General features: G+C 69.1%; 375 protein-coding genes, 1 tRNA gene and 40 pseudogenes (2 of these 416 only partly in view). 210 read left to right on the forward strand and 206 right to left on the reverse strand.

All coding sequences use genetic code 11. The features are described 5' to 3' along the window. On the forward strand, positions 1 to 1,896 hold the 3' portion of the coding sequence (gene yicI, locus OG522_RS34410) for an alpha-xylosidase (RefSeq protein ID WP_329466959.1). The gene continues 387 nt to the left of window position 1, outside the view; only the last 1,896 of its 2,283 coding nucleotides appear in the window; its start codon lies off the left edge, out of view; the stop codon is at positions 1,894 to 1,896. A gap of 128 nt (positions 1,897 to 2,024) precedes the next feature. Here yicI and OG522_RS34415 read toward each other — a convergent pair whose 3' ends face one another. From OG522_RS34415 to OG522_RS34425, 3 genes and pseudogenes are all read right to left on the reverse strand, one after another. Beyond that, positions 2,025 to 2,516 (reverse strand): hypothetical protein, encoded by a 492-nt coding sequence (locus tag OG522_RS34415; protein WP_329466960.1) that lies wholly within the window; start codon positions 2,514 to 2,516, stop codon positions 2,025 to 2,027. Then, positions 2,513 to 2,788: a hypothetical protein gene (locus OG522_RS34420; RefSeq protein WP_329467901.1), complete on the reverse strand. Its 276-nt coding sequence runs from the start codon at positions 2,786 to 2,788 to the stop codon at positions 2,513 to 2,515. Before OG522_RS34420 ends, OG522_RS34415 begins: the two co-directional genes overlap by 4 nt. After that, positions 2,742 to 3,104 (reverse strand): annotated as a pseudogene (locus tag OG522_RS34425) (nitrate reductase); the annotation flags it as partial. The gene OG522_RS34420 and the pseudogene OG522_RS34425, both read right to left, overlap by 47 nt. A 368-nt stretch (positions 3,105 to 3,472) precedes the next feature. Here OG522_RS34425 and OG522_RS34430 point away from each other — a divergent pair. Both OG522_RS34430 and OG522_RS34435 read left to right on the forward strand, forming a co-directional pair. Continuing rightward, complete coding sequence (locus OG522_RS34430; protein ID WP_329466961.1) at positions 3,473 to 4,033, forward strand: hemerythrin domain-containing protein; 561 nt, start codon at positions 3,473 to 3,475, stop codon at positions 4,031 to 4,033. A 208-nt stretch (positions 4,034 to 4,241) separates the two neighbouring features. Next, positions 4,242 to 4,757 carry a hypothetical protein gene (locus OG522_RS34435; RefSeq protein WP_329466962.1) on the forward strand — a complete coding sequence of 172 codons (516 nt, stop codon included), beginning with the start codon at positions 4,242 to 4,244 and terminating at the stop codon, positions 4,755 to 4,757. A 47-nt stretch (positions 4,758 to 4,804) separates the two neighbouring features. Here OG522_RS34435 and ctaF read toward each other — a convergent pair whose 3' ends face one another. The 4 genes from ctaF to OG522_RS34455 all read right to left on the reverse strand — a co-directional run bounded on the left by ctaF (position 4,805) and on the right by OG522_RS34455 (position 9,965). Next, the gene (ctaF, locus tag OG522_RS34440) at positions 4,805 to 5,197 is read right to left on the reverse strand and encodes an aa3-type cytochrome oxidase subunit IV (protein WP_329466963.1); all 393 of its coding nucleotides are present in this window, start codon (positions 5,195 to 5,197) and stop codon (positions 4,805 to 4,807) included. Between the two features lie 9 nt (positions 5,198 to 5,206). Continuing rightward, positions 5,207 to 6,910, reverse strand: a complete 1,704-nt coding sequence (ctaD, locus tag OG522_RS34445) for an aa3-type cytochrome oxidase subunit I (protein ID WP_329466964.1) — start codon at positions 6,908 to 6,910, stop codon at positions 5,207 to 5,209. Beyond that, positions 6,907 to 8,535 carry a cytochrome bc1 complex cytochrome b subunit gene (qcrB, locus tag OG522_RS34450; RefSeq protein WP_329467849.1) on the reverse strand — a complete coding sequence of 543 codons (1,629 nt, stop codon included), beginning with the start codon at positions 8,533 to 8,535 and terminating at the stop codon, positions 6,907 to 6,909. The genes ctaD and qcrB (OG522_RS34450) overlap by 4 nt, the downstream gene beginning before the upstream one ends. A gap of 707 nt (positions 8,536 to 9,242) precedes the next feature. Next, entirely contained in the window at positions 9,243 to 9,965 is a 723-nt protein-coding gene (locus OG522_RS34455) for a VOC family protein (protein ID WP_329466965.1), read from the reverse strand. A 491-nt stretch (positions 9,966 to 10,456) separates the two neighbouring features. Here OG522_RS34455 and OG522_RS34460 point away from each other — a divergent pair, with 491 nt between their 5' ends. The 3 genes from OG522_RS34460 to qcrB (OG522_RS34470) all read left to right on the forward strand — a co-directional run bounded on the left by OG522_RS34460 (position 10,457) and on the right by qcrB (OG522_RS34470) (position 14,958). Continuing rightward, positions 10,457 to 10,717, forward strand: a complete 261-nt coding sequence (locus OG522_RS34460) for a hypothetical protein (RefSeq protein ID WP_329466966.1) — start codon at positions 10,457 to 10,459, stop codon at positions 10,715 to 10,717. 844 nt (positions 10,718 to 11,561) lie between these two features. Next, on the forward strand, positions 11,562 to 11,726 hold the full coding sequence (locus OG522_RS34465) for a hypothetical protein (RefSeq protein WP_329466967.1): 165 nt from the start codon (positions 11,562 to 11,564) through the stop codon (positions 11,724 to 11,726). A gap of 1,591 nt (positions 11,727 to 13,317) precedes the next feature. Further along, a complete protein-coding gene (gene qcrB / locus OG522_RS34470) occupies positions 13,318 to 14,958 on the forward strand; it encodes a cytochrome bc1 complex cytochrome b subunit (protein ID WP_329466968.1) in 1,641 nt (546 codons plus the stop codon). A gap of 1,014 nt (positions 14,959 to 15,972) precedes the next feature. Here qcrB (OG522_RS34470) and OG522_RS34475 read toward each other — a convergent pair. From OG522_RS34475 to OG522_RS34485, 3 genes are all read right to left on the reverse strand, one after another. After that, entirely contained in the window at positions 15,973 to 16,365 is a 393-nt protein-coding gene (locus OG522_RS34475; RefSeq protein ID WP_329466969.1) for a hypothetical protein, read from the reverse strand. A gap of 422 nt (positions 16,366 to 16,787) precedes the next feature. Further along, positions 16,788 to 17,558 (reverse strand): SDR family NAD(P)-dependent oxidoreductase, encoded by a 771-nt coding sequence (locus OG522_RS34480; RefSeq protein WP_329466970.1) that lies wholly within the window; start codon positions 17,556 to 17,558, stop codon positions 16,788 to 16,790. A 232-nt stretch (positions 17,559 to 17,790) separates the two neighbouring features. Continuing rightward, entirely contained in the window at positions 17,791 to 18,402 is a 612-nt protein-coding gene (locus OG522_RS34485; RefSeq protein ID WP_329466971.1) for an NAD(P)-dependent oxidoreductase, read from the reverse strand. 210 nt (positions 18,403 to 18,612) lie between these two features. On the opposite strand from OG522_RS34485, the gene OG522_RS34490 reads away from it, so the two are divergent. After that, on the forward strand, positions 18,613 to 19,311 hold the full coding sequence (locus OG522_RS34490) for a TetR/AcrR family transcriptional regulator (protein ID WP_329466972.1): 699 nt from the start codon (positions 18,613 to 18,615) through the stop codon (positions 19,309 to 19,311). Positions 19,312 to 19,505: 194 nt separating this feature from the next. On the opposite strand, the gene OG522_RS34495 is transcribed toward OG522_RS34490, so the two are convergent. Then, complete coding sequence (locus OG522_RS34495; RefSeq protein ID WP_329466973.1) at positions 19,506 to 20,003, reverse strand: nitroreductase/quinone reductase family protein; 498 nt, start codon at positions 20,001 to 20,003, stop codon at positions 19,506 to 19,508. Further along, positions 20,000 to 21,529 (reverse strand): GMC family oxidoreductase, encoded by a 1,530-nt coding sequence (locus tag OG522_RS34500; protein WP_329466974.1) that lies wholly within the window; start codon positions 21,527 to 21,529, stop codon positions 20,000 to 20,002. Before OG522_RS34500 ends, OG522_RS34495 begins: the two co-directional genes overlap by 4 nt. 74 nt (positions 21,530 to 21,603) lie before the next feature. Between OG522_RS34500 and OG522_RS34505 the strand changes: the two genes are divergently transcribed. The 4 genes from OG522_RS34505 (at position 21,604) to uppS (ending at position 26,083) form a co-directional block, all read left to right on the forward strand. Further along, positions 21,604 to 22,977 (forward strand): cytochrome P450, encoded by a 1,374-nt coding sequence (locus OG522_RS34505; RefSeq protein ID WP_329466975.1) that lies wholly within the window; start codon positions 21,604 to 21,606, stop codon positions 22,975 to 22,977. Positions 22,978 to 23,311: 334 nt separating this feature from the next. After that, positions 23,312 to 23,830, forward strand: a complete 519-nt coding sequence (locus tag OG522_RS34510; RefSeq protein WP_329466976.1) for a DUF6230 family protein — start codon at positions 23,312 to 23,314, stop codon at positions 23,828 to 23,830. Then, entirely contained in the window at positions 23,827 to 24,207 is a 381-nt protein-coding gene (locus tag OG522_RS34515; RefSeq protein WP_329466977.1) for a DUF6114 domain-containing protein, read from the forward strand. Before OG522_RS34510 ends, OG522_RS34515 begins: the two co-directional genes overlap by 4 nt. A 1-nt stretch (position 24,208) precedes the next feature. Further along, positions 24,209 to 26,083, forward strand: a complete 1,875-nt coding sequence (gene uppS, locus OG522_RS34520; RefSeq protein ID WP_329466978.1) for a polyprenyl diphosphate synthase — start codon at positions 24,209 to 24,211, stop codon at positions 26,081 to 26,083. A 16-nt stretch (positions 26,084 to 26,099) separates the two neighbouring features. Here uppS and OG522_RS34525 read toward each other — a convergent pair whose 3' ends face one another. From OG522_RS34525 to OG522_RS34585, 12 genes are all read right to left on the reverse strand, one after another. Continuing rightward, on the reverse strand, positions 26,100 to 26,699 hold the full coding sequence (locus OG522_RS34525; protein ID WP_329466979.1) for a D-glycero-alpha-D-manno-heptose-1,7-bisphosphate 7-phosphatase: 600 nt from the start codon (positions 26,697 to 26,699) through the stop codon (positions 26,100 to 26,102). Then, positions 26,696 to 26,821 carry a hypothetical protein gene (locus OG522_RS34530; protein WP_329466980.1) on the reverse strand — a complete coding sequence of 42 codons (126 nt, stop codon included), beginning with the start codon at positions 26,819 to 26,821 and terminating at the stop codon, positions 26,696 to 26,698. Before OG522_RS34530 ends, OG522_RS34525 begins: the two co-directional genes overlap by 4 nt. Positions 26,822 to 26,892: 71 nt before the next feature. Next, a complete protein-coding gene (locus tag OG522_RS34535; RefSeq protein WP_329466981.1) occupies positions 26,893 to 27,786 on the reverse strand; it encodes a sugar phosphate isomerase/epimerase family protein in 894 nt (297 codons plus the stop codon). A gap of 45 nt (positions 27,787 to 27,831) precedes the next feature. Next, a complete protein-coding gene (locus OG522_RS34540) occupies positions 27,832 to 29,271 on the reverse strand; it encodes an FAD-dependent oxidoreductase (protein ID WP_329466982.1) in 1,440 nt (479 codons plus the stop codon). A gap of 229 nt (positions 29,272 to 29,500) precedes the next feature. Next, complete coding sequence (locus OG522_RS34545) at positions 29,501 to 30,496, reverse strand: GNAT family N-acetyltransferase (RefSeq protein ID WP_329466983.1); 996 nt, start codon at positions 30,494 to 30,496, stop codon at positions 29,501 to 29,503. Between the two features lie 154 nt (positions 30,497 to 30,650). Beyond that, positions 30,651 to 31,898, reverse strand: coding sequence for a DegT/DnrJ/EryC1/StrS family aminotransferase (locus OG522_RS34550; RefSeq protein ID WP_329466984.1), 1,248 nt, complete (start codon positions 31,896 to 31,898; stop codon positions 30,651 to 30,653). 32 nt (positions 31,899 to 31,930) lie between these two features. Next, positions 31,931 to 33,013 (reverse strand): GNAT family N-acetyltransferase, encoded by a 1,083-nt coding sequence (locus OG522_RS34555; RefSeq protein WP_329466985.1) that lies wholly within the window; start codon positions 33,011 to 33,013, stop codon positions 31,931 to 31,933. Beyond that, positions 33,010 to 34,023 carry a glycosyltransferase family 9 protein gene (locus OG522_RS34560; RefSeq protein ID WP_329466986.1) on the reverse strand — a complete coding sequence of 338 codons (1,014 nt, stop codon included), beginning with the start codon at positions 34,021 to 34,023 and terminating at the stop codon, positions 33,010 to 33,012. Before OG522_RS34560 ends, OG522_RS34555 begins: the two co-directional genes overlap by 4 nt. 293 nt (positions 34,024 to 34,316) lie before the next feature. Further along, a complete protein-coding gene (locus OG522_RS34565; protein WP_329466987.1) occupies positions 34,317 to 34,883 on the reverse strand; it encodes a GNAT family N-acetyltransferase in 567 nt (188 codons plus the stop codon). Positions 34,884 to 34,946: 63 nt separating this feature from the next. Then, on the reverse strand, positions 34,947 to 35,912 hold the full coding sequence (locus OG522_RS34570; RefSeq protein ID WP_329466988.1) for an NAD-dependent epimerase/dehydratase family protein: 966 nt from the start codon (positions 35,910 to 35,912) through the stop codon (positions 34,947 to 34,949). 79 nt (positions 35,913 to 35,991) lie between these two features. Continuing rightward, positions 35,992 to 38,091 (reverse strand): PfkB family carbohydrate kinase, encoded by a 2,100-nt coding sequence (locus OG522_RS34575; protein WP_443074785.1) that lies wholly within the window; start codon positions 38,089 to 38,091, stop codon positions 35,992 to 35,994. Beyond that, on the reverse strand, positions 38,088 to 38,519 hold the full coding sequence (locus OG522_RS34585; protein ID WP_329466989.1) for a VOC family protein: 432 nt from the start codon (positions 38,517 to 38,519) through the stop codon (positions 38,088 to 38,090). Before OG522_RS34585 ends, OG522_RS34575 begins: the two co-directional genes overlap by 4 nt. Positions 38,520 to 40,137: 1,618 nt before the next feature. Between OG522_RS34585 and OG522_RS34590 the strand changes: the two genes are divergently transcribed. From OG522_RS34590 to OG522_RS34605, 4 genes are all read left to right on the forward strand, one after another. Continuing rightward, positions 40,138 to 41,721 carry a GMC oxidoreductase gene (locus OG522_RS34590; protein WP_329466990.1) on the forward strand — a complete coding sequence of 528 codons (1,584 nt, stop codon included), beginning with the start codon at positions 40,138 to 40,140 and terminating at the stop codon, positions 41,719 to 41,721. After that, a complete protein-coding gene (locus tag OG522_RS34595; protein ID WP_329466991.1) occupies positions 41,721 to 42,446 on the forward strand; it encodes an SDR family NAD(P)-dependent oxidoreductase in 726 nt (241 codons plus the stop codon). Before OG522_RS34590 ends, OG522_RS34595 begins: the two co-directional genes overlap by 1 nt. Next, positions 42,436 to 43,680 carry a beta-ketoacyl-[acyl-carrier-protein] synthase family protein gene (locus tag OG522_RS34600; protein ID WP_329466992.1) on the forward strand — a complete coding sequence of 415 codons (1,245 nt, stop codon included), beginning with the start codon at positions 42,436 to 42,438 and terminating at the stop codon, positions 43,678 to 43,680. The genes OG522_RS34595 and OG522_RS34600 overlap by 11 nt, the downstream gene beginning before the upstream one ends. A 200-nt stretch (positions 43,681 to 43,880) precedes the next feature. Next, on the forward strand, positions 43,881 to 44,132 hold the full coding sequence (locus OG522_RS34605) for an acyl carrier protein (RefSeq protein ID WP_329466993.1): 252 nt from the start codon (positions 43,881 to 43,883) through the stop codon (positions 44,130 to 44,132). A 151-nt stretch (positions 44,133 to 44,283) separates the two neighbouring features. On the opposite strand, the gene OG522_RS34610 is transcribed toward OG522_RS34605, so the two are convergent. Beyond that, positions 44,284 to 44,877, reverse strand: a complete 594-nt coding sequence (locus OG522_RS34610) for an AraC family transcriptional regulator (protein ID WP_329466994.1) — start codon at positions 44,875 to 44,877, stop codon at positions 44,284 to 44,286. A 543-nt stretch (positions 44,878 to 45,420) separates the two neighbouring features. Continuing rightward, a complete protein-coding gene (locus OG522_RS41325; RefSeq protein WP_443074855.1) occupies positions 45,421 to 45,834 on the reverse strand; it encodes an IS3 family transposase in 414 nt (137 codons plus the stop codon). A 794-nt stretch (positions 45,835 to 46,628) separates the two neighbouring features. Between OG522_RS41325 and OG522_RS34615 the strand changes: the two genes are divergently transcribed. Both OG522_RS34615 and OG522_RS34620 read left to right on the forward strand, forming a co-directional pair. After that, complete coding sequence (locus OG522_RS34615) at positions 46,629 to 46,778, forward strand: hypothetical protein (RefSeq protein WP_329466995.1); 150 nt, start codon at positions 46,629 to 46,631, stop codon at positions 46,776 to 46,778. 112 nt (positions 46,779 to 46,890) lie between these two features. Then, positions 46,891 to 47,769, forward strand: coding sequence for a sterol desaturase family protein (locus OG522_RS34620; protein ID WP_329466996.1), 879 nt, complete (start codon positions 46,891 to 46,893; stop codon positions 47,767 to 47,769). A gap of 137 nt (positions 47,770 to 47,906) precedes the next feature. Here OG522_RS34620 and OG522_RS34625 read toward each other — a convergent pair whose 3' ends face one another. After that, positions 47,907 to 48,719 (reverse strand): C1 family peptidase, encoded by an 813-nt coding sequence (locus tag OG522_RS34625; protein WP_329466997.1) that lies wholly within the window; start codon positions 48,717 to 48,719, stop codon positions 47,907 to 47,909. Between the two features lie 441 nt (positions 48,720 to 49,160). On the opposite strand from OG522_RS34625, the gene OG522_RS34630 reads away from it, so the two are divergent. Then, a complete protein-coding gene (locus OG522_RS34630) occupies positions 49,161 to 50,495 on the forward strand; it encodes an alkaline phosphatase family protein (protein ID WP_329466998.1) in 1,335 nt (444 codons plus the stop codon). 131 nt (positions 50,496 to 50,626) lie between these two features. On the opposite strand, the pseudogene OG522_RS34635 reads toward OG522_RS34630, so the two are convergent. Then, positions 50,627 to 50,782: pseudogene (locus OG522_RS34635) on the reverse strand (helix-turn-helix domain-containing protein); the annotation flags it as partial. 347 nt (positions 50,783 to 51,129) lie between these two features. Between OG522_RS34635 and OG522_RS34640 the strand changes: the two are divergent. Beyond that, on the forward strand, positions 51,130 to 52,722 hold the full coding sequence (locus OG522_RS34640) for a serine/threonine-protein kinase (protein WP_329466999.1): 1,593 nt from the start codon (positions 51,130 to 51,132) through the stop codon (positions 52,720 to 52,722). A 723-nt stretch (positions 52,723 to 53,445) separates the two neighbouring features. On the opposite strand, the gene OG522_RS34645 is transcribed toward OG522_RS34640, so the two are convergent. After that, positions 53,446 to 53,856 carry a hypothetical protein gene (locus tag OG522_RS34645; protein WP_329467000.1) on the reverse strand — a complete coding sequence of 137 codons (411 nt, stop codon included), beginning with the start codon at positions 53,854 to 53,856 and terminating at the stop codon, positions 53,446 to 53,448. Positions 53,857 to 54,646: 790 nt separating this feature from the next. On the opposite strand from OG522_RS34645, the gene OG522_RS34650 reads away from it, so the two are divergent. Beyond that, positions 54,647 to 55,438 carry an alpha/beta hydrolase gene (locus OG522_RS34650; protein WP_443074786.1) on the forward strand — a complete coding sequence of 264 codons (792 nt, stop codon included), beginning with the start codon at positions 54,647 to 54,649 and terminating at the stop codon, positions 55,436 to 55,438. Between the two features lie 304 nt (positions 55,439 to 55,742). Here the strand turns inward: OG522_RS34650 and OG522_RS34655 are convergent, their stop codons facing one another. Together OG522_RS34655 and OG522_RS34665 are read right to left on the reverse strand one after the other, a co-directional pair. Then, the gene (locus tag OG522_RS34655) at positions 55,743 to 55,871 is read right to left on the reverse strand and encodes a hypothetical protein (protein ID WP_329467001.1); all 129 of its coding nucleotides are present in this window, start codon (positions 55,869 to 55,871) and stop codon (positions 55,743 to 55,745) included. A gap of 600 nt (positions 55,872 to 56,471) precedes the next feature. Continuing rightward, complete coding sequence (locus OG522_RS34665; protein WP_329467002.1) at positions 56,472 to 57,020, reverse strand: DUF4142 domain-containing protein; 549 nt, start codon at positions 57,018 to 57,020, stop codon at positions 56,472 to 56,474. A gap of 381 nt (positions 57,021 to 57,401) precedes the next feature. Between OG522_RS34665 and OG522_RS34670 the strand changes: the two genes are divergently transcribed. Further along, complete coding sequence (locus OG522_RS34670) at positions 57,402 to 58,202, forward strand: maleylpyruvate isomerase family mycothiol-dependent enzyme (protein WP_329467003.1); 801 nt, start codon at positions 57,402 to 57,404, stop codon at positions 58,200 to 58,202. Between the two features lie 710 nt (positions 58,203 to 58,912). Further along, entirely contained in the window at positions 58,913 to 59,119 is a 207-nt protein-coding gene (locus OG522_RS34675; RefSeq protein ID WP_329467004.1) for a hypothetical protein, read from the forward strand. Between the two features lie 101 nt (positions 59,120 to 59,220). Here the strand turns inward: OG522_RS34675 and OG522_RS34680 are convergent, their stop codons facing one another. Then, positions 59,221 to 59,736: a putative immunity protein gene (locus OG522_RS34680; RefSeq protein ID WP_329467005.1), complete on the reverse strand. Its 516-nt coding sequence runs from the start codon at positions 59,734 to 59,736 to the stop codon at positions 59,221 to 59,223. A 355-nt stretch (positions 59,737 to 60,091) separates the two neighbouring features. Here OG522_RS34680 and OG522_RS34685 point away from each other — a divergent pair, with 355 nt between their 5' ends. Continuing rightward, positions 60,092 to 60,778: a class I SAM-dependent methyltransferase gene (locus tag OG522_RS34685; protein ID WP_329467006.1), complete on the forward strand. Its 687-nt coding sequence runs from the start codon at positions 60,092 to 60,094 to the stop codon at positions 60,776 to 60,778. Between the two features lie 203 nt (positions 60,779 to 60,981). Here OG522_RS34685 and OG522_RS34690 read toward each other — a convergent pair whose 3' ends face one another. From OG522_RS34690 to OG522_RS34705, 4 genes are all read right to left on the reverse strand, one after another. Next, positions 60,982 to 61,164 carry a hypothetical protein gene (locus OG522_RS34690; protein ID WP_329467007.1) on the reverse strand — a complete coding sequence of 61 codons (183 nt, stop codon included), beginning with the start codon at positions 61,162 to 61,164 and terminating at the stop codon, positions 60,982 to 60,984. A gap of 497 nt (positions 61,165 to 61,661) precedes the next feature. After that, a complete protein-coding gene (locus OG522_RS34695) occupies positions 61,662 to 62,096 on the reverse strand; it encodes a DUF2267 domain-containing protein (protein WP_443074787.1) in 435 nt (144 codons plus the stop codon). A gap of 76 nt (positions 62,097 to 62,172) precedes the next feature. Beyond that, complete coding sequence (locus OG522_RS34700; RefSeq protein WP_329467009.1) at positions 62,173 to 62,568, reverse strand: DUF2267 domain-containing protein; 396 nt, start codon at positions 62,566 to 62,568, stop codon at positions 62,173 to 62,175. A gap of 89 nt (positions 62,569 to 62,657) precedes the next feature. Beyond that, on the reverse strand, positions 62,658 to 63,089 hold the full coding sequence (locus tag OG522_RS34705) for an Hsp20/alpha crystallin family protein (protein WP_329467010.1): 432 nt from the start codon (positions 63,087 to 63,089) through the stop codon (positions 62,658 to 62,660). Positions 63,090 to 63,602: 513 nt separating this feature from the next. Here OG522_RS34705 and OG522_RS41330 point away from each other — a divergent pair. Next, positions 63,603 to 63,709 (forward strand): annotated as a pseudogene (locus tag OG522_RS41330) (metallophosphoesterase family protein); the annotation flags it as partial. Positions 63,710 to 63,765: 56 nt separating this feature from the next. Here the strand turns inward: OG522_RS41330 and OG522_RS34710 are convergent. Continuing rightward, the gene (locus OG522_RS34710; protein WP_329467011.1) at positions 63,766 to 64,356 is read right to left on the reverse strand and encodes a TetR/AcrR family transcriptional regulator; all 591 of its coding nucleotides are present in this window, start codon (positions 64,354 to 64,356) and stop codon (positions 63,766 to 63,768) included. A 122-nt stretch (positions 64,357 to 64,478) separates the two neighbouring features. Here OG522_RS34710 and OG522_RS34715 point away from each other — a divergent pair, with 122 nt between their 5' ends. Further along, a complete protein-coding gene (locus tag OG522_RS34715) occupies positions 64,479 to 65,213 on the forward strand; it encodes an SDR family oxidoreductase (RefSeq protein WP_329467012.1) in 735 nt (244 codons plus the stop codon). Between the two features lie 697 nt (positions 65,214 to 65,910). Here OG522_RS34715 and OG522_RS34720 read toward each other — a convergent pair. Together OG522_RS34720 and OG522_RS34725 are read right to left on the reverse strand one after the other, a co-directional pair. Then, positions 65,911 to 66,630, reverse strand: a complete 720-nt coding sequence (locus OG522_RS34720; RefSeq protein ID WP_329467013.1) for a dienelactone hydrolase family protein — start codon at positions 66,628 to 66,630, stop codon at positions 65,911 to 65,913. 530 nt (positions 66,631 to 67,160) lie between these two features. Beyond that, complete coding sequence (locus OG522_RS34725) at positions 67,161 to 67,616, reverse strand: MarR family winged helix-turn-helix transcriptional regulator (protein WP_329467014.1); 456 nt, start codon at positions 67,614 to 67,616, stop codon at positions 67,161 to 67,163. Positions 67,617 to 67,840: 224 nt separating this feature from the next. Here OG522_RS34725 and OG522_RS34730 point away from each other — a divergent pair, with 224 nt between their 5' ends. Then, positions 67,841 to 69,100: an alpha/beta hydrolase gene (locus OG522_RS34730; RefSeq protein WP_329467015.1), complete on the forward strand. Its 1,260-nt coding sequence runs from the start codon at positions 67,841 to 67,843 to the stop codon at positions 69,098 to 69,100. Positions 69,101 to 69,236: 136 nt separating this feature from the next. Here OG522_RS34730 and OG522_RS34735 read toward each other — a convergent pair whose 3' ends face one another. After that, the gene (locus tag OG522_RS34735; RefSeq protein ID WP_329467016.1) at positions 69,237 to 70,226 is read right to left on the reverse strand and encodes an esterase/lipase family protein; all 990 of its coding nucleotides are present in this window, start codon (positions 70,224 to 70,226) and stop codon (positions 69,237 to 69,239) included. A gap of 584 nt (positions 70,227 to 70,810) precedes the next feature. Between OG522_RS34735 and OG522_RS34740 the strand changes: the two genes are divergently transcribed. The 3 genes from OG522_RS34740 (at position 70,811) to OG522_RS34750 (ending at position 73,618) form a co-directional block, all read left to right on the forward strand. Further along, entirely contained in the window at positions 70,811 to 71,248 is a 438-nt protein-coding gene (locus tag OG522_RS34740; protein ID WP_329467017.1) for a glutaredoxin domain-containing protein, read from the forward strand. A 665-nt stretch (positions 71,249 to 71,913) separates the two neighbouring features. After that, positions 71,914 to 72,771, forward strand: a complete 858-nt coding sequence (locus OG522_RS34745; protein WP_329467018.1) for a helix-turn-helix domain-containing protein — start codon at positions 71,914 to 71,916, stop codon at positions 72,769 to 72,771. Continuing rightward, positions 72,758 to 73,618, forward strand: coding sequence for an oxidoreductase (locus OG522_RS34750; protein ID WP_329467019.1), 861 nt, complete (start codon positions 72,758 to 72,760; stop codon positions 73,616 to 73,618). The genes OG522_RS34745 and OG522_RS34750 overlap by 14 nt, the downstream gene beginning before the upstream one ends. A gap of 292 nt (positions 73,619 to 73,910) precedes the next feature. Here OG522_RS34750 and OG522_RS34755 read toward each other — a convergent pair whose 3' ends face one another. The 3 genes from OG522_RS34755 to OG522_RS34765 all read right to left on the reverse strand — a co-directional run bounded on the left by OG522_RS34755 (position 73,911) and on the right by OG522_RS34765 (position 76,170). Further along, entirely contained in the window at positions 73,911 to 74,315 is a 405-nt protein-coding gene (locus OG522_RS34755; RefSeq protein ID WP_329467020.1) for a hypothetical protein, read from the reverse strand. A gap of 271 nt (positions 74,316 to 74,586) precedes the next feature. Then, positions 74,587 to 74,705, reverse strand: a tRNA-Arg gene (locus tag OG522_RS34760). Positions 74,706 to 75,720: 1,015 nt separating this feature from the next. Continuing rightward, entirely contained in the window at positions 75,721 to 76,170 is a 450-nt protein-coding gene (locus OG522_RS34765) for a MerR family transcriptional regulator (protein WP_329467021.1), read from the reverse strand. 78 nt (positions 76,171 to 76,248) lie between these two features. Here OG522_RS34765 and OG522_RS34770 point away from each other — a divergent pair, with 78 nt between their 5' ends. Both OG522_RS34770 and OG522_RS41335 read left to right on the forward strand, forming a co-directional pair. Then, complete coding sequence (locus tag OG522_RS34770; protein WP_329467022.1) at positions 76,249 to 77,094, forward strand: oxidoreductase; 846 nt, start codon at positions 76,249 to 76,251, stop codon at positions 77,092 to 77,094. Between the two features lie 242 nt (positions 77,095 to 77,336). Continuing rightward, positions 77,337 to 77,675, forward strand: a complete 339-nt coding sequence (locus OG522_RS41335; protein WP_443074856.1) for a Tn3 family transposase — start codon at positions 77,337 to 77,339, stop codon at positions 77,673 to 77,675. A 221-nt stretch (positions 77,676 to 77,896) separates the two neighbouring features. Here OG522_RS41335 and OG522_RS34775 read toward each other — a convergent pair whose 3' ends face one another. Further along, a complete protein-coding gene (locus OG522_RS34775) occupies positions 77,897 to 78,475 on the reverse strand; it encodes a TetR/AcrR family transcriptional regulator (RefSeq protein ID WP_329467023.1) in 579 nt (192 codons plus the stop codon). Between the two features lie 90 nt (positions 78,476 to 78,565). Between OG522_RS34775 and OG522_RS34780 the strand changes: the two genes are divergently transcribed. Together OG522_RS34780 and OG522_RS34785 are read left to right on the forward strand one after the other, a co-directional pair. After that, positions 78,566 to 79,012: a DUF1772 domain-containing protein gene (locus OG522_RS34780; protein WP_329467024.1), complete on the forward strand. Its 447-nt coding sequence runs from the start codon at positions 78,566 to 78,568 to the stop codon at positions 79,010 to 79,012. A 44-nt stretch (positions 79,013 to 79,056) separates the two neighbouring features. Further along, a complete protein-coding gene (locus OG522_RS34785) occupies positions 79,057 to 79,407 on the forward strand; it encodes an antibiotic biosynthesis monooxygenase family protein (RefSeq protein ID WP_329467025.1) in 351 nt (116 codons plus the stop codon). 614 nt (positions 79,408 to 80,021) lie between these two features. On the opposite strand, the gene OG522_RS34790 is transcribed toward OG522_RS34785, so the two are convergent. Continuing rightward, entirely contained in the window at positions 80,022 to 80,492 is a 471-nt protein-coding gene (locus OG522_RS34790; RefSeq protein ID WP_329467026.1) for a hypothetical protein, read from the reverse strand. A gap of 636 nt (positions 80,493 to 81,128) precedes the next feature. Between OG522_RS34790 and OG522_RS34795 the strand changes: the two genes are divergently transcribed. The 3 genes from OG522_RS34795 to OG522_RS34805 all read left to right on the forward strand — a co-directional run bounded on the left by OG522_RS34795 (position 81,129) and on the right by OG522_RS34805 (position 83,790). Then, on the forward strand, positions 81,129 to 81,263 hold the full coding sequence (locus OG522_RS34795) for a hypothetical protein (protein ID WP_329467027.1): 135 nt from the start codon (positions 81,129 to 81,131) through the stop codon (positions 81,261 to 81,263). 187 nt (positions 81,264 to 81,450) lie between these two features. Next, positions 81,451 to 81,981: a chloramphenicol phosphotransferase CPT gene (gene cpt, locus OG522_RS34800; RefSeq protein ID WP_443074788.1), complete on the forward strand. Its 531-nt coding sequence runs from the start codon at positions 81,451 to 81,453 to the stop codon at positions 81,979 to 81,981. A 909-nt stretch (positions 81,982 to 82,890) separates the two neighbouring features. Continuing rightward, positions 82,891 to 83,790, forward strand: a complete 900-nt coding sequence (locus OG522_RS34805; RefSeq protein WP_329467029.1) for a glycoside hydrolase family 19 protein — start codon at positions 82,891 to 82,893, stop codon at positions 83,788 to 83,790. 130 nt (positions 83,791 to 83,920) lie between these two features. On the opposite strand, the gene OG522_RS34810 is transcribed toward OG522_RS34805, so the two are convergent. Next, the gene (locus OG522_RS34810) at positions 83,921 to 84,421 is read right to left on the reverse strand and encodes an NUDIX hydrolase (RefSeq protein WP_329467030.1); all 501 of its coding nucleotides are present in this window, start codon (positions 84,419 to 84,421) and stop codon (positions 83,921 to 83,923) included. A 471-nt stretch (positions 84,422 to 84,892) separates the two neighbouring features. Here OG522_RS34810 and OG522_RS34815 point away from each other — a divergent pair, with 471 nt between their 5' ends. Beyond that, positions 84,893 to 85,432, forward strand: coding sequence for an ArsR/SmtB family transcription factor (locus OG522_RS34815; RefSeq protein ID WP_329467031.1), 540 nt, complete (start codon positions 84,893 to 84,895; stop codon positions 85,430 to 85,432). Then, complete coding sequence (locus OG522_RS34820) at positions 85,429 to 86,724, forward strand: MFS transporter (protein ID WP_329467032.1); 1,296 nt, start codon at positions 85,429 to 85,431, stop codon at positions 86,722 to 86,724. Before OG522_RS34815 ends, OG522_RS34820 begins: the two co-directional genes overlap by 4 nt. A 74-nt stretch (positions 86,725 to 86,798) precedes the next feature. Here OG522_RS34820 and OG522_RS34825 read toward each other — a convergent pair whose 3' ends face one another. Further along, positions 86,799 to 87,650, reverse strand: a complete 852-nt coding sequence (locus OG522_RS34825) for a LysR family transcriptional regulator (protein ID WP_329467033.1) — start codon at positions 87,648 to 87,650, stop codon at positions 86,799 to 86,801. A gap of 81 nt (positions 87,651 to 87,731) precedes the next feature. On the opposite strand from OG522_RS34825, the gene OG522_RS34830 reads away from it, so the two are divergent. From OG522_RS34830 to OG522_RS34840, 3 genes are all read left to right on the forward strand, one after another. Beyond that, positions 87,732 to 88,226, forward strand: coding sequence for a cupin domain-containing protein (locus OG522_RS34830; protein ID WP_329467034.1), 495 nt, complete (start codon positions 87,732 to 87,734; stop codon positions 88,224 to 88,226). Positions 88,227 to 88,428: 202 nt separating this feature from the next. Next, positions 88,429 to 88,788, forward strand: a complete 360-nt coding sequence (locus tag OG522_RS34835) for a DoxX family protein (RefSeq protein WP_329467852.1) — start codon at positions 88,429 to 88,431, stop codon at positions 88,786 to 88,788. A gap of 543 nt (positions 88,789 to 89,331) precedes the next feature. Continuing rightward, positions 89,332 to 90,132 carry an MFS transporter gene (locus OG522_RS34840; protein ID WP_443074857.1) on the forward strand — a complete coding sequence of 267 codons (801 nt, stop codon included), beginning with the start codon at positions 89,332 to 89,334 and terminating at the stop codon, positions 90,130 to 90,132. 475 nt (positions 90,133 to 90,607) lie between these two features. On the opposite strand, the gene OG522_RS34845 is transcribed toward OG522_RS34840, so the two are convergent. From OG522_RS34845 to OG522_RS34855, 3 genes are all read right to left on the reverse strand, one after another. Beyond that, positions 90,608 to 90,811 (reverse strand): hypothetical protein, encoded by a 204-nt coding sequence (locus OG522_RS34845; protein ID WP_329467035.1) that lies wholly within the window; start codon positions 90,809 to 90,811, stop codon positions 90,608 to 90,610. Between the two features lie 750 nt (positions 90,812 to 91,561). Beyond that, the gene (locus OG522_RS34850; protein ID WP_329467036.1) at positions 91,562 to 91,714 is read right to left on the reverse strand and encodes a hypothetical protein; all 153 of its coding nucleotides are present in this window, start codon (positions 91,712 to 91,714) and stop codon (positions 91,562 to 91,564) included. A 324-nt stretch (positions 91,715 to 92,038) separates the two neighbouring features. After that, on the reverse strand, positions 92,039 to 92,803 hold the full coding sequence (locus OG522_RS34855) for an alpha/beta hydrolase (RefSeq protein ID WP_329467037.1): 765 nt from the start codon (positions 92,801 to 92,803) through the stop codon (positions 92,039 to 92,041). A 485-nt stretch (positions 92,804 to 93,288) separates the two neighbouring features. Between OG522_RS34855 and OG522_RS34860 the strand changes: the two genes are divergently transcribed. Both OG522_RS34860 and OG522_RS34865 read left to right on the forward strand, forming a co-directional pair. Continuing rightward, positions 93,289 to 93,633, forward strand: a complete 345-nt coding sequence (locus tag OG522_RS34860; protein WP_329467038.1) for a L,D-transpeptidase — start codon at positions 93,289 to 93,291, stop codon at positions 93,631 to 93,633. Positions 93,634 to 93,647: 14 nt separating this feature from the next. Continuing rightward, positions 93,648 to 94,153 (forward strand): annotated as a pseudogene (locus OG522_RS34865) (SigE family RNA polymerase sigma factor). A 234-nt stretch (positions 94,154 to 94,387) separates the two neighbouring features. Here OG522_RS34865 and OG522_RS34870 read toward each other — a convergent pair. Next, positions 94,388 to 94,528, reverse strand: a complete 141-nt coding sequence (locus OG522_RS34870) for a hypothetical protein (protein ID WP_329467039.1) — start codon at positions 94,526 to 94,528, stop codon at positions 94,388 to 94,390. Positions 94,529 to 95,159: 631 nt separating this feature from the next. Between OG522_RS34870 and OG522_RS34875 the strand changes: the two genes are divergently transcribed. Next, positions 95,160 to 96,791 (forward strand): eCIS core domain-containing protein, encoded by a 1,632-nt coding sequence (locus OG522_RS34875; RefSeq protein WP_329467040.1) that lies wholly within the window; start codon positions 95,160 to 95,162, stop codon positions 96,789 to 96,791. Between the two features lie 142 nt (positions 96,792 to 96,933). On the opposite strand, the gene OG522_RS34880 is transcribed toward OG522_RS34875, so the two are convergent. Both OG522_RS34880 and OG522_RS34885 read right to left on the reverse strand, forming a co-directional pair. After that, complete coding sequence (locus OG522_RS34880; protein ID WP_443074789.1) at positions 96,934 to 97,590, reverse strand: response regulator; 657 nt, start codon at positions 97,588 to 97,590, stop codon at positions 96,934 to 96,936. Continuing rightward, a complete protein-coding gene (locus OG522_RS34885; RefSeq protein WP_329467042.1) occupies positions 97,587 to 98,783 on the reverse strand; it encodes a sensor histidine kinase in 1,197 nt (398 codons plus the stop codon). The genes OG522_RS34880 and OG522_RS34885 overlap by 4 nt, the downstream gene beginning before the upstream one ends. Before the next feature lie 178 nt (positions 98,784 to 98,961). Between OG522_RS34885 and OG522_RS34890 the strand changes: the two genes are divergently transcribed. Both OG522_RS34890 and OG522_RS34895 read left to right on the forward strand, forming a co-directional pair. Continuing rightward, positions 98,962 to 99,477: a YceI family protein gene (locus tag OG522_RS34890; RefSeq protein ID WP_329467043.1), complete on the forward strand. Its 516-nt coding sequence runs from the start codon at positions 98,962 to 98,964 to the stop codon at positions 99,475 to 99,477. Positions 99,478 to 99,572: 95 nt separating this feature from the next. Then, positions 99,573 to 100,106 carry an ATP-binding cassette domain-containing protein gene (locus OG522_RS34895; RefSeq protein WP_329467044.1) on the forward strand — a complete coding sequence of 178 codons (534 nt, stop codon included), beginning with the start codon at positions 99,573 to 99,575 and terminating at the stop codon, positions 100,104 to 100,106. Between the two features lie 18 nt (positions 100,107 to 100,124). Here the strand turns inward: OG522_RS34895 and OG522_RS34900 are convergent, their stop codons facing one another. Further along, positions 100,125 to 100,637, reverse strand: coding sequence for an NUDIX hydrolase (locus OG522_RS34900; protein WP_329467045.1), 513 nt, complete (start codon positions 100,635 to 100,637; stop codon positions 100,125 to 100,127). A gap of 813 nt (positions 100,638 to 101,450) precedes the next feature. On the opposite strand from OG522_RS34900, the gene OG522_RS34905 reads away from it, so the two are divergent. The 3 genes from OG522_RS34905 to OG522_RS34915 all read left to right on the forward strand — a co-directional run bounded on the left by OG522_RS34905 (position 101,451) and on the right by OG522_RS34915 (position 102,568). Then, positions 101,451 to 102,014: a dihydrofolate reductase family protein gene (locus OG522_RS34905; RefSeq protein ID WP_329467046.1), complete on the forward strand. Its 564-nt coding sequence runs from the start codon at positions 101,451 to 101,453 to the stop codon at positions 102,012 to 102,014. Positions 102,015 to 102,275: 261 nt separating this feature from the next. Further along, positions 102,276 to 102,371, forward strand: coding sequence for a DUF6207 family protein (locus tag OG522_RS34910; protein WP_329467047.1), 96 nt, complete (start codon positions 102,276 to 102,278; stop codon positions 102,369 to 102,371). Positions 102,372 to 102,385: 14 nt separating this feature from the next. Next, positions 102,386 to 102,568 (forward strand): DUF6207 family protein, encoded by a 183-nt coding sequence (locus tag OG522_RS34915; RefSeq protein ID WP_329467854.1) that lies wholly within the window; start codon positions 102,386 to 102,388, stop codon positions 102,566 to 102,568. 624 nt (positions 102,569 to 103,192) lie between these two features. On the opposite strand, the gene OG522_RS34920 is transcribed toward OG522_RS34915, so the two are convergent. The 4 genes from OG522_RS34920 to OG522_RS34935 all read right to left on the reverse strand — a co-directional run bounded on the left by OG522_RS34920 (position 103,193) and on the right by OG522_RS34935 (position 105,574). After that, positions 103,193 to 103,705: a DinB family protein gene (locus OG522_RS34920; protein WP_329467048.1), complete on the reverse strand. Its 513-nt coding sequence runs from the start codon at positions 103,703 to 103,705 to the stop codon at positions 103,193 to 103,195. A 462-nt stretch (positions 103,706 to 104,167) separates the two neighbouring features. Next, complete coding sequence (locus tag OG522_RS34925) at positions 104,168 to 104,374, reverse strand: DUF5988 family protein (RefSeq protein WP_329467049.1); 207 nt, start codon at positions 104,372 to 104,374, stop codon at positions 104,168 to 104,170. A gap of 367 nt (positions 104,375 to 104,741) precedes the next feature. Further along, the gene (locus tag OG522_RS34930; RefSeq protein ID WP_329467050.1) at positions 104,742 to 105,086 is read right to left on the reverse strand and encodes a fumarylacetoacetate hydrolase family protein; all 345 of its coding nucleotides are present in this window, start codon (positions 105,084 to 105,086) and stop codon (positions 104,742 to 104,744) included. Further along, a complete protein-coding gene (locus OG522_RS34935) occupies positions 105,083 to 105,574 on the reverse strand; it encodes a MarR family winged helix-turn-helix transcriptional regulator (protein WP_329467051.1) in 492 nt (163 codons plus the stop codon). The genes OG522_RS34930 and OG522_RS34935 overlap by 4 nt, the downstream gene beginning before the upstream one ends. Positions 105,575 to 105,646: 72 nt before the next feature. On the opposite strand from OG522_RS34935, the gene OG522_RS34940 reads away from it, so the two are divergent. From OG522_RS34940 to OG522_RS34965, 6 genes are all read left to right on the forward strand, one after another. Further along, positions 105,647 to 106,288 carry an MBL fold metallo-hydrolase gene (locus OG522_RS34940; protein WP_329467052.1) on the forward strand — a complete coding sequence of 214 codons (642 nt, stop codon included), beginning with the start codon at positions 105,647 to 105,649 and terminating at the stop codon, positions 106,286 to 106,288. A 461-nt stretch (positions 106,289 to 106,749) separates the two neighbouring features. After that, positions 106,750 to 107,379 (forward strand): polysaccharide deacetylase, encoded by a 630-nt coding sequence (locus OG522_RS34945; RefSeq protein WP_329467053.1) that lies wholly within the window; start codon positions 106,750 to 106,752, stop codon positions 107,377 to 107,379. 607 nt (positions 107,380 to 107,986) lie between these two features. Further along, positions 107,987 to 108,742 carry a hypothetical protein gene (locus OG522_RS34950; protein WP_329467054.1) on the forward strand — a complete coding sequence of 252 codons (756 nt, stop codon included), beginning with the start codon at positions 107,987 to 107,989 and terminating at the stop codon, positions 108,740 to 108,742. Positions 108,743 to 108,811: 69 nt separating this feature from the next. Then, entirely contained in the window at positions 108,812 to 110,509 is a 1,698-nt protein-coding gene (locus tag OG522_RS34955) for an outer membrane protein assembly factor BamB family protein (protein ID WP_329467055.1), read from the forward strand. 313 nt (positions 110,510 to 110,822) lie between these two features. Beyond that, entirely contained in the window at positions 110,823 to 111,833 is a 1,011-nt protein-coding gene (locus tag OG522_RS34960) for an aldo/keto reductase (protein ID WP_329467056.1), read from the forward strand. Positions 111,834 to 112,117: 284 nt separating this feature from the next. Next, positions 112,118 to 112,375, forward strand: a complete 258-nt coding sequence (locus OG522_RS34965; protein WP_329467057.1) for a hypothetical protein — start codon at positions 112,118 to 112,120, stop codon at positions 112,373 to 112,375. Between the two features lie 151 nt (positions 112,376 to 112,526). On the opposite strand, the gene OG522_RS34970 is transcribed toward OG522_RS34965, so the two are convergent. The 3 genes from OG522_RS34970 to OG522_RS34980 form a co-directional block, all read right to left on the reverse strand. Then, complete coding sequence (locus OG522_RS34970; RefSeq protein WP_329467058.1) at positions 112,527 to 113,669, reverse strand: FAD-dependent oxidoreductase; 1,143 nt, start codon at positions 113,667 to 113,669, stop codon at positions 112,527 to 112,529. A 255-nt stretch (positions 113,670 to 113,924) separates the two neighbouring features. Continuing rightward, on the reverse strand, positions 113,925 to 114,620 hold the full coding sequence (locus OG522_RS34975; protein WP_329467059.1) for a TetR/AcrR family transcriptional regulator: 696 nt from the start codon (positions 114,618 to 114,620) through the stop codon (positions 113,925 to 113,927). After that, entirely contained in the window at positions 114,617 to 115,081 is a 465-nt protein-coding gene (locus OG522_RS34980; protein ID WP_329467855.1) for a lysophospholipid acyltransferase family protein, read from the reverse strand. Before OG522_RS34980 ends, OG522_RS34975 begins: the two co-directional genes overlap by 4 nt. A gap of 2 nt (positions 115,082 to 115,083) precedes the next feature. Between OG522_RS34980 and OG522_RS34985 the strand changes: the two are divergent. Next, a pseudogene (locus tag OG522_RS34985) lies at positions 115,084 to 115,335 on the forward strand (ISKra4 family transposase); the annotation flags it as partial. A 238-nt stretch (positions 115,336 to 115,573) separates the two neighbouring features. Here the strand turns inward: OG522_RS34985 and OG522_RS34990 are convergent. After that, positions 115,574 to 116,692, reverse strand: a complete 1,119-nt coding sequence (locus tag OG522_RS34990) for an FAD-dependent oxidoreductase (protein WP_329467060.1) — start codon at positions 116,690 to 116,692, stop codon at positions 115,574 to 115,576. A gap of 142 nt (positions 116,693 to 116,834) precedes the next feature. Between OG522_RS34990 and OG522_RS34995 the strand changes: the two genes are divergently transcribed. Next, complete coding sequence (locus OG522_RS34995) at positions 116,835 to 117,584, forward strand: TetR/AcrR family transcriptional regulator (RefSeq protein ID WP_329467061.1); 750 nt, start codon at positions 116,835 to 116,837, stop codon at positions 117,582 to 117,584. Between the two features lie 225 nt (positions 117,585 to 117,809). Here OG522_RS34995 and OG522_RS35000 read toward each other — a convergent pair whose 3' ends face one another. Next, positions 117,810 to 118,949, reverse strand: a complete 1,140-nt coding sequence (locus tag OG522_RS35000) for a helix-turn-helix domain-containing protein (protein ID WP_329467062.1) — start codon at positions 118,947 to 118,949, stop codon at positions 117,810 to 117,812. Between the two features lie 87 nt (positions 118,950 to 119,036). Between OG522_RS35000 and OG522_RS35005 the strand changes: the two genes are divergently transcribed. The 9 genes from OG522_RS35005 to hypE all read left to right on the forward strand — a co-directional run bounded on the left by OG522_RS35005 (position 119,037) and on the right by hypE (position 129,287). Then, positions 119,037 to 120,092, forward strand: coding sequence for a ferredoxin reductase (locus OG522_RS35005; protein ID WP_329467063.1), 1,056 nt, complete (start codon positions 119,037 to 119,039; stop codon positions 120,090 to 120,092). Positions 120,093 to 120,099: 7 nt separating this feature from the next. Further along, positions 120,100 to 121,254 carry a fatty acid desaturase family protein gene (locus OG522_RS35010; RefSeq protein WP_329467064.1) on the forward strand — a complete coding sequence of 385 codons (1,155 nt, stop codon included), beginning with the start codon at positions 120,100 to 120,102 and terminating at the stop codon, positions 121,252 to 121,254. A gap of 40 nt (positions 121,255 to 121,294) precedes the next feature. After that, positions 121,295 to 123,046, forward strand: a complete 1,752-nt coding sequence (locus tag OG522_RS35015) for a hydrogenase maturation protein (protein WP_329467065.1) — start codon at positions 121,295 to 121,297, stop codon at positions 123,044 to 123,046. Continuing rightward, positions 123,043 to 123,627 carry a hydrogenase maturation protease gene (locus OG522_RS35020; RefSeq protein WP_329467066.1) on the forward strand — a complete coding sequence of 195 codons (585 nt, stop codon included), beginning with the start codon at positions 123,043 to 123,045 and terminating at the stop codon, positions 123,625 to 123,627. Before OG522_RS35015 ends, OG522_RS35020 begins: the two co-directional genes overlap by 4 nt. 51 nt (positions 123,628 to 123,678) lie before the next feature. Then, positions 123,679 to 124,434 carry a hydrogenase nickel incorporation protein HypB gene (gene hypB / locus OG522_RS35025; protein ID WP_329467067.1) on the forward strand — a complete coding sequence of 252 codons (756 nt, stop codon included), beginning with the start codon at positions 123,679 to 123,681 and terminating at the stop codon, positions 124,432 to 124,434. Beyond that, the gene (hypF, locus tag OG522_RS35030; RefSeq protein ID WP_329467068.1) at positions 124,431 to 126,764 is read left to right on the forward strand and encodes a carbamoyltransferase HypF; all 2,334 of its coding nucleotides are present in this window, start codon (positions 124,431 to 124,433) and stop codon (positions 126,762 to 126,764) included. Before hypB ends, hypF begins: the two co-directional genes overlap by 4 nt. Before the next feature lie 3 nt (positions 126,765 to 126,767). Continuing rightward, positions 126,768 to 127,085, forward strand: a complete 318-nt coding sequence (locus tag OG522_RS35035; RefSeq protein WP_329467069.1) for a HypC/HybG/HupF family hydrogenase formation chaperone — start codon at positions 126,768 to 126,770, stop codon at positions 127,083 to 127,085. After that, complete coding sequence (hypD, locus tag OG522_RS35040) at positions 127,082 to 128,224, forward strand: hydrogenase formation protein HypD (RefSeq protein ID WP_329467070.1); 1,143 nt, start codon at positions 127,082 to 127,084, stop codon at positions 128,222 to 128,224. The genes OG522_RS35035 and hypD overlap by 4 nt, the downstream gene beginning before the upstream one ends. A 73-nt stretch (positions 128,225 to 128,297) precedes the next feature. Then, positions 128,298 to 129,287, forward strand: a complete 990-nt coding sequence (gene hypE / locus OG522_RS35045; protein WP_443074858.1) for a hydrogenase expression/formation protein HypE — start codon at positions 128,298 to 128,300, stop codon at positions 129,285 to 129,287. 55 nt (positions 129,288 to 129,342) lie between these two features. On the opposite strand, the gene hypA is transcribed toward hypE, so the two are convergent. The 8 genes from hypA to OG522_RS35085 form a co-directional block, all read right to left on the reverse strand. Then, a complete protein-coding gene (gene hypA, locus OG522_RS35050) occupies positions 129,343 to 129,681 on the reverse strand; it encodes a hydrogenase maturation nickel metallochaperone HypA (protein WP_329467072.1) in 339 nt (112 codons plus the stop codon). 7 nt (positions 129,682 to 129,688) lie between these two features. Continuing rightward, positions 129,689 to 129,817: a hypothetical protein gene (locus OG522_RS35055; protein ID WP_329467073.1), complete on the reverse strand. Its 129-nt coding sequence runs from the start codon at positions 129,815 to 129,817 to the stop codon at positions 129,689 to 129,691. Positions 129,818 to 129,918: 101 nt separating this feature from the next. Then, the gene (locus OG522_RS35060; protein ID WP_329467074.1) at positions 129,919 to 130,125 is read right to left on the reverse strand and encodes a hypothetical protein; all 207 of its coding nucleotides are present in this window, start codon (positions 130,123 to 130,125) and stop codon (positions 129,919 to 129,921) included. A 42-nt stretch (positions 130,126 to 130,167) separates the two neighbouring features. Next, entirely contained in the window at positions 130,168 to 130,764 is a 597-nt protein-coding gene (locus OG522_RS35065) for a DUF5947 family protein (RefSeq protein WP_329467075.1), read from the reverse strand. Then, positions 130,761 to 131,321: a NifU family protein gene (locus OG522_RS35070; RefSeq protein ID WP_329467076.1), complete on the reverse strand. Its 561-nt coding sequence runs from the start codon at positions 131,319 to 131,321 to the stop codon at positions 130,761 to 130,763. The genes OG522_RS35065 and OG522_RS35070 overlap by 4 nt, the downstream gene beginning before the upstream one ends. After that, positions 131,314 to 133,107 (reverse strand): nickel-dependent hydrogenase large subunit, encoded by a 1,794-nt coding sequence (locus OG522_RS35075; RefSeq protein WP_329467077.1) that lies wholly within the window; start codon positions 133,105 to 133,107, stop codon positions 131,314 to 131,316. Before OG522_RS35075 ends, OG522_RS35070 begins: the two co-directional genes overlap by 8 nt. A gap of 75 nt (positions 133,108 to 133,182) precedes the next feature. After that, positions 133,183 to 134,271, reverse strand: coding sequence for a hydrogenase expression protein HypE (locus OG522_RS35080; protein ID WP_329467078.1), 1,089 nt, complete (start codon positions 134,269 to 134,271; stop codon positions 133,183 to 133,185). 1 nt (position 134,272) lies between these two features. Continuing rightward, on the reverse strand, positions 134,273 to 135,820 hold the full coding sequence (locus OG522_RS35085; protein ID WP_329467079.1) for a hypothetical protein: 1,548 nt from the start codon (positions 135,818 to 135,820) through the stop codon (positions 134,273 to 134,275). 1,196 nt (positions 135,821 to 137,016) lie between these two features. Here OG522_RS35085 and OG522_RS35090 point away from each other — a divergent pair. Further along, positions 137,017 to 137,475, forward strand: a complete 459-nt coding sequence (locus tag OG522_RS35090) for a DoxX family protein (protein ID WP_329467080.1) — start codon at positions 137,017 to 137,019, stop codon at positions 137,473 to 137,475. A 165-nt stretch (positions 137,476 to 137,640) separates the two neighbouring features. Here OG522_RS35090 and OG522_RS35095 read toward each other — a convergent pair whose 3' ends face one another. Further along, a complete protein-coding gene (locus OG522_RS35095) occupies positions 137,641 to 138,153 on the reverse strand; it encodes a DUF2231 domain-containing protein (protein ID WP_329467081.1) in 513 nt (170 codons plus the stop codon). 570 nt (positions 138,154 to 138,723) lie between these two features. Here OG522_RS35095 and OG522_RS35100 point away from each other — a divergent pair. From OG522_RS35100 to OG522_RS35115, 4 genes and pseudogenes are all read left to right on the forward strand, one after another. Then, on the forward strand, positions 138,724 to 139,557 hold the full coding sequence (locus tag OG522_RS35100) for a hypothetical protein (protein ID WP_329467082.1): 834 nt from the start codon (positions 138,724 to 138,726) through the stop codon (positions 139,555 to 139,557). Further along, a complete protein-coding gene (locus OG522_RS35105; protein WP_329467083.1) occupies positions 139,554 to 141,035 on the forward strand; it encodes an NADH-ubiquinone oxidoreductase-F iron-sulfur binding region domain-containing protein in 1,482 nt (493 codons plus the stop codon). The genes OG522_RS35100 and OG522_RS35105 overlap by 4 nt, the downstream gene beginning before the upstream one ends. Positions 141,036 to 141,274: 239 nt before the next feature. After that, positions 141,275 to 142,351: a sulfatase-like hydrolase/transferase gene (locus OG522_RS35110; RefSeq protein ID WP_329467084.1), complete on the forward strand. Its 1,077-nt coding sequence runs from the start codon at positions 141,275 to 141,277 to the stop codon at positions 142,349 to 142,351. A 31-nt stretch (positions 142,352 to 142,382) separates the two neighbouring features. Next, a pseudogene (locus OG522_RS35115) lies at positions 142,383 to 142,739 on the forward strand (transposase); the annotation flags it as partial. On the opposite strand, the gene OG522_RS35120 reads toward OG522_RS35115, so the two are convergent. Both OG522_RS35120 and OG522_RS35125 read right to left on the reverse strand, forming a co-directional pair. Further along, a complete protein-coding gene (locus tag OG522_RS35120) occupies positions 142,733 to 143,062 on the reverse strand; it encodes a hypothetical protein (RefSeq protein ID WP_329467085.1) in 330 nt (109 codons plus the stop codon). The pseudogene OG522_RS35115 and the gene OG522_RS35120 overlap by 7 nt on opposite strands. 276 nt (positions 143,063 to 143,338) lie before the next feature. Next, positions 143,339 to 143,941, reverse strand: coding sequence for a chloramphenicol phosphotransferase CPT family protein (locus OG522_RS35125; protein WP_329467086.1), 603 nt, complete (start codon positions 143,939 to 143,941; stop codon positions 143,339 to 143,341). An 896-nt stretch (positions 143,942 to 144,837) separates the two neighbouring features. Between OG522_RS35125 and OG522_RS35130 the strand changes: the two genes are divergently transcribed. After that, entirely contained in the window at positions 144,838 to 145,368 is a 531-nt protein-coding gene (locus OG522_RS35130; protein ID WP_329467087.1) for a VOC family protein, read from the forward strand. Positions 145,369 to 145,681: 313 nt separating this feature from the next. Here OG522_RS35130 and OG522_RS35135 read toward each other — a convergent pair whose 3' ends face one another. The 4 genes from OG522_RS35135 to OG522_RS35150 all read right to left on the reverse strand — a co-directional run bounded on the left by OG522_RS35135 (position 145,682) and on the right by OG522_RS35150 (position 149,050). Further along, positions 145,682 to 146,242, reverse strand: a complete 561-nt coding sequence (locus OG522_RS35135; RefSeq protein WP_329467088.1) for a YbhB/YbcL family Raf kinase inhibitor-like protein — start codon at positions 146,240 to 146,242, stop codon at positions 145,682 to 145,684. Then, positions 146,239 to 146,817: an isochorismatase family protein gene (locus OG522_RS35140; protein ID WP_329467089.1), complete on the reverse strand. Its 579-nt coding sequence runs from the start codon at positions 146,815 to 146,817 to the stop codon at positions 146,239 to 146,241. The genes OG522_RS35135 and OG522_RS35140 overlap by 4 nt, the downstream gene beginning before the upstream one ends. A 66-nt stretch (positions 146,818 to 146,883) precedes the next feature. Next, positions 146,884 to 148,581 (reverse strand): MFS transporter, encoded by a 1,698-nt coding sequence (locus OG522_RS35145; protein WP_329467090.1) that lies wholly within the window; start codon positions 148,579 to 148,581, stop codon positions 146,884 to 146,886. A gap of 31 nt (positions 148,582 to 148,612) precedes the next feature. Further along, positions 148,613 to 149,050 (reverse strand): MarR family winged helix-turn-helix transcriptional regulator, encoded by a 438-nt coding sequence (locus tag OG522_RS35150; RefSeq protein WP_329467091.1) that lies wholly within the window; start codon positions 149,048 to 149,050, stop codon positions 148,613 to 148,615. A gap of 453 nt (positions 149,051 to 149,503) precedes the next feature. On the opposite strand from OG522_RS35150, the gene OG522_RS35155 reads away from it, so the two are divergent. After that, positions 149,504 to 150,280 (forward strand): hypothetical protein, encoded by a 777-nt coding sequence (locus tag OG522_RS35155; RefSeq protein ID WP_329467092.1) that lies wholly within the window; start codon positions 149,504 to 149,506, stop codon positions 150,278 to 150,280. Positions 150,281 to 150,567: 287 nt separating this feature from the next. On the opposite strand, the gene OG522_RS35160 is transcribed toward OG522_RS35155, so the two are convergent. Further along, the gene (locus OG522_RS35160; protein WP_329467093.1) at positions 150,568 to 151,350 is read right to left on the reverse strand and encodes an SDR family NAD(P)-dependent oxidoreductase; all 783 of its coding nucleotides are present in this window, start codon (positions 151,348 to 151,350) and stop codon (positions 150,568 to 150,570) included. A gap of 86 nt (positions 151,351 to 151,436) precedes the next feature. On the opposite strand from OG522_RS35160, the gene OG522_RS35165 reads away from it, so the two are divergent. Beyond that, positions 151,437 to 152,288 (forward strand): helix-turn-helix transcriptional regulator, encoded by an 852-nt coding sequence (locus tag OG522_RS35165; protein ID WP_329467094.1) that lies wholly within the window; start codon positions 151,437 to 151,439, stop codon positions 152,286 to 152,288. A 353-nt stretch (positions 152,289 to 152,641) separates the two neighbouring features. Here OG522_RS35165 and OG522_RS35170 read toward each other — a convergent pair. From OG522_RS35170 to OG522_RS35185, 4 genes and pseudogenes are all read right to left on the reverse strand, one after another. Next, positions 152,642 to 152,944 (reverse strand): annotated as a pseudogene (locus OG522_RS35170) (helix-turn-helix domain-containing protein); the annotation flags it as partial. 532 nt (positions 152,945 to 153,476) lie between these two features. Beyond that, entirely contained in the window at positions 153,477 to 154,430 is a 954-nt protein-coding gene (locus tag OG522_RS35175) for a hypothetical protein (protein ID WP_329467095.1), read from the reverse strand. Between the two features lie 791 nt (positions 154,431 to 155,221). Continuing rightward, entirely contained in the window at positions 155,222 to 155,689 is a 468-nt protein-coding gene (locus tag OG522_RS35180; RefSeq protein ID WP_329467096.1) for a hypothetical protein, read from the reverse strand. 842 nt (positions 155,690 to 156,531) lie between these two features. Further along, positions 156,532 to 157,722, reverse strand: a complete 1,191-nt coding sequence (locus OG522_RS35185) for an IS110 family transposase (RefSeq protein ID WP_329467856.1) — start codon at positions 157,720 to 157,722, stop codon at positions 156,532 to 156,534. 520 nt (positions 157,723 to 158,242) lie between these two features. Here OG522_RS35185 and OG522_RS35190 point away from each other — a divergent pair. Together OG522_RS35190 and OG522_RS35195 are read left to right on the forward strand one after the other, a co-directional pair. After that, complete coding sequence (locus tag OG522_RS35190) at positions 158,243 to 159,418, forward strand: alpha/beta hydrolase family protein (RefSeq protein ID WP_329467097.1); 1,176 nt, start codon at positions 158,243 to 158,245, stop codon at positions 159,416 to 159,418. An 859-nt stretch (positions 159,419 to 160,277) separates the two neighbouring features. Beyond that, entirely contained in the window at positions 160,278 to 162,815 is a 2,538-nt protein-coding gene (locus OG522_RS35195; RefSeq protein WP_443074790.1) for an amino acid permease, read from the forward strand. Positions 162,816 to 163,291: 476 nt separating this feature from the next. Here the strand turns inward: OG522_RS35195 and OG522_RS35200 are convergent, their stop codons facing one another. Continuing rightward, the gene (locus OG522_RS35200; RefSeq protein ID WP_329467099.1) at positions 163,292 to 163,483 is read right to left on the reverse strand and encodes a hypothetical protein; all 192 of its coding nucleotides are present in this window, start codon (positions 163,481 to 163,483) and stop codon (positions 163,292 to 163,294) included. A gap of 313 nt (positions 163,484 to 163,796) precedes the next feature. Here OG522_RS35200 and OG522_RS35205 point away from each other — a divergent pair, with 313 nt between their 5' ends. The 3 genes from OG522_RS35205 (at position 163,797) to OG522_RS35215 (ending at position 167,553) form a co-directional block, all read left to right on the forward strand. Beyond that, positions 163,797 to 164,642: an MBL fold metallo-hydrolase gene (locus OG522_RS35205; protein WP_329467100.1), complete on the forward strand. Its 846-nt coding sequence runs from the start codon at positions 163,797 to 163,799 to the stop codon at positions 164,640 to 164,642. A 2,048-nt stretch (positions 164,643 to 166,690) separates the two neighbouring features. Further along, positions 166,691 to 166,897, forward strand: coding sequence for a hypothetical protein (locus tag OG522_RS35210; protein ID WP_329467101.1), 207 nt, complete (start codon positions 166,691 to 166,693; stop codon positions 166,895 to 166,897). Further along, positions 166,894 to 167,553, forward strand: coding sequence for a phosphatase PAP2 family protein (locus tag OG522_RS35215; protein WP_329467102.1), 660 nt, complete (start codon positions 166,894 to 166,896; stop codon positions 167,551 to 167,553). The genes OG522_RS35210 and OG522_RS35215 overlap by 4 nt, the downstream gene beginning before the upstream one ends. A 7-nt stretch (positions 167,554 to 167,560) precedes the next feature. On the opposite strand, the gene OG522_RS35220 is transcribed toward OG522_RS35215, so the two are convergent. The 23 genes and pseudogenes from OG522_RS35220 to OG522_RS35330 all read right to left on the reverse strand — a co-directional run bounded on the left by OG522_RS35220 (position 167,561) and on the right by OG522_RS35330 (position 196,434). Further along, positions 167,561 to 168,895: a glutamate-1-semialdehyde 2,1-aminomutase gene (locus tag OG522_RS35220; protein ID WP_329467103.1), complete on the reverse strand. Its 1,335-nt coding sequence runs from the start codon at positions 168,893 to 168,895 to the stop codon at positions 167,561 to 167,563. A gap of 52 nt (positions 168,896 to 168,947) precedes the next feature. Continuing rightward, positions 168,948 to 169,496 carry a dTDP-4-dehydrorhamnose 3,5-epimerase gene (gene rfbC / locus OG522_RS35225; RefSeq protein ID WP_329467104.1) on the reverse strand — a complete coding sequence of 183 codons (549 nt, stop codon included), beginning with the start codon at positions 169,494 to 169,496 and terminating at the stop codon, positions 168,948 to 168,950. Next, on the reverse strand, positions 169,493 to 170,764 hold the full coding sequence (locus OG522_RS35230; protein WP_329467105.1) for a polysaccharide pyruvyl transferase family protein: 1,272 nt from the start codon (positions 170,762 to 170,764) through the stop codon (positions 169,493 to 169,495). The genes rfbC and OG522_RS35230 overlap by 4 nt, the downstream gene beginning before the upstream one ends. After that, positions 170,761 to 171,708: a glycosyltransferase family 2 protein gene (locus OG522_RS35235; RefSeq protein WP_329467106.1), complete on the reverse strand. Its 948-nt coding sequence runs from the start codon at positions 171,706 to 171,708 to the stop codon at positions 170,761 to 170,763. Before OG522_RS35235 ends, OG522_RS35230 begins: the two co-directional genes overlap by 4 nt. Next, entirely contained in the window at positions 171,705 to 172,994 is a 1,290-nt protein-coding gene (locus OG522_RS35240; protein WP_329467107.1) for a hypothetical protein, read from the reverse strand. Before OG522_RS35240 ends, OG522_RS35235 begins: the two co-directional genes overlap by 4 nt. Before the next feature lie 5 nt (positions 172,995 to 172,999). Beyond that, positions 173,000 to 174,283 carry a DUF4910 domain-containing protein gene (locus tag OG522_RS35245; protein ID WP_329467108.1) on the reverse strand — a complete coding sequence of 428 codons (1,284 nt, stop codon included), beginning with the start codon at positions 174,281 to 174,283 and terminating at the stop codon, positions 173,000 to 173,002. Beyond that, the gene (locus OG522_RS35250; protein ID WP_329467109.1) at positions 174,271 to 175,296 is read right to left on the reverse strand and encodes an NAD-dependent epimerase/dehydratase family protein; all 1,026 of its coding nucleotides are present in this window, start codon (positions 175,294 to 175,296) and stop codon (positions 174,271 to 174,273) included. The genes OG522_RS35245 and OG522_RS35250 overlap by 13 nt, the downstream gene beginning before the upstream one ends. Before the next feature lie 3 nt (positions 175,297 to 175,299). Continuing rightward, positions 175,300 to 175,947, reverse strand: coding sequence for a PIG-L deacetylase family protein (locus OG522_RS35255; protein ID WP_329467110.1), 648 nt, complete (start codon positions 175,945 to 175,947; stop codon positions 175,300 to 175,302). Continuing rightward, on the reverse strand, positions 175,944 to 176,750 hold the full coding sequence (locus tag OG522_RS35260) for a glucose-1-phosphate cytidylyltransferase (protein ID WP_329467111.1): 807 nt from the start codon (positions 176,748 to 176,750) through the stop codon (positions 175,944 to 175,946). The genes OG522_RS35255 and OG522_RS35260 overlap by 4 nt, the downstream gene beginning before the upstream one ends. Beyond that, entirely contained in the window at positions 176,747 to 178,009 is a 1,263-nt protein-coding gene (locus OG522_RS35265; RefSeq protein ID WP_329467112.1) for a class I SAM-dependent methyltransferase, read from the reverse strand. Before OG522_RS35265 ends, OG522_RS35260 begins: the two co-directional genes overlap by 4 nt. Continuing rightward, positions 178,006 to 179,214, reverse strand: coding sequence for a glycosyltransferase (locus tag OG522_RS35270; RefSeq protein WP_329467113.1), 1,209 nt, complete (start codon positions 179,212 to 179,214; stop codon positions 178,006 to 178,008). Before OG522_RS35270 ends, OG522_RS35265 begins: the two co-directional genes overlap by 4 nt. A gap of 2 nt (positions 179,215 to 179,216) precedes the next feature. Then, positions 179,217 to 180,518 carry an O-antigen ligase family protein gene (locus OG522_RS35275; protein ID WP_329467114.1) on the reverse strand — a complete coding sequence of 434 codons (1,302 nt, stop codon included), beginning with the start codon at positions 180,516 to 180,518 and terminating at the stop codon, positions 179,217 to 179,219. Between the two features lies 1 nt (position 180,519). Next, positions 180,520 to 182,058, reverse strand: a complete 1,539-nt coding sequence (locus tag OG522_RS35280; protein ID WP_329467115.1) for a right-handed parallel beta-helix repeat-containing protein — start codon at positions 182,056 to 182,058, stop codon at positions 180,520 to 180,522. Positions 182,059 to 182,067: 9 nt separating this feature from the next. After that, positions 182,068 to 184,035 carry a heparinase II/III family protein gene (locus OG522_RS35285; RefSeq protein ID WP_329467116.1) on the reverse strand — a complete coding sequence of 656 codons (1,968 nt, stop codon included), beginning with the start codon at positions 184,033 to 184,035 and terminating at the stop codon, positions 182,068 to 182,070. After that, positions 184,032 to 186,224, reverse strand: a complete 2,193-nt coding sequence (locus tag OG522_RS35290) for a bi-domain-containing oxidoreductase (protein ID WP_329467117.1) — start codon at positions 186,222 to 186,224, stop codon at positions 184,032 to 184,034. The genes OG522_RS35285 and OG522_RS35290 overlap by 4 nt, the downstream gene beginning before the upstream one ends. A gap of 28 nt (positions 186,225 to 186,252) precedes the next feature. After that, positions 186,253 to 188,172, reverse strand: coding sequence for an asparagine synthase (glutamine-hydrolyzing) (gene asnB / locus OG522_RS35295; RefSeq protein WP_329467118.1), 1,920 nt, complete (start codon positions 188,170 to 188,172; stop codon positions 186,253 to 186,255). 3 nt (positions 188,173 to 188,175) lie between these two features. Then, positions 188,176 to 189,705 (reverse strand): Wzz/FepE/Etk N-terminal domain-containing protein, encoded by a 1,530-nt coding sequence (locus tag OG522_RS35300; RefSeq protein ID WP_329467119.1) that lies wholly within the window; start codon positions 189,703 to 189,705, stop codon positions 188,176 to 188,178. After that, positions 189,702 to 191,099, reverse strand: coding sequence for a Wzz/FepE/Etk N-terminal domain-containing protein (locus OG522_RS35305; RefSeq protein ID WP_329467120.1), 1,398 nt, complete (start codon positions 191,097 to 191,099; stop codon positions 189,702 to 189,704). Before OG522_RS35305 ends, OG522_RS35300 begins: the two co-directional genes overlap by 4 nt. Next, the gene (locus OG522_RS35310; protein WP_329467121.1) at positions 191,096 to 192,376 is read right to left on the reverse strand and encodes a glycosyltransferase family 4 protein; all 1,281 of its coding nucleotides are present in this window, start codon (positions 192,374 to 192,376) and stop codon (positions 191,096 to 191,098) included. The genes OG522_RS35305 and OG522_RS35310 overlap by 4 nt, the downstream gene beginning before the upstream one ends. Continuing rightward, positions 192,366 to 193,682: a nucleotide sugar dehydrogenase gene (locus OG522_RS35315; RefSeq protein ID WP_329467122.1), complete on the reverse strand. Its 1,317-nt coding sequence runs from the start codon at positions 193,680 to 193,682 to the stop codon at positions 192,366 to 192,368. Before OG522_RS35315 ends, OG522_RS35310 begins: the two co-directional genes overlap by 11 nt. Positions 193,683 to 193,764: 82 nt before the next feature. Further along, positions 193,765 to 195,243 (reverse strand): sugar transferase, encoded by a 1,479-nt coding sequence (locus tag OG522_RS35320; RefSeq protein WP_329467123.1) that lies wholly within the window; start codon positions 195,241 to 195,243, stop codon positions 193,765 to 193,767. An 808-nt stretch (positions 195,244 to 196,051) separates the two neighbouring features. After that, positions 196,052 to 196,264 (reverse strand): annotated as a pseudogene (locus OG522_RS35325) (SbtR family transcriptional regulator); the annotation flags it as partial. Continuing rightward, positions 196,255 to 196,434: a hypothetical protein gene (locus OG522_RS35330; protein WP_329467902.1), complete on the reverse strand. Its 180-nt coding sequence runs from the start codon at positions 196,432 to 196,434 to the stop codon at positions 196,255 to 196,257. The gene OG522_RS35330 and the pseudogene OG522_RS35325, both read right to left, overlap by 10 nt. Before the next feature lie 138 nt (positions 196,435 to 196,572). On the opposite strand from OG522_RS35330, the gene OG522_RS35335 reads away from it, so the two are divergent. Next, positions 196,573 to 197,481, forward strand: a complete 909-nt coding sequence (locus tag OG522_RS35335) for a helix-turn-helix domain-containing protein (RefSeq protein WP_329467124.1) — start codon at positions 196,573 to 196,575, stop codon at positions 197,479 to 197,481. Positions 197,482 to 197,612: 131 nt separating this feature from the next. On the opposite strand, the gene OG522_RS35340 is transcribed toward OG522_RS35335, so the two are convergent. Then, positions 197,613 to 198,908: a PAS domain S-box protein gene (locus OG522_RS35340; protein WP_329467125.1), complete on the reverse strand. Its 1,296-nt coding sequence runs from the start codon at positions 198,906 to 198,908 to the stop codon at positions 197,613 to 197,615. A 490-nt stretch (positions 198,909 to 199,398) separates the two neighbouring features. Between OG522_RS35340 and OG522_RS35345 the strand changes: the two genes are divergently transcribed. From OG522_RS35345 to OG522_RS35360, 4 genes are all read left to right on the forward strand, one after another. Continuing rightward, positions 199,399 to 200,655 carry an ATP-grasp domain-containing protein gene (locus OG522_RS35345; RefSeq protein ID WP_443074791.1) on the forward strand — a complete coding sequence of 419 codons (1,257 nt, stop codon included), beginning with the start codon at positions 199,399 to 199,401 and terminating at the stop codon, positions 200,653 to 200,655. Further along, positions 200,652 to 202,715, forward strand: coding sequence for a PEP/pyruvate-binding domain-containing protein (locus OG522_RS35350; RefSeq protein ID WP_329467127.1), 2,064 nt, complete (start codon positions 200,652 to 200,654; stop codon positions 202,713 to 202,715). The genes OG522_RS35345 and OG522_RS35350 overlap by 4 nt, the downstream gene beginning before the upstream one ends. Further along, entirely contained in the window at positions 202,712 to 204,097 is a 1,386-nt protein-coding gene (locus OG522_RS35355) for an MFS transporter (RefSeq protein ID WP_329467128.1), read from the forward strand. Before OG522_RS35350 ends, OG522_RS35355 begins: the two co-directional genes overlap by 4 nt. Before the next feature lie 485 nt (positions 204,098 to 204,582). After that, complete coding sequence (locus tag OG522_RS35360; protein WP_443074859.1) at positions 204,583 to 205,488, forward strand: Rieske 2Fe-2S domain-containing protein; 906 nt, start codon at positions 204,583 to 204,585, stop codon at positions 205,486 to 205,488. 89 nt (positions 205,489 to 205,577) lie between these two features. On the opposite strand, the gene OG522_RS35365 is transcribed toward OG522_RS35360, so the two are convergent. Together OG522_RS35365 and OG522_RS35370 are read right to left on the reverse strand one after the other, a co-directional pair. Further along, positions 205,578 to 206,042, reverse strand: a complete 465-nt coding sequence (locus OG522_RS35365; RefSeq protein WP_329467130.1) for a peroxiredoxin — start codon at positions 206,040 to 206,042, stop codon at positions 205,578 to 205,580. Continuing rightward, positions 206,039 to 206,395 carry a DoxX family protein gene (locus tag OG522_RS35370; protein WP_329467857.1) on the reverse strand — a complete coding sequence of 119 codons (357 nt, stop codon included), beginning with the start codon at positions 206,393 to 206,395 and terminating at the stop codon, positions 206,039 to 206,041. The genes OG522_RS35365 and OG522_RS35370 overlap by 4 nt, the downstream gene beginning before the upstream one ends. Before the next feature lie 159 nt (positions 206,396 to 206,554). On the opposite strand from OG522_RS35370, the gene OG522_RS35375 reads away from it, so the two are divergent. Next, positions 206,555 to 206,731 (forward strand): hypothetical protein, encoded by a 177-nt coding sequence (locus tag OG522_RS35375; protein WP_329467131.1) that lies wholly within the window; start codon positions 206,555 to 206,557, stop codon positions 206,729 to 206,731. A gap of 169 nt (positions 206,732 to 206,900) precedes the next feature. Here the strand turns inward: OG522_RS35375 and OG522_RS35380 are convergent, their stop codons facing one another. Together OG522_RS35380 and OG522_RS35385 are read right to left on the reverse strand one after the other, a co-directional pair. After that, a complete protein-coding gene (locus OG522_RS35380; protein ID WP_329467132.1) occupies positions 206,901 to 207,602 on the reverse strand; it encodes a metal-dependent hydrolase in 702 nt (233 codons plus the stop codon). Positions 207,603 to 207,663: 61 nt separating this feature from the next. Then, positions 207,664 to 208,167 (reverse strand): LURP-one-related/scramblase family protein, encoded by a 504-nt coding sequence (locus OG522_RS35385; protein ID WP_329467133.1) that lies wholly within the window; start codon positions 208,165 to 208,167, stop codon positions 207,664 to 207,666. Positions 208,168 to 208,551: 384 nt separating this feature from the next. On the opposite strand from OG522_RS35385, the gene OG522_RS35390 reads away from it, so the two are divergent. Next, positions 208,552 to 208,794, forward strand: coding sequence for a hypothetical protein (locus OG522_RS35390; protein ID WP_329467134.1), 243 nt, complete (start codon positions 208,552 to 208,554; stop codon positions 208,792 to 208,794). A gap of 41 nt (positions 208,795 to 208,835) precedes the next feature. On the opposite strand, the gene OG522_RS35395 is transcribed toward OG522_RS35390, so the two are convergent. Further along, a complete protein-coding gene (locus tag OG522_RS35395) occupies positions 208,836 to 209,669 on the reverse strand; it encodes an alpha/beta fold hydrolase (protein ID WP_329467135.1) in 834 nt (277 codons plus the stop codon). A gap of 64 nt (positions 209,670 to 209,733) precedes the next feature. Between OG522_RS35395 and OG522_RS35400 the strand changes: the two genes are divergently transcribed. Further along, positions 209,734 to 210,189, forward strand: a complete 456-nt coding sequence (locus tag OG522_RS35400) for a MarR family transcriptional regulator (RefSeq protein ID WP_329467136.1) — start codon at positions 209,734 to 209,736, stop codon at positions 210,187 to 210,189. 360 nt (positions 210,190 to 210,549) lie between these two features. Here the strand turns inward: OG522_RS35400 and OG522_RS35405 are convergent, their stop codons facing one another. The 7 genes and pseudogenes from OG522_RS35405 to OG522_RS41340 form a co-directional block, all read right to left on the reverse strand. Continuing rightward, positions 210,550 to 211,470: a phospholipase gene (locus tag OG522_RS35405; RefSeq protein ID WP_329467137.1), complete on the reverse strand. Its 921-nt coding sequence runs from the start codon at positions 211,468 to 211,470 to the stop codon at positions 210,550 to 210,552. A gap of 611 nt (positions 211,471 to 212,081) precedes the next feature. Further along, positions 212,082 to 213,122: a VWA domain-containing protein gene (locus OG522_RS35410; protein WP_329467138.1), complete on the reverse strand. Its 1,041-nt coding sequence runs from the start codon at positions 213,120 to 213,122 to the stop codon at positions 212,082 to 212,084. Positions 213,123 to 213,730: 608 nt separating this feature from the next. After that, positions 213,731 to 214,033, reverse strand: a pseudogene (locus OG522_RS35415) (sigma factor); the annotation flags it as partial. Positions 214,034 to 214,091: 58 nt separating this feature from the next. Further along, a complete protein-coding gene (locus tag OG522_RS35420) occupies positions 214,092 to 214,946 on the reverse strand; it encodes a L,D-transpeptidase (protein WP_329467139.1) in 855 nt (284 codons plus the stop codon). 367 nt (positions 214,947 to 215,313) lie between these two features. Then, entirely contained in the window at positions 215,314 to 215,439 is a 126-nt protein-coding gene (locus tag OG522_RS35425; protein WP_329467140.1) for a hypothetical protein, read from the reverse strand. A 24-nt stretch (positions 215,440 to 215,463) separates the two neighbouring features. Continuing rightward, positions 215,464 to 217,023 (reverse strand): protein kinase domain-containing protein, encoded by a 1,560-nt coding sequence (locus OG522_RS35430; protein WP_443074792.1) that lies wholly within the window; start codon positions 217,021 to 217,023, stop codon positions 215,464 to 215,466. Positions 217,024 to 217,109: 86 nt separating this feature from the next. Then, the gene (locus OG522_RS41340) at positions 217,110 to 217,649 is read right to left on the reverse strand and encodes an IS3 family transposase (protein WP_443074793.1); all 540 of its coding nucleotides are present in this window, start codon (positions 217,647 to 217,649) and stop codon (positions 217,110 to 217,112) included. Between the two features lie 395 nt (positions 217,650 to 218,044). Here OG522_RS41340 and OG522_RS35440 point away from each other — a divergent pair. Further along, positions 218,045 to 218,176 (forward strand): annotated as a pseudogene (locus OG522_RS35440) (winged helix-turn-helix domain-containing protein); the annotation flags it as partial. 333 nt (positions 218,177 to 218,509) lie between these two features. Continuing rightward, a complete protein-coding gene (locus OG522_RS35445) occupies positions 218,510 to 219,115 on the forward strand; it encodes a TetR/AcrR family transcriptional regulator (RefSeq protein ID WP_329467141.1) in 606 nt (201 codons plus the stop codon). A 69-nt stretch (positions 219,116 to 219,184) separates the two neighbouring features. On the opposite strand, the gene OG522_RS35450 is transcribed toward OG522_RS35445, so the two are convergent. After that, on the reverse strand, positions 219,185 to 219,820 hold the full coding sequence (locus OG522_RS35450) for an FMN-dependent NADH-azoreductase (RefSeq protein WP_329467142.1): 636 nt from the start codon (positions 219,818 to 219,820) through the stop codon (positions 219,185 to 219,187). A gap of 319 nt (positions 219,821 to 220,139) precedes the next feature. Here OG522_RS35450 and OG522_RS35455 point away from each other — a divergent pair, with 319 nt between their 5' ends. Further along, a complete protein-coding gene (locus tag OG522_RS35455; protein ID WP_329467143.1) occupies positions 220,140 to 221,177 on the forward strand; it encodes an amidohydrolase family protein in 1,038 nt (345 codons plus the stop codon). A gap of 33 nt (positions 221,178 to 221,210) precedes the next feature. After that, a pseudogene (locus tag OG522_RS35460) lies at positions 221,211 to 222,439 on the forward strand (IS30 family transposase); the annotation flags it as partial. Positions 222,440 to 222,494: 55 nt separating this feature from the next. Here OG522_RS35460 and OG522_RS35465 read toward each other — a convergent pair. The 4 genes and pseudogenes from OG522_RS35465 to OG522_RS35480 all read right to left on the reverse strand — a co-directional run bounded on the left by OG522_RS35465 (position 222,495) and on the right by OG522_RS35480 (position 228,526). Further along, the gene (locus OG522_RS35465) at positions 222,495 to 224,105 is read right to left on the reverse strand and encodes an alpha/beta hydrolase (protein ID WP_329467144.1); all 1,611 of its coding nucleotides are present in this window, start codon (positions 224,103 to 224,105) and stop codon (positions 222,495 to 222,497) included. 12 nt (positions 224,106 to 224,117) lie between these two features. Beyond that, positions 224,118 to 225,665 carry an alpha/beta fold hydrolase gene (locus tag OG522_RS35470; RefSeq protein ID WP_329467145.1) on the reverse strand — a complete coding sequence of 516 codons (1,548 nt, stop codon included), beginning with the start codon at positions 225,663 to 225,665 and terminating at the stop codon, positions 224,118 to 224,120. Positions 225,666 to 225,924: 259 nt separating this feature from the next. Further along, a pseudogene (locus tag OG522_RS35475) lies at positions 225,925 to 226,272 on the reverse strand (transposase); the annotation flags it as partial. A 241-nt stretch (positions 226,273 to 226,513) separates the two neighbouring features. Continuing rightward, on the reverse strand, positions 226,514 to 228,526 hold the full coding sequence (locus OG522_RS35480; protein WP_329467146.1) for a flavin monoamine oxidase family protein: 2,013 nt from the start codon (positions 228,524 to 228,526) through the stop codon (positions 226,514 to 226,516). A gap of 1,369 nt (positions 228,527 to 229,895) precedes the next feature. Here OG522_RS35480 and OG522_RS41345 point away from each other — a divergent pair. From OG522_RS41345 to OG522_RS35500, 5 genes and pseudogenes are all read left to right on the forward strand, one after another. Continuing rightward, positions 229,896 to 230,057 (forward strand): annotated as a pseudogene (locus OG522_RS41345) (Lrp/AsnC family transcriptional regulator); the annotation flags it as partial. Positions 230,058 to 230,804: 747 nt separating this feature from the next. Further along, positions 230,805 to 232,643: an RICIN domain-containing protein gene (locus OG522_RS35485; protein WP_329467147.1), complete on the forward strand. Its 1,839-nt coding sequence runs from the start codon at positions 230,805 to 230,807 to the stop codon at positions 232,641 to 232,643. A gap of 70 nt (positions 232,644 to 232,713) precedes the next feature. Then, positions 232,714 to 233,283: a hypothetical protein gene (locus OG522_RS35490; protein ID WP_329467148.1), complete on the forward strand. Its 570-nt coding sequence runs from the start codon at positions 232,714 to 232,716 to the stop codon at positions 233,281 to 233,283. 38 nt (positions 233,284 to 233,321) lie between these two features. Further along, entirely contained in the window at positions 233,322 to 234,197 is an 876-nt protein-coding gene (locus tag OG522_RS35495) for a papain-like cysteine protease family protein (RefSeq protein WP_329467149.1), read from the forward strand. 10 nt (positions 234,198 to 234,207) lie between these two features. Next, the gene (locus OG522_RS35500) at positions 234,208 to 235,071 is read left to right on the forward strand and encodes a hypothetical protein (RefSeq protein ID WP_329467150.1); all 864 of its coding nucleotides are present in this window, start codon (positions 234,208 to 234,210) and stop codon (positions 235,069 to 235,071) included. Positions 235,072 to 235,100: 29 nt separating this feature from the next. Here the strand turns inward: OG522_RS35500 and OG522_RS35505 are convergent, their stop codons facing one another. Continuing rightward, complete coding sequence (locus OG522_RS35505; protein WP_329467151.1) at positions 235,101 to 235,466, reverse strand: hypothetical protein; 366 nt, start codon at positions 235,464 to 235,466, stop codon at positions 235,101 to 235,103. A 45-nt stretch (positions 235,467 to 235,511) separates the two neighbouring features. Between OG522_RS35505 and OG522_RS35510 the strand changes: the two are divergent. Further along, a pseudogene (locus OG522_RS35510) lies at positions 235,512 to 235,634 on the forward strand (GNAT family N-acetyltransferase); the annotation flags it as partial. A 53-nt stretch (positions 235,635 to 235,687) separates the two neighbouring features. On the opposite strand, the gene OG522_RS35515 reads toward OG522_RS35510, so the two are convergent. The 4 genes from OG522_RS35515 to OG522_RS35530 all read right to left on the reverse strand — a co-directional run bounded on the left by OG522_RS35515 (position 235,688) and on the right by OG522_RS35530 (position 239,456). Then, positions 235,688 to 236,332 carry a response regulator transcription factor gene (locus OG522_RS35515; RefSeq protein WP_329467152.1) on the reverse strand — a complete coding sequence of 215 codons (645 nt, stop codon included), beginning with the start codon at positions 236,330 to 236,332 and terminating at the stop codon, positions 235,688 to 235,690. Beyond that, positions 236,296 to 237,576, reverse strand: coding sequence for a sensor histidine kinase (locus OG522_RS35520; protein WP_329467153.1), 1,281 nt, complete (start codon positions 237,574 to 237,576; stop codon positions 236,296 to 236,298). The genes OG522_RS35515 and OG522_RS35520 overlap by 37 nt, the downstream gene beginning before the upstream one ends. Beyond that, a complete protein-coding gene (locus OG522_RS35525; protein WP_329467154.1) occupies positions 237,573 to 238,412 on the reverse strand; it encodes a CPBP family intramembrane glutamic endopeptidase in 840 nt (279 codons plus the stop codon). The genes OG522_RS35520 and OG522_RS35525 overlap by 4 nt, the downstream gene beginning before the upstream one ends. Positions 238,413 to 238,535: 123 nt before the next feature. Next, positions 238,536 to 239,456: a CPBP family intramembrane glutamic endopeptidase gene (locus OG522_RS35530; RefSeq protein ID WP_329467155.1), complete on the reverse strand. Its 921-nt coding sequence runs from the start codon at positions 239,454 to 239,456 to the stop codon at positions 238,536 to 238,538. Between the two features lie 111 nt (positions 239,457 to 239,567). Here OG522_RS35530 and OG522_RS35535 point away from each other — a divergent pair, with 111 nt between their 5' ends. The 3 genes from OG522_RS35535 (at position 239,568) to OG522_RS35545 (ending at position 244,076) form a co-directional block, all read left to right on the forward strand. Further along, positions 239,568 to 240,812, forward strand: a complete 1,245-nt coding sequence (locus tag OG522_RS35535; protein ID WP_329467156.1) for a sensor histidine kinase — start codon at positions 239,568 to 239,570, stop codon at positions 240,810 to 240,812. Then, positions 240,794 to 241,576 carry a response regulator transcription factor gene (locus OG522_RS35540; protein ID WP_329467157.1) on the forward strand — a complete coding sequence of 261 codons (783 nt, stop codon included), beginning with the start codon at positions 240,794 to 240,796 and terminating at the stop codon, positions 241,574 to 241,576. The genes OG522_RS35535 and OG522_RS35540 overlap by 19 nt, the downstream gene beginning before the upstream one ends. Before the next feature lie 589 nt (positions 241,577 to 242,165). Then, positions 242,166 to 244,076, forward strand: coding sequence for a glycoside hydrolase family 5 protein (locus OG522_RS35545; RefSeq protein ID WP_329467158.1), 1,911 nt, complete (start codon positions 242,166 to 242,168; stop codon positions 244,074 to 244,076). Between the two features lie 190 nt (positions 244,077 to 244,266). On the opposite strand, the gene OG522_RS35550 is transcribed toward OG522_RS35545, so the two are convergent. Beyond that, positions 244,267 to 245,415 (reverse strand): aminotransferase class V-fold PLP-dependent enzyme, encoded by a 1,149-nt coding sequence (locus OG522_RS35550; RefSeq protein WP_329467159.1) that lies wholly within the window; start codon positions 245,413 to 245,415, stop codon positions 244,267 to 244,269. Between the two features lie 208 nt (positions 245,416 to 245,623). Beyond that, complete coding sequence (locus OG522_RS35555) at positions 245,624 to 247,717, reverse strand: alpha-galactosidase (RefSeq protein ID WP_329467160.1); 2,094 nt, start codon at positions 247,715 to 247,717, stop codon at positions 245,624 to 245,626. Positions 247,718 to 248,486: 769 nt separating this feature from the next. Between OG522_RS35555 and OG522_RS35560 the strand changes: the two genes are divergently transcribed. Both OG522_RS35560 and OG522_RS35565 read left to right on the forward strand, forming a co-directional pair. Then, positions 248,487 to 248,636 (forward strand): transposase, encoded by a 150-nt coding sequence (locus tag OG522_RS35560; protein ID WP_443074794.1) that lies wholly within the window; start codon positions 248,487 to 248,489, stop codon positions 248,634 to 248,636. A 126-nt stretch (positions 248,637 to 248,762) separates the two neighbouring features. Then, on the forward strand, positions 248,763 to 248,990 hold the full coding sequence (locus OG522_RS35565) for an RICIN domain-containing protein (RefSeq protein ID WP_329467161.1): 228 nt from the start codon (positions 248,763 to 248,765) through the stop codon (positions 248,988 to 248,990). Positions 248,991 to 249,057: 67 nt separating this feature from the next. On the opposite strand, the gene arfA is transcribed toward OG522_RS35565, so the two are convergent. Further along, entirely contained in the window at positions 249,058 to 250,566 is a 1,509-nt protein-coding gene (gene arfA, locus OG522_RS35570; protein ID WP_329467162.1) for an arabinosylfuranosidase ArfA, read from the reverse strand. A gap of 520 nt (positions 250,567 to 251,086) precedes the next feature. On the opposite strand from arfA, the gene OG522_RS35575 reads away from it, so the two are divergent. Beyond that, positions 251,087 to 253,063: an alpha-glucuronidase gene (locus tag OG522_RS35575; protein WP_329467163.1), complete on the forward strand. Its 1,977-nt coding sequence runs from the start codon at positions 251,087 to 251,089 to the stop codon at positions 253,061 to 253,063. Positions 253,064 to 253,332: 269 nt separating this feature from the next. Here OG522_RS35575 and OG522_RS35580 read toward each other — a convergent pair. The 6 genes and pseudogenes from OG522_RS35580 to OG522_RS35605 all read right to left on the reverse strand — a co-directional run. Next, a pseudogene (locus tag OG522_RS35580) lies at positions 253,333 to 253,401 on the reverse strand (hypothetical protein); the annotation flags it as partial. Between the two features lie 18 nt (positions 253,402 to 253,419). Continuing rightward, a complete protein-coding gene (locus OG522_RS35585; RefSeq protein ID WP_329467164.1) occupies positions 253,420 to 254,109 on the reverse strand; it encodes a hypothetical protein in 690 nt (229 codons plus the stop codon). Further along, entirely contained in the window at positions 254,106 to 255,578 is a 1,473-nt protein-coding gene (locus OG522_RS35590) for a GH39 family glycosyl hydrolase (protein ID WP_329467165.1), read from the reverse strand. Before OG522_RS35590 ends, OG522_RS35585 begins: the two co-directional genes overlap by 4 nt. Continuing rightward, positions 255,575 to 257,230 carry an ABC transporter substrate-binding protein gene (locus OG522_RS35595; protein WP_329467166.1) on the reverse strand — a complete coding sequence of 552 codons (1,656 nt, stop codon included), beginning with the start codon at positions 257,228 to 257,230 and terminating at the stop codon, positions 255,575 to 255,577. The genes OG522_RS35590 and OG522_RS35595 overlap by 4 nt, the downstream gene beginning before the upstream one ends. 37 nt (positions 257,231 to 257,267) lie before the next feature. Next, on the reverse strand, positions 257,268 to 258,140 hold the full coding sequence (locus OG522_RS35600; RefSeq protein ID WP_329467858.1) for a carbohydrate ABC transporter permease: 873 nt from the start codon (positions 258,138 to 258,140) through the stop codon (positions 257,268 to 257,270). A 14-nt stretch (positions 258,141 to 258,154) separates the two neighbouring features. Next, on the reverse strand, positions 258,155 to 259,150 hold the full coding sequence (locus OG522_RS35605) for an ABC transporter permease (protein ID WP_329467167.1): 996 nt from the start codon (positions 259,148 to 259,150) through the stop codon (positions 258,155 to 258,157). A 187-nt stretch (positions 259,151 to 259,337) separates the two neighbouring features. Between OG522_RS35605 and OG522_RS35610 the strand changes: the two genes are divergently transcribed. The 7 genes and pseudogenes from OG522_RS35610 to OG522_RS35640 all read left to right on the forward strand — a co-directional run bounded on the left by OG522_RS35610 (position 259,338) and on the right by OG522_RS35640 (position 268,240). Next, positions 259,338 to 260,336 (forward strand): acetylxylan esterase, encoded by a 999-nt coding sequence (locus OG522_RS35610; RefSeq protein WP_329467859.1) that lies wholly within the window; start codon positions 259,338 to 259,340, stop codon positions 260,334 to 260,336. 130 nt (positions 260,337 to 260,466) lie between these two features. Then, complete coding sequence (locus OG522_RS35615) at positions 260,467 to 261,534, forward strand: LacI family DNA-binding transcriptional regulator (protein ID WP_443074795.1); 1,068 nt, start codon at positions 260,467 to 260,469, stop codon at positions 261,532 to 261,534. A gap of 126 nt (positions 261,535 to 261,660) precedes the next feature. Beyond that, on the forward strand, positions 261,661 to 262,968 hold the full coding sequence (locus OG522_RS35620; protein ID WP_329467168.1) for an extracellular solute-binding protein: 1,308 nt from the start codon (positions 261,661 to 261,663) through the stop codon (positions 262,966 to 262,968). Positions 262,969 to 262,974: 6 nt separating this feature from the next. Further along, positions 262,975 to 263,967 (forward strand): carbohydrate ABC transporter permease, encoded by a 993-nt coding sequence (locus tag OG522_RS35625; RefSeq protein WP_329467169.1) that lies wholly within the window; start codon positions 262,975 to 262,977, stop codon positions 263,965 to 263,967. Further along, positions 263,964 to 264,830, forward strand: a complete 867-nt coding sequence (locus tag OG522_RS35630) for a carbohydrate ABC transporter permease (RefSeq protein ID WP_329467170.1) — start codon at positions 263,964 to 263,966, stop codon at positions 264,828 to 264,830. Before OG522_RS35625 ends, OG522_RS35630 begins: the two co-directional genes overlap by 4 nt. A 54-nt stretch (positions 264,831 to 264,884) precedes the next feature. Further along, a complete protein-coding gene (locus OG522_RS35635) occupies positions 264,885 to 267,107 on the forward strand; it encodes a beta-glucosidase family protein (RefSeq protein WP_329467171.1) in 2,223 nt (740 codons plus the stop codon). Positions 267,108 to 267,166: 59 nt separating this feature from the next. Then, positions 267,167 to 268,240, forward strand: a pseudogene (locus OG522_RS35640) (endo-1,4-beta-xylanase). A 222-nt stretch (positions 268,241 to 268,462) separates the two neighbouring features. Here the strand turns inward: OG522_RS35640 and OG522_RS35645 are convergent. Together OG522_RS35645 and OG522_RS35650 are read right to left on the reverse strand one after the other, a co-directional pair. Next, positions 268,463 to 268,660, reverse strand: a complete 198-nt coding sequence (locus OG522_RS35645) for a jacalin-like lectin (RefSeq protein ID WP_443074796.1) — start codon at positions 268,658 to 268,660, stop codon at positions 268,463 to 268,465. A gap of 212 nt (positions 268,661 to 268,872) precedes the next feature. Beyond that, positions 268,873 to 270,915 carry a glycoside hydrolase family 9 protein gene (locus OG522_RS35650; protein ID WP_329467172.1) on the reverse strand — a complete coding sequence of 681 codons (2,043 nt, stop codon included), beginning with the start codon at positions 270,913 to 270,915 and terminating at the stop codon, positions 268,873 to 268,875. A gap of 461 nt (positions 270,916 to 271,376) precedes the next feature. On the opposite strand from OG522_RS35650, the gene OG522_RS35655 reads away from it, so the two are divergent. The 3 genes from OG522_RS35655 (at position 271,377) to OG522_RS35665 (ending at position 274,194) form a co-directional block, all read left to right on the forward strand. Further along, the gene (locus tag OG522_RS35655; RefSeq protein ID WP_329467173.1) at positions 271,377 to 272,399 is read left to right on the forward strand and encodes a LacI family DNA-binding transcriptional regulator; all 1,023 of its coding nucleotides are present in this window, start codon (positions 271,377 to 271,379) and stop codon (positions 272,397 to 272,399) included. A 304-nt stretch (positions 272,400 to 272,703) separates the two neighbouring features. Beyond that, positions 272,704 to 273,387 carry a glycoside hydrolase family 11 protein gene (locus OG522_RS35660; RefSeq protein WP_443074797.1) on the forward strand — a complete coding sequence of 228 codons (684 nt, stop codon included), beginning with the start codon at positions 272,704 to 272,706 and terminating at the stop codon, positions 273,385 to 273,387. Between the two features lie 96 nt (positions 273,388 to 273,483). Continuing rightward, positions 273,484 to 274,194, forward strand: coding sequence for a polysaccharide deacetylase family protein (locus OG522_RS35665; RefSeq protein ID WP_329467175.1), 711 nt, complete (start codon positions 273,484 to 273,486; stop codon positions 274,192 to 274,194). Between the two features lie 392 nt (positions 274,195 to 274,586). Here OG522_RS35665 and OG522_RS35675 read toward each other — a convergent pair whose 3' ends face one another. The 4 genes from OG522_RS35675 to OG522_RS35690 form a co-directional block, all read right to left on the reverse strand. Continuing rightward, positions 274,587 to 275,822 carry an ROK family transcriptional regulator gene (locus OG522_RS35675; protein ID WP_329467176.1) on the reverse strand — a complete coding sequence of 412 codons (1,236 nt, stop codon included), beginning with the start codon at positions 275,820 to 275,822 and terminating at the stop codon, positions 274,587 to 274,589. Positions 275,823 to 275,835: 13 nt separating this feature from the next. Continuing rightward, a complete protein-coding gene (locus tag OG522_RS35680) occupies positions 275,836 to 277,116 on the reverse strand; it encodes a sugar ABC transporter permease (RefSeq protein ID WP_329467177.1) in 1,281 nt (426 codons plus the stop codon). Further along, entirely contained in the window at positions 277,113 to 277,889 is a 777-nt protein-coding gene (locus tag OG522_RS35685; RefSeq protein ID WP_329467178.1) for an ATP-binding cassette domain-containing protein, read from the reverse strand. Before OG522_RS35685 ends, OG522_RS35680 begins: the two co-directional genes overlap by 4 nt. 115 nt (positions 277,890 to 278,004) lie before the next feature. Further along, entirely contained in the window at positions 278,005 to 279,096 is a 1,092-nt protein-coding gene (locus tag OG522_RS35690) for a sugar ABC transporter substrate-binding protein (protein ID WP_329467179.1), read from the reverse strand. A 1,105-nt stretch (positions 279,097 to 280,201) separates the two neighbouring features. Here OG522_RS35690 and OG522_RS35695 point away from each other — a divergent pair. The 9 genes and pseudogenes from OG522_RS35695 (at position 280,202) to aspA (ending at position 289,031) form a co-directional block, all read left to right on the forward strand. Continuing rightward, on the forward strand, positions 280,202 to 281,623 hold the full coding sequence (locus OG522_RS35695; protein WP_329467180.1) for a non-reducing end alpha-L-arabinofuranosidase family hydrolase: 1,422 nt from the start codon (positions 280,202 to 280,204) through the stop codon (positions 281,621 to 281,623). Positions 281,624 to 281,732: 109 nt separating this feature from the next. Continuing rightward, a complete protein-coding gene (locus OG522_RS35700) occupies positions 281,733 to 281,930 on the forward strand; it encodes a helix-turn-helix domain-containing protein (protein WP_329467181.1) in 198 nt (65 codons plus the stop codon). 133 nt (positions 281,931 to 282,063) lie between these two features. Beyond that, positions 282,064 to 282,492, forward strand: a complete 429-nt coding sequence (locus OG522_RS35705; protein ID WP_329467182.1) for a MarR family winged helix-turn-helix transcriptional regulator — start codon at positions 282,064 to 282,066, stop codon at positions 282,490 to 282,492. A gap of 3 nt (positions 282,493 to 282,495) precedes the next feature. Then, positions 282,496 to 283,521, forward strand: a complete 1,026-nt coding sequence (locus OG522_RS35710; protein ID WP_329467183.1) for an NADP-dependent oxidoreductase — start codon at positions 282,496 to 282,498, stop codon at positions 283,519 to 283,521. A gap of 71 nt (positions 283,522 to 283,592) precedes the next feature. Further along, a pseudogene (locus tag OG522_RS35715) lies at positions 283,593 to 284,087 on the forward strand (transposase); the annotation flags it as partial. Between the two features lie 334 nt (positions 284,088 to 284,421). Further along, positions 284,422 to 285,099, forward strand: coding sequence for a FadR/GntR family transcriptional regulator (locus OG522_RS35720; protein WP_329467861.1), 678 nt, complete (start codon positions 284,422 to 284,424; stop codon positions 285,097 to 285,099). Further along, complete coding sequence (locus OG522_RS35725) at positions 285,096 to 286,553, forward strand: amino acid permease (RefSeq protein ID WP_329467184.1); 1,458 nt, start codon at positions 285,096 to 285,098, stop codon at positions 286,551 to 286,553. The genes OG522_RS35720 and OG522_RS35725 overlap by 4 nt, the downstream gene beginning before the upstream one ends. Before the next feature lie 11 nt (positions 286,554 to 286,564). Further along, positions 286,565 to 287,578, forward strand: coding sequence for an asparaginase (locus OG522_RS35730; protein WP_329467862.1), 1,014 nt, complete (start codon positions 286,565 to 286,567; stop codon positions 287,576 to 287,578). Positions 287,579 to 287,618: 40 nt separating this feature from the next. After that, positions 287,619 to 289,031, forward strand: a complete 1,413-nt coding sequence (gene aspA / locus OG522_RS35735) for an aspartate ammonia-lyase (protein WP_329467185.1) — start codon at positions 287,619 to 287,621, stop codon at positions 289,029 to 289,031. 79 nt (positions 289,032 to 289,110) lie between these two features. Here the strand turns inward: aspA and OG522_RS35740 are convergent. Further along, a pseudogene (locus OG522_RS35740) lies at positions 289,111 to 290,451 on the reverse strand (IS630 family transposase). A 207-nt stretch (positions 290,452 to 290,658) separates the two neighbouring features. Next, a pseudogene (locus OG522_RS35745) lies at positions 290,659 to 291,839 on the reverse strand (IS3 family transposase). A gap of 419 nt (positions 291,840 to 292,258) precedes the next feature. Here OG522_RS35745 and OG522_RS35750 point away from each other — a divergent pair. From OG522_RS35750 to OG522_RS35765, 4 genes and pseudogenes are all read left to right on the forward strand, one after another. Next, positions 292,259 to 292,531, forward strand: a complete 273-nt coding sequence (locus tag OG522_RS35750; protein ID WP_329467186.1) for a hypothetical protein — start codon at positions 292,259 to 292,261, stop codon at positions 292,529 to 292,531. A 306-nt stretch (positions 292,532 to 292,837) separates the two neighbouring features. Continuing rightward, a complete protein-coding gene (locus tag OG522_RS35755) occupies positions 292,838 to 293,284 on the forward strand; it encodes a DUF6325 family protein (protein WP_329467187.1) in 447 nt (148 codons plus the stop codon). 291 nt (positions 293,285 to 293,575) lie between these two features. After that, a pseudogene (locus OG522_RS35760) lies at positions 293,576 to 293,762 on the forward strand (IS701 family transposase); the annotation flags it as partial. Positions 293,763 to 293,951: 189 nt separating this feature from the next. Then, on the forward strand, positions 293,952 to 295,574 hold the full coding sequence (locus OG522_RS35765; protein ID WP_329467188.1) for an MFS transporter: 1,623 nt from the start codon (positions 293,952 to 293,954) through the stop codon (positions 295,572 to 295,574). A 494-nt stretch (positions 295,575 to 296,068) separates the two neighbouring features. Here the strand turns inward: OG522_RS35765 and OG522_RS35770 are convergent, their stop codons facing one another. From OG522_RS35770 to OG522_RS35785, 4 genes and pseudogenes are all read right to left on the reverse strand, one after another. Further along, positions 296,069 to 296,482 carry an SHOCT domain-containing protein gene (locus OG522_RS35770; RefSeq protein ID WP_329467189.1) on the reverse strand — a complete coding sequence of 138 codons (414 nt, stop codon included), beginning with the start codon at positions 296,480 to 296,482 and terminating at the stop codon, positions 296,069 to 296,071. 45 nt (positions 296,483 to 296,527) lie between these two features. Then, complete coding sequence (locus tag OG522_RS35775) at positions 296,528 to 297,361, reverse strand: class II glutamine amidotransferase (protein WP_329467190.1); 834 nt, start codon at positions 297,359 to 297,361, stop codon at positions 296,528 to 296,530. Next, the gene (locus OG522_RS35780; protein ID WP_329467191.1) at positions 297,286 to 297,987 is read right to left on the reverse strand and encodes a DUF2252 family protein; all 702 of its coding nucleotides are present in this window, start codon (positions 297,985 to 297,987) and stop codon (positions 297,286 to 297,288) included. Before OG522_RS35780 ends, OG522_RS35775 begins: the two co-directional genes overlap by 76 nt. Positions 297,988 to 298,332: 345 nt before the next feature. After that, positions 298,333 to 298,773 (reverse strand): annotated as a pseudogene (locus tag OG522_RS35785) (PP2C family protein-serine/threonine phosphatase); the annotation flags it as partial. A gap of 446 nt (positions 298,774 to 299,219) precedes the next feature. Between OG522_RS35785 and OG522_RS35790 the strand changes: the two are divergent. Next, positions 299,220 to 299,864 (forward strand): GAP family protein, encoded by a 645-nt coding sequence (locus OG522_RS35790; protein ID WP_329467192.1) that lies wholly within the window; start codon positions 299,220 to 299,222, stop codon positions 299,862 to 299,864. Between the two features lie 768 nt (positions 299,865 to 300,632). Then, entirely contained in the window at positions 300,633 to 301,862 is a 1,230-nt protein-coding gene (locus tag OG522_RS35795) for an IS110 family transposase (protein ID WP_329467193.1), read from the forward strand. A 213-nt stretch (positions 301,863 to 302,075) separates the two neighbouring features. On the opposite strand, the gene OG522_RS35800 is transcribed toward OG522_RS35795, so the two are convergent. Genes OG522_RS35800 through OG522_RS35810 form a run of 3 tightly spaced genes read right to left on the reverse strand, consistent with a single transcriptional unit; the run spans position 302,076 to position 305,593 of the window. Further along, complete coding sequence (locus OG522_RS35800) at positions 302,076 to 304,706, reverse strand: M48 family metalloprotease (protein WP_329467194.1); 2,631 nt, start codon at positions 304,704 to 304,706, stop codon at positions 302,076 to 302,078. Between the two features lie 42 nt (positions 304,707 to 304,748). Continuing rightward, positions 304,749 to 305,036: a hypothetical protein gene (locus tag OG522_RS35805; RefSeq protein ID WP_329467195.1), complete on the reverse strand. Its 288-nt coding sequence runs from the start codon at positions 305,034 to 305,036 to the stop codon at positions 304,749 to 304,751. A gap of 2 nt (positions 305,037 to 305,038) precedes the next feature. Continuing rightward, positions 305,039 to 305,593, reverse strand: a complete 555-nt coding sequence (locus OG522_RS35810; protein WP_329467196.1) for a hypothetical protein — start codon at positions 305,591 to 305,593, stop codon at positions 305,039 to 305,041. 670 nt (positions 305,594 to 306,263) lie between these two features. Between OG522_RS35810 and OG522_RS35815 the strand changes: the two are divergent. Further along, positions 306,264 to 306,600 (forward strand): annotated as a pseudogene (locus OG522_RS35815) (transposase); the annotation flags it as partial. Positions 306,601 to 306,919: 319 nt separating this feature from the next. On the opposite strand, the gene OG522_RS35820 reads toward OG522_RS35815, so the two are convergent. Continuing rightward, positions 306,920 to 307,537 carry a TetR/AcrR family transcriptional regulator gene (locus OG522_RS35820; protein WP_329467197.1) on the reverse strand — a complete coding sequence of 206 codons (618 nt, stop codon included), beginning with the start codon at positions 307,535 to 307,537 and terminating at the stop codon, positions 306,920 to 306,922. A gap of 68 nt (positions 307,538 to 307,605) precedes the next feature. On the opposite strand from OG522_RS35820, the gene OG522_RS35825 reads away from it, so the two are divergent. Both OG522_RS35825 and OG522_RS35830 read left to right on the forward strand, forming a co-directional pair. Next, a complete protein-coding gene (locus OG522_RS35825; protein WP_329467198.1) occupies positions 307,606 to 308,937 on the forward strand; it encodes an alpha/beta hydrolase in 1,332 nt (443 codons plus the stop codon). 123 nt (positions 308,938 to 309,060) lie between these two features. Beyond that, positions 309,061 to 309,195, forward strand: a complete 135-nt coding sequence (locus tag OG522_RS35830) for a hypothetical protein (RefSeq protein ID WP_329467199.1) — start codon at positions 309,061 to 309,063, stop codon at positions 309,193 to 309,195. 339 nt (positions 309,196 to 309,534) lie between these two features. Here OG522_RS35830 and OG522_RS35835 read toward each other — a convergent pair whose 3' ends face one another. Further along, positions 309,535 to 309,810: a hypothetical protein gene (locus tag OG522_RS35835; protein ID WP_329467200.1), complete on the reverse strand. Its 276-nt coding sequence runs from the start codon at positions 309,808 to 309,810 to the stop codon at positions 309,535 to 309,537. Positions 309,811 to 309,971: 161 nt separating this feature from the next. Continuing rightward, positions 309,972 to 310,778 (reverse strand): SigB/SigF/SigG family RNA polymerase sigma factor, encoded by an 807-nt coding sequence (locus tag OG522_RS35840; RefSeq protein WP_329467201.1) that lies wholly within the window; start codon positions 310,776 to 310,778, stop codon positions 309,972 to 309,974. Positions 310,779 to 311,647: 869 nt separating this feature from the next. On the opposite strand from OG522_RS35840, the gene OG522_RS35845 reads away from it, so the two are divergent. The 3 genes from OG522_RS35845 to OG522_RS35855 all read left to right on the forward strand — a co-directional run bounded on the left by OG522_RS35845 (position 311,648) and on the right by OG522_RS35855 (position 317,172). Further along, entirely contained in the window at positions 311,648 to 312,085 is a 438-nt protein-coding gene (locus OG522_RS35845; RefSeq protein ID WP_329467202.1) for a hypothetical protein, read from the forward strand. A 313-nt stretch (positions 312,086 to 312,398) separates the two neighbouring features. Then, on the forward strand, positions 312,399 to 313,748 hold the full coding sequence (locus OG522_RS35850; RefSeq protein WP_329467203.1) for a NucA/NucB deoxyribonuclease domain-containing protein: 1,350 nt from the start codon (positions 312,399 to 312,401) through the stop codon (positions 313,746 to 313,748). A gap of 1,630 nt (positions 313,749 to 315,378) precedes the next feature. Further along, on the forward strand, positions 315,379 to 317,172 hold the full coding sequence (locus OG522_RS35855; RefSeq protein WP_329467204.1) for a cellulase family glycosylhydrolase: 1,794 nt from the start codon (positions 315,379 to 315,381) through the stop codon (positions 317,170 to 317,172). Positions 317,173 to 317,288: 116 nt separating this feature from the next. Here OG522_RS35855 and OG522_RS35860 read toward each other — a convergent pair. After that, positions 317,289 to 317,619: pseudogene (locus tag OG522_RS35860) on the reverse strand (transposase); the annotation flags it as partial. 2 nt (positions 317,620 to 317,621) lie between these two features. Between OG522_RS35860 and OG522_RS35865 the strand changes: the two are divergent. Next, positions 317,622 to 317,947 (forward strand): annotated as a pseudogene (locus tag OG522_RS35865) (NF041680 family putative transposase); the annotation flags it as partial. Between the two features lie 83 nt (positions 317,948 to 318,030). Here the strand turns inward: OG522_RS35865 and OG522_RS35870 are convergent. Further along, positions 318,031 to 318,702: a hypothetical protein gene (locus tag OG522_RS35870; RefSeq protein WP_329467205.1), complete on the reverse strand. Its 672-nt coding sequence runs from the start codon at positions 318,700 to 318,702 to the stop codon at positions 318,031 to 318,033. 1,060 nt (positions 318,703 to 319,762) lie between these two features. On the opposite strand from OG522_RS35870, the gene OG522_RS35880 reads away from it, so the two are divergent. Then, the gene (locus OG522_RS35880) at positions 319,763 to 320,296 is read left to right on the forward strand and encodes an IclR family transcriptional regulator (RefSeq protein ID WP_329467206.1); all 534 of its coding nucleotides are present in this window, start codon (positions 319,763 to 319,765) and stop codon (positions 320,294 to 320,296) included. Between the two features lie 597 nt (positions 320,297 to 320,893). Continuing rightward, on the forward strand, positions 320,894 to 322,195 hold the full coding sequence (locus OG522_RS35885; protein WP_329467207.1) for an FAD-dependent monooxygenase: 1,302 nt from the start codon (positions 320,894 to 320,896) through the stop codon (positions 322,193 to 322,195). 111 nt (positions 322,196 to 322,306) lie between these two features. On the opposite strand, the gene OG522_RS35890 is transcribed toward OG522_RS35885, so the two are convergent. Together OG522_RS35890 and OG522_RS35895 are read right to left on the reverse strand one after the other, a co-directional pair. Continuing rightward, positions 322,307 to 323,086 carry a recombinase family protein gene (locus OG522_RS35890; protein ID WP_329467208.1) on the reverse strand — a complete coding sequence of 260 codons (780 nt, stop codon included), beginning with the start codon at positions 323,084 to 323,086 and terminating at the stop codon, positions 322,307 to 322,309. A 406-nt stretch (positions 323,087 to 323,492) separates the two neighbouring features. After that, positions 323,493 to 324,491: a helix-turn-helix transcriptional regulator gene (locus OG522_RS35895; RefSeq protein WP_329467209.1), complete on the reverse strand. Its 999-nt coding sequence runs from the start codon at positions 324,489 to 324,491 to the stop codon at positions 323,493 to 323,495. A gap of 157 nt (positions 324,492 to 324,648) precedes the next feature. Between OG522_RS35895 and OG522_RS35900 the strand changes: the two genes are divergently transcribed. The 3 genes from OG522_RS35900 to OG522_RS35910 all read left to right on the forward strand — a co-directional run bounded on the left by OG522_RS35900 (position 324,649) and on the right by OG522_RS35910 (position 327,310). Then, the gene (locus OG522_RS35900) at positions 324,649 to 325,071 is read left to right on the forward strand and encodes a VOC family protein (RefSeq protein WP_329467210.1); all 423 of its coding nucleotides are present in this window, start codon (positions 324,649 to 324,651) and stop codon (positions 325,069 to 325,071) included. Positions 325,072 to 325,176: 105 nt separating this feature from the next. Then, positions 325,177 to 326,208 carry an aldo/keto reductase gene (locus tag OG522_RS35905; RefSeq protein WP_329467211.1) on the forward strand — a complete coding sequence of 344 codons (1,032 nt, stop codon included), beginning with the start codon at positions 325,177 to 325,179 and terminating at the stop codon, positions 326,206 to 326,208. A gap of 7 nt (positions 326,209 to 326,215) precedes the next feature. Next, positions 326,216 to 327,310, forward strand: a complete 1,095-nt coding sequence (locus tag OG522_RS35910) for a winged helix DNA-binding domain-containing protein (protein WP_329467212.1) — start codon at positions 326,216 to 326,218, stop codon at positions 327,308 to 327,310. Positions 327,311 to 328,154: 844 nt separating this feature from the next. On the opposite strand, the gene OG522_RS35915 is transcribed toward OG522_RS35910, so the two are convergent. Further along, positions 328,155 to 329,168, reverse strand: coding sequence for an RICIN domain-containing protein (locus OG522_RS35915; RefSeq protein WP_329467213.1), 1,014 nt, complete (start codon positions 329,166 to 329,168; stop codon positions 328,155 to 328,157). A 208-nt stretch (positions 329,169 to 329,376) separates the two neighbouring features. Further along, complete coding sequence (locus OG522_RS35920; protein WP_329467214.1) at positions 329,377 to 334,836, reverse strand: PA14 domain-containing protein; 5,460 nt, start codon at positions 334,834 to 334,836, stop codon at positions 329,377 to 329,379. Here OG522_RS35920 and OG522_RS35925 point away from each other — a divergent pair. Together OG522_RS35925 and OG522_RS35930 are read left to right on the forward strand one after the other, a co-directional pair. Beyond that, positions 334,829 to 335,260 carry a hypothetical protein gene (locus OG522_RS35925; RefSeq protein WP_329467215.1) on the forward strand — a complete coding sequence of 144 codons (432 nt, stop codon included), beginning with the start codon at positions 334,829 to 334,831 and terminating at the stop codon, positions 335,258 to 335,260. The two genes, OG522_RS35920 and OG522_RS35925, sit on opposite strands and share 8 nt — an antisense overlap. 407 nt (positions 335,261 to 335,667) lie before the next feature. Then, complete coding sequence (locus OG522_RS35930; RefSeq protein ID WP_329467216.1) at positions 335,668 to 335,841, forward strand: hypothetical protein; 174 nt, start codon at positions 335,668 to 335,670, stop codon at positions 335,839 to 335,841. A gap of 78 nt (positions 335,842 to 335,919) precedes the next feature. Here OG522_RS35930 and OG522_RS35935 read toward each other — a convergent pair. From OG522_RS35935 to OG522_RS35950, 4 genes and pseudogenes are all read right to left on the reverse strand, one after another. Further along, positions 335,920 to 336,142: pseudogene (locus tag OG522_RS35935) on the reverse strand (IS5/IS1182 family transposase); the annotation flags it as partial. A 92-nt stretch (positions 336,143 to 336,234) separates the two neighbouring features. Further along, positions 336,235 to 336,974: pseudogene (locus tag OG522_RS35940) on the reverse strand (transposase family protein). A 110-nt stretch (positions 336,975 to 337,084) separates the two neighbouring features. Next, positions 337,085 to 337,315, reverse strand: a pseudogene (locus tag OG522_RS35945) (RHS repeat-associated core domain-containing protein); the annotation flags it as partial. Between the two features lie 18 nt (positions 337,316 to 337,333). Further along, positions 337,334 to 337,582, reverse strand: coding sequence for a hypothetical protein (locus OG522_RS35950; protein WP_329467218.1), 249 nt, complete (start codon positions 337,580 to 337,582; stop codon positions 337,334 to 337,336). On the opposite strand from OG522_RS35950, the pseudogene OG522_RS35955 reads away from it, so the two are divergent. Next, positions 337,554 to 338,042: pseudogene (locus tag OG522_RS35955) on the forward strand (ATP-binding cassette domain-containing protein); the annotation flags it as partial. The gene OG522_RS35950 and the pseudogene OG522_RS35955 sit on opposite strands and share 29 nt — an antisense overlap. A gap of 165 nt (positions 338,043 to 338,207) precedes the next feature. Here the strand turns inward: OG522_RS35955 and OG522_RS35960 are convergent. Both OG522_RS35960 and OG522_RS35965 read right to left on the reverse strand, forming a co-directional pair. Further along, positions 338,208 to 338,601: pseudogene (locus OG522_RS35960) on the reverse strand (DUF418 domain-containing protein); the annotation flags it as partial. An 80-nt stretch (positions 338,602 to 338,681) separates the two neighbouring features. Beyond that, a pseudogene (locus tag OG522_RS35965) lies at positions 338,682 to 339,251 on the reverse strand (TerD family protein); the annotation flags it as partial. Between the two features lie 548 nt (positions 339,252 to 339,799). Here OG522_RS35965 and OG522_RS35970 point away from each other — a divergent pair. Together OG522_RS35970 and OG522_RS35975 are read left to right on the forward strand one after the other, a co-directional pair. Then, positions 339,800 to 340,542, forward strand: a pseudogene (locus OG522_RS35970) (DUF4436 family protein). Between the two features lie 312 nt (positions 340,543 to 340,854). Next, on the forward strand, positions 340,855 to 341,280 hold the full coding sequence (locus OG522_RS35975; protein ID WP_443074860.1) for a ribonuclease domain-containing protein: 426 nt from the start codon (positions 340,855 to 340,857) through the stop codon (positions 341,278 to 341,280). Positions 341,281 to 341,602: 322 nt separating this feature from the next. Here OG522_RS35975 and OG522_RS35980 read toward each other — a convergent pair whose 3' ends face one another. Together OG522_RS35980 and OG522_RS35985 are read right to left on the reverse strand one after the other, a co-directional pair. Further along, on the reverse strand, positions 341,603 to 342,289 hold the full coding sequence (locus OG522_RS35980) for a response regulator transcription factor (RefSeq protein ID WP_329467219.1): 687 nt from the start codon (positions 342,287 to 342,289) through the stop codon (positions 341,603 to 341,605). Beyond that, entirely contained in the window at positions 342,286 to 343,488 is a 1,203-nt protein-coding gene (locus tag OG522_RS35985; protein WP_329467220.1) for a sensor histidine kinase, read from the reverse strand. Before OG522_RS35985 ends, OG522_RS35980 begins: the two co-directional genes overlap by 4 nt. 147 nt (positions 343,489 to 343,635) lie before the next feature. Here OG522_RS35985 and OG522_RS35990 point away from each other — a divergent pair, with 147 nt between their 5' ends. The 4 genes from OG522_RS35990 to OG522_RS36005 all read left to right on the forward strand — a co-directional run bounded on the left by OG522_RS35990 (position 343,636) and on the right by OG522_RS36005 (position 347,338). Next, a complete protein-coding gene (locus OG522_RS35990; protein WP_329467864.1) occupies positions 343,636 to 344,379 on the forward strand; it encodes an ABC transporter ATP-binding protein in 744 nt (247 codons plus the stop codon). An 82-nt stretch (positions 344,380 to 344,461) separates the two neighbouring features. Next, positions 344,462 to 345,058, forward strand: coding sequence for a hypothetical protein (locus tag OG522_RS35995; protein WP_329467221.1), 597 nt, complete (start codon positions 344,462 to 344,464; stop codon positions 345,056 to 345,058). A gap of 213 nt (positions 345,059 to 345,271) precedes the next feature. After that, the gene (locus tag OG522_RS36000; RefSeq protein WP_329467222.1) at positions 345,272 to 345,883 is read left to right on the forward strand and encodes a class I SAM-dependent methyltransferase; all 612 of its coding nucleotides are present in this window, start codon (positions 345,272 to 345,274) and stop codon (positions 345,881 to 345,883) included. 660 nt (positions 345,884 to 346,543) lie between these two features. Continuing rightward, positions 346,544 to 347,338, forward strand: coding sequence for a SpcZ (locus tag OG522_RS36005; RefSeq protein WP_329467223.1), 795 nt, complete (start codon positions 346,544 to 346,546; stop codon positions 347,336 to 347,338). A 61-nt stretch (positions 347,339 to 347,399) separates the two neighbouring features. Here the strand turns inward: OG522_RS36005 and OG522_RS36010 are convergent, their stop codons facing one another. The 6 genes from OG522_RS36010 to OG522_RS36035 all read right to left on the reverse strand — a co-directional run bounded on the left by OG522_RS36010 (position 347,400) and on the right by OG522_RS36035 (position 365,009). Then, the gene (locus OG522_RS36010) at positions 347,400 to 348,272 is read right to left on the reverse strand and encodes a TauD/TfdA dioxygenase family protein (protein ID WP_329467224.1); all 873 of its coding nucleotides are present in this window, start codon (positions 348,270 to 348,272) and stop codon (positions 347,400 to 347,402) included. A gap of 57 nt (positions 348,273 to 348,329) precedes the next feature. Then, positions 348,330 to 349,046, reverse strand: a complete 717-nt coding sequence (locus OG522_RS36015) for a hypothetical protein (protein ID WP_329467225.1) — start codon at positions 349,044 to 349,046, stop codon at positions 348,330 to 348,332. Beyond that, the gene (locus OG522_RS36020; protein WP_329467226.1) at positions 349,012 to 350,064 is read right to left on the reverse strand and encodes a GSCFA domain-containing protein; all 1,053 of its coding nucleotides are present in this window, start codon (positions 350,062 to 350,064) and stop codon (positions 349,012 to 349,014) included. Before OG522_RS36020 ends, OG522_RS36015 begins: the two co-directional genes overlap by 35 nt. Before the next feature lie 9 nt (positions 350,065 to 350,073). Then, a complete protein-coding gene (locus OG522_RS36025; protein WP_329467227.1) occupies positions 350,074 to 359,334 on the reverse strand; it encodes a non-ribosomal peptide synthetase in 9,261 nt (3,086 codons plus the stop codon). After that, positions 359,334 to 363,311 carry a non-ribosomal peptide synthetase gene (locus tag OG522_RS36030; protein ID WP_329467228.1) on the reverse strand — a complete coding sequence of 1,326 codons (3,978 nt, stop codon included), beginning with the start codon at positions 363,309 to 363,311 and terminating at the stop codon, positions 359,334 to 359,336. Before OG522_RS36030 ends, OG522_RS36025 begins: the two co-directional genes overlap by 1 nt. A 492-nt stretch (positions 363,312 to 363,803) precedes the next feature. Next, a complete protein-coding gene (locus OG522_RS36035) occupies positions 363,804 to 365,009 on the reverse strand; it encodes a transposase (RefSeq protein ID WP_329467229.1) in 1,206 nt (401 codons plus the stop codon). A gap of 416 nt (positions 365,010 to 365,425) precedes the next feature. Here OG522_RS36035 and OG522_RS36040 point away from each other — a divergent pair, with 416 nt between their 5' ends. The 6 genes from OG522_RS36040 to OG522_RS36065 all read left to right on the forward strand — a co-directional run bounded on the left by OG522_RS36040 (position 365,426) and on the right by OG522_RS36065 (position 371,967). Continuing rightward, on the forward strand, positions 365,426 to 366,868 hold the full coding sequence (locus OG522_RS36040; protein ID WP_329467230.1) for a non-reducing end alpha-L-arabinofuranosidase family hydrolase: 1,443 nt from the start codon (positions 365,426 to 365,428) through the stop codon (positions 366,866 to 366,868). Positions 366,869 to 367,295: 427 nt separating this feature from the next. Beyond that, complete coding sequence (locus tag OG522_RS36045; protein ID WP_329467231.1) at positions 367,296 to 368,915, forward strand: glycoside hydrolase family 43 protein; 1,620 nt, start codon at positions 367,296 to 367,298, stop codon at positions 368,913 to 368,915. 142 nt (positions 368,916 to 369,057) lie between these two features. Continuing rightward, positions 369,058 to 369,237, forward strand: a complete 180-nt coding sequence (locus OG522_RS36050; protein ID WP_329467232.1) for an integrase core domain-containing protein — start codon at positions 369,058 to 369,060, stop codon at positions 369,235 to 369,237. Beyond that, positions 369,180 to 369,671: a three-Cys-motif partner protein TcmP gene (gene tcmP / locus OG522_RS36055; RefSeq protein WP_329467865.1), complete on the forward strand. Its 492-nt coding sequence runs from the start codon at positions 369,180 to 369,182 to the stop codon at positions 369,669 to 369,671. Before OG522_RS36050 ends, tcmP begins: the two co-directional genes overlap by 58 nt. A 503-nt stretch (positions 369,672 to 370,174) precedes the next feature. Continuing rightward, a protein-coding gene (locus OG522_RS36060; protein ID WP_329467233.1) for an IS3 family transposase occupies positions 370,175 to 371,343 on the forward strand; the annotation gives its coding sequence in 2 pieces (ribosomal slippage) (positions 370,175 to 370,427 and positions 370,427 to 371,343; 1,170 coding nt in all). A gap of 168 nt (positions 371,344 to 371,511) precedes the next feature. Beyond that, on the forward strand, positions 371,512 to 371,967 hold the full coding sequence (locus OG522_RS36065; RefSeq protein ID WP_329467234.1) for a hypothetical protein: 456 nt from the start codon (positions 371,512 to 371,514) through the stop codon (positions 371,965 to 371,967). Between the two features lie 81 nt (positions 371,968 to 372,048). On the opposite strand, the pseudogene OG522_RS36070 reads toward OG522_RS36065, so the two are convergent. Continuing rightward, positions 372,049 to 372,186: pseudogene (locus OG522_RS36070) on the reverse strand (IS256 family transposase); the annotation flags it as partial. A gap of 16 nt (positions 372,187 to 372,202) precedes the next feature. Then, positions 372,203 to 372,892, reverse strand: coding sequence for a TetR/AcrR family transcriptional regulator (locus OG522_RS36075; protein ID WP_329467235.1), 690 nt, complete (start codon positions 372,890 to 372,892; stop codon positions 372,203 to 372,205). Positions 372,893 to 372,997: 105 nt separating this feature from the next. Here OG522_RS36075 and OG522_RS36080 point away from each other — a divergent pair, with 105 nt between their 5' ends. The 4 genes and pseudogenes from OG522_RS36080 to OG522_RS36095 all read left to right on the forward strand — a co-directional run. Beyond that, positions 372,998 to 374,218 carry an alpha/beta hydrolase family protein gene (locus tag OG522_RS36080; protein ID WP_329467236.1) on the forward strand — a complete coding sequence of 407 codons (1,221 nt, stop codon included), beginning with the start codon at positions 372,998 to 373,000 and terminating at the stop codon, positions 374,216 to 374,218. Positions 374,219 to 374,297: 79 nt separating this feature from the next. Then, positions 374,298 to 374,897 (forward strand): non-oxidative hydroxyarylic acid decarboxylases subunit B, encoded by a 600-nt coding sequence (locus OG522_RS36085; RefSeq protein WP_329467237.1) that lies wholly within the window; start codon positions 374,298 to 374,300, stop codon positions 374,895 to 374,897. A 16-nt stretch (positions 374,898 to 374,913) separates the two neighbouring features. After that, positions 374,914 to 376,428: a UbiD family decarboxylase gene (locus tag OG522_RS36090; protein ID WP_329467238.1), complete on the forward strand. Its 1,515-nt coding sequence runs from the start codon at positions 374,914 to 374,916 to the stop codon at positions 376,426 to 376,428. Positions 376,429 to 376,457: 29 nt separating this feature from the next. Further along, positions 376,458 to 377,014 (forward strand): annotated as a pseudogene (locus OG522_RS36095) (transposase family protein); the annotation flags it as partial. 46 nt (positions 377,015 to 377,060) lie between these two features. Here the strand turns inward: OG522_RS36095 and OG522_RS36100 are convergent. The 4 genes from OG522_RS36100 to OG522_RS36115 form a co-directional block, all read right to left on the reverse strand. Then, entirely contained in the window at positions 377,061 to 377,687 is a 627-nt protein-coding gene (locus OG522_RS36100; RefSeq protein WP_329467239.1) for a peptidase dimerization domain-containing protein, read from the reverse strand. 176 nt (positions 377,688 to 377,863) lie between these two features. Further along, positions 377,864 to 380,584, reverse strand: coding sequence for a SpoIIE family protein phosphatase (locus OG522_RS36105; RefSeq protein ID WP_329467240.1), 2,721 nt, complete (start codon positions 380,582 to 380,584; stop codon positions 377,864 to 377,866). A gap of 698 nt (positions 380,585 to 381,282) precedes the next feature. Continuing rightward, complete coding sequence (locus tag OG522_RS36110) at positions 381,283 to 382,404, reverse strand: IS630 family transposase (protein WP_443074798.1); 1,122 nt, start codon at positions 382,402 to 382,404, stop codon at positions 381,283 to 381,285. An 88-nt stretch (positions 382,405 to 382,492) separates the two neighbouring features. Continuing rightward, on the reverse strand, positions 382,493 to 384,091 hold the full coding sequence (locus tag OG522_RS36115; RefSeq protein ID WP_329467241.1) for a phosphatidylinositol-specific phospholipase C domain-containing protein: 1,599 nt from the start codon (positions 384,089 to 384,091) through the stop codon (positions 382,493 to 382,495). 558 nt (positions 384,092 to 384,649) lie between these two features. On the opposite strand from OG522_RS36115, the gene OG522_RS36120 reads away from it, so the two are divergent. Then, the gene (locus OG522_RS36120) at positions 384,650 to 386,077 is read left to right on the forward strand and encodes a Vps62-related protein (protein ID WP_329467242.1); all 1,428 of its coding nucleotides are present in this window, start codon (positions 384,650 to 384,652) and stop codon (positions 386,075 to 386,077) included. Positions 386,078 to 386,452: 375 nt separating this feature from the next. On the opposite strand, the gene OG522_RS36125 is transcribed toward OG522_RS36120, so the two are convergent. Further along, on the reverse strand, positions 386,453 to 386,776 hold the full coding sequence (locus tag OG522_RS36125; RefSeq protein WP_329467243.1) for a hypothetical protein: 324 nt from the start codon (positions 386,774 to 386,776) through the stop codon (positions 386,453 to 386,455). Between the two features lie 62 nt (positions 386,777 to 386,838). Between OG522_RS36125 and OG522_RS36130 the strand changes: the two genes are divergently transcribed. Beyond that, positions 386,839 to 387,456 carry an acyl-CoA thioesterase gene (locus OG522_RS36130; RefSeq protein WP_329467244.1) on the forward strand — a complete coding sequence of 206 codons (618 nt, stop codon included), beginning with the start codon at positions 386,839 to 386,841 and terminating at the stop codon, positions 387,454 to 387,456. Between the two features lies 1 nt (position 387,457). Here OG522_RS36130 and OG522_RS36135 read toward each other — a convergent pair whose 3' ends face one another. The 7 genes from OG522_RS36135 to OG522_RS36165 form a co-directional block, all read right to left on the reverse strand. Then, positions 387,458 to 388,348, reverse strand: a complete 891-nt coding sequence (locus OG522_RS36135) for a TauD/TfdA dioxygenase family protein (protein WP_329467245.1) — start codon at positions 388,346 to 388,348, stop codon at positions 387,458 to 387,460. A gap of 12 nt (positions 388,349 to 388,360) precedes the next feature. After that, entirely contained in the window at positions 388,361 to 389,707 is a 1,347-nt protein-coding gene (locus tag OG522_RS36140; protein ID WP_329467246.1) for an LLM class flavin-dependent oxidoreductase, read from the reverse strand. Beyond that, on the reverse strand, positions 389,704 to 390,474 hold the full coding sequence (locus OG522_RS36145) for an ABC transporter ATP-binding protein (RefSeq protein WP_329467247.1): 771 nt from the start codon (positions 390,472 to 390,474) through the stop codon (positions 389,704 to 389,706). Before OG522_RS36145 ends, OG522_RS36140 begins: the two co-directional genes overlap by 4 nt. Further along, the gene (locus OG522_RS36150; RefSeq protein ID WP_329467248.1) at positions 390,450 to 391,298 is read right to left on the reverse strand and encodes an ABC transporter permease; all 849 of its coding nucleotides are present in this window, start codon (positions 391,296 to 391,298) and stop codon (positions 390,450 to 390,452) included. Before OG522_RS36150 ends, OG522_RS36145 begins: the two co-directional genes overlap by 25 nt. 5 nt (positions 391,299 to 391,303) lie before the next feature. Next, on the reverse strand, positions 391,304 to 392,377 hold the full coding sequence (locus OG522_RS36155; RefSeq protein WP_329467249.1) for an ABC transporter substrate-binding protein: 1,074 nt from the start codon (positions 392,375 to 392,377) through the stop codon (positions 391,304 to 391,306). A gap of 272 nt (positions 392,378 to 392,649) precedes the next feature. Next, positions 392,650 to 392,802: a hypothetical protein gene (locus tag OG522_RS36160; protein WP_329467250.1), complete on the reverse strand. Its 153-nt coding sequence runs from the start codon at positions 392,800 to 392,802 to the stop codon at positions 392,650 to 392,652. 54 nt (positions 392,803 to 392,856) lie between these two features. After that, a complete protein-coding gene (locus OG522_RS36165) occupies positions 392,857 to 394,068 on the reverse strand; it encodes an ROK family transcriptional regulator (protein ID WP_329467251.1) in 1,212 nt (403 codons plus the stop codon). Positions 394,069 to 394,462: 394 nt separating this feature from the next. On the opposite strand from OG522_RS36165, the gene OG522_RS36170 reads away from it, so the two are divergent. The 24 genes and pseudogenes from OG522_RS36170 to OG522_RS36285 all read left to right on the forward strand — a co-directional run bounded on the left by OG522_RS36170 (position 394,463) and on the right by OG522_RS36285 (position 421,421). Beyond that, positions 394,463 to 394,753, forward strand: a complete 291-nt coding sequence (locus OG522_RS36170; RefSeq protein ID WP_329467252.1) for an alpha/beta fold hydrolase — start codon at positions 394,463 to 394,465, stop codon at positions 394,751 to 394,753. A 21-nt stretch (positions 394,754 to 394,774) separates the two neighbouring features. After that, complete coding sequence (locus OG522_RS36175) at positions 394,775 to 395,176, forward strand: nuclear transport factor 2 family protein (RefSeq protein WP_329467253.1); 402 nt, start codon at positions 394,775 to 394,777, stop codon at positions 395,174 to 395,176. A gap of 192 nt (positions 395,177 to 395,368) precedes the next feature. Continuing rightward, positions 395,369 to 395,536: pseudogene (locus OG522_RS36180) on the forward strand (IS701 family transposase); the annotation flags it as partial. A gap of 68 nt (positions 395,537 to 395,604) precedes the next feature. Next, a complete protein-coding gene (locus tag OG522_RS36185) occupies positions 395,605 to 396,171 on the forward strand; it encodes a transposase (RefSeq protein WP_329467254.1) in 567 nt (188 codons plus the stop codon). Between the two features lie 563 nt (positions 396,172 to 396,734). Beyond that, complete coding sequence (locus tag OG522_RS36190) at positions 396,735 to 398,345, forward strand: BTAD domain-containing putative transcriptional regulator (protein ID WP_329467255.1); 1,611 nt, start codon at positions 396,735 to 396,737, stop codon at positions 398,343 to 398,345. A 154-nt stretch (positions 398,346 to 398,499) separates the two neighbouring features. Then, on the forward strand, positions 398,500 to 399,285 hold the full coding sequence (locus OG522_RS36195; protein ID WP_329467256.1) for an SAM-dependent chlorinase/fluorinase: 786 nt from the start codon (positions 398,500 to 398,502) through the stop codon (positions 399,283 to 399,285). 94 nt (positions 399,286 to 399,379) lie between these two features. Next, positions 399,380 to 401,197: an asparagine synthase (glutamine-hydrolyzing) gene (gene asnB, locus OG522_RS36200; RefSeq protein ID WP_329467257.1), complete on the forward strand. Its 1,818-nt coding sequence runs from the start codon at positions 399,380 to 399,382 to the stop codon at positions 401,195 to 401,197. 92 nt (positions 401,198 to 401,289) lie between these two features. Then, positions 401,290 to 402,837: an amino acid adenylation domain-containing protein gene (locus tag OG522_RS36205; protein WP_329467258.1), complete on the forward strand. Its 1,548-nt coding sequence runs from the start codon at positions 401,290 to 401,292 to the stop codon at positions 402,835 to 402,837. A 74-nt stretch (positions 402,838 to 402,911) separates the two neighbouring features. Then, complete coding sequence (locus OG522_RS36210) at positions 402,912 to 405,884, forward strand: condensation domain-containing protein (RefSeq protein ID WP_329467259.1); 2,973 nt, start codon at positions 402,912 to 402,914, stop codon at positions 405,882 to 405,884. A gap of 129 nt (positions 405,885 to 406,013) precedes the next feature. Then, on the forward strand, positions 406,014 to 407,084 hold the full coding sequence (locus OG522_RS36215; RefSeq protein ID WP_329467260.1) for an NAD-dependent epimerase/dehydratase family protein: 1,071 nt from the start codon (positions 406,014 to 406,016) through the stop codon (positions 407,082 to 407,084). A gap of 13 nt (positions 407,085 to 407,097) precedes the next feature. Continuing rightward, positions 407,098 to 408,117, forward strand: a complete 1,020-nt coding sequence (locus OG522_RS36220; RefSeq protein ID WP_329467261.1) for a thioesterase domain-containing protein — start codon at positions 407,098 to 407,100, stop codon at positions 408,115 to 408,117. 37 nt (positions 408,118 to 408,154) lie between these two features. Then, positions 408,155 to 410,065, forward strand: coding sequence for a B12-binding domain-containing radical SAM protein (locus OG522_RS36225; RefSeq protein ID WP_329467262.1), 1,911 nt, complete (start codon positions 408,155 to 408,157; stop codon positions 410,063 to 410,065). Continuing rightward, entirely contained in the window at positions 410,062 to 410,775 is a 714-nt protein-coding gene (locus OG522_RS36230) for a hypothetical protein (RefSeq protein ID WP_329467263.1), read from the forward strand. Before OG522_RS36225 ends, OG522_RS36230 begins: the two co-directional genes overlap by 4 nt. Before the next feature lie 3 nt (positions 410,776 to 410,778). Next, a complete protein-coding gene (locus OG522_RS36235) occupies positions 410,779 to 411,810 on the forward strand; it encodes a hypothetical protein (protein WP_329467264.1) in 1,032 nt (343 codons plus the stop codon). Continuing rightward, on the forward strand, positions 411,810 to 412,448 hold the full coding sequence (locus tag OG522_RS36240) for a DJ-1/PfpI family protein (protein WP_329467265.1): 639 nt from the start codon (positions 411,810 to 411,812) through the stop codon (positions 412,446 to 412,448). Before OG522_RS36235 ends, OG522_RS36240 begins: the two co-directional genes overlap by 1 nt. After that, the gene (locus OG522_RS36245; protein ID WP_329467266.1) at positions 412,441 to 413,184 is read left to right on the forward strand and encodes an SDR family oxidoreductase; all 744 of its coding nucleotides are present in this window, start codon (positions 412,441 to 412,443) and stop codon (positions 413,182 to 413,184) included. The genes OG522_RS36240 and OG522_RS36245 overlap by 8 nt, the downstream gene beginning before the upstream one ends. Continuing rightward, the gene (locus OG522_RS36250; RefSeq protein WP_329467267.1) at positions 413,174 to 413,578 is read left to right on the forward strand and encodes a RidA family protein; all 405 of its coding nucleotides are present in this window, start codon (positions 413,174 to 413,176) and stop codon (positions 413,576 to 413,578) included. Before OG522_RS36245 ends, OG522_RS36250 begins: the two co-directional genes overlap by 11 nt. A 9-nt stretch (positions 413,579 to 413,587) precedes the next feature. Further along, the gene (locus OG522_RS36255) at positions 413,588 to 414,499 is read left to right on the forward strand and encodes a carbohydrate kinase family protein (RefSeq protein ID WP_329467268.1); all 912 of its coding nucleotides are present in this window, start codon (positions 413,588 to 413,590) and stop codon (positions 414,497 to 414,499) included. Then, complete coding sequence (locus OG522_RS36260) at positions 414,496 to 415,797, forward strand: cytochrome P450 (RefSeq protein ID WP_329467269.1); 1,302 nt, start codon at positions 414,496 to 414,498, stop codon at positions 415,795 to 415,797. Before OG522_RS36255 ends, OG522_RS36260 begins: the two co-directional genes overlap by 4 nt. Beyond that, positions 415,794 to 416,414, forward strand: coding sequence for a hypothetical protein (locus OG522_RS36265; protein ID WP_329467270.1), 621 nt, complete (start codon positions 415,794 to 415,796; stop codon positions 416,412 to 416,414). Before OG522_RS36260 ends, OG522_RS36265 begins: the two co-directional genes overlap by 4 nt. A gap of 10 nt (positions 416,415 to 416,424) precedes the next feature. Then, entirely contained in the window at positions 416,425 to 417,498 is a 1,074-nt protein-coding gene (locus tag OG522_RS36270) for a DegT/DnrJ/EryC1/StrS family aminotransferase (protein WP_329467271.1), read from the forward strand. A 32-nt stretch (positions 417,499 to 417,530) separates the two neighbouring features. Next, complete coding sequence (locus OG522_RS36275; protein WP_329467272.1) at positions 417,531 to 418,775, forward strand: glycosyltransferase family 4 protein; 1,245 nt, start codon at positions 417,531 to 417,533, stop codon at positions 418,773 to 418,775. 4 nt (positions 418,776 to 418,779) lie between these two features. Continuing rightward, positions 418,780 to 419,097 (forward strand): acyl carrier protein, encoded by a 318-nt coding sequence (locus OG522_RS36280; RefSeq protein WP_329467273.1) that lies wholly within the window; start codon positions 418,780 to 418,782, stop codon positions 419,095 to 419,097. A gap of 107 nt (positions 419,098 to 419,204) precedes the next feature. Beyond that, on the forward strand, positions 419,205 to 421,421 hold the full coding sequence (locus tag OG522_RS36285) for a peptidase domain-containing ABC transporter (protein ID WP_329467274.1): 2,217 nt from the start codon (positions 419,205 to 419,207) through the stop codon (positions 421,419 to 421,421). Here OG522_RS36285 and OG522_RS36290 read toward each other — a convergent pair. Together OG522_RS36290 and OG522_RS36295 are read right to left on the reverse strand one after the other, a co-directional pair. Then, positions 421,377 to 422,417, reverse strand: a complete 1,041-nt coding sequence (locus OG522_RS36290) for a hypothetical protein (protein ID WP_329467275.1) — start codon at positions 422,415 to 422,417, stop codon at positions 421,377 to 421,379. The genes OG522_RS36285 and OG522_RS36290 overlap by 45 nt on opposite strands. A 3-nt stretch (positions 422,418 to 422,420) precedes the next feature. After that, a complete protein-coding gene (locus OG522_RS36295; protein ID WP_329467276.1) occupies positions 422,421 to 423,206 on the reverse strand; it encodes a hypothetical protein in 786 nt (261 codons plus the stop codon). 332 nt (positions 423,207 to 423,538) lie between these two features. Between OG522_RS36295 and OG522_RS36300 the strand changes: the two genes are divergently transcribed. From OG522_RS36300 to OG522_RS41350, 12 genes and pseudogenes are all read left to right on the forward strand, one after another. Continuing rightward, on the forward strand, positions 423,539 to 424,438 hold the full coding sequence (locus OG522_RS36300; protein ID WP_329467867.1) for a diiron oxygenase: 900 nt from the start codon (positions 423,539 to 423,541) through the stop codon (positions 424,436 to 424,438). Then, positions 424,435 to 426,027 carry an AMP-binding protein gene (locus OG522_RS36305; protein ID WP_329467277.1) on the forward strand — a complete coding sequence of 531 codons (1,593 nt, stop codon included), beginning with the start codon at positions 424,435 to 424,437 and terminating at the stop codon, positions 426,025 to 426,027. The genes OG522_RS36300 and OG522_RS36305 overlap by 4 nt, the downstream gene beginning before the upstream one ends. Beyond that, positions 426,024 to 426,986: a thiamine pyrophosphate-dependent dehydrogenase E1 component subunit alpha gene (locus tag OG522_RS36310; protein WP_329467278.1), complete on the forward strand. Its 963-nt coding sequence runs from the start codon at positions 426,024 to 426,026 to the stop codon at positions 426,984 to 426,986. The genes OG522_RS36305 and OG522_RS36310 overlap by 4 nt, the downstream gene beginning before the upstream one ends. Further along, a complete protein-coding gene (locus tag OG522_RS36315; RefSeq protein ID WP_329467279.1) occupies positions 426,983 to 427,999 on the forward strand; it encodes an alpha-ketoacid dehydrogenase subunit beta in 1,017 nt (338 codons plus the stop codon). Before OG522_RS36310 ends, OG522_RS36315 begins: the two co-directional genes overlap by 4 nt. Then, positions 427,992 to 429,140: a 2-oxo acid dehydrogenase subunit E2 gene (locus tag OG522_RS36320; RefSeq protein ID WP_329467280.1), complete on the forward strand. Its 1,149-nt coding sequence runs from the start codon at positions 427,992 to 427,994 to the stop codon at positions 429,138 to 429,140. The genes OG522_RS36315 and OG522_RS36320 overlap by 8 nt, the downstream gene beginning before the upstream one ends. After that, the gene (locus tag OG522_RS36325) at positions 429,127 to 430,281 is read left to right on the forward strand and encodes a nucleotidyltransferase family protein (RefSeq protein ID WP_329467281.1); all 1,155 of its coding nucleotides are present in this window, start codon (positions 429,127 to 429,129) and stop codon (positions 430,279 to 430,281) included. The genes OG522_RS36320 and OG522_RS36325 overlap by 14 nt, the downstream gene beginning before the upstream one ends. 70 nt (positions 430,282 to 430,351) lie before the next feature. Then, the gene (locus OG522_RS36330) at positions 430,352 to 431,155 is read left to right on the forward strand and encodes an inositol monophosphatase family protein (protein ID WP_329467282.1); all 804 of its coding nucleotides are present in this window, start codon (positions 430,352 to 430,354) and stop codon (positions 431,153 to 431,155) included. A gap of 205 nt (positions 431,156 to 431,360) precedes the next feature. Further along, positions 431,361 to 432,722 carry a condensation domain-containing protein gene (locus OG522_RS36335; RefSeq protein WP_329467283.1) on the forward strand — a complete coding sequence of 454 codons (1,362 nt, stop codon included), beginning with the start codon at positions 431,361 to 431,363 and terminating at the stop codon, positions 432,720 to 432,722. Positions 432,723 to 432,796: 74 nt separating this feature from the next. After that, positions 432,797 to 433,951 carry a hypothetical protein gene (locus OG522_RS36340; RefSeq protein WP_329467284.1) on the forward strand — a complete coding sequence of 385 codons (1,155 nt, stop codon included), beginning with the start codon at positions 432,797 to 432,799 and terminating at the stop codon, positions 433,949 to 433,951. Positions 433,952 to 434,118: 167 nt separating this feature from the next. Continuing rightward, positions 434,119 to 435,057, forward strand: a complete 939-nt coding sequence (locus OG522_RS36345; RefSeq protein ID WP_329467285.1) for a JmjC domain-containing protein — start codon at positions 434,119 to 434,121, stop codon at positions 435,055 to 435,057. A gap of 158 nt (positions 435,058 to 435,215) precedes the next feature. Continuing rightward, a complete protein-coding gene (locus tag OG522_RS36350) occupies positions 435,216 to 436,511 on the forward strand; it encodes an MFS transporter (RefSeq protein ID WP_329467286.1) in 1,296 nt (431 codons plus the stop codon). Positions 436,512 to 436,569: 58 nt separating this feature from the next. Next, positions 436,570 to 436,842, forward strand: a pseudogene (locus OG522_RS41350) (transposase); the annotation flags it as partial. 200 nt (positions 436,843 to 437,042) lie between these two features. Here OG522_RS41350 and OG522_RS36360 read toward each other — a convergent pair. Next, a pseudogene (locus OG522_RS36360) lies at positions 437,043 to 437,191 on the reverse strand (IS5/IS1182 family transposase); the annotation flags it as partial. Between the two features lie 145 nt (positions 437,192 to 437,336). On the opposite strand from OG522_RS36360, the gene OG522_RS36365 reads away from it, so the two are divergent. Further along, the gene (locus tag OG522_RS36365; protein ID WP_329467288.1) at positions 437,337 to 438,296 is read left to right on the forward strand and encodes an aldo/keto reductase; all 960 of its coding nucleotides are present in this window, start codon (positions 437,337 to 437,339) and stop codon (positions 438,294 to 438,296) included. A gap of 131 nt (positions 438,297 to 438,427) precedes the next feature. Here OG522_RS36365 and OG522_RS36370 read toward each other — a convergent pair. Next, a pseudogene (locus OG522_RS36370) lies at positions 438,428 to 438,999 on the reverse strand (helicase associated domain-containing protein); the annotation flags it as partial. A gap of 28 nt (positions 439,000 to 439,027) precedes the next feature. Then, positions 439,028 to 440,125 (reverse strand): integrase core domain-containing protein, encoded by a 1,098-nt coding sequence (locus OG522_RS36375; RefSeq protein ID WP_329467289.1) that lies wholly within the window; start codon positions 440,123 to 440,125, stop codon positions 439,028 to 439,030. Between the two features lie 324 nt (positions 440,126 to 440,449). Here OG522_RS36375 and OG522_RS36380 point away from each other — a divergent pair, with 324 nt between their 5' ends. Genes OG522_RS36380 through OG522_RS36390 form a run of 3 tightly spaced genes read left to right on the forward strand, consistent with a single transcriptional unit; the run spans position 440,450 to position 441,854 of the window. Next, positions 440,450 to 440,629: a CopG family transcriptional regulator gene (locus OG522_RS36380; protein WP_329460942.1), complete on the forward strand. Its 180-nt coding sequence runs from the start codon at positions 440,450 to 440,452 to the stop codon at positions 440,627 to 440,629. A gap of 1 nt (position 440,630) precedes the next feature. Further along, entirely contained in the window at positions 440,631 to 440,975 is a 345-nt protein-coding gene (locus tag OG522_RS36385; protein WP_329460943.1) for a VOC family protein, read from the forward strand. Positions 440,976 to 440,996: 21 nt separating this feature from the next. Then, positions 440,997 to 441,854, forward strand: coding sequence for a class I SAM-dependent methyltransferase (locus OG522_RS36390; protein ID WP_329467290.1), 858 nt, complete (start codon positions 440,997 to 440,999; stop codon positions 441,852 to 441,854). A gap of 405 nt (positions 441,855 to 442,259) precedes the next feature. Here OG522_RS36390 and OG522_RS36395 read toward each other — a convergent pair whose 3' ends face one another. After that, positions 442,260 to 443,465: an IS110 family transposase gene (locus OG522_RS36395; protein WP_443074799.1), complete on the reverse strand. Its 1,206-nt coding sequence runs from the start codon at positions 443,463 to 443,465 to the stop codon at positions 442,260 to 442,262. Between the two features lie 595 nt (positions 443,466 to 444,060). On the opposite strand from OG522_RS36395, the pseudogene OG522_RS41355 reads away from it, so the two are divergent. Further along, positions 444,061 to 444,460: pseudogene (locus tag OG522_RS41355) on the forward strand (IS982 family transposase); the annotation flags it as partial. A gap of 285 nt (positions 444,461 to 444,745) precedes the next feature. Here the strand turns inward: OG522_RS41355 and OG522_RS36400 are convergent. The 5 genes and pseudogenes from OG522_RS36400 to OG522_RS36420 form a co-directional block, all read right to left on the reverse strand. Beyond that, a complete protein-coding gene (locus OG522_RS36400) occupies positions 444,746 to 445,405 on the reverse strand; it encodes a class I SAM-dependent methyltransferase (RefSeq protein ID WP_329467869.1) in 660 nt (219 codons plus the stop codon). A gap of 15 nt (positions 445,406 to 445,420) precedes the next feature. Then, positions 445,421 to 446,335: pseudogene (locus OG522_RS36405) on the reverse strand (ketopantoate reductase family protein); the annotation flags it as partial. A gap of 119 nt (positions 446,336 to 446,454) precedes the next feature. Then, positions 446,455 to 447,450 (reverse strand): VOC family protein, encoded by a 996-nt coding sequence (locus tag OG522_RS36410; RefSeq protein WP_329467291.1) that lies wholly within the window; start codon positions 447,448 to 447,450, stop codon positions 446,455 to 446,457. Positions 447,451 to 447,698: 248 nt separating this feature from the next. Further along, entirely contained in the window at positions 447,699 to 448,094 is a 396-nt protein-coding gene (locus OG522_RS36415) for a RidA family protein (protein ID WP_329467292.1), read from the reverse strand. A 355-nt stretch (positions 448,095 to 448,449) separates the two neighbouring features. Then, complete coding sequence (locus OG522_RS36420; RefSeq protein WP_329467293.1) at positions 448,450 to 449,670, reverse strand: MFS transporter; 1,221 nt, start codon at positions 449,668 to 449,670, stop codon at positions 448,450 to 448,452. 47 nt (positions 449,671 to 449,717) lie between these two features. Here OG522_RS36420 and pdxR point away from each other — a divergent pair, with 47 nt between their 5' ends. The 3 genes from pdxR (at position 449,718) to OG522_RS36435 (ending at position 453,223) form a co-directional block, all read left to right on the forward strand. Beyond that, the gene (gene pdxR, locus OG522_RS36425) at positions 449,718 to 451,130 is read left to right on the forward strand and encodes a MocR-like pyridoxine biosynthesis transcription factor PdxR (RefSeq protein ID WP_329467294.1); all 1,413 of its coding nucleotides are present in this window, start codon (positions 449,718 to 449,720) and stop codon (positions 451,128 to 451,130) included. A gap of 11 nt (positions 451,131 to 451,141) precedes the next feature. Continuing rightward, positions 451,142 to 451,891, forward strand: a complete 750-nt coding sequence (locus tag OG522_RS36430; protein ID WP_329467295.1) for a maleylpyruvate isomerase family mycothiol-dependent enzyme — start codon at positions 451,142 to 451,144, stop codon at positions 451,889 to 451,891. A 163-nt stretch (positions 451,892 to 452,054) separates the two neighbouring features. Further along, positions 452,055 to 453,223 (forward strand): IS3 family transposase gene (locus OG522_RS36435; protein ID WP_329467296.1). Its coding sequence is split into 2 segments (ribosomal slippage): positions 452,055 to 452,307 and positions 452,307 to 453,223, totalling 1,170 coding nucleotides; the frame shifts between segments, so codons are not numbered across the junction. 70 nt (positions 453,224 to 453,293) lie between these two features. On the opposite strand, the gene OG522_RS36440 is transcribed toward OG522_RS36435, so the two are convergent. Next, positions 453,294 to 454,253 carry an ArsR/SmtB family transcription factor gene (locus tag OG522_RS36440; RefSeq protein ID WP_329467297.1) on the reverse strand — a complete coding sequence of 320 codons (960 nt, stop codon included), beginning with the start codon at positions 454,251 to 454,253 and terminating at the stop codon, positions 453,294 to 453,296. 551 nt (positions 454,254 to 454,804) lie between these two features. Between OG522_RS36440 and OG522_RS36445 the strand changes: the two genes are divergently transcribed. Further along, positions 454,805 to 455,194 carry a hypothetical protein gene (locus OG522_RS36445; protein WP_329467298.1) on the forward strand — a complete coding sequence of 130 codons (390 nt, stop codon included), beginning with the start codon at positions 454,805 to 454,807 and terminating at the stop codon, positions 455,192 to 455,194. 330 nt (positions 455,195 to 455,524) lie between these two features. On the opposite strand, the gene OG522_RS36450 is transcribed toward OG522_RS36445, so the two are convergent. Beyond that, complete coding sequence (locus OG522_RS36450) at positions 455,525 to 455,656, reverse strand: helicase (RefSeq protein WP_329467299.1); 132 nt, start codon at positions 455,654 to 455,656, stop codon at positions 455,525 to 455,527. Positions 455,657 to 456,119: 463 nt separating this feature from the next. Between OG522_RS36450 and OG522_RS41360 the strand changes: the two are divergent. Further along, positions 456,120 to 456,336: pseudogene (locus OG522_RS41360) on the forward strand (hypothetical protein); the annotation flags it as partial. Positions 456,337 to 456,873: 537 nt separating this feature from the next. Here the strand turns inward: OG522_RS41360 and OG522_RS36455 are convergent. Further along, a complete protein-coding gene (locus tag OG522_RS36455) occupies positions 456,874 to 457,983 on the reverse strand; it encodes an alpha/beta hydrolase (RefSeq protein ID WP_329467300.1) in 1,110 nt (369 codons plus the stop codon). 250 nt (positions 457,984 to 458,233) lie between these two features. Here OG522_RS36455 and OG522_RS36460 point away from each other — a divergent pair, with 250 nt between their 5' ends. Together OG522_RS36460 and OG522_RS36465 are read left to right on the forward strand one after the other, a co-directional pair. Further along, on the forward strand, positions 458,234 to 458,452 hold the full coding sequence (locus OG522_RS36460) for a hypothetical protein (RefSeq protein WP_329467301.1): 219 nt from the start codon (positions 458,234 to 458,236) through the stop codon (positions 458,450 to 458,452). Between the two features lie 794 nt (positions 458,453 to 459,246). Then, the gene (locus tag OG522_RS36465) at positions 459,247 to 460,419 is read left to right on the forward strand and encodes a methyltransferase domain-containing protein (protein WP_329467302.1); all 1,173 of its coding nucleotides are present in this window, start codon (positions 459,247 to 459,249) and stop codon (positions 460,417 to 460,419) included. A gap of 406 nt (positions 460,420 to 460,825) precedes the next feature. Here the strand turns inward: OG522_RS36465 and OG522_RS36470 are convergent, their stop codons facing one another. Continuing rightward, the gene (locus OG522_RS36470) at positions 460,826 to 461,191 is read right to left on the reverse strand and encodes a MerR family transcriptional regulator (protein ID WP_329467303.1); all 366 of its coding nucleotides are present in this window, start codon (positions 461,189 to 461,191) and stop codon (positions 460,826 to 460,828) included. 97 nt (positions 461,192 to 461,288) lie between these two features. On the opposite strand from OG522_RS36470, the gene OG522_RS36475 reads away from it, so the two are divergent. Continuing rightward, positions 461,289 to 461,373, forward strand: the start of a protein-coding gene (locus OG522_RS36475) for a hypothetical protein (protein WP_443074800.1). 395 nt of this gene lie beyond the right edge of the window; only the first 85 of its 480 coding nucleotides appear in the window; the start codon lies at positions 461,289 to 461,291; its stop codon lies off the right edge, out of view.

Raw genomic sequence — 461,373 nt, forward strand, 5'->3', positions numbered from 1 at the left:
ACCTCGGTGGGCGAGCGTGGCACCGGCTACGCCACAGACGGAGACGGCCGTCACCACATGTTCGGACAACTCTCCCTGGGTGTAGGGGAGTTGGTCTACGGTCTGGGAGAGCGGTTCACCCCGTTCGTCCGCAACGGTCAAGTGGTGGACATCTGGCAGGCGGATGGCGGCACCAGTAGCGAACAGGCCTACAAGAACGTCCCGTTCCACCTGACCAACCGTGGCTATGGCGTCTTCGTCAACCACCCCGGCAAGGTCAGTTACGAGATCGGCTCCGAGTCCGTCGGCCAGGTGCAGTTCAGCGTCGAGGACCAGTCGCTGGAGTACTTCATCGTCCACGGCCCGACACCCAAGCTGATCCTGGAGCGCTACACCGCGCTCACCGGCCGCCCGGCACTGCCCCCGGCCTGGGCTCTGGGCCTGTGGCTGACCACCTCCTTCACCACGGAGTACGACGAGGCCACCGTCAACCGGTTCGTCGGCGGCATGGCGGAGCGCGGCATCCCGCTGAGCGTCTTCCACCTCGACTGCTTCTGGATGCGCGAGTACCAGTGGTGCGACTTCGTGTGGGATCCGGAGACCTTCCCGGACCCGGCCGGCATGCTGGCCCGCCTCAAGCAGCAGGGCCTGCGCATCTCCGCCTGGATCAACCCCTACATCGCGCAGAAGTCGGAGCTGTTCGCCGAGGGCATGCGCGAGGGCCACCTGGTGCGGCGGCCGGACGGCAGCGTCTGGCAGTGGGACCTGTGGCAGCCGGGCACGGCCCTGGTGGACTTCACCAACCCCGCCGCCCGAGACTGGTACACAGGCAAACTGCGCACCCTGCTTGACGTCGGCGTGGACTGCTTCAAAACCGACTTCGGCGAACGCATCCCCACCGATGTGGTCTGGTACGACGGCTCCGATCCGGAGCGGATGCACAACTACTACACCCACCTGTACAACCAGACGGTGTTCGAGCTGCTCCGCGAAGAGCGCGGTGAGGGCGAGGCACTGCTCTTCGCCCGTTCCGCCACCGCCGGCGGCCAGCAGTACCCGGTGCACTGGGGCGGCGACTGTGAGTCCCACTTCAACGCCATGGCGGAGTCGCTGCGCGGCGGGCTCTCCCTGGGCCTGTCCGGCTTCGGTTTCTGGAGCCATGACATCGGCGGCTTCGAGGGCACTCCGACTCCCGCGGTCTTCAAGCGCTGGACGCAGTTCGGCCTGCTCTCCTCGCACAGCCGGCTGCACGGCAGCAAGTCCTACCGCGTGCCGTGGGACTTCGGGGCGGAGGCCGTCGAGGTCACCCGCGAGTTCACCCTGCTCAAGCACCGCCTGGCGCCCTACCTCCAGCACGCGGCCCAGCAGGCACACGCCACCGGCGTCCCGGTGATGCGCGCGATGGTGCTGGAGTTCCCGGACGACCCGGCCGCCACCACGCTCGACCGGCAGTACATGCTCGGCGACGACCTGCTCGTCGCCCCCGTCTTCACCGACGACGGCACGGTCGAGTACTACGTGCCCGAGGGGACGTGGACCAACATCCTGACCGGCGGCCAGGTCACCGGCCCACGCTGGGTACGTGAACAACACGGGTTCCACACCCTGCCGCTGCTCGCCCGCCCCGACTCCGTCATCCCGCTCGGCGCGGACGACCAGCACCCGGTCTCCGCCTGGGCCGACGGCGTCGAACTGCGCGTCCACGCCTTCGCCGACGGCGCCGAGCGCACCGTGCTGATCCCGCGCACCGACGGCCCCGGCGAGACGGCCCGCTTCCACCTGCGCCGCACGGGCGACCGCCTGAGGGTGACCACCGACAGCACCCACCCCTGGCAGCTGCGGATCGGCGGCCCGGACGGACCCCTGCACGTCAACCCCGCCGACACCGGTGAGGCCGACATCCCCTACCCGGCCTGAGGCCGGCACCCTGACGCGAGGTCCCGCGCGCCACCGCATGGGCGCCCGGGGCCTCGCTCCCTTTTACCGCGGACCGAGCGGGGGAGCGGGTCGCCCCTGCGGAGCCGCAAGAGGCTTCTCGCACTGGTTCACAGGCTGGTCAGCACCTGAGGGCACAAGGTTTTGATCATCGTGTTGGTCCAGCGCATCTGGTGCAGCGTCTGGGGATGACAGGACGAGGCGAGGGAGAGCAGCCGCTGGTCCTTGGCCGCTTGGGCGGCCTGGGCCAGCATCTCCCAGTGCAGGGAGTTCTCCGTCGCGGCCAGGTGCAGATCGCGCAGGTCGCGCAGCAGGAGCAGCCCCGGTTCCGGTCGGCGGCCCACAGCTCGCGCCGTCTTCTCCCGGAGCGTCGAGATGAAGCCGGAGTGCGAAGCGGACGGCGCTTCGCTCAGGTTCAGCTCGTAGTGGGCCGCCGTGTCGGCGATGCGCTCGACATGATCGCTGGACCAGCGGGCCAGGTAGGTGGCCACATGGTGCACCTCGTGTTCGGCGCCATGGCGTTCGGCCACGGTGCGCAGCTCCCTGGACAGATGCGTCTCACCGTGGTGCAGCGCGCGCAGCGTCAAGGCCATGCCGTTCACCGGCCGTTCTCCTCTCGGGCGGTCCAGCTGTCGTCCGGCGACTGCGAGACGTCGGCGTGGCCACCGCCCGCCGTCCCGGGCACACTCCCGGCGTCGGCGGGCCCGGAGGCCGCGGTGGTGGGGGCCGGGGCCGGTCGCCCGTCAGCGCGCTCGACCAGGGTCAGCGCCGCGGCCGCCGTCTTGAACAGCGGTTGCTTGGACGCCGGGTCCCAGTCGGTGATCGTCGTCTCGTTGGCGGTCCCAGTCCGCCTCGACCAGGCGCCCGTTCTCACGCACCAAGGGCCGGGTCAGCCGGTCCGCCGAATCGTTGGCCTGCCAGCCGAACAAGTCCTTCGGGCCGAGCCGACCATGGTTCACCCGGTCCCGCGCGCGCCCTCGTACGCCGACCATGCGCCCGTCGCGGACCGCGATGTCCATGGCGTCCCCGTCGGAGTGCAGGATGGATGCGGCCCGCACCCACCGCTGCACTTGGGCCTCCGTGGTCACGTCAGCGAGACACGTGTCTACGCGGGCCGGCCAGTTCTCCCGCTGCCCATAAGGCGTGCGAGCGCCCCGCGGCTGCGCGATCCGGTCCACCGAAGCCTCCATGCCGAGCCTCCCTGCCTGCAACCGGCGCGGTCCGCGCCGGCCCGTTGCTCACCAGTACCCAGCCCGAGTGGTGCGACGCAACGATCCCCCGGCGTGGCATCTCCCGGACCTCCACACGGAGGAGCAAGACACCTCAACGGCCGAACCAAGGCGACGCCCCGTAAGCCCCGCAACGCCGAGCCTGAACCCAGCCCGTTCCAGAAGAAGCAGGACGGCGCCGTCAAGGTCCTCTTCACCGTCTGACCGCGGAGCCCGCCGAGAGGCGCCGATCGAGTGAGAGGGCGGCGCTCGCCGTCCGTGATGCGGGCGTGGGGGATACGTGTGTGCTGGGCGGGACGGCCCCGCCCCACCGCACGAGAGGAAAACACATGGGGCACGGCGGCAACGTCATCGACGAGCTGATGAGCGACCACCGAGAGGTCGAGGAGATGTTCGGCCGCATCCAGGCGATGAGCGGCCAGGGCCGACAGCTGCGTGACCTGGTGGACCAGGTCACGATCGAACTGGTGCGGCACTCGGTCGCCGAGGAGCAGTACCTGTACCCGGCGGTCCGCGAGCACGTCGACGGCGGCGACAGCATCGCGGACAAGGAGATCGAGGACCACAACCGGGTCGAGAAGCTCCTCAAGCGGCTGGAGAAGACGGACATCGGGTCCTCCGAGATGAGTCCGCTGCTTCAGCAGCTCATGGACGAGGTCGCCGCACACGTGCAGGACGAGGAGAGCAACCTCTTTCCGATGCTGCGCCAGGCCTGCACCCCGCAGCAGCTGGACGACCTCGGCGACAAGATCCGCCGGGCCAAGTCCATGGCACCCACCCGCCCGCACCCCTCCGCACCGAGCACACCGCCGGCGAACAAGCTCCTCGCCCCGGGCGTCGGCCTTGTGGACCGCGCGCGCGACTTCGTCACCGGCCGCGGCAAGTCGTAATCCGGACCGCGGCGAGGGACGCCGGGGGCCGCACCGTGAGCCGGTCCCGGCGTCCTGGGCGTCGCGGCGTGACGCCGGTCATGCCGCCCGGAGCCGGAGCGTGCCTACACTGGGCGGCCACGACGCGGGACAGCGCAGCCCCGCCGCACCAGCTCGCCCACCCAGAGCAGCCGCTGGGCGCGGGCCCGCTCCAGAGGGACCGATCGCCGTGTCCACCGATCTGACACCCGTCATAGCAGCCTGCACCCGCTGGCTCCTGGACGCCTACCCGCCACCCGCGGGCGCGCTCCAGTACGCCCTGGCCGAGGCCCAGGCCCGCCAGGCCACCACTCTCGCCGCCCACCTGCGCTACCCCGGCGCGCTCGACATGGAACTGCTCCACCTGCTGGGCCCCGGCGGAGCCGACCGCCTGGACTGGATCACCTCGGGCGGCGCGCAGGCCGAGGACACCGCTTGGCGTACCTGGGTCGACGAGACCGTCGTCAGCTGGGCGGCCTGCCTCCTGGCCGACCCGGCCCTCAGCGAGCGCGCCCAGCGGGCTCTCAGCGACTCCGAAGGCCGCGGCGCGGTCGGCGGACTGCGACGGCTGACCGTTCCCGGCCCCCGCGACAGCGAAGCCGCGGTCCTGCTGCGCCACCCCGACCTGCTGGAAGGCATCGCCGGCCTGCACCGGGACGATCTGCTCCAGCGGGTGGACGGCGCGGATACGGCCGCCCTGCCCTGAGCAGCGGCCGCTGCGGTTCGATCGGGGCGGACCATTCGGGGCCGGGGTCATTCGCCTCGGTGGACGTACTGGAAGGTCAGCCCGCCGACGCCGGCCGCCAGGACGCCGAACCCCAGGATGAACAGCCACAGGCCGTAAACGATGCCGAGGGCAGCCACCGACGCGCCCGTCGCCGTGAGGACCGGGTAGGGGCTGCGCGCCGGGAAGAAGTCGACGGGGCCCGCGCGGTCGGCGATCTTCCCGCCGTCGTTGTCCTCCGGTCTGGTACCGCGGCGCTGGTAGTTGTGCGCGAAGAGGAAGCAGATCAGCGACGACATGATGAACGCGACGGTGAGTGCGGCGGTCCCGGCCGGCTCCCGCCCCGACCACCATCCGTAGCCCACACCGGTGGTCAGGAAGAACACAGCCACTCCGCCGAAAAGGTACGACTCGGCTTTCATGCTCGGCTCCTAGAGGGGATCGGGGGTCGCCTGACCTGGAGGCGTCTGCGGGACGGGCACCTTCGCGACGGTCGGGTGGTGCAGATCGAAGGCGGGGGAGTCGGACCGGACGCGCGGCATCGTGCGGAAGTTGTGCCGGGGCGGCGGGCAGGACGTCGCCCACTCCAGCGACCGGCCGAAACCCCACGGGTCGTCGGCCTCGACCCTGGGTGCGTACCTGGCGGTCCTCCAGACGTTGTAGAGGAACGGCAGCGTGGACAGTCCCAGCAGGAACGCGCCGGCGGAGGAGACGGTGTTGAGCAGCGTGAACCCGTCGGAGGGCAAATAGTCGGCGTACCGGCGTGGCATACCTTCGGCGCCGAGCCAGTGCTGGACGAGGAACGTGGTCTGGAACCCGATGAACAGCGTCCAGAAGTGGAGTTTTCCCAGGCGCTCGTCGAGCATGCGGCCGCTCCACTTCGGCCACCAGAAGTAGAAGCCGCCGAACATCGCGAAGACGACGGTTCCGAACAGCACGTAGTGCAGGTGCGCGACCACGAAGTACGAGTCGGTGACGTGGAAGTCCAGTGGTGGCGACGCCAGCAGAACGCCGCTGAGGCCGCCGAACAGGAAGGTCACCAGGAACCCGATCGACCAGAGCATCGGCGTCTCGAAGGACAGCGATCCGTGCCACATGGTGCCGATCCAGTTGAAGAACTTCACACCGGTCGGCACCGCGATCAGGAAGGACATCAACGAGAAGAACGGCAGGAGCACCGCTCCCGTGACGAACATGTGGTGGGCCCACACCACTGCCGACAGCGCTGTGATGGAGATGGTGGCGCCGACCATGCCGACGTACCCGAAGATGGGTTTGCGGCTGAAGACCGGGATGATCTCGGAGATGATCCCGAAGAACGGCAGAGCGACGATGTAGACCTCGGGATGGCCGAAGAACCAGAACAGGTGCTGCCACAGGATGGCGCCGCCGTATTCCGGCTCGAAGACGAGCGCACCGAACTTCCGGTCCGCCTCAAGTGCGAGCAGCAGGGCGGTCAGCACCGGGAACGCGAGCAGCGCCAGAATCGAGGTGAGCAGCACGTTCCAGGTGAAGATGGGCATGCGGAACATGGTCATGCCGGGGGCACGCAGACAGACGATGGTGGCGATGAAGTTGACCGATCCCAGCGTGGTGCTCACGCCCGCCAGAACCAGCCCCATGGCCCACAGGTCGCCGCCCGCACCGGGGGAGCGCACGGCGCTGTTCAGCGGCGCGTAGGCGAACCAGCCGAAGGAGGCGGCGCCGCCGGGCACGACGAACCCGGCCACGACCATGAGGGCGCCGAACAGGTAGAGCCAGTACGACAGGGCGTTCAGCCGCGGAAAGGCAACGTCGGGCGCACCGATCTGCAACGGCATCACCGCGTTGGTGAACCCGGCGAACGTCGGGGTGGCGAACAGCAGCATCATGATGGTGCCGTGGATGGTGACCAGCTGGTTGTACTGGGCGTTGTCCCACAACTGCAGCCCCGGACGGGCCAGTTCGGCACGCATGCCCATGGCGAGCAGACCGGCGAACAGGAAGAACCCGAACGCTGTGACGAGATACATGTAGCCAATGGTCTTGTGGTCCGTGGTGGTGACATAGTTCAGCAGCCGCCCGCCGAACGGGCTGCCTTCTGCGACGCCGGCCGTCGACTGCGGCAGTGTCGTCTCACTGCGGGTCTGCGTCATGGCGCCTTCCGTTGGGGTTGGGCAAGCGCTTCCTCGACGCGGCGCTGCTGGACGGGAGAGGCGGGCAGCGTCACCCGGCGGCGGTAGTACCAGCGGTTCAGCGTGGCCCACAGCCGTTGCCGACGAGGTGCGGACTCGTCCGGGCACGCGGCGGGGGAGGGCAGGTCCCGGGCCAGGAAGCGGTAGAGCCGTGCGGGCGCCACCGGCGCATGGCCCGGTTCCATGGCGCCGTAGACGTTCTGCACCACCTCGCCGGTCTCCTCGCCCTCGCTCAGCAGGCGAAGCTCGTGCGATTGCAGCGCCAGGCACAGGCGTTTGGTCAGCAGGAAGGCGAGGACCGGGAAGACGAAGAATCCGATTCGGAAGACCCACGTCAGGACGTTCACCGACAGCTGGAAGGAGAAGGCCGTCACATCGTTGCCGCCGGCGACCAGCAGGACGGCGTAGCCGACGATGGCCGCAACCCCGAAGGCCGTGCGGTTGGGCATGTCGCGCGGCCGGTCGCACAGGTGGTACTCGCCGCGGTCCCCCGTCACCCACCGCTCGAAGACGGGGTAGCCGATCAGCAGCATCGCCAGCAGCCCCGGCAGCACGACGGCGGGGAGAAGGACGTTCCACATGACCGTGTGGCCTGCCGCCGACGTCTCCCACGGCGGCATGAGCCGCAGGGCTCCTTCCAAAAAGCCCACGTACCAGTCCGGCTGTACGCCCGTGGGCGCCTGGTCGGCGCGGTAAGGCCCGTAATTCCACACCGGATTGATCTGAGCCACCGCACCGAGCGTGGCCAGCACCGCGAAGACCATGAGGAACAGGCCGGTGGACTTGGCGATGAAGTGGGGGAACATCGGCTGACCCACGACGTTGTGATTCGTCCTGCCGGGGGAGCTCCACTGGGTGTGCTTGAGGTAGACGACCAGTATCAGGTGCACCAGGACCAGGCCGATGATCACGCCGGGTACGAACAGCACATGCAGGATGTACAGCCGGTTGTTCAGGAGCTGGCCGGGGAACTGCCCGTCCCACAGGAAGTACGCAAGATAGGTACCCAGCACCGGGATCGACATGACGATGGTGTTGGCGGTGCGCAGCCCCGTACCGGACAGCAGGTCGTCGGGGAGTGAATAGCCGCAGAACCCTTCAAGGAAGGCGAGGAAGAACAGCGCCACCCCGATCATCCAGTTGATTTCACGCGGCCTGCGGAACGAACCGGTGAAGAAGATCCGCAACATGTGTACGCAGATCGCGGCCACGAAGATCAGCGATGCCCAGTGGTGCATCTGTCGAATGAGAAGGCCGCCGCGGATGTCGAAGGTGATGTGCAGAGTCGAGTTGTACGCGGCCGACATCGGCGCCCCTCGGAGGGGGATATAACTGCCTTGATACAGAGCCTCTTTGGTTCCCGGTTCGAAGAACAGCGTGAGCCAGGAGCCGGTGAGCACCAGCACCAACAGGCTGTACAGGGCCAGTTCGCCCAGAAGAAAGCTCCAGTGGTCGGGAAACGCCTTCCGTAGCAGTGAATTGGTGATTTCGACCAGTGGTGAGCGCCGGTCCACGACGGTGAACCCGGTCAGTGCGGCCTTCCGCGCGGCGGCTCTCGCCTGATTTCGACGCTTACGAAACAGCAGCATGCGTCACCGCTTTCGGAAGTCCGGGCCCCGGAGACCGGGGTGTGTTCCGAGCCAGCCAACCGGAGATATCGATGCCGAGCCGCCATTTGAGGGTGTCGAAAAGCTACTTCACCCGTTCGCACGCCGCGTGCTCAGCGTCGCCCCGGCCGGGGCTCACCCAGGCGGCGTCCGGCCCGGTCTCCAAGGGCGGTGACCCACCGGGGGAGCTTGGAATGTCGTGCCGCATCAGCCCCCGGAACGTCGCGGCGTGGCCGCCGCCCCGAGCCGGGCAGCGCACGAGCCGTCCCGGCCAGCAGGCGTGCCGTGGTGACGGGCGCCGAGCATGACGAGGCGACCCCGCTCGGCCGGCTCGCGGGCGATGCACAGGCCGAGACCGCGAGGAACCGGTGACGAGGGCCGTGCCGCGTTCGAAGCGATTCAGCCGTGGCGTCAACGTGCTGCTCCCGGGGCAGGCGAGATCCACCCCCTGCGTCGTGCTGCTCCTGGTTCCTCTTGATGACATTCGTGCACGGTCGGACCGTGTGGACCACTGGACGGTGTCCGCGGGCAAGCGCCGCGGCGAGCGCTCCCGCGCCGTCAGGGGCCCGATCTGGGGCACCCCGCCTTGCTGAGAGATTCCCGGGGCTCGCGTCACCCATTCGTGTGAAGGCGGGCTCCGCGAGGAGGGTGCCGCACCGACGGCTCACTGGGTGGCGGTGAGGGCCTCACCGGGTGGCGGTGAGGGTGAAGGTGGCGCCGTCGGGGTCGCTGAGCCGGACCCACTCACCGGCGGCGGTGGCTCCGTGGTCCACGACCGCGCCGCCGTGCGCCTGGGCCCTGGCGGCATGGAAGTGGGGGTCGCTGACGGAGAAGTGGGTGTGCCAGCGGGGTCGCATTGCGGGGTCGGGCGCGGCTTCAAGGGCGCCGGAGGTGATGCGGGCCACCGTGTGGCCGTCGTGGCGCAGGATGACTTCCTCGTGCTCGTACTGGACGTCGCAGCATCCCGGTCGGTCGCCGGCCCAGTCGAGGACCTGCCCGTAGAAGATCGCGGCGTCGAAGGCGTCCCGGGTGTGCAGGCGGGTCCAGACGGGTGCGGTGTCGCGCCAGGTCTCCCAGTTGTCGATGAGGGGGCCCTGCCAGATCCCGAAGACGGCGCCATCACGATCCGAGGCCAAGGCGCCGCGGCCGGTGTGCAGGGTGAGGGGGCCCACCGCCACGGTGGCGCCGCGCTCGCGGATGCGGGAGGCCGTCTCGTCGGCGTCCGTGACGGCGAAGTAGGGCGTCCACGCGGTGGCCACGCGGCAGGCCGGTGTCAGGGCTCCGAGGCCGGCGACGGGCGCGCCGTCGGCCTGGGCGATCAGGACCTCTTCGCCCAGCACCCCGGTCCGGAAGGTCCAGCCCATCACCGCACCGTAGAAGTCGAGAGCCGCATCGAGGTCGCGGACCATCAGGCTCACCCAGCACGGAGCACCGAACACAGCGGCGGTCGTGGGGGTGGGAGAACTTGGCGGGGGCGTCACGACGGCTCTCACTTTCCGCGATTCCGGCACACCAGCAGACGGCTACCACCAGTATCGACGACCTGGTGAAAGTTGGTCTTCATCTCTTCCCCGTGATCGGGCACCGGGGCCATCGGGCCGGTCCAGCCGGGATGCTCCTGCGACCGGTCGTCGGAGAAGGGCGGCTGGGGTGAAGGCCGGCGGCGCCGCGGGCGTCGGCGGGGCTGGTGGACACGAGACGGACCCTCTTCGGCTGGAGGGCACAGAGACCGTTTCCAGATCGTGCGGGTGCTGCCCGGCCCAGGCCTTCTCAACCCGGCCATCTCAATCGGACCGGATGCTTGCGACGACGTCACACGACGGCCGCCACGGGAACGGTGTGGCTCTCGCTCGCTTGGGTACCTGATCCGGCGCGACCGCCCGTCGAAGGGAGTTTTCACGTGAACGACCGCAGGCCAGAAGGGCCAGGAAGCGCCGGGGCGCCCCATCCCAAGCCCGTTCCCCGGGACCCGCCGGACCAGCAGGCGGGCACCGACGGCGACCCATGGGAGGCTGGGGGCGAGGCGGCGCAGAGCACGCGCAGCGACCGGCCCGACCCCGACATCCCCGACACGGATGTCGCGGGCACGGGCCGCCGAGGGGCGCCGCACTCCGGCAGCAGGCGCCCCGGGCACCCAGTGCCGGACGAGCCAACCGGCTGACCTGGACCGGGGAGTACCGCGCCGCCGCGGCCCAGCGGCGTGTACGACACCGGTGTCGGGGCTCCGGCGAGTTGCCCGACGGGACGTGTCCGCAGTCGGACGGAGCAGCCCGTGAATCGGTCGTCGAGCCATCCGATCGCTCGGGGCGTCCAGGCTGCGGAGGCAGGGACGGGGCGGGCAAGTTGTCCTGGTCGAAGACGTTCGTGTCGTTGCCGGGTGACGCGGTACGGCGGGGCGAGGGCGCACAGGCTCCCCGGTGACCATCCCCCTCGCCGGTCCGATGCCCGGCGGGTTGGCCAAGTTTTCGGCTAGGGCCCTCAGGAAACCAGAAGCGGCTGTAGCAGGGTGATGGATCGCCCCGGGACCAGTTCGAAACAGGAGTGTCCGATGACGACACAGTCCCGCCTGTCTCCGCTGCTGGAACAGTTCGACTTCGCACGCGAGCGCCTCGCTGACCGAATGACAGGTCCCGTCATGAACAGCGGCGACGGGACGGACGCCAAGGTCGGCCCCATGGACGACGAGGAATACCTCTGGGAGCCAGTACCTGGCTGCTGGTCGGTACGGTGTCGCGTGGACGGGCCGGCGTCTCGCGCGACTTTCCTGGCCGGCACCGGCGATTGGGGGACGCGACGCCGCCCCCTACCCGCACCCTTGGCCGCCCCCTTCACCACGACCGCGTGGCGCCTGAGCCACCTCAGCGAAATGCTCACCCTGCGCGCTGACCACACGGCCGGCGGCCGCGCACTGACCCGGCACGACTACCCCGTCATCGGGGACGCAGCAGGGGCGGTCGCCGCCTTCGACGCCGGTGCCGCGGCCTGGCGGAGGGCGCTACTGAGCGTTGACGAGGCCGCATTCGGCACCGTGGGGCCATTGCACCTACCCGCACGGCAGCGACCCGGACGAGCCGTTCATCGACATCGTGTGGTGGGTCAACCAGGAACTGCTGCACCACGGCGCCGAGGTCGCCCTGCTGCGCGACCTCTACCGGGCCCGACGGTACTGACCCCTGCCCACCAGCGGCCCACACGCCGCTTCCCGCTCCAGGGGAAGGCCCGTGTGAGGCAGCGGCGTTCCCCGCGGTTTTCGGTTCCGGAGAGCCGTGCGTCGGCGTCCGAAGACGGTGAAGCCGAAATGATTATGTGGCTCAGAGACCAGCCGCATGATTCGTCTGACCAAAGCCCCTGCTCGGCAGGTATCGGGGCAGGTTGAACAGCAAGGTCTCCGTGTCTCGTTGAGCCCTTGGCGGCCAAACCGGGAGAGTGTGACTCTCGTCCCGAGCGCGACTTCCGATTCGTCCGCAACGACCACCAAACCGCGGCCACTAGCCCAATCGGGGGTGCCTTCTTAGACGTAATCCTAGGTTGGTCCTGGTTCGTCAACACGGTAATCGCCTCTTTCACCGTGACACCCGACGCGAAGCCCTAGTGGGCTTTGTGGCTTGTGGTTGCATCTGTCGCGTTGGGGCGTATACGGCAATCGTGCCGTCGATTATCCGTCGAGCCGGAGGTACTGAGGTCGTGGGCACACGTGGATGGGTCCAGGCAGTTCGTGTGCTCGTGGCCGGAAGGCGCGCTCGTCCCTACCCGTACGGATTGCTCGCGCCCGTGGCGCGTGTCGCTACACCTGAAGCCGCTGACGAGGTCCGCAGGTTCTTGGCAGGCCACGGGATCCGGTCCACTGTCGCCCCCAGCCAGCCCCATTGGCGAAGGAGAGGCGTGCGATCGCAGATGCGTTTCCAGGTGCTGGTCTTCATCGAGGACGTTTCGCTCGCCAGGCACCTGGTGATCCTGTGGACCGTCCCGGTTCGCCCGGCCTGACGGTGTCGCGTGTGGTCCCGAGTGTCGATCTCGATGGCGGTTTCGAAGACGGTTGCCTCGGTGGTCCTCAACTCCGTCGTCATCCGGTCGCCTTCGTGGCCGTCGGATCGGCCCGGAGCCCCAAAGGCCGATGCCGACAGTCCGGCAAACTCGGTCCGCCCCGCTGTGAGAGTACGGCAAATGCGGCGGACAAGTCGCGTTCGGCGCCTCCGCGTCAGCACCTGCCGATTCACCCACCTGCTCCAATCATGCGCATGCGCCCATGGGTGAATAGCCGCCGTTCTCCACAACCCAAGACCGGCACTACATTCATATCGCCACTCTTTCACCTCGTCCGAGTGAAAAACTCCGGCCAAGCGCCCCGCTCTCGCGCGAATGGGTGCGATATGGGGCTACGTTGGCAGAACGGGAAGTTTATTGTCGTGGCGCAGCGGAGTGAGGGTGGGCACACATGCTCATCGGACGAGGAGATCGGTTCCTTGACCAGCCATACGTTGCTTTCGGTCACGGCAGACAGACCGACCCTTCTCGGAGTGGCGTTGTTTTCTGATGCCTCCACTGATCGATGCTCATTCAGTCTCAGTGCCCCGCAGGGCCGGGACGGCCGTATGCCGGTGCAGCAGTTCGGCACGCGTCCGCTCGCCAGAGAGGGTTAAGTCCGTGCCAGCACACAGCAAGTAGCCAGGAAGAAGCGATGGAACACGGGCCACAGCCCGCAGGACACAAGTGTGGCGCGGTCGCCGGAGAAGGCGGCCCCAACCTCCGGGAGCACGACGCATGACCTCTGCGCACCACACCCCTTCTTCCGGTCATCGTGCAGGGCCGACTTCCAGCGGGGAGAAGCTCGCGACCTGGGCGGACGGTCGCCTCGGCTTGTTCGCGATCGCCAAGCCGAATCTCAGGAAGATCTTCCCCGATCATTGGTCTTACATGCTCGGGGAGGTGGCGCTCTACTCCTTCCTCGTCATCATTCTGACTGGTGTCTATCTGACGTTCTGGTTCAAGCCCAGCATGGCTGAGGTCGTTTACGACGGATCGTATGTTCCGTTGATCGGCGTCCGCATGAGTCAAGCTTTCGAGTCGACCATGAACATCAGCTTCGCGCTACGCGGTGGCTTGCTGCTCCGGCAAATCCACCACTGGGCAGCCATCGTATTCATCGCATCCATGCTCGTGCATATGATGCGAGTCTTCTTCACCGGCGCGTTCCGTAAGCCCCGAGAGATCAACTGGCTCTTTGGTGCCGGGCTGCTGATTCTCGGAATGTTCGACGGCTTCATGGGCTATTCGCTCCCGGACGACTTGCTGTCCGGCACCGGAGTCCGCTTCATGGAGGGGGCGATGCTCTCCGTGCCGATCGTCGGCACGTACATTTCCTTCTTCTTCTTCGGTGGAGAGTTCCCCGGCGTGGAATTGATCGCGCGGCTGTTCACCATCCACGTGCTGCTGATCCCAGGCATCATGCTGGGTCTGCTCGTGGCCCACCTGATGCTGGTCTTCTACCACAAGCACACTCAGAGCTTGGGCCCAGGCAGGTCCAACAAGAACGTCGTTGGAATGCCTCTGCTGCCGGTCTACATGGCCAAGGCAGGCGGTTTCTTCTTCCTCGTCTTCGGCGTCCTGGCTGCAATGGGGGCCATCGCCCAGATCAACCCGATCTGGAGTTACGGCCCCTACCGGCCCGATCAGGTGACGACCAACGCCCAACCCGACTGGTACATGGGCTACTCCGAAGGTCTGATCCGCCTCATGCCCGGCTGGGAGATCAATTTCCTGGGTCACACTCTCCAGCTCGGAGTGTTCATCCCCCTGGTCGTCTTCCCGACCGTCCTCCTGATCCTGTGGCTGTATCCGTTCTTGGAGGCCTGGATCACCGGCGACGATCGTGAACACCACATCACCGAACGCCCCCGCAACAACCCGGTGCGTACCGCGTTCGGCGCTGCCTGGACCGCCGTGTATGTGCTCCTGCTGCTCGGCGGCGGCAACGACCTGTTGGCCACGCACTTCCAACTGTCGATCGACGTGATCACCTGGGCCGCTCGGGTCGGTTTCTTCGTGGTGCCGGTCGTCGTATTCGTCATCACCAAGAGGATCTGTCTCGGACTCCAGCGCCGCGACAGGGAAAAAGTGGAACACGGCCGCGAGAGCGGCGTTATCAAGCGCCTGTCGCACGGCGAATACGTCGAGCTTCACGAGCCCCTTTCGCGGGAACAGCTGTTCACGCTCACCGCGCACGAGCAATACCTTCCCCGCGAGATGCCGCCGACGACCGATGAAAGCGGTGTTCAGCGAAAGGTCAAGTGGATCGAGAAGCTGCGTGTCAGGCTCTCAAGGGCCTACTTCGGTGAGGAGGGCCAGATCCCGAAGGTGACTGCTGAGGAACACAAGGAGCGGGTCAGCAGCGGTCATCACTGAGCTTCTTCAGAATGGCCATCGATCGGGTGATGCGATCTGACGAACAAGCAGGTCAGAGGCGTAGATCGCCACGCTCGGGTGACCAAGTTGAAGAAGCTCACTGATCGAGCGCTACGTGTGATGAAGCCTCGGGTGCTGAATCCTGCACCGCTGGCGACGACGAGGATGGGGGCCGGGTTCGAGGGCGGCCGCCCTGGCCCGGCACCCCATCCGCGGGCCAAATGTGCACGAGCATGACGTGCCTGGCAACGACCACGTTCTCGGCCCTTTTCGCGCCTGAGAGCCATGAAGGAGTCGTCGCCGTGCTCAGCGCGGGCCGGTTCCGCGTAGTCACCCCGGTACGGCGCAACGCCGGATCGGGAGGGCTTCATGAAGAAGTCCGGCCCATTGGCGCCCTCCTTCTCCAACAGGCGTTGAGGCCGGTGCGGTGGCGCGAGCCACTGCCCCATAGCCGATCGAGCGCGGTTCGTGCCGGGGCGCGGCCGACGTCCTGGTCTCCGCATCGAGCGAGAGGTCAACCGAGCCAGAACTCATGGAATTGAGGGCAGGGGCGGGAACGCGTCAGGGCCCCGCTGTGCGGAGCCCTGACGAGGTGCGCCTACTGAGGGGGAGGCGGGTTGTTCAACGAGCCCGTCGCCGATCAGATACCGGGCGGTGTCCCTTTGCCGCGGTACGCCCGGCGGGTGCTGCGTGGGGGCGCGGGGTTTCGCGCCTGCTCTGCGAGCAGTCGGCGAATCTGTCGACACCAGCTCGCGGTCGGCCGCGGCGTTCTGAGCGGCCGTCGCACTTGTGCGGCAGCATCCCGTAGCGGGCCGTACCACCCGCTGAGGTGCCTGCGGTCTCCAGGACTTTGGGCTCACGGAGTTCGGCACTTTCAGGTTCCTGGACCGCGCAGGATGTCAGTGTTTCCCGAATACTTGGCGTGCCCATGCCCGCATGCCCACCCGCTCGGGCTGCTGCCCACAGCCCCAGTCGTGCACGCGGCTTGCACGACTCGGGGCTACCGGGCCGGCGTCAGAGGAGCCGCTGCGGGCCCTGGTACTGGTTGACGGGTGCGACGTTGCACGCGGCCTTGGGGCCGCCGAGCAGGTGTCCGCCGATGCCCTCGCCCTCGGGCATCGGAATCAGGCAGCGTCCGTCGATGTTGATGAGCGGGGCGCCGTAGGTGTTGAGGATGCCGCCGGAGTCGCCCGCGATGGCGGTGTCACCGTTACGGGTTCCGAAGTCGGTGGCACCGGTGCCGCTCGCGGTGGGGCCCTGGGCGATACGGGCGAGGCGGATGCTGTCGTGCGCGTTGACGAAAGTGGTCTTGACCTCGGGCCCCGTGGTTTGTGCCGAGGCGGGCACGGCGATGGCCATCGTTGCGGCAGTGGCGAAAGCCGCCCCGGCGATAAGCTGCTTGATCACGGTTGTGCTCCCATTCGGTGGATCAGCGAGGATGACAGGCGCGCTGAGTGGGATACCTGCCGCCCCTACTAGGGGTGTTCGGCGGGTCATGGCCTGGGTCGCAACGGCTGGCAAGGTGCCTCGCAACGTTGCCGGAGCGCCCTGAGAGTTCCGCTGTCACGACGCTCCGGCGCCTTGCGGTGCACCGCACCCGCGGCCGCGCCCCGTCCGACCCTGGGCCACCGGGCGCTCTCCGGAACGAAGAACATGCGCAACACGTCACAAATTGCGCTCATTCGGGCCAATACCCCCGCTCGCTGACCTGATGATCAGTTAGCCACACCGCACTCCCTGGTGGTCCGGCGCCGCGGCGGCCCGGCATGGTGCATGGATGCGTGACTGCCCGGGGGAAGGCAGGGACGAGCGCCTCCCGAAGCCGCCGCTTACGCCCGTCGTCCGCCGTCCACCGAGAGCGCGATCCCTGTGATGTACGAGGCGGCGTCCGAACAGAGCCAGACCGTGGCCGCGGCCGCCTCCTCCGGCGTGGCCATCCGGCCCAGCGGGGTGATCGCCTCCTGCATCGCGATCAGGTCGGTTCCGGCCGCCACCCGCTCGAACCCGGGCGTGCGGGTCGGGCCGGGGCAGACCGCGTTGACGCGAACACCACGCGGTGCGTAATCCACCGCGGCGGTCTTGGTGAGGCCGACCACGCCGTGCTTGGCGGCGACATAGGCGGGGGCGGTGGGGATGGCGTACAGACCGCCGTTGGACGCGACGTTGACGATCGCGCCGCCTCCGCGGCTTTCCAGGGCGGGCAGTTCGTACTTCATGCACAGGAAGGTCCCGCCCATATTGACGTGGGCCACCCGCTCGAACTCTTCCAGACTCATCCGGTCCAGCTGCTGGTGGTGGGAGTCCAGGCCGGCGTTGTTCACGGCGAAGTCGAGACCGCCGTACGTCTCCACCGTGCGCTCCACGGCCGTGCGCACCGCGTCCTCGTCGACGATGTCGACGCGCAGCACCAATGCCTCCCCGCCGCCCTTCCTGATCATCTCGGCGGTCACGGCCGCACTGGCCTCGTCGATGTCGGTGACGGTGACGTCGGCGCCCTGGCGGGCCAGCTCGATCGCCGCCGCTCGGCCGATTCCGCTGCCGGCCCCCGTCACGAGTCCGGCCTTTCCGGCGAAGTTGCTCACGATGTTCCTCCAGTGCATATTGCGTCCGGCGGTGTCCGACCGCTCAGGCGACTGACAGGGGTGTTCACGACGGCCGACGGCGAAGCCTCGGCCGGGCGTGGTGCGGGTGCACGCCGGAGGCCGTTGGCTTCTCCGTCACGCGTGCGTTTTGACCGCCGTGCGCTCCGACCGCCACGGACATCCGCGCCCGCTGCGGTCGTACTCGTCCCCGGCCCGGCGTCCCTGGGCGCTGGGGCTGTTGGGGCGGTGGTCAGCTGAGGGGGACGACGATGCCGTTTCCGTGCCTGCCCGTCTCCGCCTCGTCCAGCAGCAGCGATGCCAGCGTGATCCGGGAGATCCGGGGTGGCAGCAGCGGGCGCCGCAGTTCCGCCAGGGGCACGACGCTGCGGGTGGAGCTGAGGGGGCCATCGGTGACGTCCGGGGCGTGGAAGACCGTCGCGCCGGCCTTCAGTGCGATCTCGTCGGCCTCGGACTTCTCCGCCAGTTCCGATCCGACGAACATCCGCATCACCCCTGCGTAGATCAATCCGCCCGATCGGCTGGAGACACCCGACCCCAGTGCCCCCAGCCACACCGTGCGGACGTTCGCCGCGGCCAACCGCCGGGCCCCGGCGACCACTGCGCCCGGGGCGTCCCCCTTGCTGATGCCGATGGCCGAGACCACCACGTCCACGCCAATCAGGGCGGGAAAGCCGCTCGCGACGGTGACGTCTGCGTGTCGGACCTCCACCTGCCGGGAGCCGCCCGCGGCCATCTTGGTCGGCGTGCGGACGAGGGCCACGACCTCGTGGCCGCGCTCCAGCGCCTGGCCGACGAGTGTGCCGCCGGTGCGGCCCGATGCTCCGAGTATCGCGATACGCATGATCCCTCATCCTCTAACTGAACAACTGTTGGTGATGTGAGTAAACAACCGTTGGTTAGCGGCGTCAAGGTCAGGATCCCGGTAAGGTGAACGCGTGTTGTCTTACTGCTGACCTTGGTAGGAAGGGGGGCGAAGGTGTCGTCTCAGGAGCGACCCGCTCCTCGCCGCCGCAATCCGCGGGGGCAGGGGCAGGTACTCAAAGCCCAGCTCGTGGACGCGGCAGCAAAGCTGCTGGCGACTCTCGACCAGCCCGAGACGCTCACCCTCCGGCAGGTCGCACGCGAGGTCGGAGTGGCACCGGCCAGCATCTACAGCCACTTCACCGACCTGGGCGCGTTGATTCAGCACGTACTACGGCTGCGTTACCAGGAACTGACCCGGCTGATGGACGAAGCCGCACAAGCCGCCGGCCCCACCCCCCTGGCCGACCTCACCGCCCGCTGCGCCGCCTACGTGCACTGGGGCGTCGACCAACCCGGCCACTACCGCACCCTGTTCGGCGGCCGCATGCCCGCCGACCTCGTCCCCGGTTCAGCCCACGGCGCCGGCGCCGAACCGCTCGACGCCGTCGTGGCCTCCCTCGCGGCCGCCGCCGCCCCGGAGCGAAAGCAGCCCACGGCGGAACGACAGGCACAGGCCGGTCTCATGCTCTGGACCGCCTTGCACGGCCTCGTCAGCCTCTACAACGACCACGGCATGATGCTCTGGCCACCCCTGAACGACCTGATCGCCGATTTGGTCAGCCTGCATACAGGCCAGCCGGCAGCCGAGATCGCGAGTCTCCTGGACCAGTACGAAGCGCGATCCGGGCCGCCTGCTTTGAGAGAACACGAAGACCGCGACACCGTCTTGCCCGACCCAGCGCTGCACGCCGACAACGAACACGGCCTCGCACCGGAAGCCGGTTGAGCGACCGCGCGTCCCATGAGGCCTTTCTGTTCTGTCACAGACGTGGCTAACCGCACAGGGCGACAGCGGTCGTTGTGACCCTGTGCCGGACGGTGGTCGATGGTGCCCCGGGGCACATCGTGATCGCTTCGGCGGCGGCAGGCTGTGCCACCGTGGTCACCCGGACGAGCGTCTGTCCTCTGCCGGGTCCGTGCTCACGCCTGGGCGGCGCGGTCGGCGGGTAGGGCGGTGACCGGGGTGAGGCAGAAGACGCGGATGTCCCGGCCGGTGCGGGCGGCGTAGGTGTCGTAGAAAGGGATGGCCAGCAGGATGCGGTCCCGCTGCTGTTCCTTTTCGTGGACGGTGAGTTGGCGAGCCCTGACCTGCCAGGAAAATCCTTGGGCCATGACCGTGGCATGGGGGCGGTGCAGGAGGTTGCTGCTCCAGGCCGGGTGGTGGGACCGGCCGAAGTTGCTGCCCACCACCAGCCAGGTTCCGTCCGCGGCCCGATGCGCGGCCAGTGGGGTGGCGCGTGGGATTCCACTGCGGTGACCGGTGGTGCCCAGCACGATCGTGTCCAGGACGAGTCTGCTTGGCAGCAGCCGGCCCCGGGTCAGTCGGTGGATGAAAAGGTCGCAGCGCGGCAGCACATGAGGGGCGATGCGGAGAACGGCACGGATGGTGGCCAGGCGGTCGAAAAGAGGGTGGGTCACAGGGTGTCTTCCCCGTTCGGGAGCGGTACACGCTGGTACGGCTCGCCCTGGGCGGGGCGCTGGTCGGGGTGGCCGGCAGCGGGCCAGGCGGCGCAGGCTCGTTCGGCCAGCGCGGTCAGGGTGAGTGCGGGATTGACGCCGAGGTTGCCGGGTACGGCGGAGGCGTCGGTGATGTGCAGGGTGGGGTAGCCGTGAACGCGGTGGTACAGGTCGGCGACGCTTGTGGCGGGGTCGCTGCCGATCGGGCAGCCACCCAGCAGGTGGGCGGTGACCGGCAGCCCCAGTGCGGTGTTCCACAGCAGAGCGGCCCGACCTCCGATGTGCCGGGCGTAGTGGTGCGCAACCTCCTCTGCGGTGGCCAGTCGTACGGGTTCCGGCTGCGGGCTTCCGGGGTGCAGGGTCAGCCTTCCGAGCCGGTAGCGGCTGGTCAGGTGGGAGTCGCCCTGCTCCATGGCGAAGAGCACGGCGCTACGACGGCCGAAGTCCCGCCAGGAGAGGCGGGCTGTCCGCGCGAGCAGTGCGGCCGGGTGGGAGCCCGGCCCGAGTCGGCACAGCTGGACCAGGAGGTCCGGGCGCGGTCGCAGCCCGGAGCTGATCGCGACGCCGGGCCCGACGTCGAAGCCTTTCGCGGACACGGTGGCGAACACTTCGCGGTTGGTTCGTGTGTGCGTCCCCAGTGCGGGTGACAGCTTGGGCAGGTAGGGCCGGGAGCGGTGCAGGAGTTCCGCGGTGCCCCAGGCCCCGGCCGCGAGAACGACCTGACGCGCCGACAGCACTGCGTGGCGCCGAGCGATACCGGTGTCGTGGCGCGTGTGCACGCGCCAGGTGCCGTCCGGCTGTGGTCGCAGTGTCCGGACCTCGGTCAGGGGCCGGATATCGGCTCCGGCCCGTTCGGCGAGGTGCAGGTAGTTGTGGTCGAGGGAGTTCTTCGCGCCGACGCGGCAGCCGAGGGTGCACCGGCCGCACTCCGAGCAGCCGGCGCGGTCCGGGCCCCGGCCGTCGAAGAAGGGGTCCGGCACCGCACGGCCGGGCGGACCGAAGTGGATGCCGACCCGGGTGGCTTGGACGCTGCCGGGCACCCCGAGCGCGTCGGCCGCTCGACGCAGGGCGGCGTCCCCTGCCGCCTGCCGGGGGACGGGCGTGGTGCCCAACATCCGTTCCGCCAGCGCGAATTGGGGGGCGAGTTCGCCTTCCCAGTCCAGGGCCGGATCCCAGCCGGGGGCACGGAATACGGTCGCGTCGGGCCGGTAGTGCACCCCCGCGTAGACGAGGGACCCGCCGCCAACTCCGATGCCCGTCAGTGCCGTCAGCCGACGCCGTACCCGCAGGCGAGCAATGCCGCGCCAGCCGAGCCACGGCGCCCACAGCAGACGGTGCGCCTGCCAAGGAGAGGTGGCGAAGTCCTCCGGCCGCCATCGCCGCCCGGCCTCCGCGACCGTGACGCGGTAGCCCTTCTCCGCCAGCCGCAGCGCCGCGACACTTCCGCCGAACCCGGAGCCCACGACGAGCACCTCGTGCAAAACCACCCACCCCACCTTCCGCTACGGTCAGCGCATTATCCATAACAGCATGTGCGCATGATCCGATTCAGAGAGGGCCCGTGGCTGCTTCCGTGCCCACCGCCGTCCCGACCGCTCCCAGAGCCCTGCCCCTGCTCGGGCACGGCCCGCAACTCGTGCGTGACCCGCTCGGGTTCATGACGTCGCTCAACGAACTGGGGCCGCTGGTGCGGATGCGGGGCCCTGCCTTCACGCCCGACGTCTATCTGGTCAACTCGCCAGAACTCCTTCACCAGGTCCTGGTGACCGACGCCCGCAGCTATTCCCAAGCACGGATCACCGCCGGAATTGGCTCTCAGTTCGGCGTCGGCCTGGTGATGGACATGAGCTTCGACGGATTGACACTCTTCGCATCGCACCTGCGGCACCGTCGTGTCGTGCAACCGGCATTCCACCCCTCCCGGATCGCCGCCCGGACACCGGCGGTCCGGCAGGCCGCGCAAGAGGCCACCGCCGACTGGGCCCCCGGCGCAACCATCCGCGTGGACCAGGAGATGGCGCGCCTCGCCTACAGCGTCAACGCCCGCGCCGTATGCGGTGACACACCGGCCCTCGACCAGGTGAACGCCGAACTCGCGGCGCTGAGCTCCCAGACCACCCCCGGCATGTACTGGCGCCTCGCCCTCCCAGGGCTCGCCCACCTCAGGCACGTGCCGGGCACTGGAAAGTTCCTGCGGGCGCTGTCCGGCTTGCGCACTGCCGTCACGGCCTCCGTTGCCCACCACCGCAGCCGGGGTGTGGCCGGCGACGACGTCGTCTCCCAGCTCCTGCGGGCCCGCTACGCCGACACGGACGAGCCGCTCGACGACCAGCAGATCATCGCCGACACGCTGTTCCTGCTCTGGGCCGCGACCCACGGCCTGAAGGACGTACTGCCTCACGTTTTCCACGAGTTGGCGCTTCATCCCGACGTCGAACAGCGGGTGTACGAGGAGATCGGCTCCGTCCTTGGCGGGCGGGACGTGCAGGCCGAGGACCTGCCCGCGCTCGACTACACCCGGCGGGTCGTCAAGGAGACCCTGCGTCTGCACCCCGCTCCCTGGATGCTGGGCCGGCGCGCCCTTGTCCCTGTACGCCTCGGCACGGCGGAGCTCCCGGCCGGCACTGAACTCGCCTACTGCACCTACGCGGTGCACCGCAATCCCGCCGTCCACCCGGACCCGCTGCGTTTCGACCCCGACCGCTGGCTGCCCGACCGCGCGAGGAGCCTGGCACGGTGCTCCGACATCGCCTTCGGCGCGGGGGTGCGCAAGTGCATCGGCGACGTGCTGACGATGAATCAGATCCTCACCTCCGTGGCCACCATCACCGCCCGCTGGCAGCTGCGCGCCGTACCGGGACACCGCTACCGGCCGCGCGCCCGCATCGTGATCTCGCCCGGCCCGCTGCCCATGACATGCCACCCCCGCAACTGACGACCGACTCCGCCCCCTGAAGCTCACGAACGCGCCGAAGGCCGCGGCGCCGCATGCTCGGGCGCGGGGTCGACAACCGACAACTGCCGCTGTTCGCAGCCCACTTGGATACCCGCTCGCACCTTCAGCGAGGCCGGTGGGTGAATGCCACCCCGGGTGGTCGTACCCGGTGAGGCAACCGATCGCGGTGTCGTATCAGCCGATCGTGGGCTTGGCGGTACTTCGGTCCGGGACGGTCGTTGGGCTGGTCGTGATCGATGAAGACGTCCCTGTGAGGACTTACGGCGGGCGGACTGGCCGATGGCGGTTCGCTCTGGCGCTGGCTCCCCTGCTCGTGGGTGCCTCCGCCCTGCTGGCCGGGAGCGCCGCGGGGGTCGTCTCCGTGGCGTTCGCGGGGGAGGTTCCGGTTACGGTCCATGCCGCGCGGGTGTCCGCCTCGGGGGTATCGGCCTCCCCGTCCGTTTCGGGCCGTGGCGGACTGTTGCCGGCGCTGGCCGTGCGGATGGAGCAGGCCACGGTGGAGGACTCCTGCGTCACTTCCACCGCTCACCTTCCGGTCATCGGAGCGGTGACGGCCGTCGTACGCATCGAGCGGGCGACCGCCACCGGCCTGGCGGTGGAGGCGGGCAAGGCCACGGCCCGCTCGGTGACGCTCTCCGGCCCCCAGTTCAGCACCCCGCAGGTGTCCTTGCAGGAGCCCACGGGCCTGTTCACCGTCGGCGCGCGGAAAGTCAGCGGCACCTCGGTGACCACACAGCCTCATTCCTTCACCGCCGGGACGATCACGGCCCGGGGAGTCGTCATCGAGTTGCGTCGGGGAGCGGACGGCTGCGAGCCCGGGGCCATCCGATGATTACGGCGAGGCGACCCGACTGGCGGCGGTGGCGTCGAAGCCGCCCGTTCGCGGCGGGCCTGCTGTTGGGCCTCGGCGGAGTTGAGTTGATCTGCGTCTCCTGGGTGGGACTGGGCTTTCTCAGGTTCGCCGGCACCGCGGGCGCCGCCTCGTGGACCCTCGGCACGCTGTTCGTCGTCGCCGGTGTGACGACATGGCGCAACCCGGCCCTGCGCTACTTCTCCGGCGCCCTGGCCGCCGTGCTCTCCCTGGTCAGCCTGGTCGCCGCCAACCTCGGTGGTCTCCTCCTCGGCTTCCTGCTCACCGCCGTCGGCAGCGCCCTGGCCCTGGCCTGGATCCCCCAGCGAGCACCTTCGACCGCAGAAGAGGAGGCGTGAGGTGCGTTCTCCATTCGTGCCCGCCACCAGTGTTTACCAGCGCAGCGGCATCAACGATGCGGCCCTGCGCCGCGGCTACGAGGCGTGCCGGTGCGCCACCCGCGCGACGGGTGAGATCGAGTACGCCGTCTCGCTGCTGCTGCCGCCCCCGCTGCGGACCGCCACCTGGGCGCTGTACGGCGCCGTCCGGGCCGTGGACGACTTGGCTGACGCGGTCGGACCCGCCGGCGAGCTGGATCCGGGGCGGGCCGGGCGGCTTGAGGCGTGGATCTCGGCTTTCGAAGCGGACCTGCGCGACGGCCGCGGCAGCGACCCCGTACGGCAGGCACTGATCCACACCATGCTGACCTGGAACCTGCCGCCGGGATTCCTGCACACGCTGTTCGAGGAGCTCCGCCAGGACGTCAACGGACGGCAGTTCGCCACCTGGCAGGAGTGGCGGCGCTACAACAACCTGATCAACACACCGCTCGTGCTGCGCGCGGGCTCCTTGCTGCTGCGGGCCGCGGGCCTGCCCGCCGAGCCGGAGGCGCTCGCCGCGGGCGTGCCGGACGCAGCGGTGGCGTGGCAGACCGCCGTCGAGGCGATCTACCTCACCGACGCCCTCGTCGACCTCTCCGCCGACCTCGATCGTGGCCATGTCGCGCTGCCGCAGGAAGCCCTGGAGGAGGCCGGCGTGCCACGGGCGGACCTGCTGGCCCGGCGTTCCACCCCGGCGTTCGAGGACCTGGTGCGCGACCTGGCCGGCCGGGCCCGCGCCTGGCTGGACCGCACCCCACTGCCGCCGGTGCTGCACCCGGCGGTCGGCGTCGCGCTCGGCGCCTACACCGATCTGTACCGGCTGCGCTTGAAGGCCACGGCCGATGTCCCCGCCGCGCTGCTGCACCACCGCCCGGCCTTGCCCCGAAGCGCCCGGCTGCGTCTGCTGCTGCCCGCGCGGGCGAAAGCCGCGCTCGCCTGGGCTCTGTTCCCCTTCCCCATCCGGCCCTGCCCGCCGCAACTCGTACCGGCGCGGACACCCGACGGGCTCGGCGGAACCGAGGAAAAGCGATCGCCCGTAGCCCAGCGGCACCCGACCGTCGCTCCACCTCCGCACCCCTCTGGCGTCCGCCCGCCCCAACTGCCCGGCGAAGTCATGCCCCGCCACGTCGCGATCGTCATGGACGGCAACGGTCGCTGGGCCACCGCCCACGGACTGCCCCGCACCGACGGCCACCGGCAAGGCGCCAGGGCGTTCGTCGACGTCGTCCACGGTGCGCTGGAGATCGGCCTGAAGTACCTGACCGTGTACGCGTTCTCCACCGAGAACTGGAAGCGTCCGGCCGACGAACTGCAGACCCTGATGTACGAGATCCCCCGGGCCGTGCGTGGCCTGGTGGACGAGAGACTGGACCTCCGCGTGCGCTGGGCCGGCGCGCGCTCCCGCCTCCCGGTCGACGCCATCGAGCAACTGCTGGAGAGCGAGCGGACCACCCGCGACCGCACCGGACTGACCCTGACCATGTGCGTGAACTACGGCGGCCGCGCCGAGATCACGGCAGCCGCGGCGAAACTCGCCCGGGAAGCGGTCGCCGGGAAGGTCGACCCCGGCTCCATCTCCGAGCACGCCTTCGCCGGCTACCTACACGTCCCCGAACTACCCGACGTCGACCTGCTCCTGCGTACCGGCGGCGACCAGCGGACCTCCAACTTCCTTCCCTGGCAGTCCACTTACGCCGAACTGCTGTTCCTCGACACCCCTTGGCCCGACGTCGACCGCCGCACCCTGTGGCACGCGATCGAGCAGTGTGCCCACCGCACCCGCCGCTACGGCTCCGTCCCCCGCATCCCCGCCCAGCACGCCCCAAAGAGTGGACAAGAAGCAGCGACGACGTGAGCGATGGGGTTCGGGATCACCGGTACCTTCTGCCGGGTGATCCGGGGATCTCGCGGGCCGCGATGGCGGTCAGTGCCTGGGCGGTCGTGGTCCGGTACAGAGTCGGTACGACAGGGGCGAGGGGCTGTGGGCCGACGAGGGCGGTGTGGGTTCCGGCGCGGTGGCCGGCGTCGATGTCGCAGACGGAGTCGCCGACCATCCAGGAGGAGGACAGGTCACGGCCGAGGTCGGCGGCGGCCTGGTGGAGCATTCCCGGGGCGGGCTTGCGGCATGAACAGGCGATGGAGAACTGCGGCACGACACCGTCCGGATGGTGCGGGCACAGGTAGATCCCGTCCAGTCGGACCTGGTGGCGGGCCAGGAGTTCCCGCAGCCGCCGGTGCATCGGCGCGATGGCGGCCTCGGCGACGAGGCCCCGGGCCAGTCCGCTCTGGTTGGTGACCACGATCAGAGCGAAACCGTAGCGCTGGAGAGCGCGCAGCGGTGGCCCGATGCCCGCCTGGAGAACCAGGTCCTCGGGGCGGGACGGGTAGTGCCGGGGTTCGGTGAGAGTGCCGTCGCGGTCGAGGAACACCGCTGAGCGCCGGAGGGCGCTGGTGCGCGCCGGGCCGGTCATGCCGCGGCACGGATGCGGAGGGCCTGAAGCAGTTCGGCGTCCCGGGTTGCCGCCCTCTGGAAGAAGTCGGCGGCCCGGACGGTGGCTGCGGCCTGAACGGGCTCGCGACGTGGCGTCATCACGGTCAACTCCCTTGGTGGGGGCGCCCGAGGGCCCGAGTGCCTCGACGGCGAAGAACGTACGTGGTTGCCGATCAGCCGCGGTGAGAGGAATCCTCCGGGTCGTGGTGAGACGATGAGTCAAGCTTGATCAGGTCCCGCAGGTGGTTGGCTGACCTGGCCGTCTCGGCGAGGAGAATCGACGGCACGCAGTGAGGTTCGAGCGTGAGGTACCCGTCGTAGCCCGCGGCCGCCAGGCTTGTGACGATCGCCGGCCAGTCCAACTCCCCGGCGCCCAGAGGCGCCGTGTCGTAGGCCCGGCCGTGATCGGTGTACCGGATCCAGCCGTCGGCCGGACTCTCCAACGACGTCCGACGCACGTCCTTCACATGGGCGTAGCACACCCACGGCAGGAGCAGGGGCAATGCCTCGCGAGTCGGGGAGACCTCCGCGCAGAGGAAGTTCGCGGCATCGAAGTTCAAGCCGAACCAGGGGGAGTCGACCCGAGCGAACAGCGCCGCCAACGCTGTCGGCCGCCTGCTGATGTCGGACCCGAGCGGGTCCCATCCGAACGCGTCGAACTCGTTCTCCAGCACGACCACCACGTTCTCCGCCGCGGCATGGTCGAGGACCGGCGCCAGCGCCTCCGCATACGCCGCGATCGCATGCTGGTCGTCCACCAGCGGCGCGTGACCGAAGTAGGTGTTCACCCGGTTGCTGCCGGTTCGTGCAGCCAGCGTGATCGCCTCATGGAGAAGCGAGGCCGCACCCGCTTCGCCGGCACCGTAGAGCTGGCTGGGGGTCGACACACAGGCTATCCGCAGTCCTGCACGGTCCAGCTTGCGCAGTGCGGCGTTGACACCGTCCCGCAGGGCGTTCTTCGGATACCAGAATTCCACCGCGTCGCACTGCGCGGACCTGGCCATTTCGATCAAGCCGTCCACGCCGTCGGTGTCCGTGAACTCGGTGCCGGACACCGCGATCGACATACCTTGCATCGGGATTCCCTCTCTGCTCACTGTCTTAGGTGCCGGTCACCGGGCGAGGATCGCCCCCAACCGCTTGCTGAGCGCGAGCGTCGTCATCGACGGGTTCGCCGCCCCGGTGCGAGGCATCACCGACGGCCCACACGCGTAGAGACCCGTGACCGTGGTGAACTGGTGGTCCTCGTCCAGGACTTCGCCGAAGGCCAACGTGCCGCCCTCGTGTTGCTCGGAACCGAGCGGGAAGCTGTAGGTGAGTGGCGTCGTACCGCGGACCGCCGTCAGCCGGTCGGCCAGGTCGGGCGAACCGTGCCGCGGCGAGAACTGGAGCGGGACGGCCGGAACGCCGAGGAGTCCCGCCAGTTCGGCCCACAGTTCGCCGAGCAGGTTCTGCTGGGCGGCGAGCACCGCGTTGTCGGCCGCTTCGAGAGGGGCGTGCACGGTCGTCGGCCAGGGCCATTCGCCGTGACCGTCGCACCGCACCTGGCTGTGCGGGCCGCGGCGCTGCTCGCCCATCGTCCAACTGTCCACCGTGACAGTGCCGTTGGCCCCTTCGGTGAACCGTACGAAGTGGTTGGACCGGGTACTGGCAGTACCGGTCCGATGGTGTACGTGGCCCTCGCGAGCAGCCGCCCGGACGGCATCGGGGAGCCGTTCGGCATCTGGCAGAGCGACCGAGAACCCCTGTGAGAGCTTGTCCACAAGTCCCGTTAGTTTCAACGGAGTTGGGGCGTCCGAGGCAGCCAGGGCCTGGGTCGCAAGGCGGCTGTTCACGATCGTGCCGGCGGCCAGCACCACCCGGTTCGCACGCAGGTCGCGCAGCTCACCGTCCTCGGTGCGTACCACCACGCCGGTCGCCCTGCCGTGTTCGACGCGGATCCCCAGCACGTCATGACCGGCGATGATCGGCACTCGGCGCACCCTCGGGTCCCCGTCATCGTCCCACCATGCCAACGGACTGAAAGCGCTCCACCCGCCGGTGGGCTCCGCGCGGGTGGCGTGCGGCGTGCGGCCGAACTCCATTGCGCCGATGGTCAGCCCGGGTGCTCCTGGAGGCTCGGCGCCCCAGCCGACCACGTCGTCGACGACCCGCTGGTACAGCGACGGCCCCCCGTCCCACGTCTCGGTGAGCTCGGTGACGACCGCTCGCGGCCACTGTTCGGAAAGCGCCCAGCGCTCGATGGGCAGCAGTACGCCACCCCAGTAGAGCGAGCGGCCGCCGACCCGGCGACGCAGGCCGGCCAAGTCGCGGTAGGCCCCGTTGACCGTCTGGTACGGACGGCGGAAGTCGGGGTCGGTCTCGGGGCGCAGCCAGAGCTGGAGCGCTTCGGCCGAGGAATACTCGTTCTGGATGTGTGTGCGGCCCCGGTCGGGCCCGGCCTCCAGTACGGCCACCGAACCCCGGCCGCGTCGGCCAAGCTCTGCCGCCGTCGCGAGGCCGGCCATCCCGGCACCGACCACGAGTGTCTCCACGTCGGCCAACGATTCCACTGACACTCCACGGTTGTTGGTTGTCTGAGCGTTGTCATCCGGCAGTGCGGCGGCCGCCTGCGCGGTGCGCATCGGGCCGCTGGTGCTCAAGGCGCACGCATCGGCGATGTCGGGCGCGCCTGAGTTCGGCGAGCCACTGTGGCGGGGGAGCCCGCTGCACGGGGCGACCGCGTTCGGTGCACTCCGGCCGGCGGGGAGGCCGGTGAGCGAGGGTCTTCGGCTGACGGGGTCACACGCGGCACGGTTGTTCCCGGCTCGCCGTCATGGTGGGCGCGCTGCTGCTGGGCAGTTCGAGCTTGTAGCCGTAGGCGCCGCGCGTCAGGTCGAAGGTGTCCGTTCCCTGGGCGGCGAGTTCGGTGACCATCGCGGCTGTCAGTAGGTGCCCCGGAGAGTCGCGACCGTGGCCCAGGTCATAGGCCGCACGGTAGGCGTAGTACGTGCGGTCGTGCCAGAAACCGAACCATCCGGCGAGCAGGGTTTCGTCCAGCCACAACTCGTGTAATCGCGCGGTGCTGGACGGCTCGGCCGCGACGGCCGCGTACGTCCGGTCGACCACGCCACCGTCGAACGGTGCCACCGTGTCAGGCCGGTCACCCCACTGTTGAGTGTGCAACTCGATGAACGAGGGCAGACGTGCGGCGAGCTGTTCCGGGGTGTCCGCACAGGTGAGCCGGAGCTTGCCGAGTCGCTCGATCCGGCGGCGTTTTCGCCGCATGTCCCGCCGCTCGCTGACGCCTCGGACGACGTCGGAGTCGGTGAGGTCGAGGCGGAAAACCGTGTCCGACGGCCGGGGCGCGGCGCCCAACTCGGTCACGGCGCGCAGCAGCGGCCCATCGGCGCGCAGGTTGCTCAGCTCCAGCCGCGCGCCGAACTCCCGTTGACAGCAGTCGATCGCCTCGGCCAGCCCCGTGATGTCGGGCCCGGCTCCGGTGGGCGACGCGTCGCCCACCTCCGCGACCTCGTGGTAATCGGCCCAGGGCCACGACAACGCGCGCAGGAGCGCTGTGCTGCCGTCCTGGTGCAACTGCAGGCCGACCACCAGGGTGGGCCCGTCGGTACGCGTCATGTGGACCAGCACCGGGGTCGCGCCCTCCGCGTCCGCCGCCTCGCGTATCCAGGCCCGCCACCAACCGCGGGTCTGGAACGGAGTCCGCGCGGAGATCCGGTGCGCGTCCAGGAATTCCGTCGCCGCCGACGCACCGTACTCGAACGCGACGGCATTCATCCGGTGCACCCCTTCGACCGCAACGCCGGTGTGACGCAGGGCGCGAGCGCTGCTTGAGCCTCCGCCTCCGCGACGCCCCGGCCAGGTGGCGCGACAGCCGGCGGCACGGCCACCGCGCCTGGTCCTGATCCGGCGCGGGGAGCTGGGCCCACACTCATGACGCCGCCTTGGCCACGTCCTCCACCGTGGTCCTGAACTGCCGCGCCGCTGCCTCGATCGTGTCGTCGTCGGCCATCACGTCGATGCCGACTCCGCTGCCGAGGTAGGAGTCCACCACCCCGACGCTCAGCGCGATGCTGCGGCTGAGCAGGTCGTCCGTACGCGGCAGACTGCCCGGCGGATAGGACCGCCGCAGGACGGAACGATTCGGCCTGCGCGTCGCGGCGTCCGGCGAGCCGAGTAGATCCGGCCGCAGCTGGGGCATGTTGGCGTAGTTGTGTTTGCCCGACCGGCTCAGGGTGATCGTGCCCAGTCGGCCCGCCACTTCGTCGGCGATCGCCGCGGACGCGAACGTGTACGCGAGCACAGTGGCGCAGTCGCCGTCCGGGTCGTGCAGTCGGCGAGGCGCCACCCCGGGCAGGTCTCCGATCGCGTCCGCGAACTTGTCCCGGTTGGCTCGCAACGTCCGCAGGATGTCCGGCAGTTTGCGCACCTGGGCGAGCGCGAGGGCGCCGGTCAGCTCGTGCATCCGCAGGTTCAGACCGAACAGCGGCGGCCCGTCGGTGACGCCCAACCGCAGGGGCGCGGCGCCGTGATCGTGCAGGGCGAAGGCCGTCTCGTACAGATCGTCGTCGTCGGTGAGCAGCACGCCGCCGTCGCCCGCGGTGAAGGTCTTGAAGACGTTGAGACTGAACGCGCCGAATCCACCGACGGTCCCCAGGTGGCGGCCGCGGTACGTCCCACCACCGGCCTGCGCGCAGTCCTCCACGAGCAGCAGCCCGTGCTCACGTGTGACGGCGTCCAGGGCGTCGAGGTCACACGGCGCTCCGAGCATGTGCACGGCGAGCACCGCCTTCGTGCGCGAGGTGATCTTCGCAGCCACGTCCGCCGGATCCAGCAGCAGGCTCTCGTCGATCTCGGCGAGCACCGGCTCGGCCCCCGTATGCGCAACGGCGGCGATCGAGGCGATGAAGGTGTAGCCCGGCACGATCACCTCGTCGCCCGGACCGATGCCCGCGGCGAGCAGCCCGGCGTACAGGGCGCTGGTGCAGCTGTTCATGCCCAGGCAGTGGCGCGCACCGGTAAGGGTGCGGAATTCCTGCTCGAACTGTGAAACCTTCGACGGCAGCGCGGACCCGTCGTGGTCGTCGAAGCGGTACCGGCTCAGCTCCCGCTCACGTATGACGCTCAGCAGCTCGGCTTCCTCTTCCGGGCCGATACGGGAAACTCCTGGTCCTGCCATGGCGATCCCTCTTCTCGTCTGACTCTGTCGGGTTATCCGTGTCCGACCGCGGTCCGCGGTGCCTTCGACGACGCGTCGGACAGGTCGCTCGGGACCAGATCCATCAGCAGTGCGTCCCGCCACCTACCGAGGTGGCGTTCGTGCGCCCTCATCCGGCCGACGTGCCGGAATCCCACCTTCTCCAGGCACCGCACAGCAGCCCCGTTGCCGGAATTGGGCGCCGCGGTGATGCGGTGCCCGCCGCCGGCGAAGACCGACTCGGCGAACAGACGCAACGCCCGGGTCCCGATCTCCCGGCCCCGGTCGGCCGAGGCGGACACCGCCAGCGCCGCGATCTGGATGTGAGCGAACTCCGGATCAGCCTCCGTGCGGTACTCCAGGAAGCCGACCGGACGATCGTGCTCAAGCATCACCAGGCAGCGTTCGTGCTGGAACCGGCTGAGCACTCCGTCGGTCGGTTCCAGCGCCCGCCATGCCAGCACGTCGGCGTCGCCGAACGTGCGGCGGAACAGTTCGACGTCTTCCGGTATCGCACGGCGCAACCCGATGCCGCTCTCGTCGACGCGGTCGTCCTCGACGATGGCGGCACCGGGCCGTACCGATGCCTGCTCGCCGGCCGCGATCAGCGTCTCCAGCAGGTCGACCAGCTCGGCGGCGTCCTCCACCCGCGGGTTCGGTACGACGCGACACGTGGGTGCCTCGAACGCCTCGGCGGTCAGGAACGGATGGTTGCCCAGGACCAGCAGCGGGCGTCCCGTGTCCAGGGCGAGACCGATCTCGGTGAGCGTGCCGTAACGGCCTTCGAACGCGATCATGCCGTCGCCGCACCAGTTGAGGATGTTGCTCCGGGCCAGGTCCATCGAGGTGGGCAGGGCCCAGGTGGTTCCGTCCTCGGCGTCGGCCAGCCGGTTCCACTTCAACAACGCGAGTGTGTCGCCGCCGACCGCCTGGCAGCCCTTGTTGGCCGCGGCCGCCACACCACCCTCGCCGCCGCTTATCAGGCCGTAGCCACGTTGGGCGAGCTCTTTGCCGATCATCTCCGCCAGCCGGAGGACGTCGGCTCCCGCGTTGCCGGGCCGACCACCGAGGACCGCGATCGCGCGGCGGCGGGTCATTTGACCGCCTCCTGGTGCCTGACTTGCCGCATACTCCACTCCAATTGGTCCAGTTCGATCAGGACGTCGGCCGGGCGCACACCAGCCGCGCACGGGGCCGGACAGCCGGTGTAGTAGCGCCGGCAGGTGCCGTTCGGCTTCATGTAGGAACACGACAGCGCGAAGGCGCTCTGCACGATCCGCGAGACCTCGGGGGCCGCCACCGGTGACCAGATGTCACCGTCGGTCGCCAGGTACAGCGTGACCACGGGGCAACCCAGCGCGGCCGCCAGGTGTACGGCCAGCGTGTCGTTGCTGACCAGCACGTCCAGCCCGGCGATCCAGTCGCGCAGGGCTTCCAGCGAGTGCGGGAACACCGTGTCGGTGATGCCCGGCGCCGAGGACAGCTGCCCTGCCAGGGCCCGCTCGTCCGCTCCGAGCCCGACCGCGACTTCTACGTTCAGTCCTCGGTCGTCCAGCTGCGTGATCAGCGTCGACCAGTCGTCCACGGGCCAGCGTTTGACCGCGGCACTGGCGCCGACGTAGCAGCCGACCACGCCGGGACGTGGTTGTCGCCGGTCGGCGAGCCAGGCCGGGCGGTTCAGGTCGACGGGGACGTCGTGGGCCCGCAGGAGACTGGCGGCCTGCTCAGCGAAGGGCAGTCGCTGCGGACGCTCGCCCAGTTCGTGCAGATCCCAGCACTCGACTCCCCTTCTCGTCGCCTCCGCCCGGAACTCGAAGTAGTTTCCGTCCTCTTCGGCGGACTCCATTCTGAGGTTGACGACCAGGTCCACACCGTTGCGATCGATGAAGTTCCACAGCTCTTCCCGATCGGTCGGCAGGAACCGTCGCCACAGTGCCGGGAAGGTCCCGGAAGCACCACGCATGCCGACCGCCGTACGCACCCACTCGGTGTCGAGTGCGATGTTCGGTGCCATGAAGTAGCGCCATCCCGGATGACGCCGCTCGAACGCCGCCAGGAGTGGCGCCGCAATGATGCCGTTGCCCACGCCCTCGTTTATGACGGCCATTGCCGTACGCATACTTGCCCTTCTGAGTCAGCGTTCATGAACTGGTCGATGGCCGGCCCACATGGCTCGTGAGAGTGCGACTGCGAATCGCGGGTGATGCCACGTCAACTTGAGGAATTCCGCGGGGACTTGGCGGGTCAGCCGGGCTGGCGCCCGAAGGATGACGGGCGTCCAACACCCCGGCATGACCCGCCCACACAACCGCACTCTGTCCGGACGGCGAAGAAACGAGAAGGTCATCCACCACGTCAGAGAGCAGTTACACGGCAAAGCCCTCAGGCATGGATGACGTGCTAGCCGGCGGATCCCGGTCGAGCACTCAGACGGCTGAGGAGCCGCGGGCTGGAGAGTTGGTCCAGGTAGTCGGGCTCGTTGCGGGCCCGCTCGATGCCGGGACGGAGGTCCAGGAGGTAGCGCACCGAGTCCACCTCCTTGCAGCCGACTCCCAGTTTCCTCGCGAGACGGTTGTAGAGCTTTCGCGCGGCACTGTTGTCCGGCTCGGTCTCGCCTTCGGCGAACTCGTAGCCCCGCCGCATCGACTCGACGAATCCCGCGGCCACCAGGAGTGCTCCGATGCCCAGGACGCCACGAAGTGACTCGGTCACATAGACGTCGTGCACATACGCCACGTTGTCGGCGAACTGGAGGTTCGGGATGGGGTCGACCATCACCAGGCCCACAGCGACGCCCTCTTCGACCGCCATGATCTGGAAGCTCGCCTCATGGCCGACAAGGCCCTCGAAGAAGGCGCGAGTACTGGCGAGGTCGACCTCCTTTCCGCAGTCGTGTTGCTGCTCCACGATCAGAGGCATGAGCATGTCCAGTTCATCCTTGCTCACCACGACCGTTTCAATACTCACGTGATCTCCATCCCTGCGGTGCGTCCATCGATCGGCAAGTTCCGTACCCCGGCTGACGTGACTTCAGCTGCGGTCGTTCGTGTTTTTGAAATGCAGGTACAACTCATGGGCAGCGAGCCGTAGTTCGTCCGGGCCGGGCCGGGGCCGCGTCGGGAGTGATGTGTCCAGAGCGGACATGTCAGCGCAGGTCCAGTACTGATACCGGCCGATGTGAGGGTTCGGGACCAACCGCACGTTCAACGGTGTCTGCGCGAAGTCCGAACACCAGCGGAGCAACTCGGCGAAGCTGACCGCATGGCCCGATCCGAGGTTGTAGACGCCGGAGGGCGCCGCTGGATCAGCCATGAGGACACACGTCTGCGCGACCGTGGCGACGGGAACGTAGTCCCGGCACGCCTCCAAGGTATCGGCGAAGACCGTGAGCGGTTCCTGCCGCGCGGTCGCGCGGAGCAACTGGCCGATGATGGAGGCCATCGACTTCTTGTGCTGCTCCCCGGTACCGAAGACATTGGTGAACCGCAGTCCCGCCCACCCCGGTCCGCCGTCGGCGTCGAACCGCGTGGCCATGTGCGTGTCGAACAATGCCTTCGAGCGGGCGTAGGCGTTCAGCGGGCCGGAGCACGCGGAGGACCCCAGTGCGTTTTCCGGCAGCGGCCGCCGTTCGGCGATCTCACCGTAGACGCTGGACGAAGACGCGTAGACGAAACGCGTGCCACTGCGCCCGCAGCGCTCCGCCAGTGCCGCCGGCCCGGCGATGTTCGTCTGCTCCAGCGCCTGCCAGTTGTCCTCGACCGTGCTGCTGATGGCACCGAGGTGCACCACCGCTGTGAACCGGCCCTCCTCCACCGCGTGGAGAATCGCCGGGTCGTCGAACGAACTGATGTGGACGGTGGTGTCCCGGCACAGGTCGGGCGGCGGCGTGGTGAGGTCCACCGTCGTCACCCGGTACCCGACGTCCAGGCAGGCGCGTGCCACGTGCCTCCCGATGAAACCGGCCGCGCCGGTGACGAGCACACTCTGTTCGTTCATGCCTGCCGCCCTTGGGGTCCGGCCCACGTGAGGGGCCGGACAGAAGCCGTGCGGAAGTGAAGGGGAGGGAGCCTTGTCATCACTGGGTCCGTGCCGACTCGATCAGCGACGACGTCGACCAGCCGGCGACGAAAGGTACGACCACGGTTCGTCCGCCCAGAGAGCTGACCAGCTTGTCCTCGGGAATTTCCATTCCCGCGTAGTCGCCGCCCTTGACCCAGATCGCGGGCCGCAGCGCTCGTATGGCAGCCTCGGGGGTGTCCTCGTCAAACACGAGAACGGCATCCACCGAAGCGAGCGCTTCGAGCACGAGCGCGCGTTGTGCCGCCGGTACGATCGGGCGCGACGAGCCTTTCAGCCGGGAGATCGAGTCGTCGCTGTTCAGGCAGACGATCAGGCAGTCACCCAGTTGACGAGCCTGTTCGAGGAGCCGGACGTGTCCCGCGTGCAACAGGTCGAAACACCCCCCGGCGGCGACCACGGTGCCGCCCCTGGCATGAACCGCCCCGGCGAGCTCGATCGCCCCTTGCATGCTCGCCGCGGTGTCGGCGCCCAAGGCCTCCGCCATCGGCGAGCCGTCGTCGGACGGGTGGTTCAGCGACGTGGGGCCGCCCGCCGCGACGTACGCCGAGGCCGCCTCCACCGCCGATGTCACCGCTTCGCTGGGTAACTGGCCGCAAGCCAGCATGGTGGCGAGGTGACCGGCGAAGAAGTCACCGGCACCGCAGGGGTCGGTCTTCCTGCCCGCCGCGACCTTCGTGGGTATGACCAGCGGCGGCAGATCCGCGTCGGCGAGCAGGACAGCGCCGTGCTCGTGCCGGGTGAGCGCCACCTGGACCGGCCCCCACGTGCGCGCTACGGCTCGTGCCGCTTCGACGTCGTCGGACAGGGTGTCGCCGCTCGCGAGGGAGGCGATCACCCGGGCTTCCCGGTTGTTGGGCGTCACGACCGCGGTGTGGGGGACCGGCGCCGCACCGCGCGGATGCGGGTCCCAGACCAGCGGGGACCGCCGGGCCGCCTCAGCCAGTACGGCACGCAGACCGGCGTGCGCGGCGACGCCTCGACCGTAGTCGGACACCAGGACGCCGCCGGCCGCCATCAGCACACCCCGTGCCGTGGCCAGTGCCGCTTCGCCTTCCTGGCCGACCGGTGGGCAGACGTCGTGCTCGTCCAGCATCATCAAGGTGCGCCCGGCGGCGCGGATCCGCGTCTTCACCGCGGTCGGGCCGTCCAGCCCGAGGTCGACCACCTTGACTCCGGCCTCGCTCAGTAGCGTGCGCAGCTGGTCGCCGACCGGGTCCTGGCCGAGCGCGGTGACGAGGGTGACCGGGTGGCCCTGCGCCGCGCTCAGTACGGCGGCCAGCGCGGCACCGCCGGGGCGCATGTGTGTGGTGCCACCGGTTACGACCAGGGCCGGCTCGTCGGACGCGACCCGCTCCACGCGGCCGAGGTGGTCGCGGTCGAGGAACGCGTCGCCGACCACCACCAGGTTCGTGCGGTCTCCGCGTGCCGCAGCCGGTCGGCGTTCCCCGGCCGGCTTCGGTGACGGGGCGGAGGAGGACGGTGGCACGGCAGGGGCGGAAGTGACGGTGCCCGTGTCTGTGTCGTCCTTGGCAGCGACGGCCGCGTCCATGGCAGCACACATCAGGTGGATGGCCACGAGATGACATTCCTGCACCGTGGACAAGGCCTTCGCCTTCACGGCCACCGCTTCGTCCACCAGCGTCGCCAAGGGGTTGGGGGCCGGTCCCGTCAGCGCCCAGGTCACCGCACCGACCTCACGCGCGGCCTCCGCGGCGCGCAACAGGTTTGCGCTGCGGCCGGAGCCGGACATGAGCAGCACGATGTCACCTGGACGCGCGTGCGCCCGCACCTGCCGGGCGAAGACCTGCTCGTAGCCGTAGTCGTTGCTGATCGCGGTGACCGAAGACGTCTCGGCGTGCAGCGACAGCGCGGATATCGGCGGGCGTTCCGTCTGGAATCGACCCACCAGCTCAGCCGTAAGGTGTTGGGCCTGGGCTGCGGACCCGCCGTTACCGGCCACCAGTAAACGTCGGCCGTTGGTGCCCAACTGGGCAAGCTTTGTTCCCCAGTTGGCGACCCGGGGCAGGTCGAGCTCGGGCAGGGCCGTAGTGAGCTGTTCGAGGTAGGCCGCGGAGGTCGAGGTGTCGGGCGTCATGCCGGTGCTCCTACTGTCGGGCGCCCCAGGAAGTCGTTGAGTTCGATGGTGTGGTGATCGGGGTCGGCCACGAACGCCACCGTCTCCTGCTCGATTTGGTGTGGCTCGGTGACCACTTGATACCCGAGCGCGCGAATGTGTTCCACCAACGCCGGAACGTCGGCGACGCGAAACGCGACATGGTGGGTGGGGTGCGGGGCCGGAACAAGGTTGCGCTCCTGCCACAGTTCCACGCCCGCCGGCCTGCCACCCGGCGCCATCTGCAGGATGACGCGATCGGCCAACTCGTAGCGCACGACGCTGGACAGTCCCAGTGCGTCGGCATAGAACCGTTCGGCGACGTCGATGTCCGTTACGTCCAGCCTGATGTGGTCGAAGGCCGTGACCGAGGTAGCTGCGTACACACGGTCCGGAGACTCGCTGCCCAAGTTGCGGTCCTCCTTCAGGAGTGACGGAGGTTCTCCGCCTGATACGGGCGCATCCGATTTCGGGGAGTCCAGTTCCTCAGGGGCCAAGTCACCCTCCGGTTACAGGCTGGCAGGAGTGGACGGAAAGCAGTCTTTGAGGTGCCGCGTGCCATGCGGCGTCGTACCCGTGCACTGGTTGGCGCGGCGCTGTACCGGGGCGGATGGTCGCCAAGCCGTATACGGCCGTGCTCGTGAGCGATGGAAGGGTGGGTCTTTCCACAACAGACGCCGGATGACGGAAAGTGCGTAAATGCTTTGGTCCGGCGTTGCGTTGTTGGAATCCTCTGGTGCGGTGCCATGCCTGTCAACCCCGGTCCGATGGCTTTCCGGCCTTCTGATACTTCCCCTACGGGGATCGATGCTGCGGTGTCCGGATTGGCTGGCAGGACGCTCGGGATATGCCGTCCCGTACGGTCGATGGCCGAGCCGGAATTCCCCAAAAAGATCCGTCGGTCACGACCGCCGCATCCTCCCCTCCTCATGACGTAAGGATCAAGTCGCCGGCCATGACAGGCGAGTTCATTGTGCCTGGTTGAGGGACAACTCTATGGACTCAAGTGGAGATCGGTTGACCGGACTTGCGCACTCCATGGCCGATGTTGCGTGTGATCGCCATGGACCGTCCGACGACACGAACCGGTGTGTGCACGGGTGAGGCGGAGGGGTGGGCCGGTGATCCAGGTTGAGGGCGGCCTGGTGTCCGCGAGGCGTGCCAGCTGCCGCGATCACCATGCGGGGCGATCTTGCGGGCATCCCCGGGTCGTAGCGGCCAAGTGCAGGTCGGATACGCCGGCCCGCCGGCTCTTGCCGGAGCAGGTGGGGTCCCGTCGGCGGCGGTTCCCTCCGGTCGGCTGTCGTGCCCGCGCATCCCGCTCGGGTCGACGAGTCACGCTGCCCCACGTACACATACAGGTGCACGAGGCGATCGCGTGGCGTCGGACGATCGACGCGATCACTCGCAACATCGGCCATGGAGTGCGCAAGTCCGGTCAACCGATCCCGACTTGAGTCCATAGAGTTGGGAGTCGGCGTCCATGTGGCTGTCGCGACCGGCGGAGTTCATCAAGAATTCGGGGAGGCGCCCCGCCCGATCCGTATCTGGATGCGCGTCGCCTGACCGAGGCGATGGAAGGAAATCGGTATCGCCAGAGGCCGGGGATTGACAAGCGCGGCATTGCACCGGAAGGATTCCAGCAACGCAACGCCGAATCAAATGATTTGGGTAAACCCTGTCATCCGGTGGCTGGCGTAGAAAAGGCGCTCGTCTTCTGCCAAGGCCGATCTCCAACTATCCCCAGCCATCCGCAGGGCCAACGGCGGGTCGCCGGTACCATCTCGATTTTCCTTCATTCCCTCAGGTGCAGAATCCGCGTCACTCCTGAAGGGAAGGATCACGACCGCCTCGGTCACGGCATTCGACACGCCCCCTCACTTACCGGGGCAGTGCTTGACGGGGGCAGAGCACGTCGCCCCCAGGACACGTTCGGCGGCGATCGACCAGGCCGTATGTGTCCCGTTCGCACCGCGACCCGATCGATGGGCCGCATGCACGGACCCGACGAACTCAATGGAGGACACCGTGTCGACAGCTGATCTCCCCCCGAATCTTGCCGAATGGCAGTGGCCCGCTACGGGTCCGGGCGCCGATGCCCCGCGCTCTCGGGTGGTGATCGCCGGGGGCGGGCTCGCCGGCCTCGAAGTGGCCCGGCACCTGTCCGCCCTCGGTGTCGACGACGTCCTGGTCATCGAAGCCGGACCCGCGGACGACCTGTTGCACATCAACTCCGCGCACCAGCCGGATCAAGCGCTGCGCACCTTCCTCGACCCCGCCGGCGACCCGCACTTCCAGCGTTGCTGGACATCGGAATCCGCCCCGCACTACCTGGCCAACGCCGGCCTGCGCAAGCGCCTCGGCGGACGCTCGCTGTACTGGTACGGCGCGTCCCTGCCGGTGGAGGACTGGGCACTGGCCGACTGGCCGGAGTCGATCGTGCGGGACCTGCGCGGCTCGTGGCAGGGCGGCCGACCGCTCTACGAGCAGGTGGCGGCAGACCTCGGAGTGGATCCGACCCCTCTCGACTCGCAGCAACCGGCTCTGAAGCTCGGAGGATTCCGGCTCGTCCGCACCCCGCAGGCGGAAACCCGGTTCGGTGACGAGGGCCGCTGGTACGCCTACTCCCCGCTGGACCACTGGCGAGACCCGGTGACGGGCGCCGCGCTGGACGGCCCGCAGGGCATCCGGTTCCTGTGCGGTACCGAAGTACTCTCGGTTGACATCGAGGACGGGCGAGCCGGTGGCGTCCTCGTCCGGGAATCCGCCTCAAACGCCCCGGCCCGCCGGATTTCCGCGGACGCGGTGGTCCTGGCCTCCGGAACCATCGAGAGCAGCAGACTGGCCATCCAGGCGCTGTGCGCGGTCGACCCCGGCCGCCCGCCACGGCTGACGGGGCTCACCGACCACATCGTCCAGGGCTTCTTCCTGCGCGTGCGCGACGCCGACGGGGACGGGGCATCTCAGGGTCTGCCGGATGTCGTACCCGGCTCGTACGTGACCGCGTGCGAGGACGCCGTGCGGTCCAACCTCTTCGTCACGGTCGAACGGCCGGAACCCGGCGTCCTTCTGTTCGACGTGCGGCTCACCGGAGAGCAGGCGCCGGGCCCCGGCAGTCACGTCACGTGCGAGCCGACCGGCGAGTACCCGTGGCGCACCACCGTCACAGCGGATCTGGCCCTGGCCGACCGGGACGTCGTCGGACGCCAGCGCGAGGTGCTCAACACGGTCTGGCGCCAGTTGGCCGCCGAATTCGGCCTCGCCGCGACGCCGTTGGCCTTCGACGACTTCGACCACCCGGTTCGCACCAACGCGTTCGTACTGCCGGAGTCGATCGGCGCGCAGACGTTGGAAGGACCCTTCACCTGGTCGAGCCTCCTGGGTACCGAGGATCACGAGGGTTGCACATTGCCGCTGGGGGAAGTACTCGACGACCGCCACGCGTTCGCCGCCGTCCCAGGCCTCTACGCCTGCGGGCCGGCGACCTTCCCCCGCATGGGCGCGGCCAACCCCTCGCTCACCACCCTGGCTCTCGCACGGCGACTGGCCCACTGCCTGGCCACCGCCCATGGCACGCAGCCGCACCGGACGACATCGGAGGTGGACGCGTGATGCTCACGGACAAGTGTGTCCTGGTCACCGGGGCGTCGAAGGACATCGGCCGGGGCATCGCCCTTGACCTGGCCGGGCGCGGCGCGACCGTCGTCGGCACGTACAACACCGGCGCGGCCGACGCGGAGGAACTCCTTGACCTCGGCGTCAAGGAGATGGTCCACCTCGATCACCTGGACCGGGAGGGGTCGTTGGCCACGCTCCGCCGATTGGCTGCCGCCTTCTCCTTCGACGGGCTCGTGAACAATGCCGCGGTGATCGAGTTTGCTTCGTGGGAATCCAGTCTGGACTCCTGGGACAAGGTGTTGGACGTCAACCTGCGGGGCCCACTGGCCACCACGATCGCGCTCGCCCCCGCCATGCCGGCCGGCAGCTCCATCATCAACATCTCCAGTACGGCGGGAGCCACGGGCTCGTTCGATTCACTCGCCTACTCGGCGAGCAAGGCCGCGCTCACCAACCTGACGAAGAGCCTCGCCAACGTGCTCGGCCCCTCCGGAATCCGTGTCAACACCGTCTCGCCCTGCTACGTCGACGCCGACGCACCCCCGGAATCAGCCGGGCTGACTCCCTTGCGACGTAACGGTTTCCCCGAGGACATAGCCTCGGTCGTGGCGTTCCTGCTCACCGACGGAGCCCGCTTCGTCACAGGTACGGAGATCACCGTGGACGGCGGTTACACGGCCGCGGATGCCCTCGCGAAGCGTGCGTACGATGCGAGCTGACCGATCCGCTGCCGATGTTCCCCGGACAACGGACGTTGTGGTCACCGGCATGGGTGCCACGACCCCGCTCGGTGGCGACGTGCCGTCGACCTGGTCCGCTCTCCTGGCCGGTGAGTCCGGCATCTCCACATTGGAGGCGCCCTGGGCCGACCAGCTGTCCGTTCGTATCGCAGGCGCTCTGCGGAAGGACCCGGCTGATGTCGTGGCCCCCGTCCAGAGGCGGCGGTTGGACCGCAGCCAGGAGGCCGCACTCATCGCCGCCCGAGAGGCATGGGCGGACGCGGGCTCCCCGGACGTGGATCCGGTGCGGCTGGCCGTGGTGGTGGGTACGGGCATCGGCGGGGCAGGGACCATGCTCGATCAGGACGACCGCCTCGAAGAACTCGGGCCGAGGCTACTGTCGCCCTTCACCATCCCGCGACTGATGCCCAACGGCGCGGCGGCCGTCGTGAGTCTGGAACTCGGCGCGCGCGCCGGAACGCACGCGCCGACCAGTGCCTGTGCTTCGGGGGCGGAGGCCCTGGCCGTCGGGGCGATGCTGATCAGGGCAGGACGCGCCGATGTCGTCGTGGCCGGGGGCACGGACGCCTGCCTGCACCCCCTCTTCATCGGCGGATTCGCCCGCATGGGAGCACTCTCCACCCGCAACGAGACGCCCGAACTGGCATCCAGGCCTTTCGACCGGGACCGCGACGGCTTCGTCATGGCCGAGGGGGCCGGCGTCGTCGTACTGGAGCGGGCCGAGTTCGCGCGGGCCCGAGGCGTACGCCCCCGGGCCCTGCTCGCCGGCGCCGGGATCACGTCGGACGCGTACGACATGACGATGCCCGACGTCGAGGGGCAGATCCGGGCCATCGCAGAGGCCTTGCGGGACGCGGACCTCACACCTGAGGACATCACCCATGTCAACACGCACGCGACGGGCACCCCCACCGGAGACCTCATCGAAGCCGACGCCCTCCGCCGGGCCGTGGGCACCCACCCCCTGGTTACCGCGACCAAGTCCGCCACCGGGCACCTGCTGGGCGCGGCGGGATCCGTGGAGGCCATCTTCACCGTGCTCAGCCTGGAGCACGCGGTGATCCCGGCGATTCGCAACCTGGATGAGGCGGCTCCCGGAGTCGAACTGGACCTCGTCACCGGCCAACCCCGGCAGGCGTCCCCGACGGCCGCGCTGTCGACGTCATTCGGCTTCGGCGGGCACAACGTGGTCCTGTCCTTCACGAAGCCATGAAATCCAGCTGCCGTGGCGCCCCAGCCCCATCGACACTCACCTCGCAGGCGCCGTCAGCCCTTGAGCTCGGCCTGCTCACCGAGGTCAACCTGCCGAGCTACAAAGGGAGTTCGCGAATCGCTCCGGAGCCGATGGCGCCCGGGGCGACAGGAAGAAGGCTCTTCAATGACGGGTACGGTCAACCAGCAGCGGAGGCACACATGAGCCAGCAGCAGACGGTCTTCGAGTCGGTCGCGGACATCATCGAAAAGATCAGTGGCGTTCCGGCCGGCCAAGTGACGCCGGAGAACCGGCTGCGGGACGATCTGGAGATCGACTCGCTCGCCCTCATCGAGATATCGGTGGCCGTGGTCGAGACCTTCCAGGTGGACCTTCCGGACGAGGAGCTCAAGGAACTGCGGACGGTGCAGGACGTGGTCGACCGGATCGAGACAGCCACGATCAACGCCTGAGACCGGCCAGGGGATCCGTCGAGGTGGAGGGTCCGTCACACACGCCGGACGCGGTGCGGGTGTGGGTGATCGGGCGCGGCCCGGTCACCGCTTGCCCTCACGAGTGTCGTGAGGGCAGCGGCGGACACGGCTGGGACAGCGATCCGTGAGCTCACTCCGGCCGGGATCGGTGCCGGTACTGCAATGGTGAGCAGCCCATGTGTTTCCTGAATACGCGGGCGAAGCTCTCTGGATTGGGGAAACCGCACCGACTGCCGACCTGGGATATGAGTTCGTTGCTCGTCGTGAGGAGACGGCATGCGGTCTCGATGCGTAACTCGGTCAGGTACTGCACGGGCGTCTTCCCTGTGGCGGCGGCGAACTGACGTAAGAAGTGGTAGCGGCTGAGCAAGGCCTCCTTGGCCATGTCTTCCAGTGTGACGCGGGTAGCCAGGTGCTTGCGCATGTAGTCGACCACCGCGAGCAGTCGCTCCGGATTCAGTCCCGGAGTGTCCGGCTGGAGGGCATCGTGCGGGTGGAGCAGGTGGGCGGTCAGGTAGTGCGCCGCGCTGAACGCGTAATGCTCGCTCAATCCGGCGTCCTGGGCGCGAAGCAACGCGGGAGCCATGGCAGCGGCCACGGGGTCGAAGACCCGTGGAGCCTCCAAGGTCGACAGGTCACGAACAGTGACTTCCGGATGCTCGTCCGCATAGCACCGAAGCTGCTGCGTGGGCAGGGCGATGAAAGCCACCTCGACGCGCTGCACGCCCGACGGGGGGCGCCACAGCCGCACGGCACTCTTGCCGACGAGGCGAGAGGTGTCCCCGGAGACGAGTGTGGTCTGACGCCAGCCCGAAGCGTCCGGGTATTCAACCTGGCATAAGCCTCTCAAAGGAGCCACGATTGTGAACCAGCCGTGGGGTGGCTGATAAGTCATACGCCCCTGAGCAGGGATGAATCGCCTCTCTATCGTCAGCGAATTCCAAAGAGCACTGCGAGAGTTGGCCATTTCCTTGTCATCTTTCTGCGAGGTACTGCTTGTACACCCACCGCTGCCGGCTTCAGCCGGAAGCTTTGAGACTTCCCGCTACGCAGACCGGCCTGCTGTTCCCCCCCCGCGCCGCGCCGTGCAGGACGAGCCCGATGTGGCGAGGAGACGAGAGGTCAGCGGGGCGTTGCGATGAGCACGTATCGGGCGGATGCTCCGTACTCTCCGCGCACCTGGACGTTTCGTGGTCGAATCTCAGGCAGGAGGATCACGGCCGGAGGCACGGTGTGGGGGTCACATGGGTGCGGGCAGGCGAGCGGCTCACGTTTCGGACGGCAGTTGCTCTTCGTAAGGCAGCCCTTTGCTGAAGACGCCCGAGCCGTGGACGCCGGCGAGTCCTTGTGGCCTCGGTGGCCGAGGCGGGCCCCAGGGGTTCTCGATGGTCGACGGGTTGTCCCGAGGCACTCCTTGGGTGCTGCCGCACCGGGCGGAACCGGCCCGGCCTGTGCCGTCCCGGTGAGGTCGCGTTGGACCAGGTTCGGGGCGGGGCGACATTCGGGCCGCGGGGCGTGAAGCCTTCGCGGCGTGGACCGGCACCCCGAGACGGACCACGCGCATCAGCCGCTCGACGCGCTTTCGCCCGATACGGGTCGCCTCACGCATGAGCGCCGGGTGCCCGCGCGGCGAGCCGTAGCCCCCGCCGGAGTAGGCGTGGATTTCCTTGGTGGGGTCGATCGCGCCTCACGGCCCGGCGGCGCCGCCCGCACCGCTCGGTCTCCGTGCGACGCCACCGGTAGTGGGCGCTGAAGGTGGTGCGCGGTTCCCGCAGGGCGTACTCGTCCCCCGAAGCGAGGCCCTGGTCGAGGAGCGCCGGCACCTGGACGGCGGTCGTCCACCGTCAGCGGGGCTCCGCTTTCGACGGTGAGCTCCTTGATCTCGCGTAACTCCAAGGAGTACTTCCTGGGGGCGGCCAAGGTCGACGTTCCCCTCGCCAGCCCTCCGCGACCTTTTGCCAGCATCCTCCGCATCTCGGGGAGACCTCACTTTCGTGTGCACCAGGCCCGGAATTGCTCGACTTCGTTCCTAGGCCAAAGGCTAGGGAGCTGGGTGCAGACTCGCATGCACCAGAGCGACAAGGGCTAGGGCAAACTTCCGGGACCCGGCGGGCAATCGTCCGCAGAGGGCGCACCGACGGACCGCACCCGCACATGCCGCCTGCGGAGGGCCGCCGCGCCGGCAAACCGTCCGCGCCGGGCTGAGGGCCCGCATGCGCGAGGCCCCTTGAGGGCGCGGATCGCCGTGTCGTGGCCGGGCTGGGAGCGTCGGCTGTGCACGGCCTGGCCGACCGGGGGTGCCTCCTTCGGCTGCACCCAACAGGGCGGCCTGCCTGCCCTTCGAGATCGTCACATCAAGACGGGCAGCCGCGCGGCGGTGACGATGGCAACCAGGCAGCGCAAGGACTCTGCCAACTCCCGCAAGAGCGCGGCGAGTCTGCTGCACGAGGCGCCGCGCCGGCCACACTGCGGGCTATGGGCATCACCGCGCAGATCGTCGCCCGCGCCCACTCGGTGTTCGTCTCCCGCACAGCATCAACAATGAACCCGCCAGGCAATTTGGTAATTGCAGGAAACTACAATGCGGTGCTGAGGTGCGGATCCCGCGCATTGGGCATGGTGTGACGGAGCCGTTGTTCTGGGCGGACTCCATCTCGGTACTGCGGCAGCAATCCCAGGAGCCCACCAGGCAACATGTGTCAACTCCTGGCTTGGAAGGCGACCTACGATTTCCGCCATGTCAAGCTTCCCCGATGTCGCAGTCTGGTCCATACCGGCCTTCGTGCTGCTCACCGTCGTCGAAATCATCAGCGTCCGGCTGCATCCCGGCGAGGAGGATGCCGGATACGAGGTCAAGGACGCGGCGACCAGTGTCAGCATGGGGCTCGGCAGTCTCTTCTTCAGCTTTCTGTGGAAGTTCCAGGATGTCGCGGTCTACAGCGTCGTCTACGAACTGACGCCGCTGCGCGTGCCGTTACTGTGGTGGACCTTTCCGCTGATGCTCATCGCCCAGGATTTCTTGGGATACTGGTCTCATCGAAGCCATCACGTCATCCGGATCCTGTGGGCTTGCCACGTCGTCCACCACTCCAGCCGGAAATTCAATCTGACCACCGCGCTGCGCCAGCCCTGGATGACGTTCACCGTGGGTTTCTTCTTCCTCCCGATGGTTGCCGCCGGTGTTCACCCGGTGGTGCTGGCATTCTGTTCCTCCGTCAACCTCGTCTACCAGTTCTGGATCCACACCGAGCGCATCGACAAGATGCCCCGGTGGTTCGAGTTCGTCTTCAACACGCCGTCGCACCACCGTGTGCACCACGCGTCCCAGGGCAGCTATCTGGACCGTAATTTCGGCGGGGTTCTCATTGTCTGGGACCGGCTTTTCGGAACGTTCGTCGCGGAGACCGAACGGCCCGTTTACGGACTGACCAAGAACATCCGGACGTACAACCCACTGAAGGTCGCGTCGCACGAATACGTGGCCATCGCCAAGGACATCAAGATGGCGGGCAGTTGGAGCGAGCGGGCCGGTCGGGTATTCCGTGGTCCCGGCTGGCGCCCGCAGGACAGGACGTCAGTTTCGGTGGCGTCCGTGACGAAGGAACCCGCCGCCTGAGACCCGGCGTCGGCCGGCGGTCAGCGCGCCGAGCACGAGGGAGGTGAGCGCGGCGCCGAGGAAGGGAGTGCGGGAACGGAGAACGGGGCAGCGGCTGAAGGCACGCTGGTCGGCCGGCCGACGGATGGGCCCTGCCGTCAGGTGACCAGGCGAATGGTCCAGAAGTCCCTGGCCAGACCCGGCTCCGTCACGTACGCGTACGGGAGTGTGAAGTAGCCGCCCTGCCCCCAGTCGGAGCCCCAGGAGTTGCGCACCAGGAAACGTTGCGTACTGTCGTCGTACCCCACCGCCAACACGGCATGTCCTCCGACCAACTGGTCGTCGGTGCTGGGCAGTTGAGCGTCTCCGGCCTTCGCTACCTCGGGGGTCTCGAAGCTGGAATAGACGGTGAATCCGAAGACGAAGGGGAACCCGGCGGCGAGGCAGCCCTTGAGCTGCTCAAGGTTCTGAATGATGCGCTGGTAGGCGGTCGCGGTCGATTTCAGGGCGTCCGTGTAACAGGACGCCGAGGGCTTCTTGCCCGCCGGGGCCTCTTTCGGGAACGGCCCACCGTCGGTGACGGCCGGAGTGTCGTCGTAGGGCCACTCCGTCTCCGGGCACACCCCCAGTTTTGCCACGCTCTTGACCCCGTCACGGAGCTGGGCACCGGAGTCCGCGCCCACATGGCCTTCCATCGCGCGCTCGTTGTAGTAGATGAACAGGCGGGACGGGACGAAATCCGCAAGGCTCTGCCGCATCAGCTCGAACTGAAAGGCGCCGGCGATGGCGTTGGCGCTGCAACTGCCGATGCGACCCTGGTCGTAGACAGGGGGAAGCTTGTCGCGCAGGTCCGTCCTGGGCGGCGGGGTCACCAGCGCCAGACGGGGCGCCGAGTACATGTGGTCACGGGCATCGGGCAGATCGGGCACCCAGCCGAAGCGGGCGACCCGGCGCGCTACCGGACTTGCCATCGAAACATCCTTTCTCAGACCGCCCGGTGGGCGGTCCCGCTGTCGCACGGGGACACATTCGCAGTATCGATGTGAGGTGGAGATACCGCCTGCCGACGGTGCGGTGTCGACGGGTGGTGGCCGACTCCGGCCTGCGGGAAGCAGCTTCAGGCCGGGTGCCCGGCGCCGACGGTGGCCCCAGGTGCGGCCGCAGCAGCCGGCCAGGCATGCTCCTCCATCCGTGTCCGCGGGACGACCGGGCCGCTCCATCCGCAAACAGCCGCCGTGAGGGCCGCACGCGTGGCCGCACCCGTATTTCCGAACCAGCTGGGCCTGACTCCGCCAAGCGATGAACGAGCATCCTGTTCTACGGTGGCAGGCAGGGTCACCGTCGCGACTGGTGGAGTCTGCGCCGATCGGCGGCAGCTTCCACCAGCGTCCGCACCCGCCGGGAGGCGACAGATGCCGTCAAGTACCTCGTTGCTGGACCAGATCGATCACTTCGTGGTCCTCATGCTGGAGAACCGCTCCTTCGACCACATGCTGGGGTTCCTCTACACCGATCAGGGCAACCACTCCCCGTCCGGTCAGCCCTTCGAAGGGCTGACCGGACAGGAGTCCAACCCGGACGGGAGCGGCGGCCGAACGGCTGTCTTCCGGATCGACCCGGCAAGGCCCGGCGCGTACTTCATGCCCGGCGCCAATCCGGGGGAGGGGTACCGGCCCACCAACAACCAACTGTTCGGCACGCCGACTCCCACCACCGCGACCCCCGTCGCGACCAACGAAGGCTTCGTCACGGACTTCGCAGCGACCTTGCCGCAGCGCATCCAACACGGCCAGCACGTCTACCCGGGCACCACCGCGAACGACATCATGGGCTGTTTCACCCCGGAAGCGCTTCCGGTACTGTCCGGTCTTGCCCGCGGATACGCGGTGTGCGACCACTGGTACAGCTCGGTGCCGACGGAGACCCTGCCCAACCGGGCCTTCGCGTGCGCCGGCACCAGCCAGGGCCACATGGACGACAACACGCACACCTTCACCTGCCCCAGCATCTTCGGCCGCCTCGACGACAGCAAGATCGACTGGTCCGTCTTCGGTTACCACGCCCAACCGCTGACCCGAGGCAACTTCCCCGACATCGCACACGCCGACGAGCGGCACTTCGGCAAGTTCATCGACTTCAAGAACGCGGCCGCCGCCGGCTCCCTGCCCGGGTTCAATTTCCTGGAGCCCGCCTGGGCCTCCACGGGCAACAGCCAGCACCCCAACTATGACGTCGCACTGGGCGAGCAACTCATCCACGACGTCTACCAGGCGCTGCACGACGGGCCGGGGTGGGCAAAGACCCTGCTGGTCATCACCTACGACGAGCACGGCGGTTGCTACGACCACGTGGCTCCGCCATCCGGCGCGACGCCGCCCGATGACGCGGTCGGCGAATTCGGCTTCGACTTCACCCGATTCGGGGTGCGCGTGCCCACGGTGCTCGTCTCCCCGCTCATCCAACCCGGCACAGTCTTCCGCGTTCCCGAAGACGGCGTGCCGCTGGACCACACCTCGCTGCTCAAGACGGTCGAGCAGCGCTGGAACCTGCCCCCGCTCACCGCCCGCGACCAGGCCGCCCCCGGCATCGGCGACGTCCTGACACTCAACCAGCCACGCACCGACGACCCCCTCGCCGGTGTCATCGTCCCCACCTCCATCGGCGCCAACCCGGCCCGGACCGAGACCTCCCACCTTGAGCAGGTGCACACCGACCTGGTCGACCGGCATCTCCTCCCGCGCACCTGAGGGCGGCCGATCCCGCGCCGCGAGGTCCTCGTCCCTGGGGGAGCGGATCGCGGGAGCCGTTGCGGCGGCTGCACTGACCGATGGGTCAGGAGGGTGACGAACCGCTCCTGGCTGCCGCCGATGAGGTCTTCCTTGGTGCCGAAGTAACGGAACAGGGTGCGCTGGGAGACCCCGGCCTCGCGGGCGATCTGCGCGATGGTCGTCTCGTCGTACCCCTGCTGCGTGAACAGGCGCAACGCGGTTTGCAGGATCTCCTGGGCGGCGAGCTGCCGCGTCCGATCCCACAGCGTGGGCGTAGCCGCCCCTTGCCCGCTACATAACGGGCGACAATCTCATCGCCTCCGGCGGCATCGGAGTCCACACCCGCCCCGTGCAGGTGACAGCGGCGGAGGCAAGGCCTCGCCCGCCGTACGGCCGCGACATCGTAGAGCCGGACCGACGGGTGCGTGCCCGCCTGGGAGGGAGCTGACGCGGGCGTGGTGGGCGAGATATGTGCTGGATGCGGCATATCCAATGGTCTGTGACCAGATGGGGCGTCTGCGGCTGTCGGACCATTCACGAGCCATTTGCCGAGTCGGTTACCGTGCATGGTTGGGTGATACGAATGAGGGAGAAGCAGACGGAGGGTAGGGCTGTGTCGGACGAAGGGCGGCTGGTCGCCGGGCGGTACCGACTGGTCGAGTGCATCGGCCGCGGCGGTATGGGCACGGTATGGCGGGCCGAGGACGAGGTGCTCGCCCGGCAGGTCGCCCTCAAGCAGCTCCATACGCAGCCGCACCTGTCCGACAACGAGGTCGCCACGCTGTACGAGCGCACCCGCCGTGAGGCGCGCAGCGCCGCCCGGGTCGTCCATCCCAACGTCGTCGTCGTGCACGACGTCGTGGAGGACGACGGCCGACCGTGCATCGTCATGGAGTACGTCCCCGCGCCCACTCTCGGCGACGTCCTCAAGGGCGCACACACCGTGTCGCCCGAAGAGGCCGCACGTATCGGCCTCGGCATGGTCGCTGCCGTCCGGGCCGCGCACGCCGCCGGTGTCCTGCACCGGGACATCAAGCCCGGCAACGTCCTGCTCGGGGCCGACGGCAGGGTGGTCCTGACCGACTTCGGCATAGCGAGGACCGCTGGCACCTCGACGCTTACGCAGACCGGGGAGATGGTCGGCTCCATCGACTTCATGGCCCCGGAACGGATCCGCGGCCGGCAGCCCGGCCCCTCCTCCGACCTTTGGTCGCTGGGCGCGACGCTGTACCAGGCGGTCGAAGGGAGGCCGCCGTACCGCCGGGAGACCGCCATGGAGACGGCGTACGCCATCGTCGTGGACCCGCTGGAGCCGACGCGGCAGGCCGGTCCGCTGGAACCGCTCATCGACGGCCTCCTGTCGAAGAACCCCGAGGACAGGCCGACGGCGGAGCAGACGGAACAGGCCCTGCGGGCCGCCTGTTCCGGCGGCTCGACGCCCACGCAGTCGGCCGTCGGCCACGACGGGCCTGACGACAACGCCGACACGGCACGGACGCCCGCGGCGCTGCCGACCCCGCCCGTGACGGACGACAACGCCGACACGGCACGGACGCCCGCGGCACTGCCGACCCCGCCCGTGATGACGGAACGGGACGGCCGGGGCCGAAAACGAGGCCGTCGCGTCCTCGGGGTTGTCGTGCTCGCCCTGGCGGTGGCCGCCGCGGCCGGAATGCTCTACGTGTCGTCGCAGCGCGGCGGCGCTGATGCGGCCGACGGCCAGAAAACCAGCACCACGACGCCCACCCCATCGGCCACACCCTCGCGGGTCCCCGACGGCTACCGCGTGGTCCGCGACCAGCGGCTCGGCGTTTCCTTTCCCATACCGGCCGACTGGAAGCCGAAGACGGGTTCGGCCGGTGCGGTCACCTACACCGACCCGTCCGGCCTGGCCGGTATCACCATCGGCATGGTGGACCCGGCCGGTTCGCACCCCATCGAGCACTTCACGGACATCGAGACGAACACCAAGGCCAACTACGCCACGTACCGCAGGCTGCGGATGCAGAAGACCACGTTCAAGGACAAGCCGGCCGCGGTGTGGGAATTCACCTTCCACGGCCGCGCCCGCGCCTTCCGCGCCATCGACCTCGGATACGGCACGGCGGGCGGCCGGGAGTACGACATCTACCTGTCGGCCCCGGAGGCTCAGTGGGACACGTACCGTCCCGTCTTCGACGCCGTGCAGAACGGGTTCACCGACTGACCCTGTCTCCGGGCTCCGCGTCCGGGGGGACGGGCGGCAGAACGCCGTGGAGCGAACGGACGGCTGCCGGTCTTGATGGAGCAAAAGGGCCTTCCTCGTCCGCCGGTGAACGCGACTGGTGAAGCTGCGGGCGGGCGCTGGAGCGGTCCCGCGCCCGCCCTCCGGAGCGTTCGGACCTGCCTGAGCGATCCCGGTTCCCGCCTGATTCGTGCTGGGGGCGGCGGCTACCAGCAGGTCGCGGTCAACGAGCATCAAAGGGAAGATGGACGCCGCCAGCACCTGGCTGTCCCGCGCGTTGGCGGAGATCGAGTGTGCTGCGGCAGTGCAGTTGTGGACACGCGGCAGTGCCGGCCGGGCGAGTTCCGGGACCGCGCGAATGACTACGCGCACTGCTGCATGGGCCGCCTCGCGAGGCTCAGGGCGTACGAGCGAGACGACGCCCGGCAGCACGGAGTCCCGGGACCATGCCATGACCGCCCCGGGACTCCTGGTGCACTTCTTCTCATCCGGCCGGCCGGTTCAACGACCGGCCGTGGCCGCGGCCACCGGGACGGTCACATCCAGTCCACACCGAATGCGGCGAACTGCTCTCTGCTCAACCGGTTGCGGCGGTACCTCGTTTGGAGACCGACGCCCCGAGCCCGACTACGTGCTGGCAGTGGTCGCGACCCGCGCACGGGTGTTGCGGGCCTGAGCAGTGGAGGGGGTACGGCGGTCGCCCGGTCAGAGGAGCTTCATCGGGGCCTGGTACTGGTCGACGGGTGCGACGTTGCACGCGGCCTTGGGGCCGCCGAGCAGGTGTCCGCCGATGCCCTCGCCCTCGGGCAGCGGCACCGCGCAGCGTCCGTCGACGTTGATGAGCGGGGCGCCGTAGGTGTTGAGGATGCCGCCGGAGTCACCCGCGATGGCGGTGTCACCGCTGCGGGTCCCGAAGTCCGTCGCACCGACACCCCTGCCAGCACCCATGCCGCTGACGGTCGGGCCCTGCGCGACAGGGGCCGCGAGGACGCTCTTGAGCGCGTTGGCGGGGATGCTCAGGGCCTCGGGTCCCGTGGTTTGTGCCGAGGCGGGCACGGCGGCGGCCATCGTTGCGGCGGTGGCGAAAGCCGCCCCTGCGAGAACCTGCTTGATCACGGTTGTGCTCCCATTCGGTGGATCAGGGAGGGGTGACGGGCCCCGTTTTTGGGATCCTGCCGCCCCTTTAGACGTGTCCGGATGGGCCTTGGCCGGGGCCGCGGCCTGCTGGCACGGCATCTCACCAGGACGCCCTGTGATGCCCCGCACCAGCCGCCGCGTCCTGTCCGACCCTGATCCCCCGGACATACCCTGGAACGAGAACCATCCCCAACACGTCACAAACTGCGCTCATTTGGGCCAACACTCACCGCATTGATCTGATGATGGCCAACCACCCGTCCCAGGGCGTCTTTCTCCTCACGGCCCATACCCGCGTCCAGCCCGTAGGGGCGAGCTGCTTACCGGATGGCGGACCCGGGGCCGAGCAGCAGTCGGAGCGCGGGCCGCCCGCGACGTCGGTGCCGCCCCGCTGGGGCTGGCCATGAGGCGCTGGGCTGGTGGCAGGGGCTTGTGCGCCCGCGCCCCGTCACCATGGCGGTCTCTGGGCGGCCAGGCGGCCACCGGAAGCGAATGTCCTGACCCCCGACGCGCAGCGGCAGGAACGCGAATATCCGCTGGCCGGGGACGGCCCGCCGCGTCTTGAGCGCGCAACAAGGGTCTCGAGGCTGGCCAGCCTCGAGACCCTTTATTGCGCTTCTCCGGCGCGTTCAACGGCGGTCCGCACGCCAGGTCACGCGGCTTCCTCCGTTCAGCCCAGTGCAGTACAGGCTCGCCGCGAGCCCCGGCTCGCTGTCGCGGCCCTCACAATCCAGCCTCAAGACGCCCCCGATCAAGGTGGCAGCCTCAGATGTTGGACCGGCTGGATTCGCCCTACTGCGAAACGTCTGCTGCTGGCGTGACCGGCGCCGCACAGACGATCATGGCTGCTGGCAATGTGAAATGCGCTGCTGAATGGGGGATCTTCGTGAATGGAGTGGTGTTGGTGCACGGTCTGTACCACGACCCGCAGCACTTCGACCTAGTTGTTGGGGAGTTGGCTGCTGCCGGAGTCGAGGTGGCTGTTCCGGAACTGCATCGTGGCTCGCTTATGGCTGACACCGAAGCGGTGCAGGCAGTCGTTGATGCCATGGAAGAGCCGCCTCTGGTTTTGGGCCACTCTTACGGTGGCTCAGTGATCACTGGCCTGACAGGGGCCGTTCATTTGGTGTACCTGGCAGCCTTTGTGCCTGCTGAGGGCGAGAGCGCCGCCAGTCTCGGTGGTTCGACCAGGCTCCTCGCTTCCTCCATCGTGCATGACGGAGACGGACTGACCCATGTGGACTCCGCGGCGGCCGTTGAACTCTTCTATGCCGACGCTCCGGTCGAGCGTGCGACCTGGGCAGCGTCATTGCTGCGACCTCAGAAACCGGGATGTGGCCGGGGAGTGCCGCAACGCCAGTCGTGGCGGAACACACCTTCCACCTACGTCATCTGCACTCAGGACCGCGCGGTTGAACCCGACTTGCAGAAGGAGATGAGCAGCCGCTGTTCCAGCGCACTGACATGGCACACGAGCCACTCACCTTTCATCAGCCAGCCCGGGAAGGTCGCTGCCGCACTGCGGAGCTTGCTTCTTCCCAGCAGTGGACACCATCGGTGACCGATCAGGGAAATTGAGCAAGAGCGTGTGACGCGACACGGTTCCTCGGTCAGGGAAGCGACACCACCTGGTGTTGGCGAAGAGTGATATCGCCGAGATTTGACGCGCTGCTTCGGGCCTTGCAGCGGGAGGCGCGCCGATCGCGGCGAGGGGCCATCAATGCCGCCCAGACCGGAGGTTGAGTTGTACGGGGCGATGCCCTTGCTGCACTAGTGTCCCGCCCGGTACCGGCCCCCGGCGACCGCGTTCGTGGCGTTGCCCGGCCGAGCCTACGGTGGCGAGCCGTTCGAGGTGGGCTGGCCGCTCAGGTATGCCGAGCAAAGAGGGCGACGAACGTGATGTAGGCGATGGCGGCGGTGGCCACGAACCAGAAGTACGGATCGCTGCTTCTCCCGGACGCCAAGTCGCCGATGAAGGCGCTGAGATTCCCCACGGTAAGCACGATGCGGGTGTCAGCCCAGGTCAACTCCAGTCATGCCACGGTCAGTTACGCCTCTTGCTGGGTCCTGGCTCGCATTTCGGTGGCCAGACTCGCCCGGATGCCTCGCCAGGCCTGACAGCCTCAAAACCGAGCACCAAGGCCGCCTGGCCCAGGGGCACCGCCGCCTGCACCGAAATAGTCCAACTCACCACCCGTGACAGGGACTTCGCGCAGCTCCAGGCGCCCACTCGGAGATCTCCGAAACACTCGCACGCTGGATTGACGGCGTCCGCACAGCGAACCTGCCGCCTGCACCCGCGGTCTCGACCGGGACCACGACGCCGTGATCGCAGCCCTCACACTTCCGTACAGCAACGGACCCACCGAGGATGTGAGCACCAAGGCCGAGCTCATCGCGAGGCAAATGTACGGGCAGGCACGCTTTACTTTCCTACGCCACCGCATCCTCCCCGGACTACTCACATTCCATTCGGTTACGACCGGATATGCGACGGGGCCGCTGGCCCGGACGAATCGCGGCGGGTGTCTCGAAGCTGCGCCCCTCGTCCGTGCGGGCGAGGGGCGCGTGGCAAAGCTGCGAGGTCGGGCTCGTCACTGAGGTGGGCTGCTTCCCATCGACGAGTGGCATACGCCGCCCTCCACCATCTTCAGGTGGGAGGCCACGATCGGACGCGCAGCCTGGGCGGCCGCCTGGATCTGGCTGTCCGTGCCGGACTTCAGTTCTTTGTCGATCAGCGCGAGCGCCTGCTGGTGGCCGCTGCTCTGGAGCTTCAACCAGGCACTGTCGTAGGGCGCAGTGCCGTTCAGCGGCTTCAGCGCGGACAGTTGCTTCTGCTGTTCTGCGGTGGGGTCGCTCGTCAGCGAGATGCCCTTGCTTTTGGCCAGCGCTCCTCCCTTGGCGTCCAGTGTTGTGTGGTCGCGCACCAGGATCTGTGCGACCTGTTTCACGCAGGCGCTGTTCGCGTGCGTACGGGCGTCCTTGCCCGCGGCGATCTCGGCGAGGTTGGCCTGATGGATGGTCTGGAGGAACACCGCGTCCGAGCCGGCTGTGGGGCTGGCCGCGCCGAACGCGGTCGTGGTTCCCGCGAGGGTGAGCGCGACGGCAGCTGCGGCCGTGGCACAGGTGTGGGTGTATCGCATGAAACCTCCACGTGTCCGTGGATCGGCTAGGGGCCACTTCGGCATGCGGACGGCTACGCGCCATTTGTCCGGGGGTGGCCCGACCCGAAAGAGCCTAGGGCTGCGCCCGGGTACCCGCCTGTCGAGATCACTCTCCGTCGCCGCCGCGGAATGGAGCGGCCGTTGGCAGAGCCATGGTGGCAGCGTGTGGGCACCTGACCGGAGTGGGAAACAGCTCGGGACGCGGCCCAGCGCCTGGCGTACCGCCACCACCAGCGTGCTCGCAACAGAGCGCAGCGTGTCACCCGAGCGGTGGGAGGCAAGGACGACGTCCGCAATGGCCAACCGGCGACGACTGGAAATCGCTGTCCGATCACCGGAGCACGGTGATAGACAACCGGCGTGGAAAAGAATCTTGAGTTCCCTGACCTGCTGCGACTGATCGATGAACGGTCGACTGCCTTCCGCACCGCGGTCGCCGCCGCGCCCAGTCTCGACGCACAGGTGCCAACCTGCCCCGGGTGGACGCTGTTCGATCTGGTGAAGCACCTGGGTGGGGGAGACCGTTTCTGGGCCGCCATCGTCGGCGCGGGGCCTGCCGACGCTCCTCCGGCCGAGGCCACCGCTGCGCGCGCCGCTTTGGAAGTGCCGCGGGAGCGTGAGGCCCTGCTGGCCTGGCTGTCCGCGTCGACGCAGCTTCTGCTGAACGCCCTGCGCGAGGCAGGACCGGAGAGTGGTTGCTGGACGTGGTGGCCTGCGTCGCAGTCACCGCAAACCTCCGGTGGTATCGCCCGGCACCGGGTCCAGGAGACCGCGGTGCACACGTACGACGCCCAGCTCGCCGGGGGCGCCCCGCAGCCGCTGCCGCTCGGCGTGGCGCTCGACGGTGTGGAGGAGTTCCTGTTCACCGTCTGCGGAACACCGAGTGCCTGGCCGCACAAGCCCACGGCCTTCGACTTCCACACCGCCGAGGGCCGCTCCTGGCGCCTCACGGTCGACGGCGACGGAGCACGCTCCACCCGCATCCCCGCGCCCACTACCGCGACCGGCGAGGACTCGGACGCAGCCGGCGCCTCCATCCATGGCACGGCCAGTGAGCTGGTCCTCTACTTGTACGACCGTATCCCGGCCGACTCCTTGCATGTTGACGGAGACGCAGGGCTGCTCGACCTGCTCCGCGCCTGGGAGCCGGAGGAGAAGTAGGACGCAGCGGGGGCGGTTGGCCGCGCCTCGAACAGGTAGGACACGACTCTTCGCCAGGTTTTCGCGAGGTTCGTCGGTCGCGGCACCGGGCTCAAACCCGCGAGGCGGCTTCGAGGCCTAACCAAGCCGACCGTCTACCGGGTCAGAGCTCGAACTCACAGCCTCCGCAAGATCAGAGACGAGTACCTCGACAGCCGGGCAACCGCCGACCGGCTCGCTCTTCGTACCCAGCGAGCCGGCGGTTCTGCGTCGAGGCCGACCCTTGGCAGCGCTCCGGGTCCCACCAACCCGCCAGATGATCATTTGTCAGGTAGGCCAAAGGTAGCTGCTCGCCTCCCCAACTCGCTCAGCCGCGACCTCCACTCTCGCCATCGACGTACCCACCGCCTGTTCCAGCGTGGGGAATTCAAGTGAGCATGTCTGGCCAGCACTTGGGCGGCGAGGGGGGAAATTCGAGGGCCTTATCGACGCGGCCGGGGGTCCCGCCCGGTTGGCCCGGAGGGCCGGAACCCCGCTGGTCGTCACAGGGCGGAGCCTGTTCGAGGAGTCTCTTGACGAATGCGTCGAGGCCCCCCCGGCCCACGAGGACGTGCCTCGGTGCGCCGCATCTCTGCCCCGCCGGATCGAACCTCACAGCGGCCAGGGCCGTGACGGTCAGTGCGGCAACGGCCGCGTAGAGGCCACGCCCCGGCGGTGATCACCACCGAGGCATGGGCGCCGAGTTCGAGGGGCACGTCATCGCCCCCGGGGACCTGGCCCGCACCTCGCCGTACCCGATCGAGCACATCCGCACATCCGCCGCTTCGGCGAGTGCTCCCGCCACGAAATCGGCATCCAGCCCGAGACGTACGATCCGAGCCCTTGACGTCGATTTCAGCCCGCCGCGCGGCGACACTCCGTCCGCCTCGGACGACTAGGGGCGCAGGCAGCGTGACACCGAGCGAGCGTCGCGCCGCCGCTCCTGGGACAGATGGGACTCCGTCATGCTTGGGGGCAGTACTGGCACCTCGGGGCGTGTTCAGCAATCAAACACCCACCAGCAGATCTCGTTCCGCAACCGCTGGTCGTCAAGTACGAGCTCGCGTATCACCTCCGGTAGTTGGTCACGCTGCCACTGGCACTCCAGTCGCCCTGCGGCTTCACCCTCGCCTTCCGGCGCGGCAGCGCGTGCGGCCTTGATCGCATAGGCGGCCGCGCCGAGCTCGTGCGCGGCGACGTGTGCGACAGCACCGGCCTGGCCAGCGGCGTACGCGGCATGCCGTGCCGCCCCACGCAGATCTCTGGCCGCACCCATGGCATGGCCGCCCGCCGCGCGTGCCTGGGTCATCTTGACCTCGCCACGCACCCAGGCGCGGGCATGCTCGATCGCCTGACGCGGCCGTGGGTCCTCAGGCTGAGCCGACTCGAAGAGGTCAAGGACGTGCTCCGCGCAAGATGCCGCCCAAAGAGCGAGGAGGTGATGGTCCGCATCGGTGAGGGTTCCACCGCGGCGGATCGTCACGAAGCGAGGGTCCCGGACCTTCGGAAGGATCATGGTTGGTACTCCTTTGCTTGCATCCGCCCAACACCCAAGGGTGCGCACGTGCGCCAGGCACGCCCACAAGTAAAGCCTGCAAACCCGGTGGTTGGCTCCCTGGCGGGCTGTTGCCCCGTCCTGTCGTCGAACGATCCTTCAGACCGTGTCAACGTCGGCATTTCGTACGGGATCGGTGGCATCGTCAGGCCGACGAGCGCCACTATCGGGCCCCCCTGCCCGGGGCGCCCCGAGGCACGGAAGCGACCGTCGGCCGGTGTGTACGCACCCTGCTGCTCCTTCCCCTTGACGACTCTTTTTGCCGGACCGGCAACAAGTGTTGGCGTTGCCGGAGCGCGAGCACGACAGTGGGCCGATGACTGAGAACATCACAGCGGGTTCATCCGCGTCCGGCACGCCTTCGGCCGACGACGAATACGCAGGGGACCCCTCGGTACGAGCCGAATGGGACAACCGGTACGCCGACCGGCAACAACTGTGGAGCGGTCGACCCAACGGTGCTCTCGTGGCCGAGACCGCGGGGCTCACACCCGGACGGGTGCTTGACGTGGGCTGCGGCGAGGGCGCGGACGCCGTCTGGCTCGCACGGGGCGGCTGGGACGTGACCGCCCTGGAGGTCTCGGGCGTCGCCCTGGAGCGGGCGGCCGGACACGCACGGGACGCCGGTGTCGCCGTTCGCTGGGTACACGCGGAACTGACCCGGGCGGAGCTTGCGCCAGCCTCGTTCGACCTCGTTTCCGCGCAGTATCCGGCCTTGCTGCGCACCCCCGACGCCGCAGCCGAGCGAGCACTGCTCGCGGCCGTCGCACCCGGGGGCGTGCTCCTGCTCGTCCACCACGCGGGGATGGTCGAGCAGCACCCGGACGAAAACGGCTTCAACCCGGCCGACTACGTCTGGCCCTCAATGGTCGTCGCTTTGCTCGACGATGACGATGACTGGGAGGTCGAGGTGGACGAACAGCGTCCCCGTGTGGCGCCCGAAGGCGGCGCGGGCGCACACCACACCGACGACGTGGTGCTGCGCGCACGACGTCTGCGCTGACCCCTTCTGTTCATCGCGGATGCCGAGGGAGCGCCGTCCGTCCGCGGTACGGCTCAAGCCGTTCGTGGGAGGTGCGGCCCCAAGTCATGTGGTTGAGGCGTGGTCCCGCCCTGTCCGTGTCATGTGGTTGAGGCGTGGCTCCGCCCCGTCCGTCCGAGGCAGCGTCGCGTGCTTCGCGGTGCTGGGTGAACTGCTCGGCGGGATCAGTGCAGTTGGCGAATCCCGCTGACCAGGCCGGCCACTCCGATGGCTCCGGTGACCAGTGCGCCGAGGACGGCGCCGACCTCGCCCCGGTCCACCGCGAGGGTGAGCGCGGCCGCGCACAAGAACACGACACCGAGCCCGATGAGCCACCACCCCGGCGGGCTGCCGCCACTGCTGTTCACCTGCCGGGTCCTTGGGGCGGTCACTGTCACGGTGAGCTGACCCACGGCCCCGTCGGGACTCTGCACTGGCATGGTCACCTACTGTGGGCCCTAGCCGCGAGGCTGGTACACGCATCCGCTGAACGTTGCCAGAACGACGGGATCGTGACCTCCGCCGGCCTCGATGTCCCGTAACTGCTGCACTGCTGCACTGCTGCGCCGTTGTCCGGTCTCCGTGCATGACGTGACGGCTGAGTTTTCGCAGCAGGTCGCGGTGAGCGGCCTCAGGAGTGCCGTAGCTGTAATCCGAGCCGTACCCCCTCGCCTCGCTTGCGCCGTTCCCGGAATGCAGGACCATTGCGTACGCCCAATTCGCCAGGGCCAACACACCAGGCAACGCCTATCGAGCCAGCGTAAGAGACCGACCTGGACTACGGACGGTCTGCCGTGAGGCCCTCGGCGGCGCGAGGGCCTCACCCAGACGCGGGAGACCGCTTCGGCTTGGGGGCACGGTTCGTTTATGCCGCTTGGGTGAGTTCGGCTTGGCCGAACAGCAGGGCGTGGCCGGAGGGGAGTTGGCGCAGAATGCGGCTCGTCAGGTCGGGGCCCGCCAGGTCGGCGACGGTGGTCAGAACGGCGCCGGTGTCCCAGCGGGTCGTGGCGATGCTCGCGCCGGCGCGGTCCGCGAGGCCCTTGACGAAGGCCCAGCCCGTGACGGGCTGGGGGAGGGGGACCTGCGCGGTGAGGGTGAGGGCGGCTTCGAAGGGCAGGCGGGCGGCCAGCTCGACGCGTTCTTCGCCCGTCAGCTGGCGTCCGAGTCCTGCGAGGACCAGGCGGATGGCTTCCTCGGCCCGTTCCCGGGTGGGGTAGGCGCCTTCGTAGCGGACTTTCTCCAGCATCTGCTCGTACGTCATCACGTCCGGTTGCTGGAGCGGTGCACGCAGATCGGACATCACTGCGGTGGTTGCCTTTCTGTATCCGGAGGGGCGGTGCCGGTGCCCGGCGGGTATGCGGGCACCGGCTGGTGGGTCAGTGGATCTGGGGACGGCCGAAGAGGAGGTCGTAGCCCGCGGGGAGTTGAAGCAGGATCTGCTGGAGCAGCTCGTCGTCGGCCGCGTCGGCGACGGTGCTGAGGACGGCGCTGACGTCCCAGGCAGCCGTCGCCTCGGTGGCGCCCTCGATCCAGGCCGTCGTAGCGCGTACGAACCGCTCGGGGGTGAGGGGTTCGGCGCTCTGCAGGGGGTTGAGGAGGATCAGGGCGAATGCTTCCGGCAGCCGCGCCGCGAGCTGCGCGCGCACCTCGCCGACCAGGTGTGCGCCCAGCAGGGCGAGCACCACGCGGGCCGCACGGTCTGCTTCGGATCTGCTGTTGTACTCGCCGCGTTCCTTGACTTGGTCCAGGAACGCTTCCCAACGCAAGGTCATTCGGCGCCGCCCATCTTTGTCGGGTGCGGAGGGCGGGTGAGGGGGCCGAGTGCCCGCCCTCTACCGCGTCGGCTCGGCCGCCCGGGAACTCAGCCGGAGATCTGCTTGCGGGAGGACTCCCTGCCGATGGCGATCTTGCGGGGCTTGGCCCGCTCAGCGATCGGGATGCGCAGGGTGAGGACTCCGGCGTCGTAGTCGGCTTGGATGCGTTCGGTGTCCAGGGTGTCGGCCAGCACGAGCTGGCGGGAGAAGACACCCAGCGGCCGTTCCGACAGTTCCATTTGCACGTCGTCGGCCTTCGTCGTGGGCCGGCGCTCGGCCTTGACGGTCAGCATGTTCCGCTCGACGTCGATATCGATCGCCTCCGCGCTGACACCGGGCAGGTCGAAGGCCACCACGTACTCGTCACCCTCGCGGTAGGCGTCCATCGCCATCGCGGACGGCCGCGTCCAGGTCCCGGCGCCGGTCAGCTGCTGGGCGAGACGGTCGAGCTCACGGAAGGGGTCGGTGCGCATCAACATCGTGAAACACCTCCAGAGGTCGGGCAGTGGCTGCCAATGCGCTGCTCTGACACCATTCTATTAGGTCATCCAATGGATGACAATTGCTGTGTCGTCTGAAGGGTGACACTCGTGGAGGATGTGCTGTGCCAGCAGCCGAGCGACCCGTTTCGCCCGGAGCGCCGGGGGCGTCTGGAGGCTGACCAGGCCGCTCCACGCAAGGGCGGCAGAGACGGCGGCGCGCAGGAGCCCCTGGTGTTGGGCAGCCCACTCGTCGCCGTTTACGGCTTCCAGGGCCGCTACGGCCGCCAGGGACGAGGCCGGGCTCTGGGCGTCATGGAGGATGGGAGCTCGACCAGCCCGACCTGTCGAAACCGCCGTCGTGCGGGCGCCAGCGGGCCGGACCTCGCCCACCCATCGGGCGTCACCAGGCAGGTCGCCCAACGCCCTACAGTCACAACTGCCTGGGCCCGCCGGAACCAGCGCGGAACAGTGTCCATCACTCGTGAATGCCGTACCGCCGAACGCACCGAACACATGCCGTTCGCCCGCGTCGCCCGCGGCCGCCTCGTGATGAATCCCGGCAGCGTCGGCATGCCGTACGGGGGGTGGGAGCCTACTGGGCGTTCCTTGGCTCCGGCGTCGAACTCCCCTGGCGGCAGCCCACACCGAGCAGGAGCCCCCGCCGTTCGTACCGTCAGCTTTCGGAAGACTGCGGCGGGGTGGGTTTCAACCCGTCCATGGTGAGGTCTAGAAGGCGTTCGGCTTGGTCTCGTTGCTCGGGCTTCGCCGAAGTGAGGGCGATGCCCGCGAGGGCGGCGAACATATCGGTCGGGCGGATGTCGGAGCGCAGGACGCCGGCGGCGGTACCGGCCGCCATGAGGCTGGAAATGGCGCCCTGGATCATGTCGCGGCTGTGGCCGTATGGGTCGGCTCCCGAGGCGACGACGGCTCGCAGAGCGTCGGCCATGCCGAGTTTGGCGGTGGCGTAGTCGACGAAACGACCCATCCAGACGCGCAGGGCCTCACGTGGCGGCAACGTCGCCAAGAGGTCGGGGACGGCGTCGCAAAGTCGCGCCACTTCGTTGCGATAGGCCGCCTCGATCAGGATCTCCCGGGTCGGGAAGTTGCGGTAGAGCGTGCCGGTTCCCACGCCCGCCTCCTTGGCGATGCGTTCGAAGTGGGTGTCCAGTCCCTCTTCGGTGAACACGCGCACCGCAGCGGCCAGGATCTTGTCCCGGTTGCGCTGTGCGTCAGCCCTCAGCGGGCGTTCCGTATCCCGTGCCATCGACCGCTCCCTCATCCCCGTTGCAAAGTGGAGGCGCATCCACTTACAGTGAAACTAACTGGCGGGGCCTCCACTTTCACTCTAGATGGTGTGCTGCGCTCATTCCACTTTCGGAGGATCACGTGTCGGGAATCGAAGGCAAGGTCGTTGTGATCACGGGGGCCAGCAGTGGCATCGGCGAGGCGATTGCGCTGCTGTTGGCCGAGCGAGGGGCGAAAGTGGTGCTCGGTGCACGGCGGCCTGAGCTTCTGGAGGCGCTCGTCGCCCGTATCGAGAAGGCCGGCGGGCAAGCCGTCTACGCGCGCACGGACGTGAAGCGCCGGGAGGACCTGTCCACTCTGGTCGGGTTGGCGTGCGACCGCTACGGCAAGGTCGATGTCCTCGTCAGCAACGCCGGGATCGGTCTGATCTCCCCGCTGGACGACCTGCGCGTCGAGGACTGGGAGGAAATGATCGACGTCAACCTCAAAGGAGTCCTGTACGGAATCGCCGCAGCGCTGCCTGTCTTCCGGGAGCAGGGCTTCGGGCACTTCGTGAACACCGTCTCAACGGCTGGGCTGCGCATCGTGCCGCTCCAGGCGGTGTACGCGGGGACCAAGAACGCGGTCCGCACCATCTCTGAGGGCTTGCGCCAGGAGGCGGGCAGTAGTGTGCGCGTCACGGTCGTCTCGCCAGGTGTCACGCGCACGGAATTCGCGGATTCCATGGCTCCGGAGATGAAGGCCCAAGTCCTCGACCGCATGGGCGAGATCGCGATTCCGCCGGACGCCATCGCCCGTGCCATCGCCTTCGCCATCGAGCAGCCGGCCAGTGTCGACGTGGGCGACATCGTTGTCCGTCCCACTGCGCAGAACTAAGTCGCACACCGGCACAGACCGACGCGGCCTACGCGCCGTCGCACCCCGCGTCGGCTACCCCTACGCCGGACCACCGCTCTGCAACTCGACACCGTGCCGCCCGTGGTCGACTACCACCTCTCACGGGAAACCAGGGCGCCGGGCGCGGGCGGTTTCCTGGCCTACACCGGAACCTACCGAACACGGCTACCTGCGCTGCCACCTCCTCGGCCAAGGAAACCCGCTTCACAGCGCACGCCGATGCCGCCGACGCATCCTGTAGCAGCGGCCCATCAGGCATACACCTGAGCTGCGAAGGGGCCATGAGGCAAACGCATCACCGTCCGTATCGCCGGTAAGGGAAGTCGAGGTCACCGGGCCTAGCGGTGGCCGCCGCGGGATCCTGTACGCCGCTGCGCGTACCTGCTGCCGACCGTCGGCTACCAACCCCGGCCGGGCGCTGGTGGTTGAGTCGGTCGATTGCTCGGCGGTCCGCAACGTACGAGCCGAGTGGCTCACGGCGTGGGCCGAGTTGATGGGGGCGCTGGTGGCTGAGCGCCGCCTCGACCGGCCGGTGCCGGCCATCGGCGGCACGGAACGGTCGGGGCGGTTGTGCATCTGCTGGTCGCCGCCATCGAGGAGGGGACGGGGCCTGTCCTCGATGATGGCATCATGGCCGGCGCCGCTTAGCGTCTGCTGCCGACCTGGCTGCCCGGACTCACTTCAGGTGGCGGCCGAAGAACCGGTCCCCGTCCTCCCTCTCGAACCACGGTGTGCCGGTGTGCCCGCCCATATTGGCGTGCAGGGTCTTCTCCTTGCTGCCGAAGGCGTCGAACAGGTCCAGGGCCCGTTGCCGGGGGTTCCCTTCGTCGTCCCACTGCAGCAGGAACAGCAGCGGAATGGTGACCTGCCGGGCCTCCTCGCGCTGGGTGCGGGGCACGTACCCCCCGGCGAAGAAACCGGCGGCCGCGATGCGCGGATCGACCGCCGCAAGGCGGATGCCGGGGGCGGTCCACCCCGAGTACCCGACCGGGCCGCCGATCTCGGGCAGCGAAAGGAGGGCGTCCAGGGTGGTCCGCCATTCCGGGACCGCCCTTTCGACCAGCGGGCCGACGAGGGACTCGAAGATCTCGTCGGCCGGCTCCCCGGCCTGCAGCGCCCGGCGGAGATCGGCGCGGGCCTGCTCGTCGGCGGCGGAACGGGGCCGGTCGCCGCACCCGGCGGCGTCGATGGTGGCTACCGCGTAGCCGCACGCAGCGGTGTAGCGGGCCCGAGCGACCAGCCGGGGCTCGGCCTTGGGCAGGCCGTTGTTGTGGGCCATCAGGATCAGCGGAGCCGGAGCGGATCCGGACGTCCACAAGGTGCCGGGGATCTCGCCGAGAGTGAATTCGCGTTCGAGGACGTTGTCGTCGAGGCGTTGTTCGGAAGTGAATTGCATGGTCGTGCCTTTCGGGAATGCCCAGAGTGGCGCTCCCGGACGACCTATCGCCCGACCGTGACCCCGGAGGGGAGCACCCATGTCGATACTGCGTTCACGGGTACCACCTCCTCGTTCTCTCGCACGGCCTCCGGAAAAGTAGCAGTGGACGCCGTGGTTCGCCAACGGGATTTTGTGGAGGCTCCGCGGCCGGATGCCGCCTCACCCCATGGCGTACGGCTCAAGGGCGTTGGCGCTGGAGCTGGACCCGAATCAAGCAACATCGGCGATGCTCTCGCCACTGGGGAAGCACGCCGGGTGAGGGTGTCTCATCAACGGGGCTGGCCCACTTCTCGTGGTGGCTGCGGTTGGGCGGCATGTGATCGTGAAGAACGTCAACTGCCGTGTGAGTACGTCCCTTTCAGGGGTCCCTGTGCTGGGAGGGGAAAGGGTCAGGGGCCTGTATGACTGCGGGCTGTCGTCGTCATTGCGGGTTGACCGTCAATCCAAGGGACCGGTGGCGCCGCTCGGGAGCGCGGCCAACGCGGCCTTCAGAGCTCGTCGTAGATGTGGGCCAAGTGCCGCAAGATGTCGGTGGCGGCATGCAGGGCGTCGGTGTCGTGGTCCGTGAGCGCGGTGTGTAGCGCGTCGGCGAGGGCGTGTTCGCGCTCCCTGTGACGGTGGCGACCGGCAGCGGTGAGCGCGACTACCACGGACCTCTTGTCGCCCGGGAGACGTTCGCGGGTGACGTAGCCCGCGCTGGCCAGGCCGTTGACGAGCTGGGTTGCCGCGGCGCCGGTGGTCTCGGTGGCCGCGGCGAGCCGCCCGACCGGCAGCGGCCCTTCCTCGGCGAGGACGCGGAGGGCTCGGGCGTGGGTGAGGGAGAGCGCACCGGGGTTGCGCGTGGCGCGGCCGCGCAGGCGGGCGTCGGCGGCACTGAGGCTGTAGGCGGCCCGGGAGAGTTCCGCGACGGCCTGTTCCCGGGTGGGGATCGACGGTTCGGTCATGTGTGGATTCCTCGGTGAGGGGGTGTGGGCTGGGGCGGTGCGGGGTGGGGCGAGTTGACATCCAGCTTAACCTAAGTACTTACTAGTTAAGTACTTAGCAATTGGCCGGGAGTGAGGCGCCGAGACGTACTCGCCATCTTTCGCCGCGATCTGGGTGCCGTAACCCGACCTATCCCGATGTAACCCGTACCCCCCCCCGTACGGCGACGAGAGGAACATCCGTCATGACCATCCGTTCGACGGGCCAGAACTGGGCCCTGGACATCGCCCTCGCTCAGGGCGGCTTCGACGCCCTGCACCCCGAGGCCATGGGAACGCTGGAACAGCTCGGCCACGACCACACCGACTTCGAGAAGGTCTTCGCCCTGGTCAAGAGCGGTGCCATGCTCCCCAAGGCCTGGGCGACCGTGGCGGGCCAGGCCGAGGAGCGGGCCCTGCACCACGAGCGCGGCGGCTTCACCCGGACCGCCGTGGACCTCTACATCCGGGCCGCCGTCATGTGGGGACGCGCCCAGTACTCCGTCTTCGACGCGGCGGACCCGCGCAAGGCCGCGTTCCGCGAGCGCACCAACCACTGTGCCGAGCGCATCGGCGCACTGCGCGGCGGCCGGGTGCGCCGCGTGGTGCTCGACTTCGAGGGCAAGCACATTCACGCCCTGCTCCACCTGCCCGCCGAGCCCGTGCGCAACGCCCCCGCCGTCATCCTCGGCCCCGGAATGGACATGATCAAGGAGGACTACCTCTACGCCGCGGAGCGCTACTACACCTCCCGCGGCATGGTCGCCCTGTCCATCGAGGGCCCCGGGCAGGGTGAGTCGCGGGCCGGTGGTCTGGCCGTCGACCTCACCAACTACGACCGTGCGATAGGCCGTTACATCGACCACCTGGCCGCCCTGCCCGAGGTGGACCCGCAGCGGATCGGCATGTTCGGCATCAGCATGAGCGGCTACTGGGGCTCACGTGCCGCCGCCACCGACCCGCGCCTCGCGGCACTCGCCGCCTTCGAGGCGGTGACCGGCGACTTCCAGACCATTTTCGAACGCGCTCAGCCGACCTTCAAGAACAACTACATGTACATGGCCAACTACACCGACGAGGCGGCCTTCGACCGTGAGTTGGTCGCCCACATGCCGCTGGGCGACATGGTCGGCGAGATCGCCTGCCCGGTCCTGTACGGCATCGGCGAGTTCGACGAACTCACCCCGCTCGAACAGGCTCTGGCCAGCTACGAGCGCGTCACCGCACCCAAGGAGATGCGGGTGTACGAGAACGAGTTCCACCCGCTGGGCGGGGCCGCCGCCGAAGTGTTCCGCTTCGGTGCCGAGTGGATCGAACGCGCCCTCAACGGTGAGTTCGCCGAACCGGGCCGCGACGTCCGGCACTACGTCCACCGCGACGGCCGCACCACGGACGGCACGGCCAACCCCACATGGTGGCTCGGCACGGTCCCGCCCGCCATCACGGAAGCCCGCGCGAAGGCCTGAGCGCCAGCGCCCGGCCGTCCCAGACGTCGGGCCATGATGTCGGGGACGGCCGGACCGGTGCAGAACCGGTACGGGGTGATTCCGGTGTGAGCCGGGGTGAGCAGGACAGCGTGATTCAGGTCGATCGGGATCAGGATCACAGCGGAATCGGCATGAGGGCGCAGCGCACCGGCGCGGCGTGTGCGGGGTCGAGGGCGTTCAGCACCAGTTGGAACACGTTCGGGTCGTAGGGGCTGCCCAGGTGACCGGTGAGGTCGAGCGGGCACACGTTCTGCAGCAGGACGTTGTGCACGGTGGCACCGGGCCCGGCGCTGAGGAACTGGTGGGCGTACGGGGTCACGACCACGTCGGTACGGCTGACGATGTTGGTGTAGGTGACACCGGGCTCCGTGTCGCCTGTGGCGTACAGCTGCTGGAGGACCGGGGAGCCGATCGTCTGGTCCTTGGACGCGGGACTGTCCAGGCCGAACGGCTTACCGGCGTGCCCCGCCACGTCCAGTACCACATCGATGACGTGGATCAGGCCAGTTGCGGTGGTGCCGTGGCTGCTGGGATTGATGCCCACCAGCTGGTGCACCTTCGCGGCGCCGCCGTCGAAGCGCAGATACCACTGGGGCATCAGCCCGCCGCCCTGGGATTGGCCCACCAGGTCGACCTTCGATGTCCCTGTCGCCGCCCGCACCTTGTCGACGTAGGCGGCAAGCTCCTTTGCTGAGTGGGGGACCGGGCCGACCGCCTTGATCAGGGCGTGGGGTTTGGACTCGCCGTAGTTGAGGGCGAAGACGCAGTATCCGGCGCCCTTCAGAACCGGGGCGAGGCCGCTCCAGTTGTCAAAGGCGTTCGCGAAGGTGCCCTCGACCAACACCACCGGGTAGGGGTGGACTGCCGTCGGCTTGCAGGTGAAGTCGTTGGCGCCGGCGGGGGAGCGGTCGGGGTCGGATACCGAGGCGAGCAGGGCCGCGCCGAAACTGACGGCCCCCAGCTCGCCGTACGCGCTGGCGGACGGCGTGAGCAGGGCCGCGGCGTGCCCCGGGGCGGGGGTTGCGGCGGAAGCGGTGGGAACGGCGGCGACCACGCAGGCCGCGGCGGCCAGAGCGGTGGCCGCGGCCTTGAGGACTCGGCGCATCACAGTGCGCACCTCCTGGTGACGGGTCGTCGCGGGCATGGAACGGTGCCCCAGTGTCGACATCCCGCCACGCCGCGCTCACACGAGGCGCGCTGTGTGCGCCCGTTCAGCGCACATGCGGTCAGCCAGGCGGCCGGATGCACCCCCACTGCCGGGGGCGGACGGACGGGGGGCGAGCATGCGAGCGGAGCGTGGCCTCCTGTGGCTTCCTTCCCGCCTGCCGTGCGCTGCGGGATAACATGACCGCGCGTCCACCCACGCACTTGCCTGGCGTCGCTGCGGCTGGGTGGTTCTCGTCGGAGAGCCTTTCGTTCATCCGCTCAAGTCCCGTTCAGCAACGGCGAGTTCGTCCCACTCGGCCTTCCCTCTGGATCTTTGCCCAGCAGGCGGTGCCGTCGTGGCCCAGAGGTATCGAGACCATGGCCGGGCCGTGCAGGCAGCAGACTCGCCTGCACGGCCTCGTACTTGATCGGTGCAGTTGGCCGGAGCGCTGATCAGACGAAGCGCGCTCCTGCCGCCTGCGAACGCCCAGCCGAGCGGCCCAGTTCGAGGCGCGTTTCGACTCAACGATAGCCTTCGTCTTCATGATGCGCGCTTGGATCTTGCCGGTACTGCTCGTGCTCTACGGCTCAGTGCTCGCGGCTGGGCTGATCTTCATGGGGACCCCCGGCGCAGCCGCAGCAGTCCTGCTGGTGTTCATTCTGCTCGCAGGCGTGAACTCGCCCCTGATGTTCCCCAGGCCGATCGGTGCCCTGGAGGCGCAACGCCGCAGCGCGGTCGATGGACGGCCGGTCGTCTTCTGGCGACCGGGCTGCAAGTACTGTGTGCGACTGCGTATCCGGCTGGGGCGTAGCGCCCGCCAGGTGCACTGGGTCGACATCTGGCGCGATCCAGCCGGCGCGGCAGAGGTGAGGGCAGCCAACGACGGCAACGAGACCGTGCCGACGGTCATCGTGGCGGGCCAGCCGTACACCAACCCCGATCCTGCATGGGTGCGCAAGCAGCTCTCCCATTCCGCGTGATCGGGAGCGGCGCCGCATCATCACGTGGGCGTCCGCGTGCCCCGAACTGCCGACAGTCGGCCTGACGCCGCCTCAACTCCGCCTGTACCGCACAACGCCGAATGAGACAGGCCCCTTTGAGACAGGCTGCCGTCTGTCTCAGGTTGGCCCGCATGCCGATCGAGGTGCCCTACCAGCCGCTTCCGATCTGCCAGTCGGACGTTCGCTACGTCCACGGCCCCGACTCCACGACCCTGACTCGGCGGCGCGGGCCGGCGTACCCGTCGGCGGGGCGATGGAGGTCGGCTGGAACGTCGGCGCGATTGCCTGTTGACCGCCCACCCGGCGGGATCTGATCGCCGACCCTGCCCGGCACAGCAGCCGTAAGCGGGACTTGCTCTGCGGCATCAGCCAGAGCCTTGGAGAGCGCTTCGAGCACCCCGGACTCCGAGGGGCAGTCATCTTGCTGACCCACAAGTACACCGCGTGCCCGGTGGGACCCGGACCTCAGCTCTACCTGCGCAAACGAGCCCGGATCGCCATGCCCGCCATGCCATGGCGGGGAGCCGTCGAGGCCCTCGATGCTGAACGCGTCTGGACCGGCCTCCGGCAACTCTTGATCCGATCCTCCGGGTGGGTGTGGGAGGGCCACCCTCTTCGCGGTGCAAGCCCCTACGTTGGTCGGCATGGACAACAATCGGCTGAGTGAGTTCCTGCGGGCCCGCCGCGCACTGGTGCGTCCCGAGGACCACGGGATGCCCGCGGGGGCGCGCCGTACTCCTGGTCTGCGCCGTGAGGAGGTTGCCGTCCTCGCCGGGGTGAGTACCGACTACTACGTACGCTTGGAACAGGGACGCGAACGCAATCCCTCGTCCCAGGTCCTGCGAGCCCTGGCGGCCGCGCTCCTGCTGGAGGACGAGGAAGCCGCCTACCTGCGCGCCGTGGTCGATCCGCCACAGCACCCGCGGCCCCGGCCCGCTCGGGAGTACGCCAGCCCACAACTGGTGTCCATGCTGGATGCGTGGGCGGACACCCCGGCTCTGGTCTATGGACGGTATCTGGACCTGTCGGCCGTCAACTCCCTGGGCGAGGCGCTGTTCTCCTGGCTCGGAGACGAGACCAGCCTGATCACAGCCATGTTCCTCAACCCGGCCGCCCAAGTCTTCTACCGCGACTGGCCCGTCGTAGCGCAGGGGTGCGTGGCCGCGCTGCGGGCTGCCAATCCCGCCCCGGACGATCAGCGACTGCAGGAACTCGTCGGTGAACTGTCGGTGCGCAGCGCCGATTTCGCACGCATGTGGGCGCGCCACGACGTGCGGGCAAAGACGGCCTCAGCCAAGCGTTTTAGGCACCCGCTTGTCGGCGACCTCACTCTGAACTTCGAGACCTTCTCCGTCAACAGCGCCCCCGGCCAGCACCTGGTGGTCTACCGGGCCGAAACTGGCAGCGCCGCCGAACAGTCGCTGGCCCTGCTGGGCAGCCTCAACCTCACCGATTTCGAAGACATTCAAGACGAAGGACACCTCTCGCATGAGCTCCTCTGACTCTCCCGTATGGTTCATCACCGGCTGCTCCTCCGGCCTGGGCCGGACACTTGCCCACGCCGTGCTGGAACACGGCTGGCGTGCCGTGGTCACCGCCCGGGAGGCCAGCACGCTAGTCGACATAGTCGCGGGGCACGAGGAACGCGCCCTCACCCTGGCGTTGGACGTCACCGACGCCGAACAGATCGCGAAGGCGGTCGCCCAGGCACAGGCAGTCTTCGGACGAATCGACGTACTCGTCAACAACGCCGGCTACGGGTACCTCGCCGCCATCGAAGAAGGCGAGGACGACGAGGTCCGAGCCTTGTTCGACACCAACGTCTTCGGCCTGGTCAACACCACAAAGGCCGTCCTGCCCGGCATGCGAGCCCGTCGCTGCGGCCACATCGTGAACATGTCCTCTCTCGGCGGCCTCGTCGGGTTCGGCGCCACCGGTTACTACCACGCCACCAAGTTCGCCGTGGAAGGTCTCTCCGAGTCCCTCGCCGCCGAGATCGCCCCACTCGGCATCAACGTGACAATCGTCGAACCCGCCGCGTTCCGCACCAACTGGTCCGGACCCTCCATGCGTCAGTCCGCCGCAACCATCGACGACTACGCCCACACCGCTGGCACACGACGCGCCAGTACTCTGGCCACCTACGGTCACCAGCCCGGAGATCCGGCACGCGCCGCCCAGGCCGTCATCGACGCCGTTACGGCCGAAAAGCCCCCGCTGCGCCTGCTGCTGGGCAAAGCGGCATACGACATCGCCACGGGCAAGCTCGATACCCTCAAAACCGCCTTCGACGACTGGCGGGAAGTCACTCTCAGCGCCGACTTCCCCCCAGCGCAAACCGCAGGCTGACGACGTACATGACCCGCCGCATGGCCCGGCCTGGTGATGTAGAGCAACCATGGCCGAATCCCAAGATGGGCCAAGGGAGATGACCACGGCCAACTCGCCGACGCAGGCTCGGCTGCGCAGCGATGCAATGCGGCCGCGCAGTCATCGAAGCCAACCTTGCCGAGCGCATCGCTCTCGGCGACATCGCAGAGGTGGCCGACTGCTCCTTACGGGCCATCAGCTCCGCATTCCCTGCCAGGATCGGGCCTGTTGTCAAAGGAAGCCACGCGTTTGTCAGTCGATCCAGGCGACGCTACTCGGGTGTACGCCGTGTCTGCGGAGCTTGCGTGTTGGGGCCACCGGCCATGCCGTCTCCCATGAGCAGCGAGAAGACGAGGATGACGACGGAGCCGCCAAGGGATACGCCGGCCCATCCTGCACGCTGAACCCGGGCGGAGGCGCATCCTGGTGCGTCGGTGCCGTTGTCGGCCAGGGCGTCGTCGCCCGAGGGCATCAGGACTGATCCGCAGGCTATCTCCCGGGTGCCGTGGGGATCGTAGGAGTCCCGGTCCCGGATCTTTGCCGACACCGGTATGAGAGTGAGGAGGATCGCTGCCAGCGCTGCGAGCAGAGCGATGGTTGCCCCGGTCTTGACGACGGTGGGCAGCGTTCCCACCGTCCCAGCTGCTGCTGGCGTCTCGTTGCTTGTGCTGTCCACTGTTGCCGCCTTGGTCCGTGTGCTGTTGGCGGGAACGCTAGCGGGCGCTGTTGAAAGGCCGCTGAATGGGGGCACGAGTGCCGTCGGTAGCGCCCTCTGCCCTGCCCCGTTCGGCTCGCCCCGACCGGACGGGGGAGTGGACGGGGGACTGGGCGGGAGCCTGGACGGCAGGCTCAATTGGGTGACAAGCGCGGCTGACTTCATTGGCACCAGACACCCGTGGACGTGGCGCGACGCGGCAGTCGTGCGCCGGGCCAAGCCAGGTCGGCTGCGGTGCCGACGGGATTTGAACCCGCGGACAGATGGGAGCAGGTCCGCCCCGTCTCCGTCAGTCGGCGTGGGAGGAACCTCTCCCACGTCGATCGCAATGGGCCGCTCTGCCACGGCACCGCAACCTGCGGGAATGCGCAGTCCCGTTGCGACTCAGAGTAGAGACATCGATCTGCGAGTACGAACCTTTATCCGGGACAGCGGCAACCGATGTCCCGGGCCCCGGGCCCCAGAAGTTGTGCCAGATCCCGTTCTCTTGAACAGCGCCACTGGACTGTCGTCGTTCACCGCGCTGGTCCATCTCAACCCGATGGGCAGCCTCAGCGCGGCCGCCCCCAGACCAGCCAGCCACCACTACAGAGGTGACTGCCTGACGGGCGGAGCCTTCCCGTCATGGGCATCGGCATTTCACGGCACCCGTGACAGGGGCCGGGCCCAACAGGGCACACCGTTCGGTAATAGAGCTGGTCGGGCTGATGGGCAAAGAGTCGCAGCCCAGCGCTGCGGGCCGAGTCCGGGGTCTCCCGGAAGGCTGTGGCCACGCCACGACGGTGGATACGTCGGTCAGTCCCTGGATCTCGGCAATGGCCGACTGACCGGCGGCCACGTGGGGTTGCCCAGGGGCGGGAATTGTCCCATCGCTGGAGGCGATTTCGGTGAGCTGCTGAAGCCCGGCGGACCGGAGCCCAACTGCGGCAGTCTCTATGACGCAGGCCGCCGGTTCCTGTACTCGCTGACCAACCCTGCCCGGATCAGGGCGAGTTGACGGCTGCGGATGCTGAGGGAGACGGCGGCCTGCTCACCCTGGGGGCGATCTGCCCGCTCACGGACCAACCGGCCCCGCGAATGCGTTGGTCTCATCTTCGCGCAGGCCACCTGAACCAATCGGCCTCCATGCCTGCCCCGAGGACCCGTCGCTGTCGAGATCCAATCGTCGGATGCCACGGGCCCCGGCAATGCCCCTACCGCGAGGCGGGCATCGAGATGTCCAGGCGGCAGACGTACCGCAGAGGCAGGGGACACCCGACCGGGCCGGACGACGATCACTCTGAGCGCGGAACCCGGCTTCGAGTAATCCTCCATCAGCCCAGCTCGACGGGGTACGGCGAAACTCCTAGCCCAGGCTGCCGGACGGTCAAGGGCGCGTCAGGGGATGGCACTCCTGGTGGGTGTCGGCCGCGTGGTCCGGGTGGGACGGATTCCAGAGCCGGTCAGCCTCTCCGCGGGCAAGATGATCCTCGTAGATCCGCACCTTGTCCCGCATCACGGCCAACGTCTCGTGCAGTTCCCGGATCTGCGCCTCCACGTGCTCCTCGTGCTGACGCAGCAACGCCAGCCGCTCCCGTTCGTTTCCCGGACCCTGACGGGCCAGCTCGATGTACTGCCGGATCGTCGCCAGTGACATGCCGGAGGAGCGCAGCTTCGTACAGATCGCCAGCCACTCCAGATCTTCCTCGTGGTAGACACGACGGCCGTTGGTCAACCGGCGCACCGGATTGGCGAACAGGCCCTCGCGCTCGTAGAACCGCAGGGCGTGCACGCTCAGCCCACTGCGTTCCGCCACCTCGCCGATGCTCAGGCCCACGGACAACCCCCCCGTCACACAGCTCTTGATCTAGACCCGACTCTAGCTTCTAGCGTCGAGTCATCAGCCGTTCGGGCTATGGGAACAGGGGAGAACATGAGTGTTTGGTTTGTCACCGGTGCGTCGCGCGGGCTCGGCGCGGAGATCACCCGTGAGGCGCTGGACCGAGGACACAGCGTGATCGCGACGGCGAGGGACGCGTCGGCGGTGCTGCTGGCCTACCCGGGAAAGCCGGACGGACTGCTGGCGGTGAACGCGGACGTGACCGAACCGGAGCAGTTGGCGGCCGCAGTTGAGGCCGGTCTGGCGAAGTTCGGCCAGATCGACGTTGTGGTCAACAACGCCGGTTACGGTCTCGTGGGCGCGATCGAGGAGGTTTCCGACGAGGCCGCTCGCGCTCTGTTCGATGTCAACGTGTTCGGTGCGCTCAACACGCTGCGGGCGACCCTACCGACGCTGCGTGCCCAGCGATCCGGACATGTCCTGAACATCGGCTCCGTGGGCGGCTTCGCCACCGCTCCGGGCGTCGGTCTGTACGGTGCGTCGAAATTTGCCCTCGAAGGCATTTCCGAGGCACTGCACAGCGAGCTGGCACCTCTCGATGTCCGTGTCACGATCGTGGAGCCGGGGGGCTTCCGTACCGACTTCCTCAACAGCTCCAGCGTGCGGGTCGAACCGGCCTCCATCGAGGACTACGAGGCAGGTGCGGGGCCGGTGCGCGAGGCGCTGGCCCACAGCGACGGCCGTCAGCCGGGAGATCCAAAGAAGGGGGCAAAAGCCATCGTCGACGTCACCGAGGTCGCCGAGCCTCCGCTGCGCCTGCAATTGGGCGCGGACGCGATCGAGCGCGTTGAAGCGAAGCTCGACCTAGTGCGACGTGAACTCGACCAATGGCGGAACGTGGCACTCTCCACTGCCATCTGAGGAAGGCGCCCGGCTCCTTTCGAAGGACATGTTGAACTGGGCATGCGCTGGAGCGGCTGGGCCGACGCATGCGTGTGCTGGTTCATGTGTCGGCCGTCGCTCCGTGGTGGCGCGACTGCCAAGCGTTCGCGGCGGAGGAGAGTCGCGACCTCGCGGCCGAGTACCCGGAGGACGTGCCGGACCTCGTGGCTCGACGGGGCCGTGCCGCTCCAGCCGTTGGCTCGATATTCGTGACCAGGCAGATGCCCTGGCCCGTCTTGCGAGAGGTGGCCGTCGGGATCGGCGAGGACTTCGTCCTCGTTTTCACGCCGGGGGTGTCCTCCCTGCGGGCGTACCGGACGGGGCAAGAAGACCAACTCGGCGCGTTCGGCCTGGTCCTGAATTCCGCCGTGCTGTGGGCAACCGGCTACCTCCACGTCGCTGTCGATCACCTCGGGCCCTGCCGCCCGAGGAGTGGGGAGCATGACGTCCTGGACGAGGACGTGGCTCGGGTCTCCCCGCTGAAGCAAGCCACCCTCAACTGCGTGGGCGTTCAGCCTCGCCGCCCGCCCGTTACGCGAGGGCCTGCGCCCACTGCGTGACCCGGCGACCGTCCACATCTACGGGGACGACGAGGGCACCAGTGAATGACGCGGCATCAAGACGCGTATCGGGTCGTGATCAGTGAGCATCGCGGTTTCCGGGGCGGGGGCCCATCTCGGGTACGGAGCCCGGCGGTCTGCGCCGTGTGGGCGGTAGCGACGCCGCTGGCAGGTAGCGGCGGGGCCCGAGGGCCCGGCCGCTTGAGCGCCGGGATGGGGTGTCAGAGCACGGCAAGGCGGTCCACCAGCAGTTCCACCCTTTGATCGGTTTCGCCGGGCATCAGCCGTCGCGACCGGGTCAGGGTCGCCACCCCGTGCAGGGACGCCCAGAACACCTCGGTGAACAGCCCCGGGTGGACACCGTCCCCCGCGACCTCGGCGAGGCACTCCAGCAGCGCGGCGAAGGCGTCCTTGAGAGGTTCCGGGGTGTCCTCCTGTGCGTACGCCAGACCGCCGTCGAGCTGGAAGATGGCGTCGTAGACCGCCGGGTTGCGTGCGGCAAAGTCGAGGTAGGCGCACGCCAGGGCGGTGACCCGCTCGCGCGGGCCGTCCACGGCGGCGGTCGCGGCCCGCACCGCCGCGGCCAACTCTGTGGCGCCTTGGAGGGCGACGGCGCCGATGATCTCGCGTTTGCCGCGGAAATGGGTGTAGAGCACGGGCTGGCTGTACTCGATGCGCTCGGCCAGCCGGCGCGTGGTGACCGCGTCCCAGCCCTGCTGCTCGGCGAGTTCACGGGCCGTCGCCACGATGAGGTGCTCGCGAACCGCCCGTTCGCGCTCCTTGCGTTCCTGTACCGACATAACTCGAAGCCTAGCACCGCTAGACATCCAAGCGGCAGTAGTACTAGCGTTGACCGCATCAGCTAGCAGCGCTAGATCCCAGGAGGGGCCATGCTCAGCGCACTTCAGGTCATCACCACAGTCGCCGTCGGTCTGATGGTGGGGGTGGAGTTCTCCGTCGCCTTCGTCATGAACCCGATCTTCGAGGCCCTCCCGCAGGACAGCAATCAACAGGCCCGCTCCCACGGGGGCCGGATGCTCGGCGCCGTGATGCCGGTCTGGTACATCGGCTCACTCGTCCTCGTCGGCATCTGGGCGGTGGCCGGATGGCACCACCACGGCACCCGCCTCGTCGTCATCGCCGCCGCGCTGCTGATCGTCAGCGTGATCATGTCGGTCCTGCTGCTCGTCCCGATCAACAACCAGGGCAAGACCTGGACCCCCGACAACCGGCCCGACGACTGGAAGCAGCAGATGAAGCGCTGGGACCGCTACCACTACTTCCGCGTCGCCATCATCGTCGCCGCCTTCGCCGCGCTGGTCGCCGCGCTCGTCTGAGTCAGGACACACCCACTATCCGATAGCGAGAGGGAGTACCGAAGATGGCCAAGTTGCAGAGCCTCGACCCGCACACGCCGATGTTCGCGCAGTTCAAGGAGGAGACCGGGCCCATCGTCCTGGCCAACACCTTCTTCGTCCCGAAGGAGCGGACCGAATCGTTCCTGACCCTCTTTCAGAGGCAGGCCGAGTTCATGAAGGCTCAGCCGGGGTTCGTCTCCCTGCAGATGCACAAGGGAACGGCGGACAGTCGGCTACTGATGAACGTCGCCGTCTGGGAGTCGACCGAGGCTCTCGCCACGGCGTTCGCCAGCTCGGAGTTCCAGCGCATGGCGGCCGAGTTCCCCGACGACATCGTGTCGTACCCGCACATCTTCGAGCAGATCGACGTATGACACGTCCTGAAAGGCATCAGGGGCGGGGCGGTGGCGGAGCGGGAAAACGGTCACTCTGACCTGGGAGACCATGCACCCAGTGGTCAGTCAGCATGTGTTCAGCTCGCTTGCGGAGGAAGTGACGGCGTTCGCGGAGGCCGGGGCATGGTGGTGGAGTTCGAGGGGCCGCGGTCACGCGCCTCGTCGAACTCACCGTCATGCAGCAGTCAACGAACTTGTGCCACGGAGTCCGGGAGCTGCGCTTTGGGAGCGGCGGGTCGGCCGTGAAGTGGGCGATGTCGGTGCAGACGCTGAAGTCGGGGCTGCCGGTGGTTGTGTGGAGCTGGCCGATGGTGGCGGCCAGGGCGCCTGTCGCGCCGGGGAACGGCCTGGCGGTGGGGGGGCGAGGTCGAGGTCCAAATGCCGGTTCCGGTAGGGGCGTTCGGGGGTGGCGGCTTCGGCTTGCGGGGCTTGAGCCTGGTCGGTGATGTCGTGGTCGGTTCCGGGGCGCTTGGGCAGGCGGCGATTTCGGCGAGGAGCGTGTGGGCGCGCTGGTCGATGCCGTCGAGGGACTGGGGCGTGAGGTAGCCGGGGCACGACCAGGCGGTCGAGACGGCGGCCGTGGGCGGCCGCGGTCAGTGGTTGTTGGGGCTCAGCAGCGTGGCAGCTGCGGTGACGAAGGCCACCGCCGCCTCCTTGGCCGTGTGCCGCTGTGCGTCGAGTTCGGTGCGGCTCGTGGCTCGGCGCAGCGCGTACGTGGCATCAGCGGCCTGTTGGGCGGGGCCGGTCAGTTCGGGGAGCAGGACCTGAAGGCGGATGTGGGGTGCTGTGATGGCCGCCCGAGTGTCGTGGGACCTCGTCTGGGCCTCTAGCTGGTGTTCGGTACCTGCTTCGGTCAGGGCCAGACGCTCCCGGTGAAAGATCGCCGAGCGGTGCGCGTCCAGGGCGGCCGCGAAGTCGGTGACGGCACCGAGCTGGTCCTGGCGGTGACTGTCGGCGCGCTGCTCGGTACGTGCGGTGCGTGCCGCACGGTGCTGGAGGAGTCCGGCGGTCAGAGCGCCGGCGAGGGTACCGAGTACGGCGACGATTGAAGGCCATATGGACATCAGATGGTGGGTCCTCTCGAGTGGTCGGTTTCGAGGATGGAGACTGGCGGATCGCGAGGTATGCGGCGACGGGCGTCAGTAACCGGGTTACACCTGCGGCGCTCTGGACCTACCCTGGCGGTCAGTTGCGGCCGGGCCTACGTTCGCCTGCCGCCGACACCACTGCTGCCGAGCCGTCCGGCATACGCTTGTCCGCCTCGTGCCGCCCCCCTCGCCCCGGTGTGTTGTCCAAAGGTTGTTCGCTCCCTGCGTATCCAGCGGGGAAGGCTGTATCCAGCTGCGGGCATAGATGGTCCATCACCTCCGACCACACCGCTCGGATCAGCCTCGAAGCGGCCCAGGAGAGCGGGCACGTGCTTTACGGAGCCGCACTCGTCGGTAAGCGTCGACCAATCCGTCATGCGTTCATCCAACCAGTTGGCTCCGGACGAATCACGCCCGCGACCGACTCAAGGAGCCTCCACGGAACTGCGGTCAGAGCCCGGATTTCCCCAGCGGCAGGGGCACTTCCCTGCCCAGAGCTTAGATCCCGGTGGTCCCGCAGCGGAATGACAGGGGCCGTAACCTCGCCGTCCCATTCCCGCTCCAGGAGGCCTGGGGCTGGGATGACGACCCCATCGCCGCCACCCAACATGCGTGCGTCGCCGACGTCTACACCACGGCTCCATCGTGCTCGGCACCGACGGTGGCCTCTCCTACTGGACCTTGGTCGCGACCGGTCCCCAGCGAGGCAAGGTGTGGGTGGTGAGTGAAGTCGGCGCCTACCCGTAGCCGATGTCAGTGGCGTTGGGCTTCCGGGAGTGGATGCGACGCTGGCACGGCGGCAGTGGCTGGTGGGACTGACCAACATCTCGCCGGGTAGTGACTGACTACCAACTCGCCGGATTGTGGTGGGAGCACGAGGGCAGACCAAAATCGCTTTGGGGGGCCGCTTCGGCGCCCCTACTGTGGAGAGGTGATGACCCAGGTGATCGTTCTCAATGGTGGTTCCAGCTCGGGGAAGTCCGGGCTTGCCCGGTGTCTGCAGGCGGCCTTGCCCGATCCTTGGCTGGCCTTCGGGGTCGACACGTTGATCCAGGGTATGCCCGCATCTATGAGTGGGTCGGAGACGGGGATCGAGGTCGCTCCGGATGGCGGGGTGGCGGTCGGGTCTTCGTTCCGGGCGCTGGAAGAGGCATGGATCGAGGGGATCGCCGCAATGGTCCGTGCGGGTGCCCGGGTCATCGTCGACGAGGTGTTCCTCGGTGGAGCGGCATCTCAGCAGCGGTGGCAGAAGGCTCTGGGCGGATTGCGGGTGCTGTGGGTTGGCGTCAGGTGTGACGGCGCGGTTGCCGCCGGTCGTGAGGTCGCACGAGGTAATCGGGTTACTGGGATGGCCGAAGCGCAGGCAGACCTGGTCCACCAAGGGGTGCGCTACGACCTGGAGGTGGACACGACGCATGCCGAGGCCCTGGAGTGCGCGCGGATCATCGCAGCCCATGTGCACTGATCACTGATCGACGGTGCAGCTGAACTCCGCTGTGGCGCCTGAGAGGTACGCCTCCGAAGTGTGGCGGGCCCCCTGTCTCAGCGAGCCCGCCCTGCCCGTGTGGGTCCAACACCACGTGCCGGGCGGCGAGTTCGGCCCAGTGATGTTCACGGTCACCGGTCTTTCCGGCTGGGCGCCCCGGCTGGTACCCGCTCAGTGCCCGCCAGTTGACGGCACTGACGGGGCGCCCCGTCGAGCCCGGCGCGATGCCTGGACCAGGAGGACATCGCTGGTCAATTCTCCCAAGGTGCCCGTGCCCCGGGGGCCGCCCCGGCGCAACTGGCCGCGTTGGTAACGCTGCTGAGCCCGGCCACCGCGGTCGTCGGCCGCCTTGGGGCCCGACGCCTCCCACACCAACGGCAATCACCGGGCGAAGACGCGCTCGGCAACGGAATCCACCGCACAATCACGCTGACCTTCGTGCCCCCACAGCCCGAGGACAACGGCACCGGTGTTCCCCGACCGCCCTCCCCGTGCAGTGAGCGACCGAACCGACCGTGGATGTCGTGGCGAAGCTGAGCGGGCCCAATCCTCGAACCTGCGACCTAGGCGCTAACGCCGCCCTGTTTCAGCCGTGGCCTTGATCTCGCTTGGTCGAGGCGGTCTTGGAGACGGAAATGACGGTGACCGCATCTGCTGGCGGTCCGGCGGGCTGGGGCGAGGTGCGGTGGGGGCGTTCGAGACCTGACGCCCAACAGCGAATACTGCCCTACACCTTGACTGGTACAGACCTTTCCACTTGAGTGGCTCGCTAACGGCGGCAACCCCGCAAAGGGAGTCGGGCGTGTGACGGAAGCCGTGTGCCGCTTGGCTGATGTCGCAGAGTGCTGCCGATCCCCCCCACGCGAGCGCACCCAAAGGAGTGATCACGTGCTGAAAAGGTGCCTGACAGCATGGATCGCAGCACTGGCGACGTCGGCGGCCTTGGCCGTCACGCTGCCGATGTCCACCGCCTCAGCCGCCCCGCGGCAGGCCCTGAGCTGTACCTATTCGGACTGGGTTGCCGGCAGGTCCTACGTCACCGGAGACGTCGTCAGGTACACCAACGGCCAGTACTTCCAGGCCACACACGACAATCCCGGCTACGACCCGACCATCAGCACCTGGTACTGGAATCCCTACAACTGCGGCACGGGATCAGGGAGCCAGTCCGGTTTCGTGGTGAGCGAGGCTCAGTTCAACCAGATGTTCCCGAACCGCAACAGCTTCTACACGTACAGTGGCCTGACCGCGGCTCTCAGCGCCTACCCCGGCTTCGCGACAACGGGCAGTGACACCGTCCAGAAGCAGGAAGCGGCCGCGTTCCTGGCCAACGTCGCGCACGAGACCGGCGGCCTGGTCTACGTGGTGGAGCAGAACACGGCGAACTACTCGCAGTACTGCGACTGGAGCCAGCCCTACGGCTGCCCGGCGGGACAGTCGGCGTACTACGGTCGCGGTCCGCTCCAGCTCTCCTGGAACTTCAACTACAAGGCGGCGGGCGACGCGCTCGGCATCGACCTGCTCAACAATCCGAACCTGGTCCAGAACGACTCCGCGGTCGCCTGGAAGACCGCCCTGTGGTTCTGGGACACCCAGAACGGCGCGGGCTCGATGACCGCACACAACGCGATGGTCAACGGTGCCGGGTTCGGCGAGACGATACGCAGCATCAACGGCAGTGTGGAGTGCAACGGCGGCAACCCCGCCGAGGTGCAGGACCGGGTCAACTACTACCAGAACTTCGCCCAGGTTATCGGGGTGGGGCCGGGCGGCAACCTGAGCTGCTGAACGGCGGCCGCTGACCGGCTCCGCGATGGAATTTCCGCGGGCGCGTTCCCGGCGTAAGTGTGGAAGGGGTGCGGTCCGCCAGCGACGCCCCCACCCCTCAACCTCTATACCTGAAAGGGGAGTTGGATCACTAGAGCCCGTCCGGGTGAGCATGTAGGGCCTTGGCGATGAGGTCGTGGATGAGGTATTCGCCGGGGGCTCGGTTCTCTTTGAGGCGGGGGAGGTCGCCGGGGCCGAACCAGTCGTAGGTGGTGTGCTTGGACCATTCCAGGGCGGGGTGGTCCAGGTCGCCGTCGACCTCGATGAGGTAGTCCGCTTCGTGCCGTGTTCCGTTCCCGTCGTCGCCGGTCCAGGTGGTGATCCCGAGCAGGCGGTGGATACGGCGAAGGCGCCAGCCGGTCTCCTCGGCGACCTCACGGGCGAGAGCATCCAAAAGTGATTCGCGGGGCTCGACGTGGCCGCCGACGATGTCCCAGCAGTCGGGGAAGAGCCGCCGGTGTGGGCTGCGTTTCTGCGCGAAGGCTCTGCCGGCACGGTTGAGGATGACCGCGCCAACCGCCCAGGTCTCGCCGTAGGTGGGGACCGGGATTTCGACGTCGTTGTCCACGGCCACGCGGTGCTGATCTGGCATGTCCTCACTGTAGGGCCGTGTCAGGCCGCTGGCCTGGGCGTTGACCGTGGCATGACGGGGGCTCAGGGTCCGCGTGCAGAAGTGGGGGCTGAGGCCGCGCCGGTCTCCGGGACCTCGGCGTCGCTGACTCTGGCACCGTGGGGCCGCCCCCTTCCGTGACCTGGATTCAGATGCGGCTGCCGGTCGTGAAGGAGACCGCCAGACCGAAGGGCGGGGCATCGTCGCCCGCCGCTCTTCGGCGGCCGCAATGCCTGGGCTCCCTTTGGCAGAGGGTCTCGGATAGGTCCCTGCATGCCGTCTCGGCGTCGCGCCGCCGGTAGCCGTGTCGGGGGTTCCAGTCCGGCGGCGGCAGGAAGCGGCCCGCGGCCAGCCGTGCGCGGGAGCGGAGGCCTCTCGCGCCGGACAGCGAATTCCGGAAGACCCGTACGGAAACCCCTTGCTCAATGGTCAAGAATCGTTGACCATTAGGCCATGCCTACCGATGATCTTCCCGAGACGTTTCACGTCACCACGGACGAGCAGCTGCGAGCCGTCTCCAATCTCACCCGCCACCGGATCATGGCCGTGCTCCGCTTCGAGCCCGCGACGATTACGCAGATCGCCGAGCGAGTGGGCCTCGCGAAGGGGAGTTCCAGCTATCACGTACGGCTGTTGGAGCGGGCCGGCCTGGTGAAGGTGGTACGGACGCGGAAGGTGCGGGGGGTCACCGAGCGGTACTACGCGATGGCCGCGCGGGCGATCGTGCTGCCGGATCCGGGGGAGGGAGGGCCGGATGTGCTGATGCGGCATGCGGTGGCGGACCTGGAGGCGGCGCCGGTGGATGGCGAGCGGCACGTACGGATGGCGCACCTGCGGCTCACCGAGGAGCAGTTCGCGCAGCTGGGGGCGCGACTGGAGGCACTGGCGGACGAGTACCGGGAGCTGTCCGATCCGTCGCTGCCGGACGCGTCACTCGTCTTCGCACTGTTCCACCCGGCACCGCGCGAGCAGGGCGAGGGAGACGTCAAATGACCTCAGGCATACGGAAGTTGCCGACCGGGTGCGGACGGCTGTGGACTGCGCAGACGGTGTCCTCGCTCGGTGACGGGGTGTCGCATGCCGCGCTGCCGCTGCTCGCCTTGACGTTGACCCGGGATCCGATGGCACTCGCCGTCGTCACGGCCGCCGGAACGCTGCCGTGGCTGCTCTTCGGGGTGCTCGGCGGTGCGCTGGTGGACCGCTGGGACCACCGGCGCACGATGTGGGTCACGGACGCGGCGCGTGCGGTGCTGCTCGCGATACCGGCGGCAGCGGCCGCGCTCGACGTGCTGAGCATCCCACTGCTCGCGGCCGTCGCCTTCCTGCTCGGCATCGGCGGACTCTTCTTCGACACAGCCGCCACGGCCTACCTGCCGGATCTGCTCGGCCGCGACACCGCGCTCCTGGAGCGCGCCAACTCCCGCCTGCGCGGCGCCCAGACCGCCGCGTCCGGCTTCGCGGGGCCGCCTGCGGGCAGTGCCCTGCTCGCCGTCGGGCGGGCGGTTCCGCTGCTCGCCGACGCGGTGTCGTTCGCGCTCTCCGCACTGCTCGTACGTACGCTGCCCGCCATGCCCCGGCCGGTACCGCAGGCCCGCGAGTCGCTGCTGCGGCAGGCGCGGGCCGGTGCCTCGTACGTATTCCAGGACCAGTTGCTGCTCGGACTCGCGCTGCGTCCGGCGGTCGGGAACATCGCCTTCCTCGCCGTGGAGACCGTCCTCGCCCTCTTCGCGCACGATCGTCTCGGCATCGGCACCTTCGGCTTCGGCCTGCTCCTCACGGCGGAGGCCACCGGCGGTCTGCTCGGCGCGGGCATCGCCTCCTTCCTCGGCCGACGACTTGGCACCGGCACCGCACTGACCTGCACGGCAGCAGTCGAGGGACTCGCCATCCTGGGCCTTGCCGCCACCCCGAACCCGTACGTTGCCGGCCTCGCGCTCGCCGTCTGCGGAGCGGGCATGGGCGCCACGATGGTGCTCGGCCCCTCCCTTCGGCAGGCGATCGTCCCTGCCCACCTCATGGGCCGGGTCGCCTCCACCTCCCGCATGCTGGCCATGTGCGCCGCCCCGTTCGGCGCCTTCCTCGGCGGCTGGCTGGCCACCACCTACGACATCCGCACCCCGCTCTACGTCGCCGCCGTCCTCCTCCTGGCGATGACGGCCATCACGGCATCCATGACCAACAACCGCCGGGTCGAAGCGGCGCTGCGTGCCGCGGCTCCGGCCGACGGTCCGGATCACCCGACATCCAAGGATCCCGCCCAGGAGAGCGCACCTGACTTGGTGTGACCCTTCGCGGCAGGCGTCACACCAAGTCGGGTGCCGGGCCCCGCGGTGCGAGCGGCCGGGTCGGTTACCAGTGCTCAGTGGCGGTACGCGGCTGTCGCGATCTGGACGAAGGATCGGATCAACGGGTTGGTGTCACCTTCGTTCCACACCGCGACGGCTCGGCTCGGCGGCATGTCGATCAGCGGCACCACGGCCAACTCCGCGGGCAGGTCGTGTCCGAGCGGGGCCAGGCCGATGGTGCCGTTCCACAGCACGGCCTGGAGGCATTCCTGGACGGCGCGCACGACCGGGCCCTCGCGCGGCTTGCCGCCGTTCCAGTACGACTGCCAGATGGGGTCAGTGCCCTGCGGGAACTGGAACCAGCGGCGGTCGCTCAACTCCGCAAGCCGTAGCCGGTTGCGGCGGGCCAGCGGATCATCGGCGCGCAGGACTGCGCCAACCGGATCGGTTCGCAGCGTACGCACCGTCAGGGCGGTCTCGTCGAACGGCGCCCGGGTCAGGGCGATGTCGACGAGTCCGGCGCGCAGCCCGCACGTCGGGTCGGTCAGGTCGGTGTCGCGGATGCGGATGTCGATACCGGGATGGCTTCGGCGGTAAGCGGCGGCCAGCCTGGTCACTCCCGGGTCTGTGCCGTCGCCCAGGATGCCGACGGTGATGGTCGCGACGCCGGCCGCCGCGCCTACGCGTACACGGACGCGGTCGGCATGATCGAGTAGAGCCCGCGCCTCGTCAAGCAGCACCGTGCCCACCGAAGTGAGCGTGACGCCGGTGGGGGAACGGGCAAAGAGCAGGGCCCCGACGTCGGCCTCCAACTGCTTGATCGCACGGCTCAGCGGCGGCTGACTCATGTGCAGCCGGTTGGCGGCCCGGCCGAAGTGGAGTTCCTCGGCGACAGCGATGAAGTAGCGCAAGGTACGTAGCTCCACGCTGCAACGATACCCACCGGGTATGGGCACCGCGAGATGGGTCTTGGACACTGGCCGGGCCCTGGCGGTGGACTCGTTGGCATGACCGAAGAAACGAAGCACAGCGAGCCGCAGACCGACCCCGCCGTATCGGTGGTGGGCCCCGGCGCCGGCGAGACGATCGTTCTGGGCCCCACACGTATGCGCGTTCTGGAGGACGGCAGCCACACCGGAGGGCGCCTCGCGATCGCCGAATCCGTCCTCGCCCCGCACACCCAGGGACCGCCGCAGCACCGCCATGCCCGACACGACGAGGGTTTCTACATCCTCTCCGGCACCGTGCGGTTCACCGTCGGGGCCGAGGACTACGACGCCACCTCCGGCACGCTCGTGATGGTTCCGCCGGGTACGCCTCACACCTTCGACAACCCGACCGACCAGCCCGCCGTCATGCTCAGCACATTCACCCCCGACCTGTACGTGCAGTACTTCCGGGACCTCCAAGAGGTGCTCGCCGACGGCCGACCGCTGACGCGACAGGCCAACATCGACGCGATGAGCCGCTACGCGACCGAGCCCGCCACGGACCACACGTGAAGTCGACGGATGGAACGGATCGGCGCCGCCCTCCCTTCAACTGCGGGGGAGTGGCCGACCCGCGGGGACCGCGGCGGCCAACCGTCCTTCGACAGGCCCCCGGACGACGGACCAGGCCTTCTCCAGGGTACTTCTGGCCATCGACGTAATTGACAGGTCTCCGTGAACCGGTGACCCACGAACGGGAAGCATGAACGGGATCATGAACATCGTCTACTGGATCGTCGCGGGGCTGCTCGCCCTGTTCTACTGCTACGCGGGCACGCTGAAGGTGATCCGCAGCCGCGATCAACTCCGGCCGATGATGGCCTGGGTGGACCGCATGCCCCTGCCCGCCCTCAGGACCCTGGGGACGGTCGAAATCCTCGGCGCGACCGGCCTGGTCCTACCACCGCTGACCGGTATCGCGCCCTCGCTGGCGATGGCCGCGGCCATCGGCTTCGTCCTCCTGCAGACCGGTGCGATCGCCGTCCACCTGACCGGCAACGACCGCCGGATCGCACTCAACGTCGGGCTCACCGCCACCGCGGCCGCGACCATCTGGCTGTCAACCTCCCTGTGATCGAGCACAGTCCTCGACCGGCCGATGCCAACCCAGGGCCAACTGCCCCACGACCGCTGTCATTTCTCAGGTTCTGGCCCGCTTTCCGTGGATCACCATGCTGAGTGACGTTCGCCGGACGCGCGGCCCCTTGGGAAGCTGCCTGAACATGATCCGCCTCCAGTGCCGTGCGGCTGATAGTCCGGCTTGTGGATGAAGTAGTGCTCCGGTTGGAGGAGTTGCTGTTCCCATCGATCGCGGACATGGCTGTCCTGTTGGTCGACGTGAGCGGACGTGGCTTTCCTGTCGGTCGCCGCGAGCGATGAGGCGGTACACATCGAGGCCCGAAGTGCGTTGACAGGGCCGAGTACTCCGGCGGCGGGAGCTGGGCCCGGCGTATTCACAGGTCCTACCTGTGGTTTTCCGCTGATGTGCCCTGCGGGGTCAGACCGGGCGTCGTCGGTTTACGCGTTCGACGGTTCCTACGTCCGGTCATGTCCTGCGGGCGTCGGCCCTTCGCCGAGCAGATGTCGGGCCTGACTCGTCGATACGGTCGGCGGACCGATCGCCTCGGTCTACGCTGCCCGCGGTCGGCCTCGCGCTCGCCGGTCAGGCCCGGGGCCCGCATGGCGAGAGCCACCTCCCCACGCCGCAGGCATAGAGCGTGACCGCGACGCTCATGACCTGAGGCAGCACGGCTTCGGGTGGGTGGCCGCGATGGGCTGTCAGCCCCTTCTGCCAGCATGCTGCCGTGGCAGACTGTCCCTGCTGCGGCTGCGCGCGGTGTCGACCGGGCTGGTCGGGGCACTCTGCGGCTACCTCGTGCTCTTCGGGCCGCTCGCCCTGGTCCCCGTGGTCCTGGCCGACTCGGGCTCCTCCAACCTCACCGCGGGACTCGTCCTGACCGCTCTGCGTGCCGGGTTCGCGCTGGCCGCGACCGGGGCGGACCGGCTGCTGCCGGGCGGTATGAGCGACCGCGAGCGAGGAGTGCTGGGGACGGTCGTGTGTGCTGGCGCGCTCGCCGCCAGGTCGGCACTCCCGCTCACCACCGGCCCGCTGGTCCCACTGCTCGCCCTCCTCGGCCTGGGCCTCGGTACCTTCATCCCGGCGAACAACGCCCTGATCATGGGCGCCATCCCCGCCTCCTGTTCCGGCACGGGCGGCGGACTCGTCAACATGACCCGGGGCCTGAGTACCGCACTCGGCGTCGCCCTCGTCGCCCTGGCCCTCCACACCGCAGACGACGGCGGCACTTGGGCGGTACTCGTACTGCTCCTGGTCTCGCTCCTCGCGGTGGGAGTGGCCTGGGCAGGACCGGGCGGGCGCTCAACTCCCCGGAAGAATGTGGGACAGGGCGAACTGTGAGCGGCCGAGCGGGCCCTCAACTCCCCGGCAGAATGGGGCACATGGCGAACTGTGAGCGGGCCGGGCGGGTGCGCCGGCCCTGGGTGCGAGACGGGTTGATCGCCGTCATCGATCTGGTTGTCGCTCGGGCCAGAGAGATCACGGCCTGCTTGTGGCTCTTGCCTTCGGCTCTCTTGCGGTCGTAGAAGGTTCTCGAGACGGGGTGGCACCGGGCTGTGACCATGGCGGACTCTGCTGTTCTTCAGCCAGGTGGCGAGCCGATTCGTGCCGATCAGTCGCAGGGCGGCCGGGGGACTGATAGCCGGTCAGCTGAACCGACGCCGAAGGCTTGACCTCCGTCGCGAGAGTTCTAGGGTCGGTCGACCCCAACGTCTTGCTCCTGGAAGTGTCCATGCCTCGCCGATCACCGAGCGAGATCAGGACGCAGCTCCCGCGACGCCGAACGCATCATCGGCGGGCACCCGTGATCCGCGGACTATCCGTCGCCGAGAACAGACAGATCGCCGTCTTCGAACGAAGGCAAGGCCTCTCCGCAGGCGAGGTCGCATACGCGTACCGCCGCTGGAATGCCGACATTCGGCCGCCACGTGAGGACCTCGATCGGTTCTACGAGCGCGATGACACAGACCTCCGCACCGGCGACCACCACGTCCGCACCCTGCTGGAGATCAGACTCCATGCCCTGAGGTCCAAGGCGCGATGCGAGCTGAGCACAGTCATCACGCCCGCGGACGAACGCGTCCTTGAGCGCACGCTCAACGATCCCTTCGCACCCCCAGACCATCGGATGAGTCGAATCGATGTCTGCCCCCCAGCCGTTCCTAGTTCTGACCGACATCCGAAGGCACGTCAGGCCAGAACGGCTGCCAGTACTGGCCAGCATTCGTTCCTCGTTTTCATCTACGCAGCCAGCCATGCGACGGCCTCCGCAGGTGTGGGCGGATGGTCCGCAACCCTCGTCGGCCTCGGGCAGGGGTGGGCCCGCCAAGGGTTTGGTCGACTTCTCCCAGGGGCGTCTGTGGCGGCCGTACAGGGAGTCACAGACCCTGTAGGTGCAGTTGACTCCGGCGCTCTCGCGGGACGATCACGCGTGCGGGCCGATGCTGTTGTGCTGACGGGGCATCAACCCTCTCGCAGCGCCTCCGCACCCCACCGGCGGCGCGGCTCGCCGTCGTCGCGGGCCGCCCGCGCGGTGCGGCCCGGTTGTCCTGGGCTGGCCAGCCCCAGCGGGGTGGGCGCTAGGGCCGGGTGGGCGGTCCGTCACCGTGCGATCTGGACAGCCCGCGCGCAGCGCGGTGGGCCGTCTCGGCGGTGGCCCACGCTGAGCGCGGGTCCAGGGTCACGCTGGAAGGCGGCGTTGTCAGTCCTCCACCCGGTGGCATGAGAGAGATGGGGTGATGCCCCCCGGGGTTACCGCGGCCAGGCTGGCCTACAAGGCCGCGACACCTCGCCAAAGATGGTGTGCTTTGCCGTTCAACCAGTGCGGCTCGGCGAGAGTGATGAAGAACTGCGAGCCGTTGACTGCGAACCGTTGGTCCCCGGCCGCCGTGAGCCACCACAGCGCGGCCGTTGATGTGGCCATCGGAACTCCCCGGCCGCGCTCACCGGATCTGCGAGTGCTTGGCACGTTCAGCCGTTGTTCACCGATTCTCTGGTACCTGGCCCTGAGGGATCTGAGGCTCACCCGCATTGCTCTGCCGCACGGGCGGCGGCGAGAGGGGGCGGCGGTGGAAGGTCTCCCTACAGGGGCCCGTTGCCGGACTTTCAGGGTCCGGGCTGTTGAGGGCTCCACCCCCTGGGAGGAGTGGGGTGGGCTGGTGACGTGGGAACGCCTCATGGCTGGAGCCCCGGCTTGGGGACGTGGTGGGGGAGCCCGGCTGGGGGCCGGGCGCCGCAACCGCGCATGTCAGGCCGCCGGGCTGACCGCTCTGCCGAGGTGCCGGGCGAAGAATCGGACCGCGCTGTCGGCCTCGAACCGGGGCAGTTCCTTGTGCTTGCCTGAGTTCACGTGCAAAGACTTCTCCTTCGAGGCGAATGCGTCGAACAGCGCGAGTCCCTCGTCGCGAGTGATGTGCTCGTCATCCCACTGCAGATCGAACTCGATCGGGATGGTGATCTGCTTCGCCTTCTCAGCCAGGACGTCGGGCCAGTGCTGGCCGAGGACCGCGGCGGTGATCCTGGGCTCGATCGCCACGAAAGGTATGCCGATCGCGGTGCCCATGTTGATGCCCCAGTAGCCGACCGGTCCGTTGGCGCCGATCTCCGGAAGCTCCTGGAGGGCGTCCAGCGTCGCCCGGTACTCGGGTACCGCGAGTTGCGCCAGGTGCTCGTTGTAGCGGACGACGATCGGGCCTTCCGGCTCGCCGGCCGCTCTCGCCCGGAACAGTTCGGCGATCTCAGCCTCGTCGTGCGCCGTGCGCGGCCGGTCGCCGTGACCGGGCGCGTCGATGACGGCGACGTGGAAGCCGCAGCCGTTCACGAGGAGACGGGCCCGGCCGGCCATCGCCGGGTGCTTCTTGTGATTGCCTCCGCCATGGCCCATGAGGACCAGGGGCGCGTGATCGGCGCTGGAAGCCGGCGACCAGAGAACTCCGGGGACGTCGCGCACGGTGAAGTCGCGCTCAAGGACGCCGTTGGACGAAGACTCGGCGGTGAAGTGCAGAGAGTGCATGGGTGTTGCCTTTCGAGAGTGCCTTGTTGTCGAGGCGCTCCCGGCGACACCTAGGTCAATCGCCGGCCGTGACGGGAAGGGGGAGCACCCACAGAGATACAGCGTTCATGGGTCTCACCTCCTCGGGCGGTGTCACGGGCGACTGGAAGCTATCAGATTGATCAACAGCGCGGCCAGGCCTTTTCCTGATGCACGATCACAACTCCACGCGGGCTCTCGGCCCACCGTCAGGCCGGGACACCAGCCCTGCCTGGGCGGCCGGCCCCTCGGCCTCGGATCGCACGACGTCCGTCACTTCACCATCGGCCGGTCACTCGTCGCCACGGTCGACGCGAGCACGCACATGATGACCGTCAACACCGGCGGTCAGACGACGCGCATCCCCGTCACCACCGGGCGGCCGGTGCTGGACACCTGGAAAGGGACGATGGTTGTCATGGACAAGCAGTCCAAGGTGCTCATGGACTCCAGAACCGTGGGCCTCGGTGACGAGTACCGCGGCGACTACTTACTGGGCCGTACGCCTGACGACGTCGGGGACGTACGTGCACCAGAACCCGCAGGCGGACACCGAGGCCGGACACCGTAACGTCACCCACGGCTGTGTCGGCCTCGCCACCGACGGCACCGCCAAGCGCTTCTACAACCAGGTAGCGGTCGGTGACGTTGTCACGGTCACCGGGTCGGACAAGGCCACCGTCGCCGTCGGCAACGGCTACGGCGACTGGAACCTGTCGTGGAAGCAGTGGCTTGAGCACAGCGCCGCCGGACAGACCACGACCGTAAGACCCCCACCGCCCCGGCCGTACACCACGCGCCCCGCGCCGTGAGAGAGCACGACGAGGTGACCGAGGACGAGTTCGACCTCTTCTACGCGGCTGCTACCCGCGTCTGGTCGGCCAGTTGTACGCCGTGACGGGGGACCACGCCGAGGCTCAGGACGTGGTGCAGGAGGCGTTTGTACGCGCCTGGGACCGGCGTTCGTCTGTCCTGAACAGCGACCAGGCTCCCGAGGCGTGGATCCGCATGGTGGCACACCGCCTGGCGATGAGTCGCCGGCGGCGGGCACGTCACTGGTGGGATCTGGTCCGGGGCGAGCCCGCGCCCCGGGCGGCACCCGAACCGAGCCCCGACCACGTGGCGTTGGTCGCCGCGCTGCGCTGCCTGCCCGAAGCTCAGCGGACCGCCATCGTGCTGCATCACCTGTGCAACCTGAGCGTGGAGCAGATAGCCGCCCAGACCGGCGCGGCCCTCGGCACTGTCAAGGGGCGCCTGTCACGCGGCCGTTCCGCACTCGCCGCTCATCTGGTGAGCGCGGAACCACACCCGACGGAGCGAGCCTGTGTCTGACCAGCCGCCACCGCATCCCCTGACCGAGGCGGAGCTTTCGGCTCGGCCTCGCGGGCTGGCCGCGCTCGGCAAGGCGTCGACCCCGGGCAAGGGAGCACAGATCAGGAGCCGGGCGGCACGCCGCCGCGGCCGACGCGCTGTGCTCTCCACCACCGCACTGGCGGCAGCGGCCCTCACCTGCGGCGCCCTCGGCTCCCTGGCCGAGCAACCCTCATCTCCAGCGATGTCCGCGGCTCAGCCGTCTCCGGTGCGCACCCAGCGGGTGACGGTCGGCCTGGACGCCCACACACTGACCATCGAAGGCAAGAGGTTCACCATCGGCGCGCCGGCGAACTTCTGCCCGATCGGCGAGACCACCGTCACAGTGGCCGCCAAGTACCCTTCCGTCCAACTCCGCCCCAACAAACGCCCCATCGGCCGTGCGGGCGCCCGGAATTGGGCCGTCCCCTTCACCGACCGCAGCCACCAACAGCGGCTGCTGCTGTTCGCGATGGAACCCTCCGTCTTCCAACTCTCGGCAAGGACGGCATCCTTGGTGCCGTCGCCCTTGCACCCGAGGACGGGAAGCAGGTGTACGTCGCCATCAAGCCCGGTGCTCGTGTGGAGATCAAGGGTCGGCAGGCCGCGAGCACTGCCTCCAACCCCGCGTGCATCGACCGACAACCGATCACCGGCACCCACTGACGCCGAAACCGCTGGGCCGGGGCCGCCCGGAGGGACTGGACGGCCTCAGCAGGTCTGTTGGGGTGGGGGAGCAGCCCGGCCAGGTGGGGCTCACAGGAGAACTCGTCGCCGACCGGGGTGCGTTCAGCACAGGGGAACGCATCTCGGGTGGGGCCCGCCCACGCAATGTTGCTGCGGACGGCGTGGAGGTGTGGCGTTGTGGAGTGTTGGCCGTCGGTGAAAGGATCGGCGTGGCTGCGTCTGCGGATGGCGGGGTAGCCAGTCGGCTGTCACCGCTCCAACCGGCCCGTAGCGCCACTCGGGGCGCCCACGAGAGGACCCCATGCGCGCCAACGAACAGGCCCAGAGCTCCGAAGGCAAGAAGTCTGCCCGCCCCGGCGCCACGACCGCGGCCCAGGGCAGCGGGAATGCTGGCGGCTTCCTCGCCCTCCAGGGTGCCGCGGGCAACGCGGCCGTCGTGCAACTGCTCCGTCAGGCCGGTCATTTGGGAACCCGGGAACAGCACCAGCACAACGCGGGCTGCGGTCACCCGTCGGCCGAGCCCGCCATACAGCGCTCCGCGGTCCACGATGTCCTGCGCGCTCCCGGCCGTCCCCTGGACGATGCCACCCGCACCGACATGGAGAACCGGCTCGGCGCCGACTTCTCCGACGTCCGCATCCACAACGACGCCGCCGCCAAGTCGTCCGCCACGGAGGTGGGTGCCCGCGCGTACACCTCGGGTTCCCATGTGGTCCTCGGCGAGGGCGGCAACGACCGTCACACTCTGGCCCACGAGTTGACCCATGTCATCCAGCAGCGCCAGGGGCCCGTCGCGGGCACGGACAACGGGGCGGGCCTGAAGGTGTCCGACCCCTCTGACCGCTTCGAACGCGAGGCCGAGACGAACGCGCGCCGTGCTGTCAGCGGACCGGCCCCGTCCGTCGACGCGACCAAGGCGGTCCAGCGATCCGGCCACCACACTCCGCAGCAGGCAGAGTCCGTACAGCGCCTGGTGCCGCACCGCAAGGATGCCAACGACGGCGACGATGCGGCGCAGCAGGCGTTCAACGCCTGCGTGACGGCCCTCGACACTGCCGTCCAGGGTGCGTACGACTACGTGGTCAGCTATCCGGCGCTGGGGGCTCTCGGTCAGCTTGACGGCCACACGCTTCACTGGACCGAGGTGTGGGCCGAGTTCGTCGCGGGCACGCGCGGCTCGGTCAGCAAGGAGTTCGGCTACGCGGTGGAGTCCCTCGCCACGTACGAGATGGCGAAGGCGAGCATGCCCGCGGGCTACCACATCGGACTCCAGCAGGTGTACGGCGGGACCCGGCCCGACGTCGTGCTCTACGGACCGGGCCAGCAATGCGTCGCGGCCCTCGACATCACCGCGTCCAACAGCGCTGGACACATCTTCGCGAAGGACAACTGGGACACACGATTCAGCAGGTTCGCGGAGATCACCTACCCCTCCCTCGACGATGCCACCCACATGGTGATGCGCGGCCGGGGGAACGCCACCGGCCCCGTGTCGGCGGCTGCGCTCGCCGAGTATCAGGAAGCGGCCGCCGAGCGGCGCCGACAACTCGCACTCCGATGCCTTGAGATCAAGCAGGACTTCGAGAACACGGTTGCCCCCGTCTTCCAGGCCAACCGCGCAGCGATCGATCTCCACACCCAGTACGGCGTGGAGGTGGTCGTGAACTGGCTCCGCAGCGGACGCTTCGACGTGGACAACGCCGACGGGCTCGACAAGACGGCCTCCTGCGTGCTGGCAGCCCTCGGAATCAACGGCGTCTCGTACGGCTTCGCGGCGGGGTACACCGCCAACGTCGCCCGCGGTGAATCCTTCCTCCTCGCGGCCGACCATCAACCCGGCGGTGCCGCCTGGGGGCAGAGCGTCCCGGGGCCCGACCTCTCCGCACTCAACGCCCCCCGGGGCTCCCGCAACCGCACGACAGCACTCGCGTAGCGGAATGCCAGCTCACCGCCCCTGAGCGCCCTAACCGGACAGGTTCGGCTCGTCCTTCCGCTCAGGGCGACGACCTTCGTCGACGTTCCTGTGGGGGAACGGCGAACGGACCTGTCCGGGTTCTCCAAGCCCGGCGAGCTCCCTACGAGCCGATGATGCCCGCGTCGTGGGCGATGAGACCGGCCTGGGTGCGGTTGACGCAGCCCAGTTTGTCCAGCATCCGCGACACATAGCCCTTGATCGTGGCCTCGGAGAGGAACAGCCGGGCCGCGATCTGCGCGTTCGACAGGCCCACGCCGAGGCCGGCCAGGACCTCGATCTCCCGCTCGGTCAGCAAGGCGACCAGCTCGCGTGCGCGGTCGCGGGCCGGAAGGCTGTCCGTCGACGCGGCGATGAGCCGACGGGCAGCGGAGGGCGAGAGCACGGTGTGCCCCTGGGCAGCCGTCCGTACGAGCCCGATCAGCTCCTCCGGCGGGGTCGACTTGACCAGGAACCCGGTCGCGCCGGCCCGCAAGGCACGCAACACGTACTGGTCGGCGTCGAAGGTCGTCAGCACCACGATGTTCGGCGGCTGTGCAAGCTGGTTGATGCGCTCGATCGCGGCCAGCCCGTCCATGCCCGGCATACGCAAGTCCATCAGGACGACGTCCGGGCGGCTGCGCCGGACGGCCTCGATGCCGGCCGCGCCGTCGTGGGCCATGCCGACGACCTCCAGGTCCTGGGCCGAGTCGAGAATGGTACGCAGGAACACGCACACCATCGGTTCGTCGTCCACCACCACTATTCGGGCCACGCTCACACCGCCGATCGCGCGGTCGGGACGTATGAGGGCAGCGTCGCCTCGACGCTGAACCCGCCGTCGGGACAGGGTCCGGCCCGCAGGGTGCCGTGCACGAGTTCTATGCGCCGACGCAGCTGCGCGATTCCCATGCCGGAGCCGGTGCCCGCGAGGGCGTTGCTCGCTCTGCTGGTCGGGGCACTGTTGTGGACCGTGATCCGCACCTGGGCCTCGTCGTACTGCACCCGTACGGTCACCTGGGCGCCGGGCGCGTGCTTGCGGACGTTGGTCAGCGCCTCGCGCAGGATGCGGTAGGTGGTGCGCCCGACCAACGGTGAGGCGAGGGCCGGGTCGCCGTCCTCGATCAACTCGGTCGGTGTGCCCACCGCTATCGACTCGGCGACCAGGTCGGTGAAGCCCCCCACCGAGGGCGTGTTGTCGCCCTCGGGCATGGTACGCAGAATGCCCACGAGGTCTCGCAGTTCCTCCAGGGCCTGGCAGCCCGCGGCGCGCAGTTCCTCCGCAGCCTGCCGGGTCCCCTCATCCTGCGCCGTCACTCGCAGCGCTCCGGCCTGCAGCACCATCAGGCTCACCCGGTGCGTGACCACGTCGTGCATCTCCCCGGCGAGCCGCGCGCGTTCTTCGGCGCGAGCCTGTTCGGCGAGCAGGTGGCGCTCCCGCTCGGCTCGCTCTGCGCGTTCGACGAGGGCGAGGACCATGCGTCGGCGGGCGTCGAAGTACAGCGCCAGCAGCGGCCCGACCGCGGTGCGCAGCAGGCCGATCGTCATGACGGTGACCGAGGGTTGCCAGGGTCGCATGATGACGAGGGTGCAGGCGGCGAGTACGAGGAACGCCGTCCGGCGGTTCGGCTGGTAGAAGAACGGGCTGTAGGCGGCCGCCACGGTCGCGTAGGGGGCCCACACGTTCGCGTCGTGGGCGGGCGTCAGCGCGTCGCCCGGTGAGATCAGCAGCGTCACCGCGAGCGTGAAAGCACCGAGCACGCCGACGACGGTGAGCGGGGCGACGCGGCGGAGGGCCAGCGAGGCGCAGGCGAGCGCCTGCACGCCCAGCACGACCCAGGCGAGGGTGTCCGGGTGGTCCGGCCACCAACTGGCGCCGATCAGCGTGGTGCCGGTGTCGAGCAGCACGAAGGCGACCGCTGTCGCAACGTCAACCGCCACCCAGTGCCCGCGGTGCCACGGTCTGTCAGTCATGACGTTTACGGTAGGGCATCCGTGCCGCCGCCCCGCCTGCGCCGGAGCCACCCCGTACCTCCGCCTCGGGCGGACCCTACGAAAGTCGCATGCCGCCGGCGATGACCAGCCGTTCGTCGCTCCCGGAACCGACCGCTCACCCTGCCGCGCGACGGGCCCGCTGCCGTGGAATGAGGGCATGGATGCAACAGGCAACCCCACCATGACCACTCCCCGGCTCGGCCGCTATTCGATCGACACGGACAGTTCGTCCATCACGTTCAAGAGCAGACACTTCTTCGGCCTCATGCCCGTACGCGGCACGTTCGCGATCCGGGGCGGCACGGTCGAGGTGACCGAGCCGCTGTCCCAGTCGCGTCTGCGCGTCGAGGTCGAAGCGGCGAGCTTCAGTACGGGCAACGGCCAACGGGACCGCGACGTGCGGTCGGTGAAGTTCCTGGACACCGACCGGCACCCGCTGATCACTTTCGTCTCCGAGCGGGTGGACGCAACATCCGTCTCGGGCACGCTCACCGCGTGCGGGATCACCCGGTCCGCGAGCCTGTCGATCGTGCGCTCGGAGGTGCACACGAACTCTTTCACCGTCCGCGCCACCACCCGGGTCGACCGCATCGAGTTCGGTGTGACCGCGGCCCGAGGGATGGCCGGGCGCCATCTCGACCTGACGCTGGAGGTCACGTGCGTCCGTGATTGACGCCGCCGCACACGCAACGGGCGGCGGGCGCCGGTCATGGCTAGCGCGGTCGTGGTCGAAGACCTGCACGAGAGCTACGGCGCGCGGTACGGGCCGTGGACGGGGCGAGCTTCGGCGTCGAGCGCGGGCAGATCTTCGCGCTGCTCGGCCGCAACGGCGCCGAAAAGACGACCACCGTGGAGATCTTGGGGGGCGCACCCAGGACGGCGGATGCGTTGACGTGCTCGGCCTCGACCCGGTCGACCAGTCCACGGCGCGCCCTGCGCGAGGGGATCGTACTGGTGCTGCAGGACACCGCGGTCGAGCCCGATTCTCACGATCCGCGAGACCATCGCCCACAAAGCACTACATGGAGGAGGCGCAGGAGCTGGCCGACCGAGTGGCCGTGCTCTTCGCCGGAGCCATCGTCGCGGGTGTTGGGCACGTCGTTCCACTTCGGCGGGCAGACCATGGCGACAGCAGCCGCGGACGCGATGAAGCAGTACTGCGGGCTGCTGGGCGAGCAGGAGATGAAAGCGATGTCGCCGGCGCAGTGGTCGGCGACGAAGGAACTGGTGAAGGACGACGGACAGATGGTGTTCGCGTACGGCATCTCCCGGCTCTGCCCGCAGCGTTGCCAAGGTCCTTAAGCCGGCCGTCGAGGGCACCTATCCTCGGTTGTTCTCACGACCATGACCACTTAGGTACCGCTGGTATGCATCCCGGCTGTCGCTGACGAAGTGCCACTGGTCGATCAGCGCCTTCAGCTCACGCTCACCCAGCCAGTCAAACCAGCCTATTTCCTCGGCGCTGGGCCGCAGCTGGCGCGCCTCGATTGTTGCCTCGTGCACAGCGAACCAGTAGGGGCCGAGCTCGCCCTCGCACAAGAACTTGAACAGAGGAGTCACCGGGGCCTCGACGCCCAGCTCCTCAGCGAGCTCCCGGCCAGCCGCTGCTTCGTAGCTCTCGCCGACGCCGACAGCTCCCGCGACGAGCCAGCTGTACTGCCCCGGAAAGCGAGAACTGCTCCTTGGGCGCTGGTGTACAAGGATCCGACCGTTTGCATCCCGGCAGAGCACCATGGACATGCGATAGTACCACCGATTGCGTACCGCATCGCCTCGGTCCACCACACCCAGCACGCGGTCGTGCACATCAACTCGCTCGATCAACTCGCTCATGACCCCACCCTGCCAGAACGGGTTCAGGTCCGCGGCGTGGTCTGAGGGGGCCCTGCGGTCTGTCAAACGCACCGTGTAGCCAGGGTTATTGGAGTTGGTGACGCGCTGGGCAGTGGCGCCCGTTGAAGTGACGTCGAAGGCACAGCGCGGCCATGAGCAGGATCAGCAGCGCCCAGCCGAGCACCCCCGGTCTTCCGGCCCGCAGGTTGCGCCCGTGCCGCCATTTGCGCTGGCTCGGTGTGGATTGTCTCCCCTAGCCGGACAGACAGCACACGACCGCTGTCCACGGCAGGCGGTGACACAGTTCAACGCAACAACCAACCGCCCGCCGAGATCCATGCCCTCCTCAACAGCGAGGCCAAGTAGCCGGAACGGGCTGGAGCACATTCAGGCTTGAGGCTGCGGCGACGCCTCGCTCACGAGCCGCAACAGCAGCGGCGCGCCCGTCACCGATTGTTCTCTTGTGTTCGACTAGCGAGTGCCTGACGGGGGATTGGCGTGGCTCAGCCACAAGGTCGGTGACCGACGCGAAGTCCTCGTGGCCTCGGTGACCCTGTGTTGGCTGGAGCTTGTAGGATCTCGCGGCCGATGGCATGTCGATCTTCTGTGACCTGCTGGTTCTGTGTTGTCTCACTGCGATGTCATGTCACCCAAGATCAGTCTCAGAGCGATGACATTTTCTCGGCGGAACGATGAGTCTGCGGCTGGGCCACCGAGCACGAGGACTCCATGCGAGCTCAGATCGCGCACCGATGAGTTTCCCGCGCCGCGTCGGTCTGTACGTGTGAGACCGACTCGCGGAAGGCTGGCGCCATGCGGAAACTGATCTACGGCATGAACCTGACCCTGGACGGCTACATCGCCGCGCCCGGCGACGACATCGGCTGGAGCGCGCCAAGTGACGAGCTGTTCCAGTTTTGGTCCGACCAGTTGCAGGCAACCGATCTGTCGCTGTACGGGACAAAACTGTGGCAGACGATGAGCTCCTACTGGCCGACCGGCGACCAGCAGCCCAATGCCACCCCGTCGCAGATCGAGTTCGCGCGCCGCTGGCGGGACATGTCGAAGGTGGTGTTCTCCTCGACGATCGAGAAGGTCGACTGGAACACCCGCCTGGTCACCGGCGACGCGGTCGCCGAGATCACCCGGCTTAAGGCCGAGGACGGCGGCCCGATGGACATCGGCGGCGCGACGCTCGCCGGGGCGGCCATGCGGGCCGGGCTGATTGACGAGTACGTGCTGGCCACCGCGCCGGTCCTGGTGGGCGGCGGCACGCCGTTCTTCACCGAGCTGGACAGCTGGGTGAATCTGAACCTGTTGGAGACGCGGACGTTCCCCGGCGGCGTGGTGCTGACCAGGTACGAGACGAGACGCTGAGCGCCCGTCACGCGACTCGACCGCCCGCCTGCCAGGGTCACACGCGAACGTGAACGCCACCACTGGGGTGGACAGTCGGCAATGCGGCTTCGCATCCACTACTACTGGACCCTGCTCAGTGGTCAAGATGTGATCCGGGATGTGCTTGCGGGCCTGCCCCTCCACAACGGCCTTCAGCAGGAATGACTGGGCCACGCTGCCGCCTACGGACGGAGCGAAGTCGGCAAAGAGCAACCGCGGCGGCTCAGGCGTCGACCTGGCATGAGGCCGATCAACGACGAGTACATCGCGGAGTCCGGGCTGATCGCCGTCGACGTCGTGGCAGCGGACGACGAAACGGCCCTCGCCTTCCAGTAAGCGCTGGTCGGGCGCTGTACGACAGCCCCAGCGCCCGCACGACCACGACACCGAGCGAGCCGGGGGTGCGGCTGCGCTGCAATCTCGACCTGCGCCAGGAACGCACATCCGCCGCCGACCCCGCTGATCACGCCAGGAGCGCGAGCGGCCCGTCAAAGCCGTCAGGCCCGTGCCCTGTTGAGAGAACTGGCAGGTAAACGCCCCCTGCCGGGCGTTGTGGCCCGTTCGATGTTGGTGTGCGGAACACGAAGCCGTTCAGGGAGGCCGTTGCTGAGACACTGGCGGAACTGGCCCGCCGGGGTTACGTCGCGCCAGCCACGGTGCGACACCATCGATAGCCAGATCACCGCACCGGATGAGAGGTCAGCCGGAGCGCGACCGGCCGCGACTGGCAGGCCCGCATGGCCACGATCGCTGAGATGCGGCCCGACATCACCGAGTGGTTCGACCGCGATGTGTGGACCAAGGCCGTCCACGACACCGGATTCACTCTCACTCGCCGCTGACCGGAAACCGCACCGCACCCCCGAACAGCTGCCTCCCAGACGGCAGACGCAACTGAGCCTGACCACGCCGTAATGCGCCGCTGCTCCGGGAGCAGCGGCGCATTACCAGATCGGATGGTGCGCGTGGCGGTTGTAAACGGTGTGAGGAAGGATTCAACTGCCGTTCCACACAGGCGAGTTCGCCTGCGGTCAGGGCGCGGCGGGCGCATCAGCCGGCCGAGCACGGCCGTCTGGTTACGTCACGATTCGACGCTCCGTCGCCAACGGCTGGCGCGTACATCCCGTCGTGACAGTGCCAACCGTGTCTGGTCGGCGCTATACGCCAGTGTTGCCATCGATGCGTTCCCGGAGCAGGTCGGCGTGGCCGTTGTGGCGGGCGTACTCCTCGATCATGTGGACGTAGATCCAGCGGAGGCTGACGTCCTGCTCCATGAAGCGACCGGTGTCGGACAGGGCGCGGTCGGCGCAGCATTCACGGGCTTGGGCGATTTCCGCGTGCCAGGTGGCGAGAGCGTCGTGCAGAGTGGCGCCCTCGGCCAACTCGAAGCCGCCGTCGGGGCCAGACGGGTCAGCCTGCTGGTCGTAGATGGGCGGGGCCTGTTCTCCGGCGAACACGCGGCGGAACCAGTTCCGCTCCACCTCCGCCATGTGCTGGACGAGGCCGATCAGAGTGAAGCCGGACGGGGGCACGGACGCGACGGCGGCCTGCTCGTCGTCCAGGCCCTCGCACTTCATGGCGAGTGTTGTGCGGTGAAAGTCGAGCCAACTTTCGAGCGTGTTGCGCTCGTCGGCGTTCAGGGGCGGCACAGGGCGTTCGACGATGCTCATCGGTCGATTATCGCCAGCAGTCGAACCCGTTGGCAGGCGCGCCTCACAACGGGGCGAACGTTGCCTGAGGCGGCACACAGGAAGCGACCATCAACCTCTTCCTGCCCGCCTGCGTGCCCCCGCCTGCTTGCCCGAGGTCGCCGATCTACTGGAATGCCATCCGGTCCCAGTGCGCGGCCGTCCACCGTTTCGAGAAGGGCGGCCTGGCCGACCTGACCGATGCACCGCGCCCCCGACGCCACGCGAAGATGTCGAGCAGGTCTCCCAGTGCGGCGCGGGCGTCCAAAGCTCAGGTCTGCGGCGGGGGTGACCTGGAGTGCGGCGGCCCTGCGTGACTGGCTGCGCGAGGCTGTGGTCAACGGGTGCTACAGGGGTCGCTGATCCAGGTCGCGAGGCGCGGAGGTGGAGTGGCGAGGTCGCCTCGGAGCGGGAGGCGGGGGCGCGTGTGAGCGTCGGCTCCGACTACTCCGCGATCTCGGTCCGCTCCCACCACTCGTAGACAACCAGTCGGCCTTCCTCGGTTTCCCGGTGCCTTGACGTGGCCTTGAAGTGCTCGTACCCGCCACAGAACGGGATCTTCAGCTCGCCTCCGGGCGGAATGACCGGCACGATCCGCTCGGGCAGTTCGTCCGGTCCACCTTCGAGGAATGCTCTGACAGCGCTGCTCATGACCCCAGTCTCCCCACAGAACCTCATCTATTGTCCTTCGGCACGCCGACGCACTCCCTGATCGCGGGAGCCTCACCCTCCAATGGAGATCCGAACTCAGCAGACTCCTTAGCGCTGAGTGGACAGTTGCCTGGCGAGGGGTGCCGGCGGGGGATCGGCTGCACCATCCTGGCGGAGCCGGGAAACGGGCGCAGGGGCTCTGCTATGGCGAGCCCCTGCGATCGGTTGTCCAGAGTCAGGTTCACGAGTATGCCGATACCTGTCGCCCTGCCCCCGGACGGGTCCTGTTCTGTGCCGAGGCAGCGGGGCGGCGTGGTCGGAACGTGCCTCACGGTGAAGTCAACGGGCATTGCACACAGGTTGGTTGTCAGGCGTGCGCTATTGCGTCGAAGTGTTGGACGTCCCGGGCGGTCACATCGTTGGCGCAGCAGTACCCCGCGATTCCTTCGAGCGCTCCGCGGGCGGTCACGCGGCGCATCGTTTGGCCGATCACGACGGCGAGTTCCGCCTCGTGCTCGACCCGTGCGGATTCGGCGGGCAAGACGATGGCCTGACCGTTGCCGATGACAGCGCTGGGCGCCTTGAGGAAGATCTGGGGCCTTCGGGGTGCCGGGCGTCTGAGCTGGGCCGCATGGGCGGCGTAGTTCAGGCCGACCCCGATGATCTTCCCCGGACGGGAGTCCGGCGCGATGCGGGTATCCGTGGGAATCACCAGGCCCCGGTGACGGGACCGCGGTCGGCCGTGGGCCTGCTCTGGGCGATCCCCGCCGCGATCCGGTCGAGTACGGGCAGGGCATGGGCCAGGAGGTGCTGCTCGTCATCGTTCAGGCTGTCAGCGATTGTCCGGGCGAGCAGGCTGACGCGGTCACGGCGGTCAGCTTCGATCGCGCTCGTCCCCTCCGGAGTCAACGCGAGGATCCTCTTGCGCGCGTCGGCCGGGTCGGGGCCGACGGCCAGGAAGCCGGCCTCGGTGAGCTCTTTCACGGTGGCGGCCATCGTCTGGTGGCGCACTCCTCGGCTGGCCGCGAGTTCAGCAGTGGTCATCGGTCCTTGCCGGTCGAGCAGGTCCAGGACCGTCGCCGGGATCGAGGCGAGGCGGTCGGAGGACCGCGTGGCGCGGACGAGGGCGCCGACCGTGGTTCTCAAGGCGTCCGCGAGGCGGTCGGGTGACGGCACGGGCTCTTGGGGCTGCTTGGGCATGCAGTCACGCTACCAGGAATGCAGGAAGGACTGTACAGTCCACACTGCATATATGACGGAAGGGAAGTTCCGATGAAGCTGACCAAGCATGTGCATGCCTGCGTGACCGTGACCAAGGGGGACGCGAAGATCGTCATCGATCCGGGCACCTTCACCCCCGACGCCGCGCAGGCGGTGGCAGCCGCCGATGCCGTGTTGATCACCCACGAGCACTTCGACCACTTCGACGAGGACCTCATCGCAAGGTCGCTGGAGACCAGGCCCGAGCTGCGGGTCTACGGACCGGCGTCGGTGGTCGAACGGTGGCCGGCCCCCCGCGGGCAAGTCACAGCCGTGGCCGCGGGGGGTAACGTCGCAGTCGCTGGTTTCGACGTCTCGGTCTTCGGTGACCTGCACGCCTCCATCCACCGCGACATCCCGCGGGTAGCCAACGTCGGCTACCTCATCGACGGCCGCCTCTACCACCCCGGAGACGCCTACCACGTCCCGGACGCCCCGGTCGACACCCTGCTGCTGCCCACGAGTGGGCCCTGGACAAAGCTCGGCGATGCGGCCGACTACGTCAGAGAGGTCGCGCCCAACAACCTGATCCAGATCCATGAGGTCATGCTCGGCCCGATCGGACAGCAGTCGACTGCCCGTTTCCTGAGCCCGGAGATGCTCACCGAAGTACCCCTTGTGATCGTGCCGATCGGAGAGACCATCGCGATATGAGCCTTGGTGTGTTCATGGGCGGGGCGGCCGCGGCGGGAGGGCTGCCGCGCCGCCTGCTGTCGGCACGGGACTGCCCTTGAGTGACCGGGCCGTAGGGGGCGTGCTGTTCACCCGGCACATGCGATCAGGTCGGCGAGGGTTGGCGGTGCCCCTGGGGGCGACCGGCGGTCCTTGATGCCGGCCTATCTGGCCGCCGTGACCAAGGTGGCGACCACGACCTGCTGAGCCGCTCATGGATTCGCGCGGCCAGGTCCGCGCAGCACCACCGATTGAGCAACTGCCTTTACTTGCCGGGCAGTTGATCCATCCAAAGCTGACGCACACTTGCCGGTGTTCGCACAAGCTCCCGGAGCGCGCCATGCCGGGGCTGCTCTCAGCCGCAGCCGTGCCAAGAGGTTGTTCCCCTCCTGGGAACGCAGGTACAGATGTTCGCGACCAGTCGGTACAAGGAGGGGAAAATCATGAAGAAGACCATGGGGAAGGCAGTTGGTGTCATCTTGGGGCTCGCGCTGGCGGGCGCCCTGGGAGCCTCGGGGGTGGCCGAGGCCGAGGCTCAGCCGTCGGTCCCGGCTCCGGCCGCGGCCCCGGCCGCCAGCAGGGCGAGTGCGGACGGTTCGGCCGTCGAGGCGCCTGCCTCGGTGGTCGCGGAGCTGAAGGCGGCGACGAGCAGAGCCCGCGCTTCGCTCGCGCCGAACGCCCGGGTGATCTGTTACGCCGCCCACGTCCAGGACATCGGCTGGCAGTCGGCGGTCTGTGACGGCAGCGTGGCGGGGACGACCGGCCAGAGCCGCCGGATGGAGGCCCTGGCGATCTCGACCAGTGGTGTCGGCGGCGTTTGTGCCAACGCCCACCTGGCCGACATCGGCTGGCAGGGGTGGGCGTGCGGCCGGGACGGCGACGTCGTGACGGTCGGCACCACCGGGCAGTCGCGGCGCATGGAGGCGCTGGGCGTCCAGGTCGGTACGGGCAGCGTGGGGGCGCAGGCACACGTGGAGGGCTACGGCTGGCTGGGCTCGGCCAGTGGGAACCCGGTCTACGTGGGCACCACGGGACAGTCACGACGTATGGAGGCCGTACGGATCTGGGTGTGACGCGGGGTAGGCCGACGCAGATGCCTGACGCCTAACGCCTGACAGGGGGTGGTGCCCGCCCCCGGATGGACGGGCACCACCCCCTGTCGCAAACCGTCGCGGTGTCGGAACTCGCCAAGCTGACGCGGACCACATCACGACATGTAGTCAAGGGGGACTTGAGCCACAAAGGCAATCGTGTTGTGCGATGCCACCCTCACCACTCGGGCCTCAAGTGAGGGAGAGTAGAGGGGTGTTCACCTCGACCGTGACTTCCGCGGCGAGGCCGAAGACGCATCGCGTACGACATCGAGCGCCGCCAGGGGTGGCTGCCGGAAGGAGCTCTGCCGTGTCCCAGCCCTCCAGTGACCAGCCGCCGGGCGGCGCGGGTGGCGGAGCGCCGCACCTGCCTCCGGCGCAGCCGGGGTACGGCTTTCCCCTGACTCATGGCACTCATGGCTATGGGCCGCCTCCTGGGGACACGTATCCGCAAGCGCAGGGGGGAGGCTTCGGGCCTCCCGGGCAGCCGGCCGTCCCGCAGTATGCGGCGGGCGGGAGTCCGTTCGGGGCGCCTGGGCCGCCGGACAACGACAAGAGACGCACCGTCGTCGTCGCGATATGCGCCGCGATGGCCGTGCTGATCGCCGCAGTGGTCACCGGCGTGATGGTCCTGCGCCACGACGGGAACGGCGGCGACAGAGCCGACGCGAAGCCAAGTCCCTCCGCCTCCGCTCCTTCGGCCTCGCCTTCCGGCTCCTTGGGGCCGGGCGGGGTGAAGCCGACCATCGCGGGCTGGAAGGTGGTGGTGAATCCCGCTCACGGCACGGCCTTCGACATCCCGCCGGAGTGGGAGGTGGAGGCTCCCACCGTCTTCAGCGGCTTCTCGGAGCACGGGAACCCGGACAAGGCTCTCATCGGACACACGGCACCCGCCTTCTACAAGTCCCAGTGGTGCCGCATCGACGCGGACGGCGACGGCAAGATCGACGACTTCGCGCTGGCCTCGGTGGGCACCAAAGGCGCGGACGGCGCGAAGAGCACCGACGAGGTCGCCGAGAAGTCGGCTCCGACCTGGGTGTACGCCGCTTACACACAACCGGACAAGTCTGTCGTCAAGTGGGACAAGCCCGTGAAGTACACGACCAAGGCCGGTGTGGAGGGCAGTTACGTCAGGTCGCACTCCGAAGGCGCCAAGAAGCCCAACAAGTGCACCGGCGACGGCCAGGCGATCGTGTTCGGCTTCAAGAATTCCAAGGGCGATTTCGTCGCCTGGGACTTCTACGGCAGGACGGGCGTCCCCGGTGCCGTCGGCGATGACGTCATCATGCGAATCCTCAGCACCGTCCGGCTGTCCGGAACCCCCACCGGACAGCCGCAGTTGTGACGTGGATTCGAGCGGACATCGATTGATGGCGAAGAACAGGCACGTGAAAGATCCGGAGGGAACACCGCTGTGACGCAGCCACCCCATTCCCAGCCACGCGGTGATCAGCCTCCGCAGAAGCCGGTACCGGGCAACCCTTACGCCCAGCCCGACGGCGGGTACGAACGGCCGGACAGCGCATCGCCTGGCGTCGGTTACGGCTACCCGGGGCAGCCTTCGGCTTCCGGCGGCAGCCCCTATACGGCCCGGCCCCCCTACCCGGGCGGCTACAGCGGTACGGGACAACCATCTCCCCCTGCGGCACCCCCGCCGGGCGTCGGTCGGCGCCTCTTCCGAGGCAGACGTGCCGTACTGGTTTCCGCGCTGACCGCGGGCCTGCTCCTGCTGGGCGGCGGCGTGTACGTATGGACCGGGAAAGTCGGCGATGGCCGCGAGAAGCCGGGCGCGAAATCCACGGCTTCCGGGCCCTCGTCGTCCCCCTCCGTCGACAAGGGCGACGGAAAGGGCCCCGGGGGCGGCAATGACGCGTACGACTTCAACGCAGACATGAAGCCGGGCGAGGCGCGAGTCTGGGTGCGCGAGAACGACACCCAATTGACCAAGGAAGGCGCGCTGCAATACGGCCCGTGGCGGGCTGGTGACGTCGTCGCCAAGGCGATGTACAAGGAAATCACCGGATACGCGGTGGCCGACGGTACGCAGAAGTGGAGCACGTCCTTGGAGACGCCGGTCTGCGGCGCGGCGCGCCTTCCCTCCGGCACCGGCAAAGCCATCATCGCGACGCAGGAGAACAACACCAAGGCCGCCCACTGCACATACCTTCAGCAGATCGATCTCGCCACGGGCCAGGTCGGCTGGAAGGTGACGGTGCCGCAGGAATCGTCGTACGACACCACCAATGAATTCACCCTCGCCGTCTCCGGCGACACCGTCGTGGTCCACCACGGCGCCTACGCGAGCGGCTTCTCCGTCACCGACGGCAGCAAGCGGTTCGGTTCGTGGAAGACCGCGGGTTGCAGCCCGTACGACATCGGCGGCGGCCCCAAGTTGATCAGCGTGGGTCTGTGCAGCTCCGATGACATCAACAAGGCCCAGAGCCTGGTCGAGGAGCTCGATCCGGCGACAGGAAAGTCCAAGTGGAACTACAAGTACCAGCAGGGCTGGAGCGTCACCGCGGTCCTCTCGTCGGACCCGCTGGTCGTGGCCGCAAGCAACACGGACAAGAAGACGTGGAATCTCACGGCGTTCGCCCCGGACGGCAAGGTCCGCTGGCAGGTGGAGCCGAACTTCAAGACCATGGGCGGGTGTGACGGCCACGACGGTCAAGGCCTTGACGGGTGTACGGCCGCGGCAGCCGACACCGGCACCCTGTATCTGGGAACGGAGGGTTCCGGTGGAGCCATCACCAGCTACCCGGAGACCAATGAGGTCGTCGCGATCGACCTCGGCAACGGCAAGGAGAAATGGCGCACCAAGGACCCCAAGGGCCGGGCCATGCGACCCCAGGCCGTCGAGGGCGGAAAGCTCGTGGCATACGTGCAGCCCGGCAGGGTCCAGGACGCGGCCGCCATGGCCACCTTCGCCCCGACGGGCGGAGCTCCCCAGGTAGTGCTGCAGAGCCCGGAAGCGGCGATCGGCGGCGAACGCGCCTTCTTCCTCAATCCGCACATGCTCTGGTCAGGCGGACGGTTCTTCATGCTCAACGGCCGAGTGCAGAGCCCGTCCGACAAAGGGAAGGATCACGCGCTTCTCTCCTTCGGCAAGTGAACGGTCCCGCCGACGCGAACTGTCTCGATCCCTCTGGCCGCCCGGGACCGCACCGGCCGCATCGTTTGCACGCCCCGGCCCTGGCTCATGTCGAGGTTGTGACGGTGCTGTTCACTCGGTTTGCCGTCGGGGAGGGTTGCGTAGTGCCCCGCTCTCGGCGGAGAATTGACAGTTTGTTACTCGCTACCACCGGACTCCCTGGTACTGCCGCCGAAACGGTCGAAACCAAGCAGGGCGCACATGCCCCATGCCTGCGAATATCGGACCGAGACGTATTGCGTTAGTGCGCACTCCAACTCCTAGGTTCGGGTGCATGCGATACATCAAACTCGGAACGACCGGGCTGGAAGTCTCCGCCATCACCCTCGGTTGCATGAGCTTCGGCGAGCCGGACCGGGGCGGTGAGCCCTGGTCGCTGGGCGCGGACGCCAGCCGGGACATCATCAAGCAGGCCCTTGAGGCCGGCGTCAACTTCCTCGACACGGCCAATGGGTACAGCGCCGGAAGCAGCGAGGAGATCGTCGGTCAGGCGGTCAAGGACTTCACCCGGCGCGAGGAGGTCGTGCTCTCCACCAAGGTCTGGATGCGGATGCGGCCCGGTCCGAATGGCGCCGGGCTGTCACGCAAGGCGATCTTCGCCGAGCTCGACGCCTCCCTGAAGCGGCTGGGGACCGACTACATCGACCTGTACCAGATCCACCGCTGGGACTACGACACCCCGATCGAGGAAACCCTCGAGGCGCTGCACGACGCGGTCAGGTCCGGGAAGGTCCGCTACATCGGCGCCTCTTCCATGTACGCCTGGCAGTTCGCCAAGGCCCTGTACCTGGCTGACCTGAACGGCTGGACGCGGTTCGTGTCGATGCAGGACCACTACAACCTCATCCACCGGGAAGCGGAGCGGGAGATGCTCCCGCTCTGCGCCGACCAGGGCATCGGCGTGATCCCGTGGAGCCCGCTGGCGCGGGGCAGGCTGACGCGGGTCGGGGACACCGCCACGGCGCGTGCCGCAACAGACCCGGGCGGCAAGATCCTCTACCGCGACGCGGACCAGGCAGTGGCCGAGCGCGTCCACGAGATCGCGGGCAGGCGGGGTCTTTCCGCGGCCCAGGTCGCCCTGGCCTGGGTCATGCGCAACCCGGTGGTGACCTCGCCCATCGTCGGGGTCACCAAGCCGGCCCAGTTGGCCGACGCGGTCGCCGCGGTGGACGTCGAACTCGACGAAGACGAGGCCGCCTACCTGGAGGAGCCCTACCAGCCACACGATGCCGCCTACCTCAAGGAGTCCTTCTACAAGCAGCGGCCTGTGGCGGGCTCCCGGTAGTCCGGCGTGCGGTCGCCGTATTGAACTCCGCGAGGGCGTCGCGGACGAACGCGGGGGCCGACGGGACGGCGACCGGGCGGCGGATGCGTGCTCGTCATCCCGCCCTTCGCATAGATCGAGAGCGTCCTCCCTGGTGATGCTGCCACCCCGCACTGGCCTTTCTCAGCCTCGTGCCTGCGGTTCGCGGGGCGCGCTTTTGGTAGGTGCGGCCGAGCAGGGCGAGGTCCGCGCGGGCTTGATTGCGCAGGTGCCGGGGCTCGTCCTGCTCGGTATCGAGCAGTGGGGTGGGTGTAGCGACCCATGGCGGGCGGGAACGGTTCGTCGATCTGCGGCAGGTCGACCTCGGCCAGGTCGATCAGGTCGTAGTCGGCGTCGCCGCGCTTCTGGGCCTGCTCCAGGACCCACCGTGCGACGCGTTCGCCGCACGTCCGGTGCGGGTGCTGCCGAGAATGATCGCCATCTTCGGCATCGTGCCTCCGGCAGGTGGAAGAAGCATTCGGCTCCCTGCCCAGGGCGCGGATCGGTCCCCCGGCCACGCGTGATCAACCGCTTGCCGAGGACAGCGCCGACGTCGGCACGCGGACGGGGAACCGGACGGCAGGGGTTCACTGGCCGGTAGCCGAGGCTCGGGTTCCTCCTGGATTGGCTGAGCGGTTCGGTGACTTGGGGGAGCGGTGGCTGTCGGGCCGGGCCTTACCGGGCTGCCGGGCCGGAGGTGAAGAACGCGACCATCTGCTCCAGGCCCCGCGCGCCGAACATCGTGTCCAGGTTGGCGGCGGACTCGGCGGCGGACGACTCGCTGCGCGGGAAGAGGGCCTCCTCGTACGCGGCCAGAGCGGCTTCGGTGTCGCCGCGATGTGCGGCGATGGCCAGGGCGAGTTCGGAGCCGTCGAACATGGCGAGGTTGGCGCCCTCCCCGGCGAAGGGGGACATGACGTGAGCGGCGTCACCGAGGAGCGTCACGCCCGGTACGCGGTCCCAGCGATGCCCGACGGGCAGGGCGTGAATAGGGCGCGGGGTGATCGTGTCCGCGTCGGCTACCAGGGCGCGCAGACCCTCGTCCCAGCCCTCGAAGTGGGTGAGGACCGCAGCCTTGGCGGCTGCCTGGTCGGTGAAGTCGGCCGTGTCCAGCCAGCCCTCGTCGACCTTGAGTGCCGTGTAGACGTGGAGACTGCCATCGCTCTCCCGGTGCGCGAGGACACCGCGTTCGTCCCCCAGGGCGATGAAGAACCCGCCGCCGATGACTGCGGCGCTGCGCGGGTGACGGGTGTCGGCGTCGAACAGGTCGGTCTCGACGAAGGAGATGCCGGTGTAGGCGGGCCGGGCATCCGAGACCAGCGGCCTAATCCGGGACCAGGCGCCGTCCGCGCCGATCAGGAGATCGGTGGTGATGGCCGAGCCGTCGGCGAACGTCACCTCATGACGCCCGTCGCCCAGCGCGCGGGCGCCGGTACCCTTGCGGCCCCAGTGGATCGTGCCGTCGGGCAGGGAGCCCAACAGCAGGTCCCGCAGGTCGCCACGGTCCACCTCCGGCCGGCCGCCGGTGCCGTCGTCCTCCTCGGCCACGTGCACCGTGCCGTCGGGGCCGAGCAGGCGCATGGCCTGACCACCCTCATGGACGATCTTGAGGAAGTCGTCGTGGAGGTCGGCGGCGTGCAGGGCCTTCTGCCCGTTGTTCTCGTGGATGTCGAGCATCCCGCCCTGCGTACGGACCGCGGCCGACGCCTCCAGCTCGAAGACCGCCGACTCAATGCCGTTGACGTGCAGAACACGGGCGGCGGTCAGGCCGCCAAGACCTGCGCCGACGATCGCGATCGGGAAATGGCTGGTGCTCATGGGGGCCTCCGAAAGCAGTAGGGGAACGCCTCTGGCCGCCGAGCTGGCCCCGCCGACACGGCCAAGCTCCCGAGGGAGGCCGGCGTACGCGTGATCGGCAGGCTATGGCGCGGCCACACACAAGACCGTAGCGAACATGTTCGTTGCGAACAAGTTCGATGCGGTCTGTGCGTCAGCGGCAGGCTGCGAGGAAACTGCGTTCAACCAAGCAGCAGCCGTCGGCAGGGCGGGCGGGCGGGCGAGCGCGCCCGGAACTCAGCCTCCTGCGCCCGGAACGCGCGTGTGCACAATGCCGTTGACCAGGACGTCGAAGCTCCAGCGGATCCTGTCCGACACCGAGCCGCCGATCAGGGCAGGCATGTGCGCGGTGATCGCCGGATGCGTGGCGGCGTCCACGGCGTGCAGCGCACGCACGGTGGCGTTCCAGTCGTCCTCGGAGGCGAGATCGTGCTTACGCGTCGAGTGCTCGGCAGCGGTGGCCGTCGCGTCCTGGAGCAGTTTGTCCACCCCCCAGGCGACCTCCTTGCGGCCGGCGCCGCTTTGTGACAGGAGATCGAGGATGCGCTCCACCAGGCGCAGGTAGTTCTCGCCGCTCGGGCGGGCGACGAGCGCCGCCCGCGCCAGCTGCGGGTGCTCGAACAGCACCTGGGTGTACGAAGTCATGACGGCGCGCAGCTGCTCGCGCCAGCCCTCACCTCCGTCCCGCCCGGTCAGGTCGACCCCGCCGAGCAGGGAATCGAGAACGGCCGCGTGCAGCTCGGCGGTGTTGGCGATGTAGACGTACAGTGACGCCGGGCCGGTATCCAGCTCCTGTGCCAGGCGGCGCATCGTGACCTTCCCCAGCCCCTCCGCCCGCATGATCCGCAAGGCGGTATCCACAATCCAGCGCCGGGACAGGGCGGGCTTCGCCGGACGCTCCCGGCGGCTGATCGGCTCTCTTCTCGCAGTCATAACCGGATCGTAACGAACATGTTCGCAGTGCGGGATTGCCCGGTTCGCTCTCGGCCCCCATGGGCGGGCGGTCTCACAATTGCCAGTTGTGCGAGTTCTGCGAGACCCCCAAAGGCGGTGAAGAAGAGGCGTGTGAGGGCGCCTTCGACTCCGGTGCCGGTGAAGTATTCGTCCTTGGCGAGGAAGTGGACCGGGCGCGGGGCCAGGAGAGCGATGACGATGCTGTCGATGAATGACAGGTGGTTGCCGGCGAGAATGACCGGGCCGCGCCGCGGGACGTTGCCGCGGCCGCGGATGACGCGCCGGTAGATCAGTCGCAGGAGCGGGGCGAGTACGAGCCGGGCGAGGGAGTGGAGCGCTGTCTCAACGGCGGACACGGCGAACATCCGGCGGCCATCGGGCACGGGGCCGTGGCGCAGGTGGACGAAGAACCGGCCACCAGGCACCAGCAATGCTGCGATCCTGGCCATCGCCCCTTGAGGTCGGCTGGCCCATCGCCAGCGGCATCGTTGAAGGATCCGCACGCCATCTGGTGGCCGACCGTCTCGACATCACCGGCAGCAGATGGAGCGCTCCCGGCGCCGAAGCCGTACTCACCCTCCGTGCCCTCATCAGCAACGGAGACTTCCCGCAATATTGGATCTTCCACACCCAGCGGGAACGCGCACGCCTCCATCCCCACCCCGACCAGCACCACTACGAACTCGGAGCCTGACCCCCAAGCTCACTCAAAAGGAGCCGCACCCAAGGCAGTTGTGCCAGCGTCGCCGGATTCCCAGGACGGGCATCGCCCCGGGTTCTGCAAAACCGGCAAGCCTGACGGTGTGTCACCTGTCGTGCCGTGAACTGGGTTCGGGTGATTGATAGTTGGCTTCTTCAGGCTAGAGGGTGGGAAACGGGCCGTTCGGCTTTGAGGGCGTGGCTGGGAGGTTCTGTACCTATGTCGGCTCGGGTCAGTCCGGGTTGGGGACGAAGGCGGGTAGCGCGGCGAGGCTGTGGCTCACGGCCTCGCTCCCGTACTTGAACATCTGCCGCTCGTAGTTGTCGACCGCGGAGAGAAGGTCTCGACGGCCCTCGGCGGCCTCAACCAGGCAGCGGCTCAGCAGGTCGGCATCGCGCAGGGCGGTGTTGGCACCGTTGCCGCCGGTCGGAGAGGTGGCGTGGATGGCGTCACCGAGCAGTGTGACCGGACCGGGCGCCCAGCGCTCACCTGGCTCGACCACCCCGATGGACAGCAGGGTGCTGTTGTCCGGGTCGGCCTGCTCGATGAGCGCCTGCAGGTCCGGGTGCCAACCTTTCATCCTGGCCAGCGCGGCCTCCTGTGCCGTCAAGGTGCCGAGAGAGCCGTTCGGCGGGAGGATCATGGCCCAGCGCACGTAGTCATGGATGTCAGGGAGCGTTACTTCGGGTGCCAGTTTCTCCGCCGCTTCCTTGGGCGGAATGGGGAACCGCATCGCCCCGAGCAGCAGACTCACTCCGCCGCCGACGATCTTCCCGCCGTAGGCCCGGGACAGGCCGACGAACTGCTCCGTCAGTGGGGTGCGGCCGATGACGAACCGCACGCCGGTGTCGGTCGGGGTGGTCTGTGGCGTCAGCACCTGGCGAACCGCGGAGCCGACCCCGTCCGCACCGACGAGCAGATCAGCGATTGCCGGATCGCGTTGCGCGAACCGGGCTTCGACCTTGCCGTTGTCCAAGACGTCGTAACCGGTCAGCGCAGCGCCGGTGTGCACGGTGAGTCCGGTCAGCAGCAGGTACCGGAGTACTTGCCGGTCGACCGCGATCCCGCTCCTGGCGGGGCCGAGTTCGCCGATCTTGTTGAGCTGGGCGTCCAAGGCCAGTCGCTCAACGTAGGTGTCACTGACGACCGCGTCCAGCAGCGGGTGCCAACGCTGTGGCAGACAGCTACGCAGCGCCGCGAATCCGACCGGATCCAGTACGAGCCGATACCCCTGGAAGCGTGCGGTGATGGCTGGGTCCCGCTCGTACACGTCGACCTCGATCCCGGCACCCCGCAGGCCCTGCGCCAAGCACAGACCCCCCAGACCGGCTCCGGCCACGGAAACTCGCATCACATACCTCCAGAGGACTCTCCGAACCCTGCTCAGGACCTGAGCAGGGGTCCGCCAGCCACGCAGATACGAACTTAGTTCTGCATGGACGATCTAAGTTCTAGAAGGCGAACTTAGTTCGTGTCAAGCTATGCTGGTCAGCATGCCCACCCCTCCCCGGCAACGCCGAGCAGCCCGTCGCGCCCAGTCCGCTGGGGAGCCCTCAGCGGCCCGCCCGCGCAAGAAGCCCATCACAGTCGACCGGATCACCGACGCCGCCCTGCAGGTCGTGGCCACCGAGGGCTACGAAGCGCTGACCATCCGTCGCGTCGCCGCGGTGCTCGGTACCGGGCCGTCGTCGCTGTACGCACACATCGTCAGCAAGGAGGACATCGACGATCTGCTCATCGGCCGGCTCTGCCGCGAGATCGTGCTGCCCGAGCCGGACCCGGCCAGCTGGCGCAAGCAAATCCTCGACGTGTACGCGCAGATTCGCGACCAGTACCTGAAATACCCCGGAATCTCCCGTGCCGCGCTGGGCGTTGTCCCCACCAACCTCTCCACGTTGCGGGTGAGGGAAGGGCTTTTGGCGATCCTGCTCCGCGGCGGAATCGAGCCGAAGACCGCCGCCTGGGTACTCGATGCCCTGTCTCTCTACGTCAGCGCCTACGCCTTGGAGCAGTCGCTGGTCCTGCAGCGGCGCAGAGACCCTGACCAGGAATGGGTCCTTGGCCGCGAGGAGTTGATCCGCCGGTTCACCGAGCTGCCGGCCGACACGTTTCCGCAGACCCGACGCTATGCCGCTGAGCTGACCTCCGGCACCGGACACGACCGGTTCGAGTTCACCCTCGGCCTGATCATGGACAACCTCACCCAGCCCCAGCCGACACCGGCATCCGACGCCGCCGAATGAACGCCGCGGCCCGAGGCGGGTCCGTACCGGTTCGGACGGCGACAGGACGTGCGTGGCGCGGCAGCGCCCCGCACCAGCGGCAACTCGTGCTGCACGCCGCCCTCGAAGTCGATCGTGCGGTCGCCGACGTGCATCGCGGTCGGGTACTCGGTGTTGGTCCCGGCGGCGCGGGCGGGCGTACCTCCGGCGTAGGTTCACAAAAACCGTGGACGGTCGAAGTACGCGTCAGCTGACCCGAAGACCGACCGCCAGCGTCAGCTCAAGGACCCGGTGTGGCGACGCGAGATCCGGAAACAGCTCCCGCAGCTGCGACAGCCGGTACCGGACGGTCTGGGGATGGACGAACAACGCCGCCGCCACCTCGTCCCGCCTGCCCTGGTGCAGCAGCCACGCCCGCAATGTCTCCTCCAGCCGCCGTGCGGTCGCGACAGGCAAAGTCCGCAACGGTGCGAGGGCTCGGGCACGCAGGTCTGCGAACGCGTCCCCGTCGGCGCTCAGCACGAGCTCGGGCAGGTGCTCCTCGGTGTCGCGGATATCGGAGGAGAGGGAGCGCGCGCGTGCGGCTCGTGCGTACGAGGCGGACGCACGAGTCCATGGCCGGGCCGGGCCGACCACGGCGGTGCGGTCGGTCAGCTGCCGCAAGAGATGTGATCGGTCGGCATCGGGGACGAGCAGCACACCGAAGGCGTCCGGCAGATCGTCGAGGACGAGGGTGCTCGGGTCGAGCGCGCGGTAGGCAGGCCGGGCCTGGGCGGCGGGCAGCAGGACCGCGGTCAGTGAAACCGGAGGCTGCCACCCAGCCCGTTGGACAGAGGCCAGCAGCACGTCCGGGCTCGCGCCGGCGAGGAGGTCGCGGGCCAGGTGTTCCAGGTGGCGCTCGTGGTCCCGGCCGCGGGCGGCCAGTTCGTCGGCGTGGCCCGCGGCGCTCGCGGCGGAGAGCTCGTCGATGTAGGCGAAGGTCAGCTCGGCGAACTTGGCGACCTCGGCGGCGGGCAGACCTGCGGGTACGGCACCGGCTGCCAGGCATCGCCAGGCCACGCGGGCGCCGACGCGGTAGGCGCTGAGCAGGGCGTCCATCGAACGGCCGTCGCGCACCTCGCCGCGGCCCAGCTCGTAGGCTGCGTCACCGGCGTCGCCGCCTGTGGCTTTCCCGCTCGCGAGGTCCAGGTAGTGCCCCAGGGCGGTGCGGACGGCTCGGCGGATGGTGGCGCCCATGCGGCCCGAAAGGGCGTTGGCGTAGGGAGGGACCTCGTCGATGATCGCCTGGACGACCTCGTCGGCGGTGGTCTTCAGCGCGGCCCGAAGTGCGGTGACCGTCGTCTCATCCAGGGCCAGCTCGCTGGCCCTCCGGATTGCATGGCTCATGTTTTTGTTCCCTGCGAACAATTCCGCCGACCAGATTCACATCCTGCGGTCAGGACTTTACGCCTTGCGGCGCAGCAAGCTGGAGTCATGACGAGTACAGCCCTTCGCAGCAGGGCGTGGAAACTGCTTGAGATGGTCACGACGCCGCTGCTGCCGTCGGACTACCTCGACCTGGTCAGCCCGCTGCGTGCGGGCGCCGACCTGCGTGGGCGCATCGAGGCCCTGCACCCCGAGACGGGTGACGCCGCGACCATCGTGATCAGGCCGGGGCGGGGCTGGCGCGGTCACACGGCCGGTCAGTACGTGCGGATCGGGGTCGACGTGGACGGAGTGCGCCTGTGGCGTGCCTACTCCATCACCTCGCCGACAAACCGCCAGGACGGTCGCGTCACGATCACCGTGAAGGCGATCCCGGGCGGCAAGGTCAGCAACCACCTGGTCCGCAGGGCAAAACCGGGCACCCTGATCCAGCTCGACCAGCCGACCGGTGACTTCGTGCTGCCGCAGGCCAAGCCCGCCAAGGTGCTCTACCTGACGGCCGGCAGCGGCATCACGCCCGTGATGGGCATGTTGCGCGACATCGAGTTCGACGACGTCGTCATGGTCCACTGCGCGCCACAGCCGCAAGACGTGATCTTCCGCGACGAACTGCACGACCTGGTCGCGGACAAGAAGCTGCGGCTCACCGAGGTGCACACCGACACAGACGGCAGACTCGACATCGCCCGTCTCGACGAACTCGTGCCCGACTGGGCCGAGCGCGAGACCTGGGCTTGCGGGCCCACGGGCCTGCTCGACGCCGCCGAAGAGCACTGGACCGAGCACGGCGTACAGGGGCGTCTGCACACCGAACGCTTCCGCCCCGGCATCGTCGTCGCCGGTGACGGCGGCGAGGTCACGTTCAGCGCCACCCGCAAGACCGTCGACGCGGACGGCGCCACGCCGTTGCTGGACATCGGCGAGCAGGCCGACGTGCTCATGCCCTCCGGGTGCCGCATGGGCATCTGCTTCGGCTGCATCACGCCGCTCAAGGCGGGCGCCGTCCGCGACCTGCGCACCGGCGAGATCACCGAGGCCGAGCCGGGCGTCCTCATCCAGACCTGCGTGTCCGCCGCGGCGGGCCCCTGCGACATCGACCGGTAGGAGCACCTTGACCGCCATCGACCCCACCGCCCACCTGACCGCGGAGCAGATCGAGGAGCTTGGCCGCGAGCTGGACGCGATCCGCGACGAGGTGATCGCCAGCCGCGGCGAGAAAGACGCCGCCTACATCCGTAAGGTCATCTCGGCGCAGCGCAAGCTCGAGTTGGTCAGCAGGGGTGTGCTGCTGTTCTCGATCTTCCCGCCCGCGTGGCTGATCGGCACTGCCGGCCTGTCCGTGGCGAAGATCATGGACAACATGGAGATCGGCCACAACATCCTGCACGGCCAGTGGGACTGGATGCGGGACCCGAAGATCCACTCCACCACCTGGGAGTGGGATCACGTCTCGCCGTCCGACCAGTGGAAGCACTCGCACAACGAGCTTCACCACACGTACACCAACGTGATCGGCAAGGACAACGACCTCGGCTACGGCATCATGCGCGTCGACGAGGACCAGAAGTGGCACCCGTTCCACCTCGGCCAGCCGCTGTGGAACTTCATCAACGCCTGCTTCTTCGAGTACGGCATCGCCGCGTACGACCTGGAACTCGGCAAGAACCTGCACAAGCGCCGCCGCAAGAACCCGGAGTTCCGCGCCCAAGCCAAGGCTGTGGGCCGCAAGATCCGCAAGCAGGTGCTCAAGGACTACGTGATCCACCCGCTGCTGTCGGGCCCGTCGTTCCTCACCACGCTCGCCGCCACGTTCACCGCGAACCTGGTCCGCAACATCTGGACCCACTCGGTGATCATGTGCGGGCACTTCCCCGAGGGCGTACAGGTCTTCGAGCGCCAGTCGATCAAGGGCGAGACGCGCGGCCAGTGGTACCTGCGCCAGATGATGGGCTCGGCGAACATCAGCGGCGGCAGGGCCATGCACTTCATGACCGGCAACCTGTCGCACCAGATCGAGCACCACCTGTTCCCGGACCTGCCGAGCAACCGGTACGCCGAGGTCGCGGTGAAGGTGCGAGCGCTGTTTGAAAAGTACGAGCTGGAGTACGTCACCGGGCCGCTGCCCAAGCAGGTGTTCTCCGCGTGGCGCAAGGTCTTCCGGCTCTCGCTGCCGAACAAGAAGCCCAAGGCTACAGGCGCGACCGGCGGTAGCTCGGCAGACGCAGCAACCTGGAGCCTGACGTTGGCGGGCGAAACGCCGCAATGATCCTTTCCGTCACCTCGTAGACAGGCGAACATGCGAGGTCATGGATATCTTGCTCGCGGTCAGTGCGTTCAACAGCCTGTCACAGCGCATGCACGCGGAATTGTCGGACCTGGGGCACCGGGTGGACGTCGTTCTCGCGTCCCACTGTCCCGACGCCGTACGTGCCGCCGTATGCGAATTTCGGCCGGAACTCATCATCGCGCCGATGCTGAGGACGGCGCTGCCCGAGGACGTGTGGCGGGAGCACACCTGCCTCATTGTTCATCCGGGGCCGCCGGGCGATCGCGGCCCCGCCTCCTTGGACTGGGCGATCGCCGAAGAGGCACCGCGCTGGGGAGTGACGGTGCTGCAGGCCGAGGCCGCGATGGACGCGGGGGACATCTGGGCGACCGAGCCGTTCACCGTCTCGCCCGTGGGCAAGAGCGACCTGTACCGCAACGAGGTGTCCGACGCCGCTTCGGTCGCTGTACTGGAAGCTGTGCGGCGGTACGCCGAGGGTTCGTACAAACCGCGGCCGCAGAACGACCCCGCGATCGACGTGGTGTGGCGCGACTTCTTCCGCCAGGAGCGGCGAAGGATCGACTGGGAACAGGACAGCACCCGGACGGTACTGCGCAAGCTCCGAGGGGCCGACTCGCAACCGGGCGTCCTCGATGAACTTCTCGGTCGGGAGGTGTTCCTGCACGGCGGGTATCCCGAGGACCGACTGCGCGGACGGCCCGGCGACCTGCTCGCCACGCGGGCGGGAGCGGTCTGCCGGGCCACCCGGGACGGCGCGGTGTGGATCCCGGAACTGCGCCCGCGCAAGACATCCGGTGACCCCGCGCCGTTCCGCCGCCCGGCGGTTTCCGTGCTCGCCGGCTTTCTGGACCCGTCCGGCGCCACACCGACGGGAACGGGCCCTGGCGCCTCATCGCTGTCGCTGCCGGAGGACCCCGCCCCGCTTGAACTGCCTGCCGAACGGGGCACCTGGACCGACATCCGGTACCGGCAGCATGGCGACATCGGCTTCCTAGCCTTCTCCTTCCCCAGCGGGGCGATGAGCACCGACCACTGCATCCGGCTGCTCGCCGCCTACCAGTACGCCCTCGCCCGCCCCACGTCGGTGCTGGTCCTCGACGGGGGGCGGGACTTCTTCTCCAACGGGATCCATCTGAACGTCATCGAGGCAGCCGCCGACCCCGCCGGCGAGTCCTGGGCGAACATCAATGCCATGGACGACCTGGTCGAGGCGGTGCTGCGCACCACCGACCGTCTGGTGGTCGCGGCGGTCGGCGGCAACGCCGCGGCCGGTGGCCTCATGCTTGCCTTGGCCGCCGACCAGGTGTGGTGCCGTGCGGGTGCCGTGCTCAACCCGCACTACCGGCGGATGGGCCTGTACGGCTCCGAGTTCTGGACGTACACGTTGCCGCGCCGCGTCGGAGCGCGGGCGGCGCACCAGCTGACATACGAGGCGCTCCCGGTGAGTGCCGCGCGCGCTGCCCGGATCGGCCTGGTGGACCGTCTGGTACCGGTCGCGGCACAGGAGTTCACCCCCGAGATCGAGAGCATGGCGGCCGAACTTGCCGGCACCCCGGACCTCCGGCGGCGCATCGCCGCGAAGGCCGCGGCACGCCGGGCGGACGAGGAAGTACGGCCGCTCGCGGAGTACCGGCGCGGCGAACTCGCCCGTATGCGCGCCATCTTCTTCGACCGCGAGGCCGAATACCACGCCCTGCGGTCGGCCTTCGTCCGGAAACTTCCCGGCCACTCCGCCCGGCCACTGACCCTGGTGGCCGGGGAACCCCGATGAACGCGCGTGTGCTCGTGGCGGGTGTCGGCAACATCTTCCTCGCGGACGACGCCTTCGGCCCCGAGGTGATCCGCGCCCTGGAGCGCCGCCCGCTGCCCCCCGAGGTGCGGGTGCGGGACTTCGGCATCCGTGGCTTGGACTTGGCGTACGCATTGCTGGACGGCTACGACATCGCTGTCCTGATCGACGCGGCCGAACGGGGGCACCCATACGGCACGCTCTCCCTGATCGAGGCGGAGGTGCCCGACGCCGACCGCGCCGCCCCGCCGGAGGCGCACGGCATGGATCCCGCGAAGGTGCTGGCCCTGGCCGCGCACCTGGGAGAAGGGCCGCTGCCGCGCGTCCTCGTGCTCGCCTGCGAGCCCCAGCGGTGGCCACGCCCGGACGAGGACATCGTCCCCGGCCTCAGCGGGCCGGTGCGCGGCGCGGTCGAGCGGGCCGCTGAGACCCTGCACCGGTTGGTCCCCGTGCTGCTGGCCGACCCTGCGGCCACACCTTCATTGAGCCGCCCGGAGGAATCTGCGGACCCCTCCGCGGCCGGTCTCGCCGGACTGGTGGCCGGTGGCCCCGAGGATCGGTGACGGTCCACCCACCTTGGGTTCCTACTGACACCCACAGCGAGGAGCAGCGTTATGTGCGACGAGTCCGTGGACGTCACGCAGGCCGTGCTGGCGAAGAACGACGGCCTGGCGGCGAACCTGCGCAGGGAACTGGCCCGACGCGGGGTCACCATCGTCAACCTGCTCTCCAGCCCGGGCAGTGGCAAGACGGAACTGCTGGGACGGATCCTGGCTCGTGCGGTGGAGCGGGGCATCCCGGTGGCCGCGTTCACTGCCGACCTCGCGACGGAGAACGACGCCCGCCGTCTCGCCCGTTCGGGAGCACCGGTGAAGCAGCTGTTGACCGACGGTCTGTGCCATCTGGAAGCCCGGCAGCTGCGCGTCCATGTGGAGAACTGGCTGCCCGAGGACACCGCCCTGCTCTTCGTGGAGAACGTCGGCAACCTCGTCTGCCCGGCGTCCTACGACCTTGGTGAGAGCCTGCGGATCGTCCTGATGGCGGTCACGGAGGGCGAGGACAAGCCGTTGAAGTACCCCACCGCTTTCGGCTCCGCCCATCTGGTGGTGCTCACCAAGACCGATCTGGCCGAGCCTGCCGACTTCGACTCGGAGGCCTTCGACGCCTGTACGCGGCGAGTGAATCCCGGGGTGGAGGTCGTACGGTCGTGTGCCCGCACCGGTGAGGGTGTCGACACCGTCCTGGAGCGGGTGCTCGCCGTGCGGGACGGTGCGGCCGTCCACCGGCCGCCCCTCGCGCCGCACCCACACGGCCACGTCCATGAGTACCCGCACGAGGACACGGGCCTCGCGGCCGGCCGACTTTCGTGACGGCGCCCGCCGCCCAGGCTGTTCGTCGCCGGGTCACGGTGCGCGGCACGGTGCAGGGCGTGGGATTCCGCCCCTACGTGCACCGCCTGGCAACGGACCTGACGCTCACCGGGTTCGTCAGCAACACCGCGGCCGGAGTGCTCATCGAGGTGGAGGGCCCCCCGGCTGACGTCGACCGCTTCTGCGACCACCTGACCGCCGAGTCTCCGCCGCTGGCCGTTGTCGCCGGCATCGGCGTCGAGAACATGCCTGCCACTGGTGCCGACGACACCTTCACGATCCGCTCCACCGGGCAGTCCCTGGGCCGCACCCTGCTCCCGCCCGACACCGCGCCCTGCGCCGACTGCCTGCGTGAGCTGGCCGATCCGGCAGACCGCCGACACCGGCATCCCTTCGTCACCTGCACGCACTGCGGACCTCGCTTTACCATCGCCACCGGGATGCCGTACGACCGCGCGGTTACGACCATGACCGACTTCCCGATGTGTTCCGCCTGCGCCCTGGAGTACGGCGACCCCGTCGACCGCCGCTTCCATGCCCAGCCCGTGGCATGTCCCGACTGCGGTCCCCGGCTGCGTCTGCTGCCCGCGCCTGGCAGCGGCCTCCGGCCCGCACGTGACGCCGAGGCCCTGACCGCGGCGCGGGCACTGCTGGCCGCCGGACGGATCGTCGCGGTGAAGGGCCTCGGCGGCTACCACCTGGCATGCGATGCCACTGACGCCCGGGCCGTGGACGGGCTGCGCGGCCGCAAGGAGCGCGGCGGCAAGCCCTTCGCGGTGATGTGCGCGGAACTCGGCGACGTGGAGCGGATCGCCCAGGTCTCCGCAGTCGAGCGCGCAGTCCTCGTCGGCCCCCGGCGTCCCATCGTCCTGCTGCGTCGGCGCACGTCGGGTGCCACCCTCCGGCTGGCGCCCGGGGTGTGTCCGGGCAGCCCGCACGTCGGCGTGATGCTGCCGTACACCCCCGTGCACACCCTGCTGTTCGGGCTGCCCGGCGATCCGCCGAGCCCGCGGGTGCTGGTCATGACGAGCGGCAACCGCTCGGGGGAGTCGATCGTCACGGACGACGACGAGGCGCTGGTCCGGCTGGATGGACTGGCCGACGCGTGGCTCGCCCACGACCGGGTCATCGCCTCCCCATGCGACGACTCGTTGCTGCGGGTGCGTGCCGACGGCACCGAGCAGGTGCTGCGCCGCTCCCGCGGATACGTACCCCGCCCCCTGCGCCTTCCGATGGAGCTTCGCCCGGCACTCGCGGTGGGTGGCGATCTGAAGAACGCGCTGGCCATCGGCGAGGGCGAACACGCCTGGCTCGGCCCGCACATCGGTGACATGGGCGACCTGACCACCCTGGAGGCCGCACGTCGGGCGGAGCTGCACATGCGACGCCTGACGGGCGTCAGCCCCGAACTGGTCGCCGCCGATCGACACCCTGGGTACCACTCAAACCGGTGGGCTCGGCAGCGGGCCCTCCAACTTCCCCGGTCCACGCCTCTGTTCGTCCAGCATCACCACGCCCATATTGCCTCGGCGATGGCTGAGCACGGCCTCACCTCCCCCGTGATCGGCGTCGCATTCGACGGCACGGGTTACGGCGACGACGGCACCGTCTGGGGCGGCGAGGTCCTGCTCGCCGACTACAGCGGCTACCGGCGCTTTGCCCACCTGACGCCCGCGCCGCTCCCCGGCGGTGACGCGGGAGTGGCCAACCCATGCCGTCTGGCCCTGGGCAGGTTGTGGGCCGCCGGCCTGCCGTGGGACGCGGACCTGCCCAGCGTCGCCGTCTGCACTTCCGAGGAACTGTCTGTGCTGGAACGGCAGTTGACGCGTCAGGTGGCCTGTGTGGCGACCTCCAGCATGGGACGGCTCTTCGACGCGGTGTCCTCCCTCGCGGGCGTGTGCCACCGCGCGGGTTACGAGGCCCAGGCCGCCCTGGAACTGGAGGCGGCTGCTGCTTCGGCCTGGGAGGACGACAGCACGGCGTACGCCTTCGCCATCGGTCCTGCCGGATGCGATCCGGCGCCCGTGCTGAGGGCGGTGGTGGCCGACATGCGACGCGGGATCCCGGCCCCCGTGATCGCTGGGCGTTTCCACCGCGGCGTAGCACGGGCCGTCGTGGAGATCTGCCGGCACGCACGCCGGGACACGGGTCTGGCCACAGTGGCCCTCAGCGGCGGAGTCTTCGCCAACGCGCTCCTGGAGCAGGAGTGCACGGCGCTGCTGTCCGACGATGGCTTCGCCGTGCTGCGGCACGGCGAAGTCCCGCCCAACGACGGCGGGTTGGCGCTCGGCCAGCTGGTGATCGCGGCATACGGACGACAGAAGGAGTGACCCATGTGTTTGGCCGTGCCCGGCAAGGTCGTGTCGATCGACGACAGAGCCGATCCACGCACCGGACTGATCGACTTCGGAGGAGTGCAGAAACAGGCGTGCCTGGAGTACCTGCCCGACGTGCGGGTCGGTGAATACGTCATCGTGCACGTCGGTTTCGCGCTCCAGCGTCTGGACGAGGAATCGGCGCAGGCCTCCCTGAAGCTCTTCGAGGAACTGGGGCTGCTGGAGGAGGAGTTCGGCGACGCCTGGGAGCGGGCGGCGAGAGACGCCGGAGTCGCTGCGGTGACCGAGGAATCCCGAGAGAGTGAGGTCCGGTGAAGTACATCGACGAGTTCAACGACCCCGAGCTGGCACGGCGACTGCTGGACGACATCCGTGCCACGGTCACCCGGCCGTGGGCGCTGATGGAGGTGTGCGGCGGGCAGACCCACTCGATCGTCCGGCACGGCATCGATCAACTTCTGCCCGAACAGGTCGAGTTGATCCACGGCCCTGGCTGTCCCGTCTGCGTCACCCCGCTGGACGTCATCGACAAAGCGCTGGAGATCGCCTCACGTCCCGGGGTGATCTTCTGCTCCTTCGGCGACATGTTGCGGGTACCGGGCACCGACCGCGACCTGTTCCGGGTCAAGGGCGAGGGCGGCGACGTACGCGTGGTGTACTCGCCGCTCGACGCCCTGGAGCTGGCCCGCCGCAACCCGGACAGGGAAGTGGTCTTCTTCGCCATCGGGTTCGAGACCACAGCCCCCGCCAACGCGATGGCCGTGCACCAGGCCCGCCGTCTGGGCCTGACCAACTTCAGCTTGCTGGTGTCCCACGTGCGCGTTCCTCCGGCGGTCGAGGCCATCATGACGGCCCCCGAGTGCCGGGTGCAGGCTTTCCTTGCCGCCGGGCACGTGTGCAGCGTGATGGGCATGGCCGAGTACCCCGCGCTCGCCGAGCGGTTCCGCGTACCGCTCGTGGTGACCGGCTTCGAACCGCTGGACATCCTGGAGGGTATCCGCCGGGCGGTCCGCCAACTGGAGCGCGGGGAGCACCGGGTGGAGAACGCGTACGCGCGTGCCGTACGTGAGGACGGCAACCCGGCCGCCGTAAGCATGATCGAGGAGGTGTTCGAGGTCACTGACCGGAACTGGCGCGGCATCGGGCCCATCCCGCTGAGTGGCTGGCGGCTGGCCGAGGCCTTCCGCGCGTACGACGCCGAGTGCCGCTTCGACGTCACAGACATCCGCACCGAGGAGCCCGCCGAGTGCCGCGCTGGCGAGGTGCTCCAAGGGCTGATCAAGCCGATCGAGTGTGCTGCGTTCGGCACCACCTGCACCCCGCGCTCCCCGCTCGGCGCGACCATGGTCTCCAGTGAGGGCGCCTGCGCGGCCTACTACCTGTACCGCCGGATGAACGACCCGGCGGCGAAGGCCATGGGGGCAGCGCGCGAGGAGATGAACCCCGTTGCCTGAACTCGCCGACACGACGCTCGACCCCGCGACCTGGACCTGCCCCGCACCCATTCGCGACCAGCCCGTCGTGGTGATGGGGCACGGTGGAGGCGGCGCCCTGTCCGCCGAACTGATGGAGCAGGTCTTCGCCCCCGCCTACGGCAACCCCACCCTCGCCGCGCTCGCCGACTCCGCCGTCCTCGAACTGGGCGGCACACGGCTGGCGTTCTCCACCGACGGCTATGTGGTCCGGCCGCTGTTCTTCCCCGGCGGCAGTCTGGGCGACCTCGCGGTCAACGGCACCGTCAACGACCTCGCGATGAGCGGCGCCAGGCCCGCCTATCTCTCCGCCGCCTTCGTACTGGAAGAGGGCGTGCAGCTGAGTGTTGTCGAACGGATCGCCCGCGCCATGGGCACGGCGGCCGAGGCGGCGGGGGTCGTCGTGGCCACCGGCGACACCAAGGTAGTGGAGTCCGGGCACGGCGACGGCGTGTACGTCACCACCGCCGGGGTGGGCCTCGTCCCCGCCGGCGTCGACATCCGCCCTCAGCGTGCGCGGCCCGGCGACGCCGTCATCGTCAGCGGTCCGATCGGACTGCATGGCGTGGCGATCATGAGCGTGCGGGAGGGGCTGGAGTTCGGCGTCGAGATCGCCAGCGACACCGCGCCGCTGGCGGATCTGGTGGCGGCCATGCTGGCGGTCACCCCGGACATCCACGTCCTTCGGGACCCCACCCGCGGCGGTCTGGGTGCGTCCCTCAATGAGATCGCCCGAGCCTCGGGCACCGGTGTCCGTTTGCGGGAGCGGGCGATCCCGGTGCCGGACGCCGTGGCCAACGCCTGCGGTTTCCTGGGCCTCGACCCGCTCTACGTCGCCAACGAGGGCCGGCTGGTTGCCTTCGTGCCCCCGTCGGCGGCCGATGAGGTCCTCGCGGCGATGCGTGCCCATCCGCAGGGGGCCGGTGCCACGCTGATCGGGGAGTGCGTCGCCGAGCACCCCGGCATGGTCGTGGTCTCGACCGGCCTCGGCGGCACCCGGGTGCTGGATCTGCCGCTGGGTGAGCAGCTGCCCCGCATCTGCTGATCCGCATGCACCGGGCCCCGCCCGAGCAACGTGCTCGGGCGGGGCCCGGTGCATGTCAGTCGATCCCGGTGATCTGCAACTCCCGGCCGCTTCGCAGCTCGGTGGAGGGCTGATCGCAGCGCGGGCACCAGAAGAACGGCGGCATGCCCACCGCGAACTCCTCGGCGCACGGGCCGCAGTACGCCTGCGCGGGGACCTGCTCAACCACGAGCCGGGCCGCGGCGAGAGCGGTGCCGTCGCGGGCCACCTCGAACGCGAAGGTCAGGGCGTCGGGAACCACCCCCGCCAGCTCGCCCACCCGGACGGTCACGGCCGAGACGCCATCCGCCCCGCCCGACCGGGCGAGCTTGCCGGCCTGCTCGATGATCGCGGTCGCGATCGACAACTCGTGCACGGTCGGCTTACGGGTACCGGCGGCCCGCGCGCAAGCCGCCGGCCATCCGCCAGATTCGCAGCTCGCGCCGCAGGCTCGGGAGCTCCCGGATGAGCAGCACCAGCACCACGCCGCCCACCAGAGCGGCGTTGGCCATCAGCGTCCGTTGCGTCGTCTCCCCGGCTTCTGAGGCAGCCGATCTCCTTGTTCGTTGGCACTTCATTCAGACGACTCCCTGCTGTCCCTCATCGCGGTTCTTCATCCCGGCGGGATGTTCGGCATGACGTCCAGCAGGGCGTCGTGCCGCTTCCAATGGATCCCGGTGGAACGGCGCGCGTCGGCAGTGCCGTCCCGGTGGTGCCCGGTCTGGTGCTCGTACGGTCCCCGGTTGCCCTGGTGCATGCCGGGCACGTGCCCGGTCGAGTCGGGCTTGGCGTGGGGTCGGCCGACCCTGATGTTGCCCATGGGTGCTCTCCTTCCTCGCCTCCGCGTCGCGGAGTGCGTGGCTCATGACCGCTCGGTGAGGTCCTCGAAGAACCGCTCGACGGCCGGCCAGACCCGACCGCCCCCGGACAGGCCACGCCATTCCCGGCGTACGACGGCGACCATCCGGTAGCAGTCGTCCACCGGCACGATCCAGTGGTGGTCGAGGCCGTGGACGGTGTTGACGAGCAGCGCCTCTACATCGGTTTCCACCGAGGCGAGCTGCGGGCACGCCGCGACCATCCGTTGCCAGGCCGCCGCGTCGACCTCCCATCGCATCGCCCCGGCCGGGCTCGGGCCCTCGGCGGTGACCGTGCCGTCGGCCCGGGGCACGAAGAAGACCAGACCGACGGGCACGCCCAGAACCTCAGTGTCCACCTTGGGGAGCCTGATCCGCCTGCGGGGAATGAGCCGGTAGCGCCCGTCGCCGCCGACGCCGCCGGCGAACAGCACCGAGCAGGGGCCGCAGGCGCAGCGCGCCTCCTTCTCTTCGGTGTCGTAGAGGTGAGCGTGCTCGTCGGCCACCGGCGCGGCGCACAGGTCGCACCGCTCCGCCGCGGCCGTCGCGGTGGCGTCGGCCGAGGAGCGGATGAGGCGGGCCAGCGCTCCGTCCGTGGTCACTGTTGGCCTCGGTGCGTGAGCGTGTTCAGTGGTACGAACGCCGACGGAGTCACCTGCTCCGGTTCCACCGCAGCCAGCTCCGGGGCGACGGCGAGGACCGCCTCGCGGACCGCGGCGGTGACGTCGGTCGTCCCGCCCCCGCTTCCGCACCCGGAACCGCAGCCGCCGCCCGCCGTCAGCCGGACCCGGCCCACTTCTCCCTCGACGCCTGCCCACTCCACGTCGCCGCCGCGTTCCTGCATGGCGGGCCGCAGCCGTTCGACCGCGCGGGCCGCCCGGCGTTCGACGGGCTCCGGGTGAATGGCGTGCAGCACCAGCAGATGCCCGAGCAACTCGTCGTCGGCGAGGCGTTCGGCCAGCTGCCCGTCCGCGTGGTCCATGACGCGGGCCAGCGCCTCGCCGTAGACCTCGGTCAGCAGCCGTACGGCCTCGACCGCGGAGCGGGTGGTGGGGCCGGGTGCGGACTCGATCCCCTCCAGCACCTGGTCGAGGCGGGCGAGGCGGGACTCGACGGCGGGGTCCGCGAGCCGCTCGGCCGGGGCCTCGGCCTCAGCCATGGTTGGCTCCGTACGTCGGCGAGTGCAGGGTCGTCAGGGTCTTGCCCTTGCCGACGTACATGTGCACACCGCACGGCAGACAGGGGTCGAAGCTGCGGACGGTGCGCATGATGTCGACGCCTTTGAAGTCGTCCGGCCCGTTCTCCTCGAAGATGGGCTGCCCCTGGACGGCGTCCTCGTACGGGCCGGGGGTGCCGAACTTGTCGCGGGGGCTGGCGTTCCACGGGGTGGGCGGGTACGGGTGGTAGTTGGCGATCTTCTTGTCCTTGATCACCAGGTGGTGGGAGAGGACACCGCGCACCGCCTCGTGGAAGCCGCAGCCGATCGCCTCGTCCGGCACCTCGAAGTTCTCGAACACCTTGGTGTCGCCCGCCCGCACCAGGCCCATCGCCTCTTCGAGGAACTGCAGGGCCATGGCGGCCGCGTAGGCAACGAAGTACGGTCGGGCGCGGTCGCGTTCGATGGTGTTGCTCCACTTCGGGATGCGCCACTCCAGGGTCGTCTCCGGCAGCGACTCGCCCTTGGGCAGCGAGATGCGCACACTGTGGCCGGTGGCCTTGATGTACGGGGTGTCCACCAGTCCGCTCAGCGCGGTGGACCAGAGCCGGGCCAGCGGGCCGCCGCCGGTGTCCAGGGCCAAGTGGTCACCGGTGCGCTTGTCGAGCCAGCGCGGGCTCATCACCCAGCTGTACTTCTCGTCGAAGTCGCGCTTCTGCGGCACCGGGACGGTGGTCTGGTTCCACGGGTGGCGCATGTCGACCGGGTTGCCGAGTGGGTCGTGGGTGACGAAGGGCTCCTCGTTGACCCAGTCCTCGTAGTAGGAGCTGCCGAGCATGATGCGCAGGCCGAGGTTGATGTCGACGAGGTTGTTGGTGACCAGTTCGCCGTCGACGACGATGCCCGGGGTGACGTACATCGCCTTGCCCCAGGTGTTCATGTTCTCGTAGCGGTAGTCGACGACGTCGGGGTTCTGCCAGGCGCCCCAACAGCCCAGCAGGATGCGGCGGTTGCCGACCTGCTCGTAACCGGGCAGCGCCTCGTAGAAGAAGTCGAAGACGTCGTCGTTCATAGCGACGGCCTTCTTGACGAAGTCGATGACCCGCATCAGCCGGCTGAGGTAGTCGGTGAAGACGGTGGGTTGCGGGAGCGTGCCGACGCCGCCGGGGTAGAGCGTGGAGGGGTGGACGTGCCGCCCCTCCATCAGGCAGAACATCTCGCGGGTGACCCGGCTGACCTTCAGGGCTTCCTTGTAGACCTCGCCCTCGAAGGGGTTGAAGGCCTTCATGATGTCGGCGATCGTGCGGTAGCCGTGGATGTCACCGCGGGGCGCGGCGGTGCGTTCGGCGCGAGCCAGTACACCGGGGTTGGTGGCCTTGACCATCGCCTCGCAGAAGTCCACGAACACCAGGTTGTCCTGGAAGATGGTGTGGTCAAACATGTACTCGGCCGCCTCGCCGAGGTTGACGATGTGCTCGGCCAGCCGGGGCGGCTTGACCCCGTAGGCCATCTGCTGGGCGTAGTCCGAGCACGTGGTGTGGTTGTCGCCGCAGATGCCGCAGATACGGGAGGTGATGAATCCTGCGTCCCGAGGGTCCTTGCCTTTCATGAACACCGAGTAGCCGCGGAACAGGGACGAGGTGCTGTGGCACTCCACGACTTCCCGGTTGGCGAAGTCGATCTTCGTGTAGATGCCCAGGTTGCCGATGATCCGAGTGATCGGATCCCAGGACATGTCCACGATCTCCGGCGACTTGCGTCCTTTGGACCGGGCCTCGGTTGTGGTCATCGCTGTTACTGCCCCTCGTTGTCGGTGTTCCGTAGGTCCGTGTCGGGATGCGCGTGCGTCAGGGGGTGCGTGCTGTCAGGGACGCCAGTGTGGGTCGTATCCGCTGGTGAGCGTCCGCTTGTTGTGACGCCACCTGGGCTCGTGGTTGACCAGCTCGTTCGTGAAGCCGCGCAGGCGGCGGATGACCGCCCCGTACGGCTTGATGGCGAGGGACGACAGCGTTGCGCCGGGTGGCTCGTCCATGAAGGGCATGAAGGCGTCGGGGAAGCCGGGCATCGTGCAGCCGATGCAGATGCCGCCGACGTTCGGGCACCCTCCGATGCCGGCCATCCAGCCGCGCTTGGGCACGTTGCAGTTGACGACCGGCCCCCAACAGCCCGTCTTGACCAGGCACTTGGGGGAGTTGTAGTCCGCGGCGAAGGTGGCCTGCTCGTAGTACGAGCCACGGTCGCAGCCCTCGTGGACCGTCTTCCCGAACAGCCACTGCGGGCGCAGCATGTGGTCCAGCGGGGGTGGGGGAGCGGAGCCGGCGGCGTGGTAGAGAACCCAGATCAGGGTCTCCATGAAGTTCTCGGGCTGGATCGGGCAGCCCGGCACGTTCACGATGGGCAGGCCGCCCTGCGACGTGAAGTCCCAGCCGAGGTAGTCCGCAAGTCCCATGCTGCCGGTCGGATTGCCGGCCATCGCATGGATGCCGCCGAAGGTGGCGCAGGTGCCGGCAGCCACCACCGCCCAGGCCTTGGGGGCCAGTTGATCGATCCAGTGATTCAGGGTCTGCGGCTCGCCGGTCTCCGGGTCGTTGCCGAACGATGTCCAGTAGCCGTCGCCCTCGATGATGTTCTGGTTGGGGACCGACCCCTCGATGACGAGGATGAAGGGGGCGAGTTCGCCGCGTGCCGCCGCCCGGTAGGGAGCGAGGAAGTCCTCGCCGCCCAGACTCGGTGAGAGCACCTTGTTGACCAGATTCACCTTCGGCAGGCCCGGGATCAGACCGAGCACCAGGTCCTCGATGGAAGGCTGGTCGGCGGCCGTCAGGGAGACGGTGTCGCCGTCGCAGCTCATGCCCTCGGAGATCCAGAGGATGTGGATCTCGTCGAAGCCCTTCCGGTCCTCGCCACGGCCGGTTTCGCCACTGACCTCGGTGGTACTGCTGTGAGCGGTCATGTCATCGGCCTCCGCTGCGGGGGGTCTCGGAGTGGGTCGGATGCCGCGGGACCGCGGCGCGAGCCGGACTCGTCGGCTGCTCCTGGGAGCCGGCGGTCTCAAGGGGCTCGAGTTCATCGGGTCGGAAGTAGTGGAAGCGGCCGTACCAGCTGTTCAGTTCGGCTGCAGGGTCGTCGTCGAGGGTGACAGCCAAGTGCGTGCTGCCGTCCACGTCGTGCAGTACGGCAGCCACCTGGGCGGTCCGCCCGGCCAGGAACATGTCCTGGGCGTCGGCGCCCCGGCCTCGCGGGCACAGCCTGACGTGGCTGCCTCCCCGGAGAGGCACACCGTCGACGAGCACGGTGTCGGTGGTCGGGGACAGTCCGGCGGCGGCGTCCTCCTGCCACCAGGCGGGTCGTTCCGTGTCGGAGGCGATCGGCGTCAGCGAGCGGACAGCCCCGTGCAGTCGTGCGAAGACTTCCGGCGGCATGGTCTCGACCCGGTCGAGGATCGCGGCGGCCCGTGGGTCCGTGGCGCGCGCCTCGAGCTTCTCGGCGTCGGTCATCAGCATCGTGCGCAGGGTGAGGATCTCGTCAATCTCCGCAGCGTCGTGCAGATCGCCCGGGCTCTCCGGTGCCACCTGGGGGTGGTCGGGCAGGATGATCGGCGATGAGAGCATGAGGTGCCCGGTGACACCGGTACTGGTCTCTTCTGCGGGGGGCGCGCCGCCAAGTACCGGAAAGGTGAGTTCGTTACGGCAGGCGCGGGTACACGCGCGCAACTCCACCGGCGGATCGAGCAACGAGGCGAACTCCAGGCCCTCGCCGCTGATGAGAGTGTGCGTAGCGATGAGGGCCCGGCGCAGAGCCTCGTCGCGAGGGGCCTCCGGATCGGATGCCGACCCGGTGTTCTCCGTGCGCACCCGGAGTCGGCAGACATTGTCGGAGAGTCGCTCGGCCACGAGCACGGTGTCCGCCAGGACCTCTTCGCGTCGCCGCACCACTCGTCCGACGTCCCTGGGCAGCGGCTCGACGTCCGTACCCCCCGGCGCTCCGACCGCGACGGTGTGCTGACCGTGCAACAGGTCATCCAGCGGGACGGTGACCTCGGTCTCGTGCGGTACCGCCTCGTCGAAGGTCAGATGTGTCACGCCGTCGGCGGCCCGCAGCGAGGCGACTGCTCGATGGCTGCCGTTCAGGCCGGCCTCCTCCACCTGCTTGTGCTGCATCTGCAGGTACCGCACCCTCAGCCGTACGACAGCGCCGGGCCGCTGGACACGCAGCAGGCACTCGGTCTGCTGGTACCAGGAGTCCGTCGCGCCGGAAACACCCGGGACGACGGGCCCGGCCGCCTCCACCCAGTCACGGGGGAAGAGCACGCCGAACTGCCACCTCACGCGGTTCTTGGCCGATGACCGACGGTACGGGTAGAGAAGGTATCCCTCGTAGAGGACGGCGTCGGCGACGGCGCTCAGCTCCAGGAAGCCGCATCGGACCGGGCCGGGGGCCAGGCGCGTGCCGCCCTCTGGAACAGCAAGCCCCGTGCCGGACTCGGTCAGGCCCTCTGACATCCCGCCTCCTCGGATTCGTGCACGCGCCCATGCCTTCCACCACGATCACACCGTCAACGCACCCCCGCTCTTCCGGCTGAGCCGCGCTGAGCCATTCAGGCGATCAGGTGGAGTGGCGACAGGGGCCATCTGCTGGTGCACTGCGATGCGCACACGGCCCGGCAAGCCCGGCGAGCCGGGCCGCCGTGGTCACCGCGAGACGCGTCTGTCCACCACGAATCTGCGTGTGGGGGCTGAGGAGCTGAAAGGCGACGACTGTCCTGCGCCGTTGGTATGGCCCGGTATCGCCCGGCAGCCGATCTCCACACGGCCAGAATGAACCAAGCCTTCGTCCCCGCGCGTATTTGGCCACGGTGCGTCGGTTCAGCCCCAGCTCACGAGCTATGGCGCTGAGCGAGCGGCCGCTGTCAGAGACCGCGTACACCGCTTCGAACAGCCGCTTGGCGTGACGGCGGGCGGGGGCATCGGCCGTCTCGTGCCGGTCCGTCGGCGGTGGCAGGGCCGGTTCAGGCTCGGGGACCGCGCCGGGCTGGCGGCCGCGGTGGGGGGGCGATGTCCGAACCCGTTTCGACAGCCCCTGCCAGGGGTGGAATCGGTCGCTGGCCTGCACCGCATCCGGGACCCCGTCGGTGATGCCCTGCCGGGAGACCAGCGAGCCGTCTCGGCAGACCACCTCAACTCCGGGGTGCGTACGCAGCCAGGCGGCCAGTTGCTGGGGGACGGGCATGGATGCAGGACGCGGGTTCTCGACGGCGGCCGACGAGGATGAGCCGCAGGCAGGTGCCAGGAAGCGTCGTTGGACGCACGAGACCGGGCCGACGCCGAAATGGCCTCCTTCGGGACCGGAGTGGATGCCTGCGGCGAGGCCGAGAGCCATGGGGGTGATTGCGCTTGATCCCAGCCTGGTTGTGGAGGCGGTGGACCGCGTCCGGTGCAAGTCGACGTTCCGTCGGAGGAGTTGGAACCGGGACGGCGACTCGTGACACCAGAGCGAACGCCCTCATGTGCGCAAGCCGATTGCGGGCCTCGGAATCCGCGCCGGGCGCGCATTGGGGGCATCGCCGATTTTCAGAGGAAACCCAGAGCTTTGAGTGGCTGGCGGCCCCCGTGATCCCGCGCTAGACCGGAGGTGTCGTGTACGCGTCGGAAACCTGAAGTTCGCCGCCAGGTTTCCCCGGACCTGAGGAGTAACCCCCATGCACTTCTCGCCAGCAGCGGTGTTAGGCACCGTGCGCCCGTTTGTGCAGGCCGTCTTTCGCGCGGTGACCGGTTTCCTGTTCGCCTGCCATGGCGCGGCTTCCTTGTTCGGCGTCCTGGGCGGCGCCCATGGCGCGGGCACGGTGCCCACCCTGCAATGGCCCGGATGGTGGGCCGCGCTCATTGAACTCGTGGGTGGGGCTCTCGTGGCCCTCGGCCTGTTCACGCGGACGTCGGCCGTCATCTGCTCCGGGGCCATGGCTTACGCCTACTTCACGGCCCACCAGCCGAACGCGCTGTTTCCGATTGACAACGGGGGTGAGCCGGCCGTGCTGTTCTGCTGGACGTTCCTGCTCATCGCTTGTCTGGGCCCCGGCGCCTACGGAGTCGAGACGCTCCTGAAGAGAGGGACGACCACCACGGTGGATGACGGCGCGGCGCCGGTGCCCGCTTCGTAGTCCTCGCTCCTGCGTCGGCCAAGTCTCGGACAAGGGGTACGGGGAGCCCTTCGACGATCACGAGGGGCTCCCGTGCCCCTGCTCCTTCCAAGGCCTGATGTCTCGGCCCGCAATCCCAGCGGATGGAGGACTCCTCCGGGCTGGGCTGTGGGCGTCGGCACCGGGTCACGATTCGCGCTTCGGCCCCGTCGCAGTCTTGGAATAACCGTCGTGCCAGGCGGCCTTTGCTCCCGAGTCGCCGATCCGGTAAACGTCCACAACCGCCCCTGCCGCAATGGCCAGTGACAGCAGCCCCACCGCAATCCGCACGGGCAGGGCGGACCAGCGCCTGCCGCTGCCCTGACCTGGCTCCGCCGAGGCGTGCCGGTGTGCCCACCACACGACCACGGCCAGCACGAACAGACCCAACGCCCAGGGCAGCAGCCCGTCACCGAGCTCGGTGTGCCGCCGCACCAGGGCGTTGTCGTCCACGTGCCGTTCCAGCCACTCTCCCGCCTGTGTGGTCAACGGCACGCTGGCCAGGGTAACGAGAGCCAGCAGTGGCAGCAGCGGGCCCAACCGCCGGGCGGCACGTGGCCACACGGCTGCCGCCGCCAGGGCGAGGGCGGTGAGAGGTATCAGCACGACGACTATGTGCACCAGCAGGACATGGGCGGGCAGACCGTTGATCAGACTCATCCAAGCGCTCCTCGACGTGGCGGGGTGCCAGCCTTGCAGGGCAACCTCTGAGTTGCCTCTGGAGAGGACGCAGAGGCCCGAGCTGGTCGAGGTCACGCTCGATTCCTGGCGGATCTTCCAGCAGGGCGCGCTGCAGCCCCAACGGGCTCCCCACCACAGCCGAAGCCAACCTCACCCTCGAGAGCTACCGCTGAAAGCGCTCAGTGTCTCGTGTGTCCAAGATCGGGGGGGCAAAGCCCGTGATCGCCTGGCCCAGCATCTCGACACCGCCTTGGCTTTCGCGCGGGTGAGTCTGGTCACGCTGCTTCCGGCGTCTACTACACACGGTCGTGGATGAGAAATGCCGCCACGTGCCATGGAACCGGCGCCGTGGTCGAGCCTCGCTACGAACCTGGGCCGTACCGGGACCATTGTGATCAGGCGGCGGTACGGGCTAACCATGACCCTGTCGTGTCGGCCGCCGATGGCACGCTTCCCGGCGGCGCCCTTTCCCGACGTGGGTATGTCGAACCCCGATCCGGTCGTGCCACGGCCTCGTGCGTGACCCGAATACAAGGAAGAAGGTGCCCCATGTCCAGCGTCGTCCTGCTCGCCCGTCCTGTGACCGGCGCCGCGTCGGCCGGAGTGGCCAGCCGGATGATGGCCTTCCTGGATTACTTCGCCGGAGTCTTCACCCTGCTCTCGCTGACCGCCGTGGTGACATGCGGGCTCGCCGCCACCGACCGGCTGGTGTTGACTCCCCGGCTGCGGGTGGCCGTGCAGTCGGTGCACCGGGCGAGCGCCGTCGCGGCGCTCGGCTTCCTGGCCACCCACGTCGCGGTCAAGGTCTTCGAGCGGCACGCCGCTCCGCAGACCGCCGTGGTCCCCTTCACCGGCGGCACCGCCCTCGCGGTCGGCCTGGGCACCATCGCCACCGACCTGCTCGTCCTGATCACGGCCACCGGCGTGCTCCGCGGCCGGTTCGCCGGTAGCCGCCATCCCTGGCTGTGGCGGGTGCTGCACTCGATGGCGTACCTCTGCTGGCCGGTCTCACTGGCGCACGGGCTGACGGCGGGGCGCAAGGCGCACGCGTGGGTGCTCTGGGGATACGGCCTGTGCGCGGCTTTCGTGGCGCTCGCACTGATGGTCCGTGTCCTTTCCTACCTGGGCCGCCGCCGGACCCTGAGCCGACGGCGGCGTGGCGCCAAGGCATATCGGCCCGCCACCGTCCGTCCGGCCGCGCTGACCGCCCTGGCCACCCGGTCAGCAACCGGCATCCCCCCGACCGCCTGGGCTGCCCAGTCCGCTGCAGCGACGACAGCGACTCGCCGGTCCGCTCAGAGTGACGGCCTGCCCAGGCAGCCCAAACACGCGAGACCAGCGCCCAGGCCGCTGTACCTGGCTCAGCCGGGGGGCAGCGAGTGAAGAACGCCCCGCTGGAGCTGCCCGAGGTGCGCTGGCTGGACACTGCCCGGCTGACCGCCGGCCTGGACAGCTACCAGCGCCTGGACCTCGCCGCCCACACCCGTGTCCACCCGCTACTGCGCCAACTGGACAGGAGTGGTCTGCTCGCCCTCGCCGAGTCCATCGAGTTGTCCGGCCGCGGCGGCGCAGGCTTCCCGTTCGCCCGCAAGGCCCGGGCAACACTCGCCACCGCCGACCGCACCGGCGCGCCGCCGGTCGTCGTGGTGAACGGCGCGGAGGGCGAACCGGCCAGCGCCAAGGACAAGATGCTCCTCGCCCGCACGCCTCATCTGGTCCTGGACGGCGCCTGCCTGGCCGCAGCCGCGTTCGGCGCCGAGGAGATCGTGATCGGCGTCGCCGCGGGCAGCCCCGGCGAGATATCGGTCCCGGCAGCCCTCGCCGAGCGCGAACTTCCCTGCAAGGCCCGGACCGTATGCCTCCCCGAACGCTTCGTCTCCGGCGAGTCGGGGGCCCTGATCCGGGGCATCAACGGTCTGCCGGTGGCACCGGCGCCGCTGAAGGCCCGCGCGGCCGACGGCGCAGCGGGCGGGGTGCGTCGTCGGCCGACGCTGCTCTCCAACGCCGAGACATGGGCCCAACTCGCCATCGCGGCCCGGCTCGGACCCAACGCCTACGCGGCCGTCGGCACCGCCGCCGAACCCGGCACCATCCTGCTCACCGTCAACCGGCCAGGTACCGATCCGCTCGTCGTCGAGGTTCCGACCGGCACCCCGCTGGGCCAGGTACTGGACGCCTGCGGCCTCAGGCCGGGCATCGGCGTGTTGGTGGGCGGCTACCACGGTGCCTGGCTGCACCCGTCGGACGCCGTCGGCGCGCCTCTCTCCCGCGCCGGACTCGCCGGCCTCGGTGGAACCCTCGGCGCGGGCGCCATCGTCACGCTCCCCGACGACACCTGCCCGCTCGGCGAGTCCGCCCGGGTCGCGGCCTGGCTGGCGGCCGAGTCCACCGGTCAGTGCGGACCGTGTAAACGCGGCCTGCCCGAAGCCGCCGAAGCCCTGGCCATGCTGGCCGCCGGTGCTGCCGAGCCCGCAGCACTGGAGGACGCCCGGCGAGCCCTCGGCGCGGCCCAGGCCGGTGGCGCCTGCTCGCACCCGGACGGCACGGCCCGCTTCCTGCTCACCGCGCTGCACGTCTTCTCCGAGGACATCGACGCCCACCTTTCCGGCCCCGGCTGCGGCCTGCCCGTACGCGGAGTACTGCCCCTCCCGTCTGCGAAGGGCGCACGGCTGGAGGTGGACTGGTCCCGCTGCGTCGGCCATGGTCTGTGCGCTGTTCTCACCCCCGACCTCATTCGCCTCGGCCCGCACGGCTACCCCACTTCCACCACCATCCCGGTCGCCCCATGGCAGGAGCACGGTGCCCGCCGCGCCGTCAACCAGTGCCCGGCCCTGGCCGTGCGTCTCCGGCATCGCGGGTGACTCCTCCCTTGAGGACAGGCACCTGCACCACCTGCCGCGCGGCGCGGGCAAGTCTGAACTCGCGCTGATGCTGTACATGGTGAGGGACCCAGCACCGCAGGCGGGCGATAGGGCGTGCCATGAATCAGGTGGGCACCCGCTCAGAAGGGACCCCTGATGGACACGGAGAACGGTCACCTGATCGAGGACGCTGACGGCGTGTCGGTTGCGGTGCGGGACGGCGACGTTGACGTGCCGGTGTGGCATCGAAAGCAACAACCCTGAGCCGCCAGGCGGCGGTCCGCGCACGGGCGCTGGCCAACGCCTTCGTCCGTAAGGCCGCCGCCGAGATCCCCACATATCAGCGGCGCTGGAACTTCGACCTGCCCGCCAGCTTGCGCGACGACCTGTCCGGCGCCGCACCGGCGGCCGCCGAGTTCGCCCGCATGCTCGACACTGTCTTCGGCCCCGTCGCCGACGACGAACACTGGTACGCTGGCCTGAACTTCTACCTCAACGCCATCCGCGACGTCGACCGCAGCATCGACCTCGTCCTCGACGCCCTGGAAGCTTCCGGCCAAGCCGACCGAACCGTCGTGGCCTTCACCTCCGACCACGGTGAGATGGCCGGTTCGCACCGGCTGCGCCAGAAGGGCAACCTGGTCTACGACGAGAACTTCCACGTGCCATTCATCCTCAGCCACCCCGACATCACCGGCGGGACGCGGACAGGTGCGCTCGCCTCCGCCGTCGACATCGCGCCCACCCTCCTTGCGTGCGCCGGTCTGGACCGCGCGGAGACCAGCACCCGCTACCCGGCCCTCAAGGGCCACTCATTGATGCCTGTCCTGGACGGCGGGACGGTACGCGAGGGGGTGCTCACCGCAGTCGAGTCCGTGATGGCCCTGGACGCCGACCTCTGGTTCGAGTTCGCCGACCCCGACGCACCGCGGCGCATCCAGGCCGGCGAACTCCGTCCCGACTGGCACAAGCGAGGCTTCCTGCGCGGCTACAGCGACGCCCGCTACACCTTCGGCCGCTACTTTTCCCCCCTCAAACCCAACCGGCCCGCCACCACCCACGCCCTGCTCGCGGACAACGACGTCGTTCTGTACGACCGCGCCGAAGACCCGCACGAAACACACAACCTCGCCGCCGACCCCGCCCACCGAGAGCTCCTCGAGCACTACCGCGCCCTCCTCGAAGACCTCATCAACCAGGAGATCGGCACCGACACCCGCGGCTGGGTCACCGAACGCCCCCGCCTCCTCGGCTGGCCCACCTGGCACGGTGACACCGACCACCCCGCCACCGCCCCGGCCGCCGCACGGCACTGACACCACCCAACCCCCAGCCACGACGCCACCGATCGCACGACCGGTGCCGGGGCTGCTGGCGCCGGTGAGCCGGAAGAACGGCTGGCAGTTGGCGGAGTACGCAGGTCATCGTGATCCCGCGGGGCTGCAGCATCTACTGAACGGCCCCCGGTGAGACGCGGACGCGGTGCGGGACGACGTGCGCGAATACGTCGCCGAGCACCTGGGTCCGGACGGTGCACTGATCATCGACGACACGGGATTCCTCAAGAAGGGCACCACATCAGCGGGAGTGTCACTGCAGTACGCCGGAACTTCAGGAAAGATCGATAACTGTCAGACGGGGTGTTCGCCGGCTGTGCTGTTCGAGCAGGCGGGCCTCGTGCTCAAGGCCCAGATACTTCATCCACCCCCCACATTGAGCAGTTCGGCGAAGCCCCAGCCTCCGCCTTTCGCCTCGATCAGCCGGCGCACCGCCTTCTCAGGCCCGTAGTCGGTGGCGAAGATGCCGAGTTCGAGGATGTCGGCCGGATCCGACTCGATGATTTGTTTCTCCACGAAGTGACCAGATGCCTGGAACAGTGCGGCTATGTAGTCCTCGAGCGCTTCGCCCTTCGGGTTCTCCGGCAGGGCCACGACCTTGTTGCCCATCAGCAACCCCGCTTTTTTGCCGTGCGACCCTACGGGCGCAACGTACTCACAGCCACGCTTTTCCGGCGTGTGCCGGGACACGGTAGTTGCCACCAGGTGCCCGACGGCCTGGCGCTCGACGGCGTGCGGGACACGCTTGTTGTCACCGATGAGACAGCAGCGTTGTTGTCACGCCGGCACCGAGGCCAGGACACCTGCCACCGGCCCCGCGGCACCGACCAGCCTGTCCCGTCGCAGCGAAGTTGGCTGTGGATCTTGTTCTGAGCTACAGGTTTGTCAGTTGGTGCGAGACTGCCGTGGCTCGGGATTCTCACCGCACCTGGCTTCTGCGGAAGTCCAGCGTGACGTGGTCGTGCGTTAGTCGAAGCCGAGGAGGTCGTGCTCCGTCTTCGGTGGTTCTTGACTGTCCGTCAGGTGGCGTCGGCGGAGGCGAGTGAAAGCGGTGGGGCTGGGGCGGTGCGGGAGGAATTCCTTGATCCGCTGTGCGCATTCGCGTGGGCCTGCTGTGCTGGTGTCGCACTCCAGGTCGTAGTCTTCGTGGACGTGGACCAGCTCATATTGGTGCGCCGCGAGGCCCGGAGGACGATCGCCCCGGGCCAGCTCGCGGCGGACGAGCTCGTCCGGCTGGCAGTGGACGCCGACAAACAGTACGTCCTCGGGCGGCAGCACTGTCAGGCAGTCGAGCAGTCGCCACGGCTCGCTCAGCACATGGTCGACCACGATGTCGTTGCCCACCTCCGCCATGGCCGCGATCGAGCGGTGGAAGCCCATCCTGGTGCGCCGCAGTGCGGCATCGAGTTCCTCCGCCCCGAGTTCCCGCTTGCTGCGCATCGCGTTGAAGCTGTCGACTGCCAGGTGGAAGAACACGCCGTCGTCCAGGACGTCCAGAAGCTCCCGGGCGATGCTCGACTTCCCCGAACTGGAGGTGCCATTGAGGAAGATGATGCGACCAGATGTCATATCGGCATGGTCACATGGTGTCGCTCAGGCTCCGCTTTGAGGGGGCTCCCCGTGGATCTCGGCGCCCGGAAAGACAGCAGTCCTGGACGCCGCAGGGTCGCGGGCTCGTGGGTCATCAGGTGGAAATGGCATGGAGCTTGTCGCGTGTCCGAAGGCTGATCAATCGGGTGTCTGGGCTGCGAAGGGTTGCGGAAGCGCTGCCGGCGTCACCGACGTCGAACTCCGACCCCCGTGCCGCGGGATGAACGGACCGGGAGGCCGTGCCCCTCGTCGTCTGCCTGTCTGGTCCCGCATCGTGGGATGTGGAGGCTGGGATGCCCGTGGAAGAAGTTGGCTCGGTTCTTCTCATATTCGTCGGCGCTAGAGGGGGCGTTGGTCGTTGGCGGTCGGGTGGAGTCGGTGTAGCAGGAGGCGGCAGTTTGCGGTGACGTTGTAGAGGCTGCTGGGGCGGGGGTAGCGGTAGGTGTGGTGGTGGGTGGACCACAGGCCGGCCCAAGTGGCGAGGGGGGGTATGGCGTCTTCCCAGTGGCTGGCGGTGAGCCAGGTGTGTACCGGGTCGGGGCACATGAGGACCTTCCAGGCCAGTCGGCTAGTCCGGGTAGGAGCCGGCCGGTGGAGGTGGCAGAGACGTCCGCTGTGGTGCGGCGTGACCGTTTCTGCTTACTCCAGCCGTAGATCGTGATCTCCATGCCTGATGTGACTCAACGCCTCTGCTGGCGGATGAGCACTCGAGTTGGCGAGCTGTGCCTTCCGATTGGCAGGGCAGGGCCTGCAGGTGCTCTGCAGGCAGGACTTGCAGGGCCACAACGACACTTGACCTCAATCAAACTTGAGCTTTTAGGGTCCTTCCAGAGCCGCGGGATCCGACCAGCGGTGCCTTTTCAAGGAAGTTCGCCATGACCGAGCGCACAGACCACATCGAGATCCCCGACCGCTACCGCTATGCCGTGATCCCGCACATCATGGTCGACGACGCCGCCGCAGCGATCGATTTCTACCAGCGGGCGTTCGGCGCCCGTGAGGGTTTCAGGATCGACGCTCCGGGCGGCGGGATTCTGCACACCGAGATCACCATCGGACGGTCGACCCTGATGCTGGGCGACGCCAGCGTGGACGAGGCGGAGGCCGCCTCGTTCGCCGCGCCGACCTCGCTCGGCGGAGGTACGTCTGTCACGCTGCATGTCTTCGTGCCGGACGTCGACTGCCTGGCGGAGCGCGCAGAAGCCGCCGGCGCTGAGATCCTCCAGCTGCCGAAGGACATGTTCCACGGTGACCGCACCGTCATCCTCAAGGACCCTTCAGGTCACATGTGGGTATTTCTGACCCATGTGGAAGACGTCTCGCAGGAGGAGCTTCGGCGCCGCCTGGCCACCGCCGGGTGGACTCCCGGCGCCGAGCGACGTGCCGCGCAACCAGGCGCGGCCTAGGCTGGATCTCGGAGATCTCAAATCCCCTGTCACATTCCAGTGCCGTGACCTGTCGGGATTTCGGTGGTCATAGCGAGATGGCCACGTGCCTGTCTCAGGACTGTGGCCATCTTCCCGTACGAACCGATTGAGCCTCGATCGGACCGGTCGCGGTCGGCCTGAGTGCAGGCCGACCCGGGGATGCGCACGCCCACGCGCAGGCACGGGAGCTGATGGCTGCCGAGTGAGATGAGTAAGAGCGGCTGTGCGCCACCCATCTTCGGGCCGTGCGCGGTGGGGGTAGGGCCAGGGATTCGGTGTTTCGGTAATCGGTTCAGCGTTCGTACGTGCCGGTGAGTCGGCCGCGGCCGAGAACGGGCGCGGTGAGTGAGGACAACAGGGCGTGGGGCCGGGCCTTGTCCACTGATGCCACGTCCACGGGGCTCGCGAGGGCGAACAGTTGGAAGACGTAACGGTGCGGACCGTGGCCCTTGATGGGGCTGGGGCCCTGGTAACCGCGTCCGATGGTGGACCGCAGCGGCCGCACGCCCGCGGTCGGCTGCCGTGCGCCGAGGGCGCCCGTATCGAGGTTTTCGAGTGCCGGGTCGATCAGCGCGACGCAGTGCACGGCGGGCTTGGGCAGCGGCACGTCGAGGTCTTCGACGACTAGTAGTACCTGACCCGTGCCGGGCGGGGGCGGGCTCCAGGACAGCTGCGGGGAGAGGTTGCCGCCGCCGATGTTCTTCGCGCCGTGCGCTTTCGGCATGGCCTCGCAGTCGCCGAAGCCTTCGCTGGTGAGCTTCAGCAGCTCGGGGCCCTGGAGGTTGGGTTGATTCCATGCGGTGTGGGTCTCGCCGGCGCGGCGGTTGCGGAGCAGTCGGCCAAGGAGTGTCATCGGGCTGCCTCCGTACGGGTGTTGAGTTCGGCGGTGATCTCGGCGACGGTGGCCCGTTCGCCGAGCTTGGGGAAGACGCGCTCGATGCTGTGGCGGTGGGCGTCGGCATCCGGGTCGCTCATGGCGTCGGTGGCCAGCACGACGTGGTAGCCGTGGTCGGCGGCGGAACGCGCGGTCGACTCGACGCCCGAGCTGGTCGCGATGCCGGTGAGCACGACCTGGGTGACGCCCAGATCCCGCAGCAGCGTATCGAGCCCGGTGTCGTGGAAGGCGCTGCGCCGACGTTTGCTGATCAAGTGGTCGGCCGGCCCGACGTCGAGCTCGTCGACGAGCTTGGCCCAGCTGCGCGGCAGCGTGCCGTCGTCGGCGGACCGGGTGGTCTCGGTACGTCCCGGCGCCCGTCCGGTGACGTTGACCAGCACGACGGGCAGGCCGTGCTGCCGGAACTCGGAGGCCAGTTGCGCGCTGTGCCGCACGGTGGCGGTGGTCTCCGGGCCCGGGTGACCGGAGACGATGCCCTGCTGCAGGTCGATGACGACCAATGCGGTTGTGGGGTCGATTGCGGTGAGTGTCATGGTGACTGCTTCCGTAGGGATCCGTGGGGAATCACAGGGAATGAGTAGAGGGATTGAGGCTGTCGACTACTTGCCGGGCTCGATGCCCGCATCGCGCAGCAGTGAGGCGATTGCGGCGAGGAAGGCGAGGGTGGCGCCGAAGGCGAACACCACGACGAGGCCGGAGTGGAAGGGCCCTGAGATCAGGGTCGGGAAGAACTCGTGGCCGGTCAGGGCGTGTTGCTGCGCCGCCGTCAGATGATGCAGGGCCCCGCTGGGCTGGAGCAGGTGCTGGATGGGGTTGACGCCCAACTGGGCTGCGAATAAGGACGCCACTGGGGGAAGGTGGCCGATCTGGGTGCTGATGTCTGCCGGCACACCCTGCCCCTGCAGGCCGGTGCTGAGAGAGTGCGGAAGGCTGTCGGCCAGTCCGGCGATCATGAGGGAGAAGAACACGCCGATCGAGACGGCGGTGCCGGAGTTCTGGAAAGTGGCGCGCGTCCCCGAAGCCACGCCGCGCAGCTCCGTGGGCACGCTGCCCATGATCGACGAGGAGTTGGGGGAGGCGAACATCCCGCTGGCTATCCCGTTGATCGCGATCAGCATTGCGAAGATCCAGTAACTGAAGTTGATCGGCAGGACCATCAGGCCGAGGAAGCTGGCGCCGAACAGCGCCGCCCCGCCGGTGGCCAGGCCCCGGGAGCCGAGGCGATCCGACAGATAGCCCGACACCGGCCCTGCGGTGAGGAAGCCCGCGGTGAGCGGCAGCATGAAGATGCCCGCCCACAGCGGGGTGTCGACGTAGTCGTAGCCGTGCAGCGGTAGCCAGATGCCCTGCAGCCAGATGACCAGGAAGAACTGCATGCCGCCGCGGCCGATCGAGATGGCGAGGCCGGCCAGGTTGCCGAAAGCGAAGGCCCGCCGGCGGAACAGGCTCAGGTCGATCATGGGGGCCTCGAAGCGCCGCTCGATGACGACGAAAGCAGCCAGCAGCGCCAGCCCGCCGAAGATCAGCGTGTCGACCAGCGGGTTGGTCCACCCCATGGTGTGACCCTGGTACGGCTGCAGCCCGAAGGTGACGGCGATCAGGACCGCGCTGAGGCCCACCGCGAAGGTGATGTTGCCCCACCAGTCGATCCGGCCGCCCCCGCGCTGCCCGGTCTCGCGCAGGGTGCGGTACGCCCACACGGTGAAGAACACGCCGACCGGCACGTTCACCCAGAACACCGCGCGCCAGTCCCAGGCGGCCAGCAGACCCCCGGCGACCAGGCCGATGAACATGCCCGCCAGCCCCGCGACCTGGTTGATGCCCAGGGCGAAGCCGCGCTGCTCCCCGGGGAAGGCGTCGGTGAGGATCGCCGCCGAGTTGGCGGTCAGCATCGACCCGCCGGCGGCCTGGATCACCCGCCAGGCGATCAGCCACATCGCCGCGTGCCCTCCGTCGAAGGGGTCGAAGGACAGCAGGACCGAGGCGAAGGTGAAGACCGCGAAGCCGCTGTTGTAGATCCGGACCCGGCCGTACATGTCGCCCAGCCGGCCGACCGTGACCACCAGAACGGCCTGGACCAGCCGGTAACCCATGATCATCCACAGCAGGTACGCGATATTGCCCGGCGCGAGCGGATCGAGGTGGATGCCACGGAAGATCGCCGGCAGCGAGATCAGCACGATGGAGCCGTCCAGCGCGGACATGAAGACCGCGGCGGTCGTGTTCGTCAGAGCGGTCCACTTGTAGCGGTCCTCGGACGCCCGGCGAGGGGTGCGTATTCGGGAAAGAACTGTCATACGGGCTTGCTCCCTCATCGGCCGACAGGCGTCAGATACTCCGTGCGAGCCGCTCGAGCAGCGGTGCGACCGCGGCGAGCTGCTTCAGCTCGGCCCGGGTGAAGTCGCCACTGCTGAGGGCGCGGGAGAGGAGTTCGGCGCGCTCGTTGCGCTTGTCCTGCAGTGCCTGTCTGCCGGCCGCGGTCACCGACAGAACGACGCGCCTGCCGTCGTCGGGATCCCTGCGGCGCTCGACCAGCCCGCGCTCCTGCAGCACGGAGAGGGTCGCCCCCATGGCCTGCGCCGTGATCTGTGCCTCCCGGGCCAGCGCCGAGGAGGTGGTGGGGCCCGTGCGGTCCAGCCGGGACAGGGCGCCGCGCTCGGGCATCGACAGGCCGCTCCCGGTCGGGATCTGGCGTACGCGCCGCACCAGCACGCTGATGCTCGCGAGGAGATCGGAGGCGACTCCTTCGGAGTCCAGTTCGTCCATCACAATACTAAAGCTAACTTATAAACCCGCCTTAGTAAATTCCGGTGTGCCGTGCGTAGGTCGGTTACGGCTCCGCGGGATCGCACAGGCGTCGTCGGATCCTTCACTCGCCGGGCAGGATCGATCGAGCCGATTGGTCCATTGAAGGTCTCGGTCGCGCCTGACGTACTCCAAGGGGTGAGCGGGTTGACCAGGGAGGCACATCCGTGGCCGTTCGGCCACGGACTGGCCATTGCTCCTGTGATTCGGCCACGGGATTTGAGATCCCAGAGGATCTCCGATCAGAGAGTTCGTGGAGTTTTTATATGTCTAGTCCTGTTTGGTCGGGTGTGATCAGTTTTGGCCTGGTTACTTCTCTGAACCACTGAGCAACGATCACCGGGTCCGACGGCACTCCGGAGGGGCGCTGGGGCCACCGCTGGGAGTGCCGTGACGCCCCGATACTCTCCTCGGATGAGCGGTACCGCGGAGATCGTGGACATTCCGGAGTACGTGGACTTCGAGCTGGTCGCGGGTGAGCAACTCGCCCGCGAACCGGCCTTTTGGCTTGCCCACCTGCTGGTGACGATGGGGGACTGCTCGGCGGACGCGGAAGAGTACGGTGTCGCGCAGTCGGCGTACGAGGCAATGCTGGATCGCCTCAGCGATGCCGAGCAGCCGTGGCCGGTGATCCGCGTGCCTTTTGGCGGCGGACACACAGCCTTCGCCGTGTACGCCAACTTCGAGGACGAGAGCACCGTCGAGTTCGCCGTACGCCACCCGGCATGGGATCGCCTCGGACATCTGGGGGAGTGCGGGCCCGAGTCGGCCGGCCCCGGACTGTCCTGGGCAGAGCTGACTGTCATCGCCGCGAGCCTGCCGGAGAGCGCGTCGGACCTCGATGGTCTCGTCGATCAGGCACAGCGCCTGCTCCTCCTGCTGCCCATGCTCGGAGACCCAGCCACTCCAGAGGAGGCGTGGGCTGTCGTGGCTCGGGCCCTCTCCCGCTGCGGAATACCAGGAGACGTGGCTCCCCGGTTCGCGCGGGAACTGCTCGGGACTGATGCGGACGATCGGCGTGTGGAACCGTTCTGGACGGTTGCCGTGGACAATCCGGTGCCCGTCTGTTCCTCCCAGTACAGCCCGCGCCAAGTCCCGATCGCCCTTGGTATCACCCTGAATCAGGCCCAGGCCCTGGCCGACGCGCTCCGCGGCGACGGCCAGTCATCTTATGAGCTTGATTGGACGTAGTCACGAGCGCTCAGCGTCGTTAAGGGACCCAGTACGAGAGCCGGCACTCTGTCGTCCGCGCCTCCACCCACGCCTGGTACGCGGCCGGTCTAGGTTCCGCAGTTTCGTGAGCAATTCCTCGTGATCACGAGCACCGATCGAGCATTTCCGCGTGATCATGGGCAGTCGTGACGTTCAGTGGCTGTTCGCTCGTCACTGCTTTCGGACCGGAGGTCGAAGCGCGTGGCCTTCGTGGGGTGACACCGCGACGAACGTGTCCGGCGCCAATCTCCGAGGGGTGCCTGCCGTCAGGCGCCGGCTCCGCCATCCACGGGGAGCACCGCGCCAGTCACCATCGAGGCACGGTCGCTGAGCAGCCACGCGGCGGCCTCCGCGACCTCGCGCGGCTCCGCCATCCGCCCCAGCGGGACTGACTTGGTCACCTGCGCCTTGATGCCGGGGGTCGACGCCTCCCACGCATCGATCATCTCGGTGTCGGTGCCGCCCGGGGCAATGCCATTGACGCGGATACCGTCACGGGCCCAGCTCACCGCGGCGGTCTCGGTGAGACTGTTGAGCGCCCGCTTCATCGCGCCGTACGCCGGCAGGGCCGGGTTCGCGCGGCGGCTGCCGATGCTCGACGTGTTGACGATGGCGCCACCGCCGCCACGCCGCATGAGGGCCGCCTGCGCGTTCATGGCCGTCCAGTGCGCACGGAAGTTCACGGCGAACTGCTCGTCGATGTCCTCGTCGCTGGTGGTGTCGAGCGGACCGGGATGCTGGATCGCCGCACCGTTGTTGAAGGCACCGTCCAACCTTCCGTGCAGTTCCTCGACCCGGTCAACGGCCGCGCGAATACTCACGCGGTCGGCGAGGTCCATGGGGACAGCGTGTGCGATGCCGCCTTCCGCATGAAGGTCGGCGACGAGCTCATCGAGGGCGCTGGTCCCACGAGCCGCGAGGACTGCCGCCGCTCCCTCGCGAGCGAAGAGCCTGGCCGCCGCGGCGCCGATGCCACGGCTGGCGCCGGTGATGAAGACGACCTTGCCGGCGAGCAGACCAACAGGGGGGAAGTCCTTGGAATTCGTCATGACAACAGTCTTGGACCGGCGGCCGCACCGGATACAGGCACAAGCTGTACCAGGATCCGCCGGCGTGCTCCAGACACACTGGGTTCATGGACAAGCAGGAGCTGGGCGCGTTCCTCCGCAGCCGCCGCGAGCGGCTCCAGCCGCAGGACGTCGGTCTGCCTGTCGGACCGCGCCGACGAACCCCCGGGCTCCGCCGCGAGGAGACGGCGGTCCTCGCGCACATCTCCACTGAGTACTACGTCCGGCTGGAGCAGGGCCGCGCCCCCCGGCCGTCGGGCGAGGTTCTCGCCGGGATCGCGAGCGCACTGCGTCTCACTGACGCCGAGACCGACCATCTCCACGTCCTCGCGGGCACCGCGCCGACCCGGAACAGGCGACACAGCAAGGATGTGCGGCCGAGCATCCTCGCACTCCTGGAACGGCTGCCGCAGACGGCCGGCATCGTCGTGTCCGCCACGTTCGAGGTGCTTGCCTGGAACGACCTCGCCGCCGCCCTCATGGAGGACTTCGCGGCCATCACCCCCGAAGAACGCAACCTGGCCCGCCGCGCCTTCCTCGGCGCGGACCGCCCCGGCCGTCCCGTGTACGGCGTGTCCGACGTTTCCGAGTTCCGGCTCCATGTCGTGAGCGAGCTGCGCGCCACCGTGGCCCGCTTTCCGACGGATCCCGAGGTGCTCGTCCTCGTCGACGAACTCCGCGACGGCTGCCCGGACTTCGCCCGCCTGTGGGAGCGACACGACGTGCAAGCCGCCCCGACGCTTACCAAGACCTTCCACCACCCGGTCGTGGGCCCGGTCACCGTGAACTGCGACAACCTCGCTCTCACCGACCGCGACCAGCACCTGGTGCTCTACAGCGCACCGCTGGGATCACCCGACGCCGAGGCGCTGGCCCTGCTGAACGTGCTGGGTACTGATGCCATCGACTACAGGTTGTAGCGAGTACCCCAACCTACAGCGCCAAAAGCGACCCGCACATGTGCACAACGCGCCAGCCATCAACTGCGTGACCACGCCTGCCGCCCCTCACTCGAGGGGTGACGACCACGGCATCGCAGTGGTCAGCTGCTGCAGCAGCCCGCCTTCGCCGGTCAGCTGCAGACCCTCGCTCCGGGCCTGCGCGACGAGCTGGCGATGAGCTTCTGCTCGACCGTCGCGGCATCCAGCGACGGTTCCGCCTGGTCATCGACGGTCACGGACTTGGTCACGGTGTGAGTCGCTTGATGTCTCTTCCATGATCATCAATCACACCGGTGAGAGGGGCACCCGTCGAACGAGGCAGGGTCTGTACGCGTTCCGTCCAGAAGGACGAAGTCCGGGTCGTGCGCGCGCAGCGTCTTCAGTAGGCCCGGCGCCTGCTCGGCGAGCAAACCGGTGACCGCGGTGACGTAGGCGCCTGCGGTGTCGACGGATATCCCGAAGGCCGTGGCGATACGGGCGAGAGTGTCGTGGCGACGCAGATACCCGAGTGCGCCCAACGCACGGCGGTGCGGCGGGAGTTTGCACCGCCGGTCACTCTCACGGGTGACGATGAGCATCGTGACCCACTCGACCAGGGCGTGAGGCAGGTCGAGTGAGGCTGGATGCGGAACCAACAGGGCTCCCGCGCTGCGGAGTTGAGAACACCTCTCTCAACGGCACGGCAGCCCTGTCGTTGCGCACCCCGACCCCACACCACTCCGTCACCCGATCAGGCGCCACGCTGAAAACGCCCATGGATTGAGCAGTGGAACCAGGACCCCAAACCCTTCACCTGGACCAAGACCGCTGACGAGATCCTCAACTCCCTCGCCGACTAGCTCACCAAAATCAACCCACCAACCACCCATATATGAAAGCTACTCAGACCGTGTCCTACATGGTCAGTTGAGCGTTGTCCTGGCATGGGGAGTGGGCGGTGGGGATGGATTGTTCCCGGTTGTCTGCCGCTTCGACCAGCAGGGCGGTGTCTGCAGGGCCGCCATTTCCGGCGCATCACACTAGGAACCGCCTTCTCGCCGAGTGCTCTTGGGCCGGAAGCACTCAGCCGACTCTGCGGGGAACTCGGTCCCTTGAGTCCCGTCGGCCGCGGGCGAGAATGCCCGACCCGGGCCCTGCATCCGGCCAGCGCATCTCACCAGGATCCTGTTACGCGCTCTTGGCGGCGTCCACTTCCTGCTTCTCCTTGCGCTGAGCGTCCTGCAGTCGCTGAGCCTGCCTCACGATGATTTCTTGCTGATACGCAGCGCTGACCAGCGCGATGGTCTGCAAGTACTGAGTCTGGCGCTTGCACGTGACATCCGCGACGGCCACGGCGATCTCAGCGGGGGACGGCGGGGGCAGTGTCGCTCCTGGCGGAGTGGGCAGTCCTCGGCCGAGAAGACTCCGGTCGTGCGCGGGCGCTGCCGGATCTGGGTAGTCGAAGCCGGCGCTCTTCATGCAGGCACTCCACTTGGAGGTCACCGACTTGACGCGGCTGTCCCGGTGAGCGGCGCTGAGCGCCTCTGATCGGAGGTCCTGCAGAAGCACGAAAAGCGCCATCTCGGCGTCGCCGCCGAGCTTTTTATGCGCCTCGCCTTGGCATCCAATCTGACCTGTCTTAGGGTTATCAAAGTAGGCCTGTGACACCGCCTGAGTGATCTTTTCGCTGTCTTTTGGCTGGGACGTAGACGCAGCGAAGCTGACTGGATCCCGATAGCCGAAACTCTTGGCGCCGGCCATGTCGATCACCCCGTAGAGGACGAATGGCGCGGGTGGCTGTGGTCCGGTATTCCGCACAAGAGACGGGGGAAGCTCAAACCCCTTGCTTCGCATGCACTGCTGCGCGAGCGCAGTCTCAGCATGCGCAATCACTGCCTTATCATCTGCCGAGTCATACAAATCCAGCGGCAGAGTCATGGAACCGTCAGGTCTGATGACTGCGCCGCCGTCTTTAAAATTGATCGACTTGGCGGGATCGCCACTGGGTTCCGTGATAAGCGATGGAATCGAAGGCTCTGGCCCAGAGATATCGGGGAGGGCGTAATTTTGGGTGGATTTCCCCCCTGTGGAATTCACAGAACTACTGCATCCTCCGATCGCAGCAATGGTCATCAGTACCACGCCCGCCACCTGCACAGGCCTAGATTTACGGATCACTAATATATCCCACTCGAGGCGATAGTTGATTTAATAGCGGTCTTCGGTGTGTGGGGCGGTGCTACTGCTGTTCCAGCAATGGGACGGGGCCTCGATGGACTTCCTCGTGCAGGCGCCAAGTCGGTCATGGGGGTGAGGAAAGGTCGCGAACTGCATCAGGCCTGAGAGGTTCCTTCGATGGGTGCGGAAACAAGCGCCTGAACCGTCCTTATGGTCGTTGTTCCGGAACTGCCCCGTCAGTACGGAAAGCTGGCGGGGAGTGCTGGACGGTCTCGTGGCCACCGGCGGAAAGGGGCTGCTTAGCGGAGGATTAGTGCGGACGGATTCCATCCATGTGCTGTCGTTATCGCACTACCAGAACTGACGGGAACTGGCCGAAGATTGCCCGAAGGCAGAGCTGGATGCGGTGGGGCAGCCCCGCCGAGCCGGACTGGCTAAGCATCCAAGCGCTGCTGTATCGGTCAAGGCACCGCCCAGGCCGGATCGACGACCCCCGCGTTCTCAAGTTCCGGAGCAGGCATGGGAGGCCGGCGGATGGATCACCGCGGGCGGCATCAGCCGGTGGACGTGGTCACAGTGGCCAAGCAGCCCGACAGAAGGCATGCCGGAAGCCGTGCCCGGCCCGCCGACACGCCTCTTGCCTGCGCCCCGGGGCAGCCTGTACCGCGCTTCGCCCCGTCGCAGGGCGACGGGGCGAAGCGTTGGTATCCGACCTAGCCGACGGCGCCAGGTATTGGGCGGCGCCTACCCATCAATCAGTGCCAGCGCTGGTTGTGGTCCGAGTTTCCGACATCGTTGGAGTTTGCGTAGACATCGCCATGTCCGTCATCATCCAGGATGTAGCCAGTTTCCCTGTTCTGGAGCTTCCACCCCGTCGAGGTAGAGATCTCGTACCAGCGCTCCCACCAGTTCGTGCCGTCAGTTCCATAGTTGCAATTCTCGGTGTAGACCTGCCGGTAATATCCGGTCAGACACTGCGCGTTATACGCGTTCACTTCATTCCAGCTGCCATCGCTGTTGCTGATGTCACTCCACACGTTTTGATCGTTGGTGAGGTCGCTGTCCCAAACGCTTCCAGCTTTGTCCGCGAGAAGGTAGTAACCAGTCTGGCCGTTCTTCCAGGTTACCCCGGTGCCGGCGGACGCCGACCCGGAAGCCGCCATAAGTAGAGTCGGAATCACCGCCGCAACCAGAAGCGACTTGGCTATATTCATCTTCTTCATATCATTCTCATTCATTGCTTCGGGGGGCCGACGAGTCAACATGCAGTGGGCATATCGCCCTGTCGATTTCAAATCCGGAGCTTGTTGTGCCACTCGACGGAGGTGTGTCGCCCGGACGCCGTCTCGTCCGGAGGGATTAGACCAATGTGCCGGGTATAGACGCTACCCGCATCTCTGCTATTCACGCACCCCCTTTTTTGGCATGCTTCAAGCGGCAAGAAAAATCGAAACTTGAAAGGAATGCCCAGGGAGGTGAATGTATAACTCGGAACCCGGTAATCCGATTTTTTCGGATGTCGGAGATCGTAGCCGCGAGGGCGCGTCCGCGCAAGATCGAACTAAGTCTCTGGATGGGCTGTGAAGGAATGGGACGCGCAATACGTAAGGTTAGTTGATCTTTCGGTGCTCTCGGGTAAAATCGGCTCGAATCCCCTTGAAAGGGGAACCCGCCTGACCTTTGCTAAAGCTTGGATTCGTGCCGTCGTAGAGGCCCCTTGAGCCGGAGATCGGTGACGGAGTCGTAGGTCGCTGACCTTTTCTGGGAGTAACTGCCGTCTCTGTAGGCTGAGTTGCTGTACTTGCTGGATGTCTCGCCGCAGGCCGCTGCCGAGGAGTGTGCGGCGGAGTTCGGCGATCGGTTGGAGGAACTGCTGCTGGAGGCCAGCCGGTTCTACCCGCGGGTGGAGCCCCCCCCCGGATTTGTTCGGACGGGCGGAAGCGCGGCCGCGACCGGGGGAACGTGTCCCGCCCGCGCCATTCGCGCGGAGCCGTAGGTACGGGGGAACCCCGGCTCTTCTGCGCCGCCGATGACCAGTCGGCTCACTGATTCGTAATGCGGTCTGTCAAGCCGCCTGGGCAGTGGGTGGTTCGGCCTCGTAGGGCCGTCCGTCTCGTAGGAGAGCCCAGAGGACGTTGACCCGGCGGCGGGCCAGGGCCGGGACGGCCTGGATGTGGCGCTTGCCTTCGGCGCGCTTGCGTTCGTAAAACCGGCGGGAGTCCTCGCAGTGACGGATGCTGAACAACGCGGAGATGTAGAAGGCGCGTTGGAGCCGGCGGTTGGAGCGGCGTGGCCGGCGAAGGTTGCCGCTGATCCTGCCGGAGCCGCGGGGAACAGGTGCGACGCCGCCGAAGCCGGCAAGGCGGTCCGCGTTGCTGAAGAAGCTCATGTCGCCGCCGGTCGCGGCTAGAAACTCGGCACCGGGGATGACACCCAGGCCGGGCATGCTGGTGATCACTTTGAAGTCCTGATGCTCGCGAAACCGGGCTTCGATCGCCTTGTCAATGTCGGCGATCTGTTGGTTGAGGACCCTCACCTCCGCCGCCAGGGTGTGCACGAGCTGGGCGGTCAGTTTCTTTCCGGGCAGGCTGGTGTGCTGTCGGCCAGCGGTTTCGACGGCTGTCCCGGCGAGTCGGTCGGCGCGAGGGACCCTGCGTTTGCGCAGCCAGGTCTCCGGCCGTTTGACCCCGATCCGCCGCATGGCGGCTGGGGTCTGATAGCCGGTCAGCAGCACGAGCGGACCGGTGTTGGTCAGGGCTAGTGCCCGCTCCAGACCTGGGAAAATATCGGTGAGTTGGGCGCGGAGCCGGTTGACGGTGCGGGTGCGGTCGGCGACCAGGTCCGTGCGCCTACCGGTGAGGATCCTGAGGTCGGTGACGGTCTCCTCGCTGGTGCGTAAGGAGTGCAGGTCGCGGCGGATGCGGACCTGATCGGCGATGACGGCGGCGTCCTTCGCGTCGGTCCTGCCTTCGCCGCGGTAGCTCTCGGAGGCGCGGTGGATGGCCCGGCCGCAGATGTAGTGCACCGACTGGTCGTGGTTGAAGAGGACGCCGATGGCCAGGGCCGCTCTGCCGTCGGCCAGGTCGATTCCCCAGGTCACCTCGTCACCCAAAGCGAGGACGTCGGTGAGGAGTTCGAGGAGGTCGGGTTCGTCGTTGGCTACGCGTCGTGGCAGCAGCCGGTGGCCGCTCTCGTCGATGGCAACGCAGTGGTGGTGGGTCTTTCCTGCGCCGATTCCGGCCCAGATCATGGCTATGTGGTGCCTCGCGTGCGGTGTGCTGCTGGTACCTCCCGGCGGACGACCTCGCTGTCGATTCCCTACTCAGCGATCAGTCGCAAGTCCTCATTGGCAGCCGAGTCGTCGTGGGGCGCCGGGCGGCCAATCACTGAAAGCCATCAACGGCAGAGCCTTTTGAACCATACCCGGCACCCCTGGGTGGGTGACCCATACGAGGAGCTCACCACGTCCCGCAGAACAACGTAGGAAGCTCTTTCACGTGGGCCATCGATCGGGTGACGCCGACGGTGGTGTGTGGGCGGCAGAAGGGACGAGGCTCCCGGGCAGTTGAGGGAGGTATCCGACGTCTCATCTCGGTTGCCGGGGAGCCCCGTTGATTACGTATCCAGCCACGCTGGACCTGCCGCACACGCTCGTGGAGACGGTCACGATGCCGCCGGGTTAGGGGAGTGCTCCTGGCAAACCCCTGCGGGCAGGCGTCGTGCGTGCCCGTCTCCGGGCCGATGCCGTGGCGGGGAGCCCGAGCCACATTGATGCCATGAGACGAACTCATCGCATCGCCTCCGGAACGCTCGCGATCCTGCTCTCCCTTCCGCTGGTCCTGCCGGCCGCCTCGGCGCAGGCGGCCACCCCAGCCCCGGCCGTAACCGCTGCCGTCGGCACGGACGTCCACCTGACGCTGCCCCGCCCCACCGGCCCACACGCCGTCGGCCTCAGCACCCTGGACCTGGTGGACGCCCACCGCCAGGACCCGTGGGTGCCCTCCGCCGGCGCGCGCCGGCTGATGGTGTCGGTGTTCTACCCCGCACGGCCCGGCAACGGCAGACCCGCGCCCTACATGACCACCGAAGAGGCCGCGCTGCTGCTGCAGAAGCAGGCGCCGGGGGCCGGCATCCCGCCCGGCACGCTCAGCGGCACCCGCTCGTGGGCCCGGACCGGCGCCCGCCCGGCCCCCGGCCGCTTCCCGCTGATCGTGCTCTCACCCGGCTTCACCCTGCCGCGCCCCACGCTCACGAGCCTCGCCGAGGACCTGGCCAGCCGCGGCTATGCCGTCGTCCTCGTCAACCACACCTACGAGGACTCCGGAACCACCTTCCCCGACGGCCGGACGCTGACCTGCACCATCTGCGAGACCCTTCCCCGGCGCGGCTGGGTCGCCGTGAACGAGAGCCGAGCCAAGGACGTCTCGTTCGTCATCGACCAGCTGACCGGCCGTCATTCCCCGTGGCAGTACCACCGTACGATCGACCGGAGCCGCATCGGCATGGCGGGCCACTCCGCCGGTGGCAGTGCCGCCGCCTCGGCCATGGCCGCCGACCCGCGGGTGCGCGCCGGTGCGGACATGGACGGCACCTTCGACGTCCCTCCACCAGCCGCGGGCGTGGGCGCCCGGCCCTTCCTCCTGCTGGGCACCGAGTCCGAGCACGCGCCGGGCAAGGACACCTCCTGGGACCAGGCATGGGCGGACCTCGGCGGCTGGAAACGCTGGCTGACCGTCACGGGGGCGGTCCACTTCAACTTCACCGATCTACCGGTTCTCGCCTCCCAAGCGGGCTTCCCCCTCCCGGGCGAGACCATCGCCGCCGAGCGCGCGGCGGCGATCACCCGCGCCTACGTCGGTGCCTTCTTCGACCTCCAGCTGAAGGGGATTCCGCAGCCCCTCCTCAAGGGCCCCTCTCAGGCCTACCCGGAGGTCACGTTCCAGCATCCCTAGTTGCCGCTGAGTCGCCCAGTCCGGGGGCCAGGGCCCTTCTCTCGGCTCAAGCCCGGTCCGAGGAACGACACTTCCCGGCCGGCCCGAGTGGGGCCTGGTCCGCGACCGTCCCCCGGGACGAAGACGCGACTGCGATGGCCAACCATCTCTGAAAAGGTGGCCAACCACCGATTGCCACCGACCGCTCATCCGCGAACCTCCAGACGTCTCCGGCCACCCATCACTGGTGGTCACACCGCGGTCCTGTGGGACCGGCAACAGACGGGGTACTGCCACTCCCTCGTCGGGGTCGGCGCGGCCCCGCCCCGCGTGAACGCCTCCGTCCCAGCCCGGCCTTCGACCCTGCGGCCGCGGGCGCCGTGCACGGCTGTGCAGCGGCCGCGACACCAGCGGTCGGCCCTGGCGGCTCGACCTGGGTAGTCCCCGCAGGGGCCCCTGCACCGCTCCGCTCGGGTCACTGGCGGCAGCAGACGCAGGCACTCCTTCGTGTACGTGTCGTCCCTGACGGTATGGATGCCAAGCAGCCGGGGAGTGTGTTACGTGTCTACCCATAGGAGAACTTTATGAGAGTACATACCACTTTGATCGCTGCTGTACCGGCTGCTGTCGCCGTCCTGGCCACTGTGGGAGCAGCTGCCGCAGACGGGAACGACGACGCCTCCGGCACCATCACCCAGACCGCTGACTCGGGTCCGGGTCCCGACCAGGGGGCGAGCCCCCTGAGGTGAGCGGGGGCCGGGGATGGGCAGGCGGCAAGCCGCCCCCTGGTCGTCGTCCGGCGTCCGACGTGCCGGGCGCGCCCGGCGCCGGTGCGGGAAGGAAGGGACTGAGGTCCGGCGCTCTGGGGCTGTTCTCCTCCGTGGCCATCGGCATAGCCTCCACTGCCCCTGCCTACAGCCTGGCGGCCACGCTCGGTCTCATCGTGGCGGCCGTCGGCCCCCAGGCGCCGATCGTCACGATGCTCGCCTTCATCCCGATGCTGTTGATCGCGTATGCCTACAGGGAACTCAACGCGAGCAACGCCGACTGCGGGACCACGTTCTCCTGGGCCACGCGTGCCTTCGGTCCGCGCGTCGGCTGGATGGGCGGCTGGGGCATCATCGTCGCGGACATCATCGTCATGGCGAACCTCGCCGAGATCGCCGGCATCTACAGTTTCCGGCTCTTTGGCTACGACACCCTCGCTGAGAACCGGGTATGGACCACACTCGTCGGGGTTCTCTGGATCGGTGTGATGACCGCGATCTGTTATGTCGGTATCGAGATCTCGGCCGCCGTTCAGTGTGTGCTCCTCCTCCTGGAGGTGGCCGTCCTGCTGCTGTTCGCCGGCACCGCCCTGGTGAAGGTCTATACCAGCAACCCGGAGACGGCGTTCCACGTTTCCGCCTCCTGGTTCAATCCGTTGCACGTGTCCTCCAGCCGAGCCCTGACTGCGGGCATCCTCGCCGCCGTCTTCATCTACTGGGGCTGGGACACCGCCGTCACGGTCAACGAGGAGACCGCCGAGAGCACGCGCATCCCCGGGCGCGCCGCGGTCATCTCGACCGTGCTGCTGCTGTTCACGTACGCCCTGGTGGCGACCTCCGTGCAGGCGTTCGCCGGAGTCGGCACCACCGGGATCGGGCTGGGCAACCGGGACAACGCGGAGGATGTGTTCTTGGGGCTCGGCTCCGCCGTCTTCGGCACCCACGGCTCGGGGGTCTTCCTTGCCAAGCTGCTGATCCTCATGGTGCTGACCTCCGCGGCGGCCTCAACCCAGACCACCATCCTGCCCCTGGCCCGGACGGTCTTCTCCATGGCCGCGCACAAGGCCCTTCCCTCCCGCTTCGCCCGGGTTCACCGCAGATTCCTCACCCCGACCTGGCCGACTGTCGGCATGGGCCTGGCTTCCATCGCGTTCCTGGTCCTGCTGACGATGATCAGCCATGACTTCCTGGCCGACTCCATCGGCTCGATCGGCCTCGCGATCGCGTTCTACTACGGGCTCACCGGCTTTGCCTGTGTCTGGTACTACCGACGGGTGCTCACCCGTAGCCGCAGGGACTTCCTGTTCAGGGGCCTGCTGCCGGGTCTCGGCGGGCTGATGATGCTCTCCCTCTTCTGCTACGCCGCCTTCGACGTCTACGCCGATCCGGGCTACGGCAAGACGTCCTTCGACCTTCCACTCATCGGACCGACGGGGGGAGTGACCGTCGTGGGCATCGGCGCCCTGCTGATCGGCGTCGTGCTGATGTTGATCGTCACCCATGAGCACACCACGGCGCTCAGACTTCAGCGGAGCCTGCTGCCCGACAGCCTGCCGCCGCACAGCGCCGTGGAGCTGGCGAGCCGATACGTTCCGGCCGACAACCGGACGGGGGTTGGCGGCGACTGGTTCGACGCGATCCCCCTCTCGGGCACGCGCGTCGCTCTGGTCGTCGGCGAGGTGATCGGCCACGGCCTGCGCGCCGCCGCCACCATGGGACGCCTGAGCACGGGTGTACGCGTCCTCGCCGGCCTCGATCTCGCCCCGGACGAACTCCTCTTCCGCCTGGACGACATGGTCCGTCAGTCCGCCCAGGAGCAGACAGCGAAGCGTCGCGCCCCGGGCGCGGTCGGCACGAAGCCGGCGGACGAGGCGGCCCTCGGGGTCTCGTGCCTGTTCGCGGTGTACGACCCGGTGTCCGGGTGGTGCACCATGGCGCGCGCCGGCCAGCCGATGGCAGCGGTCCTCCCCCCGGACAGCGCCATCGCCACGTATCCGGAACTGCCGGCGGGCCCACCCCTGGGTGTGAGCGGTCTGCCGTACGAAAGCACGGAATTCCGGCTCGCCCCGGGCAGCATCATGGCGCTCTTCACCGATGGCCTCGTCCAGTCCGCCGACGACGGATCCGGCACGGGACTCGGTCTGCTCGCCGAAACCCTCGCCCAGTCCTCCCGGCCGCTGGAAGAGCTGTGTGACCGCGCGGTCGCGGCCCTCCTGCCGGGTCCGGTGAACGACGATGCCACCCTGCTGCTCGTCCGCACCCGGATGCTCGCTGAGGACCAGGTGACCGCGTGGGAACTGCCTCCCGATCCCGCGAGGGTCGGCGATGCACGGACCGCGTCCACGGAACAGCTCGTCGCATGGGGCCTTGACGACCTGGTGTTCACGACCGAACTCATCGTCAGCGAGCTGGTCACCAACGCCATCCGCTACGCCGCCGGACCGGTCCACATCCGGCTCATCCGCGATGAGACGCTCATCTGCGAAGTGTCCGACACCGGGCACACCTCACCCCATCTACGGCACGCCGAGACAGATGACGAGGGCGGCCGCGGCCTGTTCATCATCGCCCAGATGGCTCAGCGGTGGGGCACCCGCTACACGGCCACCGGCAAGACGATCTGGGTGGAACAGGCTCTGCCGTCCGGCTAGACAACGCTCCGGGGGCAGGCGGGCGCCATGCCCCGCCCCGTTCAACGGTCACCGCCCACCAGGCGGAAATTGTTCTCCTGCAGCCGTCGCAGGACGGCACCGCCCCACGCCTGCGCGCTCCTCGGCCACCTCCGACTCCTGCACACGGTGCAGCGTCCGGCCGATGCTGTCTGCCACCCAGCTGGTGTGGATCGGCCACATCTACTCGTTCATCATCGCGGGCCTGCTCGTCTCCGTGGGACGGCCTCGGCGACCGTATCGGCCGCAAGAAACGGCTGCTCACCGGCGCTCGTTGAGGGAGTGCAGGGCGCACGCGAGCGCAAGCGCCGCAGCCGGAGAGCTGTCCTTGCCGAAGGCGGCGGCGCTGAGCCAACGTCCGGACTTCAGCGGGCATGGCAGGACTCCGTCGCTGGTTGGCCGACGGCGCTGGCCAGCGTTCGGGGGCGGGGCACCGTGGGCAGGACGAAGCCGAGCGGTCAGCCCGCGCGGTCCTCATCCAAGAGCTTCTTCGCCCATGCCGGTTCGGTACGAACGCGCTGAGGCAGCAGGGTATTGAGGACGAGGCTGGACTGGAGGTGGAGCGCGAGCGGCTGGCGGACGGCCCGTCGGGCGGAGTGAAGGTGACCCGACACGGTGAGCTGCGCCTGGAGGCCGGTGGGATCGTCCAAGGCGGCCCGCGCATTCTTAACGCGGACGCGCCCGAAGGCTCTGCCACGGAAGGCTGGTGGTTCTCAACCGGAGATGAGCGCGTGTCGATGGCATACGGATTCATGATCGGAGCAGGAGGCGAGTTCGGGATCCGCGCCGAACGCTGGACACTCCTGAGGGCGAGGCGGGCGCCGGCTGGCCGCCGTGGCTTCTTCGCCTCGGCGTCCGTGTGATGTGTCTTGCCGGGAACAAGCCACCCGGCGGCGGCTGTTGGTCCGGGCGCCATCAACCGCGGTATTCCTCGTCGGGAGGGCTCTCATGTCGTCGTCGAACATGTCGTCTGCGAAGCCGGTCGCGCCGGTCACCGGTCTCGAGTTGCCGATCTGTGTCACCTGCGGTGTGCAGTATGACGCGCCCCGCTCTGACTGCCCGGTCTGTCTGGACGAGCGGCAGTACGTCGCGTGGGCGGGCCAACAGTGGACCTCGCTGGCCGAGTTGCGCGCGAGTGGCCGCAGCGGTCGGCTCCGCGAGGAGGGCCCGGGTGTGATCGGGGTCGGCGTGGATCCGTCGGTTGCCGTCGGCCAGCGAGCACTGTTGATCCGCTCACCGTCCGGCAATGTGCTGTGGGACTGCGTGGGCTACCTCGACGACGACCTGGCTGCCGAGATCGAGGAGCTGGGCGGGATCAGCGCGATCGCCGTCAGTCATCCGCACTTCTACGGCGTCATGACCGAGTGGGGCCGGGCCTTCGGCGCCCCGGTGTACATCCACGCGGCGGACCGCGACTGGGTGGGCCGGCCCGACCCGACGATCGAGTACTGGGACGGCGACATCCAGCTGATCGCGCCCGGCATGACTCTGATCAACGCGGGAACGCACTTCGCCGGCGGCACGGTGCTGCACTGGGCCGACGACCCCGAAGGGCGCGGGGCGCTGTTCAGCGGCGACATCTTCATGGTCGTGATGGACCGCCGGTGGGTCAGCTTCATGTACAGCATCCCCAACTTCATTCCGGAGCGCCCCAGCACGATCCGCCGCGCGCTCGAACTGGTCGAGCCCTTCGACTTCGCCTGCATATACGGCGCGTTCTGGGGGCGGGTCGTCACTGCCGACGGGGCAGCCGCACTGCGGCGCTCCGCGGACCGCTACCTGCGCTTCGCACTCGACGACGAGGCGTAGGCCGATGTCCCGCTGACTGCTGGCAACTGGCTCCTGGCTGGTCGTCGCGTCGGGCGGGAAGGACCGGCACCCGGACTGGTCCCTGAACTCGATGGGGTCCCGGACCGGGCGTTGTTCGAACTGCCCGGCCGCGCCGGCACCCGGTGCCGCTGGAGAACGCTCCCTGGACGCCCGCGAAGGCGAGCCGGTACATCGTCGGCAAGCCGGGGGAGTGGAGCCACCGCCTGGACAGTGACCGGGAAGCGAACATCACCGAGGTGACCGTCTGCTGGCTCGGGCCGCGCTCACCGACGGCGGCCGCCGGATCAGCGTCCATCTCGCCGACCAGGACCACCAGGCGCTCATCCTGACGCGCGAGGGTGGGCGTGTTGGTGTACGGGGTGGCGGCTGGTCTGGTGTGTTGCTGGTTCGCTGAGAGGCTGGGTGGGGGCTTCGGCGGGGAGGCCGGGGCGTGTGAGCTGGGGCTGTGTGTTCTGTGGTGAGTATGGCTGGGTTCGTTGAAGGTAGTTCTGAAGCGAAAAGGCTCGGCTGGTGTTTGTGCTGGTCAGGGCTGTTCTGTCTGCTCGGCGGCTGGGTTGGCGGCCTCGGCCTTGGGTGGGGAGGTGGTGGGTTTCGGCGAGGTGGTCGAGGCGGATGGCGTCGAGTGATTGCTTGGTGAGTGACGTCGGAGCCGGTGTAGCCGGGCAGGTGCTGGCAGAACAGCGCGTTGATGGTGCCGAAGGCGCGCTCTACGATGCCTTTCGCCCCGGCGGCTTTCCCTGGGTCGACACCAGCAACAGTGAAGCTCGCTCCTTCCTGGAGAACGCGCCCTTCACCGATGAGCAGAAGGCCGACATCGGCCACCGCAACTGGGACCCGTGCTGTTCGGGCTCGCCTACCCCACCCCACCCAGGCTGCGCGCGATCCTCGGGTCATCGGCGGCCGGAACCGTCCCGGTCGCGCATCATGTTCGGCCGCTCGCTCGGAGCGAGGCGGCCGCATTGCTGGGCGCCGACGGGGGAGCGCTGTGAGGCAACTCCCGTCACCTCGCGACCGCGTCAGGATGAAAGGCCCTCACGGCTGTCAACGCCCGCCATCCGACGGCTATTTGCGCGACCGCATCGTTGGTTAAGGTGGCAAGAAGGGACTGATTCTGATGCCTTTGACCAAGGTGAGGTGCCGGCTGGCGAGTTCGGGGCCCCGCAGGCTGACGGCTCCCGCGCACGCCAAGCCAGAGACGACGGGGGACTGTTGGGGAGACGGCGTCAGCAGAAGCCGATGGCCACGTCGGGCGGCGGCAGTGGCGTTGGATCGCTTGGCCGGAGCGGGCCTGGACATCGGTCCAGCCCAGTTCGCGCTTGACGTGTTTGCAATCTCGCTCGGTCCAGCCGCGCGCAGCCCGTGCATCTGACGATCCCGGCCATATCGGCGGGAGGCAGCCGACAGTTCGCACGAGCACGGCATCGCGGTAGCGGCGGGTGACATGGAGTCGGCCCCGATGGGAGGGGGAGGTGCGTCGCATCTGCCGGATGGTCTGCGACGGTGTGCGGGCTCTTGCTCGTCTCGGTCATGAGTGGGGGGTTCGGCTCGACCGTCACCACGGAGGGGGCCGCGGCGCGGTCGAGTTCGGCGGTGAAGCATGGGCTTCGGCCGTGCGTGCAGAGGCAGTTGGCGACCGGGGCCCAAGACGCGATGCGCGCGGCGCGGGCTCGGACCGCAAGGTGGGCGGCCAGTTGGCCCTTGGCGTGAAAGGCCGGATCCGCAGGCCCTCGGGGCAGGGTGGGAGCCCGCGGCTGGTCGGGCACGGTGAGCGGCGGGTAGCACACACGCTCATCGGCTCGGGCCGTGACGGCTGCGCCAAGGCCGTCCCCGCCTCGTCCGGGGGAGCCGAGGTGCTGCCGGGCCACAGAGGCAGTGACATACCCGGACTTACGGCCTCGGGAGCCGTACGGAAACAACGCCCCGCCGTTGTGGGGCGCGGTCGCCGACGCGGGCATCAGCAGGTCGATCCGCCGAGTGTCGACCGGCTCGTGGTCTCAGGGGGGCCGGGACGCAAGCCACTGCTGCGGGTGGCAGGCAAGAAGGTCACCGAAAGCAGGCCGGGCAGTCTTCAAGAGGGCCTGGAACAGGGGAAACAGGAAGCCGCCGATGTATGGCTGTTCACCGGCCGGATGAAGGGCCTCGCCCCCACCCTGCCGCAAGGAGTCAAGATCCGGAACACCCTCCACCGATCCCGGCGAACCACCCCGGGCCGACCTGACGCGGTGGGCGTGTGACCGGGCGGCCCGCGCCCGCGGCGCTGCCCCCGTCGCTGCGCGCGCGGCTCGGCCTGATCGCGGCGCTCGCCGCGCTGGTGGTCGTCGTACTCGGGGTCCTGTACGCGGACGACGGCAGGCCCGGCCCGGTGGACGGGTGGATCCAGCCGGCGGTGGACGGCGTGCGGCCGCCGTGGCGCCAAGTCGCCCTGATCACGGACTTCTTGGGGGAACCGGCAGGAGCGGCGACGCTGGTCGTGGCCATCGTGACGGGCTGCCTGCTGCTTCGGCGCCCTCGGGCAGCGGTGCTCGTCGTTGCCGGCGTCGGCATGAGCGTGGGGACCGCGACGCTGCTCAAGCATGTGGTGGGGCGCACCATCCACGGCGACGGCAACCTGTCCTATCCGAGCGGGCACACCGCCTTCGCCACCGCGCTCGCCCTCGTGGTGGCCCTGCTTGTGACCGGCAGGACCGGCCTTGGCAGGACGGCCGGCACGTCGCTCGTGCTCGCCGCGGCGCTGGTGGCCGGCGCAGCCATGGGCTGGGCCGAGGTCGCCCTGGGCGCGCACTACCCGACCGATGTCCTCGGCGGCTGGTGCACCGCGTTGGCGGTGGTACCGGCGACCGCCTGGCTGGTCGACCGGATCGCCGACGCCCTTCAGCCAGAACGCCGCTGACGTCACGTCATGCCAATTGCCGGAACACTGGCTTCACCGGTCGCCCCGCCATCCAAGGGGTGGGGTCGGCGGCGTCCAGTGCCTTGCGGTACACCGCACATGCCTGGGCCACCACGTCGACGGTGTGATCGATGTCGGCGTCGCTGAGCGTGCTGCTCACCACGAACGACGGGGCAAGCACCCCGCCCGCGAGGAGCCGGCGCAGGAACAGGGTGCGGTACCGCTGCGACGGCTGCCCGTTCTCGTCGAGAGTGGCGAAAACCAGATTGCTGGCCCGGCCCCGGACGACGATGTGGTCGCCGACGCCCATGGCGGCCGCGGCGTCGCGTACACCGGCGGCCAACCGCTCGCCGAGAGCGTGCAGCCGCGCGGTGATGCCCTCCTCGACGTAGGTGGTCTGCACGGCCATCGCGGCTGCCAGCGCGTGCGTTTCTGCACCGTGCGTGGTGGACAGCAGGAACACCCGCTCGCCGGAGTGACGCAGCCCGCCCAGTTCCATCAGATCGCGGCGCCCGGCCAGCGCGGATACGGCGAATCCGTTGCCCAGCGCCTTGCCGAAGGTGGAGAGGTCGGGAACGACGCCGTACAGGCCCTGGGCGCCCGCCTCGGACCAGCGGAAGCCGGTGATCATCTCATCGAAGATCAGTACGCAGCCGTGCCGGTCGGCCAGTTCGCGCAGTCCTGCGAGGTATCCGGGCGGTGGCTCGGTGTGGGTGGCGGGTTCGAGGATCAGGCAGGCGACCTCGTCCTGGTACCGGGCGAGCAACTCCTCCGTGGCGGCCAAGTCCCCGTAAGGGAACGCCACGGTGAGCCCGGTGGTCGCCGTCGGAATCCCGGCGGACATCGGCGTGGTGCCGATGAACCAGTCGTCGACGGAGAAGAACGGATGGTCGGCGCAGATGGCCACTCGCGGGCGTCCGGTGACCGCGCGGGCGAGGCGCACCGCGGCGGTCGTGGCGTCCGAGCCGTTCTTCGCGAACTTCACCATATCGGCGGTCGGCACCGTGGCCAGGAAGCGTTCCGCGGCCTCGACCTCCACGATGGACGGCCTGACGAAATTGCTGCCGCGGTCGAGTTCCCGCCGTACCGCCTCGATGACGCGTGGGTGGGCGTGGCCGAGGCTGACCGACCGAAGGCCGGAGCCGTACTCGACGTAGCGGTTGCCGTCGATGTCCCACACGTGGGCGCCGCGGCCGTGGCTGATCACCGGGGCCAGGTTCTCGGGGTACTGGTCGTCGCCCTTGGCGTAGGTGTGCGCGCCACCGGGGACCATCGCGTGCAACCGCTCGTTCGCCAGCCGCGACCGGGGCAGGAGGAACTCTTCGGTGTCTTCGGTGTCCAATCCGACCCCAACTCTCCTTGTGAATAAGGGATGTTGCTTGATGACTGTCGCTTCATGACTGTTGCTTGAGGGCCTCGGCGAGGCTCGGTGCTTCCCGGTCCCGCCGGGACATCGATGTGACCGGCAGCGGCCAGGGAATGGCGAGCTCCGGGTCGTCGAAGGCGATCGTCACGTCCTCGGCCGGATTGTGCGGTCGGTCGATCCGGTACGAGGTGTCGGCGGTTTCGGTCAGTGCCTGGAAGCCGTGCGCGCACCCCGCCGGGATGTACAGGGTCGTCTGCGTCTCGCCGGACAGCTCGAAGAAGGCCCGGTTGCGGTAGGTCGGCGAGTCCGTCCGCAGGTCCACGACGACGTCGAAGACCCTGCCGTACGAGCACCGCACCAGCTTGGCCTCGCCGGCGCCGGAGCGCAGGTGCAGGCCGCGCAGCACGCCCCGGACCGAGCGGGACAGGCTGTCCTGGACGAAGGCGTCCGGGTTGAGGCCCACCGAGCGCACCACGTCGGCGTCGAAGGTGCGGCAGAAGAAGCCGCGCTCGTCGGCGTACGGCGTCGGCTCGAACAGGTAAGCGCCGTCGATCGCCGGGACTTCGGTCGCCTTCATGGAGCCTCCCGCAGGGCGTGGGTGTGATCGGCCGCCGGGAACAGGGCCGCGGTCAGGGCGGTGAATTGGTCCTCCAGGCGCCGGGCGGCGATCGCGTTCCGTTCGGTGAGGATCCGGCGCAGCTCCGCCGATCGCCGCTCCAGGGCCCGGAACTGCTCGAACAACCGGCCCGCGTCGACCTCGCGGGCCGGGTGGCAGTACGCGCCGAGCCCCATCCGCCCCATGAGAGCGTCGCTCTTGGCCGCATAGCTGAGGGCGAGTGTCGGCGTGCCGGCCTTCAGCGCGCAGATCAGGTTGTGGTACCGGGTCGCCACCACGGTGTCGGCAGCTGCCATCTCCTTCATCAGGTCGGCCAGCGAGGACACATCGGCAGCGGTGACCAGCGGCGAGTCCACCGCGTCGAGGATCGCGGCGACCACCGGCCGGTCGACCTCGTCGCCGGTGAGCAGCCGGACCGGCCTGCCGTCCTCGACCAGCGCGCGGACGAACCGAGTCGTCCCGTCGAGGTAGCGGCGGTGGATCTCCTCGGCCCGGGTGCGGTCGTCGTTGCCGCCGTGGAAGTCCATGACGCCGACGCAGACCGGTCCCTGCGGGCCCGATGGCTCTTCCCCAACCTCTCCGACAAGCTCCGAGCAGGGGGTGCCCCATTCCCGCGGCGCCGGCAGGGCGAAGGCGAGGTCCGGGTAGACCTCGTCGCGCGCGGTGTCCACGCCCATCGCCCGCATCGCGTCGCGGGACAGGGCGTCCCGGTACGACCGGTACGTTGCCAGTCGCGCCGACCAGCGCACCAGGGCTCGGGTCGGCCGCCGGACGATCGCGGCGGCTCCCACGCCGACCAGCGCGACCCGGGTGCCGAAGAGCCGGCCTGTCGCGCAGAGCAGGAACAGCGAGTACGGGAAGCCCCACGGCCGCAGCGGCAGCGTGGCCTCCAGGACGCCCATGCCCGGCACGATCACCACGTCGTGCCGGCGCACCCAGGCGGCGGTGCGGACGGCGTCGACGAGTTTGCCCAGACCCTTGGCCGCGATCGCGCCCGCGCGCGACGCGGTCCGGTACTCCCCGCGGTACCAGTGCAGCCGCGTCGCGGGGATGCTGTACCGGGCCGAGACGATCTCGGGCCCGCCGCACAGCGCGTCCACCACCGCCGCCGGGTGCTCGGCGCGGAGGTAGCCGAGCACGGCCTCCAGTGACCCGTCGTTGCCGAGGTTGCCGGAGCCGAGCAGGCCGAACACCCCGACGCGCACCGGAGTTTGGTCCGCGGACGTCATGCGTTCCTCCCCTCCCGCCCTGCGACGAGGGCGTCGACGGAGACGCTGAGCAGTCCCGGGTCGACCGGTGCGCGGTCCTCGACCCGCTCGCCCGCGCCCGGCCGGACCCGGCTGGCCATCCAGGCGGCCAGGTGGCGGTAGCACGCGCGCCGGTCGGCAGCGGACAACGGCGCCCGCCGGATCGCCGCGAGAAAGCCCCCGACGTACTCGGCGAGCAGTCGGGGCGTCGGGTGCAGCGGGCCTGCCCGGCGCGGGTCGAGGTTGACGCACCGGGAGCGCTTGGAAGGGTTCGCCCGCTCGGCGCGGGTGGGGTGGTCGCGGCGGAAGTACAGCAGCTCCGGCACCTGGTGGAAGGGCCCGCGCAGCACGATCTCGGCGACGAACGTGCGGTCCGCGTGGTGATAGCTGTCGTGCGGCTTCACGCGGCGCAGTACGTCGGCCCGCATCACCCCGTAGAAGTCGTCACCACCGGGCTCGAACAGGAAACTGCGAAAGCGCTCCGGCGCGTGCGGCGAGTCGGTGGCGATCCCGTACTCGTACGGGACCTTCACCTGTCCCTCGCCGTCGATGACCGCCTGCCCGGAGTGCGCGAGGACCACGTGCGGCCGCTCGTCCAGCGCCTCGACACAGCGCTGCAGCAGGTCCCGGGCGTACAGGTCGTCGTGCGACGCCCACTTGAACAGCTCACCCCGGCACTCGGTGAACACGTGGTTGTGGTTCGGCGCGGCGCCGATGTTCTTCGGCAGCCGGAGGTACCGGATGCGCGAATCCCGTGCGGCGTACTTGCGGCAGATGTCCTGAGTACCGTCGGTCGAGGCGTTGTCGGAGACGACCAGCTCGAAGTCCTCGTAGGTCTGGCCGAGCAGGGCGTCGAACGACTCGGCGAGATACTCCTCGCCGTTGTACACGGGCAGTCCGATGCTCAGCCGGGGGTGGGCGGTCATGACGTCCTCACTTCGCGGATGGGTTTGTGGTGGCGCTCGCGCAGGGCGGACCTCAGCTGCAGCCACCACACGGCCGAGCCGCTCAGGGTCGCGGCTGCGACGCCCCAGGCCGAGCCGGCCGTGCCGCCCGTGGCCGCCCCGCCGAGACCGCCGATGACGTAGCAGGCGGAGGCGAACAGCTGGCTGCGCAGGCTGCGGCGGGCCGCGGCGAGCGCGCGAAGACCGGCCGCCGCGCCGGTGCCGAGGCCCGCGCCCGCGACGCCGAGCGTGACCGGCACGATGAGCTGCGAGGCGGAGTTCCAGACATCGCCGAGCACCAGCTCGCCGAGCCGGTCCGGCACCAGCAGCAGCGCCGTGCCCCAGAGCAGCGCGGCGACGGCCTGCCCGCCGCCAAGGAGGAGGCAGAACCCGCCGAGGCGGTGCGGGGCCCGCCGCAGCACCCGGGCCGCCTCCGCGACGGTGACCAGCGAAAGACCCATCAGCACGGCCATGAACGGGCCGAGCAGGAGCTCCGCGCCCCGGACCACGCCCACCGCGCTGACCCCGACGATCGCGCCGAGGCCGTACGCCCGCAGCTGGCTCGCGCCGCTGACACCGACGTTCTCGACCAGGTACCGGTAGCCGAGGTCGCGGTGCCCGCGAAGCCACCCGCGCGCTCCGGTCACCCGGGGCCGGATGCCGGACTGGAAGCAGCCGTACACCCCGGCCACCGCGGCGGACCCGCCCCAGGCGAGCACAAAAGCGGCCACAATGCCCACGCGGGCCGCCACCACCATGGCCGGGACGAGCGCGACGCCCCACACCAGGTCGTTGACGAACGCCTTCCGCCCCGTGCCGGCGGCGAAGAACGCGTACCGCCACGCATCCTGCAACAGCAGCCCCGGCAGCATGACGCCGAGGCAGGCGAACGCGGGCCCCACACCGCCGCCGAGGGCGAGGCCGACCGCCAGACACGCCGCGCCGATGGCGGCACCGACGCCGAGCGCGGTGCCCGAGGACCGGGTCACCGCCCCGCGCCATGACGCGTCCGGCACGCCGCTGAAGCGCACCACGAGCGGGTCGGTGGCAAGGCCGCGGGAGACGCTGAGCACCACGCCGTAGGTCACCCAGGCCAGACTGAACACGCCGAACGCGGCCAGCCCGAGCGAGCGGGCCACATAAATCCCCACCGCGAAGTTGGACACGCTGGAGGCTGCCTGGTCGGCCAGTCCCCAGGACAATCGGCCGACGATGGCCCGCCGGGCGGCTCCCGCCGCGGTCGTCGTCTTCTCCCTCTCGGTGGTCATCGGCGTCACGCCTTGATCAGCCCGGCGCCGTGCAGGGCACCTGCCGCGGTGGCGACCGTGTCGAACGGCAGCCCGGACCGCTCGGCGACGTCCAGCAGACTGTGCTCGCCGTCGGAGAGACTGAGCACCCAGAGCATGGCCATCTCGGCCTGCTTCGCGTCGCTGCGCCCGCCGAGCGAGTCGTACAAACCCCGTCGGCCCAGCTGTGGTTCGCCGTAGGGACTGAGGTTGACGTACCGCCGGTTGCGGTCGAGCACGGCGAACGCCTCGCGGCAGACGGCGAGCGTGTCCGCCATCGCGGCCGGGGAGACGAAGTCCAGGTTGTCCGCCGAGGTGTGGTATTCGGGGTAGCCGGCGTACGGGGTCCGGCTGAGCGAGCCCACGCCGAGATCGAAGCCGGGCGAGCAGAACTGCCGCTCGTCGTAGCCGTACGGGATGAACTCGGCGACGTGGTGCGGGCGTTCGGATGCGCTCAGCACGTGCCGAAGCACCCGGTCGATCTCCGCGTCGCCGCGTCTGCTCTGTTTGTACGTCAGTCGGCCCGGGTCTCCGGCGCAGGCCAGCACGAGGCCGTGCTTGACCCGCTCGACCCGCTCCGCGTTGCGGGCCAGCCAGGTGATCGCCCCGATGGTGCCGGGCGCGAAGATGAACCGGTAGGTGTAGTAAGGAGTTTGCTCCGCCAGCGCCCGCGCCAGGAACGCCGCCACCGCGACGCCGGCCAGGTTGTCGTTGGCGAGTGAAGGGTGGCAGACGTGGCAGGAGACGATCACCTCGTCGGCGACCTGCCCGGGGACCACGTGCTCGGCGTAGGTGAGGTGGCCATCGGTGAGCGTGGAGTCGATGCGTACCTCGTACTCGCCGTCCGGCAGCGCGTCCAGGGTGTCCTGGGCCAGGCAGAACCCCCAATCCCGCTTGTAGTAGCTGGTCCGGTACGGCACCCAGGACGGATGGTCCGACAGGGTGTGCAGGTGCCCGCGCAGCTCGGCCAGCGGCATCCTCGCCGACACCGGCACGCTGTAGCCGAGCACGTGCAGGTTGGACGCGGCGAAGTCGACGACCCGGTTGCCCGCGGTGTCCGCGATGTACGCGTCCCGGATGTTCCACTCCTGCGGCACCGTCCAGTCGAGCACCTGAGTCCCGGTCGGCACCTCGTGCACCCGCAGCGGGACGTACTCGCCGACGATCTCCAGGGTGGCGCGCACACCGTCGCCGGTGATGCTCCGGCACAGCGGGTACAACCGCTCCACCAGTGCGTGCATCTCTTCGCCGACCGCGGTCATCGGCGCCACCGCAAGGTGTCGTCCACGATGCCGGCGTCGGACGCGGCGCGCAGCACGGCGAGGCGCGTGAAGCGTCGCTCGAAGTCCTCCCGGGTCAGCCCGAACTTCCGGTAGGCGTCGGCGAGTTCCAGCGCGCCCTGCTTGACCGTCCACTCGCAGTCGAAGCCGGGCACCGCGGCCCGGAACCGGGAGAAGTCGACCCGGTACGACCTCGGGTCGGCACCGGTCTCCCCGGTGATCACCACCTTGGAGCCGGACACCGCCTCGGCGACCTGTCCGGCGATCTCGGCGACCGTGACGTTGTTGATCTCGCTGCCGATGTTGAACGCCCGGTCGTGCACCGCTTCCCGCGGCGCGATCAGCGCGGCCGCGAAGGCCCGCGCGATGTCGGCGGCGTGCACCAGCGGGCGCCAGGGCGTGCCGTCGGAGAGCACCAGGACCTCACCGGACAGGAGGGCGTGGCCCACCAGGTTGTTCAGCACGATGTCGGCACGAAGCCGGGGTGAGTGGCCGAAGGCGGTGGCGTTGCGCATGTACACCGGGCTGAAGTCGCCGTCGGACAGCGCGTGCAGGTCGTCCTCCACCCGCACCTTGGACTCCGCGTACGGCGTCACCGGGCGCAGCGGGGCGTCCTCCGCCACCAGTTCATCGCCGCCCGCGGCGCCGTAGACCGAGCACGTCGACGCGTACAGGAAGCGCCGCGCTCCGGCGTCGCGGGCCAGCCGGGCAAGGCGCACGGACGAGTGGTGGTTGATGTCGTAGGTGAGGTCAGGCGCCAGCGATCCCAGGGGGTCGTTGGACAGGGCGGCCAGGTGGATCACGGCGTCCACCCCGGCCACGTGTTCGGCCGTGACGTCGCGCAGGTCCACCCGATGCCCCCGCGGGTCCGTGGGTATCGGGCCCAGGACGCAGTCGGCGAACAGGCCGGAGTCGAGCCCGACGACCTCGTGCCCGGCGGCCGCGAGAACCGGGGCCATCACGGTGCCGAGGTAGCCCTGGTGTCCGGTCAGCAGTACGCGCAAGGTTCATTCCCCCAGGTCGAGAGTGAGTTTGGTGACGGCGAACGCCTCGGCGTAGCGCGCCTGGCATTCGATGCCGCGGATGCGTGCAAGACCGAGGAAGGCTTCCCGGTCGTACCAGGGCCGGTGCCGTTGCGAGGGGTAGTGCTCCTGCAACAGCCGCGCCTTTCGTTCGGCGATCTCCGGCGCGAGCGGCTGGTACGCCGCCGGACAGCCGAGATCGCCGTCCCACTTGACGATCTCGTAGCCGAGCACGAGGTGGTCGCGGAACGCGGTGGGTATCAGCTTCGCCAGGCCGCGGTGGTCCTGGTGCGCGTCATCGGTGCGCGGGGCCAGCACAAGATCCGGTTCGGTCCCCGCGCGCAGCTCCTCGACCGCGGCCTTGGCCTCGTCCCAGTACGCCGGCAGCCGGCCGTCGGGCAACTTGTGCACGGTCAGCCGCAGTTCGGCACCCGGACAGAAAGCGGCGAGCGCGGCCTGCTCCTCCTGCTCCCGCTCGCTGCCACCACCGGAGAGCACTAGCGCGTCGATGCGGATGCCCGGCCGCGCGAGACACAGCGTGAGGAGCGTGCCGCCTGCGCCGATGGCGATGTCGTCGCAGTGCGCGCCCACCGCGACGAGCCGGTCAACGCGCCCGGCCCTGAGCCGGATCACGCGGTCCTCACCGCACTCGGGCCCGCGACGGCCCGTTCCCACACGGCCCACGGGCGGTCGCCCCGGGCGTAGGCGGCGTCGAGCGCGGCCCGTTCCTTCACGGTGTCGGTCGGCTTCCAGAAGCCGCGGTGCTGGTGGGCCACCAACCGCCCCCGCTTGGCGAGTTGGGCGCATCCGTCGGCGACCAGGTCCCCGTTCTCCGGTATGTGCTCGAAGACCTCCTGACGGAGCACGAAGTAGCCGCCGTTCTCCCACAGCGGCAGTTCGCTCACCGCGGTGATGCCCCCCACCAGGCCGTCCTCGCCCAACTCCACGCAGTGGAACGAGGACTGCGGCGGCACCACCATCATCGACGCACCGGCGTCGCGCCGGGCGAACCGGTCGATCATCTCCGGCAGTGGGGCGTCCGTGAGCACATCGGCGTAGTTGGCGAGGAACATCTCGTCGCCGTTCAGATAGTGGCGCACCCGGCGCAGCCGCTCCCCGATCGGGGACTCGACGCCGGTCTGCACGAACGTGATCGTCCAATCGGAGATGTCGGTGGATAGCAATTCGGTCCGCCCGCCTCGTAGCACGAAATCGTTGGACGTCGTCTCCTCGTAGTTGAGGAAGAAGTCCTTGATGTGGTGGGCCCCGTACCCGAGACACAGGATGAACTCCGTGTGCCCGAAGTACGCGTAGTAGCGCATGACGTGCCAGATCAGCGGCCGCGGGCCGACCATCGCCATCGGCTTGGGCACGTCGTCGGAGGCTCCGTTGCGCATACGCAGTCCGTATCCGCCGCAGAACAGCACGACCTTCATGGCTTGACCTCGACAATGCTCAGTTCCGGGATGGGAAAGACAAGTCGGCCGCCCCAGGCGTGCACGAACGACAACTGCTCGATCAGCTCGGCCCGCAGGTTCCACGGCAGGACCAGGACGTAGTCCGGTTTGTCGGCGGCTATCCGCTCGGGCGGCAGGATCGGAATGCGGGTGCCCGGGGTGAACCTGCCGTGTTTGTAGGGGTTGCGGTCGACCGTGTAGGGGAGCAGGTCGGGCCGGATTCCGCAGTGGTTGAGCAGAGTGTTGCCCTTGCCGGGGGCGCCGTAGCCGACCACCGTCTCGTCGCGCTCGGCCGCCTCGATCAGGAACCGCAGGAGGTCCCGGCGCACCTTGGCCACCCGGGCGGAGAACTCGGTGTACCCGGACAGCTCCCGCAGCCCGGCGGCCTTCTCCCGGTCCAACACCTCAGCCACCCGTCCCGAAGCTCCGGGCCCGGATTGACCGGGGGACACTCCGTCGGCCGCCTCGGCCGGCCGGGCCCACAGCCGGATGGAGCCGCCGTGCGTGGGCAGCAACTCGACGTCCACGAGCGCGAGTCCGCCGCTCGCAAGGGCCCGGCTCGCGGACGCGACCGTGTAGTACTGGAAGTGCTCGTGGTAGATCGTGTCGTACTGGTTCTCCTCGATCAGGGTCAGCAGGTGCTGCACCTCGATGGAGACCCAGCCGTTGTCGGCGACCAGGGCGCGCAGCCCCCGGGTGAAGCCGACCACGTCGGGGATGTGCGCGTACACGTTGTTGGCCACGACCAGGTCCGCCGGGCCGTGCTCGGCGCGGACGGCCGAGCCGACCTCCGGGTCCAGGAACGCCGTGAGCGTGGGCACGCCCGCGTCCCGCGCCGCGGCACCGACGTTCACCGACGGCTCGATGCCGAGGCAGCGGATCCCGCGGTCGACCACGTGCCTCAGCAGGTAGCCGTCGTTGCTCGCCACCTCGACCACGAAGGCGTCGGAGCCGAGACCCACGCGCTGTACGGCGTCGGCGACGAACGTGCGCGCGTGCTCCACCCAGGAGGTCGAGTAGGAGGAGAAGTACGCGTACTGCGTGAACGTGTCCTCGGGAGTGATCAGCGGCGGGATCTGCGCGAGCCAGCAGTCGGTGCAGACCCGCAGGTGCAGCGGGTAGGCGGGCTCCGGTTGATCCAGTTGGTCCGCGGCGAGAAAGCTCTCGCACGGTGGTGTCGCTCCGAGATCGACAACGCTCACCAGCGTCGTCGATCCGCAGAGTCGGCATCGTGTCATTTACTGCCCCCCATTGATTCCGACCGACCCGCGATCGCGGTGCGGTACTCCTCCACCAGGTGCTTCAGCCCGACGGCCGGGCTGAACCCCTGCTCGTAACGGCGCCGGGCCGCCTGGCCCATCTCCCGGTTGCGGGCCGGCCCGGCCGTGATCCGGCGCAGACAGGACGCGAGCGAGGCGGCTTCGCCCGGCCGGTGCAGCAGCCCGGTCACCCCGTCCTCGACGAGCTCGACGAAGGCGCCGTGACCGGCGGCGACGGCCGGTACCCCCGCCGCCATCGCCTCCACGACCACCAGTCCGAACGCCTCCAGCCATGTCGAGGGAGCCACCACGGCGACCGAACGCGCGATGGCCTGTCGGCACTGTGCGGAGTCGTACAGGCCGGCGTACCGCACGTCGTCCCGGCCCGCCGCCCAGGCGGTCACCTCTCGCTCCAGTGGCCCCGCGCCGGCGACCACGAGCGGCACGCCCACACCGCCGTCGGCGGCGATCTCGTCCCACGCGGCCATGAGCAGCCGCACGCCCTTGGCCTCCGCGAGCCGGCCGAGATAGAGCAGGTGCTCCCCGTCGCTCTCTCGGCACGTGCCCGGTTCCGGCACGAAGTTGTGCTTCACCGCAAGGCGTTCGGGCGGCATGCCGGCCCGCATCAGGACATCGCGCTGCGCCCCGGAGATGCAGAAGAACCGCTCCACGCCGGACCACCACCGCCGCCGGTTGACCGACAGGCTGACCGCGAGCGGCACCGTCGCGAGCCGGGAGCCGCGGTAGCAGCCGTGCCGGACGGCGGGCAGGGGTGCCGCTCCGACGCACTCGGTGCACGGTCGACCGTCCCGCTGCAGCGTGCCGGGCGGACAGACCTGGGTGTAGTTGTGCAGCGTGGCGACGGCGGGCACGCCGGCGTCGGCACAGGCGGCGAGCACCGCGGGCGACAGGAGCGGGAAGACGTTGTGGACGTGCACCACGTCCGGCCGCTCGCTGCGAAGCCGGGCGGCGAGTTCCGCGCGGACCCGCGGGTTCCACGGCACCAGGAGCGGCACCGCCGCCTTGGCAAGGAGTGACCGGGCGGCGATGTCGTCGCTGCGCCGCTCGAACACCTCGACCCGGTGGCCGGCCGCGCGCAGCAGCTCCACCTCCTGGTCGACCACCTTGTTCTCCCCGCTCGGCTGCGCCGAGGAATAGCGGTTGTGCACCACGAGGACGTGCATGCTCAGGTCACCTCCGATCTCCGGGCCCAGCGCGGGATGTGTCGTCGAGGGTCTGCGGGCGGGGGGAGGTGCGTCGCCGCAGGTGTCGCGAGGAGCGAGGCGGCCACGGCCAGATGCAGCAGATACGGCGAGGCGTCGCCGAGCCCGGCCTCCGTGTACGACGCGATCGCGCAGTAGCTGATCAGGAAGATCGCGCAGGCCCTCGGCAGTGACGGCGGCCGCAGCAGCGCGACGCCGGCAAGCACGATGATGATCGCCGCCACGAGGGCGATGCCGACCAGACCCTGCTCGTTGTAAACGGCCAGCCAGCTGTTGTCGATCGGCAGCCCGCCGAACGACTTGTCGCCCAGGCCCACTCCGAACAGCTGCTCCGAGGTCGTCCGGGGTGCTGCCAGCAGGGCGTCCCAGACCTTGGCCCGACCGGTGAGGTTCGAGAAGTTCTCCTGGCTCTGTCCGCGCAGGAACCACGCCTGTAGCGCGGAGCTGAACCCCACCGCGGCCACCACGGCGCACAGCACCGTCCAGCTGAAGAACCGGCGGGCCGCGGCGCTGGTCAGGATGAGCGAGCCGATCGCCAGCGCGAGGCCGGTGAACAGTCCGAGCGTGGCCGTGCGGGTATGGGTCAACGCGAGCAGGACGAGTGACGGCACGATGACCGCCGCCGCGCCGGCCCTGTCGGTCCGGCGGCCCAGCACGAGCAGCACGGTGAGCCCGATGATCACCGCGGCGTACTGCCCGATCTGTGGCGGCGTGAGCGGCCACAACGCGCCGACGAGGCGCCCGCCGTAGAGGTCGGGCATGGCCGCGCCCGGTGAGGCGACCAGGCCGGCGGCCACCGACCCGAGTACCGCGAAGTACATCCGGATGTGGTGCCGCACGAACGTCATGCCGCCGTCCCACCAGCGGCTCAGGAGCCACAGCGTGCCGGTGAAGAGAGCCAGACGGACACACCGGAACAGCGCGCCGAACCCGGACTCCAGGTGCGCACTGGAGATCACGCTCGACACCAGCAGCAGGGTGAGCAGGAACAAGTAGGCGCTGGCTCGGACGCGCAGCCGGAGATTGAGTGCGAGCGCCAGCGCGAACGCGGTGACCAGCGCGCCCATGGTGGCTATCTGGATGAGGGAGCGGGGCAGCGGGATGATGGTCTTCGCCCCGGCGGAGCCGAGCGTGTTGAGGATCAGCAGCCCCCAGACGATCCCGACGATCCTCGGCGTGCCGGCCGGGCGTGGTGCGGCGCCGGGCTGCGTGCCCGCCGTTTCCGGTCCGCCCGGCAGCCAGCCGCGCCTCAGGTCCCCGTCCATCTCAACCACCGGCCCGTGGGGCGAAGGTGCTGCCCGCGTCCTGCTGGTACGGACTGCCCTGCCACTGCCCGGAGTCGAGCACCCGGCTCGGGTCCTGGGCGACGAATTGCCATGCTCCGGCGTAGACGTTGTCGTGCCAGCGGTTGTCCTGCTTGAGGGTGATCGCCTCAGCCACTCGCTCGCCCTGGTACGGCGACCAGTTCGGATAGGTGCCGTAGTTGGAAAGCACCGCCATGCGGTCGCACTTCGCCGGGCACTTGACGACGGCCTTGTCCAGCACGAAGCGGTTGTCGTGGATGTCCACCCGCTGGGTCTTCCACCGGCAGTCGGCGTAGAGCGGAGCGGTGGCGATCGCCGGCCGCGCGCAGCGGTCGGATTGCCGCACCAGCAACGTGCAGTCGCCGGAGGAGGTGTTGGCCGGGCTGTTGCAGAACCGGTCGGCGTTCTCCCACAGGGTGATCCCGTTCCAGTTGTTCTCCAGCACGTTCCGATCGATCTCGATCTTGTCTGTACGGGCTCGGATCCGTGGTTCGCCGCCGGACTCGGACAGATAGATGGTCGCGAACGGGAAGGTGTCCCCGCGGTCGGCGTACTTGCGGCCCTCGACCCAGTTGTTCCGCAGGATCGTGTTGTTCCGGATGACCGCGTTGTAGCTGGTCTCGTAGATCAGCGCGGCACCGTCGTTGGCTTCGAGCACGTTGTCCTCGATGCGGAAGTCGTTGTTGTTCGTGTCCGCCCACAACCCGGCTCCGCGGTTGTCGTGCACCCAGTTGCCGCGTACGTCGGCGCCGTTGACGGCCCAGAACTTGACGCCTCCGGTGCAGCCGCAGCCCGGATCCCGCCGCTCCCAGTCGTCGGTGTTGTTGGCCACGATCTCGTTGCCCTCGACCACCAGGCCGCTGACCGGGTCACCCGTCTTGTACGCGTTCATGCCGTACTGACCGTTGCCGCGAAGGCAGTTGGCGCGGATCTGCTGGCGGGCACCGGCCATCAGGCCGGCGCCGGAGTTGTACTGGATCGCCGCGTGCTCGATCACCCAGCCGTCGGCCGAATCATGGTTGACCACGCCCTCGTTCTGCGGCGCGACGAATCCCTGCACGGTCAGGTAGCGGATGGTGACGTTGCGGGCGGTACCGCCGAACGCGTACTGGTTGGTCTTGCGGCCGTCGAGCACCGCGCCCGGGGCGCCGACGTAGCTGTCCCCGTCCTTGGGGATGATCTGGGCGTAGCGGTCCGGTTCGAGCGTGTGCCTGCCCGGTCGTAGCCAGAACGTGGTGTTCGGGGGGCTGCTCTTGGTCTTCGCGGCCAGGTCACCGGCCACCGCGGGGTCGACCGTCACCGCGCCCGCCGGCGCCTTCGCCGGCCCGGCCGGGGGTTTGGCGCACACCCGGGCCACGGACGTGGCGGGCGCCCCGGACGCGGATGGCGTACCGGTCGGCTCCGCCGGGGCGTCCGACGTGCTCGTACAGCCGGTCGCCGCCAGCAGGACCAGCACCAGCGGTGCCGCCGCCGACGCCCAGTTCCGCGACTTGATCCCCACGCGTCCTCCCTAGCCGCGGAACCTGAGTACGGTGGTGAAACCCGCCGCGCCGTCGGCGAAGCCGGTGCCGACCAGCGCTGTGGCGGGTTCCTTGCGCCCGAAGCCGGCCGAGTACCAGCCCAGCGGCGGATCGGTCTCGCCGCGATGCGCCCGCCAGCGCAGCTGCTCGGGCAGGTCGAGCACCGCGGAGCGGCCCTCGCCGTCCCGGACCCAGGTGAGCACGGCCCGGTTCCCCACCAGGTCCGCGGCGACCGTCGGGCCGAGGTGGAACGCCAGGCGCACGGCCCGGCGCGGGCCGTGCACCTCGTCGACCACGCTCAACTCCTTTGCCGCGGAGGTCAGTTCCACCCGGCGGCGGTGCACGGAGTTCTGGTATCCGTCGTGCTCGGCGCACCAGCGGGCCACACCCGTGTGGGTTGTGTCCGCCACCAGGACACGGCTGCGGGCGTGCCGGGTCCACAGGAACGGTCCGCCGGAGACGGACTGGTCGGCGCCATCCAGTTGCAGGGTGTTGTGGCCGAGGGTCGAGCGGAAGTACTGCCGCCACTCGGGCTGCCCGTGGTAGCAGAACGTCCCCGGGTCAGCGAGCACGTCGACCCCGTCGTGCCGGACCTCCACGGACAGCGCGTCCGCATGGGCATGCGCGGCGATGGACAGGAAGCCGTGCGGACCGGCGTCACACCGGCACCAGATTTCTTCCGGTCCGCGCAGGATGGTCATGCCCGCGTCCGCGAAGTGGCTTGGGCGGCTTGCCGGGCGGGTCACGGATGGCGCGGTGCCATCCTTCGAGGACGGCCGGATGAGCGCGGCAAGGAGCGGGGTGCGCACATCGGTGCCGGTCACCGCCGGCCACCAGGCGAGCCGACCGAACACGGCGTCCCCAGTGGCAAGCAGCGAGGCCCACCGGTCGGTGCCCGCGCCGTCCACGATCAGTCCGTGCCCGTCGTCCGCGTCCCCCTGGCGCGGCGGCCGCAGCCGGCTGTCCACGATGGCCGCGAGCGCGTCGGTCATCCGCAGCAGCACCAGCCGGATGGACACGGGGACCGGCACACCCGCGGCATCCGCCTCGGCCACCGCGGCCAGGGCGAGCTCCAGCACAAGTCCGTGGTACTCGGTGGCCAGCTCGCGGTTGAGGCCGGAGGCGAAGGTGTTGCCGCGCAGGTTCCGCTCCAGCGACCGCAGCGCGTCGGCCCGCCAACGCGCCGAGGAGGGGAACCACCCGAACGCGCAGGCCGCTGCGAACTGCCCGGCGGCCTCGGCGATGACGTGGTTGTTCGCCGACGACCCCCGGCTGGGGAAGGCGGCCAGCCAGCGCTGGTGGTGCCAGATCTGCTTCCGCGCCACCGGGTTGTCCTCGAACAGCCCGGCCACGCCCGGCCAGCCGTCGAGCAGCCGGCGGATCCATACCCAGGAAAGCAGCCGGATGCCCAGCTCGATGCCGCTGATCCAGTGCGCGCCGCGCAGCGGCGGGTTGGCCGACCACCATGACCGCAGGTGCTTGGCCACTCGCTCGGCGTACCGCTCGTTCCCGGTGATCGCGTAGGCGGCAGCGAGCACGGTGAGGTACTGATGCCGGGACAGCTCCCAGATCTGCTTGATGTCCCCGACCACGTCCTCGTTCCGGTACGCCACGTCGAAGGCGTAGCCCCACGGCGCCCGGCGCCCGGTCTTCGGGTCGCACCACCAGTCCGGGTCGGCCATGTCGTAGCGGGCCACCCCGAAAAACTCGGCGTGACCGTCCATCAGCCGGTCCGCCTGCGCGATGAGACGTTTCGCGGCGTCCGGTGACACCGTGGCGATCGTCCCGGCGGGCAGTGCGGCGGTGAACCGGGCGCCGGTCACGCTCGGGCACTCCGGTCGCGCGGACCGCCATCGTCGCCTGCGCACCGCGTCGCCCACCCGGCCGCCAACCTCCCGCGGTCCCATCCGGGACAGCCGCCGCAGGTACCAGCCCGCACTCGCTGCGTTCACCGTCATCGCGCCCCCGCCAACGTCACCGGCGCGCCGCCGACCAGGCCGGCCTGCACGGCGAGGGTGGCCGCCGTAGTGGCGACCAGCGACTCCAGCGGCACCGGCATCGGTCCGCCGGTCCGCACGGCCTTGATGAACGCGGCCAGTTCGGCGGCCTGGCCCTTGTCCCGGGCCTTGGGCAGCCGCGAACTGACCCACCGCTTGCGGCCGTAGACCGCGGCACGGACGAAGTCGTCGAGCCGCAGCACCTTGCCGTCCGCGACCAGGTCCAGCGTCTCCTTGGGGAAGCCGGGCGCGCCGGAGGTGACGTAGCTGATGGTGGCGGTGGACCCGTCCGGGTAGCGCAGCACGACCTGTAGGTCCTCGTTGCCGGAGGCGGCGACCGCGTACACCGAGACCGGGTCGGCCGCGAGCAGCCAGCTCACCGTGTCGATGAAGTGCCCGCCCTCCCCGGCGAACCGCGAGCCCTCGGTGCCCTGTTGGAGGTACCAGCTGCCGTGGTCAAGACGGCCCGCGTTGACCAGGTAGCGGACGCTCGCCGCTCCGGTCCGGGCGCCGAACCGCTTCCTGGCCTCCTGCAGCAGCGGCGCGAACCGGCGGTTGAAGCCCACTTGGAGCCGGTCGTTGCCGGACTCCTCCACCGCCGCGAGCACGCCGGCCAGCTCGTCCTCGGTGAGCGCAAGGGGCTTCTCCACGAACACCGCCTTGCCGGCGAGGAGTGCCCTTCGGGTCAGTTCGGCGTGCGAGCTGTGCCGGGTGACCACGAACACCGCGTCGATGGACGGGTCGCCGAGCACGGCGTCGAGATCGGTGGTCGCCCCGGCGAACCCGAACTTCCGCTGCGCGTTGGCCGCGGACAGCGCCGTCGTGGTGACGACGGTCGACAACTCGACGCCGTCGCGCTGTGCCAGGTGCGGCAGCAGCATCGACGTCGCGTAGTTTCCCGCGCCGACGAAGGCCAGCCGCACCGGCGCCCCGACGGGCCGGGCCGGGGCGGACACCGGGCCGCTGCGTCGTTTCACCGCGGGCACGGCCACTGCCGGGGCCGCCGCCTCTGCAGCCCGGTCCGGGCGGTCGGGGTACCGGAACAGCACGGCCACGGCCTTCAGGTCGCCGTCCTTCAGACGCTGGTACGTCTCGACGGCGTCATCGAAGTGGGCCGTGTGGGAGACCAAGGGCTCCACGTCGATGCGGCCGCGGGCGAGGAGATCGAGGAAGCACGCCAGGTTGCGGCGCTCGGTCCAGCGCACGTAGCCGATCGGGTAATCCCGCCCATCGAGTTCGTACTCCGGGTCATAGCGCCCGGGGCCGTAACTGCGGGAGAACCGGACGTCGAGCTCTTTCTCGTAGTACGCGTTCCACGGCAGGTCCAGGCGGCACTTGCCGATGTCGACGACCCGGCCGCGGTCCCGGCAGAGCCGGGCGGCCAGCTCGACGGGCTGGTTGCTGCCGCCGCCGGCGGCCAGATACACCTGGTCCACGCCGTGACCACCCGTGAGTTCGGCGACGGCAGCTTCCACGGCCGCGGACGCGGGGTCACCGCAAGCCGCGGCGCCCAGACGTTCGGCGAGCTCGCAGCGCACCGGGTCGGGGTCGACCCCGACGACGCGGACCCCCGAGGCGGCGAGGAGTTGCACCACCAACTGCCCGATCAGCCCGAGGCCGATGACCAGCGCCACATCGCCGAGCTGTGACTCGCCGCGGCGGACCCCCTGCAACGCGATGGACCCGACGGTGCCGAAGGCCGCGGGCCGCGACGCCAGGCCGTCCGGCACTGGGGCGTAGAGGTTCTTCGGCACCCAGTTCAACTCGGCATGCAACGCGTGCTCATTGCCGGCGCAGGCCACGAGGTCGCCGACCTTCACATCGTCTATCCCGGCGCCGACCTGCTCGACCACCCCGCACAGCGAGTAGCCGAGCGGCGTGTAGGAGTCCAGCTTGCCCATCACCTTGCGGTAGGTGGCGCCCACCCCGTTGGTGGCCACGCTCTGTGCGACCTTGGCCACCTGGTCCGGCCGGGAACGGGCCTTGCCCAGCATCGACATGCCGGCCTCGGACACCTTCATCAGCTCGGTCCCGGTGGATATCAGCGAGAAGGCGCTCCGGACCAGTACACCGCCCGGCTTGCACCCCGGCACCGGCACGTCGAGCACCGCCAGCTCGCCACTCTTGTAGTTCTGCACAACCTGCTTCACCCGAACTCCTCTTAATTCCTACGCATGGTCAAGCGAGGCCGGACCCGGAGGTCGCGCCGCGATACCAGTACTCGAGGGTCAGCACATGCCACAGATGCTTGGAGAAGTCCCGCCGCCCGGCGGCGTCCTCGGCCACCATCCGCGCCAGCGCGTCGCGGCGCAGGAAACCGGAACGGACGAGCACGCCGTCGTTCACCACTTCGCGCACCAGCGGTGCCAAATCCCGGCTCATCCAGGCGCGCAGCGGGGCGCTGAACAGTCCCTTGGGCCGGTACACGATCTCCCGGGGCAGGATCGAGGTGGCCGCCTCCTTCAGTACGGCCTTGCCCTGACGTCCGACGATCTTGCGATCGCCGGGCACGGTGAAGGCCGCCTTGACCACCTCGACGTCCACGTACGGCACCCGCACCTCGGTCGACGCGGCCATGCTCGACCGGTCCGTGTACGCGAGGTTCAGGCCCGGCAGAAACATCCGGGCATCTCCCAGGCACATGCGGTTGACGAAGTCGTCGAGGTCGTTGTCCTGGTAGATGTCCGCGTGCTCGGTGAGCACGTCCTCGACGGTCCCGGCCAGGTCCGGATTGACCAGGGCGAGCAGGTCGTCCTGGTCGTACATGGTGTAGCTGCGCCGGAACGCGGTCTCCTCCGGCAGATCGGCGAAGGAGAGGAACCGCTTGGCGAAGCGCACCGACCGGTACCCCCGGCGGGAGGTGGCGACCGGCAGCCGGTCCACGGCCGCGGACAGGCCGCGCCGCAGGGGGCGCGGGATGCGCTGGTAGCGCAGCGCGAGCAGGTTGGCCACATGTTTGCGGTAACCGGCGAACAGCTCGTCGGCGCCCATCCCCGACAGCATCACCTTGACCCCGGCCTCCCGGGCTGCCGAGCAGATCAGGAAGGTGTTGATCGCGGCGGGGTCACCGATCGGCTCGTCCAGGTGGTACGTCATCTGCGGCAGCAGGTCGAGCACATTCGGAGCGATCTCGATCTCATGCAGGTCGATGCCGAAGCGCTCGGCGACCTGTCTGGCATAGCGCAGGTCGTCCGGCATCGCCTCGAACCTGGCGTCCTCGGTGCGGAATCCGATCGTGTAAGCGGAGATCCCGGGCTGGTGGCGGGCCGCCAGCGCGGTCAGGTAGCTGGAGTCGAGCCCGCCGGAGAGGAAGGTCGCCACGGGTACGTCGGAGAGCAGATGCCGCCGATTCGACTCCTCGACGATGGCAGCCACGTCCGGCTGCTCGCCGCCCCGGGCCCGCTCTGCGGCCTCGGCGGCGACGTCACGGAGGTTCCAGAACCGGGCGCGCTCCACCCGGCCGTCGGGCCGGCACCTTAGCCAGCTCCCCGGCGGCAGCTTCTCCACTTCGCGAAACGCGCAACGGGAGTCCGGCACCCAGTAGTACAGCAGCGAGGCCACCAGCGCCGCATCGTCCACTCGCAGCGACCCGCCGGTCACGGCGGCCAGCGCCTTGAGCTCGGAGGCGAACACCAGACCCTCGCCGCGCCGGAGCAGGAACAGCGGCTTGATGCCGAGCTGGTCACGGGCGAGCACCAGGTCACCGGTCTGCTCATCGAAGATCGCGAACGCGAACATGCCGCGTAGCCGGGGCAGGCAGTCCGTGCCCCAGCGCCGCCAGGCCTCAAGGAGTACCTCGGTGTCGGAGGTGCCGCGAAAGCGCACCCCAGCGGCTGCCAGCTCGGCACGCAGATCGGGCGCGTTGTACAGCTCGCCGTTGTACGTCAGGGCGAGGCCGCCCGAGACCATCGGCTGGGCGCCGGTCTCCGACAGGTCGACGATGGCCAGTCGGCGGTGGCCGAGGTGCACTTCGCCGTCTCCGGCGGGGTGGCTGTACCGGCCCGCGCCGTCCGGACCGCGGTGGGCGAGGGTATCGGTGAGCCGGTCGGTCACTGCCTTCCCGTCCGGCCATCGGTACGTTCCTGTGATCCCACACATCTTCTACCGCGCCTCCTGGTCGCTGTCCGGGACCCGCGCGGCCGGCATCGACGGCCGCTCCTTGCGCAGCCGGCCCGTCCCGTTCTGCCGGACCGACAGCTCGTGATGGCCGCGCAGCGCCGTGTGCAGCCCGTCCCACAGCGTGCCGTCGGTCCGGTCACGGGGATCGGGGTCGATCAGCACCACACCGATCACCGGAATGCGCTGGTCCGCGAGTTGGCGCGCCACGGTGTGCAGCCATGCGGCGCTGCCATGCCCGGCACGCACGACGAGCACGGTCCGGCTACCGAGGTACTGGAGGTCGCTCCACGCCGTGCCGGGGGCGACCGAGCCGACGCCCAGCCGGCGCACCCGGTGCGGCATGGCCGCGGCACGCTCGCCGCTGACCACGGCCGGGCCTCCCGGCTCCTGGCGGCTGTTGGCGAGCTCCGCGCCGGGAAGGCCGTCGATGACGACCACTGGCCCGTCCGCCGCCAGTGTGCTGGCGACGTCAAGGGCGATCACACTCGTGCTGCGCGCACAGCCCAGTTCCAGCAGCGACACCGGCCCCGTGGAGCCGCGCACGGTGCGGGCCAGGGTCGTGGTGAGCCGTTCGCCCGCCGCCCGGACCTGTCGGCGCTGCCACAGCCCGGCCGGCCGGCGGGGCGCGCGGCGCAGCTCCGCGATGACCGAGGCGCCCAGGTTCGCCGCGATCTCCCGGCGCAGCACGGGGCGGTCCGCCACCACCGTGCCGACCGCGGCCAGCGAGAGCCCGAGGACGAGCCCGAGGACGAGCCCGATCGCGGCGTTGGTGAGAGCGGCCCTGGGCAGGGAGTGCCGCACCGCGCTCGGGGCATCCACGATCTGCGTGCCGGCGATGAGTTGGGGCGTGCCGGTGCGCGCCTCGGCGGCGCGCTGGTCGAAATCGGTGATCCGCGAGCTGAGTTCGGCCCGCCGGGCGAAGAGTGACTCGATGCTCGCCGACGCCTTCGGATCGCTACCCGGCGCCCGGTTCCCGATCTCCTTGTTGACCTGGGCGAGTTCGCCCTGCAGGCGGTCACGCTGGTCGAGCAGGGCCTTGGCCTGGGCATCCGAGGCTTCCTGAACCCGCCGCACGTGATTCGCGACGAACGCATCGGCCAACGCCTTCGCGCGAGCCACCGCTTGCGCATCGCTGCCGCCCGTCACGGTGATCTGCAACAGGTTGTTGGTCAAGCCGGTGCCCCCGTAATCCCGCATGAAGTCCTCAGGGCGTTCCGGGGACTTGAGGGACTGCAGAGCCGCGTCGGCGATCCGGGTGGTCTGCAGCAGCGCGACATCGGTGCGGATCAGCGTTCCGGGGTCGTTGGGCTGGTCTCCCTCGTGCGCGACCAGCACCTTGGTCACCGCGGTCGGCGGCGGCGGCAGCAGGACCGCCACCGCCGCGCCGACCAGCAGCCCCAGCAGCGCCAGGGAGCACCAGAGGCGACGGCGCCTGCGCACCGCCACCACCAGGGCGTGCAGATCAAGGAGGGGAACCGAGGACACCGACTCCGAATTCCTGCTCGTCGTCACACGGAACCTCCCCACGCCTGGCCGCGAGCCGCGAGCGTCAGGGCGCCGCCGTCCGGGGGCTGTTCGGCAGACCGCGCCGGACGGGCCAGGACCGGGCCGGCGATGACGATGCCGACGACCTCGTGCCTGCCGTCAGCACACGCCTCGGCGATGCCCGCGAGCTCCTCAGCCGTCCAGCTGCCCGCGCTGAGCACGACCAGGGCACCGGACTCGGTCTCGCGGTCCGGCACGATCGGCTGGGACACCGAAACCCCCACCACCCGCAGCTTGGGGTATCCCCTGCTCGAAGAGCTTGGGGAAGGACCAGCGTCGGCCTCGGCGACGAGTTGCTCGGCAGCTTGCCGGGCGATCTCGTCGCCGTCCGGCACGATGACCAACAGCCGCCGAGAATCGGGCAGTTGATCCCGGAGGTGAGCGCACACCCGCCGGTAGCGGATCCGCCTGCCGGCCTCGTCGCCGGACGTCTGCGGGGTCGGTGTGTCCCACCGGGTGTCGACGCCGAGCAGCCGGCGGATCCAGGCCCGCGCGCCCCGGCCCTTCGGGCGGTGCGGGTGCCGTTCACCAGGTACATCGACGGTGCCGAGCAGCACCGAGCCCAGCGCTGCGGCGATCTCCGGTTCCGAGCGCAGCCGACGATTCATCCGGGCGGCGACGAGATGGCCGATGACTGCGAGCAGGATGAACAGCAGCGCCCCGGCGCCGATGAGCTGCATCCTCGTCGGCGGTGCCTGGCTGGTCGGCCGGGCCGCGGGCCCCATGACGACCATGCCGGCCTTGTTGGCCGCCGGGTCGGCCTTGTCCAGTTTCTTCATGGCGTCCGCCAGCCCGGTGCGCAGCTTTTCGAGCTCGGTGCGGGCCTGCACGCTCTCCACGGTCTGCCCGGGATCGGCCGCATTGGCCAGGTCGGTGATGCGCTGGTTGGTCTCCGCCACCTGCTGCCGCAGTGCCCCGGGCCCGGTGGCCGCGCCGGGGTCGGTGCTGTCGCCCGCGATCCGCGCGGCGAACGTGACGAATTGCTGGGCCACCTGGTCGGAGAGCCGCTGCGCGCGCTCCGGGGTGTCGGCCGTGCCCGAGATCTTGATGATGTTCCCGTCGGTGGCGCTGGCGCTCACTCGACCCAGCAGGTCGCTGCCGCTGACGCCCGTCCAGCCGAGCGCGGCGGCCGCGCGGTCGACCACCGCCGAACTGGCCGCGATCTCCGCCTGGGTCAGCAGCTCGCGGTCCTCCCACTGCCCCGGCAGCAGTACCGATGCCGACGCCGTGTAACGCGGTGGGAACAGCACCGAGGTGCCATAGCCGACGAGCGCGCCCACCAGGGCGAGGATGGCGAGAAGCCGCCAGCGCCGGCGGAGAATCCGCCCGATCGTGACCAGGCGTATCGTGTCATCGCTCAACGGCGCGGCCACCTCTTGTTCCGGGCCGGGTCGCCCGCCGACACCGGAGCGTGGTCACGGCAGGCAGCGGCGTACGCGGCGAGCAGCGACGCTTGCGAGTTCCGCCAGGAAAGCGGTCCGCCGATCCGCTCCTGGCCGATCTTGCCCATCCGGGCCCGCTTCTCCGGATCGTCCAGCAACAGCGCGATGAGCCCGGCGAATTCGGCCTCGTCGTTGGCGGTCGCATAGAGGGCGGCGTCACCGGCGGAGACCCGTGCCTCCCGGAGGTCGAACGAGACGATCGGCCGGCCCATCGCCATGTACTCCAGGACCTTGTTCATGGTCGACACGTCGTTGAGCGGATTGCGCGGGTCGGGGGAGAGGCAGACGTCCGCGGTGGACAGGTAGCGCACCAGATCGGCGTCCGGAATGCGCCCGGTGAACTGCACCTGCTCGCGGAGCCCGAGCCGCCGGGACAGCTCCACCATCGCGTCGAACGCGTCGCCGGCGCCGACGAACACCGCATGCCAGTCGGTCCGCCCGAGCTCGTCGCGCATTTTCGCCAGGGCCCGCAAGGCGTAGTCGACGCCGTCCTGAGGGCCCATGACGCCGAGGTAGCACAGAAGATGGGGCTTGCCGCGCTTCAACTCCGGCTCGGGCGGCACCGGTTGGAACCGGTCGGTGGCGGGCGCGCTGCGCACCACGAAGACGTCCGCCGGCCGCTTGCCGCCACGGCGCAGCGCGACGTCCCGGTAGCTCTCGTTCGTGGCGAGCACGACGTCCGCGGCCCGGTAGGTCAGCCGCTCCAGCGCGCACACGGCGCGGTGGAGCAGGTCCTCGCCACGGTCGAACCGGGAGAGATACAGCTCGGGTACCAGGTCGTGCTGGTCGAAGACGAACCGCGCGCCGCGCCGCTTGAGCCACAGGGCCGGCAGGAACAGGAGGTCGGGCGGGTTGCAGGCGTGGACCACGTCGACCGGGCCGACCTTGCGGGCCAGCCGGGCCGTATGCCACAGCGCCGTTCCGTACTCCCGCAGGTAGCCGGCCGGCCCTCCGGTGGCCGCGTGCAACGGGTAGCGGTGGATCCGCACCCCGTCGATCACCGCCTCCGGCTCCGTGTCCCGCGTGCGCCCCCGGGGACAGATGACGTGCACCTCCCAGCCCGCGTCGCGCAGCGTTGTGCACTCCTGCCACACTCGCCGGTCGAACGGCACCGACAGGTTCTCCACCAGGATGAGCGCGCGCCGGCCCTGCCGGTTCCCGCTGACCGTGTCATCGAACGATGTGTCACCAAGCAAGGCCCATGTACCCCGGTTCGGCCCGGCGCGCGTCGGCGTCGGGAAGATGGATGAGGTCGATGAGCACCGGTCCTTCGCCATGGGGCAGCGCCGACAGCACGGCCGGATCCCTGGTCCCGACCAGACACACCTCGGAGTGCTCCAGGACCTCCTCGACGGAATTCGCGAGCAGCTGCGCGAGGTGCGGCAGCCGGGTCTCGATGTACTCGCGGTTCGCGCCGAGCAGCCGCGAGAGGCTCACGTTGGCGTCGTAGATCCGCAGGTCGTAACCCCTGCCGAAAAGCGTCTCCGCCAGCTCGACGAGCGGGCTCTCGCGGAGGTCGTCGGTGCCGGATTTGAAGGACAGCCCGAACAGGCCCGCCCGGCGCTTGCCGGTTCGCTCCACCAGCTCCACCGCGCGCTGCAGATGTGCCGAGTTGGAGGGCAGCACGTGGGCGAGGATGGGCACCGAGACGTCGGCCCGCTGCGCCGCGTGGACCAGGCTGCGCAGGTCCTTGGGCAGGCAGGAGCCACCGAAGGCGAAGCCGGGCCGCAGATATGCGGGGCTGATGTTCAACTTGCGGTCGGCCAGGAACACATCCATCACCTGGTGCGAGTCCACCCCGAGCGCCTGGCACACCGCGCCCAGCTCGTTCGCGAAGCCGATCTTGAGGCCGTGGAACGCGTTGTCCGCGTATTTGATCGCCTCGGCTGTCGGGATGGGCACCCGGAACACCTCGCCGGGCAAGCCGTCGTACAGCGCGATCACCGCGTCGCCGCTTGCCGGGTCGAGTTCGCCGATGACGCTCTTGGGCGGGTCGAAGAAGTCCTGCACGCTCGTGCCCTCGCGCAGGAACTCCGGGTTGACCGCGACCCCGAAGTCCGCCCCGGCCGTGCCGCCGACGTACTTCTCCAGGATCGGTACCAGCAGGTTAAGACATGTGCCCGGGAGCATGGTGCTGCGGAACACGATGGTCTGCCGCCCGCCCCGCTCGGCCAGCACGGCGCCGATCTGCTCGGTGACCCGTTCCAAGTACGTGGTGCACAGGCTGCCGTTGGGCTCCGACGGAGTGCCCACGCAGACCAGCGACACCTCGCTGCCCATGATCGCCTCGCGGACGTCGCCGGTGGCGCGTAACGCTCCGGTCCGCACCACATCGGAGATGAGTTCCCCGATCCGTTCCTCGACCACCGGGGCCTTGCCGTCGTTGACCAGGTCGACCTTCACCTGGTTGACGTCCACACCGATGACCTCGTGCCCCATGCCGGCCAGGCACGCGGCCGACACACAGCCCACGTAGCCGAGCCCGAAAACGCTGACCTTCACGACCCGTCCCTCCCCCCAGGCAGGCCCTGCCGGCCTGCGGTCCGCGCGCCTGCGGGACCGTTGAGTTGCGGCCCTCCGCACATCAGTAGGCCCCCTGCCCGTAGAGCACCGCACGCAGCGTCTTCCACAAGATCACTGTGTCCAGGGCGAGCGACCAGTCCTCCACGTACCGCAGGTCCAGGCGCACCGCCTCGTCCCACGGCAGGTCGCTGCGTCCGCTGATCTGCCACAGGCCGGTGAGTCCCGGCTTGACCAGCAGCCGCCGCCGGATGTCCGGGCCGTACGCAGCGGACTCCTCCGGTAACGGGGGCCGCGGACCGACGAGCGACATCGATCCGGTGAGCACGTTGAAAAGCTGTGGGAGCTCGTCGATCGAGTACCGGCGCAGCACCGCTCCCACCCGGGTCACCCGCGGATCCCGGTGGAGCTTGAACAGCAGGCCGGCGCCCTCGTTGAGATCCATCAGTTCGGCCCGTGCGCTGTCGGCCCCGGCGACCATGGTGCGGTACTTCACGATGGTGAACTCGCGGCCGTCCTTGCCCACCCTGCGCTGGCGGTAGAACGCCCCACCCCGGCTGTCCAGGAGGACGAGCAGCCCGACGAGCACCATCAACGGCGCGAACAGCATGAGCAGGATCGCCGCGCCCAACCGGTCGACGACCTCCTTGACCGCCCGGCGACCCCCGGTGAAGGTCGGCATGCTCACCCGCAGCAGCGGGATCCCGAGCACCGCGTCGACATGCAGTCGCGGACCGGCCACCTCCATCAGTACGGGGGCCACGACCATCTCCGCGTCGCTGCCTTCGAGGTTCCAGGCCAGCCGCTGAAGCCGGTCCGGTGACCAGTGCGGGTCCGGCGTCACCGCGACGACACGGTAGCCGTCGCGGCGGACGTGGCCCGCGACGTCCGTCAGGCGGCCGACGACCGGCACTCCGTCCAGGTGGTCGCCGTCGAGCCCGGGGCTGTCCGTCGTGCACACCGCGTCCACCCGCCAGCCTAGGTGCGGGAACTTGCGGGTCCGGGTGATCAGGTCGCGCACGGTGGCCGGACTCCCGGCAGCGAGCACCGGTCGCAGACACCGTCCTTCCTTGCGCTGTTTGTGCAGCCAGAGGCGCAGCAGATACCGCTCCGTCATGGTGATGAGCGCGATCGCGGGGATCGCGACGAAGATCCAGAGTTTGATGTTGCGCGAGGTGAGGGCGATCCCGCCGAGCGCCAGTACGACGGCTGCCGTGGACAGTGAGCGTCCGAGCCGGCGGAATTCCTCGGCGCCCTGGCCGAGCACGGCCGGAGCCCACGCCCGGCTCACCGCAAGCGCTCCCAGCACAAGCAGCTCGGTGCCGAATGTGAGGATTCCCCACTTCTCATGCCAGTTGGCCGCGTCCCGGGCCCCGAAGAAGAGGCCGATCGCCACCACCACGAAGGAGGTGGTCAGGGTGTCGCTGGTGATCACGGTACGGCGGTACCGCTGCTCCCAGTCGATCGCGGGTTGGCTGATTGCCCCGTTCGCCAGACGTCTTCGCGCCGACGGAGACGGGCTGACTAAGCCGCCATGCCGCACAGGACCCCCCAGGTCGCCAGTGGTTCGACGTGTTCGCCTAACACTGTTCCTCCCCCCGGGAGGCCCCGCCCCCCGCACTGTTTCTCCCCTCGGGAGGCCCCCGCCCCCCGCGCATGACATCCCGGCCATTCCAGTGCCGCTTAACACCCCACCCCTGGGCAGCAGCGCACTCGCGCATGCCCCGCCCGACTCTCCAGGCGCCCGGGAACCCGTCGAAGCCTCGGATGTTCCCCGCACCCAAGACCCCTGTCGGGATCAAGAATTGATCACCCACACGTCTGTCGCCGGGACGCGATTTCCGGCAGTCCGTAGCGCTGAACCTATTGATCATTTTTGGTTCTCTGGTGCACGAGCAGCTGAAGCACGGACAACCTAGACCATCGGAGCCAAAATGTAGAGAGGATGTGTGTAACTTGTGCTCAGCTTTGAGACTGGATTCGCCGATCGGGACCGTCTGCGGGTGGCTTGATGTCACCGCGCGCTCCAGCCACTCGCCGGGCTCCCTCCGGGGCCCCGCCCTCACGTCTCGGGTGCATGCCCCGATCCGTCCCCTGCTGATGGAGGAGCCGCCAACAACGGCAGTTGGTGCGAAGTCTCTGCGGGGGTCTTGTGGCCGAGTCCGGAGCGGAGGCGCTTTTGATCGGGAAACATCTCGATGCGGCAGACGATCGCCCGGTGGGAATGTGCGCGTATTGGAAAGGCAATTCGGTGCACGAATTCGGGCTTGAGGGCGCTGAAAAGCTATTCCGTCATCCCGTGGCCCTTACGGCCACCGGTGCGGGCCGAATCACGTCTCAGGGTTCTGCCGTCAGTTTTCCGGGGGTCGCGGCGCAGCTTTCAGCCCGTCAAGGGTGAGGTCGAGGAGGCGTTCGGCCTGCTCGCGCTGCTCGGGCCTGGCCGAGGTGAGGGCGATGCCCGCGAGTGCGGCGAACATGTCGGTCGCCCTGATGTCGGACCGGATCGTTCCGGCAGTGGTACCCGCATCCATGAGGGAGGAGAGGGCCGCCTGAATCATCTCGCGGCCGCGGGTTCCAGAAGTCGGGCGCCAGCCAGTCGCGGTGCTCGCCCCCACGACCCGTCGGGGCTGTCGGGGAAGAACGCGCCCGGGGCCATCTCGGCCGAGCCGTAAAACTCTTTGATACGGGTGACGGTGACGTCACCAAGGGCGATCTGCTCCGGATGCTGATCCATGTGGTCCGTCCTCAAGGCCTGGGTACTTGGCCGATTGAGACCAAGCCTGGGCACGTGGACGGGCTCGCGCCACTCCCGTGTTGTCCTACCCCTCGCAGGGTGTGGCTGGGATCCGGTGGCGCACCGAATACTGGGGTGATGAACGCACCCGGACCGCTCGGCGCCTTCCTCCAAGCCCGACGCGCGCGCCTGCGACCCGAGGACGTCGGCCTGCGCGATCTGGGACCCCGCAGACGGGTGGCCGGGCTCCGGCGCGAGGAACTGGCCCAGCTGGCGGGCGTCAGCGTCTCGTACTACGCACGGCTGGAACAGGGCCTGTCCCGCGGGGCCTCTGCCGAGGTGCTCGACGCGATCGCCCGCGCTCTCCTGCTGGATGTCCACGAGCGCGAGCACCTCGACCGGCTCGCCGGTGCCGCCCGCCACGCTCCCCGGCCGCGCCGCCCGCGACCCGAGAAGCTCGCCGACGAAACACGCGACCTCCTCCGCGCCGTCGAGGGCATCCCGGCGATCGTGCTCGGGCGCCGCACCGACGTGCTGGCCTGGAACGCCCTTGGGCACGCCCTGCTGGCCGGCCACCTGGACTTCCTCGGCCCGAGCGACCCTGCGCGACGCCCGAACATGAGCCGAATGCTCTTCCTGGACCCGCACTGTCAGGAGCTGTACGCCGACTGGAAGCGCAAGGCGCGTGCGGTGGTCGGGAATCTGCGCATCGCCGTCGGCAGGCACCCGGAGGACGCGCTGCTCGCGGAGCTGATCGGCGAACTGACGATGAAGAGCCGGGAGTTCGTCGCACTGTGGAAGGACCACCGGGTGGCCCCGTGCGATGCCGCGTCCTACGAGCTGTACCATCCCGTCGTCGGCGCGGTGACGGTGACACAGCAGGCACTGTCGATCGCTCGTTCACCGGAGCAGGTGCTCACAGTGTGCACAACCCCCGCCGGCTCCGCCTCCGAGGAGGCCCTCGCGCTCCTTGGGCAGGCGAGCGGCAGCCGAGCGCCCCAGGCGGACAGCATCTGCGTTCCCGAGAAGTCGTCTCGACAGTTGTAGCCAGGCTCCTCACCATCCATGGGTGCAGTGTGATGGGCGATGGAGCGCGCAACACGGCTCACCAGCGCCGGGGCCACCGTGTCAGTCCCGCCAGCGGGTGGCGGGATGGCGGGGCGGAGCCGCCCGTCCCGTCAGGCGGTGCTGAGCGGATGGCCCGCTGTGGCGGAGCGCGGGGGCCACGCGCGGGGGGCGAGAATGCCGAGCACGTAGGCGCGGGCGACGAGGGCGGGGCGGGTGTCGGCGCCCAGGAGTTCCCGCAGGCGGCTGAGGTGGTAGTCGACCGTCTGCCGGGACAGCTTCAGCGAGGTCGCGATGTCGCCGTTGCTGCTGCCCGCCGCCAGCAGGGAGAGGATGCGGATCTGCGTCGCGGTGAGGGACGGATGGGCCTCATGCGGGAGACTTTGGTGGGTGACGACGGCCCAGACGTGCCGGACGCGGGCGCCGGAGTGGCCGACCGCCGTCAGGTGGAGCTGTGTACGGCGTTGCCGTCCCTGGGCGTCGACGAGGAGCGCGGACGTCTCCACCCGTCGCGTGCGGCGCGCTATCAGACCGTTCCACCTGTGGTGCAGCCGGTCGAGGCCGGGCTCGGGGGCGAGCAGGGTGTCCGCGCGGCGGCCGACCAGGTCGGGCAGGCTGAGGCCGAACAGCTCGGCGGCCGCCGCGCTCGCCCTGACCACGCGCCCGTTCGCCGACAGCAGTGCGCAGGGCAGGCCGCTGTGATCGCGCAGGGCCCGCAGGCTGTCCTCGGCCTCCTGCCGCTGGACCGTGGCGCGCAGGTGGTCCGTGATGTCCACGTAGATCCCGGCGACGCAGCTCCGTGCGTTCTCCCGCACGGGGAACCGATGCCCCACCGCCTGTCCCGCGCTGCCGTCCGGGCGCCGGTAGTCGAGGGTGTGGCGCACCGGTGCACCCCGGCCGAGGATCTCCTGGTCGAGGGCGCGGAACTGGGCGGCCTCGGCGGGGGCGTCGAAGTCCTCGATGCGCTTGCCGATGAGTTCCTCCGGAACGGTGCCGTAGAGGTGAGCGTACGCGTGGTTGGCCCAGAGGTAGCGGCCGTCGCAGTCACGGATGAAGGCGGCGGCGGGGGCGAGGTTCACCAGGCCCGCGAAGGCGGCGTACCGGCGTGGGGTCTCGGGGCGCGCGTCGACCTCCACGGCGAGGCCGCGCGTACGGCCGTGGACGCCCCTCTCGTCCAGGGGCCAGCTCACATCGAAGGTGCGGCCGTCGAACCTCGTCTGCCAGCAGTCCTCCCGCGCCGGGTGACCCGGGGCCGAGAGTTCCTGACGCATCCGGTCGAGAAAACGCTGCGCCGTGCCCGTGTCGGCGAAGGCGCCGCCTCCTCTCTCCCGTACCTGCCACGGCTCGTCGACCTCCCACCAGAACACCGGAAGGTGTTCGAGAAGCGCCTTGAGACTGGAATCGTCCACAGCGGTCTCTCCGTCCCTATGCAGGCCGTACGCAGCTGACTGACGCACAGTCACATCGCGATGGGTATCCCGTCCCCGGCCCGCGCAAGCTCGGTTCTCGGCCGAAGTGGAGGGCGGCCCTCAAGCCCTCCCGGCACCTTCCGCGTGCCCCAACTGGGCCTGGTACTCAGGCATTTGCCTGAACCGCAGCCGTCCTGCGGGGCGATGTGAGCGCCAGTGGCGTGGTCCTCTTGAGTGTGCGGGTGAATACGCCCTGACACGTACATCGGGACATTTCCCGCACCGGCGCGCATCACCGGTCAGCACGGCGACGCGTATGACACGTACGACGGCCACGGCGCGTATCGACACGGACGAATGGAGACGGACTTCAGTGAGCAAGGTGCTGTTAGTGCATGCCAAGGGTGGTCCGCCGCTCGGTCACGTCCTGTCCCGGACGGCCGCGAGGGCGGAAGTGCACCTGCTGGCGCTCAGCGCTCTTCCTCCCGTCGTGGCAGGTTCCGCCCGGAGACTGTGCGCCTCGGTCGTGACGCCCGCCGACGCGCAGCGCTCCGATCTGGTGTCTCTGATCGTCTCCCGGGCAGAGGCCGTGGGCGCGGATGCGGTGCTCACCTTCTCCGAGTACGCCGTCGTGGCCGTCGCCGAGGCGTGCGAGGCGCTCGGTCTCGCAGGGGCCGGCGGCGCCGCCGCGCTCGCCCGCGACAAGCGGCTGATGCGCCGCACCTGGCAGGAACACGATCTGCCGCAGCCCGAGTTCCGTGCCATCGCCACCGAGGCGGACCTGTACGAGGCGGCCGGTGCCCTGTCCTTCCCGCTGCTCCTCAAGGCGGCCTGGAGCGCGGGCTCCACCGCGCACCAGATCATCCGCTCCCCGCACGAGGTGTCCGCCGCTTGGCGGCGCTCGCGTGAAGTCATGGCCGAATCGGCCCAGTTGGGATACGCCGAACTCCACGTCGCAGAAGCGCAGGGCCACTTCGTGGTGGAACAGATCGTGACCGGCAGTGCGTCGGACTGGTTCGACGAACCCGGCTGGGGCGACTATGTCAGCGTCGAGGGCATCGTGGCGGACGGCACCTTCCACCCGGTCTGCCTCAGCGGCCGGATGCCCACGGTCGAGCCGTTCACCGAGCGCGCGGGCATCACCCCCGCCCCGCTGTCCCAGGACGCCCAAGACCGCGTGGTGGGGCTCGCGCGGGAAGCCGTAGACGCCCTCGGCCTGCGCGACTGCGGGACGCACACCGAGATCAAGCTCGGCGCGGACGGCAGCATGTGGCTGATCGAGACGGCCGCCCGGTTCGGCGGCGCGATGACGGTGCCGCAGATCGAGGACGTCTTCGGACTCGACCTCATCGGCATGCTCGTCGACCACCTCGTCGGCCGCCCGGCCCAGTGGCCCGAGCGGGCCCGCACCCCGGCGCAGGCGCGCGGCGCGGCAGGCTCCCTCGTCGTCCTCGCCGTCGACGGCGAGGGAGAGGCCTGGCGGGACCGCAAGGTCTGGGACTTCCCGGCCGTCGCCGAAAACGTCTCTCTCAGCCGGGGCAGCGAGCTGTCGGTGGTCGCGGAGAGCTCGCTCGCCGACGGCAGGGTCGTACCGGTCTACAACCCCGCGGCGGGCGCCAACACCATGGCGGCCCTGTGCCTGCTCTCCGCCACCGACGCGCGGACGGTGCTCCGGGACTTCGAGACATTGGTGGACGCCCTGCCACGGGTCCTGCCCGCAGCGCGGCCCGAGGAGGTCTCCGCGTGAGCGCCCAGCCGTTCGCCGATCCCGCCGAGTCGGCCACGGACCGTACGGTCGTCGGTGAGAACCTCTCCCTGCCGCTCTTTCGCACCCTCTCCGGGGTGCTGGCCGGCCACCCCTATCTCAAGGTCGTCGTCGACCGTGCCAACGACACCTGGCACCTGCTCGATACGGCGGCGCACCCCTTCCACGTCAACTACATCGCCACCCGCGTCCTCGGCATGGAACTCGCCGAACTGGACGCGGACCTGGACGCGTTCAACGCCTCCGTCTACACGGACCCCAAGCGTCGCTTCTTGCTCGGTGTGCTGTCCCTGCACACCGACCGGGACACGGAGGGCCGCGAACGGACCTTCCTCGTCCTGGAGACCACCGAGGCCGACACCATGAACGGTGAACTCCTGGAATTCTTCTATGAGTTCGTCACAATGAGGGTCGACGGCAGGCTCCCGGTGCTGCTCAAGCCCGCCAACCACAGGCAGGAGGATGAACTGGCGGCGATCAGCGAACTGCGCGTGCCTCGCATTCTGAGCCACGAACTCTTCGGCTCCCGCGTCCGGACGCCGCTGAACCCCGGTGAGGCCACCGGGCGGCTGCGGTTCTTCCCGACGAACGAGGAGTACGCGGCCGCGGAGGCCGGGCTCGGCTGGGCGGACATCGTCGCCATGCCGTGCCTGCCGGACGATGTTCCCAGGGTGGCCGGATTCCTCAACACCGCGCCGATCACCCCGCTCTCGCACACCAACGTCCTGGCCTCCGGCTGGGGGATACCCAACGCGATCGTGCGCGATCTGGAGCAGCGCGTCGAGAAGGATGGCCTGGACGGCGCATGGGTCCGCTACCGGGTGTGCGAGGACGAGATCTCGCTGGAACGGCTGGACCACGAACCGGTCCTGCGGCCGCCGGCCTGGCACCAGCAGCGCATCCGTCTCGAACCGCCCCTGCTCGAAGACGCCCCTGTGCTGGCCCTGCACCGGCTGCGCAGCGCCGACCGCGACCGCTACGGCACCAAGGCGGCCAACCTCGGCGAGCTGCACCACGTACTCGACAGCCGCACGGCAGACCTGACCACCTTCTACGGGCGGCCCCGCCCGCCGCGCGACGACCTCTACGGGCACCTCGCCGCCCGGCTCGGCCTCGACGCGCCCTCCCCGGCCGAACTCCGCGCCGGCGCAGCCGACTTCGTGGCCTCGACGGTCGGCGCCCCCGAGGGGGTCGCGCTCCCCTTCGCCCTCCAGCAGCGCTTCCTCGCCTCATCGCCCGCCCTCCAACAGGGCATCGGCAAACTCAAGATGGCACTCGAACTCGACGCGACCGACGTCCTGGACCCACTGTGCCTGCAACTCCAGCACCTGATCCGGCACACACCCGTCCCCGAGTCCGTCACCCGCCGGATCAGCCAGGCCTTCCCGGCCCCGCCGACCGCGAGCCGGCGCCTGGTGGTGCGCTCCTCGTCCAACGCCGAGGACCTTCCGGGCTTCTCCGCGGCCGGCGTCTACGACTCCGTCACCATCGTCCACGGCACCAGTGAACTCCTGGACGCAGTACGCCAGGTGTGGGCCTCCCTGGTGTCGCCGCGCAGCGTGCGCCTGCGCCACCAGGTCGGGATCTCCCTCGACGACACCTACATGGGCGTGATCATCCAGGAGTACGTGCCCGCCTCGCTCGGTGGCGTCCTGGTGACCTGCGACCCGACCCGCCGCGCGGACTTCCGCAACGTCTACCTGAACTGTTCACCCGGCTCCCCGGAACAGGTCGTCGACGGCTCGGTCCTGCCGCAGCAGTACCTGTACAACGTGGTGGAGGGCGGCGGCCGCACCGTCGCGCTCGGCTCCTGGGGCGACGGACTGCCCGCCGCCACCCGCGTCCGGCTCGCCGACCTGTCCCTGACCGGGCGGCTCCTTCAGTCCCACTTCAGCGGGGCCGACCTCGGCGGGACTCGAAGCGAGTCCCAAGCCGACGGCCACTCAGCTGGGTCGGATGTGGACAAGCCGCTGGACATCGAGTGGCTGATGACCGAGCGGGGCGACTTCCGGCTGGTCCAGATCCGCCCGTACGCGCTGTGAGCGCGCGCACCGGGGCGGCGGAGATCGGCGAGGGGGTGCTCACGCCCACCGCCCACCGGCTCATCCGCCTCAGCTACGGCTTCCAGCTGCTGTTCAACCTGCTGTGGTGGATGCCGGTCTTCTACGCGTACCAGAGGGAGGCCGGCCTCTCGGACGGGCAGATCTTCGGCATCCAGAGCATCTACTACGTGGCCTTCTGCCTGTTCGAGATCCCGACCGGGCTGATCGCCGACCGGATCGGCACCCGCAACTGCCTGCGGGCGGGCGCTGTGGTGATGACGGCGGCGAACCTGGCTCCGGTGGTCAGCGCCTCCTACACCGGCTTCCTTCTCCACTTCCTCGCCATCGCCCTGGGCCGTTCACTCGCGTCGGGAGCGGCGAGCGCCTACTTGTACGACGGGCTGCGGGCCGAGAAGTGCGACCAGCACTATCTGAAGGCGGAGGGCACCGCACGGGCCCTGGGGCTGGCGGCGAAGGTCGTGTGCTGGCCGCTGGTCGGGCCCCTGATGACGGTCGCCCACACGGCCCCGTACGTGCTCAGCGCCGTCAGCGCCGCGGGCTCCCTCGCCTGCGCCGTCGCGCTGCCACGGCTTACCGGAACGGACGGCCGTACGGGGGAAACGGCCGCCGGCCGCGCGGACGGAGGGCGCAGGGGCGGGGCGTTTCTGCGGGACGCGGGTACCGCGTTGCGCTGCGTGGCTTCGTCGCCGTGGCTGGGCCTGGTGATGGTGCAGGGCGTGGCGGTCTTCACGCTGTCCCGGATCTGCCAGGTCAACCTCTTCCAGCCGATCCTGCTGGACCACGGCATCGGGGAGGCCTCCAGCGGCGCGGTGCTGGCCGCGATGACGATGGCGGAGGCGGTGGCCTCGGCCCGCCCTCAATGGCTGAGCCGTTGCCTGACGCCGGTGGCCTGGGTGTCGATCCTCAGCCTCGTGCTGGCGGGCACCCTGGCGGCCATGGCGCTCGGCGGACCCTGGGCCGTCGTCGCGCTGCTCTGCCTCTTCGCGGCCGCGACCGGCTTTGTGTACCCGGTTCAGCGCAAGCTCGTGAACGACGCGGTGCCCGCGAACGCTCCGCGGGCCACACTGCTGTCGATCGAGAGCATGGTGGACCGCGCGGTGTGCGCGTTGGCCGCGGTCGCGGTGGGCGCCTACCTCTCCGCAGGTCACCTGGACGCCCTGCTGCTGCACAGCGCACTTGCGACCGCGGTGCTGCTCGGGGCCGTCCAACTGCTCCTGCGCAGCGGGGTGGTGGAACGGGATGGCGCCGGGTCCTCAGCGGAAGCCGCCGGGGCCTGGAACCCCACGGCCGCCGGACATCACACCGGAGAATCGGCCCGGCCGACCGAAGGCGCACGCCGCGGACCGCCGTCGGACACCTAACCGCGGCACGGACGAATAACAGAAGCGCGGACGCTGAGGCTCACAGGTTCACTCCGCGCGACCTGCGTCGGGCGCGAGGAGTCGTGAAGCGGGCGGTACGGGGCATCCCAGGCTACGTTGATGAGGACTTGGTGCAGGTCCACGAAGTCACATGTCGCGAAAGTGTGGCAGCGAGGTCGGAGGCGAAGCCGGCACCGACGAGGTCAGCGCGACTGGCAGCAGCAGGCCGAACGAAGTCCAGGCACGTGCGCTCTTGTCGGCCACGATGCGCCGGACAAGCCCGGAGCGGGGTGCCCCCATATTGTCGAGCCCCGCGTGAGACAGGCCTTCGTACCTGCATGTGGTCGAACCCGCCAGTGGGCGGGGCCGGTGTGCTGATGGGGTTCGTGTACGGGTAGATCCGGCCGGTTCGCTGTTTGGGCTCAGGCCGCACGGGTTAACCGGATCCCATGCGATTCCTGTCAGTGAGGTCGGCGCCAGCCGGGGTGGGCTCCCCGGGACGAGGCCACGGGGAAGGGCGTGATGTCACGGCTCAGAGCCTGCTCAAGGCTCTGGACGCGCTCGGTGACGCCAACCAGCTGGACAAGATCACTGGTCCGCTGCAGAGGGCTGTCCGTGCGTTGCCCCTGGGTCCGTACCGCGCTGTCCTTCAGGGGCGGCCGATCGGACATCCGCTGCACCCCGTGCTGGTACAGGTGCCGATCGGTGCGTGGACGTCCGCGGCGGTGCTCGACCTCGTGCCGGGCGCAGGGCGCAATGCGCGTCTGCTGGTGGGTATGGGGGTCGTCTCCGCCGTTCCGGCTGCTTGGGCGGGGTGGGTGGACTGGGCGGAGCAGCCCGAGCGGCAGTTGCGTACCGGAGTGGTGCACGCGGTGTCGAACGGCGTGGCCATCGGCCTGTATGCCGGCTCCTGGGTGGTACGGGGCCGAGGCAAGCCGGTGTTCGGCCGGCTCCTGGGGTTCGCCGGGCTGACCGTGGCCAGCGTCGCCGGAATGATCGGGGGCCATCTGGCCTATCGGCAGGCGGTGGGTGCCAACAAGACTGAGCCGATCGACCACCTGGTGGAGCCGGGGTGGCATCCGGTGGGCAGCGCCGCGGAGTTCTCCGAGGGGCAGGCGGTCCGGCGGATGCTGGGCGGGGTCCCTCTGCTCGTGGTCCGGGAGCGGGACGGCGCATTCCACGTCCTGGTCGACCGGTGCAGCCACATGGCGGGTCCCCTGTCCCAGGGCAAGGTGGCCGACGGGTGCGTCGAGTGCCCGTGGCACGGCAGTGTCTTCCGCTTGGCGGACGGCCGGAACGTTGGGGGCCCGGCCACGGCACCGCAGCCGACCTTCGAAACCCGGCTGACGGAGGAAGGCATGCTGGAGGTCAGGCTGCCCGGCGCGGTCTGAGCACCGGCGGATCCGTGGGTGACAACAGAGCTGTCACCGCCCTGAGTGTGGCAAGGCGAAGTAGGTCAGCCCGGAGCGGGGGCGGCCCCTCAGTGCTGCGCGCGCAGCGCGGCGAGCGCACGGTCGGCGTGTACGCCCATCCTGATCTCGCTGCGGATCACCTCGATGACCGTGCGGTCCCGGCCAATGACGAACGTGACGCGCTTGGTGGGCGCGAGGGAGAAACCCCGGGCAACGCCGAAGCGCGCACGCACCACGCCGTCGGGGTCGGACAGCAGCGGCATCCCCAGGGTGTGGCGCTCTGCGAACTGCTGCTGGCGGTCGACGGGGTCGGCACTGATCCCCACGGGGTGTGCACCGACGGCGGCGAACTCCGCCGCGAGATCGCGGAAGTGGCAGGCTTGGGCAGTACAACCGGGAGTCAGCGCCGCCGGGTAGAAGAACAGCACCACGGGCCCGTCGGCCAGCAGGTCCGAGAGGGCGCGCGCGGTACCGGTCTCGTCGGGGAGCGTGAAGTCTTCGACTGTGTCTCCGACTTCGATACGACGGCTCACGACCGGCCCCCCTCGTTCTTCGCCACGCCCAGGGCCCACCGGACCAGCGGTACCTGCAGCGGCAACCGCCCCAGTGCGACCGCCCTGAAAGGCGCGGGGCGGTGCCACCAGTCGGCGGCCATCTGCACGTTGGCCGGGAACACCGCGACGAAGTACCCCGCGGTGGCCAGCGCGGCGGCACGGCGGGTCCGCGGCGCGGTGAGCCCAACCGCCAGCGCCAGCTCGACGGCGCCGCTGGTGTAGGTCCACATACGAGGAGAGCCCGGCAGAGCCCGCGGTACGAGCGAGTCGAACTGCTTCGGGACGGCGCAGTGCGCCACCGCTGCCCCGGCGAGCAGTCCGGCCAGATACAGCGGGGACCGATTTGACGGTGCCGTGACGCCTCCTTCGCTGACGCGGTCACCTTACTCCACAGTAGGTTCGGGACCAGAGCTGGGCGGAGACGGATGCTGGGTGCGCTTTCCTTGCCTCGCCGACCAATTGGGCGCGCTTCTTTCGGTATCGCCGGGATCGTGGCCGCCGAGTACTCCTTCACCCGCCGTCGCACCACCGCCAAGGAAGATCCCATCGACCGCGCCGGCCGGCAGAACTGGCGGATGCCCCCGCTGGAGACGCTGACCACGCCCACCATGTCCACCGCCCGCAAGCTCGGCATGGGCGCCCTGCCACCTATTTGTTCATCGCGATGAAACTGGTGATCGTCAAGATCGTTCAGATGGCTCTCGGCCGCTGACTTCCCGCGATCCGGGGGAAGTTGACCGCCCACGGCGCCCATCCCCGCAGCCATGTGCGGGGCTCGATCCACCAAGAATGTCCCCCGTGGACGGCCCCACCTGACCGCCGCTGTGGTCGGGTGGTTCAGCTCAGGGGGTGCGGCGCAAGGACGGTCAGCCACAGCAGCACGATGGTGGCAATGCCCATCAACGGGGTCAGTATCTCGGTCTCCACCTTGTTGCCGCTGCGTTTGATCAGCACGATTTCGTACCGGGTCTTGAGCGGCCACAGCCACGGCGCGCCGCGTTTGGTGATGGAGTCGCCGAGTAGATGGGCCAGGCAGCCCAGGCCGATGGCGTAGGGCAGCCAACCGGGCGTGGAGGGGATGAACTTGGCGATCGCCGCGGTGCCCAGGGCGGACATGGCAACGATGGTGCCCCAGGCGTGGAAGCCGTGGCCGGGTGGGCACAGGTTGAGCGCTCGCACAGCCAGGGCGAGCAGGAAGAAGGTGATGCCAAGTGTGAACGGCCGCCCCAAATAGGCGATCCCGGCCCAACTGCCGAGAACCATGGCGGCGATGAAGAACAGGGAGTGGGTGGCGTGGCGGTGACCGCCCGAGATCCAGGCGACGAACCGGCAGAGCTGCCGGGAGACCGGGCCGAGGAAGTTGGCGATCGTCCCGTCGTGATGGTCGAGGTCGGGCAGCAGGGCGGCGCCGGCGCACAGCACAGTGCCCATGAGGATCTCCTGCGGCGCCAGATGGGTGTGGAGCACCATCGGCGGCAGGTAGGGTGCGGCGCCCGCGAAGAGCAGCGCGCCGCTGACGGCATGGGAATGACCCATCATGGTGTGGTTGTTCTCCCCCGGTTCGGCGCCATTGAAGGGGCGCGCGTCACATGGCCGTGCGTCAGATATTGGTGAGGCGTTCGCCCTTGCGGTCCTCCATGATGTGGTCCACACACACGGCCAGGATGATCAGCAGTGTCGCGTCGGGCTGGCTCATCACGTCGACCGCGTAGGCGTCGCGGATGGTGAACCAGCGGCGAGAGATGTGACCCAGGGTGGTGCCGTCGTGCTGGATGTCGAACTCGCGATCCCAGAGGTTGCCCGTGATGCGCAGCCTGCGGCCGTCGTTCAAACGTATCTTGAAGCGGTCCCCGAACATACGGAACGCCCGCTTGCTGATCACGCCGACCATCTCGCCGTCCTGCTTGATCAGGATGGTGTGATGCAGTGTGAGGGCCTTCTTGACGATGCTCGCGACCTGGTTGCCATGGGTGTCCACGAAGTCGAACGTGGTTCGCAGACGCAGCAGTTTGCGATTGACCTTGAACAGCTTTTCCCGGTGCTCGGTCTCTACCCACGCTTCCTCGTGGAAAGCCAGCATCCGGTCGCGTACCAGATATCGCATGGAGTGTCCCCGTTCAGGCCGTTCATGATCCTCAGTGGTGCCGTTGCGTGATGGCCACCCGGCTGGAAGAGAACGTGAGGGCCTCGCCCCGGCATCATAGTTGCATGCTTGCGCAATCCAAGACATGGGGTGCCCGCGGACGTGGGGGGGGGTGAACGGCGCGCGGCGGCGGGCTGGTTGGATGGGGTGTGGTCCGCAGGGTCGGCGCGCGCCGTCTCGATGGGGGAGTAGTGGATGCGGGGCGCGGCATCGGCCGCACCGGGCCGCAGGACCGAGCCCGGCAACCAACTCTGGCCGGGCTACTGCTCGCGCTCGCCGTCGTTCTGATCCCCGCCACCTGCACTTGCATCCGGACCCGCGCACGCTGCGAGCGGCACCGGCGCAGTGACCGACGCGCTGGAGAAGAGCCCCGTGTACGTCGATCCGCGGGCCGAGCGCCAGTTGCCGAAGTCCGACGCCGATGCGCTCGTGAAGAAGATCAGGGACGCGGGCAAGCCGGTGTGCGTGGCGGCTCTGCCGCAGAGCGCCGGATTCCCCCCGGCCGCCGTCCTGAAAGACGTGCGCTCGCTCACCGGTCTCACCGGTTGTCTACGCGATTCGTTGCCGCACGGAGGACCGGACTCGTGATCACTGCTCTGGCAACCCAACAGCCGTGGCGCTGGGCGCTGTCAGCCCAGGAAGTCCATCAACTGGTCATTGAGGGGGCCTGGATCGGTGAGCGGCAGGGAATGGTGGGTGGTTCCCGGGAGCAGTGTCACCTTGGCCTGTGGGAGCGTCCGGTGGGCCTGGGCGGCGACCTTGACAGCGTGGTGGGTGCGGCTGCGCTCCGCGAGTAGGACAAGGACCGGCATGCGCAGGCCGTCGGCTCGGGCGCGGCCGCCGACGATGAGCTTGCGGCCGGGAACGGTGGTGGCCAGTGCATAGAGGCGCTGCCAGGTCTCGTCCGGGTGGGTGCCTGCCGTCTCCCAGGCCAGGAAGGCACGGGCACGGGCTTGACTCGGGCGGATCAGGGCGGGCAGCGCGCGTAGCAGGTAGCCGGGGCGGAACCCGGCGAAGACCTGGGTGGGGTCGATGAGCGCGAGACGGTCGATGCGCTGCGGCGCATGCAGCGCGTACTTGACGGCCAGGCAGGCGCCGTAGGAGTGACCGCACAGATGCGTACGGGCGAGCCCGAGTCCGTCCAGCAGCGCGTCCAGCCACGCTGTCAGATCGTCGGCGCGCTTCAGCGGTGTTCCCCCTCTTTGGGTGCGGCCGGCGTCGCCCAGGAGATCAACCGCGTGGACCCGGTATCTCGCGCCGAGAGCCGGTGCGTTGGCGAACCACACCAGGCCGGTGGCCGAGCCGCCGGGCAGCAGCACGAGTGGAGTGCCGCCCTCCGGGCCGTACACATGGACTCGACTGCGCCCGTACGGCGTGGCGATGTCGCGTTCCTCAGTTGTTTCGGGCCAGCGCGTCCGAAGGGCGTCGTAGGCAAGGTCGAAGGAGGAGAGTGGCACTAGCATACCTCTCGCTGATCGATAATCTCGGTCAACGAGATATTATTGCAGGAGCCCGAAGGAGTTGTGAATGGACGATCAGAGCCCCACGATGCGGCTGGTGCACCTGCTGCGCGCGGTCACGGTGGAATTCGATGGACTCGGCGCCGAGTTCGCCGCGCGCCACGGGCTGCATCCCACTGATGTGCGGGCGCTGATCCACCTTCTGGACGCGGCACGGTCCGGTACCCGGGCCACGCCCGGCTGGCTCGGCGAGCAACTGCGCCTGAACTCCGCCGGGACCACCGCGTTGGTGGATCGGCTGGAGCGGCTCGGACTGCTCCGGCGCAGCAGGGACACAGTCGACCGGCGACGCGTGCTTCTGGAGGTGGAGGAGAAGGCGACGGAACTCGGGTCGGCCTTCTTCGGGCCGGTGATCGGCGAGGTGGTGTCCGTCGCCGAGGGTTTCGAGGCGGGCGAGTTGGAGACGGTGCGTCGCTTTCTGACCGCCGTACTGGAGTCCACCGCGCGGGCGCGTTCCGTCTGACAGGGCGTCGGTGCGGGGCCTGACGGTTCCGATGAAGTGGGGCGGGGGAGCGGGCCCCCGCCTCCGCCCGTTCTTTGAATCCGGCTGTCATTGCCCGGGGGCGCCCGGAGGGACTGCGGCGGGCGCACACACTGGCCGGGGGTCTGCGGCCCGGCCGTTGCACCCGCCGGCGGTCCAGGAAGTCGACCGTCCGGGGGCGCCGCCCAGTTGCGCATGACGCATCAGCCCGTCGACGCACTGGAAACCCCATTGTCTGCTGAGGCGAGGCCGTCGGTCCGGGGCCCGGAAGCCGGGGTCCGGACCGACGGACTGGGCGGGCCGATGTGCGCAGGGCTGTACAGGCCCGGCTCGGGGCGTCCGCTACCTGAAGAGGCGGTCGCCGCTGGTGGCCATGCGATGGGTGGAGCTGTGGTGGTTCACCCAGTCGCGTACGAGGTTGATGGCGTTGGCGCACTGCCAGCTGTTGTCGTACTCGCGAACTCCGGTGAAGGCGCCGTAGCCCGCGATGATGCCGTCGACATGTGCGTCACCCAGCAGCTTGTCGACGTACCAGGGGTCGTTGTAGGTGGTCGTCCAGGAGAACGTGGCCGCGAGCTTTCCGGCGGCACGGTCCCCGGCGCCCTTCTTGAGTTCCGCGCACGTGTTCCAGGTGGCTTCGGTGCAGTTGCCGAACCCCTTGGTGATGTCGCTGTCGCCGTAGTCCATTGCCCGGTGACCGGCCGGGAATCCGGAGCCGGACCGGTTGAAGGCGCCCTGAGCCTGGTCGCGGGTCCCGGTCGTCGTGATGCCCTCCAGCGGGCCGAGTTTGCCTTCGAGGCTCTTCCAGCCCCTGCCGCCGACGTCGGGGGTGCTGCCGCCGTGGTACTCGTAGAAGCCGTAGAGCACCTGGATCCCGGCAGCCGTCAGCCTCTGGGCCTTGTCGCGCAGACCGGCAACGCTACAGGTGCGGTTGGGTGCTTCTCCGCAGTAGTTGGGGTCCTTGATGTCCAGCCAGACCAGCGCCAGCCGGCGTCCGGTCTTGGCATTGGAGACGATGCGGTCGATCATGCTGTCGAAGCTGGGGCCGTACCGGTTCTCACCGGCCGAGGAACAGTCGTGATAGGCGCGCCATTCGTTCGGGTTGTACCAGGCACACACGTCGATCTCGATGCCGTTGGCACCATGGTTGAGCGCGGCGTCCACACCGTCCAGGGTGTCGACCCGGTGCGCGATGGCGTAGATCGCGTGACGCTGATCGGCCGCTGCCGCCGGGGTCGTACCGAGTATGGTGGCGCCGATCATCCCGCACAGTGCCGCCATCAGGGCTAATAACACCCGCGGGCGGGCGCCATGTCGAAGCTGAGTGGTCAAGAACGTTCTCCTTGAGGTCGGTGCCCTGGAGCGGACACATGAAGTCCGCCCCGCCCCGCTTGCGAAGTGCGGCCGTCGGAAGATCGGCGTGACTCAACGGAAGGTCGAAGTGGCAGCGGGGGAGGGGGACTTGACGATCTCCAGCTTGCGGGTGGATCCGCTCCGGGCGCCACAGAGCAGGGCCAATTTGGGACGGTGGAACGAGGAATATGCTCTTGGCTTGGGGAAATGTAAGCAGCCTGGAACGCTGAAATGGGACGTGCCGGACGTGACGGCAAGCGAGCCTTGGTCTCCGTAATGCACGAGTTCGTCATCGCGCTCCGGCACGGCCTGCGCGACAAGGCCGCCTGTCGCGAGCTCGGCGCGGCCGCCTCACCCGCCCCCGATTCCGAGCGCGTCGGCGCCGCATGGCCAGGGGAGCCAACAGCCTCGGCCCTACTATCCGCTGCGAGCTCATCCCTACCGGTCGAACCGGAATCCCCACGACACGTATGTACTGGCCCTCCGGACGGGCCCCTCCCGGGACGGGGCTTCCGGGGGTGTCAGATCATCAGCAGGAGTCGGGTGTGAGCCACGAGCTTCCGGTTCACGCTGGTGCTCTGCACGAAGATGGTGAAGTCGTCGTTGTGGTCCGGCTTGACGCGGGCCTCGGTGTTCGGCAGGCCGAGCAGGGCGCGGGCCTCGGGGCCCGTGTACACCCGGTCCGTCTTCTTCTCGAGCACCGCTATCTGCTTCTGCGCCTGGATCTTCTCCGTCTTGCTCAGCTGGTAGAACGCACAACCGGTGCGGTAGGCATGCCCGCATTCGATGACCCAGTCGCGGATCGCCGCGTCACGAGCCACCGGTATCAGCTGGTACTCCGACGGGTCCACGGGGGTGAGACCGGCCGCCTTGATGGTGTCCTTGTTGACCGCCTCCGAGCCCGTGGAGAACACCGCCCGCGATCCGCGGATGCCCTGGGTGCGGCCCACCATGAAGTTCTCGGTGGCCTGCCGGATGACCTGCCCGGCCTCCTCCAGACCCCGGGTGCTCGTGGCGTCCCAGATGGCGATGTTGTCCTTCGGGAACCCGCACTGCATGGCCTCGCGCTTGCCCATCTGGTCCGGCACAAGGACGGCCAGCGTCCAGTTGTCGTCCTGCGTCGCGATCATGTCGGAGACGGCCGCCACCAGTTCACGCGGATTCTTGGCAGGTGCATCGGGGCAGCGATGGCTTGCGTTCTCCTGCCCGTCGGTCAGGACGAACGTCAGGAAGCTGTGGTCGCCGTACAGTTGAGCGGTCTGCGCCAGCTCTCCCTGCGATTTCAGCGCGGCCGCCAGCAGCGCCGTCATCCCACCGACCCGGTACAGCTGCTTCAGCGACGGCATCCGCAGCACGTCCTTGTCGTAGATGACGCACTCCACCTTGTCCGCGAAGACGTACACCGTCACGCGGGTCTCCTGGTCCAGCTCCCCCGATCGCCGGGCAAGGTACGCGATCTGCTGGTCGGCGACCTCGACGACCTTGCTACTCAGGTGCGACATCGACGAACTGGCATCCAACACGAGAGCAACGTGGTTGATGTAGTTCTGGCTTCCGGACATGGCAAATCCCCCTCTTGTTCTTTCCGAACTCGATGGATCCACCGTCTCACCCACCACTGACAATCGGACCTGGCTCCCAGACCGGTGAACGGGCCATCGGACCGGAGTGAGCCGGACCTCGACGGCCCAGTGTCCGAGACGGCCTGTGCCCTCATGTCCTCGGTATGTGAGGACAGGCCGTTGCCGCGATGGGCTCGTTTGGCACATGACAACCGGCACGCGCGGGGGAGAGTCGCCTCTCGCGTGGCGGACACGCGACCGTTCGTCCGCGCCCAGTCGGAGGGCCTGGAGTGAAGAGTGCCCGCAGGCGTACGGACCGGGGCAGGCTCAGTGCCCGCCCTTGACCGGCTGGCGGTCGATGCACGCCGAATTCGAGGGCGGCTCCTCCGACTGCTGCCCGCCCTTGATATGCACCTGCGCGCCGAGCCTGACAGCGTCATACACCGGCTTGCCCGACGCGGGCGCGACTCCGACAGCACCGAAGATGTGATCCTCGCCGACGTCGGGAAGGTCGGCGGCGGTCAGTTCGAACAGCAGGAGCCGCTGCTGGTGGTTGTGGTCGGTGAAGGTGACGGCCCAGTTCCTGGAGCCCGCCCGCCCGACTCCGACAACGCCACGTGATCGGGGCTTGGTTCGGGCACGAGCCGCGTCGCCGTCTCGCCCCGAACCAGGTCCCACCAGTGCCGTGCCCGCCGCCACCGGCTCATCGCCAGGCGATGAGCCACCGTGCGCAGCCACGCCTCGGGAGCCTGGTCGCCGGACAGGACCGAGGCACGCCGGTCCCAGGCTCGCACGAACGCCTCCTGCACCACGTCCTGAGCCTCGGCGTGGTCGCCCGTCAGGGCGTACAACTGGCCGATCAGACGCGGATAGGCAGCCGTGTAGAAGACCTCGAACTCGTCCTCGGTCACCTTGTCGTGCTCTCCTCTTACGGCTTTGGGCGCGGGGTGTGCGGTGGTGCGGTGAGGCTCATGCGGTCGCGGTCTCCCCGGCGGCGCTCTGCGCCAGCCACTGCTCCCAGGTCAGGTTCCAGTCGCCGTAACCGTTGCCGGTCGCGACGATGTCCTTCTTGCCTCCGGAGACGGTGACAACGTCGCCGACCCGAGCCTGGTCGTAGAACGTGCGGGCGGTCCCGTCGGTGGCCAGCCCGACACAGCCGTGGGTGACGTTGTGGCGTCCTGCCTCTGTGTCCGCCCGCTCATTCTGGTGCACGTACGTTCCTGATGCGGTCAGGTGGACGGCCCAGAAGTAGTCGCCGTTGTACGCGTCGCCGAGGCCCACGGTGCGGGAGTCCATGTGCACCTTGGGCGCCTTGTCCATGACGACCATCGTGCCGTTCCAGGTGTCCAGGCCCGGCCGTCCCGTGGTGACCGGGATGCGCGTCGTCCTGCCGTCGGCGCGAACCGTCATCATGTGAGCGTCCACGTCGATCGAGGCGATCAGAGACCGGCCGATGGTGAACTGGCGCGTGGTCTGGGAGCCGACATGGAGCGTGACCTTGGTGCCGGGCTGCCAGTAGGCGGTCCTGGGGCGGAAGTCGACGCGTTGGCCGTCCCGCAGGTTCTGGCCCTTCACCCAGCTCCAGGCGCCCGTCGTGCCCGTCGATGTCTGCACCCGCAGCAGTCTCTCCACGGCCTTGCGGTCGGCGGTGGGGACCGGCTCGGGAAAGGTGACCGATATCGGCATACCCACACCGACCGTCTGCCCGTCGGCTATGTGCACCTGGGCCTTGGCGAGCGCGGCGGGCTCGGGCGTCGACGAGGCCGCCGACGCGTCCGGCGCTGCGCCCGGTGCGCCGCTGTCCTTGGCATTCGCCGGCGCCACGGAAGCCCGGGAGCCGGGCTCTCCCGCAGTCGCGTGACCGCCGGAGCTCGCCGAGCAGCCCACGACGGGGAGCATGACGAGGCAAACCGTGACGGCGGCGCCGATCCGACCGCGGGCCCGGCCGACAGAGCGATTCTGGTGCATGAAGTCCCCCATCTGAAGTGCGATGTCGCCTCCTATACGCGTGGGACGGCAGCACGGCTGCACCCGATCCGAACCTTCCTGCGAGCCTCCCGCTTCTCTCCGCCGCACCGGCCGCCGTGAAGCTCGGCGACGGCTTCCGCCAGGGCATCCATTCGGGCCCGCGGACACTGCGACGGGCGATGACTCAGTGCCGGCGGTCCTCGCGGTGCCAGAGCCGACCCGCTTATGCGATCTTCCGCCGTAATCGCACGAGCACGTCGGTCTCCAGCCCGCCCGCGATGGCGCGCAGCGCTGCCACGACGGTCGGGGACTGTCCGGGGTTCTCCAGTGGCGCCGTTGCGCTGAGCATGTTCTGGATCACGATCCGGCTGAGCTAGGGGCACTGGGACTTGAAAGTTTCCGCGTCACTCTTCCACTGCGTGAACCCGGCACTGAACGCGTCCGAGTAGACCTGGGACTGAGCGGGATCCTTCTGGTCGATCGCATCCTGGAATTTGGCCGAGCTGTCGCTCATGGACCGGCTGTCATTGGCAAGCGCGCGGATCGCGGTGCGCGCCTTGGGGTCGTGCGCGGCGTCTGCCGCCGCGTCGAGGTTCGACGCCAGGGAGCTCAATGAGGCGGTGGATGCCTTGTCGAAGGTTACGTTGTTGCTTCGTATCGCCGCGTGTGCCCGCTCACAGCCCGGGTCGGTCGTCCTCGTCTCGGTGGGGAGCACACCCGTGTTCGCATCCGTACCGGTCGGGGACTTCGCCGGGTATGTCAAGGCTGGCGTCGCGTGCGCCGCCGGCTTGCCGTCTGACTTGACCCAGTCGAGCACCTTCTGCGGGCCGATGACGAGCACCACGATGACCCCGATGCCGACCAGCCAGCCAACCGCCGAGGCTCCCGAAGTTCCTTGCTTCGCTGGGGGTTTGGCGCCTCCTGCAGCCGGCCTGGCCGTGGGCTGGGTGGTGGTCTTGGCCTTCTTGGCCCCGCTGGTCGCCCCTGCCGGCTTCGCCTTGGTGGCGGACTCCGCTTTCGTCTTGGCGGTCTTCCCGTACTTGGCCGTGCCGTATCCGGCCAGCGACGTTACCACCGGCTCGGGCAGCCAGGACCCGGCGAGGCTCATCGTCTCGCCCTGGGTCTGGCGGCGCGCGTAATCCACTATCTCTCCGACGGGAGGTCGCTTCCCGGGCTTCTTGGCGAGGCATTGCTCGACGATGACGCGGAGCTCGGTGGGGCAAGTACTCAGCTCGGGTTCCTCGTTGATGATTCGGTAGAAGAGGGCGTCCGGATTGCCCTCGCCGAAGGCGGTACGTCCCGTCGTGGCGAACACCGCGAGATTGCCCAGGGCGAACACATCGGTGGCCGGGCTCGCGGAGCGGCCGCGGATCTGTTCGGGCGCCATGAACGCGGGCGTACCGATGCGCACATGGGTACTGGTGAGGGCCGTGGCATCCGCGGCGTGGGCGATGCCGAAGTCGATGACGCGAGGGCCGTCCTCGGCGAGCAGGATGTTGGCCGGTTTGAGATCGCGGTGGATCAGCTCGCATGCATGGATGGCCGCGAGCCCCTCGGCCACGCCCGCGAGGAGGCGGAACGCCGTGAGCATCGGGAGTGGGCCGTGCTCCATGACGGCCTGGTGTAACGAGGGCCCCGGCACATAGGCGGTGGCCAGCCAGGGCAGACTGGCCTCGCTGTCCGCGTCCACGACGGGCGCGGTGTAGAGGCCCTGTACGCGCTGCGCGGCGTCGATCTCCTTGCGGAACCGGCGGCGGAACTCGTCGTCCTCGGCATAGTCGGGCCGTACGACCTTGACTGCGAGGGCCCGGCCGCCGGGGGTGAAGGCGAGATAGACGCGCCCCATGCCACCGGCTCCGAGGCGGGCGCGTAAGCCGTATCCGCCGACGGTCTTCGGGTCGTCGTCAGTCAGTGGTTTGAATCGGCTGGTCATCCACGCCCCCGTGCTGCCTGGCACCTGATTTGGATAACCGAAATATCCCACGGCGATCGGTCGATTCCCATGGGGCAAAGGGAACTTCACATGCCGGTGCCCAGGTGGATCGCTGCGGCAGCACTTGCCGGGCATCTCACCGCTGCCGACGCCTGCGTCGCTCTGCCCTGCTCATCGTCAGGTCGGTGAACCCACAGCCGGTTCGGCGCGGGCGCGGTGAAGTTACGGTTGACCAGGTCCGGGGCGAGGGTGGCCTTCGGGTCGCGACGTGTGAAGCCGCCCCGTCGGGGGCTGATCCCGGCGAGGGCGGCCTCGCGCATCAATCGCTCGACCCGCTTGCGGCCGACCCGAGCGCCCTCCCGTTTGAGGACGGCGTGCACGCGCGGCGAGCCGTAGATCCCGCCGGACTCGGCGTGGATCGCCCGGATCTGTCCGGTCAGCTCCGCGTCGCGGCGCTGGTGTTCGCGAAGAGGGTGGGGGCTTGGTGTGTGGGTGCCGCGGGGATGGGCGCCGTGGGTGTGGTGGTTGCGCGGGCCGCCGGGGCGTCCGCGCGATGGAGCCCGGCGGTCGGCGCAGCACAGAGCCCCGGGAGTGGGGGCTGTAGCCGTCCCGGGGCTCGTGTGCACTTCACTTGACGGCGGTTCAACGACCCGTCGTTCACGCGGTCACCGTGTCGTCAAACCCAGTCCACTCCCAACGCGGCGAGCTGGGCGAGCTGTTCGCCGCTCAGTTTGTCGCGGCGGCTCATTCTGGTTCGAGACCCATACTCCGAGGCGTACGTCGTGCTCCTGGCCCTCGACCAGGATCCGCTCGGCGTGCTGACGCGGAATGACGGTCCGCTGCTCACGCTCGACGTACTGGGCGGGCGCGGCCAGGCCCCGCCGGAACGCCTCAGCACCCCGCGGCGCCCCCGCCGCCCGGGTCTTCGTTCCGCTCGACGCCGGCACCCGGGCCGAGGTGGTGGCCGCCTCGACGCCAAGCTCGGCGAGCCGCTTCTTCTGCCGCCAGTTCCAGCGAAGAACTGCGCGAGCACGAAGTCCGCACGGTGCTGGTGGACTTGCTCGCCGAAGCCGGCACCATCACGGTGACCGAAGCCGCCTCCCGGCTGGGCTACAGCTCCGGCCTCTGCTCATTTCACCTACGGCAGCTCGCCGGTGCCCCGGATCACAACGTCAACGTCGTGGAGCGTCACGCCGTCGAGGTGACCACGGTCTCCGAGCGCCTCGGCAGCTTCACGTCGGGCTAGGGGCGCCTTGGATGACACAGACCCTTTCCTCAAGCAGGCGCAACTGAGGGTGCGGCGCTGACCGCGGCAGAGGAAACATGGGAACGACAACCGGCGACAAGTCCGGGGGTCATGGGGCGTCCTTCCTGATGGGGGCAGTGCGGGTGCGGTAGTGGGCGGTGGGCCACAAGGTGAAGATAGTCTCAACTTCACTGTCCCCAACGTGCCCACAGCATGATGGATTCCTCAACTCAGGGAGAGGTGAGCACTGTGCCCGAGGCACCCCAGCGGCCGCCGCTGCGCGCCGACGCCCGCCGTAACGTCGAGAAGCTGCGCCAGGCCGCGGCGGACGCCTTCTCCGCGCACGGGCTCGACACGCCGCTGGAGACGATCGCGAAGCTGGCGGGGGTGAGCGTCGGAACGATCTATAACCGCTTCGGCAGCCGCGACGCGCTGCTGGACCAGGTCGTCAACGAACTCGCCGACCGGCAGGTGAGCGCGGCGATGGCCATCGCGGACAGCACGGTGGGCAGCGCGTGGGAGAGGCTGCTGGCCTACGTCGAGGCTATCTGCCAGGCGCAGGCCGACGACCCGGCGTTCAACGACGCGATCTCCCGCCGCTACCCCAACGCCCCCGCCCTCAAGGCGGTCTGCGACCGGTCCCTGGCCTTCGCCACCGAGCTGGCCTCCGGCGCCCGCGCCGAGGGAGCCATGCGTGAGGATGCCCGGATGGACGACATCGCCCGCTTCTTCCAGGTCAACGGTGATCTCGTGCGCGTCGGGGACGACGCCGGCCGCCGCCGCGTTCTCGCCCTGCTCTTCGAGGGCCTGCGCGCCCGCACCGGCAGTCGCCCGTTGCCCGGCTGAGCACGCATGGCCGGGAACGACGACGGGGCCGACCCCGCCGGGCGGGACCGACACCGTCGTCGCGCGCGACTACGCGGCGCGGGCCGCCTTCGCGGCGGCCTCGAACGCGTCGGCCCGCGACTGCTCGCCGAGTGGGACCAGGTGCTCCATGGCCGGGATGTGCGCGGCCAGCGTCAGGTCCGCGACGATGAAGGCCGTCTCCATCTCGAAGATCACCGACAGCACCGACTCCAGGTAGTTCAGCACGTGCTCGTGCGGCGCCCGGGGCGTGCCGGGGGCGTAGGAGCCGCCGCGGCTGGTCACCACCGTCACCGGTGTGCCCTTCACCTTTGATTCCGGCGAGCCGGCGGTGCGGCCGATCAGGATCACCTGGTCCAGCCACGCCTTGAGACTGGAGGGCACCGAGAAGTTGTACATCGGTGCGCCGATGACCACGGCGTCGGCCGCCTCCAGCTCCGCTATCAGGGCCAGGCGCTCGGCGAAGGCCCGAGCCTGCTCCTCGGTGTGCTCCGCCGGGTCGAGCGACCCGGCGGTGTGGGCGTCCGCGGTGATGTGCGGCACCGGCTCGGCGGCCAGGTCCCGATAGATCACCTCGCCACCCGGGTGCTCCTCCAGCCACGTACGGCGGAAGGCCTCGGTGACGGCCCGAGAGGTGGATGCCTGGCCCGCGAACGCGGACGAGTCGATGTGCAGCAGTGTCGCCATGGTGCAACTCCGAAAAGGGGAGAGGGCGTGCGTACCCTCCCGCCGCAGGCGGTGGGACGGTCGCAGCGGATAACTTGAACCGGCCCTCAACTTTAGCCCAAAGTTGAGGGTAGGTTCAAGTTGTTGTCGATGTACGCGCTTACTGATGAGCTCTGTGTGATGTCCCACGAATCCCTGCTCGGCAAGGTGCTGGGCATGGATCAGCGATAGCGCCGGGGAGAGGGAGGTGCTATCAGCGTTACCGTTCAGGTGTTGCCGTTGGAAGTTTCGATGGTAACGTTGGAATGGTTCCATTGGTATCAATGTGAGGGGGGGCGTCATGCCCGACCGTCTGAAGATCATCGGAGTGGAAGAGACCGTCGTCGTACCGGCCGTCTACGAGGCGTACCAGCGGGCCGGATCGCCGCAGATCTTCTCGCGCGGCTTCGGGGACAGCCCGATCGCGAAGAACCTGCACGAGGTTGGTGAGCAGCGGCTGGCACACATGGACGACCAGGGCATCGACGTCGCCGTGCTGTCCCTGTCGTCTCCGGGCGTGCAGGACCTTCCCGAGGCCGACGCCGTCGCGGTGGCCCGCGACGCCAACGACCAGCTCGCCGGGATCGTCGCGTCGCGGCCCGACCGTTTCCAGGCGTTCGCGGCGATCCCCACCCAGTCGCCGGCCGCAGCCGCGGCCGAGCTGGAGCGCGCGGTGGTCGAGCTGGGCTTCCCCGGCGCCATGCTGTACGGCCGTACCGGCGACAAGCTGGCCGACCACCCGGACAACGACGAGCTGTACGCGATGGCCGAGCGCCTCGCCGTGCCGCTGCACTTCCACCCGCAGACACCGGTCCAGCCCGTCATCGACGCCTACTACTCCAACCTCCCCGAGCCCATGGGGCCCGTGCTGGCCGGAGCCGCGCTCGGCTGGTACTACGACCTCGGCGTCCAGTACCTGCGCATGATCTTCTCGGGGGTCTTCGACCGGTTCTCCGAGCTGCAGGTGATCGCCGGACACTGGGGCGAGGTCGCGCTGTTCTACCTCGACCACACCGGCTTCTTCGGCGAAGCGGGGCGCCTGCGCCAGCCCCTGGCGGACTACTTCAAGAACAACTTCTGGGTCGCCGGCAGCGGCACCAACAGCCCCCGCTACCTGCGCTGGACCGCCGAGGTGATGGGCCCCGACCGGATGCTGTACTCCACCGACTACCCCTTCACCTACGGCTTCCGCCCCGGCGGCTTCCCCTACGTCGACACCAGCAACGGCGAGGCACGCTCCTTCCTGGAGAACTCGCCGTTCACCGACGAGCAGAAGGCCGACATCGGCCACCGCAACTGGGAGCGACTCACCGCCCGCGCCAAGGGCGGATTCAACTGATCGTCGCAACACCTCGTACTCGGAGGTGACGTGATGGGTGTTGGTCCGCAGCAGCGCAGGGCCCGTGAGTACCGGTGGCAGATGCCGTCGCCGAGGTCGGCCGGCGGTCGCGTGGCGTGAGGATCGTGTCCGGTACTGGGCAGCCATCGCCAAGGGGCTGCACCATCACGCGGGACGCCCCTCGGGGGCGGTGTGTCGCCTGCGGCCGGGACCCGCTGGCTTCGCCACGCCGGCGGCGTGAATCCGAACGTTTCACCGACCGCGTCAGGACGCTACCTGTCGTTCGCCGGGCGCGAGGACATCACCGTGTGGCGGGCGCAGGATGTCGGAATCCGTGAGATCGCGAGCCGGCTGGGCCGGCCGCCGTCGACGGTCTCGCGAGAGCTCCGCCGGAACGCTTCCACGCGGACCTACCGTGTGGAATATCGGGCGTCCACCACGCAGTGGCACGCAGAGCGGCGGGCCCGGCGGCCGAAGACGGCGAAAACTGGCCCCGGACGAGCGGCTGTGTGCGTACGTGCAGGACCGGCTCGCCGGCGTGATCCATGCCCCGGACGGGACGCCGGTGGAGGGGCCGGTCACCCCCGCGTGGAAAGGGCGCAACAAACCCCGGCGGCAGGACCGGTGGTGGTCAATGGCGTGGAGTCCGCAGTAGTTCGCGCACCGGCTGCGGCTGGATTTCCCCGATGATGAGTCCATGCGCATCTCGCACGAGGCGATCTACCAGGCGCTCTACGTCCAGGGCCGTGGTGCTCTCAAGCGGGAGCTGGTCGCCTGCCTGCGCACCGGGCGGGCGCTGCGCGTCCCGCGTGCTCGCACCCGACAGCGTCCGGGCGGCCATGTCGCATCCGAGGTAATGATCAGCGAACGGCCGGCGGAGGCCGAGGACCGCGCAGTCCCCGGGCACTGGGAGGGCGACCTCACCATCGGCCTGAACCGCTCGGCGATCGGCACCCTCGTGGAACGAACCACCAGGTTCACCATGCTGCTGCATCTCCCGGATGGACGGCTACGGCGTCGAGCCGCAGGTGAGGAACGGTCCCGCGGCGGCCAGCCGCGGCGCCCAGGCCGTGAAGGACCCGGTCGCCGCCACCATCACCACGCTGCCCGAGCAGCTGTGCCGGTCGCGGTCTTCCGACGGGCGACCCGCTACAACACCCGACGAAGGTACTCCCGCCTCGGCCAGATCAGCCCGATCACCTACGAACAACGATCAACTACGTCGGCCACCGCCGCACAGCAATCGGTGTCCATGGCCAAGGGTGAAGCCCCAAACATGGTCCGCCCCGGGCCGGGGGCCCGGGGCGGGGGGAGGGTTCAGGGCGTGATCTCGAACTCGGGTGGTTCCAGGGTCTTGAGGCACTGGGTCTTCGGGGCGTCCGGGGCGTCGAAAAAGGTGACCGCGACCTCCTGGGCGCACTTCGAGGTGGCGAACACCACGTGCGGCTCGTAGGGGATGGTGACGACCTTGGCCCTGGGCAGGGTGCGGGCGACGTATGGTCCGTTGTCCGCACCGGTCTGGGAGTCGAAGCTGCCGGACATGGCGAGGGTGGGGATGTCGCCGCGTGTCACGTCCCGGATCGAGCGTGGTGCCGCGGGCACGTTCCAGGCCTGGCAGTCCGGACGGAGGAACGTGAGCTGCGGGGCCTGGGCCTGCACTGATTCGGGGAAGGACGGGAAGGCTTCCTGCCCGCCGCGCAGGGCCCGCTCCTGCGTCTCGTACGGGATCCACTCGCTGCAGAAGACGCCGTAGCTGAGACCGTGCGCGACGCGGCCCACGGCCTGGGGGCTGAGTCTGCCGCCGGCCCACTGCCTGGCGATGCGCTCGGGCTTGCCCTTCGCCAGCTCGTCGAGGGCGGCAGGCACTTGGGTCGCGATGTGGGTGGCGGAGGTCATCCAGTTCACCAGGGCTCCGCCGTCGAGGACGACCTTCACCGGCTTGTCGTTGCCGGGGAGGGTGACGGTGGTGGTGACCGGCCTGGATTCCAGGCCGCGGACGAGCTTGTCGAAGGTGGCGGACAGGTTCGGATAACGCTTGTTGCACGCCGGCTGCTCCGCGCACGCCTTGAACAGTGCGTCCCAGCCCTGGCGGGCGCTGCTCCAGGTCAGGGCCGAACCGCCCTTGGAGGGCGGCAGGATGCCGTCCAGGCCCACGGAGCGCAGCCCCTCGGGGTGCAGCCGCATGTACACCAGTGCCAGATGGGTGCCGTAGGAGATGCCGTACAGGTTCCACTGCTTGATGCCGAGCGCGCTGCGCAGGCCCTCGTAGTCGGCGGAGCTCTGGGTGTCGTTGTACGTGCCGAGGTCGATCCCACGTCCTGCCAGCTGGTCGCGGCAGGCCTTGGTGGCGGCGACGTGCAGGCGTTCGGTCGACGGGGCGTCGTAGACGAGGCCGACCGACTGCGCGTTGAACTTGTCGATGTTGGGGCACAGGACGTTCGGTTCGGCCGAGTAGGTGCCGCGCTGGGACATGAAGATTACGTCGCGGTCGCGGTTGAGATGGCCGTCGATCGCCATCTTCGCCTCCCCGACGGCGTCGTCGCCGGGACCGCCGGCGAGCCACACGATGGGGTCGGACTTGGGTGTGCCGGACGCGGCCGGCACGATCGCGACACCGAGTTTGATCTTCTTGCCGTCTGGTTTGGTGTGGTTCTCCGGCACGGTGAGGGTTCCGCAGCGGGCCCCGTCGAGAGCTTGGACCGGTTCCGGTGTCCTGGGACAGCCGCCCGGTTCGTAACTGGCATCACCGGCTGCACCGGCGGCTGTGCCGATCGGTGTCCCGGGGCTGGGACTGGGGCCGGTGCGGGACTGGGCCTGGGCGGGCCCGGCGAGCAGGCCGGTGACCAGGAGGCCGGTGGCTATGCCGGACGTGGTGGTCTGGAGTCGTCGTTCGGTACGCCGGCGACGGGGCGCGTGGTCGCGAATCATCTGCCCTCCCGGTCATTTGGGGATGATCGTGAACGGTTGGGGCTTGAGACCGTTCACGCAGGTGGTGTCCGGCGCGGTCGGGCGAGCGAGGAACGACGCCAGCACGCGCTGCGCGCACGACGACTGCGGGACCACCCAGTGGCCGATTCCAGGTACTTGTACGGCGGTTGACCGGGACTGATCGCGGATCACACCCTTCGCCCAGCTCACCCCGGTCTTTGCGTCGAAGGTGCCGGAGATGACGAGCGAGGGGACCGAGCTGACGGTGGCCACGCGCTGGCCGGCGGCACGGTCGGGCACCTTCCAGATCCCGCACGCCGGATACTCGTAGGGCAGCTGCGGCACCTGGGCGAGGACCGTGTCGGGCCAGCCGGGGAAGGCCTTCTTCCCGGCCTCAAGCACATCGCGCTCCGAGGCGCCCGGCGCCCATTCGCTGCACGCCACCGAGTTCGTCAGGCCGTGCGCGAACATGCCGACGTGCTGGACGGAGCCGGCCGCGCGGGCCGTCGCGAAGCGCTTCGGGTGGCCGGCCGCGAGTTCGGTGAGTGCCGCCGGCAGGTCCTCGGGCCGGACACCGAAGGCGACGATCGTGTCCAACAGCGCGCCCCCGTCGAGGACGACCTTGACGGGCTTGCCGCCGTGGGGCGGTGTTGCGTTGAGGGTCAGCGGCTTCGCCTCGAGCTTGCGGACCTGCTCCGTCAGGGTCCGGGCGGTATCGGGGTAACGCTCTTTGCAGGCCGGCTGGGCCGCGCACGCCTTGAAGATGTTGCCGATCCCCTCGGCGGCGCTGCTCCATCCCCACGGCAGGACAGCGGACTGCGGAGGCGTGATCGAGTCGATCGCCAGCGCTCGGATCCCGTCGGGGTACAGGCGCAGGTAGGTGAGGGCCAGATCGGTGCCGTAGGAGTAGCCGTAGACGTTCCACCGGCGGATGCCCAGGGCCGTGCGCAGGTCGGCGAAGTCGGCCGCGTTCTCCGCGGTGTTGTAGGCGCTCAGGTCCACGCCATCACGCGTGAGGCGGTCACGGCACTCCTTCACCGCCTTCAGCATGAGCTGCTGGGCGGGCTGCGCGCCGAAGCGCAGGCCGACGGCCTGCGCGTTGGACCGGTCGATCTCCGGGCAGGCGAGGTTCGGCTGGTCGTAGAGGTTTCCCCGCTGCGCCATGATGATCAGCTCACGGTCCTTGTTGAGCCCGGAGTCGACGAGGAAGGGAATGTCATCGAACGCGTCCGCGCCGGGGCCGCCCGCCAAAAACACCACGGGCTCCGCGGCGGGTTTCGAGGAGACGGCCGGGATCCTCGCCACCGCCAGCTTGATGGTCTTTGCGCCATGGCGGGAGCGGTTCTCCGGTACTTGCAGGGTTCCGCACCGTGCTGTACCCAGGGCATCGATGGGCTCGGGCGTCTTGGGGCAGGGACCGGGAACGAAGTGAGGGGCGGCCGAGCTGGGCCCGGTCGCCCCGGCAGACAGGGCCACGGCACTGCCTGGTGTGGGGCCGTACGCAGCCAAGCAGGCAAGAGCGGCCGCGGCCGTCACCGCGTGGATGCTGCGCTTGGGCATGGGATCTCGTTCCTCTGCCGACATCAGCGGCGGGCACTGACACAGGCCGGGCCGCAACGGTTTGGGCGGAACGCGCGGCTTCCAGGCTAGCGAGTGGTGCGTTCGGGTGCACCCGGAGCGGTCACTACCCGTAACCATGGAGCACCTTGGTGAAGGACGAGGACGGCCTTCACCAGGGCGGTGATGCGGTTGGTGCTGCAGTGGAGGAGTCTGGACGTCACCGGCCCTGGCTGACATTCGGTGGTAACGGAGGGTAGGCCTATCCGAGGAGGATGCGGTGGCGTAGGAGGGTGAAGCCTGCGCGTCCGTGTATCTGGCGCGCGATGCGGTTGGTCTTGGTGTTGACGCCTTCGGTGGGGCCGTTGCTGTACGGAAGTGTGAGTCCGGCGATCACGGCGTCGAGGAATCGTTCGAGACCCCGGGTGAAGGCATGGAGATGGGGTAGATCGGCTGTGCGGACCTGGCTGATCCAGTGTGAAAGCCTGTCGGTGTTTCGTTCATGAGGTGTACGGGGGCGGGCGAAGTCCCGGATTCTGCAAGGGAGTTGGGTCATTTCGAAGCGATCGGCGGTGAGCCGGGCCAGAAGGTCGTGATGTGCGTCCTTGATGAGGCTGGCGGCGACGATCCGCTTGAGGTTGGTGACGAGTGGGGGAGGTGTGGCGGGGGCGCCCACAGGTACCACTTCCTGGGGTTCGACGGCCGCGATTGCGTGTCGCCATACCGTAGGAACCCGCAGGTCAGGAGCGTATTTGATGGTGCATCATAGTTCTCTGACCGGATGGACGCGGGGGCACCATGTGAGACCTATAGGCGCTGGTTCGAGAGCTATTCAGTCCCCGAGGAACCGCTCATGGGGTGCCGTGGACCTCGAGTGAGGCGCGTACGGCCGATTCGATCGCTCCCTCGATCCAGGCGGGTTTGAGGGAGGTGTGGTCGCCGGCGAAGTGCAGGGGGCCCTCGGGAGAGGCGATGTCGTGGAACAGTTCGGTGTGCTGTCCGGGCAGGAGAACCGACGCCTCACCGTAGGCGTAGGGGTCGCGGGCCCAGCTCTGGGTTCGTCCCGCGCCGGTGTAGAAGACCTCGATGCGCTGGCCGTAGATCTCCTGGAGTCCGGACAGGGCGTGGGGGTAGCGGGCGTCGTCGTCGAAGGCGTCCCAGCGCATGGCGTCGTCGGCCCAGGTGTAGGAGGCGAGCACGACTCCGCCTTGGCTGCCGGGCACGGGGTGGGAGGGGTTGAAGGTGAACCGGTTCGGGTTGTCGCTGACCGACCCTCCGCCGAAACTGGCCACCGCGCCGGGCTGGTCGCGCGAGACGGAACGGTATGCGGCGTAGTGGGCGCGCTGGTTCTCGGACAGGCGCTCCCCGGTGACGGAGGTGTGCCGGCCGAGCAGTCGGCCGTCGTCGGGGGCAAGACCCTTGCGGTAGGAGTCGTGGAGTCCGGGCGCGATGGTGGCGAGTTCTCGTTCCCAGTCCGCCTCGGTGAACTCCCACCAGCGCCGGCTGAATTCGAGGACCACCTTGGTGGCGCTGTCATAGTGCAGTTCGGTGACGGCGCGGCGCTTCCCGTAGGACATGAGAGGGGCGACCTGGACGTGCCGCAACCCTGAGAACGGCACGGTGACGACCGCGAGATCCGCGGTGAACTGCTCGCGCACGGGCGCCTCTTGACGCCCCTCCGAGACGGTGTCGACCCAGACATGGGGCCCCGCGGCACTCACGTGGGCCGCGTCCGAGTGGGGACGGCTCGGGCTCCAGTACTCGATGCGCGTGACGCGGCGGTCGAAGCGCACCGCCGGCCCGACTTCCTTCAGCAGCGCGTCGGGCAGCGCCGCGGTTCCCCCCTTCAGCTCCCAGAAAGTGGTCTGGGGGCTGATGAGGGCCGCGTCGAGGAAGCTGTGGAGGAACGAGAGGGGGAGGCGGGAGGTGAGGTCCTCCAGGCAGCCGACCAGGTCGATGGTGGCCTCGTCGAGCTTCGCATACTCGCTCAGATAGCGACGCATGGACCAGTCGCCGAAGCGTTCGATGACCCGTGCCCAGCCGGCGACCAACTGCCCGGCCGGCTTGTCGGTGCGGCGCCCGTCGGGGCCCTGTGCGCTGAACTCGTCCCGGACCGGCGCCAGGGCATCACTGAGGATCTTGCTCGACGGAACGTCCCACAGCGCGCGGGGAACACCGAAGGAACGGTTGACGCGCTGCGGGTTGCGCGCGTACTCGGACTTGCGGACCCGTAGACCGTTGACATGGATCCAGGTCTGCTGCGCGGGGCTTCCGTCGGCGTGCTCGTCCACGAGGCGGAACTTCTGCCGTCGCACCCCCAAGTGGTCGATGAGAGCCATGACCAGAGGGTGGCTCTGCGGGATCCGCATGGCGCCGGCCTCCGCGTACTGCCGCGGGTCGGCGAACGGCTGCTCGGCCTGCTCATGGCCGCCGGTCCTGAAGGTCTTGATCCTGCCGCCCACGCGGTTGCCGTTGGCCTCGATGACCGTGACAGTGTGCCCCGCGCGCCGCAACAGCAGTGCTGTCACCAGACCTGCCGGGCCGGCCCCCACCACCAGCACCTTCTTCGACCGACCGGCCGACCGGGGAAGGCCACTGCCCACCAGCACCTGGAGGTAGGACGGCAGCAGCTCCTTGCCGTCCGGTCCGCGCAGCAGCAGGACCCGCGCCACATCAACGCACCGCTGGGACTGAGAGGTTCCCGCAGCAGCGGGCTGCGCGACGGCGGAGGTCCCGCTCGCGGCGGCGGGCGCGGCCGCGCCCGCCGCGACTGTTGCCGCTGTCGCTGTCGCACCCAGGGCAAAGCCGCGCCGGGACAGGGAGGTGCGCCGGGGCGGAACCCCGGGATTTTCAGGTGATCGCATGGCCCCAACCATGCAGCCACGCGCACCCGTTGCCGCACCGACCACGCGTGAGCGCCTCGGCGGCATTGGCCCGTACGGCCCACGCGGGCCGGGGTTTTTAGCGGTGGACGAGTATCCGGTCGGGTCGTCGTGCGAGCCGCCGGATTCATACCTTCGGGTGAGGGCGACTCGTACCTCTGGGTGAGGGAGACCGATTTCGGCGCTCCCTTCGGCCGGTCCTCTCGCCGTGAACGGCGCGGTGGTCGTCGACGGGGTGCCCGCGTAGTCATGGGGGAGGGCGCGTGGTGCGGTACATGGCGTCTCTCTGGCGGCGCCTGCGATACCGGTTCGACAGTCTGGTGTACCGCAGCAGCTCCGCACTCATCGGCTGGCTCACGCTCATCTGCCTGTGCGTGGTCGTTCCGATGAGCGTCCTGCTGGTGCGGGCGGACCGTCGGGCATCCGAGATCTTCACCGGACAGCTGGTGGCGGTGTGGGTCAGTGTCGGACAGACCTTGACGCAGGACATAGAGGCACCCCCCGCTCGGGATCTCCTGGTCGAGGGCACGGAACTGGACGGCCTCGGCGGGGGCGTCGAAGTCCTCGATGTACTTGCCGACGAGCTCGTCCGGAACGGTGCCGTAGAGGTGCGCGTAAGCGTGGTTGGTCCACAGTTGGTGGCCCTCGCTGTCCCGGATGAAGGCGGCCGGGGCGAGGTCCACGAGGCCCTCGAACGCGTCGTACCGGCGCGGGACTTCGGAGGCTTCGGGGTGGGCGTCGACCTCCACAGCGAGGCCGCGCGTACGACTGGGGGCGCGGCTCTCGTCCAGGGGCCGGCTCACATCGAAGGTGCGGCCGTCGAAGCGGGCCTGCCAGCGGTCCTCCTCCGGCGGTCGCCCCGGTGTCGAGAGTTCCTGACGCATCCGGTCGAGGAAGCGCTGCGCCGTGCGCGTGTCGGCGAGAGCGCCGCCTCCCCGCTCCAGCACCTGCCACGGCTCGCAGTGGCGCCACGACGTCCTCACCGCCACGGAGCGCGCGGCCCTGAGCCCGCCTGGCCCGGACCCCGGTCCCGCGCCCGACCCATCATCGGGGCCCTACGGCATCGACACCGACACCCTCGAACAATCCCTCATCGACACCCTCACCCCCGACGCCCGTCTGCCAGCTGCCACCGTCGCCGCACACAGCGGATATCCCGAGAGCACCGTGCGCCGCCGCCTCGCGCGCATGTCCGCCCAGCACCGCCTGGCCACCCAGGTCCTGATCGACCCACGCCGCCTGGGACTGGCCGTCGAGGCCAAACTCCTCTTCCGCGCAGCCCCCCGACCGCCTCGCGACCGCCGGACAGGCACCGGCCGACCACCACGCCGTCCACGGCGCGTTCGCAACCTCCGGCCCCTGCGATCTGCACGCCGCCGCGTACTTCCCCGACCTGACCGCGCTCTATGAGTTCCTCTCCCGCGACCTGACCGGCCTGAGCATCACCCACGTCGAATCCGCCATCGTCAGTCGCACCGCCAAACGCCTCGCCCCACCCGCCCCCAACCGCTGACGAGGCGGACTTCGTAGGCCACCGCCGCGTTGGGTAGCCGCATCGCCGAACGCTCACTCAGATGACGGCAGTTCGTCCGCGTGGCAGAGGCAACCGGGCAGTGCTCGCATATCCAGTACTGGCGTGCAGGGGCGAGAGCGCTCTTTTCAGCAGGCAATAGCCGAGTACCTGCAATGGGTCATCGGCGGTTCCATAAGCGGGCCTTGGGCTTACCTAAACGGATTCCCCAAGAATGTGACCTTGGGCGAGAGCGTCGACACGCTGTGCAATTGCACACAAGTGGAGCTACTCACTCCATGATAACGATCTTCCTAAGTGGCGCCCCTCGGGTTTGCCATCCATTGGAATGGACCTTTGGTTCACGTGCAGTCAAATCCCGTACAGGGAAAGGAACTTGGGGGCCGCGTCGGCTGGTCCCGCGCATTGTTCCGCAGTGCACGCTCCCATTCCCCGCACAAAGAGGCCCTGTTAGTCCGTGCATCCGTTCTGGCACACTTCCGGCCAACCACAACTCCCCCACAGAAATGAGGTGTGGCCTTGTCCGGTCGCAGAAGACAGGTTCAGCAAAGGCGGCGAAGACGCGGCATTCTCGTCGCAGCGGTAGCCGTCACGGCGGGAGCACTCGTCACTACAGCGGCGCTCGGTGGCGTCTTCGACCACCACTCGTCCCGACCTGAGATCACCGCGGCGCGGGCCGCCGTGGACGGTCCCGCTCCGGCACCCGCACACGACAAGACCCCGGAACCGGTGGCCCGAATACCCAACGAAGACCGCAAGCGCGGCCTGGTCTACAAGGGCCTGAGTTCCGCGCCCAAGGGTGACCGTTGCGCCGGCGTCCTGCGCACCGCCGACGGCCGGTGCACGCACGGTCCCGACAAGCCCCCCAAGGGGGTGGACATCTCCAAGGACACGCCACCCGCCGTGAAGACACAGGGAGCGGCCGGAACGCCAAGCCGCCCCGCCACCCAAAAGCCCTCCACGGAACAGCCGTCCTCCGGCACCACGGCCTCTGTGGACGCCCGCCAGGCGGGCACCGCCGCCAAGACGCCGCCCGCCGCCCCCACCCAGGGCACCGGAAGCGGGAAGGCGGCGCCGGGTGGTCAAGCGGTGCAGTGCGACGGCGACGGGAGCACGGGCAACCGGGTACAGGTGGTGTACGCGCACGATCCCGGCAACGACCGGTACGGCGAGTACCTGGCGTCGTTCCGCAGGTGGGCCGCCGACGCCGACACCATCTACTTCGCCAGCGCGCAGGAGACCGGGGGCGTACGGCACATCCGGTACGTGACCGGAGCCGACTGCACGCCGTCCGTGCTCGACGTGGAGGTGGCGAGTTCGGCACTCGCCGAGTTCGGTGCGCTGAACTCCGCACTCGCGCAGAAGGGTTTCGACCGGCTCGACCGCAAGTACATGATCTTCGCGGACGCCAAGGTCTACTGTGGCATCGGTACCTTCAACGGTGACGAGCGCCCCGGCGCCGCCAACCTCAGCAACTTCGGCCCCTCCTACGGCCGCACGGACGCCGGCTGCTGGAGTGGTTCCACCGCGGCGCACGAGCTCGGACACAACCTCGGTGCGGTGAACAACAGCGCACCGAACAGCAGCGGAGGCGCGCACTGCACCGACGAGTGGGACATCATGTGCTACTCGGACACGCCGTACTACCCCACCATGCGCATCGTCTGTAGCGAGCAGAGCCACGACGAGCGCCTGGACTGCAACCACGACGACTACTACAACACCAATCCACCGGCGGGCAGTTACCTCGCCACGCACTGGAACGTCGCGAAAAACCAGTTCCTGATGACCGGCGGTGGAACCCGGCCCGACCCGGACCCGAGCCCCACTCCGACCCCGAAGCCCACGCCGACGCCGACCGGCAGCACCGGACCGACGACGGGCCCCGTCCCGGTCCTCGGGCAGCTGACGTCCGACTCGGCCGTGGTCAGCTGGTCGGCGGCGTCCTCCGCAGCCTGGTATCAGCTCCTGCTCAACGACAGCCACCTGGCATGGGTCCAGCCCAATTCGGCGCGGGTCTACAACCTGCAGCCCGACACCGACTACAGGCTCGCCGTCTCGGTCCGCGACCAGGCCGGCCGCGACTCCGGACCCGGCCGCGCGCTGTCGTTCCACACCCCGCCCGTCGGCGGCACCGCTACCAAACCCGGCACGCGGTACACGCTGACCAATGGTCACACGGGGCTTGCGGCTGAGATCTGGGGCGGCGGGAGCGCGGACGGCACCGTCCTGGTCGGTTCCCAGCCCAACGGGTTCACCCCTCAGCAGTGGTACTTCGATGACGTTGCCGGCGGCAGTGCGCGCCTTCGCTCGGCCGTGTCGGGCAAGTGCCTGCAGATCGGCGGTGCCGCGGCCCCCGGCCAGTGGGTCGCCCAACAGCCCTGCTCCGGCAGTGACGCCCAGCAGTGGCGACTCACCAAGTCGGGAACCGGCCTGCGCCTGACCGCCAAGAACAGCTCACTCGTCCTGGGCGTCGGCAATCGCCCGTACTACGGAGCCTGGCTGCTCGAACTCCAGGACCCGGACACCTCCAACTACCAGAACTGGGCCCTGCAGAAAGCATCCTGACCCCCCACCAACGGCAGGGGCCGTCCTCGTACGGCCCCTGCCAGCCCCCTCACACCGGAGCCACCCCCTCATGCCCGATCGCCGCTTCACGGCAGTGACCACCGCCCTCACCGGCCTGCTCCTCCTAGGCTCCGCGGCCACGGCACACGCCCACGGCGACACCATCCATCTGACCGTCACGGGCGTGTCCGCCGGCCACCCCGTCACCAAGGCGACCTGGGAGGACGACGGTCACCCCGTCGACGAGAAAGTCGCCGGCACCCTCACCGCCACCTCGGCCGACGGCACCAGTGTCGGGCCCTGGCGGTTCGTACCGGTAGCCGGTGAGCCCGGAACGTTCACCACCGCCGAGGCTCTGCCCGCCGGTCGCTGGACCATCACGGCACAGACAGCCTTCCCGGCGCTCGGCCGCGCCGAGTCCCAGGCCGAGGTGGCCCCCGCGTCGGTCGCCCCGTCGCCCGCCGCGCCGGCAGCGGCAACACCTCCGGCGGCAGCACCTCGGGCGGCAGCACCTCGTACCGAATCCGACGGCGGACCGGGCGTAGGCACCCCGTTGGCCATCGGCGGCGCCGCCCTGTTCGTCGCCATCGGTGGCTTCGCCGCATTCCGAGTGCGGCGCCGCCGGAACCGCCCTTCCTGATCAGGACGACCGCCTTGATCAAGACAAAGGAACCCCCCATGCACAGATTCCGCAGGACTTCCCGCATACCCGCTCATACGCCGACCCGCAGGCCGGGCGGCAGAAGGACACTCGCGTCCACAGTGGCCGCCGCCCTGTCCGCCGGCCTCCTGCTGGCCGTCGCCCCGCAGGCCCAGGCCGCCATCACCGGAACAGTCGTCGGCGGCCAGGGGAATTTCGCCACCGTCAACCAGCGTTCTCTGCCCACGCTGTCCTCCAACATCACCGGCAGCTCTCCGGTCGGCGACCACATCCCGATGGTCTGCCGGACCACCGGCGACGCCGTGGAGAACAACTCGCGCTGGATCTGGTCCGGCGCGTACTACCTCGCCGACGCATTCATCCGCGAGGACACCGGCAGCCTGCCGGTCTGCAGCTCCACCCGGCCCACCAGCTGGACGGTCCTCAACATCGGCATGCAGAAGCAGGTCCAGAATCAGTGGTGTTGGGACGCCTCGGGCCTGACCATCGCCAACTACTGGGGATACACCGGCTACACCCAGTACGACTTCTGCCGACTGGCCGCCCAGAACAGCTGGCTGGACTGCAACAACCAGCCCGCCACGCTCGACGACATGGCCAACGCCCTCAAGAACATGGGCTTCCGCAACAGCGGCACCGACCTCTACCGCAGCGCGTCCTTCAGCGAGACCCAGAACGAGATCGCGAACGGGCGCCCGCTCGCCGTCCGCATCGGCTGGACCTCCGGCGGCGGCCACATGAACGTCATCTACGGCTACGACAGCACCAGCAACATGGTGGCAGTCGGCGACCCGTGGCCCAGCACCCAGACCTACACCTGGTGGGACTACTCCACCTACGCCGGAAACAACTCCTTCCGGTGGACCCACACGCGCACAGGCATCCACGGCTAGGGGACCCACCATGCACCGTACAACCACACGCGCCGCCATCCTGTTCGCCGCCGCTGCCGCCACCCTGTGCGCGGGCGCTCCCGCGCAAGCCGCCGACCGCCCCACCGCACCCGCCGCGACCGACTACACCGCCGCTCAGCAAGTGCTGCGCTCCGGCCAGGTCCACGACACCGTTTCCCGCTTCCTGACGGCCGCCGAGCACCGTACGCCGGCCGCCGGCGCAGACGGCGGCACGGCCGGCAACCCGCGCGGCCTCGTCCAAGCCCCCACCACGTCACCCGGCTTCGACCTCAAGAAGCCCGTGCCGCTCTACGAACTCGCACCCGAGTTCGTCACCGGCAAGACCAAGCCGACCGCCGCCTCGGCTCTGCGGCTCTCCTACCTCGTCTCCCGTGTCTCCGCGGCCAATGGCCACCAGGCCGCCGTCCTGCTCGCCCAGAAACAGGGCGGCCACGCCTGGGAGCTGGCGGGGATCCGCGACGGCGACGCGGATGTCAGCACCGCCGAGCGCGGCACCGATCAGGAACAGACCTTCATGGAACCTCAGATCCACGCCTGGTACCGGGTGACCAGCAATGGCACCGTCGAACCACTCAACAAGGAGGCCGGCGTGGCCCTCCAAGGCAAGCAGCACGTCACCCTCAAGGCCTACCAGCAACTCGTCGCCAAGCGCTACAGCGACAAGCTCCCGGGCTCGGCCTACGACCGCAAGGGCCTCGCCGGCGGTTACGCCCCTGTCGAAGACCGGGCCCCCACCACGACGGCCGCTGCCGCCGGTTCCTCACGTCCCTGGCTCCCTGCCGCCTCCGGCGCGGCAGCCCTGTCGGCGGCAGGCGGAGGGCTCCTGCACCTGCGCCGCCGACGGCGCTCCTGACGTACAGCGCCGCCGGGACGAGCTCCCGGTCAGGGTGCAGCGGGTGAGGCGCCGGGGTCGGCCAGGGGCGAGCGCCGCCGCGCCGACGAGCCCGGCGTCTTTCCGGGCAGCGCCGGGACGAGCGTGAGGCGGGCCGCGAACGGCAGGGCCGCGTAGGTGGCGAGGTGACGTTGGCGGGGGAGTGAAGAAGACGGCACCGGCCTGGGCGACGCCGCCGCCCGGTTCGATCCCAGCCGGCCGGTCGCGGCCCTGCTGCACGGCGTGCCGCCGTGGATCGGCGACGACCAGCAGGTGGCGAACGTCGTCGCCGCACTGCGGGAACGGCTGCCGCCCGGCAGCGCATCGGGACGGAGATCTTCGGGCGGGCCGACCCGGGGCCCGGGTCCGACCGTCACCAACGCGTTCGCCCCTGAGAAGACAGACGGCTCTCCAACGGCCGGCAGAAGTCCGGCCTGTCGCTTCTCCGGCATTTCACCGGGGACTGGCCGGAGGCCATCGAGGGCTCCGAACATGGTGAGGTCGAGTATGAGCTCACGCGGGCCGGGTGGGAACGGAACCGATAGACACAGCCGGGCATGTCTGCCGGCGCCCAGCGTCCCGGGTGCCGGCGGACCGCTCAGCGCCGCAGGTAGGCGAGGACCGCGAGGACCCGGCGGTTGTCCTCCGCCGACGGGGCGATGCCGAGCTTCGCGAAAATGCTCGCGGTGTGCTTGGCGACGGCGCTCTCGCTGAAGTGGAGGGTTCCCGCGATGGCGGCGTTGGAGCGGCCCTCCGCCATGAGTTCCAGCACGTCGCGCTCGCGCGCGGTCAGGGCGGAGATGGTGCCGCGAGCCTCGCCACGTGCCAGCAGGCGTCCGATCACCTGCGGGTCCAGGACGGTGCCGCCCGCCGCGACACGGCGTACGGCGTCGACGAACTGGTCGCTGTCGGTCACCCGGTCCTTCAGCAGGTAGCCCACCGCGCCGTCTTCGCTCGACAGGAGCTCGTTCGCGTAGAGCTGGTCGACGTACTGTGACAGCACGAGCACCGGGAGCCCGCGGTGGCGGCGCCGGGCTTCGAGCGCGGCCTGCAGGCCCTCGTCGGTGTGGGTCGGCGGCAGGCGTACGTCGACGACTGCCACGTCCGGCCGCTCCTCTACCAGCGCGCGCAGCAGTCCGGGGCCGTTGTCCACAGCGGCGACGACGTCGAAGCCCTGCTCGGTGAGCGTGCGGACCAGGCCGTCCCTCAGCAGGAAGAGGTCTTCGGCAAGGACGACGCGCACGGGATCTCCAAGGTGACGGTGGTCGGGCCGCCCTGCGGGCTGTGCAGGACGAGGCTCCCCTCGAAGGTAGCCAACCGCCCCCGGACGCCGAGCAACCCGGTCCCCCGGGAGGGATCCGCACCACCGCGGCCGTCGTCGGTGACGGTGACGCGCAGCCGCGGCCCGCCGGTGCCCATGTCCTCATGCACCAGCAGGACGCCCACGCGGCCGGCACCGGAATGCTTCGCCGCGTTGGCCAGTAGCTCGTTGACGGCGAAGTAGGCGGCCGACTCCACGGCGGCCGGCAGCCGTCCGGCCATCCGGACGTCGACATCCACGTCGAGGAAGCTGTCGAGGGCCAGGGAGCGCACGGCGTCGCCCAGACCACGATCGACCAGGACCGGCGGCTGGATGCCCCGGACCAGGCCGCGCAGGTCTTCAAGGGCCCGCCCGGACAGCTCGCGCACCTCCAGCAGCGCGGCCCGAGCGGCCGGCGGATCGTTCTCCAGCAGCCGGGTCGCGCTGTCCAGGCGCATCCCGAGGGCGACGAGGCGGGCTTGGGCCCCGTCGTGCAGATCCCGCTCGATGCGCCGCAGTTCGGCCGCCCGGTCGTCCAGCACCTCGGCCCGGCTGTCCGTCAGCTCCCCGACGCGCCGACGGAGTTCGGTGACGCGCGGGGCGGCGAGCAGCCGCTGTCCCCACCGCGCGTGCAGGCGCAGGACGGGCGGTGCGAGGAGCAGCCCCGCCGCCGCGAAGCCGAGACCCAGTAGGGCCGCCGCGAGCATCAGGCCGGTGCTGTGCACGGGCACGAAGGCGTACCAGTTGCCGTCGTCCAGGGGCCGCCACACGAACGGCTGCACGAGCACTCCGAACAGCCCGTACACGACCAGGGACGGTGGTCCGGCGACCAGCAGACCGCCCATCGTGGGCTCCACCCACGCCCAGGCCAGCTCCCGCCAGAATCCGGCGTCGGCCAGGACCGCGCGCGCCCCTGCGGCCCGCGGGAGCGGATCCGGTTCGGTGATCCGCACCCCCGACCACCGCGCCGCCCGCTGCCGGGCGCGGTCGGCGCAGCGACGCAACGCGGCCGCGGCGGGCGGCAGCAGGCGCAGGCCCAATCCGACGGGGAGCAGGAGCAGGGCTCCGACGACGCCCGCTCCGACGGCGGTCACCCGCAGGTCCAGCAGACCGGTGAGGTGGCAGCGGCCGACGGCGGCTGAGCGGCGGGACAACGCCGCACGGAGTGAGCGTGATTTCGAACTCATGTCCTGTGCAGGGTAGTCGCGGCGTGCACCGCCGCTCGCTCCGGTGCACGCCGGCCGCCGCTGAGTACGACCGCGATCACGGCCACCGCCAGGCAGGACAGCCCGAAGCAGAGCATGGGCAGGATGGCTCCGGACTCCTCGTCCAGGAAGAGGAGCAGTCCGAGGTTGACCAGGGCGTGGAAGCCGCCCGCGTACAGCAGCCTCCGCCACCCGCCCAGACCTTCGAGCGCGATGCCCAGGACCACCGACATCGCCACCGTGGCCACGAGGAACCCGGCGGCGTAGAGGGGCGCCTGGGCGAAGACTTGCACGTGCCAGGCTCCCCACAGCACGCCTACCGTCACCGAGGCGGCGATCGTCCCCAGAGGGCTGCGCAGCAGTGGCTGGAGGTAGCAGCGCCAGCCGACCTCCTCCCCACAGGCTCCCACCAGCTGCGCGACCACGATCAGCGCGAACGGGTGCTGCAGAGACCACGGCGACGTGAACGGCACCTCCCCGCGGACCGCGTAGTGCCCGAGCACGCAGAGCGCAACGATCAGCCCGGCCGCACCGAGCAGCACCGCACCGCCCAGGGGGCCGGGACCCGAACCCGCCCCGGCGGCGCCCCGCAGCAGCTCGAACGTCCGCTGGCGCCGGTACAGCGCGGCCGCGCCCACCGCGAGGGCCGGCCCGAACTGGGTCAGTTGCACGACCTCTTGCGGTATACCGGTCGCCGGCTGCACCACCCCCAGCGCCCCAGCCGCCACGGAGGCCACGACCGTGAACATGACCACCGTGCCCCATACTCCGCCTCGCCGCTCCGTCCGCCCCGCGAAGTCCGCATGCATGCGCCCCATGAGCACCTTCCTGTCCCTGGCGATGAATCAGTACGCGGACCACGATGCCGCCCGGCGCCCGGCGGACCATTGCACCTGGCAACCGGGCCGGGGTGGACCTGGATACACCCCTCTCCCCGTGTCCTACGGTGAGATACGCCTGGCCGCCCCGGACACCCCGGAGCCGTCCTCCCCACCGAACCGGGCCACCACGCCGTGCCCGCCGCGGCGGCGGTACGCCAGCCAGACGCCCACCACCGCGAGGGCGCTCGCCGGCCAGGTCGCGATGCTCAACGGCCCGGCGAGCAGCGGGTCGACGAGCGTGCCCGAGACGTGGCGGGTCAGCGGCAGCGCGAACTCGTTGAGCGACACGTGCGCCGCGACGGCCGCCCACACCGACCCGGTAGCGAGCCGGACGGCCGCGATCACCGTTCCGAGCAGCATCGCGGTCACCACCGCGACCGGTATCCCCAGCAGCACCGGATGGCCGGGGTAGCTCCCGCCGAGCGCGGTCATCGGCACGTGCCATGCCCCCCAGATCGCCCCGCCGAGCAGCAGTCCGCGGATCCGGCCGCGTTGGACCAGCCGGGGCAGCATGTAGCCCTGCCAGCCGAGTTCCTCCCCGAAGTACAGCGGCACGGACACCAGCGCGCTCAGCACGAGCGGCGTGACCGTGCCGGGCCTGGGTAGGTGCGCCGGGACGTACCAGCCGGCGAGGGTCGAGACGGCCAGTCCGACGGCGGTGAGGCCCAGCGGGACCGTGAGCGCTGCGCTCACGCAGCGCAGTTCATGCCGCCACGGTGTGGACCGCATGAGTCCGAGGACGCGCACGGCCTCGCGCGCCCCCCGCCGGTGCGCGGTGAGACCGAAGGCGGTCAGCGCTGGGACCAGCATCATCAGGATCATGCACAGCGCCGCCAGCGGCGGCGTCTCCTGCGCGGCGCTCGTCCGACGCAGGCCGTCGAGCCACAGCGGGACCATGGTCAGCCACGCTCCGGCGAAGCTGATCACCAGGAAGGGGACGAGCCCGGGGCTCGGACGTTCTCGCGAGTTCGCTCGTTTCATGATGGCGACGCTACGAACCACAGGGTGACCAGGGCGATCGTGCGCGCTCCCCTCAACATGGTGTAGCTGGCCCCACTGTGCCGGGAGGCCGGGGGAGGAAGACTGGGTGCGGTGATTGACCTATCAACGGCCCGTAGGCACGCGCTGCGCTCCGCCCGCGCCGCCGGCTACTGCGCCGCCGTGTCCGCCCACGGCGTGGCCCTCGTCGTGCTGGTACCCGTGCTGGTGTACTCCGCCGTGCTCTGCCTCGTCGGCGTGGGCCTGCTCGTCCTGCCGCTCGAACTCCGGCTGCTGCGCCGGCTCGCCGACGCCGAGCGCATCCAGCTGGGACGCTGGACGGCGACACCCGCCACGCCGGCCGGACCGCACCCCCGAAGCACCCTGATGGCAGTGCTGTCCGACCCGGCTGGCCGCCGCGACCTGCGCTGGGCGCCCTGCATGGCGGTCGCCGGAACCCTGCTCGGGTTCATCGGCGCGGCGATCTTCCTGCTTCCGGCGGCCGTCCTCGTCCTGATCTGTCTCTGGTGGCTGTTCCCCGCCGACGATCCGATCCGGCCCCTGCTGAATGTCCCGATCGACGGCTGGGGATCCGCGGTCTACGCCGGAGTGCCCCAGCTCCTGCTCAGCCTGCTGCTCGCCCGGTTCGGCCCACCCCTGATCGCCAGGCTGGCGGCGGCATCGAGTCGGCGGCTGCTCGCCCCCTCGGCCGCCGCGGCACTCGCCGAGCGCGTGGCGGCCCTGGACCACACGCGGACCGGGGCGATCAAGGCGCACGGCGACGAGTTGCGCCGCATCGAACGCGACCTGCACGACGGCACCCAGGCCCGGCTCGTATCCCTCGCCATGCAGCTCGGCCTCGCCGAACGGACCCTCGGCTCCGACCCCGCGGCCGTGGGCCCGCTGCTGACCCGGGCGCGGGAAGGCGCCGAGGAAGCGATGGCTGAACTGCGCGACTTCCTGCGCTCCGTCTACCCGCCGGTCCTCGCCAACCGGGGCCTGGCCGGCGCGCTCTCGGCCGTCGTCGCCCGCTGCCCCGTGCCCGCCACCGCGCACCTTGACGAACTGGGCCCGGTACCGGCGCAGGTCGAGGTCGCCGTGTACTTCGCCATCACCGAGGCCCTCACCAACGCGGCCAAACACAGCCACGCCCGCTCCGCGTCGGTCACCCTGGCCAGGGTCGACGACACGCTCCGCGCGGAGATCATCGACGACGGCCGGGGCGGGGCGGCCGAGGGCGGCGGCACCGGGCTACGCGGCATGCGCCGACGCGTCGAGGCAGTCGACGGCGTACTGCGGGTGCAGAGCCCGCTAGGCGGCCCCACCGTCATCATTGTGGAGTGCCCGTGCGCATCCTGATCGCCGAGGACAACGCACTCCTCGCACGGGGGCTTTCCGCGATGCTGGAAGCCCTGGGGAACGAGGTGCCCGCCGTCACCCAGGACGCCGACTCCTTCGTGACGGCGGCTCTCGCCCACCGTCCGGACGTGGCTGTGGTCGACGTCCGCCTCCCCCCGACCTTCACCGACGAGGGCATCAGAGCGGCACTCCGCGCCAGGGAACACGTCCCCGGCCTCCCCGTCCTCGTGCTCTCCCAGTACGTCGAGGACACCTACGCCCGAGAGCTCATCGCCGACGGCACCGGCGTCGGCTACCTCCTCAAGGACCGCGTCGCCCGCGTCGACGACTTCCTCGACGCCCTCCACCGGGTGGCGGCCGGCGGCACCGCGCTCGACCCCGAAGTGGTCCGCCAACTCCTGGCGACGGGCGCCAACCCGCTGACGCGGCTGACGGAGCGTGAACGCGAGGTACTCGCGATGATGGCCCAGGGATACGGCAACTCCGAGATCGCCGACCGCCTCGTCGTCACGGAGCGGGCCGTGCACAAGCACGTCGGCAACATCTTCGTGAAGCTCGAACTCCCACCCGAGGACAGCGGCCACCGGCGCGTCCTCGCCGTTCTCACCTATCTCGGCTCCCCCCACAGACCTCGGCGGGCGGTGAAGGCCGAGCCGGACGCTGTACCGCCGGACGGGCCGGGGCGGTCGCCAGCACGGACCGCGCCGTGGTCGGCGCCGAAAGCGTCCCGCAGACGGCCCGGTCGTCGGGCCCCCGACCGGTGAGGCGCGGCGGGCGTCGACGGCGAGTCGATCGAGCAGTTCGAGGCTGACCTGCGGGGCAACCGCTACAAGCGCGTGTCGTCGGGGTGCTACTTCCCGCCGCCGGTACGAATGGTGGAGATCGACAAGCCGGGAGGACGCGGGGGTCAGGACGAACGCGGCTTCTCCGGCGGGTACTCGACGCTGGCCCACTACATGCGACCCCTGAGCGACGGGGCATCGTGTCCGAGCTCGACAAGACAGACGGCCCCTTCCCGGGGGCGTCGTCCTTTGCGCGGCGCCGGGCGCTGCCGGAGCCGTCCTGGCGGCTGACCGGCAGAGTCCTCGGCGTGTGCCGATCTCACGTTGCCAGACGCGGAGTTGACCGGTGAGGAGGCCTGTTCGCCTTGGCCCACCTGATGTGCGGAGACACTTTCGCCCAGCCTCCCACCCCGCACACTCATCATCGCCCATCCCTCTTGGTGATTCCTTTACCCATCGGCCCGTTGTACCCGACGGTAACAGGACTTCATGCTGCTCTGAGGCGCCGAGGCGTTGCCCACCGAGTGCCTCAACTCGACGTCCGGGGCGGCCTGTCGAGAAGGAGCAACGGATGATCGGTCTTCTGTCGCGCTGCACCCTGGCCCTGGTCGTGACGGCCGGGCTCTTCATCAGCGGCTCCGCGCCCATGGCGTCGGCAGCAACCGCGGAAGCGGGCCGCTCGGCGAAGTCCCTCGCCGACTCCTGGACCGGGCCACTGTCCACCAGGGGCCACTACATCGTCGACGCCGGCGGCAGCAGGTTCAAGCTCAAGTCCGCCAACTGGGGTGGTGCTCAAGGAAGTTGGACCGGATCGGGCGACAGTGCCGACCCCGCCAACCATCATGCGGGCGAGGACTCCTTCAACATTCCCATCGGCCTGGACCGGGTGCCGCTCGCCGGCCTCCTCGCCGACTTCCACCAACTCGGCATCAACAGCGTGCGGCTGCCCTTCTCCAACGCGCTGGTCCACAACACCCTCCCCGTCCCGGACGCTGCCGTCGCCGCCAACCCCCAGCTGCGCGGCAGAACACCTCTCCAGGTGTACGACGCCGTTGTCGATGCCCTCACCCAGGACGGCTTCGCGGTCATCCTCAACAACCACACCAACATGGCGCGTTGGTGCTGCGGCCTCGACGGGAACGAACGCTGGAACACCTCGCAGTCGACCGCCCAATGGGTGGACGACTGGGCGTTCATGGCGGGCCGCTACCGGGACAACAAGCGCGTCGTGGGCGCCGACCTGTACAACGAGGTACGGCGCACGATCCTGGACGACCCCAACTGGGGCGGCGGCGACGACCACGACTGGTTCACCGCCGCCCAGCAGGCGGCCGACCGTATCCAGACCCAGGCCGATCCGGACCTGCTCATCGTCATCGAGGGGATCAACTGGACGGGGATCCCCGTCGACGGACTCCCTCATGGCCGCCCCACCCTCACCCCCGCCCGTACGCTCTCACACACCCTGCTGCGGTCCGGAAAGCTGGTGTACTCGGCGCACTTCTACGGCTTCACCGGACCGAACCACTCGGGCGCCTACGGCACCGGCGAGACCCATGACCCCCGCTACCAGGACCTGTCCCGCACCGACCTCTACGACGTGCTGCGGCAGGAGGCGTTCTTCGTCACCGACGAGGGACAGCACTACACGGCACCGCTGTGGATCAGCGAATTCGGCACCGGTGCCACGGAAACCGAGCCCAAGGCCCGCGCCTGGTTCGCCAACTTCACGGACTACCTCGCCACGAACGACGCAGATTTCGGGTACTGGCCGCTGGTCGGCTGGAGCGGACCTGCCGGGCAGGGCGACGACTACGCGTTGCTGCGCTACGACACCGCCGGGCACCGCTCCGGAGTGCTCGACGGGACCGACTGGCGCGCGGCCGGCTGGCAGAACCTGCTCAACTACCCTTCCCGTACCGGCCCGATCGCCGTGCCGGCGCGGTGGAACATGCTGGACCTCGACCACGCGGACGCCGTCCGGTCGCTGCGCATCGCGGCCCTCGGCGACTGGGACCCGGGCGCCCGCAAGGGGGCCTGCCCCGACGGCCAGCGTCTCATCGCCCTGGCCCACACCGGGGGCCGCGGCCTCTGCACCGATACCGGCACGGGCGACCTGCGAGCGGCGGGCGAGGGATATACCGTCGTACGGGACGAGCGGTACGTCACCCGCGGGGACTGGGCGAACGGTTACACCAAGCTGGAGTGCCCAGCCGGACAATTCCTGACCGGGTACGCGGTGCGCGGCGCGGCCCTTTCGTCGGCACTGTGCGTACCGGCCCGCACCCCGCTCGGGGCCACCGGCCGCACCGTGTGGTTCGACCGGGGCGACAACCGCCCCGCCGGATCCGCGGGCGGTGAATTCGCGTACGGCAGCTACAAGGGCCAGTGCGCCGAGGGCGAGTACGCGGCCGGGATCGCCTACACCGCCCGCGTGGGCTCCTCGTCCGCACCGGACGCGCTGCTGTGCCGAGCACTGTAGGTGTGGTGGGGCCTTATGGGGACGTACCCCATGGCGTCGGCCGTCTGCTGTGGGGACGAAACCCATAGCGTCGACCGTCTGTATGGGGCCGTGCCCCATAGGGGCCGGTCGTCCCCACCCCACCCGGCGACGTGGCCGCACCCGCGGGGCTCCCTGCCCGCTCCACGGGTGCGAGGGGCGGTCGCACGCTTCAGCGTCCGGCCAGCAGGGCGCGCAGGTTCGCCGCCAAGTGCTCGTACTCCTGGGGCTTGTTGTAGATCTGTCCGCAGATCCGGATGCCGCCCCCGCCCGGCCAGGGCCAGATCAGCACCCGGCAACCGAGCCGGGCGGCGATCGTCTCGCGCAGCGCGGCGGCCTCGTCGAGGGTGCGGGCCACCCCTGGCGGCAGGCGCAGCGCACGCATGGCCAGTGCGTCGTGGCCCGGCAGCGGAGTCAGTCCCGCGGTGCGGGCGAGCAGTTCGGCACCGTATGCGGCCAGGGCGCTGTTGTGGGCGCGAACCCGTTGGGCACCGAGCTGGGCAAGCAGGTCCAGCCCTTCGGGGGCGACGAGCCAGCCGGTGTAATCGATGGTGGCCCGGTACTCCACGGCACGGGGGAAGCCCCGGTGGTCCTCCCACGAGCGGACAGGCGCACGCACCCCGGTCCGGTGAGCCGGGGCCACCGCCAGCACGGCGGTGCCCGGCGGAGCGTACCCCCACTTGTGCAGATTGCCGAACCAGAAGTCGGGTCGGCCGGAGAGCGGTTCGGCCAGCATGCCGGGCGCGTGGGCGCCGTCCACGACCGTGGTCACCCCGCGCTCGGCGAGGTCGGCCAGCAGCGTGGGCGTGGCGATCTGTCGTGCGGTGGGCGAACTGATCTGGTCGAGCAACGCCACCGTCGTACGGGGCGTCACGGCGGCGAGCACCGCCTCGCGCACGGCGTCCTCGTCGGGCAGTGCCGGGTCGAGGGAGACGGTGTTCAGGCGGGCTCGGCGAGCCGCTGCCCGGACGACAGTCCCATAACCGTGGTCGGTCACCAGGATCTCGTCGTCCTGCCGCAGACGCAGCGCGTCCATCACGACATGGGCGGCCTCGGTTGCGTTGGTGACGAAGGCGAGCTCCTCCCGGTCGGCGCCCAGGTGATCGGCGACGCGACCGCGGGATGCGGCGAGGCGGTCCGGCGCGGCCAGAAAGAAGGCATCGGGGTCGGCGTCCGCCTCCGTCAGCAGGCGTCGCTGGGCCTGCGCCACCGGTCGTGGTACGGCGCCGAAGGACCCGTGGTTGAGGTGGGCCACCCGTGGGCTGAGCCCGAACAGTCCGGGACCGCCAGGGAACTCGGCGGGTGCCGTGGGCATGGTCATGTGAGGGCGTCCTCCGAGTCGTCGCCGGGCTGCCCCGGCGGGAGTTGAAGTGCTGCTGATTTCCTTCTGGCTCTGGACGCGGCGACGAGGTCGTCAGTCCGGGCACGCCCGCTTGGGGGCGGCATGCCGCCGAAGCCGCATACCCCGGAGGGGCGGCCCGGTGGGTCACCGGGCCGCCTGCGGGCGACGCCTGTGCGGGACAGGTGGGTCAGGACATGAGGGTCCATGTCTGCCCGGACGCTGCCGTATCGGGCTGGTCGAGGACGACGGGCGAGGTGGCCGTGGCCTGCGGGGCATCCAGTTCCAGACCGGTCGCCACGTTTGTGATGGCCAGGTGGCCGGTGCTGGTGTTCTGGACCACGCGCCATTTCTGGTACGGGCTGTTCGGGTCGTAGCCGTTGAGTACCCAGGCTCGTCCGCCGACCGAAGCGGGCCCGGTCAGCGTGCCGTGGGCCTGCGTGCCGGTGGAGCAGTTGTCGGTGATGTGCACGGTGCCGTCGGAGTTGGGGTCGAACCGCCACTGCTCCGAAGTGTGCGAACTCCACCAGGTGTTGATGTCGGTGGTCGAGCCGTCGGAGGCGCTGCAGGTGCCCTGGACCTCAAGGACCTGGCCGCCGGTGCCGCCGGCGCTGATGCCGTGGTACCGGCCGTCCCCGATCACGGCCGCAGGAACCGTGGCCGGCAGCGGCCTGAGCCGGTACAGCGCGACTCCGTGCGGGGCGACCGGCGCGCTGATCGTCCCGGTGACGTTGCCGGTGGCGCCGGTCCACAGCTCCTTGGAGGAGTAGCCGGGGCCGGTGAGGCCGAGCGTGCTCAAGTCGGTCGAAATGGTCTGGGTGTTGGACGGGTCCTGGTTGACCAGCAGCACGGCGGTGTCACCGTTTGCCAGGGGCCGCTTGAGGACGAGCGGTGCGGTACTGCTGCTCGGTGGGTTTCCGACCAGAGTGGCGGGCTTGGCGCCGTCCTGGTCGACGGCGATCACATCGGAGTTCTTGTAGATCGCCAAGGCGGAGTCGCTGATGCCGGTGGACCAGGTGACACCGTTGTATGTGTGCTGGGAGTCGGCCGGAGTACGTAGGTCCGCGCCGGTGATGAGTGGGGAGGCCATCATCGCCAGGACCGACATCTCGCTGCGCGACTCGGTGTCGCTCATGGGTTTGTGGCAGGTGCAGGTGTCGGTGACGCCGTACAGCCCGTAGGGGCTCTGCCAGCCAGCAAACATCATGTCCATGTCATTCCAGCTTCCCGGTCTGACATTGCCCGGGTAGCGCAGGGCGGTCTGCAACTGGCCGTTGTAGAGCACGCCTTCCAGGTCCGGGCCGCGGTCGCCGCCGATCCGGCAGAGGTTCGCCACCTGCCCGCACCAGACGCCGGTCGGGGCGTACCCCGGGGCCTGGCGCGCGGGGGTGCCCGTGGCAGTGATGACGGGGTCGCTACGGGCGGGGTCGTCCTGCGCCAGCAAGTAGGGCACACCGGTGTGCACCGGCTGCGCCGAGACGCTGAGCGCCACCCGCGGGCGCCCCTGCGCGGCGGACGTCGCGTCGAGTGCCCGCTGGAAGTCCTGGACCCGGGCATAGATGGACCGCGTCAGCTCCCTTCCCTCGCCCTGTGTGTAGTAGTTGTAGCCGTCCGGACCGGTGATCTGCGGACCGTAGGGGCAGTCGTCGTACTTGACGTAGTCCACGCCCCAGGAGACGAAGTCGGCGGCATCGACCGCCTCGTGCCCGAGGCTGCCCGGGTGCCCTTGGCAGGTGGTGTAGGTGTCGGTGGCGTACAGGCCGAACTTCATGCCTTTGCTGTGGGCGTACCAGCTCAGGTACTCGATGCCGTTGAGGGTCTTCCCGTTGACGGTGTGGGACGGGAAGTGGTCCGGGTCCGGAATGAGGTGACCCGTCGTCAGGTCGAATCCACTTCCGTCGGTGCCACTCGTGGGGTTGCGGTTGGCGTCGTAGAGCTGCATGGCGCCGTAGGAGTTCTTGACCAGGCCGGTGCTCTGGCCGTCGCGGTGGTTGACCGACCAGCCGTCGTCGATGGTGACGGTGTTGTAGCCGGCCGCCGCCAGGCCGCGCGAGGCCATGAAGTCGATCGTCTGGACGACCTGATCCTGGGTCACCGCGGTGCCCAGGGTGTTCCAGGAGTTCCAACCCATGGGAGGGGTGAGGGCAAGTCCGTTGTCCAGAGCCGCCGCCGGGGAGGACCCGGCGACGACGGCGGCGAGGCCCGATACCGCGAGCGACAGCGCGGTGAGCGCGTGAAGTGCGGCGCGGGGTAGGGGTAGGGGCACGGGTAGGCGTAGACGCATGGAGAACTCCAGGTGTGCGCGATTGCACGAACGAGGTGGCTTGTTGGGTTCTGTTGAATCCATCTCCAGAGATCGACGGCTGGAGGAATCTTCAAACAGAAAGCAACGCATGATAGCCAGCCGGGGAAGGCGACCTCAAGGGTTCGCGCACCGATCCTTCGCGACCACGACGGGCAGTCGGATCGCCGGGACCGGACGGCGATTCATTCTCAACTGCTCAGAAGTGCGGGCGAATTGATGGAGCGTCACTTCTACTGGGGGCCCCGGGAGGGGAGCGGGCTTGGGCCTTGCCCGCAGGCAGGCGATCCCGCTGAATCGTTGACGATGTGTCCGGCAGGCCCAAAGTCGGACGATGAGCAATCGGGGCAAATCGCCATCGACACGCGCACGGTCTCTTCCGTGCTCCCGCCCGCGAGGGGTCGTCGGAGAAGTGGGGCTGCCAACTCTCTTGACATCACAGTGCAATGGCACTGTGATATGTCACATGATGAATGAGCGTGTTGGTTTCTGAGAGTTTGACGGGCCCTCAGATATCACACGTTGTTGCCAGCGTTCCGCCTCAACCGCGCCACCGAGACCGTCGGTATCTTGCCTGCCATCAACAGCCGGGCTTGGCCAGATCCGTGTCACAACAACCGCGCTTCAAGCCCAACCGATCCTGATCATCTGCCGGTGTCGCACAGAGGGGTGTGCCACAGGGGCCACCCCCTGAGTGGTGGACACGCTGATACTGGGTCTGATTGATCCGGAGGAAGCGAGAAGACCGCCAATGGCGATGAAGGACTACTCGGACGAGTGCAAGGCCGATGCCGTGGCCCTGTACGAGTCCATACCCGGGGCGGTCTACAAGAGCATCGCTGCTGACCTGGGCATCAACCGGGCGACCTTGCGCGAGTGGGTGTTTTCTGGGGGACCGTGAACGCCGTGGCATCCCCAATGCTTGACACCAACATCGTCAACCGGCTCGCCGAAGTCGGAGCAGCCTGGAGCTCCGACACTTCCAGGCCGCCGCTGCCGAGGCAACTGCGCCCGGAACAACGGCTTCGTGCGAATCCAGGCGACCGCGGCCATCGGCGGCTACGCCAACATGGGCGGCGTCCGGATCGGCGGCCGGGCGGCAAAGCCGACCGGTGACGGCCACTACTTCCTCGTCAACCGCTCCAGCGGACTCTGCCTGGCCGTCGAGGATGGCGAAGCCGCCGACGGCGCCGCCATCGAGCAACCGCCGTACGCGTCACTGGCACGGCAGCAGCGGCAGATCATCGCCCTGTGACGAATCCCGGCGACGGGGGCGGGCGCCGTTAGGCGATGCCCCGCCGCCGGCTCCACATCTCAGTCGGTCAGGCGAGGCGGATCATATTCCAGGACAGCGGTTCGAGGGTCGCGCTGAGCGCGCCGTTCTCCAGCACGGTGCCGGTCGCCCCGTGCGGGGCGACGCGCTCAGGGTCGGCCAGGGTGTTGCGGGCCTCGGGGTTGGCGTCGGCCAGCGCGCTGTGCTCCACGACGGCCGTCAAATCGAGTCCCACAAGGGTGACTTCGAGCGGCAGGGCGTCGGTCTGGCTGCGGTTGACCGCGAACACCGTGACGGTGCCGTCGTCGGCTCGCACCGCCGTGGCGTGCAGGAGCGGGACCTCGCCGTACCTCTTCGTCTCGTACGTCGGCGAGTCGACCCGCACGTTCAGGACCTGCCCGCGGCCGTGGCGCGAAGCCTGGGCGAAGGGGAAGAACGTGGTCTGGCGCCAGGCGGGGCCGCCGGGCTCCGTGAGGATCGGCGCGATGACGTTGACCAGCTGCGCCAGGCAGGCGACGGTCACCCGGTCCGCGTGCCGGAGCAGAGCGATGAGGAGCGAGCCGAAGACGACCGCGTCCGTGACGGTGTAGTTGTCCTCAAGCAAGCGCGGGGTCTGGGGCCAGTCGAGGGCGCTGACCTCGGCCTCGGTGCGGGAGAGGTACCAGACGTTCCATTCGTCGAAGGAGAGGTTGATCCGCTTCTTCGACTTGAGGCGAGCGCCCACGTGGTCGCAGGTGGCGACGACGTTCTCGATGAAGGACTCCATGTCGACGGCCGAGGCGAGGAACGAGTCCCGGTCTCCGTCGAGTTCCTCGTAGTACGCGTGCAGGGATATGTGGTCGACGAGGTCGTACGTCTCGGCGAGCACCGTGGCCTCCCAGGCGCCGAAGGTCTCCATCGACTGGCCCGAGGAGCCGCAGACGACGAGTTCGACGGCCGGGTCGATCTGGCGCATCGCGCGGGCGGTCTCGGCGGCGAGGCGGCCGTATTCCCCGGCGGTCTTGTGGCCGGTCTGCCAGGGGCCGTCCATCTCGTTGCCCAGGCACCACATCCTGATCCCGAAGGGCGCCTTGTCGCCGTGTGCGGCGCGTAGGTCGGACAGTGCCGTGCCCGAGGGGTGGTTGGCGTACTCCTGGAGCTCCAGCGCTTCGAGGACGCCTCTGGTGCCGAGGTTGACGGCCATCATCGGTTCGGCCTCGGGGCCCAGCTTCTTGACGAAAGCGATGTACTCGGAGAGGCCGAAGCGGTTGGTCTCCGTCGAGCGCCAGGCCAGGTCGAGCCGGCGCGGACGGTCCGCCACGGGGCCTATGGAGTCCTCCCACTTGTACCCGGAGACGAAGTTGCCGCCGGGGTAGCGGACGGCGGTGACGCCGAGTTCGCGGATGAGGTCGAGTACGTCGCCGCGGAGTCCGGCCTCGTCCGCCGTGGGGTGGCCCGGCTCGAAGATGCCAGTGTAGACGCAGCGGCCCAGGTGCTCCACGAAGGAGCCGAAGAGGCGGGGGTCCACATCGGCGACGGTGAAGCCCGGATGGAGTGCGAAGCGGGCGATACGAGTCATGACTGCCTCAACTTTGTTCGATATCCCGGACGTTGAACGGAAGACCGGACAGACCGTAAGGTGAGCTGCGCCGTGGGTCAATGGGGCCCGGGGCAACGGCTGAGATCCGGCGGGGAGTTCAACGGTCACCACCGACGGCCGTCGGTGGCCATCTCCGATGCCGCGTGCGCGACGCGTGATCGGCGCTCCGACGTCATGGCCCGTTCCGGCTCGCCCTCTCCCCCTCCTCTTCCCGCACACGGCCTTGGACGGCAGCCTCGACCACCCCTCGCTCGTGGTCTCCACCATGGCCGGGGCCAACACCGGCAGTCTCGTCGACGGCAGGCGTTGGGCCCGGCGGACCCCGGGTGTCACCAAGTTCACCCAGGACTTCAACATGCTTGATATCGGCTCGGCGCGGCACGCAACGGAGTCGCTAATTTGGTAAGTGCCTTGACGAATTAGGGGTCGGGGCCGGGAGAATCCGTTCAGCTCAAGGTGCTTGCTGCTGCGACGTGCTGGCCTGTGAGGGGATTCGTCCATGGTGGTATCTGGCTCCGCCGCGTCCGGACCGGCCAGGGACGTGCATCCTGCCTGGCTCCCGGACGAGGCGCTGCGCGCGATCGGCTCGCGACGGTGCCGGGTCACGGGTACCGGCCCGCTCGTGGACACCGTGCGGTACGAGGTCGAGCGGGCCCGCGGGCTGCACGGAGGAGGCGGTGATGGCGAGTTGCATCTGAGCATTGCCGAGGGGACCCGACCCGAGGAGTTCACCCTCCACCGGACGCCCGAGTGCACGACCGTCACCGCCTCGACCGGTGCCGGGCTGCTGTACGGCTACTTCCACGTCGTGCGGCTCGGCGAGGCCGCGTTCACCTCGGCCCCGCCCGAGACCCATCGGCCCGCTGTCCCGCTGCGCATGCTGAACCACTGGGACAACGTCGACGTCCACCCCGTCATGGGCCAGGTCGAGCGCGGCTACTCGGGCGGCTCATTGTTCTGGCAGGACGGCGCGGCACGCGGCGACCTTGCCCGGGTGCGGGCCTATGGGCGGCTCCTCGCGGCCAGCGGGATCAACGCCCTCAGCGTCAACAACGTCAACGTCCATGCGGCCGAGGCCCGTCTGCTCACCGACCGCACCGACGAAGTGGCAGCCATTGCAGGCGAGTTGAGAGCGTACGGGGTCCGCACTCATCTCTCCGTCAGTTTCGCCGCACCGATGCTCCTCGGCGGTCTTGACACCGCGGATCCGCTCGACAAGGGGGTGCGTGAGTGGTGGCGGCGAGCCGTCGACCACGTGTACGCGCGCATCCCCGACTTCGGCGGCTTCGTCGTCAAGGCCGACTCCGAGGGGCAGCCGGGCCCCTTCGTGTACGGTCGCAGCCACGCCGACGGCGCGAACCTGCTCGCCGAGGCGCTCGCCCCGCACGGCGGCACCGTGCACTGGCGCGCCTTCGTCTACGACCACACCCAGGACTGGCGCGACCGCACCACCGACCGGGCCCGCGCCGCCTACGACCATTTCGCTCCGCTCGACGGGAAGTTCGCGGCCAACGCCGCCCTCCAGGTCAAACACGGCCCGATGGACTTCCAGGTCCGAGAACCCGTCTCCCCGGTGATCGGCGCCCTGCCCCGCACCCGGCTCGCCGTCGAGCTCCAGGCCACCCAGGAGTACACCGGCCAGCAGCGCCATGTGTGCGCGCTCGCGCCGATGTGGTCACAGGTGCTGCGGTTCCGGCCGCGAGGGGACGGCGGCCCGACCGTCGGCGAACTGGCGGGCGGCCTGGTGGCGGTGTCGAACGCCGGGGCCGATCCGTTCTGGATGGGGCATCCGCTCGCGCAGTTCAACCTGTACGCGTTCGGGCGGCTCGCCTGGAATCCGGACGCCGAGCCTGGTCAAATAGTGGCTGAATGGACCGAGTTGACGTTCACTCCCGATCTGACTGGCGACCCTGAGCGGCTGCGGGCCGGGATCCGCGCCGTCCTGGCCGGCTCCTGGGCCACGTACGAGAAATACACGGCACCCCTCGGCGTCGGCTTCATGGTGCAGCCGGGCCACCACTACGGGCCGAGCGTCGACGGGTACGAGTACAGCCCCTGGGGTACCTACCACTTCGCCGACCGCGACGGGATCGGCGTCGACCGCAGCCGGGCCACCGGCACCGGGTACGCGGCGCAGTACGCGAAGCCCTGGTCGGACATGTACGAGACGCCTGCGACCTGCCCAGACGACTTGCTCCTCTTCTTCCACCATGTGCCGTACGCCCATGTGCTGCACAGCGGGAAGACCGTGATCCAGCACATCTACGACACCCACTTCGAAGGGGTCGAGGAGGCCGAGGAGGCGCAGCGCACCTGGGCGTCGATCGCCGGTCTGGTCGCGCCGGATGTGCACGCCCGCGTGGCCGAGCGGTACGTCGAGCAGGTGCGCGGCGCCCGTGAGTGGCGCGACCAGGTCAACAGCTACTTCCTGCGCAAGTCCGGGGTACCGGACGCGAAGGGCCGGACGATCTACTGAAGGCGGTGCACGGCGGCGCCCAGCGGGGCGGGCGTGAACCTTTCGCCGTGCTCCACAGGCCTGTCGTGCGGGCCGCACGACAAGAGGCGTGCACCACGTCCTGGGAGTGCGCGCGCCCAGCGTCACCGCGCCGAGCGACGCCAACCCGCTGTGGGCGCGCTCCAGGATGGCGTCGGGCACGGTGACGTCGTAGGTGTCCGGGGAAAGTTGGAGTAGCGACATGTGGACACGCCGACGGTGAGCATGTCGGTCCCCGCCTTCGTGAACAGGCGGTGGTCCTCGCCCCAGACGTCCTTCGACCACTGCTCGGGGTTGTAGTCACCCCCGTACGGACCCATACGGAATCCGTTGGCCGCTCAGCACGTGAAGTCCTCCCGGGTCTCGGCTATCATCCGTCGGCTGCTGTGCAGCAGCGACAGCAGCATCAGCGAGGTGAGCAGCAACGGCAGCGCCTCCGTCAGCCACCACGTCCCGGCCGCCGCGACGACGAGCAGACTCGCCGCGCCCGCCGACGCCCCTCGCCGGCGCAGAAGGAAGTGCCCGGCGAGCCGCGCCGTGTCGACCGCGCGGAACGTGAACAGGGCTGTCAGGACAAGAGCGTTGGCACCCCACAGCAGCGATCCGCAACCGATGGCCGCGAGCAGCGCCGCCCACCAACTCGGCAGGCCGGTCGCCGCGAAGTGCGTGAGGGTGTAGGTGATGACCGTCATCCAGGCTGAAAGAGGCATCCATATACGCAGTGCGGCAACGGAATTCAGGTTCAGTCCGCGCAGGTAGGTTTGGGCCGGGTGGAGTTCCGCGAGGTCCGTGCTGCGGTGGTGCAGCGCGTATAGCGCGGCTGCGAGCGCCGGGCCCAGGGGCAGCAGACACAGCGCGGCCAGTGGAAGATTGGTCGGGGCGCCGCCGAGGAAGAGCAGGCCCGCGAGGCTCGGCGACAGCGTCGCCAGGAACAGTGCCTCGACCGTGAGCAGCGTGTGCACCAAGGCAGCGCCCCGGGACAGCGGGCCCCGGCCGAACGCCGCCCCGGCCGTGGCCTTCGAGCTCACTGGCCGCCTCCGAGCAGGCGCCTCTCGTCCCACCACGGAGGAGCTTCGTCCTCGACGGGGCTCAGCTCCACGAGCGTCACCTCGTGTCGCTCCAGTGTGAGATCGACCGTGACCTCCGACTCCCGTACGGGAAGCCGTAGATGGGAACGGGCGGGCTCCGCCGCTTCATGCAGCACGTCGATCTGGCTCGGGCGCGGGGAGCGCGGGCTGCCCATGCGCCGCCATGTCGTGTACGCGTTGCCGCGCTCCTCGTCGACGCTCGACCGGCGCAGGAACACCTCCCCACCCGTCATCGGCACGGTCAGACGGACGGTGTGCCCCTGTGATCCCGGCGTCGCCCCACTGGCATCGACCGGCGCCCACACGAGCACCGAGACCCGCCCGTCCGCGTGCCGCGTGACGAGATGGTCGTCACCCCGAGCCAGGACCTCTTCGCCCGTACGCGCCATGAAGGCGTACAAGTGGTAGGTCGGCTTCCGCACCTGGCGGTGCGTCAAAAGCCCGAAGCCGCCGTGGAACAGTGCCGTCGGCACCCCCACCTCCTCGAACATGTCGCTGAACGTCCAGTACGAGAAGGAGTCAACGAGGTCCCCGCCTTGGGCCACCACCGGCGCCAGGTAGGCGGTGTTGAAGGCTGTGTCGTGTATCGCGTTGTCCGGACGGTAGGACGAGTTGAACTCCGTGATGTGTACCGGAATCTCGGCGAGTGGCGTCCCCTTCAGCGCCTCGCGCGGCTGGGCGAACTGGTCGAGGAGGCCCCGTGCCGGTTCCAGGGTCTGATACCTGCCGAACGGCACCTCCTGGACGGGGCCCGAGGTGTACGCATGCCGCGACACGAAGTCCACCGGTACGTCACGGGCCGTACAGAACTCGGCGAAGCGGCCTATCCAGTCGTCCGAGCCCGGCGAGATCGCCGGGCCGCCGACCTGGAGCGAGGCGTCGACCTCCTTCACCGTGCGTGCGGTCACCTCGTACAGCTGGTGGTAGGCGGACTCGTCGGCGCCCTCCCAGAAGACGTCGAGGTTCGGCTCGTTCCACACCTCGATGGGCCAGGTGCGGACCTCATGGATCCCGTACCGGTCGATGAGATGGCTCAGTGTCGTCCGCACCAGATCTGCCCACTCGTGGTGCGAGGACGGCGGCGTCACGTTCCCCGCCCACCAGAAGACGGTCTGATCGCCGGATGCCAACTCGCGAGGCATGAAGCCCAGTTCCAGGAACGGGCGGATGCCGAGGTCCAGATACGTGTCCATGATCTGATCGACGTACGTGAACGAGTGGTGCACCCGCCGCTCGCCCTCCCACTCGTAGGGCCGGTGCACCCCCATCCCGTCACTGAACAAGCCGTGCCCGCGGATGTGCTGAAAGCCGATCTCGCGCTGCACCAGGGCAAGGGACTCCTGGTAGTCACGGCGCAGGGCGAGTTCGAGGCGTCCGGTGCCGACGCAGGTGCGCCACGGGGCCGTCACGCGTGCTTCTCCTTGAAACGATCGGCCGCCTTGTTGTGCAGATCGACGAGTTGCCGCATGTTTCTGGCCCTCAACTCGCCCTGGAACGTGTCCCATTCGGACATCGGCCGCTTGCCGAGCACGAACTTCAGCGCGTTCTGGATGGTGAGGTCCTTCAGCGGGGTGTCCCACAGCGTTGCCTGCTCCTGCTCGGCCGAGTCCAGCGGGTGCGGCGGATCGATCGGCAGCTGCCGCCGCTTCGCCATTGCGTCCTGGAACTTCTTCTCGTCCGGGCTGAACGACGAGGAGACCAGCTCCCAGCCGCCGCCGTACGTGAAGACGCCGTTGAAGAAGCCGAAGTCCTTCTGCAGGTCCCGTGGCGCGTCCGGGTTCGAGCCCATCAGGCTGATGCCGTCCTTGAGCCGGTACGTTCCGCCGGTCTTCGTGTACGTGACGCCCTCGACGCCCCACTTGCAGAACTCCTGGCCCTCGTCCGAGTAGAACAGCCAGTCCACGAACTGCATCGTGGCGACGAACGTGTCCGCCTTCAGTGCCTTGCTGGAGACCATCACGCCGTTCTCCAGACGGGCCCCGCCGAGGACGACTTCGCCTGCCGGGCCGATCGGTACCGGGATCATCTCGATCTTCGCACCCTTGACCTGCTTGTTCAGGTTGTAGCGGTAGTTCTGCACCAGCTCCTGCGGGTTGGCGCTGATGGCGAACGACTTCTCGGCGAGCAGCTTCTGCACTGCTTGGTCGTCCTGCTGTGTGAAGGACTCCGGGTCGAGCAGCTTCTCGGCGACAAGCCTTCGCAGGTAGTCGACCATTGCTTTGAAGGCGTCTTGCGTGGCCGTGAAGACGAACTTGCCGGCCTTGGTGTCATAGCTGAGGTTGTCGTAGCTCCAGCCCGCCTTCACTCCGTACGCCTGGCCGAGATAGCCGAACAACGCCCCGCACGGGAACGGGGTGTTGATGCTCCAGCGGTCCGTCATCGGGTACTTGTCGGGGTACTCCTCCTTGAGCGCTTTGAAGACGCCGTACACCTCGTCCCACGTGGTCGGCAGCGACAGCTTCAGCTTGTCGAGGACGTCCGTGCGCAGGGAGAGGGAGTAGCCCGACTTCACCTTCTCGTGCAGACCCGGCAGCAGGTAGTACTTGCCGTCGGACTGGCGGATGGAGTCGAGCTCCGGCTCAAGCTGCCACTTTTTCACCCTGGCCTGGTAGTTGGGCATCAGGTGCACGTACTCGCTGACCGGGATGACCGCACCCGACGAGACGAACGGGACCTCGGAGGGGTGGTACGTCTTCGGGATCAGGAAGGGGGCGTCGCCCGAGCCGATGAGGACAGCGCGCTTCTTCTCGTAGTCGGCGAGCGGGACGTCGACGATCTCCAGGGTGACGCCGGTGCGTTTGGTGACCTCCTTCCACAAGAGCCAGCTCTTCCTGGTGGGATAGACCGGGTTGTTGTTGTGCAGTGTCGAGAAGGTCAGGGCTTTGGTGGCCTGGAACCGGTCACCCAGCCTGTACTGCTTCATCGCCCCGTTCTGCTTCTTGGACAGGTCCCTGCTGTCCGAGCCGTCGTCGCCGCTGCCGCAGGCGGTGAGCGTGGCGAGGCCGACGAAACCGGCGGCGGCGAGGATCTGGCGCCGCGAGAGCTGCCCGGCGTTCTTCACTGGAACTCCTTGGAGGGAAAGGAAAACTGATGATGAGTCAGCCCTTGACGGCGCCGAGCATCACGCCCTTGACGAAGTAGCGCTGGACGAACGGGTACACGCAGAGGACCGGCAGCGCCGTGAGCAGGATCGCGACGGCCTGGATGTTGGCGCCGACCTGGCTGAGCTGGTCGGTGGCGGCGCCGGCGTTGGTGCCGCCCGTGGAGCCCAGGATGAGATTGCGCAGATAGACGGTGACCGGCATCCGCTCCGCGTCGTCGAGATAGAGGAGCGCGCTGAACCACGAGTTCCAGAACGACACCGAATAGAAGAGCGCCATCGTCGCCACGACTGCTTTGGACAGCGGCAGCACGACCTTGAGCAGGATCCCGTACGTGCTCAGGCCGTCGATCTGGGCGGCCTCCTCAAGATCGGACGGCATGTTCTCGAAGAAGGCCTTCATCACCAGCAGGTTGAAGACACTGATCGCGTTGGGCAGGGCGATGGCCCAGATGCTGTTCTTCAGGCCGAGGCTCGTGATCAGGACGTAGTTCGGAATGAGACCACCGGTGAAGAACATGGTGAACACCGCGATGCCGACGAGCACGGTGCGGCCCCGCAGGTGCCGCTTCGACAGGACGTAGGCGTAGCAGGTCGTCAGGACCATGGCGACGGCCGTCGACACCACCGTGTAGAGCACGGTGTTGCCGTAGTTGCGCCAGAACATCGAGTCCTTGAAGACGATCTTGTATGTGGTGAGGTTGAAGCCCTCTGGCCACAGCGACACCTTGCCGGCGCGGATCTGGCGCTCCCCGCTGAACGACCTCGCGACGATGTTGACGAACGGGTACAGGGTGACGGCCACGACGAGCGTGTGCACGACCGCGTTGGCACTCTGGAAGACGCGGTATCCCCGGGACGGGCGGCTGATTCCGGTCCTGGTGGTCACCACAGGCTCGTCCCCACTGTGCGGCGCGAGAGGAAATTGGAGGACGTGATCAGGACCAGGCCGATGACCGCCTCGAACAGGCCGATCGCGGCGGCGTAGCTGAAGCTGCTGGACTCGACGCCCGTGCGGTAGACGTACGTGGAGATCACGTCGGAGGTCTGATACGTCAGCGGGTTGTACAGGAGCAGGACCTTCTCGAAGCCCACGGCCATGAAAGTGCCGATGTTCAGGATCAGCAGAGTGATCATGGTGGGGCGGATACCCGGAAGCGTCACGTGCCAGGTCTGCTGCCAGCGATTGGCCCCGTCGATCCGCGCCGCCTCGTACAGGTCCTCGTCGATCGTGGTGAGCGCGGCGAGATAGAGGATCGTGCCCCAGCCTGCCGTCTGCCAGATCTCCGAGCCGACATAGACCGTGCGGAACCACTCGGGTTCCTGGATGAACCGGATCGGGTCGTGGCCGAACCAGCCGAGGACATGGTTGACCGGCCCGTCCGTCGCCAGCATCTGCATCGTGATGCCCGCGACGATCACGATCGACAGGAAGTGCGGCAGATACGAGACCGACTGCACGAATCGTTTGACCGCGCTGCGCCGCACCTCGTTCAGGAGCAGAGCGAGGACGATCGGCGCCGGAAAGCAGAAGACGAGCGTGAGGCCGCCCAGCCAGAGCGTGTTCCGGAAGACCTGCCAGAAGGTCGGGTCGTTCCAGAACATGTGCACGTAGCGCAGCCCTACCCATTCCTCGCCGAAGACCGAACCACCCGGCACGAAGCGGCGGAACGCGATCACGTTGCCGATCATCGGGAGGTAGCGGAAGACGAGGAAGAAGGCGATCGGCAGCACGGCCAGGGAGTACAACTGCCAATCCCGGCGCAGCGCTTGGCGCCAGGTCCGGCGGGCTTTGGGAGTGCCGCGCCGTTTCGGCGGCGGGGGCTCGGCAGGGGCGGCGGTGGCGCCGGGTGCCTCGCCCGTCACGGTCGGGGACGTCATACAGGGCCTTCCGTCACATGGGCTTCGCGTGGGCAGGGAAGGGTGTGACTGAGAAGTTACGAGAATCTTCCGGTAACGTCGCCGCAACCTAAGGGCCCTCCCTGTCTCTGTCAACGGGGCGCGGTAGTCCGGGAGTTGCCCGCTCTCCTGAAATGCGTTCACATCACTGAACTTCTGCGAGGTGCCCGTGCCTGCCTTCGACCTGCCCGTGCATGACCTGGAGCGGTACCGTCCGCCGCTGGAAGAACCGGCAGACTTCGATGCCTTCTGGCGCCAGACCCTGGCGCCGGCCGACCATCCTGAACCGCTGCTCGACGTTCAGCCCGTTGGCAACGGCCTGCGCCTCGTGGAGAGCTGGGACATCACCTTCCGCGGTTTCGCCGGTGACCCTGTCCGCGCCTGGTACACGCGGCCTGCACAGACCGCTGAACTCCTGCCCGGCGTCGTGGAGTTCGCCGGGTACGGGCGTGGGCGTGGCCTCCCGCACGAGCGGCTCACCTGGGCGAACGCCGGATACGCGCATCTGCTCATGGACAACCGCGGCCAGGGCGACCAGTACGGCAGCGGCGGCGCGACCCCCGATCCGCATGCCCAGGCCCCGGGCGGCCCCGGGCCGATCGTGCGGGGGCTCCTCGACCCGTACGACCACCACTACCGGCGTCTGATCACCGACGCCGTGTGCGCGGTCGCCGCGCTGCGGGCCCTGCCCGGTGTGGACCCGGCGCGGATCTCGGCCGTCGGCAACAGCCAGGGCGGGGGAGTGGCCCTCGCCGTCGCCGGCCTCGTCCCCGACCTCGCCGCGGCCCTGGTCACGGCCCCGCTGCTGTGCGGGATCCGGCGCGCCCTCGACCTGACCGACGCCGGGCCGTACGGGGAGGTCGCCGCCTATCTCGCCGTGCACCGGGGTGCGGAGGGCGCCGCGTACCGCACGCTGTCGTACGTCGAGGGGATCTCGTTCGCCCGTCGCGCCCAGGCCCCCGCTCACTTCGGCGTCGGCCTGCGTGACACCGTTTGCCCGCCGAGCGGCGTGTACGCGGCGTACCACCGCTACGGCGAACTGGCGGCGCACGATCCCGCACGGGAGATCCACGCCTACCCGTTCAACGGCCACGAGGGCGGTGACGCGGCTCATGTGCGACGGCAGCTGGACTGGTTGGCCGGGGTGGCCGTCGGGCGTCGGGCGTAGATTCGGGCGCACACGTCCGACGGGTCGGACGCGGCTGCTGCCTCGGCTGCCGGCCGGCCCTGCGTATGTTCTACGGTTTCCGGAAGACGCCCGATGTTTTTTCCGGGCGCGCAGCTATGGAGGTGGGACGGTGGCCCCGGACGGTGCCCAGCGCAAGACAGCCACGCGGAGTTCGGACGGGGGCGTCGGACCCGCCAAGGTGACGATCACCGAGATCGCGCGGGAGGCCGGAGTGTCCGTTCCAACCGTCTCGCGCGTCGTCAACGGCAGGTCGGACGTCTCGCCCGCGACGCGGGCCAGAGTCGAGGACCTGCTGCACCGGCACGGATACCGGCGAAAGTCGTCCGCTCCCGGTGACCGGGCGGTCCTGATTGATCTGGTCTTCAACGACCTGGACAGCCCTTGGGCGGTGGAGATCATCCGAGGGGTCGAGGAGGTCGCGCACGAGTCCGGCGTGGGTACCGTGGTCTCCGCGATCCACGACCGGGCGGGCGCGGCGCGGCAGTGGATGACGAATCTGCGGGCCCGCGCCTCGGATGGCGTGATCCTCGTGACCTCGGTCCTTGAGCCGGGGCTCCACGACGAACTGCGGCGCCTGGGCGTGCCGTTGGTGGTGATCGACCCGGCAGGTTCGCCCGCGTCGGAAGAGCCCACCATCGGCGCCACGAACTGGGCGGGCGGTATGGCGGCGACCGCGCATCTGCTCTCCCTCGGCCACCGCAGGATCGGGTTCATCGAGGGCCCGCCGCGGCTGCTGTGTGCGCGGGCCAGGCTCGACGGGTACCGGGCCGCGCTCGACGCGGCTGGCGTGCCGGTCGACGACGCTCTGGTGGTGCCCGGCGACTTCTATCACGCGTCCGGGTTCACCGGCTGCAACCAGCTGCTCGACCTCGACGACCCGCCGACTGCGATCTTCGCGGCCAGTGACCAGATGGCGCTCGGAGCGATCGAGGCGCTGCGCCGGCGTGGCCTGAGGGTGCCTGAGGACATGAGCATCGTCGGCTTCGATGATCTTCCGGAGGTGCGCTGGTCGTCGCCGCCGCTCACGACGGTGCGTCAACCATTGACGGACATGGGCAAGTTGGCCGCCCGCGTCGTCCTCGATCTGGCCCGATCGGTCGCGCCCGCGGCGTCCCGCGTGGAACTCGCGACCGAACTGGTGGTCAGGGCCAGTACGGCGGCGCCGGCCGAGGTGTAGAGATCCGGCATTCCGTAGGGGGTGTCAACAGCCCATTTTGTTAAGGCCGTTGACACCCCCTACGCATACCCGTAACTTCCGTGGCCGTCTCCCGATAGTTTTCAAATGTCTTCCGGAAGGTGTGCCATGCCAGACACTGCCCCTTCGTCTCTCTCCCGTCGCCGGTTCCTCGGGGTGGTCTCCGTCGCGGGTCTGGGCGCCGCCGTGCTCACGTCCTGCGGGGACTCCGACTCCGGCAGCGGCACGGACAGCCAGGGCAGGACCGTCTTCGAGTGGTGGCACATCCAGACCACCGAGCCCGGCAAGCACCTGTGGCCCGAGCAGGCCAAGGCGTACGAGAAGGCGCACCCCAAGATCAAGATCAAGCTCGTACCGCTGGAGAACGACGCCTTCAAGGCGAAGATGACGGCCCTCGTCGGTACGGGCAAGCTGCCCGACCTGTACAACACCTGGGGCGGCGGTGTCCTCAAGCAGCAGGTCGACGCCGGTCTTACCGAGGACATCACCGACGACGTCAAGGACTGGATCGGGGATCTGGTGCCCGCCTCGCGCAAGGCGTACGAGTTCGACGGCAAGACCTACGCCATTCCGGTCGACATCGGAGCAGTCGGCTTCTGGTACAACAAGGCGCTCTTCAAGAAGGCCGGGATCACCGTGCCGCCCGCGACCTGGGCCGAACTCCTGGACACGGTGCAGAAGTTGAAGGCGGCCGGTATCACGCCGATCGCCCTCGCGGGCAAGGAGAAGTGGCCCGGCATGTACTACTGGGCGTACCTTGCGATCCGTCTCGCCGGGGTCGACGGCATGCAGAAGGCCGCCGACGCGAAGGACTTCACCAGCGACGACTTCGTCAAGGCGGGCGAGCACCTGAAGCAACTCGTCGACCTGGACCCGTTCCAGAAGGGTTTCCTGGGTGCCTCATATCCGGGCCCGACCGGTGAGGGCGCCACCATGGGCAACGCCAAGGCGGCCATGGAGCTGATGGGCCAGTGGGCCCCCAACGTGCAGAAGTCGGAGGGCAAGGGTCTCGGTGAGGACCTCGGCTTCTTCCCCTTCCCGAGCGTCGACGGCGGCAAGGGCAAGTCCACCGACGTCTTCGGCGGAGGCGGCGGCTACGCGCTTCGCAAGGGCGGCCCCAAAGAGGCCCTCGACTTCCTGAAGTGGTTCGTCGGCCCCGAGAGCGACAGCAGGCTGGTCAAGGAAGGCGGCATGATTCCGGTGAACACCAAGGCCCGGGACGCGCTCACCGATCCCAACCTCAAGGCCGTCTCGGACCTGCTGAACGCGGCTACCGCCTTCCAGCTCTACCTCGACCAGGCCTACCCGCCCGCCGTCGGCCAGGAGATCAACGACTCGGTGGCCGCGCTCATCGCGGGCTCCAAGTCCCCCAAGCAGGTGGCCAGTTCCATCACGCAGGCCGCCAGGAGTCAGTAGATGATCATGACTTCGACCCAGATCAAGGACTCGGGTCCCGCCTTGGGTGCGGTGCCGCCGGTCGGCCAGGGCAGGAACCGCCAGCCCCTCGCCCGACGGGCGCGCGCCTGGCTGACCGCCTTCCTGTTCACCGTCCCCGGGCTCGCCCTGTTCCTCGTGTTCGTCGCGGTGCCGATCCTGTACGCGGCTTATGTATCCCTCTTCACCTGGGGTGGGTTCGGCTCGCCCTCGGACTTCGTTGGCGTGGACAACTTCACCCGCCTCTTCGAGGACCCGGTGTTCCTCGGCGACCTGTGGCGCGGTCTGCTTCTCGTGGTGCTCTCGCTCGGCCTGCAACTCCCGTTCGCCCTTGCCATGGCCGTGCTCCTCAACCAGAAGCTGCGCGGCCGAGCCGTCTATCGGATGCTGTTCTTCGCGCCGTACGTCCTGTCGGAAGTCATCACCGGCGTGCTGTTCTCGATGATCTTCGCGCCGGACAGCGGGCTCGCCGACAAGGTGCTCGGCGCTGTCGGCCTCGGCGGCGTCGGCGGGCTCTGGTTCGCCGGACAGAGCACCGTCATGGCTACCCTCTTCCTGGTCATGACCTGGAAGTACTTCGGCTTCCACATGATGCTGCTGTTGGCCGGGCTGCAGGGCATTCCGGCCGAACTCATGGAAGCCGCCCGCATCGACGGCGCGGGCGCCTGGCAGCGCTTTCGCCACATCACCCTGCCGCTTCTCGGGCCGACGATCCGGATGAGCATCTTCCTGTCCGTGATCGGCGCCATCCAGCTCTTCGACCTGGTGTGGGTGGTGACGCAGGGCGGCCCTGACCACCACTCCGAGACCATGGCGGTCACGATGTTCCAGTTCGGCTTCAAGCGCTACCAGATGGGGTACGCCAGCGCGATCTCGATCGTCATGTTCCTCATCAGCCTCGTCTTCGCGCTCTTCTATCAGCGCTATGTTCTGCGCCGCGACACCGAAGGCGCCCTCACGAACATGCGAGGTTCCCGATGACTGCCTCCGTTCCCGTGGTCACCGCCCGAGAAGCGACCCGCCGACGCAGACTGCGCTCCGTCCCGCTGTACGTGACCGTGTGGGTGATCGGCGCCGTCATGGTGACGCCACTGCTGTACGCGCTCATCTCCGGCTTCAAGTCCACCGATCAGCTCTCCGGCAACTCCTTCGGTCTGCCCTCGCCGTGGGTGACGAAGAACTACACCCAGATCCTCCAGGACAGCGCGTTCTGGCGGATGCTCGGCTCGTCGACCCTGATCGCCGTCGGAACGACCGTATTGACGGTCGGCGCCGCGGCGCTCGCCGCCTACGCCCTCGCTCGATTCGCCTTCCGGGGAAGGGAGTTCCTCTTCACCCTCTTCACGGTCGGCCTGATGTTCCCGTTCGCGGTGGCGATCCTGCCGCTGTTCGTGCTCCTGCGTACCTTCGGACTGCTCGACAACCCGTGGGGCGTGATCCTGCCGCAGGCCGCGTTCGGCCTCCCGATCACCGTCGTCATCCTGCGCAACTTCTTCCGGGAGATCCCGGGCGAGATCGAGGAGGCGGCCACGCTCGACGGCTGCTCCGCGTTCGGCTTCTTCTGGCGCATCCTGCTACCGATGGCGCGGCCGGCGCTCGGCACGGTCTCCGTCCTCGCCATCGTCGCCAGCTGGAACAACTTCCTTCTCCCGCTGCTCGTCTTCAGCGAACCCACCTGGTGGACCATCCCCGTCGGTGTCCAGCAGTTCCAGGGCCAGTACTCCAGCGACACCGCCCGCATCTTCGCCTACCTCGTCCTGTCGATGGCACCCGCTCTCGCCTTCTACGCGATCGCCGAGCGACAGCTGATCGGCGGCATCACGATGGGCGCGACAAAGGGCTGACCCTCCCACAACGCAGGCCAACGCCACGTACTCGTAACGCACTTGAGGAGTTTCATGGTCGAGCCATGGCAGGACACCACCCTGCCCGCCCACACCAGGGCGGCAGACCTGCTCGCCCGGATGACCACCCAGGAGAAGACCGCCCAGCTGTCCAGCGTGTGGATCGGCGCCGACACCGACGGGGCCGACGTCGCCCCCGGCCAGCACACCTACGCATCCCGCAGCGCGGCACTCGACGCGCTGCTCCCGTACGGACTCGGCCAGCTCACCCGCCCTTTCGGTACGGTCCCCGTCGAACCCACGGGCGGGGCTGCCCGCCTGGCCGACGTGCAGCGCATCATCCGCGCGGGCAACCGGTTCGCCCTGCCTGCTCTCGCCCACGAGGAGTGCCTGACCGGCTTCACCGCCTGGCAGGCCACCGTCTTCCCGACCCCGCTCGCCTGGGGGGCCACCTTCGACCCCGAGCTGATCACAGAGATGGCCGAAGCCATCGGCACGTCGATGCGGGCGGTTGGCATCCACCAGGGGCTCGCCCCGGTCCTGGACGTTGTGCGCGATGCCCGCTGGGGCCGGACCGAGGAGGCCATCGGTGAGGATCCGTACCTCGTCGCCACCCTCGGCACCGCCTACGTCCGCGGTCTGGAGGCGGCCGGGATCGTCGCCACGCTCAAGCACTTCGCGGGGTACTCCGCCTCCCGCGCGGCCCGCAACCACGCGCCCGCCTCACTCGGCCCGAGGGAGCTCGCGGACGTGATCCTGCCGCCGTTCGAGATGGCGATCCGCGACGGTGGCGCCCGCTCCGTGATGCCCGCCTACAACGACATCGACGGCCTGCCCGCCCACGCACACACGGCCCTGCTCACTCAACTCCTGCGGGAACAATGGGAGTTCACCGGCACCGTGGTCTCGGACTACTACGGTGTCTCGCTCCTTGAGGAAGCCCACCAGATCGCCGACGGTGAAGGTGCCGCCGCTCGCCTCGCCCTCGCGGCAGGTGTCGACGTCGAACTGCCCGCCGCCCGCTGCTTCAGCCCCGCCGACCCGCTTCCCGAGGACCTGCTCGACCGGGCCGCGCTGCGCGTCCTCATCCAGAAGTGCGAACTGGGACTGCTCGATCCCGACTGGGAGCCCGTCACCGGAGACGTGCCGGTCGACCTGGACCCGCCGCACATGCGGGAGCTGGCGCGGAGGGTCGCCGAGGAGTCGGTCGTTCTGCTCGCCAACGACGCCGGGGCGCTGCCGCTGAGCGACGGGCTGCGGATCGCCGTTGTCGGGCCGCTCGCCGACGAACAGGCGGCCATGCTGGGCTGCTACACCTTCCCCCGTCATGTAGGTGTGCATCACCCAGATCTCGCCACCGGAGTAGAGGTGTTGACGCTCGCCGAAGCGCTGCGTGCCGAGTTTCCGGGCGCCGCGTTCGTTGATGATCCTGCGGACGCCGATGTGGCCCTTGCCGTGGTCGGAGACCGGTCGGGCCTGTTCGGGCGCGGCTCGTCGGGCGAGGGCTGTGACGCCGAGGATCTCCAACTGCCGTATGGTCAGGCCGAGGTGCTCGACGAGACGATGGCGTGCGGCACACCCACCGTGCTCGTCGTGCTCAGTGGGCGGCCCTACGCACTCGGCCGCTGGGCTGCGCGTGCGGCCGCCGTCGTCCAGGCCTTCTTCCCCGGGCAGGAGGGCGGGCCCGCGGTCGCGGGGGTCCTCTCCGGCCGGGTCGAACCGTCGGGGCGGCTGCCGATCTCGGTGCCGCGCAGCCCCGGCGGTCAGCCCGCCCCGTACCTCGCACCGCCGCTCGCCCGACACGGCTTCCCCAGCACCGTGGACCCGACCCCGCTCTACCCCTTCGGGCACGGCCTGTCGTACACCGCGTTCAGTTGGGGTCAACCGCACTGTGATGCCCCGGAGTTCACCACCGACGGAGAGGCCTCCATCCGGCTGACCGTCCGCAACACCGGTGACCGGCCCGGCACAGAGGTCGTCCAGCTGTACCTCCACGACCCGGTCGGCACCGTCGCCCGCCCCGAGGTCCGGCTCGTCGGCTATGCGCGGGTGCCGCTCGATGCCGGGGCGTCCGCCGAGGTCCGCGCCACGTTCCCGGCCGACCTCGCCGCGTACACCGGAGCCGACGGCCGCCGTGTCGTCGAACCCGGCGCCCTCGAACTGCGCGTCGCCGCCTCCAGCGCCCACGTCCACCACACCGTGCCGCTCACCCTGACCGGCCCGGTGCGCGAGGTCGGGCACGCGCGTCGGATGCGCTGCGAGGTGCGCGTCAAGTAGCCGGACCCGCCGACGCACGCTCGACCAACGTTTCACGCCCCCAGTTGAGGAGATCGACCATGCGCCCCACTCGTGTCAGAACCGCCGCGCTCGCCGCCGCGACAGCCGTCCTGGCCGGCCTCGCCGTCACCCCCGCCGCACACGCGAGCACCGACCAGCACCGGGCCGGCCCCACGCTCGCCCAGCTCGCCGAGCGCACCGGCCGCTACTTCGGCTCCGCCGTCGACAACCCGGAGCTCAGCGACACCCCGTACGCCGACCTGCTCGGCAAGGAGTTCGACGCCACCACCCCCGGCAACGGCATGAAGTGGTAAGCCACCGAACCGCAGCGCGGTGTCTTCGACTTCACCGCGGGCGACGAGATCGTGGACTACGCCAAGTCCAAGGGCCTGAAGGTGCGCGGCCACACCCTCCTGTGGCACCAGCAACTGCCGAGCTGGCTCACATCCGGCACCTGGACGGCGGACGAACTCCGCTCCATCCTCAAGAACCACATCACCCACGTCGTCAGGCACTACAAGGGCAAGGTCTTCGCCTGGGACGTCGCCAACGAGATCATGAACGAGGACGGCACCTACCGCGAGAACATCTTCTACAAGACCATCGGCCCGTCCTACATCGCAGACGCCCTGCGCTGGGCCCACGCCGCCGACCCCAAGGTCAAGCTGTACCTGAACGACTACAACGTCGAGGCCATCGGCCCCAAGTCCGACGCCTACTACACGCTCATCAAGCAGCTCAAGGCCGACCACGTCCCGATCAACGGGTTCGGCATGCAGGCGCACCTGGCGCTCCAGTACGGCTTCCCGGACCGGTTGCGGCAGAACATCCGGCGTTTCGCCGACCTCGGCGTCGACGTCGCGATCACCGAGCTCGACATCCGCATGGTCCTGCCGTCCGACGCGACCAAGCTGGCTCAACAGGCCGACTGGTACGGCAAGGTGACTGACGCGTGCCTCAACGTGAAGCGCTGCGTCGGCATCACTGTGTGGGGCTACTCCGACAAGCACTCGTGGATCCCGTCCGTCTTCCCCGGTGAAGGCGCGGCCCTCCCGTGGGACGAGAACCTCGCCCACAAGCCCGCGTACGGCGCCATCCATGACGCGCTCGCCACCGCGGCGAAGGAGGACTGAGGCCGGGATCCGCCCACGCCTGTCCGCGGTCGCGGTCCCCGTCAGCCGCGGTGGGCCGCGATCGGCTTCCGGTACCAGTTCCCCGTGCACTGGGGCGGCGTCTGTTTCGCCTCGTTCAACGCCGATGGCCGACCCGGGACGCGTCAACGGGGTCGGTGACGGTCGCGCCCTCCGGGACTGGCAGCGCTCCGCGGGCCACGCACCTTTGACCCGAAGCGGACGTCAGCGCCGGATGTCGATGAAGCCGATCTTGTCGACCTCGTCGTCGGCGCGGCCGTGGAAGCCGGCGATCTGCCAGCCGTCGGGGCGGTGTGGGTGACGCAGTCTGAGGTCGTCGAGCCACCGGCCGGCGTGCGGCCGAGGTTCGTAGTGAGCCCGGCGTAGAAGATCCGCGTCCGGCCGTCTTGCTGGGCCCGGCACAGGCGCGCGGTGGTCAGGTACTCACCGGTGCCGAGTGTCAGGACGGACCCAGTGCCGCCGGCGCCGCCACGGAGAGTCCGCACAGAGTGGCGGCCGCTGTCGTGAGACAGGCGAGAAGCCTGCGCATGGGATCTCCTGGAGAGTGCCCGCAAACGGGTGGGGGGAGGTAAGGCCGGGGCGGGACCATACGCGCCGCCCCGGCCGAACGTGCATCAGGTGCAGGCGTGCCCGTTGAGCGAAAAGGCGGTGGGGACTGGGTTGGCACCGGTGTGCGTTCCCTGGAATCCGAAGCTGACGGTCGCGCCGGGCGCGATGCCGCGGTTCCAGTCGGCGTCGTGGGCGGTGACGGCGGTGCCGTCCTGGGTGACGGTCGCGTTCCAGGCGCTCGTGACGCGCTGACCGCCCGCATAGGCCCATGTGAGCTGCCATCCGTCCACGGTGGTCGAGCCCGTGTTCTTGACGGTGACCGTCGCGGTGAAGCCGGTGCTCCAGACGTTGTCGTTCTTGTACGTCACCGCGCAGACGCCGGTGGAGGATCGCTCGGCGGCGTAGGCGGCGAGCCAGGCCAGCGGGGCGTTCCAGTTGATCGCCACCTCGTTCGTGGAGTACGAGCCGATGTCGTCGATGTAGCAGGCGGCGGGTGCGCAGCCCTGAAGCTTCTCCTTCGCCACCGGGTCGTCGAGTGCGCTGTCGGGTCCGCCCGCGAGGGAGCCCGCCGGAGGGTGGGGGAGCGAGGCGTCCAACTGGTGCGCCCAGAAGCGGTGGTGCTGGTTCTGCGAGGACTTCGTGCCGTACCCGGTCACATAGGACTGGCCGAGGGCGTTGCGACCGAGCAGGTAGTCCATCGTCTCCAGCGCGCCGGTGCGGTAGCGCCCGTCGCCGGTCAGCTCCGCGGCTGTGGCCAGGACGATCGCGTCGTTCGCGACCTCGCCGTTGGAGCCCCAGAAGTAGCCGTCCGCCGGGACGGGCACCGCGTAGCCCTGGGTGGCCATCCGGGACACGTAGCCGTCGGCCGCGGAGGTCACCGAGGAACGGATACGGGCCAGGTCGTCCGCAGGCAGCCCGTTGGGGACGGTGGCAAGGGTGAGCCGGCCGAGCGCAGCCGTGTCCGCCCAGCCGAACCCGTAGGCTGAGAGTGCAGTTGAGGAGGTGTGCCAAGGGGAGTTGGTGACCGCGTCGCGGTAGCCGCTCTCCCCGGTCGTGGCGTACAGCTCGGCCGCTGCCCAGTAGAACTCGTCGCTGACCTGGGTGTTGTCGTACGCGCCGCCGCCCGTGCTGTCGGAAGCGGGCGCGTACAGGGCCGGGTTGGCCTGCGCCGCCGTCCAGGCCCGGCGGGCGGCCGACAAGCAGCGGTCGGCGAACGCGGGGTCGTACGGACGGAAGACCCGGGCGCACTGTGCGGCGGACGCCGCGAGGTTGAGGGTCGCCGCCGTGGACGGCCGGTGCAGCTCGCGGGGTTGTGGGTCCTGGTCGGGGCGGAGCGGCATTCCGGTCCAGGCGGCGTCGTGGACCTTGTGGAACGCCATGCCCGCGTATGGCTTGCCCTCGGGCACTTGCATACGCATCAGGAAGTCGAGTTCCCAGTGTGCCTCGTCGAGGATGTCGGGTATGCCGTTGCCGCGCTCGGGGATGCGCAGGGTCGAGTCGCCCAGTTCCGCATCCGCGCCCGCACGCTTGGCCCGCTCAAAGGAGTTGACCATCAGCCAGGTCGACAGGCCGCCGTTCACCACGTACTTGCCCTGGTCACCAGCGTCGTACCAGCCGCCCCTCACGTCCCGGGTGTAGTCGCACACGGTGGCCTGGCAGGGGACGGAGGTGTCGCCCTGGTTGGGCGCGACGCCGAGGTGCCCGGCCGGGCGCGCGTAGGCGGGTCCCACCAGCGAGGCCTCGATGGGAATGCCGCTGCGCTGGTGGTAGAAGAACGCCATCGTGTCGGAGCGCAGCGAGTCGTACAGGTTCGCGCGGATGTCGAAGGGGGTGCTCACACTGCCGTCCACGGCAAGGACGTAACCCGAGCCGGAGCCACGGTACGCGGAGAAGTCGGCCACCTGGACGGACTGCCCGGAGGGGGTGTCCGCGCCGCGTGGGACGGCGGTTCCGGAGGCGACCGCAGCCCCGGAAGTGTCGCGCAACTGCCAAGTGAGCGGCTGTGCCGCCGTGGTGACGACGGTGGCGCGCTTGGGGCCGTCGGGTAGGTATCCGACCTGGTTGACACGTACGGCCGTGGTCCCCGCCGCGGACGCCGGTGTGGGCATGGCCAGGAGGCCGCCGAGGAGGAGGGAGCCCGTCAGCAGAGTGGCGGCGAGACGTCTGGTGGGGCCTAATGGCGGGGCGGCGGGCATGAGCGGCTCCTGGGGGCGGGGCTGATCAGCAGGGGAGGCGGTCTGGGCGCGCTGTGCCCAAGTGCCGCCAGAGGATGGGGCATTGTCGCGGCCTGCGCCGGGTTCGTTCTCGCTGCCTGATGGGCGTAGGGAGTGCCAGAGGCGGGAGCGCTCCCACGGTCGAGATGGCGCACGCCGATCGAGAAATCGAGGGGGTGTAGCGAACGGTATTGACGCACGGGACTGACGTCAACAGGTGTGTCTCGTCCCGGAGTTGATGATGTGGCCGTGTTGCTTGGCTGTGCCCGGCGGAGTGGACGGTCGGCCCCGTGCCTCGCCTCGAAACCTTTCGAGCGGTCAACGCATCGCCCTGTGTGGGGGGTTGACCGTGCCTTATGCTCCATGCCATGCGAGATGGCGAGGGGCTTGGACGCATCACTCTGGCGCAGGTGGCCCAGCTGGCGGGGGTCTCCATTTCCACAGTTTCGAAGGTGCTCAACGGGCGGCAGGACGTGGCCGCGCCGACCCGCGTCAAGGTGGAGCGAGTCCTGGACGACCACGCCTACCGCCGCACCACCCGGGCCGCCGGCGAGGCGCCGCTGATCGAGCTCGTCTTCCACGAACTGGAGAGCGTCTGGGCCCTGGAGCTCATCCGCGGTGTGGAGAAGGTCGCCAAGGCCAGCGGCGCCAGCGTGGTGCTCACCGAGAGCGGGACCCGCCAGGCGCCGGGTCCCGAGTGGATCGAGGGTGTGCTGCGGCGCAGGCCGCGCGGGGTGGTCCTGGTCTTCTCCACACTGCCGGCCGAGGTGAAGCAGCAACTGCGCTCACGCTCCATCCCGTTCGTCGTCATCGACCCGGCCGGTGACCCCGACCCGGACGTGCCCTCAGTGGGCTCCGCGAACTGGAGCGGGGGTGTGGCCGCCACGCGGCATCTGGTCCAGCTCGGCCACCGCCGCATCGGCATCATCACGGGGCCCGAGGACATGCTCTGCTCGCTGGCCCGGCTCGACGGCTACCGTTCGGCGCTCGGCATGGCGGGCCTTGGGGCGGATCCCGAACTCGTGCGGTACGGCGACTTCCACGTCGAGGGCGGTCGCGAGCGGGCGGCCGAGCTGCTGGACCTGGCCGATCCGCCGACCGCGATCTTCGCGGGCAGCGACCTCCAGGCCCTCGGCGTCCTTGAGGCGGCCCGGCTGCGGGACCTGCGCGTCCCGCACGATCTGTCGGTGGTCGGATACGACGACGTACCGCTGGCGCAGTGGTCGAGTCCAGCACTCACGACGGTCCATCAGCCGCTGCGTGAGATGGCTGAGAGCGCGACCCGGATGCTGCTGCGACTGCGGGCACAGGAGGCGGTGACGACCCGGCTCGAACTCGCCACGAGCCTCGTCGTGCGGCAGAGCACAGCCGCGCCCTGAGGCAGCGCCTTGTACAGGCGGTCGGCCTGATAGTCGGAAGAGTTTCGGAAGCTCCTTCCGCCTGACGCTCCGTCATGCTCCGAGCATTCCGCTCTTTCGAGCAAAATCTCTTGGTGCGCGCCCCGAAAGGACTTGTGGTCAGGGAAGTTGAGGCGCAGCGAGCGAATGTCGCGGAACGATTGTTTCGCTCTTCTTGTCGAAACAGTTGACAGTGCGCAAGCCCGCCATCAACCTATCGACGTCGACCAGGCACCTCAATGGCTGTGCAGCCTCTCGCAGGCCCCCACCAGGAGGAAGCATGAACATGCGCGACAAGCCCCCCGCAACGCCCATGAACCGACGCACCTTCATCGGCACGGCCGGTGCCCTCGCGGTGGGCGCGTCCACGCTGGCGCTGCCGGGCACCGCGTACGCGGACACGACCATCACAACCAGCCAGACCGGCACCAACAACGGCTACTACTATTCGTTCTGGACCGACGCCCCCGGCAGCGTCTCCATGGCCCTTTCCTCCAGCGGCAGTTACAGCACCTCCTGGCGCAACACGGGGAACTTCGTGGCGGGCAAGGGCTGGGCCAACGGTTCCCGGCGGACCGTGAACTACTGGGGTTCCTTCAGCCCTTCCGGCAATGGCTATCTGTCGCTCTACGGCTGGACGTCGAACCCGCTCGTCGAGTACTACATCGTCGACAACTGGGGCACCTACCGGCCCACCGGCACGTACAAGGGCACTGTCACCAGCGACGGCGGCACCTACGACATCTACGAGACGACGCGGTACAACGCCCCGTCCGTCGAAGGCACCAAGACCTTCAACCAGTACTGGAGCGTCCGGCAGTCCAAGCGCACCGGGGGATCCATCACCACCGGGAACCATTTCGACGCGTGGGCCCGAGCAGGGATGCCGCTGGGCAGCCTCACGTACTACATGATCCTGGCGACCGAGGGCTACCAGAGCAGCGGAAGCTCCAACATCACCGTGACCTGAGCGAGTTGGGCCTGTCCGGTGGCCCTGCTGGTCAAGCCCCCGTCCCGTCTCCAGTCCCCGTCCCGCCTCTCTCCTCAGACCGGAGGAGCTACCCGTATGAGAACCCCGCCGGAAACCACCCACCATCCTCGCGCGTCACGCTCCCTCATAGCGAAGGTGGCCGTCGTCGCCACGCTCGGCGCCTGCACCGTCGCCGTCGACACCGGTGCCTCGGCACAGGCCGCCGCCTGCACCGGCTACGTCGGCCTTACCTTCGATGACGGCCCGTCCGCCAGCACACCGGCGCTGCTCGACACGCTCCGGCAGAACGGGCTGCGCGCCACCATGTTCAACGAGGGGCGGTACGCCGCCGCCAATCCCTCCCTCGTGCGCGCGCAGGTCGCCGCCGGAATGTGGGTCGGCAACCACAGCTACACCCACCCGCACCTGCCCCAACTCGGCCAGGCGCAGATCGACTCCGAGATCTCCCGGACCCAGCAGGCCATCGCGAACGCGGGCGGCGGCACGCCCCGGCTGTTCCGTCCTCCCTATGGTGAGACCAGCGCGACGGTGAGGTCCGTCGAGACCAAGTACGGCCTGAGAGAGGTCCTTTGGGACGTCGACTCGCAGGACTGGAACGGCGCGAGTACCGACGGGATCGTACAGGCGGCGGCGCGGCTCGCAAGCGGCCAGATCATCCTCATGCACGACTGGGCGGCCAACACACGCGCCGCGATCCCGCGCATCGCGCAGGGGCTGACGGGCCGGGGTCTGTGTGCCGGGATGATCTCCCCGCAGACCGGCCGTGCGGTGGCCCCGAACGGCTGACACCACCGACGTTCTCTCATGGATGCTTCACGCGGTGGTGCAGGAAGGGCCGGACGCCTGCACTGATTCCGGCAGTCCGGCTTGCCGGGCGGGGCGTATCCCGGGCAGCTGGGCTGGCAACCCGTCTCGCCCTCTCCCCCGGCTTCCGTCCGACGGAAGTGCCGTTGGGGCCCATGTCGTTGAAGGTCCGGCCGGGAGACCAATCCTCGCCACGCTGCGGGAAGCGGGCGCCGAGGTCCTCTACTCCTGCACACCGAGGGCACGTGCGGCACGTGCGGGACAGACGTGCAGGACGGGGAGGTCGACCACCGCGACAGTGTGCTGACCGCACCGGAACGGGCCCGCCACGACACGTTGATGGTTGTGCGTGTCCCGAGCGAAGGGCGAACGGCTCACCGTGGATCTGTGACTGCGTGAGTGCGGCCGCCTTCGTTCTGAGCCAGTGCTTCCACAGGGCCCACCAGGAGCTGGGAGAAGGCGAGTTCGGCCGCGCCGATGAGCACCGCGTCGTCGCCGAGCTCGCCGACGCGCAGCTTCAGATGCTCACGCGAGGGGGTGAGGGCATGGCTGTTGATACGGCTGCGGATCTGGGCGGCGGAGCCGAGGAACACCTCGCGGAGCGTTCCGCCGAAGATGACGGTGCGGGGGTTGAGGAGGTTGACCAGGTTGGCGACACCGATGCCGAGCCAGTCACCGATGTCGTGCAGGGCCCCGCGGGCGCTGACGTCACCCCGATCGGCTGCTTCGACGACGGCGCGTACCGCCTCTCGGCCGGTGTCCGACGGGCCCCGGCCGGCTGCCTCCAGCAGTGCACGCTCGCCCGCCTCGGCCTCCAGACAGCCTCGGGCCCCGCACCCACAGCGTCTGCCGTCGCGGGGGTTGACCAACATGTGCCCCACCTCACCGCCGTAGCCCGAGTCGCCGCCCAGCAGGTGGCCGCCGGAGATGATGCCGCCGCCGATCCCGATGTCGCCGTGGAGGTACACCAGGTCCTGGCAGCCGGTGCCCGCACCTCGCAGGTGTTCGGCGAGGGCGCCGAGACTGGCCTCGTTCTCGACCGTCACGGGGACTCCGAGACCCAGGCGGCGGGTGAGGTCCGCGCCGAACTCCTCGTCCATCCAGTCGACGTAGGGAGCGGCCCGGACCGTGCCGTCAGACCTGCGCACGGTGCCACGCACAGCGGCGCCCACACCGACACAGACGGTTCCTTGGCGGGCGGAGCCCACCGTCTGCCGGGCGAAACCCACGAGCGCTTCGGTCACTTCGCGGGCGCCACGGTGGCCGGGCGGCAGGAGGGTCTCGCGGCGGTCGAGGAACGCTCCGCCCAGGCCGATGCGTGCGGCGGTCAACCGGTCCACCCCGACGTCGAAGGCGAGGACGTACGCCTGGTCGGACTCGGGCCGTACGACCAAGGAAGGCCGCCCCGCTCGGCCGGTGTCCCGGGGCAGTTCCTCACGTACCAGGCCCGCCGAGGCCAGTTCGCTGACGAGTCCGAGGATGGTGCTGCGGTTGAGGCCCATGCGATCGGTCAGGGCGGCCCGCGACAGCGAGCCGCTGATGTGCACGTGGCGGAGCAGGGTGCCGAGGTTGTGCCTGCGGATCTCCTCCAGCGAGGGACCGGCCTTCATCGCCCCCCAGACGTCATCGCTGTGCGGAACGGCGTCGGGACAGTGCGTCGATGCCCGCCGCCACGAGCAGAACCGAACCCGTGACAGCGTACTTGACCCCCGAGCTGTACCCCATCAGCCCCATGCCGTTCTGGATGACCGCGACGACCATGCCGCCGAGCACGGCGTCCATGGCCCTGCCCCGGCCGCCGAACAGGCTGGTTCCGCCGATCACCGCCGCTCCGACCGCGAGCAGAAGCACGTTGCTGCCACCGGTGTTGGGGTCGACCGAGTTGCCCCGGGACGCCGCGATGATGCCGCCGACCGCAGCCAAGGACGAACAGATCACGAACGCGGCGATGCGGATGGCGGCCACGTTGATTCCTGCCCGCCGCGCCGCCTCGGCGTTGCCGCCCACCGCGTAGAAGTGCAGCCCGAACGAGGTGCGCTGGAGCACGAAGGTACCGGCGACGAGGAGGACGACGACGACGGGCACCACGATCGGCACGCCTTTGAGTGAGTCGACGACGACGTTGCGGCTGCGCTCCTGGTTGAGCAGTTGGACGGCGACCGCGCCGAGCACGGCCAGGCTTCCGATCCTGACCGCGAGCAGAGTGGGCGGCGCGGTGGTGAGGGACCGCTGGGCGCGGTTGCGGTTCTGCCGGAACTGGATGGCCGCGTAGCCCGCGACGCTGAGCGCCAGCAGGACCCAGCCGAGCGCGGGGGAGAGGTTGTTGTTGGCGACGGCCAGGATCGTCCTGTCCTGGATGGAGATGTTCGTGCCCTCCTTCAACAGCATCAGCACGATGCCCTGGAAACCGAGGAAAGCGGCGAGGGTGACCACGAAGGAGGGGATGCCTATCTTCGCCACGAGGACACCGAGCAGCAGGCCGATGACGGTACCGGTGAGGATGGCCGCGCCTACGGCTCCGTACCAGGGCCACCCGTTGTCGGTGAGCAGGATGGCCAGGACGGCGGCGCAGACTCCGCTGGCGTACCCGGCGGACAGGTCGATCTCGCCGAGGAGGAGGACGAAGACCAGCCCCATGGCGATGACGATGCTTCCCGCGCCTTGGGTGAGCAGATTCGCGAAGTTCAGTTCGGACAGGAAGACAGGGCGCAGGACGGCGAAGAAGATGCAGAGGACGATCAGTCCGAGAACGGCGGGAAGGGCGCCCAGATCGCCGCCGCGCACCCGGTCGACGTAGGCGCGGGCGATCGAGCGCAGACGCGTGGCGCCGTTCGCCGCGTTCTTGCCAGGCGGGCCCGGGTCTGCCGGCGTCTCTGACCTCTCAGGGGTGAGAGCGGCGGTCATAGGGCGGCTCCGTTGGTGGTGGCGAGGCCGAGTTCTCCGCTGCGGCCCGAGGTGATGAGTTCGACGACCTGGGAGTACGTCACGTCCGACGCTTTGACCTGGGCTGCCATCCGGCCCAGGTACAGGGCGGCGATGCGGTCGGACACCGCGAAGACGTCGTTCATGTTGTGCGAGATCAGGACCACGGCGATGCCGCTGTCGGCGAGCCGTCGGACCAGTTCGAGGACCTGTGCCGTCTGAGCGACACCGAGGGCGGCGGTCGGCTCGTCGAGGATGACCACCTTGCTGTTCCACAGCACCGCTTTGGCGATGGCCACCGTCTGCCTCTGGCCTCCGGAGAGGCTGGAGACCTGCTGGCGGATCGACTTGACGGTCCGCACCGACAACCCTTCGAGGGTCTTGGCGGCCATCTCCTCCATCGTCGCGTTGTCCAGCACGAGCCCTCGGCGTTTCTCGCGGCCGAGGAACATGTTCTGGACGATGTCGAGGTTGTCGCACAGGGCCAGGTCCTGATAGACGATCTCGACACCCAGGGCCGCCGCGTCGCGCGGGCTGTGCACGTGCACCTGCTCGTCCTCGAACAGGTACTCACCGCCGTCGATCGGGTGGATGCCGCCGATGCACTTGACCAGAGTGGACTTGCCGGCTCCGTTGTCCCCCACGAGGGCGGTCACCTCGCCCGGGTGGATGTCGAAGGACACGTCGTGCAGCACCTGTACAGGCCCGAAACTCTTCTCGATCCCGCGCAGTTGGAGGGTCGGGGTCGCTGTCATGGAAGACGGCTCCTTACGGTCATGAGACCGCGGGCCACGGGCGTCAGTGTCCCGGGGCCCGCGGTGGGCGCGGTTCGAACCGCTGGTGATCGCTCGAACCGGCCGGTCGGGGTTGCTACTTGATGCCGGCCTCGGCGCACAAAGCGGCGTACCTGCCCGTGCACAGCTGCTCCTTGGTGGCGAAGCCGTCGTCGACAACGTCCTTGACGTTGTCCTTGTAGATGGCCACGGGTGTCTCAAGGACGGATGCGACCTCGCGCTTGCCCTTGGGGTCCTCCACCGTCGCGTTCGTCCCACCCTTCTTGCCCTTGGCCAGCGAGATCGCGAGCTTGGCGGTGGCGTCCGCCTCCTTCTTGACCGCCTTGTAGACCGTCATGCACTGGTCGCCCGCCAAGATGTTCTGCAGGCCCTGCACCGTGGCGTCCTGCCCGGTGACCGGGACGTGGCCGCTGCGGTGTTCCTTGCGCAGTACGGCGATGGCGGCGTTCCCGAGACCGTCGTTGGCGGCCAGCACGCCGCCGATCGTGGGCTGACTGGTGAGCATCTGCTCGAAGATGGTGCCGGCCTGGGCGTTGTCCCAGTCGGGAACTGACTGGTCCGGTCCCTTGACGTACTCGCCCGACTTGTACTTGGGGTTGAGGACGCTGTTGTAACCCTGGGCGAAGAGCGTGGCGTTGTTGTCGGTCGGTGAGCCGTTGAGCGTGGCGACGATCGGTTTACTGGCTTTCATGTCGCCCAGGCACTTGCTCAGGCCCTCGCCCTGCAACTTGCCGACCTCGGTGTTGTCGAAGCTGACGTAGTACTGCGCGGAGCCGCCGAGGGTGAGCCGGTCGTAGTCGATCGTGGCGACACCCTGCGACTTGGCCTTGTCCAGAACTGCCTTGCCGGTGCCGCTGTCGAGGTTGACGATCACCAGGACGTTGACCCCGTTGGTGATCATCTGGTCGGCGATGGTCTGGAACTGCTGCTTGTCACCCTGCGCGTTCTGGATGTCGTAGTCGACGCCTGCCGCTTTGAACGCCTCGCCGAGGTACTTGCGGTCCGCGGTCTCCCACCGGGCCGAGGACTTGCTGTCCGGGAGGATCACCCCGATCTTCGGCTTCTTCGTACCGGACCCGGAGCCGTTGCCACCCGACGAGGAGCCACACGCGGTGAGTGAACCGACCAGCGCCAGAGAGGCGGCGGTGAAGAGGAGTCCCTTGCGCATGGGGCAGGGTCCTTTCTGGTGTCACGACCGGAGGACCGGACGCACGGGGGAGAGGGGTGGAACGAGAGGCGGTCCAGGGCGAATTGCCGCAACTCGGATGACGCGGGCCGGTTGAATGTTGTGAGCGGGAACTTACGACGCTCCGGCGGCTCTCGCCAGATCCAGGGCAGGGCTATTTGTCATCGCCGATAACAATTAGGTGACGTCGTTGCTCCGCCGGGTGAACTGCCCTGCGTATGAAGGTGGTGGATGGCCGAAGTAGCACAACGGCGGTGCGGGAAGTGGTCGTTGGGCGACCGTATGGGCAACGGGCCGTCCTGGCGCCCGAGTCCGAGGCGATGACGCCCAATTGCGCCTCACCTCGGTGATCGGCAGCGCCGCCTGTCGGCAAGGGGGAGGTCCGTTCCCTCGGTCACGGAGGCTGCAAGGCCTCCGTCGGTGTCAGCGCAGGCACTGCGTCTGCCCCGCCACCCGGCGCCTCCCCATCGACGGAGGTCTCGCACGCGCCGCGACCTGCCCCCCGGTGGAGGACGACGTCTGCTGGGGTCGCGCGACGATCACACTCCAACCCGCCGCCGGGCAGCACCGCACGGTGACCGTGCGCGGCCTACCTGATCCGCCTCTCCCGGCGTGGCGAAAGTGTCGGCGCCGCCCCCCGGGCGCTTCGCCTCAACCTCGTCGCGGGCAACAACCGGATCGCCGCCACCTGTGAGACGAACCTGCGCTCCCTCGACGTGAAAACCGCGACGCGGTGGGCGTCCCGGTCACCCTCAGGGCGTGCGCCAACCCGGTCACGTTCGGCAGCGCGGCCGCGGCGGCCTCGACCGCATCCGGCTCGCCCCGGTCCACGGCTGAACCTTTCGGCCCCGCAATCGATTCAACCGCGAGGTATTGACGCGGTTGGTCAGCTCCCTATCATTCAGTTGCTCGATACTTCGATCGGCATTCGATATATCGAACGAACCGGAGTCGCTTCACTCGCACAGCCAAGCACCTCCGGCTCTCATCCTTGATGCTGCGGGGCATCGAGCGGCGGGCTGAAGCGGCCGGAGTGCCCCTGAAGTGGGCGAACGGAATCGCAAACTCAAGGATGAAGAGGTCCCCCATGCGTAGACGAAGTTCCCGCCGCGGAGGTCTGTCCGCGGTGCTCGCCGCCGTGGTCACCGTCCTGATCGCGTTAGCGGCGACGCTCGTCGCGGGCCCGGCGCAGGCCGCCACCACCGGAGCCTTGCGCGGCATCGGTTCCGGCCGATGCCTCGATGTGCCGAACTCAAGCCAGAGCGACGGCACTTACCTCCAGATCTGGGACTGCTCGGGCAACGCCAACCAGCAGTGGACAGCGACGGACAGCGGTCAGCTGACGGTGTACGGCAACAAATGTCTGGACGTTCCGGGCCATGCCACCGCGGCCGGCACCCGGGTGCAGATATGGAGCTGCAGCGGCGGTGCGAACCAGCAGTGGCGGGTGAACGCCGACGGCACGATCGTCGGTGTGGAGTCCGGCCTTTGCCTCGATGTCACGGGTGCCGGTACGGCGAACGGCACGGCGGGGGAGATCTGGACGTGCAACGGCGGCAGCAATCAGAAGTGGACCGGCCTGTCCAGGACGACCCCGCCGGGCGGTTCGTGTTCCCTTCCATCCACGTACCGGTGGACATCGACAGGGGTGCTGGCGCAGCCCGCGAACGGGTGGGTCTCGCTGAAGGACTTCACCACCGTGACGTACAACGGCAAGCACCTGGTCTACGCCTCGAACGTGTCGGGATCGTCCTATGGCTCGATGGCGTTCAGTCCGTTCACGAACTGGTCGGACATGGCGTCGGCCGGCCAGACCGGCATGAGCCAGTCCGCTGTCGCGCCCACGCTGTTCTACTTCGCGCCCAAGAAGATCTGGGTGCTTGCGTACCAGTGGGGTGCGTGGCCCTTCATCTACCGCACGTCGAGCGACCCCACCAACCCCAACGGCTGGTCCGCGCCGCAGCCGCTGTTCACCGGAGGCATCCCGGGCGCCGCCCCGATCGACCAGACCCTGATCGCCGACGACCAGAACATGTACCTGTTCTTCGCCGGTGACAACGGCAGCATCTACCGGGCGAGCATGCCGATCGGGAACTTCCCGGGCAGCTTCGGCTCCTCGTACACGGCGGTCATGAGCGACACGGTGAAGAACCTGTTCGAGGCGCCGCAGGTCTACAAGGTCAAGGACCAGAACCAGTACCTCATGATCGTCGAGGCGCGGGGTGCAAACGAGCAGCGCTACTTCCGCTCGTTCACTGCCACCAGCCTGAACGGTTCGTGGACCCCGCAGGCCGCCAGCGAGAGCAACCCCTTCGCGGGCAAGGCCAACAGCGGCGCCACCTGGACCAACGACATCAGCCACGGCGACCTGGTCCGCGACAACCCCGACCAGACCATGACCATCGACCCCTGCAACCTGCAGTTCCTCTACCAGGGCAAGTCCCCCACCGCGAGCGGCCCCTACGACCAACTGCCCTGGCGTCCCGGGGTCCTCACTCTCCAGCGCTGATCACTGCTGAGTCCAAGAGGTCGTAGACGAGAGGCCGTTCCCGAACGGCCTCTTTTCTTGCCCAGATTCAGTAGAGGTTGCTGCCACCGGCAGGCCAAAGGGTGCCGCTGTGTGCGCTCTTTCGACGAAGACGCGGACTTCGACGAATATTGCCGCCCGTCGGGGCTTCAGTCATGCGGCGGCCTTCAGTCGCGCCTTCCGGAACGTCTACGGCATGCCCCCTACGGCTTTCCGGAAGCAGTTCCTGGCCCCGACCGAGGATCGATGTCCCGCCCAGGGTGAGGGCGCGTCGGCGGCTCGATCCTGAAACATCTACAGCGCTTGAGGCCGAACGGCCGTGGGGAGTGGGCCGGTCGAAATGGCTTGCCGCGATCGGATCGCGCAGATATCGTTGAGTACTCATTGATATGTCAACATGATCTCGACGTATGAAGGACCTCATGGACCGGTCACAGAAGGCGGATGACCTCGCCCTCGCGCTGAGGCTGACCCGCGCAGCCGCGGGACTGCGGCGGCGGCTCGATGTGCAGGGGCTCTCCTTCCGGGAGTTCGCCGTCCTGCATCACCTCGCGCGGGCCCCCGAGCGGCGGCTGCGCCGTCTCGACCTCGTCGAGCTGCTCGGCATCACACCGTCCGGCGTGGCCCGGCTGCTGGCCCCGCTGGAGAAACAGGGGTACGTCGACCGCTGCCCCGACCCGCGCGACGCCCGGCGCGCCCTGGTCACCCTCACCGAGGCGGGAGCCACACAGGCCGAGGAAGCCACGGTCGTCGCCACCGACAAAGCCTCGGCGCTGTTCGGCCGGGCGCTCGGCGCCGCGGACCACAAGGCCTTCGCCACCCTGCTCCACCAACTCACGGAAGCGCTCTGACCCATGCCCCGCACAAACCGCCAGTGGATACTGGCCCACCGCCCCCAGGGCGACCTCGACCCGTCCCGTCCTGACTGCTTCGAGCTGCGCACCACGCAGGCGCCCCAACCAGGGCCCGGCCAGGCCCTCGTCCGCGTCGACTGGCTGAGCATCGACCCCACTCAGCGCGGCTGGCTGAACGACGGCCCCAACTACCGTGCGCCGGTCGGGCTGGGAGAAGTGATGCGCGGCGGCGGCGTCGGCGAAGTGGTTGCCTCGAACGCGCCCACGCTCCCCATTGGCACGCAGGTGTACGGCGAACTCGGCTGGCAGGACTACGCCGTCGGTACATCGGACGGCCTGTACGGCATCCACCCCGTACCACCCGGCGTCGAACCACGCCGCATGCTCGGCCTGTTCGGTGCCACCGGCCTGACCGCCTACTTCGGCATGACCGACGTGGGCCGCCCGAAGGCCGCCGAGACCGTCGTCGTCTCGGCGGCCGCGGGTGCCACCGGTGCGATCGCCGCCCAGATCGCGAAGGCGCGCCACGCACGCGTCATCGGCATCGCGGGCGGCGAACGCAAGTGCCGCTGGGCGGTCGAGACCGCCGGCCTGGACGCATGCATCGATCACATCAGCGACGACGTCCCGGCCGAACTGGCCCGCCTCGCCCCCGAGGGCATCGACGTGTACTTCGACAACGTAGGCGGTGATCTCCTGGAGGCGGTCCTGGACCGCCTGGCTCTGCACGCCCGCATCGTGGTCTGCGGCGCCGTCGCCTCCGGCTACCGGGGCGAGGCGCCCGCGACCGGGCCCCGCAACTACCTTCAACTCGGCCTGCGCCGAGCCCGCATGGAGGGCTTCGTCTTCCTCGACCACGTCGACCGCTTCCCCGAGGCGTTCGACGCGCTCGCCACCTGGTCCGAGAAGGGCGACATCGTCCTGGCGGAGTCCGTCGCGGAGGACCTCACGCAGGCGCCCGCCGCCCTCGCCGGGCTTTTCCGGGGCCACAACCTGGGGAAGCAGCTTGTCCGCGTACGCGGGTGACACACGCGCCGACTACCGCTGCAGGGGGTATCCGGCGGGAACGCGCGTCACGCCGGTTCGTCGAGCACGTCATGCGCGGTGCCCGCACTCGACCCAGAAGGGCCGCGCCACCGTCTACCGCGTTCTTGAACGCCACCAGAACACACCCGCGCCGTCGGCCCCCGGTGGGCAGTGACGTGCTGCCCTACGTCTATCAGGTCACCAAGTACGACCCTGCCGACCGCGACGATTACGGCCACTACGTCGGCACTGAGCCCGCGACCAGCGACCACGGGCCGGTCGAAGCCGCCTACCTGCAGGCCGTCGCCGCCTTCGTCGAGGACACCGGCGTCGACCAGCTGGCGATTCGCGAGCCGCAGCTCGGAGCCCTCCTTGAGCGCGTCCGCGCTGAACAGCCCACCGACGAGTGGAAGGACCGCTACGCAGCCAGAGCCGGGATCGAGGGAACCATCCACCAAGCCGTCGCCGTCAGCGGCATGCGCCGCACCCGCTACCGCGGCCGCGCCAAGACACACCTGGGCCACGTCCTGACGGCCGCTGCCGCCAACCTGATCCGGCTCGACGCATGTCGATGCCGAATTTGGTGTTGAAGAGTGACGCCGAGTTTTGGTGACGGCTGAGGGCCGAGTCTGTAGCGCAGCGGTTGTTTGGAGCGGGTTGCTGCTGTGATGTGTGCAGTCCCAGCAGCCGAAGCAACGGTGTCGTCGGGTGACGGCGGGGACGGCATCGGCGACTCGGTCACGGGCCGAGCCTAGGCGCCGGCCGGGCCGGTCAGCTGGGCTCGGTGGGTCTGGCTTCTTCCTGGCCCCTTGACAGTCCCGTCCCGTCACCCGGAGGATCACCCTCGTGAACCTGTCAGACAGCCAGACAGGTGGTACGAGGCTGCGGCGCGTCAGCGCCATGGAAGCGGTCCTCACCCACCTCCGTGGCGCCATCGAGCGCCGCGAATACGCGATCGGCGACAAGCTCCCCTCCGAGGCGGAGCTGTGCCGCACCCTGGAGGTCAGCCGCCCCGTGCTGCGCGAGGCCCTGCGAGCTCTGCAGACCATGGGGCTGACCGTCTCCCGGACCGGGAAGGGCACTTTCGTCGTCGCCAGCACCGTCGAGGACCCCACCTTCGGTGACTACGCGGCCAGCGACCTGCTGGAGGTGCGCCGACACGTCGAGATCCCGGTCGCCAGCTATGCGGCGCTGCGCCGCACCCCGGAGAACCTCGACCACCTGGCCCACCTTCTGGACCGGATGGAGCGGGAGACCGACACCACCGCATGGGTCGCGATGGACACGCTCTTCCACCTGGCCATCGCCGAGGCGGCCCAGAACCCGGTGTTCCGCCGGATCATCGAGGAGATCCGGGACGCGCTGGCCCGCCAGTCGGCCTTCCTCAACGAGCTGGGCGGTCGGCGCGAGCAGTCCAACCGCGAGCACCGGGCGATCGTCGAGGCGCTGATGGACGGTTCCCAACACGACGCGGTGGAGGCGATGGCCCACCACCTCGACCGCGTCGAGACGACCCTTACCGACATCGTGCGCCCCCAGGGCACGGACATCCCCACGGAAGGCAGACCTGAGACGTGAGCGAGCAGTCCCTGCAGGAAGAGTCCTCTCAGGCGGACATACGGACGTCGTCCGGTCACGTCGACGCCGGTGACGCGGGCTACCGCAAGTCCCTCAAGTCGCGGCACGTCAACATGATCGCCATCGGCGGCGCCATCGGCACCGGCCTGTTCCTCGGCGCGGGCGGCCGCCTCGCCGACGCCGGCCCCTCCCTCTTCATCGCGTACGCGGTCTGCGGCGTCTTCGCCTTTCTTGTCGTCCGTGCCCTCGGCGAACTCGTCCTGTACCGGCCTTCATCCGGCGCGTTCGTCTCGTACGCCCGGGAGTTCCTCGGTGAGAAGGGCGCGTTCACCGCGGGCTGGATGTACTTTCTCAACTGGGTGACCACCGGCATCGCCGACATCACCGCCGTGGCCACCTACACCCACTACTGGGGCCTGTTCTCCGACATCCCGCAGTGGGTGATCGCGCTCGTCGCCCTGGCCGTGGTCCTCACCGTGAACCTCATCTCGGTGAAGTTCTTCGGCGAACTGGAGTTCTGGTTCGCCATCGTCAAGGTCAGCGCCCTCGTGATCTTCATGGCGATCGCCATCTTCCTGCTGGTCACCCGGCACCCGGTCGACGGCACCACCCCCGGCCCGTCGCTGATCACCGACCACGGCGGTGTCTTCCCCAACGGCGTGTTGCCGATGCTGCTGATCATCCAGGGTGTCGTCTTCGCCTACGCCTTCGTCGAGCTGGTCGGTGTCGCGGCGGGAGAGACCGAGAACCCCGAGAAGATCATGCCGAAGGCCATCAACTCGATCATGTGGCGCGTCGGCCTGTTCTACGTCGGCTCGGTCGTCCTGCTATCGATGTTGCTGCCCTGGAACACGTACTCCGCAGGCCAGAGCCCGTTCGTGACGGTCCTCTCCCACATCGGTGTCCCGGCGGCCGGCGGCGTGATGAACCTCGTCGTGCTCACCGCGGCCATGTCCTCGCTCAACTCCGGCCTGTACTCCACCGGGCGCATCCTGCGCTCCATGGCGATGTCCGGCTCGGCACCGAAGTTCACGGGCGTGATGAGCCGCACCCAGGTCCCCTACGGCGGCATCCTGCTCACCAGCGGCATCTGTGTCCTCGGCGTGGGCCTCAACTTCGTCGTCCCGGCGGACGCGTTCGAGATCGTGCTCAACTTCGCGGCGATCGGCATCCTGTCCACTTGGGGCATGATCATGATCTGCCACCTGCTGTTCTGGCGGAAGACGCGGTCAGGCGAGCTGTCCCGGCCGAGCTACCGTCTGCCCGGCTCCCCGTGGACCGAGATCGTCACGCTCGGCTTCCTCCTCTCCGTATTCGTCCTGATGTACGCCGACGGCGGCGCCAGCCGCACCACCGTGCTGTGCCTGCCGCTGATCATGGCTGCCCTGGTGGCCGGCTGGTACGGCGTACGCGGGCGGGTCGCCCGTACAAAGTCCTCCAAGGTGAATGTGTGAACCACGCAGTGTTGTACGGAAGTCCGGTGGCTCAGGCTCCTGTGATCCGGGAACCCCTCCACGCCCCGGTCGCCCACCTCATCCGCGGAGGAGTCGTCGAAGGCACCCACTACGGCTCGGTCGTCTTCCTCGGCGCCGACTCGACCGTGGAGCTCCAACTCGGTGACATCGAAGCCGCCTTCTACCCGCGCTCGGCGCTCAAACCGCTGCAGGCGGTGGCGATGGTGAGGGCGGGGCTGCCGCTCGACGGGGAGCTACTGTCGCTGACCGCGGCCAGCCACTCCGGCGAGACACGTCACCTCGCCGGCACCCGTCGCATCCTGGAGCTGGCCGGGGTCCGTGAGGACGACCTACGCAACATCCCGGACCTTCCGTACGACCCGGTTGTGCGCGACACCTGGGTGCGCGAGGGGCGCCTGCCGTCCCGGCTCGCGCAGAACTGCTCCGGCAAGCACGCGGCCATGCTGTACACCTGCGAGCGCAACGGCTGGTCGCTGCAGGACTACCTAGACCCCACCCACCCCCTCCAGCGGGCCATCGCCGAGACCGTCGAGGACCTCACCGGCCAGGCGATCGCCCGGGTGACCGTCGACGGCTGCGGCGCGCCCCTGTTCTCCGTCTCGCTGCACGGGCTCGCGCGCGCCGCGGCCCGGATCATCACCTCGCCGGCCGGCACCCCGGAGGCCCGGGTGGCCGACGCGATGCGCGAGCACGCCGAGATGGCCTCGGGCTCGGGGCGCGACGCCGCCGCGCTGATGCGCGCCGTACCCGGGCTCCTCACCAAGGACGGCTTCGAGGGTGTCCAGGTCGTCGCCCTGCCGGACGGCCGGGTCATCGCCGTGAAGATCTCCGACGGGGCGAACCGGGCGCGCATACCGGTCGTTGCCGCGACCCTGGCCCGCGCCGGCATCGACCCGGCGGCTCTCGCCGAGTTCGCGGGTGAACCGCTGCTCGGAGGCGGCAAGCCGGTCGGCAGCATCCGGCCGGTCCGCGCGCTCTCTCCGCTCTCCCCGACGCAAACCTGACCGAGCGAATCGTCCACCTCCGAAAGAAGCCCTCACAGCCATGACCTCCGCAGCCCACCGCAGCGAACACGACCTGCTCGGCTACCGCGATGTACCCGCCGAGGCGTACTGGGGCATACACACCCTGCGCGCCAAGGAGAACTTCCCCATCTCGGGGACGCCGATCTCCGCGTACCCGCACTTGATCGATGCCCTCGCCGCCGTCAAGGAGGCCGCCGCCCTCGCCAACGAGGAACTCGGCCTGCTGGAGCCGGAGAAGGCCGCCGCCATCGTCGAGGCGTGCCGCGAGATCCGCGACGGCAAGCTGCACGACCAGTTCGTCGTCGACGTCATCCAGGGCGGCGCCGGCACCTCGACGAACATGAACGCCAACGAGGTCGTCGCCAACCGAGCGCTGGAGTTGCTCGGCCACACCAGGGGCGAGTACCAGCACCTGCACCCGAACGAGGACGTTAACCTCGGCCAGTCCACCAACGACGTCTACCCGACCGCCGTCAAGATCGCCACGGTCTTCGCGGTGTGCGGTCTGGTCAAGGCGATGGCCGTGCTCCAGGACGCCTTCGCCCGCAAGGCCGTCGAGTTCCGCGACGTCCTGAAGATGGGCCGCACCCAGCTCCAGGACGCCGTGCCGATGACGCTGGGGCAGGAGTTCTCGGCGTACGCGGTCATGATTGACGAGGACCGCAGCCGGCTGGCGGAGGCCGTCGAGCTGATCCAGGAGATCAACCTCGGCGCCACGGCGATCGGTACGGGCCTCAACGCCCCAGCCGGATACGCCGAGTCGGCGCGCCGCCACCTGGCCGGGATCACCAGCCTTCCGCTGGTGACGGCCGCCAACCTGGTCGAGGCCACCCAGGACTGCGGTGCCTTCGTGCAGATGTCCGGCGTGCTCAAGCGGATCGCCGTCAAGCTATCCAAGAGCTGCAACGACCTCAGGCTGCTGTCGTCCGGGCCGCGCGCGGGCCTGAACGAGATCAACCTGCCGCCGGTGCAAGCCGGTTCGAGCATCATGCCCGGCAAGGTCAACCCGGTGATCCCAGAAGTCGTGAACCAGGTCGCCTTCGAAGTGATCGGCAACGATGTCACCATCACCATGGCTGCGGAGGCCGGGCAGCTCCAGCTGAACGCTTTCGAGCCGGTCATCCTGCACTCCCTCTCCAAGAGCATCATGCACCTGGAGCGCGCCTGTCTGACCCTCGCCGAGCGGTGCGTCGCCGGGATCACGGCGAACGAGGCGGAACTGCGGGCCGCCGTGGAGAACTCCATCGGCCTGGTCACCGCCCTCAACCCACACATCGGCTACGAGGCGGCCACTGGCATCGCCAAGGAGGCCCTCGCCAGCGGGCGCGGCGTCGCCGAACTCGTACTGGAGAAAGGCCTGTTGCCAGCCGAGCGGCTGCAGGCGCTGCTACGGCCCGAGGTGCTCGCGGGCAGCGGTTCGCCGAAGCTCTGACCCCAGCCGCCGGGCGGGTAGAACGCCCCCGGGCCGTTCTTCTAGTGTGATGCACCAGAAATGGAGCTCTAAGTAGCTTTCATATATGGGTGGTTGGGGGGTTGATTTTGGTGAGGTAGTCGGCGAGGGAGTTGAGGATCTCGTCAGCGGTCCTGGTCCAGGTGAAGGGTCTAGGGTCCTGGTTCCACTGCTCGATCCAGGCTCGGATGTCGTCCTCCAGAGCTTTGACGGAAGTGTGGACGCCGCGGCGGATGAGTTTGTCGGTCAGCAGCCCGAACCACCGCTCGACCTGGTTCATCCAGGAGGAGCCATAGGGGTGAAGTGGACGTGGAAGCAGGGGTGTTTGCCCAGCCACGTCTTGATCTCGGGGGTGTTGTGGGCGGCGTAGTTGTCGCACACCAGGTGCACGTCCAGGCCGGTGGGCACGGCCTTGTCGATCCGGGTCAGGAACTTCTTGAACTCAACCGCCCCGTGGCGCCGATGGAGTTCCGATATGACCCAGCCGTCAGCGATGTTGAAGGCGGCGAACAGGCTGGTGATGCCGTGCCGGTAGTAGTCATGGGTGCGCCGCTCAGGCATGCCGGGCATCATCGGCAGGATGGGCTGGGAGCGGTCCAGCGCCTGGATCTGGGCCTTCTCGTCCACGCACAGGACCACCGCCTTCTCCGGCGGGTGGTGGTACAGGCCAACGACGTCGACGACCTCGGCCACGAACTGCGGGTCGGTGGAGAGCTTGAAGGCGTCCTGGAGGTGCGGCTTGAGGTCGAACTTCTTCCAGATCCGGCCGATCGTCGATTTCGGCAGGCCGCAGTGCTGAGCCATCGAGGCCCGCGACCAGTGAGTGTCCGTGCCCGGGGTGGACTCCAAGGTCGCGGTGAGCACGTCCTCGACTTGGTCGAGCAGGGTAGAGGGCGGCCGGCCGGCCGGGACGCGGCTCATCCATCAGCCCGTCCAGCCGCAGCCGGACGAACCTGGAGCGCCAGCGGTTCACGGTGTTGTGCGCGATGCCGAGTTCACCAGCGATCTCCTTGTTCGTCCCGCCGTCCGCGCACCGCAGCACGATCTTCGCGCGCAGTGCCAGGAACTGGGCGGTCTTCGCCCGTCGCGCCCAGCGCTTCAACTCCGCCCGCTCAGCCTCGGACAGCACCAGCGCCGGCTTGTGCCGACCTGGTCGCGGCTCGTCCACCAGACCGGCCAGCCGCCGGGCCACGAACCGCGAGCGCCACTTGCGAACAATCTCCGTGCTCATGCCGGAGCCCATTGCCACAGCGGTGTTTGACGCCCCGTCCGCACAAGCCAGGATGAGCCGGGCCCGCTCCGCCGCGCGAGTTGAGACTGCGCCGTCTGCCCAGCGCGACAACTCCGCCCGCTCCTCGAGGGACAGTACGACTTCGGCAGCACGAGGACCCCGAGACGTCATGAAAACAGCCTCCAGACTTGGAGCCGCCATTTCCGGTGCATCACACTAGCTCCAGCCGCACGATTCCGGTGATCCTTGGGCCGGCGCGGATGGCCGGGGGCGGCGGTTGCGTCAAAGCCCTGCAACTTCCGTATGGAAAGAGGAAGCAAGGCGATCTTCTCTGGCAAGGGCACTCGGGGCTTGACCCGGGATCGTGGACACCGGTAGTCATGCGGCGGCGGTCAGGGTAACTGATCGTTGTTCGAAGGCGTTCGGGCTGCTCTGGCCGATGCTGGAGTGCCTCCTTGTCTGGTGTTGTAGCGGGTGGCCCGTCGGAAGACTTCGAGGCGGGCCGCTCGGGCATGTGACCAGCGTTTCTTTCCCTGAAGCGTCTCGCGTTTCATGGTCCGCGTCGAACGACTCGGCGGCGGCGTTGTCCGCGCTCGTGCCCACCGCGCCGCGCGATCTGACCACGCCGAGGTCGGCGCAGACCTGGGCGAACTCCTTCGAGGCGTATTGCGCCGTTGTCGCTGTGAAAGGTGGCTCCGCGCAGGCCGTCGGCGTCCCGGGCCGCCGCCGCAGCCTTGAGCGCGTCGGTGACCAGCCCGGTGCGCATGTGGTCGGCGATCGAGCAGCCCGCCAGGCGTTTCGAGCACAGGTCCAACACCGTTGCCATGTAAAGGAATTGGCCGTTCACGACGGAGAGATAGGTTATGTCGCCCACGTACTTCGTGTTCGGTGTCTCGCAGTGAAGTCGCGCCGTAGCAGGTCGGGAACCGGTGTCGCCGATGGCTCGGGGATGGTGGTGCGGACCTTCTTGCGCAGGTGGAAGCCGACGATGCCCCACGCGCGCATGACCCGCGCGACGCGTTTGTGATGGACGCGTACTCCGGTGTCGCGCAGCTCGGCGGTGACCCGCGGGGCCCCGTAGGTGCCGTCGGACTCGGCGTGAATGGCGGTGATCCGCTCGGCGAGGTCGGCATCCGCCCGGACCCGCTCGGCCCGCGCCTCCGCGCCGGCGATCCACCGGTAGAACCCGGACCGGGAGGCGCCGGGTATCCGGCACAGCCGCTTGACGCCGAAGGCGCCACGGTGATCGTCAACGAACTGGAAGCGGCTGCTCACCAGCTGGTCTCCGCCGCAAAATACTTCGCGGCCCTCCGCAGGATCTCCCGCTCGAGTTCGAGTTCCTTCACTCTCGCCCGCAGCTGCCGGTTCTCCTTGTCCATTGCGCTGGCCTCGCCGGCGCCGGGCCGGGCGGCCTGCTCGGCGTCCCGCACCCAGGTGCGGAGCGTCTCGTGGTTGCCGCCCAGGTCCTCAGCCGCCGGCGCATACGTCCTACCCGGGCCGGCGTGGTACAGCGCGACGGCATCAGCCCGGAACTCAGGCGAGTACTCCGACGTCCCCAACGGGAACTCCTGCTCTTCGGATCCTCACGATCCAATGATCAGGGTGTCCACGATCAAGGGTTAACCCCCGTCCCTGCCACGGCGACTGACGGAGACGGGGCGGGCCTGCTCCCATCTGTCTCGGGGGTTCAAATCCCGTCGGCACCGCAGCCGACCAGGACGTACTACGGCGCACGGATCTGCCGCCTCGCCCCAGGTCCACAGAAGTGGTGCCCGCCATAGAGGGCAGCCGTGGCCCGCAGGACGTCTGCGGCGACATCGATGCCGTCCAGCCAGGCATTGCGCGGGAGCGCCGGACAAGGGCGGGGGTGTGCCGGGCGGGTGACAGGGCTCACGCTTGTGGCTGCGAGGGGGCGCGCCTGGCCTACGGGCGGCTGAGGATGGGGTTCCGTTGTGTCCCTCGTCGACTGGAGCGATTCATGTTGGAGCGCAGGCCGCGCAAGGACGGTACCGAGGTCACGTTCGTTCTGCCACAAGATGATCCGCCGGTGCCGGTGAGCGTGGTGGGGGATTTCAATGACTGGCAGCCCGGTGTCCATACGCTTCAGCCCCGCAAGGACGGCAAGCGGGCGGTCACGGTCGCACTGCCTGCTGAGACGACCCACTCTTTTCGCTATCTTGCGGCGGGCGACTACTGGTTCGACGAGGAGAGCACCGACCACGACGGCGCCAACAGCCGCCTGCGCATCTGACCCCCGCTGCGACCTGCGACATGGTATTCCCGGAAGGCCGGTAGGGCGGGTGTGGTCCTGCGGTGCGCTCGTGCCCGACAGGGTCCCGGCCCGCATCCGCTTCCCGTTTTCCGGGGCCGGCCGCGCACTGTACGAGCCGGGCCGCAGTCGGTGCCGTGTTCAGCGGAGGCCAGGCCTTCCGGACGCGCTTTCGAACCACACCCTCCTGTCGAACCTGGGAGTGGGACCGCATAGATAGAGCGTCCGGCCGCCGAAGAGGGCGCGGAACGCGAACGGCTAGTCATGGAGAGAACGGAAAGGGCAGACATGACATCACCGGACACCGACGAGCTGGGCCCGGTCGACTATCTGGTCGTCGAGTTCCCGCCAGCCACCTCGCGCTTCACGGGGGAGATGGCCGAAGAGCTCGACAAGCTGGTCACCTCGGGGATCATCCGGGTCCTGGACCTGGTCATTCTGACAAAGGGTGCGGACGGTGAACTCGACGTGCTGGAGGTCGATGACCTCGAAGACGCCGGTGAATTGCGCGCCGCGGAGGCGAAGCTGGCCGGCCTGCTCGCGGAAGAGGACATCGTGAACCTCGCCGCCGCGATGGAGTCCGGTACGACAGCCGGAGTACTGGTCTGGGAGAACGTGTGGGCGGGACCCTTCGCCTCCGCCGCACGCCGCTCGGGAGGCCAGCTCATCGCCAACGGACGTATTCCGATCCAGGCAATCCTGGCCTCCATCGAGGCCGACGAAGAAGGAGAATAAGATGCCCATCGGACCGATGCGCAGAGGGCGGCGCGGGGTCATCGGCGCCCCCGTCGCTCGCACAGCGGCCGTCGTCGGCACGGCAGCGGTCGTCGCCCACGGGGTCGGTCGCCGCAGTGACCGACGTGAGGACCGCCGGGACGACCGTCAAGACCGACGTGAGGACCGCCGAGACCGCCGCTGATCCGGAGCTGACTGCCGTCCAGGACGGCGTACGTTTCCTTCCGATTGTCCGCGGCGGAGGCAGGCTGGGAAGTGACGGTCGCGCAAATCGAAAACTGATCCGATGGGATAGTCGAGCTTCATGCTCGGTTTGCGGGCCGTTCTGGCAGGTCGGAGCCGCGTAGGCGGGCTCTCTGGACTACCTGCGCCCGTTGCTCGCGCTGCTGGAGAAGAAGAACGGGTGGACGCTGGCTGAGCAGGCTGGCCAGCGTTGCCCGGACGGGTCCGGCGGCTGCTGAACTTCGCCGACTGGGACTTCTGGCCGACAGCGGAGATTCCCAGCGCGAACGCCGACGCTGCAGGAGCGGTTGCATCTGCGCCTGAGGACGGGCAGGGCGGCGGGCGGCCGCCCCGGTCGCGGTGGCCGCCGCGGCGCCGCCTCTGTCCGGCTGACGGCGCGGCGGGTCGTCCCTCCGGTCGGGTCGGCGGCTGGGAGCATGCTTCCATGGCATCCCGGGCAGGCACGGCCGAGAGTTCGGCGTCGGCGAAGTCGCGAGTCGTCCTGGTGACGCTCGCGTCCGGTCAGTTCCTCATGGCGCTCGACAGCTCCGTCATGAACGTCTCCATCGCCACGGTGGCTGAGGACGTGGGCACTACGGTGACGGGCATCCAGGGCGCGATCACCGCCTACACCCTGGTGATGGCGATGTTCATGATCCCCGGCGGCAAGGTCGGGGCGCTGATCGGACGCAGGCGCGCGTTCATGATCGGCTGCTGCATCTATGGGGCCGGCTCTCTCACCACGGCGCTCGCGCCGAACCTGACCGTGCTGCTGCTGGGCTGGTCGTTCCTGGAAGGGGTCGGGGCGTCGCTCATCCTGCCCGCGATCGTCGCACTCGTCGCAGGCAACTTCTCCGTCGAACGCCGCCCCGCCGCCTACGGACTGGTCGTTGCGGCCGGGGCGATCGCGATCGCGGTCGGGCCTCTCGTCGGCGGTATCGCGACGACGTACTTCTCCTGGCGGTGGGTCTTCGCCGGGGAGGTCGTGGTGGTGCTCGGCATTCTCGTGCTCGCGCGCCGCATCACGGACGCCCCGCCCGGCGAACGCCGGAGCATCGACTTCGTGGGCGCGGTCCTCTCCGCGCTGGGGCTCGGGATCTTCGTCTATGGGGTGCTGCGGTCCGACGAGTGGGGTTGGTTCAAGCCGAAACCCGACGCGCCCGCGTGGCTCGGGGTGTCGCTGACAACGTGGCTGGTGCTGGCGGGTCTTGCGTTGCTCTGGATCTTCCTGCGCTGGGAAGCCAAGGTCGTCGAGCGGGGCGGAGATCCCCTGGTCGATCCCGGCATGCTGCAGAACAGGCAGCTCACCGGCGGCCTGACGATGTTCTTCTTCCAGTACCTCGTGCAGATGGGCGTGTTCTTCGTCGTTCCTCTCTACCTGTCCGTCGCCCTGGGCCTGTCGGCGCTGGAGACCGGTGCCCGTCTCCTGCCGCTCTCGGTGAGCCTGCTGGCGGCAGCCGTCCTGATCCCCCGATTCCTCCCCGACGTCTCACCGCGGCGGGTGGTACGGCTGGGGATCTTCGCGCTGCTGGCGGGAGCGGTGGTCCTGATGGCGGCGCTCGACCTGGACGCCGGCGCAGAGGTCGTCACCGTCCCGCTGCTGCTGATCGGGCTCGGCATGGGGGCGCTGGCCTCCCAGCTCGGGTCGGTCACCGTCTCCGCGGTGCCGCAGGCGCAGAGCGCGGAAGTCGGCGGCGTACAGAACGCCGTCACCAACCTCGGTGCCTCGATCGGTACGGCACTCGCCGGATCGATCATGATCGCCGCACTCACGACGTCCTTCCTGACCACCATCGAGGCGAACCCGGCGGTCCCTCCCAGCATCGCGAGCCAGGCGACCGTCCAGCTTCAGAGCGGCGCACCGTTCCTGTCCGATGCCCAGCTGAAGACCGCCCTCGACGACGCCGGCGTGAACCCGGAGCTGTCCCAGGCGGCGCTGGACGCGAACGCCGCGGCCAGGCTCGACGGCCTGCGCGCGGCGCTCGCCATCCTGGCCCTGGCCGCGCTCATCGCCCTGTTCTTCACCCAGCGGATCCCGTCGGCCCAGCCCCGATCGCCGCAGCCGTAGCCGCTGCCCGTGGGTGATCGCCCGCTCGACCCGGCCCCGGCGAGCCCGCCCAGCCACCGGTTCGCAGGGCCTCCTGCGGGTGGGGTAGAGCCATCAGGCGCGCATGCGGGGGCCGGGCGGGGCGCGCAGCACGGCGTCATGGCTGTGCTCTCGCCGAAGCCGAGTCGTACGCAGGCGCCCGCGCCCACTGCGCCGCGGCCATGCGCCCCCCCGTCGAAGTTCACGGGCGAGGAAGCGGCGCGCCCCGGGCCGCCTGGCGGCGACCACGAGGACAGCACCCGGTCCGCGCTGCCCCGGGAGCCCGAATGCGGGCCTTCCGCACCCGTCGGGGGCAGGTACGACCGGGCCGAAGGCCAGGATCGGCACTGGGCAGAGCGTGATGACCAGGCCGATGATGAGGCCGCAACCGGAGCCGGCGTAATCGGCAGAAACCGACGGGGTGTGCACCGCGTGCGACGGTTCCCACGGCTTTACTCCCTGACTCCGGCATTGGCTTAAGCCGCGAGAACCTTGGCCTTGGCCTGCTCGAACTCGGCAGGCGTGATGTCGCCCTTGTTCTTGAGCTCGGCGAGCCGGGCGAGCTCCTCCGCCTGACTGGCGCCTCCGGCGGTCTGCTGTACGTAGGAGCGGAACTCCTGCTCGCTGCGCCGGGCCCGTGCCAGCTCGCGTTCGCCCATCCCGCGACCGCGGGCGATCAGGTACACGAACACCCCGAGGAAGGGCAGGATGATCACGAAGATGGTCCACCCTGCTTTGCCCCAGCCGCCCAAGTCATCGTCGCGGAAGATGTCGCCGATGATCCGGAAGAGCAGCATGAACCAGAGCACCCATAGGAAGATCATCATCATGGTCCAGAACATGTTCAGCAGCGGGTAGTCCACGGCCAGGTCCAGCATCGACTCGTTCATGGCACGCCTCCGTATTGACTGCGGGCACAGACATCGATCGCGGCTTCAGGCCGCTTGAGGGGCGAAGGGGAGCAGCTCGTCCGCTCCAGGCTGCACGACGCCGTAGCTGCTCTCCGGCACCTCGTTCCAGGCACCGGGCAGGTCACCGAGGGGCTCGGACACGATGAGGCGGGTCTCGTCGGACACGCCCTGCAAGAACGCTGCGTCAGGGTGCAACTTGCGTAGGGTCTCCACACGGCTGCTGTAGAACAGGGATCTGGACTGTCCTTGGCTGGAGTAGCGGAAGGCCCAGACGCGCTCGCCGTCCGTCACGGCGACCGTCATCTGGAGCGGGAACTCCACGCCCTGCTCACGCCCGATGCGCTCCACGACCTCTGCCATCCGCGCCACGGCGCCGGGCGGGTCCTGGTCGAGGCCGAAGGTGACGGCGAGGTAGAACATCATCTCGGAGTCCGTCGTTCCCTCGATGTCGTTGAACAGTGCGGGGTCGACGAGCAGGCAGAGTTCCCGGCGTATGAGATGGAACCCGGCGATGGACCCGTTGTGCATCCATAGCCAGCGGCCGTGCCGGAAGGGGTGGCAGTTCGTCTGCTGGACCGCCGTTCCGGTCGACGCCCGGATATGGGCGAAGAACAGCGGGGACTCGACATGGTCCGCGATCTCCCGCAGATTGCGGTTGTTCCAGGCGGGCCCCACGTCCCGCAGGACCGCCGGAGTAGCGCAGTTCTCCGTGTACCACCCGACGCCGAACCCGTCGCCGTTCGTCGTCTCCACACCCAGCGTGGAGTGCAGGCTCTGATCGATCAGCGAGTGCGCCGGCTTGTACAGGATGGTGTCGAGCAGAAGAGGCGTGCCCGAGTACGCGAGCCATCGGCACATGAATGATCACCTGTCTCGTTCTCCGCCACGGTATGGGACTTGCCCGCTCCTCTCGCAGAGGCCGACACTCGCCCTGTCTCCGGACGAGCCGGGAACGGTGTCGGCGGACCGACCAGCAGTCCCATGATCCGCGCCTCGGCGCTGCAATGCATGCTGAACCCGCTGCGCGGCGTCTCCGCCAGGTCCGCGGCCGTGACGACGGCGCCCCCGCGGTGGAAGCGGAACGGGGCTTCGCTTGTCCTGCCGCAGCGGATCGGCACCAGCTCCGACGCCTGCCTCGCGGACTGCGGCGGGGGCTCGAATGCGGCGTGAGTGCGCTTGGCCGCGCCTTCAGCTGCCGCGCGACTGGATTGCTGCGTGGGGCCCTCCCGCCGACACAGCTCGCGCAGATGCCGGCGGCCGTGGCATCGGGGTTGACCCGGGCCTGCCTGCTCGTCCATCGGCCTCTGCCTCACGATGCCGTTCCTGCTGGTCGGACCGCTCGATCGGCAAGAGTGCTCATGCGAGCCGTCGCGACCGGCGTGCTCCGGGCCGATACCGTGACGGTCTTCCACGCCGTCTCCTCCGGAAGGTTTATGCCTCCGGCCACGAGCACGCGCCCGTTCGCCAGGTGTCGTCTCTGCCATCGTTCGGAACCGGGATCGGGCTACTGATCATCATGAGCGGGGCAACCGGCATGATGTGGCACGACTGCATGTCCCTGCAGGCAGCAGTCATCCGGCCGGGGCAGGCATCATGACCACCGGCGCTGGCGGGATTCTCCAAGCACCAGGGAACACGGCGTCTGTTCGGCAGGTTCGTTTGGACCGTGCTGCGTGTACTGGTCTCGGTCGCCACGCTGCTGACCAGAGGACCGCCGTCGCCACCTCCCTTCCCGGTACCCGGCGCTGCGGGCCGTCGAGGTGCCGGCCGTCAGCATGCGGCAGAGCAGGGAGCGGACGAATGACCTCGCGCTTTTGCCAGTTCGCACATCAAAGGCGTACGACGGCGAGGGCGATGTCGTCGCGGGCGCCGCCGACGACGCCGAGCTGCCCAAGCAGCGTTTCGACGAGCCGCTCCGGGCCCAGGCCGGCGAGGCCGCCCAGGGCCGTAGTGAGGCGGTTCAGGCCGGAGTCGATGTCCTCACCGCGGCGTTCGATCAGCCCGTCCGTATAGAGGACGAGGGTGTCGCCCTGGTGAAAGGCGGTGCCCGACTGGGGACGGGGGACGTGCTCGGGCCGGGCTCCCAGCGGCGGGTCGGTGGCCTGGTCCAGCAGCTCGCAGGTGCCGTCTGTGTGCAGCAGCACCGGCGGCGGATGCCCGGCGCTGGAGTAGATGAGCAGCTTGGAGCGGGTGTCCACGAGCACGGTGACCGCGGTCGCCGCGAGTGCCCCGTCGACGGAGCGGGCGTACATGCCCAGCACCTCCAGGGCACTCGGCAACGCACGCGGATCACGTCTTGCAGGCCAGCGGTAGCCCACGGCAGGCGGTGAAGGCAGCCCGCTCGGCGGGCGGGAACGGCAAGGTGGGCTGTCGCGGTCTGGCGTCGGTCGCGAGGTGCAGGTGCATCGCTGCTCTTGCTGGGAAGCATGATCATCCCCGAGTACGGTCACACGTGCACCACGCACGGCCCCGGCATCGGCGGGCGGTTCCCAGGGGGCAGTACGGTCGCGTGAGATGCCCGGCGACCACCTCGTGATCCAGATCGGCGCGCACGCGGGTAGACCGTTCGGGGGCACCAGCGTGGCTGGCTTGACCCTTCAGGACCAGGAGCCGCAGAGTCGACCATGCGGGTACCAACGCCCCGTCCTCCGGCACACCCGTGCACAACACCCGTCCCGACCCCGGGCGGGTCTGACCTCTGGGAGCGGTTGTGCCGATGGTCGTCGACCTGCTGGTGATCGGCACTGCCATCACCCTCGGACCGCTACACAACAGCGCCTTCATCCTCCTGCTCGCATCACGCCGCGGTGTGCGCAAGGGCCTCGTCTTCCTGCTGTCCTGGCTGGCGAACCTGGTCGCGGTGGTCGCATGCGTCGTGCTGCTGACCGGCGGGACGCCGCCCGACCACCACAGCACGCCGTCAACCGCCGCCATCGCCGCCAAGCTGGCGATCGGCGCCGGTCTCCTGCTGTTCGGCGGCTACCGGCTCCGGCAGTCGCCGCGCCCGTACCGGCCGCCGAGCTGGACGGCCCGCATCGACAACGCCTCTCTCGGTACCGCCGCCGCACTTGCCTGGCTCGTCCAGCCGTGGGCCCTGGTGGGTGCCGGCGCCGCCACAGCCGTCGACGCCGACTTGTCCTCCCTCTCCGACTGGCTGGCCCTGAGCGGCTACTGCCTCCTGGCCACCCTCAGCCTTCTGGTTATGGAGTTGTCTACCGTGTGGGCGCCAGATTCCGCCCAGGCTCGGTTGCACGCTCTGCGGACTTGGCTCGAGCATCATCAGGACCAGCTGATCGTCACCCTCTCGCTGCTCGCCGGTCTCTGGCTGATGGGCAGCAGCATCTACGCACTTGTTGCCTGAGCTTGTTCCTTTAGAAGCCGTATTCCTATCGATCATGAGGGCGGTTCTGATCGAACTGGATCCCTGGTCGGGTGATCTCGGCCGGGTGGATGCATGAGAACAGGGCCCCTTGGTAGCTCGGGGTTGCGACGCCACTCGTGTACCAGGAGGCCCTAATTCCTTGGTAACAGCTCCGGTGGTGCTTCCCGAAGGGGCCCGGAGCGTTCGAGTACGGGACTGCGGCGTCTTTCTGGAACCCGGCACACGAGGCCTCACCTGAGAGCGACGCGCAACCTCGTACTCGAGAGCGCCTGGGCATGATGACTTACGTCTTCCCGGGTGTTCTCGGTGGTGGCCACGTGGGCGCCGGGCGGACGCCTCAGGAGGCCCGGGCCTCGACGTCTCACAACAGAGCGGCGGCGTCCAGCGTCTCCGTGGCCGCCACCGGGTTGGTGTCGGCGTTCGTCGGCACCGGGCAGACGCCTTTGCTAGACCCGGCCTTGATGCCTTGCGCTAGAGCGGCGGTGCCCGACGCCGTCGAGCGTCAACACCCTTCATGCGCCTGCTCGTTGCTGTTTGTGGTGCGAGCCCACTACACGGTGACCTCTTGATATGCCCGAGCCCCCTGAGCTCTCGCATAGACCGAGGCCCGCGTGGTGCGCTGGTGCCACGAACGGCTAGTGAGGTGGCGGACCGGCCGCATGGGTCGAGTCCTGGAATTAGGTCGCTGCGTGGCCCGCATGCGCTCGTGACCAGCGCAGACACCCCGCGCCATGGGAGGGAAACATCTTGATCTACTGCGGCATCGACTGGGCCGAAAAGACACACGACGTCGCCCTGGTCGACGACACCGGCCAGCTGCTGGCCAAGCGGCATATCACCGACGACGCGGTCGGCTACAAGATCCTGCTGGACCTGCTCGCCGAGTACGGCGACACTGAGCAGGACCCGATCCCGGTCGCGATCGAGACGTCCCGCGGCCTACTGGTCGCCGTCCTGCGGACCGGCAAGCGCAAGGTGTTCGCGATCAACCCTATGGCGGCGGCCCGCTACCGTGACCGCCACTCGGTCTCGCGCAAGAAGTCCGATCCCGGCGACGCGCTCGTGCTGGCGAACATCCTGCGCACCGACATGCACGCCCACCGGCCGCTGCCCGATGACAGCGACCTGGCCCGGGCGATCGCCGTCCTGGCGCGCGCTCAGCAGGACGCCACGTGGAACCGGCAGCAGATCGCCAACCAGCTCCGCTCACTCCTGCGCGAGTACTACCCCGCCGCCCTGGACACCTGCGCTACCTGGGCGAACGGACTGTGCCGGCCCGAGGTCCGTGAACTCCTCAAGGCCGCACCGACACCCGCCAGAGCCGCGCGCCTGACCCGGACGCAGATCCAGGCCGCGCTCAGGAGAGCTGGCCGTAAGCGCGGCATCGCCGCAGAGGCCGACCGGATCCGTGATGTCCTCCGCGTTGACTACGCCCACCAGCCGCCCCTCGTTGAAGAGGCCCTCGGCCAGCAGATACTCGCCCTCCTCATCCAGTTGGAGGCCGCCTGCACGGCCGCCGACGATCTCGCCCAGGCGGTGGACGAGGCTTTCCCTCAGCACCCGGACGCTGACGTGATCCTGAGCTTCCCCGGGCTCGGCACTCAGCTCGGCGCCCGGGTCCTCGCCGAGATCGGGGACGACCACGAGCGCTTCGCCGACGCACGCGGCCTGAAGGCGTACGCAGGCTCCTCGCCCATCACCAGAGCATCCGGAAAGAAGTCCAGCATCACCCGTCGCTGGGTCAAGAACGACCGCCTCAACCACGCCGGCTACCTCTGGGCGTTCTCCGCGATCACCGCCTCTCCCGGAGCCAAGGCGCACTACCGGCGACGGCGAGATGACCACGGAGACTGGCACGCGGCGGCCCAGCGCAACCTCTTCAATCGCATGCTCGGCCAGCTCTACCACTGCATCCAGAAACACGAACTGTTCGACGAACACACCGCGTTCTCCGCCCAACTCACCGCCGCGGCTTGACTCGTAGCACGCCGCGGCTTGACTCGTCGCACCGTGAGGTGTCTGTTGTCCCAGCCTTGCGTGACGGTCCCGGCGTGACTGGAGGGCCGCGGCGGGATGCCCGAGGGCTACTGCCACCGACGAACTCCACGCCCGCTCGGCGCAGGGAGCGGCCCGAACGCGCCCGGGCCCGGCTGATACCCGGTAGCTTCGCGTGGCCAGGCCGGAGCCCGTTCACGGCTTCCCTTCGCCTGCCCGCTTCAGCTCGGCGATCCGGGCGTCGACCGCCTTGTCGTAGCGCTGGGCTGCGTAGATCTTTCCGAAGGACGTACGGAAGGCGTCGTGCGCTTCTTTCATGCGGCCGGCGGTCAGATGGCCGAGGGCGGTCCGGCAGTCGAGGGTGGATTGCGCCGCGTTGAGCATGAAGGACTGCCACTGGTTGTTGCCCTGAGGATCGGGGACGTCGAAGTACAGGGCGGCGTCCGTGGCGGTTTGGCCGATGCTTTCGCATATGGGGCGGACCTGGACCAGCGTGGTGAGGGGCTCTTTGTGGGCGGCGGCCGTCTGTACGATCGCGATGATCCGGTCCTGGTCCGCGGTGAACCGGTCCAGCAGCGCGTACCCGCCGACGTGTCCCCAGGCCTGTACCTGCCGCGACTTGGTACGAGGCGTTACGGGGTCGGATGCGGGCTGGGGCGACATTCGTCTGAACTGTGACTGCATGGCCCGCGCAGTGCTGCCGGCCAGCTGGCTACCGCTCCGGGGGATGTGGGCCAGCCGGTACACGGCTTCGCCGGAGAGGACGGCGAGCGCCAGAAGACACGCCGCCGCCGGGAACAGCCGCCGGACACCCGGCCTTCGAGCGGGCTGCGGGCCCGTACCCGCCCCGTCCGCCGCCCGGTGAGCCGCCCGGTGAGCCGCCCGCATCCCGTTCATCACCGACACCGCCGCTGCCACGATGACGGAGGCGACCGTGGCGGTCATCATCGTGAAACCCACGATCTGGTGGAGGTCCCCCCACTGGAGCAGGACGCGGGAGGGGCGCAGGTCGCAGGAGGCGCTGGATACGCTCAGCGGGCCGACGCAGCCGTCGAAGAGCAGCAGGACCACCGGACCGGCCATCCCCACCAGCACCGTCGTCTGCGCTGCGATGAGGGCGGCGAGCAGCCGGTACCGGCGTGCCGCCAGGGCGGCGACGACGGAGGAGACCACCGCCAGGGTGACCAGGGTGAGCCAGAGCCAGGCGAGCACCAGCAACCACGCCAGCTGGGTGTTCCACGTGGGCGCGCGGGACAGCCCGGCCCACGGGCCCGCCAGGACGGCCGGGACGACGGCCCAGGCGGCCAGGCCGCCCAGCAGTCCCGGCAGGAGTACCCGCCGCAGCCGGGGCGGTTCCTCCACGGGCGGCTCCGCCGCGCCCTCGATGTCGCCCATGGAGTCCCGTGTCCAAGGCCGCACGGCGGGGGGCCGGCGGGCCGCCCAGGCGGCCAGCGACACGATCCCCAGGCTCCCGGTCCCGATCGCGACGAAGGGCAGGCTGTTCAGGATCAGGATGAACGGATAGACGACGGAGATCCCCGCCAGCATCGTGCGGTGGTCCGCCGCCGGGCCGGGATAGGTCTGCGCCAGCATCTGCTTGATCCCCGCAGTGTCGTACCACCACCCGGTCCCGAGCGCCGCGCCATTGCCGTACCACCACGCGAACCACTGCCACAGGGCCAGACCCCCGGCCGCCAGCCCCACCGCCAGCACCGGGCGCAGGGTGCGGCCCCGCCACGTCTTTGCCCACAGCTCGGCGCACTGTGCGGTCCACCACGCGAAGGCGGGACCGCCGAGCAGGAACGCAACGAGCAGTGCGTTCCGGCTGGGGAAGAACTGCGCGATCGTGCCCTGGCCCGCGATCAGCGAGCCCGCGGCCATCCCGGCCCCCAGCCACAGCCCCGCCCGGGGCCCCGACGGCGGACGTCGCCCGGTCAGCACGGCGTGCACCACCGCCCGCCACAGGACGGTCCCGGACACCCCCGTGACCAGCCCTGCGGCCACCAGCCCGGCCAGGTGCGGGGCGAGCAGCCCGTTGGACCCGTGTTGGTAGGCGCCGATTGCCATGGACAACTGGGAGCCGATCAGCACTGCAGATGCGCCGGTCAGGAACAGCGGCAGCCCTGGTACGCCGTACACGGGGGCCGCGTCAGCCAGCGCGCCCCGGCGCAGGTCCCAGCGCGGATGGGTGCGCCACAGGGCGGCGAACGAGCCGAGCACGCGAGCCGCCGCGCCGCCGGTGCCGGGGGACGCCGCGACGTGCCAGCCACCCGGGTCCGCTCCCCAACGCACTGCCGTGCGGTCGGCGTGGACCTCCCGGCTGCGCAGCACGTCCGCCCGTGCGAGGTACACCAGTACCACGAGGACGCCCACCTGCAGGACGCTCCGCGACGTCTGCGCCAGCGGGGGACTGCTCGCCCCAGCCACGCCGACCAGATACATGGCGAGACCGGTCAGATACGGCGGCGCCACCAGCACGAGGAACACCCGCCAAAGCGCGACCGTCGCATAGGTGAGGGTGACATCGCCGTTGCGGACGTGAGCGAACTCGTGCAGCAGCACCGCCTGAAAGCCCTTCGGGTCCCGGTGGCGGCGGGCGAGGAGACCGCCGTGCAGACACACCACCGGCCGTCCGTTGCGGCCGAACACCAGGGCGCCGACGGACGCTGCCGCCGGATCAACCACAAGGCGCGGCAGCCGGGTCAGCCCGGCCACCGCCGCGACCTCCTCCAGCACCTTCCCGACGGTTCCGTCGCCGTCCACCACCGCCAGCGGCACCACCCGGCCCCGCCGCGCCTTCCACACCGGCAGCCAGAAGAACAACACGCAGGCCGCCGCGCACACCACGGCGAGCCAGGAGAGGGGGATTCACCACAGCGGCGGCGGGGCATAGCGCTGCATGCAAGCGGTGTACGCATGCGCCTGAGTGGTGCCTTGTACGAGCATCCCGAGGTCGGAGTGACGTTCGGGGTCTATCCCCGAGGCCAGGCTGCACACGCTGGAGTTGGCAGTGGACACCCACCAATAGGCGACATCCAGCAGCATCAGACCGCTGGCCGCCAGGATCAGGATCACCAGCAGCGCGAACCGCACCGTCGTTCCGGCGCTGACCGGGCGCCCGGCCGACGGCCCCAAGGGCGTCGGCCTGGACGTCACTCTCACTCCGGGGCCAGGTCGCCGTCGTCTGCCGGGTCGGCGAGGGGTCTGCGCCCGCCCTCCGCCCTCTCGTCCGGTTCCGGGGCCGGCGTGGTCAGCGTCAGCCTGGTCACGACCGCGTCCGCCAGCGCTTCCGCGCGCTCGTTCTCCAGTCCCCGCCGCGCAGCCATCTCCAGAATCCGGCGGTGGACTTCGGCGAGCTGACCGGATGTCAGCGGCGGCACCACGGCGGGCTCCGCCCGCCGCCGCAGGACCCGGCGCAGCAGCCGACGAGTGCTGGAGGAGGCGCCGTTCGCGGCGGCGCTCCCGATCTCCCGGGCCGTCTGATCCAGCACCAGCCAGACCACTGGTGTGGCCATCACCTCGATCTCGCCCAGCCCGAAGCCGAGCGGCTCCCGCTGCCCGCTCTCGTGCCGCAGCCGCCGTACGACGACCGCGTCGTCGTACCGCTCCAGCCCCGCGACGACGGTCAGTTCCCCCGGCGCGACCTCCGTGATGACCGCACGCACCACTGCGCGCACCGGCAGCGCCCCCCGGACCGACATCTCCGACCCCATGCTGCCTCCTACGCAATCCCGCCCCGCGACCGCTTTCACGCTACTGCTAACTCCCTTATTGCATACGGGAGTTGCAACCATTCAGTGCCGACCTGGGATCCCTCGCACCCGCGGACGGGCCCGCACAAGCGCGCACCCGGCACCTGCACGAGCGCACCCTCCATCAACGCGCGAAGCCCTGACCGCGGCCCTGACCGCGCGGTACGAGCCCGCGAGAGGTGAGATTGGCGCCGGGACGTCGTGCCCTGGTCTCCAGCCCGGGCGGACTGCCGGGAGGTTCGGCCACTCACAGCCCCGTTGAGCAGGCCGGTTCGCGTGCGAGGGCAACGGGGGCTGCTGCTGGCCCTCCGCTCTCTTCAGCCCATGGTCCGGTGCGGCGGAAGAGCATGCGTTTCAGAACCGCGTCTCGCTGGTCAACGGTCAGCGGCGCCTCGGGGTGGTCGCGTACTTCGCACAAGGTCCCACTCGCCATCCAGCCTGACGCAGGAGCTGCTCGTAGACGGTCAGTTGCTCACTCGGTGCTCCAACTGCCGGCGTGGCGGGCGCCGTATGGGGGGATAGACGCTGTTCCGGGCTGCTCGCTCATCGGGTGTCAGGTTGTTGTTGAGGCGCCCCCTGTGGTGTGGACACTCTGACATTGGATCTTGTAGGTCCAAGGAAAGGTGTCCTGGTGGGACGTAGGTCTCCGTATCCGGAGGAGTTCAGGAACGACGCGGTGGCGTTGTATCGCGCGGCGGGCGGGAAGCGCACGTATGCGGCGGTCGCGGCGGATGTCGGGGTGACCGGCGAGACGCTGCGCAGTTGGGTGCGTCAGGCCGACGAGCAGGCCGGCCGGGCCGCGGCCGTGACGGCGACGGCCAGGCGGTGGAGGGCCGGGATGAGGGGCTGGCCAGGCTGCGGGCGGAGAACGGCCGGTTGCGCAACGCCGAGAAGGAGTGGGAGTTCGAGCGGGAGATCCTGCGCCGGGCAGCCATGTATTGGACAGGCGGGGTGGGAGGTGCCGTACGCACTCCTGCCAGCAGGCAGCACGTGCGTATTTGGCCACGGTGCGGTGCGTCGGTTCAGCCCCAGCTCACGAGCCGTGGCGCTGAGCGAGCGGTCGGCGCCAGAGACCGCGTGCACCGCCTCTAGCAGCCGCTTGGCGTGACGGCGGTCGGGGGTATCGGCCGTCTCGGACCGGTCCGTCTGTGGCGTGGGTTCGGCGGGAGCCAAGGCGCGCTCGTAGGAGTCCTTGCGTTCGCCGTCCGGTTGGACAGGCGCTCCGGGGGCGCGTCGAGTTGGTTCGGCTTTCTGCCGGTCGTGTGCGTGTGGTGGTTGGTGGGGGTTTCAGGGTGTGGGGTGTGTGTGTCGGGGGCTGTGGGAAGGGGCGGGGGGTGCCCAGCCGCGCAGGATGGCGTCGATGGTTGACCGGAACGCGGTCGTGGCTGCGGTGCCGTTGAGGCTGCCGGTGAGTTCGAGGGTCACGAGCCCGTGCAGGGCGACCCACAGGGAGACGGCGATCTGTGTGGTGTCGCCGGCGACGAGGTGGTCGGCCACGGCGCGGTCGATCGCCGCGATCAGTGGCCGTACCGGGTCGTGGTCGCCGACCCGGTTCGAGGGGACGAAGGACTGCGCGCCGCCGAACAGCACCGTGTACAGGTGGCGGTGTTCGCGTCCCCAGTGGCGGTATGCCGCGGCCAGCGCGTCCAGGTCCTTCAGGGCGTTCTCCGAGCGGGGAACCGCCGTCAGGTGCTGGAACAGGCCCGCGACCGCCTGGTCGCGCACCTCGCGGACCAGGCCGTCCTTCCCGTCGAAGAGCGTGTACACGGCGGCCGTCGACGTTCCGGCGGCGGTGGCCAGCGCGCGCACCGTGACGGACTCCTGGGGGCGGGTGGCGAACATCTCCGTCGCGCATGCCACGAGGCGTTCTCTGACGGCGGTGTCGTTCGTTCTCGGTCGTCCCACGGGGAGCAGTTTAGCCGTACTGATAACATCGTTTCAAAACAGCGTTTTAAAACACTGGGGGAAGCGTCATGCCACCATCCGTCCTACGTTCCTTCCGCTTTGCCGGCCGACTGCTCGCGGCTGCTGCCGCGGTGGCGGGGCTGGCCGCCCTCTTCCTCGCACTGGTCATCGCGACCGACGGCCGGGGATCGGGGCTTGCCGCATGGTCCGCAACGGTCGGGGTCGCGGTTTTCGCAGCGCTGTGGCGGGGTCGCCGCCGCTCGTGGCGGGGACGGCTGGTGCCCTTCCTGCCGGTGTTCGTCGCGGCGGCCCTGACGCTGTCGGTGTGCGTCCCGACCGTCCCGACGACGCGCCGCTACCCGCCCGCCCTGTCGTTCGTGGCCACCGAGCACTGGCGCCTGTCGACCGGCAGCCGAGTCGCGGTCTACCACTACCCGCCCACCGGCAACAGCCCCAGGCACAGCGTGCCGCTCGTCTACCTCAACGGTGGGCCGGTGCGCGGCATCTCCCTGCTCGACCACCACTTCCTGCAGCGCCTCGCGGGACAGGGCTACAACGTCTACGCCTACGAACAGGCCGGCGGCGGACGCAGCGACCTGCTGCCCATGGACCAGTACACGATCACCCGCTCCGTCCAGGACCTCGGCGCCCTCGTCGGCACGTTCGGCCAGGGCGTCGACGTGCTGGGATTCTCCGCGGGTGCGGTTGTGCTCACCCGCGCGCTGGCCGACCCGGCCATCGCCGCCCACCTGCACCGGGCGGTCATCGCCGAGCCGGGACCGATGGACGGCCCCACCGCCCGCATCGCGGGGGACAAGGGCCGACCGTCCGCGCGCGGCATCGCACCGGCCATGACCGGACCGCGCTCCACACATGTCCCGCGGTACGCGGTCGCGTTCGGCCTCCTGCGGCTCGGACTGCTCAGCCCGGACAACGGGCTGGCAGGCCAGGCGGAGGGCGACAACGCCTTCACCGCCGCCGACCTCGGCAGCGACACCGCGTCCGGCTACTGCGCACAGGACGCGCACCGCATTCCGGTCGAGGACACGGCGAACAACTTCTCCTTCAGCGCCGCCGCGAGCCTCCGCATCCAGCAGACGGTCAAGGACTCGCCCTCCATTGCCCCTCAGTTGAGGCGTTCCCGGACACCCGCGATGCTGATGATCGCCGAGTGCTCCTCCCAGGTCCGGCAGTGGGAGACGACCGTCCTCGCGGGCAACCCCGCCATCCAGCGAACCCAGTACATGCCCGGCGTCGGCCACCATATGTGGAACGGCCTGGGCGACAACGACCAACGAGCAGTCGCCGCCATCACCGCATTCCTCCAGGGCAAACCCGCACCCCTGCCCGACTACCCCACCCGAGCCGACATCCCGGCCTTCCTCCACGACCGCAAGTAAGCAGGCCAGCCCTGGGCGCGGCTCCCAGAATGCAGGCGGCAGAAAGGCTCCGGGGACCTCCCCTGAGTGGTGGACACGCTGATACTGGATCTGCTTGATCTGGAGGCAGCGAGGAGACCGCCGATGGCGATGAAGCACTACTCGGACGAATTCAAGGCCTGGCGGCCGGTGAAAGACCTCTCCGGTCAGCCAGCGGGGTCCGTCTCGCGGGCTTCGATGGTGGTGTACGCGGCCAGCCAGGCCGACCGCCACACCTGATCGCGGCGGGCGCCAGTGGGCGGCTGGACGCCCGCGGGTGGGCGGTGGGCGCCGGAGAGTGAAAACGTTCAAACCCAACTGACGCCCATGCTCAGCGCCGACACCAGGCTGGCCTTCCAACGCGAACGTGCTCTCCCCGGTGGTTCCGTGGAGATCGTCTACTCCTGCCAGGGCAGTCGCACTGAACTTCCCAGCAAGCCTGCCAGCCAACGCTGATCTCGGCCACGACGCAGGTCGCACAGGCGCAAGAAGCCGACCTGATCTGGACGCCTGCATATCTCGGCTGGGTGGAGGGCATCCCTCATCGGGCTCTACCAACCCCGTGGAGCTGCCAAACTGTCAAGCCCCGGGTGGCGCGGGCCCGTTCGTAGTGTGGCCCAGTTGGATCAGCAGGCCGGAGATCGCGGCCTGGACTGCCGCTTGCATGCTGGCGCCCGATGTTCCTGGCTGGTCCCGCGTGAGAGCGGTGAAGCCGTGCGAGGCGGTCCATTTCACGATCACGCCGTCGGGGACCTGGGTGACAGCGAGTCCGGGGCTGCTGGTGTAGTCGTCAGCCGGGTGGAACTCTGCCTCTTCGAGGGCGTGCCGAACTTGCGTGAGCAGGTTCGGCGGCACGTGGGGCACATGCGACGCCTGCTCCGAAGCGGCACGATCACGCCTGCAGTGCGGAACCAGCCGGGACCCGCAGCCGGCCAGAGCCGCCGCCACGGACGCGGAGCGCACCACCCGGGCGGCTCAGCCGCGAGTTCCAGCCGACGCGGACGACGGGTCCGAAGTCAGGCGGCGTTGTGGTGTGCGGCGAGGGCTTGTTCGTGTACGCGGCTGCAGGCGCGGGTGATCAGGCGGGAGATGTGCATCTGGGAGAGGCCGAGCTCCGAGGCGATCTGGTGTTGGGTCTTGTCCTGGAAGAACCGCATGTACAGGATCTTCGACTCGCGCTCGGGCAGGGCGCGCAGGGCGGGCTTGACGGCCTCGCGGTCGATGACGGTGTCGAAGCCGGGCTCGGTGGTGCCGAGGCTGTCGGCCAGCGCCATGCCCTCGCCCTCGGTCCCGTTTCCGGTGGATTCGGCGTCCAGGGAGAGGCTCTTGAAGGTCTGCAGCGCTTCGAGTCCGTCGCGGACCTCGTCCTCGCCGAGCCCGCACTGCGCGGCCAGTTCGGCGATCGTCGGCTCACCCGGCTGGGCGGCCTGGAGTTCGCTGCGGGCTATGCGGACCTTGTTGCGGAGCTCCTGGACACGGCGTGGGACGTGCACGGACCACAGGGCGTCGCGGAAGTGGCGTTTGAGTTCGCCGGTGATGGTCGGTATGGCGTAGGACTCGAACGCGCCGCGGGCGGCTTCGTAGCGGTCGACGGCCTTGACCAGGCCCATCGCGGCGACCTGGTAGAGGTCTTCGAGGTCGGCGCCGCGGTTGCGGTACCTGCCCGCCAGACGCCGCGCCATCGGCAGCCACTGGGCCACCAGGTCCTCGCGCAGCGCGTCCCGCTCGGGCCCCTCGTCGAGGGTGTTGATGCGGGCGAAGGCTTCGGCAGTGTCGGGGGCGTCGTCGTGGCTGTGGTGACGGCTGATGGCGGTGACGGTCATGGCGCTGGTCTCCTGCACGTCGTCGGGTGGCTGGGTGACGCCGCCGAACCTCGCGTGTACAGGGCAAGTCCGGAGTGGGAACGCGCCCAGGACATACGGGTCCTGCGGAGCGTGCCTGCGGTCCGAAGCACGATCCGTGCCTGCCCCCGCCTCCACCTGGCAAACGGGGTGGACTCCGCCGCGGATGCCCCACGGTTCTTCACGGGCCCAAGGACAGGGCTGTTGGTCACGAGGCGGCCGCGCCGGTGGCCACGTGGCGGTGCCGTCCCGCCCGTCCGGGGGCTGCTGCGGCGTTGGCCGGGGCGCGTTGGCTGATCTCCCTGCCGCCGCGTGTGTTCGCGGTTGGTTGCGGGGAGGCTCTGACTGGTGCCAGGCGCTGCGGCGTTCGCGCTGCCGGGGTGGCTGTGCGGGCGCGTACTGTTCCGGCCTCGCTGAAGTAGACGCGCGCGGCCGCGAGGTTGTCGGCGAACTGGGCCACCCGGAGCTGTACCCAGCGCGCGATCATCACCGGGCCCCCGGGGGCCGCGAACGGGACACGCCATGTCGTCCAGGAACTGACTGAGGCCTGCTGTGCTGCTCGGGTGGCAGAGCGTTGACTTGAAGGTTTATCGACTGATGCTGATGCACCACGGTGGTTCGCCGGGCCGCGATCGGGTCCTCCGGGGGGGAGGAGGCAGGAGCCGCGCGTGGGGGAGTGGCTCTGGACTGGCGGATGATGCCGCCGTGTGACAGGCGCTGAAACGCTGAAGGAGTTGATTCGGCCCGCTCTTGGGGGAGTTCGTGATGCCCCGTCAGTTCAGGTTGCCCGCGCGGGGCGTCCGGATCGTCGCACCCCGGTGGGCGGTGTGGGTGGCCTGGGCGGTCGTGTGGTGCACCGTTCCCTCGGGTTCGGCGTGGACGTCGGATTCACCGGAGGGCTCGGGTCTCTCTACCGGGGGACGCCGATCATGGTCTACGTGCTGATCCTGTCCGTGGCCTCGCAGGCGGCTGCCTGCCTGGTCCTCGGCCTGGTGCGGCCCTGGGGCGAACAAGTGCCGCACTGGATACCGTGGTTGGGCGGCCGCCACATCCCGCTGCTGGCCGGCGTCATACCCGCCGCCACGGGCGCCCTCGTGGTCACGGGCCTGTGCGCGGCGGTGACACTGGTTTCCGTAGGGCCACTGGCCAACCCCGACTTCCCGCACGGAACAGCCGGCCTGATCATGGACGCCTGCTACGCCCCCCTGCTGGCCTGGGGCCCCCTGGTCGCTGTCCTCACCCTCGCCTACGTCCGACGCCGACGGGCCGGGGCGGGCGCAGCCGCCTGAAGGCCCGCCACCTTGATCGTGGACACCTTGTCTTGAGTGCGATGGGCTGCCGGTGGGCGAGGGTTGGCGGCCTGCCACCTGCCACCTGCCACCTGCCGCCGGCCTGTGGCAGCGCGCCCATGGGCGGGCCGCGTTGGCGAATCCTCACCGGTCACCGCATGGCGGAGATCGGCTTTGTGGCTGGAATTCGCCTTCACTTCCAAATTGGGAGGGGTCAGTGTGATGTCCGCTTCATCTGCTGCGGAGGGCGCTGTTGGTAAGCCAACTTCCGTATCCGGTGATCCGTACACAACTGAAGACAGACGGGGGAAACATGAAGCTCAGACGAATCATGCTGTCCGCGTTGGGGCTGGTGGGACTGGTCGGCGGATTAGCAGCTCCGAGTGCAGCGGCCACCGATAAGCCCTCCGCAAACAAGACTGTGTGGATGCGACTGGCAGAGTCGACGCCCGCGCCAGCCATAGGCAGCGTGTATCACGCTCCCGCTGCGTCGCCCTCTGCCCCCGGTGCCGTGGCCGAATTACCAGGGGCGAGCACGCCGTCCGCGCCCAAGCCGAGCACCCCTGCCAGCGAAGCCCGCCTCGCGCTGGAACAACAACAGACCTACGAGGCTGACCCGGAAGCGCCCGCGGTGACCCGTAAGACCACCAGGCCGAATGCTGTCGTCGACTTCGACGCCTGCCGTAAACGCCCGCTCGGGCACCGGGACCAGGGAGAGGTGATCGACCACTTCCACTTCTGCCGCTGGGGAACCGACCGGGTCGTGCAACTGGAGGGGGACGGGCGGGTCGCGGGCACCGTCACCTTCACCGAGACCGAAGTCGGACTCGGCTTCGGCGACGCACGCGACATCCAGATGGACGTCCAGCTCACCAACATGAAGCCCACGGGCGTGTTCGATGGCGCGTCAGTGCTTTCCTGGGACGTCACCGCCGGCGGATGGCCGTCGGCGCGGTCCTGTGGGACCGATGCCACGCATCCGTATTCCGCCCCGGTCGCAGCATGGCCTGGCATCTTCATGGGGTTTAACCTGACATCACCCAAGGGCTCGGGACAGGGCCTCGACGACATCGCGACGTGCGTGTGGAACAACCACTACCAGGCGATCGGTGCGGAGGGACCTACGGTATGGAGCGACGGGCCATCGGCCGGGGCCCGCTATGACTCCTCCACATATCTTGCGCGGCCGGCCGCAGGGGCGATCTTCGACCGAGTCACCCCGTACATGACGTATCACATGACAGACAAGCTCGTCGCGGGCGTGGCGATTCACCTCTACTTCGCCCTGGACTTCCCGCAGATCACCTTCCCGCCACGACCGGACAACCGGCCGAAGGTCATCCCCGGCAACATCCGTGCCAATCCGCCGAGCCTGATCCACCGCCTGTATGCCGGATACGATGCCGCCGCGAAGGAACGCTCGAACAAGAACAGGGCCGAGAAGGACCGCGCCTGTGCCAGGCTTACCCGTCCGGCAGGCACGGACTGCGACGAGTACCCGTTTGCCTCATCCTGGGAGGGGGCGGGCCTGGGCGACGGAAACTTCTCGGTCATGTACGTCGACTCGACTCAGAACCAGAAGGCGGGGAGTCGCCTCAGCACCTGGTACGGCGCGGACCGGATCCTGAACGGCGATGCATTTGGCATGAACATCTTGTGGTGAACAGCTAGAAGCCGAAGTCCCGGCTGGCTAATGGGGGGCGGGGACCGCAGGAAGATCCTGCGGTCCCGGCCCCCAGCGCGTCGGTTGCAGGGGTGTAAAGACCACGAGATATTCTTCGAGGTCATCAGGGATGACGCCCGTGGACCGCGCGGCATCGAATCGGGCACGCGCTGTCTCCCCCCACTTCCGGAAAGCGTGCAGAGTGTAGTGGCCGCCTCCGGCCAGCTGCAGCCTAGGGCCCTCGGGCCCGGAAATGACATACACGCGGACATCGCCATCTCGAGTCCGGAAGTCCCAGGACCCGAGTGCCGTCCACGGAGCATCGAGGTGCTGGGGTGGCAGCGGGCGCAGCTCCAAATGGATCGTGCACCTGTGATCCTGCGCGTTGCTCAAGAAATGTGCGCGACCGCAGCCGACAGCCACAGGGTGCTCTGTGTCAACGTCCAGGCTGTCGGACAGCTCCTCGACGGCGTCCGGCGATGGGCCGCAGTCTTGGACCCAGAACTGTGACCGGTCGATGGATATTTGCCCGGTGACCCGGACTGTGCCGTCAGCGGTCATGGCAAGCACCATGCCAGATGCCGTAGCGGGCAACGAGGGTTTCAACCGCTTTGACGAACTCCTCGGTCGCGGGTGGCCGTTGTGGCAGTGTCGCCGTTGGTGGCCGCCGCGCTCTCCGCCTCCTTCGACGGAACTGGTGGAGCCGCCCCGCCCGCGTAGGCGCCACGACCGTTCCCGTGCTGGTCCAGCCACGGCTTGCGGCGCGGATCGCGGATCGGTCGGCGGCACCGGACCGGACGGCTTCTCCCTGCCGCGGCAACCGTAGTCCGGGAGTCGTCATCCTCGCCGCGGGCCGCAGTCCGTTCCGCACCGACGATCTCCTGGCCCTGGCCGCCCTGATCGACCACCTGGACGGCGCTCCGACGCAGACGCTGGCGACGGTAACCCCGAAGCGCCGGCCTGCACGTTCCTCCGCTGGAGCGCGGAATGAACCCGCGGGAGAGTCGTCCGTTTCCTATGGCGGCTGGCGGCTGGCGGCTGGCGGCTGGGCCGGGGCGTGCTCGCCGCCAGGGGCTTGGCTGCCTGGGGCGCAGCCTGGCGGTCCCCGCCTGTGTCACCGGTCCGGCAGTCCACCCTCAAACAGGTGATCAACAAAAGCGAGTCCATCGGATCGCTCGTCGCCTTGCCGGCCCTGCCGCCTCCCTCGCCCGCTTTTCCTGCCGCAAGAATTGCGTCGCGGCCGACGATGACCAAGAGCGCGCCGCGTTCGCCGACGCGGGTCTCAAATTCTCCCGCCGGATCTGCACCGGACCTGGTTCCCCCGAAACCACCTCGTCTCCGTCCCGGAAGTCGACACCCTCGCCGAGCTCAACACCATGATCCAGCGGTGGGACCTTGCAGGTCGCCGCCGACACCTCCGCCCCCTTGCCCCGCGGGCCTTGGGCAACGTCGGCGCGAGGTCTTGACAGGTGCATGGAGCTACAGCAGTTTGGGAGCGCTCCCACGCATCAGGATCCACACCTCCCCCGGATTTCCACACGGGCTTCCGTGGGCGCCTTGGGCGCGGCGGCCCGTGCGCGGCAACCCGGACGGAGACATCGGTGCACCCCAATTGAGTGAGGAGACCCCCATGCTCCACCGAAGAATCCGTATCACGGCAGGCTTGGCCGCGACGGTGCTGATCGCGGCAGGTGTGGCGGCTGTTCCGTCCTCGGCCGCAGCGGCGACCACCGGTTGTGAAGTGACCTATCAGAATCCGAGCACCTGGCAGTCGACGCCCACATCGGGAGGCTTCAACACCACGCTCGCCATCAAGAACCTCGGTGATCCGACCACCCATTGGAAGCTGACGTTCACGATGCCGAGCGGTCAGACCGCCACCGGCGGCTGGAACGCGACCTTCACCGGGACAACGTCGGTCACCGCCAGCGACGCCGGCTGGAACGGCGCCATCGCTACGGACCAGACCAGCACCAGCGTTGGTCTGCAAGGCGAGTGGACCCGCTCCACCGCGGGTTCCGCGCCGACCAGCCCGTTGCTGCAGCCGGTCGACTTCGCACTCAATGGCACGCCCTGCACCGGCGCGCCATCCGGAAACACGCCCCCCTCGGTCAGCCTGACCAGCCCGCAGGACGGCGCCTCGTTCGCGGCCCCTGCCACCATCGACCTGGCGGCGACGGCAAGCGACGCGGACGGCTCGATCAGCAGGGTCGAGTTCCTGAACGGCAGCACGGTCATCGGCTCGGACACGACCGCCCCGTACACCTTCGCCTGGACGAACGTCACCCGCGGCAGCTACGCGCTCAGCGCGCGTGCCATCGACGACGGCGGCGCGACGAGGACCACCGCCCCCGCCAAGGTGACCGTCACCGGCCAGGACACCGGCGGCCCGGCCCCTGCCCTGCACGTCTCGGGCAACCACCTCCAGACCGCGAGCGGCGCCACCTACCGGCTGCTGGGCGCCGACCGCTCCGGCGGCGAGTACGCCTGCTTCCAGGGGAAGCCCATGTGGGACGGCCCGGCGGACCAGGCGAGTGTCGACGCGATGAAGGCGTGGAACATCCACGCGGTCCGTCTGCCGCTGAACGAGGAGTGCTGGTTGGGCGCCGCCGATGTGCCTGCGGGCGGCGTCAGCGGCGCGGCGTACCGGCAGGCGGTCAAGGACTATGCGGATCTGCTCGTGGCCAACGGGATCAACCCGATCCTGGATCTGCACTGGACCTACGGCCAGTACGGCGGTCCGGGCGCCGGTTGCCCAGACGCCAAGGCGACCTGCCAGAAGCCGATGCCGGACGCACAGTACGCACCGGACTTCTGGACCCAGGTGGCTCAGATGTTCAGGGGCAACGACGCGGTCGTATTCGACCTGTTCAACGAGCCCTACCCGGACGCCGCGAACAACTGGGCCGATGCCACCGAGGCTTGGACGTGCCTGCGTGACGGCGGCACCTGCACGGGCATCGACTACAAGGTCGCCGGGATGCAGACCCTCGTCAACGCGGTACGGGCCACCGGCTCCACCAATGTGGTCATGACCGGCGGCCTCACCTGGACCAACGACCTCACGCAATGGCTGACCTACAAGCCGGCCGACCCGACCGGCAACGTCATGGCCTCGTGGCACTCGTACAACTTCAACGCCTGCGTGACGGCCGCCTGTTGGGACAGCCAGATCGGCGCGGTCGCGGCCAAGGTTCCGGTCACGGCCGGCGAGATCGGCCAGAACACCTGTAACCACGACTACCTCGACCAGGTGACGAACTGGGCGGACAGCAAGAGCGTCGGCTACCTGGCCTGGACATGGAATCCGTGGGGTGCGTGCGCCAGCGGTGGCAATGACCTGATCACGGACTGGGACGGCACACCCACCAGCACGTACGGCGAGGCCTACAAAACGCACCTGCTAACCCAGAAGGCGACCTGAGGCCCTGAATCCGGCGCCGGATCCCGGACACTCCGCCTGGGTCATGTCCGTTGGTGTGGTGTGGAAGCCGGTCCGGGTAGTTCGGCTGGGTGGTTACTCGGGGTGAAGTCGGTGTTGTCGTCGTGGAGTTCGGCCAGGACCGCGCCAGCCAGCCGCTCGAGGGCGGCGGGGTTGAGGAACACCGCGTCGGCCCGGCGTTTGGCCTCGCGGTTCAATCGCTCGATGGGGTTCGTTCCCCAGATCTTCTTCCAGTGCCCGGCAGGGAGGCCTGCGAAGGCGGCGATGTCGTCCGTGGCCTCCAGCAGCATCTCCTTCGACCTGGGGGAACTGCCGGGCCAGCAGGTAGGCAGCGACGTCGAGTTGAGACCGGACGGCCTCGCGGTCTGTCTGCGCGAAGATCGTGCGGATCGTCGCGGCGACCATCTCCCAGGATCCCTTAGGTATGCGCCCGTCCGAAGCTGCGAACCCCTGAGGCCGGCGAGCGCTGGACCTGGCTGATCATCGCCGCGCACACCCAGATCCGTCTTCTGCGCGAAGCCGCCGCCGAATTGCGGCGGCCGTGGGAGAAGCCCGCCGAGCCCGGCCGACTCACCCCCGCCCGAGTCCGCCGGGGGCTTCGGAACCTCCGCCTGCATCTGCACAGTCCGGCCCGCGCACCGAACCCCCAACTCCCGGCTCTGGCAGGCCACTTGGCTCGAAGAACCCGCGGCCCGCCACCCGCTACGACGTGGGCAAGACCGCGAAACGACCCGAGAGCATCATCGAACGAAATTGACTCAGACCATAAAGCACAAGCTCAGTCCGTAGCCGCTTCCACGGCTGCGCGGCCGACGGGCACCCGCCTCAGCTGCTCGCGCTCTAGCTGAGGCCAAGTTTGGCGAGTGCGTTGGGCCAGTCCGTGGCGATCGCGTTCTGCGCGGCGGCGAGCTGGGTTTTGCCGGTGCAGATCGCGGTGTGCAGTTTCGACTCGACGGCGTCTTTAGGGTTGTTGGGGCCGGCGCCGGGCTTGTGACCGGGGGACGGCGGCTCGACCCACAGATTGCGCGGATCATTCGGGTCGCCGCCGAGCTCCAGGGAGACCAGGTGGTCCTCCTCGGCATCATGGAGACTGCCGGTGTAGCCGTATGACTTGGCGTTCGCGGTCTTCTCCGCCCCGGTGATCGCGGCGGGCGGGCGGATCGTCGACGTATACCCGGACTTGCAGATCGTCTCTTTCAACGTCGCCGGGGTGACCTTCGGATTCAGCGCGCCCGGCGTGCACTTCGGATCCGGCAACGGCTGACCGTTGCTGGTGCCGGCATGGCACGACCCGGCCGACGCCTGCGCCTGAACGGTGTACTTGGCCTGCGGACCCGGACCGTAGGGCAGGGTCGCCGGAGCACCCGCGGCCGGGCTCTGTGCGTTGGCGGCCGGGCTCGACGGCGCCGCCGAGTGTTTCGCGTCCGAGGCCGACCCGGCGCCGGAACAGGCAGTCGAAAATATGGCCACGGCGAGGGCGGTGACGGTGACAGCAAGACGGCGGTGGTGCATGTGGATCCCCCAAGGAAAGGTCGGCATCCTGAAGCTACCGCCACCCCGCGGTACGGCAGGCAGCCCTGACGACAGATTTGCCCGAACAACACCCCTGCCTTGCTTTGCTGTTCGCGCGTCGGCGAACCGCGGCGCCGTTCTGCAGGCGGGAAGCAAGACCTTCAGCAAGTCACCGTCGACTTCTACGTCGCCGAACTGCGCCGGTGCCTGAGCACCTACTTCGCGGACCTGTCCGGGATCACCCCGCCCCGGCGCGGCGGGTGGACGTGGGACCTCCCCAGTAGTCGGCGTGACCCGGCGTTCTGGACTCCGGATAACTCACTTGTCCGACGCAAAAGGCCGTGCGGCCCATCTGGCTGGCTCTTGATACGACGGCGCCGCGCTGCGCTCGCAGTCGACGAGCACCCACGCCACGTTCCACGGCGTACGGGTGATTGAGCAGCCGAGAGGCAGCGAGCCCAAGCGTCAGGAGCTGGAGAGCGGGAAAGCCGCGGGAGGTCGGGCCGCCCAGCCCGACACCCGCGGGCGGCAGTGTCTGGTACTGCCGCTGCTACGACTCCCCGGTCTGCCGCGTCGTCGCGGGCGATGAGCAGGTCGATCAGTGGTTGCAGGCCCGCGGTGTCGTCCCCGATCCGGGCCTTGGCCAATAGAGCTCCGTCGTGGCCGACCAGGGCGACATCGTGATGGTCACTGGCCCAGCCGATCCCGCAGTACACGTCCATGATGTGCTCTCACGTCCTGTTGTTTCAGAATGCATTGCTGCTGGTCGCAGCCGCGCAGGATCACGCGTCTCCCTAATGGAAGGGCTCGATGGCCCAGCATCCGATTAGCCGTTCGTGACCCCAGCAATCCGCAGGGCCGTCGGTCTTGGCAAATACTCGAAGGCTCCGGGCGCGATGAGAGGTGATCCCTGCGGATGGCTTGGACCACGAACAACAACGATCCGATCATCTGACTGGATGTGGTGCCGCCGGAAGCCAAGCGCCGTCCACTCCTGTAGAGGGCTCGAACGGTCCTGGCTCTCAGGTATGCGGTCGCCTATCAGCACGTGCTGCTCGCCGTGCGCGACCAGGGGGAGGCCCTGCTCGTCGAGCGGCTCTCTGCGCTCGACGCCAGTTCCGTGCGCTACCGCGTGGGCGGCCGCCTCCTGCTGGCATCCACCGGCGTGGGGCTCGTGCTGCTCGCTTTCGCGCCGCCGACCGTGCAGGACCAGGTCATCGCCGGCTACGAACCCGGAGACGGGGACGACGACATCCGTACTCCCGCCGATCTGCGCCGTGCGCTCGCGGAGGTGCGGCGGAGTGGCTACGCCGTCGGCCGGCAGAGCCGTCCCTGGCAGCTGAGTACGGTGGCCGCGCCAGTGCGAGACGGGGACGAGGTGGTAGCGGCGCTGTCGGTCGTCGCGCCCAGCCCGGGGTTCCCGGACGCAGGCTACGGCCCCGCCGTGCGGGCGACGGCCCGTGCGGTGTCCCGGCGGCTCTCGCGGGAGAGGACTTGCCGTATCTATCCCTTTTGTGGCTCTGTGCCCCGACGCGCCGAGAGCCCTGGCGGGGTGTCACCCGTGGGGCGGGCGTGGGGAGGGAGCGGTGGGTAGGGAGCTCAGGCAGCGGCCCGTTGTTCAGTCATGGTGGCTTCCCGGACCGCGGGCGCGCGCCACGCGTCCGCAGCGGGAGCACGAAGTCCCGGGGCCTGACTGGATCCCGGGTCGCTCTTCGCCGACGTTGAATTCCGGGTCGTGCGCCTCGGGTTGGATGTGGTGATGGTCCGCGTCGGCACCTTCGCCGAACTCGCGGTGCCGCGACTACACGATCGTTCATGCTGAGCGAGTGAATGATGGTGACAGGCGCCTACATGACGCGGGGCGAGCCTTCCTGGGGGCGGCATGGGCTCAGCTCCGGGATGAGCGGGTCGTTCCGCCGCCGGTGTTTCGCCCACACCTGGAGGTCGGACACGACTACTTCGGGGACTCCATCATGCCGTTGGCCGAGTACCGAGCGCTTGAGGCCGCGATTGCCGCTTCTCACCCTCGGTTCGACGCTGAGCCACTGCACGAACGTGTGTTTCCTGGTGGCTTCATCTTTAGCTAAGTCGGGCCGTAGCGATGAGTTGTGTGCGGGTCCGCAGTCCACACCCTGGATCCACCGATAGCGGTGGGTCTGTGCTGGGAACGTTCCAGCGCGGGAGGAAGCACGTGGAGGCAGTGATGGGCGTCGACGACTCCGGGCCGGAGCGCACGATCCGGACGGGCGAGCAGGGGATGCGGGTGGGCGGTCCCAGGGTGTTGGTGGCGGGGGCGAGCATCGCGGGACCCGCCCTGGCTCACTGGCTGCGCCGGCGGGGGGCCGAGGTGACCGTGGTGGAGCGGGCTCCCGAGCTGCGTCCCGGCGGGCAGGCGGTGGACGCACGCGGGGTCGCCAGGGAGGTCCTCAGGCGCATGGGGCTGGACGCGGCGGTCCGCGCGGCGTGCACCGACACAGCCGGCGCGCACACCGTGGACGCGGACGGGCAGGTGCTGGAGACCTTCCGCGCGGACGACGACGGCGGCGACGGGTTCATCGCGGACATCGAGATCCTGCGCGGGGACCTGTCCCAGGTGCTCTACGACGACACCCGCGACGGCGTCGAGTACATCTTCGGCGACCGGATCGCCGAGCTCGCCCAGGACGCCGACGGGGTCGACGTGGTCTTCGCGGGCGGCGACCGGCGGCGCTTCGACCTGGTGGTCGGGGCCGACGGGCTGCACTCGGAGCTGCGGGCGATGGTCTTCGGGCCGCATGAGCAGTTCCTGCGCCACCTCGGGCACGTGCTGGCCTTCTACAGTGTGCCCAACGAGTTCGCTCTGGACCGCTGGCTGCTCGAGTACCAGGACCAGGAGTCCGGGCGCGCGGCCCTCCTGCGCCCCATCCAGGACGCCAGGCGGGCCATGGCCATGTTCTACTCCGCCTCGGCTGACTTCGACGTCGACCACCGTGACGTCGCGGCCCAAAAGCGCCTGCTGCGTGAGCGGATGGCGGGCCTGGGCTGGCTGGCCCCCGGCATCCTCGCGCACCTGGACGACACCCCGGACTTCTACCTCGATCAGGTCGCCCAGGTGGTGATGGACCGCTGGTCGAGCGGACGGGTGGGGCTGCTCGGGGACGCGGCGTTCAGCTCGTCACCGATGTCCGGACAGGGCACCGGGCTGGCACTGGTCGGCGCCTACCTGCTGGCCGGAGAGCTGGCCGCCGCCGAGTGGGACCCCGACACCGGGTTCGCCCGCTACGAGGCACGGATGCGCTCGTTCGTCGAAGCCAACCAGGAGATCGGCCGATTGAACGCCCGCAGCCGCGACGTCCCCGGGCCAGACGCCGAGCCGCGCCCCGATTTCGCCAGCGCATGGTTCACCGAGCTGGTCGGGCGCGCACTCAACGGCATCGAACTGCCCGACTACGCGGAGGCGCCGGACTCCGCAACCCCGGCCGGATCCCCGATCACCTCGTCAGCCAAGCCGTAGGCGTCACACAACAGCGAGGCCCGGAACGCCTGTCGGGGTCGAGCCAAGATGCCTGCGAAACCCACATTGAGATGAGCTTGCAGAGCTGATCCCGGGCGGGATGACTCGCTGTCAGTCGGCATGGGGGGTTGCGAAGTCGGCGTGGGCGTGCTCGACGGCCTCCGGGTACGCCTGGCGCTTCTCGTGCTCGGCGAGCGCCCGGTAGATGCTGGCCAGGCCGGGGTTGTGGCCCTTGCGCTTGCCGGTGGGGATGATCAGGTGGGGGCGGATCTGCTCGACGGACTCGCCCGCCGCGCGGCGCCTCAGCACCGTGTACAGCATGTCGTCGGTGATGACAGGCGGCCGGCCGCCGTGCTTGCCCTTGCGGGCGGCGGCGTCGAGTCCTTCGAGGGCGGCTTCGCGGATGCTCTCGCGCTCGGTCTTGGCCATCGCGGCGAAGAACCCGAAGAGCATCCGGCCGGGGCCGGACGGGTCGTAGATGCCGGGCAGCGGGCCGGCCAGCATCTCCAGGACCAGGCCGTGGGCGGTCAGGTGGTCGGCGAGCGCGGTGAGCTCGGCGGCGTCGCGGCCGAGCCGCTTCATCTCGTAGACGGTGAACAGCACGCGGCCATGCGGGGCGTGCGCCTTGATCTCGCGCGCGAGGGCGAGTGCGGCCTCGAACTGAGGGCGGACCCGAATGCGGGTGCTGATCTTCTCGGAGAAGATCTTGTCGCGCGGGATGCCGTGCGCGCTGAGCGCGTCCAGCTGCGACTGCAGCTCCTGGGTGAGGTGGCTGCAGCGGGCGTACCCGATGCGGATGTCCGCGCCCGGGGCGCCGGTCTCGGGTGCGGCCGGGGGAGGGGTGCCGGGCCGCCACGGCTGGCCTGGGCCGCGATCGGCCGGGGTCGGCACCCGCAGCAGCTTGGCGAGCCGGGCGACCTTCTTGAAGTGGCCGGTGTGGTAGATCCCGGCGACCGCGCCCGAGCGCGAGCGGCAGGGTGACCGGGTTGGACGCCGCAGCGCGGGCGGTCGTGGCGCTCGACGTCGTCGGCGTCGCTCTCGATGGTGTCCTGAGGGCCCGTCACGCCCGAAATCCTCTCGCAAACCATTCCCAGAACAGGGGTCCGTCGCAACTTGAGTGAGAACGACTTCTGAGAACTGATCGGGCATCCGGGTCGCCCTCGGCGACCGTTTCCGGTCTTGCTCCCGGAAAGGATCGTTTATGCGAACCCCTTCCCTGCTCTCGGATCGCGTGTAACTGAGCGTTGGGTCGGCCCCGGAGGTTCGGCGGGCTTGAGCGGCGTGGTGAGTTCTGTTCTCACCACGCCGGGCCGGTCTCTGGTCTTGTGGTGCGGGCGGCGTGGGCGTAGCGGGCGGCGAGGACCCCGAATGCGGTGGCCAGTTGGGGTGGGCCGATGACTTCGATATCGGTGTCGAAGCGGCCGATGGCGGCGGCGAGTCCGGTCCATGACCAGGAGCCGAGGATGAGCCGGCAGTGACGGGAGCCGAGTTCCTCAACGATTCCGTCCTGGGCGAAGGGCGCGACATCGGCGGCCGGGAGGCCGAGGATGACTTCTCCTTGGCAGGGCCAGTCGGTGTTGGTGCCGTCGTTGCCGCGGAATCGGCTGGTGATGAAGGCGGAGACGGTGCCGCCGGGGAGGTCACGAGGGGTGAAGCGGGGGCCGGTGGGTGTACGGGGCCGGATGCGGTCGACGCGGAAGGTACGCCAGTCCTCGCGCTGGAGGTCCCAGGCCACGAGATACCAGCTATGACGCCAGGTGACCAGATGGTGGGGTTGTACGCGGCGGACGTCATCGGCCGAGGTGCTTGGCCGCGGGGCGTAGTCGAAGCGAAGTTCCTCGCGGGCGTGGATGGCGTGGCTCAGGTCCACCAGGACCTGAGTGTCGACCCGAGGAGTGTCACGGGCCGCGGGCGGTGGGACGGCGGTGATGCGCAGCAGGTCGATGCGGTGGCGTAGGCGGGGTGGCATGACCTGGCGGAGGGTGGCCAGGGCGCGGGTGGCGTCTTCGGCGACGGTGGTGCCGGTGGCCGCGGTCTGCAGTGCGACGGTCAGGGCGACGGCCTGGTCGTCGTCGAACAGCATGGGCGGCAGGTGAGTGCCTGCCTCCAGGCGGTAGCCGCCGCCCGGTCCTTTGAGGGTCTTGATCGGGTAGTCGAGTTCGCGCAGGCGGTCGATGTCACGCCGCACGGTGCGCGACGTAATGCCGAGACGCTCGGCGAGATCATCGCCGGACCAGTCACGGGGCGTTTGAAGGAGCGAGAGCAGCGCGAGCAGCCGGGAGGATGTCTTCTGCATGAGATCCATTCTTCCCGCAGTACAGGACACAACCTGTCCTCTACCTCCGCCATGCTGGCGTACGAGCCGTTCGGGAGGCATCGCTCCTGGTCGGCAGCCGCCACTTGGACTTGGACAGTCGGCGGCGTATCTGTCACACCGAGGCAAGGAGCAGGTCATGTCCGTCACGACCACCACTCACCTGAACTTCCGGGGCACCGCACGTGAGGCGCTGGGCTTCTACCAGTCCGTCTTCGGCGGACGTACTGTCGCGGTCACCTACAAGGACGCGGGCGCCGTGCAGAACGAGAGCGAGGCGGACTGGGTGATGTGGGGCGAGGTGGCCGGCGACAACGGATTCCACGTCATGGCCTACGACGTGCCCTCGCAACTGCCCTGGAACCAGGGTGAGAACCCGTTCTTCGTCTCCGTACGCGGTGACGACGCCGAGGAGATCAGCGCCCTGTGGGGCAAGCTCGCCGAGGGCTCGACCATCGTGCGAACGCTGGAGCCCGCGCAGTGGGCGCCGCTGTACGGCATGCTCACCGACCGCTTCGGCATCACCTGGGTCCTGGACGTCACCGCCCCGTACAACGGCTGAACCCAACCGACCGACCTGACATGCCTGCGCCGTCCGGGCCGCCACAGCCACGGGCGGCCCGGACGGCGCGGGCCCCGAACAAGCAGCGGAAGGAAACGGGGCACCGTGAGGATACGGAAGCTGGGACGGACCGGCATCGAAGTCAGTGCCTACTGCCTGGGCACCATGGTGTTCGGCAAGATGGGCAATCCGGATCACGACGACTGCGCGCGCATGATCCACCGGGCGCTCGACGCGGGCATCAATTTCGTCGACACCGCCGACGTCTACGGCTACAGCGAGACCGAGGAGATCGTCGGCAAAGCCCTCGCAGGACGCCGCGACGAGGTCGTGCTGGCGACCAAGTTCAACGGACCGATGGGCGGGGGTCCCAACCACAGCGGCAGCTCCCGGCGCTGGATCATCCAGGCGGTCGAGGGCTCACTGAAGCGGCTGCAAACCGACTACATCGACCTCTACCAGATCCACCACCCCGACCCGCACACCGACATCGAGGAGACCCTCTCCGCGCTCACCGACCTCGTGCGTGCCGGGAAGGTCCGCGCGATCGGCTCCTCCAACCTGCCGGCCTCGGAAATCGTCGAAGCCCAGTGGGTGTCCCAGCAGCGCGGCTTGCACTGCCTGCGAACCGAGCAGCCCACCTACTCCATCCTCAACCGCGGCATCGAGCGGGAGGTTCTGCCCACCTGCCGCCGCTACGGCCTGGGCGTTCTGGTGTGGAGTCCGTTGGCCATGGGACTGCTCACCGGCCGCTACCGCAAGAACACCCCGCGGCCCGACAACGCCCGCATGCAGTGGGTCTCCCGGCACCTCACCGACGAACGCAAGCTTGACGCGGTGGAGCAGCTGCTCACCCTCGCCGAAGAAACCGGCCACTCCCTCACACACGTGGCCATGGCCTTCGCCACCAGCCACCCCGACGTCACTGCCGCCATCATCGGCCCGCGCACCATGGACCAGCTGGACGACCTGCTCGTCGGTGCCCCTCTCACCCTCGGCGACGACATCCTCGACAAGATCGACACAATCGTCCCGCCCGGCACCGACATCAGCCCTCTGGACGTCTCCTACATACCTCCCTCCCTCACCCAAACGGACCTGCGCCGACGCCCGTCCCACGAGCGAGCCGCCGCGTGAGAATGCCATGACTGTTCTTGACGCCCGTGCCCTCAATCGCGCCACCCTCGCCCGCCAGCACCTGCTCAAGCGCAGCGACACATCCGTGTCGGAGGCAGTGGCCCATCTGTGCGGCCTGCAGGCACAGGATCCTCAGGAACCCTTCACCGGGCTGTGGTCCCGCCTGTCCGGCTTCAAGCCCGAGCAACTCGACGATGCGCTGACCGGTCGCGTGGTGGTGCGCACTCACCTGATGCGGCGCACCGTCCACCTCGTCACCGCCGGCGACGCGCTCACCTGGCGAGCCCGCCACGACACAATGCTGCGCCAGCGAGTGCTGGGAACCTACCGGTGTGAACTGGCCGGCATCGACGTGGACGAGGTCGCCGCCGCCGGCCGCGCGGTCATGGCCGACCGGCAGCCCCGCACCATGACCGAGCTCGTACAAGCTCTCGAAGACCGCTGGCCCGGCCCACCACGCCGTGTCCTGGGCGAGCTGCTCGTCGCAGCCCTCATCCCCATGGCCCAACTCCCGCCCCGCGGCCTGTGGCACCAGACCGCCGGCGTACGCAACCTGCCGTTGGCCACCTGGCTGGAACGGGACATCGCCCCCCTGCCCGCCGGGGACGGCGATCCCGTCGGGCAGCAGCTGTTACGTCGCTACCTCGCCGCGTACGGGCCCGCCGCCAGCGCGGACCTGCGCGCCTGGTGCGGCCTCGCGGGCCTTCCTGCCGCCATCAAAGCCGCCCGAGAAGAACTCGTCGTCTTCCGCGACGAACGCGGCCGCGAACTGCTCGACCTGCCCGACGCACCCCGCCCCCACCCCGACACCCCCGCCCCTGTCCGGTTCCTCCCGGCCTTCGACAACGCCATCCTCGGCTTCCACGACCGCAGCCGCATCATCGACGCCCTCCACCTCGGTCTGTCCGTCGCAGGCCACCGCACCGTCCTTGTTGACGGACGCGTCACCGCCACCTGGGCCGTGCGCAACCACCAACTCCACATCAGCTCCCTGCGCCCCCTCACCGCCCTGGAACAGGAAGCCGTTTACGCCGAAGCCCAGGACCTCACCACCTTCCTGGACAACGACATCGAGCACATCCAACTCGACACCGAAAACTGACAATCACCCACTCCAGGTCCCGACGTGACGGGACCATTGGCACAATGTGCCAGCGCCGCCCGCGTGGACCGGGACGAGTACGTGGTGTGCGTGTTGGACCCTCACCTTCCGCGGAGAGTGCCTTCGATTGGACGGCCTGACCGTGTTGTACCGGGTGGTCGGCGCGTTGCGCATGGCGGTCTCGGCCATGTCCTCATCCTGCGGCACCACCGACACCACGGTGGCCGCCGCGCTCAGCGGCGAAATGGATCAGTGTGCTTTACCTGGGTTCCGGCCAAGCCCGGAGCCCAGGTGTCATGCCGGGGCTGCGGCTGCCTCCTCCTGTGGGGTACGCGGGCCGGGCACCGGCGCCCGGATGGAGAGGCCCAGATCCAGACGACTGTTCATGTCCAGCTCGAACCGGCCGTACGGATTCACATGGGTCCAGAACGGCGGTGACAGCGCCCGGCGGTCCGCGTCGGTGAGTTTGTCGGCCCACTTCGGATCGGCCAGTACCCGCCTCCCAGACGAGGCCGTTGTCGGTGCTGCGGGGCTGGCCGAGCGTCACGTCCTCGCGCACGCGCAGGGGCCATTGGGCGAAGTTCTGCGGGACGAGCCCGGCGAGTGTCCACTCAGCTGCGTGAAGGCACGTTCGCCGGGAGCTCGCGGCCGGGCGTGGTCGCGGCCTCGGCAGGTGATCTGAGCCGCGCGGTTCAGGTCAGCAAGGTTCTGCTTCGACTTGAGTGGAACGTGGTCCTCCGGGCGTCCCAGACACATCGAGGCCCGCGCGACAGGGGCCCGAGGTGCCTCGACTTGTCTGGGCGGGGACACGCGGCATCGGCTGTTGCCCGGCTGGGTGTTGTTGTCAGGTTCCGGCGCAGTTGGTGAACGTTGGCCGGGTGCGTGCGCTGTAGATGCTCGCGCCGCCGTTGGCGTCGTACTTGAGGGGCACGGTGACGGTGTCGTCGGCGGTCCACGGGAAGCCCTGGGTGTCGAAGGTCCAGGTTCCGGTGGCCTTGGTGGCCAGTTCGGACAGTGCGACCCACCCGTACTGGCGTGGGGGCACGCTCACGGTCAGCTTGTTGCCCATTTCCTGCTTGAGGTCCACGGTGGTTGCCCCGTTGACCTCGGCGGTGACATCGAGTTTGAGGCCGATGAGGTCGCTGCCGACGGTCAGGCTTCCGCCCAGTTTGAAGCCGATGGTGTTGGTCCACCCGGTGGAGGTGTTCAGCGAGAACTCCCACGGGATCGTGGTCGAGGTGTCGTTGAACCAGATCGGTGAGACACACGTCTCCGGCAGCGTGAACGGCGGTGTCTGGGTGGTCGTGGACCACGAGCAGGTCGAGGTGTCCTTGGCGCACCGGGCGGCCGCGTAGTCCACGGCGGTGTTCCACGCCGTCTGGTAGACCTCAGCGGGCAGCGTCCACTGCTGGTAGGGCGTGTTGTCGCAGCGGTAGGTGTACACGAAGTTGTCGGTGGCGGGAGGTATCTGGACGGTCAGGCAGGAGTTGTCGCCGACCTGGCGGATCCTGAACGCCTTCTGTGCCGAGCCGGAGATGGGCTGGAAGTACCACTGTTCGGTCGCGCGCCCATCACAGGGCTGTTGCCGAAGTTGGTAGTGGGCAGTGGTCAGGTCCATGCACTTGCCGGTGGTGGTGTTGACGATGGCGAACCCCGAGCCGAGGCTGGTGCCCGTGTTGATGCGCCACCCCGTGGCGGAGCCCGGCGCCGGGTTGACGGAGATGGCCGCGTTGTCGTCGTAGCTGCCGCCTTGGACGTCCAACAGCTTTCCGTTGCTGACGTTGGTGAACGTCAGCTGGATCAGCGCCGTGGCCGTCGACGTGCCGCCCTCCTCGTGCGCGGCAGCGGGGGACGTCATGATCCCCGCGGCTGCGCAGAACACCGCAGCGATGACGGTTGCCCTCCTCCAGAAGATCCGTCTGTGTCTCGATGGTTCGGTTGTCACCGGCATGGTCCTTTCGTAGTGCGCAGGTCGGGCGCGAGCCGCCCGACTCAAGTCCGCCCAGGGATCGCCTTTGCACGCTGCCTCGCGCGGATTGCACGGGTCCTGACGCAGGCCAGCCCTGTCACTTGTCCGACTTCCAGCGGTTGCACCAGCGACAGAGCAACTGGCCGTTGTCAGGGGTTCCGGAACCACCGTGGGCCTTGGGCTCCATGTGGTCGACATTCCACTCGTCTTGGGACGGCGTCACTCCGCGTTGCGACTTCTGCGGCTGGACGACTTCCCGGCCGCACCATTCGCAGAGGTTGTATCCGTTGTACTTGTCCGCGTTGAGCGCGACGACGTCCCTCTTTCCGGCCCGGGTGAAGTCCAACCCCGATCTGCACGCCGCGTTGTGTACCAGGAGGCGGTTCGGCCCGGCCTGGACGTAATAGGTGTGGATGCTGCTGACACTGAGGTTGTAGACCGTCGCGTCGGCGACGTCGCCGCGATCGTGGACAGAAGTGACCTTCAGCGCCGCGGAGCCGGGCACACCCCGGACGACGTCACCGGCCCGGACGTCCCCGGCATCGACCCAGCCACGGCCCTCAATCCAGATGGGGTGTCCGGCGGTGGCGGTGATTGTCGCTGCTCGCCGGCCCTCGAGACCGATGTCGATCAGATGCTTGGTGCCCTGGCCGGTGATGACGTACGTGACGGGTTCCGCCGTGGTCTTGCCGGTGGCGGGATCGGTGGCCTGGACCTGGTCGCCTTCGTGCACGCCACGGATCGGCTTGACGGTGCCGTCGGCCATCACCACCGGGGTGTCGGGAGTGAAGGAGTTGCACGACTTCTCGACCGCCTCGGCGGCCTTCCCGAGCGTCGAGGCTTCCTTGCCGGCGGACTTTGCGACGGTACTGGCGAGCTTGCCGCCGGGGATCATGCCCAGCGCGTCCATCGCCGCGGCCTTCTTGTTGCCCTGTGCGAGCTGCCCGGCCACGGCCACTCCGGAGGCTACCGTTCCCACTGGGCCCGGCACGAAAGCCACCACTTCGGCCGCGGTTGTTCCGACGCGGACCACGGACTTCCAGGAGAACGTCCCGGCCAGGTCCAGGCCGTTGACCGGGTCCGCATCGACGTAGTCGTAGTCGTTGGCCGATCCTCCCGGTACCGGGTCGATTTGAAGGAAGCGGCCGAGTACGGGCAGGTAGACGCGTGCGCCCATCTCGATCGCCTGCTGCCCGGCCAGGTGTTCCACCGGTCGCTCGTGCTGACCCAGCCATCCGAAGTCCATCCCGCCCGCGGCGGTCGCGGGGATCGGGATGTCGGTGAAGGCGCCGGTGGCCGGGTCGATGTTCTGCCCGAAGGGTTCGTAGAGGTGGAGAGCGCCGGTGCGGGTGGCGGCCCCGTCCGCGGTGAACAGCACGTCGCCGTGGATATTGGGGTAGGACCAGTTGGTGGTGGCGGCCTGGTCGTAGTTCTTGGTCAGCAGCACGCCGCCGGGCAGCGCCACGATCCGCTGCAGCAGGCTCCCGTCCTTGTCCAAGATGAGGTCCGCGTCGTCGTGCTTGGAACTGTACGAGTAGCGGGTGGTCCCGTTCTTCGACCCCTCGGCGGCACCGGTGACCGTGCGGGCGACGAGCCTGTCGGCCGGGTCGCGCGTGTAGGAGATCGTCTTCCCATCGGCGGTGGTGGTGGCGATGTGCCGCCGGGCGGCGTCGTACCCCAAGGTGTCGCCCCCAAGACCGACCGTGTCGCCGTGGGAGTCGTAGGTGGCGGCCAGCGCCAGGCCGCCGCTGGTCGAGGTCAGCCGGTCGGCGCCGTCGTAGCAGTAGCTGGTGATGACCGCCGCGGCGCCGTTGAGGCTGTCGGTGGATGCGGTGCGGTTGGTGTTCAACCCGGCTGCCTTCGCCGTCCCACAGCCGTCGGTCTGGTCAAACCGATAGGTGAGCTGGTGGTGCGGCACAGTCGCCGAGACCAGCCGACCCACCGTGTCGTAGGTGTAGGAGTAGTTCGCGACGGGTTTCCCGTCCGCGGTCACCACGTCGTCGGTGACACGGTTGTCCCGGGACCGGGTGACCGAGTCGACGACCGTGGACGCGGCAGTCTTCCATGTCAACGCCATTGGCTTACCGGAGCTGTTGCGTGCCAGCGAGTCCAGGCGGGAGCCGTTGCCGTAGGCGACACCGGCCAGCTCGGTGGCCCCGTCGTAGGAAGGGGTGGCGACGGTAGTCCCGTCCACCTTGACGTTGGTCAACTGGTTGGCGTCGTTCCAGGCGTAGGCCACCGTGCTGGACACGCCCTTGACCGTCGTCGTGTCCTGGATCAACCGCCCGACCTGGTCGTACGTGGCAGTCGAGGTAACGCCGTTGGCGTCGGTGTAGCGGACCTCCTGGCCCAGCAGATCAATCCCGGTGGTGATCGACCCGTTTTCGTCGGTCACCTTGGAGGTCAGTGGATCACCGCCGACGGCGTAGTCGGTGACGACGGTGCGCGCTGGCTTGGCCCCGTAGGCAGGGAAGCTCTTCTTGACCACTCGTCCGCGTGTGTCATATGTGGTGCAGGTCCAGGCTTCCTCGTTGCCGCGCTCGGCTACGACACGACCGGTCTCGTCGTACACGGTCTCGCCGGTGAGAGCCGGGCCGTTGGCTGGTTTGGCTTCGGTGGCGGTCTTGGCCATGCCGCCCTGGTTGGCGGCGGGAGCGTTCGGCTCACAAGGGTTTGTACGGGTCTCGGTGTCGCCGTAGTAGACCGTCGTGGCGTGCTTGTCAGGGTCGGCGAGGTCACCGTCGGCCTTCGCGGTGGCCAGCCTGCGCAGGTACTTTTCACCCGGCCGCTCATAGGCGGTACGCGCAGTCAGCCCCAGTCCTCCCGGGTCCGCCGTCGTGGCCACGGCGAGCCCGTACACCGGGTCGATGCCCGCCGCCGGGTCGGAGTAGCTGGTGGTGGTGTGCTTGGACGGGGCCCGTTCCTGGGTGCCGCCGGAGGTGTCCTCGGTGGTGGAGCTGGTCGCCGCCCCGTACCGGGGCGCGAGGTTCTTCCCGGGCACCGGCACCGGCACACCGGTGCCGGGCGGGGTCCAGGCGAAGGCGAGGGCGCCGGTCGTGCCGGAGTGGTTGTAGTAGTCGACGCGGACGCGGTGCCAGCTGCCGGCCGTGGTGTTGGTGTACTTGCCGGTTACCGTGGTGGAGGGTTTGTCGCTCCAGCTGTCGACGGTCAGCACGTCGTCAACCCACAGACGCGCGCCGTCGACCGCGGTGAAGGCGAGGCCGTAGTCCCCGGTGGCGGGGAACTCGATCTCGCCGGTGAACCGGCCCGACCAGCCACCAGTGTTCGCCACCGGCGGGCTCGCACCCCACGACCGTGACAGCGCCCCGTCCGTGGCACCGACCCCGGTGGCGAACGTCTGTGGCACTCCTGCCAGTTCCGGGTTGTCGTAGAAGGCGGCCGACAGCCCCACCAGACCCTCGTCGTAGCTGGTGTGGGTGTGCGGCATCTTCGCTGCGCACGCCGGCGTCGGAGTCTGTCCGGTGAAGCAGGCCGCAGGTGCCGGCCCGTACTTGTCGATGGGGCGGTCGGCGTGGTCGTAGACAGTGGTGGAACGCCGGCCGGCGCTGTCGACCGCCGCGGTGGCCTGATCCTTCGCGTTCCACTCCGCGGAGATGCTCGCCCCGGTGAAGTCGGTGGTGACCAGGGTGCGGCCGGCGTCGTCGTAGGTGACGGTGCGCGAGCGGGTGGCGTCGTACACCCCGGCCAGGGCCACGGTGGCCTGCTTGCGCTCCAGGTAGTACTGGTAGAAGTGCTCGGCGCGTTTGTCGCTGGAGCGGCCGTCCGGGGCCGGGGCCAGTACCTGGACCGTGCGCAGGGCCGGCGGCTCCTGGGGCTGTTCCGTCACGGAGTCGTAGCCGATCACCGTACAGGCGGCAGCGGTATCACCGGTGTTGGTGCAGCCGTTCTCCGCGGACGGGGCCTGCCGGGCCACCCAGTCGTAGGCCAGGCTGCCGCGCAGGGTGGCCAGCGGCCCGATGCTGTCCAGGGCCTTCTGCTTCTCCTCCTCGTTGTCGCCCGCCTGGTCGTAGCGATCCTTGGCCGAGGCCCGGCCGACGTAGTCGAAGTCCTGCATGGCCGCGCCGGGGTTCTCGATCCGGGCCAGGGTGCCCATCTGGTACCACAGCCGGGTCTCGGTGCCGTCCCAGTAGCGGATCCGGCACAGCATCTGCGCCGGGGCCGCATCTGCGCCCGGCGGGCGCGAGACTCCGCCGTAGCAGCTGTCGCTGCCATCGGTGTTGTAGAACAGTTGGTGCGAGCGGCCGGATACCGGGTCCTTGATCTGGGTCAGCCGCGGCGGCGTCCCGCTGTAGAGATATTGCAGAGCGGCGGGCTTCTTGCCGTCCAGGACCGATTCCACCGCGGCCAGCGTGCCGTCCGGGTTGAACACCGACACTGTCTCGCCCTCGGTGAGCGTGATCCGGCCCTTGTTGTCGAAGGCGAGCACCCCGTCCTCACCCACCGGCGGCGTGTAGCCCCCCGCGGACGCCTTGGCCCAGGTGTGCTTGCCACCGGCGGAATCGGTGAGCACCACCGAGCCGTCCAGCATCTCAGCGTGGCTGTAGCCGCTGGACTGCGCCGACAGCGTCCACCCGCCGGGCAGCGACTGGGTGTCTCCGGCCATCAGCCATTCCGTCGGCACGATCCGGGGATCGAGGTTGTGGCTGCGCTGGTCATCGCTACCGGTGCTGCTCTTGGCCCACAGCACCATGCGGGGGCGCTGGTCGGAGTGGTGATACAGCTCGACACGCAGCGGCACTAACTGACCCGCTTTCAAAGCCACTTCACTGCTCTGGTGAGGGCCGGGCAGCAGGAAGTCGTCCCCGGGATCAGCGGGGTTGGGGTTGTCGTAGACCAGCTTGTCGCCCACCCACACCCGCGCGCCGTCGGTGTGGCCGCCGGCGAACCGGAAGTCCCCGGTGACCGGGGCCTTGAACTGGCCCTCCCAGCGCACCACGAACCAGTTCTTGTCCAGCGCCGGCGGCATCGGGTTGTCCCGCCACGGCTGGTTGTCCGGGTTGCCGGTCCACGGGATGCCCCAGTCCAGGTTGACCTGCGACTCACCGCGCACCATCACCGGGAGCGCATCCGGGCTACCGGCGTGCCGCGAGTCGTTGAAGTACGAGGCGCGCACGCCGTGCGGCGCGCCCTCGCGGGAGTTGTAGGCCAGGCTCACCCCGGCCGACCCGCCCACCGTCTGGAACGCCGGCCCGGCGGCCTCGACGTGCGCGTTGCCGTTGAACAGGTTCACCGTCACCGGCCCCAGGTGGTCGGTGGGTGCCGGTCCCGGATCGCCCACCCGCTGGTTGACCGTGAAGTGCCCGACCCACTGCGGCGGCGTCGCCGTCGTCGCGCCCGACATCGCGGTGGCCGCGGTCCAGGTATAACGGCCCCCGTCGTGCAGCACATGCTTGGGCACCGTCCACTGCGGCTGGTCCAGGCACCCTGAGTCCACCACGCTGCCCGATCGGCCATCGAACCCGGTGGAAATCTTGAAGCAGTACAGGACACCGTCACCCACTGCGGCCACCTGCAACGCCGGTGTCTCCGTGCCCACCACCGCACCGTCGACCGGGCCGACCAGGCTGGTCTGCGGCGCTGCAGGATCCGCGGCGCGCACGGATCTGCGCGCGTCGAACCGAGTGTGCTCGCCAACAGCCAAGGGCGCGAAGTCAGCCTTCGGCTGCTTCGGTTCGGCCCGCGGCTTCTGCTTGGCCGCTGTCGGAACCGACAGGATCGGCAGGTTCCGCGGCACCTCCCTCGACTTCGCCGACGCCGTCGTCGACGGCAGGGCCGCCGCCTGCGCCAGTGACACCATCAACACCATTGCCAGCGCGGATACGATCATCCGCAACCAGGACCGCGCGAATAACCGCGCTCTGCCGCCACCCCCGGACAAGGGTCCTCCCGCGTTGTCGACGCCCGCCGGGACCGCGGCCTGGCAGGTCACGGTGCCGCCAGTTCCGTTCCCGGCCAATTGACCGCGGCAACGACTGAGATCTTGCGGGTCCGGCGGGCCGAGGGGAACAGATTCGGTACACCTTGGCTGGAATCACTGAACCGCCGGGCTTTTATGGAACACCCGCCCCAAGGGCCGGCCAGCACCGCCATGTCCATCTGTCAGGGACATGACCAATATCATGCCCCCCGGGTACCTCTAAGCGGAGGCGTAGAACTGCCCAGCACCCACACCTCACTTGGCCGGAACCGAACGGCCAGGGCTCTGACCCGACGAGGCGAGCCGACCCATGGAACCGGGGGCGGCAGGGGTTCGGGCCTCCGGTTGTGCGCTACTCGCACAGGCCGTCTCTGCTGGTGACCATGCCATAGGTGGAACCGTGGCGGTTCCGCCAGTCACGGACGCAACGGACTTGCTTTCGCTGACAGGTTGACCGTCGCACTCGCGGTGCGCGACCAGCTCATCGCCGAGACCGCGGCACACACCGGACCGATCCGGTGCGAGCCTGAACTGGCGCAGGAGTGCTGCGTGATCGCGAACTGCCTGGACGTGGGCGGTAGCGTGCACGGGCAGCAGCCGCCGCGGTACCCGAATGCGTTGTGAGGAGACCAATCATCAGCTGCTGCCGGGCTTCGATCTTGTTCAGGCGGTGCTTCACCGGCGCTCCTGCTCTGTGGGGGTGCCAGCTGCAAGCGCGGGCAGCGTCTCGTTCTTGCGCAGGTGCACCAGTGCCAGCAGGGCTTGCTGGAAGCAGCCCAACTTCCGCCACCGCGGGCGAAGTTCACGCCTTCGCGTGTGGATGAGCCTCAAGACGTGCTCCACCAGCTCATGCGGGACATCGACCATGGCACGATACGCAACAAACAGGGCCCCTCGTCGCTGGCGTGATGAGTGAGATCACCACGCCAGCGACGAGGGGCCTTGTCTCGTCACCGCCCCATCTGACTGCCCGTTTCACCCCTGTGAGCAGGATGAAAACGGCTCATTGAGCTCTTCTCATCCTGAGTGCCAGGCGATCTCGATGGTGTGAACGGCGGCGATGGTCCGGCTGGTTGGGACTGCATCGCGCCTTCCGGAAGATCCGCCACTGTTTCAGGCAGGCAAAGGCGCGTTCGCCGGGAGCTCGAAGACGGGCGTGATCGCGGTTGAACTGTGCGTATTGCTCCGGCAGGTCCCGGCCGTAGTAGGGGGGTGCGGACGGTGGCTCCGGCGCCGCGGTGGGCGCGGTCGGCAGGCACAAGGATCTGCCGGGAGAGGCAGGCTCGGACCAGGCCGAGCGCGCGGGCCGCGGTCAAGTCGTGAGTCCGCCCCGGCAGGGCTCGTGAATACCAGATCGGGCTGCCGTCCGGACGGGCCAGGACCTGAACGTTCATGCCGTGATGACGGTGCTTCATCGAGTAGTACGGCTCGTCGGCTGCCGCCCGGTCCGTCCTGACCAGGGTGCCATCCAGGATGAGGAACTCGTTCGGGTCGTGGCCGCTCGGCGCGTCGATCAGGCTCGGGGCGTGTTCGGCCAGGATGTCGACGGTCTCGCTCACGTACCGGCCGGCGGTCGCGGTGGACACCCCGAACCCGGCGCCGAGCTGGGCGAGCGTCTCGTTCTTACGTAAGTACACGAGCGTGAGCAGGGCCTGAGGGAAGCAGCCGAGCCTGCGCCAGCGGGAGGCCAGCTCACACCTTCGGGCGTAGATGAGCCGGGAGACGTGCTCGACAACCTCGTGAGGGACATCGTGCATGGCACGATACGGGACCAACAGGGCTCCTGAGTCCGGACGTTGGCGAGTGAGATCACCAACCGAACGACCAGGAGCCCTGCCACGTCACGAGCCCTCCCAAGCAGCTCTCATCACTCCTCAACCCGCGGATGAGAAGCGCTCACTGGGTTGTTTTCGGCATAGGCATAGCCGGTCAGGGACTGGGGTTTGTCGGGTTCGAGGAGGGGATCGATGGAGATGAATCGGCCGATGATGGGGTCGTATTCGCGGGCACCGAGGTGGGTGAGGCCGCTGTCGGTGTTCTTGGCGCCGCCGACGAATCCCTTGTCGCCGGTCAAGTTTGTGGGCTGGTCGCCTCGGGGTGCGCCGAATACGGTGGTTTAGCGGCGGGTGATGTTCTGAGCGGTGTCGGCGGAGATCTGAGTGTTGGCGGTGCCTTGGTGGTCGTCGAGCAGGTAGGTGAGTTTGCCGCCGGTGCGCATGGCGACGGTCTGTCCCGCGGCGCTGTAGTAGCGGGTGCCGGTGGCGCGGCCGCCCTGGTCGGCGTGGAGTTCGTTCCCGCCGGGGAGGTAGAGGGTGGTGCCGGTGGAGTCGCGTCGGAAACAGGAGACTCCGGTACTGGCCGGCACGCTCGGGGAGAACCTGGTCTTCGCGGCACCCGACGCGACGGACGACGACATCCGCGAGGTGTTCACCCGGGCCAAGCTGGACGTCCTCGTCGAGCGGCTGCCCGAGGGCCTGGAGACACTGGTCGGACACCGTGGGTCCAAGCTGTCGGGCGGTGAGCGGCAGCGCATCGCCATCGCCCGCGCGCTGCTGCGCAAGCCCTGACTGTTGTTCCTGGACGAGGCGACCTCGCAGCTCGACGCGGTCAACGAGCTGGAGCTGCGGGACGTCATCGCCGAGGTGGCACGCGAGACCATCGTGCTGGTGATCGCCCACCGGCTGTCGACCGTGATCAACGCCGACCGCATCATCGTGATGGAGACGGGAAGGGTACGGTCCGTGGGCACCCACGCCGATCTGGTGGACCGGGACCGGCTGTACGCACAGCTGGCGGCCACCCAGCTCCTCGCCCCCGCGAAGTGACCCCCACGGGGGCACCCGGCCACCTTCTCTCCCGCCGCGTGAGTGGTGTGTCGGTCCTGTTTCCGGTCCCCTCTGTCGGCAGTCGACAGAGGGGACCGGCAGGTCACCCGTGCCCGAGGAGTGGCCCGTACCGGCGGGACACGGACACGGGCAGCGGGGAACCGTTCAGCGGATGCGCCCGGCCAGACCGGACGCCTGGTGCATCGGCCACTCCAGCGGGCCGCGGCGGAAGAAGCGGGACCAGAGCGCGGCGAACACGATCGCCCCCAGCATGTACATGAGCACGGGCATCCAGGACTTCGTGGTGCCCGCGGCGGAAGCGGGCCCACGCGGACTGCGCGAGGAAGTGGCCGACGTAGGCCGTCAGGGACATGGTGCCCACGGCGATGACCGGTTTCGCCAGGCGGCGCAGGCGCGGCAGGCGGTCGATCAGCACCGTCGCGCCCACGATGACGAGGATCGCGACGCCCACGCTGCCGATGATGTCGAACGTGGTGCCGGTGTGCGGCCCGGCGCCCAGCAGGTCCGAGGCCGACGACACGAGCTGCTCGCCGGACCCCGCGGGGACACGGGCGCCGTGTTGGTGCCGGACGGCTCGGGGATGGGCGGGGTGGCGGCCGGGGCGGTGTTTCCGCGCAGGACGTCGACGCCGTAGTCGGTCGCGATGCCCGCGAGACCAGAGGCGTAGCCCTGGCCGATGGCGCGGAACTTCCATTCCGTACCGTGCCGGTACAACTCGCCGAAGACCATCGCGGTTTCGGCCGATGCCTCCGTCTTCAGGTCGTAGCGGGCCAGTTCACGGCTGCCGTCCTGATCGACGACACGGATGTACGCGCCCGTGACCTGGCCGAAGCTCTGGCCGTGCCGGTCGGCCTCGTACAGGGACACCGGGAAGACGATCTTCGCTACGTCGGCCGGTACGCGTACGAGGTCGACGTGGATCTGCTCGACGTCCCGTCCGCCGCCGACTCCCGCGTTCTCGACGAGGGTGACCGAACCCTCGGGGCTGCGCGGGTTGTTGAAGAAGACGAAGTGCTGGTCGGACAGGACCTTCCCGGCCCCGCCGCACATCAGCGCACTGGCATCCAGGTCGTAGCCACCACCGGCCAGGGCCGGTGTCTGCCATCCCAGTCCGACGGTCACCGCGGTCAGTCCCGGTGCCTGCTTGCTCAGCATCACGTTGCCGCCCTTGGTCAGGGCCGTTGTCATCGTGCTCCTCCATGCCTGTCCGTGCGCGGTCCTCGCACTGCCGCCTGCCGGCCGGCTCACGTTGCGGGCCGGACGCGACGGGCGCGTCCGGGCCCCGCTCTCCTTTCCCACCCCATCACTCGCCGCGGAACACTTCACTCCGCCGGTCGGCGGGATCACCCCCGCCGACCGGCGGCCACTCCCATCGCCAACCGCGCGCCGCGCGCCTTGTCGTTGGTGAGGGCCCGTCCAGGTGGGGGGCGGCCGATCCGTTGTCGTACGGCCCTGTCAAGGCCGCCGGTACGGGGTGCGCCGGTACGCGGGCGCTGTGATGGGAGCCGTCAACACCCCGCCTCCTTCCTGTGAGTCCGCCCTATGCGCCTTGTCCCGACCGACCCCCAACTGCGCCGCAGTGGCCTGGTCGCTGTGCTCACCTTCGACCTCGTGCTCGCCGTCTGCGCGGGTGGCTTCCTGCTCCATCTCAACGAACGCCATGCCCGAAGCCGCGACCTTCTGGTCGGTGACGCTGGGCCGCCAACCGCGTCGATATCCAGGTCATCGTCCAGAAGGTGGACGCCGCCGACCAGCGCGCCACCCTGCGCGTCGCCGTCACCCCCTTCGGTATCTACGGTGACCCGGCGACCGGAGTACCTGCCCGCGACCTGGAGCTGACGACGTCGGCGCTGGCCCGCGACCGTCTGAACTTCCCCGCCGAATGTCCCACCGCCGCACAGGAGATGTCCGTCGTCCTCTACAACGGGACGATCTCTGACTACCCATTCGACCGCTACTCCGCCGAGTCCTCTTCACCGCCGCCGTGGGCGGACGCGAGGTGCCCGTGACCCTGCCGATGGAGGGCGCCGACCCCTTCTTTCTCCTCCGCCCGTCAGGCTCCGAACAGCTCGGCGGCGGAGCCCAGACAGAGGTCCGGTTCGCGCGCTCCCGCGGGTCGTTCATCCTGGCGTGGTTCATGATGGCCGCGATGTGGCTGCTCGGCCCCGGAGCGGCCGCGGCGGCCTGGATCATCGCGAGCCGGCAGCGTGGCCTGGTGTGGCCCGCGCTGGGATGGGTGGCTGCCACCCTGTTCGCCCTGGTGGGCATGCGCAACGCGGCACCCGGCAACCCGCCGGCGGGTTCCCTGTTCGACTACGCCTCCTTCTTCTGGGCCGAACTGCTCATCGCGGCCGGCCGGTACGCCGTCGTGGTGCAGGGCCTGATCCTGGAGGTGCGCGAACGCCGCGCCGAACACCCGGACACCGATCCGGCCCCCGGCCCGGACAGCAGGCCGACGCAGCCTCCGGCTGGAACGTGAGCACCCGCGCCTCGTGACGCAACCAGCCCGCACGACACACCTTGGGCAGGCGGCGGAAGGCTGCTTCAACCATTACGTACGAGCAGAGTTCATGGAAGCGAGCCGTCAGCTTGGCGAGCCGCCTCCGGCCATGGATACCGAGCGAGTCGCAGACCGGCTCCATCAGGTTCGGCGAGGTCGGTGACCGTCCTCTGCGGGCGCGGCGGGCCGCTACCGAACTAAGCCCTGCCCAAAGCGGAGTTTCCGCGGCAGGCGCCAGCCTTTGAGGGCGGTCAAGCCCTGATCGGCGATGTGGTCTTGGCGCGGCTCGCCATCGCCCCCAACGCGGCGGCCGTCCCCGGCTCCCCGGGGCCGATCACCCTCGGCGGTGCAGCCGCCGTCGCCGCCACCCTCCTCGTCGGGCCCACCGCCACCGCGGCTCCCGCCTCGGCAACCTCCGTCTCCATCAAGGCCGTTGGCAGCATCTGCTCCTCCGCACTGCCCTCCCAGGCGCGCGACACCCTGAAGCTCATAGACGCGGGCGGCCCCTTCCCGTACCGGCAGGACGGTGTCGTCTTCCAGAACCGCGAACACGTGCTGCCCAGCCAGAGCAGGGGCTACTACCACGAGTACACGGTCATTACCCCGGGCTCCCCGACCCGCGGTGCCCGCCGCATCGTCACCGGCCGCCAGAGCCAGGAGGACTACTACACCGCCGACCACTACGCCACGTTCAAGCGGGTCAACTTCGGCTGCTGAGCCGGGCGTTAGTAGCTCGCCCCTGCGGCGCGGTGGTCTGCCTGCCCCTTGGAGCAGGCAGACCACCGCGCCGGTTTCTTGGAAACGTGCTGGTCGCAGGGGCTGGAGAGTTGCCGGCGACGGCTTCGGGGAGCGGTACGTCCCACCGAGGCCAGAGACGCGGCAGCCCTTCAGGCTCCCCTGGACGGTCCAGCTGATCCTGGAGTTCTGCACTCCGGCCATGCTCCGGAATACCGATCCGGTGGACTCCGGACCGGGAGCGAAGTGCCGCTACCCCACGGAAGCGAGGGCGTGGTCGCGATCGTTCTTCTGATCCTGCCCCCTACCGTCTACGCGGCACGAGCCCGGTGTCGAAGGCGATGATCGCCAGGTGGACGCGGTCTCGCGCCTCGAGCTTGGCGAACAGACGCGCGACGTGGGTCTTCGCGGTCGCCGCGCTGATCACCAGCCGCTCGGCTATCTCTGTGTTCGACAGTCCTTGTCCGACCAGTGCCAGCACCTCGCGCTCCCGGTGGGTGATCCCCGCGATGGGACTCGAGTCCGCGGCGGGCTCGGTGTCCGGTTCGGGGGCCGCGGGGGTGGCGGAGGTTTCGGCGAAGTCCGCGATCAGCCGTCGGGTGACGCTCGGCGCGATCAGCGCGTCGCCCGCGGCCACCACGCGGATCGCGTCCAGGATCGCGTCCAGGGCCATGCTCTTGAGCAGGAATCCGCTGGCGCCGGCGCGCAGGGCGCCGTAGACGTACTCGTCGTCGTCGAATGTCGTCAGCACCAGCACCTTGGGCGGGTCCGGCTCGGCGGTCGCCTGCCGGGTCGCCTCGATCCCGTCCATGCCCGGCATCCGGATGTCCATCACCACGACGTCCGGCCGCAGCTCACTTACCAGGCGTACCGCCTCGCGGCCGTCGCCGGCCTCGCCGACCACCTCCAGGTCGTCGGTGCTGCCGATCAGGATCCCGAGCCCGACCAGCATCAGCGGCTGGTCATCGACCAGCAGCACTCGCACGCTCATGCCGGGAGCCTCGCCGTCACCCGGAATCCGCCCTCCGGGCGCTGGCCGGCGCTGAACTGGCCGGACAGCAGCGACACCCGCTCGCGCATGCCGAGCAGGCCGAAGCCGCTCCCGCCGGCCGCCGCCGAGGGCCTCGGACGGCCGGGCCTGCCGGGACCGTCGTCCCCGTCGTCCACCACCTCGATCGTCACTCCCGTCGGCTCGTAACCCACCGCGACCCGGCACATCCGAGCACCGGAATGCCGCACCACGTTCGTCACCGACTCCTGGACGATCCGGAACGCCGACAGTTCGATCTCCGGCGGCAGCGGACGCCGCTCGCCCTGCCAGGTCACGTGGACCCGCACCCCGGCGTCGGCCGTGCGTTCGGCGAGTAGCGGGACGTCGGCCAGGCTGCCGGCCGGCGCCAGCGGAGCGGCCTGCGGCATGGCGTCGTCCGGCTCGGCGCGGCGGAGCGCCCCGAGCATGCGCTGCAGCTCGAGCAGCGTCTGGCGGCTGGTGGTCTCGATGCCGGTCAGCGCCTGCCGCGTCTGCTCGGGCTTGGTGTCCACGACCCGCGCCGCCGCTCCCGACAGCACCGTGATGATCCCGATGCTGTGCGCGACGCTGTCGTGCAGTTCGCGGGCGATCCGCAGCCGCTCGGTGACGACGGCGCGGGCCGCCCTCTGCTCGTGCAGGGCTCCGAGGTATTCACGGCGTTTGCGGTACACCCCCGCGAAGACCCACGCGACCGCGAACCAGAACGCGAGCCCCCCGGCCCACTGGGCCGCGTCACCGACGGACTGCCCGGGGGCGTGGCTGTCGTAGACGAACACGGCCGCGACGCCCGCGACGGAGCCGACGGCGACGGCAGCCTTCGGCCGCCGGACGGCGAGGTACCCACCCAAGGCGACGAGCAGGACGAACATGATGATGGGCCGCGCGCCGAAGGCGTCGCCGAGCACCGATTCGCCCAGGATCACCACGAAGACGGTCGCAGGCAGACGGCGCATCAGCACAACCGGAAGGGCGAGCACGACGTACAGACCCAGCATCTGGACGGGCTCGAGGTCGGGGAACCGGAGCCGGCCGTACTCAGGGGTCGGCATCGTCAAGGGGAGCATCAGCGCGTAGAAGCAGGTGGTGGCCAGCATCACGGCCTGTGCTGTCAGCCAGGTCATGCGCTTCGATGTCGAGTGACGCTGGAGAAGCTCTTCCATGTGGAGATCGTATTCAGTGGCGTCGGCTCTGCGCGTCGCCCCGGGGATGTACGCGGGGTACACCCTCGGGCCAACGGCCTGGGGGCAGAGGTGACTCCCGCCGGCCGACGCGATGGGTCATGGTCCGTTCGTAGGTTCGTGGCCATGATGAATGAGCCGATGATCGACGTCCGCGAGGCGACGAAGAAATACGATGACGGCCCGCCCGCGCTGGCCGGTGTGACCTTGTCCGTGGCGTCCGGTGATTGTGTGGCGATCCTCGGCCATTCCGGCAGTGGGAAGTCCACGCTGCTGAACTGGATCGCCGGTTTGGACAAGCCCTCCAGCGGCAGTGTCACCGTCGACGGCACGCGCGTCGATCAGCTTGGTGAGGCCGGATCGGCGAAGTACCGCTGGGCCTCGATCGGCATGATCTTCCAGTTCTTCAACCTGCTTGACGATCTGACCGTGTTGGACAACGTCATGGTTCCGGCACAGCTGGCTGGGATGGGCAAGGGCGAGGCGAAGCGCCGGGCCGTCGAGCTGCTCGGCTTGCTGGGCATCGAGCGGCATGTGAAGGCCTATCCGCAGCGGCTGTCCGGTGGTCAGTGGCAGCGGGTGGCAGTGGCCAGAGCCCTGATGAACAAGCCGGCGTTGCTGCTGGCTGACGAGCCCACCGGCGTGCTGGACTCGAACTCGGTCGAGGACGTGCGCCAGCTGCTGCTGGACCTCAATGCCGAGGGCCAGACCATCTTGCTGGTGACCCACGACCTGCAGCTGGCCACCACCACCGCGCACCGCACCATCGAGTTGGTGGACGGTGCGGTCGCGTGGGACGTCGTCAACAGAGGCAGCGGTGCCGGCCTGGCCGCCCACGCGCGGCTGACCCGTCCGGCGGGAGCGGTCGGATGACGCTGCGCAAGCCGCCGATGCCCCGGCGCCTCTTCGAGGCCGGATTCCACGCCATGGCCCGCATGCTGCCGGCGGTGAGCCGGTGAGCGCGCTCGGCAAGGTCGTACGCTCCGGCGTGGGCCGGCGTCGGGTCCAGTCCCTCGTCATGGCTTGGACGACGTTCACCGCGATGGTGTCATCAGTACTCTCTCTCGCCCTGCTGACCGGCGTTCATTCGCTCCGTCTGGTCCGCGTGGACGCCGGTTCGGGCTCCGGTGTTCCGCGGATCCTTCCGAAGGCCGCGGCCGCTTCGACGTTCCCCCTGCTGCTTCGCCGGGCGGCCACGGTCCTCACCGTGCTCGGGCTGGCGATGATTCCCTGGCTGGTCTTCCTGCACACCGGGCCGCCGGCCACCGCTCAAGCCTCGCACTGGGCCTGGACGTGGACGGGTCTGGACAGCTTTGAGGCGCTCGGCCTGCTCTCCACCGGACTGCTCCTCAGGCGCGGCGACTGCCGGGCCTGCCTGACCTCCGCCGCGACCTCGGCCGTGCTGCTGGTCGACGCCTGGTTCGACACCATGACGGCTGCCCCGGGTTCGGACTTCAAGCTGGCGGTGCTGATGGCGGTCTTCGCCGAGTTGCCGCTGGCGGTGGCCTGCGGGGTTCTCGCGATCAGGACCTTCCCTCGGCCGAGGCTCTGAGCGGAAGAGCTCGTGACGTGATCGGCGCTTGCGGTCCGGTCCGTTTCGGGAAGCCCCCAGCCTGCCGCAACGGCGGTTCACGGGCGGTTCGTTCCGCCCGCTCGGGTCGACTGCCGACAAAGTCGGCGCTGGCGCAAGCAGATTGCACACAAACACAACTGATTGACCATCAGGGATGCTTCGATGGCTCAATCGGACATTTGAGGAGGAATTATGAGGCATTCGCGGGCATTGATCGGCGCGGGCGCTGCCACCGCCGTCGCCGCCTGGTGGTTCACCGACTCCGCGCCGTACCCGTACTCTCAGCGCTGGCTGCTCGACCTGCCGCTGCCGTTCCTGACTCTGAAGCGTCTGGACCACGTCCTGCAGGCCCGGGAGGGCGAGAGGATCCTGGAGATAGGCCCCGGAACCGGCCTGCAGTCGCTGCACGTCGCACCGCAGCTGGGCCCGAACGGCCAGCTGGACATCGTGGACATCCAGCAGGAGATGCTCGACCACGTGGGCCGCCGGGCCAAGGAGCGGCGCGTCGACAACATCGTGCCGAACTGCGCCGACGCACATGAACTTCCTTTTGCGGATGACTCGTTCGATGCGGCTTACCTGGTGACGGCGCTGGGCGAGATCCCGGATCCGGCGCGTACGCTGGCCGAGCTGCGCCGGGCGCTGAAGCCGTTCGGGCGGCTGGTGGTCGGCGAGTTCTTCGACCGGCATCAGATCCGGCCGTCCTCGCTGATCAGCCTGGCGGAGGGAGCCGGGCTGCGGGTCGCCCGGCTGTACGGTCCGCCGTTCGCGTACTACGCGGTGCTGCGTCCGATCGACGTCTGACGCCGCTCGGGCGGTTCCCGCCCAGCCGAACCGTAGACTGGACGGCCGTAGCCGTAGCCGTAGGCAGTGTGGTCAAAGGGTCAGGCCCACATGAGGAGTGAGGCGAGGGTGGCTGCGGCTTGGTAGGAGACAGCGGTTTTGTCGCATCTGGTGGCGAGCCTCGCCGCTGCTTCAGGCGGTTGAAGCAGCGTTCAAGGAGCAAGCTGCAATGCACACATAGACGACTCTGGGACGGGGAATGTCCCGGTCGTAGGGGTGGGCGGGCTGCTCCAAGCCGTCGCTGTGGTACGGCAGTTGCGGATGCGCCAAGCCGATGAGGACGAGGGTGGTGAGTCGTTGTGTCGAACGACGTCGTCGCTGAACTCCCCAGATCCCGTGCTGGGGGAGACAGTTCCCGAACTGAGCCGGCGGATGGTGGTGGGACTGCTCGCCGAGCCGGCGACACGCATGGTGATCACGAGCGGAGCGGGCGGAGGTGATCCCCGTGACGGTGACGGCCCCCTGGGACCGGCTTGACGGCAAGACGGTGACGAGGCGGACCTTGGTGGTGCATCCGCCGCGGGAACGCCCCAGGTATTCGCCGATCTGTAGGTATGGACCTGTTGATCAATCGGCCGCAGACTGATCAGCGGGGACGGCATCCGGACAGGAGACAGGCGCATGACGCGAATACCCGCTGCCGCAGGGGCAGTTGAGGAGTTTGTTGCTCGGCTCGCGGAGGGCCCGTTCGGGTCGGTGGGCGGCAGCCCGGCGCTGGGGGTGGGGCCCCAACCGGCCGCGTGGCTCGTACAGATGGCGGCCTCGCTGTTCGGAGGTCAGGACTCCGGCCGAGCCGATGCGTGGGCGCGGCGGTTGCACGCCGGGATGGGCGGGCTAGGTGGACAGGTGCCGTTCCGGGTCGTGCACGACTGGCACGTGCGCACCGTCGCGCCCCTGCTGACGCAGGCGAGTGTGCGGTGCGGTGCCGATGGCGAGGACCAGGAAGGCGTACGGCGGCTGCACAGCAGGGCCCTGGCAGGGGAACGGGTCACGGAGACGGAGTGGGCCGAGGCCCTGGTGCCCGCGCTGACCGAGGTGTACCGCCGTGCCTATCCGTACGCCGACGCTCATGCCGCCGCCTCCGCCGGCGCGCACGCCTACGCCATGGACAACGACTACGGCGAGGAGAGGGCCGCCGAGTTCGCCTCGTTTTACGCGGAGCTCAACACCGATGCCAACGCCCGCTCCTTCGCCGACGCCAACGCCCTGGCGAACGCCCGGGCCCTGGCGGCCGCCTTCGCTGACGCCGATGAGCACGCCCTGGCCGATGCGTACCCGTTCGCATACGTGCATGCCTGCGCCCTCGCCGTCGCCCGTGCGGACGGCGCGGGGGAGGGGCGGCCGGGTCGCTACCGGGCGGCGTGCGAGCGGTTGGCCGACGGGCTCGCCGACAGTGTGGGCCGGGGCGCGAGCTGAGGACGAGGGCGGACCTGCGGCCGGAACAGAGCCCCGCCGCAGGTCCGACCGGTGCGGTGCGTCAGGCAGTGGGGCGGTGGCCCTGAATGGCGACGCGCCTGCCGTAACGGGTGTACGGGAAGTAGTCCCAGATCGCGTGGTGTTGCACGCAGCGGTTGTCCCAGAACACCAGCGTGCCCGGCGTCCAGCGGACGCGGCAGTGCAGGAGCGCGGTACTGGCGATGTGGTCGCACAGCATGTCGATGACCGATCTGCTCTCGCGGCGCGAGAGCTGCTCGATGTGTGAGACGTAGACGTTGTTGACGAACAGCAGTCTCCGGCCGGTTTCGGGGTGCCGCGCCACCACCGGGTGCACGTTCTTGGGTACGTCGTACTCGGGCGGCGGGGTCTGTCCCTGCCACGCGAGCAGCCCGTCGTGGACCGCGGTCATTCCGTCGAGCAGCCCCTTCATGGCGGGCGACAGCATCTCGTAAGCGAGATGCATGTCGGCGAACATGGTGTCGCCGCCGCTGCCGACCTCGGGGGTGCGGGTGATGTACAGCATCGAACCGAGCGACGGCCTGAGGTCGGCCGTGCCGTCGGCGTGCCAGCCGTGACCCGCCACGGCGCGCGACTCCTTGTCGGCGCTGATCTCCAGGACGTGCGGATCGGAGCCCTCGACGGGCAGCGTCACGGGATGCAGTTCGCCGAAGCGCCCGGCGAAGCGTTTGTGGTCCTCGTCCGTCAGCTCCTGGCCCCGGAACACCAGGACATGGTGGCGCAGGAAAGCGTGCTTGACCTCGGCCCACTGGTCGTCGGTGAGGTCCTTGGACAGATCGAGGCCGGACACCTCGGCACCTATGACGGGTGTCAGCGGTTCGACAGTGATGGTGGCGTAGGACTTCGGTGGCTCGGTGGTGATGCGTGCGATGGCATCCAGCGCGAACTGTTCCATTGGTTGCGTCCTCCTGGACGTCGGTCACGGGTGGGAGGAATGCGGGGCGTCGGTCCTTCACAGCCCCCGGTCCAGCAGATCGGCCAGGATCAGCCGGCCGAAGGCGAGGCTGCCGTGGATCTCGTCGGTCGCCTCGCTGAACTCCGGCCGCTGGCGGCCCGCTTCGTCGGTCACGCGGTCCCGCAGGTCCACGACTTCGACGCCGAGGTCCACGAGTGCGCGGCGCATCGTTTCCTGTGCCGCCCGGAAGACCGACGGGTCCGACATGCTCGGCACCCGCTGCGGCGGCATCACCGACACCACCCGCAGGCCCAGGGCGCGGGCATGGGCGTAGAAGGCGAGGGCGTCGCGGACCGTGGCGCGTACCAGGTCGTCGAAGAGGCGGCTCCGGAGGAAGTCCGGCGCGAAGCCGCCGCCGTGGACGCGGTAGATGTCCCAGTTCGCGGTGGTGGCGATGAAATGGGCGCTGAAGCCGAAGGTGCACACCAGGGGGACGTCGAGCGCGTCGAGCCCCGTGACACCCAACTCGTCCAGGAAGGTGCGGTAGAGGCCGTCCGTCTCGGAGCCCCGGAAGACGACGTCCTTTCCGCGCAGGTCGAAGAAGCCGGCGTTGAACTCCCGTCCGGCACCGACAGGACCGCCCGAGAAGGAGATGCCGGCAGCCTTCGCCGCCCGGCCGATCGGGCCCGCGTGCGAGTCGCCGAGCAGCAGGAACCTGGCGGCGGTCGCGCCGGCGGTGTCAGTGGGGGTTGTAGTAGTCGAGTACGGCGTCATCGCACTGGATGTCCTCTACGGCGGGAGCGGTCCGAGGGGCGGGGGTGGCGGGGGCCGTTGTGGTGGCCGGGCCGCGGGTGAGCGCGTCGAAGAACTGGCCCATCACGAAGTCGACACCCGCCGGCGTGACCGTGCGCAGGTTCGGCTCGAAGAACACGGCCTTGAAGGGGAAGCCGGTGACGATCTCGTAGGCGGGGAAGTAGTCGACGTGGTCGAGCTCCTGGGTCAACTGCCCTGCCACCGCGCGCAGTACGGACTTGGAGTAGGTGGTCGCGGTGAGCGCGTGGTCGCCGGTCGCCGTCGCCGTGAGCGGTACCGGAGACACGGTCAGCAGGACGCGCAGTCCGGGGTTGGCCGTGCGGGCGAGCGCGATGGCGGCTGACAGATTGTCGTACACCTCGGCGAAGGTGAAGTTGTGGAACACGTGCCGGCCGGAGTCGTACGTCCCGCGCACGGTGCCCGGACAGACCGGGTGGACCGTGCCATCGGCGCGGTCGCGCCATGCCTCGGTCAGTCCGAGTGTGAAGACGAGGCAGCTCGCCCCCGTCACGGCGCCACGGATCGCCGCCAGGGTCGCCAGCCGTGCCTGTGTCACCGCGTCGGCCGAAGCGTGGCCCCCGGGCTCGACCGAGGGGCGCCAGGGATCGTAGAAACGGCCGTCCTCGATCCACGCCTCCCCGGGAGGCGCGGCCTCGTGGAACGCCCAGGACAGCCACTGCCGCAACATCGCGGCGGTGTAGATGTTTCCGGTGCGGAACGAGAACACACCGAAGTGGCGTGCCTCGCGCTCGGCGCGGGTGAGGCCCGGCGGGGCGGGTTCGGCGTCGCGCCAGTTCATGCCGCGCTCCAGCAGCGCGCGGCCGATGTGGCGGGCGAAGCAGGACCCCGCGGTGAGGATCACGTCGTCCTGGCCCAGGGCGAACTTCGGGGTCCACAGGCCGCCGATTTCCCGCAGTTCGGGCTCGGCCACGGCGGTGCGCCAGAACGAGCGCGGTGGCAGCGATCGATAGGGGGTCATGACATCCTCTCAGCGGGGCTCGGCAGCCGTCCCGGTCGCGTTGTTGACGGCGTCGGCCACCGCCCGTACCCAAGGGGCCCTGACGATCCCGTAGTGCGTGGTGTCGAGCTCGTGAAAGCCGTCGAGCAGCGGCAACCGCTCCTCCCACAGCCGCCGTTGCTCCTCGGGGGAGCCCAGCACCGGCAGGCCGTCCACCGGGCGGGTCGCGATCCACAGACGGCTGGGCGTGCCGGTGAGCCGGGGCGGCCGATGGTGTGCCATGGCGCCGACGTTGGCCCGGCAGCAGCGCGCGAGACGCTCGGCGTACGCCAGCGCCTCCGGGCTCGGTCCGGTTGCGGTACGGCTCCCGTCCGTGCCGCCCTGTCCCGTTCCGCCCTGGCTCAGCTCGTGCGCGAAGATTGCCGCGTACCGCGCTTCGTCGTACGCCTGGAAGTGCGGCCCCGCGTCCGGCGGCGGCGGGTCGAGCAGATGGAGCCCGGTAGCCGGGTGGCCGGCCGCCTCCGCCTCGGCCGCCACGGCGTGTGCCACCCAGCCGCCGAACGACCAGCCCGCGAGGTGCCAGCGCCACTGGGCGTGCGGGAATCGCGCACGCAGCGCGGCGTGGTAGTGGCGGGCCCGCTCGGCCAGCGACCAGGACGGCAGGTCGGGGCTGCGCAGGGCGGGGTCGGCGATCAGACAGACCGTCAGGTGCGGGTCGAGGACCGACACGAGCGCCCGGTATGCCTGGACGTCTCCGCCGACCGGATGGATCAGGCACACCACGTCGTTCCCGGTGCCCTCCTGCCACACCTCGATGGGCACCTGGTCCACACCGGGAGCCGCACCGGAACCGGCGTCCTCGGCTTCCCCCGTGAGGGCCAGCACACCGTTGAGGCTGATGCGATGGCCCAGCTGGGAGAGTTCGAGGACGACGCCGTAGTGCTGCTCGACCTTGGCGATGAGGTCGAGCATGGTCAGCGAGTCGACGCCCTGGTCGTACAGCGAGACGTCCGGGTCGATCTCGTCGAGTCCCAGCCAGCCGCACACCCAGCCGCTGAGCCGGGCGGCGGTCGCTTTCCGTGGTTCCGCATTCTGCGTGACGGGTGCGCGTCTTGCGCGCGGTACCGCCTCCGGCGCCGCTGACGGGGCGTAGAAGTCGTGGGCCCGCTCGATGTCGGTCGTGGAGACCAGGAGATGCGGAAGCTGGAGTTGCAGCGCTCGTGCGAACAGCCGCTGCCCCTCCTTGACCGCGAGACCCACCGCCAGGTGTTCCTGGTGGCGGGCGTCCGAGCGCAGGGCGTCCCGGGCCATGCCTACCTCGCTCCAGATGTCCCAGCCGATGCCGATCCGCAGCGTGGTGGCGGTGGCGTCCGAGCGGTATCGGGCGAAGCCGTCCAGAAGACCGTTCGCGGCCGCGTAGTCGAACTGGCCGACCCCGCCGTACTGCGCGGACATCGACGAGCAGTACGCCGCGAAGCCCGGCCGGTAGTGCTCGATCAGCCGCTCGACCAGCAGGGTGCCGCGCAGCTTGGCGGCCGTGGCCCGCCGCATCGCCACGGTGTCGCGCCGGGAGATCAGCCCGCCGCCCGCCGAGCCCGCGGCGTGCACCAAGCCGTCGATCCCGCCGGCCCCCCTCGTGTGCGAGGCGATCCTGGCGAGGATGACGTCGAGCGCGTCCTCGGCCAGATCGGCCTCGACCAGCGCGACACGGTCCGCCCACGGGGCGAGATCCGCGGGCAGCCGTGCACCGCGGGAGAGCAGGACGACCCGGCACTCGGAGTGTGCGAGGAGCCACGCGGCCAGGGAGCGGCCGATGCCTCCCGTGCCGCCGATGACGAGGTACGTGGCCGGGGCAGCGGTCAGCGCGAAGGGCGCCGTGGTGACGGGGGCGGGCACCGGCAGCAGCGCCTGCCGCCACCAGTAGCCCTGCCGCAGCGCGAGACGCCGGGGCAGTTCCGAGGCGGCGTCGGTCCCGGCGAGGAGCGCCGCAAGGGCCCCGCTCCAGTCGGCCGGGTCCGCGCCGGGAAGGTCCACCCAGTGTCCTTGGAGGGCACACTCCTGTGGTGCCACTTCTCCCGCGCCCGCGAGCAGCCCCAACTCCGGCCGCCACACGCCACCTTCGGTCGGCTGTGCCCCGTACGAGAGCCACCAGGTCCGCAGCCGCAGTGGCCGCGACAGTTCGCCGACCGCCCGCAGCAGGGCGGCCGGGGTGTCCAGGCAGGCCCAGCGGGCGTGCTCCAGCGCCTCCTCGCCGATCGGCCCGTCGACCGCCAGCGGCAGCGCGTGCAGCCAGTCGACACCGACCTCGTTCGCGTCGGCCGACGCCGGAGCCAGTGCGTCAAGCAACTGCCGTAGTGACTCGGGGTCGGCCGGGTCCACTTCGTAGACGTCGGCCGCGAGTTGGGCGAAGGCGTCGGCAGCGCTGACGCGTACCACCCGGTCGTAGACCGTGGCGAAGGGGGCCAGTGCGTCGGACGGTAGGGGGGTGACGGTCATCGCCACCAGCACTCCCGCCATCCGCGGCCCGGCCGCGGAGACGGCACGGCTCAGCCGGACCCAGTGCGGCTGGTGCAGCCAGTCGGCCTCGGGCAGGCGCTGCGGGCTTCCGCCGTCGCCGGCCGGGGCCGTGGCGCGCTCGAAGTCGTACTCGGCGAGCGCGAAGCTCGGCGGCGGGAAGTCCCAGGGAGCCCTCGCGGGTCCGGCGGGCCAGCGGACCGGCCGGCCGGACAGCCACGCGGTCACCACATCACCGGCCGTGTGCTCCACGGCGCGGCACTCCTCCCCGCGCGCCGTCACCTCGACGCCGGACACCGTACGCAGCCAGGCCACCGCCTCGGACGCGTCGGCGCAGACCGCCGCGGCCCGCAGGCGGCGCGCGGGCCGTCCCGCTTGCAGATGGCGGAGCACCAGGGCGTACGCCTCGGGCCGTGCCTGAAGGTAGTCGGCGATGCGGGCGGCGTCGGCGCGCAGCCCGGCAGCGCTGGTACTGGAGAGCAACAGGCATGGAATGAGGGGGAGTTGGGGGTCCACCCCCTCCGGTGTTCCGTCTGCTTCGAGCACCAGATGGGCATTGGTGCCGCCGATGCCGAAGCTGCTCACCGCGGCCACCCGGGGCCGTCCCGCGGGCCAGGGCGCCGCTGCGGCCGGGACGTGGAACGGCGCCGTGTCGGGGCCCATCTGGGGATTGAGCGTGCGGAAGCCGACGTTGGGCGGAATCAGCCCGTGGTGGACGGCGAGGGCGGCCCGTACGAGACCCACCACTCCCGCCGCGGCTCCCAGATGGCCGATCTGGCTCTTCACCGAGGACAGCGCGCATCGGTCGGCCTCGGCCAGGTCGAACGCCTGGCGCAGCGCGCCGACCTCGACCGGATCGCCGAGCCGGGTGCCCGTGCCGTGCGCCTCGACGTATCCCAGGTCGGCGCTGTCTCGGCCACTGCGGCGCAGCGCGGCGCGGATCACCTCGCGCTGGCCCGGAAGCGAGGGCGCGCTGTAACTGAGCTTGCCCGCACCGTCGTTGTTCAGCGCCGACCCCGTGACCACCGCGTACACGGTGTCGCCGTCGCGTCGCGCGAGGCTCAGCGGCTTGAGTACCACCACACCGACACCGCTGGCGCCGATCGTGCCGTCGGCGTCGTCACTGAACGGCCGGCAGTGACCGTCCCTGGAGAAGATGTGCTGAGGGCGGTACGCGTAGCCATCCGTCAGCAGCGTGTCGACGAGCACCCCGCCCGCCAGCATGACCTCGGCCTCGCCCTGGCGCAGCAGCCCCGCCGCGACGTGCACGGCGACCAGCGAACTGGCGCACGCGGCCTGCACGGTGAACGCGGGGCCCGTCAGATCGAGGTGGTAGGCGACCTTGGTGGTGAGGAAGTCCTTGTCGTGGTGGAGCGCCAGCTGGAAGCCGTCCGGCAGTTGCTCCGGGTCGGCCTCGCGCAGCAGGGACTGGAAGTAGGTGTTCTCACCGCAGCCGGCGACGAGCCCGATGCGCTGCCCGGACGGGTCCGCGATCCCCGCATGGGCCAGCGCCTGCACGGAACTCATGAGCAGATGGCGCTGCTGCGGATCCATCAGCCGCGCCTCCTGGCGGCTGATGCCGAAGTGCTCGGGGTCGAAGGAGAGAAGCCCCGACATCTGACTGCGCGCGCCGACCAGTCCGTCGGCCGCTTCGAAGTGCTCCACGCCGCGTGCTCCGGTCCGCACCATCTCCCAGAAGGAGGCGAGGTCGTCGGCGCCCGGCAGCCGTACGGCCATGCCGATGACGGCGATCGGTTCGTCCGCCACGGCGTGCGCGGGGCGGTCCGTGTCGGTCGTGCGCAGCGCACCGTCCAGGAACGCGGCGAGGCGGCGGATGGTGACGTGCTCGAACAGGTCGGGGACGGTGAAGCTCAGACCGGGCTCGGCGGTGCAGCGCAGTTGGAAGCGCATCAGATCGAGGCTGGAGGCGCCCGCGTCGAAGAAGCGCTCATCGGGGGCGACGGTCCGGCCGAGCAGTTCGGTGAGCAGTTCGGTCAACCGGGCCTCGCGGGGCGTCAGAACCGACGGGTCCTGGGAGACAGCATTCGGCGATTGCAGTTCGTCACCGGGCGCGGTCAGGGCCGCGCGGCGGTCCAGTTTGCCGCTCGGTGTGAGCGGCAGACTCGCCAGGCGACGGAAGCGGTCGATCCGTACGTACGGCGGCAGCAGCGGCGCCAGATGGCGTGTCAGCTCCGCGCCCGTGGGACCTGGAGCCGGGTTTTGGGCCGTGGTCCCGGGGCGGAACGCCAGGCAGGCGACGAGCCGTTCACCGTCCCGTGCCACCACCGCGTTGACGACGTCGGGGTGGCGCAGCAGTGCCGCCTCGACCTGGCCGAGCTCCAGGCGGTGGCCGCTGAGCTTGATCTGCTGGTCGTCGCGGCCCTGGTAGTGCAGCAGGCCGTCCCGGTCGAAGTGGGCCAGGTCGCCGCTGCGGTAGAAGGTTCCCAGGCCGGGCAGTTCGACGAAGCGCTCCGCGTTGAGCCGCGCGTCGCCCAGATAGCAGGGCGCGGCCATCGGGCCGCCGATGAGCAGATGACCGGTGCGGCCCGGCGGTACGGGCTCGTCCGCCTCGTCGACCACACGCAGCCAGGCAGCCGTCACCGGTCTGCCGATGGCCGGGCGCTCCGGCCAGTGGGCGGGATCGCCCTCCAGGCAGAGGCCGCTGACCACATGGGTCTCGGTCGGCCCGTAGTGGTTGAACAGACGGGCGCCGGGCAGTCCGGCGAACCAGCGGCGGATGGCGTCGGTGCACAGCAGTTGCTCGCCCGCGGTGATCACTTCGCGCAGCCGGGAGGGGTAGCGGCCGAGCCGCACGCCGTGCTCGGCGAGCAGGTTCAGGGCCACGTACGGCAGGAACAGGCGCTCGGTACCCGCCGCTTCGAGCTGGTCGAGTAGAGCGGGCGCGTCGTGGCGCCATGAAGGCTGCACCAGATGCAGCACACCACCGCCGCACAGCGTGGTGAAGATTTCCTGGAAGGAGACGTCGAAGGACAGCATGGAGAACTGCTGAGTGACGGCGAGGGATCCCAGGCCCCCCGAGTCGCGCTGCCATTGCAGCAGGTTGCACAGCGTCCGGTCGGACACCTGCACTCCCTTGGGAGTGCCGGTGGAGCCCGAGGTGAACAGGGTGTACAGCGGACGCCGGCCGTCGTGCGGCGGCAGCGCGGGGACGGCCGACGGAACGTGGTCCGCCGAGGGGACCCGGTGCCGCGGCAGGCCATGGGGAGCGATGGCGTCGAGGGCGTCCGCGTCCTCAGCTGCCACCAACACGCACAGCGGCTCCACTTGGGCCAGGATCTGCCGCAGCAGCTCCTTCGGATAGGCGGGGTCGAGCGGCACGATGGTCAGGTTCAGCCGGGCCAGCGCAAGCAGCGCCACCACGTGTTCGGGCGACGGCTGGAGGTACAGCGCGACACTGCGGGGGCCGCTGTCACCCGGCACCGGTGGGTACAGCCGCTGGAGCTCGGCGGCGAACGCGCCGGCTCTCGCGTCCAGTTGGGTGTACGTGAGGCTGCGGCCCGCGTGCACCAGTGCGGGCGCTTCGGGTGTGCGCAATACCTGAAGGGCGAAGCCCTCGGCGACGGTGACGTGGGCGAGGGGAGCCGAATCGGCGCGCCCCGGCTCGGGCAGCCGACGACGCAGCGGTGCCACCAGTTCGGACAGTGGACGGTCGGCACCATCGGTGAGCGCCTCGATGCCGCTCTCGAACAGCTCGGCCAGAGACGCCATTTCGGCCGCGTCGAAGTGACGGGCGTCGTACTCCCACAGGCAGTCGAGGCCGGTCGCCCGCTCGACCACCGACAGGGTCAGGGGACACTTCGCGTCGAGCGGTGCCCGCCACTGCGGTTGGACGTCGCAGCCGGGCAGCGCCAGCGTGTCGAAGTCGGTGTTCTCCAGGACGAACATGAAGTCGAACGGTGTGCTGCCCGCCGGGCCCGGTAGATCGGCGACGGCGTCGGCGAGGACCACGTCCTGGCGGTCCAGGATCGCCTGGGCTGCGGCGCCGTACCGCAGGAGCTGGGAGCGCAGGTGCTCGCGCGGGGCCACGTCCAGGGGGAGCAGCACGGTGTTCGCGAACATGCCGACGCTGGACTCGAAGTCCTGCACGGGCCGGTTGGCCACCGGCGCGGCGATCCGTGGCCGGGTGCGGCCGGTGGCCCCGTACAGGCTCCAGGCGTAGACGCCCAGGAGGACGTGGAAGCGGGTGAGACCGAGGTCAGCACAGAGCCGGTCGAGCGCGGTGCGACGGGTCGAGTCGAGGGAGGTGTGCAGCAGCCGCCCCATGGGGCCGGCCGCCGGGTGCACAGGTTCCAGAGGCGCCGTGTCGGCCGCACCGGCCCGGTCGTGCGTCAACTCGCCGTAGAGGGAAGCCAGTTCGGAGCGCTGGGTGCGGTAGGCGGGCTGGTTGAACCACTCGGACTGCCAGCGGGCGTAGTCGAGCGGCGTCGGCGCCGGCCGCGTGGCTGCCTGGCTCGCGTGGCCGACGGCTGCCGCGTAGTCGGCCGACAGCTCGCCGAACAGCACATTGAGCGACCAGCCGTCGACCGCGATGTGATGCATACACACGTACAGGTCGCCGCCGCCCAGGCGGGGCAGCCAGCACGCCTGGAACAACCGGGGCCGTGCCAGGTCGAAGGGCGTGGCGAACAGCCGGTCGGTGAAGGCTCTTCGGCCCGCCGCGTCGCGCGGGGCCTCCGCCGGAGGTTCGGTCCACGGGTCGTACGGCTCGTTCACCGTCTGCACCAGACCCTCGGGTGTAGCGGTGAAGGAGGTGCGCAGCGCGGGGTGGCGGGCCACGAGACGTCGCAGCGCGTCGCGCAGCGCGCTGACGTCGGCAGCGCCGTCGACGCGGAAGACCATCGGCACGCTGTATGCGAGGGACGCCGGATCGCGCTGTTGCAGGAGCCACAGCCGCTGCTGCTCGGAGGTGGCGGGCGCGGTGCGCGGACCCGCCGCGTCGGTCGGCGCCGGTGCGGTAACGTCGGGGTAGGAGCAGGCGGTTGCCTCCGTCGCTGCCGCCAGCTCGGCGAAGTCGCTCCGCAACACCAGGGACGGGGGCAATTCGCAGCCCCAGAGCCGGCGTGCCTCGAAGCGCAGCCGCAGCGCCCTGAGCGAGTCGCCGCCGCAGGCGATCCAGCGGTCGGTGAGGCACAGGCCCTCGATGCCCAGGATCCGTTCCGCGAGGGCGAGAACCTCCCGCTGCCGGGCGGTGCGGACGTCATCGGCCCGGGCGGCTCCGGTGCGCCGCCACGGTGCGACGTCGCGCCCCAGCAGGGCTTCCCGGTCGACCTTGCCGTTGGCGTTGAGCGGCAACTCGTCGACCAGGTAGGTCTGGTGGGGGCGCATGTACGCGGGCAGGGCGGTGTCCAGGTGCCGGTGGAAGTCGTCGAAGGACAACGCGGAGCCGAGGGTCAGATACGCGAGCAGTTCGTTGACGCCGTTCGCCTCGCGGCGGGTGCAGACGTACGCCTGGCGGACCGCGGGGTGCGTCACGATCCGACGCTCCAGCTCGCCCGGTTCGATGCGGAAGCCGCGCACCTTGACCTGGCGGTCGGCGCGCCCGACGTACTCGAACCGCCCCGCGGCGTCGAGCCGGACCAGGTCGCCGGTGCGGTAGTGGCGCACCGGGATGCCGTCAGACCGCTCCAGGGTGACGAAGCGGCGCTCGGTCTCCTCGGGGAGGTTGCGGTAGCCGACGGCCAATGCCTCGCCCGCCAGGCACAGTTCGGCGGTCCGGCCGGGCTCGGCAGGGCGGTTGCCCTCGGCCGGCACGAGGGCCTCGGTGCCCGGCAGTGCCCGCCCGATGGGCACCACATCGCCCGCGAAGTCCCGGGGGATGGGGTGGCACAGCGCGAACGTCGTGGCTTCCGTGGGGCCGTAGACGTTGTAGAGCTGGGTGGTACTGGTGACGTTGGACCGGTACCAGCGGCGGATCAGCCGGGCGTTCAGCTGCTCACCGCCCACCAGCACCTGGCCGACGCCGGCGAAGCAGTGCGGCACCTGGTCGACCACCGCGTTGAACAGCGCGACGGTGACGAAGAGGGTGTCGATGCGCAGCCGTTCCAGTTCGGCCGCCAGCACGTCGGGCGTCTGCGCCGTCTCGTCGTCGACGATCACACAGCAGCCGCCGGTCAGCAGCGGCACCCAGACCTCGAAACTGAGCGCGTCGAAGGCGGGGTTGGACAGGCACGCGTAGCGGGCGCCTTCGCGAAGAGCGATGTACCCGGGGCGGGCGAGGCGCATGATTCCCGCGTCCCGCACCTCGACGCCCTTGGGCAGTCCTGTGGTGCCCGAGGTGTAGAAGACGAAGGAGACCGGTGCGGCGACCTTCGGCTCGGTGCGCGGATCCGGCGCGGGGGAGCCCGCGCCGCCGCAGAGGAGCTCGTCGACCGGCAGGGGCCGTACGCCCCCGGGGAGTCCCTTCGGCGCCGCGGCGCCGTGGAGCACCGCCACGCTCGCCGAGTCGGTCAGGATGTGGCGCTGCCGCTCGGGCGGGCTCTGCGCGTCCAGGGGAACGACCACCGCGCCCAGGCGCAGGATGCCGAGCATGGCGCAGACCAGCTGCCGGGAACGCGGCAGGCAGACCGCGACCGCCTGTCCCGGCCGCACACCGTGCCGGTGCAGGGCATCGGCGACGGCCGCGCTAGCGGTGTCGAGGTGTGCGTAGTCCAGGGTGTGTTCGCCGTCGATGAGCGCGGGCGCCGACGGGTGGCGATGGGCCCGGTCGAGTACGGCGGCGGCGAGGCCGGGGGCGGGGAAGTGCGGTGCGGCACCCATCAGTTCTCCCGTGCGGAGCCGGCACCGGCGGTCCGTGAGGCGGTCGCGGGCGGGCGCGTCCCGGCAAGGTCCGTAAGCTCCGCGTCGATCGTCGCGGCCACCCGTAGCACCGCTTCGGACTCCAACATCTCCCAGTGGTCGCACCGCACCGGCTCCACCAGGTAGTCGCCTTCGGCGCGACTGCGCCAGAAGCCGCGTACCTCCTCGAGCAGGGGTCCCGGGGCGCCCTCGACGGCCTGCATCAGGACCGTGCGCGCGGATGTCGGCGCCGGTATGTGGGAGGCGGCCGTGAGCCGGTTGTGGTTGTAGATGTGGAAGTACTGCTCGATCTGCCGGTCGTCGATGCCGGGGTACATCCCGTTGAACTTGACCAGCTTGTCGCGGAACTCCGCCATGTCCACCGGCGTGACGGCGGCGCGGCGCTCCGGATCGTCGGTGCCCTGGGTGTCGAGCAGCACCACGCTCACTCTGTCGTGTCCTGCCGCGGCGAGGCGGCGCCCCATCTCGTGTGCGACCAGACCGCCGTAGGAGAGGCCCGTGAGGACGAGCGGCGCGTCGAGCAGCGGGGCGATGAGCTCCAGGTACGAAGCGGCCATGGCCTCGACCGTGGGCAGGAACGGCTCACCGGGGTTGACGCCCGGCGACTGGATGCCGTGGACGCCCAGGGAGTCCGGCAGCGCCTTGGCCAGCGACAGGTAGCAGAAGGCGGTGCCGCCCGCCGGATGGACGCAGACGACCCTGGCGCTCCCGTCGCCGGCGCGGAAGTCCAGGAGGTTGCCCGGCGGCGGGCCCGACGCGCCCCGGCGCAGCCGTCTGCCGAGGTCCTCGATGGTCGGGTGCAGCAGGACGTCGCGGACCGACAGGGCCTCGCCGAACGCCTCCCGGACCGCGTGGGCCAGTTTGATGGCCGAGATGGAGGTGCCGCCGATGTCGAAGAAGTCGTCGCGGATGCCGATCTCGCTTCGCAGCAGGACCCGTTGCCATATCTGATAGAGCGTCAGCTCGATGTGGTCGCGCGGAGTCGCCTGGTTCACCTGGGCGGGGAGGCCGGTGTGCGCCAGAGCCAGAAGTGCCGCGCGGTCCAGCTTGCCGTTGTCGGTGACCGGCAGCCTCGGCAGCTCGACGAAGACCGCGGGGATCATGTGGCCCGGCAGGCGAACGGCGAGCGCGGCACGCCACTCGGCCACCGGCCGGGGCTCCGCGTCGCCCACCCCGACGGCGGCCACCAGCCGCGGTTCACCGGCGGCGTCACGGTCGGCGAGGACCGCGGCCTCGCTCACGCCCCGCTGTTCGAGGAGCGTCGCCTCGATCTCGCCCAGCTCGATCCGGAAGCCGCGCAGTTTGACCTGGTGGTCGCGGCGGCCGACGTACAGCAACTGGCCGTCGGGCAGCCAGCGGACGATGTCGCCGCTGCGGTACATGCGCGCGCCGGGCACGAAGGGGTCGGGCACGAACCGCTCGGCGGTCAGTTCCGGCCGGTTCAGATAGCCGCGGGCCAGTCCGGAGCCCGCGATGTACAGCTCACCCGCGACGCCGATCGGCACCGGCCGCAGCCGCTCGTCCAGCACGTACGTCCGGGTGTTGGCGACCGGGCGGCCGATCGGTGCCTGGCGTGCCAGCGGCTGCGGGTCGAGCTGGGCGGTGCAGTACAGCGCGGTCTCGGTGGGCCCGTAGCCGTTGAGCACGCGCAGCCCCGGCAGGGCCTGCTCCATGCGGTGCAGCGCGTCCTCGGGCAGCGGCTCCAGACCCGTGCGGACGCAGCGCAGCGCCAGGCCCGCCAGCCTCTCCTCGGGAGCCTCGCAGATCCACCGCACGAAGGAGGGCGGCAGCAGGATGTCCACGACGCGGTGTTCGCGCATCCAGGCAATCAGCGTCTCGGGGTCCTCGCGCACGCCCTGCGGTACGAGCCGGAGCACGCCGCCCGTGGTGAGCGGCAGCAGGAACTCCTGCACCGAGGCGTCGAACGCGAAGCTCGGCCACATCGCGGACGGCAGTCCCGGTGTCGCGCCGAACTCGTCGCTCCAGTAGTCCAGCAGGTTGAGGATGCCCCGGTGGGTGGCCGCGACGCCCTTGGGGCGGCCGGTCGAACCCGACGTGTAGATGACGTACGCGAGGTCGTCGGGCCGGTAGGGCGTCCCGGGTGCGTCGTCGCACGGGGCTCCTGCCTCGACGGAGGTGAGCCGCAGCCAGGGAGTCACCGGCGCCTCTTCGGGCCCCGGGGCGCTGTCGTCCCGGGGCGTCGTGCTCGGCGAGGGGGCGCCGTCCGTGTCACTCAGGACCAGCACGGCGCCCGAGTCGGCCACCATGTTCGTGAGGCGTTCGTGGGGGAGCGCGGGGTCGAGCGGCAGGTACGCGCCGCTCGCCTTGAGCACGCCGAGTATGCCGACCACCAGATCGACCGAGAGGCCCATGTGCAGCCCCACGACCCGGTCGGTGCGCACGCCCCGGGCGATCAGGGCCTGGGCGACGCGGTTGGCGCGCCGGTCCAGCGTCGCGTAGTCGAGCCGCTCACCCTCGTGGACCACGGCGACCTGGTCGGGCCGCTCACGCACACAAGCCTCGAACCGCTCCACGAGACCGGTGGGGGTCGGCGCCAGCTCGGTGTCGTTGAACTCCACCAGGACCTGGTGGAGTTCCCGCTCGTCCAGGAGTGTCAGGTCGGCGACGGGCCGCTGCGGGTCGTCGGCCATCTGCCGCAGCACATACAGCAGTTGGCGTACGTGGCGCTCCGCGGTCGCCGCGTCGAAGAGCGCGGACGCGTAGTCGAGCTTCCCCGTCACGCAGCCGTCCCGCGGCGTGAGGCAGAGCGTCAGGTCGAACGCGGCGGTGTAGCGCGGGAACTCCAGCGGCACGCTCTCGACGCCGGGCAGCTCCAACGTTTCCTCGGTGACCTTCTGCCAGGCCAGCATCGCCTGGAACAGCGGGGTGTGCCCGAGGTTCCTGGGAGGGTTCACCCCCTCGACGACCTGCTCGAAGGGCAGGTCCTGGTGGTCGAGCGCCGACAGCGCGGCCGCATCCGTCCTGCGCACCAGGTCCGCCACCGTCGGTTCGCCCGACAGGTCGACCCGCAGCGCGACGGTGTTCACGAAGAAGCCGATGAGACCTTCGAGTTCGGTACGGGTCCGGTTGGCCGCCGGCGCCCCGATCACCACGTCCTCCGTGCCCGCCAGACGCGACAGGGTCAGCGCCCAGCCCGTCAGCACGGTCTTGAACAGGGTGCTGCCGGTCCGCTTGCCCAACGCCCGCAGTGCGGAGGTCAGTTCCTCGTCGATGGTGACGGGCACCTGCGCGCCCCGGTAGTCCTGCTCGGCGGGACGCGGCCGGTCCGTGGGCAGTTCCAGGAGTGCGGGGGCGCCCGCGAGGGTCTTTTGCCAGTGGGTTCTCTGCCGCTCCGCGTCGCCCTCGGAAAGCCACTGCCGCTGCCAGGCCGCGTAGTCGGCGTACTGGACGGGCAGCACGGACAGCGGGTCGTCGCCGCCCGCCTTGAACGCGGCGTACAGCGCGCCGAGTTCCCTGTTCACCACGGACATCGACCACCCATCACAAACGATGTGATGGAACGTCAGCAGAAGGACGTGGCGTTCGGCCTCCAGCGCCACCAGGCGCCCCCGGACCAGCGGCCCGCGCTCCAGGTCGAACGGCGCCGTGACCTCCTCCCGCTGAAGCACGGCGAGTTGAGCCCGTGGATCGGCTGCGCCGGTGAGATCCGCGACCGCGAGGGGAAAGCCCGCGTCGGCGGGGCCGACCCGCTGGAAGGGCACGCCCGCCACGGCGACCAAGCGGGTACGCAGCACCTCGTGGCGGGCAACAAGCGCGTCCAGCGCCCTGCCCAGCGCCGGTCGGTCCAATGCGCCGCGCAACTCCACCGCCATGGGCATGTGGTAAGCCTCGCTCGCGCCCTGCATCTGCGACAGGACCCACAGCCGCTGCTGCGCGTAGGACAGCGCCAGGGGAGCGGTCCGGTCGACGAGCGGCACGGCCGCGGGCTGCCGGGATGTCGCGACAGGCGATTCGGGGATGGAACGACGCAATTCTTGGTTCGCGGGCAAGGCCAGTTCTTCCTCTGCGGGATGCCTTTTCACAGCCGGGACTGGATATATGTCTCAGCGGGGTTTGTAGAGTGCCGATGCGTCCCCGCAGCGCACTGCATGGACTGAAATAAACAGGGCAAGTGATGCGGGAGTCGGGGGATTCCAGGGGGAATTCCGGCGCATGGTCCGATGTGCCGTACGCGAGCGATCGAACGGCCGCGCCGGTGGCTGGATCTGATCCCCCGAGCGGTGGTTGAGATGATTGATCAGTGGTTCTGAGTCTGTCAATGGTCGTTCGACCGGGGGTGTCACCCTGACACGCCGCCGACCGATCGTTCTGCCCGAACGGCCCAGAGGACAGGTACGGAAGGGCAAAGTGGCCGCCGGAATATTGCATCTCACCTGATTCCTGAGGCAGGTTGAGGCGAATCTCTGACCTCAGGTAACAGGGACTGTGACTTCCATGCCGGACGCTCCTGACGAAGTCTCTTTCCGACGGGAGCGCCGTGGGTAGTTCTGGCGTGGAGGAATTCCGGCATCCAGGGGGCCCGGCGAGTGCCTGGATCGTCCCGCCTGTGGTGTTGGTCCGGTGGTGGGTGCCGTTTGATCCGGTGGTGGGCCACGGACCGGACTCTTGCTCCGGCATGGGGCGCTACATTCATGACAACGGGCACTGCTTTGCCCACCGGCTGTGCGCCATCCATCCGTCGTCCGGTCCATCCCCGCGCGTGCACGAACGTGGTGCTGCCTGGCTGCGCCGGGCAGAGGGTCCATCCCCCATGCGGGCAGGGAGCAGTGCTCAATACCCTCATCAACCCTGGGATGCCAAGGCCCATCCCCACGTCCGCGGGGAGTACGACGACTACCTCTCCCTGGAAATGGTCCTCTAGGAGGGGCGTGGAAGTGGCTGGGTGGCCGCCGGGGGCGGGCTGGGTCGGCGATCCAGTCGGCGATGCGGGTGACGTTGCAGGCCAGTGCGGTCAGGACGTGCTGGACGTGCGTCTTTGGCAGGCCGCGGTAGCGGGTTCGGCGCAGACCGCAGGCGCGGATGTTCTGGGAGAGGGTGGCTTCGATGCCGGCGCGGATCGCGTAGCGGCGCTGCCAGTCCTCGGTGCGCTGGTCGAGACGGTTGTGCTGCTGGATCTCGTGCAGTTCGCGGGTGGGTAGCAGCGCGAGCGAGCGCGGGCCGCTGACCGCGTCGGTGCACTGGGGGCGGACGGGGCAGGCCAGGCAGGTGGCCTTGTCGAACTTGACCTGGATGTAGCCGTGGCCGCTGATGCGCAGGGGCCGCCACTCGCGGCTGAGGGTGCCCTGGGGACAGGTGGCCCGGCGGTGCTCCCAGTCGATCGTGAAGGCGGCCTTGTCGAACCCGGCCCCGCTTTTGGCCTGGTGGCTGTGGTCGGGCACGACCGGGCCGAGCAGGGTGATGCCGTGCACCCGCTGGGCGCGTTCGATCTGCGTGGGGCTGATGTAGGCGGCGTCGACCGCGTGCTCGGCCGGGGTCAGGTCGATCGCCGCGAGGTCGTCGTGGATCTGGGCGGTGAGTTCGCCGTCCTGGACCGGGGCGATCGTGGTGGCCACGTGCACGACCACCTCCGGCAGTTCTGACGCGCACGTCTCGGTGAAGTGGGTGCAGCCAGCCACGGTCGGCGAGCTTGGTCATCTTCGCCCGCAGCGGCTCCAGATTGCCGCGCACCGAGGCGTTCAGACTCAGCCACTCGCCAACCGCTCTGACCTGCACCGGGCCGTCGGGACCGGACCGGCGTCAGTGAGTGCCACCGGCCCCGCCGCGAGCGCGGGTCGGGCACCGAGCCGAACCAGAGGCTCAGGTGACAACCACAACCACGGGACTTGTAGCCGTCTGGTTTCAGCCTGCGAACGTTTCTGCCCGCGGATTGTGCGAGAAGGATTGACGTCATTCATGGGATGTCTAGCATTCTCTCGATCGGTACTTCGACCCTTGTTCGATATAACGAACATACGGGGTTGCATCACGCCTGCAGCCGGACAGCCTCCGACGGGGCAAACCGGAGTCGCTTGCTCAAGGATGACGAGGTCTTATGCACAGACGTAGTTTCAGTCTCAGACGCCCGTCCGCGGTGCTCGCCGCCGCGGTCGCGGCCCTGGCCGCGTTGGCGGCGCTGCTCGTCGCGGGCCCGGCCCAGGCGGCCATCACCAGCGACGTGCGCGGTGTTGATTCCGGCCGGTGTCTCGATGTGGACGGCTTCAGCCAGACCGACGGCGCGAACGTGCACATCTGGGACTGCCACGGTGGAATCAACCAGCAGTGGACGTTGACGGGCAGCAACCAGCTGACCGTGTACGGCAACAAGTGCCTGGATGTCCGGGGCGGCGCCACCACGGCCGGGAGCCCGGTGCAGATCTGGACGTGTACCGGCAGTGACAACCAGCAGTGGCGGGTGAACCCCGACGGCACGATCGTCGGCGTGCGGTCCGGGCTGTGCCTGGAGGTCGCAGGCTGGGGCAAGGCCAACGGCACGGCGGTGCGGCTCTGGTCGTGCACCGGCGGCGCCAACCAGAAGTGGACCGGCCTGTCCGGAGCGAGCAACGCCTGTGCTCTTCCGTCGACCTACCGCTGGACCTCGACCGGCCCGCTGGCGCAGCCGAAGTCGGGGTGGGCCTCGCTCAAGGACTTCACCAGCGTCGTCTACAACGGCAAGCACGTCGTCTATGCCACGACGCACAACACCCTCGCCGGTGACCAGGGGCGCTGGGGATTGACGACCTTCAGCCCCTTCACGAACTGGTCCGACATGGCCACCGCCACCCAGAACACGATTCCCTTCGATGGCATCGCGCCGACGCTGTTCTACTTCGCCCCGAAGAACCTCTGGGTGCTCGCCTACAACGGGGGTTGGCCGTACAGCTTCTCCTATCGCACCTCGAGCGACCCCACCAATCCCAACGGCTGGGGCCCGCAGCAGGAACTCTTCACAGGCACCCTCCCGAAGGGGGGCCCCCTCGACGTGACCCTCATTGGCGACGACACGAACATGTACATGTTCTTCGCCGACGATGAGGGCGGCATCTACCGCGCCAGCATGCCCATCGGCAACTTCCCGGGCACCTTCGGTTCATTCACGAAGATCATGAGCGACACGGTGCTCAACCTGTTCGAGGCGCCGGAGGTCTACAAGGTCCAGGGTCAGAACCAGTACCTCATGATCGTCGAGGCCCAGAATTACACGGGGTATGGTCGCTACTTCCGCTCGTTCACGGCCACCAGCCTCGACGGCACGTGGACACCGTCACCGCAGGCCAACACCGTGACCAACCCCTTCGCCGGCAGTGCCAACAGCGGCGCGACGGCTTGGACCAGGGACATCAGCCACGGCGATCTGGTTCGCACCAACCCCGACCAGACCAAGACCATTGACCCCTGCAACCTGCAGTTCCTCTACCAGGGGCGCGACCCCAGCACCGACGGCATGGACTACGGCCTCCTGCCGTACCGGCCGGGCGTGCTGACACTGCAGCGTTAGCCGGTGGCGTGACGCAGGTCTTGGTGTTCCTGACGTTCGCGGGCAACGACGCACGCCGGGCCCGGTGAGTGTCACAGCGAGCGATCAGGAACGGGTGGAGTTGGGGCGGGCTCGGTGCAAGGCCGAGCCCGCCCGTGGACGCGGAGAGCCCGGATGGTGGCGGTCTCGTCCTGGTCGACCACGAGACGCGGAACGTGTCCAGCCTGGTGAGTCGGTCGGTTTCAGGGTTTGTTGAGTGATCCGGGGTCGCCGGCGTCCGAGGATCACCGAACGACAACTGCTGTGGGCGAGCCGCTAACCACCCGCTGATCGCCCGGTGTTGACACCTCTCCTGCCCCCTCCTACATTCTCGTTCGATATTCAGAATGATGTTTGATATCTCGAACTTCGGCTCTCGGTCCCCCACACGTGAGGAAGCTGATCTCGAATGTCCTGGCTCCAACACCCCCACAGCCGCCGGAGAGTCATGGCGGCCACCGCCGGCCTGGTCGCGGGCGCCACGCTGCCGGCGATGCCCGCGGCGGCGGCCACGACTGCCCAGCAGGAGCAGTTCACCAACCCGGTGATCTGGCAGGACTTCGCCGACCTCGAGGTCATCCGCGTCGGCGACACGTACTACTACACCGGCTCGACCATGCACTACTCGCCGGGCGCGCCCGTCCTGCGCTCCTACGACCTGGTCAACTGGGAGTTCATCGGCCACTCGGTGCCGGTCCTCGACTTCGGCGACGCGTACGACCTCAACGGCGGACGGGCGTACGTCGGGGGCATCTGGGCGTCCTCGATGCGCTACCGCCCCAGCGACGAGACCTTCTACTGGCTGGGCCAGATCGGCTTCCAGCGGTCGTACGTATACAGCGCCACCGACGCAGCGGGCCCCTGGACCCGGCACGCCGAGATCGGCAGCATTTACTACGACGCGGGGCTGCTCTTCGACGACGACACCCCGTACGTGGCGTACGGCGCGAACGAAATCCACGTCGCGCAGCTCGCCCCGGACATGCTCACCGAGGTCAGGTCCGAGCACGTGCTCACCAAGCCCGACGAGTTCGGCCTGATGGAGGGCTCCCGCTTCTACAAGATCAACGGGAACTACTACATCTTCGTCACCCGCCCGGCCGACGGCACCGCCGGGCAGTACATCTGGAAGTCCACCTCAGGCCCCTTCGGCCCGTACGAGATGCGGGAGGTGCTGTGGGACCTGCCCCGCCCCATCCCCGGTGGCGGCGTGCCGCACCAGGGCGCGCTGGTCGACACCCCGAACGGCGACTGGTACCACATGGGCTTCATCGACGCCTATCCCGGCGGCCGCGTCCCCGCCCTGGCCCCGGTCACCTGGAACGCCGAGGGCTGGCCCGAGCTCCAGACCGTCGACGGCGAGTGGGGCCAGACATACCCCTACCCGGTCACCCCGCACCCGCTCCCGCCGATGACCGGCGCCGACACCTTCGAGGGGACGGCGCTGGCGCCGTACTGGGAGTGGAACCACAACCCCGACACCGCCGCGTTCACCGTCGACAACGGGCTCACCCTCAGGACCGCCACCGTCACCGACGACCTCTACAACGCCCGTAACACCCTCACCCGACGCATCCAGGGCCCCGCCTCCACCGCGACCGTCGTTCTCGACTGCTCCGGGATGGCGGACGGCGACCGGGCCGGGCTGGCGATGCTGCGGGACTCCTCCGCCTGGATCGGCGTCACGCGGCAGGACGGCGTCAGCAGGCTGGTGATGTTCGACGGCCTGACCATGGACGCCGCCTGGAACACCACCCGCACCGGCACCGAGCAGGCCGGCGCCGACCTCCCCGCGTCCGGCAGCCGCGTCTGGCTGCGCGCCGCCGCCGACATCAGCCCGGGGCCGGGCCGCCGGGCGACGTTCTCCTACAGCACCGACGGCACCACCTTCACCCCGCTCGGCCCGGCCTTCACCATGACCAACGCGTGGGAGTTCTTCCTGGGCTACCGCTTCGCCGTCTTCAACCACGCCACCCAGGCCCTCGGCGGCGAAGTGCTGGTGGAACGCTTCGAGTTGAGCACGCCCTGACCATCCGATGCAGTCCGGCCCCCAGCCGAACAGCGCGGTGCGCACGATGCGCTGCACGCCATCGCGTCGTGCCGGAAGCGCCTCGCGCAGCTCGTCCAGCGGCAGCCGCGCGGCGCGCGCCTCCAGGGCCCGCAGAGTGGCGATGCTCTCGCGGACGGCGGCGGCCGGGTCGTTCTTCGCCACCATCAAACGGGAGTTGCTCGACACGAGCTCCTGGCCCAGTCGAGCCGCGGCCCACGCCGCGATCTTCGACTTCGTCGAGGGCTGGTACCACTTGCACCGACTGCACAGCAGCCTCGGCTACCGCAGTCCCGCCGAGTAAAAGGCTTCGCGGGCGCTGGGGTCTACAAACAGGGCGATCCCGGTTCCCCGGTCATCGCTTACGAAGTCTTCGCCGACGCTCTGCACAGGTTCCCGAAACGTATGCGCGTGATCCTCATGGAGGAGGACACCCGGTGCGTCAAAGAGTTACAGCGTCAGATGGAGCTCGTCCGCTCCCGGCAAACGGACGACATCACCAAACGAATAGCTGTGGACATACGTCACGGAGATTTCCACCCGGCCCTCCTGCAGAAGTTGCGGGGCATCGGAGCATTGGGGAAACCCCTCTTCGTCCTGCTGGACAGCTTCGGCGAACCTGACATCCCCTTCTCGCTCCTCCAGGAGCTGGGGCGCCATCCCGGCACAGAAGTGATGGTGATCTTCGAGCCCAGCTTCCTCACCCGGTTCGCCGAGAAGCACGACGGCCGCTGCTGACAGCGGCCACGTCGAATTCCCCGCGTATGGCCAGTTACGACGTCACCCTGTGTACGCATCAGACGCTCCGCCTTGTGGGTTGTCGGCGCCTCGTGGTCCGGCGGTACCAGCAGCGGACGGACGGGAACTTGGCCTGCGCGCATCTGATCGCGAAGAGGATGAGGGGCAGCCTGCTATGTGTTCTTGACCTCCAGCGCCCCTCGCGCCAGCCCGATGAACGTGACGTACGCATCCCGAAAAACCCGGTAGGCCGCGTCGTACGCCTCCCGGCACTCAGGACTGAGGGGCCTCGCGTTTTCCGGACAGTCGCCTGACCGTCTACTTCACGCGGCGATTCGCAACTTCTCGTACTCGGCGTGGACTTCATACGGAGGGCGGTAACCTACCGCCGAGTGGAGGCGTTTGCGATTGTACCAGAATTCAATGTACCGAGTTGAGCCGCCCCGAAGTTCTCGGACACTGGTCCCCGATAGGATCATGGTCAGGAACGGCGGAGAGAGCACGTGGCACCAAAGCGTAGGAAGTTCAGTCCCGAATTCAGGGACGAGGCAGTCAAGATGGTGATCGTGGAGTCCCGGCCGATAGCCGAGGTCGCGCGGGAAATCCAGGTGAACGAGGGAACTCTGGGTACCTGGGTCAGCCGCTACCGGCAGGAGCCCGCCGGCGAGGAACCGTCCCTCAACATCAGCGAACGTGCTCGCCTGCGTGAGCTGGAACGCGAGAACCGGGAACTGCGGATGAAGACGGAGTTTTTGGGAAAAGCGGCAGCCTTCTTCGCCCAGGAATACCGGTGACGGAGAAGTACGAGTTCATCGACGGCGAGTCCGACAGTTTCCCCGTACAGCGCATGTGCGCCTGGGCGGGTGTATCCACATGCGGTTTCTATCACTGGCGTTCGCGGCCTATGTCGGCAACCGCCGAGCGCCGCGCAGAGCTCAAGGCGATCATCCAGCGGGTGTTCGCCGACTCGCACGAAACCTATGGTTACCGGCGCGTCCACGCAGCCCTGGCGCGGATGAACGTGCAGGCCGGGCCGGAGCTGGTCCGCGCTCTCATGCGCGAGCTGGGTCTGGTGCCATGCCGGCCCCGCCCGTGGCGGACCACCACCATCGCCGACGAAACGGCGCCGGCCACGCCCGACTTGATGGCCCGCGACTTCACCGCGGATGCACCGGGACGTAAACTGGTCGGCGATATCACATATGTTCACACCTGGGCTGGGTTTCTGTATCTCGCGACGGTCATTGACTGTCACACCACGGCCGTGGTCGGCTGGGCGATGGCCGACCACATGAAGACGTCGCTCATATCGGACGCACTCAACATGACGGCACGGAACATCGACCTCGCCGACGGCTGCATATTTCATTCGGATCGCGGCAGTCAATACACTTCCCGTGAACTCCGGGAGAAACTCGGTTCGTTGGGGCTCAGAGCCTCCGTCGGCCGCACCGGAGTCTGCTGGGACAATGCCATGGCCGAATCATTTTTCGGGGCCCTGAAGAATGAGCTTGTACATCGAACGTCGTTCCCGACGCGCACGCACGCTCGCCGGGCAATCGTCCGATACATCGAGATGTTCTGCAATCACAAACGCCTCCACTCCGGCCTCGGCTACCGAACCCCCGCAGAAGTGCACGCCGAGTACGAAGAGTTGCAGGCCGCAGCATAGAATCCCCTCAACGCCACTGTCCGAGGAACGCAGGGCGGCTCGCTACTCCGCAAGATGATCCTGCTCCAGTAGCACTCCAAGCCTCCGAACCCTGCGCCAAGACCGAGGACTGACCGCACCCAGAGAGCTTGGCTGGGGCGTGTCGGGACCGACGGACATAATGCGGCTGTGGACCTGAGACCGGAGCTGTTGCCCCCGCCCGTGAGCCAGCAGCGGCTGGACGAGCTGTGCGCGGAGGTTGAGCAGATCGCTGAGCTGCTGGTCGCCCGCCCAGAGGTGGCGGGCGAGGCGATCGAGGCGTTCAACGCGATGACCGGTCACGACTACGTGGCTCTCGACTTCGCTGAGTACGACGGAAGCAGGAGTCTGGAGGAGTTCGCGAGGGAGGCGGCCCGGCCGGCTCGCCCCGTGGTTGCGGACATCACCCGGGACGAGCTCGTTGAGATCGTTCGCAGACTCCTGACTGGCTCTGCGGAGAGCGGCTACTACCTGCGGCTCCTGGACGCGAACGTGTCGCATCCCCGGGTGAGTGACCTGGTCTTCCATCCCTCGGACATCCTTCAGGACCCGTCTGCGGAGCAGATTGTCGACGAGGCTCTGAAGTACCGGCCGATCGCGCTCTGAGCGAATCGAACGCCACCGTCACCCTCCGCGATCGCTCCCCAAGATCTGTGCCAGAACCCCGATCCCGTGAACAAAGCCAGCATCGTGCTTCTCGTATCCGAGGTGATCGGTGATCTCACCCTCCAGGGCGGACTCCAGGACCCGCTTGGTCAGTTGCTGGAGCAGTCCGCTCTCCCCAGTCAGCTGCATGCCCTCCGACCGGGCCCGGTCCACGAGCATCGCAACCAACTGCTCGTCACTCGCCGTCACGGCCCCCGCCGTCGGCTCGCTGCCCGGTATCTGCTCGATGGTGGTGTCGCTCGTCTGGCGTCTCCTTGATCATCGGATCCGCGATCATTGAACACTCCCCGCTTTCGCTGCTGAGGAGTCTGTCGACGAGAAGCTGGGGGTAGCCGGTGGTCGGCGGGTCGATGCCGAAGATCGCCCGCAGGTAGAAGGGCGCGATGAGTTGGTCGAGGATCTGCTCCGGGGGTGGTGGGTTCTCGCCCCGGGCGGTGGCCCGTCGGCGGATCTGCTCGATGGAGTGCATCCGGCGCAGGAAGTGCTGCGCACGCTCGTCCTGGGCCTGGGCGCTGTTCGGCATGGACAGGATGACGGCGCGTACGAGGGCGCGTCCTTCAGGTGTGCGGATGCTCGCGACGCTGGCTTCGGCCCAGGCGAGGAGGTCGCCGCGCAGGGTGCCGGTGTCGTTCAGCGGCGAGTCGCGTTCGAGGCGGGTGGTGACCATGTCGGCCAGGAGTGCGTCGAGGCTGCCCCAGCGCCGGTAGACGCTGGTGTGGTTGACGCCGGCGCGTTGCGCGATTGCGGGGATGCTGAGGTCTTCGCCCTGCGGGTCGCAGAGCAGGTCGATGATCGCCTGGTGGACGGCCGCGCGGACCTGTTCGGGGCTCTTGCGGATGCGTTCGGTGGGTTGTTTCGGAGTCACCCCCACATCGTAAGCACAGATGTTTGCTTTGTAGTGCCCGGCGGGTCTACAGTCCTCCTCGTAAGCACAGATCCGTGCTTAGCGCATCCGAGGAGAGTGTGTGCGATGAAGCAGCTGCTGTTCCCGAACAACATCCAGTTCTGGTACGAGACCCTGCGCTCGATGAGTCACATCGCCTACGGCGGGGCCGACTTCGGCGAGGTCGTGTCCACCGGCGAGCGCATCACCGAGGGCGACTACGCCAGCTGGTACACCGAGTGGCTGGCCACCGCGGACCGGGTGTCCGGCGAGGCCGAGAAGGCGCTGGCGGCCGGTCACCGGGTCAGTGCCCGGGACGGGTTCCTGCGGGCGTCGAACTACTACCGCTCGGCGGAGTTCTTCCTGCACGGCCACCCCTGCGACCCGCGTCACGACCACGCCTACGACCGCAGCGTGGCCTGCTTCCGGGCGGCGGCCGCGCTGTTCACCCCGGTCATCGAGCCGGTCGAGATCCCGTACGAGGGCACCACCCTGCCGGGCTACCTGTACCGCGTCGACGACTCCGGGACCCCGCGGTCGACGCTGATCATGCACAACGGCTTCGACGGTACCGCGGAGGAGCTGCACTTCTTCGGGGCGATGGCCGGCGTCGAACGCGGCTACACCGTGCTGGTCTTCGACGGCCCCGGCATGCCCGGTCCGCGCCACCACGAGGGCCTGGTCTTCCGCCCCGACTGGGAGAACGTCATCACCCCCGTCGTCGACTTCGCCGAGACCCTCCCGGACGTCGACAACAGCCGCATCGCGCTGCTGGGCATCAGCATGGGCGGCGTCCTCGCCCCCAGGGCCGCCGCGTTCGAGCACCGCCTGGCCGCGTTGATCGCCGTCGACGGCCTCTACGACCTCGGCCAGACCTCCGTCCGCAACATCCCCGGCACCCGTGAGGAGGCCGAGCGGCTCCTGCGCGCGCAATCCGCCCCGGACCTCGACGCCGCCCTCGAGCAGCTCATGGCCAAGGACCCGATCGCGCGCTGGGCGATCAACCACGGCATGTACGTCATGGGCGTCGACACCCCCCGGGCCTTCAACGCCTCCTACCTCGACTACACCCTCGCCGGCGGCATCGCCGAGAAGATCCAGTGCCCCACCCTCGTCTGCGATGCCGAAGAGGACATGTTCTTCAAGGGCCAGCCCGAACAGCTCTACGACCACCTCACCTGCCCCAAGACCCTGATGGTGTTCACCGCCGAGGAAGGCGCCGGCGCCCACTGCCACCCCGGCGCCATGCGCCTGACCCAGGCCCGCATCTACGACTGGCTCGACGACACCCTCAAGGCGACCGCCTGAGGGGCTGACGACCCGACACCGCGACGGGGCCCTGTCGCGGCCCATCCGTTGGCCGAAGAGAGCAATCAGGGAGACACAAGTGCGTCTGATCGTCGCAATGACGGGAGCGACCGGCTCCGTCCTGGGAGTCCGGCTCCTTCAGGAACTGCGTCGGCATCCCGACGTGGAGACGCACCTCGTGCTGACGCGCTGGGCGCGGGCCACGGTCGAACTGGAGACCGGGATGAGTACCCGCGACGTCGCCGCGTTGGCCGACGTCGTCCACTCTCCCGACGACCAGGGGGCGGCTATCGCTTCCGGCTCGTTCCCCGCCGACGCGATGGTGATCGTCCCGTGCAGCATGAAGACGCTCGCCGGGATACGCACCGGGTACGCCGACGGCCTGGTGGCCCGTGCCGCGGACGTCACGCTCAAGGAGCGCCGCAAGCTCGTCCTCGTCCCCCGTGAGACTCCTCTGAGCGAGATCCACCTGGACAACATGCTCGCCCTCGCCCGCATGGGCGCCGCCATCGTGCCGCCCATGCCCGCCTTCTACAACCATCCAGCCACCGTGGACGACATCGTCGACCACATCGTGGCCAGGATCTGCGACCAGTTCGCTATCGACTCCACACGGGCCCGGCGCTGGGAGGGCATGCGTGCCGCCGCCACGCACCCGCGGGCCCTCCAGACGAACTAGGGAAGGAACCACACCCATGAACCCGCCCAAGGACCTACGTGCGCATCTCGCCGCACTCGACACCCTCGGCGACCTCAAGCGCGTGCGGCGCGAGGTGAGCTGGGACCTGGAAGCCGCGGCAATCACCCGACTCTCCTACGAGCGCACCGCTCCCGCGCCGTTCTTCGAGAACGTCAGCGGGGCGGAGCCCGGCTTCCGCCTGATGGGCGCACCCGCCTCGCTGAGCTCCGTGCCCGGCAAGCCGCTCGCCCGTGTCGCGCTCTCCCTGGGGCTGCCCCCGGACCTGACTGCCGCGCAGCTCGTGGACACGCTGGCGGCGACCCGGGATCTGCCTGCGGTGCCGCCCAGGCTCGTGTCCCGCGACGGGGCCCCCTGCAAGCAGAACATCCTCCTCGGTCAGGACGCGACGCTGGATCGCTTCCCGGTACCTCGCGTCCACGAGCAGGACGGCGGCCGATACCTCAACACCTGGGGGATCATCGTCGCGCGCACCCCGGACGGCTCGTGGACCAACTGGTCGATAGCCCGCATCATGATGATCGACGGCAAGCGCATGACCGGCCTGGTCATCCCGCCCCAGCACATCGGTCTCATCTGGCAGGAATGGGTGAAGATCGGCAAGCCCATGCCCTACGCACTCGTCCAGGGCGGCGATCCGGCGATCCCCTTCGTCGGTGGCATCCCGCTCCCCGACGGTGTCGACGAAGCCGGCTTCATCGGCGCCCTGCACGGCGAGGCCGTCGAGGTCGTGAAGTGCGAGCTGTCGGACCTCGCAGTGCCCGCCAGTGCGGAAGTCGTCATCGAAGGGCACCTGTCCGTGGAACGCTCCGCCATCGAGGGACCCTTCGGGGAGTTCGCCGGATACGTCCCCGACGAAGCCTCCCGTCAGCCGGTCTACACCGTCGAGTGCATCACCCACCGCGATGCCCCGATCTGGCCGATCGTCGCCGAGGGCCGCCCGGTGGACGAGTTCCACACCGTCACCGGCGTCGGTATCGCCGCCGATGTCCTGCATGACCTGCGCGCCGCCGGCCTGCCGATCACCACGGCCTGGTCCCCCCTGCGCGCGGCCTCCCACTGGCTGGTGCTCACCGTCCCGGCGAGCTGGCGGGAACTCCTCCCGGACACCGACTCCCAGGAGTTCGTCCACCGCATCGGCGAGGTCATGGCCGCAGGGACCCGGACCGGAAGGCTCCATGCCCGGGTCTTCGTCCTCGACGACGACATCGACCCCGCCGACGACACCGACCTGACGTGGGCCCTGGCCACCCGCATCCACCCCACCGACCGCGCCGAGACGTGGAACGGCCCGATCCACCCCCTGATGAACTGCTACCACCACCATGAGAGGGCCACCATGACCGGGCCGGTCGTCCTCCACGACGGACTCCAGCCCGCCCCCGGCCAGGGACGCGCACCGCACAGCTCGTTCGCCGAGGCCTACCCGGCCCACATCCGCCAGCTCGTCCTCGACCACTGGGACGAGGACGGGTCTGTCCAGTCCACGGCCCTGGCTCACATCCGGTGGTAACGGAGCGTTAGTGGGCTCGTTGATATCGAGTGCGAGATATCAACGAGCTTGTGGCTACGCTGTTTTCGGGGCTGGGTTCCCTGGTTGTCGAGGATGTGGTCGACGAGGGCGAGCGGATCTGGGTCCGGGCGCGGACGCCCGAGGGCCCGGCTGTGTGCCCGGGGTGTGGGGCTGAGACGGCCCGGGTGCATGGCTACCACCTGCGGAACGTGGCCGACATTCCACTCGATGGGCGGCGGATGGTGGTCCGTGTGCGGGTGCGGCGTCTGGTGTGTCCCACGCATGGCTGCCGTCACACCTTCCGCGAGCAGGCGCCGGGGGTGCTGGAGCGATATCGGCGCCGGACAGCCCGTCTGACCAGGCAAGTTAAGGCCGTGGTCAAAGAGTTGGCGGGCCGGGGCGGAGCACGCTTGCTGGCGATACTCGCGGTGGGCATGTCTCGTCACACGGCCCTGCGCGTGCTGCTGGGTATCCCGCTGCCACCGGACGGGTGCCCCGCGTGATCGGTGTCGACGACTTCGCTCTGCGCCGGCGCCACCGCTATGCCACCGTGGTGATCGATGCCGAGACACATGAACGATTGAACCGCCCCGGGTCTTGATGGAGATCATCAAGAGCCGGAAGGATGCCGATCATGGGCTGCTCCCCGTAAATACCCCGACGAACTGCGTGAACGCGCGACGCGTCTGGCGGTCGAGGCCCGTAAGGACCCGGCTGGCCGTGCTGGTGCGATCAAGCGGATCGCCGACCAACTGGACGTGCATCCCGAGGCAACGGCAGTCTTGGCCCGCACCGCCAGGCCCAGCGAGGCGGCGGCATCCATCAGCGCGGCGGCGGGCTGCTCGTGCGACCGCAACTGGAAGGGCGGCCAGCTGGGCGATGGGTGTGATGCGCGTGGGTGCGGGGCCGGGCAGCTCGGCATCGAGCTCGGCGGCGGCCTTGCGGACCAGCGTCTCGGCGTCGTGGGCACCGAAGGCCGGGGTCGTGCGCACGTCGACGTTCAGGTCACAGCGGTCCGCTGCCACGGAAAATCCCTCGCCCCCATGGATGGCGGTGAGTGACAGCTTCGGCGGAAGCCCGAACGCCGCGTCCGCCGCCGGTGCGCCGGGCAGGTCGGCCATGCCGAGGAACTGGACAAGACGCGCGGCGCGGGAGACGGCGCCCAGAACGCTTCGGCTGGAGCCGGAGTGCCCGGAGTCGGCGGACACCGTGAGGGTTGCGCGCCACAGGCCCCGGCCCCCGACGACGGCATCGTCCATACCGGGGTAGCCGATCACTGGGGGTCGGCGGAGGCAAAGGCAGCCATAGCCTCGCGCACGGGTTCGGCAGCGTCTTTCGGTGCCAGGCGAGTGTCCAGGCCCAGCACCTTGACGCCCGGCCCGGGTGGGGTGCCCCGGCGGCACCGGGGGTCCCGGCGGTGGCGTCAGGCGGGACGTCAGAGGAGTTCGTCGTCGGGGAAGAGGTCGAGCAGCGCTTTGCCGTCCAGGTCCGGTGGCGGGGCCCCTTCGTCGGACAGGAGCTGCTCCGCCCAGATGATCTTTCCTTCGGCGGTGTAGCGGGTGCCCCAGCGCTCGGAGGTCCGGGCGACCAGGAACAGCCCGCGGCCTCCTTCGTCCGTCGTGGCCGCGTACCGCAGGTGGGGCGATGTGCTGCTGCCGTCGGTCACTTCGCAGGTCAGGCCCTGGTCGTGCAGCAGCCGTACCCTGATCGGCGGGGAGCCGTAGCGGATTGCGTTGGTGAGCAGCTCGCTCAGGATCAGTTCCGTACCGAACTCCAGGTCCGCAAGACCCCATTCCCTGAGCTTCGCGGCAGCCGCGGCCCGCATCCCGGCGACGGCGCTGGGGACGGGCGGCACGTCCCATTCCGCGACCCGGTCGGGTCCCAGGGCCCGGGTACGGGCGACCAGCAGCGCCACGTCGTCCTTCGCGCGGCCGGGCAGCAGCGCGCCGAGCACGTCGTGGCAGGTCTGCTCCGGTGTGCGGTCGGTACGGGAGAGCGCCTGGCGCAGCAGTTCCATGCCGGCGTCGATGTCCCGGGTGCGGTCCTCGATCAGCCCGTCGGTGTAGAAGACGAGCCGGCTGCCCTCCTCGATGTCCATTTCCATGGTCTCGAACGGCATGATGCCGAGCCCGAGTGGCGGTCCGGCCGGGATGTCGGGGAACTCGACGCTCCCGTCGGGGCGGACCACGGCGGGCGGCGGATGCCCGGCGCGGGCGAAGCAGCAGCGGCGGGTGACCGGGTTGTAGACCGCGTACAAGCAGGTGGCCCCGGTCATCGCCGAGCCCTCCAGCCCGCCTGCGGCACCCGCCTCGTCCTGGTCGATACGACTCACCAGTTCGTCGAGGTGGCTGAGGAGTTCGTCGGGCGGCTGGTCCAGCGTGGAGAAGTTGTGCACCGCGGTGCGCAGGCGCCCCATCGTCGCCGCCGCGTGCAGGCCGTGGCCGACGACGTCGCCGACGACCAGGGCCACGCGGCTGCCCGGCAGCGGGATCACGTCGAACCAGTCGCCGCCCACCCCGGACTGCGCGGGCAGGTAGCGGTGTGCCACCTCGACGGCGCTGTGCCGGGGCAGTGCCCGCGGCAGCAGGCTGCGCTGGAGTGTCACGGCCAGGGCGTGCTCGCGGGTGTAGCGGCGGGCGTTGTCCACGGACACCGCGGCGCGGGCGACCAGTTCCTCGGCCAGGGAGAGGTCGTCCTCGTCGAAGGGCTCGGGCTTCTCCGAGCGCCAGAAGTTGGCCACCCCCAGCACGGCCCCGCGGGCCTGGAGGGGGACGGTGATGAGCGAGTGGATGCCGTAGCCGATGATGTCTTCCGTACGCTCCGGGTCCTGCGCCTGCCAGCCCGGCGCCCGCGACAGGTCCGGCACCAGCTCGGCGTGCCCGCTGCCGAACCCGCGGGCCTGCGGGGTCGACGGAAGGAACTCGATCAGCTGGCCGCACTCGTACAGCGGGTGGTCGTCGCGGATACCGCTGACGGCGGTCCGGCGCATCTCCGAGCTCGTGGGGTTGGGCTCCTCCCCGCCCAGCACCGGGTCGGGCAGGTCGACGGTCACGAAGTCGGCGAAGGCGGGCACCGCGACCTCGGCCAGTTCCTCGGCCGTGCGTCTGACGTCCAGCGTGGTACCGATGCCGACCCCCGCGTCGTACAGCAGCCGCAGCCGCTCGCGCGCCACCTCGGCCCGGCCCGTGAGCGCCCGCAGCTCCGTGGAGTCGCGGATGGTAGCGACAGTCCCCATCGGGCCCCCGGGGCCGTCGGTGGGCCGCTGGTTCACCACCAGCAGCCGGTCCCCGGTCGCATGGACCTCGTCGGTGGCCTCCCGGCCGGACGCCAGCAGCTCGGCTGTGGCGGGATCGAGTCCTTCCAGCTCCGCGACCGGGCGGCCCTCGGAGTCGGGGGCCAGTCCCAGCAGCCGCCGGGCCTCGTCGTTGGCGAGCAGCACCGTCCCGTCGCCCGCGACGATGACGACGCCTTCCCGCACGGCATGCAAAACCGCGTCGTGGTGCTCGTACATGCGGGTCATCTCCGCCGGGCCGAGCCCGTGGGTCTGGCGCCTGAGGCGTCTGGTGGCCAGCGCGGTGCCGCCGGTGGCCAACGCGAGGCCCACCGCGCCCGTGCCCAGGATGACGATCAGCTGGTGGTTGGTCTCGCTGCTCACATTGCGGACCTTGAGACCGGCCGAGACCAGGCCCACCACCCTGCCGCCCGGTGCGGTCACCGGCACCACCGCCTGCACCTCGCGGCCCAGGGGTCCCTGCACGCTCTCGACGAGGACCTTGCCCGCCAGGGACGGTCCGATGGTGCCCACGAAACGCTTCCCGATCCGATCCGGCAGCGGATGCGTGTAGCGGATGCCCTTGGTGTCCATCACCACGATGAAGTCCACGTGCGCCGCCCTGCGGGTCTCCTCGGTGATCGGCTGGAGCACCTTGGAGGGATGGGGTGAATTCATGGCCGCGATGAGCCCCGGCGAGTGGGCGAACGTCTCCGCGACGGCGACCGAGCGGTTCTTGGCCTCGTTGTCGAGATCGCGCCGGGTCTGCAGCGCGAGCGCCAGAATCGCGCCGATGACGAGCAGGACGACGACTGCCACCTGGAGGATGAAGACCTGCCCGGCGACACTTCTGGGGCGCTTGGGGAGCAGCGACCGAACCGACACGCCCCGTAGTCGGCCGAAACGCCTGATCACACACTCTTTTCTACACCCCTGTCCGCCCTGTCCGCCGGGCGAGCCATACACGTGACTCCGGCCCCGGTACTGGTAGGAGCCGGCGATCGAGTAGTCGGTGTTCCCTGTTTACGACCGTCGACGTGGACAGGGGCAGCCGTTCGGCCAGAGAAGCGTGAGGTCAGGGCCGCCGAGACCACAATGGAGAGCACGAACGAAGAAGGGCCCCACCGCCGGTGGGTGGGGCTTTTGAACGGTGCTGTACGGAGGTGAATGCAACCAGAACTGCAACCACGGACGTGGCAGCCGTGGCCCGTCGCCATCCGGGTGCAAGGACGTGAACTGGGCTATTGGCGCTCTTCCATGATTCTCTGGGCTGCCCCGCAGGTCCACGTCGCCGGCGACTCCATGGGTGGGTGCTTGATGAGGTCGAACCGGTCCGGATGGCTGACGAGTATGGCGTGCACCGACCCACTTTTCGGTTCGCGTCAGTGCCCCGGCCCCGGCCCCGGCCGGCCGCTCCGCCACAACCAAGCGCCCGTTCCGCCCCGCGTCCCGAGCCCGTTTGGGACGCCAACCTCCCCGTCCGCGAACACGACCGCCTGAACGCCGCCGCCGTCGAAGCCGCCCGAGTCCTGCACAACGTCGTCGCCCACCTGCGGCACACCGACGGCAACCGCCGCTGGGCCCTAGTGTCCTGCGCCGGAGATCCGTTGGCAGTAGCGGGCGAGGGAGTCGAGGATTTCTGCGGCGGTTTTGGTCCAGATGAACGGCTTGGGGTTGGTGTTCCACTCCTTGACCCATGTGCGGATGTGGGCTTCTAGGGTTTGCACGTTGTGGTGTGTGCCTCGGCGGATCTTCTGGTCGGTGAGGAAGCCGAACCACCGCTCGACCTGGTTGAGCCAGGATGAGTAGGTCGGGGTGAAGTGCAGGTGGAACCTGGGGTGTCTGCCCAGCCATGCTCTGATCGTGGGGGTCTTGTGGGTGCCGTAGTTGTCGACGATGAGATGGACCGCCAGGTGGGCAGGGACTGTCTTGTCGATCCGGATCAGGAACTTCTTGAACTCCAGGACCCGGTGGCGTCGGTGCAGGGCGGTGATGACTTCACCGGTGGCGACGTCGAACGCGGCGAACAGGGTGGTCAGCCCGTTGCGCACATAGTCATGGGTGCGTCGCTCGGGCATGCCCGGCATCATCGGCAGTACGGGCTGGGACCGGCCCAGGGCCTGGATCTGGGACTTCTCGTCCACCGAGAGAACCACCGCGCCCTCGGGCGGGTTGAAGTACAGGCCGACGACATCGTGGACCTTCTCCACGAACAACGGATCCGTCGACAGTTTGAAGGTGTCCGTCAGATGGGGCTTGAGCTGGAACCTCCGCCAGATCCGGCCGACGGTCGACTTCGACAGCCCGCTGCGGTCCGCCATCGAAGAACGCGACCAGTGGGTCGCGTTCTTCGGGATTTCCTCCAGGGTCGCCACCACCACGGCTTCCACCGCATCGATACCGATGACGGGCGGCCGGCCCGGCCGGGGCTCATCCACCAGCCCGTCCAGATGCTGAGCCAGGAACCGGCGCCGCCACTTGCGGACCGTGTCCGCAGCCACCCCCAGGTTCCGGGCCACCTCCACGATCGGCGGCACTTGCGGGCCCGCACACGCCAGCACGATCCGCGCCCGCAGAGCAAGTGACTGCGCCGACTTCGCACGGCGGGTCCACCGCTCGAGCACCGCACGCTCGTCCTCGGCCAGGAGTAACGGCTCCAGCTTCGGACCCCGACGAGGAACTGACGCACCAGCAGCAGAAGTCACACAACAACTAACGAACCACTACTGGCGCAGGACACTAGAGCCCTTTTCGCGGCCTCCGGCCATCGTGCCCGCTCATCCTCTCCAGTGATTACAGTGGCGACACGTCGAAGGTGCGATGTACCCAGTCCGAGGAGCCGCCGGGGTTGGACTGTTTGACGCTGATCTCGTACAACCGATTGATGGGCAGGTCCCGGTTGCATTGCACGGCCCACATGTCGCCATTCGTCACACGCGTTTCGGCTAGCACGGTATTCGGGTCGCCCTTCTTGCAGACGGTGATGATGGCCCCCGGCTGTCCGTAGGTGCCTCTGAAGGTCGGGCGCCGTGATACCGATGCCAGGTGTCCCGGTTCGACAATTGCCGGAGGCCGGGGCGGCGGAGGCACCTGCTTTCGTACATGGAAGGTGCGGTTCGGCACCCAGTCCGATTGTCCGTATTCGTTCGACTGTCGTGCGCTGATTGAGTACGGACCTTCTGGCAGCTCCCGGTTGCAGGGGACTGACCACTTCCGTTCGCGGTCTACAGTGGCAGTGCCCAGTACTGTGCCGGGTTCTCCGGTCTTGACCACCGTGATGGTTTCCCCCGGCTGTCCTCCGGTGCCGCTGAACACGGGTTTTGTTTCGGTGTACTGGCTCTGCACCGGAACGGTGATCTGTGGTGTCCACGGCCGTATGCGGTTCATGTTGATGACTTCCGTCATCATGTTGGTGTATCCGCCGGAGGTTGAGTTGTGGGGGCGGTCGCAGTAGTTCAGCAGGACCACGCCCACGGATTTTGTACGGTCGTGCAGGCGAGTCAGTTCCTGGAGAGTGTATGGATTAAGTCTCTGGGCGTAACCCCAAGGGGTATGAGGAGAGCCTGTCGCGGTAGTGTAGTTCAGGAACATCTTCGATTTGGACGGTCCGGCGTCCATCGCCTTGATCAGGTGATTGCGAACGTAGGATTTCTTGGCGTCTATTCCCGGCTTGTTCCAGTGGTCCTGGATGTCGAACAGGCTGGAGCCGAGGTCCAGTCCGCCGATGTAGGGACCCCTGGTCGCCAGTACGATCTTTCCGCGAACCTCACCGAGAGTCGGAAATTGATTGCTGATGTGGAACAGGCGGCGCCATCCGTCCTGGTCGAGATAGACATCTTCGAAGGTGCGCTTGAAGTCGGCAGCCGCCGAATCGGACTTGGTCTCCGAGAGCCGCATGAAGATCGTCTCGGTGGGGCGCGCCTTGAGGAATTCGTGGCACATCTGCAGCACGCTGCCGAAATATAGGTGCTGGTTTATATTGCCATGGAACACTTCGAAATACTGTGGGCTGCGACGGGCGCAGCGGATGTCGATGAATCGGATACCGTTGTTGAGCTGCCACTCCAGGTTCTGGGCCTGGCACCGCCCATACCCGAAGGCCGTGTCGTCGTGGACAGCACAACTCTCGTGCGTGCCCGGGATCGAGATGTCGGTCACTTTGGTTTCGTTTGGTATGCCTGACATCCAGTTGTTCAGCTGTGACAGTACTGGTATCGATTCGCCGAACGCGGCGGTCTCGTCGCCCTGGTACTCGGGAGCCGTTTCGAGTGTCAATTGAGACAGGAACGCTGCCATGTCCGCAGCGGACGTGACGTGTTCCGACGATGGCTCATTGCCGCTGCTGTCGGCAGTTGTGTGAGGCATGACGTAGCTCCTTTTGCGGTCGGTCACGGAAGCTGTATAGGGCAGAGCTGGTCAGCGGCTGGAGCACCTCCGTGGCCATGAGATGGGCATGCCGGGCTCAGGCAGTAACCGGTCCCCAGGGGCAGTTCGCCAGGACGCTACAGCTGTCGCCTGATACCGCTTCGGGCGAACCAACATGAACGGCCGGAACATGCCCCAGCACGGCCAAAACCCCCCACTCGCGCAAGCCCCACGGCTGCATTGCGAGCGGGCACCGGAGCCCGAATCCTGGTCCACGCCTGATCCACACGCACCGGTCAACGGAGTGGCGGAAGAGCCGGGCCACCGCCACCACCGGCGCGGAGGCAGGACGGTCAAGGGCCCTCACCGGACGTGACTAAAACAGGCGGTGAGTACGTCATCGCAGCTCACGAGACACCCCGGCACTCGCGCCACCCTCAGGGGCCGCGGTAGCGAAACGGAAGTGGCCGACATGCGCTGTTGCGGCGCCCGGGTTCGCAGGTCCTCGGGGTCTCCTCGCAGGGATCCGGTCTAGCCTCCTCCTGCGTGCCTGCACCGCGCGGGCACACCAGGACAGGGGGCACGATGCCACGCATCGAAACCTTCGGTGACATCGACATCTGTTACACGACGGCCCGCACTCTTGTGTGGAGCAGCTTCGGGGCACGCGGCCAGAGGGACGCCAACTTCTGGCTTCCGACGCTTCTTCCGGCGAACTCGTTCCGCCCATTGGGGACCTACGTCTTCGCCGGAACTGTTGATGAGGTCAAAGACGAGGCTTGGTCGGCGACCGGTCGGCCGTTGCCGCTGGTTCGCAACCGGGGCAACGGGCAGGGGCCGCTGGCCAGCCCGGTGCGCTACGAGCGGCTGTGGCATGACCGGAACAGCGGCGCGGGCCTGTACGGCTCGGCGTGGAGGCCGATCCCACCGAACGGCTACGTGGCGTTGGGGGATCTGTGGTGGCCGGGATGGGACGAGGCCCCGCCGCTGAATGCCACCTGGTGCGTGAAGCAGGAGCACGTGAGCCACACCTACGTCCAAGGGGCGAGGATCACTCCGCGACTGTGGGACGACCGGGGCACCGGAGCCCATGAGAGCGTGGCGGTATGGGGGCTGGATGCTCCGCCCACCTCGGTAACGGACAGGACGGAGCGGCTCTTCCTGCCCGCGCAGTACACGACCACGGTGAACCACTACAACGTGGCGGACCCGACCCCCACCTCGTGGGTGCTGGAAGTACCCGCCGACGTCGAGACGCGCGAGGTGCCCGGGCCGCCGAGGATGACGTCAACCGCTAGGCCGGAAGCGCCTGCCCCGGTTACTGACCGCATCGTGCGCGTGCCTCTCACCGCGGTGAACGACCCCGACCGCAGCGAGGAATGGAAGATCGAGAACAGCCCCTTTTACACCATTCGGCGTCAACTCGGATACGAGGTGGCCGTCTACGGCTACAACCGCGAAGGATCGAGACCCGTCATCGCAGGCGAGGACGTGAAAACCGGGTTTAGCAAGGAGGAAGAGGAGACGTTCACCGAGAAAACCACCATCTCGGTCAACGTCAGTGCCGGGGTCTCCTTCAAGGCATTCTCCTTGGGGGCCGATGTCAACATCACCCGGGAGATCGGCTACGAACACAGAACCAACGTCGCCGAGTTCGAGGAGCGGTCCTACCCTAAGCAGATCAGCATCCCGCCGCAGGCAGCGGGCGTCTTGTGGGTGGAGGTCCACCACCTGGAGGTCTACCGCGCGGACAACACCCTCGTCGGTGACGCGACGCTCTCCTTCAGGATCAACAACTCATTCGTGGTGGGCGAGTACCCGCCCGGCGCCGGCGTGATCGACCTCCCGGACCCCGCTGTTGCTGAACCCGAGTTCTCCCAGGCCCCGGACATCGACTGGGAGACCGGCGAGGGGCTGCCCAAGATCGACATCGGCGCACTGGCAAAGCAAGCCGAGCAGGAGAGCGGAGACCAACAGCCAAGCCGACCTACCATCAGGAGTGCGGGCACGTAGAGGAAAACAAGGGTGCGGTCCGCGGCGCAGTGCGGACCGCACGCTCGCTACAGCCGTCGGGCCATCATTGATGACAACTTTGCGGCGGGGCAGCGGGTGGCTCACTGGCAGCCGAGACCAGGCTGGACCGCACCCCGTTCTCGGCGCGGCTGAGGGCCAGACATAAAACTGGCGTCTCTGGCTAGCGCGGCGGTTGATCACCACGTGTGACTGAGCGCTTCAGCTGGCGGATGAGCAGCCGACTTGGCGGGGCTGAGCGGTTGAGTTGGCGGACGTGTTGAGCCGAAGCACGATAGTTGTCACCAAGGCAGGCATGCTGGCACCAGGGCCACCGGGCGGCGACTGCTGAGCGGAGTTCTGGACCGCGGTGCAGTGTCAGCTGTCCACTCCGGCTTCCCGCTTGCGTCGGCACAGCACCTGGTCGCTGAAGAGGTGTCGGCACCGGTCGAGCAGTTCGCCTACTTCCGCGTTGCCGTGTGGCTCGTCCGGTGCCGGACACCAGCGTTGCACTGATTGCGCGGCCCAGGTGCGCAGCTTGATTTCCGGGTCTTCGAGCAGACCGACCGCCGTCCGTAGGGCCACGATGCCGCCGCGCGAGTCGAGCAGCCGGAAGGCGCCGACGCGGACGTGCCGCGGCCGCTGAGAGCTGGTGCGCTCCCATAGCCAGTCGGCGGGCAGTTCCTTGGCCGAGGGCAGCATGACGGCGGCGGCCCGGCAGGCCCCTCAGCAGTTGCCCGCCGCGCGCTGAAAGGCCCTGTGACGTGGACACCCTCACCAACGGCCCGGCCCACAAGGCACCGGCCGACTCGGGCGGGACCCTCGCCCACATTATGAGCGAGCACGACACCAACCTGTACGGCACCATCCACGGCGGCGTGATCATGAAACTCATCGACGACGACGACGACGACGACGACGACGACGACGCCGCCGCGGCGGCCGCCGGACGGCATGCCGGCGGCCCCGCCGTGACCGTCTCGGTGGACCGGATGACGTTCCTCCTGCCCATCCACGCGGGCGATCTGGTGAGCTTGCGCGCGTGCGTGGAGTACGCGGGGCGCACCTCGATGGACGTCGGTGTGCGGGCGGCCGCCGAGCGGTGGAACGCCTCGGGCCCCACCACCGAAGTGGCCACCGCCCGCCTGACGTTCGTCGCCATCGGCGAGAACGGCAGCCCCCGTCCGTACCGGAGCTGCGCCCGGTCACGGCCGAGGACCACCAGCGCCATCTGCACGCCCTGCAACGCCGCGCCGGGCGCGCGCGGCAAGGCACGGCCGCGAGCTGAGCGCGGGGTGGGGCGGGGCGCCGGCGGTCCGGCGCCCCGCCCCACCTTCCGGGGGAACAGCCCTGACCCCGCCTTCCGCGGGAACAACCGGTAGTTCATGCCTCCGGTGTGTAGTGCGAGGCGTCGCCCGCGATCGAGTAGCTCTCCTTGCCCTCGATGCCGACCGGTACGTCACCGGCGACCGTCACGCGGTGCAGGCGGCGCGGCAGGCCGTTGTAGTTGTCGATGGCATAGTGCTGGGTGATCCGGTTGTCGAACAGGACGAGCTGGTTCGGCGACCAGCGCCACCGCAGGATGTTCTCCGGCCGGGTGACGTACGCCTGGAGCAGGTCGAGGATCTTGCGGGACTCCGCCACCGATAGGCCGACGATCCGCTGGGCGAACCCGCCGATGAACAGGCCGCGTTCACCGGTCAAGGGATGCACGCGGACGACCGGGTGGGCGGTCCGGAAGTTGATCGACGTGAACTGGACGCGCTGCTCGGCCTTCTCCTCGTCGACCTCCTCGTCCGGCACCGCGTAGTCGTAGTCATTGGTGTGCTCGGCCCAGAGCGTGTCGGCGAGCAGCCGCAGCGGCTCCGGCAGACTCCGGTACGCGGAGGCGGAGTTGGCGATCAGCGTCTCGCCTCCGTACGGCGGGACGGTGATGCTGCGCAGGGTGCTGGCCTGCGGTGGGTTGAGGACGAAGGTGACGTCGGTGTGCCAGTGGTTGGCGCGGCCGCGCTCGCTGTCCACGGGCAGCACGTTGGGCGCGTCGTCGACGGCGGGCACGGTGGGGTGGGCGGTGGTGAGGTCGCCGAAATGGCGGGCGAAGGCCTGCTGGCCCTCGTCGTCCAGGTCGACGTCGTCGAAGACGAGCGCCTTGTGTTCGTTCAGGGCGGCGCGCAGGGCGGTGACGCTCTCCGCGTCGAGCGGCTTGGCGATGTCGACGCCGGACACCTGGGCGCCGATGTGTGCGGTGACCTTGCGGATCTCTATGCCGGACATGTTGGGGGCCTTTCAGACTCGGGTGAGGGTCGGGGAGGTGGTGTGCTGGTTGGCGGGGCGCGGGAGGCCGTAGCGGTCGCGCAGGGTGCCTCGCGGTCCGTACTGGGTACGGAACAGGCCGCGGGCGCGCAGGATCGGCACGACGTGGTCGACGAAGAGCCCGAGGCCGGACGGCAGGACGGCCGGCATGATGTTGAAGCCGTCGGCGGCGCCCAGGCTGAACCAGTTCTCGATCGCGTCGGCCACCTGCTCGGGCGTGCCGGCGAAGGTGAGATGACCGCGTCCGCCGCCGAGGCGGCCGATGAGTTCGCGGACGGTGAGCCGCTGGCGCCGGGCGAGTTCCACGACGAGGGTGTAGCGGCTCTTGGCCCCCTCGATGTCGCTCTCCGGCGGCAGATCGGCGGGCAGTCGGGCGTCGAGTTCGAGGATGCCCGGTTCCAGGTTCAGCAGGTGTTCGAGCCGGTGGAGGCCGTGCTCGTGGACGATGTGGTCCTCCAGGACCTGCTCGTGTGCGCGTGCCTCGGCCTCGGTGGAGCCGATGACCGGGACGATGCCGGGCAGGATCTTGAGGTGGTCGGGGTCCCGGCCGGCGGCACGCGCCCGGGACTTGAGGTCGGCGTAGAAGTTCTGCGCGTCCCCCAACGTCTGCTGCGCGGTGAACACCGCTTCGGCGTACCGGGCCGCGAACTTCTTGCCGTCCTGCGAGGAGCCCGCCTGCACGAGGAGCGGGTAACCCTGCGGGCTGCGGGGGACATTGAGTGCGCCTTCGACGCTGAAGTATGTGCCCTTGTGGCGCGGCGGGTGGACCTTGCGCTCGTCGCCCCAGACCCCTGCCGCCTTGTCCGCGACGACCACGTCGTCCTCCCAGCTGTCCCAGAGCTTGAGCGCCACGTCCAGGAACTCGGCGGCACGCTCGTACCGAGTGGTATGGGTCGGCTCGTCGTCGAGCCCGAAGTTGCGGGCAGCCTCGGCGCCGGCGGTGGTGACGATGTTCCAGCCCGCCCGGCCGCCGCTGATGTGATCGAGGGAGGCGAAGCGTCGGGCCAAGTTGTAGGGCGAGTTGTACGAGGTGGAGGCGGTGGCGATGAGACCGATGTGCTCGGTGGCCAACGCCAGCGCGGTCAGCAGGGTGAGCGGTTCGAGCACGCCGGCCGGGCGCTGGCCGACGTTGCTGAAGAGGACGGGGCCGTCGGCGAGGAAGAGCGAGTCGAAGGTGCCGTGTTCGGCAATGAGGGCGAGATCGCGGTAGTGGTCGAGGTCGACACTCGCGTACGGGTCGCTCTCGGGCAGCCGCCAGGATGCCTCGTGGTGCCCGGTGCTCATGAGGAAGGCGTTGAGATGAAGTTGGCGCCGGGTCACTGAGGGTCCTCCTGGTGTTCTGCGTGCTCTTGGTGTGCTGTTACGCCGAGGGCGGTGAGCAGCCGATCCCTGTACTCGCCGAGCAACGGGTCTCGGTACGAGCGAGGGTGCGGGCGCTCGATGGTCAGGTCGAGGCCGATGCGGCCCCGATCGAGCACGAGGACCCGGTCGGCGAGGACGATCGCCTCGTCCACGTCGTGTGTGACGAGCAGGACGGAGGGTCGGTGGCGCTGCCACAGCTCGCGCAGAAGTGCGTGCATTCGGATCCGGGTCAGCGCGTCCAGGGCGCCGAACGGCTCGTCGGCCAGGAGGAGTTCGGGCTCCCGCACGAGGGAGCGGGCGAGCGCGGCGCGCTGGGCCTCGCCGCCGGACAGCTCGTTGGGCCAGGCTCTCTCGCGCCCGGCGAGCCCCACCTCGGCGAGGGCGGCGCGCCCGCGTTCGGCGGCTTCCTTGCCGTCCGTCCCAAGGAGTACGTTGTCGAGGACGCGGCGCCAGGGCAGCAGCCGGGAGTCTTGGAAGACCACGGACACCCGTTCCGGGGCGGCCAGTTCACCGCTGCCGGTGACCCGGTGATCGAGCCCGGCAATGGCGCGAAGGAGCGTGCTCTTGCCGGAGCCGCTGTGCCCGAGCAGGGCCGTGAACTGCCCGGCCGGGATGTCGAGGTCGATGCCGTCGAGGACCGTAAGGCCGTCGAAAGAACGGGTCAGTCCGGCGAGGCGGACCGTCGGGGACCCGCCCGCGGTCAGTTGCTCAGTGTGCGTCGCCACGACAGTACCCTCCGTTCGACGATGCGGACCGCGCTGTCGGAGATGAGGCCGAACACGCCGTAGATGAGCAGGCCGACGAGGATGATGTCGGTGCGGCCGTAGTTCTGGGCCTGGAACATCAGGTAGCCGAGGCCACTGGTGGCGTTGATCTGTTCCAGGACCACCAGGGAGAGCCAGGAGCCAGTCACGCCGAGCCGCAGGCCCACGAAGAAGCCGGGCAGCGCTCCGGGGATGACGATCTGCTGGATGAAGCGAGCCCTGGACAGGCCCTGGACATCGGCGAGTTCGACGAATCGTCGGTCGATCCCGGACAGCGCGGCGTGCAGGTTCAGATAGACCGGGACGTAGACGACGATGGCGATGATCGCGACCTTGAAGGTCTCGCCGATGCCGAGCCAGAGGATGAACAGCGGGATCAGACCGAGGGTCGGGATCGCCCGGTTGAGCTGGACCGTTCCGTCGATCAGCGCCTCGCCGACCCGGCTGAGTCCGGCCGCGAGCGCGAGGACCACACCGGCGGTCAGCCCGAGGGCGAACCCGTATCCGGCGCGTTCGAGCGAGGTGAGCACGTCGGTGGACAACGTGCCCTCGCTCCATAGCCGGCCGGCGGTGCCCAGTACCGTCCACGGGGCGGGGATCGCGGCCGGGTCCAGTTGCCCGGCGGCGGACGCGCCCGCCCACAGGGCGAGCACGAGCCCCGGGCCGATGAGCCGGGAGGCGGGCAGCCGCTTGCCGGGCGCGAGAGCGCGGCTCCGGGTGCGAGGTACCGGCGGGGCTTGCTCGGCGGGTGTCGGGACCACGGGTGTCGTAGCGGTGGTGGTCATGGCCGTCACCTCTGGTACTCGGCCGGGACGGCCTGGGCCGCGAGGCCCTCGAAGCGCCGGTCGAAGAGCGAGTCGACCGTGAACCTCTTCACGAAGCCGCCCTCGGCGAGCAGGTCCGCGGTCTCCTGCTCCCACTTCACCGCCTCGCCCCAACTGGGCGGGAAGAGCGGCTTGTTGGCGAGCGCGGTGATCGACTGCGCCTGCGCGGTGGTGAGGTTCTGGGTCTTGACGTAGAACTCCTGGTTCCAGGTGTCCGGGTGCTCGTAGGCCCACACCTGGCCCTTGGCCCAGCGGGGGATGTACGCGGCGACCGCGGCGGCCTTCGCCGGGTCGGCGAGGACCGAGGTCGGGGCCCACAGCAGGTTGAGGAGGTCCACGACATCGGTCGGGATGGTGTGCGCGCCCTTGGGCCCGTATTGCTTGAGGTAGGCCGGGGCCTGCTGGTTGGCGAGCGGGGCGATGTCGACCTGGCCCGCTTGGAGCGCGGTGAAGAACTGATTGCTCGTCAGCGGCACGAGGTGTACGTCGTCGTCCTTCAACCCGGCCTGCTTCAGGGCTCGTAGCAGGACGACGCCCTGCGCCTGCCCCTGAGAGAAGGCCAGCTTCTTTCCCTTGAAACCCTGGACGTCTCTGATGTCACTGCCGGGCTTGGTGGCGAAGACGTAACTCGGCTTTCGGGTGATGTTGATCGCGACGATCTTCGCGTCATACCCCTGGAAGTGCGCCTGGATCGGCGGGATACCCGCATTGTTGGCGACGTCCAGGGATTTGGCGCGGAAGGCGTTGATGACGTCGGGACCGGCGCCGGTGTTCACCCAGTCGGACACGGTGAAGGGCAGATCGGTCAACCCCGCCAGCTTGAACTGGAGTTGCTGTACGCCCTGGTACGAGGCGATCTTCAGGCTCGTACCGGAGGGGACGGAGGTGGCCAGCGGGGCGGATGCGGACCCCTTGAACCCGGAGTCGGCGGCGCTGGCACCCGCGCAACCGGTGAGGGAGGCAGCGGCGGCGACGCCGAGGAGGGAGGACATGAACAACCGCCGGTCGACACCGGGCACGACTGGGGACACTGGTGGCATGGAGGGACTCCGTGAAGTCAAGGGGAACCCAAGGGGACTCAGGGTGTGGAACTCGTGCGCCATTCCGGAACCCGGGCACGGCGAAGCCAGGAAAGCCAGGAAGGGGAAGGACGCGCCGAAATCGGCGCACGCCAAAAGAGTGCGACAGAAGAATGAAGGGGTGCGGGGCCGCGAGTGCGCCTAATGCGTCGACGTGTCAACATTCCCGCAACAGTGCGTCGCTTCATCGACGCTTCGTGGGGGCATCAACCCGTCATAACTGCCGCGTCACATCAGCAACAAAGGGTGCGGCCGATCCGCATCAAGTCGATGAAGCGGCACTTGGTGAGCGGAACCTGCCGCGAGAGTGCCGGCGCGACACCGGTGATCCGGTCGCGGACCTGCCGCGACCGGATCACCGGGGAGAATTCCTGCGCGCTGCTCATGCCCAGAATGTTCGCGGCCCGGCACAACCTCTGTCAACATTCGGAGTTTCTGAATTAATTCGGCCCCGCAGGTACGCCTGATATCGCTGACACGCTCAGCGGATCACGGTAGAGCACGTCCAGAGCAACGGAACCGCCCGCCACAGCAAGGACGGAGTCCGGGAAACTGCTCGGCATGACGAGCGCGGCACGCTCCTCCCCCACCGCCTCGCGCAACGCGCCGAGGCAGTCGTCCCGGTACATCACCCCGGCCTCGGTGATGACGACCGTCTCCGGGTTGAGTACGTCGAGCAGCAGCCGGGCCGCTCGCCCGACCATACTGGCGCGCTCCATGAGGAGTCGTGCCGCGACCGGATTCCCATCAGCCGCGGCACGCACCACGTGCATCGGGTTCACCGTGCTGATGACCCCCCGCTCGCGCGCCCGGCGGCACAACGTCCGTTCGCTCAGCTCGACTTGGAGGCACCCGGTCCGGCCGCAGTCGCACGGCTCCGTTCCGCCTTCCAGCGGCAGATGGGCGATCACCCCGGCCTGCGAGCGGGGACCGTGGTGCACCCCGTCGTGGGTGGCGAAGGCCGCGTCCACCACATTGCCGACGAAGAGGTGCAGCACACTCCGGCTCCCTCGCACCCGCCCGAACAGCTGCTCCCCGTTGACCAACGCCCTTGCGTGTCCGTCCACTTGGACCGGCAGGCCGGTGTGTGCGCCGATGGCCTCGCGGACGGCCACGTCGTGCCAGACGAGGAGCCCGTGCTCCACGATGGTGCCGGAGTCCCGGTCCACCCAGCCCCCGGCGGCGACCCCGACGCCCAGCGGGGTGCGGTCGTCGGCCTCCGCGAGGAGCGCGCCGAGCCCGTCGGCGGCGTTCGCGAGAACCCGGCCCGGCTCGGTGCCGTCGCCGTGACCTAGCCGCCGCTGGGTGACCACCCGCCCGCGCAGGTCGAGCAGCGCGACGGTGGTGTACGGCACGGCCACGTGCACCCCGCCAACGACGAATCGGGAGGCGTCGAGATCGACCGGTATGTGAGGACGCCCGGCCCCGTTCGACTGCCGGGGCGCGGCCGCCCCCCGGATCAGGCCGAGGGCACCCAACTGGGCGCAGTGGTCGGTCACCGACGCCGGGGAGAGGCCCGTCAGCCGGGCGATGGTGCTCCGGGCGACCGGTCCGTGCTCAAGCACGGACCGCAGGACGACGCTGGCGCTTGCCCTGCGCCGCGCGCTGTCCGTGGCCCGGCGTGCCGCTGGGAGTGCCGTTGAAAGGGGCATGGGAACTTCCTCGGGGAGTTGGTCCGACACTGCGCCGTCTCGTGGTCGGCGGTCCGGACTCGCTCCGGCCGCCTCAGAGCCTGTGTCTGAATCCTCGTCCGGATCAGACCGCGGCGTCTGGTGCGTGCGATCACAAGGGCTCTCAGCTGGGGCGACAGGTGACCGTGCCCTGGCGCCGCAGGTCGACATAGCGACGCGACGCGAAGTTCTCAGCCTGGGCGACCATGGCTCGAAGCTAGCAAACCGGCCCGCGGCTGCCCAGATGCCGCCCACGGTACGGACCCTGCCATTGCCGAAAATTTCATCCGCCCTGACGGGAGTGGGTGTACCGGGTGTCGCGGATGGTCGACCGTGGTTCTTCGAGTCAGCGCTCTCGCGCGGTTGGAGGGCACCCGTGCTCCGTGACGACCCGAAATCCGTGGCATGGGCGCTGCGCAGCATCCTGATCGGCCGCAAGGACGAGCATCGTCGCCTGAACACCATCAGGGACGTACTCATCCTCGTCATCGCGGGCGAGGAGGACAGCCAGTTCCCCGTGCACGTGGTCCGAAAGATGGTCGACGCCATCCCCGGCAGCGCCTTTCGCATCCTCCAACACATCGCCCACCTGGCAGCGCGCGAGAACCCCGCCGAGGTCAACGCGGAGATCGACGCCTTCCTCAACGCGCTGCCCATCGCTGGCTGACCACGACCAAGGGGGTCTCGCATGACGACGAACACGGCGCATCCGGCGAACGTCCCTCCATGGATCCTGAAGTTCATGGACGCCATCGACAACCTGTCGTTCGACGGGGGCTTCGCACCCCTCACCGACGATACCGAGCTGTACTTCGGCACCACACACCTCTACGGCGTCGAGGCCATCAAAGCGTTCTTCGTCAAGATCGACGAACCGCTGCACATCACCCACGAGGTACTGGAGTTCTGGACCGCACCCAACGGCGTCCGACTCCTACGCGGCGAGGCCACCATGTCCAAGAAGAGCGAACCGGGCCGCGTCGTCCACGACCCGTTCACCCATATCTTCTACCTGGTCGACGAAAACCCACCCCGCATCCGCGAACTGCGCATCACCGCAGGCCCGTTGGAGACCCACGCTGTCATGTGACTCCTGCGGCCACGTGATGACCGCGGATGCCGAAAGAAGTCGCAGGCGGACCGTTTTCTTCGAGGGGGGACGCCGCTCGCCGGGGTGGAACGACGGCCAAGCAACCGCAAAGGAACCAGGAATGAGTGAGAGGAGAGTGGACCGGCACGCTGTCCTTGCTCGTCGCTCACGGTGCGGCGGGCGGGTGATGGAGGCCTGGGCCCGGACCACTTCGAGGGACGTTCCTGGCCCGGCCGGCACCACCATGTCACCCTTGTGACCGCCGCCCACGCCTTCCTCACCGAGCAGCGGCTCTCCCCAAAAGCCCCCACGCCGGCCTCACCCTCTACTGCGTTCTCGACCTCCTCCAGGACACGCTGAGGTGCTGGACCGGCACCTGCACCACCTGCCACCCCCCGCTCACCTCTCTTGGTTCAGGTGCGAATTCCGTGCCGCGGGTGCTGGGGGTGGATGAGTTCGCCACGAGGAAAGGGCGTCGGTACGGCACCATTCCGCTCGACTGCGAGACCCGGCAACCCGTCGATCTGCTGCCCGACCGCGAGGCCGGGACGCCGGCCTCCCGCCTGCGCGAGCACTCCGGTGTCGAGATCGTGTGCAGCGACCGCGCGACGTTCTTCGCCGACGGCGCCCGCGATGGCGCACCGGGTGCCCAGCACTGCGCCGACCGGTGGGACGTGTGGAACAACCTCGGCGAAGCCTTCGAACCCCTCGCCTCGCGCCACCGTGGTCTCCCGCACGACCTCGACAAGCCGGAACCCCTACCCGGCCCTGCCCCCGACCGGAGCCGGAGCCGCCCTGTCGGCCCGGGGCGCTGGAGCAGGTGGCGGCCCAGTACGCAGCGCCCGCCGCGGGACAGGACGCCCCCTGGCGGCAGCTACGTGAATGAGCGGCCGCAGACGGGCTGGAGCGGCATTTGGTTGCCGACCGTACGGGCCGACCTTCGGTGCATCAAGGTCTGCCCGATGGGACCTTCACAAGATCCGGGCAGCGGATGATCCTGGCTTTGCGTCAGTGAGCCCCGGAGTGAGGGGCTGATACACGGATTCATGGAGGATGTCTCCTGTGTCGGCCGACTTTCGCCTGCATTGACTTTGTCATTCCATTCCAGTGGGGCCTTCAAGAGGAAGTGATAGTAGGTCGGTGAAATTCCGACCCCGCGCATATGTTGTGACGCCACGCCGTGTTCGGCGCTCCTGGCCCAGAGATGGTTCGCGGCATTCGGCAGACCCTGTCCCATGCCGGCCGGAGGTCCGATCTTACTCGGAAGGAAAGTCGATTGGCTCAAGGAATAGGATTCTCGATCCTCGGCCCGGTGCGCGCCTGGAGCGGCGGCAAGGAATTGGACATGGGGCAGCCGAAGCAGCGGGCCATTCTCGCTTCGCTCCTTCTGCGTGACGGTGGACAGGCGACGATATCCGAACTGGTGGCAGACGTTTGGGGCGAAGAAGCGCCCAGCTCTGCCGTCGGTTCCATTCGCACTTATATCTTTCGCCTCAGGAAGGTTGCCAAGGAGAGCGGCCTCTTTCGGATCCAGTCGACCAGCGGCGGATATTCCTTGGTGACCGCCCCGGAGACGATCGACTTGAACATGTTCAAGCGATGCGTATACCTGGCCCGTGAGGCTCGCAGAAACGGCGACCACGCGAAGTCCGCCTCTTTCTTCGGTGAGGGACTGGCGTTATGGGCGGGCCCTCCACTGGCCGGAATCCCCGGACCGCGCGCCGAAGCCCAGCGCCACCTCCTCGGTGAACTACGGCTGACCGCTCTTGAGGAGCGGCTCGCCAGTGACATCGAACGGGGCCTGTACGCCGAGTCCGTCGCCGAGCTGTCGGCGCTGGTCACCGAACATCCGCTGCGTGAGCGGCTGTGCGAACTCCTGATGATCGCTCTGTATGGGGCGGGTCGGCCGTCCGAGGCGCTCAACGCCTTCCACGAGGTGGGGCACCTTCTGCGCAAGGAGCTCGGGATCAGCCCGTCCGCCAGCTTGCAGGCGGTGCAGCAGCGGATCCTGTCCGACGACCTGCCGTTGGCCAGGGAGGCCCAGACCGTTGTGGACCCGCCGGTGACCGCCGCGGTCGTGCCGGCCCAACTGCCCGCACAATTACGTCATTTCGTTCGTCGCGATGATTGCGACCGCCAGATGTCCCGGCTCCTCGACGGCGCGTTGTCGGCCCCGGCGATGCTGACCTGCGCCGTCGTCGGCATGGCGGGCGTCGGCAAGAGCGCGCTGGCCGTGCGGTGGGCGCACCAGGTCGCACCCCGGTTCCCCGACGGCCAGCTCTTCGCCGACCTTCGCGGCTTCGATCCGAACCGCGACCCCCTCGATCCGGCCGGCGTACTGGGGGAGTTCCTCCGGACGCTGGGCGTCGGGGCCGCTGACGTTCCCGAGGGCGTGGCCGCGCGGTCGGCCCTGTTCCGCAGCCTGCTCGCGGGACGCCGCGTGCTGGTCCTGCTGGACAACGCTCGTGACGCCCAGCAGGTACGCCCCTTGCTCCCCGGCACCGAAGGCTGCCTCGCCCTGGTGACCAGCCGTCGCCAGATGTGGGGACTCGTCACCAGCCACCAGGCCCACCTGATCCCGCTCGGTCCCCTCGACGAGGCGGAATCGCGTGAACTGCTCGTCCACCTGCTGGGTAGGCGGCGTGTGGAGGCAGAGCCCACGGCGGCCGACGAGATCGTCTCGCGCTGTGGCCGGCTCCCCTTGGCCCTGGCCGTCGCCGCCGCACGGGGCCGCGCCGGCTTCCCGCTCTCCGCCATCGCCATGAAACTCCGCATGGGCAGGGGCACTCTGGATGCGTTCATGGGCACGGGCGACCCCGAACTGGACGTCCGCGAGATTCTGTTGGGGTCGTACAGGGTGCTCACGCCACAGGCGGCCGAGTTGTTCCGGTCCCTCGCCCCGCACCCCGGCCCGCAGCTGACCGCGCAGAGCGCGGCCGCGCTCGCCGGGCTGCCCCTGCGGCAGGTCTCCGGGCTCCTGACCGAGCTCAGCCAGGTCCATCTGCTGACCGAGCACGCGGACGGCCACTACTCCTGGCACGAGCTGGTGCGTGCGTACGCCACCGGACTGCTCCAGTCCCGCGACGGCGCGGTGGAGTCCGGCCCGGCGGTGAACCGACTCGCCGGCCACTTCCGGTCCGGCCCGGACCCCGTCCGCTCGGCCGTGTAGATGAAAAGTTCATTTCTTGTCGACGTGCGGCAGAAATCATCAATCAATGGGTGGATGAGTCTTCGCGCATTCGACGGGATCCCAGTGTCCCGCTTGAGCGCAACGTCTTGATGTGCCCGTGTGAACGTGTTCCGAAAAGAACTGGAGGGGTGCGATGCGTCGAATTGTCGTGGTCACGGACTGCAAGGACGTCTCGTTCAACGAGATGTGTGGGGCGATCCACAAGGAGGCGGCGGAGATCGGACGCCCCGTGTTCATCGAGCAGGTCGTCCCGGTCGAGAGTTTCTCGGAGGTCAATGCGTCGTTCCTGACCCGCTTGATGGCCGAAAACTATCCGGCGGGCACGGTCATTTACACGCTGGTGTCGAAGACGAAGAACCTCCGCGACTCCCACGAGGTCATCTGGGGGGAAACGCTCTCCGGTCACATCTTCGTCGGCTCGAACTTCGGGTATTTCGGCTGGCTCGCCAAGGACCTGGGAGTGAAGCGCCTGTACGAACTCAGGGACGTGCCGCAGACCAGCTTTTCGGGGAAGACGTACATCGCCCCGATCGTCGCCAGGATCGCGGCCGAGGACGAGTCACGCATCACTGAGTTCCCCTATGACGAGCACCAGATCGACGACGTCGAGATCGCCGAGGGAATGGTGACCCACATCGACAACTTCGGCAACGTGAAGGTTATGACCGACGTGGGCGACCGGCCTCACGACGAACCGCTGGAGCTGATGCTCAACGGGCGGGTCCTGTGCCCGGCCACGCACATTCAGACGCAGATCTATCTGCAGCGGGAGCAGGGGCAGGTGGTGCTCTACCGCTCCACCTCGTTCGACGACATGACGGACGTGGGCATGGTGCGCGGAAACTTCGCCGAGGCCCACGGCGTGCGCATCGGCGATCTTCTCACCTGGACCGTACGCGCCGGAGGCGCGCAGAGCTGATCCTGCGGCAGGGCCGGTGACTCCCATGCGCCCTGACCTGTGTTTACGGACGAGTTCACGGACAAGCGGGGCACTGCCCTGCCGGAGGTAGTGAGTGTCGGGTATTACCGGTTGGGTGGACGGCGGGCGGGACCTGCGTGACGAGGGTCCGACCGCGGCGCGCATGGCGGCCGGAATCGCCACGCGGGGCCGGCGGGGCGAGGGCCAGTGGGTCGGGCGGCACGCCTTGCTGGCACAGCGTACGGACGCCGCGTGGCAGGGGGCCGTGCCACCGGCGCTGTACGAGGAGAACGGCCGCCTCCTCGCGGTCGCGGTCTGCGACGGGGAGTTGCACAACGCCGAGGAACTGTGGGTGGCTGCCGGAGGTGGCGCACGGCCGGGCGACCGCTCCGTCGCGGACGTCATTCTCCGGGCTCATCTCCGGTGGGGAGAACGGGCAGCCGAACGTTTCGAGGGCACCTTCGCCTTCGCGGTCTGGGACGCCCGGACCGGGGAACTGACCCTCGGCCGGGACCGGTTGGGGATCAAGCCGCTCAGCTATGCGCCCACCCCGAACGGAGCGGTGTTCGCCTCCGACGTCACCTCCCTCGTGGCACACCCCATGGTGCGTCCCGTCCTCGACGCCGACGCGCTCTGTTCCCTGCTCACCCAGATACGTCCTGCGGGGCACGGCGCGCTCGGCGGCGTGCGCGAGGTGCCCGCCGGCCACACCGTACGGATCGTCGCCGACCGTCAGTCTCCCCGCAGATACTGGGGGTTGGAGGCGCGCGAGCACACTCTCGGCAGGGACGAGACCGTCAAGCAGGCGCGTGACCTTCTTGAGGACGCCGTCGCCAGGGAGATGCGATGCGCCGACGGAGCCGGCCTCGGAGTGCTGCTCTCGGGCGGCCTCGACTCCAGTGTGCTGACCGGGCTCGCCGCGACGGGCGGGGGCAGGGTGCCGCGGACCTTCACCGTGATGTTCGGGGACACCGCGGCGCCCGTGCCGGACCGGCCGTACGCCGAGGAGGTCGTCCGGTTCTGGGGATCCGAGCACCAGGAGGTCGTGGTCCGGCCCGCCGAGCTCTCCGACCCGGCGACGCTCGCGGCCGTGCTGGCCGCCAAGGACTACCCGACCCCCTTCGGCGACAAGAACATCACCCCCTTCCTCTTCAGCGGGCAGGTGGCGCGGCACGTGCCCGTCGCCCTCAGCGGCGAGGCCGCGGACACGGTGTTCGGCGGTCCGGGCGGAGTGATCACCGAGGGGCGGGAACTGACGACGTTCCCCTGGATCGAGCTGTCCCGGAAGTTCGGCATGGACCACGGCATCGGTACCGGCCTCTTCGACGGAGGTCTGCGGCGCACCCTCGATGTCACCGGTCACCTCGACCGGATGTTCCGAGAGGCGGTCGCCGAGGTGCCGCATCTTCCCGGAGCCCCGGCTCCCGACCGGCTGGCCCGGCAGGTGGACTACCTGATCGTGACCCGGCTGCTCGAACAGGGCGTGCAGCACTCCGAGCGGCTGGCCGCCGCGGCGGGGCTCCAGCTGCGCTTCCCCTTCGCGGACCACAGGCTCTTCTCCTACCTGTACAACGTGCCGCCTCGTCTCAAGTACTTCGACGGGCGCGAGAAGAGTCTGCTGCGGGTCATCGCCAGGGACCTGGTGCCCGCATCGGTGCTGACGCGCACCAAGGTGCCGTACCCCATCACCTACGACACGCGGTACAAGGCAGCCCTGGCGGGCCGACTGCGGACCCTGCTCGACGACTCCGCGGCACCCGTGCGCCCCCTGCTGGACGTGCTGGCCGCCGAACGGATCGCCGAGAACCCCAGACTGCTCGACCGGGGTGGGTGGCTGGGCCGGGCAGACGTCGAGATGGTCCTCCAACTCAACGACTGGGCAAAGAGGTTGAACCTGTCCTTCAGCCTCTGACCGCCCCGGCCCCGGTCCCGTCGACCCGGCACTCCGCCGCTGCGTCCCCTCTGTCTCCTGACCGTCCGATCCGAAACGGTGGCACTGCATCCATGCCGAACCCACGCCCCACCGGCTCCGCGCTGTACCGGCTGTTCGCCGACCAGGTCGTCCGGGCCGGCGAGCACGAGGCGGTCCGCGACCAGGACCGAAGCCTCACCTACAGCGAACTGTCCGCGCGGGTCCGCGTCCTGGCCGAGGCCGTCCGGGAGCGGTGCCCGGGAACGGGATCACGGATCGGTCTGTACCTCGGCCGTACCGTGGACCTCGTGGCCGCGGTGCTCGCCGTGACCGCCGCGGGCCACGTCTACGTGCCGCTCGACCCGGCCTACCCCGCCGAGCGGCTCCGGTTCATGGCAGAGGACAGCGGCCTGTCGCTCGTCGTCTCCGACCGGGACCTCCCGGCCGAGCTCCACGCACTGCCCACCGTGCGCGTGGATGCCCCGGCCCCCCTGCCGGAGCCGGCCCACCCGTGGGCCCCGGCCGACGTGGCTTCCGATGCGATTGCGTATGTCATCTACACCTCGGGGTCGACGGGGAGGCCCAAGGGTGTGGAGGTGCGGGGCAGCAGTGTGGTGGCGATGGTGAACTCGGTACGCGCGCGGTACGCGTTCTCCGCCGAGGACGTCTGGACGTTGTTCCACTCCTACTGTTTCGACTTCTCGGTATGGGAGATGTGGGGCGCCCTGGCCACGGGTGCCACCCTCGTCCTCGTACCGGCCGAGACGGCGCTCTCACCGCGCGCCACCGTCGAGTTGCTGGCCCGTGAGCACGTGACGGTCATGAGTGTCGTGCCGTCCGTCTTCCGCTTCCTCACGGCGGCGGTGCGGCGGATGCCGGAGGCCGCCGTCGTGCTGCGCCGCGTGATCTTCGGTGGCGAAGCCGTCGACATCGCCGACATCCGGTCCTGGCGCGAGGCGCTGGGACCCCGGTGCGAGTTCGTCAATACGTACGGCATCACCGAGACGACGGTGTTCGTCAGTACCAGAACGCTCCTGGACAAGGAACTCGACCGCGAGGAGCCCGGCGCGGGCGGCGACTTCGCGAAAGACCTGGGGCGGCCGCTGGACGGCTGGGAAGTCCAGGTGCTCGATGAGGAGTTGAACCCTGTCGGGCGGGGGGCAACCGGCGAGATCTGGGTCGCGGGCGACGGCGTCGCCGTCGGCTACCTGGGCCGGCCCGAGCTCACCGAGGAGCGGTTCCGCACGCTGGCCGTGCCGGGCCGGCCGGCCCGCAGGTACTACCGCAGCGGGGACCTCGCCACGAGAACCGCCGATGACGTCTACTGCTACGCGGGCCGCGCCGACGACCAAGTGAAGATCAACGGGTTCCGCATCGAGCTGGGAGAGATCGAGGCGGTGCTGCGCGGGGTCGACGGCGTGGAGGACGCAGCGGTGGTTTGCGCCCGCAGCAGGGCCGGCGGGCCCGTGCTGACCGCCTTCTTCTCCTCGAAGGGCGATCTGCCGGGCGAGGAACTCGCGGACCGGGCCCGCGCGGTGCTGCCCCGGCACATGCAGCCGAGCCGATTCGTGAGGCTGGCCGAACTGCCCCGCAACCCGTCCGGAAAGACCGACCGCAAGGCCCTGTCCGAGACCCGTTAGCCGTACCCGAGGGCCGGTGCCGCACACACGCGTGGGCGTGACCGGCAGCGCCCGATCACGAAGGAACTCCATCCGTGGACATCAGCACCCCTCAGCACGTCCCGCTCTCCGTCGGCCAGGAAGCCATGTGGGTCGGCTGGAAGCTCGACCCCGAGCAGTGGACCCACATCATTCCGACAGCGTTCCTGGTACGGGGCGAGATCGACCGGGCCCGGCTGGAGCAGGCAGTCACTGCCCTCGGGGAGGCCTATCCCCAGCTGCGCGGCCGAGTGCGCCCGGGGCCCCAGGGGCCGGTCCTCGACTGGTCGGACGCCCCCGGCATCCCGGTACGGGAACGGACCACCGACTTGGACCGCGACGACGCCGTCCGTCGCACCTGGCAGGTGCCCTTCGATCTGCGGCAGGGGCCGCTGGCGCGCGTGGACCTGCTGCACGGCCCCGGCTACACCGTGCTGCTGATGGCGACCCACCACCTTGTGTACGACGGGGCGTCCGTCCTGATCCTGCTCGAAGCGCTGCGCGAGTGCTACGCGGGCAACCCGCCCGCACGCGTCGACCAGGTCCCGGCGCTGGCCGAATTCGCCGCCAGGTCGCGGGAGCTGGCCGACGGGCCGGCGGGTGAGGAGCACCGGGCCCACTGGCGCAAGACGCTGGCCTCGGGCCCCTTGGACTTCGCCCTGCCGACGTCCGTCGACGCTCCCGGGTACACCGTCCTGAGCGAGGACCTCCCCCCGGACCTCGTTGCCGACCTGCGGGACCGGGCGGCCGAGGCGGGCGTCTCCTATGTGACCGTCCTGCTCGCCGGTTACTTCGCGCTGCTGCGACGGCACTGCCGCACCGAGGAGGTGCTGGCCTTCGTGCCCTACCACGGCCGCTCGCTGGAATCCCTGCGCGACCGCGTCGGCTACTTCGTGAACGCCCTGCCGATCCGTGGCGAGGTGCGCGGCTCCGACACGTACGCCACTCTGATCCAACGGGTGCGCGGCCTGGTCAAGGACGCGCTGCGGCACGGAGATCTGCCGCTGCCTGCCATCATGCGCGAGGCCGGCCTGACCGGGCCCGAAGCCCGGGCGCGGACCCACCAGACCGTGTTCCAGTACTGGCACGCCGGACTGCGCGACGGAGTCGACGTCCAGGACCTGGTCCTCGACGCCCCGGATGCGCGGGCCCGGCTGAGCCTGCTCGACCTGGAGAGCACCGCCGGTTTCACGCTCGCTGTGATGGTCCGGGAGGACAGCGCCGGCACCCACGTGTTGTGGAAGGACCCCACCGGCTCCGTCGGCCCCACGGTGGTCGCCGAACTGGCCGCCGATTACCGGCGGGTGCTGCGGGAGATCGCCCGGGGCCCGGGCGCCACGGTGATCGACCTGGCCGAGGATCGTCCGGGCCGTGCGGAGCCGCGGGAGGGAGCGGGTCCAGTGGCGGACGGGGCCGGCCGGGCGGTTACCGAAGCCGTCGCCGCGATGGTCGACGTGTGGCAGGACGTGCTGGGGATCGACGACATCGGGACGGACGACTCGTTTTTCGAACTCGGCGGTCACTCTCTGCTCGCCGAGACGCTGGTGCTCGCCGCGGGGGAGCGGCTGGGGGTGGACGTGTCGATCCGGACCCTGTTCGACTTTCCACGGCTCGCCGAGTTCACCGCCGAGGTCCTCGGCTCCGCTGTGGCGTCCCCGGCCGGTGAGGAGGGCCCGCACGAAGCCCCGCCGGTTGTGCCGGAGTTGCCCGGGGATGCCGAGGGGGAGCCGGACGGCTGGCGGAGCGTCCCACACCGGATGAGTGTGGGGATCAGGCGCCAGCAGGGTGCCGAGGGGGAGATCCCGTCGGAGAGCATCATCTGCAAGGTCTACTACTTCCGGGATTTGGCCGCCGACGAGGAGCGGTTGCAAGAGGCCTTCCGGCGGACCCTCGCCGTCAATCCCGCGCTGGGCAGCCGGTACCGGGTCGACCCGGTACTCGGGCCGCAGTACCGCGAGGAGCCGGTCGACTATCCGGTCGTGCGGTTCGTGACCATGGAAGCGTCCGCGACGTGGGACGACCTGTGCGCCGAGGCTCAGCGGACCGCCGACGCCGAGATGGCCGGGCGGCTCGACCTGCGGGAGGGGCGCCTGCTGCGAGTTGTCTGCGTACGGCTCGGGGGGCGCGGCTTCGCCCTCGTCGTCAAGGCCGACCACACCGTCTGCGACGGCCTCTCCTTCGCCCAGCTGTTGCGGGACGTCGGCGCCGCCTATGCCACGTCGACGGAGGGGGCCTTCCTTGCGGATCGCAGGCGCCCGTCGCCGGCGGAGGTCGAGGCGGCCGAGGGCCGGGTGCTCGGTGGGCAGCAGGGGCGTGAACTGCGCGCCGCCTGGCGGAAGAAGCTGCCCGCAGGAGTTCCCGAAATACTGCTGAGGAACGCGACGCGCTGGCAGGACAGCCCCCCGGAGGGCGACTCCGTTCACTTTTCCGTACGCGGCGAGGCCTACCGGCGGCACACGGCCGAGGCGCAGAACCTGAAGGTGACGAGCTTTGCCCTGGCGGCTGCCAAGGTGCTGTTCGCCATGCGGCCCAGCATCCTCAACGACGAGCTGTGTTTCTTCTGCCCGTTCCCCGGGCGCTTCGTGCCGGAGGCCAAGGAGGTGCTCGGGAACTTCGTCAACCTCCTGCCGGTCCTCGTCGAGGCCCCTCGGGAGGGCGGCCCCGCCGACATGGTCCGTGCCGTGCGCGAGGGCCTGTTGTGGACCCTTCAGCACCAGGGGCTTCCGTTCGACGAGGTGATGGACGAGATCAGGGACGTCGACGCGACCGGCGAACAGCTTCCCCGGAAGCGGCGGGCTCTGTTCATGGCGGGCAATCAGCCGGAGGGCCTTCGGCTCGACGGCACCGCCGGTGAGACCCGTATGCCTGAAATGACCGACGCGCTCTTCGACTTCAGCCTGTGGGTCACAGACACGGGCGAGGAACTCAACTGCGGCGTGGTGTATCGGCGCGCGTTCATGCCCAGGGAAGTCGTCGAGGACTGGCTGGAGGCTCTGAACCGGCCGCTCGAACCGGCCCTCGAAGTGTGAAGGACGGTCCGGGGCCGGCTGCCACCGGCCTGCGGGAATTTTCGTAGACAGGAAGTAGATGGAAAGTAGATCGGCGCATGTGATCTTAAATGGGCAGGCCGTCTTTTCTTTCGGTGGGAGGAGGGGTGAATGAAACTGCTCGTGACGGGTGGTGCCGGATATGTAGGCTCCACTCTCGTCCCTCTGGCCCTGGGCCAGGGACATCAGGTTCGGGTTCTCGACACCCTTGAATTCGGAAGTTCGGGGCTGGAGTCGTGTCTGCACCACCCGCGTCTGGAATTGATGCGGGGCGATGTGAGGGACGCGGCGCACGTGCGTGCCGCCCTCGCCGGCGTGGACGCCGTGGTCCATCTCGCCGCACTGGTGGGCTATCCGGCCTGTCGTCGCGATGTGCGCACCGCGGTGACCACGAACGTCGAGGGGACCCGGCTTCTGCTGGAGCTGCGCCATCCCGACCAGGCGTTCCTGTTCGCCTCGACGGGCAGCGTCTACGGATCGGTCCCAGAGGGACTGTGCACGGAGCTGACGGACAACGCCCCGCTGACGCTGTACGGAGAGTCCAAATCGATCGGCGAGAAGCTGGTCGACGAGGCCGGCAACGCGGCGATCTTCAGATATGCCACGGCATTCGGTGTCAGCCCGCTGATGAGGTTGGACCTGCTGCCCAATCACTTTTCGTACCAGGCGCTCCGCAGCAGAAAAATCGTCATGTACGAATCGGGAGCCCGGCGCAGCTTCATTCACGTCGCCGACATCGCGCGCTCCTTCATCTTCGCGCTGGAGCGGTGGGAATCGTTCCGTGATGAGACGTTCAATGTCGGCGACGAACGCCTCAACGCCACGAAGAAGGAAATTGCCCTGCAGATCCGGCAGTCCTTCGATTTCGAGCTGACGATGCGTGACGACGAACGGGACCCCGACCGGCGTGACTACGAGGTCTCGTACCGGAAGATCCGTGAACTGGGTTTCACGGCGGAAGTGGGTCTGGCCTCCGGCATCAAGGAAATCGTTGCCGCGCTCCGTGGGGTGGCCAATCTGCGCGGCATGGAGACGGATCGCGTCCGGCTGAAGCCCGGCGGGGTGGGGAACCCGGCCGAGCGGCCCGCGCACCAGGAGACAGGAGACGGGCGTGTCGAACTCGGGAACACCGGCGGCACAGACATCGAAAGCCCCGACGACAGGCTCCCCAGCCCGCTTTGAGAGCGTCCTGGAGATGACCCTCGCCCAGCTGTGGGCCGAGGTGCTCGGCACGGAAGTCCCCGACCGCACGACCCGGTTCTTCGACCTGGGCGGCAACTCGCTGCTGGTATCGCTGCTGTGGGCCCGTCTCACCGACCGGTTCGACCTTCCGCTCGCCGCGTCCGACCTGTACGAGTACGCCACGGTTGCCGCCCAGGCCGAGCAGATCCGTGGCTGGTTCTCCGGTGACGGAAGGGGCGCGCTCGCCGTGGAGCTGTCCGACGGACCGGAGCCGGTCGTCGCCTGTGTGCACGGCATGTCCGGGAACGTCTACTACGCGCGCCACCTCGGGAACGCGGTCAAGCAGCGCGTCATAGGGCTGCGTGCGGTGGGTTTCGAGGGGGAGCACGATCCCCTGACCTCGGTGGAGGAGATGGCGGCCGCCTACCTGTCCGCGCTGGAGGCCCAGGGTGCGGTGGGTGGCCTCTGCCTGGTGGGCTACTGCGGGGCCTCGCTGGTCGCCGTGGAGATGGCCCGTCAATGCCGGTCGGCGGGCCGGCGCACGACGCTCGTCCTGGTCGACCCCGAGCTGTGGGGCGAGGAGGCCCGGCCCGCCGGTCTGGACGAGCTGTACCGCGAACAACTCGCGTTCGTGGCCCATCGTGCGGGTCTCACCGAGTGGGACGACCCGGCGCCGCTGCCCCGGGCCCGCGGACAGCTGTTCCGGCGGCTCCAGCTCATGGGGTTCTACCCCAGGGCGTTTACGGAGCAGCAGTTCGACCGGCAGCTGCGGGTGAGCGGCGAGGCCGCGCACGCCCTCGCGCGGTACCGGCCGCAGCCCCGGCTGGCGGTTGACGCCCACCTCATCTTCACGCAGGAGCGTCTCGACGAGCAGTTCGGCGGCGACCTCGCAGCGGTGCGGGGCCCGTGGGCGTCGCTGCTGGGAGGCCTGACGCTACAGCGGGTGCCCACCGCGCACCTTGAAGTCTTCGAGCAGGGGGCGGCCCCCGGGATGGTCGGCGCGGTGGTGGACGCCTTCGCCGCCCGGCGATGACCTTCAGTAAAGCATCCCCGTGAACACAGGAGTGGCTGTGGCCAAGCGCAGGAACCTTCCCATCGTTGCCGAGGACCCGGTCGATCACTTCACGCGGTACCGGAACCCCGGTGGCTTCAGTACCGCCGTGGTCCACCCCTTTCTGACCGAAGCGGTCGCGAAGAACCGGCTCAAGTACCGGGAGAGCCTGGCGCTCGGCTATCTCATCGCGGCGCTGGAAGCCGGCGACTACCCCGTCGAGTCGGTCAACGCCGAACTGGAGTTCCTCGCCCCGGAGGAGGTCGCCGAACGGCTCATGGCGGTGCCCGACCTCGGTCTGCTCGGGATCTCCGCGAAGTCGCAGCGCACCTACCGGGCGGCGAAGCAGATCGCCGAACTCGTCAAGCGGGAACGCCCCGAGGTGCACGTCACCGTGGGCGGCGTGTTCCCGTCCGCCGCCGCCAACGAGGTGCTGGAGGACGCGCCCCAGATCGACAGTGTCGTACGCGGCGAAGGGGAGTACGGCATCACCGAGCTGGCCTGGCGGGTGGCCACGGGGGCCCCGCTCTCGCAGATGCGCGGCCTCACCTACCGCCAGGACGGCCGGCCGAGGACCGCGCCGGAACGACCCCGCATCCGCGACCTCGACGCGCTGCCGAGGCCCGCCCGCCGCGACCTGGAATGGATCATCAAGAACGGCCGCCGCGGCGGACATTCGGCCTATCTGGTCGCCTCCCGCGGTTGCTATGCCGCCTGCACATTCTGCTCCATCCACCAGATCTACGGCGACCACAACGTGATGCGCCGCTCGCCCGGCTCCATCGTGGAGGAGATGCGGCTGATCGGCGAGGAGCAGGGGGTGCGCAGATTCTCCTTCGTCGACGACCTCTTCATCATGCCCTCACCCAACGGGTACCGGTGGGTCGAGGAGTTCTGCGACCAGATCGTCGAGGCGGGGCTGGACGTCAACTTCTATGCCGAGATGCGCGCCGACACCGTCAAGCCCGACTTCGTCCGCCGGCTGCGGGACGTCGGACTGCACCGTCTGTTCATCGGGGTGGAGTCCGGGGTCGACTCGGTCCTGAAGCGCTGGGACAAGGGCACCACCGTCGCGGACAACGAGACGGCACTGGCCAACCTGCGTGAGACCGGTATGCCGCCCCACGCCATCAACTTCGGCTACATCATGTTCGACCCGGAGATGAGTCTCGCCGAACTGCGCGAGCAGTTCCGGTGGATCAAGGACTCCGGGCACTGCCGGGTCCAGCACCTCCAGAACAAGATGAACATCTACTGGGGCACGCCGCAGTACCAGCGGATGATCGCCCAGGGCCGCACCGACACCGCGCCGCTCGGCGATCGCTGGCAGTACGAGTTCGACGACTGGCGGGTCGGCGACGTCGAGGCGGCGGTGCGCTGGTTCCACCGGCGCTACGAGTCCGAGGGCTGGAGCGAGCCCGCCATCAAGGCTCGTGAGGCGTTTCTCGCCAGGGTCAACGAAGACGTGTGCACCGTGCCCGTACCGGACTGGCTGTTCGACCTGCTCAATCAGGCCCAGCGCAAGACCGAGGGGCTGGAACGCGGGCTGTACTACGAGGCGTTCGAGCATGCCTTCGCCCAGGTGGGCGCGGACGGCCGCTGCGACGACGACTTCCGGGAGGGCCTGTGGGCGGCGCTGCTGCCGCGGATCACCGAGTTGCAGGAGCAGAGCGGGCTGTTCGAAGCCTTCGCGGACGCCCTGGACACCATCCGCGCGGTAGCGCCCGACGAGCCCGTCGACCGGCCGGCGACGGCCAGGCTGAGCGCCGACGGCACGGTGTCCGAGGTCTGGGTCCGTACGGAGACGGCCCTCCAGGGATATCGGGCCACCCCCTTCCACACGGGACCGGACCGCTGCGACCACGCGTGCACCCACGTCAGCTACACAGTCGTCGACCAGGTCACGTACGACGGGAGCGCAACGGCATGAACGAGGCGGCAACGCGGCCCCACCTGGAACGCCTCGACGCGGTCCTGCGGAACGTCGACTGGGACCGGATCGTCGAGAGCCTGGAGCCGCTGGAGCGGATCCTGCGCGAACTGGCCGCCCCCGAGGTGCTCGGCGCGCTGTACGAACGGGTGCTCGCGAAGCCCGAACTGATCCGCAGGAGCGAGCGGTTCAACCTCTTCTCGAAGGTCCTGCTGCACCGCGACCCGGCCACCGGCTGCAAGCTGCGACTGCACGTCTTCGAGGAGCCGATCGCCGAGGCGCACAACCACCGGGCGTCCTTCGCCGCCCTGATCCTGCGCGGCTCCTACACCCACACTCTCTACGGCGGAGAGGAGGCCTCGGCGCTGCTCTCCGGCGGTGAGGTCCCGCACTCGCTGTTCGTGCAGCGGCAGCGGTCCGGCACCTGCTACGCGATCCACCACGCGATGGTGCACTCGACCCTCGCCGACGAGACGACGGTGTCGCTGATGCTCCAAGGGCCGCCGGGGCGCGATGAGTTCCACATCATCGACCTCGGCTCGGGTCAGGTGCGCAGCCGGACCACGAGCCAAGGACCCGATGTTCCACAAGAGGCGGGAGAGCGCGGGCTGACCGCGGTGGACCTGGACCGGCTGCGCGGACAGCTCCGCGCGGCCGGTGTGCTCCCGGAGAAAGCGCCGGTTGGCGAAGTTTCGGCAAGGAAGAGGTGACCCATGAGGTTGGCGATTGCAGGCGTGGGCAACAACGCGGCGGCCCTGGCGCAGGGTATCGCGTTCTACGGTTCTCCCCAGGGGCAGCACCTGCCCGGTGTGACACGGCCCTGGCTGTGCGGGATACATGTCACCGACGTGGAGATCGTCGCCGCCTTCGAGACGGACGCCCGCAAGACGGGGCGGCCCTTCACCGAGGCCATCTTCGCCGGAACCAACAACTACCCGATGCTGCCGACCGGGGTCACCGGGCCCGACCCGGTGGTCCTCGAAGGGATCACCGATCCCGACCACGAGGCACAGATCGACCGGGTGGCCGACCAACTGCGTGACGCACGGGCCGACGTACTGCTGTACTCGCTGCCGACCGGGCTCCCGCAGACGGCCCTGGCCTACGCGCACGCGGCGATCCGCGCCGGTGTCCACCTCGTCAACTGCACCCCCGACCCGATGGCACGGGACGAGGACGTCATGAAACGGGCCACGAAGGAAGGCGTGCGTGTCGTCGGGGACGATTTGCAGAGCCATCTGGGCAGCTCCGTGGTCCACGGTGCGCTCCTCGAACTCGTACAGGACCGGGGCCTCACCCTGAGCGGCTCCTACCAGGTCAACTTCGGGGGCAACGCGGACTTCCAGAACCTGGTCACCAACGGCTCCGCCAAGGAGCACTCCAAACACAACGCCCTGCGCCAGCGGGTGGCCGACACCGGCAAGGTCACCGTGATCCCCTCCGGCGGGTTCGTGCCCTATCTGGAGGACCGCAAGGTCGCCCACATCTCCATCGAGGGGCGCGGCTGGGCCGACACCCCGGTGAAGCTGGACGTCGCCCTCGGGGTGCAGGACTCCAGCAACGCCGCAGGAGTGATCATCGACCTCGTCCGGATCGCCGCGGCACACACGGGCGCCGAGGAGGGCGGGTTCCCGCTCCTGGCGGCGCCGCTGCTCAAGTCCGCTCCCATTGAGGGCGACGTCCGCCACTCCATGGAGCTCGCGCGTTCGCTGCTGGAGCAGGCGTCCGCGCAACGGAACGGCTGATGGGCCGGGTCGCGGTCGTGGCGTACGACGGTGTCGACGAACTCGATCTCACCGGAGTGCTCGGTCCGCTGCGCAAGGCCGCCGCGGCCGGCGCGGCGGTGCGGGCGCGGCTGTGGGCGGAGCGCCCCGAGGTCGTCACCTCGGGCGGGCTGCGGGTACGGGCCGACGTTGTCACCCGGGCCGGCCGCCCCGAGCCGTTCGACGCCCTGGTGCTGCCGGGCGGGCCGGGCGCCCGTACCGCCGAGGTGACCGCAGTGGGGGGGCTGGCGGAGCTGGTGGGCCGGTCCCGCGACCGCGGAGTGCGGACGTACGCCGTGTGCACCGGGCTGCTGCTCGCGGCTCGGGCCGGACACCTTGGCGCGAGCTCCGTGTCCTTCCACCACCGCAAGCACGCCCTGCTGCGGGCCGCCGGATACCGGGGCCTGATCCGCGAGGGCGTGATCCGGCAGGGCCCCCTGACGACGGTGGCCGGGCGAGGCCTGCCCGCCGTCCGCCCCCTGCTGCTCGGCCTCATCGTGCTCGCCGACACGGCAGGTCCCGACGCGGCGTGGCAGGTGGCCGAACGCATGGAACTCGACGTGCCGACACTGATCCCCCTGGTGTCGGCCCAACTCCCGGAGGCAGAAGCCGATGTCTGAGCCGATAGTGGTCACCGGCGCGTCACGCGGCATAGGCAAGGCGGTGGCGCGGCGCCTCGCGCGCCTCGGCCACCCCGTCGTGGCGTGGGCCCGGTCCGAGGAGGACCTCGCCGCGCTCCGCGCGGCGGACCCCGACGGGCGCATCACCACCTGCCGGGTCGACGTCGGGGACTGGGACTCCGTGGCCCGTGGTGTGCGCACCAGCCTCGCCGGCGCCACCGCACTGCGGGGAGTGGTGGTCAACGCGGGCGTCGGCGAGTGGGGCGAGGTCGGTGACCTTACGGGGGCCGCATGGCAGACGATGCTGGCCACCAACGTCTCCGGCGCCTTCCACACCCTCGCCCAACTGCGGCCGCTGCTGCTGGCCCGGCCGGAAGGCAGCCAAGTCGTCACGATGGTCTCGGACTCGGCGCTCCATCCCTTCCCCGGACGGTCGGCCTACTGCTCCTCCAAGGCGGCACTGGCCTCCCTGACCGAAACCTTCCGCCGCGAGGTACGCGGCAACCGGGTGCGGGTGACCGCCCTGTACCCAGGGCGGGTCGACACCCACTTCCGGGGCCGTCAGCCGGGCGACCGCCCCGAGATCCTCCAGCCCGAGGACATCGCCGCAACCGTGGAGCACGTGTTCGCGCTGCCGGACCACGTAGAGCTGCGCGAGCTGTCGATCTGCTCGATCCACTCGACATACGGGCCGTTCGAGGAGAGCGCGCCGACGGAGGTGGCTCGTGTCCGCTGAACGCCGCGCCCTCGTCCCCGAGGGCCACTCGCGTCCCGTCGCCCGCTATTCGCCCGGTCTCTCGGCCCCGCTGACCGCCGGGGCGCGACTCGTGGCGGTCAGCGGCCAGGTCCCGGTCGACGCCCGGGGGACGGTCCGGTTCCCCGACGACGCGGGCCGGCAAGCCGAGTTCGTCTTCGACGCCCTCGAAGCCGTCCTCGTCACCGACGGCCTGGACCTGTCCCACGTGGTGGCCGTCACCGTCTATCTGGTGGACCGGGGCGACTTCGGCGCCGTGTCCGCCGTACGCGACCGGCGGATGCCGGTCCCGGCGCCGTCGAGCACCCTGGTCTATGTCGCGGGACTGGTCGAGCCCGGGGTCCGGGTGGAGATCTCCGCCCTCGCGGTGAGCTGAGCACGCCGGATGCCGTCACTTTCGCCGCACCGCGCCGACATCCTCGTCGTCGGCGGGATCAACATGGACCTCCTGCTGTGGGCCGACCGACTGCCCGACGACGACGATTCGGTGTGGACCAGCAGGCCCGCTGAGCGCCGGCACGGCGGACACGCGGCCAACTGCGCCCACGCCCTCGCCGTCACCGGCTGCCGGGTCGCATTGGTCGGCACGGTCGGCCGGGACGCCGAGGGCACGGCGCTGATCGCCGCGCTCGCCGAGAGGGGCGTGGACGTGACGCCCGTACGGCGCACCGAGGAGGCCCTCACCGGGCACGTGGTCGTCTCCTCGCTGGGCGGGCGCCGGTTCATGGTCATGGACCGGGGGGCCAACGCGTTGCTCGCACCCGAGGACGTGACACGGGCCTTGCGCCGCATCCGCCCCTCCGTCGTCGTGGTCTTCGACCCGCCGCCCGCGACCGCTGTCGCCGCCCTGACGGCGCGTCCGCCGGGCACCGTCACCATCGCGGCACCCGGCGGCACCCTGATCCGGGACCCGGCGGTCCTGCGGGCGCTGGACGGAGTCGACTGGCTGGTGACCAACGCCCCGGAGCGGCGTTCCATGGACGCCCTCGTCGATGAGGGCGCCCAACTGCCGTCCACACCGCACCTGGTGACCACGCTGGGCGCCGCTGGGGTCCGGCTGTGCCGGGGCCGGAGGTCCGTCGCACTGCCCGCCCCACGGGTGGAGCAGGCGGTCGACGCGCTGGGCGCGGGCGACGCGTTCGTGGCGGGGCTCGCCCAGGCGGTCGCGGCCGGGACCGCCCCGGAGGAGGCCGCCCACCGGGGGCAGCTGCTGGCGGCCAGGGTCCTCAAGGTGCCGGGCGCCCGGCTGCCGCACCCCCCGGCGCCCAGCGCCGGCCGACCAGTGGAGGGCCCGTGACACGGAACGACCCGATCCCCGGCATCGATCTCGCCGACGCACGCCTGTACGCGACCACCGACACGGACGCGCTCTTCGCCGACCTGCGCAGGGAGCATCCGGTCTTCTGGCACGGACCGAAGAGCACCGAGGGCTTCTGGTCGGTGACCCGTCACACGGACGCCGTACGCGTCTACCGCGACCCCGCGGCGTTCTCGGCGGAGCACGGCATGACCATCGACACCGTGCACGGGGGCCCGGACCCGGCAGCCGGACGGATGCTCGAAGTGACCGATCCGCCGCGCCACACCCGCCTCAGGAAGGTCATCGGCTCGCTCTTCACCGCGGGTGCGGTGGCCGCCCTTGAACCGGAGATAGGCCGGGTCGTGCGGCGGCTGCTGACCGAGGTGCGCGACGCCGACGAGCCGTTCGACTTCGTCGCGCGGGTCTCTTCCCGGATGCCCGCACGGATTGCCGGGGTGCTCCTCGGGCTGCCCGACGAAGACATGGACTGGATCGCGGAGAAGACCTCGCAGGTCTTCCTGTCGGGCTCCGTACCGCAGGTCCCCGGCGGCCCCAGCCCGCGCGCGGTCGCCGAGCAGGCCAACGCCGACCTGCTCGGCTACTTCGCCAAACTGATCCAACGCCGGCAGCAGTCGGGCCAGGGCGGCGGCCTGATCCGTCAGCTGCTGAGCGAATCGGTGAACGGCGAGAGCCTCACTCTCCCCGAGGTGATGGTCAACTCCCTCAACCTCGCCATCGCGGGCACCCAGACCACCCGCAACACGATGGCCGGTGCGCTCTCCGCACTGCTGCGGTTCCCGGCGAGCTACCAGGCGTTGCGCGACGAACCGGAGCTGATCCCGTCCGCCGTGGAGGAGGCGGTCCGTTGGGCCACCCCGGTGCGCCACGTCGCCCGCACCACGATCCAGGACGTGGAGATCGGCGGCCGGCGTATACGCGCCGGGGAGCCGGTGGTGGTGTGGGCCTACTCCGCCAACCGGGACGAAGAGGTGTTCCGGATGCCGCACGTCTTCGACGTCCGCCGCCACCCCAACCCCCATCTCGGCTTTGCCCGGGGCACTCACAGCTGCCTCGGCGCGGCGCTGGCCAGGCTCCAACTCCGCGTCGCCATCCGTACGTTGACCGAGCTGTTCGCCGACGGTGAGCCGGCCGGGCCACCCGTGCGGACGCTGTCGAACTTCCTCGCTGCCTACCAGGAACTTCCGGTGCGACTGCGGGCCGCCGAGGGCTCGCCACCCGGCTGCCCGGCCACCGCGGAGAACACCGTCCCCTCCACGACTGGAGCCCAGCCATGAGCAGTCCGGTGACCGTGTCCGCGCTGGCCCGCGCCAAGGGTCTCGACCCGCAGGTGCTGGCCGGTTACGCCGTGCACGACGTACCGCAGGGCGTGCGCATTCCGTACGCGTCGCCGGACGGCGTGCCCCGCCGTGCAAGGCTGCGCACGGCACTGCGGGGTGCCGACGGCTCCATCTGGGAGGACTCCGGTGCGCCGTTGGGCGCCTACTGGCACCCGAGCGTTCCCGCACTGCTGCGCGGGCGTCCGAAGATGCTGCTGGTCGAGGGCGAGTCCGACTGCTGGACCGCCTGGTCCCAGGGGGTCGCTGCCCTCGGTGTCCCCGGCGGCGACGCCTGGGACACGATCGGCCCCGGCCATCTGGCGGGGGCGGCGGAGATCCACGTGGTGGTGGAGCCCGGGGACGATCCCAGGACGTACCCGCGGGGAGTCCACGCCTACGTCGCCGGGGTGGTGGAGCGGCTGCGGGCGATTGGCCACCGCGGTGAGATCCGGCGCCTGCAACCGCCCCAGGGCCTGGACGACATCAATGCCCTCTACCGAGCGGACCCCGCCAGCTTCACCGCCCGGGTCGGGGCACTGATGGCCGGCAGCCGCCCGGCCGTGGAGAACGGGTGATCAGGTGAGCATGCGCATACCCCTGTCCTCGGTCGCCCTGACCGGGCTGGAGACCGCTTACGCCCACGACGCGCTGGCCTCCGGATGGATCTCCGGCACCGGCGCCTATCTGGAACGCTTCGAGGCCGCGCTCGCCGAACGCACCGGCCGGTCGCACGTCATCGCGGTCAACAGCGGTACCTCGGCGCTCCAACTGGCCCTGCTGGCCTTGGACATCGGGCCGGGCGACGAGGTGATCGTGCCCGCCCTGACCTTCGTAGCACCCGCCGCCGCCGTGCGCGCGGTGGGAGCCCGCCCGGTGCTCTGCGACATCCACCCGCGCACCTGGACCCTCGACCCGGACTCCGCGGCTCGCGCGATGACCGCACGGACCAAGGCGATCGTGGCGGTGGACCTCATGGGACACCCGGCGGACTTCGACGCGCTCGCCCGCCTGGGCGTCCCGGTCGTGGAGGACGCCGCGCAGGCGCACGGCGCCCGGTACCGGGGCCGACCGGTCGGCGCGGAGGGCATCGCCTCGGTGTTCAGCTTCCACGCCAACAAGGCCGTCTCCACGGGGGAGGGCGGCTGTGTCGCGGTGGACGACGCCGGGCTGATGGAGCGGATGCGGCTGATCGCCAACCACGGGATGTCCACGGCCCGCCCCTATTGGCACGAGCTGGTCGGCCACAACTTCCGGATGACCAATCCGACCGCCGCCATCGGGCTCGGCCAGGTGGAGCGCTGGGACGAACTGGTCGCCGCCCGCCGACGCGTCGCCGACCAGTACACCGAGAAGCTGCGGGACACGCCACTGGGCCTGCGACCGGTGGCGCCCTGGGCCACCTGGGGCTGCTGGCTGTACTCGGTGACCACGCCGCGCCGTGCCGAACTCGTCGCGGCGCTGCGGGCCCGGGGGATCGACGCGCGCGGCATCTGGCCCGCGCTGACGTCGCTCGCGCTGTACCGGGAGGCCGGGCCGCCGTGCCCCGTGGCGGAGGAGGTCTCGGCCACGACGGCGTGGCTGCCCACCTTCGCCGACATGCCGGCGAAGGCCGTGCAGGACGTGGTGGACGCCGTGCGGGACGTGGTCGAAACGTGGTGAGGGGACAACCGAACGATGGGGACAACGAACGAATGAAGCAGGATGTGCAGCTCAACTTCCACGCCAATGTGCGGGGGAAGGGGTCGTACGCGATCGTCGCCCGCGAGATGGTCGTGGCGCTGTGGCGCCTTGGCATCGACGTCGTCGTCGAACCGGACCTGGCCGGTGAGCGCTTCAAGGTCGACGTCGGCTCCGAGCGCGAGGACGCCGTTGCCGAGGTCCTCAGGCGCCCCCGGCGCGCCCCGGACCGCCAGGTCCACATCCGGTCGCTGAGCCGCCCCAACGAACGGGAACTCGCGGCGCTCTCCGGTGCCGGGGGAACGGCGGCGCCGACGGTGCCCGGCGCGCTGAACGTGTGCCTGTACGCCATCGACGGCACTCGCCCCGACCCGTACGCCCAGTACGGTCCCGAGCAGCCCTGGGACCTGCTGGGCATGCCGTCCACCCACTCGGCGCGGGCACTGCTGACCGACGGCGTCGACCCGCACCGGGTCGGCGTGGTTCCCCAGGGCGTCGACACCCGGGTCTTCCACCCGGACGTCACGCCTCTGGACCTGCCGGCCACCCGTTCGTTCCGCTTCCTGCTCAACTCGACTCCATGGATCGACAGGAAGAACATCAAGGCGGCCTTCGAGGCCTACTTCACCACCTTCGACGGCACCGACGACGTCTCGCTGGTGGTGCACTGCCCGGTCAAGGAGTCCAAGGCTGTCCACGCGGACGGCACCATCGAGACCACCCCCGTCCACGAGGGCATCCGGGACATCGGGCTTCAGGTCCAGCGGGAGACGGGCAGCGACGCCCACGTCCACTACCTCTTCGAGGACCTTTCCCTGGCAGACGTCGCCCGGCTCAACCGGGCCTGCCACTGCCTCGTGCATCCGCACCGGGCCGAGGCTTTCTGCCTGACCATCGCCGAGGCGATGGCCTGCGGCCTGCCCACGATCGTCACGCCCTGGGGCGGCAACACCGACTACTGTTCCCCCGAGACCAACCTGCTCATCCCCTTCTCGCTGGTCCACAGCGTCCGGGCCAGCGAGCTGAGCTGGGCCGAGCCGGAGCGGTCGCCCATCGAGTGGGCCGAGCCACGTGTGGACGGCATCCGGAGGTGGATGCGGTGGGCCGTCGAGCACCAGGACGAGGCTGCCGCGATGGGACTGCGGGCCGCCCAGCACATCCAGCGTGACTGGTCCTGGGAAAAGGCCTGTTGGCGGCTGATCGACATCCTGCGAGACCGCTTCGGCGTCACCGTCGCTCGCTTCCCCGGGAAGGGGTGATCCCATGACCGACTCCGCTTCGCCCGTGCCCGCGTGGTTCGCGCGGTTCGGGCAGATCGTCAAGGACACCTGCCCGGATCCGCAGGCCGGCGAGGAGCCCGATCTCGCGCTGCCGATGGCCGACCTGGGCATCGACTCGCTCGGGATCGTGAATCTCGTGGTGGTCATCGAGGACGAGTACGGCCTCATGTTCCCGCAGGACCTGCTGGTGCCCGAGGTCTTCGCCACGCCCCTGACGCTCTGGGACGCCCTGCGCGAGCACCTGCTCGGCCTGGACGCGACGGTCCCGGTATCGCAACCGTCCGCCCGCCCGGCGAGTTGACAGGAAAGGTGGTTCATCCAGTGCTGGAACACGGAGCTCGCATCCTGGGACGGGCAAGGAGGATCTGGCCGTTTCGGTCCGGCCGACGTCGTGAGGCACGGCTGCGCATGCCGTTCGTACCGCAGCAGGAGATCAGCGACTGCGCGGCGGCCTGCCTGGCGATGGTCTTCGCCTTCCGGAGGGTCAGCGCAGACTTCGACCGGCTGCGGACGCTCCTCGCGCCGACCCGGGGCGCGGTATCGGCACGGCGCATCGCCGAGGTGGTCCGCGCCCACGGCCTGACCGCCAAGGGGGTCCGAGCCCCCTTGAAGGGGCTCGGCGAACTGCCGCCCGGCAGCGTGCTGTTCTGGAACCGTACCCACTTCGTGGTGCTGCGCCGGCTCACCCGCCGCTATCTGGTGGTCATGGACCCGGCGGTGGGGCCGCGGCACGTCCCGCTGGACACAGCCGCCCGGCTGTACTCGGGGATCGCCATCAAGGTCGAGCCGGGTGAGGGCGCCACAGCGGCGGCCGCCGGCTTCGCCGCGCCCGCGAAGCGCCGGCCGTGGCGGCACATCCGGCTGTTCCTCAACGGCGGCCGGCTGGCGTCCGCGATCCTCGCGATCTCCGCCGTGCTGGTGGCGGCGACCCTGGCACTGCCGCTGGTCACGGACTGGCTGGTGTCCTCGGTCCTGCCCCGCCAGGAGTTCGGTGACGCCTACGTCCTGGGCATCGGATGCCTGGTGATGGTCGCCACGGTGCTGGCGCTCCAGGTCGCCCGGGGACTCGGAGTGGTCCGGATGGAGGCGCGGATGGACGAGCACGCCACCCTGACACTTCTGGACCGGGTGCTGGCACAGCCGTACCACTACTTCACGCGCCGCTCCATCGGCGACATCAACATGCGGGTACGCAGCACCGAGTACCTGCGACAGCTGATGTCGGCGACCACCTTCACCAGCATCTTCGACGGTGCCCTGGTCGTCATCGACCTGGTGATCGCCTTCTGGTTCGACCCCGTGGCCGGCGCTGTGCTGCTGGCCCTGGCCTTCGTCGCGGCCGCCGTGCTTCTGACGGGCTTCGCCTACCAGAAGCGCCGTGCGGGAGAACTGATCGAAAGTCAAGCCCGCAGTCAGGCCGAGCTGACGGAGATCCTCAGCGGCGTGAAGACGATCAAGAGCGGCGGTCTTGAGACGCACGTCCGTGAGCGTTGGCGCACCAGTCTGCGCCAGGAGATAGACAGCCGGGTCCGCCAGCGCACGGTGAACGCGCTGACCACCTCGGCGGCGGGTGCGCTCGCCTTCGGCGGGCCGCTGGTCATGCTCTACGTGTGCACACTGCGTTACCTGGACGGGGCGCTGGAGCTGGGCCGGATGCTGGCCGTGGTGTCCCTGTCCTCCATGGTGTTCGCGCTGTTGGGTTCCTTCATCACGTCCTTCCTGGGACTCGCTTGGGTGGACCGGGCACTGCGCAGGGTCGACGACGTGATGCGCGCGGTGCCCGAACAGGCCGAGCCGCGGCCCGAGTTCGCCGGCGGCATCGAGAGCGTCGGGCTGCGCGGTGTGACCTTCCGCTACGACAGCGGGGAGCGGCCGGTGCTGGCGGGAGTCGAGCTGCGCATCGACGCCGGTGAGACGGTCGGGATCGCCGGGCCCTCGGGCTCGGGCAAGTCGACCCTGGCGATGGTGCTCGGCTTGCTGCACGCGCCGGACGAGGGACAGGTCGTCATCAACGGAGCCGACGCGGCCCAGTGGGACCTGACGTCCCTGCGGCGCTGCTTGGGCATCGTGACCCAGGAGGCGACGCTGTTCGCGGGCACCATCCGCGAGAACATCCTCATCGGCAGCACCGGCGTCGGGGAGGAGGAGATGCGCGAGGCGGCGAGGACGGCCGAGATCGACGAGGAGATCATGTCGTTGCCGCTCAAGTACGACACGGTTCTGCCGTTCAACGGTGCGACCCTGTCCGGTGGCCAGCGCCAGCGGATCGCCATCGCCCGTGCGGTCGTCCGCCGGCCGGGGCTGGTGATTCTCGACGAGGCCACCAACGCGGTGGACCACGCGTGCGAGCGTCGCATCATCGAGAACCTCAGGGCGTGGGGCGGTGCGCAGATCTTCATCACGCACCGTCGCGAGATGCTGACGCTCGCAGACCGGGTGCTCACCGTGAGGTCCGGCGGTGTCGTCGAGACCGGTGCCGACGCGGAGCACCTCGTGGCGTCCGGGCGGGTGGCCGACGGGCACCGGGTGGTGGACCCGGTGCCCGATCGGTCCGGGGAGGTGGCCGTGTTCCCCGGGGTGTCAGCAGTGCCCGACGACGGCCGCCATCAGCGCGGCGACGTCTGAGACGCCGGACAGATGCCAGTCGACCCGCAGGGCGGGAACCGAGCCGCACAGCTTGTCCAGCTGCTCGGACTCGCTGTCGAGATAGTCACTGAACCGGTGCAGGGAGCCGCCGACCATGTCCCAGACGTCGTACTTCATGCCGTACGTGTTCAACGGCCAGGCGAAGTGGTCGACGAGCGCTCGGGCCTCGCGCGGGGTGACCGGCTCGACGGACCGGTCACCCCGCCCCGAGTGGTCCAGGATCACGATGGCGTCCGGCGCGCCCGCCGAGGGGGCGAGCCGGAACCCGGCGTCGACCGGGTCGATCACGGATTCCCGGCCCTCGAAGTGCGGGGAGGTCTCGGCTCGCGCGAACAGCCAGTCGTATGCCGGGTCGGGCCGCACACGTATCGAACTGGTCACGCCGATGGTCGAGTCGGGCGCCAGCAGGACGTGGGTGTTGGACACGAACGTCGCCCCGGCCCCGCTGGCGAGCAGCGACAGGAAGGTCTTGCCGCCGCCGCCCCGGCCGACGACGAGCAGGGTCCGGTCCTCGGCCACGATGGCGCCGGCCTTGAGATGGAGCCGGCCGGAACGGTGGGCGTGCCGGGTCAGCGCCACCTTGACGAAGTAGGACCAGAAGACCTTGCTCGGGTCGCCGCCGATCACATAGGTGGCGTCCTCGGTGACGAACAGAAGGGCCGGAGCGCCGTGATGGTGCGTCAGATAGAAGCCGTCGCGGAAGCGTTCGGCTCGGAAGCCGCGGTCCGCGTGGCGGGTGACCTCGCCGAGGACCGGCTCGGCGAGGTCTTCGGGCCGCATCCAGAAATAGTGGTGGCGCCGGGTGGCCGTGGCCCAGGGCGCGGCGGCGCGGACGGTGCGGGAGAAGTAGCGGTTGGCCGGGAACGGCGACACGGTGGCGTGCACCGCGAGGTCCAGGTCGCCCATGAGGATGTGTTCGCGGGTGGTGTAGTCGACCTGCGTACGCAGGTGTTCCAGCAGCTCGTAACGATGCAAGGGTCAGTCCTCCTTGGGCGGGGCGAGATGATGCGACCAGGCAGTCGCATCGGTGTCCGGGATGGCGGCCCGGTAGCCGGCGAAGTGGGTCCGGGCCGTGTGGGCCGCCACGACGAGGCGGTCCCAGGAGCCGACGTGGCGGGCGGTGAGGACCTCGGCGAGCACTCGCTGAGCGGCGCGGGCCAGCCGGGCCGGGTCGGTGGGCAGCCCGAGCGAGAGCCGCGCGGTGTCGAGGTCGAGCTCGTGGTGCCCGGTCTCGTCCCGAAGCTCCTTGAGCCGGGACAGCACGGCGGCGCGCTCCTCCTCCGGGGGGCGTGGATCGGCGGTCAGTTGCCGGATTCCGTGGCCGTCGAGGAACACCGCCAAGTCCCTGACCACGTCGATGGGTTCGTCGGGGGAGTGGACCAGAGTGAGCACGGAGGCGCGGGCCGCGGACAGGACGTGGCGCAGCTGATCAGGAGTGCGGCGGTCCGGGTCGCTGGGCCCCTTGCGCGCCCGAAGGTCCAGGCACACGGGTTCGGCTGTCGGCCGGGTGGCGCGCAGGAGGATCAGCAGGCCCGGCCTGTCCACCAGCACCCGGTCCATCATCGTGATGCGGTCGCGCGTGGCGATGTTCAACTGGTAGCGCCACACCTCCCGCACCAGGTGGCGGTCGAACCGCACCTCCGCGTGTCCGACAGGCGTGAGGCCCCACTGCCGGAGCAGGTCGAGCAGCAGCTCGCCCCGGCCGGCGGCGATGGCGTCGGGGCGCAGCACCAGCGGGACGTGCCGCCAGGTGAACCGCCGCACCTCGCCAGGCGTACCGAATATGCCGACAAGTTCTTCCCAGGCATCCCGGAAATAAGGGTCGACCGCATATCGGGAGGTCTTTTCGGATGAGGTGGTGAGACCGTCGATGATTGATGTCGTCCGGATCATGTCTGAGGACACTAACACGGTTGGGTGAATGGTCCAGAGGGTGTATCCAGTATGTCCTGGAGATTCCTTGATTTCGTTTCCGGCCGGGGCGGGCGGTGTGAGTGTGCTCTGTTTCTACCATCGGCATTGACCCCCGATCTTCGTGTTGCTACGGTTGCCGAACCGCGGGTCGCGCGTCAATGAGGAGATAATACGTGCATGAGATGGATACGGCTGTGGCGGTCGAGTCGAATTCCAGTGCGCTAATTGGCCTGGTGCCGCTTGTGACTCGTCTCAGCAATTCGTCACGTAAGTCGAGAGGCGATGTGCACACCGTCCTCACCTGGCCTGATGTGGTGTCGAGTGAGGAGCACTGGTTGAGCCCGGAGCTCTCTTCGTGCTACGGAAGCGAGGTGTGGGACTCCCTTGCCGATGAGGCCAGAAGGAAACTCACGCGCTGCGAGCTGGTGAATTTCTTCAGTATTAGTGTAGATCTGGAGCGCGAACTGGTGGCGGAAGTCGCCGCCCGTATCTATACGCCCAAATATATGCCTGTCTCGGAATTTCTGTATGACTTCTTGGCGGAAGAGAATGACCATATGTGGTTGTTCTCCGAGTTCTGTGCGCGCTATGCGGGAGGACTTTCGGAGACGGGGTGGCGGCCGATACTGCCGACCGGAAAGACGTCGGGCCAGGTCGAGGAGCTGACGCTTTTTGGGCGCATTCTCATCGCCGAGGAGATATGTGACTGGTACAACGTCAGGCTCGCCGCCGACGAAAGGCTCCCGCAGATCGTCAGAGCCATCAATGACGTCCACCACCGCGACGAGTCACGCCACATCGCCTTCGGCCGGAAACTCGTCCAGGCCCTCGCCGCGGACGCACCCCCCGAGGCCCGGCGGCAGGCCGGCGCCTATCTGGAGCGGTACGTGGACGTCTGCGTGGCGACCCTGTACAACCCGCTGATCTACCGGGACGCGGGCATCGAACGCCCCGCTGCGGTGCGCAAGGCGGTCAGGGCCACGCCGGGGCGCCGGGACATCGATGCGCAACTCACCGCGCGGACGCGCAAGTTCCTGGTGTCGGCCGGCCTGGGCGGGGACTCCGCGGGGGAGCCCCGGTGAGCGGCGCGACGGGCGCCCCGGCCGAAACCACCACCGGGGAGCTCCGCCTGGAGGACCGGGTGCGGCGCACCGCACTGCGCCATCCCGGGCGCGAGGCCCTGCGCATCGGCCCCCGTCGGCTGACCTATGCGGAACTGGTCGGCGCGGCGGACGACTGGGCGGCCGTCCTGCGTTCGGCACACCCCGACGGGGAGCCACAGCGGATCGCCGTGCTCGCCGAACGCGGCCACACCGGCTACGTCGGCATCCTCGCCGGGCTGATCGCGGGGGCCACCGTCTGCCCCCTGGACCCCCAACTGCCCACCGCCAGACTGTTGGACATGCTGCGGGACTGCCCCCCGGACTGCGTGATCGCCGACGGTTCCGGCGTCCGGGCGCTCGCCGCCGTCGCCGCGCAGCGGCCTGTCCCGCCGGTGTACGCACCCGAGGTGGCCCCGTCCGAACTGGCCGCCGCGAAACTGGCACCGCTGGACGGGCACGCCGCGCGCCCCCTGGGCCCCCGCCGACAGCCGGCCCGGACCGCCTACGTCCTGTTCACCTCGGGTTCGACCGGCCGTCCCAAGGGAGTGCCGATCACCCACGCCAACATGGACCACTTCCTCACGGCCGTGCTCGACCGGTACCGCTTCACCGCCCAAGACGTCTTCACCCAGACCTTCGGCCTCACCTTCGACCTGGCTTTCTTCGACCTCTTCGTGACCTGGGCCTGCGGCGGGACGCTCGTCTACACCCCGCCGGCCGCGTTCGCCCGGATCGGGGAGTTCGCGGCCCGCGAGGGGATCACCGTCTGGTTCTCGGTGCCGAGCGCGATCGACACGGTTCGGCGGTTCGGCGGCCTGACTCCCGCCAAGCTGCCCACGCTGCGCTGGAGCCTGTTCTGCGGCGAGCCCCTCACCTGGGAGGACGCGGACGCCTGGCACCGGGCGGCGCCGCACTCGGCGGTGGAGAACGTCTACGGGCCGACCGAGGTCACCATCGCCTGCTCCGCCCACCGCTGGGACCCCGACCCGGCGGAGGCCGGACCGCACGGCACCGTCCCCATCGGCTGCCTCTTCCCGGGCCTCGACCACCTGCTCATCGACGAACTCGGCCAAGTCGATTCACTGGAGGGCGAATTATGTGTCGCGGGACCGCAGACCTTCGACGGGTACCTGAACCGCGCCGACGACGAGGGCCGCTTCGTCCGGCGGGCCGGCCGGGACTGGTACCGGACCGGCGACCTCGTACGGAAGGGCGGGGACGGGCGGCTGTTCCACCTCGGCCGTACGGACCACCAGACCAAGATCCGTGGCTACCGCATCGAACCGGCCGAGATCGAGTACCGCATCCGGTCCGTGCCCGGCGTACGGGCGGCGGCGGTCCTCGCAGTGGGCAAGGGAGCTGAACGCAGGCTGACCGCCTGGTACGTCGGTCCCGGCGTCCCGGCGGACCTGGTCGGGCAACGGCTGCGGGAGGTGCTGCCCGGCTACCTGCTGCCCGGCTCGTACATCGCGCTGGAGCGGTTGCCGCTCAACAGCCGCGGCAAGGTCGACCGAATGGCGCTGGCCGCGACGGCTGCCGCGGAGCCGAGGGGAGACGTGCGCACATGACCGGCACGGACACCGCGGCGGAACTCTCCGCCATCGGCGCGGACGACCTGCGGCTGCTGCTGCTCATTCGGCACTTCGAAGAGGCCCTGCTCGCGCTCTTCGAATCCGGGCGGATCACCGGAACCACGCACACCTCCATCGGCCAGGAGTACGTACCCGTGGCGCTCAGCCCGCTGCTTGACGCCGGCGACACGGTACTCAGCAACCACCGGGGCCACGCCCACTACCTGGCCCGTCACCCGGACCCCGAGGCGCTCCTGGCGGAGATCCTCGGCCGTGCGGGTGGCCTGTGCGCCGGGGTGGGCGGCAGCCAGCATCTGCACCGGCCGGGCTTCTTCTCCACGGGAGTGCAGGGGGAAAGCCTGCCGGTCGCGGTCGGCATGGCCCTGCACACCCGGCGCGTCGCGCCCCAGGGGCTGGTCCTGGTGTACATCGGTGACGGCACCTGGGGCGAGGGCGCGGTCTACGAGGCGCTGAACATGGCGGCACTGTGGGCCGTTCCGCTCGTGGTCGTCGTCGAGAACAACGGCATCGCGCAGTCGACGCCGCTCCACGCCCACATGGCGGGCACTGTCGCGGGGCGGGCCGCGGCCTTCGGGTTGCAGCACCGCGAAGTCACGGCTCAAGAACCCGGGCGCATCCGCCGCCAGGTCGCGCCCGTGCTGCGGGCGGTGCGTGACGGCGGCGGCCCGGCAGTGATCGAGTTCCGCACTGCCCGGATCGGCCCCCACAGCAAGGGGGACGATCCGCGCAGCGCGCGGGAACTCGCGACGCTGCGCGACGGTGACTGGTACACGCGGTACGAGCGCTGCCACGACGAACGGTTCGGTGCCCTGGACGCCGAGCAGCGTGCCCGGGTCGCGGACGTCGTCGGCCGCGTCCTCGCCGCGCCGTTGTCCGAATGGCAGCCCGGCCGGACACCCGCACCCCACCTCGCCGGACACGGGGGGAGCCAATGAGCGGCGGCCCGCGCCTGGTGGACGATCTCAACCGGGCCCTGCACACCGTGATGGCCGAGGACGACCGGCTGTACCTGCTCGGCGAGGACATCGCGGACCCGTACGGCGGTGCCTTCAAGGTGACCCGCGGTCTGAGCACGGCCTTCCCCGGACGCACCCTCTCGACGCCGATCAGCGAACAGGCTCTCCTCGGCGTCGCCAACGGCCTCGCCCTACAGGGGGACCGGGCCATCGTCGAGATCATGTTCGGCGACTTCGCGGCACTCGCCTTCGACCAGCTCCTCAACGTCTCCGGCAAGGCCGGCGACATGTACGGGGACGGACTGGCCATGCACCTGGTGGTCCGCTGCCCGAGCGGGGGCTACCGGGGCTACGGGCCAACCCACAGCCAGAGCCTGCAGAAGCACTTCATCGGCATCCCGAACCTCCAGCTCTTCGAGCTCACGCCGTTTCACCCCAACCGCGAGGTGTTCCGGCACATGCTGGGGCTCGGGAAGCCGTGCCTGTTCTTCGAGGAGAAGACGCTGTACGCCACGAAGGCCGGAGCTGCCCGGCGGCGCGACGTCCCCTTCGCGTGCCGGCTCACCGGGGCGGCGCCGGGCACCGCCCTGCTGTCCGTCGAGGAACCCGAACAGGCCGACTGCCTGATCGTCGCTCCCGGAGGCATGGCGCACCTGGCTCTTGAGGCCGCCGAGTTGCTGCTCCTGGAGGACGAGCGGGTGGCCACCGTCGCCGTCCCTTCCCGGCTGTATCCGCTGGACGTCGACCCCCTCGCCCGGATCGCGGCACGGACCGGCCGCGTCCTGGTCGTCGACCAGGGAACCGGAGGGGGCACCTGGGCCGAGACCGTCGCCCACCAGTTGCACACCAGGCTGTGGGGGCGGTTGCACCGCCCCGTCGCCATCGTGCACTCGAAGGAGTCGGTGATTCCCGCGGCCGGGCATCTGGAGCGCCGGGTGCTGGTGCAGCGGGACTGGATCACGGCCGTGCTCAGGGAGCTGCTCGATGTTTGACATCGCCGTACCGAGGCTGAACAGCAACGACGCGACGGCCACCGTCGTGGAGTGGCGAGCGGCCGACGCCGAGAACGTCCAGCAGGGCGATGTCGTGGCCGTGATCGAGACGGCCAAGGCGACAGCGGAACTGGAGGCCCCTGCCTCCGGTGTCGTGCGCCACGACGTGCCCGAGGGGGCGGAGGCCGAACCCGGCAGCGTGATCGGCCGGATCTGCCCGGACCGGGCGGCCTGGGAGGCCGCCGAGCGCCTGGCGGAGCACGAAGCGGCACCACAGGACCTCGTACTCACCCGGGCGGCACGCGAGTTGGCGAGACGGCACCGCCTCGGCGAGGAAGAGCTGCGGGGTCTCGGCCGCAGACTGGTCCGCGAGGCGGACGTCGCCGCACTGGTGCCGGGGAACTCCGCCACCGACGGCCCGCGCGTGCGGCTCTCCGCACGCCAGCGCGAGATCGCCGCGACGGTGAGCCGGGTGCACCAGCAGGTCCCGCAGGCCTCACTGGTGATGAAGGCGGACGCCACGGCGCTGTCGGCGGTGCTCGACCGAGCCCGGCGTGACCGACGGACGCGGCTGGGCCTGACGGAGCTGGTCATCAAGTCCGTGGCCTCGCTGCGCGGCCGGTTCCCGCGGTGCTTCGCGCGGTTCGACGGCGGCGATTCCTATGAGCTGCTGCCCGGCGCCCATGTCGCCGTCACTGTGGACACCGGGTCGGGACTGTTCCTTCCGGTGGCCCGGGACGCCGACACGGTCTCGGTCGCGGACCTCGGGCAGTGGCTGCTGACCTGCGCGGTGCGAGCCGCCAGGGACCGGTTCGAACTCGCGGACTTCGCCGGCGCCAACGTAGCACTCAGCCTTCATACGGAACCGGGCGTGGTGCAGGCCCTACCTCTCATCCCGCCGGGCCTGGTCGGCGCCGTCACGCTGTGCGGCCCGTCGGACGAAGTGGCCCTCGACGACTCGGGGCGGGCATACCGCCGCCCGGTCGTCCACCTGGGGCTCGCCTACGACCACCGCGTCGTCAACGGCCGCGAGGCCATGACATTCCTGACCGCGCTCCGGGACACCCTGGAGTCGGCCCACCAGCTCGGCGCACTGATCGACGGCGCCAAGGAAGGAACCAGTGGCCATGACGCCGACTGAACAACGCACGTCGATGCCGCCGGAGCACGAGCTCCTGCTCACCGCAGTGAAGGTGACGTTCACACCGGATGATCGGGAGCGCTGCCGCAAGCTCATCGAGTCCGCCTGGGAGACGCTGGACTGGGGGTTCCTCCTGGACCAGGCGGGCCGGCACCGTGTCCTGTCGCTGTTCGGCAAACGGCTGAACGAGATCTGGCCGGACACCGACGAGCCCTTCAACCTGCCCCACCGCAACGTGCTGCGCCGCTACCACCATGCGAACAGGGCGCGGAACGAAGCGCTGCTGCGCGAGCTCGAGACGGTGGTCCGGTGCCTCGCCGACGCGGGCGTGCGGCCCGCCCTGCGCAAGGGGGCGGTGCTGGCGAGCGAGCTGTACCGCGATCTCGGCGCCAGGGAGATGGGCGACATCGATCTGCTCGTGGACCGTGCCGAGCTCGCCGCCGCTCGCAAGGCCCTGGCCTCGCTGGGGTACACGGAAGGACGGGTGGAGGACTTCGGCCGGACGCTGGTGCCGGCCACCCGGCAGATCCAGGTGTACTGGTCGCTGCACGGCAACGGCGTGCACTTCTGCCGGCCGACGGGGGAGCTGTTCGTCGACACCCATCTGATCGAGTTGACGTACGACCTGTTCCTGCCGGACAGCGGGTCCAGCGTCACGGCCGGCGACCTGCGTCCCCATCTGGAGCGCCACCGGCTCAACGGGGTGGAGACCGACAAACTGACCCTTCCCGCCTGCCTGTTGGACATCTGCGCGGACATCTATCTGAAGGCCACCACGCTCTACTACATCGAACGATCGGGGGACCTGCAGCTCGCCAAGTTCGTCGACCTGGTGGGACTGATGACCGAGTTCGGCTCGTCCGAGGTCGCCCGTCAGCTGCACGAGCTGGCCTCCCGCTTCGACGTACTGTCCAAGGTGTCCTTCAGCATCCAGCTCGCGGCCGAGCTCCTGGACCCCGACCCGGCACCCGACAGCGGGCTGCGGCCCTTCGTCGACCAATTCCCACTGGTGGCGTCCGAACTGCGCTCCTACGGCGTGGCCGACGGTGTCTCGGGCTCATGGGACGTGCCCGTACGGGAGCGGATCTTCGACAACGAACGTTTCAAGCGGGTGCCCAAGTCGCGCACCCCGCAGCGATGAACACGCCTCCGGAGCGGTGAGCACACGCGACGCGCACGGTGGGCCCGGCGGGACAAGTGGAGGAAGAGACATGGGAGAAGTCACCGGCGAGCAGGCGGTGACCGTGGCGCGCTCGGCCGTACGACAGGCGGGCACGCTGCTGAGCGAGCTGGCGGGCACCAGCGCCGCCGACGCTCGGCTGAAACACGGCTACGAGGTGGTGACCGAGGCCGATCTGCGCTCGGACGAGCTGATCCGGGCGGTGATCCGCGCGGAGCACCCCGACCACCGGGTGATCAGCGAGGAGAACTGGGAGGGCTGGCAGGAGGGGATGTTCGACGGGCCGACCTGGGTGGTCGACCCCCTGGACGGGTCGGTGAACTTCGCCCACAACCATCCCTACGTCTCGGTCTCGGTGGCGTACGTCGTCGACGGAGTCGTCCAGGCGGGCGCGGTGTGCGCTCCGTTCCTCGGCCAGGTCTTCGACGCGGTACGCGGCGGGGGAGCCCGCTGCAACGGCGAGCCGATCGCAGCCAGCGCCACGGCGACGCTGGCCGACGCACTGGTCGGCACCGGATTCCCGCACGAACGAACGCAGTTGGACGGTGTCATGGAACGGATCAGACGCCTGGTCTCGCACTGCCGTGACATTCGCCGGGCAGGCTCGCCGGCCCTCGACATCTGCTGGGTGGCGGCGGGACGGCTCGACGCGCACACCGAAAGCCTCGGGCCGTGGGACGTCGCTGCGGCCGGCCTGATCGCCACCGAGGCAGGAGCATGCCGCACCAGCCTGCTGCCGGAGTCCATTCCGCTGCCGTCGGACCTGGCCGGCGCCGGATTCATGGTGGCCGCGCCCGGAGTTTATGAAGAACTGGTCCGACTCCTCTCCAAATAATTTCGGATTCCCCTTGACGGGCTATCGCGGAGCTGTGAGTATTTAATTGCCCAATCCCCGGAAAGAGAAATAGGGTGGTGAATATGAGTCAGGACTACGAGATCGTCGACATTGCAGAGCTGAGTGACGACGAACTGGATGCGGTGCTGGGTGGAAACGGCACGCTGGAGCCTCTTCGCAACTGCATCTAACGACGCATGAGGGGGTGACGTCGGAGAAATTCCGGCGTCACCCCTGCCGACCGATCTGGAAAAGGAGCGAGGTCATCGAACAGGCGCCACTCACTTTCGCTCAGGAGACCCAGCAAAGCCTGCTGATGCGATGGCCCGAGCTGCGCTCTGCCCGGCACGCAACCTACCGGCTCGTGGGGCCGCTCGACGTCCCCCGCCTCGTGCGGGAGTTCCAGGGGATCGTCCGGAGGAACGAGGCGTTGCGCGTCGTGATTGACGAGGCCGACGGCGTTCGCCGACAGGTGGCGCGTCCGGTGGTTGAGGAGGGCTTCCCGTTGAGTGTGCAGCAGATCAACTGCCGCTCGGAGGAGCAGTTCACGCGCTACGTCACCAAGGTGCTGAAGGAAGACCTGGTCGCGCCGTTCGACATCGCGAAACAGTATCCGTTCAGGTGCCGGGTCTTCCGTTTCTCCGAGGAGTGCCACGCCCTCACCATCTCGGTCGAGCATTCGGCGATCGACTACCGCGGCATGCACCTGCTGACCACACAACTGTGGGAGCGGTACGCCGACGGGGCCGGGCCCTCTGAACCCTCGATGGGGTTCCTGCAAGCCGCCCGGCAGCAGCGCGATCGGTGCGGCGAACGGACCGCCGAAGCGGCGAAGCGGCACTGGCGGAACAAGATCGCCGCGCTGCCGCAGAGCTGTGTGTTCGCCACGAGCCAGGAATCCGGTGGTGAGCGGCACCCGGACCGGCTGCTGCGCTTCCAGCTCACCGGCGCGGAGCTCGGCCGCGTAGAGGAGGCGTGCCGCCGGCTCAACCTCTCGGTGTACCAAGTGGCCCTGACCGCTTTCGCCGACACCCTGCTCCGGCTGACCGACGAGGACACCGTCGCCGTCTACATCCCCGTGGACAGTCGGGACCAGGGCGAACAGGCGGTTATTGGCATGTTCACCCTCTACCTGCCCCTCTTGATCGAACGCAGCCGCTTCGACCCGGACCGGCCGGGGAGCTGGATCTTCCGTGAGATGGTCACCGCGTTGGCCCATCGCCACGTCGACTTTCAGGCCCTGCTGCACGAGGCGGGGATCGAGGAGACGGACCGGCCCGCCGACCGGCACCGCTGCGTCGTCGCGAACTACCTCGACCACGGCGCCAACGACCGCGCCCCGTCGCACTTCGACGAACGGGCCGGCCTGCGCCGTGACCGCGGCCATTACGACCACCCGGGCCGGCGTGGAATCGACATGGAGCTGGCCGTGCACCGGTACGCCGACATGGTCGAGCTGGAGCTCTTGTTCTCGGGTCTGCATTTCAGCGGGGAGCATGCTGAACGGGCGATGAGGCAATTCACTCGTGAATTTGAAAGGCAATTGGGCGACGGGGGTACGGTGTGACGGAAATAGTTGTGACGCTGCGCACGCCGGTGCCGTCCGAAAGGGCTCCCGAGATCGCGCAGCGGATTTTCTTCGTGTCTTCCGCCGTCACGGGATTTGAACTGGTCGAGCGGGATGCGGCGGTGTGCGCCGTGGTGCTGCACGGTGACGAAGAGCTGGACGAGGAATCCCTGTCCGAAAGAGTGAACCTCGTCGTCGAGAACGACGTCGTCAAGCAGCAATTCGTGCCGCCGCGCACGATCTGGCGGTCATCCCACTCAAGGGCCGCCGACGACCGCGTCTTCGCGGAACTGGCCGCGGCGGGCACGGTGGCGGAGCTCGGCGAGGGCCAAGTCGCCATGGGAGAACCACTGATCGGCCTGACCGAGTACTTCGACCTGCGGATCCGGGAACTCGTCAACACGCTGTTCGACGCGAGGGAGTTCCGCTACCCGACCCTGGTGCCGAGGCAAGTGCTCCAGGAGTCGGGGTACTTCCACTCCTTTCCCCAGCACCTGATGTTCGTCACCCGGCTGCACAGCGACATCGACACCTACCGGGACTTCCGCACGCGTCAACTGGAATCGGGAGGTCTGGACGGCTCCCTGCTCGGCCTGTGCGACGACGTCGACTACTGTCTCCCGCCAACGATGTGCTACCACACCTTCGGCCAGTATCGAGGGCGCGCCATCGGCCCGGCCCTCCTGCACACCGTCACCTCCAGGGGGAAGTCCTTCCGCTACGAGTCGCGCTACGCGACGACGCTGGAACGGCTGTGGGACTTCACCATCCGCGAGACCGTCTTCATGGGCGAGCGCATCGCGGTCCTCCAAGCCCGCGAGCGGCTGATGAAGGCCGCCTTCGGCCTCGTCGAGGAGCTGGGCCTGACCGGTTCCTGCGAGGTCGCCAACGACCCCTTCTTCGGCGAAGCCGATACTCCGCTGCGGATCTGGTCCCAGCGGCTGCTTGAGCTGAAGTACGAACTGCGGCTCGACGTGGCCCCCGGCCGGTCCGTCGCGGTCGGTTCCTTCAACTTCCACGACGAGTTCTTCGGCAAGGGCTTCGGCATCACCCGCACCTGGGACACCCCGGGGCCCGTCTCCAGCGGCTGCGTCGGCTTCGGCCTGGAACGTCTCGTGTACGCCTTCCTGTGCCAGTACGGAACAGACCCGTCCGACTGGCCGACCGCGGTCGCCGAGGGGTGCCGGACCAAGGGGGAAGCACCCGCCCGGACGCCGTCAGGTTCTTGACGGGGTGTGGGGTGGCCCTGGTGCACGCCATGACGGGACGGCTCGTACGTGGACCCGCTGCGGCACCCGCGTACACCGGCCGCCTTCGAGCCCGTCCGTGCCGCGCTGCCCGGCCAGTGACCGACCGCCACCCGTGAAGACTTCGCGAAACAAGGGAGACCCCTGGTATGCCGTCCCCGTTCAGCCTGACCCAAATCGTCGGTGAGGTTGAGGAGTTCATGTCGACCTGCTGGCGGCGGAAACCGGCGGTGTTCCGGCCGGCAGCACCGGTCGGGTCGCCGCTGACCCTGCCCGGTCTCGACGCCGTGCTGACGGCGGGCTTCCTCCAGCCCTGCTACGTCGAGGTGACCCGGACCGGTGAGACGGTCCCTGCGGAGGCCTACTGCACTCCCCGCACGATCCATCAGACCGCCTACCCCGGCTTCGTCGACGGCACGAAGATCCGGCGCCTGCTCGACGGCGGCAGCACACTGCTGCTGCGCTGCGTCGAGCAATGGCACGCCGACACCGCCGCGCTTGCCTCCGCCATCGGCCATGAACTCGGCCGGAAGACAGAGGCGTTCTTCTTCGTCACCCCTCCGGGCCAGCAAGGGCTCGCCATCCACCGGGACGACGCGGACGTACTGGTCCTCCAGGCCAACGGCAGCAAGCAGTGGCACATCCACAGCGGCCCGTCCGACGGCGACTGGCAGCCGGGTCCCGTCGCGGAAGACGGCCCGGAACTCCTGTCGATCCAGCTCCACCCGGGCGAAGTGCTCTACATCCCCCGGGGGTTCGCCCACTACGCCACCGGACAAGAGGGCCTGTCCGCCCACATGTCGTTCACCCTGCGGGAAGTGGGAGGCGCGCATCTGTACAAGGCCCTGCAGCGCCTCCTCGCGCAAGGCCTGCGCCTGACGCCCCGCCCGCTGGGCGACGAAGCGCTCACCGAGCAGGCACGCGCCCTGCTCGACCACATGGCGGACCGGCTGGCCCGTACGTCCCCGGAAGAGGTGGTTGCCGCGGCTCGGGCCGCCCTCCGTGCCGAGGCGCATCGGCATGTGAGCCCCGAACTATCCGTTCTCGCCCAGTCGTTGGCCGGTGAGGCAACCACCGGCGAGGGGTGAGAAGCCGCCGGTATGGATCTCAGGTCGCGGCCGGAGCATCCGCGACCGGGGAAGCCCCGGCGGAGGAACGGCAGGGCGACGGGAGTCGCCCACGTCGGTGTGTCGGTGATCAGCGGCACGGTCCGGGCCGTGAGTCCGAGAGCGGAGTTGGTGCGGGGATGGCAGTGGCGAAGGATCTGAGGGACGCCGGGTCGGAGACCGATGGTCCGAGCCTGTGGCGGCAGCGGGACTTCCTGCTGCTGTGGAGCGGCCAGACGGTCAGTGAGATGGGCTCGGCGGTCACCCAGGTCGCTTTGCCGCTACTCGCGGTCGTCGTGCTCCAGGCGAGCGCGTTCCAGGTCGGGCTGCTGACCGCCGCCACCACGGCGGCGTTCGCGTTGATCGCGTTGCCCGCGGGCGTGCTCGTGGACCGTGGCTCCAAACGTTCCATCATGATCGTCTGCAACATCCTCCGCCTGCTGATCATCGGCTCGGTACCGCTGGCGGCCGTCCTCGGCGTCGTGACGATGGCACAGCTCTACGTCGTCGCCGTCACAGCCGGTGTGTGCACGGTGTTCTTCGACGTCTCGTACCAGAGCTACGTGCCGTCGCTGATCCGCGCCGATCTCCGGATGGACGCCAACGGCAAGCTTGGGACCACTCAGGCGTTCGCGCAGCTCGGGGGACCCAGCCTTGGCGGGGGGCTGGTCGCGGCGTTCGGTGCCGCAGGGGCGATGGCGGCTGACGCCATCTCCTACGTGATCTCGGTCTTCTCGATATCCGCCATCCGGACGCGCGAAGAGCCGCCGCCCGCGCGGCGCGAGGGCGAGACGTTGCGGAGCAGTATCGCCGAAGGAATGAGATTCGTCGTCGGGCACAAGATATTGCGGAGGGTCGTGGCGTGCACGGCCACCGTGAACCTCTTCAGCGGCATGAGTTCGGCGCTGGGGACGATCTTCCTCGTCCGGGGGTTGCACGTGCGCCCCGGACTGATCGGACTGGTCGTGGCGGGCTCGGCAGTTGGCGGGATCGCCGGCGGAGTGCTGGCCGGACGGCTCGCCAAGAGGTTCGGCTCGGCCCGGATCATCTGGATGTCGGTGCTGGTGTTCAGCGCGCCGCAGGTCGTCGCGGCGGCCGCCTGGCCGGGCTGGGGAGTCCTGCTGTTCCCGCTGGGCTGGGGCATCGCGTACTTCTCCGTGATGGTGTACAACGTTGCGCAGCTCAGCTACCGGCAGTCAGTGACGCCCCCGGAACTGATGGGCCGGATGAACGCGGCCGTGCGCTGGGTCGTGTGGGGCACGCTGCCGCTCGGCAGCGTTCTCGGTGGTGTACTCGGCACCCTGCTCGGGGTCCGGCCCGTACTCTGCCTGGCGTTCATCGGTTCGTGGGCGGCCGGCTGGTTCGTGTTCTTCTCCCCGCTCCGCCACATGCGCGACGTTCCCGTCCCCGCGCCCGCCTCTGTTGCTACGGGATGACGGGTTCTTTCCGCTCCGCTACACGCACGACGCTCCTCCCGCCCGGATCCCCGTACACCACCACGGCCGCAAGGGCGAACCCGAGGGCTTCCAGGAGAAGGACTTCGCCCGCCTACTGGGCGTCGCCCACCGGCAGCTCGGCGGCAACATCGTTGTGCTGTGAGGCAGCTAGTCCCATCATGTCGATGCTGCCATGCGCGAGTTGATCGACGAGCGAGCCTGGCTGACCGCGTTCCGCTTCCCCGTACACACCCCAGACCTCAACCCCGCTGAAGGCATCTGGGCACACTCCAGGACAAGCCTGGGCAGCCTGGTCCCATGCCTTGTCGACGTCGGCCAGGGCGGTGAGGATCTGCCGGTAGGCGGGGTGGCCCCGGATGTCGGGCCGCGCCGGCTCGGCGGCGGGTGAGGACGGCGGGAGCGTGAGGAGGGTCTTGCGGGTGATGCGCAGGTTCCCGCTCTCCGCGTCGATCTTGCCGAGCTGCCGGGTGAGTTCCTCGATACGGACTCTCAACTGCCCGGCCTGGTAGGCCAGATGGCGTTGATCACGAGGGCCTGCCGCTCGTAGCGGCGGGCGAGCGGACAGAAGGCGTTCTGCCAGACGTGGGTGCGCTCCACGTGCCACCGCCGACCGGCCTGGATTGGTGCGTTCCCTCATCTCTGTGCGCGATGCAGCCGCGCCGCGGCGCGGGGACCGTGCGGTTCACAGCCTTCTCGGGGGCCCATCGACATACCCCAGTGCTGCCCGCTCTGAAGTACGCGCGCAGAAACCGGCAGTCCTGCCGACGGGGAACTCCAGGCAGCCGAGTAGACGTTGGTCTTGACGTGACTGAACTTCGCGCCCTCGGCTCGTCCGACCTTCTCGTTTCCCCCCTCTGCCTGGGCGGCAACGTCTTCGGCTGGACCGCCGACAAGACCCAGTCGGTTGAGGTGCTCGACGCCTACCTCGCCGCAGGCGGCAATTTCATCGACACCTCCGACGCATACATGAAGCACTTTCCCGAGCAGGGCAACGAGCCGGGACAGTCTGAGAGCATCATCGGCGACTGGCTCGCCGCCCGCGGCAACCGCGACGACGTGGTCGTCGCAACCAAGGTCGGCGACCACCCGAACTTCATGGGCCTTGCACCGGCCAACATCAAGGCCGCTGCCGAGGAGTCCCTGCGGCGACTGCGTACCGACCACATCGATCTCTACTACACCCATTTCGACCGGGACGAATCCATCCCCGTGGACGAGATCGTCACCGCTCTCGACGATCTCGTGAAGGCCGGCAAGGTGCGCGCCATCGCGGCCTCCAACATCAGCCCCGAACGGCTTTCTGCATCACTGGCTTTCTCCGATCGTGAGGGGCTGGCCCGCTACGTGGCTCTGCAGCCGCATTACAACCTCGTCTCACGCGACACCTACGAGGGTGCACGGCGGGACGTCGTGCAGCGCGAAGGACTGGCCTGCGTTCCGTACTTCGCGCTCGCCTCCGGCTTCCTCGCCGGCAAGTACCGTCCCGGACAGAGCATCGACAACGTGCGCAACCTTCCCGGACTCGCCGGTGGCTACGCGGACACTGAACGCGGCGTGAAGGTGCTCGACGGGTTGGAGCAGATCGCGACCCCGAGGGGGGTGGAGATGGCCACTGTGGCGCTGGCCTGGCTCGCGCAGCAGCCGACGGTGACCGCGCTGATCGCCTCCGCACGCACCGTAGAGCAGCTGCCGGCGCTCTTCGCCGCGCAGGACCTGCATCTGTCGGACACCGAGCTGCAGACCTTGACGGCAGCCTCATCCTGACCAGGGCGTGGTTGAGGGTTGAAGGCCCTGTTCGCAGGACGGGCGCAGGTCAGGTTGATCATGGAGTTGCGACGCTCTGTGATCACTTGGGAGACCTGTGCCCGCGCTGCCTTCCTGGCTGACAGAACCATCTGTTGCGCCAGCCATTTGCCGAGGTCGTCGCCGTCGTAGACGACGCCGGGTGCGATGTTGGGGAGGTGGCCGTCGGCGTCGACGAGGTCGGCGAGGACCTTGTAGTGCGTTGCCAGTTGGGTGGCCAGGGGCAGTTCCAATCGGGGTCGATCGCGGTCAGCTGTGCCGCGCGTGCGGCGGCCCGCGTCGGGTCCTTGCCGAGGCCGCCTTTGCGGCGCAGGTTCGCCATGTGCTGTCCGATGGGGACCATCTGGTCGTCCTCGCCCCACACGGCGTCCTGCCGGGGCGCGAGGTGTCCGGTCGTCCGCCGGAACGACCGCAAGGCGGCCAGCTTGGCCTCCCACGCTTCCTCGCCCGGCTCCCACACCATCCCGGCCTCCGGCGCGTCCAGCAGCGTCTTGCGGCGCTCCTCGAGTTCCCCGGCCCGCAGCGCCTTGCGCTGCTGGTGCACCCACCGTCCGAGGGGGAAGTCTTTGGTGACGCCGACTTCGGTCTCGAGGCCGTACGGGACGGCATAGAGGCCGGTGATTTCGTTCTCCTTCCGCCAGCGGAGGAGGGCTTGGTAGCCCTGCGCCTGCCGAATATCTCATCCGGCCAGGTCAGGCAGCATGTCGGTACTCGTGGATTGTTCTGCCGGGCCGGTCGTGTCGGCGTATGTCCAGGCGGGCGATTGGGCCGGGATCGGTGATCGGTTCGGGCACTGCGCGTAGGGGTGCCGCCTGGTTCATGGCCTGGTGGGGCCGGTGTGTGTTGTAGTGGTGCTCGAACTCGCGCAGGGCCTGGCGCAGGTGGCGTTCGTTCCAGATCAAGGTCCGGTCCAGGAGCTCGCGGCGGCATGTCGGCACCCAGCGTTCCATGATGGAGTTCATGCGCGGTATGCGGATGCCGCAGGGCACGACCTGGATGCCGGCGTCGCTCAGGATCTGGTCGAAGAGAGCTGGGAACTTCGCGTCCCGGTCGCGGATCAGGTAGTTGACGGTGGCTCCGGCATCTTCGAGGTCCATGGCCAGGTTCCGGGCGGCCTGGCCGGCCCAGTGGGCGGTGGGATGCGCGGTGGTGCCCAGGACGCGGACGCGGCGGGTGGCGTGCTCGATGACCGCGAGGATGTACTGCCGCTGGCCGGTCAGGGTGACGGTCTCGATGAAGTCGCACGCCAGGAGCGCGTTGGCCTGGGAGCGCAGGAAGCCGGCCCAGGTGGTGGCGGTGCGGTCGGGCGCAGGGTCGATACCTTCGGCTTTGAGGATCTCCCGGACGGTGGAGGCAGCGACCTTGATGCCGAGAGCGGCGAGTTCGCCGTGCACGCGCCTGTACCCCCACGACGGGTTCTCCCGAACCAGGCGAAGGATCAGAAAACGGATCGAGCGAGCGGTACACGGGTGCCCCGGCCGCTTCGGCCGGCAGAGGCGGGCGTGACGCTGCCTCATCGGGTCACGATGCCAGCGCAGCACAGTCTCCGGTCGGACCAGCAGCCGCAGGCGCCGCACGACCTCGCGCGGTAGCGGGGCGAGGAGCGCAGAGAGGAAAACGCGGTCCGCCGGAGCGAACTTCACCCTGTCCGCACCGAGCTGCCGCTCAAGGACGGTGACTTGATGGCGCAGGGCGAGGATCTCCACGTCCTTGTCCCGGTCGCTCATCGGCAGCAGCCGCAGGGCGGCGAACGCGTTGGTGACAGTCAGGTATGCCAGGCGAAGCAACACGAGTGATCATCCTGCCGCAACCACCAAGCAAGCCCGTGAGCAGCATGGATGACATTCTCGGCAGGCGCACAGTCCCGACAGCCGGTCTGCACGGTCACCGGCGAGCGCACTCACAGCGGTGGCCATGGGCTCGGACATGAGCACGGCCTCCAGCCAGGCCAGTCCGGCCGGTGCCGGCACGGCCCGCGCATCCATTCGATCCGGGGCCGAGCATCATCAACCCCGCCCTGGCCGATCGACACCGATGTCCTGAAACCGGCTCGGGTTGGTTTGCCGTACCGTTGCACAAGGTGATCTAGCTTGCTAGGATGCTAGCATCTGCTTGTGAGTGATGAGGAAGTCAAGCAATTCAACGTGTACCTGCCGATCGGACTGATCAAGCAGGTCAAGTACCGCGCCATCGAGTCGGGCATGTCGTTGTCGGCGCTCGTCGCTGACGCGCTGCGCGCTTACCTTGACGACGCCCATGGGAACAAACAGCAATCGCCCAAGAAGGAGACCTGACATGCCGACCGAAGGAATCGAGGCCGTGTTCCTGACGACGCACAACTGGGGCAAGGCGGCGAAGTTCTTCCAGGAGCTCGGGTACGAGCTGGAGTTCGCGACGGACCACAACTCCGGCCAGCTCCGCAACGGCGGCGGTCCCTACGTGTTCATCGCCGAGGTTCCCGAGGACCAAGAGCCCCAGACGCGGATCGTGCTGAAGGTGCCGGACGCGGACGCGTTCCGTCCCGATCCTGTCGTCGAGGTGGTCACGCCGTTCGAGGACACGCATTACGGGACCAAGGAGATGACCGTCCGCGACCCCGACGGGCGCCTGTGGAGCCTTCAGGCTCCCGCCAAGAACTGACTGCGACGAAGGGCGAACACCATGGCGCACGAGGAGACAGAGGCACCGGACAACACCGCAGTGCGGACCGCCCTGTGGCGGGCGATGCACCTTCAGGTCGACGCGCCCCCGCATGTGGTTGAGGACGAGATCGGCCTGCAACTGGCGGCTCCCGGCGATGACTGGCGCGACCGCCCGGACATGGACCCGCAGGCCACCAGCGGGTTCCGGGCAGCCATCGTTGCCCGCGCTCGTTTCATCGAGGATCTGATCGCTGAGCAGGCCGACCGGGGAGTGACCCAGTACGTCATCCTGGGAGCTGGTCTGGACACCTTCGCCCAGCGCAAGCAGGAGCTCGCCTCCCGCCTGCGCATCTTCGAGATCGACCAGCCTGACACCCAGGCATGGAAGCGCCACCGCCTGGTCGAGCTCGGCTACGGCATCCCCGACTGGTTGCACCTGGTGCCGGTCGACTTCGAGGCCGGCGCGTCCTGGTTCGAGCAGCTGTCCACCGCCGGCTTCGATCCCGGCCGCCCAGCGGTCGTCGTCTCCACCGGCGTCACCATGTACCTCACCAAGGACGCCACCGTAGCCACACTGCGCCAGATCGCCGGGCTTGCTGCCGGCACAACGCTCGCCATGACCTTCCTGCTGCCGACCGGACTTGTCGACGATGCCGACCGCCGCGGCCTCCGGGCGAGCGAGGAAGGCGCGCGAGTATCCGGAACGCCGTTCATCAGCTTCTACACCCCGCAGGAGATGCTGGCACTGGCGCGCGAAGCCGGCTTCAAAGACGCCCGGCACGTACCGGGGACTTTGCTCGCCGAGCGCTACTTCACCGACCGGACCGACGGCCTTCGCCCGTCAAGCGGAGAAGACCTCCTGCTGGCCACCACCTGATCCCTCCTCAACGCGGTCTGGCCTCCGAGCCCTATGGTTCAAAGCCGCAGGTCCGGAGGCTGAAGTGCCCCTTCCGTGGGAACGGCCGCCGCACTGGAGGGAGCCGCACAATCGCCGGACGCGGGAGTTCAACTCCAAGGTCATTGGAAACGAATCCCCAGGTCAGGAAGCTGACTTCACTCTCCGCGCTTACGGATACAGTCCGTTACGACCGGATGTGAGACAGGGCCTACGCGCTCGCGTCGTCGCCGTGGTCGTAGCGGCCGCCGACGACGCGGGGGCCGACCTGGGTGGACAACGCCGGTACAGCGGGGGGCGGAAAGGCGGGCTTACTTGCTCCGTCCCCTGCGGGGGGGGTGCCCCTATCTCTTTCGTCAAGGGGTGGGCCGGTTGATCGGTGGGGTTTCAGGCGGCTTGGGGGACGGTTTGTGGTTCGAAGAACGTGCCGTCGCGGAGCATGGCGAACAGGACGTCGACGCGGCGGCGGGCGAGACACATCAGGGCCTGTTTGTGCCGCTTGCCTTCGGCCTTCTTGCGCTCGTAGTAGGCCCGGGAGGCCGGGTCGGACAGTGCGGCGAACGCGGCCAGGAAGAACGCCTGTTTCAGGTGCTTGTTGCCTCTGCGGGACGGGCTCTCGCCGCGGATCGAGGACCCGGATCTGCGGGTGACCGGGGCGAGCCCGGCGTAGGCGGCGAGGTGGCCTGCGGTGGGGAAGGCGGTCCCGTCGCCGACGTCGATGAGGATCCTGGCTCCGGTCCTGACGCCTATCCCCGGCATCGACGTCAGGAGCTCGGAAAGAGGGTGCGACTTGAGCAACTCCTCGATGTCGGCGGCGAGTTCCTTGCGCTGATCGAGCAGGCTGGAGAGGTTCTTGGCGAGCTTGGGCACGATCACCGCGGCCGCGTCGGTGCCCGTGACGATGACGGTCTGCTCGTCCAGGGCGGTGAAGATGTCCTCGACCAGGCGCTCGGCCATCCTGGGCGCCTTGGGCCGCAGCAAGGTGACCAGCCGGCGCCGTCCGGCCTTGCGGATCGCCTTCGGGGAGCCGAAGCGTTCGAGCAGGGTGAGCACGGCCGGGTGCTGGATGCGCGGGCCGAGCACGTGTTCCAGGTGTGGGTGGATCTGGGTGAGCAGGCCGCGCAGCCGGTTGGCGACGCGGGTGACCTCGCCCGCGAGGTCGTCGTCGAAGCCCACGATCATGTGGAGTTCGGCGATGGTCTCGTCGTCCAGCTCGATCGAGCGGAGGGTGTGAGGCATGGTGCGGGCGGCGTCCGCGATGATCGCCGCGTCCCTCGCGTCGGTCTTGCCCTCGCCGGGGTAGAGGTCGGCGATCCGCCGCATGGTCAGGCCGGGCAGATAGGCGACCTCGCAGCCCGTGTCCCGGGCCACGGCCAGCGGCAGTGCGCCGATCGAGGCGGGCTGGTCGACCACGACCAGGACCTTCCCGTACTTCGCCGTGAGCTTGTCGAGCATGGCCCGCATCTTCGGCTCGCTGTTGGGCAGCGGCTTGTCGACCACGTTCTTGCCGTCCGGCGTGAGGCCGGTGGCGTGGTGTTCGCCTTTGCCGACGTCCAGGCCGAGGAACACGGCGACGTCGCGGGTGTCGATCACTTCACTCCTCCTGGGAGGGTTCGTTCTTCCCGGCCAAGGCACGGCGCCGACATCCGGCAACCACGTTACGAAGAGCGTTGCCAGCGGACCGGCGCTCTTGCCCCTATTAGCGATCTACCGGCGCCTTCCGACCCGGTGACACCACCCCCCCCGGGTCATGGTCGATAGGGGGCAAAAGTCATACCGGGCCAGAAGGCCGGGAGCCTCATGATCGAGGCCGTCTAGAAGGTAACGGGGGTGGTTCTCCTGTCGCACCCTCTCAGGCTAACCCGACAAAGCGGGATGTCTCACCCAAGGCTGGCAGAGAGGGAGTCGATGGGTTCGACGGAGCGGACGTCTTGGTGCAGCTCGTAGATGCTGAAGGGGCGACTGAGATCGGTCGGATCCCTCGACAGAAGGGCCACACGGCAGACGATCACCTGTTACCGATCACGCCTCCGACCGGCACGAGCGCCCCAACCCCGGCCCACACCAGCTCCGTGGCCTGCAACGTTAGGTTGGAGAACGCTCATTCGGTCAACGAGCGGCCGACTCATTCGAGTGAGGGACCGGGGTTTCGGCGTGCGGACGTGGCGAGGGCCTCCAGGATCCGGTTGTGACGCCCGACTTGGAGATCCTCTTGACCGCACTCCATTGACGATCGACGACGAAATCGGAGGAACGCGCTGGATGGGACGACCGCCCCTGCTCAGCGACTCCGAACTCGTCTGCCTGGCGGTGGCCCAGGCTCTGCTCGGCCACTGCTCCGGGCGCGATGGCTTCGCTTCGCCCGCAAGCGCTTGTCCGGCATGTTCCCGTACCCGCCGCAGCAGTCGGGCTACAACAAGCGCCTGCGCTCTGCCCTGCCGCTGGCCAAACGCACAATCCGGGAGCTGGCGATCGACAGCGGCTTCTGGACCGATACCGCGTGGATCACCGACTCCACCCCGGTACCGTGCGGCATGTCTCGCCCGACAGTCCAGCGGTCGAATCTGGCCGGGGTCATGGTCTTCGGCGTCCCAGCGGTCGTAGGTCGTCTGCAGGAACGGCGCGAGCTGCGGCGACCGCCGAAGGCCGTAGCGGTGGACGAAGGCGGCTTCCGCTGGCTGGGAAATGGTGATCCGATTACTCAGCAAGCGGCCGGGGTGACGAACGACGGTGTCCGGGCGTTTCACCGTCTGCCGAGCCCCGGTGGGCAGCAGCCGCGACCCGGCCACCTCCCGGAGCTCTGCGGACGGCTTACCAAGTTGCCCGACCAGAAGAGGACGCCGCGCTATGCGGTGTCCTCGGCTCCCAACTGGTCACCGTGTTGGCTGGTCGGCGGCGCGGCGAGCCAGCAGGTATCCCCGACGGGTCTGGGCCTCCTGCGGGTAGTTCGTCCGCTCCAGTTGTGCCTCGATGGTGAAACCGCCGTCCTGCAGTGCGTCGACAACGGTCTTGGTAGCGAGGAAGTGGAAATCGATGTCGACGTCGTGGTCCCACCACTCCGTCTGGTGCCTGACCTCGGTACCGAGGTGGAAGGCGACGAGAAGCAGGCCGGACGGGCGCAGCACCCGCCGCATCTCGTCGAAGGCGTGGCGCAGTTCGGAGGGTTCGAGGTGGATGACCGAATAGAGCGCGATGGCCGCGGCGAACTCGGCGTCCGCTGCGGGAAGGTGCAGCAGGTCGCCTTCTCGGAACTCCGCCTCGGGGTGTTCTCGTCGGGCAATGGCGACCATGGTGGGGGAGAGGTCGATGCCGACCGGACGGGCGCCGCGAGTCGCGAGCCATGCGGTGACGTGTCCTGGGCCGCATCCCAGGTCCGCGACGGGCATGTCGCTGCCGGTCTCTTCGACGAGCGCCGTGAGCAGAGCCCGGTCCAGCGGTTTGTGCACGAGCTCGCCGCTGATGCGCTTCTGGTACTCCTCGGCGACGACGTCGTAGCTCAGGCGCACCCGGGCATGGTCCCTCGCGCCGGTCATGGGCCGCGCGCCGGGCGCGAGTTCGGTCACCAGCTGCGTCGTGAGCGGTACGCGGATTCCGTGCCGCTCGGCTGCGCGCAGCAGGGCACCCCCGATGGCGTCGAGTTCCAGCGGGCGGCCCGCCGCCGCGTCGCGCTGCATAGACGACTTGCTGTCGGCGGGGAACGCGCCATAGCGCTGAAGGACCTCGGCGACCACCGTCTGCCCGCCGCAGGCCCGGCTGACCGCCACGGTCTCCTGGACCAGGGCCGTCAGCTCGTCCCGCCGCTCGGACCGGATGCCACCGATGGGCAGCCGATGGCGCGTGGTGAGCAGGGCGAAGGGGGCGAGGAAGGCCAGCTTCCCCCACAGGACTTCGTTCTCGTCCCGAAGGACGCGAGCGGCCGCACCGGCGCCGGCGAGCAGTGCGGCGAGTGGGGCGAGCCGCTCCTGGCGACCGGCCAGGTCGATCTCGACGAACGGGCTGCCGTGCTCGATGACGCCCGGCGCGGTGCGGGCGGACTCGACGCGGACCACAGCCGGTACGACTCGCTTGTCCCCATAGCGCGCCCGCAGGGCGTCCATGTGCTCGACTCCGTTGAGCAGCGGCAGCAGCACACCGTTGGCGAGCCACTGCGGAGGGATGCGGTCGAGTGCTTCGTCGAGTGCGGTGTTCTTGACCGTCACCAGGCACAGGTCGACGGGCTCGCGCAGCACGGTATCCGCGTCGACCGACGCGGTGAAGTCGCCGAACTGCCTGCTGCGGACGCGGATGCCCTCTTGGCGCAGCGCACCGGCGGTCTCCTCGCGGGCGAGGCAGATCACGCGGTGTCCTGCGCGGGAGAGCAGCGCGGCGAGCAAACCGCCCACTCCTCCGGGGCCGAGCACGGCGACGGTCGAGCGGGGCGGAATCGGGACGGATTCGGCAATGGGCTGTCCGGAGTCGGACATGGATGGGGCTCCTCTCAGTTCGCGGGTCGGCACCCGTTCGGGTCCAACACGTCGACGACGACCGTGGTCTGCTTCGCCGACACGTTGACGGCTGCCTTCAGGCATGGGTCCGAGACAGGTCAGTTGTAGGTACTGATCTCGATCAGATTCCCGTCCGGGTCGAGCAGGTAGGTGCTGGCGACGGGGCCTTGGGCTCCTGTTCGCGGTACGGGGCCTTCCTCCACGGGCACCCCGCAAGCGGCGAGGTGGGCCAGGACCCGCTCCTGCGGTGCTTCGGTGACCACGCACAGGTCCGCGCTGCCTGGGGTCGGACGAGTGGCGTGCGGGCGGAGTTCACGGCCGGCTTGATGAAGGTTGATCTTGCTGGTGCCGAAGGCCAGCGCGCGGCGTCCCTCGCCGAAGGTGACCGGGTGCATGCCCAGGACGCGCTCGTAGAAGCCGACGGTCCGTTCGATGTCGGCGACGGTCAGCACCAGGTGGTCCAGGCCGGTGATCTGGATCCCCGACTCAGGGTCAAAGGAGTACTGGCCGAGCTGCCGTACGCAGGCGTCCCACGCCGCCGCGGACAACAGGTCGCGCGAGCGGAGGAACAGACGTTGAAGTGCTGGGCCGTAGCGCTCGCCCAGGTCGGCATCGTGCGCCAGCACGTCGAGTTCGTTGGCAGCCGTGATTTCGAGGAAAGCACGCGCGTCTGGGTCCGAGGGCGTGTGCTCCCGGCCAGTGAAACGGTCGCAGAAGACGACCGGCCGCGCGTCGCCGAACCGCGGATACACGACGTCACGATCGCAGCTCGCGTACAGGTGGACCAGCGCCTCCGCCTGTTCGCCGACCAGTTCGACGAGCACTCCGCGCTCGGTGACATCCATCAGCGTCTGATCGAACCCGTCGGTTCCGTAGGCCGCGTGACACAGCCCTGCGACCTGGACGACCGGATCGGCGCCCCACTCGCTCAGGAGTCGCGCGACGCGGATCAGGTGTTCCAGGAGCGTTCCACCGGGGTGGGGCATCCGGTGGGCGCCCCGGGTGCGCAGGAAGTCCTCGATCTCGGGCCACGGCGCCGCACAGCTGGAGCTGCTTCTCGGGGAGTTGCTGTCCGCCAGGGCGAAGGGCTGCATCAGGCCTCCTGGTTCGACGGACGAGCCACCTCTGCCACGAGTCGTGTCGCGGCCTGGAGAGTCGGGCATGGATGGGGCTCCTCTCAGTTCTTGGGTCGGGACCGTTCCACCGGCTCAGCTCCGTGTGGGCGCAGCGGGAGAAGTGGAGTGGGTTGCCGCCCTGGGCCCGGTGGGAGGAACGTGCCGCCCCAACCGTGGTGAACCTTGGAGTTACGGACGGAGGCTCCCGGCCGGGAGCCGTTTCGATTTCACGCATTGGCGGGCAGGACCGCAAGGGCGTCGATCTCGATGCGGAAAGCCGGGTGGACGAGTCCGGCAACCTTCACCAGGGAACAGGCCGGTGGGCGGGCGGGGTCCAGATGCTCGTCGCGGATCCGGCGGAAGGCACCTAGATCGGCCAGATCGGTCAGGTAGACAGTCAGCTTGACCACGTCCTGGAACCGGGCGCCGGCTGCCTGCAGTGCGATGCCCAGGTTCGTGAAGACCTGCCGAATCTGGGCGGCGGCGTCGGACTCGCCCACGGTTCTGCCTTCGGCGTCCACGGGGACCTGGCCGGAGACTGCGACCGTCGGTCCGGTGAACGCCACCGCATGGCTATAGCCGTTGACGGGTGGACTGCCTTGGGGCCGGACGAAGTGCTGCACGTGATCTCCTGCTTCGCGGTCGGGGTCGGAGTGGTGAGTGGTGGAAGCCGGTGCCTGGGGCGTACGAGGGTGATGCCCAGGGCCGACAGGGCGGCCTCGACCTGGTCGGAGCAGACCGGGCCGCCCGGCTTGGTGAGGCAGGCGACGTCGTGGCGGTGGGCGTGGTCGACGTTGTCGCGGAACGGCAGCGCATCGTCGGGCGCGAACGCGACGCCGGTCGGGCCCCGCCGCCACTGCTTGCGCTGGTGGGCGGTCAGCGGGTCGTCGCCGGCGAAGGCTCCCATGCGGTCGACACTCGCATCGGTTCATGGCCGCTTCCCGATGGTTGTCCACCCTTGCGAGTGGCGGCAGCCGTTCACTCGGGCGGTGGGCAGGTCGATGCGGGTGCGCGCGCCGCGCGCGCCTCGGCCCGGCGGTCGTGCCAGGCCGGTGCGAGGGCGGTAAGCATCGCGGCGCCGGTCAGGGCGAAGGCCCAGGGGTAACCGGTGCCCGCCGCGAGCCAGCCGAAGGCTATGGCTCCGGCGCCCATGCCTGCGTCGTACGCGAAGTTCCACAGCGCGCTGACGGTGCCGTAGCCGGCGGCGGGTACGCGCGCGTACATCAGCGCCAACGTGGCGTTCTGGGTGACGCCGAAGCCGATCCCGAACACGCCGACCGCGAGAACGACGGCCACCGGGCTGCCGGTCAGCGCCATCAGCAGCGTGCCTGCGGCCGACAGCAGCAGGCCGGGCAGCACCAGACCGGCGGGGCCGCGCCGGTCCCCGCGCCGGCCGGCGAGCCAGCGAGCCACCGTAGCTGCCGCGGGCTGGACGAACAGCGCCACGGCGACCAGTCCCGTGGCCGAGGCGGGGACAGCGAGTGGCAGAAAGGTGACGACGATCCCGGCGGCAACGGCGGTGGCCGCGAAGACCACGGCCGGGCGCAGCAGTTCGGCCGAGCGCAGTCCTTCGGCGACGCCGACGGGCCGCCCCGATGCGCGGATCCGGTCGGGTAGACCGGGCACCGCGAGGATCGCGGCGAGCGCGACCACGGCCCCAGTGGCGAAGACCACGTCGTAGCCCGTATGCGCGGCCAGCCAAACACCCAGCGGCAGCGCCACCAGTGCGGGCACGCCGCCGACGATGCCGACCAGGGCCAGCCCCTCACCCCGGCGTTCGGCCGGGATGAGCGACGCCGTCAGCGCGCCGCCCGCGACTACGGTGAACGCAAAGCCCAGCCCACGCAGCAGGCAGATCGCGACGATCCACCACAGGCTCCGGGAGAGCGTCAGTGCCAGCGCAGGAGCGCCCAGCAGACTCAGCCCGGCAGCCAGCACCAGACGGTAGCCGAAGCGATTGACCAGGCCGGGCGTCGCAAGCTCGCCCACCACCGTCGCCAGCATCAGCGCGCCGGTGGTCAGCCCGGCCGTCCCGCCGCTCCCGCCGCCAGCCGTGGCGTAGGCGGGTACGACCGACAGCAGCAGGTAGAAGCTGGTCGAGGCGCCCAGCATGGACACGAAGCGCAGCAGCAACGGCCGTGTCAGCAGCGGCGGGCGCGGCGCGAGCGCCGGGGAAGTCGAGGGGAGCGTTTCGGTCACGGCAGGACGCTAAGCGCCCGACCGGATCGCCGGTAAGCTCCAGTTCCATGCCGCTGGAATGGTCCAGTTCCCCGCCTGAACTGCTGCTGGCCGTCGACCGGACCAGCAGTCGACCGCTGCGCGCGCAGCTGGAGTATGGGCTGCGGGATGCCATCCGCACCGGCCGCCTGGCGGTCGGCGAACGGCTGCCGTCCTCCCGGGAACTCGCCCGCGCGCTCGGCCTCTCGCGCGGGCTGGTGCAGGAGTGCTACGCCCAACTCCAATCCGAGGGCTACCTGGTGACCCGCCCTGGCTCCGCCACCCGGGTGGCGGCGGGTGCCGCGCCGTCGCCCGGTGTCGCCCGGCCGCCGCACACCGCGGCCCCGCGCATGGTGGCCGATTTCCGTTGGGGTGTACCGGACTTGAGTGGTTTCCCGGTCCAGGACTGGCTCTGGGCCACCCGCGAGGCAGCCCGCGCCATGCCGACGACGCAGTTCGACTACGGCGACCCGCGCGGCAGCACGGACCTTCGCGAGGTCCTCGCCGGCTACCTGCGCCGGGTGCGAGCCGCCGCGGCCGGCCCGGAGCACATCGTCGTCTGCAACGGCTACGCCCAGGGCCTCGGGCTCGCCCTCCGCGTCCTCGCGGACAGCGGCGTGCGGACCGTGGCCTTCGAGGACCCCGGCTCACCCGCCACCATCGACGCGGCCGCCACCGCGGCGGGCCTGCGCGCGATTCCCGTACCGGTCGACGAGCACGGCATCGATGTGCACGCGCTGGCCGCGACGGATGCCCGCGCCGTCGTGGTCACCCCCGCCCACCAGTGGCCGACCGGCGTCGCCCTCGCCCCGGAGCGCCGGCTGGCGCTGATCGAGTGGGCCGCGGAGCGCGACGCGATCATCATCGAGGACGACTACGACGCCGAGTTCCGGTACGACCGCGAACCTGTCGGCGCGCTCCAAGGCCTGGCGCCCGATCGGGTCATCTCCCTCGGCACCGTCAGCAAGTCCCTCGCCCCGGCCCTGCGGATCGGCTGGATGGTCTGCCCACCGGACCTGGCCGAACCGCTCACCGACCAGAAGCATCGCAGCGACCGCGGCACCCCCACGCTCGACCAGCTCGCCCTGGCCAGGCTGATCGAGTCCGGACGCTTCGACCGCCACCTGCGCCGGATGCGCGCCACCTACGCGGCTCGCCGTACCGCCCTACTCGCTGCCCTCGTCGAACACACCCCCGAACTCCCGCTCACCGGCCTCGCCGCGGGCTTCCACGCCGTCGTCCACCTGCCCGCCTGCGCCGACGAATCCCACATTGTCGCGGCCGCCCGCGCACGGTCCGTCGGCCTGTACGGCATGAGCACCTGCCGCGCCGCGCGCGCCGCCACGCCACCGCAACTCGTCCTCGGCTTCGGCAATGTCGGCGAACGAGACATCAGGGAGGGCATCGCGGCCGTCGGCGATCTGCTCGCCAACGGGTCGTAGAGTAACGGCCCGTGACCGACACCGCCGATCTCGACCATGCCGAGCTCGCCGTCCTCCTGGACGATGTCCGCGGCTCTGCCGCGCGCCTCGGCGCCGCTCTCGACACGCTGACCGACCTGGAGGCCCGCGAGCCATCCACGCTTGCAGGCTGGAGTCGCGGCCACGTCATCACCCACCTCGCCCGCAGCGCCGACGTCTACCGGTGGCTGCTCACCCTTGCTCGCACCGGCGCAGAGCCCGGACCACGGGCCGACGCCGCCACCCTGGACCGCGCGCTGCGCGAGGGTGCCGAGCGCGACGCCGCCGACCTCGTCGCCGACCTAGACCGCAGCCTGGACCGCCTGCTCGACGAGGCGACAGCCATGCCCACCGACCGCTGGCCCACCCTGGTCACCGCCCTCGCAGGCTGGCGACACCCGGCCTGGTACACCCTCCACCGTGCCCGGCGCGAACTCGAAACCCACAACGTCGACCTGAACCTCGGTTACACCAGCACCGACTGGCCCACTGGCTACGTCACCTGGGCACTCGACGAGAGCATCATCGCCCTGGCGGCACGTGGCTTCGCCGTTGCCCGTATCGGGGCCACTGACCTCGACCGCACCTGGACCCTCGGACCGACCGGTGCCACCGCTACCGGCCCTGGCCATGCACTCCTCGCCTGGCTCGCCGGCCGCAGGTCGGACGTGCGTCTCCTCTCGGATCTTCCGCTGCCGACCCCGCCGGCGTGGCCGCTCCCACCGGCACCGGGCTGGGCCTGACGCGGGATCCAGAGGACGGATGCCGGAGCCGAGAGGAATACGCCACATCGCGAATACGCGCGCTGTACCAACTCAATGAGCCTCAGGCGTCCCATGAGCAGCCCCGAAGTTCTCGGACAGTGGTCCCCGATAGGATCATGGTCAGGAACGGTGGAGAGAGCACGTGGCACCAAAGCGTAGGAAGTTCAGTCCCGAATTCAGGGACGAGGCAGTCAAGATGGTGATCGTGGAGTCCCGGCCGATAGCCGAGGTCGCGCGGGAAATCCAGGTGAACGAGGGAACTCTGGGTACCTGGGTCAGCCGCTACCGGCAGGAGCACGCAGGCGAGGAACCGTCCCTCAACATCAGCGAACGTGCTCGCCTGCGTGAGCTGGAACGCGAGAACCGTGAACTGCGGATGAAGACCGAGTTTTTGGGAAAAGCGGCAGCCTTCTTCGCCCAGGAATACCGGTGACGGAGAAGTGCGAGTTCATCGACGGCGAGTCCGACAGTTTCCCCGTACAGCGCATGTGCGCCTGGGCGGGTGTATCCACGTCCGGTTTCTATCACTGGCGTTCGCGGCCTATGTCGGCAACCGCCGAGCGCCGCGCAGAGCTCAAGGCGATCATCCAGCGGGTGTTCGCCGACTCGCACGAGACCTATGGTTACCGGCGCGTCCACGCAGCCCTGGAGCGGATGAACGTGCAGGCCGGGCCGGAGCTGGTCCGCGCTCTCATGCGCGAGCTGGGTCTGGTGCCATGCCAGCCCCGCCCGTGGCGGATTACCACCATCGCCGATGAAACGGCGCCGGCCACGCCCGACTTGATGGCCCGCGGCTTCACCGCGGATGCACCGGGACGTAAACTGGTCAGCGATATCACATATGTTCACACCTGGGCTGGGTTTCTGTATCTCGCGACGGTCATTGACTGTCACACCAAGGCCGTGGCCGGCTGGGCGATGGCCGACCACATGAAGACGTCGCTCATATCGGACGCACTCAACATGACGGCACGGAACATCGACCTCGCCGACGGCTGCATATTTCATTCGGATCGCGGCAGTCAATACACTTCCCGTGAACTCCGGGAGAAACTCGGTTCGTTGGGGCTCAGAGCCTCCGTCGGCCGCACCGGAGTCTGCTGGGACAATGCCATGGCCGAATCATTTTTCGGGGCCCTGAAGAATGAGCTTGTACATCGAACGTCGTTCCCGACGCGCGCGCACGCTCGCCGGGCAATCGTCCGATACATCGAGATGTTCTGCAATCACAAACGCCTCCACTCCGGCCTCGGCTACCGAACCCCCGCAGAAGTGCACGCCGAGTACGAAGAGTTGCAGGCCACAGCATAGAAACCCCTCAACGCCACTGTCCGAGGAACGCAGGGCGGCTCAGTCCCCTCAAAGGGGCCACACCCGAGTCCTATGGCTGGGAGGCGTGGAGGAGTTGGAGGCCGAGGGGGGAGCAGTGGTGGAGGACGGCCTTGCCGTCGCGTCGGGAGGTGATGAGTCCTGCTGCGCGCATTGTGGTGGCGTGTTCGGAGGCGCTGGCTTCGCTCATGCCCAGGTCGCGGGCGAGTTCTCGCGTGGTGCGGGGCCGGGTCAGGAGCGTGAGGGTGGCTGCGCGGGTGCGGCCGAGGAGGGCTGCCACCGGGCTGCCGTCGTTGTCCTCGGTGAGCAGGGGCCAGGGGGTGGGGACCGGGTAGACCAGCAGGGTCGACCCGTCGGGGTGGTCGCCGACCAAGGGTCTGCCGGCCCAGATCGGTGAGGGCAGCAGCGTCAGGCCCCGGCCGCCCAGCAGGAGGTCGGTTGTGGCGGGCACGTCGATCTCCAGCACGGCTCCCGCCCAGCGTGATCCAGGGTACAGGCCCGCGAGCATCTCCCGCAGTCCTGCGGTGGCCATGGTGTGGGTGCGCCAAGCCACGTCGGCGGCGTGGCAGTTCGCGATACGCGGCCCGCACTCCTCGCTGGCCAGCGCGGCGTGGGTCTGGCGCAGGTTGCGGGTCAGGTCGCGCCAGGTGTCGCGGTCGTGCTCCAGCAGGTGACGCATCCCGGTGGTGAACCGCTTCGAGGTGTGGGTGACCCGCCCCAACTCCTCCTGGACGAAGGAGCCGGGCGTGGTGGCGACCAGTTCCAGTCCTTCATCAAGGGTGGTGGTGATCGGGTCCAGGAACAGCGGCCCGGCCCCACTTGCCGGGATCAGCTCCAACAGCTGCCGTGTCCCCGCCGGCAGCCTCCGCGCCGCGCTGGCGCGCCACCGCTGCATCCGGGGGTCGTTGCGCTGCAGCATCGCCAGTCCCAGCCCTACCTCCATCAAGGGCACGGGTGCGGTGACGAAGCGGGTCCGTAACAGATCGTCGGTGGTGAAATGCAGGCGCAGCACGCGGCTTCACCGATCCTTTCGGGCAGCGCCGAAACCCTGGACCCGCCCGGTCGACTGGCCCGAACCTAGTCACGCCAGCCACCGCTGCCAAGGCCGCCGTGGCCGGGGCCCAGCCTCGGCCGGCAGCCTCCGGCGGGCCCTCCTGGAGGGACCGCGAGGTTCGGATGGAAGCCGGACAACCGCCGTGTCGCGGATCGCACGCAGCGATCGTGAACGGGAACACCGATGGGGGACACACCATGAGATTCCGCAGAACGTTAGTGACCACCCTCACGAGCCTCGTGCCGGCGACAGGCGCCCTGGCGGCGACCGGCGCCACCGCCCAGGCCGCCAAGGTCAGGAGAATGCCGCCCATTGGGATTCTTCCTGGTCAACGCCTGGCGCTTCGTCAACGATCTGGCTGGCGCTGCAGCACCCCGGCTCCGCAGGGCCCGGAGGGACTGCAACGCTTCCGTCTCACCGGAAGCTGCCGGCGCATCCCTTTGGACCGGCGTCAGGCTCTGCGGCTGGCTCAACTTCAACGACCGGCAGGTCGATTGCAGGAGGCAACTATGAGGTTCAGGCTCGGACGCCGCGCCGCGACGGCCGCGGCAGTCGCGGCGCTCACCTGCAGTGGACTGGGGATAGCGGCGGGCCAGGCGTCTGCGGCGGGGAACACGGACATCTCCCTCTACGGATACCACGGGGTGGGCGTCTACGAGGACCCCTCGGCCAGCTTCAAGGTGGGGATACCGGACCTGACCGCTCCGGCTTACGTCTCTTCCGACTGCTGGCGCCCTGGCCAGTACATCGGTAACGACGGGGACGTGTGGTACCACGTTTACCAGGAGCATTACAGCAACGGTCAGGTGCAGTACAACTACGGCTACGTTTACGCGCCGTACGTCGACAACAGCGACGCCTTCCGCAGGGGAGATGTTCCTCGGTGCCCATGGGGGTAGCAACGTACGCCCAGACGTGATCCCTGAACAAGCGCTGGCCACAACTGCGGTGACATCCGCATCCAGATCCGGGCCTCACGGAATTGACTATCGCGCGGCCTCTGCACCTGAATGTGGCGGGGCCGTGCCCGCCTATCCGATGGGTAGGCGGGCACGGCCGCCTCGTAGCATCAGGGAGGCGCCACGCGAGCCACGGTGGTCGACTGCCCTGCCCGTTGCCGGGGTGATCAGGCCGGCAACGGCACGTCTGGACAAAGTATCCGGAACTGCGAGTTCCGTCACTGGCGTAGGTGCCAGCCACTCGCCCCGGACATCCGCAACCCCAACGGTCTACACCCGGTCGAGTCCGAGCCTGGCGCGCTGCGCGAGTTGCTGTTCGGTCAGCCGGTCGCGGCGCATCTTCTGGTTGGAGATCCATACTCCGAGGCGCACGTCGTGGTCCTGGTGGTGAGCGACGCGCAAGGTAAGTATGTACTCGGGGGTTCGCGACGTTCACCGTGGCCATGACCTGGAGGCGCTGCGTTGACGCTCGTGCGTGACGACACCGTGCACATCAACCCCCGCTCCCCGTCCGGCGCTTGGCCCCGGGGCTCGGTCTTTGTCGACATCGTGTCGCTGGTCTTCGGTCGGGAGAGCCGTAGGGCCGAGTTGGAGTCGGTGATCCGGCCGCCCGAGGGCGGCCTGGGACGGCTGTGTCCGAGGCGGGCCCGCTGCTCGGTGGTGGCGGAAAGAACCTCCGACGCCCGCAGTCGTGAATGGGGTCCGTGGCGAGAACAAGCCTGGTCGCGAAATCCTCCGTCGTGCGCACCGTCGCCGAACGTGACTCATCGTCTCGCAGCGAGCGGAGTGGAAACGCAGGGAATCCGAGATTCTGCAAATAACCTTCCGTTGTCCAACACGGTAAACCGGGCACCGGTGGAGTCCGGTGCTCTTCAACACGCGATACGTGAACGCCGCGATACCCAGCTGCGCGAGGGTGGGTTCGACGTCCGCGATGGGGACGTGGCCCGCCGCCCGTTCGTTCGCCACCACATCAACATGGGCGGTACTCCGTCCAGCTCCCCGACCTGCCCGGGGGCTTGCGCCCGCTGCGTGAACCCGCAGGCCACCGACGAGGAGTGACGCCCGGGGGCGTCCGATGAGCATCATCTCGCGCTGCTGCTCATGCTGAAGCCGTACCGGCGTATGGGGGCGCTTCCCAAAGCTTGCGGAGATCCCGGAGACGGTCGTGGACTGTGTGCGGCGGGCGGTGGAGCTGCCGGACGGGAAACTGCCAGTGCATGCGTCAGCGCGGCGGGCCAGGCAGCGCCGGGTCCTGGTCCGCCGGGGCACGGGGGGTTCGCTACGACAGGCCGTACGGGACTTTGGTGATGTCGTGGTCCGCGTCGGGCCCACCGGACTCCCGGCGGCCACGCAACGTTGCCGGCAGGGGGTTTCACGCGTAACGGGTGACGGCGCAGAACCGGGATGTGTGCACGAGGCCTGCGGCTGGGTCAGCCGACACGTGCTCTTCGCGATGCTCCGGGACGGTACCTTCTACGACCCCCAACCCGCCCCATCAGCTTGACGACCCCATAGGGGCACCCCCCTTCGAGCCAGGTGCACACCGACTCCTGTGTACCGGGTCGTCGTCGCTCACCGGCATGTGCAGCTCAGGAAACGGACGTGTGGCGGCCGGCTCAGGAGACGGGCGTGGGGCCCTGCATGTGCTCGCTGATCCACTGGATCAGTCCGGCGGACTCCATGTTGGGCACGTAGGTCGCGGCGTTGTGCTTGCCGCCCTGGATGACGTTCAGCTTGGTGTGTATGGGGCCCTTCGTGTAGGACTTCACGAAGTCCTCGATGGGTGGCATGGCCGCGGTCTCCTTGGTGCCGACCTCGAAGGCAAGGTAGACGTCAGGGTGCCCGGACTTGATCAGCTTCGGGGCGAGCACCTTGGGGTTGTTCTCGGCCTTCTCCTGGTCGTGCCCCTTCCACAGGCGGGAGTCCGGGACTATGTCCGGGCCCGCCGCGATGACGGCTTTGAAGCGGTCGGGCTTCTGCAGCACGGACTTGAGGCCCGCGAAGCCGCCGGTGGAGGCGCCCATGAAGGCCCAGCCGTCGCGGGAGCTGACCGTGCGGAAGTTCTCCTTGACCAGGTCGGGCACGTCCTCGGTCAGCCAGGTGCCCATCTTCGGCTGGCCGGGGATGTCACTGCCGTCCCAGTACTGGCCTAGCCTGGGGTCCTTGGGGTCCCGGTCGTGGTCCTCGGGGTTGAGCACCGGCATGACCACGATGAACGGCAGGCTCTTGCCCGCCTTGGACCACTTGGAGATGCTCGCCTCCAGCTTGAGGTCGGGCCCCATCCAGTAGTTGTTCGGGTACCCGGAGCCGCCGGGCAGCGCGATCAGCACGGGGAAACCGCTCCTCGCGTACTGCGGGTCCTTGTACTGCGGCGGCACCCAGACCCACACCTTGCCCTTGAACCCGGACTTCTTGCCCTCGTACGTCGTGACGGCGATCTTGCTGCCGTCCTCCGGGACGGTGCCGGAGACGGTGAAATCGGCCTTCGGGCCCGTCGGCATGGACGCCTTGGAACTGCTTGTACCGCTCCGTTCGCCGCCCTGCTTGTCGTCCTGGCCGAAGCTGATCGCGTCGCCCTTGTCGGAGAAGACCTCGAAGTAGTTGAGCACGGGCCACGAGGCAAGGCCGAGTACCGCCACGACGGCGGCTATGAGGACCCAGCGCTTGGTACGGTGGCCGAGCCGGCGGCCCTGAGCGGGCCTGGCCACGGTGTCGGGGGGTGTCATCGTCTGTGCTCCACGTGGTGCTCGTGACTGGGGGCAGGGCGGTCCGTCCGGCCTGTTCCTGGCGGTGACCAGCCCTGAAGGGCAACGGGAACAGATATTTCAGAGCCCGATAAGAGTTCTCTAAGAGCCCGGGCCGCGGGGCCGCCCGGTCCCAGTTACGACCTCAACGGAATGACAAGCTGCGTCCCTGGTCGACTCGGGCTGCGCATAACCCCTTGCGGGTGGTGAGACGTCCTCCCACCATTGCCCCATGACTAGCGCGTGGATGGGTGTCGAAGCCGCGGACGGGTTTCCCCACGAGGCATTCGAGGGGGCGTACCACGACGCTGTCGTGCGCACACCGGGGATCTACTCCGCTGATCTTCAGGCGGGTGCAGACACTACCGAGGTCAAGACCCAGATCGCCACTGCGCTCCATGCGGTGGTGTGTACCGCCACCGCCGGGCGCGCGGGACGGCCCTGGAACTGACCGACCTGGTGAACCTTTCGAGGGAGGAGCGCCTGAGGGACTGGCATTTCACCACCCAGACCCGCCTCTTCGAGTTCTTCGTCTCCCTCCACTCCACCTTCGAAAGCTCCTTCTACGGGCGCTACTTCGCTGCTTCCCGCCTTGACCGGCAGCGCTTCACCTTCGCTGATGATCCAGAGAGGTACCAGCGCCTCACGGGGAAGTCGACGACCGAGGCATTTCAGGCGGCATGGCCAAGCGACGTGCTCGCGAGGGCGATCGGACCTGAGGTCCGACTCCTTCTACGAGCGACTGGGCAAGGTCCGAAACCGCCTGGCACACCGGATCGCGCCGGGGTTCGAGCACAGGATCACTCTGTCCGCCGGAGTGGAGGTAACAAGCGGCGGATCACGCACGGACGGACAGGAATGCGAGAGTTACGAACTTGCGTGGCTGGGTGAACCACTCGCCACGATGGTGCCTTCGACCTTGGCACAGGCAGAGGAGAAGCTCGGTGCTTGTGGAGCACGGCTGCAACCTTCTTCGCTTCACGGCAATGATGACGAGCTGACCGAGCGCTGGAAGGCCGCACGCCAGGACGGCGCACCGCCAGGCCAGCTTCGGCATTGGAGTTCGCGGGTGTGCCGATCACGAGGGCTGTGCGTCTACCGTGGCTCGTAGATTTCTGGGAGGCGTTGATGGGTGTCGTTGAGGGCAAGCATCGTTCTCCGATCGGGGACGACGGGCATCAGCCGAACCGGCCTGTACCGCCGCCACCGCCTCCGGCGCCCGCGCCGGACAAGAAGTAGACCGCGGTGTCCGTCGTTCAGGCCGACGTGCCTGCCCTCACCGACCGGCTGCTCGCCGACATCGCCGATCAGTTGGGACGGCCCGTGCCGGCCCGGTACGCAGCCGCGCTGCGGGCGGTGCCGCGGCATCTGTTCCTCCCGGACCGTCTGTGGCTGCGTGACGGAACGGGCGGCTACCGGCCCTGCGACAGGAACACTGATCCGGACGACTGGTGGACGGCCGCGTACACCGACACACCGCTCGTCACCCAGTTCACCGACCATGCCCCGTCATCGTCCGCATCCATGCCGTCGATGGTGCTGCGCACCCTGCTGCTCGCCGATGCCCCGCGCACGGCCAGGACGAAACCGGGAGCGGTGCTCGAGCTGGGTACCGGCACGGGCTTCAATGCCGCGTTACTGTGCGCCTTGTACGGGCAGGACCATGTCACCACGGTCGAGCTGGACCCGGTACTGGCCGACGAGGCCGAGGTGAACCTGAAGACCGCCGGGCACGTGCCGGCTGTGGTCACTGGTGATGCGAGCGTCCGTCTGCCTGGCCGAGCCCTGTTCGACCTGATGGTGGCTACGTTCTCCACCGATCATGTGCCCGACCTGTGGAGGGAGCGCTGTCGGCCTGGTGGGCAGATCGTGACACCGTGGTTCTCCGACTGGTGCGTGTACGGCACTCTCGCCCTCGCCACCACTGCAGGCCATGGAGCAGAGGGCCGCTTCCATCCGTTCGGCTCCTACATGCCCGTGCGTACCTCGACATCCGTGCCCGCCTCCAACGTGCCATCAGAGAAGGGCAGTTCGCCATCAGGTGTGCGGTCAACGTCCAGTCTGTCGCCGTGGGCGGTGGCTGGCGGGGACCTGGACGCCGAGTTCCACCTCGGCCTCACCGTGCCCCGGGTGTCGTTCGCCTGGGACAGCACCGGCGAGCATGCCGCGATCCGCTTGTGGCTGCACGGAGCCGACGGCGTCTCGGTTGCGACGGTCGACTACGACGGCCATCAGTCCGAGGAGTTCGCGGTTGTCCAGGAGGGACCGCGTCAGCTGTGGGACGAGACCACGGCTGCGTACGCGCGTTGGGAGCGGCTCGGGCGGCCGCCAGTCGACCGCCACGGACTGACCGTCCTTGAGGACGGCGTTCATCAGGTGTGGATCGACGCCCCGGAAGCCCTCCTCACAAGGTACTGAGATGCGAGGCGCTGCGGGCCGCTCGCCGGCCTTGATGGGTGAGCCGGTGTCATGCTGATGCCGCGGCTGGTGACAGCCCGGTGAGGATTGCCTGCGATCTCTCGGTTTCGGGGCAGGGGTGTGAGAGACAGTAGGTTGTGGTGTGTTGATGCTGGGCGGGGGCTGTTTCGGGACGTGGGGTCACTGTCATGGACGGGAGAGGTCGGTGTGGGATCGCTGTCCTGGGCGTTTGTCGCAGCTGGGGTGATGCCTCAGTTTCGTGATCGGGCGTCATGGATCCAGTGGAACGCCTGTTGCGCCTTGCTCGGGCCTTTTCCGTTGGGTGTGGCTCCTCTGAACGTGGGCGTTGAGGCTGGTGGCGGCCCTGGCAGTAGGTCGCTGCCTGTGTCTGAAGCGTTCGGGACGTTCAGCCGGGTTGGCGGGCCGGCCGCAGTGGACATCCTGTTCCGACGCGCTCGGCGAGTTCGGCCCTCAGGGCCGTGAGTTCGGCCATGCGCGCGTCGACGACGTGGATCTTTTCCTCGAACAGGGCGGACAACGCTTCGGCGGTATCGGGCGCTTCGCGGAGTGCGTCGCCGGTGCGCGCGATCTCCGCCAGCGAGAACCCGAGCGTCTGTGCCGTACGGACGTAGTGCAGCCATGCCACGGTCTCGGCTGGGAAGTCGCGGTATCCGTTGGCCAGTCGCTGACCGGAGACCAGGCCGATCTTCTCGTAGAACCGGATGGTGTCTTTACTCGTCCCCGCCTGAGCGGCCAGCTCTCCGATGCGCACGGCTTCCCCCTCGTCGAGATCTTGGGCTTGACCTTGGACCGTACTCCACTGTTTAGCGTGAGGTGTCGCTGTTTACGGGACAGACAGGAGCCTCACCGTGATCCGTCGTTTCGCCCCCGCACGCCCCGCCTATCTTCGTGTCGTGCGTGCGAACGCCTGGTACGACCTCGTCGTCACGGCGG

This window comes from Streptomyces sp. NBC_01431, from assembly GCF_036231355.1.
Taxonomy (GTDB): Bacteria; Actinomycetota; Actinomycetes; order Streptomycetales; family Streptomycetaceae; genus Streptomyces.

What these genes read in the sequence shown, in the direction of transcription:
- OG522_RS35140 (WP_329467089.1), bottom strand. Translation starts at nt 146,817, where the DNA reads ATGACACTCACCGCAATCGACCCCACAACCGCATTGGTCGTCATCGAC.
- OG522_RS34835 (WP_329467852.1), top strand. Translation starts at nt 88,429, where the DNA reads ATGAACATCGTCTACTGGATCGTCGCGGGGCTGCTCGCCCTGTTCTAC.
- OG522_RS35690 (WP_329467179.1), bottom strand. Translation starts at nt 279,096, where the DNA reads ATGCGCAAGGGACTCCTCTTCACCGCCGCCTCTCTGGCGCTGGTCGGT.
- OG522_RS36025 (WP_329467227.1), bottom strand. Translation starts at nt 359,334, where the DNA reads ATGGGTGCCGCACCGCACTTCCCCGCCCCCGGCCTCGCCGCCGCCGTA.
- OG522_RS36350 (WP_329467286.1), top strand. Translation starts at nt 435,216, where the DNA reads ATGGCAGTGGCGAAGGATCTGAGGGACGCCGGGTCGGAGACCGATGGT.
- OG522_RS34845 (WP_329467035.1), bottom strand. Translation starts at nt 90,811, where the DNA reads ATGGAGTCTGATCTCCAGCAGGGTGCGGACGTGGTGGTCGCCGGTGCG.
- OG522_RS36280 (WP_329467273.1), top strand. Translation starts at nt 418,780, where the DNA reads ATGACCGACTCCGCTTCGCCCGTGCCCGCGTGGTTCGCGCGGTTCGGG.
- OG522_RS35090 (WP_329467080.1), top strand. Translation starts at nt 137,017, where the DNA reads ATGCACTTCTCGCCAGCAGCGGTGTTAGGCACCGTGCGCCCGTTTGTG.
- OG522_RS34480 (WP_329466970.1), bottom strand. Translation starts at nt 17,558, where the DNA reads ATGCACTGGAGGAACATCGTGAGCAACTTCGCCGGAAAGGCCGGACTC.
- arfA (WP_329467162.1), bottom strand. Translation starts at nt 250,566, where the DNA reads ATGACTCGTATCGCCCGCTTCGCACTCCATCCGGGCTTCACCGTCGCC.
- OG522_RS34625 (WP_329466997.1), bottom strand. Translation starts at nt 48,719, where the DNA reads ATGGCAAGTCCGGTAGCGCGCCGGGTCGCCCGCTTCGGCTGGGTGCCC.
- OG522_RS34775 (WP_329467023.1), bottom strand. Translation starts at nt 78,475, where the DNA reads ATGTCGGTACAGGAACGCAAGGAGCGCGAACGGGCGGTTCGCGAGCAC.
- OG522_RS36125 (WP_329467243.1), bottom strand. Translation starts at nt 386,776, where the DNA reads ATGCTGCCCTCGGCCAAGGAACTGCCCGCCGACTGGCTATGGGAGCGC.
- OG522_RS36135 (WP_329467245.1), bottom strand. Translation starts at nt 388,348, where the DNA reads ATGTCCGGCATAGAGATCCGCAAGGTCACCGCACACATCGGCGCCCAG.
- OG522_RS35620 (WP_329467168.1), top strand. Translation starts at nt 261,661, where the DNA reads ATGCCAGACACTGCCCCTTCGTCTCTCTCCCGTCGCCGGTTCCTCGGG.
- OG522_RS34705 (WP_329467010.1), bottom strand. Translation starts at nt 63,089, where the DNA reads ATGTTGATGCGCACCGACCCCTTCCGTGAGCTCGACCGTCTCGCCCAG.
- OG522_RS35150 (WP_329467091.1), bottom strand. Translation starts at nt 149,050, where the DNA reads ATGGACGAACTGGACTCCGAAGGAGTCGCCTCCGATCTCCTCGCGAGC.
- OG522_RS35830 (WP_329467199.1), top strand. Translation starts at nt 309,061, where the DNA reads ATGGCGATGAAGCACTACTCGGACGAATTCAAGGCCTGGCGGCCGGTG.
- OG522_RS34875 (WP_329467040.1), top strand. Translation starts at nt 95,160, where the DNA reads ATGCGCGCCAACGAACAGGCCCAGAGCTCCGAAGGCAAGAAGTCTGCC.
- OG522_RS36050 (WP_329467232.1), top strand. Translation starts at nt 369,058, where the DNA reads ATGCTCTCGCGGACGGCGGCGGCCGGGTCGTTCTTCGCCACCATCAAA.
- OG522_RS36000 (WP_329467222.1), top strand. Translation starts at nt 345,272, where the DNA reads ATGAGGCATTCGCGGGCATTGATCGGCGCGGGCGCTGCCACCGCCGTC.
- OG522_RS34885 (WP_329467042.1), bottom strand. Translation starts at nt 98,783, where the DNA reads ATGACTGACAGACCGTGGCACCGCGGGCACTGGGTGGCGGTTGACGTT.
- OG522_RS36385 (WP_329460943.1), top strand. Translation starts at nt 440,631, where the DNA reads ATGCCGACCGAAGGAATCGAGGCCGTGTTCCTGACGACGCACAACTGG.
- OG522_RS35265 (WP_329467112.1), bottom strand. Translation starts at nt 178,009, where the DNA reads ATGACACGATGCCGACTCTGCGGATCGACGACGCTGGTGAGCGTTGTC.
- OG522_RS35085 (WP_329467079.1), bottom strand. Translation starts at nt 135,820, where the DNA reads ATGTCAGAGGGCCTGACCGAGTCCGGCACGGGGCTTGCTGTTCCAGAG.
- asnB (WP_329467118.1), bottom strand. Translation starts at nt 188,172, where the DNA reads ATGTGTGGGATCACAGGAACGTACCGATGGCCGGACGGGAAGGCAGTG.
- OG522_RS34725 (WP_329467014.1), bottom strand. Translation starts at nt 67,616, where the DNA reads ATGACCGAACCGTCGATCCCCACCCGGGAACAGGCCGTCGCGGAACTC.
- OG522_RS35125 (WP_329467086.1), bottom strand. Translation starts at nt 143,941, where the DNA reads ATGACATCTGGTCGCATCATCTTCCTCAATGGCACCTCCAGTTCGGGG.
- OG522_RS35685 (WP_329467178.1), bottom strand. Translation starts at nt 277,889, where the DNA reads ATGACAGCGACCCCGACCCTCCAACTGCGCGGGATCGAGAAGAGTTTC.
- OG522_RS34945 (WP_329467053.1), top strand. Translation starts at nt 106,750, where the DNA reads ATGAAGAAGACCATGGGGAAGGCAGTTGGTGTCATCTTGGGGCTCGCG.
- OG522_RS35840 (WP_329467201.1), bottom strand. Translation starts at nt 310,778, where the DNA reads ATGACCGTCACCGCCATCAGCCGTCACCACAGCCACGACGACGCCCCC.
- OG522_RS35560 (WP_443074794.1), top strand. Translation starts at nt 248,487, where the DNA reads ATGGCGATGAAGGACTACTCGGACGAGTGCAAGGCCGATGCCGTGGCC.
- OG522_RS35330 (WP_329467902.1), bottom strand. Translation starts at nt 196,434, where the DNA reads ATGGATCAGCATCCGGAGCAGATCGCCCTTGGTGACGTCACCGTCACC.
- OG522_RS34665 (WP_329467002.1), bottom strand. Translation starts at nt 57,020, where the DNA reads ATGCGATACACCCACACCTGTGCCACGGCCGCAGCTGCCGTCGCGCTC.
- OG522_RS35755 (WP_329467187.1), top strand. Translation starts at nt 292,838, where the DNA reads ATGACATCACCGGACACCGACGAGCTGGGCCCGGTCGACTATCTGGTC.
- OG522_RS34550 (WP_329466984.1), bottom strand. Translation starts at nt 31,898, where the DNA reads ATGGCAGGACCAGGAGTTTCCCGTATCGGCCCGGAAGAGGAAGCCGAG.
- OG522_RS36400 (WP_329467869.1), bottom strand. Translation starts at nt 445,405, where the DNA reads ATGACCGGCGCGAGGGACCATGCCCGGGTGCGCCTGAGCTACGACGTC.
- OG522_RS35765 (WP_329467188.1), top strand. Translation starts at nt 293,952, where the DNA reads ATGGCATCCCGGGCAGGCACGGCCGAGAGTTCGGCGTCGGCGAAGTCG.
- OG522_RS36445 (WP_329467298.1), top strand. Translation starts at nt 454,805, where the DNA reads ATGAGGTTCAGGCTCGGACGCCGCGCCGCGACGGCCGCGGCAGTCGCG.
- OG522_RS34685 (WP_329467006.1), top strand. Translation starts at nt 60,092, where the DNA reads ATGACTGAGAACATCACAGCGGGTTCATCCGCGTCCGGCACGCCTTCG.
- OG522_RS35895 (WP_329467209.1), bottom strand. Translation starts at nt 324,491, where the DNA reads ATGCAGAAGACATCCTCCCGGCTGCTCGCGCTGCTCTCGCTCCTTCAA.
- OG522_RS34710 (WP_329467011.1), bottom strand. Translation starts at nt 64,356, where the DNA reads ATGGCACGGGATACGGAACGCCCGCTGAGGGCTGACGCACAGCGCAAC.
- OG522_RS34455 (WP_329466965.1), bottom strand. Translation starts at nt 9,965, where the DNA reads ATGGTCCGCGACCTCGATGCGGCTCTCGACTTCTACGGTGCGGTGATG.
- OG522_RS34620 (WP_329466996.1), top strand. Translation starts at nt 46,891, where the DNA reads ATGTCAAGCTTCCCCGATGTCGCAGTCTGGTCCATACCGGCCTTCGTG.
- OG522_RS36005 (WP_329467223.1), top strand. Translation starts at nt 346,544, where the DNA reads ATGACGCGAATACCCGCTGCCGCAGGGGCAGTTGAGGAGTTTGTTGCT.
- OG522_RS36275 (WP_329467272.1), top strand. Translation starts at nt 417,531, where the DNA reads ATGAAGCAGGATGTGCAGCTCAACTTCCACGCCAATGTGCGGGGGAAG.
- OG522_RS35780 (WP_329467191.1), bottom strand. Translation starts at nt 297,987, where the DNA reads ATGGCAGAGACGACACCTGGCGAACGGGCGCGTGCTCGTGGCCGGAGG.
- OG522_RS36165 (WP_329467251.1), bottom strand. Translation starts at nt 394,068, where the DNA reads ATGCCCCTTTCAACGGCACTCCCAGCGGCACGCCGGGCCACGGACAGC.
- OG522_RS35605 (WP_329467167.1), bottom strand. Translation starts at nt 259,150, where the DNA reads ATGACGTCCCCGACCGTGACGGGCGAGGCACCCGGCGCCACCGCCGCC.
- OG522_RS34535 (WP_329466981.1), bottom strand. Translation starts at nt 27,786, where the DNA reads ATGTCGATCGCGGTGTCCGGCACCGAGTTCACGGACACCGACGGCGTG.
- OG522_RS35525 (WP_329467154.1), bottom strand. Translation starts at nt 238,412, where the DNA reads ATGGGGCGCATGCATGCGGACTTCGCGGGGCGGACGGAGCGGCGAGGC.
- OG522_RS34905 (WP_329467046.1), top strand. Translation starts at nt 101,451, where the DNA reads ATGCGGAAACTGATCTACGGCATGAACCTGACCCTGGACGGCTACATC.
- OG522_RS35790 (WP_329467192.1), top strand. Translation starts at nt 299,220, where the DNA reads ATGGTCGTCGACCTGCTGGTGATCGGCACTGCCATCACCCTCGGACCG.
- OG522_RS34745 (WP_329467018.1), top strand. Translation starts at nt 71,914, where the DNA reads ATGGACAACAATCGGCTGAGTGAGTTCCTGCGGGCCCGCCGCGCACTG.
- OG522_RS36235 (WP_329467264.1), top strand. Translation starts at nt 410,779, where the DNA reads ATGAGGTTGGCGATTGCAGGCGTGGGCAACAACGCGGCGGCCCTGGCG.
- OG522_RS35850 (WP_329467203.1), top strand. Translation starts at nt 312,399, where the DNA reads ATGAAGCTCAGACGAATCATGCTGTCCGCGTTGGGGCTGGTGGGACTG.
- OG522_RS35635 (WP_329467171.1), top strand. Translation starts at nt 264,885, where the DNA reads ATGGTCGAGCCATGGCAGGACACCACCCTGCCCGCCCACACCAGGGCG.
- OG522_RS34810 (WP_329467030.1), bottom strand. Translation starts at nt 84,421, where the DNA reads ATGCCAGATCAGCACCGCGTGGCCGTGGACAACGACGTCGAAATCCCG.
- OG522_RS36160 (WP_329467250.1), bottom strand. Translation starts at nt 392,802, where the DNA reads ATGAGCAGCGCGCAGGAATTCTCCCCGGTGATCCGGTCGCGGCAGGTC.
- OG522_RS35015 (WP_329467065.1), top strand. Translation starts at nt 121,295, where the DNA reads ATGGATATCTTGCTCGCGGTCAGTGCGTTCAACAGCCTGTCACAGCGC.
- OG522_RS34430 (WP_329466961.1), top strand. Translation starts at nt 3,473, where the DNA reads ATGGGGCACGGCGGCAACGTCATCGACGAGCTGATGAGCGACCACCGA.
- OG522_RS35405 (WP_329467137.1), bottom strand. Translation starts at nt 211,470, where the DNA reads ATGATCGGCGCCACCATACTCGGTACGACCCCGGCGGCAGCGGCCGAT.
- OG522_RS35680 (WP_329467177.1), bottom strand. Translation starts at nt 277,116, where the DNA reads ATGACCGCCGCTCTCACCCCTGAGAGGTCAGAGACGCCGGCAGACCCG.
- OG522_RS35530 (WP_329467155.1), bottom strand. Translation starts at nt 239,456, where the DNA reads ATGAAACGAGCGAACTCGCGAGAACGTCCGAGCCCCGGGCTCGTCCCC.
- OG522_RS36020 (WP_329467226.1), bottom strand. Translation starts at nt 350,064, where the DNA reads ATGACCCCCTATCGATCGCTGCCACCGCGCTCGTTCTGGCGCACCGCC.
- OG522_RS35100 (WP_329467082.1), top strand. Translation starts at nt 138,724, where the DNA reads ATGTCCAGCGTCGTCCTGCTCGCCCGTCCTGTGACCGGCGCCGCGTCG.
- OG522_RS35770 (WP_329467189.1), bottom strand. Translation starts at nt 296,482, where the DNA reads ATGAACGAGTCGATGCTGGACCTGGCCGTGGACTACCCGCTGCTGAAC.
- OG522_RS34830 (WP_329467034.1), top strand. Translation starts at nt 87,732, where the DNA reads ATGACCGAAGAAACGAAGCACAGCGAGCCGCAGACCGACCCCGCCGTA.
- OG522_RS35625 (WP_329467169.1), top strand. Translation starts at nt 262,975, where the DNA reads ATGACTTCGACCCAGATCAAGGACTCGGGTCCCGCCTTGGGTGCGGTG.
- OG522_RS36045 (WP_329467231.1), top strand. Translation starts at nt 367,296, where the DNA reads ATGTCCTGGCTCCAACACCCCCACAGCCGCCGGAGAGTCATGGCGGCC.
- OG522_RS35020 (WP_329467066.1), top strand. Translation starts at nt 123,043, where the DNA reads ATGAACGCGCGTGTGCTCGTGGCGGGTGTCGGCAACATCTTCCTCGCG.
- OG522_RS35230 (WP_329467105.1), bottom strand. Translation starts at nt 170,764, where the DNA reads ATGACGTCCGCGGACCAAACTCCGGTGCGCGTCGGGGTGTTCGGCCTG.
- OG522_RS34750 (WP_329467019.1), top strand. Translation starts at nt 72,758, where the DNA reads ATGAGCTCCTCTGACTCTCCCGTATGGTTCATCACCGGCTGCTCCTCC.
- OG522_RS35455 (WP_329467143.1), top strand. Translation starts at nt 220,140, where the DNA reads ATGCCCGACCGTCTGAAGATCATCGGAGTGGAAGAGACCGTCGTCGTA.
- OG522_RS35900 (WP_329467210.1), top strand. Translation starts at nt 324,649, where the DNA reads ATGTCCGTCACGACCACCACTCACCTGAACTTCCGGGGCACCGCACGT.
- OG522_RS34575 (WP_443074785.1), bottom strand. Translation starts at nt 38,091, where the DNA reads ATGACGCCCGACACCTCGACCTCCGCGGCCTACCTCGAACAGCTCACT.
- OG522_RS34700 (WP_329467009.1), bottom strand. Translation starts at nt 62,568, where the DNA reads ATGACCTTGCGTTGGGAAGCGTTCCTGGACCAAGTCAAGGAACGCGGC.
- OG522_RS36150 (WP_329467248.1), bottom strand. Translation starts at nt 391,298, where the DNA reads ATGACCACCACCGCTACGACACCCGTGGTCCCGACACCCGCCGAGCAA.
- OG522_RS36155 (WP_329467249.1), bottom strand. Translation starts at nt 392,377, where the DNA reads ATGCCACCAGTGTCCCCAGTCGTGCCCGGTGTCGACCGGCGGTTGTTC.
- OG522_RS34770 (WP_329467022.1), top strand. Translation starts at nt 76,249, where the DNA reads ATGGGAACAGGGGAGAACATGAGTGTTTGGTTTGTCACCGGTGCGTCG.
- OG522_RS36390 (WP_329467290.1), top strand. Translation starts at nt 440,997, where the DNA reads ATGGCGCACGAGGAGACAGAGGCACCGGACAACACCGCAGTGCGGACC.
- OG522_RS35270 (WP_329467113.1), bottom strand. Translation starts at nt 179,214, where the DNA reads ATGCACGTCCTCGTGGTGCACAACCGCTATTCCTCGGCGCAGCCGAGC.
- OG522_RS35425 (WP_329467140.1), bottom strand. Translation starts at nt 215,439, where the DNA reads ATGCTCAGCGCAACGGCGCCACTGGAGAACCCCGGACAGTCCCCGACC.
- hypE (WP_443074858.1), top strand. Translation starts at nt 128,298, where the DNA reads ATGGGGCACGGTGGAGGCGGCGCCCTGTCCGCCGAACTGATGGAGCAG.
- OG522_RS35190 (WP_329467097.1), top strand. Translation starts at nt 158,243, where the DNA reads ATGAGACGAACTCATCGCATCGCCTCCGGAACGCTCGCGATCCTGCTC.
- qcrB (WP_329466968.1), top strand. Translation starts at nt 13,318, where the DNA reads ATGACCTCTGCGCACCACACCCCTTCTTCCGGTCATCGTGCAGGGCCG.
- rfbC (WP_329467104.1), bottom strand. Translation starts at nt 169,496, where the DNA reads ATGAAGGCGACCGAAGTCCCGGCGATCGACGGCGCTTACCTGTTCGAG.
- OG522_RS36175 (WP_329467253.1), top strand. Translation starts at nt 394,775, where the DNA reads ATGACGACGAACACGGCGCATCCGGCGAACGTCCCTCCATGGATCCTG.
- OG522_RS34675 (WP_329467004.1), top strand. Translation starts at nt 58,913, where the DNA reads ATGGGCGCCGAGTTCGAGGGGCACGTCATCGCCCCCGGGGACCTGGCC.
- OG522_RS35450 (WP_329467142.1), bottom strand. Translation starts at nt 219,820, where the DNA reads ATGGCGACACTGCTGCACATCGACTCGTCCGCGTTCGCGGGCCAGGCA.
- OG522_RS34730 (WP_329467015.1), top strand. Translation starts at nt 67,841, where the DNA reads ATGACCATCCGTTCGACGGGCCAGAACTGGGCCCTGGACATCGCCCTC.
- ctaD (WP_329466964.1), bottom strand. Translation starts at nt 6,910, where the DNA reads ATGACGCAGACCCGCAGTGAGACGACACTGCCGCAGTCGACGGCCGGC.
- OG522_RS36455 (WP_329467300.1), bottom strand. Translation starts at nt 457,983, where the DNA reads ATGACACCCCCCGACACCGTGGCCAGGCCCGCTCAGGGCCGCCGGCTC.
- OG522_RS35825 (WP_329467198.1), top strand. Translation starts at nt 307,606, where the DNA reads ATGCCACCATCCGTCCTACGTTCCTTCCGCTTTGCCGGCCGACTGCTC.
- OG522_RS35985 (WP_329467220.1), bottom strand. Translation starts at nt 343,488, where the DNA reads ATGGAAGAGCTTCTCCAGCGTCACTCGACATCGAAGCGCATGACCTGG.
- OG522_RS34680 (WP_329467005.1), bottom strand. Translation starts at nt 59,736, where the DNA reads ATGATCCTTCCGAAGGTCCGGGACCCTCGCTTCGTGACGATCCGCCGC.
- OG522_RS34850 (WP_329467036.1), bottom strand. Translation starts at nt 91,714, where the DNA reads ATGGCCACATCAACGGCCGCGCTGTGGTGGCTCACGGCGGCCGGGGAC.
- OG522_RS35335 (WP_329467124.1), top strand. Translation starts at nt 196,573, where the DNA reads ATGAACGCACCCGGACCGCTCGGCGCCTTCCTCCAAGCCCGACGCGCG.
- OG522_RS34975 (WP_329467059.1), bottom strand. Translation starts at nt 114,620, where the DNA reads ATGACTGCGAGAAGAGAGCCGATCAGCCGCCGGGAGCGTCCGGCGAAG.
- OG522_RS34650 (WP_443074786.1), top strand. Translation starts at nt 54,647, where the DNA reads ATGTTGGACCGGCTGGATTCGCCCTACTGCGAAACGTCTGCTGCTGGC.
- OG522_RS35705 (WP_329467182.1), top strand. Translation starts at nt 282,064, where the DNA reads ATGGACCGGTCACAGAAGGCGGATGACCTCGCCCTCGCGCTGAGGCTG.
- OG522_RS35720 (WP_329467861.1), top strand. Translation starts at nt 284,422, where the DNA reads ATGGAAGCGGTCCTCACCCACCTCCGTGGCGCCATCGAGCGCCGCGAA.
- OG522_RS35675 (WP_329467176.1), bottom strand. Translation starts at nt 275,822, where the DNA reads ATGAAGGCCGGTCCCTCGCTGGAGGAGATCCGCAGGCACAACCTCGGC.
- OG522_RS35095 (WP_329467081.1), bottom strand. Translation starts at nt 138,153, where the DNA reads ATGAGTCTGATCAACGGTCTGCCCGCCCATGTCCTGCTGGTGCACATA.
- OG522_RS36320 (WP_329467280.1), top strand. Translation starts at nt 427,992, where the DNA reads ATGTTTGACATCGCCGTACCGAGGCTGAACAGCAACGACGCGACGGCC.
- OG522_RS34780 (WP_329467024.1), top strand. Translation starts at nt 78,566, where the DNA reads ATGCTCAGCGCACTTCAGGTCATCACCACAGTCGCCGTCGGTCTGATG.
- OG522_RS34555 (WP_329466985.1), bottom strand. Translation starts at nt 33,013, where the DNA reads ATGACCCGCCGCCGCGCGATCGCGGTCCTCGGTGGTCGGCCCGGCAAC.
- OG522_RS34615 (WP_329466995.1), top strand. Translation starts at nt 46,629, where the DNA reads ATGGGCATCACCGCGCAGATCGTCGCCCGCGCCCACTCGGTGTTCGTC.
- OG522_RS36410 (WP_329467291.1), bottom strand. Translation starts at nt 447,450, where the DNA reads ATGCAGCCCTTCGCCCTGGCGGACAGCAACTCCCCGAGAAGCAGCTCC.
- OG522_RS35060 (WP_329467074.1), bottom strand. Translation starts at nt 130,125, where the DNA reads ATGGGCAACATCAGGGTCGGCCGACCCCACGCCAAGCCCGACTCGACC.
- OG522_RS35080 (WP_329467078.1), bottom strand. Translation starts at nt 134,271, where the DNA reads ATGACCGCTCACAGCAGTACCACCGAGGTCAGTGGCGAAACCGGCCGT.
- OG522_RS34570 (WP_329466988.1), bottom strand. Translation starts at nt 35,912, where the DNA reads ATGAACGAACAGAGTGTGCTCGTCACCGGCGCGGCCGGTTTCATCGGG.
- OG522_RS36240 (WP_329467265.1), top strand. Translation starts at nt 411,810, where the DNA reads ATGGGCCGGGTCGCGGTCGTGGCGTACGACGGTGTCGACGAACTCGAT.
- OG522_RS34515 (WP_329466977.1), top strand. Translation starts at nt 23,827, where the DNA reads ATGATTACGGCGAGGCGACCCGACTGGCGGCGGTGGCGTCGAAGCCGC.
- OG522_RS36040 (WP_329467230.1), top strand. Translation starts at nt 365,426, where the DNA reads ATGCACAGACGTAGTTTCAGTCTCAGACGCCCGTCCGCGGTGCTCGCC.
- OG522_RS34630 (WP_329466998.1), top strand. Translation starts at nt 49,161, where the DNA reads ATGCCGTCAAGTACCTCGTTGCTGGACCAGATCGATCACTTCGTGGTC.
- OG522_RS36205 (WP_329467258.1), top strand. Translation starts at nt 401,290, where the DNA reads ATGCCGAACCCACGCCCCACCGGCTCCGCGCTGTACCGGCTGTTCGCC.
- OG522_RS36315 (WP_329467279.1), top strand. Translation starts at nt 426,983, where the DNA reads ATGAGCGGCGGCCCGCGCCTGGTGGACGATCTCAACCGGGCCCTGCAC.
- OG522_RS35550 (WP_329467159.1), bottom strand. Translation starts at nt 245,415, where the DNA reads ATGACCATGCCCACGGCACCCGCCGAGTTCCCTGGCGGTCCCGGACTG.
- OG522_RS35135 (WP_329467088.1), bottom strand. Translation starts at nt 146,242, where the DNA reads ATGACACTCCTTGGCCGACTGCTCCGCAACCGCCGCGCCGGCGAGACC.
- OG522_RS35915 (WP_329467213.1), bottom strand. Translation starts at nt 329,168, where the DNA reads ATGACGTCCCCCGCTGCCGCGCACGAGGAGGGCGGCACGTCGACGGCC.
- OG522_RS35380 (WP_329467132.1), bottom strand. Translation starts at nt 207,602, where the DNA reads ATGATGGGTCATTCCCATGCCGTCAGCGGCGCGCTGCTCTTCGCGGGC.
- OG522_RS34925 (WP_329467049.1), bottom strand. Translation starts at nt 104,374, where the DNA reads ATGAGCAGCGCTGTCAGAGCATTCCTCGAAGGTGGACCGGACGAACTG.
- OG522_RS35695 (WP_329467180.1), top strand. Translation starts at nt 280,202, where the DNA reads ATGCGTAGACGAAGTTCCCGCCGCGGAGGTCTGTCCGCGGTGCTCGCC.
- OG522_RS36245 (WP_329467266.1), top strand. Translation starts at nt 412,441, where the DNA reads ATGTCTGAGCCGATAGTGGTCACCGGCGCGTCACGCGGCATAGGCAAG.
- OG522_RS35750 (WP_329467186.1), top strand. Translation starts at nt 292,259, where the DNA reads ATGTTGGAGCGCAGGCCGCGCAAGGACGGTACCGAGGTCACGTTCGTT.
- OG522_RS34995 (WP_329467061.1), top strand. Translation starts at nt 116,835, where the DNA reads ATGCCCACCCCTCCCCGGCAACGCCGAGCAGCCCGTCGCGCCCAGTCC.
- OG522_RS34525 (WP_329466979.1), bottom strand. Translation starts at nt 26,699, where the DNA reads ATGACCGGCCCGGCGCGCACCAGCGCCCTCCGGCGCTCAGCGGTGTTC.
- OG522_RS36090 (WP_329467238.1), top strand. Translation starts at nt 374,914, where the DNA reads ATGAACCCGCCCAAGGACCTACGTGCGCATCTCGCCGCACTCGACACC.
- OG522_RS35070 (WP_329467076.1), bottom strand. Translation starts at nt 131,321, where the DNA reads ATGGCTGAGGCCGAGGCCCCGGCCGAGCGGCTCGCGGACCCCGCCGTC.
- OG522_RS35500 (WP_329467150.1), top strand. Translation starts at nt 234,208, where the DNA reads ATGCACCGTACAACCACACGCGCCGCCATCCTGTTCGCCGCCGCTGCC.
- OG522_RS35260 (WP_329467111.1), bottom strand. Translation starts at nt 176,750, where the DNA reads ATGAAGGTCGTGCTGTTCTGCGGCGGATACGGACTGCGTATGCGCAAC.
- OG522_RS36345 (WP_329467285.1), top strand. Translation starts at nt 434,119, where the DNA reads ATGCCGTCCCCGTTCAGCCTGACCCAAATCGTCGGTGAGGTTGAGGAG.
- OG522_RS34820 (WP_329467032.1), top strand. Translation starts at nt 85,429, where the DNA reads ATGACCTCAGGCATACGGAAGTTGCCGACCGGGTGCGGACGGCTGTGG.
- OG522_RS35410 (WP_329467138.1), bottom strand. Translation starts at nt 213,122, where the DNA reads ATGTCCGGAAGCCAGAACTACATCAACCACGTTGCTCTCGTGTTGGAT.
- OG522_RS34935 (WP_329467051.1), bottom strand. Translation starts at nt 105,574, where the DNA reads ATGCCCAAGCAGCCCCAAGAGCCCGTGCCGTCACCCGACCGCCTCGCG.
- OG522_RS35205 (WP_329467100.1), top strand. Translation starts at nt 163,797, where the DNA reads ATGTCGTCTGCGAAGCCGGTCGCGCCGGTCACCGGTCTCGAGTTGCCG.
- OG522_RS35400 (WP_329467136.1), top strand. Translation starts at nt 209,734, where the DNA reads ATGGACGATCAGAGCCCCACGATGCGGCTGGTGCACCTGCTGCGCGCG.
- OG522_RS35145 (WP_329467090.1), bottom strand. Translation starts at nt 148,581, where the DNA reads ATGACAGTTCTTTCCCGAATACGCACCCCTCGCCGGGCGTCCGAGGAC.
- OG522_RS35650 (WP_329467172.1), bottom strand. Translation starts at nt 270,915, where the DNA reads ATGCCCACACCGGCGTCCGCGGCGGGGACCACGGCCGTACGTGTCAAC.
- OG522_RS36195 (WP_329467256.1), top strand. Translation starts at nt 398,500, where the DNA reads ATGCGTCGAATTGTCGTGGTCACGGACTGCAAGGACGTCTCGTTCAAC.
- OG522_RS34600 (WP_329466992.1), top strand. Translation starts at nt 42,436, where the DNA reads ATGCGAGCTGACCGATCCGCTGCCGATGTTCCCCGGACAACGGACGTT.
- OG522_RS34855 (WP_329467037.1), bottom strand. Translation starts at nt 92,803, where the DNA reads ATGCACTCTCTGCACTTCACCGCCGAGTCTTCGTCCAACGGCGTCCTT.
- OG522_RS35285 (WP_329467116.1), bottom strand. Translation starts at nt 184,035, where the DNA reads ATGACGGTGAACGCAGCGAGTGCGGGCTGGTACCTGCGGCGGCTGTCC.
- OG522_RS35235 (WP_329467106.1), bottom strand. Translation starts at nt 171,708, where the DNA reads ATGACCGCCCACCCCCGGCTGAGCATCGGACTGCCCGTGTACAACGGC.
- OG522_RS35055 (WP_329467073.1), bottom strand. Translation starts at nt 129,817, where the DNA reads ATGGCCAACGCCGCTCTGGTGGGCGGCGTGGTGCTGGTGCTGCTCATC.
- OG522_RS35870 (WP_329467205.1), bottom strand. Translation starts at nt 318,702, where the DNA reads ATGCACCACCGCCGTCTTGCTGTCACCGTCACCGCCCTCGCCGTGGCC.
- OG522_RS36285 (WP_329467274.1), top strand. Translation starts at nt 419,205, where the DNA reads ATGCCGTTCGTACCGCAGCAGGAGATCAGCGACTGCGCGGCGGCCTGC.
- aspA (WP_329467185.1), top strand. Translation starts at nt 287,619, where the DNA reads ATGACCTCCGCAGCCCACCGCAGCGAACACGACCTGCTCGGCTACCGC.
- OG522_RS36080 (WP_329467236.1), top strand. Translation starts at nt 372,998, where the DNA reads ATGAAGCAGCTGCTGTTCCCGAACAACATCCAGTTCTGGTACGAGACC.
- OG522_RS36015 (WP_329467225.1), bottom strand. Translation starts at nt 349,046, where the DNA reads ATGACGCCGTACTCGACTACTACAACCCCCACTGACACCGCCGGCGCG.
- OG522_RS35660 (WP_443074797.1), top strand. Translation starts at nt 272,704, where the DNA reads ATGCGCGACAAGCCCCCCGCAACGCCCATGAACCGACGCACCTTCATC.
- OG522_RS35385 (WP_329467133.1), bottom strand. Translation starts at nt 208,167, where the DNA reads ATGCGATATCTGGTACGCGACCGGATGCTGGCTTTCCACGAGGAAGCG.
- OG522_RS35855 (WP_329467204.1), top strand. Translation starts at nt 315,379, where the DNA reads ATGCTCCACCGAAGAATCCGTATCACGGCAGGCTTGGCCGCGACGGTG.
- OG522_RS35710 (WP_329467183.1), top strand. Translation starts at nt 282,496, where the DNA reads ATGCCCCGCACAAACCGCCAGTGGATACTGGCCCACCGCCCCCAGGGC.
- OG522_RS34785 (WP_329467025.1), top strand. Translation starts at nt 79,057, where the DNA reads ATGGCCAAGTTGCAGAGCCTCGACCCGCACACGCCGATGTTCGCGCAG.
- OG522_RS35465 (WP_329467144.1), bottom strand. Translation starts at nt 224,105, where the DNA reads ATGATTCGCGACCACGCGCCCCGTCGCCGGCGTACCGAACGACGACTC.
- pdxR (WP_329467294.1), top strand. Translation starts at nt 449,718, where the DNA reads ATGCCGCTGGAATGGTCCAGTTCCCCGCCTGAACTGCTGCTGGCCGTC.
- OG522_RS34910 (WP_329467047.1), top strand. Translation starts at nt 102,276, where the DNA reads ATGAGGCCGATCAACGACGAGTACATCGCGGAGTCCGGGCTGATCGCC.
- OG522_RS41335 (WP_443074856.1), top strand. Translation starts at nt 77,337, where the DNA reads ATGCCCTGGCCCGTCTTGCGAGAGGTGGCCGTCGGGATCGGCGAGGAC.
- OG522_RS36215 (WP_329467260.1), top strand. Translation starts at nt 406,014, where the DNA reads ATGAAACTGCTCGTGACGGGTGGTGCCGGATATGTAGGCTCCACTCTC.
- OG522_RS35555 (WP_329467160.1), bottom strand. Translation starts at nt 247,717, where the DNA reads ATGCGTCTACGCCTACCCGTGCCCCTACCCCTACCCCGCGCCGCACTT.
- OG522_RS35165 (WP_329467094.1), top strand. Translation starts at nt 151,437, where the DNA reads ATGGACAAGCAGGAGCTGGGCGCGTTCCTCCGCAGCCGCCGCGAGCGG.
- cpt (WP_443074788.1), top strand. Translation starts at nt 81,451, where the DNA reads ATGACCCAGGTGATCGTTCTCAATGGTGGTTCCAGCTCGGGGAAGTCC.
- OG522_RS35520 (WP_329467153.1), bottom strand. Translation starts at nt 237,576, where the DNA reads ATGAGTTCGAAATCACGCTCACTCCGTGCGGCGTTGTCCCGCCGCTCA.
- OG522_RS35810 (WP_329467196.1), bottom strand. Translation starts at nt 305,593, where the DNA reads ATGGGGTCGGAGATGTCGGTCCGGGGGGCGCTGCCGGTGCGCGCAGTG.
- OG522_RS36255 (WP_329467268.1), top strand. Translation starts at nt 413,588, where the DNA reads ATGCCGTCACTTTCGCCGCACCGCGCCGACATCCTCGTCGTCGGCGGG.
- OG522_RS35155 (WP_329467092.1), top strand. Translation starts at nt 149,504, where the DNA reads ATGAGCGGTACCGCGGAGATCGTGGACATTCCGGAGTACGTGGACTTC.
- OG522_RS36310 (WP_329467278.1), top strand. Translation starts at nt 426,024, where the DNA reads ATGACCGGCACGGACACCGCGGCGGAACTCTCCGCCATCGGCGCGGAC.
- OG522_RS35160 (WP_329467093.1), bottom strand. Translation starts at nt 151,350, where the DNA reads ATGACGAATTCCAAGGACTTCCCCCCTGTTGGTCTGCTCGCCGGCAAG.
- OG522_RS35630 (WP_329467170.1), top strand. Translation starts at nt 263,964, where the DNA reads ATGACTGCCTCCGTTCCCGTGGTCACCGCCCGAGAAGCGACCCGCCGA.
- OG522_RS35430 (WP_443074792.1), bottom strand. Translation starts at nt 217,023, where the DNA reads ATGACCAGCCGATTCAAACCACTGACTGACGACGACCCGAAGACCGTC.
- OG522_RS34595 (WP_329466991.1), top strand. Translation starts at nt 41,721, where the DNA reads ATGCTCACGGACAAGTGTGTCCTGGTCACCGGGGCGTCGAAGGACATC.
- OG522_RS36100 (WP_329467239.1), bottom strand. Translation starts at nt 377,687, where the DNA reads ATGGACGATGCCGTCGTCGGGGGCCGGGGCCTGTGGCGCGCAACCCTC.
- OG522_RS35980 (WP_329467219.1), bottom strand. Translation starts at nt 342,289, where the DNA reads ATGAGCGTGCGAGTGCTGCTGGTCGATGACCAGCCGCTGATGCTGGTC.
- OG522_RS35075 (WP_329467077.1), bottom strand. Translation starts at nt 133,107, where the DNA reads ATGACCACAACCGAGGCCCGGTCCAAAGGACGCAAGTCGCCGGAGATC.
- OG522_RS34695 (WP_443074787.1), bottom strand. Translation starts at nt 62,096, where the DNA reads ATGTCCGATCTGCGTGCACCGCTCCAGCAACCGGACGTGATGACGTAC.
- OG522_RS36220 (WP_329467261.1), top strand. Translation starts at nt 407,098, where the DNA reads ATGACCCTCGCCCAGCTGTGGGCCGAGGTGCTCGGCACGGAAGTCCCC.
- OG522_RS35240 (WP_329467107.1), bottom strand. Translation starts at nt 172,994, where the DNA reads ATGACCACCGAGAGGGAGAAGACGACGACCGCGGCGGGAGCCGCCCGG.
- ctaF (WP_329466963.1), bottom strand. Translation starts at nt 5,197, where the DNA reads ATGAAAGCCGAGTCGTACCTTTTCGGCGGAGTGGCTGTGTTCTTCCTG.
- OG522_RS36265 (WP_329467270.1), top strand. Translation starts at nt 415,794, where the DNA reads ATGAGCAGTCCGGTGACCGTGTCCGCGCTGGCCCGCGCCAAGGGTCTC.
- OG522_RS34970 (WP_329467058.1), bottom strand. Translation starts at nt 113,669, where the DNA reads ATGAGCACCAGCCATTTCCCGATCGCGATCGTCGGCGCAGGTCTTGGC.
- OG522_RS35990 (WP_329467864.1), top strand. Translation starts at nt 343,636, where the DNA reads ATGAATGAGCCGATGATCGACGTCCGCGAGGCGACGAAGAAATACGAT.
- OG522_RS35575 (WP_329467163.1), top strand. Translation starts at nt 251,087, where the DNA reads ATGGTGGTATCTGGCTCCGCCGCGTCCGGACCGGCCAGGGACGTGCAT.
- OG522_RS34605 (WP_329466993.1), top strand. Translation starts at nt 43,881, where the DNA reads ATGAGCCAGCAGCAGACGGTCTTCGAGTCGGTCGCGGACATCATCGAA.
- OG522_RS35000 (WP_329467062.1), bottom strand. Translation starts at nt 118,949, where the DNA reads ATGAGCCATGCAATCCGGAGGGCCAGCGAGCTGGCCCTGGATGAGACG.
- OG522_RS34960 (WP_329467056.1), top strand. Translation starts at nt 110,823, where the DNA reads ATGCGATACATCAAACTCGGAACGACCGGGCTGGAAGTCTCCGCCATC.
- OG522_RS35910 (WP_329467212.1), top strand. Translation starts at nt 326,216, where the DNA reads ATGACTGTTCTTGACGCCCGTGCCCTCAATCGCGCCACCCTCGCCCGC.
- OG522_RS34740 (WP_329467017.1), top strand. Translation starts at nt 70,811, where the DNA reads ATGATGCGCGCTTGGATCTTGCCGGTACTGCTCGTGCTCTACGGCTCA.
- OG522_RS34940 (WP_329467052.1), top strand. Translation starts at nt 105,647, where the DNA reads ATGAAGCTGACCAAGCATGTGCATGCCTGCGTGACCGTGACCAAGGGG.
- OG522_RS35495 (WP_329467149.1), top strand. Translation starts at nt 233,322, where the DNA reads ATGCACAGATTCCGCAGGACTTCCCGCATACCCGCTCATACGCCGACC.
- OG522_RS35490 (WP_329467148.1), top strand. Translation starts at nt 232,714, where the DNA reads ATGCCCGATCGCCGCTTCACGGCAGTGACCACCGCCCTCACCGGCCTG.
- OG522_RS35395 (WP_329467135.1), bottom strand. Translation starts at nt 209,669, where the DNA reads ATGCTAGTGCCACTCTCCTCCTTCGACCTTGCCTACGACGCCCTTCGG.
- OG522_RS36325 (WP_329467281.1), top strand. Translation starts at nt 429,127, where the DNA reads ATGACGCCGACTGAACAACGCACGTCGATGCCGCCGGAGCACGAGCTC.
- OG522_RS34900 (WP_329467045.1), bottom strand. Translation starts at nt 100,637, where the DNA reads ATGAGCGAGTTGATCGAGCGAGTTGATGTGCACGACCGCGTGCTGGGT.
- OG522_RS35005 (WP_329467063.1), top strand. Translation starts at nt 119,037, where the DNA reads ATGACGAGTACAGCCCTTCGCAGCAGGGCGTGGAAACTGCTTGAGATG.
- OG522_RS34790 (WP_329467026.1), bottom strand. Translation starts at nt 80,492, where the DNA reads ATGTCCATATGGCCTTCAATCGTCGCCGTACTCGGTACCCTCGCCGGC.
- OG522_RS34560 (WP_329466986.1), bottom strand. Translation starts at nt 34,023, where the DNA reads ATGGCCGTCATAAACGAGGGCGTGGGCAACGGCATCATTGCGGCGCCA.
- OG522_RS36300 (WP_329467867.1), top strand. Translation starts at nt 423,539, where the DNA reads ATGGATACGGCTGTGGCGGTCGAGTCGAATTCCAGTGCGCTAATTGGC.
- OG522_RS35470 (WP_329467145.1), bottom strand. Translation starts at nt 225,665, where the DNA reads ATGCCCAAGCGCAGCATCCACGCGGTGACGGCCGCGGCCGCTCTTGCC.
- OG522_RS36330 (WP_329467282.1), top strand. Translation starts at nt 430,352, where the DNA reads ATGGGAGAAGTCACCGGCGAGCAGGCGGTGACCGTGGCGCGCTCGGCC.
- OG522_RS36010 (WP_329467224.1), bottom strand. Translation starts at nt 348,272, where the DNA reads ATGGAACAGTTCGCGCTGGATGCCATCGCACGCATCACCACCGAGCCA.
- OG522_RS36460 (WP_329467301.1), top strand. Translation starts at nt 458,234, where the DNA reads ATGACTAGCGCGTGGATGGGTGTCGAAGCCGCGGACGGGTTTCCCCAC.
- OG522_RS35180 (WP_329467096.1), bottom strand. Translation starts at nt 155,689, where the DNA reads ATGAAGAAGATGAATATAGCCAAGTCGCTTCTGGTTGCGGCGGTGATT.
- OG522_RS36270 (WP_329467271.1), top strand. Translation starts at nt 416,425, where the DNA reads ATGCGCATACCCCTGTCCTCGGTCGCCCTGACCGGGCTGGAGACCGCT.
- OG522_RS34920 (WP_329467048.1), bottom strand. Translation starts at nt 103,705, where the DNA reads ATGAGCATCGTCGAACGCCCTGTGCCGCCCCTGAACGCCGACGAGCGC.
- OG522_RS35545 (WP_329467158.1), top strand. Translation starts at nt 242,166, where the DNA reads ATGATCGGTCTTCTGTCGCGCTGCACCCTGGCCCTGGTCGTGACGGCC.
- OG522_RS34545 (WP_329466983.1), bottom strand. Translation starts at nt 30,496, where the DNA reads ATGAATGCCGTCGCGTTCGAGTACGGTGCGTCGGCGGCGACGGAATTC.
- OG522_RS34735 (WP_329467016.1), bottom strand. Translation starts at nt 70,226, where the DNA reads ATGCGCCGAGTCCTCAAGGCCGCGGCCACCGCTCTGGCCGCCGCGGCC.
- OG522_RS36230 (WP_329467263.1), top strand. Translation starts at nt 410,062, where the DNA reads ATGAACGAGGCGGCAACGCGGCCCCACCTGGAACGCCTCGACGCGGTC.
- hypB (WP_329467067.1), top strand. Translation starts at nt 123,679, where the DNA reads ATGTGCGACGAGTCCGTGGACGTCACGCAGGCCGTGCTGGCGAAGAAC.
- OG522_RS34815 (WP_329467031.1), top strand. Translation starts at nt 84,893, where the DNA reads ATGCCTACCGATGATCTTCCCGAGACGTTTCACGTCACCACGGACGAG.
- OG522_RS35775 (WP_329467190.1), bottom strand. Translation starts at nt 297,361, where the DNA reads ATGTGCCGATGGCTCGCGTACTCGGGCACGCCTCTTCTGCTCGACACC.
- OG522_RS36120 (WP_329467242.1), top strand. Translation starts at nt 384,650, where the DNA reads ATGCCACGCATCGAAACCTTCGGTGACATCGACATCTGTTACACGACG.
- OG522_RS34720 (WP_329467013.1), bottom strand. Translation starts at nt 66,630, where the DNA reads ATGCAATTCACTTCCGAACAACGCCTCGACGACAACGTCCTCGAACGC.
- OG522_RS35655 (WP_329467173.1), top strand. Translation starts at nt 271,377, where the DNA reads ATGCTCCATGCCATGCGAGATGGCGAGGGGCTTGGACGCATCACTCTG.
- OG522_RS35275 (WP_329467114.1), bottom strand. Translation starts at nt 180,518, where the DNA reads ATGGACGGGGACCTGAGGCGCGGCTGGCTGCCGGGCGGACCGGAAACG.
- OG522_RS35480 (WP_329467146.1), bottom strand. Translation starts at nt 228,526, where the DNA reads ATGCGATCACCTGAAAATCCCGGGGTTCCGCCCCGGCGCACCTCCCTG.
- OG522_RS34485 (WP_329466971.1), bottom strand. Translation starts at nt 18,402, where the DNA reads ATGCGTATCGCGATACTCGGAGCATCGGGCCGCACCGGCGGCACACTC.
- OG522_RS34950 (WP_329467054.1), top strand. Translation starts at nt 107,987, where the DNA reads ATGGCCGTGCTGATCGCCGCAGTGGTCACCGGCGTGATGGTCCTGCGC.
- OG522_RS35035 (WP_329467069.1), top strand. Translation starts at nt 126,768, where the DNA reads ATGTGTTTGGCCGTGCCCGGCAAGGTCGTGTCGATCGACGACAGAGCC.
- OG522_RS35665 (WP_329467175.1), top strand. Translation starts at nt 273,484, where the DNA reads ATGAGAACCCCGCCGGAAACCACCCACCATCCTCGCGCGTCACGCTCC.
- OG522_RS34990 (WP_329467060.1), bottom strand. Translation starts at nt 116,692, where the DNA reads ATGCGAGTTTCCGTGGCCGGAGCCGGTCTGGGGGGTCTGTGCTTGGCG.
- OG522_RS34890 (WP_329467043.1), top strand. Translation starts at nt 98,962, where the DNA reads ATGGATGCAACAGGCAACCCCACCATGACCACTCCCCGGCTCGGCCGC.
- OG522_RS35130 (WP_329467087.1), top strand. Translation starts at nt 144,838, where the DNA reads ATGACCGAGCGCACAGACCACATCGAGATCCCCGACCGCTACCGCTAT.